439 protein-coding genes, 2 tRNA genes, 7 pseudogenes and 8 riboswitches (2 of these 456 cut by a window edge) are annotated in these 450,954 nt (G+C 67.8%); of the genes and pseudogenes, 226 read left to right on the plus strand and 222 right to left on the minus strand.

The genetic code is table 11. From position 1 onward, the window contains the following. The 6 genes in view from paaA to ACX80H_RS06965 are tightly spaced (at most 51 nt apart) and all read left to right on the plus strand, a layout consistent with a single transcriptional unit that may run on beyond the window. Positions 1-393 carry the end of a 1,2-phenylacetyl-CoA epoxidase subunit PaaA gene (gene paaA, locus ACX80H_RS06940; RefSeq protein ID WP_459312036.1) on the plus strand. The gene continues 627 nt to the left of window position 1, outside the view, so the window shows 393 of its 1,020 coding nt (coding positions 628-1,020); its start codon lies beyond the left edge, outside the window; it ends in the stop codon at positions 391-393. Positions 394-395: 2 nt separating this feature from the next. Continuing rightward, positions 396-716: a 1,2-phenylacetyl-CoA epoxidase subunit PaaB gene (paaB, locus tag ACX80H_RS06945; protein ID WP_459312039.1), complete on the plus strand. Its 321-nt coding sequence runs from the start codon at positions 396-398 to the stop codon at positions 714-716. Further along, complete coding sequence (gene paaC / locus ACX80H_RS06950) at positions 713-1,540, plus strand: 1,2-phenylacetyl-CoA epoxidase subunit PaaC (protein WP_459312041.1); 828 nt, start codon at positions 713-715, stop codon at positions 1,538-1,540. The genes paaB and paaC overlap by 4 nt, the downstream gene beginning before the upstream one ends. After that, entirely contained in the window at positions 1,537-2,109 is a 573-nt protein-coding gene (gene paaD, locus ACX80H_RS06955; protein WP_459312043.1) for a 1,2-phenylacetyl-CoA epoxidase subunit PaaD, read from the plus strand. Before paaC ends, paaD begins: the two co-directional genes overlap by 4 nt. Then, positions 2,109-3,272 (plus strand): 1,2-phenylacetyl-CoA epoxidase subunit PaaE, encoded by a 1,164-nt coding sequence (paaE, locus tag ACX80H_RS06960; RefSeq protein WP_459312045.1) that lies wholly within the window; start codon positions 2,109-2,111, stop codon positions 3,270-3,272. Before paaD ends, paaE begins: the two co-directional genes overlap by 1 nt. 51 nt (positions 3,273-3,323) lie before the next feature. After that, complete coding sequence (locus ACX80H_RS06965) at positions 3,324-4,100, plus strand: enoyl-CoA hydratase/isomerase family protein (protein WP_459312047.1); 777 nt, start codon at positions 3,324-3,326, stop codon at positions 4,098-4,100. Here the strand turns inward: ACX80H_RS06965 and ACX80H_RS06970 are convergent. Next, positions 4,081-4,353 (minus strand): hypothetical protein, encoded by a 273-nt coding sequence (locus ACX80H_RS06970; RefSeq protein WP_459313381.1) that lies wholly within the window; start codon positions 4,351-4,353, stop codon positions 4,081-4,083. The genes ACX80H_RS06965 and ACX80H_RS06970 overlap by 20 nt on opposite strands. Between ACX80H_RS06970 and ACX80H_RS06975 the strand changes: the two are divergent. The 7 genes and pseudogenes from ACX80H_RS06975 to purM all read left to right on the plus strand — a co-directional run. After that, positions 4,298-4,475 (plus strand): annotated as a pseudogene (locus tag ACX80H_RS06975) (2-dehydro-3-deoxyglucarate aldolase); the annotation flags it as partial. The gene ACX80H_RS06970 and the pseudogene ACX80H_RS06975 sit on opposite strands and share 56 nt — an antisense overlap. Before the next feature lie 14 nt (positions 4,476-4,489). Further along, positions 4,490-5,494 carry an asparaginase gene (locus ACX80H_RS06980; protein WP_459312049.1) on the plus strand — a complete coding sequence of 335 codons (1,005 nt, stop codon included), beginning with the start codon at positions 4,490-4,492 and terminating at the stop codon, positions 5,492-5,494. A gap of 9 nt (positions 5,495-5,503) precedes the next feature. Further along, a complete protein-coding gene (locus tag ACX80H_RS06985; protein ID WP_459312051.1) occupies positions 5,504-5,869 on the plus strand; it encodes a sterol carrier family protein in 366 nt (121 codons plus the stop codon). Next, the gene (locus ACX80H_RS06990; protein WP_459312053.1) at positions 5,866-7,437 is read left to right on the plus strand and encodes a DUF2079 domain-containing protein; all 1,572 of its coding nucleotides are present in this window, start codon (positions 5,866-5,868) and stop codon (positions 7,435-7,437) included. Before ACX80H_RS06985 ends, ACX80H_RS06990 begins: the two co-directional genes overlap by 4 nt. A 19-nt stretch (positions 7,438-7,456) precedes the next feature. After that, entirely contained in the window at positions 7,457-7,954 is a 498-nt protein-coding gene (locus ACX80H_RS06995; protein WP_459312055.1) for a hypothetical protein, read from the plus strand. 129 nt (positions 7,955-8,083) lie between these two features. Beyond that, entirely contained in the window at positions 8,084-9,643 is a 1,560-nt protein-coding gene (purF, locus tag ACX80H_RS07000; protein ID WP_459312057.1) for an amidophosphoribosyltransferase, read from the plus strand. Further along, the gene (gene purM, locus ACX80H_RS07005; protein WP_459312059.1) at positions 9,640-10,752 is read left to right on the plus strand and encodes a phosphoribosylformylglycinamidine cyclo-ligase; all 1,113 of its coding nucleotides are present in this window, start codon (positions 9,640-9,642) and stop codon (positions 10,750-10,752) included. The genes purF and purM overlap by 4 nt, the downstream gene beginning before the upstream one ends. Positions 10,753-10,854: 102 nt before the next feature. Here the strand turns inward: purM and ACX80H_RS07010 are convergent, their stop codons facing one another. After that, a complete protein-coding gene (locus ACX80H_RS07010) occupies positions 10,855-13,896 on the minus strand; it encodes an endo-1,4-beta-xylanase (protein ID WP_459312061.1) in 3,042 nt (1,013 codons plus the stop codon). 108 nt (positions 13,897-14,004) lie between these two features. Continuing rightward, positions 14,005-15,141 carry an endo-1,4-beta-xylanase gene (locus ACX80H_RS07015; RefSeq protein ID WP_459312063.1) on the minus strand — a complete coding sequence of 379 codons (1,137 nt, stop codon included), beginning with the start codon at positions 15,139-15,141 and terminating at the stop codon, positions 14,005-14,007. Positions 15,142-15,319: 178 nt separating this feature from the next. Here ACX80H_RS07015 and ACX80H_RS07020 point away from each other — a divergent pair, with 178 nt between their 5' ends. The 3 genes from ACX80H_RS07020 (at position 15,320) to ACX80H_RS07030 (ending at position 19,129) form a co-directional block, all read left to right on the plus strand. After that, positions 15,320-16,345: a LacI family DNA-binding transcriptional regulator gene (locus ACX80H_RS07020; protein ID WP_459312065.1), complete on the plus strand. Its 1,026-nt coding sequence runs from the start codon at positions 15,320-15,322 to the stop codon at positions 16,343-16,345. Between the two features lie 102 nt (positions 16,346-16,447). Next, positions 16,448-17,638, plus strand: coding sequence for a xylose isomerase (gene xylA, locus ACX80H_RS07025; RefSeq protein WP_459312067.1), 1,191 nt, complete (start codon positions 16,448-16,450; stop codon positions 17,636-17,638). A gap of 3 nt (positions 17,639-17,641) precedes the next feature. Beyond that, a complete protein-coding gene (locus ACX80H_RS07030; protein ID WP_459312069.1) occupies positions 17,642-19,129 on the plus strand; it encodes a xylulokinase in 1,488 nt (495 codons plus the stop codon). On the opposite strand, the gene ACX80H_RS07035 is transcribed toward ACX80H_RS07030, so the two are convergent. Beyond that, a complete protein-coding gene (locus ACX80H_RS07035) occupies positions 19,126-19,794 on the minus strand; it encodes a hypothetical protein (protein ID WP_459312071.1) in 669 nt (222 codons plus the stop codon). The two genes, ACX80H_RS07030 and ACX80H_RS07035, sit on opposite strands and share 4 nt — an antisense overlap. Between ACX80H_RS07035 and ACX80H_RS07040 the strand changes: the two genes are divergently transcribed. After that, complete coding sequence (locus tag ACX80H_RS07040) at positions 19,760-20,536, plus strand: YsnF/AvaK domain-containing protein (protein WP_459312073.1); 777 nt, start codon at positions 19,760-19,762, stop codon at positions 20,534-20,536. The genes ACX80H_RS07035 and ACX80H_RS07040 overlap by 35 nt on opposite strands. A gap of 101 nt (positions 20,537-20,637) precedes the next feature. Here the strand turns inward: ACX80H_RS07040 and ACX80H_RS07045 are convergent, their stop codons facing one another. Genes ACX80H_RS07045 through ACX80H_RS07060 form a run of 4 tightly spaced genes read right to left on the minus strand, consistent with a single transcriptional unit; the run spans position 20,638 to position 26,058 of the window. Continuing rightward, positions 20,638-22,980 carry a beta-xylosidase/alpha-l-arabinosidase gene (locus tag ACX80H_RS07045; RefSeq protein ID WP_459312075.1) on the minus strand — a complete coding sequence of 781 codons (2,343 nt, stop codon included), beginning with the start codon at positions 22,978-22,980 and terminating at the stop codon, positions 20,638-20,640. Positions 22,981-22,982: 2 nt separating this feature from the next. Then, complete coding sequence (locus ACX80H_RS07050; protein ID WP_133081221.1) at positions 22,983-23,801, minus strand: carbohydrate ABC transporter permease; 819 nt, start codon at positions 23,799-23,801, stop codon at positions 22,983-22,985. Continuing rightward, on the minus strand, positions 23,801-24,748 hold the full coding sequence (locus tag ACX80H_RS07055; protein ID WP_459312077.1) for a carbohydrate ABC transporter permease: 948 nt from the start codon (positions 24,746-24,748) through the stop codon (positions 23,801-23,803). Before ACX80H_RS07055 ends, ACX80H_RS07050 begins: the two co-directional genes overlap by 1 nt. An 8-nt stretch (positions 24,749-24,756) precedes the next feature. Next, positions 24,757-26,058 (minus strand): extracellular solute-binding protein, encoded by a 1,302-nt coding sequence (locus ACX80H_RS07060; RefSeq protein ID WP_459312079.1) that lies wholly within the window; start codon positions 26,056-26,058, stop codon positions 24,757-24,759. 176 nt (positions 26,059-26,234) lie between these two features. On the opposite strand from ACX80H_RS07060, the gene ACX80H_RS07065 reads away from it, so the two are divergent. After that, on the plus strand, positions 26,235-27,293 hold the full coding sequence (locus ACX80H_RS07065; protein ID WP_459312081.1) for a LacI family DNA-binding transcriptional regulator: 1,059 nt from the start codon (positions 26,235-26,237) through the stop codon (positions 27,291-27,293). 94 nt (positions 27,294-27,387) lie between these two features. Continuing rightward, entirely contained in the window at positions 27,388-28,527 is a 1,140-nt protein-coding gene (locus ACX80H_RS07070; RefSeq protein ID WP_459312083.1) for an ROK family transcriptional regulator, read from the plus strand. A 111-nt stretch (positions 28,528-28,638) separates the two neighbouring features. On the opposite strand, the gene ACX80H_RS07075 is transcribed toward ACX80H_RS07070, so the two are convergent. Next, positions 28,639-28,878: a DUF3073 domain-containing protein gene (locus tag ACX80H_RS07075; RefSeq protein WP_459312085.1), complete on the minus strand. Its 240-nt coding sequence runs from the start codon at positions 28,876-28,878 to the stop codon at positions 28,639-28,641. 298 nt (positions 28,879-29,176) lie between these two features. On the opposite strand from ACX80H_RS07075, the gene ACX80H_RS07080 reads away from it, so the two are divergent. Next, positions 29,177-30,259, plus strand: a complete 1,083-nt coding sequence (locus tag ACX80H_RS07080) for a septum formation family protein (protein WP_459312087.1) — start codon at positions 29,177-29,179, stop codon at positions 30,257-30,259. Between the two features lie 75 nt (positions 30,260-30,334). On the opposite strand, the gene clpB is transcribed toward ACX80H_RS07080, so the two are convergent. After that, positions 30,335-32,959, minus strand: a complete 2,625-nt coding sequence (clpB, locus tag ACX80H_RS07085) for an ATP-dependent chaperone ClpB (RefSeq protein ID WP_459312089.1) — start codon at positions 32,957-32,959, stop codon at positions 30,335-30,337. Between the two features lie 185 nt (positions 32,960-33,144). On the opposite strand from clpB, the gene ACX80H_RS07090 reads away from it, so the two are divergent. Beyond that, the gene (locus ACX80H_RS07090; RefSeq protein ID WP_459312091.1) at positions 33,145-35,151 is read left to right on the plus strand and encodes a penicillin-binding transpeptidase domain-containing protein; all 2,007 of its coding nucleotides are present in this window, start codon (positions 33,145-33,147) and stop codon (positions 35,149-35,151) included. 137 nt (positions 35,152-35,288) lie between these two features. Further along, on the plus strand, positions 35,289-36,791 hold the full coding sequence (locus ACX80H_RS07095; protein ID WP_459312093.1) for a flotillin family protein: 1,503 nt from the start codon (positions 35,289-35,291) through the stop codon (positions 36,789-36,791). A 39-nt stretch (positions 36,792-36,830) separates the two neighbouring features. Here the strand turns inward: ACX80H_RS07095 and ACX80H_RS07100 are convergent, their stop codons facing one another. Together ACX80H_RS07100 and ACX80H_RS07105 are read right to left on the minus strand one after the other, a co-directional pair. After that, the gene (locus tag ACX80H_RS07100) at positions 36,831-37,232 is read right to left on the minus strand and encodes a YccF domain-containing protein (protein WP_459312095.1); all 402 of its coding nucleotides are present in this window, start codon (positions 37,230-37,232) and stop codon (positions 36,831-36,833) included. Between the two features lie 103 nt (positions 37,233-37,335). Continuing rightward, positions 37,336-39,015, minus strand: coding sequence for a DEAD/DEAH box helicase (locus ACX80H_RS07105; protein WP_459312097.1), 1,680 nt, complete (start codon positions 39,013-39,015; stop codon positions 37,336-37,338). 367 nt (positions 39,016-39,382) lie between these two features. Between ACX80H_RS07105 and ACX80H_RS07110 the strand changes: the two genes are divergently transcribed. After that, on the plus strand, positions 39,383-40,342 hold the full coding sequence (locus ACX80H_RS07110) for an ABC transporter ATP-binding protein (RefSeq protein WP_459312099.1): 960 nt from the start codon (positions 39,383-39,385) through the stop codon (positions 40,340-40,342). Then, entirely contained in the window at positions 40,329-41,141 is an 813-nt protein-coding gene (locus ACX80H_RS07115; protein WP_459312101.1) for an ABC transporter permease subunit, read from the plus strand. Before ACX80H_RS07110 ends, ACX80H_RS07115 begins: the two co-directional genes overlap by 14 nt. 11 nt (positions 41,142-41,152) lie before the next feature. Here the strand turns inward: ACX80H_RS07115 and ACX80H_RS07120 are convergent, their stop codons facing one another. Both ACX80H_RS07120 and ACX80H_RS07125 read right to left on the minus strand, forming a co-directional pair. Then, positions 41,153-41,992 carry a universal stress protein gene (locus ACX80H_RS07120; protein WP_459312103.1) on the minus strand — a complete coding sequence of 280 codons (840 nt, stop codon included), beginning with the start codon at positions 41,990-41,992 and terminating at the stop codon, positions 41,153-41,155. After that, positions 41,989-42,156: a hypothetical protein gene (locus tag ACX80H_RS07125; RefSeq protein WP_459312105.1), complete on the minus strand. Its 168-nt coding sequence runs from the start codon at positions 42,154-42,156 to the stop codon at positions 41,989-41,991. The genes ACX80H_RS07120 and ACX80H_RS07125 overlap by 4 nt, the downstream gene beginning before the upstream one ends. 183 nt (positions 42,157-42,339) lie before the next feature. On the opposite strand from ACX80H_RS07125, the gene ACX80H_RS07130 reads away from it, so the two are divergent. After that, positions 42,340-42,993 carry a response regulator gene (locus ACX80H_RS07130; protein WP_459312107.1) on the plus strand — a complete coding sequence of 218 codons (654 nt, stop codon included), beginning with the start codon at positions 42,340-42,342 and terminating at the stop codon, positions 42,991-42,993. Between the two features lie 520 nt (positions 42,994-43,513). Here the strand turns inward: ACX80H_RS07130 and ACX80H_RS07135 are convergent. Then, the gene (locus ACX80H_RS07135; protein ID WP_459312109.1) at positions 43,514-44,473 is read right to left on the minus strand and encodes a universal stress protein; all 960 of its coding nucleotides are present in this window, start codon (positions 44,471-44,473) and stop codon (positions 43,514-43,516) included. Positions 44,474-44,546: 73 nt separating this feature from the next. Further along, positions 44,547-44,828 (minus strand): hypothetical protein, encoded by a 282-nt coding sequence (locus tag ACX80H_RS07140; RefSeq protein WP_459312111.1) that lies wholly within the window; start codon positions 44,826-44,828, stop codon positions 44,547-44,549. A gap of 257 nt (positions 44,829-45,085) precedes the next feature. Between ACX80H_RS07140 and ACX80H_RS07145 the strand changes: the two genes are divergently transcribed. Continuing rightward, entirely contained in the window at positions 45,086-46,336 is a 1,251-nt protein-coding gene (locus ACX80H_RS07145; RefSeq protein WP_459312113.1) for a M20 metallopeptidase family protein, read from the plus strand. A gap of 112 nt (positions 46,337-46,448) precedes the next feature. Here ACX80H_RS07145 and ACX80H_RS07150 read toward each other — a convergent pair whose 3' ends face one another. The 5 genes from ACX80H_RS07150 to ACX80H_RS07170 all read right to left on the minus strand — a co-directional run bounded on the left by ACX80H_RS07150 (position 46,449) and on the right by ACX80H_RS07170 (position 51,776). Continuing rightward, a complete protein-coding gene (locus tag ACX80H_RS07150; protein WP_459312115.1) occupies positions 46,449-47,711 on the minus strand; it encodes an alpha-hydroxy acid oxidase in 1,263 nt (420 codons plus the stop codon). Positions 47,712-47,971: 260 nt separating this feature from the next. Further along, positions 47,972-48,487, minus strand: coding sequence for a flavin reductase family protein (locus ACX80H_RS07155; RefSeq protein ID WP_459313382.1), 516 nt, complete (start codon positions 48,485-48,487; stop codon positions 47,972-47,974). Positions 48,488-48,654: 167 nt separating this feature from the next. After that, positions 48,655-49,860: a cystathionine gamma-synthase gene (locus ACX80H_RS07160; RefSeq protein ID WP_459312117.1), complete on the minus strand. Its 1,206-nt coding sequence runs from the start codon at positions 49,858-49,860 to the stop codon at positions 48,655-48,657. A 1-nt stretch (position 49,861) separates the two neighbouring features. Beyond that, positions 49,862-51,253 (minus strand): O-acetylhomoserine aminocarboxypropyltransferase/cysteine synthase family protein, encoded by a 1,392-nt coding sequence (locus ACX80H_RS07165; protein ID WP_459312119.1) that lies wholly within the window; start codon positions 51,251-51,253, stop codon positions 49,862-49,864. 49 nt (positions 51,254-51,302) lie between these two features. Next, positions 51,303-51,776 (minus strand): PIN domain-containing protein, encoded by a 474-nt coding sequence (locus ACX80H_RS07170; RefSeq protein WP_459312121.1) that lies wholly within the window; start codon positions 51,774-51,776, stop codon positions 51,303-51,305. A 205-nt stretch (positions 51,777-51,981) separates the two neighbouring features. Further along, a riboswitch (SAM riboswitch) is annotated at positions 51,982-52,107 on the minus strand. 284 nt (positions 52,108-52,391) lie between these two features. Beyond that, positions 52,392-52,488: riboswitch (SAM riboswitch) on the plus strand. 10 nt (positions 52,489-52,498) lie between these two features. On the opposite strand from ACX80H_RS07170, the gene ACX80H_RS07175 reads away from it, so the two are divergent. Then, the gene (locus ACX80H_RS07175) at positions 52,499-53,737 is read left to right on the plus strand and encodes a cobalamin-independent methionine synthase II family protein (protein ID WP_459312123.1); all 1,239 of its coding nucleotides are present in this window, start codon (positions 52,499-52,501) and stop codon (positions 53,735-53,737) included. Between the two features lie 93 nt (positions 53,738-53,830). On the opposite strand, the gene ACX80H_RS07180 is transcribed toward ACX80H_RS07175, so the two are convergent. From ACX80H_RS07180 to ACX80H_RS07240, 13 genes are all read right to left on the minus strand, one after another. Then, positions 53,831-55,381, minus strand: a complete 1,551-nt coding sequence (locus ACX80H_RS07180) for an APC family permease (protein ID WP_459313383.1) — start codon at positions 55,379-55,381, stop codon at positions 53,831-53,833. Positions 55,382-55,527: 146 nt separating this feature from the next. After that, positions 55,528-57,081 (minus strand): aldehyde dehydrogenase family protein, encoded by a 1,554-nt coding sequence (locus ACX80H_RS07185; RefSeq protein WP_459312124.1) that lies wholly within the window; start codon positions 57,079-57,081, stop codon positions 55,528-55,530. Between the two features lie 33 nt (positions 57,082-57,114). Beyond that, the gene (gene betA, locus ACX80H_RS07190) at positions 57,115-58,818 is read right to left on the minus strand and encodes a choline dehydrogenase (RefSeq protein WP_459312126.1); all 1,704 of its coding nucleotides are present in this window, start codon (positions 58,816-58,818) and stop codon (positions 57,115-57,117) included. A gap of 351 nt (positions 58,819-59,169) precedes the next feature. Next, positions 59,170-59,754, minus strand: a complete 585-nt coding sequence (locus tag ACX80H_RS07195) for a TetR/AcrR family transcriptional regulator (protein WP_459312127.1) — start codon at positions 59,752-59,754, stop codon at positions 59,170-59,172. Positions 59,755-59,911: 157 nt separating this feature from the next. Then, a complete protein-coding gene (locus ACX80H_RS07200) occupies positions 59,912-60,877 on the minus strand; it encodes a 2-hydroxyacid dehydrogenase (protein ID WP_459312128.1) in 966 nt (321 codons plus the stop codon). After that, positions 60,874-62,073, minus strand: a complete 1,200-nt coding sequence (locus ACX80H_RS07205; protein ID WP_459312130.1) for a pyridoxal phosphate-dependent aminotransferase — start codon at positions 62,071-62,073, stop codon at positions 60,874-60,876. Before ACX80H_RS07205 ends, ACX80H_RS07200 begins: the two co-directional genes overlap by 4 nt. 304 nt (positions 62,074-62,377) lie before the next feature. Then, entirely contained in the window at positions 62,378-63,775 is a 1,398-nt protein-coding gene (locus tag ACX80H_RS07210) for an L-serine ammonia-lyase (protein ID WP_459312132.1), read from the minus strand. A gap of 67 nt (positions 63,776-63,842) precedes the next feature. After that, the gene (locus tag ACX80H_RS07215; protein WP_459312133.1) at positions 63,843-64,478 is read right to left on the minus strand and encodes a sarcosine oxidase subunit gamma; all 636 of its coding nucleotides are present in this window, start codon (positions 64,476-64,478) and stop codon (positions 63,843-63,845) included. Beyond that, positions 64,471-67,413 (minus strand): sarcosine oxidase subunit alpha family protein, encoded by a 2,943-nt coding sequence (locus ACX80H_RS07220; RefSeq protein ID WP_459312135.1) that lies wholly within the window; start codon positions 67,411-67,413, stop codon positions 64,471-64,473. Before ACX80H_RS07220 ends, ACX80H_RS07215 begins: the two co-directional genes overlap by 8 nt. Further along, positions 67,410-67,817 carry a sarcosine oxidase subunit delta gene (locus ACX80H_RS07225; RefSeq protein WP_459312136.1) on the minus strand — a complete coding sequence of 136 codons (408 nt, stop codon included), beginning with the start codon at positions 67,815-67,817 and terminating at the stop codon, positions 67,410-67,412. The genes ACX80H_RS07220 and ACX80H_RS07225 overlap by 4 nt, the downstream gene beginning before the upstream one ends. A 14-nt stretch (positions 67,818-67,831) precedes the next feature. Next, positions 67,832-69,052, minus strand: a complete 1,221-nt coding sequence (locus ACX80H_RS07230; RefSeq protein ID WP_459312137.1) for a sarcosine oxidase subunit beta family protein — start codon at positions 69,050-69,052, stop codon at positions 67,832-67,834. After that, positions 69,049-70,347 (minus strand): serine hydroxymethyltransferase, encoded by a 1,299-nt coding sequence (glyA, locus tag ACX80H_RS07235; RefSeq protein ID WP_459312139.1) that lies wholly within the window; start codon positions 70,345-70,347, stop codon positions 69,049-69,051. The genes ACX80H_RS07230 and glyA overlap by 4 nt, the downstream gene beginning before the upstream one ends. 114 nt (positions 70,348-70,461) lie before the next feature. Continuing rightward, the gene (locus tag ACX80H_RS07240; protein ID WP_459312141.1) at positions 70,462-71,139 is read right to left on the minus strand and encodes a GntR family transcriptional regulator; all 678 of its coding nucleotides are present in this window, start codon (positions 71,137-71,139) and stop codon (positions 70,462-70,464) included. Between the two features lie 125 nt (positions 71,140-71,264). On the opposite strand from ACX80H_RS07240, the gene purU reads away from it, so the two are divergent. The 4 genes from purU to ACX80H_RS07260 all read left to right on the plus strand — a co-directional run bounded on the left by purU (position 71,265) and on the right by ACX80H_RS07260 (position 76,350). Then, positions 71,265-72,179 (plus strand): formyltetrahydrofolate deformylase, encoded by a 915-nt coding sequence (gene purU / locus ACX80H_RS07245; RefSeq protein WP_459312143.1) that lies wholly within the window; start codon positions 71,265-71,267, stop codon positions 72,177-72,179. A 55-nt stretch (positions 72,180-72,234) separates the two neighbouring features. Continuing rightward, positions 72,235-74,727, plus strand: a complete 2,493-nt coding sequence (locus ACX80H_RS07250) for a GcvT family protein (protein ID WP_459312145.1) — start codon at positions 72,235-72,237, stop codon at positions 74,725-74,727. Between the two features lie 124 nt (positions 74,728-74,851). Next, positions 74,852-75,478 carry a cyclodeaminase/cyclohydrolase family protein gene (locus ACX80H_RS07255; RefSeq protein ID WP_459312147.1) on the plus strand — a complete coding sequence of 209 codons (627 nt, stop codon included), beginning with the start codon at positions 74,852-74,854 and terminating at the stop codon, positions 75,476-75,478. Next, complete coding sequence (locus tag ACX80H_RS07260; protein ID WP_459312149.1) at positions 75,475-76,350, plus strand: bifunctional 5,10-methylenetetrahydrofolate dehydrogenase/5,10-methenyltetrahydrofolate cyclohydrolase; 876 nt, start codon at positions 75,475-75,477, stop codon at positions 76,348-76,350. Before ACX80H_RS07255 ends, ACX80H_RS07260 begins: the two co-directional genes overlap by 4 nt. Positions 76,351-76,421: 71 nt before the next feature. On the opposite strand, the gene ACX80H_RS07265 is transcribed toward ACX80H_RS07260, so the two are convergent. Continuing rightward, the gene (locus ACX80H_RS07265; RefSeq protein ID WP_459312150.1) at positions 76,422-77,117 is read right to left on the minus strand and encodes a GntR family transcriptional regulator; all 696 of its coding nucleotides are present in this window, start codon (positions 77,115-77,117) and stop codon (positions 76,422-76,424) included. Between the two features lie 345 nt (positions 77,118-77,462). Between ACX80H_RS07265 and ACX80H_RS07270 the strand changes: the two genes are divergently transcribed. Beyond that, on the plus strand, positions 77,463-79,436 hold the full coding sequence (locus ACX80H_RS07270; RefSeq protein WP_459312152.1) for a BCCT family transporter: 1,974 nt from the start codon (positions 77,463-77,465) through the stop codon (positions 79,434-79,436). A 161-nt stretch (positions 79,437-79,597) separates the two neighbouring features. On the opposite strand, the gene ACX80H_RS07275 is transcribed toward ACX80H_RS07270, so the two are convergent. Further along, entirely contained in the window at positions 79,598-80,530 is a 933-nt protein-coding gene (locus ACX80H_RS07275; protein WP_459312154.1) for a LysR family transcriptional regulator, read from the minus strand. 159 nt (positions 80,531-80,689) lie between these two features. Here ACX80H_RS07275 and ACX80H_RS07280 point away from each other — a divergent pair, with 159 nt between their 5' ends. From ACX80H_RS07280 to ACX80H_RS07305, 6 genes are all read left to right on the plus strand, one after another. Then, on the plus strand, positions 80,690-81,994 hold the full coding sequence (locus tag ACX80H_RS07280) for an aromatic ring-hydroxylating oxygenase subunit alpha (protein WP_459312156.1): 1,305 nt from the start codon (positions 80,690-80,692) through the stop codon (positions 81,992-81,994). Beyond that, the gene (locus tag ACX80H_RS07285) at positions 81,991-83,400 is read left to right on the plus strand and encodes a ferredoxin reductase (RefSeq protein WP_459312158.1); all 1,410 of its coding nucleotides are present in this window, start codon (positions 81,991-81,993) and stop codon (positions 83,398-83,400) included. The genes ACX80H_RS07280 and ACX80H_RS07285 overlap by 4 nt, the downstream gene beginning before the upstream one ends. Positions 83,401-83,527: 127 nt before the next feature. Then, complete coding sequence (gene trmB, locus ACX80H_RS07290) at positions 83,528-84,406, plus strand: tRNA (guanosine(46)-N7)-methyltransferase TrmB (protein WP_459312160.1); 879 nt, start codon at positions 83,528-83,530, stop codon at positions 84,404-84,406. Positions 84,407-84,459: 53 nt separating this feature from the next. Next, complete coding sequence (locus tag ACX80H_RS07295) at positions 84,460-85,689, plus strand: MFS transporter (RefSeq protein ID WP_459312161.1); 1,230 nt, start codon at positions 84,460-84,462, stop codon at positions 85,687-85,689. Between the two features lie 116 nt (positions 85,690-85,805). Then, a complete protein-coding gene (locus tag ACX80H_RS07300; RefSeq protein ID WP_459312163.1) occupies positions 85,806-86,849 on the plus strand; it encodes a DUF695 domain-containing protein in 1,044 nt (347 codons plus the stop codon). Between the two features lie 230 nt (positions 86,850-87,079). Further along, entirely contained in the window at positions 87,080-88,228 is a 1,149-nt protein-coding gene (locus ACX80H_RS07305; RefSeq protein ID WP_459312165.1) for a GGDEF domain-containing protein, read from the plus strand. A gap of 73 nt (positions 88,229-88,301) precedes the next feature. On the opposite strand, the gene ACX80H_RS07310 is transcribed toward ACX80H_RS07305, so the two are convergent. Then, a complete protein-coding gene (locus ACX80H_RS07310) occupies positions 88,302-89,594 on the minus strand; it encodes an acetamidase/formamidase family protein (protein WP_459312166.1) in 1,293 nt (430 codons plus the stop codon). Positions 89,595-89,903: 309 nt separating this feature from the next. Further along, a complete protein-coding gene (locus ACX80H_RS07315) occupies positions 89,904-90,587 on the minus strand; it encodes an SDR family NAD(P)-dependent oxidoreductase (protein ID WP_459312168.1) in 684 nt (227 codons plus the stop codon). A gap of 92 nt (positions 90,588-90,679) precedes the next feature. Here ACX80H_RS07315 and ACX80H_RS07320 point away from each other — a divergent pair, with 92 nt between their 5' ends. Continuing rightward, positions 90,680-91,258, plus strand: coding sequence for a DUF5655 domain-containing protein (locus tag ACX80H_RS07320; RefSeq protein ID WP_459312169.1), 579 nt, complete (start codon positions 90,680-90,682; stop codon positions 91,256-91,258). On the opposite strand, the gene ACX80H_RS07325 is transcribed toward ACX80H_RS07320, so the two are convergent. The 7 genes from ACX80H_RS07325 to ACX80H_RS07355 form a co-directional block, all read right to left on the minus strand. Then, on the minus strand, positions 91,215-91,916 hold the full coding sequence (locus ACX80H_RS07325; protein ID WP_459312170.1) for a PspA/IM30 family protein: 702 nt from the start codon (positions 91,914-91,916) through the stop codon (positions 91,215-91,217). The genes ACX80H_RS07320 and ACX80H_RS07325 overlap by 44 nt on opposite strands. A gap of 49 nt (positions 91,917-91,965) precedes the next feature. Further along, positions 91,966-92,532, minus strand: coding sequence for a hypothetical protein (locus ACX80H_RS07330; protein ID WP_459312171.1), 567 nt, complete (start codon positions 92,530-92,532; stop codon positions 91,966-91,968). Between the two features lie 75 nt (positions 92,533-92,607). Next, the gene (locus tag ACX80H_RS07335) at positions 92,608-93,036 is read right to left on the minus strand and encodes a heat shock protein transcriptional repressor HspR (RefSeq protein ID WP_459312172.1); all 429 of its coding nucleotides are present in this window, start codon (positions 93,034-93,036) and stop codon (positions 92,608-92,610) included. A 51-nt stretch (positions 93,037-93,087) separates the two neighbouring features. Further along, on the minus strand, positions 93,088-94,083 hold the full coding sequence (locus tag ACX80H_RS07340; protein WP_459312174.1) for a DnaJ C-terminal domain-containing protein: 996 nt from the start codon (positions 94,081-94,083) through the stop codon (positions 93,088-93,090). 159 nt (positions 94,084-94,242) lie between these two features. Further along, on the minus strand, positions 94,243-94,905 hold the full coding sequence (locus ACX80H_RS07345) for a nucleotide exchange factor GrpE (protein ID WP_459312175.1): 663 nt from the start codon (positions 94,903-94,905) through the stop codon (positions 94,243-94,245). Positions 94,906-94,907: 2 nt separating this feature from the next. Next, positions 94,908-96,779, minus strand: coding sequence for a molecular chaperone DnaK (gene dnaK / locus ACX80H_RS07350; RefSeq protein WP_459312176.1), 1,872 nt, complete (start codon positions 96,777-96,779; stop codon positions 94,908-94,910). A 139-nt stretch (positions 96,780-96,918) separates the two neighbouring features. Then, positions 96,919-98,232 (minus strand): DUF2252 domain-containing protein, encoded by a 1,314-nt coding sequence (locus ACX80H_RS07355; protein WP_459312177.1) that lies wholly within the window; start codon positions 98,230-98,232, stop codon positions 96,919-96,921. A gap of 124 nt (positions 98,233-98,356) precedes the next feature. Between ACX80H_RS07355 and ACX80H_RS07360 the strand changes: the two genes are divergently transcribed. Continuing rightward, a complete protein-coding gene (locus ACX80H_RS07360) occupies positions 98,357-98,581 on the plus strand; it encodes a hypothetical protein (RefSeq protein WP_459312178.1) in 225 nt (74 codons plus the stop codon). Between the two features lie 2 nt (positions 98,582-98,583). On the opposite strand, the gene ACX80H_RS07365 is transcribed toward ACX80H_RS07360, so the two are convergent. The 6 genes from ACX80H_RS07365 to ACX80H_RS07390 form a co-directional block, all read right to left on the minus strand. Then, a complete protein-coding gene (locus ACX80H_RS07365) occupies positions 98,584-99,537 on the minus strand; it encodes a DMT family transporter (protein WP_459312180.1) in 954 nt (317 codons plus the stop codon). Between the two features lie 216 nt (positions 99,538-99,753). Continuing rightward, entirely contained in the window at positions 99,754-101,385 is a 1,632-nt protein-coding gene (locus ACX80H_RS07370; protein ID WP_459312182.1) for a carbohydrate-binding domain-containing protein, read from the minus strand. Between the two features lie 65 nt (positions 101,386-101,450). Then, positions 101,451-102,227 (minus strand): polyphosphate polymerase domain-containing protein, encoded by a 777-nt coding sequence (locus ACX80H_RS07375; protein ID WP_459312184.1) that lies wholly within the window; start codon positions 102,225-102,227, stop codon positions 101,451-101,453. After that, positions 102,224-102,961, minus strand: coding sequence for a DUF4956 domain-containing protein (locus ACX80H_RS07380; protein WP_459312185.1), 738 nt, complete (start codon positions 102,959-102,961; stop codon positions 102,224-102,226). The genes ACX80H_RS07375 and ACX80H_RS07380 overlap by 4 nt, the downstream gene beginning before the upstream one ends. Before the next feature lie 110 nt (positions 102,962-103,071). Further along, on the minus strand, positions 103,072-104,304 hold the full coding sequence (locus tag ACX80H_RS07385; RefSeq protein WP_459312186.1) for a GtrA family protein: 1,233 nt from the start codon (positions 104,302-104,304) through the stop codon (positions 103,072-103,074). 9 nt (positions 104,305-104,313) lie between these two features. After that, positions 104,314-105,297, minus strand: a complete 984-nt coding sequence (locus ACX80H_RS07390; RefSeq protein ID WP_459312187.1) for a phosphodiester glycosidase family protein — start codon at positions 105,295-105,297, stop codon at positions 104,314-104,316. Between the two features lie 172 nt (positions 105,298-105,469). Further along, a riboswitch (cyclic di-GMP riboswitch) is annotated at positions 105,470-105,544 on the plus strand. Positions 105,545-105,696: 152 nt separating this feature from the next. Here ACX80H_RS07390 and ACX80H_RS07395 point away from each other — a divergent pair. Further along, on the plus strand, positions 105,697-106,509 hold the full coding sequence (locus ACX80H_RS07395) for a response regulator transcription factor (protein WP_459312189.1): 813 nt from the start codon (positions 105,697-105,699) through the stop codon (positions 106,507-106,509). 39 nt (positions 106,510-106,548) lie between these two features. Here the strand turns inward: ACX80H_RS07395 and ACX80H_RS07400 are convergent, their stop codons facing one another. From ACX80H_RS07400 to ACX80H_RS07435, 8 genes are all read right to left on the minus strand, one after another. After that, positions 106,549-107,004: a hypothetical protein gene (locus tag ACX80H_RS07400; RefSeq protein ID WP_459312191.1), complete on the minus strand. Its 456-nt coding sequence runs from the start codon at positions 107,002-107,004 to the stop codon at positions 106,549-106,551. A gap of 119 nt (positions 107,005-107,123) precedes the next feature. Further along, positions 107,124-107,384, minus strand: a complete 261-nt coding sequence (locus ACX80H_RS07405) for a DUF6221 family protein (protein ID WP_459312192.1) — start codon at positions 107,382-107,384, stop codon at positions 107,124-107,126. Beyond that, entirely contained in the window at positions 107,377-107,547 is a 171-nt protein-coding gene (locus ACX80H_RS07410; RefSeq protein ID WP_459312193.1) for a hypothetical protein, read from the minus strand. Before ACX80H_RS07410 ends, ACX80H_RS07405 begins: the two co-directional genes overlap by 8 nt. A 20-nt stretch (positions 107,548-107,567) precedes the next feature. Then, a complete protein-coding gene (locus tag ACX80H_RS07415) occupies positions 107,568-108,284 on the minus strand; it encodes a nucleoside/nucleotide kinase family protein (RefSeq protein WP_459312194.1) in 717 nt (238 codons plus the stop codon). Positions 108,285-108,306: 22 nt separating this feature from the next. After that, complete coding sequence (locus ACX80H_RS07420) at positions 108,307-109,824, minus strand: HAMP domain-containing sensor histidine kinase (RefSeq protein WP_459312196.1); 1,518 nt, start codon at positions 109,822-109,824, stop codon at positions 108,307-108,309. Beyond that, positions 109,821-110,570 carry a response regulator transcription factor gene (locus tag ACX80H_RS07425; RefSeq protein WP_459312197.1) on the minus strand — a complete coding sequence of 250 codons (750 nt, stop codon included), beginning with the start codon at positions 110,568-110,570 and terminating at the stop codon, positions 109,821-109,823. Before ACX80H_RS07425 ends, ACX80H_RS07420 begins: the two co-directional genes overlap by 4 nt. 151 nt (positions 110,571-110,721) lie before the next feature. Further along, positions 110,722-110,982, minus strand: coding sequence for a hypothetical protein (locus ACX80H_RS07430; RefSeq protein WP_459312198.1), 261 nt, complete (start codon positions 110,980-110,982; stop codon positions 110,722-110,724). A gap of 131 nt (positions 110,983-111,113) precedes the next feature. Further along, on the minus strand, positions 111,114-113,249 hold the full coding sequence (locus ACX80H_RS07435) for an MMPL family transporter (RefSeq protein WP_459312200.1): 2,136 nt from the start codon (positions 113,247-113,249) through the stop codon (positions 111,114-111,116). A 98-nt stretch (positions 113,250-113,347) separates the two neighbouring features. On the opposite strand from ACX80H_RS07435, the gene ACX80H_RS07440 reads away from it, so the two are divergent. The 7 genes from ACX80H_RS07440 to ACX80H_RS07470 all read left to right on the plus strand — a co-directional run bounded on the left by ACX80H_RS07440 (position 113,348) and on the right by ACX80H_RS07470 (position 120,930). Continuing rightward, on the plus strand, positions 113,348-113,818 hold the full coding sequence (locus tag ACX80H_RS07440) for a MarR family winged helix-turn-helix transcriptional regulator (RefSeq protein ID WP_459312201.1): 471 nt from the start codon (positions 113,348-113,350) through the stop codon (positions 113,816-113,818). Between the two features lie 28 nt (positions 113,819-113,846). Next, entirely contained in the window at positions 113,847-114,644 is a 798-nt protein-coding gene (locus tag ACX80H_RS07445; RefSeq protein ID WP_459312203.1) for a methyltransferase domain-containing protein, read from the plus strand. A gap of 78 nt (positions 114,645-114,722) precedes the next feature. Then, positions 114,723-115,232 (plus strand): low molecular weight protein-tyrosine-phosphatase, encoded by a 510-nt coding sequence (locus ACX80H_RS07450; protein WP_459312204.1) that lies wholly within the window; start codon positions 114,723-114,725, stop codon positions 115,230-115,232. 23 nt (positions 115,233-115,255) lie between these two features. Further along, positions 115,256-115,873, plus strand: coding sequence for a LysE family transporter (locus tag ACX80H_RS07455; protein ID WP_459312205.1), 618 nt, complete (start codon positions 115,256-115,258; stop codon positions 115,871-115,873). A 3-nt stretch (positions 115,874-115,876) separates the two neighbouring features. Then, a complete protein-coding gene (pabB, locus tag ACX80H_RS07460; protein ID WP_459312206.1) occupies positions 115,877-117,919 on the plus strand; it encodes an aminodeoxychorismate synthase component I in 2,043 nt (680 codons plus the stop codon). A 231-nt stretch (positions 117,920-118,150) separates the two neighbouring features. Then, positions 118,151-119,182, plus strand: a complete 1,032-nt coding sequence (locus tag ACX80H_RS07465) for an agmatine deiminase family protein (RefSeq protein ID WP_459313384.1) — start codon at positions 118,151-118,153, stop codon at positions 119,180-119,182. Continuing rightward, the gene (locus tag ACX80H_RS07470) at positions 119,182-120,930 is read left to right on the plus strand and encodes an amidase (RefSeq protein ID WP_459312207.1); all 1,749 of its coding nucleotides are present in this window, start codon (positions 119,182-119,184) and stop codon (positions 120,928-120,930) included. Before ACX80H_RS07465 ends, ACX80H_RS07470 begins: the two co-directional genes overlap by 1 nt. A gap of 8 nt (positions 120,931-120,938) precedes the next feature. Here ACX80H_RS07470 and ACX80H_RS07475 read toward each other — a convergent pair whose 3' ends face one another. Then, positions 120,939-121,220 (minus strand): hypothetical protein, encoded by a 282-nt coding sequence (locus tag ACX80H_RS07475; RefSeq protein WP_459312208.1) that lies wholly within the window; start codon positions 121,218-121,220, stop codon positions 120,939-120,941. 315 nt (positions 121,221-121,535) lie between these two features. Here ACX80H_RS07475 and ACX80H_RS07480 point away from each other — a divergent pair, with 315 nt between their 5' ends. Beyond that, on the plus strand, positions 121,536-121,793 hold the full coding sequence (locus tag ACX80H_RS07480) for a hypothetical protein (RefSeq protein WP_459312210.1): 258 nt from the start codon (positions 121,536-121,538) through the stop codon (positions 121,791-121,793). Between the two features lie 63 nt (positions 121,794-121,856). Here the strand turns inward: ACX80H_RS07480 and ACX80H_RS07485 are convergent, their stop codons facing one another. Together ACX80H_RS07485 and ACX80H_RS07490 are read right to left on the minus strand one after the other, a co-directional pair. Next, on the minus strand, positions 121,857-122,663 hold the full coding sequence (locus tag ACX80H_RS07485; protein ID WP_459312211.1) for a GAF domain-containing protein: 807 nt from the start codon (positions 122,661-122,663) through the stop codon (positions 121,857-121,859). A gap of 165 nt (positions 122,664-122,828) precedes the next feature. Continuing rightward, on the minus strand, positions 122,829-123,212 hold the full coding sequence (locus tag ACX80H_RS07490; protein WP_459312212.1) for a DUF7793 family protein: 384 nt from the start codon (positions 123,210-123,212) through the stop codon (positions 122,829-122,831). A 95-nt stretch (positions 123,213-123,307) separates the two neighbouring features. On the opposite strand from ACX80H_RS07490, the gene ACX80H_RS07495 reads away from it, so the two are divergent. The 4 genes from ACX80H_RS07495 (at position 123,308) to ACX80H_RS07510 (ending at position 127,011) form a co-directional block, all read left to right on the plus strand. Then, positions 123,308-124,186: an aminodeoxychorismate lyase gene (locus ACX80H_RS07495; protein ID WP_459312213.1), complete on the plus strand. Its 879-nt coding sequence runs from the start codon at positions 123,308-123,310 to the stop codon at positions 124,184-124,186. A 107-nt stretch (positions 124,187-124,293) separates the two neighbouring features. After that, a riboswitch (SAM riboswitch) is annotated at positions 124,294-124,411 on the plus strand. A 170-nt stretch (positions 124,412-124,581) separates the two neighbouring features. Beyond that, entirely contained in the window at positions 124,582-125,502 is a 921-nt protein-coding gene (locus ACX80H_RS07500) for an ABC transporter substrate-binding protein (RefSeq protein ID WP_459312214.1), read from the plus strand. A 10-nt stretch (positions 125,503-125,512) separates the two neighbouring features. Beyond that, positions 125,513-126,277, plus strand: coding sequence for an amino acid ABC transporter permease (locus tag ACX80H_RS07505; RefSeq protein WP_459312215.1), 765 nt, complete (start codon positions 125,513-125,515; stop codon positions 126,275-126,277). Continuing rightward, positions 126,274-127,011 carry an amino acid ABC transporter ATP-binding protein gene (locus ACX80H_RS07510; protein ID WP_459312216.1) on the plus strand — a complete coding sequence of 246 codons (738 nt, stop codon included), beginning with the start codon at positions 126,274-126,276 and terminating at the stop codon, positions 127,009-127,011. Before ACX80H_RS07505 ends, ACX80H_RS07510 begins: the two co-directional genes overlap by 4 nt. A gap of 130 nt (positions 127,012-127,141) precedes the next feature. On the opposite strand, the gene ACX80H_RS07515 is transcribed toward ACX80H_RS07510, so the two are convergent. Genes ACX80H_RS07515 through ACX80H_RS07525 form a run of 3 tightly spaced genes read right to left on the minus strand, consistent with a single transcriptional unit; the run spans position 127,142 to position 130,028 of the window. Further along, on the minus strand, positions 127,142-127,939 hold the full coding sequence (locus tag ACX80H_RS07515) for an energy-coupling factor transporter transmembrane component T family protein (RefSeq protein ID WP_459312217.1): 798 nt from the start codon (positions 127,937-127,939) through the stop codon (positions 127,142-127,144). Further along, positions 127,936-129,423: an ABC transporter ATP-binding protein gene (locus ACX80H_RS07520; RefSeq protein WP_459312219.1), complete on the minus strand. Its 1,488-nt coding sequence runs from the start codon at positions 129,421-129,423 to the stop codon at positions 127,936-127,938. Before ACX80H_RS07520 ends, ACX80H_RS07515 begins: the two co-directional genes overlap by 4 nt. Next, on the minus strand, positions 129,420-130,028 hold the full coding sequence (locus ACX80H_RS07525; protein ID WP_459312221.1) for an ECF transporter S component: 609 nt from the start codon (positions 130,026-130,028) through the stop codon (positions 129,420-129,422). Before ACX80H_RS07525 ends, ACX80H_RS07520 begins: the two co-directional genes overlap by 4 nt. A gap of 60 nt (positions 130,029-130,088) precedes the next feature. Then, positions 130,089-130,213, minus strand: a riboswitch (TPP riboswitch). Positions 130,214-130,366: 153 nt separating this feature from the next. On the opposite strand from ACX80H_RS07525, the gene ACX80H_RS07530 reads away from it, so the two are divergent. Continuing rightward, complete coding sequence (locus ACX80H_RS07530; protein WP_087074208.1) at positions 130,367-130,627, plus strand: DUF4235 domain-containing protein; 261 nt, start codon at positions 130,367-130,369, stop codon at positions 130,625-130,627. 80 nt (positions 130,628-130,707) lie between these two features. Here ACX80H_RS07530 and ACX80H_RS07535 read toward each other — a convergent pair whose 3' ends face one another. Then, a complete protein-coding gene (locus ACX80H_RS07535) occupies positions 130,708-131,832 on the minus strand; it encodes an FUSC family protein (protein WP_459312223.1) in 1,125 nt (374 codons plus the stop codon). Positions 131,833-132,047: 215 nt separating this feature from the next. After that, a complete protein-coding gene (cycA, locus tag ACX80H_RS07540) occupies positions 132,048-133,526 on the minus strand; it encodes a D-serine/D-alanine/glycine transporter (protein WP_459312225.1) in 1,479 nt (492 codons plus the stop codon). Positions 133,527-133,716: 190 nt separating this feature from the next. On the opposite strand from cycA, the gene ACX80H_RS07545 reads away from it, so the two are divergent. The 12 genes from ACX80H_RS07545 (at position 133,717) to ACX80H_RS07600 (ending at position 146,616) form a co-directional block, all read left to right on the plus strand. Further along, complete coding sequence (locus ACX80H_RS07545; protein ID WP_459312227.1) at positions 133,717-134,364, plus strand: 4a-hydroxytetrahydrobiopterin dehydratase; 648 nt, start codon at positions 133,717-133,719, stop codon at positions 134,362-134,364. Between the two features lie 26 nt (positions 134,365-134,390). Further along, positions 134,391-135,977: an FAD-dependent monooxygenase gene (locus ACX80H_RS07550; protein WP_459312229.1), complete on the plus strand. Its 1,587-nt coding sequence runs from the start codon at positions 134,391-134,393 to the stop codon at positions 135,975-135,977. An 84-nt stretch (positions 135,978-136,061) separates the two neighbouring features. After that, complete coding sequence (locus ACX80H_RS07555) at positions 136,062-137,804, plus strand: dihydroxyacetone kinase family protein (RefSeq protein WP_459312230.1); 1,743 nt, start codon at positions 136,062-136,064, stop codon at positions 137,802-137,804. Positions 137,805-137,812: 8 nt separating this feature from the next. Continuing rightward, on the plus strand, positions 137,813-138,268 hold the full coding sequence (locus ACX80H_RS07560; protein WP_459312231.1) for a ribose-5-phosphate isomerase: 456 nt from the start codon (positions 137,813-137,815) through the stop codon (positions 138,266-138,268). A gap of 6 nt (positions 138,269-138,274) precedes the next feature. Beyond that, the gene (locus ACX80H_RS07565; RefSeq protein WP_459312232.1) at positions 138,275-139,063 is read left to right on the plus strand and encodes a triose-phosphate isomerase family protein; all 789 of its coding nucleotides are present in this window, start codon (positions 138,275-138,277) and stop codon (positions 139,061-139,063) included. Beyond that, positions 139,044-139,760 carry a GntR family transcriptional regulator gene (locus tag ACX80H_RS07570; RefSeq protein WP_459313385.1) on the plus strand — a complete coding sequence of 239 codons (717 nt, stop codon included), beginning with the start codon at positions 139,044-139,046 and terminating at the stop codon, positions 139,758-139,760. Before ACX80H_RS07565 ends, ACX80H_RS07570 begins: the two co-directional genes overlap by 20 nt. A gap of 110 nt (positions 139,761-139,870) precedes the next feature. Then, positions 139,871-140,815, plus strand: a complete 945-nt coding sequence (locus ACX80H_RS07575; RefSeq protein ID WP_459312233.1) for a sugar phosphate isomerase/epimerase family protein — start codon at positions 139,871-139,873, stop codon at positions 140,813-140,815. Next, positions 140,812-141,765, plus strand: a complete 954-nt coding sequence (locus tag ACX80H_RS07580; protein WP_459312235.1) for a 3-hydroxyacyl-CoA dehydrogenase family protein — start codon at positions 140,812-140,814, stop codon at positions 141,763-141,765. The genes ACX80H_RS07575 and ACX80H_RS07580 overlap by 4 nt, the downstream gene beginning before the upstream one ends. An 18-nt stretch (positions 141,766-141,783) precedes the next feature. After that, complete coding sequence (locus tag ACX80H_RS07585) at positions 141,784-142,554, plus strand: SDR family NAD(P)-dependent oxidoreductase (RefSeq protein ID WP_459312237.1); 771 nt, start codon at positions 141,784-141,786, stop codon at positions 142,552-142,554. A gap of 145 nt (positions 142,555-142,699) precedes the next feature. Continuing rightward, on the plus strand, positions 142,700-144,082 hold the full coding sequence (locus tag ACX80H_RS07590; protein WP_459312238.1) for an MFS transporter: 1,383 nt from the start codon (positions 142,700-142,702) through the stop codon (positions 144,080-144,082). Between the two features lie 97 nt (positions 144,083-144,179). After that, complete coding sequence (locus ACX80H_RS07595; protein WP_459312239.1) at positions 144,180-145,655, plus strand: four-carbon acid sugar kinase family protein; 1,476 nt, start codon at positions 144,180-144,182, stop codon at positions 145,653-145,655. A gap of 61 nt (positions 145,656-145,716) precedes the next feature. Next, on the plus strand, positions 145,717-146,616 hold the full coding sequence (locus ACX80H_RS07600; RefSeq protein ID WP_459312241.1) for an NAD(P)-dependent oxidoreductase: 900 nt from the start codon (positions 145,717-145,719) through the stop codon (positions 146,614-146,616). 84 nt (positions 146,617-146,700) lie between these two features. Here the strand turns inward: ACX80H_RS07600 and ACX80H_RS07605 are convergent, their stop codons facing one another. The 7 genes from ACX80H_RS07605 to ACX80H_RS07635 form a co-directional block, all read right to left on the minus strand. Continuing rightward, positions 146,701-147,099, minus strand: coding sequence for a response regulator transcription factor (locus ACX80H_RS07605; protein ID WP_459312243.1), 399 nt, complete (start codon positions 147,097-147,099; stop codon positions 146,701-146,703). Positions 147,100-147,259: 160 nt separating this feature from the next. Further along, complete coding sequence (gene mnhG, locus ACX80H_RS07610; RefSeq protein ID WP_459312245.1) at positions 147,260-147,667, minus strand: monovalent cation/H(+) antiporter subunit G; 408 nt, start codon at positions 147,665-147,667, stop codon at positions 147,260-147,262. Positions 147,668-147,671: 4 nt separating this feature from the next. After that, positions 147,672-147,929, minus strand: a complete 258-nt coding sequence (locus ACX80H_RS07615) for an MrpF/PhaF family protein (RefSeq protein ID WP_459312247.1) — start codon at positions 147,927-147,929, stop codon at positions 147,672-147,674. Beyond that, positions 147,926-148,474 carry a Na+/H+ antiporter subunit E gene (locus ACX80H_RS07620; protein ID WP_459312248.1) on the minus strand — a complete coding sequence of 183 codons (549 nt, stop codon included), beginning with the start codon at positions 148,472-148,474 and terminating at the stop codon, positions 147,926-147,928. The genes ACX80H_RS07615 and ACX80H_RS07620 overlap by 4 nt, the downstream gene beginning before the upstream one ends. Then, positions 148,471-150,081, minus strand: a complete 1,611-nt coding sequence (locus ACX80H_RS07625) for a Na+/H+ antiporter subunit D (protein ID WP_459312250.1) — start codon at positions 150,079-150,081, stop codon at positions 148,471-148,473. The genes ACX80H_RS07620 and ACX80H_RS07625 overlap by 4 nt, the downstream gene beginning before the upstream one ends. After that, on the minus strand, positions 150,078-150,569 hold the full coding sequence (locus ACX80H_RS07630; RefSeq protein WP_459312251.1) for a Na(+)/H(+) antiporter subunit C: 492 nt from the start codon (positions 150,567-150,569) through the stop codon (positions 150,078-150,080). Before ACX80H_RS07630 ends, ACX80H_RS07625 begins: the two co-directional genes overlap by 4 nt. Then, positions 150,566-153,550: a Na+/H+ antiporter subunit A gene (locus ACX80H_RS07635; protein ID WP_459312253.1), complete on the minus strand. Its 2,985-nt coding sequence runs from the start codon at positions 153,548-153,550 to the stop codon at positions 150,566-150,568. Before ACX80H_RS07635 ends, ACX80H_RS07630 begins: the two co-directional genes overlap by 4 nt. Positions 153,551-153,744: 194 nt before the next feature. On the opposite strand from ACX80H_RS07635, the gene ACX80H_RS07640 reads away from it, so the two are divergent. Next, positions 153,745-155,133 (plus strand): MFS transporter, encoded by a 1,389-nt coding sequence (locus ACX80H_RS07640; protein WP_459312255.1) that lies wholly within the window; start codon positions 153,745-153,747, stop codon positions 155,131-155,133. A 30-nt stretch (positions 155,134-155,163) separates the two neighbouring features. Here ACX80H_RS07640 and dcd read toward each other — a convergent pair whose 3' ends face one another. Further along, positions 155,164-155,739 carry a dCTP deaminase gene (dcd, locus tag ACX80H_RS07645; protein ID WP_459312257.1) on the minus strand — a complete coding sequence of 192 codons (576 nt, stop codon included), beginning with the start codon at positions 155,737-155,739 and terminating at the stop codon, positions 155,164-155,166. A 33-nt stretch (positions 155,740-155,772) separates the two neighbouring features. Next, positions 155,773-156,627, minus strand: a complete 855-nt coding sequence (locus ACX80H_RS07650) for a tryptophan 2,3-dioxygenase (RefSeq protein ID WP_459312259.1) — start codon at positions 156,625-156,627, stop codon at positions 155,773-155,775. A gap of 67 nt (positions 156,628-156,694) precedes the next feature. Here ACX80H_RS07650 and ACX80H_RS07655 point away from each other — a divergent pair, with 67 nt between their 5' ends. From ACX80H_RS07655 to ACX80H_RS07705, 11 genes are all read left to right on the plus strand, one after another. Continuing rightward, positions 156,695-157,744, plus strand: coding sequence for a M4 family metallopeptidase (locus tag ACX80H_RS07655; RefSeq protein ID WP_459312261.1), 1,050 nt, complete (start codon positions 156,695-156,697; stop codon positions 157,742-157,744). Further along, entirely contained in the window at positions 157,741-158,025 is a 285-nt protein-coding gene (locus ACX80H_RS07660; protein ID WP_459312263.1) for a protealysin inhibitor emfourin, read from the plus strand. The genes ACX80H_RS07655 and ACX80H_RS07660 overlap by 4 nt, the downstream gene beginning before the upstream one ends. Before the next feature lie 25 nt (positions 158,026-158,050). Then, a tRNA-Gly gene (locus ACX80H_RS07665) sits at positions 158,051-158,121 on the plus strand. 98 nt (positions 158,122-158,219) lie between these two features. Then, entirely contained in the window at positions 158,220-158,651 is a 432-nt protein-coding gene (gene panD, locus ACX80H_RS07670) for an aspartate 1-decarboxylase (RefSeq protein ID WP_459312265.1), read from the plus strand. Between the two features lie 178 nt (positions 158,652-158,829). Beyond that, positions 158,830-160,149: an extracellular solute-binding protein gene (locus tag ACX80H_RS07675; protein WP_459312267.1), complete on the plus strand. Its 1,320-nt coding sequence runs from the start codon at positions 158,830-158,832 to the stop codon at positions 160,147-160,149. Continuing rightward, positions 160,146-161,159 (plus strand): carbohydrate ABC transporter permease, encoded by a 1,014-nt coding sequence (locus tag ACX80H_RS07680; protein ID WP_459312269.1) that lies wholly within the window; start codon positions 160,146-160,148, stop codon positions 161,157-161,159. Before ACX80H_RS07675 ends, ACX80H_RS07680 begins: the two co-directional genes overlap by 4 nt. Beyond that, entirely contained in the window at positions 161,159-162,007 is an 849-nt protein-coding gene (locus ACX80H_RS07685) for a carbohydrate ABC transporter permease (RefSeq protein ID WP_459312271.1), read from the plus strand. The genes ACX80H_RS07680 and ACX80H_RS07685 overlap by 1 nt, the downstream gene beginning before the upstream one ends. A gap of 30 nt (positions 162,008-162,037) precedes the next feature. Continuing rightward, positions 162,038-163,453, plus strand: coding sequence for an ABC transporter ATP-binding protein (locus tag ACX80H_RS07690; RefSeq protein WP_459312273.1), 1,416 nt, complete (start codon positions 162,038-162,040; stop codon positions 163,451-163,453). An 81-nt stretch (positions 163,454-163,534) separates the two neighbouring features. Then, positions 163,535-165,253 carry a helicase HerA-like domain-containing protein gene (locus tag ACX80H_RS07695; protein ID WP_459312274.1) on the plus strand — a complete coding sequence of 573 codons (1,719 nt, stop codon included), beginning with the start codon at positions 163,535-163,537 and terminating at the stop codon, positions 165,251-165,253. A gap of 37 nt (positions 165,254-165,290) precedes the next feature. After that, a complete protein-coding gene (locus ACX80H_RS07700) occupies positions 165,291-165,674 on the plus strand; it encodes a hypothetical protein (protein WP_459312276.1) in 384 nt (127 codons plus the stop codon). Between the two features lie 26 nt (positions 165,675-165,700). Then, positions 165,701-166,684: a hypothetical protein gene (locus tag ACX80H_RS07705; RefSeq protein WP_459312278.1), complete on the plus strand. Its 984-nt coding sequence runs from the start codon at positions 165,701-165,703 to the stop codon at positions 166,682-166,684. A gap of 22 nt (positions 166,685-166,706) precedes the next feature. On the opposite strand, the gene ACX80H_RS07710 is transcribed toward ACX80H_RS07705, so the two are convergent. The 6 genes from ACX80H_RS07710 to ACX80H_RS07735 form a co-directional block, all read right to left on the minus strand. Then, positions 166,707-167,798 carry an SDR family oxidoreductase gene (locus ACX80H_RS07710; RefSeq protein ID WP_459312280.1) on the minus strand — a complete coding sequence of 364 codons (1,092 nt, stop codon included), beginning with the start codon at positions 167,796-167,798 and terminating at the stop codon, positions 166,707-166,709. Between the two features lie 163 nt (positions 167,799-167,961). Beyond that, a complete protein-coding gene (locus ACX80H_RS07715) occupies positions 167,962-169,491 on the minus strand; it encodes an LTA synthase family protein (RefSeq protein WP_459312282.1) in 1,530 nt (509 codons plus the stop codon). Between the two features lie 274 nt (positions 169,492-169,765). After that, entirely contained in the window at positions 169,766-170,602 is an 837-nt protein-coding gene (locus ACX80H_RS07720; RefSeq protein ID WP_459312284.1) for an ACT domain-containing protein, read from the minus strand. 175 nt (positions 170,603-170,777) lie between these two features. Then, complete coding sequence (locus tag ACX80H_RS07725) at positions 170,778-172,760, minus strand: NHL domain-containing thioredoxin family protein (RefSeq protein ID WP_459312286.1); 1,983 nt, start codon at positions 172,758-172,760, stop codon at positions 170,778-170,780. Continuing rightward, complete coding sequence (locus ACX80H_RS07730) at positions 172,757-174,895, minus strand: bifunctional copper resistance protein CopD/cytochrome c oxidase assembly protein (RefSeq protein ID WP_459312288.1); 2,139 nt, start codon at positions 174,893-174,895, stop codon at positions 172,757-172,759. The genes ACX80H_RS07725 and ACX80H_RS07730 overlap by 4 nt, the downstream gene beginning before the upstream one ends. A gap of 119 nt (positions 174,896-175,014) precedes the next feature. After that, complete coding sequence (locus ACX80H_RS07735) at positions 175,015-175,293, minus strand: HU family DNA-binding protein (protein WP_087074140.1); 279 nt, start codon at positions 175,291-175,293, stop codon at positions 175,015-175,017. A gap of 256 nt (positions 175,294-175,549) precedes the next feature. On the opposite strand from ACX80H_RS07735, the gene ACX80H_RS07740 reads away from it, so the two are divergent. Beyond that, the gene (locus ACX80H_RS07740; RefSeq protein ID WP_459312290.1) at positions 175,550-175,906 is read left to right on the plus strand and encodes a hypothetical protein; all 357 of its coding nucleotides are present in this window, start codon (positions 175,550-175,552) and stop codon (positions 175,904-175,906) included. A 252-nt stretch (positions 175,907-176,158) separates the two neighbouring features. On the opposite strand, the gene ACX80H_RS07745 is transcribed toward ACX80H_RS07740, so the two are convergent. From ACX80H_RS07745 to ACX80H_RS07775, 7 genes are all read right to left on the minus strand, one after another. Next, a complete protein-coding gene (locus ACX80H_RS07745) occupies positions 176,159-176,461 on the minus strand; it encodes an ANTAR domain-containing protein (RefSeq protein ID WP_459312291.1) in 303 nt (100 codons plus the stop codon). Positions 176,462-176,746: 285 nt separating this feature from the next. Beyond that, a complete protein-coding gene (gene rpsN / locus ACX80H_RS07750) occupies positions 176,747-177,052 on the minus strand; it encodes a 30S ribosomal protein S14 (RefSeq protein ID WP_459312293.1) in 306 nt (101 codons plus the stop codon). Positions 177,053-177,054: 2 nt separating this feature from the next. Then, positions 177,055-177,222, minus strand: coding sequence for a 50S ribosomal protein L33 (gene rpmG, locus ACX80H_RS07755; protein WP_019481734.1), 168 nt, complete (start codon positions 177,220-177,222; stop codon positions 177,055-177,057). Then, complete coding sequence (gene rpmB / locus ACX80H_RS07760; protein WP_043441573.1) at positions 177,222-177,458, minus strand: 50S ribosomal protein L28; 237 nt, start codon at positions 177,456-177,458, stop codon at positions 177,222-177,224. The genes rpmG and rpmB overlap by 1 nt, the downstream gene beginning before the upstream one ends. A gap of 305 nt (positions 177,459-177,763) precedes the next feature. Further along, positions 177,764-178,906: a glucose-1-phosphate adenylyltransferase family protein gene (locus ACX80H_RS07765; protein ID WP_459312294.1), complete on the minus strand. Its 1,143-nt coding sequence runs from the start codon at positions 178,904-178,906 to the stop codon at positions 177,764-177,766. Positions 178,907-178,928: 22 nt separating this feature from the next. Beyond that, positions 178,929-179,498 (minus strand): MarR family winged helix-turn-helix transcriptional regulator, encoded by a 570-nt coding sequence (locus tag ACX80H_RS07770; RefSeq protein ID WP_459312296.1) that lies wholly within the window; start codon positions 179,496-179,498, stop codon positions 178,929-178,931. A gap of 95 nt (positions 179,499-179,593) precedes the next feature. Continuing rightward, the gene (locus ACX80H_RS07775; protein WP_459312298.1) at positions 179,594-180,376 is read right to left on the minus strand and encodes an SGNH/GDSL hydrolase family protein; all 783 of its coding nucleotides are present in this window, start codon (positions 180,374-180,376) and stop codon (positions 179,594-179,596) included. An 81-nt stretch (positions 180,377-180,457) separates the two neighbouring features. On the opposite strand from ACX80H_RS07775, the gene ACX80H_RS07780 reads away from it, so the two are divergent. Beyond that, positions 180,458-181,489: a diacylglycerol/lipid kinase family protein gene (locus ACX80H_RS07780; RefSeq protein WP_459312300.1), complete on the plus strand. Its 1,032-nt coding sequence runs from the start codon at positions 180,458-180,460 to the stop codon at positions 181,487-181,489. 42 nt (positions 181,490-181,531) lie between these two features. Here the strand turns inward: ACX80H_RS07780 and ACX80H_RS07785 are convergent, their stop codons facing one another. The 7 genes from ACX80H_RS07785 to ACX80H_RS07815 form a co-directional block, all read right to left on the minus strand. Next, positions 181,532-182,290 carry a M23 family metallopeptidase gene (locus tag ACX80H_RS07785; RefSeq protein WP_459312302.1) on the minus strand — a complete coding sequence of 253 codons (759 nt, stop codon included), beginning with the start codon at positions 182,288-182,290 and terminating at the stop codon, positions 181,532-181,534. A 3-nt stretch (positions 182,291-182,293) separates the two neighbouring features. Continuing rightward, positions 182,294-182,492, minus strand: a riboswitch (cyclic di-AMP (ydaO/yuaA leader). A 161-nt stretch (positions 182,493-182,653) separates the two neighbouring features. Further along, positions 182,654-183,697, minus strand: a complete 1,044-nt coding sequence (locus ACX80H_RS07790) for a siderophore-interacting protein (protein ID WP_459312304.1) — start codon at positions 183,695-183,697, stop codon at positions 182,654-182,656. Beyond that, positions 183,694-184,611 carry an ABC transporter ATP-binding protein gene (locus ACX80H_RS07795; RefSeq protein ID WP_459312306.1) on the minus strand — a complete coding sequence of 306 codons (918 nt, stop codon included), beginning with the start codon at positions 184,609-184,611 and terminating at the stop codon, positions 183,694-183,696. Before ACX80H_RS07795 ends, ACX80H_RS07790 begins: the two co-directional genes overlap by 4 nt. Before the next feature lie 2 nt (positions 184,612-184,613). Beyond that, a complete protein-coding gene (locus tag ACX80H_RS07800) occupies positions 184,614-185,705 on the minus strand; it encodes a FecCD family ABC transporter permease (RefSeq protein WP_459312308.1) in 1,092 nt (363 codons plus the stop codon). Then, entirely contained in the window at positions 185,702-186,766 is a 1,065-nt protein-coding gene (locus tag ACX80H_RS07805; protein WP_459312310.1) for a FecCD family ABC transporter permease, read from the minus strand. Before ACX80H_RS07805 ends, ACX80H_RS07800 begins: the two co-directional genes overlap by 4 nt. 120 nt (positions 186,767-186,886) lie before the next feature. Then, complete coding sequence (locus tag ACX80H_RS07810; protein WP_459312312.1) at positions 186,887-187,897, minus strand: glutathione S-transferase family protein; 1,011 nt, start codon at positions 187,895-187,897, stop codon at positions 186,887-186,889. Positions 187,898-187,975: 78 nt separating this feature from the next. Continuing rightward, on the minus strand, positions 187,976-189,067 hold the full coding sequence (locus ACX80H_RS07815; RefSeq protein ID WP_459312313.1) for a YihY/virulence factor BrkB family protein: 1,092 nt from the start codon (positions 189,065-189,067) through the stop codon (positions 187,976-187,978). 154 nt (positions 189,068-189,221) lie between these two features. Between ACX80H_RS07815 and ACX80H_RS07820 the strand changes: the two genes are divergently transcribed. Then, positions 189,222-190,313 (plus strand): NAD-dependent epimerase/dehydratase family protein, encoded by a 1,092-nt coding sequence (locus tag ACX80H_RS07820; protein WP_459312314.1) that lies wholly within the window; start codon positions 189,222-189,224, stop codon positions 190,311-190,313. A 54-nt stretch (positions 190,314-190,367) separates the two neighbouring features. Here the strand turns inward: ACX80H_RS07820 and ACX80H_RS07825 are convergent, their stop codons facing one another. Further along, entirely contained in the window at positions 190,368-192,422 is a 2,055-nt protein-coding gene (locus tag ACX80H_RS07825; protein ID WP_459313386.1) for a sensor histidine kinase, read from the minus strand. A 214-nt stretch (positions 192,423-192,636) separates the two neighbouring features. Between ACX80H_RS07825 and ACX80H_RS07830 the strand changes: the two genes are divergently transcribed. Further along, on the plus strand, positions 192,637-194,007 hold the full coding sequence (locus tag ACX80H_RS07830) for a dihydrolipoyl dehydrogenase family protein (RefSeq protein WP_459312316.1): 1,371 nt from the start codon (positions 192,637-192,639) through the stop codon (positions 194,005-194,007). 8 nt (positions 194,008-194,015) lie between these two features. On the opposite strand, the gene ACX80H_RS07835 is transcribed toward ACX80H_RS07830, so the two are convergent. Beyond that, positions 194,016-194,609, minus strand: coding sequence for a nitroreductase family protein (locus ACX80H_RS07835; RefSeq protein WP_459312318.1), 594 nt, complete (start codon positions 194,607-194,609; stop codon positions 194,016-194,018). Between the two features lie 187 nt (positions 194,610-194,796). On the opposite strand from ACX80H_RS07835, the gene ACX80H_RS07840 reads away from it, so the two are divergent. Further along, positions 194,797-195,099, plus strand: a complete 303-nt coding sequence (locus ACX80H_RS07840) for a hypothetical protein (RefSeq protein WP_459312319.1) — start codon at positions 194,797-194,799, stop codon at positions 195,097-195,099. Between the two features lie 12 nt (positions 195,100-195,111). Here the strand turns inward: ACX80H_RS07840 and ACX80H_RS07845 are convergent, their stop codons facing one another. After that, on the minus strand, positions 195,112-196,095 hold the full coding sequence (locus tag ACX80H_RS07845; RefSeq protein WP_459312321.1) for a bile acid:sodium symporter family protein: 984 nt from the start codon (positions 196,093-196,095) through the stop codon (positions 195,112-195,114). 102 nt (positions 196,096-196,197) lie between these two features. Between ACX80H_RS07845 and ACX80H_RS07850 the strand changes: the two genes are divergently transcribed. Together ACX80H_RS07850 and ACX80H_RS07855 are read left to right on the plus strand one after the other, a co-directional pair. Then, entirely contained in the window at positions 196,198-196,566 is a 369-nt protein-coding gene (locus tag ACX80H_RS07850) for a hypothetical protein (protein ID WP_459312322.1), read from the plus strand. 101 nt (positions 196,567-196,667) lie between these two features. Then, positions 196,668-196,934, plus strand: coding sequence for a DUF6480 family protein (locus tag ACX80H_RS07855; RefSeq protein ID WP_459312323.1), 267 nt, complete (start codon positions 196,668-196,670; stop codon positions 196,932-196,934). Between the two features lie 93 nt (positions 196,935-197,027). Here the strand turns inward: ACX80H_RS07855 and ACX80H_RS07860 are convergent, their stop codons facing one another. The 6 genes from ACX80H_RS07860 to ACX80H_RS07885 all read right to left on the minus strand — a co-directional run bounded on the left by ACX80H_RS07860 (position 197,028) and on the right by ACX80H_RS07885 (position 202,087). Continuing rightward, positions 197,028-197,354: a PRC-barrel domain-containing protein gene (locus ACX80H_RS07860; protein WP_459312324.1), complete on the minus strand. Its 327-nt coding sequence runs from the start codon at positions 197,352-197,354 to the stop codon at positions 197,028-197,030. 83 nt (positions 197,355-197,437) lie between these two features. After that, a complete protein-coding gene (locus tag ACX80H_RS07865) occupies positions 197,438-198,487 on the minus strand; it encodes an iron-siderophore ABC transporter substrate-binding protein (protein ID WP_459312325.1) in 1,050 nt (349 codons plus the stop codon). A 104-nt stretch (positions 198,488-198,591) separates the two neighbouring features. After that, positions 198,592-199,014, minus strand: coding sequence for a ChaB family protein (locus ACX80H_RS07870; RefSeq protein WP_459312327.1), 423 nt, complete (start codon positions 199,012-199,014; stop codon positions 198,592-198,594). 305 nt (positions 199,015-199,319) lie between these two features. Next, positions 199,320-200,267: an ATP-grasp domain-containing protein gene (locus ACX80H_RS07875; protein WP_459312328.1), complete on the minus strand. Its 948-nt coding sequence runs from the start codon at positions 200,265-200,267 to the stop codon at positions 199,320-199,322. A gap of 38 nt (positions 200,268-200,305) precedes the next feature. After that, positions 200,306-200,515, minus strand: a complete 210-nt coding sequence (locus tag ACX80H_RS07880; protein WP_459312330.1) for a hypothetical protein — start codon at positions 200,513-200,515, stop codon at positions 200,306-200,308. A gap of 252 nt (positions 200,516-200,767) precedes the next feature. After that, entirely contained in the window at positions 200,768-202,087 is a 1,320-nt protein-coding gene (locus ACX80H_RS07885) for a M20 family metallopeptidase (protein ID WP_459312331.1), read from the minus strand. 172 nt (positions 202,088-202,259) lie between these two features. Between ACX80H_RS07885 and ACX80H_RS07890 the strand changes: the two genes are divergently transcribed. From ACX80H_RS07890 to ACX80H_RS07900, 3 genes are all read left to right on the plus strand, one after another. Next, entirely contained in the window at positions 202,260-202,481 is a 222-nt protein-coding gene (locus ACX80H_RS07890) for a hypothetical protein (RefSeq protein ID WP_459312333.1), read from the plus strand. Between the two features lie 35 nt (positions 202,482-202,516). Next, on the plus strand, positions 202,517-204,154 hold the full coding sequence (locus tag ACX80H_RS07895) for an ABC-F family ATP-binding cassette domain-containing protein (RefSeq protein WP_459312335.1): 1,638 nt from the start codon (positions 202,517-202,519) through the stop codon (positions 204,152-204,154). Positions 204,155-204,265: 111 nt separating this feature from the next. After that, on the plus strand, positions 204,266-204,580 hold the full coding sequence (locus tag ACX80H_RS07900) for a DMT family transporter (RefSeq protein ID WP_459312337.1): 315 nt from the start codon (positions 204,266-204,268) through the stop codon (positions 204,578-204,580). Between the two features lie 36 nt (positions 204,581-204,616). Here the strand turns inward: ACX80H_RS07900 and ACX80H_RS07905 are convergent, their stop codons facing one another. Beyond that, the gene (locus tag ACX80H_RS07905) at positions 204,617-205,090 is read right to left on the minus strand and encodes a ribose-5-phosphate isomerase (protein ID WP_459312338.1); all 474 of its coding nucleotides are present in this window, start codon (positions 205,088-205,090) and stop codon (positions 204,617-204,619) included. A 207-nt stretch (positions 205,091-205,297) separates the two neighbouring features. Here ACX80H_RS07905 and ACX80H_RS07910 point away from each other — a divergent pair, with 207 nt between their 5' ends. The 9 genes from ACX80H_RS07910 to ACX80H_RS07950 all read left to right on the plus strand — a co-directional run bounded on the left by ACX80H_RS07910 (position 205,298) and on the right by ACX80H_RS07950 (position 214,096). Then, positions 205,298-206,173 carry a sugar phosphate isomerase/epimerase family protein gene (locus ACX80H_RS07910; RefSeq protein WP_459312339.1) on the plus strand — a complete coding sequence of 292 codons (876 nt, stop codon included), beginning with the start codon at positions 205,298-205,300 and terminating at the stop codon, positions 206,171-206,173. 8 nt (positions 206,174-206,181) lie between these two features. Further along, positions 206,182-206,955: an SDR family NAD(P)-dependent oxidoreductase gene (locus ACX80H_RS07915; RefSeq protein ID WP_459312341.1), complete on the plus strand. Its 774-nt coding sequence runs from the start codon at positions 206,182-206,184 to the stop codon at positions 206,953-206,955. 170 nt (positions 206,956-207,125) lie between these two features. Then, the gene (locus ACX80H_RS07920) at positions 207,126-208,463 is read left to right on the plus strand and encodes an MFS transporter (protein ID WP_459312343.1); all 1,338 of its coding nucleotides are present in this window, start codon (positions 207,126-207,128) and stop codon (positions 208,461-208,463) included. Positions 208,464-208,497: 34 nt separating this feature from the next. Continuing rightward, positions 208,498-209,400, plus strand: coding sequence for a transketolase (locus tag ACX80H_RS07925; RefSeq protein ID WP_459312345.1), 903 nt, complete (start codon positions 208,498-208,500; stop codon positions 209,398-209,400). Beyond that, complete coding sequence (locus ACX80H_RS07930) at positions 209,397-210,428, plus strand: transketolase family protein (protein ID WP_459312347.1); 1,032 nt, start codon at positions 209,397-209,399, stop codon at positions 210,426-210,428. Before ACX80H_RS07925 ends, ACX80H_RS07930 begins: the two co-directional genes overlap by 4 nt. Before the next feature lie 113 nt (positions 210,429-210,541). Beyond that, the gene (locus tag ACX80H_RS07935; RefSeq protein ID WP_459312348.1) at positions 210,542-211,213 is read left to right on the plus strand and encodes a GntR family transcriptional regulator; all 672 of its coding nucleotides are present in this window, start codon (positions 210,542-210,544) and stop codon (positions 211,211-211,213) included. 251 nt (positions 211,214-211,464) lie between these two features. Further along, a complete protein-coding gene (locus ACX80H_RS07940; RefSeq protein ID WP_459312350.1) occupies positions 211,465-211,977 on the plus strand; it encodes a hypothetical protein in 513 nt (170 codons plus the stop codon). Between the two features lie 59 nt (positions 211,978-212,036). Next, on the plus strand, positions 212,037-213,158 hold the full coding sequence (locus ACX80H_RS07945) for an alcohol dehydrogenase catalytic domain-containing protein (RefSeq protein ID WP_459313387.1): 1,122 nt from the start codon (positions 212,037-212,039) through the stop codon (positions 213,156-213,158). Between the two features lie 74 nt (positions 213,159-213,232). After that, a complete protein-coding gene (locus ACX80H_RS07950) occupies positions 213,233-214,096 on the plus strand; it encodes an aldo/keto reductase (protein WP_459312351.1) in 864 nt (287 codons plus the stop codon). Positions 214,097-214,248: 152 nt separating this feature from the next. Here the strand turns inward: ACX80H_RS07950 and ACX80H_RS07955 are convergent, their stop codons facing one another. The 3 genes from ACX80H_RS07955 to ACX80H_RS07965 are packed head-to-tail and all read right to left on the minus strand — an operon-like array spanning position 214,249 to position 216,743. Then, entirely contained in the window at positions 214,249-214,911 is a 663-nt protein-coding gene (locus ACX80H_RS07955) for a cyclase family protein (RefSeq protein ID WP_459312353.1), read from the minus strand. Next, positions 214,898-216,322: a purine-cytosine permease family protein gene (locus ACX80H_RS07960; protein WP_459312354.1), complete on the minus strand. Its 1,425-nt coding sequence runs from the start codon at positions 216,320-216,322 to the stop codon at positions 214,898-214,900. Before ACX80H_RS07960 ends, ACX80H_RS07955 begins: the two co-directional genes overlap by 14 nt. Before the next feature lie 7 nt (positions 216,323-216,329). After that, on the minus strand, positions 216,330-216,743 hold the full coding sequence (locus ACX80H_RS07965) for a YybH family protein (protein WP_459312355.1): 414 nt from the start codon (positions 216,741-216,743) through the stop codon (positions 216,330-216,332). A gap of 161 nt (positions 216,744-216,904) precedes the next feature. On the opposite strand from ACX80H_RS07965, the gene ACX80H_RS07970 reads away from it, so the two are divergent. After that, positions 216,905-217,603, plus strand: a complete 699-nt coding sequence (locus tag ACX80H_RS07970) for an SDR family oxidoreductase (protein ID WP_459312356.1) — start codon at positions 216,905-216,907, stop codon at positions 217,601-217,603. Between the two features lie 30 nt (positions 217,604-217,633). On the opposite strand, the pseudogene ACX80H_RS07975 reads toward ACX80H_RS07970, so the two are convergent. From ACX80H_RS07975 to ACX80H_RS07985, 3 genes and pseudogenes are all read right to left on the minus strand, one after another. Next, positions 217,634-217,792 (minus strand): annotated as a pseudogene (locus ACX80H_RS07975) (VOC family protein); the annotation flags it as partial. A gap of 15 nt (positions 217,793-217,807) precedes the next feature. Further along, positions 217,808-218,491, minus strand: a complete 684-nt coding sequence (locus ACX80H_RS07980; protein ID WP_459313388.1) for a YqjF family protein — start codon at positions 218,489-218,491, stop codon at positions 217,808-217,810. Between the two features lie 78 nt (positions 218,492-218,569). Beyond that, positions 218,570-219,637 carry a spore photoproduct lyase family protein gene (locus tag ACX80H_RS07985; protein ID WP_459312358.1) on the minus strand — a complete coding sequence of 356 codons (1,068 nt, stop codon included), beginning with the start codon at positions 219,635-219,637 and terminating at the stop codon, positions 218,570-218,572. A 219-nt stretch (positions 219,638-219,856) separates the two neighbouring features. On the opposite strand from ACX80H_RS07985, the gene ACX80H_RS07990 reads away from it, so the two are divergent. The 3 genes from ACX80H_RS07990 to ACX80H_RS08000 all read left to right on the plus strand — a co-directional run bounded on the left by ACX80H_RS07990 (position 219,857) and on the right by ACX80H_RS08000 (position 221,094). After that, positions 219,857-220,324, plus strand: a complete 468-nt coding sequence (locus ACX80H_RS07990) for a MarR family winged helix-turn-helix transcriptional regulator (protein WP_459312360.1) — start codon at positions 219,857-219,859, stop codon at positions 220,322-220,324. 41 nt (positions 220,325-220,365) lie between these two features. Continuing rightward, positions 220,366-220,575 (plus strand): hypothetical protein, encoded by a 210-nt coding sequence (locus ACX80H_RS07995; protein ID WP_459312362.1) that lies wholly within the window; start codon positions 220,366-220,368, stop codon positions 220,573-220,575. A 156-nt stretch (positions 220,576-220,731) separates the two neighbouring features. Continuing rightward, entirely contained in the window at positions 220,732-221,094 is a 363-nt protein-coding gene (locus tag ACX80H_RS08000; protein ID WP_459312364.1) for a hypothetical protein, read from the plus strand. A 79-nt stretch (positions 221,095-221,173) separates the two neighbouring features. Here ACX80H_RS08000 and ACX80H_RS08005 read toward each other — a convergent pair whose 3' ends face one another. From ACX80H_RS08005 to ACX80H_RS08015, 3 genes are all read right to left on the minus strand, one after another. Then, positions 221,174-221,806 (minus strand): uracil-DNA glycosylase family protein, encoded by a 633-nt coding sequence (locus ACX80H_RS08005; RefSeq protein WP_087074068.1) that lies wholly within the window; start codon positions 221,804-221,806, stop codon positions 221,174-221,176. Positions 221,807-222,027: 221 nt separating this feature from the next. Next, the gene (locus ACX80H_RS08010; RefSeq protein WP_459312367.1) at positions 222,028-223,158 is read right to left on the minus strand and encodes a Gfo/Idh/MocA family protein; all 1,131 of its coding nucleotides are present in this window, start codon (positions 223,156-223,158) and stop codon (positions 222,028-222,030) included. Beyond that, the gene (locus ACX80H_RS08015) at positions 223,155-223,889 is read right to left on the minus strand and encodes a sugar phosphate isomerase/epimerase family protein (protein WP_459312369.1); all 735 of its coding nucleotides are present in this window, start codon (positions 223,887-223,889) and stop codon (positions 223,155-223,157) included. The genes ACX80H_RS08010 and ACX80H_RS08015 overlap by 4 nt, the downstream gene beginning before the upstream one ends. Before the next feature lie 111 nt (positions 223,890-224,000). Here ACX80H_RS08015 and ACX80H_RS08020 point away from each other — a divergent pair, with 111 nt between their 5' ends. Together ACX80H_RS08020 and ACX80H_RS08025 are read left to right on the plus strand one after the other, a co-directional pair. Next, positions 224,001-225,020: a LacI family DNA-binding transcriptional regulator gene (locus ACX80H_RS08020; RefSeq protein ID WP_459312371.1), complete on the plus strand. Its 1,020-nt coding sequence runs from the start codon at positions 224,001-224,003 to the stop codon at positions 225,018-225,020. Positions 225,021-225,026: 6 nt separating this feature from the next. Next, positions 225,027-225,587 (plus strand): aminoacyl-tRNA deacylase, encoded by a 561-nt coding sequence (locus ACX80H_RS08025; protein WP_459312373.1) that lies wholly within the window; start codon positions 225,027-225,029, stop codon positions 225,585-225,587. On the opposite strand, the gene ACX80H_RS08030 is transcribed toward ACX80H_RS08025, so the two are convergent. Continuing rightward, entirely contained in the window at positions 225,562-226,233 is a 672-nt protein-coding gene (locus ACX80H_RS08030) for a peroxiredoxin-like family protein (protein ID WP_459312375.1), read from the minus strand. The two genes, ACX80H_RS08025 and ACX80H_RS08030, sit on opposite strands and share 26 nt — an antisense overlap. A gap of 289 nt (positions 226,234-226,522) precedes the next feature. Next, positions 226,523-226,597, plus strand: a riboswitch (cyclic di-GMP riboswitch). 16 nt (positions 226,598-226,613) lie between these two features. On the opposite strand from ACX80H_RS08030, the gene ACX80H_RS08035 reads away from it, so the two are divergent. Continuing rightward, entirely contained in the window at positions 226,614-227,852 is a 1,239-nt protein-coding gene (locus tag ACX80H_RS08035) for a glycoside hydrolase family 26 protein (protein ID WP_459312377.1), read from the plus strand. Between the two features lie 18 nt (positions 227,853-227,870). On the opposite strand, the gene ACX80H_RS08040 is transcribed toward ACX80H_RS08035, so the two are convergent. After that, positions 227,871-228,677 (minus strand): DNA-formamidopyrimidine glycosylase family protein, encoded by an 807-nt coding sequence (locus tag ACX80H_RS08040; RefSeq protein ID WP_459312379.1) that lies wholly within the window; start codon positions 228,675-228,677, stop codon positions 227,871-227,873. Between the two features lie 165 nt (positions 228,678-228,842). Between ACX80H_RS08040 and ACX80H_RS08045 the strand changes: the two genes are divergently transcribed. The 3 genes from ACX80H_RS08045 to ACX80H_RS08055 all read left to right on the plus strand — a co-directional run bounded on the left by ACX80H_RS08045 (position 228,843) and on the right by ACX80H_RS08055 (position 230,152). Beyond that, positions 228,843-229,232 carry a hypothetical protein gene (locus tag ACX80H_RS08045; protein ID WP_459312381.1) on the plus strand — a complete coding sequence of 130 codons (390 nt, stop codon included), beginning with the start codon at positions 228,843-228,845 and terminating at the stop codon, positions 229,230-229,232. A gap of 91 nt (positions 229,233-229,323) precedes the next feature. Further along, on the plus strand, positions 229,324-229,569 hold the full coding sequence (locus ACX80H_RS08050; RefSeq protein ID WP_459312383.1) for a hypothetical protein: 246 nt from the start codon (positions 229,324-229,326) through the stop codon (positions 229,567-229,569). A 157-nt stretch (positions 229,570-229,726) separates the two neighbouring features. Continuing rightward, positions 229,727-230,152, plus strand: a complete 426-nt coding sequence (locus ACX80H_RS08055) for a hypothetical protein (protein WP_459312385.1) — start codon at positions 229,727-229,729, stop codon at positions 230,150-230,152. Between the two features lie 136 nt (positions 230,153-230,288). Here the strand turns inward: ACX80H_RS08055 and ACX80H_RS08060 are convergent, their stop codons facing one another. Continuing rightward, a complete protein-coding gene (locus ACX80H_RS08060; RefSeq protein ID WP_459312387.1) occupies positions 230,289-231,257 on the minus strand; it encodes an NAD(P)/FAD-dependent oxidoreductase in 969 nt (322 codons plus the stop codon). 55 nt (positions 231,258-231,312) lie between these two features. Beyond that, on the minus strand, positions 231,313-233,481 hold the full coding sequence (malQ, locus tag ACX80H_RS08065; protein WP_459312389.1) for a 4-alpha-glucanotransferase: 2,169 nt from the start codon (positions 233,479-233,481) through the stop codon (positions 231,313-231,315). Positions 233,482-233,652: 171 nt separating this feature from the next. Between malQ and ACX80H_RS08070 the strand changes: the two genes are divergently transcribed. Next, a complete protein-coding gene (locus ACX80H_RS08070; RefSeq protein ID WP_459312391.1) occupies positions 233,653-233,967 on the plus strand; it encodes a hypothetical protein in 315 nt (104 codons plus the stop codon). 33 nt (positions 233,968-234,000) lie between these two features. Here ACX80H_RS08070 and ACX80H_RS08075 read toward each other — a convergent pair whose 3' ends face one another. Together ACX80H_RS08075 and ACX80H_RS08080 are read right to left on the minus strand one after the other, a co-directional pair. Next, a complete protein-coding gene (locus ACX80H_RS08075; protein ID WP_459312392.1) occupies positions 234,001-234,474 on the minus strand; it encodes a MarR family winged helix-turn-helix transcriptional regulator in 474 nt (157 codons plus the stop codon). Between the two features lie 120 nt (positions 234,475-234,594). Further along, complete coding sequence (locus ACX80H_RS08080; protein WP_459312393.1) at positions 234,595-235,614, minus strand: LacI family DNA-binding transcriptional regulator; 1,020 nt, start codon at positions 235,612-235,614, stop codon at positions 234,595-234,597. A gap of 229 nt (positions 235,615-235,843) precedes the next feature. Between ACX80H_RS08080 and ACX80H_RS08085 the strand changes: the two genes are divergently transcribed. The 4 genes from ACX80H_RS08085 (at position 235,844) to yjfF (ending at position 240,485) form a co-directional block, all read left to right on the plus strand. Further along, a complete protein-coding gene (locus ACX80H_RS08085; RefSeq protein ID WP_459312394.1) occupies positions 235,844-236,824 on the plus strand; it encodes an ABC transporter substrate-binding protein in 981 nt (326 codons plus the stop codon). A 96-nt stretch (positions 236,825-236,920) separates the two neighbouring features. Next, entirely contained in the window at positions 236,921-238,444 is a 1,524-nt protein-coding gene (locus tag ACX80H_RS08090) for a sugar ABC transporter ATP-binding protein (RefSeq protein ID WP_459312396.1), read from the plus strand. After that, positions 238,441-239,472, plus strand: a complete 1,032-nt coding sequence (locus tag ACX80H_RS08095) for an ABC transporter permease (RefSeq protein ID WP_459312397.1) — start codon at positions 238,441-238,443, stop codon at positions 239,470-239,472. Before ACX80H_RS08090 ends, ACX80H_RS08095 begins: the two co-directional genes overlap by 4 nt. Next, the gene (yjfF, locus tag ACX80H_RS08100) at positions 239,472-240,485 is read left to right on the plus strand and encodes a galactofuranose ABC transporter, permease protein YjfF (protein WP_459312399.1); all 1,014 of its coding nucleotides are present in this window, start codon (positions 239,472-239,474) and stop codon (positions 240,483-240,485) included. Before ACX80H_RS08095 ends, yjfF begins: the two co-directional genes overlap by 1 nt. Positions 240,486-240,545: 60 nt before the next feature. Here the strand turns inward: yjfF and ACX80H_RS08105 are convergent, their stop codons facing one another. The 3 genes from ACX80H_RS08105 to ACX80H_RS08115 all read right to left on the minus strand — a co-directional run bounded on the left by ACX80H_RS08105 (position 240,546) and on the right by ACX80H_RS08115 (position 243,163). Further along, the gene (locus ACX80H_RS08105; protein ID WP_459312401.1) at positions 240,546-241,550 is read right to left on the minus strand and encodes an MBL fold metallo-hydrolase; all 1,005 of its coding nucleotides are present in this window, start codon (positions 241,548-241,550) and stop codon (positions 240,546-240,548) included. A 118-nt stretch (positions 241,551-241,668) separates the two neighbouring features. After that, on the minus strand, positions 241,669-241,773 hold the full coding sequence (locus ACX80H_RS08110; RefSeq protein ID WP_459312403.1) for an MFS transporter small subunit: 105 nt from the start codon (positions 241,771-241,773) through the stop codon (positions 241,669-241,671). A gap of 1 nt (position 241,774) precedes the next feature. Then, complete coding sequence (locus tag ACX80H_RS08115; protein ID WP_459312405.1) at positions 241,775-243,163, minus strand: OFA family MFS transporter; 1,389 nt, start codon at positions 243,161-243,163, stop codon at positions 241,775-241,777. Between the two features lie 176 nt (positions 243,164-243,339). Between ACX80H_RS08115 and ACX80H_RS08120 the strand changes: the two genes are divergently transcribed. The 3 genes from ACX80H_RS08120 to ACX80H_RS08130 all read left to right on the plus strand — a co-directional run bounded on the left by ACX80H_RS08120 (position 243,340) and on the right by ACX80H_RS08130 (position 246,662). After that, positions 243,340-244,656 (plus strand): APC family permease, encoded by a 1,317-nt coding sequence (locus ACX80H_RS08120; RefSeq protein WP_459312407.1) that lies wholly within the window; start codon positions 243,340-243,342, stop codon positions 244,654-244,656. A gap of 403 nt (positions 244,657-245,059) precedes the next feature. Further along, positions 245,060-246,064 carry an NADP-dependent oxidoreductase gene (locus tag ACX80H_RS08125; protein ID WP_459312409.1) on the plus strand — a complete coding sequence of 335 codons (1,005 nt, stop codon included), beginning with the start codon at positions 245,060-245,062 and terminating at the stop codon, positions 246,062-246,064. A gap of 64 nt (positions 246,065-246,128) precedes the next feature. Next, a complete protein-coding gene (locus ACX80H_RS08130) occupies positions 246,129-246,662 on the plus strand; it encodes an SRPBCC family protein (protein ID WP_459312411.1) in 534 nt (177 codons plus the stop codon). Here ACX80H_RS08130 and ACX80H_RS08135 read toward each other — a convergent pair. Then, positions 246,574-247,206 (minus strand): GNAT family N-acetyltransferase, encoded by a 633-nt coding sequence (locus ACX80H_RS08135; RefSeq protein ID WP_459312412.1) that lies wholly within the window; start codon positions 247,204-247,206, stop codon positions 246,574-246,576. The genes ACX80H_RS08130 and ACX80H_RS08135 overlap by 89 nt on opposite strands. Before the next feature lie 244 nt (positions 247,207-247,450). On the opposite strand from ACX80H_RS08135, the gene ACX80H_RS08140 reads away from it, so the two are divergent. The 5 genes from ACX80H_RS08140 (at position 247,451) to ACX80H_RS08160 (ending at position 251,459) form a co-directional block, all read left to right on the plus strand. Continuing rightward, positions 247,451-247,753, plus strand: a complete 303-nt coding sequence (locus ACX80H_RS08140; protein WP_459312414.1) for a hypothetical protein — start codon at positions 247,451-247,453, stop codon at positions 247,751-247,753. 128 nt (positions 247,754-247,881) lie between these two features. Continuing rightward, positions 247,882-248,709 (plus strand): aldo/keto reductase, encoded by an 828-nt coding sequence (locus tag ACX80H_RS08145; protein WP_459312416.1) that lies wholly within the window; start codon positions 247,882-247,884, stop codon positions 248,707-248,709. 135 nt (positions 248,710-248,844) lie between these two features. Beyond that, positions 248,845-249,474 carry a Rho termination factor N-terminal domain-containing protein gene (locus ACX80H_RS08150; RefSeq protein ID WP_459312418.1) on the plus strand — a complete coding sequence of 210 codons (630 nt, stop codon included), beginning with the start codon at positions 248,845-248,847 and terminating at the stop codon, positions 249,472-249,474. 158 nt (positions 249,475-249,632) lie between these two features. Then, positions 249,633-250,409, plus strand: a complete 777-nt coding sequence (locus tag ACX80H_RS08155) for a sulfite exporter TauE/SafE family protein (protein WP_459312420.1) — start codon at positions 249,633-249,635, stop codon at positions 250,407-250,409. Between the two features lie 27 nt (positions 250,410-250,436). Continuing rightward, complete coding sequence (locus tag ACX80H_RS08160; protein WP_459312422.1) at positions 250,437-251,459, plus strand: zinc-binding metallopeptidase family protein; 1,023 nt, start codon at positions 250,437-250,439, stop codon at positions 251,457-251,459. 111 nt (positions 251,460-251,570) lie between these two features. On the opposite strand, the gene ACX80H_RS08165 is transcribed toward ACX80H_RS08160, so the two are convergent. After that, positions 251,571-252,233 carry a pyridoxine/pyridoxamine 5'-phosphate oxidase gene (locus ACX80H_RS08165; RefSeq protein ID WP_459312424.1) on the minus strand — a complete coding sequence of 221 codons (663 nt, stop codon included), beginning with the start codon at positions 252,231-252,233 and terminating at the stop codon, positions 251,571-251,573. A 121-nt stretch (positions 252,234-252,354) separates the two neighbouring features. On the opposite strand from ACX80H_RS08165, the gene ACX80H_RS08170 reads away from it, so the two are divergent. The 5 genes from ACX80H_RS08170 (at position 252,355) to ACX80H_RS08190 (ending at position 257,482) form a co-directional block, all read left to right on the plus strand. Then, positions 252,355-253,149 carry a phosphatase PAP2 family protein gene (locus ACX80H_RS08170; protein ID WP_459312426.1) on the plus strand — a complete coding sequence of 265 codons (795 nt, stop codon included), beginning with the start codon at positions 252,355-252,357 and terminating at the stop codon, positions 253,147-253,149. Next, the gene (locus ACX80H_RS08175; RefSeq protein ID WP_459312428.1) at positions 253,133-253,756 is read left to right on the plus strand and encodes a TetR/AcrR family transcriptional regulator; all 624 of its coding nucleotides are present in this window, start codon (positions 253,133-253,135) and stop codon (positions 253,754-253,756) included. Before ACX80H_RS08170 ends, ACX80H_RS08175 begins: the two co-directional genes overlap by 17 nt. Before the next feature lie 106 nt (positions 253,757-253,862). Next, complete coding sequence (locus ACX80H_RS08180; protein ID WP_459312430.1) at positions 253,863-255,323, plus strand: amino acid permease; 1,461 nt, start codon at positions 253,863-253,865, stop codon at positions 255,321-255,323. A gap of 146 nt (positions 255,324-255,469) precedes the next feature. Then, positions 255,470-256,951 (plus strand): APC family permease, encoded by a 1,482-nt coding sequence (locus ACX80H_RS08185; RefSeq protein WP_459312432.1) that lies wholly within the window; start codon positions 255,470-255,472, stop codon positions 256,949-256,951. Between the two features lie 120 nt (positions 256,952-257,071). Then, a complete protein-coding gene (locus ACX80H_RS08190) occupies positions 257,072-257,482 on the plus strand; it encodes a hypothetical protein (protein WP_459312434.1) in 411 nt (136 codons plus the stop codon). Between the two features lie 19 nt (positions 257,483-257,501). Here ACX80H_RS08190 and ppk2 read toward each other — a convergent pair whose 3' ends face one another. Beyond that, positions 257,502-258,611, minus strand: coding sequence for a polyphosphate kinase 2 (ppk2, locus tag ACX80H_RS08195; protein ID WP_459312436.1), 1,110 nt, complete (start codon positions 258,609-258,611; stop codon positions 257,502-257,504). Positions 258,612-258,959: 348 nt separating this feature from the next. On the opposite strand from ppk2, the gene ACX80H_RS08200 reads away from it, so the two are divergent. Then, positions 258,960-259,781: a DUF1684 domain-containing protein gene (locus tag ACX80H_RS08200; protein WP_459312438.1), complete on the plus strand. Its 822-nt coding sequence runs from the start codon at positions 258,960-258,962 to the stop codon at positions 259,779-259,781. A gap of 32 nt (positions 259,782-259,813) precedes the next feature. Here ACX80H_RS08200 and ACX80H_RS08205 read toward each other — a convergent pair whose 3' ends face one another. The 3 genes from ACX80H_RS08205 to ACX80H_RS08215 form a co-directional block, all read right to left on the minus strand. Beyond that, positions 259,814-260,044 carry a hypothetical protein gene (locus ACX80H_RS08205; protein ID WP_459312440.1) on the minus strand — a complete coding sequence of 77 codons (231 nt, stop codon included), beginning with the start codon at positions 260,042-260,044 and terminating at the stop codon, positions 259,814-259,816. A 3-nt stretch (positions 260,045-260,047) separates the two neighbouring features. Beyond that, positions 260,048-261,556, minus strand: coding sequence for a glycosyltransferase family 2 protein (locus tag ACX80H_RS08210; protein ID WP_459312441.1), 1,509 nt, complete (start codon positions 261,554-261,556; stop codon positions 260,048-260,050). A 193-nt stretch (positions 261,557-261,749) separates the two neighbouring features. Further along, positions 261,750-262,943: an MFS transporter gene (locus ACX80H_RS08215; RefSeq protein ID WP_459312443.1), complete on the minus strand. Its 1,194-nt coding sequence runs from the start codon at positions 262,941-262,943 to the stop codon at positions 261,750-261,752. A 115-nt stretch (positions 262,944-263,058) separates the two neighbouring features. Here ACX80H_RS08215 and ACX80H_RS08220 point away from each other — a divergent pair, with 115 nt between their 5' ends. Continuing rightward, complete coding sequence (locus tag ACX80H_RS08220) at positions 263,059-263,721, plus strand: alpha-ketoglutarate-dependent dioxygenase AlkB family protein (RefSeq protein ID WP_459312444.1); 663 nt, start codon at positions 263,059-263,061, stop codon at positions 263,719-263,721. On the opposite strand, the gene ACX80H_RS08225 is transcribed toward ACX80H_RS08220, so the two are convergent. From ACX80H_RS08225 to ACX80H_RS08235, 3 genes are all read right to left on the minus strand, one after another. Continuing rightward, on the minus strand, positions 263,718-264,230 hold the full coding sequence (locus tag ACX80H_RS08225) for a mycothiol transferase (protein ID WP_459312446.1): 513 nt from the start codon (positions 264,228-264,230) through the stop codon (positions 263,718-263,720). The two genes, ACX80H_RS08220 and ACX80H_RS08225, sit on opposite strands and share 4 nt — an antisense overlap. Further along, positions 264,227-264,868: a GNAT family N-acetyltransferase gene (locus tag ACX80H_RS08230; protein WP_459312448.1), complete on the minus strand. Its 642-nt coding sequence runs from the start codon at positions 264,866-264,868 to the stop codon at positions 264,227-264,229. Before ACX80H_RS08230 ends, ACX80H_RS08225 begins: the two co-directional genes overlap by 4 nt. Positions 264,869-264,974: 106 nt before the next feature. Then, positions 264,975-265,661 (minus strand): FadR/GntR family transcriptional regulator, encoded by a 687-nt coding sequence (locus ACX80H_RS08235; RefSeq protein ID WP_459312449.1) that lies wholly within the window; start codon positions 265,659-265,661, stop codon positions 264,975-264,977. 109 nt (positions 265,662-265,770) lie between these two features. Between ACX80H_RS08235 and ACX80H_RS08240 the strand changes: the two genes are divergently transcribed. The 7 genes from ACX80H_RS08240 (at position 265,771) to ACX80H_RS08270 (ending at position 271,317) form a co-directional block, all read left to right on the plus strand. After that, a complete protein-coding gene (locus tag ACX80H_RS08240; RefSeq protein WP_459312451.1) occupies positions 265,771-267,054 on the plus strand; it encodes an alpha-hydroxy acid oxidase in 1,284 nt (427 codons plus the stop codon). Between the two features lie 222 nt (positions 267,055-267,276). Next, positions 267,277-267,576, plus strand: a complete 300-nt coding sequence (locus tag ACX80H_RS08245; protein ID WP_459312453.1) for a hypothetical protein — start codon at positions 267,277-267,279, stop codon at positions 267,574-267,576. Between the two features lie 153 nt (positions 267,577-267,729). After that, positions 267,730-268,152, plus strand: coding sequence for a DUF2243 domain-containing protein (locus tag ACX80H_RS08250; RefSeq protein WP_459313389.1), 423 nt, complete (start codon positions 267,730-267,732; stop codon positions 268,150-268,152). Continuing rightward, positions 268,145-268,993 carry a cytochrome c oxidase assembly protein gene (locus ACX80H_RS08255; protein WP_459312454.1) on the plus strand — a complete coding sequence of 283 codons (849 nt, stop codon included), beginning with the start codon at positions 268,145-268,147 and terminating at the stop codon, positions 268,991-268,993. The genes ACX80H_RS08250 and ACX80H_RS08255 overlap by 8 nt, the downstream gene beginning before the upstream one ends. Positions 268,994-269,126: 133 nt before the next feature. Continuing rightward, a complete protein-coding gene (locus tag ACX80H_RS08260; RefSeq protein WP_459312456.1) occupies positions 269,127-269,555 on the plus strand; it encodes a hypothetical protein in 429 nt (142 codons plus the stop codon). 79 nt (positions 269,556-269,634) lie between these two features. Then, a complete protein-coding gene (locus ACX80H_RS08265; protein WP_459312458.1) occupies positions 269,635-270,960 on the plus strand; it encodes an alpha-amylase family glycosyl hydrolase in 1,326 nt (441 codons plus the stop codon). Between the two features lie 90 nt (positions 270,961-271,050). Then, positions 271,051-271,317 carry a hypothetical protein gene (locus ACX80H_RS08270; RefSeq protein WP_459312459.1) on the plus strand — a complete coding sequence of 89 codons (267 nt, stop codon included), beginning with the start codon at positions 271,051-271,053 and terminating at the stop codon, positions 271,315-271,317. Positions 271,318-271,390: 73 nt separating this feature from the next. On the opposite strand, the gene ACX80H_RS08275 is transcribed toward ACX80H_RS08270, so the two are convergent. Further along, positions 271,391-271,463: transfer RNA gene (locus ACX80H_RS08275), tRNA-Ala, on the minus strand. 112 nt (positions 271,464-271,575) lie between these two features. Between ACX80H_RS08275 and ACX80H_RS08280 the strand changes: the two genes are divergently transcribed. The 4 genes from ACX80H_RS08280 to ACX80H_RS08295 all read left to right on the plus strand — a co-directional run bounded on the left by ACX80H_RS08280 (position 271,576) and on the right by ACX80H_RS08295 (position 276,631). Continuing rightward, positions 271,576-273,141 (plus strand): DHA2 family efflux MFS transporter permease subunit, encoded by a 1,566-nt coding sequence (locus ACX80H_RS08280; protein ID WP_459312461.1) that lies wholly within the window; start codon positions 271,576-271,578, stop codon positions 273,139-273,141. 36 nt (positions 273,142-273,177) lie between these two features. After that, a complete protein-coding gene (locus ACX80H_RS08285; protein WP_459312463.1) occupies positions 273,178-274,650 on the plus strand; it encodes a S10 family peptidase in 1,473 nt (490 codons plus the stop codon). Between the two features lie 63 nt (positions 274,651-274,713). Continuing rightward, positions 274,714-274,836, plus strand: coding sequence for a hypothetical protein (locus tag ACX80H_RS08290; RefSeq protein WP_267957875.1), 123 nt, complete (start codon positions 274,714-274,716; stop codon positions 274,834-274,836). 19 nt (positions 274,837-274,855) lie between these two features. Then, the gene (locus ACX80H_RS08295; RefSeq protein WP_459312465.1) at positions 274,856-276,631 is read left to right on the plus strand and encodes a glycoside hydrolase family 15 protein; all 1,776 of its coding nucleotides are present in this window, start codon (positions 274,856-274,858) and stop codon (positions 276,629-276,631) included. A 3-nt stretch (positions 276,632-276,634) separates the two neighbouring features. Here the strand turns inward: ACX80H_RS08295 and ACX80H_RS08300 are convergent, their stop codons facing one another. Beyond that, a complete protein-coding gene (locus ACX80H_RS08300) occupies positions 276,635-277,135 on the minus strand; it encodes a DUF456 domain-containing protein (protein WP_459312466.1) in 501 nt (166 codons plus the stop codon). A gap of 127 nt (positions 277,136-277,262) precedes the next feature. On the opposite strand from ACX80H_RS08300, the gene ACX80H_RS08305 reads away from it, so the two are divergent. Then, on the plus strand, positions 277,263-278,306 hold the full coding sequence (locus ACX80H_RS08305; RefSeq protein ID WP_459312468.1) for a Yip1 family protein: 1,044 nt from the start codon (positions 277,263-277,265) through the stop codon (positions 278,304-278,306). 77 nt (positions 278,307-278,383) lie between these two features. Here ACX80H_RS08305 and ACX80H_RS08310 read toward each other — a convergent pair whose 3' ends face one another. Together ACX80H_RS08310 and ACX80H_RS08315 are read right to left on the minus strand one after the other, a co-directional pair. Beyond that, positions 278,384-279,301 carry an SDR family oxidoreductase gene (locus ACX80H_RS08310; RefSeq protein ID WP_459312469.1) on the minus strand — a complete coding sequence of 306 codons (918 nt, stop codon included), beginning with the start codon at positions 279,299-279,301 and terminating at the stop codon, positions 278,384-278,386. Between the two features lie 451 nt (positions 279,302-279,752). Then, complete coding sequence (locus ACX80H_RS08315) at positions 279,753-281,195, minus strand: excalibur calcium-binding domain-containing protein (RefSeq protein ID WP_459312470.1); 1,443 nt, start codon at positions 281,193-281,195, stop codon at positions 279,753-279,755. A gap of 411 nt (positions 281,196-281,606) precedes the next feature. Here ACX80H_RS08315 and ACX80H_RS08320 point away from each other — a divergent pair, with 411 nt between their 5' ends. The 4 genes and pseudogenes from ACX80H_RS08320 to ACX80H_RS08335 all read left to right on the plus strand — a co-directional run bounded on the left by ACX80H_RS08320 (position 281,607) and on the right by ACX80H_RS08335 (position 284,036). After that, on the plus strand, positions 281,607-282,446 hold the full coding sequence (locus tag ACX80H_RS08320; protein ID WP_459312471.1) for an SDR family oxidoreductase: 840 nt from the start codon (positions 281,607-281,609) through the stop codon (positions 282,444-282,446). Positions 282,447-282,448: 2 nt separating this feature from the next. Further along, positions 282,449-283,084 (plus strand): flavin reductase family protein, encoded by a 636-nt coding sequence (locus ACX80H_RS08325; RefSeq protein WP_459312472.1) that lies wholly within the window; start codon positions 282,449-282,451, stop codon positions 283,082-283,084. Between the two features lie 110 nt (positions 283,085-283,194). Further along, positions 283,195-283,710 (plus strand): annotated as a pseudogene (locus tag ACX80H_RS08330) (fatty acid desaturase); the annotation flags it as partial. Positions 283,711-283,805: 95 nt separating this feature from the next. Continuing rightward, positions 283,806-284,036, plus strand: a complete 231-nt coding sequence (locus ACX80H_RS08335; RefSeq protein ID WP_301225078.1) for a zinc-ribbon domain-containing protein — start codon at positions 283,806-283,808, stop codon at positions 284,034-284,036. 9 nt (positions 284,037-284,045) lie between these two features. Here ACX80H_RS08335 and ACX80H_RS08340 read toward each other — a convergent pair whose 3' ends face one another. From ACX80H_RS08340 to ACX80H_RS08365, 6 genes are all read right to left on the minus strand, one after another. Beyond that, positions 284,046-284,804 (minus strand): anti-sigma factor domain-containing protein, encoded by a 759-nt coding sequence (locus tag ACX80H_RS08340; RefSeq protein ID WP_459312473.1) that lies wholly within the window; start codon positions 284,802-284,804, stop codon positions 284,046-284,048. Further along, the gene (locus ACX80H_RS08345) at positions 284,791-285,354 is read right to left on the minus strand and encodes an RNA polymerase sigma factor (RefSeq protein ID WP_459312474.1); all 564 of its coding nucleotides are present in this window, start codon (positions 285,352-285,354) and stop codon (positions 284,791-284,793) included. Before ACX80H_RS08345 ends, ACX80H_RS08340 begins: the two co-directional genes overlap by 14 nt. Before the next feature lie 75 nt (positions 285,355-285,429). Continuing rightward, positions 285,430-285,912: a class F sortase gene (locus ACX80H_RS08350; protein WP_459312475.1), complete on the minus strand. Its 483-nt coding sequence runs from the start codon at positions 285,910-285,912 to the stop codon at positions 285,430-285,432. A gap of 292 nt (positions 285,913-286,204) precedes the next feature. Continuing rightward, a complete protein-coding gene (locus tag ACX80H_RS08355; RefSeq protein WP_459312476.1) occupies positions 286,205-287,023 on the minus strand; it encodes a DUF4397 domain-containing protein in 819 nt (272 codons plus the stop codon). Positions 287,024-287,125: 102 nt separating this feature from the next. Then, the gene (locus ACX80H_RS08360) at positions 287,126-287,971 is read right to left on the minus strand and encodes an HpcH/HpaI aldolase/citrate lyase family protein (RefSeq protein ID WP_301225073.1); all 846 of its coding nucleotides are present in this window, start codon (positions 287,969-287,971) and stop codon (positions 287,126-287,128) included. A 185-nt stretch (positions 287,972-288,156) separates the two neighbouring features. Then, on the minus strand, positions 288,157-290,460 hold the full coding sequence (locus ACX80H_RS08365) for a beta-galactosidase (protein WP_459312477.1): 2,304 nt from the start codon (positions 290,458-290,460) through the stop codon (positions 288,157-288,159). A gap of 329 nt (positions 290,461-290,789) precedes the next feature. On the opposite strand from ACX80H_RS08365, the gene ACX80H_RS08370 reads away from it, so the two are divergent. From ACX80H_RS08370 to ACX80H_RS08380, 3 genes are read left to right on the plus strand one after another with little or no spacing between them, the layout of a single operon-like run. Continuing rightward, positions 290,790-292,121 (plus strand): ABC transporter substrate-binding protein, encoded by a 1,332-nt coding sequence (locus tag ACX80H_RS08370; RefSeq protein ID WP_459312478.1) that lies wholly within the window; start codon positions 290,790-290,792, stop codon positions 292,119-292,121. Beyond that, positions 292,118-293,110, plus strand: coding sequence for a carbohydrate ABC transporter permease (locus tag ACX80H_RS08375; RefSeq protein ID WP_459312480.1), 993 nt, complete (start codon positions 292,118-292,120; stop codon positions 293,108-293,110). The genes ACX80H_RS08370 and ACX80H_RS08375 overlap by 4 nt, the downstream gene beginning before the upstream one ends. After that, a complete protein-coding gene (locus tag ACX80H_RS08380; RefSeq protein ID WP_459312482.1) occupies positions 293,104-293,970 on the plus strand; it encodes a carbohydrate ABC transporter permease in 867 nt (288 codons plus the stop codon). Before ACX80H_RS08375 ends, ACX80H_RS08380 begins: the two co-directional genes overlap by 7 nt. A 64-nt stretch (positions 293,971-294,034) precedes the next feature. Here the strand turns inward: ACX80H_RS08380 and ACX80H_RS08385 are convergent, their stop codons facing one another. After that, positions 294,035-294,937: a helix-turn-helix domain-containing protein gene (locus ACX80H_RS08385; RefSeq protein WP_459312484.1), complete on the minus strand. Its 903-nt coding sequence runs from the start codon at positions 294,935-294,937 to the stop codon at positions 294,035-294,037. A gap of 52 nt (positions 294,938-294,989) precedes the next feature. Between ACX80H_RS08385 and ACX80H_RS08390 the strand changes: the two genes are divergently transcribed. Then, positions 294,990-298,283 carry a DUF5107 domain-containing protein gene (locus ACX80H_RS08390; protein ID WP_459312486.1) on the plus strand — a complete coding sequence of 1,098 codons (3,294 nt, stop codon included), beginning with the start codon at positions 294,990-294,992 and terminating at the stop codon, positions 298,281-298,283. After that, a complete protein-coding gene (locus ACX80H_RS08395) occupies positions 298,280-299,596 on the plus strand; it encodes a cellulase-like family protein (RefSeq protein ID WP_459312488.1) in 1,317 nt (438 codons plus the stop codon). Before ACX80H_RS08390 ends, ACX80H_RS08395 begins: the two co-directional genes overlap by 4 nt. A 92-nt stretch (positions 299,597-299,688) precedes the next feature. On the opposite strand, the gene ACX80H_RS08400 is transcribed toward ACX80H_RS08395, so the two are convergent. Both ACX80H_RS08400 and ACX80H_RS08405 read right to left on the minus strand, forming a co-directional pair. After that, positions 299,689-300,255, minus strand: coding sequence for a dihydrofolate reductase family protein (locus tag ACX80H_RS08400; protein WP_459312490.1), 567 nt, complete (start codon positions 300,253-300,255; stop codon positions 299,689-299,691). 88 nt (positions 300,256-300,343) lie between these two features. After that, entirely contained in the window at positions 300,344-300,592 is a 249-nt protein-coding gene (locus ACX80H_RS08405; protein ID WP_459312492.1) for a hypothetical protein, read from the minus strand. A 305-nt stretch (positions 300,593-300,897) separates the two neighbouring features. Here ACX80H_RS08405 and ACX80H_RS08410 point away from each other — a divergent pair, with 305 nt between their 5' ends. Continuing rightward, positions 300,898-301,938: an AAA family ATPase gene (locus ACX80H_RS08410; protein WP_459312493.1), complete on the plus strand. Its 1,041-nt coding sequence runs from the start codon at positions 300,898-300,900 to the stop codon at positions 301,936-301,938. Positions 301,939-302,143: 205 nt separating this feature from the next. Here ACX80H_RS08410 and ACX80H_RS08415 read toward each other — a convergent pair whose 3' ends face one another. From ACX80H_RS08415 to ACX80H_RS08445, 7 genes are all read right to left on the minus strand, one after another. After that, entirely contained in the window at positions 302,144-302,470 is a 327-nt protein-coding gene (locus ACX80H_RS08415; protein WP_459312495.1) for an L-rhamnose mutarotase, read from the minus strand. 44 nt (positions 302,471-302,514) lie between these two features. Then, on the minus strand, positions 302,515-303,981 hold the full coding sequence (locus ACX80H_RS08420) for an arabinose isomerase (protein WP_459312496.1): 1,467 nt from the start codon (positions 303,979-303,981) through the stop codon (positions 302,515-302,517). A gap of 95 nt (positions 303,982-304,076) precedes the next feature. Then, positions 304,077-305,141 carry a rhamnose ABC transporter substrate-binding protein gene (gene rhaS / locus ACX80H_RS08425; protein WP_459312497.1) on the minus strand — a complete coding sequence of 355 codons (1,065 nt, stop codon included), beginning with the start codon at positions 305,139-305,141 and terminating at the stop codon, positions 304,077-304,079. Between the two features lie 61 nt (positions 305,142-305,202). Beyond that, positions 305,203-306,303, minus strand: a complete 1,101-nt coding sequence (locus tag ACX80H_RS08430; RefSeq protein ID WP_459312498.1) for an ABC transporter permease — start codon at positions 306,301-306,303, stop codon at positions 305,203-305,205. Between the two features lie 76 nt (positions 306,304-306,379). Then, positions 306,380-307,426, minus strand: a complete 1,047-nt coding sequence (locus ACX80H_RS08435; RefSeq protein WP_459312499.1) for an ABC transporter permease — start codon at positions 307,424-307,426, stop codon at positions 306,380-306,382. Continuing rightward, positions 307,423-308,976: a sugar ABC transporter ATP-binding protein gene (locus tag ACX80H_RS08440; protein WP_459312500.1), complete on the minus strand. Its 1,554-nt coding sequence runs from the start codon at positions 308,974-308,976 to the stop codon at positions 307,423-307,425. The genes ACX80H_RS08435 and ACX80H_RS08440 overlap by 4 nt, the downstream gene beginning before the upstream one ends. A 127-nt stretch (positions 308,977-309,103) precedes the next feature. After that, positions 309,104-310,135 (minus strand): LacI family DNA-binding transcriptional regulator, encoded by a 1,032-nt coding sequence (locus ACX80H_RS08445; RefSeq protein WP_459313390.1) that lies wholly within the window; start codon positions 310,133-310,135, stop codon positions 309,104-309,106. Positions 310,136-310,353: 218 nt separating this feature from the next. Here ACX80H_RS08445 and rhaI point away from each other — a divergent pair, with 218 nt between their 5' ends. Genes rhaI through ACX80H_RS08460 form a run of 3 tightly spaced genes read left to right on the plus strand, consistent with a single transcriptional unit; the run spans position 310,354 to position 315,090 of the window. Beyond that, entirely contained in the window at positions 310,354-311,520 is a 1,167-nt protein-coding gene (gene rhaI, locus ACX80H_RS08450) for an L-rhamnose isomerase (RefSeq protein WP_459312501.1), read from the plus strand. 2 nt (positions 311,521-311,522) lie between these two features. Next, complete coding sequence (locus tag ACX80H_RS08455; RefSeq protein WP_459312502.1) at positions 311,523-313,628, plus strand: bifunctional aldolase/short-chain dehydrogenase; 2,106 nt, start codon at positions 311,523-311,525, stop codon at positions 313,626-313,628. 1 nt (position 313,629) lies between these two features. Further along, a complete protein-coding gene (locus ACX80H_RS08460) occupies positions 313,630-315,090 on the plus strand; it encodes a rhamnulokinase (protein ID WP_459312503.1) in 1,461 nt (486 codons plus the stop codon). A 61-nt stretch (positions 315,091-315,151) separates the two neighbouring features. On the opposite strand, the gene ACX80H_RS08465 is transcribed toward ACX80H_RS08460, so the two are convergent. The 3 genes from ACX80H_RS08465 to ACX80H_RS08475 all read right to left on the minus strand — a co-directional run bounded on the left by ACX80H_RS08465 (position 315,152) and on the right by ACX80H_RS08475 (position 317,373). Then, positions 315,152-315,994 (minus strand): DUF1206 domain-containing protein, encoded by an 843-nt coding sequence (locus ACX80H_RS08465; RefSeq protein WP_459312504.1) that lies wholly within the window; start codon positions 315,992-315,994, stop codon positions 315,152-315,154. Positions 315,995-316,147: 153 nt separating this feature from the next. Next, positions 316,148-316,912 (minus strand): MerR family transcriptional regulator, encoded by a 765-nt coding sequence (locus tag ACX80H_RS08470; protein WP_459312506.1) that lies wholly within the window; start codon positions 316,910-316,912, stop codon positions 316,148-316,150. Positions 316,913-317,109: 197 nt separating this feature from the next. Further along, positions 317,110-317,373 carry a hypothetical protein gene (locus ACX80H_RS08475; RefSeq protein WP_459312507.1) on the minus strand — a complete coding sequence of 88 codons (264 nt, stop codon included), beginning with the start codon at positions 317,371-317,373 and terminating at the stop codon, positions 317,110-317,112. Positions 317,374-317,519: 146 nt separating this feature from the next. Here ACX80H_RS08475 and ACX80H_RS08480 point away from each other — a divergent pair, with 146 nt between their 5' ends. Beyond that, on the plus strand, positions 317,520-317,942 hold the full coding sequence (locus ACX80H_RS08480) for a helix-turn-helix domain-containing protein (protein ID WP_459312508.1): 423 nt from the start codon (positions 317,520-317,522) through the stop codon (positions 317,940-317,942). Here ACX80H_RS08480 and ACX80H_RS08485 read toward each other — a convergent pair. Next, positions 317,939-319,261, minus strand: coding sequence for a PucR family transcriptional regulator (locus tag ACX80H_RS08485; RefSeq protein ID WP_459312510.1), 1,323 nt, complete (start codon positions 319,259-319,261; stop codon positions 317,939-317,941). The two genes, ACX80H_RS08480 and ACX80H_RS08485, sit on opposite strands and share 4 nt — an antisense overlap. A gap of 262 nt (positions 319,262-319,523) precedes the next feature. Here ACX80H_RS08485 and ald point away from each other — a divergent pair, with 262 nt between their 5' ends. Continuing rightward, positions 319,524-320,636, plus strand: coding sequence for an alanine dehydrogenase (gene ald / locus ACX80H_RS08490; RefSeq protein ID WP_459312511.1), 1,113 nt, complete (start codon positions 319,524-319,526; stop codon positions 320,634-320,636). Here ald and ACX80H_RS08495 read toward each other — a convergent pair. After that, the gene (locus ACX80H_RS08495; protein WP_459312513.1) at positions 320,633-321,712 is read right to left on the minus strand and encodes a Gfo/Idh/MocA family protein; all 1,080 of its coding nucleotides are present in this window, start codon (positions 321,710-321,712) and stop codon (positions 320,633-320,635) included. The two genes, ald and ACX80H_RS08495, sit on opposite strands and share 4 nt — an antisense overlap. Before the next feature lie 325 nt (positions 321,713-322,037). Here ACX80H_RS08495 and ACX80H_RS08500 point away from each other — a divergent pair, with 325 nt between their 5' ends. Beyond that, positions 322,038-322,502: a GNAT family N-acetyltransferase gene (locus ACX80H_RS08500; RefSeq protein WP_459312514.1), complete on the plus strand. Its 465-nt coding sequence runs from the start codon at positions 322,038-322,040 to the stop codon at positions 322,500-322,502. A 208-nt stretch (positions 322,503-322,710) separates the two neighbouring features. Continuing rightward, on the plus strand, positions 322,711-323,220 hold the full coding sequence (locus ACX80H_RS08505) for a GNAT family N-acetyltransferase (RefSeq protein WP_525929879.1): 510 nt from the start codon (positions 322,711-322,713) through the stop codon (positions 323,218-323,220). A gap of 3 nt (positions 323,221-323,223) precedes the next feature. On the opposite strand, the gene ACX80H_RS08510 is transcribed toward ACX80H_RS08505, so the two are convergent. Continuing rightward, positions 323,224-324,375 carry an MFS transporter gene (locus tag ACX80H_RS08510; protein ID WP_459312516.1) on the minus strand — a complete coding sequence of 384 codons (1,152 nt, stop codon included), beginning with the start codon at positions 324,373-324,375 and terminating at the stop codon, positions 323,224-323,226. A gap of 1 nt (position 324,376) precedes the next feature. Between ACX80H_RS08510 and ACX80H_RS08515 the strand changes: the two genes are divergently transcribed. From ACX80H_RS08515 to ACX80H_RS08535, 5 genes and pseudogenes are all read left to right on the plus strand, one after another. After that, a complete protein-coding gene (locus tag ACX80H_RS08515; RefSeq protein WP_459313392.1) occupies positions 324,377-324,841 on the plus strand; it encodes a MarR family winged helix-turn-helix transcriptional regulator in 465 nt (154 codons plus the stop codon). Positions 324,842-325,508: 667 nt separating this feature from the next. Further along, positions 325,509-325,829, plus strand: coding sequence for a hypothetical protein (locus ACX80H_RS08520; RefSeq protein WP_459312518.1), 321 nt, complete (start codon positions 325,509-325,511; stop codon positions 325,827-325,829). A 118-nt stretch (positions 325,830-325,947) separates the two neighbouring features. Beyond that, a complete protein-coding gene (locus ACX80H_RS08525) occupies positions 325,948-326,085 on the plus strand; it encodes a hypothetical protein (protein WP_459312519.1) in 138 nt (45 codons plus the stop codon). A 720-nt stretch (positions 326,086-326,805) separates the two neighbouring features. Next, complete coding sequence (locus ACX80H_RS08530) at positions 326,806-327,258, plus strand: hypothetical protein (RefSeq protein WP_459312520.1); 453 nt, start codon at positions 326,806-326,808, stop codon at positions 327,256-327,258. A 368-nt stretch (positions 327,259-327,626) separates the two neighbouring features. Continuing rightward, positions 327,627-327,855 (plus strand): annotated as a pseudogene (locus tag ACX80H_RS08535) (amidase); the annotation flags it as partial. A gap of 206 nt (positions 327,856-328,061) precedes the next feature. Here ACX80H_RS08535 and ACX80H_RS08540 read toward each other — a convergent pair. Continuing rightward, positions 328,062-328,619 (minus strand): TetR/AcrR family transcriptional regulator, encoded by a 558-nt coding sequence (locus tag ACX80H_RS08540; protein ID WP_459312522.1) that lies wholly within the window; start codon positions 328,617-328,619, stop codon positions 328,062-328,064. Positions 328,620-328,699: 80 nt separating this feature from the next. On the opposite strand from ACX80H_RS08540, the pseudogene ACX80H_RS08545 reads away from it, so the two are divergent. Further along, positions 328,700-330,222 (plus strand): annotated as a pseudogene (locus ACX80H_RS08545) (MFS transporter). A gap of 109 nt (positions 330,223-330,331) precedes the next feature. Here the strand turns inward: ACX80H_RS08545 and ACX80H_RS08550 are convergent. The 5 genes from ACX80H_RS08550 to ACX80H_RS08570 are packed head-to-tail and all read right to left on the minus strand — an operon-like array spanning position 330,332 to position 336,086. Beyond that, positions 330,332-331,993, minus strand: a complete 1,662-nt coding sequence (locus ACX80H_RS08550) for an amidohydrolase (protein ID WP_459312524.1) — start codon at positions 331,991-331,993, stop codon at positions 330,332-330,334. Further along, the gene (locus tag ACX80H_RS08555) at positions 331,990-333,450 is read right to left on the minus strand and encodes an APC family permease (RefSeq protein WP_459312526.1); all 1,461 of its coding nucleotides are present in this window, start codon (positions 333,448-333,450) and stop codon (positions 331,990-331,992) included. Before ACX80H_RS08555 ends, ACX80H_RS08550 begins: the two co-directional genes overlap by 4 nt. Positions 333,451-333,484: 34 nt before the next feature. Further along, positions 333,485-334,636, minus strand: a complete 1,152-nt coding sequence (locus tag ACX80H_RS08560; RefSeq protein ID WP_459312527.1) for an NAD(P)/FAD-dependent oxidoreductase — start codon at positions 334,634-334,636, stop codon at positions 333,485-333,487. A 2-nt stretch (positions 334,637-334,638) separates the two neighbouring features. Continuing rightward, positions 334,639-334,836 carry a ferredoxin gene (locus ACX80H_RS08565; RefSeq protein WP_459312528.1) on the minus strand — a complete coding sequence of 66 codons (198 nt, stop codon included), beginning with the start codon at positions 334,834-334,836 and terminating at the stop codon, positions 334,639-334,641. A gap of 2 nt (positions 334,837-334,838) precedes the next feature. Next, complete coding sequence (locus ACX80H_RS08570) at positions 334,839-336,086, minus strand: cytochrome P450 (RefSeq protein ID WP_459312530.1); 1,248 nt, start codon at positions 336,084-336,086, stop codon at positions 334,839-334,841. 144 nt (positions 336,087-336,230) lie between these two features. Between ACX80H_RS08570 and ACX80H_RS08575 the strand changes: the two genes are divergently transcribed. Further along, on the plus strand, positions 336,231-336,902 hold the full coding sequence (locus tag ACX80H_RS08575) for a TetR/AcrR family transcriptional regulator (protein WP_459312531.1): 672 nt from the start codon (positions 336,231-336,233) through the stop codon (positions 336,900-336,902). A 374-nt stretch (positions 336,903-337,276) separates the two neighbouring features. Here ACX80H_RS08575 and ACX80H_RS08580 read toward each other — a convergent pair whose 3' ends face one another. Then, positions 337,277-338,191, minus strand: coding sequence for an AraC family transcriptional regulator (locus ACX80H_RS08580; RefSeq protein WP_459312532.1), 915 nt, complete (start codon positions 338,189-338,191; stop codon positions 337,277-337,279). 268 nt (positions 338,192-338,459) lie between these two features. Here ACX80H_RS08580 and ACX80H_RS08585 point away from each other — a divergent pair, with 268 nt between their 5' ends. The 10 genes and pseudogenes from ACX80H_RS08585 to ACX80H_RS08630 all read left to right on the plus strand — a co-directional run bounded on the left by ACX80H_RS08585 (position 338,460) and on the right by ACX80H_RS08630 (position 348,333). After that, positions 338,460-339,818, plus strand: coding sequence for an ABC transporter substrate-binding protein (locus ACX80H_RS08585; protein ID WP_459312534.1), 1,359 nt, complete (start codon positions 338,460-338,462; stop codon positions 339,816-339,818). Between the two features lie 77 nt (positions 339,819-339,895). Beyond that, on the plus strand, positions 339,896-340,864 hold the full coding sequence (locus tag ACX80H_RS08590; protein WP_459312536.1) for a carbohydrate ABC transporter permease: 969 nt from the start codon (positions 339,896-339,898) through the stop codon (positions 340,862-340,864). Beyond that, positions 340,861-341,760 (plus strand): carbohydrate ABC transporter permease, encoded by a 900-nt coding sequence (locus ACX80H_RS08595; protein ID WP_459312538.1) that lies wholly within the window; start codon positions 340,861-340,863, stop codon positions 341,758-341,760. The genes ACX80H_RS08590 and ACX80H_RS08595 overlap by 4 nt, the downstream gene beginning before the upstream one ends. Positions 341,761-341,787: 27 nt before the next feature. Continuing rightward, a complete protein-coding gene (locus ACX80H_RS08600) occupies positions 341,788-342,837 on the plus strand; it encodes an NAD(P)-dependent alcohol dehydrogenase (RefSeq protein ID WP_459312540.1) in 1,050 nt (349 codons plus the stop codon). 26 nt (positions 342,838-342,863) lie between these two features. Next, complete coding sequence (locus ACX80H_RS08605; RefSeq protein WP_459312542.1) at positions 342,864-343,802, plus strand: carbohydrate kinase family protein; 939 nt, start codon at positions 342,864-342,866, stop codon at positions 343,800-343,802. Positions 343,803-344,285: 483 nt separating this feature from the next. Next, positions 344,286-345,755: a mannitol dehydrogenase family protein gene (locus ACX80H_RS08610; RefSeq protein ID WP_459312544.1), complete on the plus strand. Its 1,470-nt coding sequence runs from the start codon at positions 344,286-344,288 to the stop codon at positions 345,753-345,755. 44 nt (positions 345,756-345,799) lie between these two features. Beyond that, a complete protein-coding gene (locus tag ACX80H_RS08615; RefSeq protein ID WP_459312546.1) occupies positions 345,800-346,195 on the plus strand; it encodes a MarR family winged helix-turn-helix transcriptional regulator in 396 nt (131 codons plus the stop codon). A 277-nt stretch (positions 346,196-346,472) separates the two neighbouring features. Continuing rightward, positions 346,473-346,670 (plus strand): annotated as a pseudogene (locus ACX80H_RS08620) (aldo/keto reductase); the annotation flags it as partial. An 8-nt stretch (positions 346,671-346,678) separates the two neighbouring features. After that, positions 346,679-347,064: pseudogene (locus tag ACX80H_RS08625) on the plus strand (formate/nitrite transporter family protein); the annotation flags it as partial. Positions 347,065-347,403: 339 nt separating this feature from the next. Further along, positions 347,404-348,333: an NADP-dependent oxidoreductase gene (locus ACX80H_RS08630; RefSeq protein ID WP_459312548.1), complete on the plus strand. Its 930-nt coding sequence runs from the start codon at positions 347,404-347,406 to the stop codon at positions 348,331-348,333. Positions 348,334-348,403: 70 nt separating this feature from the next. Here ACX80H_RS08630 and ACX80H_RS08635 read toward each other — a convergent pair whose 3' ends face one another. Continuing rightward, positions 348,404-349,012, minus strand: a complete 609-nt coding sequence (locus ACX80H_RS08635; protein ID WP_459312550.1) for a TetR/AcrR family transcriptional regulator — start codon at positions 349,010-349,012, stop codon at positions 348,404-348,406. Positions 349,013-349,127: 115 nt separating this feature from the next. On the opposite strand from ACX80H_RS08635, the gene ACX80H_RS08640 reads away from it, so the two are divergent. Next, positions 349,128-349,688 (plus strand): NAD(P)H-dependent oxidoreductase, encoded by a 561-nt coding sequence (locus ACX80H_RS08640; protein ID WP_459312551.1) that lies wholly within the window; start codon positions 349,128-349,130, stop codon positions 349,686-349,688. Between the two features lie 153 nt (positions 349,689-349,841). Here ACX80H_RS08640 and ACX80H_RS08645 read toward each other — a convergent pair whose 3' ends face one another. The 3 genes from ACX80H_RS08645 to ACX80H_RS08655 all read right to left on the minus strand — a co-directional run bounded on the left by ACX80H_RS08645 (position 349,842) and on the right by ACX80H_RS08655 (position 351,255). Continuing rightward, positions 349,842-350,033: a hypothetical protein gene (locus tag ACX80H_RS08645; RefSeq protein WP_301225027.1), complete on the minus strand. Its 192-nt coding sequence runs from the start codon at positions 350,031-350,033 to the stop codon at positions 349,842-349,844. Further along, entirely contained in the window at positions 350,030-351,031 is a 1,002-nt protein-coding gene (locus tag ACX80H_RS08650; RefSeq protein ID WP_459312552.1) for a lantibiotic dehydratase C-terminal domain-containing protein, read from the minus strand. Before ACX80H_RS08650 ends, ACX80H_RS08645 begins: the two co-directional genes overlap by 4 nt. Positions 351,032-351,114: 83 nt before the next feature. Beyond that, positions 351,115-351,255: a hypothetical protein gene (locus ACX80H_RS08655; protein WP_459312554.1), complete on the minus strand. Its 141-nt coding sequence runs from the start codon at positions 351,253-351,255 to the stop codon at positions 351,115-351,117. Positions 351,256-351,622: 367 nt separating this feature from the next. On the opposite strand from ACX80H_RS08655, the gene ACX80H_RS08660 reads away from it, so the two are divergent. Together ACX80H_RS08660 and ACX80H_RS08665 are read left to right on the plus strand one after the other, a co-directional pair. Continuing rightward, complete coding sequence (locus tag ACX80H_RS08660) at positions 351,623-352,591, plus strand: helix-turn-helix transcriptional regulator (RefSeq protein ID WP_459312555.1); 969 nt, start codon at positions 351,623-351,625, stop codon at positions 352,589-352,591. Positions 352,592-352,674: 83 nt separating this feature from the next. Further along, the gene (locus ACX80H_RS08665) at positions 352,675-353,967 is read left to right on the plus strand and encodes an aminotransferase-like domain-containing protein (protein WP_459312557.1); all 1,293 of its coding nucleotides are present in this window, start codon (positions 352,675-352,677) and stop codon (positions 353,965-353,967) included. A gap of 86 nt (positions 353,968-354,053) precedes the next feature. On the opposite strand, the gene ACX80H_RS08670 is transcribed toward ACX80H_RS08665, so the two are convergent. From ACX80H_RS08670 to ACX80H_RS08695, 6 genes are all read right to left on the minus strand, one after another. Beyond that, positions 354,054-355,721: a dihydrolipoamide acetyltransferase family protein gene (locus ACX80H_RS08670; RefSeq protein ID WP_459312559.1), complete on the minus strand. Its 1,668-nt coding sequence runs from the start codon at positions 355,719-355,721 to the stop codon at positions 354,054-354,056. A gap of 9 nt (positions 355,722-355,730) precedes the next feature. Next, positions 355,731-356,705: an alpha-ketoacid dehydrogenase subunit beta gene (locus ACX80H_RS08675; RefSeq protein WP_459312561.1), complete on the minus strand. Its 975-nt coding sequence runs from the start codon at positions 356,703-356,705 to the stop codon at positions 355,731-355,733. Further along, positions 356,705-357,925 carry a pyruvate dehydrogenase (acetyl-transferring) E1 component subunit alpha gene (gene pdhA, locus ACX80H_RS08680; RefSeq protein WP_459312562.1) on the minus strand — a complete coding sequence of 407 codons (1,221 nt, stop codon included), beginning with the start codon at positions 357,923-357,925 and terminating at the stop codon, positions 356,705-356,707. The genes ACX80H_RS08675 and pdhA overlap by 1 nt, the downstream gene beginning before the upstream one ends. 135 nt (positions 357,926-358,060) lie before the next feature. Beyond that, positions 358,061-359,218 (minus strand): histidinol-phosphate transaminase, encoded by a 1,158-nt coding sequence (locus ACX80H_RS08685; protein ID WP_459312564.1) that lies wholly within the window; start codon positions 359,216-359,218, stop codon positions 358,061-358,063. After that, positions 359,202-360,497, minus strand: a complete 1,296-nt coding sequence (locus ACX80H_RS08690; protein WP_459312565.1) for a hypothetical protein — start codon at positions 360,495-360,497, stop codon at positions 359,202-359,204. Before ACX80H_RS08690 ends, ACX80H_RS08685 begins: the two co-directional genes overlap by 17 nt. Beyond that, the gene (locus ACX80H_RS08695; protein WP_459312566.1) at positions 360,494-360,799 is read right to left on the minus strand and encodes a hypothetical protein; all 306 of its coding nucleotides are present in this window, start codon (positions 360,797-360,799) and stop codon (positions 360,494-360,496) included. Before ACX80H_RS08695 ends, ACX80H_RS08690 begins: the two co-directional genes overlap by 4 nt. Before the next feature lie 122 nt (positions 360,800-360,921). On the opposite strand from ACX80H_RS08695, the gene purB reads away from it, so the two are divergent. Further along, on the plus strand, positions 360,922-362,352 hold the full coding sequence (gene purB / locus ACX80H_RS08700; RefSeq protein ID WP_459312567.1) for an adenylosuccinate lyase: 1,431 nt from the start codon (positions 360,922-360,924) through the stop codon (positions 362,350-362,352). 133 nt (positions 362,353-362,485) lie between these two features. Beyond that, positions 362,486-363,928 carry a lipase maturation factor family protein gene (locus tag ACX80H_RS08705; RefSeq protein ID WP_459312568.1) on the plus strand — a complete coding sequence of 481 codons (1,443 nt, stop codon included), beginning with the start codon at positions 362,486-362,488 and terminating at the stop codon, positions 363,926-363,928. Here ACX80H_RS08705 and ACX80H_RS08710 read toward each other — a convergent pair. The 5 genes from ACX80H_RS08710 to ACX80H_RS08730 form a co-directional block, all read right to left on the minus strand. After that, complete coding sequence (locus tag ACX80H_RS08710) at positions 363,905-364,468, minus strand: 2'-5' RNA ligase family protein (protein WP_459312569.1); 564 nt, start codon at positions 364,466-364,468, stop codon at positions 363,905-363,907. The genes ACX80H_RS08705 and ACX80H_RS08710 overlap by 24 nt on opposite strands. 48 nt (positions 364,469-364,516) lie before the next feature. Continuing rightward, positions 364,517-365,449: an FHA domain-containing protein gene (locus tag ACX80H_RS08715; RefSeq protein WP_459312570.1), complete on the minus strand. Its 933-nt coding sequence runs from the start codon at positions 365,447-365,449 to the stop codon at positions 364,517-364,519. Between the two features lie 15 nt (positions 365,450-365,464). Then, positions 365,465-365,713: a hypothetical protein gene (locus tag ACX80H_RS08720; protein WP_459312571.1), complete on the minus strand. Its 249-nt coding sequence runs from the start codon at positions 365,711-365,713 to the stop codon at positions 365,465-365,467. A gap of 130 nt (positions 365,714-365,843) precedes the next feature. Further along, entirely contained in the window at positions 365,844-366,827 is a 984-nt protein-coding gene (locus ACX80H_RS08725) for an aldo/keto reductase (protein ID WP_459312572.1), read from the minus strand. Between the two features lie 8 nt (positions 366,828-366,835). Beyond that, complete coding sequence (locus tag ACX80H_RS08730; protein WP_459312573.1) at positions 366,836-368,461, minus strand: cryptochrome/photolyase family protein; 1,626 nt, start codon at positions 368,459-368,461, stop codon at positions 366,836-366,838. 146 nt (positions 368,462-368,607) lie between these two features. Between ACX80H_RS08730 and ACX80H_RS08735 the strand changes: the two genes are divergently transcribed. After that, on the plus strand, positions 368,608-370,095 hold the full coding sequence (locus tag ACX80H_RS08735; protein WP_459312574.1) for an FAD-dependent oxidoreductase: 1,488 nt from the start codon (positions 368,608-368,610) through the stop codon (positions 370,093-370,095). Between the two features lie 80 nt (positions 370,096-370,175). Here the strand turns inward: ACX80H_RS08735 and ACX80H_RS08740 are convergent, their stop codons facing one another. From ACX80H_RS08740 to ACX80H_RS08750, 3 genes are all read right to left on the minus strand, one after another. After that, a complete protein-coding gene (locus ACX80H_RS08740; RefSeq protein WP_459312575.1) occupies positions 370,176-370,571 on the minus strand; it encodes a TfoX/Sxy family protein in 396 nt (131 codons plus the stop codon). Continuing rightward, positions 370,568-370,987 carry a large conductance mechanosensitive channel protein MscL gene (gene mscL / locus ACX80H_RS08745; protein ID WP_459313393.1) on the minus strand — a complete coding sequence of 140 codons (420 nt, stop codon included), beginning with the start codon at positions 370,985-370,987 and terminating at the stop codon, positions 370,568-370,570. Before mscL ends, ACX80H_RS08740 begins: the two co-directional genes overlap by 4 nt. A 96-nt stretch (positions 370,988-371,083) precedes the next feature. Beyond that, entirely contained in the window at positions 371,084-371,635 is a 552-nt protein-coding gene (locus tag ACX80H_RS08750; protein ID WP_459312576.1) for a TetR/AcrR family transcriptional regulator, read from the minus strand. A gap of 61 nt (positions 371,636-371,696) precedes the next feature. On the opposite strand from ACX80H_RS08750, the gene ACX80H_RS08755 reads away from it, so the two are divergent. Further along, entirely contained in the window at positions 371,697-373,289 is a 1,593-nt protein-coding gene (locus ACX80H_RS08755; protein WP_459312577.1) for an MFS transporter, read from the plus strand. 98 nt (positions 373,290-373,387) lie between these two features. On the opposite strand, the gene ACX80H_RS08760 is transcribed toward ACX80H_RS08755, so the two are convergent. After that, a complete protein-coding gene (locus ACX80H_RS08760) occupies positions 373,388-374,647 on the minus strand; it encodes an MFS transporter (protein ID WP_459312579.1) in 1,260 nt (419 codons plus the stop codon). Between the two features lie 126 nt (positions 374,648-374,773). Here ACX80H_RS08760 and ACX80H_RS08765 point away from each other — a divergent pair, with 126 nt between their 5' ends. Next, positions 374,774-374,923, plus strand: a complete 150-nt coding sequence (locus ACX80H_RS08765) for a hypothetical protein (protein ID WP_459312581.1) — start codon at positions 374,774-374,776, stop codon at positions 374,921-374,923. 220 nt (positions 374,924-375,143) lie between these two features. Then, positions 375,144-375,917, plus strand: a complete 774-nt coding sequence (nagB, locus tag ACX80H_RS08770; protein ID WP_459312582.1) for a glucosamine-6-phosphate deaminase — start codon at positions 375,144-375,146, stop codon at positions 375,915-375,917. A 97-nt stretch (positions 375,918-376,014) separates the two neighbouring features. Here nagB and ACX80H_RS08775 read toward each other — a convergent pair whose 3' ends face one another. From ACX80H_RS08775 to ACX80H_RS08805, 7 genes are all read right to left on the minus strand, one after another. After that, positions 376,015-377,022, minus strand: a complete 1,008-nt coding sequence (locus ACX80H_RS08775) for an ABC transporter substrate-binding protein (protein ID WP_459312584.1) — start codon at positions 377,020-377,022, stop codon at positions 376,015-376,017. 56 nt (positions 377,023-377,078) lie between these two features. Next, the gene (locus ACX80H_RS08780; RefSeq protein WP_459312586.1) at positions 377,079-378,485 is read right to left on the minus strand and encodes an NtaA/DmoA family FMN-dependent monooxygenase; all 1,407 of its coding nucleotides are present in this window, start codon (positions 378,483-378,485) and stop codon (positions 377,079-377,081) included. 8 nt (positions 378,486-378,493) lie between these two features. Next, entirely contained in the window at positions 378,494-379,591 is a 1,098-nt protein-coding gene (locus ACX80H_RS08785; RefSeq protein WP_459312588.1) for an LLM class flavin-dependent oxidoreductase, read from the minus strand. Next, positions 379,588-380,415, minus strand: a complete 828-nt coding sequence (locus tag ACX80H_RS08790) for a DUF1684 domain-containing protein (RefSeq protein ID WP_459312590.1) — start codon at positions 380,413-380,415, stop codon at positions 379,588-379,590. Before ACX80H_RS08790 ends, ACX80H_RS08785 begins: the two co-directional genes overlap by 4 nt. Positions 380,416-380,508: 93 nt before the next feature. Beyond that, a complete protein-coding gene (locus ACX80H_RS08795; RefSeq protein WP_459312591.1) occupies positions 380,509-381,486 on the minus strand; it encodes a transporter substrate-binding domain-containing protein in 978 nt (325 codons plus the stop codon). Between the two features lie 52 nt (positions 381,487-381,538). After that, positions 381,539-382,360 carry an amino acid ABC transporter ATP-binding protein gene (locus ACX80H_RS08800; RefSeq protein ID WP_459312593.1) on the minus strand — a complete coding sequence of 274 codons (822 nt, stop codon included), beginning with the start codon at positions 382,358-382,360 and terminating at the stop codon, positions 381,539-381,541. Beyond that, positions 382,357-383,415 carry an amino acid ABC transporter permease gene (locus ACX80H_RS08805; protein ID WP_459312594.1) on the minus strand — a complete coding sequence of 353 codons (1,059 nt, stop codon included), beginning with the start codon at positions 383,413-383,415 and terminating at the stop codon, positions 382,357-382,359. Before ACX80H_RS08805 ends, ACX80H_RS08800 begins: the two co-directional genes overlap by 4 nt. A 301-nt stretch (positions 383,416-383,716) precedes the next feature. Here ACX80H_RS08805 and ACX80H_RS08810 point away from each other — a divergent pair, with 301 nt between their 5' ends. Beyond that, entirely contained in the window at positions 383,717-385,711 is a 1,995-nt protein-coding gene (locus ACX80H_RS08810; protein WP_459312596.1) for an FAD/NAD(P)-binding protein, read from the plus strand. A 31-nt stretch (positions 385,712-385,742) separates the two neighbouring features. Further along, on the plus strand, positions 385,743-386,270 hold the full coding sequence (locus tag ACX80H_RS08815) for a GNAT family N-acetyltransferase (protein WP_459312598.1): 528 nt from the start codon (positions 385,743-385,745) through the stop codon (positions 386,268-386,270). 68 nt (positions 386,271-386,338) lie between these two features. On the opposite strand, the gene metE is transcribed toward ACX80H_RS08815, so the two are convergent. From metE to ACX80H_RS08855, 8 genes are all read right to left on the minus strand, one after another. Further along, on the minus strand, positions 386,339-388,714 hold the full coding sequence (gene metE, locus ACX80H_RS08820) for a 5-methyltetrahydropteroyltriglutamate--homocysteine S-methyltransferase (protein ID WP_459312600.1): 2,376 nt from the start codon (positions 388,712-388,714) through the stop codon (positions 386,339-386,341). Between the two features lie 54 nt (positions 388,715-388,768). Beyond that, positions 388,769-389,680 (minus strand): methylenetetrahydrofolate reductase, encoded by a 912-nt coding sequence (locus ACX80H_RS08825; protein ID WP_459312602.1) that lies wholly within the window; start codon positions 389,678-389,680, stop codon positions 388,769-388,771. A gap of 96 nt (positions 389,681-389,776) precedes the next feature. After that, positions 389,777-389,888, minus strand: a riboswitch (SAM riboswitch). A gap of 339 nt (positions 389,889-390,227) precedes the next feature. Continuing rightward, complete coding sequence (locus ACX80H_RS08830) at positions 390,228-391,217, minus strand: AAA family ATPase (protein ID WP_459312603.1); 990 nt, start codon at positions 391,215-391,217, stop codon at positions 390,228-390,230. Then, positions 391,204-392,676 (minus strand): TnsB C-terminal domain-containing protein, encoded by a 1,473-nt coding sequence (locus ACX80H_RS08835; RefSeq protein WP_459312605.1) that lies wholly within the window; start codon positions 392,674-392,676, stop codon positions 391,204-391,206. Before ACX80H_RS08835 ends, ACX80H_RS08830 begins: the two co-directional genes overlap by 14 nt. A gap of 9 nt (positions 392,677-392,685) precedes the next feature. Further along, positions 392,686-393,249: a recombinase family protein gene (locus ACX80H_RS08840; RefSeq protein ID WP_459312607.1), complete on the minus strand. Its 564-nt coding sequence runs from the start codon at positions 393,247-393,249 to the stop codon at positions 392,686-392,688. 188 nt (positions 393,250-393,437) lie between these two features. Further along, on the minus strand, positions 393,438-393,827 hold the full coding sequence (locus ACX80H_RS08845) for a MerR family transcriptional regulator (RefSeq protein ID WP_459312608.1): 390 nt from the start codon (positions 393,825-393,827) through the stop codon (positions 393,438-393,440). Positions 393,828-393,876: 49 nt separating this feature from the next. Then, positions 393,877-394,434 (minus strand): flavin reductase family protein, encoded by a 558-nt coding sequence (locus tag ACX80H_RS08850; protein WP_459312609.1) that lies wholly within the window; start codon positions 394,432-394,434, stop codon positions 393,877-393,879. 164 nt (positions 394,435-394,598) lie between these two features. Beyond that, positions 394,599-395,993, minus strand: coding sequence for a DHA2 family efflux MFS transporter permease subunit (locus ACX80H_RS08855; RefSeq protein ID WP_459312611.1), 1,395 nt, complete (start codon positions 395,991-395,993; stop codon positions 394,599-394,601). Positions 395,994-396,313: 320 nt separating this feature from the next. Between ACX80H_RS08855 and ACX80H_RS08860 the strand changes: the two genes are divergently transcribed. From ACX80H_RS08860 to ACX80H_RS08885, 6 genes are all read left to right on the plus strand, one after another. Beyond that, positions 396,314-396,898 (plus strand): TetR/AcrR family transcriptional regulator, encoded by a 585-nt coding sequence (locus ACX80H_RS08860; RefSeq protein WP_459312613.1) that lies wholly within the window; start codon positions 396,314-396,316, stop codon positions 396,896-396,898. 185 nt (positions 396,899-397,083) lie between these two features. Continuing rightward, positions 397,084-397,869, plus strand: a complete 786-nt coding sequence (locus ACX80H_RS08865) for an SDR family oxidoreductase (protein ID WP_459312614.1) — start codon at positions 397,084-397,086, stop codon at positions 397,867-397,869. Positions 397,870-398,023: 154 nt separating this feature from the next. After that, entirely contained in the window at positions 398,024-399,367 is a 1,344-nt protein-coding gene (locus ACX80H_RS08870; RefSeq protein ID WP_459312616.1) for an NtaA/DmoA family FMN-dependent monooxygenase, read from the plus strand. Positions 399,368-399,536: 169 nt separating this feature from the next. Next, complete coding sequence (locus ACX80H_RS08875) at positions 399,537-399,959, plus strand: organic hydroperoxide resistance protein (protein ID WP_459312618.1); 423 nt, start codon at positions 399,537-399,539, stop codon at positions 399,957-399,959. A 61-nt stretch (positions 399,960-400,020) separates the two neighbouring features. Further along, the gene (locus ACX80H_RS08880) at positions 400,021-401,034 is read left to right on the plus strand and encodes a ketopantoate reductase family protein (protein ID WP_459312619.1); all 1,014 of its coding nucleotides are present in this window, start codon (positions 400,021-400,023) and stop codon (positions 401,032-401,034) included. A 654-nt stretch (positions 401,035-401,688) separates the two neighbouring features. Continuing rightward, the gene (locus ACX80H_RS08885) at positions 401,689-402,192 is read left to right on the plus strand and encodes a hypothetical protein (protein WP_459312621.1); all 504 of its coding nucleotides are present in this window, start codon (positions 401,689-401,691) and stop codon (positions 402,190-402,192) included. A gap of 463 nt (positions 402,193-402,655) precedes the next feature. Here ACX80H_RS08885 and ACX80H_RS08890 read toward each other — a convergent pair whose 3' ends face one another. Then, positions 402,656-402,922 (minus strand): YlcI/YnfO family protein, encoded by a 267-nt coding sequence (locus ACX80H_RS08890; protein WP_459312622.1) that lies wholly within the window; start codon positions 402,920-402,922, stop codon positions 402,656-402,658. A gap of 260 nt (positions 402,923-403,182) precedes the next feature. Here ACX80H_RS08890 and ACX80H_RS08895 point away from each other — a divergent pair, with 260 nt between their 5' ends. Next, complete coding sequence (locus tag ACX80H_RS08895) at positions 403,183-404,352, plus strand: IS30 family transposase (protein WP_459313394.1); 1,170 nt, start codon at positions 403,183-403,185, stop codon at positions 404,350-404,352. Positions 404,353-404,433: 81 nt separating this feature from the next. Here ACX80H_RS08895 and ACX80H_RS08900 read toward each other — a convergent pair whose 3' ends face one another. Continuing rightward, on the minus strand, positions 404,434-405,153 hold the full coding sequence (locus ACX80H_RS08900) for a VIT1/CCC1 transporter family protein (protein WP_459312623.1): 720 nt from the start codon (positions 405,151-405,153) through the stop codon (positions 404,434-404,436). A gap of 269 nt (positions 405,154-405,422) precedes the next feature. Here ACX80H_RS08900 and ACX80H_RS08905 point away from each other — a divergent pair, with 269 nt between their 5' ends. Together ACX80H_RS08905 and ACX80H_RS08910 are read left to right on the plus strand one after the other, a co-directional pair. Beyond that, a complete protein-coding gene (locus tag ACX80H_RS08905) occupies positions 405,423-406,775 on the plus strand; it encodes an AI-2E family transporter (protein ID WP_459312625.1) in 1,353 nt (450 codons plus the stop codon). Between the two features lie 195 nt (positions 406,776-406,970). Next, positions 406,971-408,287: a DUF2254 domain-containing protein gene (locus ACX80H_RS08910; protein WP_459312626.1), complete on the plus strand. Its 1,317-nt coding sequence runs from the start codon at positions 406,971-406,973 to the stop codon at positions 408,285-408,287. A gap of 73 nt (positions 408,288-408,360) precedes the next feature. On the opposite strand, the gene ACX80H_RS08915 is transcribed toward ACX80H_RS08910, so the two are convergent. After that, positions 408,361-409,137: a hypothetical protein gene (locus ACX80H_RS08915; RefSeq protein ID WP_459312628.1), complete on the minus strand. Its 777-nt coding sequence runs from the start codon at positions 409,135-409,137 to the stop codon at positions 408,361-408,363. Between the two features lie 57 nt (positions 409,138-409,194). After that, positions 409,195-409,722, minus strand: coding sequence for a DUF421 domain-containing protein (locus ACX80H_RS08920; protein WP_459313395.1), 528 nt, complete (start codon positions 409,720-409,722; stop codon positions 409,195-409,197). A 555-nt stretch (positions 409,723-410,277) separates the two neighbouring features. Between ACX80H_RS08920 and nhaA the strand changes: the two genes are divergently transcribed. The 3 genes from nhaA (at position 410,278) to ACX80H_RS08935 (ending at position 412,631) form a co-directional block, all read left to right on the plus strand. Next, entirely contained in the window at positions 410,278-411,627 is a 1,350-nt protein-coding gene (gene nhaA / locus ACX80H_RS08925) for a Na+/H+ antiporter NhaA (RefSeq protein ID WP_459312630.1), read from the plus strand. Between the two features lie 294 nt (positions 411,628-411,921). Continuing rightward, on the plus strand, positions 411,922-412,284 hold the full coding sequence (locus ACX80H_RS08930) for a YidH family protein (protein ID WP_459312632.1): 363 nt from the start codon (positions 411,922-411,924) through the stop codon (positions 412,282-412,284). After that, positions 412,281-412,631, plus strand: coding sequence for a DUF202 domain-containing protein (locus ACX80H_RS08935; RefSeq protein ID WP_459312634.1), 351 nt, complete (start codon positions 412,281-412,283; stop codon positions 412,629-412,631). Before ACX80H_RS08930 ends, ACX80H_RS08935 begins: the two co-directional genes overlap by 4 nt. Before the next feature lie 283 nt (positions 412,632-412,914). Here the strand turns inward: ACX80H_RS08935 and ACX80H_RS08940 are convergent, their stop codons facing one another. Continuing rightward, complete coding sequence (locus ACX80H_RS08940) at positions 412,915-413,625, minus strand: ANTAR domain-containing protein (protein WP_459312636.1); 711 nt, start codon at positions 413,623-413,625, stop codon at positions 412,915-412,917. A gap of 64 nt (positions 413,626-413,689) precedes the next feature. Next, the gene (locus tag ACX80H_RS08945) at positions 413,690-414,460 is read right to left on the minus strand and encodes a GAF and ANTAR domain-containing protein (protein ID WP_459312637.1); all 771 of its coding nucleotides are present in this window, start codon (positions 414,458-414,460) and stop codon (positions 413,690-413,692) included. A gap of 547 nt (positions 414,461-415,007) precedes the next feature. Here ACX80H_RS08945 and ACX80H_RS08950 point away from each other — a divergent pair. Next, complete coding sequence (locus tag ACX80H_RS08950) at positions 415,008-415,598, plus strand: response regulator transcription factor (protein ID WP_459312639.1); 591 nt, start codon at positions 415,008-415,010, stop codon at positions 415,596-415,598. Here the strand turns inward: ACX80H_RS08950 and ACX80H_RS08955 are convergent. Next, a complete protein-coding gene (locus ACX80H_RS08955; RefSeq protein ID WP_459313420.1) occupies positions 415,541-415,936 on the minus strand; it encodes a hypothetical protein in 396 nt (131 codons plus the stop codon). The two genes, ACX80H_RS08950 and ACX80H_RS08955, sit on opposite strands and share 58 nt — an antisense overlap. Before the next feature lie 153 nt (positions 415,937-416,089). Between ACX80H_RS08955 and ACX80H_RS08960 the strand changes: the two genes are divergently transcribed. The 3 genes from ACX80H_RS08960 to ACX80H_RS08970 all read left to right on the plus strand — a co-directional run bounded on the left by ACX80H_RS08960 (position 416,090) and on the right by ACX80H_RS08970 (position 417,614). Then, a complete protein-coding gene (locus ACX80H_RS08960) occupies positions 416,090-416,578 on the plus strand; it encodes an ANTAR domain-containing protein (RefSeq protein WP_459312641.1) in 489 nt (162 codons plus the stop codon). A gap of 110 nt (positions 416,579-416,688) precedes the next feature. Beyond that, on the plus strand, positions 416,689-417,360 hold the full coding sequence (locus ACX80H_RS08965; protein WP_459312642.1) for a GAF domain-containing protein: 672 nt from the start codon (positions 416,689-416,691) through the stop codon (positions 417,358-417,360). Further along, positions 417,360-417,614, plus strand: a complete 255-nt coding sequence (locus tag ACX80H_RS08970) for a hypothetical protein (protein WP_459312644.1) — start codon at positions 417,360-417,362, stop codon at positions 417,612-417,614. Before ACX80H_RS08965 ends, ACX80H_RS08970 begins: the two co-directional genes overlap by 1 nt. Before the next feature lie 744 nt (positions 417,615-418,358). On the opposite strand, the gene ACX80H_RS08975 is transcribed toward ACX80H_RS08970, so the two are convergent. The 4 genes from ACX80H_RS08975 to ACX80H_RS08990 all read right to left on the minus strand — a co-directional run bounded on the left by ACX80H_RS08975 (position 418,359) and on the right by ACX80H_RS08990 (position 422,977). Then, a complete protein-coding gene (locus ACX80H_RS08975) occupies positions 418,359-419,288 on the minus strand; it encodes a diacylglycerol/lipid kinase family protein (protein WP_459312646.1) in 930 nt (309 codons plus the stop codon). Positions 419,289-419,378: 90 nt separating this feature from the next. Continuing rightward, the gene (locus ACX80H_RS08980) at positions 419,379-421,232 is read right to left on the minus strand and encodes an alpha/beta fold hydrolase (protein WP_459312648.1); all 1,854 of its coding nucleotides are present in this window, start codon (positions 421,230-421,232) and stop codon (positions 419,379-419,381) included. A 95-nt stretch (positions 421,233-421,327) separates the two neighbouring features. Further along, positions 421,328-422,449, minus strand: coding sequence for a fatty acid desaturase family protein (locus tag ACX80H_RS08985; RefSeq protein WP_459312650.1), 1,122 nt, complete (start codon positions 422,447-422,449; stop codon positions 421,328-421,330). Positions 422,450-422,641: 192 nt separating this feature from the next. Further along, a complete protein-coding gene (locus ACX80H_RS08990; RefSeq protein WP_459312652.1) occupies positions 422,642-422,977 on the minus strand; it encodes a hypothetical protein in 336 nt (111 codons plus the stop codon). Between the two features lie 318 nt (positions 422,978-423,295). Between ACX80H_RS08990 and ACX80H_RS08995 the strand changes: the two genes are divergently transcribed. The 3 genes from ACX80H_RS08995 (at position 423,296) to ACX80H_RS09005 (ending at position 425,430) form a co-directional block, all read left to right on the plus strand. Continuing rightward, positions 423,296-423,955, plus strand: a complete 660-nt coding sequence (locus tag ACX80H_RS08995) for a TetR/AcrR family transcriptional regulator C-terminal domain-containing protein (RefSeq protein ID WP_459312654.1) — start codon at positions 423,296-423,298, stop codon at positions 423,953-423,955. A gap of 237 nt (positions 423,956-424,192) precedes the next feature. Beyond that, complete coding sequence (locus tag ACX80H_RS09000) at positions 424,193-424,582, plus strand: hypothetical protein (protein ID WP_459312656.1); 390 nt, start codon at positions 424,193-424,195, stop codon at positions 424,580-424,582. Positions 424,583-424,767: 185 nt separating this feature from the next. Then, the gene (locus tag ACX80H_RS09005) at positions 424,768-425,430 is read left to right on the plus strand and encodes an ANTAR domain-containing protein (protein ID WP_459312658.1); all 663 of its coding nucleotides are present in this window, start codon (positions 424,768-424,770) and stop codon (positions 425,428-425,430) included. A 173-nt stretch (positions 425,431-425,603) separates the two neighbouring features. On the opposite strand, the gene ACX80H_RS09010 is transcribed toward ACX80H_RS09005, so the two are convergent. Then, the gene (locus tag ACX80H_RS09010; protein ID WP_459312660.1) at positions 425,604-425,867 is read right to left on the minus strand and encodes a WGxxGxxG family protein; all 264 of its coding nucleotides are present in this window, start codon (positions 425,865-425,867) and stop codon (positions 425,604-425,606) included. A gap of 575 nt (positions 425,868-426,442) precedes the next feature. On the opposite strand from ACX80H_RS09010, the gene ACX80H_RS09015 reads away from it, so the two are divergent. Continuing rightward, complete coding sequence (locus ACX80H_RS09015) at positions 426,443-426,613, plus strand: CsbD family protein (protein ID WP_459312662.1); 171 nt, start codon at positions 426,443-426,445, stop codon at positions 426,611-426,613. A 192-nt stretch (positions 426,614-426,805) separates the two neighbouring features. On the opposite strand, the gene ACX80H_RS09020 is transcribed toward ACX80H_RS09015, so the two are convergent. Beyond that, positions 426,806-427,204, minus strand: coding sequence for a MarR family winged helix-turn-helix transcriptional regulator (locus ACX80H_RS09020; RefSeq protein WP_459312664.1), 399 nt, complete (start codon positions 427,202-427,204; stop codon positions 426,806-426,808). Next, positions 427,204-427,521 (minus strand): DUF3040 domain-containing protein, encoded by a 318-nt coding sequence (locus tag ACX80H_RS09025; RefSeq protein WP_459312666.1) that lies wholly within the window; start codon positions 427,519-427,521, stop codon positions 427,204-427,206. The genes ACX80H_RS09020 and ACX80H_RS09025 overlap by 1 nt, the downstream gene beginning before the upstream one ends. 633 nt (positions 427,522-428,154) lie before the next feature. On the opposite strand from ACX80H_RS09025, the gene ACX80H_RS09030 reads away from it, so the two are divergent. From ACX80H_RS09030 to ACX80H_RS09045, 4 genes are all read left to right on the plus strand, one after another. Then, positions 428,155-428,778, plus strand: a complete 624-nt coding sequence (locus tag ACX80H_RS09030; RefSeq protein WP_459312668.1) for a hypothetical protein — start codon at positions 428,155-428,157, stop codon at positions 428,776-428,778. A gap of 148 nt (positions 428,779-428,926) precedes the next feature. Further along, positions 428,927-429,796, plus strand: coding sequence for a YsnF/AvaK domain-containing protein (locus tag ACX80H_RS09035; protein WP_459312669.1), 870 nt, complete (start codon positions 428,927-428,929; stop codon positions 429,794-429,796). Positions 429,797-430,016: 220 nt separating this feature from the next. After that, positions 430,017-430,304: a hypothetical protein gene (locus ACX80H_RS09040; protein ID WP_459312671.1), complete on the plus strand. Its 288-nt coding sequence runs from the start codon at positions 430,017-430,019 to the stop codon at positions 430,302-430,304. A gap of 95 nt (positions 430,305-430,399) precedes the next feature. Then, complete coding sequence (locus tag ACX80H_RS09045; RefSeq protein ID WP_459312673.1) at positions 430,400-430,738, plus strand: hypothetical protein; 339 nt, start codon at positions 430,400-430,402, stop codon at positions 430,736-430,738. A gap of 72 nt (positions 430,739-430,810) precedes the next feature. Here ACX80H_RS09045 and ACX80H_RS09050 read toward each other — a convergent pair whose 3' ends face one another. Next, positions 430,811-431,227 (minus strand): hypothetical protein, encoded by a 417-nt coding sequence (locus tag ACX80H_RS09050; RefSeq protein ID WP_459312675.1) that lies wholly within the window; start codon positions 431,225-431,227, stop codon positions 430,811-430,813. A gap of 386 nt (positions 431,228-431,613) precedes the next feature. On the opposite strand from ACX80H_RS09050, the gene ACX80H_RS09055 reads away from it, so the two are divergent. From ACX80H_RS09055 to ACX80H_RS09065, 3 genes are all read left to right on the plus strand, one after another. Continuing rightward, positions 431,614-432,414, plus strand: a complete 801-nt coding sequence (locus ACX80H_RS09055) for a GAF and ANTAR domain-containing protein (protein WP_459312676.1) — start codon at positions 431,614-431,616, stop codon at positions 432,412-432,414. Positions 432,415-433,008: 594 nt separating this feature from the next. Then, positions 433,009-433,656: a GAF domain-containing protein gene (locus tag ACX80H_RS09060; protein WP_459312677.1), complete on the plus strand. Its 648-nt coding sequence runs from the start codon at positions 433,009-433,011 to the stop codon at positions 433,654-433,656. A 135-nt stretch (positions 433,657-433,791) separates the two neighbouring features. Continuing rightward, the gene (locus ACX80H_RS09065) at positions 433,792-434,436 is read left to right on the plus strand and encodes a GNAT family N-acetyltransferase (RefSeq protein WP_459312679.1); all 645 of its coding nucleotides are present in this window, start codon (positions 433,792-433,794) and stop codon (positions 434,434-434,436) included. A 134-nt stretch (positions 434,437-434,570) separates the two neighbouring features. Here ACX80H_RS09065 and ACX80H_RS09070 read toward each other — a convergent pair whose 3' ends face one another. Next, positions 434,571-434,756: a hypothetical protein gene (locus ACX80H_RS09070; protein WP_459312680.1), complete on the minus strand. Its 186-nt coding sequence runs from the start codon at positions 434,754-434,756 to the stop codon at positions 434,571-434,573. 483 nt (positions 434,757-435,239) lie between these two features. Here ACX80H_RS09070 and ACX80H_RS09075 point away from each other — a divergent pair, with 483 nt between their 5' ends. From ACX80H_RS09075 to ACX80H_RS09085, 3 genes are all read left to right on the plus strand, one after another. Then, the gene (locus tag ACX80H_RS09075) at positions 435,240-435,488 is read left to right on the plus strand and encodes a helix-turn-helix domain-containing protein (protein WP_459312682.1); all 249 of its coding nucleotides are present in this window, start codon (positions 435,240-435,242) and stop codon (positions 435,486-435,488) included. Between the two features lie 135 nt (positions 435,489-435,623). Then, positions 435,624-435,965 (plus strand): hypothetical protein, encoded by a 342-nt coding sequence (locus tag ACX80H_RS09080; RefSeq protein ID WP_459312684.1) that lies wholly within the window; start codon positions 435,624-435,626, stop codon positions 435,963-435,965. Positions 435,966-436,171: 206 nt separating this feature from the next. Next, complete coding sequence (locus ACX80H_RS09085; RefSeq protein ID WP_459312686.1) at positions 436,172-436,735, plus strand: hypothetical protein; 564 nt, start codon at positions 436,172-436,174, stop codon at positions 436,733-436,735. A gap of 1,378 nt (positions 436,736-438,113) precedes the next feature. On the opposite strand, the gene ACX80H_RS09090 is transcribed toward ACX80H_RS09085, so the two are convergent. Beyond that, the gene (locus tag ACX80H_RS09090; RefSeq protein ID WP_459312688.1) at positions 438,114-438,827 is read right to left on the minus strand and encodes a GAF and ANTAR domain-containing protein; all 714 of its coding nucleotides are present in this window, start codon (positions 438,825-438,827) and stop codon (positions 438,114-438,116) included. Between the two features lie 31 nt (positions 438,828-438,858). Continuing rightward, positions 438,859-439,536 (minus strand): GAF and ANTAR domain-containing protein, encoded by a 678-nt coding sequence (locus ACX80H_RS09095; RefSeq protein ID WP_459312690.1) that lies wholly within the window; start codon positions 439,534-439,536, stop codon positions 438,859-438,861. Between the two features lie 94 nt (positions 439,537-439,630). Here ACX80H_RS09095 and ACX80H_RS09100 point away from each other — a divergent pair, with 94 nt between their 5' ends. Next, complete coding sequence (locus ACX80H_RS09100; protein ID WP_459312692.1) at positions 439,631-440,293, plus strand: VOC family protein; 663 nt, start codon at positions 439,631-439,633, stop codon at positions 440,291-440,293. Then, positions 440,175-440,852 carry a PAS and ANTAR domain-containing protein gene (locus tag ACX80H_RS09105; RefSeq protein ID WP_459313396.1) on the plus strand — a complete coding sequence of 226 codons (678 nt, stop codon included), beginning with the start codon at positions 440,175-440,177 and terminating at the stop codon, positions 440,850-440,852. Before ACX80H_RS09100 ends, ACX80H_RS09105 begins: the two co-directional genes overlap by 119 nt. Before the next feature lie 186 nt (positions 440,853-441,038). On the opposite strand, the gene ACX80H_RS09110 is transcribed toward ACX80H_RS09105, so the two are convergent. After that, on the minus strand, positions 441,039-441,302 hold the full coding sequence (locus ACX80H_RS09110) for a WGxxGxxG family protein (RefSeq protein WP_459312694.1): 264 nt from the start codon (positions 441,300-441,302) through the stop codon (positions 441,039-441,041). A gap of 30 nt (positions 441,303-441,332) precedes the next feature. Between ACX80H_RS09110 and ACX80H_RS09115 the strand changes: the two genes are divergently transcribed. Further along, complete coding sequence (locus ACX80H_RS09115) at positions 441,333-441,737, plus strand: hypothetical protein (protein ID WP_459312696.1); 405 nt, start codon at positions 441,333-441,335, stop codon at positions 441,735-441,737. After that, positions 441,734-441,865, plus strand: coding sequence for a hypothetical protein (locus ACX80H_RS09120; RefSeq protein WP_459312698.1), 132 nt, complete (start codon positions 441,734-441,736; stop codon positions 441,863-441,865). The genes ACX80H_RS09115 and ACX80H_RS09120 overlap by 4 nt, the downstream gene beginning before the upstream one ends. A 388-nt stretch (positions 441,866-442,253) precedes the next feature. On the opposite strand, the gene ACX80H_RS09125 is transcribed toward ACX80H_RS09120, so the two are convergent. Beyond that, positions 442,254-443,213, minus strand: a complete 960-nt coding sequence (locus ACX80H_RS09125; RefSeq protein ID WP_459312700.1) for a DMT family transporter — start codon at positions 443,211-443,213, stop codon at positions 442,254-442,256. A 31-nt stretch (positions 443,214-443,244) separates the two neighbouring features. Here ACX80H_RS09125 and ACX80H_RS09130 point away from each other — a divergent pair, with 31 nt between their 5' ends. Beyond that, a complete protein-coding gene (locus ACX80H_RS09130; protein WP_459312701.1) occupies positions 443,245-443,796 on the plus strand; it encodes a helix-turn-helix domain-containing protein in 552 nt (183 codons plus the stop codon). A 32-nt stretch (positions 443,797-443,828) separates the two neighbouring features. Here the strand turns inward: ACX80H_RS09130 and aztA are convergent, their stop codons facing one another. Continuing rightward, a complete protein-coding gene (gene aztA, locus ACX80H_RS09135; protein ID WP_459312702.1) occupies positions 443,829-444,497 on the minus strand; it encodes a zinc ABC transporter ATP-binding protein AztA in 669 nt (222 codons plus the stop codon). Between the two features lie 152 nt (positions 444,498-444,649). Between aztA and aztB the strand changes: the two genes are divergently transcribed. From aztB to aztD, 4 genes are read left to right on the plus strand one after another with little or no spacing between them, the layout of a single operon-like run. Further along, entirely contained in the window at positions 444,650-445,585 is a 936-nt protein-coding gene (aztB, locus tag ACX80H_RS09140; RefSeq protein WP_459312704.1) for a zinc ABC transporter permease AztB, read from the plus strand. Next, on the plus strand, positions 445,572-446,849 hold the full coding sequence (locus ACX80H_RS09145; RefSeq protein ID WP_459312705.1) for an ABC transporter: 1,278 nt from the start codon (positions 445,572-445,574) through the stop codon (positions 446,847-446,849). The genes aztB and ACX80H_RS09145 overlap by 14 nt, the downstream gene beginning before the upstream one ends. Then, the gene (aztC, locus tag ACX80H_RS09150) at positions 446,846-447,763 is read left to right on the plus strand and encodes a zinc ABC transporter substrate-binding protein AztC (protein WP_459312707.1); all 918 of its coding nucleotides are present in this window, start codon (positions 446,846-446,848) and stop codon (positions 447,761-447,763) included. Before ACX80H_RS09145 ends, aztC begins: the two co-directional genes overlap by 4 nt. 25 nt (positions 447,764-447,788) lie before the next feature. Next, on the plus strand, positions 447,789-449,045 hold the full coding sequence (gene aztD, locus ACX80H_RS09155) for a zinc metallochaperone AztD (RefSeq protein WP_459312709.1): 1,257 nt from the start codon (positions 447,789-447,791) through the stop codon (positions 449,043-449,045). Positions 449,046-449,444: 399 nt separating this feature from the next. On the opposite strand, the gene ACX80H_RS09160 is transcribed toward aztD, so the two are convergent. Further along, positions 449,445-449,597: a hypothetical protein gene (locus tag ACX80H_RS09160; RefSeq protein ID WP_459312711.1), complete on the minus strand. Its 153-nt coding sequence runs from the start codon at positions 449,595-449,597 to the stop codon at positions 449,445-449,447. A 56-nt stretch (positions 449,598-449,653) separates the two neighbouring features. Here ACX80H_RS09160 and ACX80H_RS09165 point away from each other — a divergent pair, with 56 nt between their 5' ends. The 3 genes from ACX80H_RS09165 to ACX80H_RS09175 all read left to right on the plus strand — a co-directional run. Beyond that, positions 449,654-450,163, plus strand: a complete 510-nt coding sequence (locus ACX80H_RS09165; protein ID WP_459312712.1) for a GAF and ANTAR domain-containing protein — start codon at positions 449,654-449,656, stop codon at positions 450,161-450,163. Further along, positions 450,160-450,561, plus strand: coding sequence for a hypothetical protein (locus tag ACX80H_RS09170; protein WP_459312714.1), 402 nt, complete (start codon positions 450,160-450,162; stop codon positions 450,559-450,561). The genes ACX80H_RS09165 and ACX80H_RS09170 overlap by 4 nt, the downstream gene beginning before the upstream one ends. Before the next feature lie 94 nt (positions 450,562-450,655). Further along, positions 450,656-450,954: the 5' end (the start) of a GAF and ANTAR domain-containing protein gene (locus ACX80H_RS09175; protein ID WP_459312715.1), read on the plus strand. It continues 439 nt past the right edge of the window; only the first 299 of its 738 coding nucleotides appear in the window; it begins with the start codon at positions 450,656-450,658; the stop codon falls past the right edge of the window.

Consider the following 450,954-nt stretch of genomic DNA (forward strand, 5'->3'; position numbering starts at 1 on the left):
CGCACGTACGGCCCGGCCCTGCAGATGTTCGGCCCTCCCGATGAGGACTCCCCCAACTCCCAGCAGTCGATGGCCTGGAACATCAAGCGTTTCTCCAATGACGAGCTGCGCCAGCGCTTCGTGGACATGATCGTCCCGCAGGCCGAGGCGCTGGGGCTGAGCCTGCCCGATCCCGACCTCAGGTGGAACGAGGATCGTGGACATTACGACTACGGCCAGCTCGACTGGGACGAGTTCAAGGCCGTGGTGTCCGGCAAGGGCCCCTGCAGCGTCCAGCGCCTGCAGACCCGCCGCAAAGCCCACGACGACGGCGCCTGGGTCCGCGAAGCGGCAGCAGCATACGCCGCCAGGATGGCCACGCAGCGTGCCTCGGCCGCGCTCGCAGGAGCCTGACCATGAACCCCGGCACCCCTACCGCTGAGGGCGCGACGCCGTCTGCTGCGTGGCCGCTGTGGGAGGTGTTCGTGAGGTCCTCGCGCGGACTCTCCCACGTCCATGCCGGGTCGCTGCACGCCCCGGATGCGACCATGGCGATACGCAACGCCCGCGACCTCTACACGCGTCGCAACGAGGGCACGTCCGTGTGGGTCATCCCCTCGGAGGCGATCACCGCATCGGATCCCGACTCCAAGGGCGGCTACTTCGAATCCCCGCAGGGCAAGAGCTACCGGCATGCCACCTACTACACGAAGAGTGAAGGAGTGAAGCACCTGTGAGCTTCGCGTCCCACGACTCCGCCACGAGGATCAGTGCCGGCAGTGCTATCAGCGCGGAGGAGATCGCCGCCGCCGGCACCAGGGCGCCCGAGGACGTCGCCTCCTACGCCCTGTGGCTGGGCGATGATGCCCTGATCCTCGCCCAGCGCCTGAGCGGGTGGATCGCCCACGCCCCCGAACTCGAGGAGGACGTGGCGCTGGCCAACATCGCCCTGGACCTGCTCGGGCACGCCCGCTTCTTCCTCACCTACGCGGGCACGGCGTGGGGCAGGACCGAGGACGACCTGGCGTACTTCCGGGACGAGGAGGAATTCCGCTCGTGCCGCCTCGTCGAACAGGAGAACGGCGACTTCGGACGAACCATCGCGCGCCAGCTCATCTTCTCCTTCTACCAGTACGAGCTCTACCGCCGGCTGGTGTCCTCCACGGATCCCACGCTCGCAGCCATCGCCGACAAGGCCCTGAAAGAGGTGCAGTACCACCAGGACCACGCACTCCAGTGGGTGCTGCGCCTGGGCCTCGGCACCGCAGAGTCCAGACGGCGCATCCAGGCCGGCTTCGACTACCTATGGCCCTACGTCGATGAGCTGTTCCACGACGACGACCTGGTCCGCTCCCTCGACGGCGTCGCCGTGCTGCCGTCCTCCCTCCGCCCCGATGTCGACCGGCGGATCAGCGCCGCCCTCGGGGACGCCGGCCTCGATCTGCCCGGCGTCCCCGGCGCCTACGGAGGAAACCGTTCCGGGGAGTTCAGCGAGCAGCGCGGCCACATCCTGGGCGAGATGCAGGTGCTGGCCCGTCAGCACCCGGGCGCGACCTGGTGACCGGAAGCACGACCGCCCCGGAGGAGAAGGGCGCGACGTACCCCACGGGCCACGAGCTGCGGCCCACCTCCGCCGATGCGGGCCGGGTATGGGACATCGCCGCCACCGTCGACGATCCGGAGGTGCCCGTCCTGTCCATCGCCGACCTCGGGATCCTCCGGGATGCACGGATCGACGGCGACCATGCCGTCGTCGTCATCACACCCACCTATTCCGGGTGCCCCGCCATGGAGACCATCAGCACGGACGTGACCCGGGCCCTGAACACCGCCGGGTACGCCGACGTCAGGATCGAGCTCGTCCTGCAGCCGGCCTGGACCACGGACTGGATGAGCGCCGAGGGCCGCCGCAAGCTCGTCGAGTACGGCATCGCGCCGCCCACGGGGGGCATCGCGCCGCCCACGGGGATGGCCGCCGTCGGACCCGTCCGCCTCGGCCTGACCGTCAAGTGCCCGCGGTGCCACTCGCTGAACACCCGCGAGATGACGCGCTTCGGGTCCACCGCCTGCAAGGCCCTCCACGTCTGCAACGACTGCCTGGAGCCCTTCGACTACTTCAAGGTCCACTGATGCCCGACACCCTCCCCGGACCGACCAGGCGTCGGGCCACGTTCAACACCCTCGAGGTGACCTCGGTACGCAGGCTCACCCCGGACTCGGTCGAGGTGGCCTTCGCCGTGCCCCCCGAACTCATCAGCGACTACAACTACCTTCCGGGTCAGTACGTCGCCCTCCGCGCGATGATCGACGGCCACGAGGTACGCCGCTCCTACTCCATCTGCGCCGAACCCGTTCCCGGGGAGATCCGGGTCGCCATCAAGCAGGACCTCGGCGGAGTGTTCTCCTCCTGGGCCAACGAGTCCCTCAGGGCAGGTGACCGCCTCGATGTCATGAACCCGCAGGGGGCCTTCACCTCCCGGCTCGGGCTCACCACGATGAACAACGCGGAAGAGCTTGCCGCGGAGGAGGTCGCCCTCAACGCCTCCGTGCACCTCGTGGCCTTCGCCGCCGGTTCCGGCATCACCCCGATCATGGCCATCGCCAGGGCTGTGCTGCGTGCCTCCGACTCCTCGACCTTCGACCTGGTCTACGCCAACCGCTCGGCGATGGACGTCATGTTCGCCGAGGAGCTCGGCGACCTGAAGGACAAATATCCCTCCCGGCTCGCGGTCTACCACGTCCTCTCCCGTGAGCAGCGCATCAGCCCCCTGATGTCCGGGCGCATCGACGGCGACAAGCTCGACGACATCCTCGACGAGGTGGTGCAGGTGGACCGTACCGACGAGTGGTTCCTCTGCGGCCCGTTCGAACTCGTCCAGCTCTGCCGCGACAGCCTCGCGGAGCGCGGCGTCCCCGAGGAGAAGATCCGCTTCGAACTCTTCACCACCGGCAGACCCGAGAGCCCGGAGGGCCAGCAGGGCCGTCGCGTCGAGGCAGACCCCGCCGGCGAGAATTACTGCATCACCTTCACCCTCGACGGGCTCTCCGGCGTCGTCGAATCGCCCAGGAGTGCCCGCGAGACCGTGCTGAACGCCGCACTGCGCGTCCGCTCCGACGTGCCGTTCGCCTGCGCCGGCGGCGTCTGCGGCACCTGCAGGGCCAAAGTAGTCTCCGGCGATTTCGTCATGGAGGAGAACTACGCCCTGGAGAAGGACGAAGTCGACAATGGCTTCGTCCTCACGTGCCAGACCCGGCCGACGTCCGATCAGCTCGTGGTCGACTTCGATGCCTGAACTACCTGAACACCATGCCGGGTCCTCCGGCTCCGTCGCGAAGGAGCGACCATGATCGACCTGCTGATCCACGGGCCCGTGGCCGAAGTGGTGCTGAACGCGCCGGACCGGATGAACTCCCTCGACGAGGCAGCCCTCGGGGAGCTCGGTGACGCGTACGGCGAGGCCGAGCGGGCTGGAGTGCGGGCCCTGATCCTGCGGGGCGAGGGCCGCGGGTTCTGCGCCGGCCGGAACATCTCGGCGGTCGACCCGGCGGTCGACGACGCCTACGGGTTCCTCGCGACGAAGGTCACCCCCCTGCTGCGCGCCATGAGCAGCTTTCCCGCCCCAACCTTCGCTGCGGTCCAGGGCGCCTGCCTGGGGCTGGGACTGGGCTTGGCCATCGCCACCGATGTCGTGTACGTCGCGGACACGGCGAAAATCGGGTCCCCCTTCGCCAGGCTCGGTGCCACCCTCGACTCCGGTGGGCACGCGCTCTTCACCGAGCGGCTCGGCGCCCACCGCGCGCTGGACCTGATCTACACCGGCGACCTCATGAGCGGAGCCGAGGCAGTACGCTCCGGCCTCTTCAGCCGATCCCTTGCAGCAGACGAGTTGCTCGAGTTCACCCGCGCCAGGGCGGCAGCAGTGGCCGACGGGCCCACACAGGCCTTCCTCGCATCACGCGAGCTGGTGGCCCAGATCCGCGACCAGCGGCTGGGACTGTGGGAGTCGCTCGAGCACGAGAACCGGGTGCAGGGCCAACTCTGCGGCAGCGCCGACTACGCCGAGGGCTTCGCGGCGTTCCAGCAGAAGCGCACACCGCGCTTCACCGGTGGCCGGTCGTAGGTACGCCTCCGCCTTCTCGTTCCCGGAGCCCTGGCCGCTCGCTGCGCTCACGTGACACCTGCCAGGTGGCCCGCTGCGCCGTGCGCAGTGGCGAGTGGAGGCCCGCGAAGAACTGCTCGAGCTCGCCGGTAGCGTCGAGGGGAACCACGACGGCAACATTCTGGTCCGGGCGGACCACGACGACGACCCCGGAACTGACAGCTGCAGTACGCGTGGGAAAGCCGGCCGGCGTCAACGCGTTCACCCCCGCCACAGCGCCACTACCTGGACCGCGGGGCATCCTTCATCCTCGTCGGAGCCGACGTCGCCCTCCTCGCCCGCGGGTCCGAAGCCCTCGTCGCTGCCTTCATCCCTCCCGACGTCGACGGCGGGTAGGGAATACTGGGACCATGCCCTCCACCTTCACGACGGCTGACGCCGTCGACTTCGCCGTCCTCGAACGCAACGGCTTCATCGAGTCTCGCCACATCGGTGCCGCCGTCGTCCTGGCGGCGGATGGCTCCGTGGTGACCGAACTCGGGGACATCAGCAGCCCGATCTTCCCCCGCTCCACCCTCAAGCCCTTCCAGGCGCTCGCCAGCATGAAGGCCGGCGTACCGCTGCGCGGCCCGCAGGTGGCCCTCGCCGCCGCGAGCCATGTCGCCAGCCGCGAGCACATGGACGTGGTCCGCACCATGCTCGACGCCGCAGGCGTCACCGAGGACGACCTGCAGTGCCCCGAGGACTGGCCACAGGACGAGGAAGCCCGCAACGAGCTGGTCCGCAGCGGCAAGGGCAAGCAGCGCATCGCCTTCAACTGCTCGGGCAAGCACGCGGCCTTCCTGTGGGCCTGCACCGAGAACGGCTGGGACACCGCAACCTACCTCGAGCCCACGCACCCGCTCCAGCGCTCGGTGGCCTCGGTCATCGAGGAATACACCGAGGAGTCCGTGGCGGCGTGGGGCGTCGACGGCTGTGGCGCCCCCGTCGCCGCCGTGTCACTGACGGGGCTCGCCCGCGGCATCGGCAAGGTCGCCAAGGCGCCCTCGGACAAGCACGCCGACGCGCGGGCGGCGACGGTCGCCACCGCGATGCTCGACTACCCCTGGGCCGTCCACGGCAACGGCATGGAGAACTCGGTGGTCATGGAGGACCTCGGCGTCCTCGCCAAGAGCGGGGCGGAAGGCGTCCTCGTCCTCGCCGCACACACCGGCGCGTCCCTGGCCCTGAAGGTCCTCGACGGCAACTCCCGGGCCGCCACCCTCGTCGGCCTGACCCTGCTCGCCGCGTCCGGCGCCATCGACGCCGACAAGGTGGGGACCGTCCTCGAGAAGGTGGTACCCCCGGTCCTCGGCGGCGGTCGCCCCGTCGGCAGCCTGCGGCTCGCCGCCCCGGTCCTGGCCCTGCTCGACTAGGAACGGACCATGGCACGACGACGCATCACAGGCGAGGACGGCCGCCGGGCACTGGCCCGGGTGGCGGACGGTTCGGCCGGCCGGAACGAGATCGCGACGGCCGTGCGCTTCACACTGGAGGAACTCGCCGAACTGGCTCCCGGCAACAGCGTCGAGGTCCGCGTACCGCCCTTCGGCGTCACGCAGTGCGTCGAAGGGCCCCGCCATACCCGCGGCACACCGCCGAACGTCGTCGAGACGGACGCCACCACGTGGCTCGCCCTCGTCAGCGGCACCACGGACTGGCCGTCGGCGGTCTCGGCGGGCAAGGTCGCTGCGTCCGGGCAGCGCGCCGACCTCAGCGCCTGGCTCCCCCTCGCCGGGCTCCACGGGTGAGCACGGACCGGAGGGTCGGCGCCGCGGAGCAGGACGGACAGCCGAGCGCCGCGGGGCAGGACGGGCGACCGAGCGCCGCGGGGCCGGACGGGCGACCGAGCGCCGCGACCGCGGCCGGGCGGCCCGCCACCGCGCGCCGCGCGGACGTTGAACTTGGCACCCACCTGAGCACCCTCCCGGCCCGCACGTCCCGAGCCGTGCGGGGCCAGCCCCTCGGTGCCTGGCTCACCGGTCTCGCAGCGGCCGCCCTGTACACCGTCTTCTCCGTCACCCAGTGGAACCGGCTGAGCTCGCCGTCCTGGGACCTCGGCATCTTCACGCAGCTGGCGAAGGCATACGCCGGGTTCGGTGCACCGATCGTCCCCATTAAGGGCGAGGACTTCAACCTACTGGGCGACCACTTCCATCCGCTGCTCGTGCTGCTGGGGCCCGCGTACGCGGTCGCGCCGTCGGGCCTCACTCTCCTGGTCGTGCAGGATCTCCTCTTCGCCCTGTCGGTGGCCGTCGTGGCACGGGCCGGGACGCGCCTCCTCGGCCCGCTCGCCGGGATCGCGGTCGGTATCGCCTACGCCCTGTCCTGGGGGCTGCAGTCGGCCGTCGCCGCGCAGTTCCACGAGATCGCGTTCGCCGTGCCGCTCCTCGCGCTGAGCCTCGAGGCCGTCCTGCGGCGCCGCATCCTGCCGGCCGTCGTCTGGGGCGGGCTGCTCGTCTTCGTCAAGGAGGACCTCGGGCTCACCGTCATCGCCCTCGGACTGGTGATCGCGTGGCGCCTCCGCGCCGCCGCGGGACTCTGGCTGTCCGCCTGGGGACTCCTGTGGCTGATCCTCTCGGTCCGGCTGATCCTCCCGGCCCTGAACTCCGCCGGGCAGTACGACTATTCGGACCGGATCGACGTGCGTGCGATGATCGCTGACCCCGTGAGCGCCGTGGTCGACCTCGTCTCCGGGACGGCGAAGCACGAGACGCTCCTGCTGCTCCTGCTCGCCGGCGGGTTCCTGTTCCTCCGCTCCTCGTTGAGCCTGGTACTGCTGCCGACCCTCCTGTGGCGGTTCGCGTCCACCCAGGGCGGCTACTGGGGGCCCGAGTGGCACTACAGCGCCGTACTGATGCCCGTGCTCTTCCTCGCCCTCCTGGACGGCGTGCATACGCTGCGGACCCGCCCCCGGAGCTGGGTGCGCAGCACCGCGCTGGTCGGCATCCCCGCCGCCGTCGCGGCCTGCCTGGTGCTGTTGCCCGGGCAGAAGTTCACCGTGCTCGTGGAGCCGGAGACCTACTGGAAGTCGGATCGCTGGGACGCCGCGCGCCGCATGATGGACCTCATCCCGGAAGGATCGACGGTGGAGAGCGGGGTGGTGCTGATGGCCTACCTCGTCCCCGACACCCGCGTGTACTGGCTCGGCAACACCAACCCGGCACCGGACTACCTCATCGTCGACGCGGACGACTGGAGCTGGGGCTCCGTCCGGCCGAGCGACGCCGAGGCCCACGCGGAGCAGCGCTACCCCGGAACCGACTACACACTCGTCTTCGGCGAGGCGGGCTACCAGCTCGTCGAGCGGCGTCCCTGACGCCCGGTAGCCTTAAACCATGACCTCCGAGCAGCACTCGCCGACCACTCCTCCCGAGCACCCCGACACGCGCGGCGCAGTGCCTGCGGACGGGCAGCGGGTCCCCGGTGACCGCGAGGATCCGGTGACCCCGGGCCCTGCCGGCGATGCCTCCCCCGAGCCTGCCGCTCCCGCCACATCCACCGCTCCCGCCGCATCCACCGCCGGGGCTCCTGCAGAACCTGCGGTCGAGGAGGCTCCCGCCTACCGCGAGGTGACCGTCCGGAGGGCACCCAAGTTCGTGCCCTTCATGATGCTCGGTGCGATCCTCGGTTTCCTCGCTGCACTGGTGATCGCCTACACGGGCCCGGCCGATCCCACGCTCACCCGCGAGTCCATCCTCGGTTTCTTCACCGTGGCCTTCGCCATCCCGGGCCTGATGCTCGCGGCGCTGCTCGTGCTGGTCTTCGACCGGCGGAGCGTGAAGCGGGCGGAACGCGCCCGTGCGGAGCGCACCTACGACGACGGAGCGGCCTGACTCCACAGCGCCGGGAGGGTCCGGGCGGAACACCGGCACGCAGGGCGCCCGCCCCCACCCCGCGGAGGTGTGTCCTACGCCGGCTTCCCTTCGCGCGGGCGGCATTGCGTGCCGTGAGAGAATAGGCGCATGGCGCGCGGCGACGGACAACTCTCCCATGATCTTCTACCCGGCGAAAAAGGACCCCAGGATGCCTGTGGTGTTTTCGGCGTCTGGGCACCTGGCGAGGAGGTCGCCAAGCTCACCTACTACGGCCTGTACGCGTTGCAGCACCGCGGCCAGGAATCGGCGGGTATCGCCACCAGCGACGGCCACAGGATTAACGTCTACAAGGACATGGGCCTGGTGTCCCAGGTCTTCGACGAGGCGACGCTCAACACCCTGACCGGCCACATCGCCGTCGGGCACTGCCGCTACTCCACCACCGGGTCCTCCCACTGGGCCAATGCCCAGCCCACGCTCGGAGCGACCGCGGCCGGCACCGTCGCCCTCGCGCACAACGGCAACCTCACGAACTCCGCCGAGCTGTACCAGATGGTCCTTGACCGCCACGGCAAGCCCCGCGCGGGAGAACTCGCGCAGGGCAACACCACCGACACCGCCCTCGTGACCGCGCTGCTCGCCGGGAACGACGGCCGCTCGCTGGAGCAGACGGCCATGGACCTGCTGCCGAGCATCCGCGGCGCCTTCTGCTTCGTCTTCATGGACGAGGGCACCCTCTACGCCGCACGCGACGCCTACGGTGTCCGTCCCCTCGTCCTCGGCCGCCTCGAGCGCGGCTGGGTCGTCGCCTCCGAGCAGGCGGCCCTCGCCACGGTCGGCGCGAGCTACATCCGCGAGATCGAGCCCGGCGAGTTCATCGCCATCGACGAGGACGGCGTGCGCAGCAGCCGCTTCGCACAGACGACCGCCGCGGGCTGCGTCTTCGAATACGTGTACCTGGCCCGGCCTGACGCCGCGATCGCCGGACGCTCGGTGTACGAGTCGCGCGTCGAGATGGGCCGCCAGCTGGCCCGCGAGAACGCAGCCGCGGCGGACATCGTGATCCCGGTCCCGGAGTCCGGCACGCCGGCCGCCGTCGGATTCGCCGAGGAGTCGGGCATCCCCTTCGCCCACGGTTTCGTGAAGAACGCCTACGTGGGCCGCACCTTCATCCAGCCCAGCCAGACCCTGCGCCAGCTCGGCATCCGGCTCAAGCTCAACGCCCTCGAATCGGTCATCCGCGGCAAGCGCATCATCGTGGTCGACGACTCGATCGTCCGCGGCAACACCCAGCGCGCCGTCGTCCGCATGCTGCGCGAGGCCGGGGCGGCCGAGGTCCACGTCAAGATCTCCTCGCCGCCGGTGCGCTGGCCCTGCTTCTACGGCATCGACTTCGCGTCGCGTGCCGAGCTGATCGCCAATGGTGCCGCGATCGACGAGATCAGCAAGTCCATCGGCGCCGACAGCCTCGCGTACATCTCCGAGGACGGCATGATCGACGCGACGCAGCAGCCCCGCGAGCGCCTCTGCACGGCGTGCTTCACCGGGACGTACCCCATCGAACTGCCCGACGACGACCGCCTCGGCAAGAACCTGCTCGAGCGCTCCAATCCTGCGGACAAGTCCGGAGCCACGGGATGCGATCCGGGGCCGGACGCCGAATTCGAAGCCGTACTGACCGACGAAGACAAGAAAGAGCGGGTATGAGCGCGTCCAACCCCATCACGTATGCCAGCGCAGGAGTGGACGTCGAAGCGGGTGACCGCGCCGTCGAGCTCATGAAGGACGCGGTGCGCGCGACGCACGGCCAGCAGGTCCTCGGCGGGGTGGGTGGTTTCGCCGGGCTCTACGACGTGTCCCGCCTCCTCACCTACACGCGGCCGCTCCTCGCGACGTCCACCGACGGCGTGGGCACCAAGGTCGCCATCGCGCAGGCGATGGACATCCACGACACCATCGGGTTCGACCTGGTGGGCATGGTCGTCGACGACATCGTGGTGGTCGGCGCGGAGCCGCTCTTCATGACCGACTACATCGCGTGCGGGAAGGTCGTCCCCGAGCGCATCGCGGACATCGTCCGCGGCATCGCGGCCGGCTGCTCGGCCGCCGGCACGGCACTGGTCGGCGGCGAGACCGCGGAACACCCGGGCCTGCTCGGTGAGCACGAGTACGACGTCGCGGGCGCCGCGACCGGCGTCGTCGAGGCCGACCGGGTCCTCGGTCCCGAGCGCGTCCGCGAGGGCGACGTCGTGATCGGGATGGCTTCGTCGGGCCTCCACTCCAACGGCTACTCGCTGGTGCGCCGGGTCATCAACCAGGCCGGCTGGGCCCTCGACCGCCAGGTCTCCGAACTCGGGCGGACCCTCGGCGAGGAGCTCCTCGAGCCGACGCGCATCTACGCCTCCGACTGCCTCGCGCTGGCCCGTGCGGACGCAGCGCAGGTGCACGGCTTCAGCCACGTCACCGGCGGCGGGCTCGCGGCGAACCTCGCCCGGGTGCTTCCCCGCGGGCTCGAAGCGACCGTGGACCGCTCCACGTGGGAGCTTCCGCCGATCTTCACCCTCGTCTCGCAGCTCGGTTCCGTGCCCCTGCCGGACCTCGAGCGCACCCTCAACCTCGGTGTCGGCATGGTCGCGATCGTCGGAGCCGGTGGCGCGGATGCCGCCCTCGCCCAGCTGAACGCGGCCGGCGTGCCGTCCTGGATCATGGGCAGCGTGCAGGCCGCGGGCAACGGCAGCACGGACGGACCCGACTACGTGCAGGGCGCCAAGGGCGTCGACGGCGGCTCGGTGCGACTGCTCGGCGCCTACGCCTGACCGGGCGGGTCCGCACGAGCAGGACGAGAACAGCACGACGAAGCCCCTGCCCTCGGAGAGGACAGGGGCTTCGTCGTGCTCAGTGCGGTTCAGCGACCTGCGTCAGGGCTTCCCCGCCTCCTTGCGCGTCACGACGATGTCGAACGAGCTGGTCCGGGAGTTCCCGGCGTCGTCCGTCGCGGTGCACGTGACCGTCGTGATGCCGACCGGGAAGCGGCTCCCCGACAGGGGTACGCAGGCCAGTGGCACCACGCCGTCGAGCGTGTCGATGGCCGACGGCAGGACGTAGGCCACCTTGGCGCCGCTGGCCCCGTTGGCGACCGCCGTGATGTCCGAGGTGTCCGCGATCCGCGGCGGCAGCACATCGGCCGGCCGTGCGGGCAGCTTGGCAGGGTCGACGATGCCCCAGTAGGCCGGGGTGACCTGCAGCTCGTCGTCGAAGGGCAGCGGCTGCTCCCAGGGACGGGCCATCGGCCAGGTCCGCAGCCAGGTGCGGGCGTTGCTGATGCCCCAAAAGGTCACCGAATCGACGGATTCGTTGTGCTCGCGCAGCATGGCGAAGAGGTCGCGGTAGTAGTAGCCGACCTCCGCCGCCGCGTCCGCGTCGTCCTCGAACGCCGGGCTGTAGGGATCCACCGGAGCGCCGCTGACATCGGCACCCTGGTTCTCCGTCGACGCGTTGACGTCCAGTTCGGTGATGGCCTGCAGGAGCTTCGGGTCCAGGGCCTCGACGGCCTTGACGGAGTCCTCGAGCCACTGCACGGGGCGGGCGACGTCGACATGGGCCTGGTGCCCCACGCCGTCGATCGGCACGCCGCGGGCCTCGAGTGCGCTGATCAGCTCGAGGTAGTCGGCCCGCTTCTCCGGCATCTCGGTGTTGTACTCGTTGATGAACAGGGCCGCGTCGGGGAAGTAGCGGTCGGCCAGGCGGAAGGCCTGGTCGACGAAGCCCTCGCCGAGAACCTGGAACCAGCGGCTGTCCCGCATGTCGTGCGGGTTGGCGTTGTCGCCGTCCGCGATGACCTCGTTGACCACGTCCCAGGCCCAGATGGGGCTGTTCCCGTCAGGGTAGCGGGCGTTGATGTGGTCCGCGATGCCCTTGATGTGTGCTTCCATGCGTGCCTTGAGGAGCGCCTGGTCGGCCGGGCTGTTCGTCAGGTCGCGGGTACCGTCCTTGAAGAACCATGCCGGGGTCTGCGAGTGCCATGCGAGCACGTGCCCGTAGACCTTCACGTCGTTCGCGTCCGCGAAGTCCAGCAGCTGGTCCAGCTGGGTGAAGGTGAACTGTCCCTCGACCGGCTGCACGCTCTCCGGCTTGCCCGCGTTCTCGGGCGTGAAGGCGTTGAAGTGCTTGCGCACGAGGTCGGCGGCCGTTCCCACGGTCTCTCGCGCGTCGATGGCCACACCGACGTGCTCGATGCCGTCAGCGCCGAGCACGTCCTTCAGCCCGGGGACATCCGTCTGGATGGACGTCTCGGTGAACGGTGCGAGGCTGAAGTCGTCCAGCAGGAAGTCCACTCCCACCGCACCCTCGACGTACACCTGCGCCTTGTCGGCAGCCGCACCGAGCGTGTAGGTGCCCTTGAGCTGGGTCCAGCCGTCGGCGGTGACCGAGGCGCCGGCCCCGGCGACGCTGTCGTACGCGCTCCCGCCGCCGTTGTCGCGCTGCACCGACACCTTGAGCGATGCCGGAGCCTGGCCCGGTGCGAGCTTCGCCCACACGGATACCTCGACCGCTGTCCCGACCGGCAGGTCGGCCGTGACGTCGAGGGCCGCTCCGTGCCAGGGCTGCGTGCGGTTCGTGACGAGCAGGCTGCCGGAACCGGTGCGCGCATCGGTGCTCGCTGCGACGGAGACTCCGTCGCCGCGGGCCGTCCAGCCGTCGGTGCCGGCCTCGAACCCGGAGGTGACGCCGACGGATCCTGCAACCGCGGCTCCACCGCTCGGCAGGGTGAACGTCCACCCCTCGGCGAGCTTCTCGGTGACGACCGTCGTGACCGCCTTGACGGTGTTCGAGCGGTCCCCACCGCCGTCGTGGGCGAGGACCACGGCGCCGGGGGTGAAGGCCTTGCGGAGGTTCGCGGTCAGGGTCGCCTCGCTGAGGTCGTTGCCGTCCCAGTCGAAGATGATGCTGCCGAGGCCGAGCGGCTGCATGCCGAGCGCTGCGGCGACCTCGCCGGTGGCGCCCCAGCTCCCGTTGGGTGCGCGGAAGTAGGGAACCGGGAGCGACGGGTCACCGACGGCGGCCCGGATGATGCGCAGGTTCTCCTTGAGGTCGGTCTCGATCTGCGCCTGGGTCCACGAACCCATGTCCGCGTAGGACGTACCGTGGTTGCACAGGGTGTGCCCCTCGGCGACGATGCGCCGCAGCAGGTCGGTGCCGCCGGAGGCTTGGACATTCTGTCCGATGATGCAGAAGGTCGCCGTGATGCCCTTGTCCCGCAGGAGGTCGAGCACGGCGGCGGTCTCGCCCGGGTTGGGCCCGTCGTCGAACGTCAGGGCGACGGCGTTGCCCGTCGCGCGTGCCGAGGCGAGGGGCGTGGTGGTGGGGTTCATCGCGCCACCCGGGACGAAGGAGGGGTCGGGCGTGGGCTGCCACGCTCCCCCGTCGGCAGGTGCGGCCGTGCCGGTGATCACGACGTCGTCCACGAGGTAGTCGTAGGGTGCACCCAGGTCTCCCGTTCCGAGGTAGGCCCGCAGCGTTGCCGGGTCGGCTCCGGCGGGGGCGTTGAAGGTGCCGGTCACCGTCGTCCAGGCATCCGCAGACACCGTGGTGTTGCCCACCCAGCTGTAGGCGGGTTCGACGACGAAGCGCGCCGACGTCGTCGTGCCGGCTGCCGCCGAGAGTTTCACCTGCGCGGAGAAGGTGTAGGTTCCTCCCGCCTGCAGGAGGTTGGCGGGCGTCTTGATGCCGTCGTAGTCGTTGGTCCTGCCCTTCACCAGCAGGGCCTTGTCGCCGTCGGCGTCGACGACCGACAGTGCGGGCCCGCCGTTCTGCGCCAGCGGGCTGAAGCTGCCGTCCTCGAAATCCTCGTTCAGCAGGACTGTCGGTTCGTCGGCCTGGGCCGCCGGGAGCGCGAGGGCGCCGGCTCCCGTCATCAGGCCGAACGCCGTAGCGCCTGCGACCAGACGTCGTTGTCTCATGGTTCTCCTTGATGGTGTGGCCCGTCCGCGTACGGACGGGCCACAGACTGCTGGGGGTCGTCGTGCTGGTCGTGCTGGTGGTCGTGCTGCTGGTCGTGCTGGTGGTGCCTAGCGGTTACCACGCCCGGGGGACGCCTGCTCGAGGCTCTCCTGGAGTGCGTAGTAGGCGGGCTTGCGGGTGAAGTCGTTCCACATCACGGTCGCTTCGCCCTCACCGGAGAAGAACACCGGGACCCAGGAGTACTTGTCGGTGAAGCCCCAGATCGTGAAGGAGTTGCACTCCTCCACCGAGATGCAGGCGTCGAGTGCCCGCTGGTAGTAGCTCGCCTGCTTCTCGAGCTGCGCGGCAGTGGGCTGCGTCCCCGCTGCCACGTCCATCCGCACGTCGATCTCGGTGATCGCCGTCTCCAGCCCGAGGTCGTCGAAGCGCTGCAGGTTGGCCTGGAGGTCGCCGGGGAAGCCGTAGCGCGTGCTCAGGTGACCCTGGATGGCGAAGCCGTCCACGGGCACGCCCTGGGCCTGCAGCTGCGGGATGAGCTTGATGTAGGCGTCGCTCTTCGCGTTGACGCCCTCCACCCCGTAGTCGTTGAAGAAGAGCTTCGCCTTGGGGTCGGCCTCGTGGGCCCAGCGGAACGCATCGGCGATGATCTCCGGTCCCAGCTCACGGATCCAGATGTTGTCCGTGGTGCGCAGGGTCCCGTCGCCGTTGAAGATCTCGTTGGCGACGTCCCACTGCTGGATCTTGCCTGCGTAACGTCCGACGACGGTCTGGATGTGGTCCTTCAGGATGGCGCGCAGCTCATCCTTCGAGAAGTTGCCCTGTTCCAGCCAGGCAGGGTTCTGGCTGTGCCAGAACAGGGTGTGGCCGCGGACCACCTGGTGGTTCTCCTGCGCGAACTGGACGATGGCGTCCATCTCGGCGAAGCGGTAGGTGTCGCGTGCGGGGTGCACGAACTCCCACTTCAGCTGGTTCTCCGGTGACACGGAGCTGAATTCGGCGGCGAGGTGCTGCAGGTATTCCTTGTCATTGGGGAACGGGGCCGGGTAGGGCTGGGTCTCGTGGTGACCGCCGCCTGCGACGGCAGTGCCGATCTTCAGGTCCTGCGGGGCTGCCCAGCGCAGGGTGTCCTGCTTCTCGATTCCGGGCTTCCGGGGGGCTTCCTGTGCTGCGAGTGCAGGGGTTGCGGTGGGAAGAATCAGCGCCGACGCGAGGACTGCGGCGGCAAGGGACTGACGGGCCTTCATGAGCTCTCCTTTGAGGTACTTCAAGTGCGGTTGCCCGAAACTTTCCTCGGAACTTTTCCGGAACTTTCCGGAAATACCGTTGCTGTAGGTTAGGAACACCGCGCACCACAGGTCAAGGGTGTGAAGGAAATTGGTTCCGGGAGGCATCTGTCGCCCGAGGGGGCCCGAGGAGGCTGATGTGCAGGACAACACCAACCCCGCCGTGACGATCTCGGCGATCGCCTCGGCGGCCGGAGTCTCCATCCCCACGGTGTCGCGCGTCCTCAACGGCCGCTCCGACGTCGCTCCCGCAACCCGCGAACGCGTCGAGGTCCTGCTGCGCGAGTACGGCTATCGCCGCCGCGGAACAGCACAGGCAGGGCCCTCCGGGCTGGTGGACCTGGTCTTCAACGATCTGGACAGCCCCTGGGCCGTCGAGATCATCCGGGGCGTCGAGGAGTCCCTGAACTCCGAGGGACTGTCCGTCGTCGTGTCCGCCATCCACCGCCGGGGAGGCGCCGACTCCACGCGCAAGTGGCTCGACACTCTCGGCGCGAGGACCAGCGACGGCGCCATCCTCGTCACGACGGACCTGGACTCGTTCCTCCACGCGGAACTGCAGCGCCTCAACCTGCCCGTGGTCGTCGTCGATCCTGCCGGCGTACCGGACCTGGAGGTGCCGACCATCGGGGCGACGAACTGGACCGGCGCGGTCACCGCGACCGAGCACCTCATCCAGCAGAACCATCGCCGCATCGGGTTCGTCGCGGGCCGGCCCGGGTTGTGGTGCAGCCGCGCACGCCTCGACGGGTACCGGGCGGGGCTCGACGCTGCCGGCATCGAGTACGACCCCTCCCTCGTTCTCGGCGGGGACTTCGACTACGCCTCCGGATTCGCCGCGGGAAGGGACCTCCTCTCGCGCGCCGACCGCCCCACCGCGATCTTCGCCGCCAGCGACCAGATGGCCCTCGGCGTCTACGAGGCCGCGCGCCAGCAGGGCCTGCGCGTCCCCGACGACGTCAGCGTGATCGGGTTCGACGACCTCCCCGAGGCAGGGTGGGCATCACCGCCGCTCACCACGGTCCGGCAGCCGCTCTCCGAGATGGGCACACTGGCGGCCCGGACCCTCGTACGCCTGATCCGCGGCGAGCCGGTGGAGAGTCCCCGCATCGAACTGTCCACCCGCCTGGTGACCCGGGCGAGCGTGCGCGCGCTCAGTAACTGAGGGCCGGCTGCGCCAGAAGAAGATCTGGGCTTGACTCTGGGCGTAAACCTAATATGTTTGTAACGGCAACATATTGGTCACACACACTTCCTGGAGCACTCAATGGCGATCGAGCCCACCCGCGATGACAAATTTTCCTTCGGACTCTGGACTGTGGGCTGGGAGGCCCAGGACCAGTTCGGTTCAGCGACTAGAGCACCGCTCGACGTCGTCGAGGCCGTCAACCGCCTGAGCGACCTCGGCGCGTACGGCATCACCTTCCACGACAACGACCTCTTCCCCTTCGGCTGCTCCCCGGCCGACCGGCAGCGCGAGATCGACCGCCTGACCGGCGTCCTGAAGTCCACCGGCCTGATCGTGCCGATGGTCACCACCAACCTCTTCAGCCACCCGGTCTTCAAGGACGGCGGCTTCACGAGCAACGACCGCGGCGTGCGGCGCTTCGCCCTGCGCAAGGTCCTGGACAACATCGACCTCGCCGCGGAACTCGGCGCCAAGACGTTCGTCATGTGGGGCGGCCGCGAAGGCAGCGAGTACGACTCGGCCAAGGACATCCGCGGCGCCCTGGAACGCTACCGTGAAGCGGTCAACCTCCTCGGCGACTACGTGACGGACAAGGGCTACGACATCCGCTTCGCCATCGAGCCGAAGCCGAACGAACCCCGCGGCGACATCCTCCTGCCTACCCTCGGCCACGCGATGGCGTTCATCGAGACCCTCGAGCGCCCCGAGCTCGTCGGCATCAACCCGGAGACCGGCCACGAGCAGATGGCGGGCCTGAACTTCACCCACGGCATCGCCCAGGCGCTGTACCAGGGCAAGCTGTTCCACATCGACCTCAACGGCCAGCGGAGCATCAAGTTCGACCAGGACCTCGTCTTCGGCCACGGCGACCTCCAGAACGCCTTCTCGCTGGTGGACCTCCTCGAATTCGGCGGACCTGCCGGCGGCCCCTCGTACGACGGCCCCCGGCACTTCGACTACAAGCCGAGCCGGACCGAGGACATGGACGGCGTCTGGGACTCCGCTGCGGCGAACATGCAGACCTACCTCCTGCTCAAGGAGCGCGCTGCAGCCTTCCGCGCGGACCCCGAGGTCCAGGCTGCTCTGGCCGCCTCGCGTGTCTCGGAGATCAACGAGCCCACCCTCAACCCCGGGGAGAGCTACGACGCACTGCGTGCCGACCGCTCCTCCTACGAGGACTTCGACACCGAGTCGTACTTCAACGGCAAGGGTTTCGGCTTCGTGAAGCTCCAGCAGCTCTTCATCGAGCACCTGCTCGGCGCCCGCTGATCCATGGCCCTCGTTGCTGGCGTCGACTCGTCCACACAGAGCTGCAAGGTCGTCGTCGTCGACACGGCGACTGGCGCGGAGGTCCGTAGCGGCCGCGCCCTCCACCCGGAGGGCACGGAGGTCGACCCCACTGCATGGTGGGAGGCCCTGAGGTCCGCACTGGAGGCCGCAGGAGGACTGGCGGACGACGTCGATTCCCTCGCGGTCGCGGGCCAGCAGCACGGAATGGTGCTGCTGGGCCGCGACGGCAGGGTACTGCGCGACGCGTTGCTGTGGAATGACACGCGGTCGGCCGGCGCTGCCCGGGACCTGATCGGCGAGTTCGGTGCCGATGAGCTCGTGGCCCGCACCGGACTGGTCCCCGTGGCGTCGTTCACCGGCACCAAGGTGCGGTGGGTGCGTGACGCCGAGCCCGATATCGTTCCTGCGATCGCTGCCGTCGCACTCCCCCACGACTGGCTGACCTGGCGCCTGCGCGGTTTCGGGCCGGCGGGGGAATCGCCCCTCGGCCCCGTGCTGGAGGAACTGGTGACGGACCGCTCCGACGCCAGCGGCACCGGCTACTGGAGCCCGGCGACGGGTGGGTACGATCTCGCGCTGTTCGAGGACATCCTCGGCCGCCCCGCGCGCGAAGCGCAGGGTGGCGGGGAGACGGTCCCGGGTGACGGGTCCGAGGTCATCCTCCCCCGGGTCCTCCCGGCCGAGGCGGTCGCGGGCACCGCGCATTCCTCGTTCCTCGCCTCGGAAGCCCACCGGATCGTCCTCGGGGCGGGTGCGGGCGACAACGCCGGCGCCGCCCTCGGGCTCGGTGCGGAGGAGGGTGACGTCGTCGTGTCCCTCGGGACGAGTGGGACGGTCTTCGCCGTCGCACCGAAACCTGTCGCCGACTCCTCGGGGGCGGTGGCCGGATTCGCCGACGCCAGCGGACTGTTCCTGCCGCTCGTGGCGACCCTCAACGCGGCACGCGTGCTGTCATCGGTGGCGGGGATCCTCGGCGTGGACCACGACGGCTTCGCCGGGCTGGCCCACGAGGCCGCGCCCGGCGCCGACGGCGTGGTCCTGGTGCCCTACTTCGAGGGTGAGCGCACCCCGAACCTGCCGACGGCCAAGGCCAGTTTCCACAACCTCAGCATCGCCTCGAGTACCCGCGCGAACCTGGCGCGGGCTGCCATCGAAGGGATGCTGTGCGGGCTGGCGGACGCGCTGGACGCCGTGCGGGCAACGGGCGTCGAGCCGCGGCATCTCCTGCTGATCGGCGGAGCAGCCCAGAACGGCGCCGTCCAGGAGGTCGCCGCGCAGGTGTTCGACCTGCCGGTCCGCATCCCGGCGCCCGGGGAATACGTGGCGCGGGGGGCTGCGGTGCAGGCTGCGTGGGCCCTGACGGGATCCCGACCGCAGTGGTCCGTGGACACCCTGAAGAACCAGGCCCCGGATCACCGTCCGGTCATCCGGAAGCAGTACCGGGCAGCAATCGGGTCCGTGACGTTCTAGCCCGGTACGGCGACCCAGCCGTGCACGACGATCCATCCCTGTACGATGACGAGGCACCGACCCACCCGGGTCGGTGCCTCGTCGTCGTTCTGGTGACCTCCCGGTACCGTCCGGGGTCGTCCTGGGCTGCGTTGCTGGATGCCGGCCTGGTGGTTGATGCCCACCTGGTCGACCTTGCGGTGGAAGCGCATCCCGGCCTTGCCGCCCAGGATCGCGCCGAGAAGCGGGATGAGGATCGCGATGGCCAAACCGATCAGACCGCCGGCCGTCAGGGCACTGCCGTCGACGGGGATGCTCGGTGCGCCCTGGATGGTGGAGAGGACGTCGAACTGGTTGCCGGCGACGGCGGCGAGGATGGCGAGGACGATCGCGATGATGATGCCCCAGAGCCAGACGGCGATGCCCTGCTTGACACCGTCGAACCGTGCCATACGACCGGCGACGTAGCCGCCGCAGTAGTAGGCGACGAACAGGATGATCGCGAGGACGATCCCGCTGACGATGCCGATGGTCTGCGCATTCTCGGTGGCCTGGTTCGCGGCGTCGTTCGCGTTGCTCGAGTTGGACGCTCCGATGCGGACGCCGATCGCCGTCGCCGGTGCGCTGAGGATGACGGTGAGGCCGATGGCCGTGAGCCAGCCGAAGAAGGCCGACCCGAACTTCATCCCGCCGAACTGCTCCTTCTCCGCGGCCACGACGTCGTTGCGCCGGCTCTTCGGCACCAAGCAGAGCTTCGTACCTCTCGAGGACGCGACGGCGGACGGCAAAGACCTCCGGGTCCCCTATTCCAAGGACCTGGTCAAGGACGCCCCATCGGTCGAGCGCGACGGACACCTCAGCCCGGAGGAGGAAGAGCGCCTCTACCGCCACTACAACCTCTCCAGCGGGGGCACCGGCACCACGACCGGCACGGGTACGGGTACGGGCCTGACAGGTGAGGGCCGCGAAGCCCCGGGCTTCCAGCGCGGCGATGAGCAGGTCGACTGCACGAATCTCCATGGAACGGTCGGCCACGACACCTCAGGGCCCACGACGCACGAGGCGATGACGCGGTCGAAGGAGGAGCTCCGCGTCGGCGCGGAGACCCGGGAAACCGGCAGGGCGCGCCTGCGCAAGCACGTGGTCACGGAGAACGTCAGCGAGACGGTGCCGCTGAGGCACGAGGAGGTCCGTGTGGAGCGCGAGCCCATCACGGACGCCAACCGCGACGCCGCCACCAGCGGGCCCGCCATCAGCGAGGAGGAGCACGAGGTGGTCCTGACCGAGGAACGGCCGGTCGTCGAGAAGGAAGCCGTTCCTGTCGAGCGCGTGCGGCTCGACAAGGAGACGGTCACCGAGCAGCAGCCCGTGGAGGGGCAGGTGCGCGAGGAGCGCATCGAGGTGGAGGGCGACAACACCCACCGCTGACGTCCAGAACGTCCTCGGCACCCGGAACGCCGCAGCCCGCTCCCGCGAAGGCGGAAGCGGGCTGCGGTCCGGTTGGATACCGGCAGGTCACTGGCGGTGCGTCAGAGGGAGACCACCGTGATGTCGCAGTGCAGTCGCCGGGTGTGGTCGACGTACCGGGCCTCGCCCGTCAGGGTAAGGGGTACCGATGCGCGGATGTCGCTGCTCGAGGCGCCGATGCGGAGGTCGAGCGCCCCGGGCTCGACGACACGCAGTCCGTCGCGCCCGGTGAAGGCGGTAACGTCGGCAGGGACGGTGAACGCGACCCGCGCCGAGGCTCCCGCGGCCAGGGGTACGCGTGCGTAGCCGATCAGTCGCTGCACCGGCCGGACGACGGACGCCACGGGGTCGTGCAGGTAGAGCTGCACGGTTTCGACGCCGTCGCGCTCGCCCGCGTTGGTGACGGTGATCTCCACGGTCACCTCGCCGTCCGTGGAGGCGGTGTCCGCCGACGGTTCGACGTCCTGCCAGGTGAAGTCCGTGTAGCTGAGGCCGTGGCCGAAGGCGAACGCCGCCGTCGGATCGATGTTGGACACGCTGTTCGCCTGAGCCAGCGGAGCCGCGAGGTAGGTGGACGGCTGCGCGCCCGGCGTCCCCGGGATGCTGACCGGCAGGCGTCCGCTCGGGTTGATCCTCCCACTCAGGACACCGGCGACAGCGGCCGCGCCCTCCTCGCCGGGAAAGAATCCCTGGACGACGGCGGCGGCATCGGTCGCGGCGGAACCGAGGGCATAGGGACGCCCCGTGAGCAGGACGACGACGACCGGTTTGCCGGTCGCGAGCAGCTCGTCGAGCAGCTGCTGCTGGACGCCCGGGAGCGCGAGGGACTCGGCGTCGCACCCTTCGCCGCTCGTGCCGCGGCCGAAGAGCCCCGCACGGTCCCCGAGGACGGCGACGACGACGTCGGACCCTCCGGCGACGGCGAGCGCCTCGTCGAAGCCCGTCGTCGCGGTGCCGTCGATGGTGCAGCCCGCGGCGATCGTGATGTCGCTGCCGTCGAACTCGCGCTGGACGGCGTCCGCGACCGTGGGGATGGTGAGGCCCATCTCCACCTCGGGATGCTGCTCTCCCACGTGGGCGGGGAAGGAGTAGCAGCCCAGGAACGCCCGGTGCGTGTCCGCGTTGGGACCGATCAGGGCGATGCGGGGAGCGCCTGCGAGCGGCAGGATCCCGCTGTTGCGCACCAGGACGATGGACTGCTCGGCGAGCTCGCCGGCGATGGCACGGTTGGCCGGAGTGTCGAGGTCGACGACCGGGACGCCGGCCCCGGCGCCGGCGAGGGCCGGAGGAACCGGTGACCATTCGGGATCGAGCAGGCCGAGGTCCAGCTTCTGCTGCAGGACGCGGCGGAGCGCGCGATCGACGAACCCCTCGTCCAGCCTGCCACCGTCGATCTCGGCGAGAAGGTGCTCGCCGAAGGTGTGGATCGTCGGGAGTTCGACGTCCACGCCGGCCGTCAGCGCTGCCGCCGCGGCCTCGCCGAGCGTCGCGGCCACGCGGTGGAGCTCCTTGAGGAAGGCGATGCCGAAGTAGTCGGCGACCACGGTCCCGTCGAAGCCCCAGGTGTCACGGAGGAGCGCGGTCAGGAGCGAGGCGTCGGCGGCCGTCGGTACGCCGTCGATGTCCGTGTAGGCGTGCATCACCGAGCGGACCCCGGACTCGCGGATCGCCATCTCGAACGGAGGCAGGAGCACGTCGGCACGCTCGCGCTCCCCGATGGAGACCGGGGCGAGGTTGCGGCCGGCCTTGGACGCCGAATAGCCGACGAAGTGCTTGAGCGTCGCGACGATCCCGGCCCGCTCCAGTCCCTGCACGTAGGCCGTGGCGATGGTGCCGATCAGGTAGGGGTCCTCGCCGATGGTCTCCTCGACCCGGCCCCAGCGGGCGTCGCGCACGACGTCGAGCACCGGGGCGAGCCCCTGGTGGACGCCCACGGAGCGGAGGTCCGCGCCGATAGCCGAGGACATGGTCCGCACCAGTTCCGGATTGAACGTGGCACCCCATGCTAGGGGCACCGGGTAGGCGGTCGCCTTCCAGGCAGCGAAGCCGGCGAGGCATTCCTCGTGGACGAGGGCGGGGATGCCGAAGCGGTTGGCCGCCGCGATGCGCTCCTGCGTCCGCTGCAGCGACAGGGCACCGAGCCCGGGCTCCACGGGGGCTGTGCCGAAGGGCCGGGTCAGCTGGCCGAGGCCGTGCGGCAGGAGTTCGTCGAGGTCGACGGGCTCGTTCATCTCGTTCTGGTGGGGAGCCACCTCGCCGCCCTCGGTGTTGGCCCCGACCCAGACGCCGACCAGCTGGGCGACTTTCTCGCGAAGGGTCATCGCCTGGATCAGGGCCTCGACCCGGTCCTCGGGTGCTGCGGCGGTGTCCCGCCAGGGGGCGTCGTTCAGTGTTGTTTCAGTCATGGTTACTTTCCGCCAGCGCCCATGAGGCCCTGGACAAGCGCGCGGCGCGCAAACAGGTAGACGAGCAGTACGGGCACCATCGACAGCGTGACCGCGGCCAGCAGGCCCGGGATGTTGATGCCGTACTGGGTCTGGAAGTTGAAGAGGCCGAGGGTCACCACGCGGGTGCTCTCGGACTGGGTCAGGATCAGGGGGAACAGGAAGCCGTTCCACGCCTGGAGCGCGGAGAAGACCGCGATCGTCGAGATCCCACCCTTGGACAGCGGGAGGACCAGCCGGAAGAAGGCACGCGCCGGGCTCGCGCCGTCCATGGCCATCGCCTCGTACAGCTCCCCCGTGATGTCGCGCATGGTGCCGCTGAGGATGAGCGTGCAGATCGGCAGCGCGAAGGCCGCCGTGGGGAGGATGACGCCGATCAGGTTGTCGTACAGCCCCACCGTGTTGATCAGGTAGAACACCGGCACGATCACGGCCTGCGCAGGGATCGCGAGGCCCAGCAGGAAGAAGCGGAACACGAACGACGCCGCCCGGCTCTGGCTGCGCACGATCGCGTAGCTCAGCGGCGGCACGAGCAGGAGGACGATCGCGACGACGCCGACCGTCACCACGACCGTGTTGAGGAAGTAGCGGCCGAAGCCGCTCGTGATCGCATCCACGTAGTTCTGCAGGGTGAAGCTCGTGGGGAAGGACAGCGGGCCGTTGTCCCCGAACTCCTCACGCGTCTGGAAGGTGCCCGACAGCATCACGTACAGCGGGATCGCGACGATCAGCAGCCAGACGAAGGAGCCGATCCCGGCGAAGTAGTTGGGACGGGTTTTCATCAGAGTCCTTCCAGCGAACTGTTCATCTTGTCGTACCCGGACACCTTGACCACCACGAGGGAGATCAGGGTCGCGACGACGACGAGGACCAGGGCGATCGCGCTGCCGACGCCGAAGTCGAAGCTCTGGAACGCCTCCTGGTACATGTAGAAGGCGGTGATGGTGGTGTCGGTACCCGGCCCGCCGTTGGTCAGGATGAGCACCGTCTCGAAGGTCGTCAGGCCGCCGACCACCATCAGGATGATCGAGGTGATGGCAGTGTTCCGCAGCTGCGGCAGGGTGATGGAGAAGAACTGCCGCACCATGCCCGCGCCGTCGATCGACGCCGCCTGGTAGAGCACGTGCGGGATACCCTTGGCCGCGCCCTGGTAGATCAGGGTGTGGAAGGGCGTGAACTGCCACATGCCCACGAAGATGAGGACGCCGATGGCGCCGGACTGGGTGCCGAGCAGGTTGCCGTCACCGAACAGCCACGGCAGCTGGCCCGGGATACCGAAGTTGGGATCGAGCAGCGCCCGCCAGAGGACGGAGATCGCGGCCGAGGACAACAGCAGCGGGATGAAGTAGATGGCGCTGAGCACGGCGCGGTTGCGCTGGTTGCCCGCCGCCCAGACACCGAGCAGGATGCTCAGCGGCGTCTGGGTGACTACCCCGAGGACGATGAACAGGAGGCTGAGCCAGAGGCTCTTGAGCATCACCGGATCGGCGATGAGCGTCTTCCAGTTCTCGAGCCCCACGAACTCGGGGTCACCGAGGCCGCTCCACGAGGTGAAGGACAGGACGGCGACGGCGGCGAGGGGAACGAGCGCGAAGAGCGCGAAGAAGATGGTGGCGGGCAGGGCCCAGGCGAAGCCCGGGCGACCCACGGACGAGGCGCCCGAGCGGGCCGGGCGGCTCACGGTGGAGCCGCCCGGCGCTGGCTGCCTGCGGGTAGCAAGCGTTGTCATGGTGTGTCCTAGAGGCTCTGCATTGCCTTGATGAAGCCGTCTTCATCGATCTGGCCGCTGAAGAACTGCGCTACGGCCGTGTGGATGGTGACGGTCGCCTCGGGCGGGTAGGCCTGGTCCCAGGAGAGCTGGAAGTGCGGCGCGTCCTTCACGAGGTCGAACTGGTACTTCGCGTACTCCGGGTTGGAGGCCTGGTCGAGGAACTCCTCCGTGTTCGTGGTGGTGGGCAGGTTGCCGATGGCGATCTGCTCCTGCACGAACTCGTCCGAGTACATGAGCTTCAGGAACTCGGCGGCCTCTTCGGGGTACCGGGTGTCCTTGGTGATGGAGTAGAAGTTGTTCGTGTTGCCGGCGAGGTTGTCGGGATCGCCCTCTCCGCCTTCGATCGCGGGGAACTCGCTGTAGCCGAGGACGTTCTCGGCGAACTCGGGGTTGGCATCCAGGTGCGTCGCGTAGGCCCACGAACCCATGAGTTCGAAGCCTGCCCGGCCGCTGGAGAGCAGGGTGGGAGACCCGCCGTCGGTGAACTTCACGGAGTCGAAGTTGGTACCGAAGGCACCTGCGTCGATCAGTTCGCGCAGCTTGCCGAGCGCCTCACGGCTCTCCTCGGACTCCCAGACGCTCGTGTCGCCGTCGAGCGCGGCCTGGAACAGGTCCTCGCCGGCCACGCGGTCGAAGACGTACTGGAACCACATCTGGGTCGGCCACTGGTCCGCGCCGCCGAGCGCGATCGGGGTCACGCCCGCCGCCTTCAGCTTCTTGACGTCCTCGAGCAGCTCGTCCCAGGTTGCGGGAGGAGCATCGATGCCGGCCTTCTTGAGCACCTCGGAGTTGTTGAAGAGCATGACCGGCTGCGTGCCACGCATCGGGATGCCATAGCTCTTGTCGTCGACGACCGCCGTGTCGAAGACGGACGGCAGGAAGGCGTCCTTCAGCTGCGGGTCCTCCTCGATGAAGTCGTCGAGGGGCAGCAGCAGATCCGCCTTCACGAAGTTCGCGATGCTTCCGCCACCCCAGTTGAAGAAGATGTCCGGAGCGGAGTCGGTGTCGATGATGGTCTGCAGCTTGGTCTGGTAGTCCGCGCCGGGGATCGTGTCGAGCACGACCTTGACGTCGGAGGTCTCGTTGAACTTGTCCACCATGGCCTGCTCGACCTTGTTGCTGGCATCACCGTAGACGGCGAGGTGCAGCTCGTTCTCGGGCCGGCTCGAAGCGTCGCCGCCTCCGCCGCCGCACCCTGCCAGGGTGAGGCCCAGCATCATGACCGCGGTGCCCGCAAGGCTGCGGGACATCCAGGTTCGGTTGTTCATCGTTGAACGCCTCTCGAAAGTTTCGACGATTATATCGAAAGTTGTGTGATGGGTTGAGTGTATGTAACCGGGCTCTCACTTCGCAAGCCGGATGTGCTGCCGGTCACAGAACGCGGGTGGCGGCCGCCGCAGCCCCATGCCGCGGCCTCTTTCGACCCCGCATGTAAGCTGTGCGCATGTCGATTCCGGCGGAAGAACCGCGCGTCACCCTCGCCCAGCTCGCGGCGGCCGCGGGCGTATCCCTCTCCACGATCTCCAAGGTGCTCAACGGCCGTGCTGACGTGTCCCCGAAAACCCGGGCGAAAGTTGAGGAGCTCCTCGAGGAGCACGGCTACCGCCGGCGCAAGGAATCCGCGGCCAAGGCAGGCCTCGTCGAACTCGTGTTCCACGAGCTGGAAAGCGCGTGGGCGTTCGAACTCATCCGCGGGGTGGAGAACGTGGCGAGCGAGCACGGCATGAGCGTGGTGCTGACCGAGACGGGAACGCGGCACGCCCCGGGCCCCGAGTGGATCGAAGGCATCCTGTCGAGGCGCCCTGCCGGCGTCGTCCTGGTCTTCTCCGACCTGCCGCAGGAGTTCCGCAGGAAGCTCGACGCACGCTCGATCCCCTTCGTGATCATCGACCCGGCCGGGGACCCCGCACCCGACGTCCCCTCCGTCGGTTCGGCGAACTGGTCCGGCGGCATGATGGCCACGCGGCACCTCATCGACCTCGGCCACACCCGGATCGCCGCGATCAGCGGGCCGGAGGACATGATGTGCTCTCTCGCCCGGATCGACGGCTACCGTTCGGCCATGAACCTGGCCTCCCTGCCGATCGACCCGGAACTCATCCGCTACGGGAACTTCCACGTCGACGGCGGACGCGACCACGCCCTCGCCCTGCTGCGCGGGCCGAATCCCCCGACGGCGATCTTCGCGGGCAGCGATCTCCAAGCCCTTGGCGTGCTCGATGCGGCACGCCAGATCGGGCTGCGGGTCCCCGACGAGCTGTCGATCGTGGGATACGACGACCTGCAGCTGGCGCAGTGGTCCAGCCCTGCCCTGACCACCGTGCACCAGCCGCTCATCCAAATGGCCGAGGAAGCCACGCGCATGGTCCTCCGCCTGCGCGACGGCGAGCGTCCCAACAACCTGCGGCTCGACCTCGCGACCAGCCTCGTGGTGCGCCAAAGCACCGCACCGCCCTCCACACCTGCCACCGCTGCTACGCGGCCGGTGCCGCAACGGGCGTGACCGCGCGCGCTTCTGGATACGATAGGCCGAGACCAGGCGCCGAGGGCTCCTGCAGGACGAAGGAGAACCCAGGGCCGTGCGGCAACCCGGCGGAATGAACGGCACCGAAAGCCTTCGCACGCAGAACCTGTCCCAGATCCTCACGATGGTGCACCGGAACGGCCCGCTCTCCCGCTCCGAACTGACCCGGCGCAGCGGCTTCAACCGTTCGACTGTCGGCGCCCTCGTGTCCGCCCTCTCGGAGAAGCACCTGGTGCACGAGACGGAACCGGCGGGAGACGGCAGGGTGGGACGTCCCAGCCCCATCGTGCAGGCCAACCCGGGGGTCGCCGTCCTAGCCGTGAACCCCGACATCGATGCCCTGACCGTCGGTGTCGTCGGCCTGGGCGGGAAGGTGCACGCGCGCGTGCGCCGCGAGACCCGCAGCGTGCCGTCCCTCGATGACGCGGTGCGGCTCACCGACGACATAGTGGCCGACCTCCAGCCTGTCCTGGCGCGCCTCGACCAGATCCTCGGCGTCGGGATCGCGCTTCCCGGACTCGTCAATGCGGGCGCAGGGCGCGTGCTCATCGCACCGCACCTGGGCTGGCGGGACGCCGACCTCACCGGACCGTTCGGCAGCGCCCTGGGCCTTCCCGCGGTCGCAGCCAACGACGCGTCCCTCGGATCGCTCGCCGAGAGCATCTTCGGCGCCGCGATCGGCCTGGACCACGCGGTGTACCTCAACGGCAGTGCCAGCGGCATCGGCGGCGGCATCGTGACCGGAGGCGCACAGCTGGTCGGGAGCCGCGGCTACGGCGGCGAACTGGGCCACACGCTCGTCCGGGCAGGCGGGTCCGCCTGCCATTGCGGGCGCTCGGGCTGCCTCGACGCCGAGGTCCGGCTGGAGCGCCTGCTGGACGCGGCCGGCCTCTCGGGCGGCGGTATCGAGGCGCTCGAGGGCGTGCTGTCCGATGACCCCGCACCCGCTGTCCGGGACGAAGCCGATCGCCAGCTGGAGCTGCTCGCCGTCGCCCTGGTGAATTTCGTCAACATCTTCGATCCGGAGCTGATCGTCCTCGGCGGCTTCCTCGGCTCCCTGTTCGGCTTCCACGGCGCCCAGCTCACGGAGGCGGTGAACCGGGGGTCGCTGGCCGGCGGGGTGCACGTGCGCCGCGCAGCGCTCGGCCCGGAACTCCTGCTGGTGGGAGCGGCGGAACTCGCCTTCCAGCCGCTCCTCGCGTCACCCTCCTGAGGGCGGTCCGGCCACGCCTCCGCCGACCGGCGCCAGGGCACGCAGAACGGCGCATCGTCCCGAAGGACGGATGCGCCGTGTGCGGTATCGAGGAGGTCGGTCGACCGGAGGTCAGCCGATGCGGCGCGAGCCGCTCTCCTCACCATCGTCGTCGAGATCATCGGCGTACTTGTCCGCGTACTCCGAGTAATCCGGCTCGACCGGCTCGAGAGGTTCGGTACGCCGCGAGGACGCACGACTACCCGGGCCTGTGAGCTCTCGCTGCAGTGCCGAATAATCAGTGGCCGGGCTGAAGTACTTCATGTCCCTGGCCTGCTTTGTAGCTTTTGCCTTTTGACGGCCGCGCCCCATGGCGTGACCCCCTTTGTGCGTCGATCCGGAGGTGGTCACTGGGGCACGAGGCCCAAGGCTGCAGCGAGGCCCCGGAGTATTTGGTCAGTTTGTCGTAGGTATAGATTACATGCTTTCCGCGGCACCCGAGCGCGGGTTCCGCCGGGCTCCGTCGGGGGCTTCGACGGCGGACTGCTGTCCGTGCATGCGGCCTCCGATGCCGTGTCCGATCCTTCGCGGAGGATCTTGGATAGAGTCGAAGCCACGCCGGAGCCCCGGCAGCACGCGCACCAGGAATGCAAGGAGACAGCGGTCCACCATGAGCAACGAGGAGCAGGCACCCAGGGACTCCGCGAACCACCCCGGGCCGGACGGGTCCGACGGACCGGGCACGGTGGATGCCGACGACATCGTGCTCGATGACGGCGACGTCTCCGCCGGGACCGGAGAGCCCGAACTGTCGGTGTCGCCCGAGACCCTCGACCTCCAGGAGCCCGCCCTCGGACCCGCGCGGATCAGCAGGGACACCGCGGAAGCAGCCTCGGTCGAGGACGCTGCCGCCGAAGCCCGGGCCGTGGCGGCAGCAGCCGAGGAGGCTGGAACACTGGTGGGCGGACCCCTGCCGGCAACCGCGCCGGCAGTGCGCGCCGCCCCCGATGGCACTGCTCCAGCCGGAGGCACGGCGGGCGACACGGCGCCCGAACCTGTCGGCGAGCCCTACGCCTTCCCTCCCCAGGGCGGCGAGCCCGGCCTCGGACATCCGGGCCTGTACCCGGGCACCGATCCGGCGTCGATCGGTCCGGCGTCGATCGGACCGGCAGAACCGGAGTCCCCGGCAGAGCCCCGACCTGCCGACGGAGCCCGCGCGGCGTGGCTCCCGACGGCGTCGGAGCCGGAGGACACAGGTGCCCATGCGGCACAGGACAGGACGTCTGCCGGAAGCAGCCTCCTGCCGCCGCTGCTGCTCATCGGCGGCGCCGTCGTACTCCTGGGGCTCCTCGCCTGGCTGCTCGCCTCCCTCCTGGGCGGGGGGAACGACGAGGAGCGCGTCGATCCGTCGTCGCTCGCGGCGGGCGAGTGCCTTGCCGACTTCACCGAGGTCACCGAGGATGCCGTGCCCGTGGACTGCAGCGAACCGCACAACGCGCAGCTCCTGGCGAGCGAGGAGTACCCCCAGGATGCGGAGTTCCCGGGACGCGAGCAGCTCGACCTCCGTGCTGAGGCCGCCTGCGCGACCGCCTCGGACGACGTCGATCCCGACGTCGTCACCGACGATCTCCAGGTGACCCTGCTCCGCGCCACCCCGACCGAGGGGACCTGGGCGGACGGCGATCGCCGGGTGGACTGCTTCGCGGTGATCGGGAACAGCGGCACCCTGAGCCAGAGCCTGCTCAACCCCTGACGCCGCCGCGGGCGGATGCACGAAGGGGAGGAACCCCTCCCCTTCGTCCTTGCGCGGTACTCGCCGTACTCGCGGTTACCGCGCGGCGTGCACGAGCAGTCCGCCTCCGTCGAGGCCGACGTCGCCGGCAGCGTCCGGGTCCGGTTCCTGCCGGTCGACGACGACGGTGTCGCCGTCGACGATCTCGCCGGCGAGGATGCCCTTCGCCAGCCGGTCGCCGATCTCGCGCTGGACGAGCCGTCGCAGCGGACGGGCACCGTACGCCGGATCGAATCCGGTGAGCGCGAGCCACTCGCTGGCCGCGGCGCTGACGTCCAGCTCGAGCCGGCGGTCATGCAGCCTCTCACCGAGCGACCTGACCTGCAGCTCCACGATCCGGGAGAGCTCGTCGAGGCTCAACGGATCGAAGATCACCACATCATCGAGCCGGTTGAGGAACTCCGGCCGGAAATTCGCGTTCACGGCGGACATCACGGCGGAGCGCTTCGCGGCGTCGTCGAGCGAGGGGTCCACGAGGAACTGCGACCCGAGGTTCGACGTCAGCACGAGGATGACGTTACGGAAGTCCACGGTCCGGCCCTGGCCGTCCGTGAGGCGCCCGTCGTCCAGCACCTGCAGGAGCAGGTCGAACACTTCCGGGTGCGCCTTCTCCACCTCGTCGAGCAGCACCACGCTGTAGGGGCGGCGCCGCACGGCCTCGGTGAGCTGGCCGCCCTCCTCGTAGCCCACGTATCCCGGAGGGGCACCCACGAGGCGCGCGACCGAATGCTTCTCCGAGTACTCGGACATGTCGATCCGGATCATCGCGCGCTCGTCGTCGAACAGGAAGTCGGCGAGGGCCTTGGCGAGCTCCGTCTTGCCCACGCCGGTGGGGCCGAGGAACAGGAAGGAACCGGTGGGGCGGTTCGGATCCGACACGCCGGCCCGGGCACGCCGGACGGCGTCGGACACCGCGGACACCGCCCGCTGCTGGCCGATGAGCCGCGCGCCGATGACCTGCTCCATTGAGAGCAGCTTCTCGCTCTCACCCTGGAGCATCCGGCCGGCCGGGATACCCGTCCAGGCGGAGATGACCTCCGCGATGTCGTTCGCGGTGACTTCCTCGGCGACCATCAGGTCGGGAGAGTTCACGGTCTGCTCCTCGGCGGCCTGCGCCTCGCGGAGCTCGCGCTCCACCTGCGGGATCTGGCCGTACAGGATGCGCGACGCCGTCTCGAGGTCGCCCTCGCGCTGGGCGCGGTCGGCCTGTGAGCGCAGGTCGTCGAGGGACGCCTTCAGGTCGCCGACGCGGTTGAGGCCCGCCTTCTCGGCCTCCCACCGGGCGTTCAGCCCGTCGAGCTCCTCCTGACGGTCGGCCATCTCGGCGCGCAGGGCCTGCAACCGCTCGAGGGACGCCTCGTCCTTCTCCTGGGACAGCGCCATCTCCTCCATGCGCATCCGCTCGATCGCCCGGCGCAGCTCGTCGATCTCCACGGGGGCGGAGTCGATCTCCATCCGCAGGCGCGACGCGGCCTCGTCCACGAGGTCGATGGCCTTGTCGGGCAGCTGACGGCCCGGGATGTACCGGTGGGACAGCGTGGCAGCGGCGACGAGCGCCGAGTCGGCGATCGAGACCTTGTGGTGCGCCTCGTAGCGCTCCTTCAGGCCGCGCAGGATGCCGATCGTGTCCGGCACGGAGGGTTCACCGACGTAGACCTGCTGGAACCTGCGCTCCAGGGCCGGATCCTTCTCGACGTTCTCGCGATACTCGTCCAGCGTCGTGGCGCCGATGAGCCGGAGCTCACCGCGGGCGAGCATCGGCTTGAGCATGTTGCCTGCATCCATCGAGCCCTCGGCTGCGCCCGCGCCCACCACGGTGTGGAGCTCGTCGATGAACGTCACGACCTGCCCGTTGGAGCCCTTGATCTCCTCGAGTACGGCCTTCAGCCGCTCCTCGAACTCGCCGCGGTACTTGGCTCCGGCGATCATGGATCCGAGGTCGAGGCTGATCAGCGACTTGCCGCGGAGCGACTCCGGGACGTCCCCGGCGACCATGCGCTGGGCCAGGCCCTCGACGACGGCGGTCTTTCCCACGCCGGGCTCGCCGATCAGGACCGGGTTGTTCTTCGTGCGGCGGCTGAGTACCTGCACCACGCGGCGGATCTCGGCGTCGCGCCCGATGACGGGATCCAGCTTGCCGCTGCGGGCCACCTCGGTGAGGTCCACGCCGAACTTCTCGAGCGCCTGGAAGGTGTTCTCCGGATCGGGTGTGGTCACCCGCCGGTCTCCACGCACCCCGGGCAGTGCCGAGGCGAGGGCTTCGCGCGTGAGGCCGAGGGAACGCAGGATGGTGCCGGCGGCACCGCTGTCGGCTGCGAGGGCCAGCAGGAGGTGCTCGGTGGAGACGAACTGGTCACCGAGCGTCTCCGCCTCCTGCTTCGCCGCGTTGATCACCTGGAGCGCACCACGGGAGAACTGGGGCTGCGCGACGGAGGAGCCCGATGACGACGGCAGGGCCTTGATCGCGGAGCTCGCCTGCACGCTCACGGTGTCGGGGTCCGCGCCGGCTGCCTTGAGGAGCGCGACGGCGATCCCGTCGCGCTGGTCCAGGAGCGCCTTGAGGAAGTGCGGCGCCTCGATCTGGGCGTTGCCCGCCGTGGATGCGTTCATGGCGGCGGCTGAAAGCACCTCACGGCTCTTGGTGGTGAAGTTGGTATCCACGCGCGGTTCCTTTCTGGTCCGAGGAGGGGAATCCGGCATTCCCCGCGGCAATTACATTGAGTGTACTTGACTCAACTTTGCCTGCGGGCAGGATATTCCCCTGCCCGCAGGCCCAGCGGTGGGTACGCGACGGACGGATATCGGGCATACCTCGGGTGGTTGCGCGGCCCGGTCATAATGACCGTATGGGGAAACTTTGCCGTGCCATGTCCGTGCTGACCACCGCCGTTCTCGCGGTCAGCCTGGCAGCGTGCACCGGCGACCGGCCGACGGCGGAGGACGCCGCCGGGACCCTGGCCGAGGGACTCTCCCGGCTCGACGTCGGGCAGTCCGCCTTCACGGCGGCCGAACCTGCCGAGGTGACCGCCCAACTCGTCGCCATCACCGAGGGCCTTGCGCCGGACATGCCGCAGGTCAGCGTCGCGGACGTCGAGGAGACCGGGGAGGACAGCGCCACGGCGACCCTCGACTACGTGTGGGACCTCGACGAGACCGACTCCGACTGGACCTACAGCACGACCGCGGACCTCACCCGTGTCGAGGACGTGTGGCAGACCGCGTGGGAACCGGCGGTGGTCGTCCCCGACCTCCTGCCGGACGAGAAGCTCACCCTCACGCGCATTCCCGGGGATCGCGGGAACATCACCGGCGCGGGCGGGGAAGTCCTCGTCACCGAGCGGCCGGTGATCCGCGTGGGCATCGACAAGACGCTCGTCCCCGAGACGCAGCAGGCCGCCTCCGCCCAAGCGCTCGCTGCACTGCTCGAGATCGATCCGGCCGCATACGAGGAGCAGGTCACGGCGGCGGGTGCGGACGCGTTCGTCGTGGCCCTCGTGCTGCGGGACGATGCCACCCGGACCGTGACGGACGCGCAGATCGATGCCGTCCCGGGAGCACTCCGCCAGGCGGACACCCTCGAACTCGGCCCGACCCGCACCTTCGCCCGGGAACTCCTGGGAAGCGTGGGCGAAGCGACCGAAGAACTCGTGGAGCAGTCCGACGGTGCCGTCCGGGCCGGAGACGTCACGGGACTCGGGGGGCTCCAGCTGCAGCACAACACCCGGCTCGGCGGCACGCCCGGCCTTCAGGTCTCCGCCGTGCCGGTGAACGCCCCCGACACGCCCACCCGGCAGCTCTTCGCCACACCCGCGGTCGACGGCACGGACCTTGCCACCACGATCGATGCCCGGCTGCAGGGCCTCGGGGAGAAGGTGCTTGCGGACGAGCCCTCGGCGTCGTCCATCGTGGCGATCCGCCCCAGTACGGGAGAGATCCTCGCCGCAGCGAACGGCCCCGGCAGCGAAGGCCTGCAGACGGCGCTCCTGGGCCAGTACCCGCCCGGATCCACGTTCAAGATCGCCACGAGCCTCGCACTCCTGAGGAAGGGCTTCACGCCGCAGACTCCCACGCAGTGCACCGAGGAGGTGACCGTGGACGGCCGGACCTTCAACAACGCGAGCACGTATCCCGTGCAGTTCCTCGGCACGATCCCCCTCCTGGAAACCTTCGCGCAGTCCTGCAACACCGGATTCATCTCGACGCGGGACGAGATCACGCAGGCCGACCTCGCGAGCGCGGCCGCCGACCTCGGCGTCGGGGTCGAGTCGGCCATCGGAACGCCGGCGTTCTTCGGCTCCGTGCCGACCGAGGCGGAGGGCACGGCACACGCCGCCGCGATGATCGGCCAGGGCGAGGTGCTCGTCTCGCCCCTCGCACTGGCCACCATGGCCGCCTCCGTCGGCGCCGGATCGAGGGTCACCCCGACACTCCTGGCTCCGGGCGGGTCCGCCGACCTCGATCCGGGGTCGGAGAGCGCCGCGGCCACCGCGGCCCCCACCAGCGACGCGGCGGCGTCGGCCTCCGCCGAGGAGGGCACTGGGGAGGACTCCGGCGCACCGTCCGAGGCCGCCCCGAGCGCGTTCACGGCCGGAGAATCCGCGGCCCTGAAGACGCTCATGGCCGCCGTCGTCGGGCAGGGCGGGGCCCAGCTCCTGCAGGACGTGCCGGGCGAGCCCGTCCTGGCCAAGACCGGGACAGCCGAGTTCGGGAGCGAGACTCCCCCGCGGACCCACGCATGGGTCGTCGCCCTCCAGGGAGACCTCGCCGTCGCGGTCTTCGTGGAGGAGGGCGAATTGGGATCAACGTCCGGCGGTCCCCTCATGCAGGCCTTCCTGACGGGTGCCGCTTCCTAGACGTCCAGCACCCGCGGGCCAGTCCGCGGGTCCACTTTCGAATGACATGGGGGTCAGGTCAGCACGCAGTAGTTTGCTCTTCCTCCGGCGCGCACTCGCTGCGGCGGAGCACTTCGAGGACCGTTGAAAGGGTTCCAGTGGATCTCACGTTCATTCCGCTCATCATTGGCGCGGTGGTGCTGCTCGCCGCCATCATCGCCGCCATCGTGCTCGCCCGTATGGCCCTGCATATCGCCAGCCCCGACCAGGCGCTCATCATCTCGTCGAAGGACAGCAAGGGGCAGCCGGATCCGGACAGCCAGCGCGTGGTCTTCGGTCGTATCTTCATCAACCCGTTCTCGCAGCGGGCCTACCCGTTGTCCCTGGCATCGCGCCAGGTCTCGCTCCGCATCGAGGGCATCTCGAAGAACGGCATCAAGCTCCACCTGACGGGTGTCGCCCAGGTCAAGGTGGGCGGCGACGCCGACGCCGTCCGCAAGGCGGCTCAGCGGTTCCTCAACCAGCAGGAGGCCATCGACCACTACACGCAGGAGACCCTCTCGGGTTCCCTGCGCTCCATCGTGGGAACCCTGACCGTCGAATCGATCATCCGTGACCGCGCCACCTTCGCCAAGAGCGTGAAGGAGGAGGCCGAGCACTCCATGCACAACCAGGGCCTGGAGATCGACACGTTCCAGATCCAGTCCGTCGACGACGACTCGGGCTACCTGAAGAACCTCGGCCGGCCCGAGGCCGCCCTTGCGGAGCGCAACGCGAAGATCGCCGAGGCCCGCTCGATGCAGGAGTCCGAGCAGGCCCGCGCCCTCTCCGACGAGCAGGTCGCCCTCGCGCAGCAGCAGCTGATCATCCGCCGGGCAGAGCTGAAGGAAGAGGCCGATGCCCGCCAGGCACGGGCCGACGCCGCCGGCCCCCTCGCCCAGGCCGAACAGCAGGAGCAGGTCATCATCCGCGAGCAGCAGGTCGCGCAGCGGCGGGCGGAGCTCCGCGAGCGCGAGCTCGACACCGAGGTGCGCAAGCCGGCCGACGCCGAGAAGTACCGCCTCATCCAGCAGGCCGACGCGAAGCTCGAGGAACGCCGCCGCGCCTCCGAGGCCGCGGAGATCGAGGCCCGCGTCGACCTCTCGCGCCGCAAGCTCGTCGCCGAGGGCGACCGGGTGGCAGCGGAGGCGGACGCCGCCGCGAACACCGCGCGCGGTACCGCCGAAGCGTCGATCAACGAAGCTCGAGGCCGGGCCGACGCCGCCGTCATCGCCTCCCGCGGTGATGCGGAGGCAGGGTCGGCGGAAGCGCGCGGCAAGGCGGAAGCGGCGGGTATCGCCGCGCAGGCGGAGGCCTACGAGAAGTTCAACCAGGCCGCCATCCTGTCGAAGGTCCTCGAGGTCCTACCGGCGATGGCGCGCGAGATCGCCGCCCCGATGTCGGCGATCGACACCATGACGGTGGTCTCCAATGACGGCGCCAGCCAGCTGAGCAGGAATGTCTCGAGCGGGGTCCACCAGACGACGCAGCTGGTGAAGGACACCACCGGGCTCGATATCATCGCGCTGCTCGGCGACCTGCTCAAGACTCCGGACAAGGCCGGCATGAACGGCTCCACCCGGAACGGCACGGGCGGGTCCGCGGTCACCGGATCCGACTAGGCGCGCCAGGAGGGCCGCCGGTGGATGCGTGGCGGCCCTTCAGCGGTAGGTGGGCAGGTACGTTCCCGACGACGGGACGATCACCTTGCCGAGCGGAGCGAGGGACACCGGGATGAGCTTCAGGTTGGCGATGCCCAGCGGGATGCCGATGATGCTCACGAACATCGGGATGGCGGTGAGCACGTGGCCGATGGCGATCCAGATGCCCGCGACGAGCAGCCAGATGATGTTGCCGACCATCGAGAAGCCGCTTGTCGGCCCACCCCGGTTCACCACCGTCTGGCCGAAGGGCCACAGGGCGTAGGCGCCGATCCTGAACGAGGCGATGCCGAACGGGATGGTCACGATCAGCAGGCAGCAGATGATGCCCGCCGCGAAGTAGCCGAGGGCGAGCCAGATGCCGCCGAACAGAAGCCAGATGACATTCAGGAGTGTGTTCATCCGGCCATTGTTCCGCATGGGGCCACGCACTGCACGCAGCAGACGAAGGGCTCCCTACCCACGCGGGTAGGGAGCCCTTCAGCGGTTCCTGGGCCGGACCGTGCTAGCGCGAGCGGCGGTCGTTCGACGCCGGGGCGCTGGCCCTGCGGGAGCCACCGGCGCGGCGTGCGCCTTCGGCCCGCGGAGCCGAGGACGGCGCGTGGCTCCGCTGCTGGCCGCCTGCTGCGGGAGCTCCGGCGGCAGGGCGGCGTACGGCGTCGCCGACACGCTGTCCGGACGCCGGGCGGCGGCTGCGCGTCGTGGTCTCCGATGCCGTGCGGGGCTCGGCGGCCCGGCGGGGCGACCCGCCCGACTTCCCGGCAGCACCGGCGTCCGAGCCGAAGCGCGGGGCCTGCGGCTGGTCCTTGCGGCGCTCCGCACGGTTGCCCTGCGCGGCCTGCGGCTCGGCGGAGACGCGTCCGCGTCCGCCCCTTCCGCCACGGCCTCCCGCAGCCGGGGCTGCGGCGCCACGGCGGGCTCGCTTGCGCTCGGCGTTCGCACCCGTCGAGGTACCTTCGCCGCGCGTTGCCTCCCGCGAGGCGAGGAGCGCGGCGCGGGTGCGCGGATCGATCTTGTCGGCCATGTCACCGGTGAGTGACAGGACGAGCGGCGAGGTCGCCTTGACGTTCTCGAATGCGACGTCGACGCCGGCGGCCTTCATGAGCTTCTGGACCTCGGACTTCTGCTCGGGCAGGGTGATCGTGACCACCGTTCCCGAGGAACCCGCGCGGGCCGTGCGGCCCGAGCGGTGCAGGTACGCCTTGTGCTCCGTGGGCGGATCCACGTGGACCACGAGTTCGACGTCGTCGACGTGGACGCCGCGCGCGGCGACATCCGTGGCCACGAGGACGCGGACGTCACCCGAGGAGAACTCGGCGAGGTTCCGGTCGCGGGCGTTCTGCGACAGGTTGCCGTGCAGGTCGACGGCGGGGATGCCGGCGTCGGTGAGCGTCTTGGCGAGCTTGCGTGCGTGGTGCTTGGTCCGCATGAACAGCAGCCGGCGTCCGGTGCCGGAGGCGAGCTGGACGATGAGCTGCTTCTTCTGCGTCTGGTCGCCGATCAGGAGCACGTGGTGCTCCATCGTGGTGACCGCGGCCTGCGGGTCGTCGACCGAGTGGGTGACGGGGTTGGTCATGTAGCGGTTGACCACCTTGTCCACGCCGTTGTCGAGCGTCGCCGAGAACAGGAGGCGCTGGCCGTCGGCCGGGGTAGTGTCGAGCAGCTTCTTGACGACGGGCAGGAAGCCGAGGTCGGCCATGTGGTCGGCCTCGTCGAGGATGGTGATCTCCACCGACTCGAGCGTGATGAGCTTCTGGCGCATCAGGTCCTCGAGGCGCCCGGGGCAGGCGATGACGATGTCGACGCCGGCGCGCAGGGCCTTCTCCTGGCGCTGCTGGGACACACCGCCGTAGATCACGGTGGTGTTGAGTCCGAGCTCCTTGGCCAGGGGCTCGACGGTGGCGTTGATCTGGGTGGCGAGCTCGCGGGTCGGTGCGAGGACCAGGGCCAGGGGGCGCCCGGGCTTGCGGCGGTAGGCCGCTTCCTGCTCGGCGAGGCGCGCGACCATGGGAAGGGTGAAGGCGAGGGTCTTGCCCGAGCCGGTGCGGCCGCGTCCGAGGACGTCGCGCCCGGACAGGGAGTCAGGGAGCGACTTGACCTGGATGGGGAATGGTTCGGTGATTCCCTGCGCGGCGAGGTTCTCGACCAGCGCTTTGGGCACACCAAGGGCGGCAAAAGTAGTCATGTAGTTAACACGAACTTTCTTCTCATCTTCCCCGGCACCGGTTGGCGCAGGGGTTCGCCGAAGAAAAGTCAGACAGTGTCCACCGCGCTCACGATCCTCGGAGCCGGATGCGGGACAAAAGAATGCGTTCTATCGACGCAGGCTGCGCGTTCAACTGGCTGGAGTTTTCCGCCGTGCGCAGGCAAGTGTTTCCAGTTTACCAGCAGGTCGCCCGTATCCCCGCATCGGCCGCAGCAGTCCCGCAGGTGGATTGGAGTATCCCCGGCCCTCCGTAGCGGGCCCCGCGCGTGGTTGTATTCTCCCAGGCCCGTGCACCGATGAGTCGGAGCACGGGGCGGCCATGGGCTGTCCGTCCTACGGAGGAAGCATGAAGGACGCACTCGAACTGCGGGACCTGACCAAGGTATTCGGATCCCTGACAGCGCTGGAGGGGGTCTCGCTCTCCGTGCCGCCCGGCAGCGTCGTGGGCGTGATCGGCCCGAACGGCGCGGGCAAGTCGACGACCATGCGCCTGATCCTCGGCCTGATCAGGCCGAGCAGCGGTACGGCCGTCGTCCTGGGTACCGAATCCTGGCGGAGCGGGCCCTCCCTCCGCAGGCGCGTGGGCTATCTGCCCGGGGACCTCAAGCTCGACGGCGGCGCCACGGGGCGCGACACGCTGCGGTACTTCGGCCTCATCTCCGGCCCCGTCGACGAGCGCTTCCGCAACGATCTCGTCGAACGGCTGGGGCTCGACCCGTCACGCCGCGTGAGGACGCTCTCGAAGGGCAACAGGCAGAAGCTCGGGCTCGTCCAGGCGCTGATGCACCGACCCGAACTGCTCGTCCTGGACGAGCCGACCTCCGGCCTCGACCCCCTCATGCAACGCGAGTTCCTCGCCCTCATGCGGGAAGCGAAAGCAGCCGGCCAGGCCGTCTTCCTCTCGTCGCACGTGATTTCCGAGGTGCAGCACTGCGCGGACCACGTCGCCGTGATCCGGCAGGGCCATCTGGTCCGCTCCGCGCGCGTGGCCGAGCTGCGCGACGAAGCGCCCCGCACCGTCCGGCTCGAGCTGGACGCCCCGCTGACGGCGGGGCAGGCAGAGGCCCTCCGGCAGGCGGGCCTGGTGTTCCGGGAGGCGGATGAGCCTCCCGGTCCCCTCCGCCCGGGCGATGCGGTGACGGTCGTCGAGGGCCAGGTGTCCGGCTCCCCCGTCGCGCTGCTCGGCGTCCTGTCCCGCCTCCGGCTGGTCGACGTCGTGATCGAGGAACCGGACCTCGAACAGGCCGTCCTCGGCCTGTACGGGCAGGCGGCACCGGGGCCGGAGGGCGGGCATGATGGCCGGTAGTGCACTGCCGGTCGTCCGGCACACGGTGCGCCGCTCCCGCGCCGGGATGGCCGGCTGGTCCGTCGGGCTCATCGCGGCGAGCTTCCTCTACCTTCCGATCTATCCGTCGATGGGGGCGACCGGTGACCTCGAAGCCGTCATCTCATCCATGCCGTCGGAACTCGTCAAGACCCTCGGCTTCGCCTCGATCTCCACGGGTGCGGGCTACGCCCAGGCGACCGTTCTGGGGTTGATCGGTTTCGTGCTGCTGACCATCGCCGCCGTGGGGTGGGGGGCAGCCGCGATCGGCGGCGAGGAAGAGAGCGGGGCCCTGGAGCTCACCCTGGCGCACGGCGTCACCCGCCCCCAGGTCGCTCTCGAGGCGGCCCTCGCGCTGGCGCTGCGCCTCGCCGTCGTCTGCGGCGTGCTGCTGGTGACCGTCCTCGTGCTGAACGGACCCTCCCAGCTCGGGCTGACGCCCGGCCACGTCCTCGCGGGAACGGTAGCGCTGTACCTGCTGAGCCTCCTGAGCGGTCTTGCGGCTGTCGCGGCGGGAGCAGGAACCGGTTCGAGGACCGCATCCGTGGCGGCAGGCGCGTGCATCGCCGTCGTGGGGTACGCCTTCAACGCCCTCGGCAACCAGGCGGAGGCGACACGATGGCTCAGGCACTTCTCCCCCTACACCTGGGCGTTCGGCCCGGCTCCGCTCGCGAACGGCTTCGGGAACGGTGCGTGGGGTGGCATGGCGGTCATCCTCGGCCTGTGCGGCGCCCTCGTGCTGGCTGCCGTCGTCGGGCTCTCCCGTCGCGACATCCGCTGACGGACGATGGGTCAGCGGACGACGATGACGTTTCCCTGGGCGTGGTGGAGAACCGCGTGGACCGTCGAGCCCAGCCGCACGCCGAGCGTGCTGTGCCCCTTGGCGCCGATGACCACGCCGGCTGCGCTGCGGGCGCGTTCCAGGATCAGTCCGGGGATCGAGGGGGCGGTCAGGTGCTCCGTCGTGACGGCGATGCCCGGACGGGCCGCCAGCAGGGCGGCGGACCGCTCCAGGACGGGATCGGGATCAGGGACGGTCTCGGCGGGGTGGCGCCGTCGGGCCTGCTCGACGTGGAGGAGATGGATGGATTTGCGCAGGGCCACCGCGAGATCGCCTGCCGTCGCCACCGCCCGGTCACTCTCGGGAGATCCGTCGACGGGAACCAGGACGGCGTCGGACCTGGGGCGCGCGTCCCGGACCACCACGATAGGACACGCCGCGCTCGACGCGAGGTGGAGGCTGGCCGATCCGACCAGCAGCCCGGAGAAGCCGCCGAGGCCTCGTGTCCCGGTGACGACGAGGGACGCTTCGGTGGAGAGTCGCGTCAGGGCTTCGGCGGGGAATCCGATGACGATGCGCTTGCCGACATCGAGGTCGGGCTCGGAGCCTGCTGCGAGCGTGCGTCCTTCCTCTGCCGTCGTCTCGGCCTGCCGGCGCAGGCCGCTGTCCTGGACGCCCGGCACGGGGCCGAGGTCCTTGGTGAAGAGGGGCCAGGGCCAGCAGTGGGCGACGACGAGCGGCAGGCCGGCCGCCGCCGCGTATCGGGCCGCCCAGAGCACGGCACGTTTCGCACCGTCCGAGCCGTCGTAGCCGACGACCACCGGCTTGCCTGCCGCGCTGGGCGGGGTCACGCTGATGCACCTCCTCGACCGGTCCGTGCGGGGTCGGCCGCCCGGAGGACGTCGCCGGCGAGCGGGATGAGGAGTGCGGCGGGTTCCAGCGCGCGGATGGACGGCGTCGAGCCGTCCGCTCCGACGACGTTGGCCCGGCGGCGGGGCGGAATGGTGGGCTCCATGGTCGATTCCTGGTCCTGGCAAGAGGGAATGCGTACATCTTCATGGTTGCCCGGGCGCGAGGGGTACGACAGGGTCGAAAGACCCACGGTCGAAGGTGACTTTCGGCCCTGCCCGAGGTCCGGCGGCCGGTCGATGATGGACGTCGAGCGGGATGAGCGGTTTGCCCAGACAGAAGGAAGAAGATGACAGGCGCGATGGTTGACGGGCGGGCGGAGAGATCGACGGTTTTCCTTCTCGACGATCACGAGTTGGTGCGGCGGGGTCTGCGGGAGCTGCTCGAGGGTGAGGGCTTCGTCGTCGTCGGGGAATCGGGCTCCGCCGAGGAGGCTACGCGGCGGATCCCCGCCCTGTCCCCGGACGTGTCGATCCTCGACGCCAGGCTCCCTGACGGTACGGGCATCGAGGTGTGCCGTGACGTGCGCTCCATCGATCCCTCATTGTCATGCGTCATCCTGACCAGCTACGACGACGACCAGGCCGTGCGCGGGGCCGTCCTCGCCGGCGCCTCCGGGTACATCCTGAAGGAGATCCTCGGCTCCGACCTGATCGACAAGCTGCATCGCGCCGCTCGCGGGGCATCCCTCTTCGATGCAGGGCTGAAGGAACGCATCGTTGCCGGGCTCAGTGCTGCCCCGGTGGAGGATCCGCGCCTGGTGGGGCTGACCAGCCAGGAGAAGAAGGTCCTGGCCCTCATCGGAGCCGGCCTGACGAACAGGGACATCGCCGGGGAGCTGTTCCTCGCCGAGAAGACGGTGAAGAACTACGTGTCGTCGCTGCTGTCGAAGCTGGGTTTCCAGCGCCGCACCCAGGCGGCTGTCTTCATCAGCAGGCCCTGAGCATCCCGCCGCCCCGGTGACGCAGGTCCACGACGGGTGACGGGGAGGCACGGACGCCGCGACCGTCCCCTCCCCGCCGAAATGGAGCCTTAAGACCCTAGGGGGACAGCACCCCCCGGACCGACCATTGACTACGGGCCCGCCGGGGAAGGACGTGCCGCCGCATGCGGTCGGCCGAACCGCGGGCCGACCCCACTCCACGAACGGGCGAGCAGAGGACACCCACCGTGATCACCGACCAGACCCCATCTCCCCTTCCTGCTGTTCCTCCTGCGGCCCGCGACTCGTCCGCGGCCAGGGGACAGCCGACCCATGAGAAGGAAACAGACCCGAAGATGCTCCTCCAGCGTCAAGGTGAACGCCGCCGGGAGACCGAGCGGAAACTCGCCCTGCACATCCAGAAGTATCGGGAGATTCATCCCCTCCCCCCGGAGTAGCCCGTGCGGGAACGGTCCGTGCGCGTTCGACGGAACGGCGTTCGCGCTCGGCTCGCGTCCCGGGCCGGCACGCCGCGGAGCCGTCAGCGGACGGGGGTCCGCTCCGGCTTTTGGACCTTTCCGTCGAACGGTGGCATGGGCCCCGGATCAGGGACGACCAGGGTCGGGCAGGGTGGGTGCAGGAGCAGCGTGTGGGTGACCGATCCCAGGGACATTCCCGTCCGGGCTCCCCTCCCGTGGCGTCCGATCACCAGGAGGTCGGCGCCCGCACCATAGTGCGCGAGCGCCTGCGCCGCAGCGTGCACCTCGTCGAGGACCTGGCGCACCGCGAGGTGCGGGTAGCGCGTGGAGACGTCGAGCAGCAGTGCCGACAGCCCCTCCTGCGTCACCAGGGTCTGCGGCGACCCCGATCCGGTGGGCGCTGACACGACCGTCAGGGTCGTGCCCATCGCGTGGGCCTCATCGGCCGCCCTGAGCAGGGCGACGCCGGAGGGCGGGGATCCATCCACGCCGACGACCACTCCCCCGGTGGTCGCATCGGCAGTCCCCTCGGTGGTCCGCTCGGCGCCGGGCGCCCTGCCGTCAGGCGCAGGTACGACGACGACGGGTACGACTGATCCGAGGGCGACCTGCAGGGACACCGAGCCCCGGAACTCGCCGCTGACCGCGTCCATCCGGTCCGAGCCCAGGATGAGCAGCGGTGATTCGGCGGCGAGACCCAGCAGCGCCTCCACGACATCGCCGCAGTGGAGGTAGGTCCCGACGTGCAGCGCGGGGAAATCGGCGGCGATGCGGCTCGCTTCCGCCCGGAGCACCTCACGGCCTCCGATGACCACGTCTCCGTAGGCGCTGCCCGGCGGCATCAGGGCGGGATCCGGCACGGCGTGCACGAGGGTCAGCGGGACACCGAGCCACTCCGCGCGACGCGCGGCCCACAGGACGGCCGGGCCACCCGTCGCAGCGTCACGGACCGCCACCACGATGGGCCGGATCCGCTTGTCGGGTCGGCCCGCGGTTGCCGGGCGGTCCCATGAAGCCGTCACCACAGGTCCTCCTGGTCGCTCCATCCGGAGGGGACTCCGGTGCCCGAGCCGGCCAGGGCCAGGAAGTGTCCCCTCAACGGCGCAGCGCTTCTTCCTGAGCATCAGGGCGCGCCTCAGCACCGGTCGGAGCGGTGGATCTGTCCCCGTCTATCGCCCGTCGCCGCGCCTTCAGGAACGTGATGTCCTCCGGCGAGAACCAGTGTTCCCCATGCTCGTCGACCGACAGCTCCTCGCCCGTTCCGGTCGTCACACGGTTGGCCATGGTCCGTGGAAGGACGACACACCCTGGGTTCTGCAGGAGCCACTGCTGCACGGTCGGGTCGAGCCGGCTCCAGATGATGCTGATACTGGTCATGGTGAAAAGCTCCTCAATCGACAGTGATCCGCGGAGCTGCCGTAAAAGCCGACGGCGAATCCGTCCCATTTCACGGGGCACTTCCGCTTTGCACTAGGGCCAAAAGTCCCTTCCGGTCGGTAAACCTGCCACTACGGGCCGGTTCCGCCGGGGCCCGTGCCGGCTCGCGCGCAGGCCCCGCCCGCTGGGCGCCCTCGCCTGTCCGAAGTTCTTCTGCAAGGGTGGGAGAACAGCCCCGTCCCTGCCAGGAGGAATCCATGACCCTGTCCCCAGCGGCACTTCTCGAGGATGCCCGGTCGCTCACCGGAGACATCGTCGATCTCCGGCACCGCCTGCACCGTGAGCCGGAGCTGGGCCTGTATCTGCCGCGCACGCAGGAGAAGGTGCTCGCAGCCCTCGACGGACTCCCCTACGAGGTGACCCTGGGCACGGACACGACGTCGGTCACCGCCGTCCTGCGCGGTGGCGCGTCCGGCACGGACGGCACCGCACCCGTGGTGCTCCTGCGGGGGGACATGGATGCGCTCCCGGTGCAGGAAGCGACCGGAGTCGCATACAGCTCAGAGGTCGACGGCGTCATGCACGCCTGCGGTCACGACCTCCACACGGCGATGCTCGCGGGCGCGGCCACCCTCCTCGCCGAGCGCCGCGGGGAACTGCCGGGCGACGTCGTCCTCATGTTCCAACCCGGCGAGGAGGGTCACGACGGCGCGGGCGTCATGATCCGGGAAGGAGTCCTGGGCGCGGCCGGCCGGACGCCCGATGCGGCGTACGGGATGCACGTGACGTCGTCGCTGATGCCGAACGGCATGTTCACCAGCCGCGGTGGCCCCCTCATGTCGGCGTCGGACGCCCTGATGGTGACGGTGCGCGGAGCGGGTGGGCACGGATCCTCCCCGCACACGGCGAAGGACCCCGTGACCGTCGCCGCGGAGATCGTCACCCAACTGCAGGTCCTGATCACGCGGCAGTTCGACATGTTCGACCCCGTGGTGCTGTCCGTCGGAGTCCTGCAGGCGGGCACCCAGCGCAACATCATCCCGGAGACCGCGAGGATCGAGGCGACCATCCGGACCTTCTCGACGGCGAACCGGGAGAGGATGACCGAGGCCGCCCCTCGGCTGGTGCGACACATCGCAGCCGCCCACGGGCTGGAGGCCGAGATCGAGTACCTCCACGAATACCCCGTGACCATCACCGACTTCGACGAGACGGCCCATGCCGAGGCCCAGGTCGCCGACCTGCTGGGCGCCGAACGGTACGTCACCATGCCGCAGCCGATGAGCGGGTCGGAGGACTTCTCCCGGATCCTCGACGCGGTGCCGGGCAGCTTCGTCTTCCTCTCGGCGGTGCCTCCCGGCGTCGAACCGGTGACGGCGCCGTTCAACCACTCGCCCTATGCCGTCTTCGACGACAGCGTCCTCACCGACGGCGCAGCGCTCTACGCACAGCTCGCGATCTCCCGGTTGCACTCCGGGGCCGCGCTGCGGGAAGCGGCAGGCGGCTGACGCGGACGTCCCTGGCCCCGGATCCTGCCCGCCCGTCGCGGCAGGCAGGATCCCCTGGTGTCGAAGGGCTTGACGGGAGGTCGCCGGCCCTCGAGCTCCCCGGTCACTGCTGTCAGCCGAGCCTTGCGACCTCACTGGGTGCCGCGCTGACGGGTACGAGGCGGGTGAGCTGCGTGACGTGTCGGGGCTCGAGTTCGCCGAGGTGCGAGACACCGAGCAGGCGCATGGTGCGTTCGATCTCGTCCCGGAGGATCGCGATGGTCTTGTCGACGCCTTCGCGTCCGCCGGCCATGAGTCCGTAGAGGTAGGCGCGGCCGATGAGGGTGAATTTCGCGCCGAGGGCCATGGACGCGACGATGTCCGCTCCGTTCATGATGCCCGTGTCCACCATGATCGTGGCGTCCCGGCCGACCTCGCGGACGACCTGCGGCAGCAGGTGGAACGGGATGGGCGCGCGGTCGAGCTGGCGGCCGCCATGGTTGGACAGGATGATCCCGTCCACCCCCATCTCCACGAGGCGCACGGAGTCCTCGACGTTCTGGACCCCCTTGATGAGGATCTTGCCGGGCCACAGGTCCCGGATGATGGCCAGATCGTCGTAGCTGATCGTCGGATCCATCGCCGCGTTCAGCAGATCACCCACCGTGCCGCCGGTGTCGGTCAGGGACGCGAATTCCAGTTTCGGGGTGGTCAGGAAGTCGACCCACCACCACGGCCGCGGGATCGCATTGAGGACCGTGCCGATGGACAGCTGCGGCGGGATCGAGAATCCGTTGCGCTTGTCGCGGAGCCGGGCGCCGGCGACGGGGGTGTCGACGGTGAACATGAGCGTGTCGAACCCGGCTTCACCGGCACGCTTGACGAGGTCGTAGGAGATCTCCCGCTGGCGCATCACGTACAGCTGGAACCAGTTGCGGCCGTTCGGGTTCGCGGCCTTCACTCCCTCGATCGAGGTGGTGCCGAGGGTCGAGAGGGTGAAGGGGATGCCGGCGGCGGCCGCCGCGCCGGCGCCGGCGGTCTCGCCCTCGGTCTGCATGAGCCGGGTGAACCCGGTCGGCGCGATGCCGAACGGCAGGGCGCTGGGTCCGCCGAGGATCTCCACCGAGGTGTCGACGTGCTCGGCGGGACGGAGGATCGAGGGGTGGAACTCGATGTCCTCGAACGCCTGGCGGGCCCGGGCCAGGGACAGCTCGCCCTCGGCGCCGCCGTCGGTGTAGTCGAAGGCCGCCTTCGGGGTCCGGCGCTTGGCGATCGTGCGCAGGTCCGCGATGGTGAGCGCGGAGTCCAGCCGCCGCTTCTTGCCGTTGAGCTCGAACTTCTTGAACTGCATCAGCTCGAGCATTTCCGCCGGGACGGGGAGTTGGCGCTTGATCACGCGATGGTCCTTTCGACTGCAGCAGTGCGCTGAGGGTGGATCGCCTCACTGCTGTGCCCGCCATCGGGACAGCTGGCTTGAAACGATTCAAAGTAGTTCCCGAACTCTACCAAGAAAGACTCCTGGCTTCTACGGACAGGAGGCCGGGCGCGGGAAGTTCGGGAGTGGCCTGCCCGACGTCGATGCTTCCCTCTCTGCGGAATGACAGCGGGGAGCCCGGAATCGGGGTTCAGGGCCTCAGCGAGCCGTGCGCGGTCTGCTCATGCGGTCGTCTCCAGCACTGCTGCCGGGGACTGCACTCCGGCGTAGGCGCCCCGAAAGAACAGCAGGGGTTCGGCGTCGAGCCGCGCGCTCAGGGACCGGACGCTCCCCACCACGATGGTGTGGTCACCGCCGTCGTACTCCTGGTGCAGCTCGCAGTCCACCCAGGCGAGTGCGTCCTCCAGGACCGGGTTGCCCAGCGGAGACGCGGTGTAGTCGACGCCGGCGAACTTGTCCGTACCCGAGCGTGCGAACTGGCCGGCCAGGTGCTGGTGCTCCGCCGACAGGATGTTCACGGTGAAGCGTCCCGCTGCACGGAGCAGGGGCCAGGTGGTGGAGGACCGGGCCGGACTGAAGGTGACCAACGCCGGGTCGAGCGAGAGGGAGGCGAAGGACTGGCAGGTGAACCCGGCCGGACCCGTGGGCGTCGCCGCCGTGATCACAGTGAGCCCGGTGGCGAAGTGTCCCAACACCTGCCGGAGGCGCCGGGGGCTGAGGTCCGAGATATCCGAGATGTCCGACATGATGGGTCCTTTCGTGGCGTATGAATTCAATCAAGCACCGTTTGCGCCCGCACCCAAGAGCCGGGGAAGCGAGCTGTCGTATGAGGAAACACGGGGTCATCGACCGTCGTACTGGGTAGTGAGCAGGCCCGGGACAGCGGTGTTCTGCTGCACCGGGGTCAGGCGCTGAGAGCCACGCCTCTCCTGGACGCCCGATGTGTCTTCTCCAGCGCGGTGGCCAGGTCCTCCTGCAGGTCTGCCAGGTCCTCGACGCCGACGGACAGCCGGACCAGGTCGGTGGGCACGGCCAGCGGGGTCCCGCGTACCGAGGCGTGGGTCATCTCCGAGCAGTAGCAGACCAGCGATTCCACCCCGCCCAGGCTCACGGAGAGCGCGAAGAGCCGGGTCGATTCGGCGAACGCCCGTGCGGCGGCTTCTCCGGCACTGAAGCGCAGCGAGACGATCCCGCCGAAACCTGACATCTGGCGCGCTGCCAGGGCATGGCCCGGGTGCTCGGGCAGTCCGGGGTAGAGCACCTCCGCGACGCCGGGCTGGTCACGGAGCCATTCGGCGAGAGCCTGGGCATTGGAGGTGTGCCGCTCCATGCGCAGGCCGAGGGTCTTCAGGCCGCGGGCGGCCAGGTAGCAGTCCTGCGGCCCGGCGACTGCGCCGCCGGCGAACTGCTGATAGCCGATGGTCTCGGCCAGCGCGGTGCCGCGGAAGGTACGGTCGGCCACGACCACGGCACCGCCGAGCACGTCCGAATGCCCGCCGATGTACTTGGTGGTCGAGTGCACCACCACGTCCGCGCCGAGGTCCAGCGGCCGCTGCAGGTAGGGCGAGGCGAACGTGTTGTCCACCACGAGCAGGGCCCCGGCATCGTGCGCCAGCGCCGCCCACCCGGCCAGATCCGCGATGCCCAGCAGCGGGTTCGACGGCGTCTCCACCCAGAGCATCGCGGTGGAGCCCGGCCGGACCGCTGCGGCCACCGCCGCCAGGTCGGTGATGTCCACGGCCGTGTTCGCCACACCCCACGGGCCCAGCAGCCCGTTGATGAGCCGGTTGGTCCCGCCGTAGCCGTCCCCGCCGAGGACGATGTGATCGCCGGGGCGCAGCAGTGCCCGCAGCAGCGCGTCCTCGGCCGCCAGCCCGGAGGCGAAGGCGAAGGCCGCCGTCCCGTGCTCGAGCGCGGCCAGCTGGGCCTCGAAACCGTTGCGGGTCGGGTTGGAGCCCCGACTGTATTCGTGCCCGGCGCGCAGCACGTTGATCCCGTCCTGCACGAAGGTGGAGGTCTGGTAGATCGGCGGGATCACCGCACCGGTCAACGGATCAGGGTCCTGCCCGGCATGGACGGCTGTCGTGTTGAACCCTGTGTACTGCGCCATGTCAGGCTCCTCTTCCTGCGGGGGCGGCAGGGGCCCCTGCCGCCGGAGTAGCCGCGATGTCCGCGGCGCCCACCAGCGGGGCCAGTGCCCGGTCCTCGGCTCCCACCAGCGGGGCCAGCGCCAGGTCCAGGTCCGCGACGAGGTCCGCCGCGGTTTCCAGACCCACGGAGAGCCGGATGGTGGTTTCCGCGATCCCGGCGGTGGCGCGCTGTTCCGGGGTGAGCCGGCAGTGCGTCATCGCAGCGGGGTGCGCGACCAGGGACCGGGTGTCCCCCACGTTGGCCACCAGCTTGAACAGCCGGAGCCGGTCGATGAAGGCCCCCACCTGCCCTGGCTCTGCGGCCAGGTCGAAGGAGAACACGCTGCCGGCCCCGTGCGGGAAGTCCCTGGCCGCGATTCCGGCCTGCGGGTGGCCCGCGACGGAGGGGTGGTGTACCGCGGCGACGGCCGGGTGGCCGGCCAGGAACCGGATGACCTCGCGGGTGTTCCGGGCGTGCCGGGCCACCCGGATGTCCAGGGTCTCCAGCCCCTGCAGGATCTGCGCGGCACTTCCCGGTGCGAGCGAGGGGCCCAGGTCGTGCAGGTACTTGCTGCGTGCGAGGGCCAGGTACGCGCCGTGGCCGTGGCGTTCCCACAGGACCTCCCCGCCGTAGCGGCGCTTGGGCCGGGTGAGCTGCGGCCACCGGTCCGGGTAGGCGGAGAAGTCGAAGCGCCCGCCGTCGACCACGGCACCTGCAAGGGTGCTCCCGTGCCCGCCGAGGAACTTCGTGGCCGAATACACCACGATGTCAGCCCCGTGGTCGAGGGGCCGGAACAGGGCCGGGGTCGCCAGGGTGTTGTCCACCACCAGCGGCACCCCGGCGGCATGGGCGACCGCGGCAAGCGCCGGCAGGTCCTGCAGCGTGGCGAGCGGATTGCCGATGGATTCGGTCAGGAAGGCCCGCGTCGTCGGGCGCACAGCGGCCTGCCAGGCACCGGGGTGCGCGGGGTCGGCGAAGCTGACCTCGATCCCGAAATCGTCGAAGGTGTCCGTGAGCAGGTCCACCGTCCCCCCGTACAGCTTCGACGACGCCACGATGTGCTGACCTCCGCGGACCAGCGACACCAGGGCGACGGCGACCGCGGCCTGCCCGGTCGCCGTCGCCAGTGCGGCCACGCCGCCGTCGAGCGCAGCGATCCGCTGCTCCAGCACTGCCACCGTCGGGTTGCCGGTCCGCGTGTAGGTGAAGCCCGGCTCCTTCAGCGCGAACATGCGCCGGGCCGATGCGTAGTCCGGGAATTCATACGCCGCGGTCTGATAGATGGGGACTGCCACGGGCCGGTAGGGGGCCTGCGGCTCATAACCTGCGTGGATCTGGGAAGTGGCCGTACAGCCGGCGTCACCGGTACTCATCGAAGATGCTCCTTCGGCAGAAGTGGTCAGGGCTTGGGATCGAGCGGGTCTACAGGGACCGGGTCGCCGGTCCCGTGTGGGATGGCGGGGTCGGGGGCGCCCCAACCGCATGCGCTTCCGGAATCCAGGGATTGATGGCCGACACCGGGAAATCCCGGTAGACCTCGACATTTCCCGACACAATGGAAAGGCTTTTATGAATTGCAGTCGCAGCAATGAGGGAATCGACTGCGGACACCTCGGCGTCACTCAGCATCGGGCCCCAGACAGCGGCGATATCAGCGTCGACGGAAAGAATGTTCGAGCTGTAGGAGTTCACGAACTCCTGCACCCAGGCGCCGACGGTCCGATATTGCTGGTTCTCCCGGCTCACCAGATGCAGTTCCCCGATCGTCAGGGCGGAGACGAATATACGGAAGTGTCTCCTCCGCTGGAGGAAATCGACGACAGCCGTGGAAGGGCGTGGGCTCCGCAACTCCACGACGACGTCGGTATCCAGAAGGAGGCCGCTTGTGCGTGGCATTCCTCAGACTGCCAGTGGGGGCAGACCGGCGTCCTCCGTGCGATTCGGTGCCACATGCGGTCCGAGGAGGAAGTCCACGAACGCTTCACGTGGAGCCATGAGTGCCTCGTAGTCGTGAATGCTCACGACCGACAGGGGAACCTGGGCGTGGGAGGCAGCAAGGGAGGTAGCAGTCATCGGCGGGCGGCACGGGGCCGCGTCCTTTCGGGAGCTCTTGCCCGCACCAGGTACCCCGGGGGGTGAATGCGGACCGCTTCGTCATCCGAACCACCCACCGAGCGCGGGGTTGGTATGTGACCAAGTCGGAGCTTGACGGTCACAATTCATGAAGCTGTTGGAAGTATAACCACGCAATCGTGATCGAAGTAAACACCCCGCGCCTTTGTGCCCTCGTGCGCTCGCACGCCTATCGACGGTTCCACGCCTGGTAGCAGGGAATTTCGCCGGCCGCAGGAGTCGAGACTCCGCACCGAATTGCTCCGGAATATTACGCCCCTGGTTTTTCCGGCGCGCTCATCGTCGTCCATGATGGGGCCAGCCCCTCCGATTGGTGCTCAGCCTTCTGGCTGTGGAGGGGACGTGCCTGCGTCACCGGTGGATTTAGAGCCCTAAGCCACACCATCCAGAGCAGCTGAGAGACCTGCCTCCATGACGCTGCAGCTTCCCCCGGATTTCCTGTCCGGAAAGGTGCTAATGGCAGGACCGATGGAAAGGAAAACATCATGACACTCGATCGCATCTCCACCAGCCACGCCGGCTCGCTGCCCCGCACACCGGAACTGATCGCCGCCAACGCCGCCCGCACCTTCGCCGAGGACGGCTTCACCCTGGAACGGACACCGGAATTCGAAGGACTGCTCACGACTGCCGTGGTGGACCTCGTCCAACGCCAGAAGGAGTTCGGGATCACGATCCCGGGCGATGGCGAGTACGGCAAGGCGATGTCCAACCCGGTCGATTACGGAGCCTGGTGGACCTACAGCTTCCAGCGCACCGCCGGCCTGGAACTGACGGACTTCAATCCGATCCTCGCCGAGCCTGTCCGTAGCGAGCCCGGCGCCATCAGGCTGACCTCGTTCGCCGACCGGCGTGACTGGACCCGCTTCGCGGCGGCCTACCAGGATCCCGAGAGCGGCATCCAGATCGGCAAGAACGCCACAGCCTTTCCGTCCGCGACCGGGCCGATCTCCTACACCGGGCACGCTGCACTGGCCAGCGACATCACGAACCTCAAAGCGGGGTTGGGCGCCGCGGGCATCCCGACAGGATTCATCACGGCCCTCTCACCCGGGTCCGCGAGCAGGATCGGCAACGACTATTACGCCAGCGAGGAGGAGTTCATCTACGCCTGGGCCGATGTCCTGCGCGAGGAGTACAAGGCCATCGTCGAAGCAGGCCTGATCGTGCAGATCGACGATCCGTCCATCGCGGAGAACTGGGACCAGATCAACCCCGAACCCACCATCGAGGACTACCAGAAGTTCACCCGGATCCGGGTCGAGGCGCTGAACTATGCGCTGCGGGGACTACCCGAGGAACAGGTCCGGTTCCACGTCTGCTGGGGTTCCTGGCACGGCCCGCACACCACGGACATCGAGTTCCGCCACATCGTGGACCTTGTACTGGGCATCAACGCCGGTTCGTACTCCTTCGAGGCAGCGAACGCCCGTCACGAACACGAATGGACGCTGTGGCAGGACGTCGACCTTCCTGCCGGGAAAGTGCTCGTTCCCGGCGTCGTCTCGCACGCGACCAACGTCGTCGAGCACCCTGAACTGGTCGCCCAGCGCATCGAGCGGTTCGCCGCACTCGTAGGTCGGGAGAACGTCGTCGCCTCCACCGACTGCGGGCTGGGCGGAAGGATCCACCCGCAGATCGCCGCGGCCAAGCTCGAGTCCCTGGGGCGCGGCGCTCAGATCGCCTCGAACAGGCTCTTCGCCCGCTCCGGAACACTCGTCTGATCACCAGCGGTCACCCTGTCGAGAGGGTGACGGTGTAACTCCAGCCCCACTTGTCCAGGCGATGCCTGGACAAGTGGGGCCGGACAGCGGGACCTACACCAGTTCGGTGGACGCCAGCGATCTCGTCTCGGCGGAGCCCCCCGACGAAGGTGCTGGTGTTGCGGCTGCATGTCCGGCGAGGACACCCGTCCGGTGCCGAAGCTTCAGTCGGTACATCAGGACGCCGGTGATGATGACGGCAGCGACGAAGAGAACCCCACCCCACTGCAGGTACCACTCGAACGGCGGCACGGAGTTGTAGATCTCCGAGCGCGGCCAGGTGAGGTTCACGGTCATGGCGCCACCCCACAGGACCGCGAGGATGTTCACCGGCAGTCCCCACTTGCCGAGGCTGAAACCGGGCTCGGTGCCGTCGTCGGGCAGCGGCCACTTCCTGGTGAGGCGGTTCCGCAGCATGGGCACGGTCACCAGCAGGTAGGAAAGGTAGATCAGGACGATGCTGATGCTGGAGAGGATGGTGAAGATGGCCGGCTGGGAGACGTTCACGATCAGCGGGATGACCGCGATGACGCCGATCACGATGGCGGCGACCGTCGGAGTCTTCCGGACCGGGTGCACCTTGCCCAGGTGACGGCTGAACGGAAGGTTGTTGTCCCGGGCCATCGCGAACATCATGCGGATGGCGGCGGCGTGGACGGCCAGCGTACAGACCATGACGGCCACCACGATGCACAGCAGGAAGGCCTTGCCGAAGGGGCCGCCCAGCACGGAGAGCACGATGTATTGCAGGCCGCCGTCGGCCGAGCCCAGCTTGGGATCATCCAGGTCCGGGGCCGCGAGGAGTCCGGTGAGCAGGATCAGTCCACCCAGCACGAAGGATGCGGTGATCGCCCGCAGGATGGCCTTGGGTGCCGTGCGCTTGGGGTCCTTGGTCTCTTCGCCGAGGGAGCTGGCAGTATCGAAGCCGTACATCACATAGCCCGATGCCATGGCGCCGATGATGAAGACTCCGAAGAAGCCCAAGGGGTGGTCCACTCCGAATCCCGTGGTCTCGAAGAGGACGCCGGGTCCGCGGACCACATGCCATGCAAGCGCGAGGATGAGCAACACCGCGGCAACAAGTTCGACGAAGACGCCGACGCTGTTGATCTTGGTCATGAGTCTCACGCCGAAGGCGTTGATGAGGGTGGAGATTCCGATCATGATGCTCGCGAGCATCACCCCGTTGAGGGCGAAGTCGGAGGTGCCGGTGCCGTCACCGATGACCTGGAACCCGGACCAGATCTGGGGCAGGGTGAGCTGGAGGGCCAGTGCCACGGCGCCCAGGGCCACGATCGAAGAGATCAGCAACAGCCATCCGGCCAGCCAGGCGACGGTGCCGGAGGAGAGCCTCTTGGCCCAGTTGTAGACCGATCCGGCCACAGGGTAACGCCCTGCCAGTTCGGCGAAGCACAGGGCCACCATCAACTGCCCGGCGAAGACGATCGGCCAGGACCAGGCGTAGGCCGGGCCGGCCATGGAGTAACCGAAATAGAACAGTTGAAAAACACCGGTCAGAATGGAGATGTAGCTGACTCCGGCCGCGAAGCTGGCGAACTTGCCGATGCTCCGGTCCAGGGTCTGGGCATAGCCGAACTGGTCCATGCCGCTTGAATCAGTACTCTTGCTGGGTTCCGCCAATTGAACTCCTAAGTCAGAAAAGCACGATGGTGGCCTGCGCCCGGCGTGGACGCAGGCGAGACCGGGCGCCGCGCCGTTGCGGCGCCCCGCTGTTTCCCCAAGGCTGTTGCCTAGTCGGCTGCGCCCTCCCCCGTTTCCCTCGAAGCCGGAGTGCCGAACCAGCCGCTGGGTGCGGGCTGGACGTTCTGCCAGATGTGCTTCGCCTCGCGGTACTCGTTGAGACCCGCCTGGCCGAGTTCACGGCCGATCCCCGACTTCCCGAAGCCGCCCCACTCGGCCTGCGGTACGTACGGGTGGTAGTCGTTGATCCACACGGTTCCGTGCCGGAGGCCGCCGGCGACCCGCTGCGCCTTCGAGGCATCCGAGGTCCACACCGCGCCGGCCAGGCCGTACTCCGTATCGTTCGCGATGGCGACCGCCTGATCCTCGGTCCGGAACGTCTCGACGGTCAGCACGGGGCCGAACGACTCCTCGCGGAGTACGCTCATGCCGGAGCGGCAGTTGCCGAGTACGGTGGGCGGGTAGAAGTAGCCGTCGGCGAGCGGTCCCTCGTCGGGGACGTAGCCCCCGCACAGGAGCTCGGCGCCTTCCGCGATGCCGGCCTGGACATAGGCGTGGACCTGGTCCCGGTGCTTGGCGGAAATGAGCGGCCCGGTCTCGGCGTCCGGATCGAACGGCCCGCCCATCCGGATCTTCTGCGCCCGTTCCACGACCTCGGCCACGAAACGGTCAGCGATCGACTCCTCGATCACGAGCCGCGCCCCTGCCGAGCAGACCTGCCCGGAGTGCAGGAAGATGGCCGTCAGGGCGTTGTCGACGGCGGCGTCCCAGTCCGCGTCCGCGAAGACGACGTTCGGGTTCTTGCCGCCGAGTTCGAAGGCGACGTTCTTGACCGTCTCCGCGGCCGCAGCCATGATCGTCCGGCCTGTGGCCAGGCTTCCGGTCAGGGAGACGAGGTCGACGCGCGGATCGGAGCTGAGTGGGCCGCCCACCCTCGCGCCGGGTCCGGTGACGAGGTTCGCGACGCCGGCAGGGACGCCTGCCTCTTCGAGGGTTTCCATGAGGAGGATCGACGTGGACGGTGTGAGCTCGCTGGGCTTCAGCACGAACGAGTTCCCGGCGACGAGTGCCGGCGCCACCTTCCAGGCGGCCTGGAGGAGTGGGTAGTTCCAGGGTGCGATGAGGGCACACACGCCCAGCGGCTCGTAGACCACGCGGCTGATGGCGTTGGGCCGGCCCGTGTCGATCACCCTGCCGGCGTCGAGGCCCGCGATCTTCCCGTAGTAGCGGAAGCAGGCAGCAATGTCGTCCATGTCGTACTCGGCCTCGACAAGGCGCTTGCCGGTGTCGAGCGCCTCCGCCCGGGCGTAGGCGGCCTTGTCCCGTTCGAGCAGATCGGCCACGCGCAGCAGCACGGCACCCCGCTCGATATCCGTGAGCCTGCGCCACGGGCCACCATCGAACGTCGCCCGCGCGCTGGCGATCGCCCGCTCGGCATCCTCCGCGGTGGATGACGCGACGACCGCCACTTCGCGCCCGTCTGCCGGGCAGCGCACGGATGCGGTGCCGCCGTCGGACGCCTGCTGCCAGGCTCCGCCGATGTACAGGCCCTTGATGGCCTGCGGTGTCCCGACCTGCTGGACGTGCTCAGCCGTGGCAGTCATTGTTTCTCCTTCTCGTGTGTGCATCCGGCATTCCTAGCCCCTGGCCGCAGGGGCGGCGTCGCGGGTGCGCTCCAGCGGGCTGACGCCGTGCCGGTAGAACTCCGCGTGCTGCGGCGCCAGCGGGGTCTTGCCGGCGATCAGGTCGGCCGCCTTCTCAGCGAGCATCATGACCGGCGCGTAGATGTTGCCGTTCGTGACGTAGGGCATGGCGGACGCGTCCACCACGCGGAGGCCCTCGGTGCCGTGCACGGTCATGTCCAGCGGGTTCACGACGGCCATGGGATCGGAATCGGGGCCCATCTTCGCCGTGCAGGACGGGTGCAGCGCTGTCTCGGCGTCGCGGGCGACCCAGTCGAGGATCTCCGCGTCCGTCTGGACGGACCGCCCCGGGGAGAGCTCGCCCCCGTTGAAGGGGCCCATGGCGGACTGGCCCAGGATGTCACGCGCCACACGGACAGCCTCGACCCATTCGCGCCGGTCCTGGTCCGTGGAGAGGTAGTTGAACACCATGGACGGGTGCACGGTGGGATCGGTGGACGTGATCTTGAGGGTGCCGCGGGCGTCGGAGTACATGGGGCCGATGTGTACCTGGTAGCCGTGCTTCGCATCGGCCTTCTGGCCGTCGTAGCGGACGGCGACCGGCAGGAAATGGAACATCAGGTTCGGGTACGCGACATCCTCGTTGGAGCGGACGAAGCCGCCGCCCTCGAAGTGGTTGGTGGCGGCCGGTCCCTTCCGGCCCAGCAGCCACTGCATGCCGATCCACGGCATACGCCAGACGTCCAGGGCCGGCTGCATGGACACCGGCTGGGTGCAGGCGTGCTGGATGTAGACCTCGAGGTGGTCCTGGAGGTTCTCGCCGACGCCGGGCAGGTCCGCCACGGAGTTGATGCCCAGGGAGTTCAGGTGGGCGGCGTCGCCGACGCCGGAGAGCTGCAGCAGCTGCGGGGTGTTGATCGCGCCACCGGCCAGGATCACCTCGCCCGCGTTCACCTGGTGGGTCTTGCCGTTGCGGCGGTACGTGACGCCGGTGGCCACGTTGCCCGTGAAGTTGATCTTGGTGGCCAGTGCCCGGGTGAGGACGGTCAGGTTGTCCCGGCCGAAGTTCGGCCGCAGGTAGGCGCGCGACGCCGAGAGCCGCTGACCCTTGTGCACGTTGCGGTCGAAGGCCGCGAAGCCTTCCTGGCGGTACCCGTTGACGTCGTCCGTCAGCGGGTAACCGGCTTCCTGGGCTGCGGCGAAGAAGGCCTGGAACAGCGGGTTCGTGGCCGGCCCGCGTTCCAGCACGAGGGGGCCGGAGTGTCCGCGCAGTTCATCGTCCGGGTCCGCGGCGAGTGCGTTCTCCATCCGGTTGAAGTACGGCAGGCAGTGCGCGAAGTCCCACGTCTCCATCCCGGCGTCGGCGCCCCAGCGCTCGTAATCCAAAGGGTTGCCGCGCTGGAAGATCATGCCATTGATGGAGCTGGAGCCACCCAGGACCTTGCCCCGGGCATGTGCCACGCGGCGGCCGCCCATATGGGGCTCCGGGTCCGACTCGTAGCGCCAGTCATAGAGCGGGTTGCCGCTGGGGAAGGTGAGCGCGGCCGGCATCTGGATGAAGAGGTCCCAGGGGTAGTCGCTCCGCCCGGCCTCGAGGACCAGGACGCTGGCCTGGCCGCCGTCGCTCAGCCGGTTGGCGAGCACGGAGCCCGCGCTTCCGCCGCCGACGATGACGTAGTCGTAGCTGGTTTTCGTCATGCTGCAAACTCTCCTTCTACCTCGCGCCGGTCACAGTGGCCAGGGCGGGTCGTTGTTCTTTCGAAAGCGAAAGGGTGACCGTGCCAGCCGGAGAATCCGCGGTATCCCCTGGTGTGGCGTAGGTCATATTCAGGGAGAGTAGTCCACCTTGAACGACTGTTCAATAGCAAAACTGGACAAACGTTCAAAAAATAACGAGCGTGAAACATTCGACCTGCGCTGAGATGGGGGAACGCGCCCTTGCCCTTCACATGTGTCGCGCTTCTGGCGGTATATGACGGAATTCAGGGTCGGGCATGACCTCAGGGATTGCAGGGTGCCGCCGTGCCGGAGAGTGGCGGTTCGCGGCCGCTATGCCGCGAAGGCGATCTCTTCGGTGCGGGCGATACTTCGCCGGATGGATTCTTTGTCCACGCCGAGGAGCGCGGTCAGCCACATGCCGTTCTGCAGGACGACGATGTCGGCGGCCCGCTCTTTGCATTCCCTGGCAGGCAGCTCAGGCTTGGCCTTTCCTATCAGGGCGGCGAGCCCGTCCAGGTATCGGTCGAAGGCTGCGGCGTTGATCAGGGCGAAATCTTCGTGCGCCCTGGCGAGCCCCCACAGATGAAGGCGCAGGGACAGGTACCGCGTGGTCAGGAGTTCCGGGCCCGCAACCCGGCGCAGGGCATTCCGGAGCTGTTCGTCCGGGGGCAGCGCCGGGTCCGACGCAACCAGAGCGAGGTCGTGTTCGTCCACACTGTGCAGGGCCGCGCGGATGAGGCTCATCTTGTCTTCGTAGTAGTAGTTCACCAGCCCGAGGGCGACGCCGGCTTCCCGGGCCACCGCGCGCATACTGACACCCGAGATGCCGTGGCGCGACAGCAGATCGAGCGCCGCTTCGAGAATGCGCGCCTGCCGGTCGATCTGTTGGCCGGGCTTGACGGTGTTTGTACTCACTTGGCCAGAGTATGGCCAAAGGCGTGACGGTGCATCCCGCTGACAGCGGCGCCCCACGCTGACGCATACGACGGGTTCCGATGCGGCGGCCAGGTGGATGCCGGGGCCGCGTCCCGACAGTCATCGATGCCGTTGCCCTCTCCCGCGTGTGCGCTGGTCACCTCTGATTGATCGGCGCGGGTGGTCGTTCGTCGCTGAGCACGGCGAGGGTGTTGTCCGCTGCGAGCATTGCCATGGCAGTACGGGTCTCGACGGTGGCGGAACCGAGGTGAGGGACGAGCACGACGTTCTCGAGCTCGAGCAGCCCGCGGTGCACGCGGGGTTCGTTCTCGAAGACGTCGAGCCCCGCGCCGGCGATCCGTCCCTCGCGAAGGGCGGAAGCGAGGGCTGCTTCGTCGACGATGGGCCCGCGGGCGGTATTGATGAGATAGGCCGAATCCTTCATGGCCGCGAGTTGTTCGACGCCGATCAGGTGGTGAGTGGCAGGCCCGTAGGGACAGTGCAGGGAGACGATGTCGGAGACGGTCAACAGCTCGTCGAGGTCGACGCGCCGGGCGCCCAGCTCTGCGGCGATCCGCGAGTCGAGCTCACTGCGCGACTGGTACACGATATCCATGCCGAAGGCTTTGGCCCGGCGCGCGGTGGCCTGGCCGATGCCGCCCATGCCTACGATGCCGAGGGTCTTGCCCTGCAGACTGCTGCCGAGCAGGAAGAACATGCCCCACTTCCAGGCCTGGCCGGAGCGGATCAGCCGTTCGCCCTCGCCGAGCCGGCGGGTCGCCAGGAGGATCAGGCCGAACGCGATGTCGGCCGTGGCGTCCGTGAGGACGCCAGGGGTGTTGGTGGCCACGATGCCCCGTTCGGTACAGGCCGGCACGTCGATGTTGTCGTAGCCGACGGCGACGTTCGCGACCACCCTGAGCTGCGGGCCGGCGGCGTCGAGCAGCTCGGAGTCGATGCGTTCGGTGAGCAGGCTCACCACGGCGTCGGCACCGGCTACCCGGCGCAGGAGCTCCTCGCGGCCGATCGACTCCCGACTCTGCCAGGCGTCCACGTCGTGCTCGGCGCGAAGCTTCTCGATCGCGGCTTCGGGTATCTGTCCCGTGACGACGACCCGGCTCATGCCGTCTCGATCCACTTGCGCAGGCGGCCGAGGCCGTCGCGGATGTCGGCGACGTCGATGCCCGAGTAGGCGAGCCGGATGTACTGCCGCTCCTCACCGGGCTGGCGGCGTCCGAAGTGCTCACGGGTGCAGAAGGAGACGCCGGTCTCGTGGAGGGCTGTGGAGGCGAAGTCGCCGACTGCCGTGTACCCCATGCGCTGCATGGCCTCGGTGACGTCGGGGAAGAGGTAGAACGTCGACTTCGGCACCGCGACCTGCACTCCGGAGATGTCGTTCACGAGTTCGCAGGCGGCATCCCGTCGCTCGCGCAGGACATCGAGCATCTGCTGGACGGGTTCCTGGGTGCCTCGGAGTGCTTCGATGCCGGCCCATTGAACGTAGTGCGTCGTGCACGACTCGTCGTTGGTGTTGAGTGTGCTGAGGATCCTGGCGATGGCGAGAGGGGCGACGGCGCAGCCCAGACGGGATCCCGTCATGGCGAACTTCTTGCTGAACGTATAGAGGATCACGGTGCGCTCGGCCATGCCGGGAAGCGAGGCGATGGAGCTGGAGACACCCTCGTAGCGTGTCTCGAAGTACGCCTCATCGGAGAGTACCCAGAGGTCGTGCTCCTGGGCGAGCTGTGCGACCGCCTCCCGTTCGGCCGATGTCGATTCAGCCGAGATGGGGTTCTGCAGGTCGTTGTAGATGATGGCGACGGTCTTCGGGGTGATCGATGCGCGCACCTGGTCGAGGTCGATCGCGAAGCCCTCACTGGTGGGCAGGTAGCGGTACGGCACCGCTGTGCCTCCGAGGTACTCGATCTGCGATTCGTAGATCGGGAAGCCGGGGTTGGGATAGAGCACTTCCTGGCCCGGGTTCATGACCGCCTGCAGGAATTTGGTGATCACGGGCTTGCCGCCCGTCATCACGACCACGTTGTCAGGGGTGAACTCGATGCCTCGGCGGGCCCCGATGTCCTCGGCGAGTGCCTCGCGCAACTGCGGGATGCCGGGACCCGGGCAATAGCCCGTGTGACCGTCGGCGATGGCCCGGTTCATGGCTTCGACGATATGCGGGGCCGTAGGGATGTTGATGTCGCCGAGATGGAAGGGGTACACGAGGTTCCCCTTCGACTTCCAGGCAGCTGCTGCCTGGGCGACGCTGAAGGCGGTTTCGGTGCCCAGACGTTCGAGCCGGTTCGCGAGTTGCTGCATGCTGTCTCCTCATCGAGATTGTGATCGATCTACTGCGGTACTGATCTGCTGCTTCTGCGTCATGCGGTGAGGCAGGGTCGACCGATGCCTTTCCGGGGCCGGCCAGGACCTTCTGCGGAGCGGGTCACCAGGCGTCGTACTGGAACGTGAAGTACAGGATGACCGCCATGACCAGAAGAGCAGTGAGAGCGACGAAACAGTCCGTGACCTGCTGCCGTGCACGCGGTGCCCGCAAGCGTGCTTCCAAGGGCGGTTTCGGGCAGGTGCCCCGACCGTCAAGATTCTCATGCCATGTCATGGCTGCTCAGCACTCCACGACGTTGACGGCCAGCCCACCCATGGCCGTCTCCTTGTACTTGGAGCTCATGTCCCTGCCTGTTTCCCGCATGGTGATGATGACCTCGTCGAGGGACACCCGATGGACGCCGTCTCCCCAGAGCGCCATCTTGGCGGCGTTGATCGCTTTCGCCGCGGCGATGGCGTTCCGTTCGATGCAGGGCACCTGGACCAGGCCACCGATGGGATCGCAGGTCAGACCAAGATTGTGTTCCATCGCGATCTCGGCCGCGTTCTCAACCTGCGACGGGCTGCCGCCCATCACTTCGGCCAGGCCGGCGGCAGCCATGGACGATGCAGAGCCCACTTCGCCCTGGCAGCCCATCTCCGCACCCGAGATCGAGGCCTGTTCCTTGTACAGGACTCCGACAGCACCGGCGGTGAGAAGGAACCTGACCACCACGTCGTCGCGATCCTGCTGATCGGCGTCCTGCATGCCGGGCGCGAAGTGCAGGGCGTAGTACAACACGGCGGGGATGATGCCCGCCGCTCCGTTGGTCGGCGCGGTGACGACCCTGCCCCCGGAAGCGTTCTCCTCGTTGACGGCAAGGGCTATCAGGTTCACCCATTCCTGCCAGTACTTGGGGTCGCGGTCCTTGTCCTCCTTCAACAGTCGGTCGTGCCAGTCGGGGGCCCGCCGACGGACCTTGAGCCCACCGGGCAACAGCCCTTCGCGGGTGAGGCTGACCTCTGCACAGCTCTCCATGACCGAGTAGATGTGAAGGAGGCCCTGCCGGATCTCCTCTTCCGTGCGGCTGTCCTTCTCGTTGGTCAGCATCACGTCGCTGATGCCGAGGGAGGTCCGACGGCAGTGTTCGAGCAGCTCTGCGGCGGTGCGGAACGGGAGCGGGAGCTCCTTCTTCGAGGACTCGAGTTCCTGCCGGGCGGCGTCCTCCTCCCCGTCCCGCACGATGAAACCTCCGCCGACCGAGAAGAACGTGGCCGTATGGAGGACCCGGTCGGCCGGGCCGTAGACCGTGAATGTCATGCCGTTGGTGTGCCGCGGCAGGATCGTCAGTGGGCGCAGGACCATGTCCTTGACCCCGTAGGGCAAGGACACGCTTCGACCAAGCTGCAGGATGCCGGTGCCGGCGATGGTCGCCAGCCGCTCCTCCACCTCCTCGGGCCGGATCAGCTCCGGGTGGAAACCCTCGAGGCCGAGAAGGATGGCCGTCATGGTTCCGTGCCCGTGCCCTGTCGCAGCCAGCGACCCGTAGAGGTCGACCCGCAGTGACTCCACATCCGCGAGGATGCCGGAGGCCTTCAGTTCCTCGCTGAACACCGCGGCGGCCCGCATCGGCCCGACAGTATGCGAACTCGAAGGTCCTATCCCGATGGAAAAGAGGTCGAAAACTCCTACAGCCACTGTGTCGTTCCTTCGTGTCAGGATGGCCCGGCAGATGATCCTGTCGGAGAAAGGGCAGCGGTGACCGTCAGGGGACTTCCGGCGAGGCGTACTCGCGCATCGCATCGAGCAGCCAACGGCCCAGGAAGTCCGCGAAGGAGGCGCGCGGGAACAGCCGGAAACTCTCCTCCCCCGTCTTCTCGAGCACCAGCGGGATGTTGCCCACTTCCGTGTTCAGGGCTGTTCCCGGGGGGAAGCTGCGGGGGTGCAGGTCCAAGGAGCAGCCCTTCTCCAGTACGGCGCGCGCCCGGGGGCCGGAGAGTTCGAACGTGGTGCGGTTCGCGGACAGGTCCACCACCTGGCCCGGGGCCCCGCCCAGGGCGGCGGTGAGGGAACCGATGAGGTCGCCGCCGAGTGAGTCGTGCGCGCCTTCCGGCGCGACCACCAGGAACTCGGAGGGTCCCAGCCAGAGGACGCTGACGCCGTCGGCGCCGCCCACTCCACCGCAGCGGGACGGCAGGCTGCCGACCACGGCGGCGACCCGTGAGCCTTCGTCGGAGCGGGGGTCAACGCGGAGGCCCACCATGGTCTGGAACGGGCCCTCCTCGAGGATCACCGTCCCCTCGACGGAGCCGGCCTCCATCGCGGCGGTCAGGTGGGAGGCAGGGCTGCGCCGGATGTCCCGGAGTCCAGAAATGCCGTTGAGTGCTGCTGTGTTAGCCATCCTTGCGGGTCCCTTCGGGATCGAAAAGCACGGTTTCGGCGACGACGACGTCGACCAGCTGGTCCCCTGCGGCGGCCACCAGGGTCTCCCCGATGCGGTTGCGGCCGTTCTTGATCAGTGCCAGGGCGAAGGTCCGGCCCAGGGCGGCACTGGTGTAGCTGGAGGTGACGAAGCCCTGCATCGGAACGGGCCCGGCGGCAGGGTCGACGCCGATGCCCTGCTCCACCAGCTGGGTGCCTTCGGGGAGCCGGAACGAACGGTCCACGGGCAACACGCTGACCAGGTGCTTGCGGTCCTCGCGGGAGGCATCGGCCCGGGCGTAGGACCGCTTGCCGATGAATTCCTTGGCCTTGGAAACAACCCATTCCATGCCCGCGTCCTGCGGGGTGACGGTGCCGTCGGTGTCCTGGCCGACGATCGGGTAGCCTTTCTCGGCACGGAGCACGTGCATGGTCTCGGTGCCGTAGGGGGTGATGTCGAACTCGGCGCCGGCGGCGGCCACGGCTTCCCAGGTGTTCAACCCGTACCAGGACGGCACATTGATCTCGTAGGCCAGTTCGCCGGAGAACGAGATCCGGCAGACCCGGGCCTGCACTCCGGAGGCGAGGGTGGTCTCGCGGAAGGTCATGAAGGGGAAGGCTTCCGGCTCCAGCCCGCCGTCCGCTGCCAGCCCCGGTGCCAGCTTGGCGATGACGGCCCGGGATTTCGGCCCGACGACGGCGATGGTGCTCCACTGTTCGGTCACCGAGGTGCAGTGCACGTCGAGTTCGGGCCATTCGGTCTGGAGCCATTCCTCGAGCCAGTCCAGCACCTTGGCGGCACCGCCCGTGGTGGTGGTCAGAAAGTAGCGCTCGTCATCGAGACGGAGGGTGACGCCGTCGTCGAAGATCATGCCGTCCGCCATGCACATGACGCCGTAGCGGGCAGAACCTGGCGCTAGCTTCTTGAAGGCGTTGGTGTAGATCCGGTTGAGGAACTCGCCGGCATCCCTACCGCGGATCTCTATCTTTCCGAGGGTGGTGGCGTCCATGAAGCCGACAGATTCGCGGACGGCCGCGCACTCGCGCAGCACGGCCGTGTCCATGTCCTCGTCTGCCTGCGGGTAGTACCAGGGGCGCTTCCACTGTCCCACGTCCTCGAACAGGGCACCGTGCGCTTCGTGCCACGGGTGGATGGACGTCTTGCGGGCGGGGTCGAAGAGTTCCCCGCGCTGGCGTCCGGCGAGTGCTGCGAAGGCCACCGGGGTGAACGGCGCACGGTACGTGGTGGTGCCGATGTCGCCGATACCGCGCGACGCTTCGCCGGCCGTGCGGAGTGCGGCGGCGATGACGCCGATCGCGTTGACACCCGAGGTCTTGCCCTGGTCGTTGGCGGTGCTGATGGAGGTGTAGCGCTTGATGTGTTCCACCGAGCGCATGCCGGCACCGGTGGAGCGCAGGACGTCGGCCACGGACTGGTCGCGCTGGAAGTCCACGAAGTGGTGGTGCCAGTCATCCGGCGTGCCGGTCTGACCCGGGACGAGCCACAGCTGGCGGGTCGGGGCGGAGGACTTCGGCTCGCCGGGAACGGACGGCTGCGTGGCTGACTCGAAGCCCACGGCCGTGGCGGCGGCTACGCCGGCGGAGATACCTTCCGCCAGGACGTCCGCGAGGTCGAAGCTGCCGCGGCCGGAACCGATGGTCTGCTGGTTGGGGACCACGGTGCTCGGCACGAAGGCGGCCAGCTCGTCGTCCCAGCGCAGCTTGCCCTGCCGCTGGGAGTGGAGGTGCACCAGCGGGCTCCAGCCGCCGGAGACCGCCAGCAGATCGCAGGTGATCTCCTCGACGTCGGAGGTGAGTTCGCCGTCGTCGTTGATGCCGCGGACGGTGACGGCGCTCAGGCGTCCGGTGCCGTCCGAAGAGGTGTCGGCCACCGCGCTGCCGACCAGCACGCGGGAGCCGGCTCCGAGGGCGGCGGCCGCCACCTCCGTGAGGCTCGAACGGGCATCGACGATGGCCGCCACCTCGACGCCGGCGGCGCGCAGGTCCGCAGCGAGGGCGTAGGCGCTGTCGTTGGTGGTGCTGATGACCACACGGCGCCCCGCAGCCACTGCGTACCGGTTGAGGTAGCTGCGGACTGCGGAGGCCAGCATGATGCCGGGGCGGTCGTTGTTCTCGAAGACCAGCGGACGTTCGTGGGCGCCGGGGGCCAGCACCACCTGCGCGGCACGGATGTGCCAGATGCGCTGGCGGGAGACACCGGGGGCTGCGGGGCTGGACAGGTGGTCGGTGCGGTTCTGGACGGCGATGACGTAGTTGGCATCGTAGGCGCCAAAGGCGGTGGTCCGGTTGAGGACGGTGGATTCGGAGGCGGACACGAGTTCGGCCTCGACGTCCGCCACCCATTCCAGGGCCGGCTTGCCCTCGATGGTCTCGGCCAGACCCGGAGCCGTGGACCCGGAGAGGAGGGATCCGCCGAGCTCGGGCTGGTCGTCGAGGAGCATGACGCGGGCGCCGGTGCGGACGGCCTCACGGGCAGCGGCCAGGCCTGCGGGACCGCCGCCGATGACCAGCACGTCGGTGTGGACGTACTTCTTGTCGTACTCGGCGCGGTCGTCCTCGGGGTCCAGCTTGCCCAGGCCGTTGAGCAGCTCTGCCTTCAGGCCGTCCACCAGGGTGACGGTTGTTGCCGGCAGCATGGACTCGGCCACATGGCCCGGGAAGCGTGGGTGCACCTTGACCAGGGCGTTCGATTCCTCCACGCCGGCGGACAGAATGCCGCGGGGGCGGTCCTCGTACAGTGAGTTGCCGACGGTGATGCGGCCGTTGGCGAGCAAGGCCGAGGCTAGAGTGTCGCCGGGGTGACCGATGAATTCCTCGCCGTCCACGCTGAAACGCCAGGAGATGGTGCGGTCGATGCGTCCGCCCGCATCGAGGCGGAAGTTCTGGGAAGTCACTTGGTTGCTCCTTCCGGGGCGGGGGTGCTGGCGGGGCCTGTGCTTGTACCGGAGATGTCCGGAGCCGCGGTCCCGGTGGTGGTGCTGTCCGGGGCGGTGCTGGCTGTGCCGGACTCGGGTGTCGCGGCGGCCCTGTCCGGACGGTCCGCGCCCATGGGATAGACGGCCTGGATCTCATAGGTAACCGTGTCACGGAGCATGTTGAACCACTGGCGGCACCCGGTGCTGTGGAGCCAGCGTTCGGCGAAGGCGCCCTTGGTGTTGTCGCGGTAGAACAGGAACTCCGCCCATTGGCGGTCGTCCAGCGCTGCCGGATTCTCGGGGTAGGGCACGTGGGCCTGGCCACCGTAGTGGAATTCGGTCTCGTCGCGGGAGCCGCAGTTGGGGCATGAGATGAGGAGCATGTCCGGACTCTCTTCTAGTGGGCCACGGCGGCTGCGCCGTGTTCGTCGATCAGGGCGCCGGTCTCGAACCGCTCCAGCGCGAACGGCTTGTTCAGCTCGTGCGGCGTCCCCGTGGCGATGGTGTGGGCGAAGGTGAGCCCCGCCGCGGGCGTCCCCTTGAACCCGCCGGTACCCCATCCGCAGTTCACGAACATGTTGTCCACCGGGGTGGTACCGACGATGGGTGAGGCGTCAAGTGTGGTGTCAACGATCCCGCCCCAGGTCCGCAGCACGTGCGCCCGCGCGAAGATGGGGAACAGTTCGACGGCGGCGGCCATCTGGTGTTCGATCACATGGAAGGAGCCGCGCTGGCCGTACCCGTTGTAGGAGTCGACGCCGGCTCCCATGACCAGTTCACCCTTGTGGGCCTGGGAGACGTAGACGTGGACGTGGTTGGACATGACGACGGTGGGGTGGACCGGTTCGTGGAGTTCGGAGACCAGGGCCTGCAGGGGGTGGGACTGGATGGGGAGCCGGAACCCGGCCATCTCGGCCAGGACCGAGCTGTGGCCGGCAGCGCACAGCCCCACCTTCTCGGTGGAGATGGTCCCCTGGTTGGTCTTGACGCCCACGACGCGGTTCCCGTCCTTCAGGAAACCGGTGACCTCGCAGTTCTGGATGATGTCCACGCCGAGCTCGTCGCATTTGCGCGCGAAAGCCCAGGCCACGTGGTCGTGCTTAGCGATGCCGGCGCGCGGCTGGTAGGTGGCGCCCATGACCGGATAGCGGATGTTGTCACTGATGTTCAGGATGGGGCACAGTTCCTTGACCTGCTGGGGGTCGAGCCACTCGGCGTCCACGCCGTTGAGCTTGTTCGCTCCGACCCGGCGCATGCTCTCGCGGACATCCCCCAGGGTGTGAGCCAGGTTCATCACGCCGCGCTGGCTGAACAGGAAGTCGTATTCGAGCTCTTCGGGCAGGATCTCCCAGAGCTTGAGGGCGTGCTCGTAGATGGCAGCGCTCTCGTCCCACAGGTAGTTGGACCGGATGATGGTGGTGTTCCGGGCCATGTTGCCGCCCGCCAGCCAGCCCTTCTCCAGGACCGCGATGTTGGTCATGCCGTGGTTCTTGGCCAGGAAGTAGGCGGTGGCGAGGCCGTGCCCACCGCCGCCGACGATCACCGCGTCGTAGCTCTTCTTGGGAGTCGGGTTGTGCCACAGGAATTCCGGGTGCTCCGGAAGCAGATCGGCCATCATGCCACCTCGGTCGCGTCGGAGGAAAGGTTGGGGTAGAGGGGGAACTTCCCCGCCAGGATTTCGACCCGCTGACGGAGTTCCGCCACGGTCTCGTCGCTGAACTCGCGCTTGAGTGCCGCGGCGATGATGTCCGCGACCTCGGTGAATTCCGTCGTCCCGAAGCCACGCGTGGCCAGGGCCGGCGTGCCGATACGGAGACCGGACGAGACCATGGGCGGACGCGGATCGAAGGGCACGGCGTTGCGGTTGACCGTGATCCCGATCCGGTGCAGGCGGTCCTCGCCCTGCTGGCCGTCCAACTCCGAATTGCGCAGGTCCACCAGGACCAGGTGCACGTCGGTACCACCGCTGACGACCGTCACGCCGGACTCTGCGACATCGGCGGACAGCATGCGTTCTGCGATGATGCGGGCGCCTTCGAGGGTGCGTTCCTGGCGGTCGCGGAACTCCGGCTCGGCAGCGAGCTTGAAAGCAACAGCCTTTGCGGCGATGACGTGCTCCAGCGGCCCCCCCTGCTGTCCGGGGAACACCGCGGAGTTGACCTTCTTGGCGATGGCGGCATCATTGGTCAGGATCACACCACCGCGCGGGCCGCCGAGGGTCTTGTGCGTGGTGCTCGTGACGATGTGGGCGTGAGGCACGGGGTTGGGGTGGAGCCCTGCGGCCACCAGGCCGGCGAAGTGCGCCATGTCCACCATAAGGTAGGCACCTACTCGGTCCGCGATGCGGCGGAACTCGGCGAAGTCCAGCTGCCGGGAGTAGGCGGACCAGCCGGCGACGATCAGCTGCGGCTTGTTCTCGACCGCCAGGCGCTCGACCTCGGCCATGTCGATCAGGTGGTCTTCTTCACGCACCCCGTACGGGACGACCTTGTAGAGCTTGCCGGAGAAGTTGATGCGCATCCCGTGTGTCAGGTGGCCTCCGTGCGCGAGGTTCAGCCCCAGGATGGTGTCGCCGGGTTGGATGAGGGCGAACATCGCCGCTGCATTGGCCTGGGCACCCGAGTGGGGCTGCACATTGGCGAATCCGGCGCCGAACAAGGACGTGAGGCGGTCAATGGCCAGCTGCTCGACGACGTCGACGTGCTCGCAGCCGCCGTAGTACCGCTTACCCGGGTAGCCTTCGGCGTACTTGTTGGTCAGGACGGATCCCTGCGCCTCCATGACCGCGGTCGGGGCGAAGTTCTCGGAGGCGATCATCTCCAGCGTGCCCTGCTGGCGCAGCAGTTCCTGCTGCACGGCGGCATGAACCTGGGGATCGGTCTCTGCGAGCGAGCGGGTCAGAACGTCGACCATCGTTGTCTCCTATGTCTGCAACTAATATCCGGTTGATATATTAGTGATTGAGAACAAGTATTCTACCGACCCCCGAGGGTGTCAACAGCTGGCCGGCGGTTCGGGTGATCCGACTCAGGCGGCGAAGAGCGCTTCTCGCACCGCGTGCTCGAAACCACTGACGTGCACCCGCGCGAGCTCCGCGGCCCGGGCCTCGTCCCCGTCGATGACCGCGCGCAGCAGGTCCACATGCTCATGCACGTGACGGGAGAGGTCGGGAAGGCGGTCCAGGACCATGCACCAGATCCGCGTCGCCAGATTGTCGTAGCGGATCAGGACGTCTTCGAGGTGGGGGTTGCCGGCCGCCGCGTAGATGCCCTGGTGCACGCGGGCATCCAGGCGCAGGGTCTCGACGACCGAAGCGGCACTCGTGTCGAAGGCCTCGACCGCGCGGATCACGGCCCGCAACTGCTCCTTCATCGACTCCGTCGCCACCCGCGCTGCCCGGGAGGCGGCAAGCGGCTCGAGCTGGGTGCGGATCTCGGAGATGAACGCCAGATCGGTGACCTCCACCCGGGTGGCGAAAGTACCCCTCCGCGGATAGGAGACGACGAGGCGATCCAACTCCAGCCGCTTCAGGGCTTCACGCACCGGGGTCCGGCCGACGCCGAGGTCCTTGGCGAGGGCGTCGTCGTTGATGAGGTCGCCGGGCTTGATGTCGAGCATCAGCAGCCGGTCCCGGATGCGCTCGTAGGCCACGTCGGCCAACGACCTCTTTGCCTCATCGGCGACTGCCAGAACTTCCAAAGCCATGGCACGAACCCCTTTCCCCTTCGAACCGGGAGGGCTCTTGACCCTTCCTGCAGAACCAGTATACGCTCTCTCTCAGACCTAATATATCAGTACGCAACGTTTGAATATATCCAAAAGGAGGGGACATGACCCTAGTGGCAACAGATTCATCGACCAGCACGCTGCCCCAGTCGGAGGCCCACGCGGAAGACCAGACGCAGAAGTTCGTGTTGACGCTGTCGTGCGTCGAACGTGCGGGCATCGTCCAGGCGGTCACCACCTTTCTCTTCGAACGTGGTTTCAACATCGACGAGCACCAGCAGTTCGATGACGGCCTCCGCCAGACACTGCATCTGCGCTCCGCCTTCTCGGGCTCCTCTGCCTACAACCCGGAGAGGCTCCAGGAGGAGTTCCGCCCGATCGCCGACCGCTTCGACATGAAGTTCAGCTTCCATGACCAGACGAAGCAACGCATCCTCGTGATGGTGTCCAAGTTCGGCCACTGCCTGAACGACCTGCTCTTCCGCTGGCGCGGTGGCAGCCTGGGGGGTGAGATCGCCCTCGTGGTCTCCAACCATGAGACCCACCGGGCCATGGCCGAGGCCGCCGGCCTCCCCTTCATCTACCTCCCGGTCACTCCCGAGACGAAGTCGGATGCCGAACGCCGCCTGCTGGACCTGGTGGACGAGCATGACATCGACCTCGTGGTGCTGGCCCGGTACATGCAGGTCCTGTCCGACGACCTCTGCCGCGCTCTCGAGGGCCGTGCGATCAACATCCACCATTCGTTCCTTCCGGGATTCAAGGGTGCACGCCCCTACCACCAGGCCTACGATCGCGGCGTCAAACTGGTCGGCGCAACGGCCCACTACGTGACGGCGGAACTGGATGAAGGGCCCATCATCGAACAGGAAGTCATTCGGGTGGACCACAGCTATGGACCGACCGCCCTCTCGACGGTCGGCCAGGACGCCGAAGCACTGGCTCTCTCACGCGCGGTGCGGTGGCACTGCGAGCACCGGGTGCTGCTGGACCGGACCAGCACCGTCGTGTTCCGGTAAGCACGAACCACCAGACCAGCACAGACAACCCATGGATATCAGCAGGAGAAGCCACATGGCATCGACGCCAAACATCGTCATCATCGGAGCTGGAATCGTCGGCACGAACCTCGCCGACGAACTGGTCACCCGGGGATGGAACAACATCACGGTCCTGGACCAGGGGCCTCTGAACATGCCCGGGGGTTCCACGTCCCACGCCCCGGGTCTCGTCTTCCAGACGAACCCCTCGAAGACCATGACCTCGTTCGCCAAGTACACCGTCGAGAAGTTCCTGTCCCTGACCGAGGACGGCGTCAGTTGCTTCGACCAGGTCGGAGGCCTCGAAGTCGCCACCACCGAGGCACGCCTGGCGGATCTGAAGCGAAAGCTCGGATATGCCGCTTCCTGGGGAATCAGTGGAAAGATCCTCTCCAGCGCCGAGTGCAAGGAGCTCTACCCGCTCCTGAACGAGGAGGACATCCTGGGCGGGCTCCACGTCCCGACCGACGGCCTGGCGCGTGCCGCCCGTGCCGTCCAGCTGCTCATCAAGCGCACGGAAGCCGCAGGCGTCCAGTACCTGGGCAACACCACGGTCACGGGCATCGAGCAGTCCGACCGCCGCGTGACCGGCGTCGTGACTCCGGACGGTGTCATCCCCGCCGACATCGTGGTCTCCTGCGCAGGCTTCTGGGGCGCCAAGATCGGCGAGATGATCGGCATGGTCGTGCCCCTTCTCCCTCTGGCCCACCAGTACGTGAAAACCACTCCGGTGCCGGCTCGCAAGGGCCACAACGAACTTCCCAACGGAGCGTCGCTGCCGATCCTGCGTCACCAGGACCGGGACCTCTACTACCGCGAACACGGCGACCGCTACGGCATCGGTTCCTACGCGCACCGTCCCATGCCCGTGGACCTCGATGACCTGGGCTCCTACGACCCGGACAGCATCAGCGATCACAACATGCCCTCCCGTCTCGACTTCACCCTGGAGGACTTCCTCCCGGCCTGGGAGGACACCAAGCAGCTGCTTCCGGCACTGCGGGAATGCGAGATCGAGGACGGCTTCAACGGCATCTTCTCCTTCACGCCCGATGGCGGGGCCCTGGTGGGTGAGTCCAAGGAGCTCGACAACTTCTTCGTGGCCGAAGCCGTCTGGGTGACCCACTCGGCCGGTATCGCCCGGGCCGTCGCGGAGCTCCTGACCACCGGCAAGTCCGAGATCGACCTGGGTGAATGCGACATCCACCGTTTCGAAGAGGTCCAGCTGACCCCCGAGTACGTCAGCGAGACGTCCCAGCAGAACTTCGTGGAGATCTACGACGTCCTGCACCCGCTGCAGCCCAAGCTGTCCCCCCGCAACCTTCGCGTCAGCCCTTTCCACGCCCGCCACAAAGCCCTGGGAGGGGTCTTCCTGGAGTCCGGCGGATGGGAGCGCCCCTACTGGTTCGAAGCGAACGCGGACCTGCTCAAGGAGATGCCCGCCGAGTGGCAGCCCCCGGCCCGCGACGCCTGGTCCGCGATGTTCAGCTCGCCCATCGCAGCCGCTGAAGCCTGGAAGACCCGTACCGCGGTGGCCATGTACGACATGACCCCACTCAAGCGCCTCGAAATCTCTGGCCCGGGAGCACTGAAGCTGCTGCAGGGGCTCACCACCGGGGACCTGTCGAAGAAGCCCGGGGCAGTCACCTACACCCTCGTGCTGGACAACGCCGGCGGCATCCGAAGCGACATCACCGTGGCCCGGTTGAGCGAGGACACCTTCCAGCTCGGGGCCAACGGAAACATCGACACCGCCTACTTCGAGCGGGCCGCACGCCACCAGACCGAAAACGGAACCGCCGGCGACTGGGTACAGGTGCGTGACACCACAGGCGGCACCTGCTGCATCGGCTTGTGGGGCCCCCTCGCCCGGGACCTGATCAGCACTGTCAGCAGCGACGACTTCTCCAACGACGGTCTTCGCTACTTCCGGGCCAAGCAGGTCGTCATCGGCGGCGTCAGCGTGACCGCGATGCGCTTGTCCTACGTCGGCGAGCTGGGCTGGGAACTGTACACGAGCGCGGACAACGGCCAGCGCCTCTGGGATGCCCTATGGAAAGCCGGGCAGCCCCATGGCGTCATCGCCGCGGGTCGGGCCGCCTTCAGCTCGCTACGCCTGGAGAAGGGCTACCGCTCCTGGGGCACCGACATGACCACCGAGCACGACCCCCTCGAAGCCGGCCTCGGATTTGCCGTGAAGATGACCAAGGAGGACTTCGTCGGAAAGGCCGCCCTGGAAGGCCGCACCGAGGAGAACTCCGCCCGCCGCTTGCGCTGCCTGACGGTCGACGACGGCCGGAGCCTCGTACTGGGCAAGGAACCGGTCTTCTACAAGGACCAGGCAGTCGGCTACGTCACCAGTGCCGCCTACGGCTACACGGTCGCCAAACCGATCGCCTACGCGTATCTTCCTGCCGAAGTCAGCCTCGGGGACTCGGTGGAAATCGAGTACTTCGGACGGCGCATCCAGGCCACAGTCACCGCGGATCCGCTCTACGACCCCACGATGACCAGGCTCCGCGGCTGACCCACCCGCCGGGCCGTTTCACGGGCAGCGGCCCGGACTCGTTCCCTCACAACCAGAGTCCGGGCCGCTGCCCCTGGCGGCCCACACCCTGCCGGTCGACTCAAGCTTCAGCCCAGGAGGACACTTGATCAGGTCAGAAACGATCGACGCATACCTCGCAAGGCTTGCCTCGCGTGAACCAACCCCCGGCGGCGGTGCAGCCGCAGCGCTCCACGCCGCCCAGGGGGCAGCTCTTGTCGCCATGGTTGCCAGATACACCACCGGCCCGAAATACGAGCAGCACGACGAGCTCGTCCAACGCATCATTCGCGCTGCCGACTCACTGGTTGCCGAGGCCCTGGGTCTGGCGGATGCCGACGAGGTCGCGTTCCAAGGCGTCATCGATGCGTACAGACTTCCGTCCGGTACGGATGAACTCCGAGCCGCACGGGCGGCCTCCATCGGTGAGGCGCTCATTCTGGCGGCGCAAACACCCGCCCAGCTCATCAGGCTCGCCGGCACCATCGTGGATCTTGCCACGGAGCTTTTCGAGGTCGCGAATGCCACCGTGATCAGCGATGTCGCGGCTGCCGCCGATGCAGCCCGCGCAGCCGCAACCACCGCCCGCGTGAACATCGACATCAACGTGGTGGCCATCAAGGACGCCGAAGCCCGGTCCCGGTTGGCCGACCAGACCGACGGCCTCGAGGAGAAGGTCGTTCTGGCAGCGGACTCCCTCGTGGGGCGCGTGCGTGGCAGGATTCTCGGTTGAGCGCCGCACTCCTCTCCGGAAAGCAGCTGGCACAGACGATCAGGGAGAAGGCCCACCAGGAGGCCCGCGACCTCGAAGCCGACGGGCTCCGCCCCACACTCGCAGTGGTCGTCGCCACGGATGACGGCTCCACGCACTGGTATGTCCGGTCCATCGAACGTGCCGCCGGAAGTGCCGGCATCAGGTGCCGGATCGTGGACCTCGGCCCCGGTGCCACCGGACAGATCCTCGCTGAGGTCCTGCAAGACCTCAGCGAGGATCCATCCGTTCACGGAATCATCCTCCAGACGCCTCTGCCTCCCGGCGTGGGATCGGATGAACTGGTGGGGCACATCGCTCCGGAGAAGGACGTCGATGGTGCGAACCCGGTGAGCCTTGGCCGCCTTGCCGTGGGCCGGCCCTCGTTCGCACCGGCCACTGCCCGCGCCGTCATCGAGATCCTCGACCACTTCGACATTCCGCTGGCAGGCCGGAACGTGGTCGTCGTCGGCCGTTCCGCCGTGGTGGGAAAGCCGCTGTCCCTGCTGCTGCTGGAGCGCGACGCCGCGGTCACCGTCTGCCACTCCAGGTCGGGCCCGCTGCACAAATACACCAGGACCGCCGACGTCGTCGTGGTCGCAGCCGGGCGCACCGGCCTGCTGAACGGCAGCCACATCTCGTCCGGAGCCGTCGTGATCGACGTCGGCACCAATGTCCTTCCCGACGGATCCCTCGCCGGGGACGTCGACGAGGGAAGCGTGCGGGGTATCGCCGCGGCCCTGACTCCTGTCCCGGGGGGCGTCGGCTCCGTCACCACATCCCTGCTTCTGCTGCACACGACCGAGGCCGCGCGGGAACAGTCGCGTACCCTGGTCCCGGAATCGGTCGGATGACCCCCTGCCATCCCAGGAGAGCCCTGAGCGGCTTCTCCCGTGTCCGCCTGTGCCGAGCGGGTACGGGCCGGCTACAGCACAGCCCTGATGTGGTTCTCGAAATCGGTGACGTGGCGGCTGGTCAACCGCGCAGCAGCTTCGGAGTCCCCCGCCGCGATGTATTCGAGCAGCTCGATGTGCTGGGCGATGTGCTCGGACACCGGCGGAAGCTTTTCGAGCACCAGGCTCCAGATCCGCGTTGCGAGGTTGTCGTATCGAATCAGGACGTCCTCGAGATGCCTGCTTCCGGTGGCCCGGTAGATCATCCGATGGACCCGCATGTCCAGACGCATGAGATCCTGCTGGAACTGCATCCCCGGCAACAGCTGCCCGACTTCCCGCGCGAACTCCCGGAGTTCGCTCCGGAGCTGCGGCGAGGCATGTCGTGCAGCCCGCGCAGCTGCCGCCGGCTCCAGGAGCTGTCGGATCTCTGAGATCTCAGCCAGGTCCGTGATGTCCACACCGGCGGCGAACGTTCCGCGCCGGGGGTAGGCCACCACCAGATGGTCGCTCTCGAGCCGTTTCATGGCTTCGCGGATCGGCGTCCTGCCGACGCCGAGTCGCCGGGAGATGACGTCGTCGTTGAGGGGCTCGCCCGGCTTGATGTCCAGGACGATCAGTTCGTCGCACAGGATCCGGTAGGCGAAGTCGGCGAAGGATTCGTCGTCCTGCCTCAGGGGCGCTGACGGAACCTCCGCCTGCACCGGTTCTCCGCCAGCGTCTGCCATCTCCAGGTCTCCTCCCGATGAGCCCGGGCCTCGACGCCCCAGTTCCCGATCCATCCTATTCGCGCGCCCGAGCTATGGACGTGCACCCCACTGTGAACTAAAGTATCACTGATATATCAACGCTCACGGGCAGGACATATCAGCGTTAATCCCCTGAACACGAAAGAAGTGTGTTCATGAAACATGATCCCCCGAAGGTGGAGGGGGTGGACCCACGAAGTTCGCCTCGTCGACGGCACCATCGTGACCGTCGGATCATTCGAGGCCGCACCTTTCCGCTCGGTCCAACTTCCGAGGGCCGCGGCCGATCGCAGACTCATGCCTCACCGAGCAAAGGACCCGCTCATGGCTTTTGATAGTGACCTGAAATCCCACGTACCCGAGGAGTTGCCTGCGGGCGAAGGCGCCGGAGGAGACAGGCAACCTGCTGTCCTCGATCCCGAGGAAGGAGCCGCACCCCCCGTGTCCGATGCCGTGTCCGATTCGGAGTCCGATGCCGAGTCCGAACAGATCCTCGAAGAGCTGCGTCACGCCAGGACCGAGCAAGCAGTCGCGGATCGCCGGAACCATAAGCTCGTTCTCGACAAGGTCACGTTCGGGATCACGGGCGCCATCGCCATTGCCTTCGTCATCTGGGGCTTTGCCGGCCGCGACAGCCTGTCCGAGACGTCCACCGGAGCCCTCAATTGGGTCATGGAGTACACCGGATGGTTCTTCATGCTCATGGCATCGCTGTTCGTGGTCTTCGTCCTGTGGCTGGCCCTGGGCAAGTTCGGCAACATCCCGCTGGGCAAGGACGGCGAGAAGCCCGAATTCCGCACTGTCTCCTGGGTCGCGATGATGTTCGCCGCGGGCATGGGCATCGGGCTGATGTTCTACGGCGTGGCCGAACCGCTCTACCACTACATCTCGCCCCCGCCCGGAACAGTGGATGGAAGGACACCCGCAGCGATCCAGACGGCCATGGCCACCTCGATCTTCCACTGGACCCTGCACCCCTGGGCCATGTACGCCGTCGTGGGTATCGCCATGGCCTACGGGACCTACCGGCTGGGCCGCCGGCAACTGATCTCCGTCGCCTTCACGTCTCTTTTCGGCGTTCGGACGGTCGAAGGGCCGGTCGGGAAGTTCATCAATATCCTGGCCATCTTCGCCACCCTGTTCGGGACCGCCGCATCGCTGGGCCTCGGCGCCCTGCAGATCGGCAGCGGCATGACCTCCAACGGTTGGTTCGGTGAGATCGGCACCCCTGTGCTCGTGGTGATCGTCGCCGTCCTGACCCTGTGCTTCGTCGCTTCGGCCGTCTCCGGCATCAGCCGCGGCATCCAGTGGCTCTCCAACATCAATATGGTCCTGGCCATCGTCCTTGCACTGATCGTCTTCGTCGCCGGACCCACCCTTTTCATCCTCAACCTGATCCCGTCCGCGGTGGGTGACTACGCGCGGGACCTCGCCGAGATGTCGTCACGGACCGAAGCGGTCGGCGATGAGTCGCTGCGTAGCTGGATGACCAGCTGGACTATTTTCTACTGGGCCTGGTGGGTGTCCTGGACGCCGTTCGTAGGCCTCTTCATCGCCCGCATCAGCCGCGGCCGCACCATCCGCCAATTCGTCACCGGTGTGCTGCTGGTGCCCAGCCTCGTCAGTGTCATCTGGTTCGCCATCTTCGGAGGCGCTGCTTTCAACGTCCAGCAGGAAGCCGACGAAGCCAACACGCCCGGCCTGGTCACCGTGGTCGACGGGACACCGTCCGTCAACTTCGACGGGGCGCTGTTCGACCTGATCAAGAACCTGAGCATGTCCGACTGGGCCACCAGTGCCGTGATCGTGCTGGCCATGGTCCTGGTCGCCATCTTCTTCATCACGGGCGCCGACGCTGCGTCCATCGTGATGGGATCACTCAGTTCCAATGGCGCCGAGCATCCGCGCCGCGCGGTCGTCATCTTCTGGGGCTGCCTCACCGGCGCCGTGGCGGCGGTCATGCTGCTGGCAGGCGGCGATGAACCATCCGAAGCCCTGGCGGGCCTGCAACGGATCACCATCGTGGCAGCGCTACCGTTCGTCATCGTCATGCTGCTGCTCTGCTTCGCCCTCACCAAGGACCTGCGTCGGGATCCTCTCTCCCTGCGGCGTCGCCTGGCCACCTCCGTCGTGGAGCGGGCCATACGCACCGGCGTGGAACAACACGGCGGCGTGCAGTTCGACCTCGTGACGAAGCACGAGTGCGCGGAGAAGTGCTCCGACTCGGATTGTCCTGGAGGACCCGCGACGGGAATCATCCCGACCGTCGAGCGCCGGGGCTCCAGCCCGTCCAGTTGATAGCTGCGCACCTCGAGTAGCAACCCGCCTCGGCGGCATGCGGCCTGTTCCGGCCCGTGCCGCCGAGGCGTACGCACGGGCCGGCACGCCGCCACCTCTCGTTTCCGCGACGGCCTCCTGGACCTGCAGGCCCGTCGGCAGCGCATCGCGGCCACGCGATCTCAGAGATCGGCGTCGGGCCGGGCGGTGAGGATCCGATTGGCCCTGACCTGCAGGATACCGAGCGACTCCTGGATCAGGGGCGATGCGATGCTGCCCCTACGTACCGCAGCGACAATGCGGCGCGAGGGCTTCCCCCTGCCGGTAATGCGCAGTCGGACCACGTTCTCGGCACCATGCAGGGGCGCCAGTCGCGGCAGCAGGCCCACGCCCAGCCCCGCACCGACGAAGGCGATCAGGGTCTCCCATTCGACGGCCTCGTGGGCGATCCGAGGTGTCGCCCCGACTGCCGTGAACGCCGCGGCGAACAGGGAATGGTAGGTGGACCCGGCGGCCTCGGTGATCCAGGGTTCCGACGCCAGCTCGTCGAGCGTCACCGTCTCCCGGGATGCCAACGGATGCTCGGAGGGAAGAATCACGTCCAGGGGATCGTCGAGCAGAACGGTCTGCTCGAAGCGCGGATCGTCCTCGACATGGGCGTCTGACTGCATGGCGACGACGACCGCAAGGTCGATCCGCTCGGCGACCAGCAGGTCGAAGCAGCGGGCCGGTTCGGCCTCGAGTAGCTGCACCTTCAGAAGGGGGCGTGTCGAGCGCAGGGTGGCGGCCAGTGGCGCGAGCAACTGGGCGGCCGCCGTGGAAAATCCACCGAGGCCGAAACTGGACTGGACCTGGTCGCCGGCCTCCAGGGCCGCGGCGCGCAGGCTCTCCCATTCCGCGATGAGAGCGTCCGAGCCTGTCACGAGGAAGCGACCCGTGGCGGTCAGCCGCACGCCCCGGCCGTCCTTCGTCAGCAGCTGCATTCCCAGCACACGTTGGAGTTCGCGCAATTGCGCGGAAACGGCGGAGGGAGAGAACCCTGTGAGTTCCGCAGTTGCACCGACAGTGCCACACCGGGCGAACACCCGCAGAGTTGTGAGCCGGGGATCGATCATGCACCTATTGTGCACTGTTATCTCCAGAATCTTGCGCTTTTATTGCAGGGCGATTGTGACTAATCTCATGCCAACACCATCTTCGGTAACGCCCTTCGTGCCCACTGGCCCGGCGTCTCCATGAAGCGCATACTTACCCAGCCCTCTCGGGAGGAACCCATGTCTGCTCCAGTGAATGTGCCCCTCAACTCACGCGGGAAACTCGTTTCCTCGTTGCCTGCCGAGCAGCTGGCAGAGATCACCGAGCTGTTCGATTTCCGGCGCGTGGGATATTCGCTCGATGCCCCCTTCTACACCGATCCGACGATCTTCAGCGTCGACATGCAGGCCATCTTCGGGCAGCACTGGATCTTCGCCGCCAGCATCGCCGAGCTGCCGGAGCCGGGCGACTACGTCACCGTCGACTACGGGCCCTACTCCCTGATCGTGCTGCGCAACGACGACGGCGGCGTGAACGTCCTGCACAACGTGTGCCGCCACCGCGGCGCCCGCGTCCTGACCGAACCTGCAGGGACAACGGGAAACCTGGTCTGCGGCTACCACTCGTGGACCTACTCCCCCGAGGGCAATCTGATCCACGCCTCGGCGCCTGGGGAAACGAAGTTCGACAAGGGCTGCTTCGGCCTCAAGCGCGCTCACAGCCGTGTGGTCGCCGGACTCATCTTCGTCTGCGTCGCTGCCGAACCGCCGACCGATTTCGACGAGACCTCGAAGATCTTCGAGCCCTACCTCGCACCCCACGATCTGGCGAAGACGAAAATCGCCTACCAGCAGAACATCATCGAAGAGGGCAACTGGAAGCTCGTCATGGAGAACAACCGTGAGTGCTACCACTGCGACGGCCACCCGGAGCTCGCCTGTTCCCTCTTTCCCACCTGGGGCCTGACGGAGGGGCTGATCCCGGCACACCTCGAGGAAGTGTGGGACCGCAACAAGGAAGCGCAGTCCTCGCTCGAGGAGCGTTGCCGCCGCTACGGCCTTCCCTACGAGGTCGTCGAGGAGCTCGACACGCGCGTAGCGGGCATCCGCATCTCCCGGGAATCGCTCGACGGTGACGGTGAATCGTTCTCACCCGATGGGCACCGGCTCTCCAAGAAGCTGCTCGGTGACCTGCGGGACTTCCGCCTCGGCCGCTGCTCGATGCACCTGCAGCCCAACAGCTGGTTCCATTTCCAGGGGGACCACGTCATCACGTTCGCCGTCTACCCGGTCAACGAACATCAGACATTGGTACGCACCACCTGGCTGGTGGCTGACGACGCCGTGGAAGGCGTCGATTACGACCTGGAGAAACTCACCTATACCTGGAAGCAGACGAATCTGCAGGACAAGGCGTTCGTGGAACTGTGCCAGAAGGGCGCCGGTAGCCCCGCCTACGAGCCCGGCCCGTACATGAAGAGCGAATACCAAGTCGAGGCGTTCATCAACTGGTACGTGCAGCGCGTGCAGGAGCACTTGGCATGATCGAACTCGGCACTGAGACGGCAATCCGGGAGCCACAGCGCATCCGCGGTCTTGAGATGCCGTGGAACAGGGTCATGGGCAGCACCGAGGGACCCGCCCGCGCCGCCCATGCATTGGGCCCCTGGCATCCACAGGAGTTTCTGGCGGAATGTGTCGAGACCGTTCCCGAGGTGGGCGGCATGATGACCTTCGTGTTCCGCCGCTGCGACGGTGCGCCCCTCGCGTTCCGTGCGGGTCAGTACGTGAACATCGCCTTTCCCGTGAACGGCGAGGACCAGGATGCAGTGGACCGCAGTTACTCGCTGTCCAGTTCGCCCACCCAGCCGTGGACCTTCAACATCACGGTCAAACGCGACCCCACCGGGCTGGTCTCCCCGTGGGTGCACGAGAACGTTCGGCCCGGCACCGTCCTCGAGATGCTCGGACCGGTCGGGGCGTTCCACCTGCCCGATGCCGACCGCCGGGCACGGTACCTCCTGTTGGCCGCCGGCGCAGGCATCACCCCCATCATGTCGATGGTGCGGACGATCCACTCCCTGCCCGGACAGGCCGATGTCGTCGTGCTCTATCACGGAGCGGAGGCCGGAGGATTCGGCTTCCATAAGGAATTGGCCTACATCGCCTCCGTGGACTCGCGCATCAAGGTCTTCTACGCCCTGGGCGACCGCAGTAAACCCGAAAAATGGGAATGGCTCAGCGGGAGGCTGACGGCCGCCATGCTCGACGAGGTCGCCCCCGATGCCAACGGCCGCCAGGTCTATACCTGCGGCCCCGAGGGTTACCTGAACACCGCCGCCGAGCTCCTGCGGAAGGTCGGTGTCGACGACACCTCGATCAACATGGAGTTCTTCACGGGAAATCGCCAGACGATCCTCGAATACCAGGCAGAGGTCGCGCTCGCCGTGGACATCGCTGAGGAGATCGCCGAGGAGATCGCCGACTCCGCCGAGGACTACTACGAAAGCCAGCCCTCAGCGTTCGGGCTCTACGAGCCCGGCTACGACGCAGACGGAACCCTGAAGGCCACGGGGCTGCCGCTGGAAACCGTCGACCCGGGCGAATCTCGTCCGGGAGCATCCGAGGGCGGGCCGGATGCGGAAGGCGGATCCCCCGACGTCTCGAGCTTCGACACGGTCGGAACGGGAAGCCTCACCCTGTCCTTCCTGCGCACCGGCATCAATGTGCGCGTCGACCCCACCGAACACATCCTCGGACCAGCCCAGCGTGCAGGCGTCAGGATCGGCGCGAACTGCAAGGAAGGCATGTGCGGCTCCTGCAAGGTCGTCAAGCTCTCCGGCGACATCGAGATGAACCACCAGGGCGGGATCCGGGCACGGGAGATCGATGCAGGCAAGTTCCTGCCCTGCTGCTCCACCGCGCGGACCGATCTGGTGATCGATGCATAGCCGGTTCCGGCTGCGCTAGGCAGGCAGCATCAGGGATGCATCTCACGGGAGCAACCACCTGGCGTCCAGCCCGTGGAGCCCGGGCTGGAGCGCCTGCTCCTCCGCTCTGCCGGTAGCCTTGGGGGTGATGGAGCCACAAGCACAGACCCCCGACCAGCCGCACCGCACCCAGCCCGTTTCCTTCGTCCGGCGGGGTTCGCGCCTCCAGGGCAGGCGCCGTGAGGCCTGGGACGAACTCGCGGAAGCCTTCCTAATCGACGTGCCGCGGGTGGAGAACGCCGACACCTCGGTGGCCCCCGGCTTCGTGCTCGACATCGAAGCGGCGTTCGGGCGTTCCGCGCCCCTCGTCGTCGAGGTCGGCTCGGGACTCGGCGAGGCCATCACGCATGCGGCCGAACTCGATCCGGACCGCGACTACCTCGCCCTGGAGGTCTACCGTCCGGGTCTCGCCCAGACCATGCTGCGCATCAGCCAGAAGAACCTGACCAACGTGCGGACCGCACAGGTGAACGCGGCAGAGGCCTTCGCAGGCATGATTCCCGCGTCGTCCGTCGCCGAGCTCTGGACGTTCTTCCCCGATCCCTGGCACAAGGCACGCCACCACAAGCGCAGGCTCGTCAAGGAGGACTACGTGGACCGCGCCGCCCGGGTCATCGAGCCCGGTGGCGTCTTCCGCCTCGCCACGGACTGGTCCAGCTACGCGGTGCAGATGCGCGCCGTCCTGGACGCGAGCGGGCACTTCGAGAACCTGCACGACGGCGAGCGCTCCGGTGCTGACAGCCCCCTCACCCAGGTGTGGGAGAGCGGGGTGGAGTCCGTGGTGGGCGGCGCCCCGGTGCGCGAGGGCCGCGACCCGGTGAGCACCGGCAACACGGGCGTCAACGAGGGCGTCGACGAGCTCGGTGGGTGGGCTCCCCGCTTCGAGGGCCGCACCCTCACGAGTTTCGAGAACAAGGCGATCAAGGCCGGGCGGATGGTCTTCGACCTCACCTACCGCCGCCGCTGAGCGCGCGGCATGGGACGTTGGACCCGTGCGGCGTCCGGCCAGGGGGCAACCCCATGACCGCCGCCCCCTGGCCGGGCCACCCGAAGGGTTCGCCCGCCTACCGGCGGGTCCTGCTCGCCCTGCTGTTCGTCGGGCTGGCGACCTTCGCCCAGTTGTATTCGCTGCAGGGAGTACTGACCGGGCTCGCAACCGAATTCGGGGTCTCGCCCGCGGAGGCGGCACTCTCGGTCTCCGCGGCGACGCTGGGCCTGGCGCTCGCCGTTCTTCCGTGGTCCGCCGTCGCGGACCGCGCCGGGCGCCGGCGAACGATGACATGGGCCATCGGCGCCGCCGTCGTCCTCGGTTTCCTCGCCGCCCTGGCACCCACCTTCGGCGTGCTGATCGCCCTCCGCTTCCTCGAGGGCGTGGCGCTCGGCGGTGTCCCCGCCACAGCGCTCGTGTACCTGCACGAGGAAGTGCAGAAGCTCCACGCCGCCGTGGCCGCCGGCACCTACATCGCCGGCACGACGCTCGGCGGACTCGCCGGGCGCATCGTGGCCGGGCCCGTCGGGGATCTGCTCGGGTGGCGGGTGGGCGTGCTCAGCGTCAGCATCATGGCGGGAGGCGCCGCCGTGGCCTTCGTCCTGCTCGCTCCCCGGCCGCGAGGCTTCCAGCCCCTCGTCCGGGGGCAGGGCCCGTCACTCCTCCGACGTGTCGCCGCCAATCTGCGCTCCCCCCGGCTCCTGGCCGTCTACGCGCAGGGGTTCCTTCTCATGGGAGGGTTCGTCGCGGTCTACAACTACCTCGGATTCCACCTCGAGGCACCGCCGTTCCTCCTGCCTGCATCCCTGGTGAGCCTGCTGTTCCTCGCCTACCTCTCGGGCACGGTGACCTCGCGGATGGCCGGAAGCCTGAGCGTCCGGTTCGGGCGCCTTCCCGTCCTCCTCGCGGCGGTTCCCGTGATCCTGGCCGGGCTCGCGATAACCCTCTCGGGGTCCATTCCCCTGGTGATCCTCGGCCTCGTCATCTTCACGGGCGGCTTCTTCGCCGCCCATTCCGTCGCCTCCGGCTGGACACCCGTCCTTGCGAGCACCGGACGTGCCCAGGCGTCGGGGCTCTACAACTTCGCGTACTACGCCGGGTCGAGCCTCCTCGGCTGGCTGGGCGGCCTGTTCTTCGGCCAGTCCGGCTGGCCGGGGGTCGCCGCGTTCACCGGCGCGCTGGCCGTGGCGGCCGGTCTCCTCGCCCTCGTCGGGTTGCGCGGAGCGCCCGGCAGCACCCCTCCGGCCCGCCGGACCGCCTGACCGCACTCCCCCGCGCGCCTGCCGACGGTCGCCCGTCCCGGCTCCGTCCGGGTAGATTCACTGGAGTCGGAGCGACCGGACGATCCGGGACGCGGGCACCAGGAGAACGCAGGACCATGGGTATTTTCAGGCGCCGGGCCGCCGCGGGCCGGGGAATCGGCCGGGGAACCGGCCGGGACCCCATTGCGGACTTCTGGCAGTGGTGGGCCGACGACGGCGAGGACCTGCTGACCACCGCGACGCGCGCCGGTGACTTCGACGCGTATGTCGGTGTGATGACCACCCGGGTCAAGGCGATCGCCCGCGGCCTGGAATGGGAGACGCGGACGGGCACCGAGGCGGAGCACACCCTCTGCGTCTCGAGCGGCGGGAATCCTTCGCTGCGCCCCGTGGCGGAACGCTGGTACCGGGCATCGCCCCCGGCTAGCAGGCGGTGGGAGTTCGTTCCCGCCCGCAGCGCCAGACCGGACATGCTGGAGTCCACCATCACCTACCGCGGCAGGGCCTTCGACCTGCGCCGTACCCGGATCCACACGTCCCTGACCCGGGCCGGTGACGGTGTCATCGTGTCCGTCCACAACCCCGGTTTCACCGGCCAGTGGGACGACGAGCATGGCCTCTGCGTGCTGATGCTCGAATGGCTCCTGGGAGAGGACGACGTCGAGCGCTGGGTCCGCCGCGTGGACTGCATCGTCCACGACGTCGTGGACAGCATTCCGGCGGCGGACCTGCCCGCTCGGGTGGCCGAGCTGGCCCGCACCGCACCCGAGCCGGGTTGGCTCCTGATGGAGGGGAAGCTGGGCTCCGGGCATCCGATCCTGGTGCGCGTGCTGCGGCCGCTGCGCTGGATCGACCATCCGCGCTTCGACCTCCACACGGCCCTGCGCGTCGTGTTCGACGCCGATGAGCAGGGACTGCCGCGACCAGCGGCCCTGGAGGAGTTGGACGATCTTGAGAACGGGCTGGTGCATTCCCTCGGGCAGCGCGGCATGCTCGTGGCCGCCGAGACCTCGAAGGGCGCCCGCACGTTCCACTTCTACTCGGACTCGGAGGACCAGAACGGGCGGGACGTCTTCGACGCCGCCGCTCGCGGCCGCCGTTCCCTCACCGCCAGGCACGCCCTCGATCCGGGCTGGAGGAAAGTGCAGGATTTCGCGTGAGTCCAGGTGCCGCCCGGCATCGCACACAGCCATCGGATACAGGCCGGCCATGGCGCAGCGGCACCCATCGCACGCCGTTCCCTGCATCATGGAATGCGGACTCCCGCAAGGGTCACGGCGAATCCTGCTGCCCATGGAAGAATGCGCTGGTACAGCACGCGACTTCGCTAGGGACGAATGAGGCGGGGTGAACCTGGTGATCAACGGGGAAGCGCGATGGTAGGAGCTGCATGAGGCTGGACGTTACGACACTGCAGGTTGCGTTCGGGGTGATCGCGCTGACCCTGCTGGTCCTGTTCTACGGGGTCGGCGTACGGCGCAGCCACTCGACCTATAGCAGGTGGTGGTGCGCGGCGATCGCCTGCTTCCTCACCGGGACCGGTCTCTATCTGTTCGACGGCACCCTCCATCAGGTGTGGGCCAACCCGGCCGGCAACGCCCTGCTGGTGGCAGGCTCCGCGTGCGTATGGGGCGGCGCACGGGCCCTCCGGGGGACTGCACCCGGACCATGGCAGATTCTGCTCGCGCCGGTCATCACGGTTGTCGCGTCAGCCTTCGACAGCCCCTCGACAAATACCTGGTCCGGTGGGGGTTTCCTGCTGGCCTTCATGACGGTCTTCATCGGCCTGGCCGCCACCGAGATATGGCGGCTGGACCCGAACACGACCACCACGCAACGCCCCCTGGCGGTCGCTTCCGGCGCCCTGGGGCTGTACTACCTCTGCCGGTGGGTTGCCTTCCTGACTGCCGGCCCTTCCTCACCGGTCTTCCAGTCCTACTTCGGCACCATCCCCACCACGCTCTTCACGATGGTCCTGCTGATCGTGGTGTCCTTCACCATGGCGACGCTCAGCAACGAACAGGCCCTCAGGGAACTACGGGCGCAAGCCAGCCATGACGAACTGACCCAGATCCTGAACCGCCGGGGGTTCCTCGAGCTGGCACGATCCGAGATTGGCCGCCTCCCCACCAGGAACACGCCCTGCACCCTGGTCCTGGCCGACATGGACCACTTCAAACAGGTCAACGACACGCACGGGCATCCCGCAGGAGACGCTGTGCTCCAGGCGGTCGCAGCAGCCTGCATCCGATCGGTGCGATCCACGGATCTGGTGGGGCGCTACGGCGGGGAGGAGTTCATCCTCCTGCTCCCCGGAGCAGGAATGGACAGTGCAGAGGCGGTCACCGACGCCATCAGCAGCATCCTGCGCACGAGCCAGCCCGGCTTCGATTTCCCCCTGCCCACCATCAGCTACGGAATAGCGGCCCTGGCGCCGGGGCCGGACCGGATCACCGACGCCATCGCCGCTGCCGACGCCGCCCTCTACACCGCCAAGAGGCGGGGCCGTGACCGCGCCATCAGAGCGGACCAGCACTGAGCCATGGACCTGTGCGTCCCGTGCATCGTCGTGCAGCACGTCCTGCACCTGGGCCGCTCCACCGGACGCACTGCTAGTCGAAATCCGCCTTCCGGATGAGCCCGTGGACTCCGACGGTCCGGTCGACCACCTGCGACACGGCGAAGTCGGCCGCCGCAGAGAGATAGGCGTAAGCAATGGCTCGCTCCATCCCCCGATCGTTCTGCAGGAAGTCCAGGGCGTTGACGACGGCTCGTCGCATGGCCACATTCAGGTCCCCACTCACTCCACCTCCGGCGAGACCGTCGGGATCGGATAGCCCGATCGGTATCCAGGCCTCGGCGGTCTCGCCGAAGGGGTACGTGTAGGCCACCGAGGGGGCATCGCCGGACCCGGGCTTGCACACGGTGAGCCGGAACGTGCCGCGCAGTGATCCTTCCATCGCGGTGAGGGCCACCTCCCCGTCGCCCATCCCCATATGCGGGTCGCCGACGTAGAACAGTGCGCCGTCCGCCTTCACCGGCAGGTAGAAGGTGGACCCCACACCGAGGTGGCGTATGTCGATATTGCCGCCTCCGAGCGTGGGAGGAACGGAGTTGGCCTCGGGCGACGTCAGTCCGTCCGCTTCGGCGAAGGCCACGCCCATCATCCCCAGGAAAGGACGCAGCGGGAACCTGACCGTCATGTCCCCGCTGGTCATCACTCCCTTGCCGTCCTCGATGGCGGTGAACACGGAGACGTTTCCGTAGTCCGAGGGGATGCCGGAGGCCCGATTGTCGGTGTCAACGGGTGGCATGATTTCCTCGAGGCTGATGCCCGCCGGCGGCTGGACGTCCGGCTGCACGGCGAGCCCGCCCTTCCCGTGCCTGCTGGAGACGACGCCGTACGGCACGCGCGGTACGGCTTCGAGGGTCTCGATCTTCAACACGTCCCCTGGCTCCGCGCCTTCGACCGCGACCGGTCCGGTCACGATGTGCGGGCCGTCGGCGTCGAAGTTCCGTGGAGTGCGGTCGTACCCGGCGGCGATGCTCACGGCGTCCTCGAGGATGCTGCTCTCGGGGACGCCGAGTGCACCGAAGTACTCCAGCGGATTCCGGCCCTGGTCCTCGAGGATGCCTTCATGGGACAGAGCGTCGATCGTAACGGTCTGTCCCGATCGGATGGACAGCACGGGAGCGGCATGCACGGTGGGCACATACCCCCAGAGCACATCCCCGGGGGTCGAGGCCAGGTACGCATCGCCCTTGATGGTGCCGCTGTTCGGTTGCAGGATCTCGCCGAACCCGCTGGACGATGAAGTACCGGGGCGCCGGACGCTCCTGCCGATGGCCCCGTCGCCGGGGAACTTCCGGTATCGCTGGTAGCCGCCGACTGCGGGCTGGTACACGCGGTCGCTGCCGTCAGTGTCCCCAGTGCGGCGACCGCCCCCATGAACCTGCGCCTGCCAAGGCCCCTCAACAGGGTCTCCGCTGCGTCCCGACCGAAACTGTCGCTCATGATGCCCTCCGTGCGTCGTCGATCCGCCGACCCTAACGACGGCTCGTTTCGCAGGGATTTCGACCAGAAGTCCGCAAGAATCCGCCCGTGCACGCCCGTGCACGCCCGTGCACGCCCCTGGGCATCTACCCGGTCCTGGGCCTGGTTCGCGATCGACCTGATCTGGGCTGTCAGCCGATCTGGCCCAGGAAGCCGCGTGTCAGAACGCCGACGACGGCAGGTCCCTCTCGCCTTCCCGGATAGCGGTGACGATGCGGCCGGCGACTGCCACCGGGTCCTTGCCCTGCGGGAGCTTCGGCGCCTCCCCGGCGATGGGCCTCGTGGCCAGGCCGGTCTCGGTGTGTGGCGGCCGGGCATCGAGCACGCGGACACCCTGCTTCCGGAGTTCCAACGTCAGCGCCTTGCCGTAGGCACTGAGACCGGCCTTGGTGGCCGAGTAGGCGGCCATACCCGCCGTCGGGCTCTCGGCGACGACGGCGCTGATCTGGGCCACGAACGAGTCCTTGCCCAGCTTCGGCGCGACGTCCCGCATGAGCCGCATGTAGCCGAGGAGGTTGACGAGCACGAGTTCGTCGAGGGTGTCGTCGTCCACCTCGACGGCGGGACCGAAAGCGACGACCCCGGACGCGAAGACGACCCCGTCGAGCTCGCGTCCGTAGACGGCGGCGGCGATGTCCGCAGGACCGGTCAGCTTCCCCAGGTCGGCGGCAGCGCGACCGACGACGGCGTCGCCGAGTTCCTCCGCGAGCTGCGCGAGCTTCTCCTCGGACCGGCCGGACAGGGTGAGCTGGGCACCCTGTGCTGCCAGCTGACGCGACAGCTCCGCGCCGAGGACTCCGGTAGCACCGACGACGAGGACGTGGGACCCGCTCAGCTCTGTCATCGCCCGAGTGTAGCAACGCCCTCCCGGGCTTCTCCGCGCTTCGCATCCCGGTAGCGCCCAGGGCCGCGAGCGAGCGCCACTACAGTGGGGACATGAGCGAGATGCGGAGCTGGCAGCCGATGGTGGACGCGAATGCTGCGCGTCTCCTGCGTACGACGGGCCGGACACCTGCGGAATGGGCGGCCGCTGCACGCGAGGCGGGAATCACCGGCCGCGACGAGCTGTCCCGCTGGCTGAAGGACCAGGGCGTCACCGGGTACAACCTGATGAGCGTCGACTGGGAGGTCTTCGGGCTCCCGGAGTTCTTCCTCCAGTCCGCCGACGAACTCTACGACGGCCAGTACGCGGACCGGCCGCTCCTGAAACCCATCGCGGACCGGATTCTCCTGTGGGCCGCCGAGACCCCCGGGGCCGTCATCCAGATGCGCAAGACCTACGTGTCACTGCAGACGTCGCGCCGGAAGTTCGCGCAGGTCACACCCAGCACCAGGACCGCGGTGGACCTGTTCTTCCGCCTGGCGGTACCGGATCTGCCGGGGCTCGAACCGGTCCGCACCAGTGATCCTTTCGCGTGGCGCATCCGGCTCCGGCGGGAGGAGGACGTCGACTACGCGGTCCTCCGGGCCCTCAGTGCTGCCCTGGAGGATAGCCTCGGGAGTTCCTCCGCTTGAGGTCCTCGAGCTCCTGCTGGGCGGCCGCCTCGGCTTCGAGCTCCTCGAAGGCCTGCTGGAGTCGCGGTGATGACGGGTCGGTCCACGACAGCTCCTCGCGGGCCTGGGCCTGCGCCTCGAAGCGCCGTACCTCGAGTTCGGCGCTGCGGCGCGCGGCGTCGATCGCCGCAGCCTCCCGCGACGAGGAGGCAAGCGCGTCGTGGACGCCGATGGCCGCCTGGGCTGCCGCACGGCGGGCGCGCAGGGCGTCGTAGTCCATGGCGTTCTGCCTCACGCGCTCCTCCAGCCGCTGCACGTCGTCATGGAGCCGGCGGGCCTGCTGCTCCGCTTCGTGCAGCTGCCTGGTGAGTGTCTCCAGGCGTCGTCGTGCCGTCATCGACTCGCGGATCGCCGCCCGGGCGGCGTCGTCGTCACCGCGCTGCACCGCGGCCGCTGCCGCCGCTTCGACCCTGTTGAGGTAGTCGGCGGCATCGTTGGCGGCGAGCCCTACGCGGTGGTGATGTGCTGCGACATCGGCCGCCCCGCGCCGCGCCTGGTCGAGCAGCCTGCGTTGCGCCAGCTGCGCGTCCTGCGCCTGGACGCTCGGTTCCTGCCTGGACTCCGCCGTGGCGGAGCGGTTGGCCTGCACGATGCGCGTGATACGGCGTCTGATCGACACGTCGGACTCCCCGGGGACTGGTTGGATTGAGGCTACCTGGTGGAACCGGTTACCAGGACTTCCGGTTCCCGTAGCTGTCCCGCCAGGTGGTCATAGCGGAGATCTCCGTGCGCAGGCGATGGGTGGCCTGCTCGAGCTGGAGCGTATCGATGGAACGCGACGTCTGGAGGAGGCAACGGCGCAGGTCGGCCGAGAGCTCGTCGAGGGCATGGGCCTGCGCGGCGAGGTCCGCGGTCCACTCCTGCTTCAGCGCCCGGTTGGGCTCGCGGTCCGCGGCCCGCAGGAGGTTGTCCAGTGATGCCGCTGCCTGATCGATCTCCGCGGCGGCGCGCGGAAGGTCCCCGACGGGACGGCCCTGTGCCGTCGCTTCGACCAGGGCCAGCTGTGTCGCGCGGGAGGAGCGCTTGAGCTCGCCGATGAGCCGGGCGGGCTCCCGGGTGAGCCGGTCCGGGGCATAGGCGCGTGCGGCGAGGAGGCCCCGGTCCTTCGTGCGCTCGATGATCCTCGACCGCTTGACCTTGCGGACGACCAGCCAGCCGGCCACGCCGGTGCCTGCGCCCAGCGCGGTGAGCACGCCGGCACCGATCATCAGGGCCTCGACGAAAACTTCAAACATGGCGCATCTCCGGGGTGGATTCCATCTGACCAGTCTGCGCGCGTCCCCTGACAAATTCCACCAGGGGCCGACGTCCTAGCGCGCCGTGCGGGCCGCGTCCGGTCGCCACACGACGAGCGCCTGGCTGCGCGGGCGCGGACGCTGTCCGCGGGCCAGCGTGACCACGTCACCGGCGAGCCCGGCGGCGAAGATCCTGCTGGATTCGGCCTGGATCCGGCGCGCAGCCAGTTCGGAGGACAGCTCGGTGATGCGCGACTGCAGCGCCGACACCTGGTTCTCCAGTTCGAGGATGCGTCGGATGCCCTCGAGCGACACCCCTTCCTGCGACAGCCTCTGGATCTCGCGCAGCGTGCTGACGTCCTTCTGCGAGTAGCGCCGGGCGCGGCCCGGTGCCCGGCTGGGCGTCACCAGGCCCAGCCGGTCGTACTGCCGGAGCGTCTGCGGGTGCATGTCGGCGAGCTCGGCGGCCACGGAGATGACGTAGATGGGTACCGTGTGGTCCATTGCATGCCTCCTTCCGCTGCCGGTGCTCCCGGCGGTTGCTCGAATGTACTGTTACAGCCGCGCCTTCGCAGCGAGGCCTGCACGCGGATCGGCGTCCTTCGTCGCGTCCCGGAACGCCTCGACGGCGGCTTCGGCTTCCTTCGACAGATTCTGCGGGACGACGACGTCGACGGTCACCAGGAGATCGCCCGTCGCCTTTGCGGTCTTGACGCCCCGGCCCTTGAGCCGGAGGGTCCTTCCGGACGGTGTTCCGGCGGGGATCCTCATCTTCACCATCTCACCGGTGAGGGTGGGCACGTCGATCTGCGCGCCGAGCGCCGCCTCGGGAAAGCTGACGGGCACGTGCACGCGGACGTTGTCGCCGTCGCGCGTGAAGAGCGGGTGGTCCTTCACGTTGACTGTGACCATGAGGTCGCCCGGTCCGGCCTGGCCGGGTTGTCCCTTGCCCTTGACACGCACTTTCTGCCCATCCCGGATGCCGGCAGGGATGCGCACGTCGATCTGCTCGCCCGAGGGCTCGCGGAGACCGATCGTGGTCCCGTTGATGGACCCGGCGAACGAGATGGACGTGCTGGCGGTGCGGTCGGCGCCCTTCTGCGGACGCGTCGACTGGAATCCGCCGGGGAAGCCGCTGCCACCCATGCCCCCACCGCCGAACAGGTCGGCGAATTCGGGAGGCAGGTTGCCGTTCGAGAAGCCGGTGCGCTGGCGCGTGCCCGTGGTCTGGCCGAACAGGTTCCCGAAGATGTCCTCGAATCCGGCGCTGCCGCCGGCCCCGCCACCTGCGCCGCCGGCGGAGAACCGTGCTCCGCCTCCCATCGCACGGATGGCGTCGTACTGCTGGCGCTGCTCGGCGTCCGACAGGACGGAATAGGCCTCCGATACGTCCTTGAACGTCTTCTCGGAGGCCGCGTCACCCTGGTTCTGGTCAGGGTGGTACTTGCGTGCGAGCTTCCGGTACGACTTCTTGATGTCTGCGTCGGACGCATCTTTGGAGACACCCAGGATCTTGTAGAAATCCTTCTCGACCCAATCCTGACTAGCCAATTGGCGTCTCCTTTCGTAGATCTTCGAATAAAGGGGTGAGTAATCGGCGGGAGCCGGGGCAGTCCCCGAGGAAGGCGGTTTCAATATTCCGAGGGCCACCAGGCCCGCAGGAATTCGGTTGCCGCCGTTCGGGGGCTGCCCCGGCTCTCATGGCGCTGATTACTCCGGAACCGCCACGATCACTTGCGCGGCCCGGAGGACGCGCTCGCCCTTGCGGTAGCCGGCGCGGAGGATCTGGCTGACGCTGTCGGCCTGGACGTCCGCGCTCGGCTGCTGGATGAGCGCTTCGTGGATGTTCGGGTCGAACGCGACACCGACCTCGTCGATGCGGGTGAGCTCATACGTCTTGAGGACGTTTTCGAGCTTGCCCGCGATCGCCGCGAACGGGCCCTCAGCCAGGTCGCCGTGCTGGCGTGCGGCGTCGATGTCGTCGAGGACAGGCATCAGCGAGTTGATGACGCCGATGACGGCCTGGTCCCGTGCGACATCGCGGTCACGCTCGACGCGCCGCCGGTAGTTGACGTACTCGGCCTGCAGGCGGAGCAGGTCGTTGCGGAGTTCCGCGACGACGTCCACCGTAGGGTCCGTCCCGCCGTCGGCGCCGGCCTCGTTCAGGATGGCCTCGGCCTGCGCCAGGGCATCGCCCTCGGAGGCATCACCGGCGGGCCCGGCCTGCCCTCCGGCCGCGGATTCCTCCGCGGCCGGAGCACCGGCGTCGTTCTGCTGCCCACGGACTTCGCCCGTCTCGGGGTCGATCTTCCGGTTGTCGGGTGAGCTCACCGGCTCCGACTGGTGCTCTTCTTCATTTCCGTGGTGCGGCATGGCTACTTCTTCTCGCTGGCGTCTTCGTCAACGACCTCGGCGTCGACGATGTCCTCGTCGCTGCCTGCGGAGGTCGACTGGTCATCGGCTGGGGCGCCGCCGGCCTGGCCGGCGTCCTGCTGGGCCGAGGCGTAGATCGCTTCGCCGAGCTTCGACTGGGAAGCCTGCAGCTTCTCGAACGCCGACTTCACCTCGTCGTCGTTGTCCTGCGACTCGAGCGCCTTCTTCAGCGCATCGACGTCGGCCTGCACGTCGGTCCGGACGTCCTCGGGCAGCTTGTCCGAGTTGTCCGCGATCAGCTTGTCCACCGAGTAGGCGAGCTGCTCGGCACCGTTGCGGATGTCAGCGGCCTCGCGGCGCTTCTTGTCCTCGGCTGCGTGCTCCTCGGCCTCGCGCACCATGCGGTCGATGTCCTCCTTGGAGAGGGACGAACCACCGGTGATGGTCATCGACTGCTCGGTGCCCGTGCCCTTGTCCTTGGCGGAAACGTGGACGATGCCGTTGGCGTCGATGTCGAAGGTGACCTCGACCTGCGGGACGCCGCGGGGAGCCGGTGCGATACCGGTCAGCTCGAAGGTGCCCAGCGGCTTGTTGTCCCGGGTGAACTCGCGCTCACCCTGGAAGACCTGGATCGCCACGGACGGCTGGTTGTCGTCGGCCGTGGTGAAGGTCTCGCTGCGCTTGGTGGGGATGGCCGTGTTGCGCTCGATGAGCTTGGTCATCATTCCACCCTTGGTCTCGATGCCGAGGGACAGCGGGGTGACGTCGATCAGGAGGACGTCCTTGCGCTCGCCCTTCAGGACACCGGCCTGCAGTGCGGCGCCGACGGCGACGACCTCATCGGGGTTGACGCCCTTGTTGGGCTCCTTGCCGCCTGCGAGCTCCCGCACGAGTTCGACGACAGCGGGCATGCGGGTGGAGCCACCGACCAGGACGATGTGGTCGATGTCGGCCACCTTGATGCCGGCTTCGGCGATGACGTCGTGGAACGGCTTCTTGGTGCGGTCCAGCAGGTCCTTGGTGAGGTCCTGGAACTTCGCGCGGGACAGGTGCTCGTCGAGGTGGACGGGGCCGTCCGCCGTGACGGAGAGGTACTGCAGCGAGATGTTGGTGGACGTCGCCGAGGACAGTTCCTTCTTCGCCTGCTCAGCGGCTTCCTTCAGGCGCTGGAGGGCGATCTTGTCCTTGGACAGGTCGGCGCCCTTGGCCTTGGCCTGCGAGAGCAGGTAGTCGACGACGCGCTGGTCCCAGTCGTCGCCTCCGAGGCGGTTGTCACCGGCGGTCGAGCGGACCTGGATGGTGGAGAAGGAGTCCTCGTCCTTGCCGACTTCGAGGAGCGAGACGTCGAACGTTCCGCCGCCGAGGTCGAACACGAGGATCAGCTCGTCTTCCTTGCCCTTGTCGAGGCCGTAGGCGAGAGCTGCCGCGGTCGGCTCGTTGACGATGCGCAGGACCTTCAGGCCCGCGACCTCACCGGCCTCCTTGGTGGCCTGGCGCTCGGCGTCGTTGAAGTACGCGGGGACGGTGATCACGGCGTCGGTGACCTTCTCGCCCAGGTAGCTCTCGGCGTCCGTCTTGAGCTTCTGGAGGATACGCGCGGAGATCTCCTGCGGCGTGTACTTCTTGTCGTCGATGCCGACGGTCCAGTCGGTGCCCATGTGGCGCTTGACGGACGAGATGGTGCGGTCGATGTTGTTGACGGCCTGGCGCTTGGCGATCTCGCCGACCAGGACCTCGCCGGACTTGGAGAAAGCGACGATCGACGGCGTGGTGCGTGCGCCCTCGGCGTTCGCGATGACGGTGGGTTCGCCACCTTCGAGAACCGAGACGACCGAGTTGGTGGTTCCGAGGTCAATACCTACTGCACGTGACATGCAATTTCCTTTCGACTGCCCGGGATTTGCGAGGCGCTCATCCGCCGGGCGCGTAGATTGAGCGTTCTGCACTCAAGTATAGGTGCGGGGCGTCGCAGGTCAAAATGAAGTTGAGCCTGACGGACTCAACTTCTTCTGCTCAGGCCGCCGGCACCGCAGTGATGAGCCCCTCCCGGAAGGCGTCGACGAAGAGGGCATGGTCCTGCCGCACGGTGTCGGCATAGGTCTCACCGAAGTCGGTGATGTCCTCGATGAACTCGTCGCGCGCAAGGTCGACGGCGGCGAGGATCGCCGTCTCCGTGCGGAACGGCACCAGGTCGTGGTCGCTGTCCTCGTCCGTCGAGCAGTGGATCTTCGCCGTCGCCCTACCGAGGGCTTCGAGCACGGGCTTCATCTGCTCGGGCTCGATGAGGTCGTCCCACGACAGGTCCCGCTTGTACGGCGAGAGCTCGGAGACCACGAACGAGACGCCCCCGATGCTCGTGTAGCCGAGGAACGGATCGGTGTGCGGCTGCAGCGACCGCTGACTGATGACGGCGCGGTGTCCGTCATCCGTGAAATAGCCGCGGACCCGCTCGTCGTCGACGATCCGGCTCGGCGCGGCGATGTTCGACTGCTTCATGGTCAGGATGATGTCGTTCTCCTGCGCCTCGTCGAACCCCTCGATCAGCACGTTGTAGGTCGGCAGCCCCGCGCTGCCGATCCCGAAGCCCTTCTTGCCGACGATGCCCTTGACCCGGTAGAACACGCGACGGCGCGAGCGCCCGCTGTCGGGGATGGTCTCGAGGTAGCGCTCGAACGCGTCCGCGACCTCCGTGCGCTCCTCATCGTCGAGGATCCGGATGGAGCCGTCGTCGCGGAACTGGCGCTCGTAGCCCTCGATCGTGGTCAACGCGTCGAGTAGGCCCGTCCGACGCGCCGCACGAGCCTCCTGCAGCACCGTGTGGACGGTGCCCTCGGTGTTGTCCAGCCGGAAGGCGAAGGCCGACTGCTCGTCCTCCACGTAGTCCTCGACGGCACCGAGATATGCAGCGAGGTAGGTGTGCGCCAGATCGCGCACCGTCCGGGTCGGCAGGGCCTTCTGCCAGCAGAGCAGGGTCAGCGAGGCGACGAAACGGCGCAGGTCCCAGGAGAAGTGGCCCACGTAGGCCTCATCGAAGTCGTTGACATCGAACGTCAGCCGCCCCTCGTTGCTCATGTAGGTGCCGAAGTTCTCGGCGTGCAGGTCGCCGTGGATCCAGACCCGCCCCGTGCGCTCGTCCGCCCACCGATCGTCGAGTTCCCCCATGTCGGTGTAGAACAGCGACGCACTGCCGCGGTAGAAGGCGTAGGGGTCCGCCGCCATCTTCCGGAAGCGGGCACGGAAGGCGAGCGGATCTGCGGCCATCAGGTCCTGGTGGGCCTCGACGAGGGTGCTGACGATGTGCTGCTGACGCGGGTCGGTGGCGGTCATTCGCCCACGGTACGCGCAGCCGCAGAATAGCAGCACCCCCACGCCGTCGCGGACTGCCCTCCGCGGGCAGGAGTCCGTCCGTCGCCCCCTGCCTGCGGCAGCGGACCGGTGGCATACTTCGGGCATGGACCTTGAACAGTGGTGGACGGCCGTGATGCCCCGGACGCGGGACTGGCTCATCGAGAACAACGGGAGCGCCTTGACGCCGGAGGTGGCCGCCGACATCAGCCGCGCCGGCGGCCTGATCGCGTCGGACTCGTGGTGGATGGGCGAGCGCGGGCCCGACGGCATCTTCCTCTCCGACGCGGCGACCAACTGGATCGAGCAACGGGCGAACGGCGAGCAGTAGTCCTAGGCGGACGCACCGAGGGACGCCCGCCGGTCGTCCTCCCGCTGCTGATCCGCCTGCCGGGCCACGGCATTGGCCGGGGCGAAGGCGAGGATCAGCAGCGCTCCGCCGATGATGCCCAGGCCGATCCACCCTGCGGCGGCGAGCCGTTCCCCGACGATGACGACGGCAAGGGTCGCCGCGATCGCCGGTTCTGTGAGGGTCACGGTGGTGGCGGTACTCGCGGAGATGCGGGCGAGGCCGAACCCGAACAGCAGGTAGCCGAGGAACATCGGCACCAGCGCCATGTAGGCGGCTACCAGGAACGCCTCCGTGGTGGCGATGAGCGGGGCGCCGGTGATGAGGAGGACCGGCATCAGCAGGAGCCCTCCCCCGCCGAAGACGGCACCCATCGAGGCGGCCCGGCTGATCCGGCGGGTCATGAGGCGATGGACCGCCCACGAGTAGGTGGCGTATGTGCCGCCTGCGACCAGGCCCAGTCCTGTGCCGATGACGGTTCCGGCGGCGTCCCCGGCCGGGCCCTGCATCTCCGACAGGCACAGCAGCGCGCTACCCAGGACGCCGAGTCCCGCGGCCAGCATCCACCACCGGCTGAGCGGGTGTCGGTCGACGAGCCGCTCGAGGACTCCGGAGGCCAGCGGCGCGGAGGCCAGGGACACCACCGAGCCGACGGCGACGCCGGCGTAGTGCATGGAGCTGTAGAACGCGAGGGGATAGATCCCGACCGCCACCGCACCGAGGAGGACTGTCGGCAGGTTCGCGCGCAGCGCCGGGAGGGCAGCCTTCAGCGCCGAGAGGGCGATGAATGCCTGCAGCAGGCCGCCGATACCCAGGGCGGCCGCCCCGATTGCCAGGGGGCCGGCGCCGGGGGCGAAGGTCGCGGCAGTTCCCGTCGTCCCCCAGAGCAGGGACGTGGCACTGACCGCACCGAGGCCGACGAGGCGGTTGCGGTTCACAGGGAACCAACCAGTCCTCGGGCGATGGTCCTGGCGCACTCAAGGCGGTCCGGCCGGCCTTCGAGGCCTGTACCCAGCAACCACCCCCACGCCGATCCCGTGTTCCCCTGCATTCCATCCCTTCCGGTCTAGGTAGACCAATCTACCTAGACCGGAAGTACGGCGCAGGCGAGCTTGATCACCGGCAGCGTGAGGTGTGGGGTCCACGAGGCGGCGTCAGCGGCCTCCGGGTCCCTGTGACCGGGTGTACTCGCCCGCGGTGACGGTTCCGAGTTCGTCGGCTCCGTCCAGGGTGCCCTCCGTGATGCCTTCCGTCGCGGTGGTGGTGCCACCGGTGTAGACGGTGTAGGTCTCCCCGTCGGTGATCGACGCCGAGGAGAAGATCAGCGATGCCATGTCCTTGGTGGCGACGAAGGAGCTTATGACGGTGCCGTCCGCCGAGGCGATCTGGACGGCCGTACCCGCGGGGACCGTCGAGGCGAAGGTGAGCTGCACCCCCGACTGCGTCGACGACGAACCCGGCGTCACGACCATGCCGGCGCTGCCTGCCGCGGCGACGGTTCCGCCGTCGACGGTCAGTTCGCCGTTCACGTCGAGTGCGCCGTTGCCGTCGTTCGTCGGCCCGTTCACGACGACGGTGCCTCCCGTGATGCTGGCATCGCCATTGGAGTCGAGGCCGTCGCCCTCGGAGTTGATGGTCAGGGTTCCACCGGTCACGCTGACGGTGTAGTCACCCACCTCCATGCCGCCGCCCATTTCGCCCCCGCCACCGGTGGTGCCGGACGATCCGCCCGCCGCGTTGACGCCGTCGTCGCTGGAGGTCACCTCGATGGTGCCGCCGGCGACCACGATGTACTGCGCTTCCATGCCTTCGACGGATTCGGTGACATTCACCGTTCCAGCGTCGACGGTGAGGATGGTGGCGGCCTTGACGCCGTCATCGCCGGAGGACACCACGAGCTGCCCGCTGTACACGGTGAACCAGCCGCGGCCTTCCTCGTCCTCGTTGGTCGCTTTCACGCCGTCGCCGCCGGCCGTGACGTCGTAGGTGCCGCCGAGCAGGGCCACGTAGTCCTTGCCCTCGATACCGTCGTCCAACGCCCCCACGGTGACCTCTCCGGCCGCCAGGACCAGGCCGTCCTTGGAGACGATGCCGTTGTTGGCGTTACCGGTGACCGTGAGGGCTCCGCTGCCGGCGATGGTGAGGTCGGCCATCGAGTACAGGGGCGCGTTCGGTGCGTCCGTGCCGGTGTCCACGTAGCTCTCGGCGTCGTTCAGGGTGTTGGTGCTCCCGTCCTCGAGGTACACCACCGCCTCGTTCGCGCTCGTGACGACAAAAGGCGATCCGGTGCTGCTGGTGAGGTCGACGCCGTCGAGGATGATGCGAACCACGTCCTCCTCCCCCGCTGCGACGACGACCTGACCGTCGGTGAGGCTCCCGGCCAACCGATAGGTGCCGGCGGCCGTGATGGTGACGGTGTCGCCGTCGACGGTGACGCCGTCGCCCGTCGCGCTGCTGGCGCCGTCAGCGAGGGTGACCGGGACTTCCTCCGCCGCATCCCACGTCAGGTCGTCGGCGTCGTAGTGGGTGTCCTCGCTGACGGCATCGGGGGCGACGACGGCGGCGGTCGCGTCCGCCGTATCGCTTGCCGTCTCGACTGCCGCGTCATCCGCTGCAGTTGCTTCGGCTGTCGCCTCTGCCGTCACGGGGTCCTGCGTGGTGGTCGTCGAGCCGGCGTTCGTGGTGCCCGTGCCGCAGCCGGCGAGGGAGAGGACGAGTGCGAGGGCGGCGACGGAGGTCTTGAGGGCGGTGCTGCGGGGGGAGGCGGGGCGGGAGACGGTGAGCATGGGGAGTCCTTTGATCAGGGTGGGAGGTCGGAGCGGAAGGTCGGGTGAGGGATCAGGGCCGGAGGTCAGCGGGAAAGGGTGCGGAGCGGGAGGGAGGTGGAGATGGTGCGGTGCCAGCGGTTGGCGGGAAGCGTCGGGTCGAGGGCGGCCATGCCGGTGGCGAACTTGGAGATCCGGCTCGGTCGGATGCCCGAGGCCCAGAGGTGGCGATCGAGGGCACTTGCTGCGCTGCCCGATTTCGTCTCGAGGATGACCGCGCCATCGAGTTCGTGGGGACGTCCTCCGGGCCTGCGCCAGGTCACGCCGAGGTCGATCGTCGCCCGGCTCTCCGACTCCGGCAGATACAGCGTGATGCGGCGGTACCGGGTCTCGATCACGGGCTCGAGGACCCCGGAAGGCAAAGAACCGATGGAGCTGCTCAGTGTCTCGTTGACGTAGGCGAGGCCCTCGGGGGTGAGGCGGTGGCTGTCGGAGAGCGCGTAGGGGATGCGTTCCTTGACGGTGGCGGCACGGGCGCCCTCGGTCTTCACCTCGAGGAAGCTGGTGCCACTGTCCACGTAGGTGCGGGTGCGGATCTTGTACCGGCGGCGTCTGCCGTGGGCGGCGAGCAGGTAACTGTCCAGGGTGAGGGTGTCGAAGTAGACGGAGTCATAGGTGAAGGAACGGCGCCCGAGCATTTCGAGGACGCGGATCTCGGCAGCGAAGGCATCGAGAATGCTGCCCGCCAGCCGGGTCCCGACGACGTACTTCCGGTCCACCCTGGTCTGCAGGGCGGCTGCGCCGTTGAGCTCGTCGAGGCTGACGGAAGGCCGGACATCAAGGCCCGCGAAGTCGCCGGTCACGACACCCTCGCCTGTGCGCTGCCCGCCAGGCTGTCCTGGTCCTGCCGTGGCGCGGGAACGTGGGCCGGATCCGCGGCGGGCGTGGGGTCGGGCAGGTCAGTGTAGTAGGTAGTGCCCGCCGAACCGCTCCCCGGAAGCGCGGCGATCGACGGCGTCATGGGCGCCACCGGCTTTTGGCGCCCTACCGGGGCGGACACCACCTCGTACCGGACATCGACGATGGTCTTGTCGTTGACGAGGTCCAGTTCGGACACTGTGGCGGAATGGATCCGGGCGCTGAGGACCTCCGCCAGGCGTGACTGGAGCACCGCCTCGTCTCCAATGGCCTGGTCCAGCACCACGGTCTGGTGCCGGTACCCGGGCAGCACCCGGGAGGAGTCGCCGATGAACATGACTGCGAGGATCAGGCCCATGAGTGCCAGCGGGAGCCCCAGCGGTTCTGCGCCGAGACCGGCGATGAGGCCGAGGGCCAGGGCGGAGAAGTAGTAGGCCACCTCGTGCTGGGCTAGCTCGGTGGAACGGAGGCGGATGATCGAGAGCACGCCGAACAGCCCGAGGCCGAGTCCGACGCCCGCCGCCGAGCCCGAGAGTGCAGTGGCCACCGCGAGGACCCCGACGTTCATGCCGAGGTAGGAGATCACCAGGTCCCGGCGCCGGTGGCGGCGCAGGTACAGGCCGAAGGTGAGGAGGGTGATCGCCAGCAGGTCGGCGGCGATGAGGATCAGGATGTTCATTGGATGCTCTCCAGGATGTGGATGAATGTTCTTCTTCTACGATGCGAGCGCATGCTGTGCCGAGGCTGTGCCGGGGCACAGCACCGCATATGAGCACGTGGGGACGAGGGTCAGGCGACGCGGCGGCCCCGTGGCGCTTCCGACGTCGGCACTGTGGTCGGCTCCGCGCCAGCGGGTTGGGCTTCCGGGGTCGGAACCGGCTCCGTGCCGCCGGCCGGAGGGAGCACGGGTCTGGGGACGGGGGGCGTAGGGGCCGCGCCCCTGCCCGGGAGGAAGCGTTTCTGCACGGTGAAGCTGGTGATGAAGAGAGCGGCTTCGGTGAAGACCTTCGCCGCGACCTCCGGTACCCCTGCGTCGGTGAGCAGGAAGATTCCGGCGTAGTTCGCTGCGAACAGGGCGACGACGAGGGTGAAGTACCGCAGCGCAGCGGCGGACAGGGGCCGGTGCCGGCCCTCCGTGAAGACGAGGCGCCGGTTCGCGAGGAAGTTGACGGATGAGCTGAGGACCCTCGCTCCCACGACGGCCAGGAGAAGGAAGTCCGTCAGCAGACCGAGAACCACGAAGGCTGCCAAGTCGATCCCGAAGGCGGCCAGCGAGGACAGCGAGAACGCGAGCAACGGGGCATAGATGCGGGCCGAGTCCACCAGCGGCCGGAAGTGGGACGAGCTGTTCCCGGCGAGGTAGATGGTCGAGATCGTGATGCTGTCGATCCGGTGGCCCGCTCGCCCGGCCTGCAGCAGCAGGTTCAGTTCGTACTCGTACCGGTTACCGCGCACCGACTGCAGCCACGGAAGCATTTCCGCCGGATAGCCCCGGAGCCCCGTCTGTGTGTCGTGCAGCCGGGCGCCCGCCGCAAGCCGGAACAGGGTGCGCGTGAGGGCGTTGCCGAGTCGGCTCCGGACCGGCACGTCGCCGTCGAACGCGCGCTCCCCCAGGATCATCGTGGAGCCGGCCCGGCGCACGGACCCGCGTGTCCCACGGGCCGTTCCGGGGACGGTCCCGTGAGCAGTCCCCGGGGTGGTCCCACGGACGCGGGCGGCGACCTGCAGAATGTCGGGCACGGCGTGTTGGCCGTCGCTGTCGGCGCAGACCACGCCCTCCCCCGGGTGGTGGCGTTCCGCATAGCCGAAGCCGGTCTTCAGTGCTTGGCCCTTGCCGCGGTTGGACGGGTAGCCGATCACGGTGGCACCGGCGCGGCGGGCGTCGTCGAACATCGCGGTGAAGCGGGGACCGCTGCCGTCGTCGACCACGAGGACCAGGAGGCGGGGATCCGCGGAAAGCAGGTCGCCGACCAGTGCCGGGAGCTTGGCGTCGGGCTCGTACGCGGGGATGAGGATGATCACCGTCGTCGCCTACTGCCCGATGTACAGGATGTCGGAGGTGCCACGTTCCTCGCCTTTGCCGAGCGGGTTGTTCACCAGTTGGCCGTCGAAGTACATGGTCGAGGACCCGCCGCCGTCGATGTTGTACGCGGTCGTGGCACCGAGGCCCTGCATGATCGAAGCGAGTTCGGTCATCGTGACGCCGTCGCTGTAGCCGTCGGAGCGGCCGTCGACGACGACGAAGACCAGGTGGTTCTCGTCGATCACGCCGACGGCGGTGCGGGGCTGCTCACCCTGGATGGAGTGGTTGCCGACATTGGTGTCCACCTCGATGTCCTCGATGCCGGCCGCGATCTCCCCGTCCTCCAGAAGGGACGGGCCGAAGGAGAGCGTGTTCCAGACGCCGTCCGCGAGGAGCTGCTCAGCGGTCGTGGTGGTCTCGTCGTAGACCTGGACGGTGCCGTCCGTGTAGAAGGCGAGGCCCTGCCGCGCCCCCTCGTCCCGGTAGACCACGCCGTTGCGGATGACGATCCCGGTGTCGCGGAAGCCGTAGTAATCACCGTTGATGGCGAAGATGGCATCGTTGGCCTCAGCGATCGCCGAGGTGGGCTCGGTGATGTTCGCGCCGAAGCTGTCCTCCGCGAACGCCGAGCGGAGGGTCGTCGCGTCGGTGAGTTCGACGTCGGCGACGTAGTAGGTGACGGTCTCGTCGCCGGATCCCGTGACGACGGTCGAAATCTCAATGCTGCTGTCCGCCGAGGTATAGGACGTATCCGTTAGGGTGGTAGCCACTTCCGAAGCGGCGTCGGTGGTGGAAGCTGTATCGGTCGTGGTAGTGGATGCTGTCTGCTCCGCCTCGTACTCGGACACGTTGGAGATCTCGACCTTCTCGATGACGAAACGGTCGAGCGCCCAGGCCGTGGTCCCGCCCGCGGCGAGGGTCACGGCGAGGGACGAGGCGAGGATGGTCTTACGGAGTCGGGCCGGCTTGCGGGGCTTCGGAGATGTTGGCATACCCCAGTTCTATGAAGCGGCCCTATGGCTGCTGTGTGCCATTCGTGTGCCGGGGCTGTGAGCCTGCGGCGGGGGTCCTGGAGGACGAGCATCAGCGCCGGGGCCGTTGCACTACGAGCAAGGGGTAGACGTGCTCCCGGAGGTTGCTAAAATCATCGGGCGGGCAGCCGCTCGTCGATAAAGGCAAACCCGGTGCGAGCCGGGGACGCAAAGCCACGGGACCCACGAGGTCAGCCGGGCCGCCGAAGAGAACAGGTCCAGAGAATATGCCTCGGACACGCGAATTCACCAGCGTCGCCTCCACCATGGCCTCAGCAGCCGACTTCCCTGCCCTCGCACCGGCATCGCCGGTCGATCCACGGAGCGCGGCGCTTCGGCACCATCGGGGAGCGTCAGGCCATGAATAGCTCGGGCGATCGCCGTGCCGCCGTCGTCATCGAGGACGATCTCGACATCCGCAACCTCGTCTCCGCCGTCCTCGAACAGGGCGGCTTCCAGGTCAGCGGTGCGACCACCGGGCGCGAGGGCGTGGACGTGGTCCGCCAGGAACACCCCGTGGTGGTGACACTGGACATCGGGCTGCCGGACATCGACGGGTACGAGGTCCTGCGGCGCATCCGCTCCACCAGTGACTGCTACGTGGTCGTCCTGAGCGGACGAACGGATGAGACGGACATCCTCACGGCCCTCCAGGCGGGTGCCGACGACTACATCTTGAAGCCGTTCCGGCCCCGCGAACTGAGGGCGCGCATCGACGCGATGCTCCGCAGGCCCCGCATCGGCCAGCACGCACACTCCACGCCTGCGCCGCCGGCTCCCGTCGTCGCCCCAAGCATCCCCGCCGCCGAGGGCGGAGCCGGGAAGCCGTCGGACCATCTCCTGCGGAACGGCAGCCTCGTGGTGGACGGCGAGGCCCGCACCGCGACATGTTCGGGCATAGAGCTGCCGCTCACCAAGACGGAGTTCAACCTGCTGCACGAACTGATGCGCAGCAATGGCGCCGTGCGGACCAAGGAGGACCTGGTGCGCGTCTCCCGCGGCCGGGACTACCGCGGGTACAACTTCGTGAGCCGGACCGACGAACGGGCCATCGAGGTGCACATCGCCAACCTCCGCCAGAAGCTGGCCCGCGCCGACGGGAATCCGGAGCTCATCATCACCGTCCGCGGGGTGGGGTTCCGGATCCTGCCCGGGCAGGCCCGGTCACGCTAGCGCCCCGCCGTCGGGCGAGGTGTCGGGTCAGGCGTCGGGTCAGGGATGCCCCGGGTAGGTCTCCTGCAGTTCGCGGATGGTGTCAGCGGCGCACGCCCGGAGGAGGCCGACCGACCGCTGCGCGGCCTCGAGATCCTCGGCTGCGATGAGCCGCTGCGTTGCGATCGCGGCCTGGCTGAGGCGGGTAGCGCCCACCATGGCCGCCGACGTCGTGACGCTCAGGACGGCATCGTCGGCACGGGGCGCGTCGCCTTCGCCGACCCGGAGGTCCAGCCGATCGAGCTTTCCCACCAGGGTCTCCGCGAAGTCCCGGGCGAACCGCTCGACGACGGATGTGCCCGGGAAGTCCCGTTCCATGTCCCGGAGGACGGCAGGATCGAGGAGTGGTGCAGCCCTGCCGGGCGCGTTCGGAGCCGGGACGGCGTCGTCGCGCGGGGGTACCGTCCCGCCGTCCTGGCGGTGGCCAGGACGTGGCGGAGTCGGATGGGTAGGCACACTCCCAAGGGTAGCGACGGTCCGTACCCGTGGTGCCGCATCCCCGGGTTCTTGCGCAAAGCTTGCGGAAGGACGGCGCAGGTGCGGGGCCGCGCCTGCCGCAGCCGACCCGATTGCTGCTACGCCGTCCAGTCCGCCCGGTAATCGCTGTGTCCGGCCCAGGGAAGGGCCAGCAGCCGGAGGACGTCGGTACCCTGCGACTCGTCCAGGGAGGCCGCCGCGTACCGGACCAACCCGCGCTTGGCCCGGCACTCCGCGAGGACACGCTCGGGGTCGTACCAGCCCCGCGCTCCCCAGACTTCTTCGGGGAGGGTGCCCACGCGGGCGGCTTTCTCGTCCTCGGTGAGGCGGGCATCGACGAAGGCGGCGAGATCATTCACACTCCGAGCCTAGCGAGCGTCCGCCCATTCGGCCGACGTCGTCGGCCCGGGCCTCCGTCCGCTCCGCCACGAACGAAGCCAAGGCCTGCACCTGCTGGTCGATCTCCTCCTGTATCAGGGCGTCGGACGTGGAGACGGTCGCCGCGGTGTCCTCGAGCCACACCAGGCCTGGTGCCCTCCGGTCTACGGCTGGTGCTTCAGTTCAGCCCTCGCCGGCATCGCTGTGCCGCCGCTGCGCCCTGCCACAGCCGGAGATGGGCATCCGGTCGCGGCAGCCGGGCCGTAAGCCGGCACCGTGCCTCGTCGGAGTCGGCTGACGACCTCTCCAAGGTCGTCGAGCACGGCGAGGAGCGGTGCGTCCGCTGCGATCCGGTGGAAGGAAGCGCGCTCGGGTAGCCCGAGGTAGCCGTTCCGGTAGGCACGCAGGTCCTCGAGGGTCTCAGCATCAGTGCCGCGTGCCGTGATGCGACGGTATGCCTCCTCGGGACTGACGTCGAGGAACACCACGGCGTCCGCGGTCGGGAGCAGTCGCGTCATGGTCGCGACGAATCGGCCTCGTCGGAGCCCGCGCGCGGCGCGCAGGGCCTGCTGGCAGTGCAGATGCCGGTCCATGATGACGACGCCCTCGAAGGTCCGTGACCGGAGGTGGTTCGAAATGACGTTCACTGACCGGATGACGGACTCTGCAAGGTCCAGCACCCACGGCGGAAGGGTGACACCGAACCGCCCGGTCCAGGCCGCCATAGTGCGCCGGCCCGAGTAGTTGGCAAGGACGAGCGTCGGCGTGGACGGCTCGAAGAGCCGGGCGAGTGCGTGCGCCGCCGTCGTCTTGCCGGCGCCGTCGATCCCCACGAGGACGACGACGAAGCGGGAGGATCTGCGTGGTGCTGCTGGAGTCATGCTCCAGTTCTACGGCAAGAGCCTAGACCTGCTCTTGAACCGGCCTGTGAGCGGGCTGTGACATCGGGAGATCCACGCGGAACTGCGTGCGGCCCGGCTCGCTGGTCACGCTGATGCTCCCACCGTTCGCCTCGACGAGCGCCTGGACGATCGCGAGTCCGAGGCCCGTGCTGCCCGCGCCCGCGGACCGCGCGGCGTCCCCCCGGCTGAACCGGGTGAAGATCGTGTCGAGGAAGGCCGGGTCGATGCCCGGACCCGAGTCCGTGACGATGATCCTCGCGCTTCCCTCCCGCACTGCGAGGGCCGTGGAGATCACCGTGCCCGGCGGCGTGTGCTTGTGCGCGTTGGAGAGCAGGTTGATGAGCACCTGACGGACCTCGGCCTCGACGGCCCGCACCTCGACGGGCTCGTCGGGCAGGTCCAGGCTCCAGATGCAGCCCGGCGCGGCAACCTGCGCATCGCTCGTCGTCTCGATCACGAGTTCGGTGAGGTCGACGTCGGATGCCTCGCCGCGCTGGCCCTCGTCGAGGCGCGCGAGCAGCAGGAGGTCCTCTACGAGGGACGACAAGCGCTTCGACTCGCTGTCCACGCGTTCGAGCGCGGACCGTCCGGACGGGCTCACGGTCTCGCTCATGAGGACCAGCTCCGTGTAGCCGCGGATGGAGGTCAGGGGTGTGCGGAGTTCGTGGCTCGCGTCCGCCACGAACTGCCGCACCTTCATCTCGCTTGCATGGCGTTCCCGCAGGGCGCTCGTGACGTGGTCGATCATCTCGTTCAGGGCCAGTCCTACGGTGCCGACCTCCGTACCGGGCTGGGCTGCGGCAGGGGGGACCCGCACGGGGATGGCCACTTCGCCGGAGGACAGGGGAAGCTGCGAGACGGACGTCGCGACGGCCGACAGTTCCTCGAGGGGGCGCAGGGACCGGCGGATGATGACGGTTCCGGCGAGCCCGGTCAGGGCCAGTCCGGCCAGCGAGAGCCCGGCCACGGTGATGTCGAGGGAGACGAGGGTGCTGTCGCGCTCGGTGGTGGACAGGCCGGTGACGAGGACGGAGCCGTCGGGGATGAGGCCGGTGGGCAGGGCCGCGGCGTCGACGCGGTAGCGCCCGCTCGACAGTTCCAGTTCCTCGGGTCCACTGCCGGGGTCGACGGCGGCGAGCACGCCCAGGTCGGCGTCGGTGAGCGGTTCCGTGGTGCCGTCGTCCTGCACCAGTGCTGAGTTCTGCGCCTCGCCGTCATGGAAGACGGCGTTGAGCGTGCCCGGTCGCTGGCCGGCCGCGTTCTCCGGGTCCACATTCCGGAAGGGCCGGTCATCGTCGCCGCCGGGCGGGCGCCCGCCGGGGAAACCGGCACGCCCGGCGGCGGGCGTGAGCGCGTCGTCGAGCTGCCCCGTGAGGTAGCTGCTCATGGCGAGGTGGCTGAGGACGCCGATGGCCACGCAGATCGCCGTGAGCAGTGCGAGGGTCGCCAGGATCAGCTTCGTGCGCAGGTGCAGCGGACGGCGTCCCGGTCGGGTGCCCGCGGGATGCGAAGGTGTCACGAAGCCGCGGGTTTGAGCACGTACCCGGCGCCGCGGACGGTGTGGATCATGGGAGTGCGCCCGGCGTCGATCTTCTTCCGGAGGTAGGAGATGTACAGCTCGACGATGTTCGCCTGGCCGCCGAAGTCGTAGTTCCATACGTTGTCGAGGATCTGGGACTTGCTGACGACACGGCGTGGATTCTCCATGAGGTAGCGCAGCAGCTCCCACTGGGTGGAGGTCAGGGCGATGTCCTCTCCGTTGCGGGTGACTTCGCGCGTGTCGACGTTCATCACCAGGTCCCCGACCACCAGTTCCGCGGAATCCGACGCCGCGACGCCGGAGCGCTGGACGAGGCGGTGGAGGCGCAGCAGAAGCTCCTCCATGCTGAAGGGCTTGGTGACGTAGTCGTCACCTCCTGCGGAGAGACCGGAGATGCGGTCCTGTACGGCGTCCTTCGCGGTGAGGAACAGGGCAGGGACGTTCGGTGCGAAGGTGCGGATCCTCGTGAGCGCCTCGATGCCGTCCACTCCCGGCATCATGACGTCGAGGACCAGGACGTCGGGGCGGAAGTCGCGCGCCGCGGAAATGGCTGCGGCACCGTTGTTCGCGGTAGTGACGCTCCAGCCCGCCATTCGAAGGCCCATGCTGACGAGCTCCGCCAGGCTCGTCTCGTCGTCGACGACGAGGGCGCGGATCGGGCTGCCGTCGGGGTGCGCGAGGCGCGGCAGGTTGTCGGTCATGGAGTGGTGCGAGGCGTCGGCCATCGGGTCTTCCTGGTGTCTTCCGTGGGTACCGGCCGAAGCCGGCACGAATTGCTGCGGAGCGTTGCGGTCAAGTATCCCGTACGGGCCGTCCGGAGTGGCCGGCCGGGGTGCCGACCGGGGTGCGGGCCGGGGATGCCGACCGGGGCTGCCGTCAGGCCTGGAGCGGTCCTGCCGCAGCGCCCTGGTCGAGCGAGCCGCCCGTGTCCTGGCGGCGGAGGAGCGCCTGCTCGACGGGAAGGGTGGCACCGACGACGATCGCGGCCCGGGCCTCCTCGGCCGGGGGGTCCGCCTCGGCACCGAGGGGGGCGAAGGCTGTGGTGCCGAGGACCGCGGCCAGGGCCATGGCTCCGACGGCGGCCTTGAAGCCTGTACGTCCGGCGGTCAGTTCGGGGGTGGGGCGGTAGGGAATCATTCTGTCCTCCTGGCGGGTGGCTTCAGTTCTCCTACTCTCCCGCGCCGACTTAGACCCCCGCTTTCCGGAACCTGTGCAGTTGCTGTGCAGGAAGTTCTCAGGAAGAGGCGATGTCCTGCGGCGTGAGGACCCTACCGTGCCGACGGCACCGCGCCGAGCTTCGACGGCCACCAGATCTTCGGACCGATGTCGTACGCCAGAGCGGGGATCAGCAGCGAGCGCACCAGCACCGTGTCCAGCAGGACGCCGAATGCCACGATGAAGGCGATCTGCGCGAGGAAGAGGATCGGGATCACGCCGAGCGCCGCAAAGGTCGCCGCCAGCACCACGCCGGCGGAGGTGATCACGCCTCCGGTGGCCCCCAGTCCGCGGAGGATCCCCGGCCGCGTCCCGATCCGGAGCGATTCCTCCCGCACCCGCGTCATGAGGAAGATGTTGTAGTCCACGCCGAGCGCCACCAGGAACACGAAGGCGAAGAGCGGCACCGAGGCGTCCGCGCCCTCGAACCCGAAGACGCCGTTGAACACCAGCGCGGAGACGCCCAGGGCCGTCGCGTTCGAGAGGGCGACGCTGGCCACGAGGAGCGCCGGCGCGAGGATGGACCGCAACAGGACGACCAGCACTCCGAGGATGACGAGCAGCACGATCGGGATGATCTTCCCGAGGTCCGCGAGTGCGGTGTCGTTCGTATCCACCGCCACCGCCGTGACGCCGCCCACCAGGGCATCCGGGCTGGCGTCGTCGAGGGCGGTCCGCAGCTGACGGACGACATCCTCGGCCCGGTCCGAATCCGCCTGGTATTCGAGCGTCCCGCTGATGAGCACCCGGCCGTCCTCGACGACGGCGGCGCCACCGGGTTCCGCGGTCAGCGCGGCGTCGGAGACGCCTTCCTGTGCGGACACGACGGCGAGCGCCGCGTCGGCGTCGGTCTCCGGTGCGACGACGTACACCGGACTGCCGGACCCGGCGTCGAAGTGGCGGCCCAGCGCCTCCTGGCCGTCGACCGCGTTCGACGGTGCCAGGATCAGGGCCGACTGCGGTACCCCACCGGCCTGCAGCTGGGTCAGTCCGAGGGACCCGGCGATGAGGAGAAGCAGCGACACGATCCACAGGGTGCGCGGGCGGCGGGCCACCAGCAGGGCCACCCGCCTCCACAGGCCCCGGACCTGCTCGAGTCCGGTGTCGGGTCCGGCGGCTGCCGCGTGCCTGCCCCGGGGCGCGGCGGCGGCCCGGGAGTGGTAGCGCGGTTGCAGCGGCCAAAAGGCGCTCCTGCCGAAGAGGAGCAGGAGGGCCGGGAGGAAGGTGAGTGCTGCTCCGAGCGAGAAGGCGATGCCGATCGCGGCGATCGGTCCGAGACTCCGATTCGAGTTGAGGTCCGAGAAGAGCAGGCACAGCAGCCCGAGGATCACCGTGGCACCGGACGCGAGGATCGGCGCCACCGACGTCCGGTAGGCCACGCGCATCGCATCCCACTTCAGCTCGTGCTCCGCCAGCGCCTCACGGAAGCGTGCGACGAGCAGCAGCGCGTAGTCCGTGGCCGCACCGATCACGAGGATCGACAGGATGCCCTGGCTCTGACCGGTGAGCTGGATCACCTCGAGCTTCGCGAAACCGAAGACCAGCAGGATCGACGTCGCGAGCGCGAACACCGAGGTCAGCAGAACCAGGAACGGGAGGACGACGGAGCGGTAGACGGCCAGCAGGATGACGAACACGGCTCCGAGCGCCACGCCGAGCAGGATCCCGTCGATGCCGCCGAACGCCTCCACCAGGTCGTTGGTGAAACCCGCCGGTCCGGTGACGTAGCCGGTCACGCCGTCGGGCAGCTCGTCCGCCAGGACGGTGCGCAGCTCCCCGACCACCTCTGCGAGTTCGGCATCGGAGGAGACGAAGGCGATGTACTGGACGGCCATCCCGTCCTCGGACGGGATGGGGCCGGCGACGGCGGGCGCCCCGGCGGCCGGTGGTTCGAGCCCCTCCACCTCGCCGAGCGCCACCCCGACCTCCTCGTACAGGCCGAGGTTCCGCGGCTCGATGGCCGTGTCCGATTCGGCGACGATCACCGCGGGAATGGCATCCGAGTCGCTGAATCGTTGCTGCAGCTCGCCCGCCTCGGTGGATTCGGCACTCGCGGGCAGGAAGGACGCGGAGTCGTTGCTGGAGACCTCCTCGAGCCGTCCGAAGGTCGGGCCGCCTACCGCTGCCCCGACCAGCCAGATCAGCACGACGACGACGGGCAGCAGCACCCTCAACCAGCTGTTCCTCATGACGCTTTCCACCTTCCGAAATTATCTCTACGATAAAGTATATCCATGACCGAGATAATAGGAACCGACCTAAACTGGAGGAAAAGGAGGCGGGACCCATGGCGACGAAGGACGAACTCCTGGCACTCCTGCGGCAGTTCACCATCGAGACGGACCGCTACGTCGAGGCCGCCAGCGAGCGCGACAGCCTCTACCGCACCGACCTCCAGGCCCTGGGCATCATGATGGGCGCGGCCCGTGCCGGCCTCACCGTCACCCCCGGGCTGCTCCGGGAGGAGCTGAACCTGAGCTCGCCGGCCACCACGGCGCTCGTGGACCGCCTCGATTCCGCGGGCCATGTCACGCGGCGTCGCAGTGACGTCGACCGCCGGCAGGTGCATCTGGAGATGACCGAGAAGGCGCGCGCCACCGGTGCGATGCTGTTCGCCCCGCTCGCCCGCCACATCAGCGGGGTGTTCGACCAGTACTCGGACGAGCAGCTCGCCCTGCTGCTCGACATGATGCGGAGAGTAACGGACGCCACGGTCGCCGCGAAGAATGAGGCGCGGGACGACGTCGGTGCTGGCTGAGGACCCTGCTGCGGGTTAGCCTTCGGGAATGAACGAAGAGGTCTACTCCCACGGACACCACCCGAGCGTGACGTCGGCGCATGCGACGCGGACGGTCGCCTCCTCGGCTGCCTACCTCGAGCCCTACCTGGAGGCGGGCATGGACCTGCTGGACATCGGGTGCGGCCCCGGCAGCATCACCGCGGGCTTCGCGGACATCGTGGCACCGGGGTCGGTGATCGGCATCGACAGCTCGGCCGACGTCGTCGCCCAGGCGACCGAAACGCACCAGGACCTCGCGAACGTGGAATTCCGTGAGGGGAACGTCTACGACCTCGACTTCGCGGACGAGTCCTTCGATGTCGTCCATGCGCACCAGCTCCTCCAGCACATCGCCGACCCGGTGGCCGCGCTCCGCGAGATGCGGCGCGTGGTGCGTCCCGGCGGGATCGTCGCCGCACGTGATGCCGACTTCGGGGCCATGGCCTGGCATCCGGCGGTCGAGGAACTGGAGGAGTGGAGGACGCTGTACCGCGACCTGGCGCGCGGCAACCGCGGCGAGCCGGATGCCGGCCGGAGGCTGCCCGGGTGGGCCTCCGCCGCCGGGTTCGCCCATGTGGAGGTGTCGTCGTCGAACTGGACCTACGCCACCCCCGAGGAGCGCCGCTTCCACGCCGGGTCCTGGGCGGATCGCGTCCTGCACTCGGCCTTCGCGGAGCAGACCCTCGACCGCGGGCTCGCCGACCAGCAGACGCTCGACCGCCTCGCCGAGGGCTGGCGCAGGTGGGCGCGGATGGACGACGCCGTGTTCCTCATGCCGAGCGTGGAGATCCTCGCGCGGGACTGAGCAGGGGCTCCCCGACCGGCGACGATCACCCGTGCGGGCAGTAGGTGCAGACGCGGGATGCGCGGCTAGGCTGGCTGGATGTACCGCATCGTCACCGTCTGCACCGGCAACATCTGCCGCTCCCCCATGGCCGAGCTCATGCTGACCCATGCCTTCGCGAAGGCCGGCATGGCGGGCGACGTCGTCGTGGATTCCGCGGGCACCACCGACTGGGAGGCGGGCCGCCCCATCGACGAGCGCGCGGCGACGAAGCTGACCGAACTCGGCATCGAGAGCCACCTGCACCGGGCCCGCCGTTTCGAACCAAGCTGGTACCGCGAGCGGCACCTCATCCTCGCCCTCGACCTGGACCACTACCGCGAGCTGCGGTCCGAAGCACCGAACGACGACGCCCGTGACAGGATCCACCTGCTGCGCGAGTTCGACCCCTCGACGACGGACACCGACCTCGAGGAACTGGGCATCTACGACCCCTGGTACGGCGACGCGAGCGACTTCGAGGCGACCTGGCGGATGGTCGACGCCGCGGTGGACGGCGTCGTCCGCTACGTCCGCAACGAGCTCGATGCCGACGGTTCGGACGGCTGACCTGCGGCGCTTACCATGAACGGGTGGATCCCTCCCTCTGGCTGGCGCTGCTCGGCGCCGGAACGCTGATCAGCTTCGTTCCCGGCGCCGGTGCCGTGAACACCATGAGCAATGCCCTGACGGTCGGCTTCCGCCGTTCCGTCTGGGGCATCCTCGGGCAGCAGGCCGCGTTGCTCGTGCACATCGGCATCGCCGCGGCCGGCGTCGGGATCCTCGTCGCCAACTCACCGCTCGCCTTCGACCTCATCCGGTACACCGGCGCCGCCTACCTCGCGTACCTCGGCGTCCGGAAGTTCCTCCAGAAGCCCGAGCGCAGCGACATCCGTGCACTGCAGGGGAACGAGGGCGTCTTCCCGATGTTCCGGCGCGGGGTGCTGGTCAACCTGCTCAATCCGAAGGCCATCGTGTTCTTCCTCGCCCTCATCCCGCAGTTCATCCGGCCGGAGGAACCGCTGCCCGCCCAGTACGGTGTGCTCGCCGCGACCGTCATCGGCATCGACGTCCTGGTCATGTGGTTCTTCTACGCCGGAACCGCAGGCTCCTTCCGCCGCTTCACCCAGGACGACCGCGGGCAGGTCCTCCTGAACCGCACCTTCGGTTCGCTCTTCGTCGGCGTCGGCGCGCTGCTCGCCCTGGCCTGAGCCGTGCCTGCCGAGACGCCCCTGCTCATCGGGATCGACGGCCGCTCCGGCGCCGGCAAGACCACCCTCGCCGTGGAACTCGCGGCACTCCTCCGCGAGCACCACACCGTCAGCCTCTTCCACCTCGAAGACATCTACCCCGGGTGGGACGGGCTCGGCGACGGCATAGCGCGCTACGTCGACCACGTGGTCCGTCCCCTGAGGGCGGGACGGACCGCACGATGGAACTCCTGGGACTGGAAGGAGAGCCGGGACGGGCCGGAACGCACGACGCCGGCCGCCGAGATCGTCCTCCTCGAAGGAGTCGGTGCCGCGGCTGCCGCAGCGCGTGCCCACCTGGACGTCGTTCTCTGGGTGGAGGCCGACGAGGAGGTCCGGCGCCGCTCCGCCCTCGAGCGCGACGGTGACACCTACGCGCCCTTCTGGCAGCACTGGGCGGACCAGGAGTCGGCGTGGCTGGCCGCCGACGATCCGGGCGCCGCCGCCGACGTCGTCGTGCAGGGCCACCACGGCCCGCAGCCCCGGGCGATCCGGCTCGCACTGACAGGGCTGCCCGCCTGCTCCGTCCTGATGGCGCCGGAGCGTGCGGGACGGCGCGGACTCACGGTCGACTGCGAGCGCATCGACGCAGTCCCGGATCCCGCCGCCCTCTTCTCCGCGCTGTACGGGAGCGCCCCGGCAGCCGCGTGGCTCGACAGCTCCGACGCCGGCACCTCTGGGGCCCCCAGGGCGGAGGGCCGCAGCCGGTTCAGCATCCTGGCCGATTCCGGCGGCGTCTTCGGGCAGCAGGCGCTGCACCGGGCCGGGGTCACGGAGATCACCGCCGGAGCGGTCACGACCCGCATCCGCGAGCCTTTCTTCCGGTGGCTCGAGGACGTCTGGGGGCGCAGGGCCGTCCGGATGCCCCAGGTGCCCGGGTGCGAGTTCGGGCTCGGGTGGCTGGGCTATCTCGGGTACGAGCTGAAGCGGGAGACCGGGGGCGCGGACCCCGCGCCTGCCGGCGACGCCCTGCCCGACGCCGCGCTCCTCTTCGCCGGCCGCGCCGTCGTCATCGACCACGACCACGGCGCCGTCTTCCTTCTGTCCCTCTCCGACGGGCGGCCGGATCCGGAACACGACGCCTGGCTGCGGCAGGTGCGGGACGCCGTCGCGGCGCCGCCCCCCGCTCCGCCGTCGCCCCCGCTGGGCGTGCCCCGCTTCACCGTCCGTGACTCGCGCGAGGAGTACCTGGCGAAGATCCGCCGGGCGCAGGACGAGATCGCGGAGGGCAACACCTACGAGGTGTGCCTGACGACGTCGCTGTCCGCACGCGTGGAACGGGCCGACGCGCTCTCCGCATACCTCCGCCTGCGCGCCGCGAGTCCCGCGCCCTTCGCCCACTTCCTCCGCTTCCCGGGCTTCGCCATCGCGAGCACGTCACCCGAGCGTTTCCTGGAACTCACCGCCGACGGCCGGATGCGGGCGGAACCGATCAAGGGTACCCGGGGCCGCTCGGCCGACCCGGAGGTGGACGCAGCGCTCTCCGAGGACCTCAGGACCTCGGAGAAGGACCGCGCGGAGAACATCATGATCGTGGACCTCCTCCGCAACGACCTCTCGCACCACGCCGTGCCGGGCTCGGTGACGGTCAGCAGGTTGTGCGCCATCGAGACCTATGCCACCGTGCACCAGATGGTCAGCACGATCGACGCCCGACTGCGGCCCGGAAGCGCCCGCGCAGGCGTCATCGCGTCCGCGTTCCCCGCCGGCTCGATGACCGGCGCGCCCAAGATCAGCACCATGGCCATCCTCGACCGCCTCGAGGGAGCCCCGCGCGGCCCGTACTCCGGGGCTGCGGGCTATTTCAGCCTCACCGGCGCCGCCGACCTGGCCGTCGTCATCCGCACCCTCGTCCTGCAGGACGACGACGACGGCACCCGCCTGACGCTCGGCGTCGGCGGTGCGATCACCGCCGATTCCGTCCCGGCGGAGGAGTGGGACGAGGTGCGCATCAAGGCCCGCGGCGTCCTGTCGGCGCTGGGCGCCGACTTCCCTGCCCCGGACTGACACCGGCCCCGCGGAGATCCGGCCCGGTGCTTGTGCGAAGTCTCCTCCTTCCCCTACAGTGGTCCGAAATAATGAATGCCGTTCATTTTAGGTCGCTGCGGACCCCCCTGCCATGCGGCTGACCTCCTGCCCCGAAGGAATTCCGTGAACTCCATCCGATCCCCCCGCCCCGCACCGGCCGACGAGGTGCCGGGCCTCGCGCCTTCCGGTGGAACACTGCCCGCCGGAACGATGCCTGCCGAATGGGCGAGGCACGACCGCACCTGGATGGCCTTCCCCCCGGCCAACGACACGTTCGGGCAGCCCGGCAGCAGCACGCTGCACCGCGCCCGGGCAGCGTGGGTCCGGGTCGCGGAGACTCTCGCCCGATACGAGCCGGTCACGGTCCTCGCTGATCCTGCCGACGTGGAGTCGGCGCGGGCCATGCTGGGAGCGGGCATCGGCATCGAAGCGGTTCCCCTCGACGATGCGTGGCTGCGCGACTCCGGGCCGACGTTCGTCCACGGGGGCGACGGAGCAGTGGACGCGGTCGACTGGGTCTTCAACGGGTGGGGAGCCCAGGACTGGGCCGCCTGGTCCCGGGACGAGCACATCGGCCGGGCCGTCGCACGCCTCGCCGGGGTGGGCGCGTCGCAGAGCGCGCTCGTCAACGAAGGCGGCGGTTTCCACATCGACGGCCGCGGCACGGTCCTGCTGACCGACACCGTGCAGCTCGACCCGGGGCGGAACCCGGCTGCGACGAAGGAGTCCGTGGAAGCCGAGATCCACGCGCGCCTGGGGACGCGCCATGCGGTCTGGCTGCCGCGCGGCCTGACGCGGGACTACGGCGACTTCGGTACGCGGGGACACGTGGACATCGTCGCGGCGTTCACCCCGTCCGGGGCGCTGCTCCTCCACCGGCAGGACGACCCGCAGCACCCGGACTTCGAGGTGACCCGCCTCCTGCGCTCCGCGCTCGGCTCGGCCGTCGACGCCGAGGGCGCGCCCCTGACCATCATCGATGTGCCTGCCCCCACGGTCATCCGCGACGACGACGGGTTCGTCGACTGGTCCTACATCAACCACTACGTCGCGAACGGCGTCGTCGTCCTCTGCGCCTTCGACGACCCGAACGATGCGGTGGCCGCCGACATCCTGGCCGCCGCGTATCCGGACCGGACGATCGAACTGGTGGACGCCCGCGACATCTTCGCCTTCGGCGGAGGAATCCACTGCATCACCCAGCAGCAGCCGGCCCCGCGAACCCTTGAGGAGATGTACTGATGCCGATCGATGTCGTCGAGGCAACCATCCGGGACCTCCGCGAGGCCCTTGTGGCGGGCCGGACCACCAGCGAAGAACTCGTCGCCGCCTATCTGCAGCGGATAGAGGCCTTTGACCGGAACGGGATACGGCTCAATGCCGTCGTCGTGATGAATCCCTCCGCCCTCGATGAGGCACGTGCCTCGGACGAGCGGAGGGCGCGCGGCGAGGAACGGGGGCCGCTGGACGGCATCCCGTATACCGCGAAGGACAGCTACAAGGTGAAGGGCCTGACCGTCGCGGCCGGGTCGCCGGCGTTCAAGGACCTCGTCGCCCAGCAGGACGCCTTCACCATCGGCAGGCTGCGCGACGCCGGAGCCGTTCTCCTCGGCCTCACGAACATGCCCCCCATGGCCAACGGGGGTATGCAGCGCGGGGTGTACGGGCGGGCGGAAAGCCCCTACAACGCGGACTACCTCACCGCGGCGTTCGCCTCCGGATCTTCCAACGGGTCGGGGACGGCGACGGCCGCGAGCTTCGCCGCCTTCGGACTCGCCGAAGAGACCTGGTCCTCCGGCCGGGCGCCGGCCTCGAACAACGGCCTCTGCGCCTACACGCCCTCGCGCGGCGTGATCTCCGTCCGTGGGAACTGGCCCCTCGTGCCCACCATGGACGTCGTCGTCCCCCACTCCCGCACCATGGCAGACCTGCTGGAGATCCTCGACGTGATCGTCGCCGACGACGACGAGGCGCGCGGTGACTTCTGGCGCGTCCAGCCGTGGATCACCATCCCTCCGGCGTCATCGCTCCGCCCGGACTCCTACCCGTCCCTCGCCCCGCGCACGGCCGACGACGCGCGGCGGCATCTCGCCGGGAAGCGCTTCGGTGTTCCGCGCATGTACATCAACAGGGACCCCGACGCAGGCACCGCGTCCTCCCCGGGACTCGGCGGCCCGACCGGGCAGCGCATCCGGACGCGGGACTCGATCCTGGACCTGTGGGCGGCGGCCCGGGCCGACCTCGAACAGGCCGGGGCGGAAGTGATCGAGGTGGATTTCCCCGTCGTGTCCAACTACGAGGGCGACCGCCCCGGCGCACCGACCATCCGGACCCGTGGCCTGGTCAGCGCCGGATACCTGCGGAGCGAGATCGTGGACCTGTCGGCGTGGGCCTGGCACGACTTCCTGCAGGCGAACGGCGACCCGTCCCTCGACTCGCTCGCCGACGTCGACGGCGCCGGGATCTTCCCTCCGGACAGTCGTGCGCTGCCGGACCGGTATTCGGGCTTCGACGACGACATCGCAGGATACCCCGGGCACATCCGGGCCCACGGGACCGTCGATCTCACGGACATCCCGCATCTGGAGGAGGGACTGCAGGGGCTCGAGGAGACGCGACGGACGGACCTCGAGTCCTGGATGCAGGCCCTCGGACTGGACGCCGTCCTCTTCCCCGCTGCAGCGGACGTCGGGCCGGCCGACTGCGACACGAACCCCGCGTCGGCGGACGTCGCCTGGCGGAACGGTGTGTGGGTGTCGAACGGGAACCTCGTCCCCCGACACCTCGGCATCCCCACGGTCACCGTACCCATGGGGATGATGCACGACATCGGGATGCCCGTGGGACTGACGTTCGCCGGACCCGCCTACCGTGACACCGAACTGCTGCGCCTTGCTGCGGCGTTCGAAGCCACGGGATCGCGGCGATCGGCACCACCGCGGACCCCTCCCCTGGAATGGTTCGAAAAGACCCCGGATGGCCGGGTGTGACCCGGGCGCTAGCTCGCGTCGGGGACACTTCCCGGCTGGGTAGTGTCAGGGGCCGCCGGGATGAGGTCCTCCAGGCTGGGCAAGGGCGGCTGGTCGACGGATTCCTTCAGCTCGAGGACTTCCTCCGGCTCCAGGTCCACGACCTCCGCGATGACCTCCGGGTCCTCGCCGTGCTCGAGCGCGACCACGATGGCTTCCTTGAGGTTCAGTTCGGCATGGTCCAACTCGAATGCCGCGACTTCCTTGTCCGCTGCTGCGACGGCAAGCCGACGGCGATCCTCTGCTGACATGATGCGCCCAGCCCTTCTCTCTTCTGGTGTTGAACACAGGGAAAGCCACGAAACGGGGCCGGAGGGCCCTGTCGTCGCCGGCGGCGTCCAGTTGTACCTCCATTGTGCCTGTCCCTCGGAACAACACCAGCACCATCCCGCTTCGTTATCGACGCAGCACCTCTCCGGAGAACCGCCCGACGCGCCGAACCCTTCCCCGGGCCGTGCTGGCCGTGGCGGGCGCCGGGTCAGTAGGATCAGAACCAGCCGGCGCTGCCGGTGACGGTTCAGAAGAGAGCCGGGTATCGACCGTGCTCGTTCCTGAAGACAGGTGCTATGAACTCCCGGCTCACGCCCTCCGACCCCTTCCCCGAAGACCTGACCCCGTTGGCGATGTCCGAAGTGGAGTCGCTCAACAGCAAGATCCAGCGCGAGATGGCGCATGAGTACGTGCACGACGGCGAACTCGACCCCGAGACGGGTCAACGCAGCGAGGAGCTCATCGAGGAACTGGACCGACGCGACGAGGCGGACGCCGCCCGTCCCGCTCCCGGCACCTCGGCCGCTGCGACCGACGCCGCCGCCCAGCTCTAGCCCGGCTCCAGCCCCCTCCGCCGGCATGTCGATCGCCGCGCGTGCGCCCCGGCCCGGAGGATCTCAGGGAAGGCTGCGGGGGCCGTTGATTTCGTCCTCCACTGCACGCGCCAGTGCGCGCAGCTTCCTGCCGTCGCGGTGGGAGTAGTCCCGTGGTTCCTGGTCGATCACGCAGAGGGTGCCGACCGTCCACCCGCCCGGCCCGCGCAGCGGGTAGCCGGCATAGAAGCGGATGTACGGCTCCCCGAGAACGAGCGGGTTGTGCCGGAAACGATCGTCCTCGAGCGCGTTCCGCACGATCAGTGCACCTGCGTTCCGGATGGTGGCATTGCAGAAGGAGATCTCCCTCGGCATGTTCTGCTGGATCGGACCGAGAACGGATTTGAGGAACTGGCGGTGGTCGTCGATCAGCGCGATGATCACCGAACTGCACTGGAAGTACTCCTTGGCTTCCCTCGTGATCCTGTCGAAGCGCTCCTCCTGCCCCGTATCGAGCAGTCCGGTGCGCGACACCGCGTCGAGCCGCTCGATCTCCTGCTCCTCGTCGGTGAACAGGAAGGCTCCGGCGAGGCCGAGTGCCCGGCGGGAATCCTTCGGGGATTCCTGTGCTGCGTCCAGCCGGTGTTCGGAGCACCGTGGAACCCGGAAACCCCCGTCCCCCGTGACCTCGGCCAGGAGTTCGTTCATCGCGTCGGCCAGCATGTCGCACTCCTCGACGGGCAGTTCCAGCACGCCTCCCACGTATGCTTCGATCTCGAACTGGGAGAGGAGCCCGCCCAGCGAGTAGTAGCGGAGCCACACGTCCTCGAAGCCCAGGCCCGTGCTGGACAGCGCCTCCCTGATCCGTTGCACGTGTGCCCGCCGATTCATTCCCAGTCCTTCTCGCCGGCCGTCGCAAGTACGACGCCGCGACGCCTGTTGTGCGTCCCTGTCCCGCGATTCATCAGCAGGCTTTCCATTACCGTACTCCCGTATCGGGAAATGGTTTACCGCGGACCCGTCGGGGACTCCCGTCAGCCCCTGACGCGATCGTCGTCAGGGGCCGTACGGATGCCCGGTGAGCCAGGCCAGCGCCTCGGCCGGGCACTCGAAGTAGCGCGTGGGGTACGGCGGGTTGTGCACCCGGGCGAAGAAGTCCGCCAGTGTCCTGTCGACCGCGCTCGGGCCGACGATGGCCATGGCTGCGATGTTCAGCGCAGTGGCGAAGCCGTGAAGAGCGCTCCGCGTGAGCGACACCATGCCGTTGAGCTCCACCAGCATGGGCGGGCAGACCTCCCGGCACAGGACGTTGGATCTCTCGATCAGCGCCGCGGCGTCACTGTCGCTGACGCTCACGTTGCGCCGCCACTGGACCCACAGGACCTCGGTGCGCAGCTCGGCTACGAAGACTTCCGGGGCTGCACCCCGTTCTTCCACCATGCTCCCCAACCCCCTGTGGTGGTACCCGAGTGCCGGGCATCCCCTCGCACACTACAGACAGGGGTGGTCGAGCGCGAGCGGATACGCTGGGGGCCATGACTGTTCTCGTGTTCCTCGACCCGGCCCACGACGACGGCAGGGTCGTCGATGCCTCCCAGCCCCAGCTTCTTGCCACGGACCTGGGCGCCACCCGCGGCGACGGGATCTTCGAATCGCTCCTGGCCGTCGACGGGTCTCCCCGCAAGGAGCAGGCGCACCTGGCGAGGCTCGCGTCGTCGGCCGCGGCCCTGGACCTCACCGTCCCCGACGGCGATGCGTGGAGCCGGGCCATCCGCACCGGCCTGCGGGAGTTCGCAGCAGCGGAGCCGGATCGCCGTGACGCCGTCGTGAAGCTCATCGCCACGCGCGGGGTCGAAGGCGCCGGCCGCGCCACGGCGTGGGTCCAGGTCGCGCCCGTGCCGGCGTCGACGCTCGAGCAGCGCAGGACGGGACTCCGGGTCCTGTTCCTCGACCGCGGGTACGACAGCACCGTGGCGCAGCGCGCGCCCTGGCTGCTGATGGGCGCCAAGACCCTCTCCTACGCCGTCAACATGGCGGCCATCCGCTACGCGAAGGCACACGGGGCCGACGACGTCATCTTCACGTCCTCCGACGGCAAGGTCCTGGAGGGCCCCACCTCGACCGTGCTGCTGGCCTACGACCGCGACGGACGGAAGACACTCCTGACACCGCAGCTCGAGAGCGGCATCCTCGCAGGCACGTCCCAGAGCGCCCTGTTCACGGCGGCGAAGGAGCAGGGGTGGGAACTCGGCTACGGCCCGCTGGAGCCGCATCACCTCCTCGACGCCGACGCGGTGTGGCTGATCTCGAGCATCCGGCTCCTCGCACCCGTGCTCTCGCTCGACGGCAAGGCCCTCCGGTCCTCGGCCGCCCTCACGGCCGAGCTGACCGACCTCGTGGACCGCTTCGTGTAATTTTCGCCACAAAAGCCTGCCCTACAGGCCGTTTACCGCGTCAAACGCTGATTTCCGCGCAGTTTCGTTTTGACCGGGCACTTCGTGCTGCCATAGCGTTTTCTTGAAATCAAGAGCTCCAGCCCTCGGCCCTGGCCGGCTGGACAGCAACCCTCTCCCGTAGTGGGGTGCTCCAGGTGAAGATTCGGCCGCCGGGACCAGTCCCCCGGTTGGCAAGTACGGCGTCGTGCGGATCATCCCGAGGTAACCGGGACAGCAGCCGCCACAACGCTCACGGCCAGAACAGCGAGCGTGTCACCAGCAGCCAGCAGCCTCCCCGGCAGCCATCCGTTCCTCCCCGCGATCCACCTCATCCAATCGGCCCGTACCCCGGGCCAGCATCGAAGAAGGACCCCATGAGCATCTCCCGTACAGTCCTCGCGGCACTCGCCGTACCGCTCCTCGCGCTGACCGTCTCCTGCGGCAGCAACAGCAGCAGCAGCGAGCCGACCGCGACCACCGATGCCCTCGCCGGCAGCGACCAGCAGTCACTCGACCAGTACACGACCGACGACACCACGCCGGTCGACGAGATCGACACCTCCAAGCTCGGCCTCATCACGGAGGGGACGCTGCGCGTCGGCACCCTCTCGGACGCGCCGCCGAACATCTTCATCGAGAACGGCGTCTTCACCGGCTACGACAACGAACTGCTGCGCGCCATCGGCGACAAGCTCGGCCTCGAGGTCGAATTCGCGTCCACCGACTTCTCGGCCCTCCTCGCGCAGGTCCAGAACAAGCAGTTCGACGTCGGATCCTCCTCGATCTCCACCACGGAGGCCCGCCGGGAGAACGTCGGCTTCACCAACGGCTACGACTTCGGCTACATGGCCGTCGTCACCAAGAACGGCTCCACGGTCACGGGCTTCGACTCGCTGTCCGAGAGCACCCGCATCGGCGTGGTGCAGGGCACCGTCCAGGACGACTACGTGACCAACACCCTGGGTCTCGAGCCCGTGCGCTTCGCGGACTACAACACGGTCTACGCGAACGTGAAGAACGGCCAGGTGGACGCGTGGGTCGCCCCGTCCCAGCAGGCCACCGGCCAGGTGAAGGAAGGCGATGACACCACCATCGCGGAGACCATCATCAACACCGAGAACTTCACGGCCTACGCCGTGAACAGCGAGAACCAGCCCCTGATCGACGCGCTCAACTCCGGGCTCGACGCCGTGATCGAGGACGGCACGTGGACCGAGCTCACCAAGGAGTGGTACCCGGACCGCGAGATGCCCTCCGACTGGAAGCCCGGCAGCAAAGCCGTGGAAGTAAAGTAGCGGTCCCTGCATGAACGCCCTTGAACAGCTCTCGCAGACCTTCTTCGACTGGGAGGCGATGGCCGCCGTCCTGCCGGAACTCCTCGCGGTCGGACTGCGGAACACCCTGATCCTCGCGATCGCGTCCGGCATCATCGGGACGGTCCTCGGCATGGTCCTCGCGATCATGGGGATCTCCCGGAACCGGTTGCTCCGCTGGGTGGCGCGCATCTATACGGACATCTTCCGTGGCGTGCCCGCCGTGGTGATCATCCTGCTCATCGGCATCGGCCTCAGCCCGATCTACCGGGAGGCCACCGGCAGCACGAGCCCGTTCCCCATGGGCATCCTCGCGCTGTCGCTCATGGCGGCGGCCTACATCGGCGAGATCTTCCGCTCCGGAATCCAGAGTGTGGAGAAGGGACAGCTGGAGGCCTCGCGCGCGCTGGGTTTCAGCTACCGCTCCTCCATGCAGCTCGTGGTGGTTCCCCAGGGCGTGCGGCGTGTGCTGCCCGCCCTGGTGAACCAGTTCATCGCACTGATCAAGGAATCCTCGCTGATCTACTTCCTCGGGCTGCTGACCAGCGAGCGTGAACTGTTCCGGATCGGCAACGATGCGGCCAGCAACACGGGCAACCTCTCGCCGCTCATCGCCTCCGCCGCCCTGTACCTGTGCCTCACGATCCCGCTGACCCACCTGGTCAACTACATCGACAACCGGCTGCGGGTCGGCAAGCGGGAGAAGCCCGAGCCCGACGAACTGGCCGCGAAGATCGGCGAAGGAGCGAAGGCATGAAGACTCTCGAATCGGGCACCCTGACCGGCAGGGACCTCCACCTCTCCTTCGGCTCCAACCATGTACTGCGCGGCATCGACCTGCATGTGGAGCGGGGCACGACGGCGTCGGTCATCGGCCCCTCCGGGTCCGGCAAGTCCACGCTCCTGCGCGTGCTGAACCGCCTGATCGAACCGGACAAGGGCGACATCCTGCTCGACGGCCGGTCCGTCCTGAAGGACAACCCGGACGAGCTGCGCCGCCGCATCGGCATGGTGTTCCAGCAGTTCAACCTCTTCCCGCACAAGACCGTGGTGGACAACGTCTCCCTCGCGCTGCGCAAGCTCCGGAAGATGTCCGCTGACGAGGCCCGGCAGAAGGCCCTCGCGCAGCTGGACCTGGTGGGCCTCAAGCACAAGGCCGACGTGCGGCCCGGGACCCTCTCCGGCGGACAGCAGCAGCGGGTGGCGATCGCCCGGGCGCTCGCCATGGACCCCGAGGTGATGTTCTTCGACGAGGCCACCTCCGCACTGGACCCGGAGCTCGTGAAGGGCGTCCTCGCCCTCATGGCGGACCTCGCCACGGCGGGCATGACCATGGTCGTCGTCACCCACGAGATGGGCTTCTCGCGCAACGTCTCGGACACCGTGACGTTCATGGACGGCGGCGTCGTCGTCGAGTCCGGCCCGCCGGCCGCGGTCTTCGACAACCCGCAGACGCCGCGCCTGAAGTCGTTCCTCTCGGACGTGCTGTAGCGGTCCTGCCGCATCGTCCGCTCACCACAGGGGTTCCGCACACGCGGGGCCCCTGTGGCGTTTCCCGCGCCTTCCACTCGGAGGCGGCGCTGCGGGGCGCAGTGTCCTGCCGTGACGGCGGTCGTCCCGGTCAGGACAGGATGAAGTTCCAGGTCCCGGCCAGGACGGCCGCCGTCACCGCACCTCCGGCGATCAGGAGGCCGACGACGGCGACAGCGGCGTCGAGCGGCGCCAGGGTGCTCTCGCGTGCCCACGTGCGTGTGCCTCCGCCGAAGCCGCGGGCCTCCATCGCCGCGGCCAGCCGGGTGGCCCGCCGGATGGCCTGCACGATCAGCCCGAAGGACTGCCCCAGCAGGTTGCGGGTCCGCGCGACGATCGAGCCGTCCGGGCCGATGCCCCGTGCGTGGCGAGCCAGCCCGAGGGTCTCCCACTCCTCCATGAGCAGGCCGACCAGGCGCAGCGACGCCAGTGCCCCCAGGACGAACCGGTGCGGCAGGCGCAGCCTCTGGGCGAGTGCGTCGGCGAGGTCCGTGGGATCCGTGGTGAGCAGGAGGAAGATGCCCGGGAGTGCGAGCGCCAGGCCCCTCAACCCGACGGCAGTGCCGGCCGCAACCGACCCCTCGGTGAACAGGAACGGCCCGACGTCGAGCAGCACGCGCCCCGTCTTCTCGGCCAGCAGGGCGGTTCCGTAGGCGCCGATCGCCGCAGCGATCAGCAGCGGCCAGGTCCGCCGCGCCAGTCCCACCGCGCTGATACCCAGGAGGGGCATCAGCGCGAGTTCGCAGGCGAGGACCACCGCGGCGCTCACCCAGTCGATGCTCGCCATCAGCGCGAGCGTGACGACGGTGGCGGCGAACAGCTTGGACACGGGATTGGCGCGCAGCAGCGTCTTCCCGGTCAGCACCGGGGTCAGGTAGTCGGTGCTCACCGGGTCACCAGCCGTCCCGCTCCGCCGGAGATGTGCAGGGTGGCGCCGCCCAGTGCTGCGATGAAATCGGCATCGTGCGTGACGGAGAGGACGGAGACGCCCTCGTGGATCAGTTCGCGCAGCAGGGTGACGAGTTCGGCCCACGTCCCGGCGTCCTGCCCGAACGTCGGCTCGTCGAGGATCAGGATGCGCGGGGCGGTCGCCAGCATGGTCGCGACGGACAGGCGCCGCTTCTCCCCGCCGGACAGCGTGAAGGGATTGGCCTTCAGCAGGTGGGTGAGGCGGAGGCGCTCGGCGACGTCCGTGCGCTGCATGTCCTGGGCCCCGCTCACCCGCCGCGGCCCGAACTCCAGTTCGTCGGCGACGGTCCCGGTGAGGAACTGGTGCTCGGGCTCCTGGAAGACCGTCCCGATGCGTTGGACCAGTTCCGACGAGCGCCAGCGGAACGGGTCGCCGCCTGCGGTCCCGGCCAGGGCCGCCGACGCCTCGAGCCGTCCCGCGCGCGGGCGGAGCAGGGCGCCGAGCGTCAGGGCTGCGGTCGACTTCCCGGCCCCGTTCGGACCGGTGATGCTCAGCGCCCCGGCTGCGCGCACCTCGACGGCGAGGTCCTCGACGGCGGCCGGTCCCCGCCTCGTGCGGGCGACGGTCAGTCCGGAGGCCGTCAGCAGGGCCTCCCCACCACTGGCGGGGAGCGGTCCACCCACGACCGGCTGCCACCCCGGGACCCAGACACTTGCGGCGGCAAGCCGGTCCCGGGTCGGGCCCTCGGCGAGCACGCTCGCCGGCGGCCCGTCGGCCAGCACCCCTCCAGCGGCGTCGAGCACGACCACGCGGTCGACGACGTCGGCCCACACCGCCACGCGGTGCTCGACGACGACGAGCGTGGCCCCGGTGCGCTCGAGGACGCGGACGACGGCGTCGCGCACCTCGAGGACCCCGTCGGGATCGAGGTTCGCGGTGGGCTCGTCGAGCAGGAGCAGGCCGGGTTCCATCGCGAGGACGGATGCGAGCGCGAGCCGCTGCTTCTGGCCCCCGGAGAGCGCCGTCGTGGGGTGGTCGAGGGGGAGGTCGAGGCCGACGTCGTCGAGCGCCCGGCCCACGCGCTGCCAGATCTCCTCGCGCGGCACCGACAGGTTCTCGGCCCCGAAGGCCACCTCGTCACCCACACGGGCGAGGACCACCTGCGTCTCGGGGTCCTGCAGGACGAGCCCGGCTCGTCCCCGGGCGCCGGCCGGCTGCGCGCCGTCGAGCAGGAGCTCACCCTCCTGCTCGCCCTCGTCGTCGGTGCCGAGCAGCCCGGCCAGGCCGGAGAGCACCGTGGACTTGCCCGCGCCGGAGGCCCCGAGGAGCAGGACGCGCTCCCCCGGAGAGATGTCGAGATCGAGCCGGCGTGCGGCGAAGGACTTCCGGCCGGCGTGGCGCCAGCCCCATCCCCGGGCGCGAACGTGGACGGCGCCCGTGGAGGGGGACTGTGCTGGTGTCACACGTCCGCCGTGCGGCCCGCGGCGAACGAGGACAGCACGCCCGTCCTGGCGAGGCCCCGCATGGCGAGCCAGGACAGCAGCCCGGCGATGACGATGCCGGAGATGGATGCGAACACCGTGTACAGGAGCTTGAACTCGAACGTCCACAGGGCGTTGTAGAGGATGTTCTCGCTGATCGCGAGCGCGAGGCCGGCACCGAGACCGGCGAGCAGCGCCACGGGCAGGTTCCACTTCCGGTACAGGAAGAGCAGGAAGACGAGCTCGGCGCCCAGCCCCTGGATGGCTCCGGAGAGCAGCACGCTCAGGCCGAACTGCGTTCCGATGAGGGCCGAGACCGCGGCGGCGAGGACCTCGCAGTAGAGTGCTGCTCCCGGCTTGCGGATGATGAGCCCGCCGAGGACGCCCGCGACGAGCCAGCCGCCGGAGTACAGCCCGGCCAGGGGTGGGAAGCCCGCTGTGAGCAGGCTGATGCCCGAGTACCCCGCGGACCATGCGAAGAACAGGACGCCGACGGCGACCGCGATGACCGAGGCCACCACGATGTCGACGACGCGCCACTGGCGGGTGCGGGGAGAGGCGCCCTTGAGGGCGGTTGATGATGCCATGGTGTTTCCTCCTGAGGTACAGGAGGGGAGAGTGCCGGGGCTGCCGGAGCAGTCGCCGCGCACTCTGAGAACTCGACTCCCTTCGCCGGTACTAGCCGGATCAGGTTCGAGGGTCTGCGGCGGTCCGCACTCTCAGCGCCCGTTCCCGCAGCATGCTGCGGATCGGCGCTCCCCTGTCGTTTGTTGGTTGAGCGTTACCGATCCTACACCGCAGGGGGAGCCCCGGCAGATGAGCGCCTCGTGCAGGGCCGGCCCCGTGCGTGCGTGCGTCTTCCTGTGCCGGGGGCCGCCCGCCGCGGCTAGGCTAGGCGGAGGACTACCGGACCAGAAGGAGAGACATGAACGTACTGTTCAAGCTGCTCGGCGCGGGCATGAGCGTCGGCGCCGGCTTCGTGGGGACCAAGCTCGTCGACTTCCTGTGGGAGAAGATCACGGGTGAAGCGCCACCGAAGAGCAAGGACGGGCTGGAGAACACCCTGCGATCCGCCCTGGTGTTCGCGATCGTCTCGGGTGTCGTGAGCACCACCATCCAGGTGCTCACCAACCGTTCCACGCAGAAGGCGATCGACCGTTTCGCGAAGACCCGCGACCTCACCTGAGAGATTTCACGCAGGACGTTCCACGCAGGAACGAGGGGCACTCTTCGGGGTGCCCCTCGCCGTGTCCCCGGGCAGTACTGCTAGGCCGCCCGGTCGGCCTCCTGCTCCTGCAGGACGGCCTGCAGGATGCGGTGCAGGTTCATGCCGATCGCGGCCGCGGCACCGAAAGGGACGTCCTTCGACGAGGACTCGTACGCCGCGACCTCGAGGGCCTTCAGGCTCCGCTCGGCCACCCGCAGCGTCTCGGCGTCGTCCTCCTCCACCGTCCACAGGTCCAGGACGTCGCCGACGGCGGTGAACGCCTGCTGCAGGGGCTGCCGGACCGCGGCGGGCAGGGGACGCTCGCGGGACGTTCCATGGAGCGCGTCCTGCAGCATGTTGGTGATGTTCAGCGTATGGACAGCGACGGCTTCGAGGACCTCGATGTGCCGGTGGTCGCGGTCCGCGTCATGCGGATGGAAGCGCCGCCGGACGTTGCCCTTCCTGCTCTCGTCCGCGTACTGCAGGGCCTCCCGGGCGTTCCGTGCCGAGGCGGTGAGGTCGTCCCGCCGCTGGGGCCAGCGCGGATCATCCGCCGCCCAGTCCTCCTCGAGTGCCTCGCCCATCTCCTGGAGCTGACGGGAAGCTGTCCTGCGGAGTCGGCTCACCTGCCCCACGGCGTCGTCCAGGTTGAGCGGCGGCAGGATCAGCGCGCTGACGGCCAGGCCCACACCCACGCCCACGACGGTCTGGACGAAGTACCCCAGCGAGTACCCCAGGTCGTTGTTGCCGATGACCAGGACGAACAGCCCGGCGGACGCGATCCCGGAGCCGCCGCCCGCGGTCCTCTTCAGGGCGCCGCCGAGGAGCACTCCCACGCCGACGACGAAGGCGATCGTCAGCCAGTTCGGGTCTCCCGCCAATACGGCGATGTGGGCCAGGATGATCCCGATCGTGAGGCCGGCGACCGTCTGCAGCCCCGACCTGAGCGTTCCCGCGACGGTCGGATACAGCGCGAGCAGGGCACCCAGCGGAGCGTAGTACGGATACCGGGAGGCCTCCCCCGGGATGGTGAGCGCGAGAGTCCAGGCGAGCGCGGCCGCGAGGGCTGCCTTGCCCGCGAGGAGGAGGTGGGGATGGACCACCGCGACGCGCAGCCGCTCCTTCAGGTCGTCGTCGACGCGAGCGGCGAGGATGCGGCCGGGAGAAGTCCTGTTCTTGGCCATCCCCGCAGTATGGCATCCGTACCTGAGCACGCCGTCGGCGTCCCGCCTCGCAGTGCGGGAGGACGACGAAGGACCGCCCTCGGGGGACGGTCCTTCGAGTTTCCGCGCGGTGTTCCGGAGCGGTGTTCCGGAGCGGTGTTCCTGAGCGGTGTTCCGGAGCAGTGTTTTGAAGCAGTGTTCTTCGGAGCGATGTTTAGGAGCAGTGGTGCGGGGACCTAGCGGCCCGCGCGGGCCGCCTGCTCGGCCAGCACCGTGGCCTTGTGCTCCTCGATGCGGGCCTGCTGCAGCGGCGTCTTCCGATTGGCGTACCAGGCCGCTCCGAGCAGGACGAACCACACCGGCGTCACGACGAGCGCCAGCCGGGTGTCCTCGGCCTGCGCGAGGGCGACGAGCATGAACACGAAGAAGGCCAGGACCACGTAGGGCATGAACGCGGAGCCGGGCATCTTGAACGCGGACTGCTCGTGCAGCTCGGGGCGGCGGCGGCGGAACGCCAGGTAACTGATGAGGATCATGGACCAGACGAACATCGTCAGGACCGAGGCCACCGAGGTGACAATCGTGAAGGCACCGATCACGGAGTCACCCGAGTAGAGCAGGATCAGACCGGCGAGCAGGAAGATGCAGGAGAACAGGAGCGCGTTCTGCGGCACCTGGCGGCGGCTGAGCCGGCCGAAGGACTTCGGGGCGTTACCGTCCTGCGCCAGTCCGAACACCATGCGCGACGTGGAGTAGATGCCGGAGTTCGCGCTCGAGGCTGCCGAGGTCAGCACCACCAGGTTGACGACGACGGCAGCGATACCGAGGCCGGCAAGGGTGAACATGCCGATGAAGGGGCTGTTCGCGGCATCGATGGTCCGCCAGGGGTTGACCGCCATGATGACCGTCAGCGCTCCGACGTAGAAGAGCAGCACACGGATGGGGATGGAGTTCACGGCACGGGGAAGCGTCTTCTCGGGATCCTTCGTCTCGGCGGCGGCGGTACCGACCAGCTCGATGCCGGCGAACGCGAAGATCGCGATCTGGAAGCCGAGGATGAAGCCGAACAGCCCGTGCGGGAACATGCCGCCGTCGTTCCAGATGTTGGCGAGGTTCGCGACCTGCCCTGCGGGAGAGGTGAAGTGCGTGGCGATCATGACGATGCCGATGGCGATCAGGGCCAGGATGGCCACGACCTTGATGATGGCGAACCAGAACTCGGCCTCGCCGAAGGCCTTCACCGTGGGCAGGTTCAGGAGCAGGAGCACCACAGGGGTGGCCAGCGCCGGGATCCACAGCGGGGTCCCGGGGGCGAGGATGTCCACGTAGCCGGAGATGGCGACGATGTCGGCGACGCCCGTCACGACCCAGAAGAACCAGTAGGACCACCCGGTGAAGAACCCGGCCCAGGGTCCGAGCAGGTCACCCGCGAAGTCGCTGAAGGACTTGTACTCGAGGTTGGACAGCAGGATCTCCCCCATGGCCCGCATGACGAAGAAAAGCATGAACCCGATGATCATGTAGACGAAGATCACCGAGGGACCGGCGAGCGAGATGGTCTTGCCCGAGCCCATGAAGAGGCCGGTGCCGATGGCGCCACCGATGGCGAGCAGTTGGATGTGGCGATTGCTCAGCGCACGGGTCAGGTGCGGCGAGGAGCTGGAACGGCTGGCGGCACGGGTAGAGGCCGGCGCCGAGAGAACGGGATCAGACATGGAGGAGGTGTTCCTTCCGCAGCCGCGGGGCAGGAAGGCATCGACGGTTGCGTGGGTGAAGACGGATATGACAGACATAAAACCCTGAACCGTAGGGGACAGAGAGTCAAATCACAGCCTCGTGCCCGGCCCGTCGACCGCGCGGGCGGGAGACCTTCTCCTGCCTCCTCGACGGGGCCATACTGGCCCCATGACTATCCTCGGCACCCGCCAGATCCTCGACGCCGGCCTGGGCGACTGGCGAAAGCTGTCCCAGGCGCTCCACGCCCGCTTCCTGACCGGCGACTTCGCCAGCGGCCTCGCCCTCGTCGCGGCCATCGGCGAGCTCGCCGAGGAGATGGACCACCACCCCGACGTCGTCCTGACCTACCCGCGCGTCGACGTGAAGCTGCTCAGCCATGATGTGTCCGGCATCACGGAGCGCGACGTCCGGCTAGCCAGGGCGATCAGCGAGCTCGCCTCCGCGCGTGGCATCGCCGCCGACCCCGCGGCTCCCGCCGTCGTCGAGCTCGCCCTCGACACCGCCGACCCGGCCGCGATCGGCCCGTTCTGGGCTGCGCTGCTGACCGGGGACTCCGGCGCGGTGGACGGCGACGACGTCGTCGACCCCTCCGGGCGCGTTCCACTCCTGTGGTTCCAGCACACCGACGCGCACGACACCCCGAGGCAGCGATTCCACCTCGACCTTTGGGTGCCGCACGACGCGGCGGACGCGCGCATCGCGGCGGCGGTCGCCGCCGGAGGCACCGTGGTCGACGCCACCCGGGCGCCGTCCTTCACCGTGCTGGCCGACGCCGAGGGCAACCGGGCCTGCGTCTGCACGACCCTGGACCGCTGACCGGCACACCGGCGAGGAGACCCGCGATGGAGCACCAGGACGCGAAGGAGCAGGACGAACGGCACGACCCCGGGAACGTCGACGTCCTGGTGGTGGGAGCCGGCCCCACCGGCCTGATGCTGGCGAACTGGCTGGTGAAACTGGGCGTGCGCGTCCTGCTGATCGACGGCAAGGACGGCCCGACGGTGGAGTCCCGCGCGCTGGGCGTGCACTCGCGGTCCATGGAGATCTACGACCAGCTCGGCGTCGTGGACCGGGTGCTGGCCGAGTCCGTGCACGCCGAGTCCGTGCGGCCGGGTTTCGGGCGCAGGGCCTTCGCCCCGGTCCCGCTGGGCGGGCTGGGCAAGGGGCTCTCCCCCTATCCCGGCATGCACATGCTGGAGCAGAGCGCCAATGAGCGGCTCCTCGTCGACAACCTGGAGGCCCTCGGCGGATCCGTCCGCTGGGGGCACCGCCTGCGGTCCCTGGACCAGGTGGACGGCGGCGTCGTAGCCGTCGTCGAGGGCCCCATGGGGGCCGCACGCGTGTCCGCACGGTTCGCGGTCGGCTGCGACGGGGCGTCGTCGCTGGTCCGCACCCTGTCCGGGACCGCGTTCCAGGGCACCACAAGCCGGCAGACCTTCTACCTGGTCGATGCGGTGGGAGTGAGCGGGCTCCCTCCCGCCTCCGTCAACATCCGCCAGGAAGCGACCGAGTTCCTCCTCGCCTTCCCCATGCGGCCCGACGAGGCGGGCAGGAACGGCCAACGGCTCATCGGCACCGCCGGCGACGACGACACCCCGTCCGTCACCGAGGACTTCGCGCGGCGCCGGATGGCCGAGGCGTTCGGCGTGACCTACGAGGACCATCGCTGGTTCTCCACCTATCGCATCCACCACCGGATCGCCGAGCATTTCCGCACCGGCTCCGTGTTCCTCGCCGGGGATGCCGCCCACGTCCATTCCCCGGTCGGCGCCCAGGGCATGAACACGGGGCTGCAGGACGCCCACAACCTCGCGTTCAAGCTCGCCGACGTCGTCGCCGGGCGCGCACCCGAGACCCTCCTCGGCCGTTACGAGGCGGAACGCCGGCCCGTGGCGGTGCGCCTGCTCACGACGACGGATCTGGTGTTCCGCGGCCTGACGTCCTCCTCGAGGGTTGTGATGCTCGTACGCAGGCACGTGCCCCGGGTCGTCCTGCCCGTCGCCGTCGCCCTGTTCCCCCGCCTGCCGATCGGCCGGCGTCTCGCGGGTTACCTCGGCCAGATCCGCATCCACTACTGGATGGACGGGAGCACGGCGCGCCGACGCCGGGACGCCGTCGTGGGGAGGCGGCTGCAGTGGACCGGGGAGAACTTCGACGTGCTGCGCTCTGCGACCTGGCAGCTGCACCTGTATGCAGCGGACGAGGCAGGGATCCGGGACGCGGAAGCCGCGGCGCGGCAGTTCGGGCTCCCCCTCCACCGCTTCGCGACCACCGGATCGACCCCCCTCCGTCCGGGCATCCTGTACCTCGTGCGGCCGGACGGGTTCGTGGCGGCCGCCTCGCGGCCGGAGGACGCCGCCCAGGCCCTGCACGCCGCCGGTGGGTACCAGCCCGCGCCGAGCCCGGCCGGTCGGCGGCCCTCCGACTGAAAGCCGCTGCGGTCGGCGCTCCGGAGGCATTGCCTGATCGTGCAGATCCTATAGAATGTAGGAAAACGACCAGGAGGAATCGCAATGACGCGACTGTTCAACGAGCCCGGAGACTTCGTCGAGGAGATGATCGGCGGTTTCGCGGCCGCGGCGTCGCGCTGGGTCCAGCAGATCCCGGGCGGAGTCGTCCGCGCCGGCCGCTCGGCAGCACCGACGGTCTCCCTGGTCATCGGGGGCGGCAGCGGACACTATCCGGCGTTCGGCGGCCTGGTGGGGCCAGGCCTGGCGCACGGAGCCGTGATGGGCAACCTCTTCGCGTCGCCGTCGGCACACCAGGTCCGCACGGTCGCCCGGACGGCCGACCAGGGCCGGGGGGTCCTCCTGAGTTACGGGAACTACGCGGGTGACGTCCTCCACTTCGACGAGGCGCAGGCCGAACTGCGCGAGGCCGGAATGGACGTCCGCACGGTGACCGTGACGGACGACATCTTCAGCGCCCCGAGGGGCGAGGAGCACAAGCGGCGCGGCATCGCGGGTGACCTCACGGTGTTCAAGGTCGCCGGCGCAGCCTGCGAGGAGGGCTACGACCTCGACGGGGTCGAGCGCGTCGCCCGCCGCGCGAACGATCGGACGCGCTCCCTCGGGGTCGCCTTCGGCGGCTGCACCCTTCCCGGCGCCGACGCGCCCCTCTTCGAGGTACCCGAAGGCCGCATGGCCGTGGGCCTGGGCATCCACGGCGAGCCCGGCATCGACGAGGTGGACATCCCCACGGCGGCGGGCCTCGCCGAACTGTTCGTCAGCCGCCTCCTCGAGGAGGTCCCGGACGGCGTCGCCCTCGAGGGCGCGCGGGTCGTGCCCCTGCTGAACGGCCTCGGCAGCGTGAAGTACGAGGAACTCTTCGTCGTCTACCGCACCGTCCACCAGTTGCTCGGCGAGCGCGGCATCAGCATCGTCGACCCGGAGGTCGGTGAACTCTGCACCAGCTTCGACATGGCAGGCTGCTCCCTCACCCTGCTGTGGCTCGACGACGAGCTCGAACGCCTCTGGACGGCGCCGGCCGACACCCCCGGCTTCCGCCGCGGACAGGTCGGCGAGCAGCAGCGTTTCGACGCGGAGGTCAAGGACGACGCCGAGGAGACGGTCGGCAGTTCATCCGCCGAATCCCGCGCCTGCGCCGCCACCGTCGCCACGGCCCTCGAAGCCGTCGCACGCATCGTGGACGAGCACGCCGACGAACTCGGCAGGCTGGACCAGGTGGCGGGCGACGGCGACCACGGGATCGGCATGCAGCGCGGCGCCCACGCCGCTCGGGACGCGGCGCGCGCCGCCGTCGGCCAGGGCGCCGGCGCCGAGACAGCGCTGCGGCACGCGGCCAACGCATGGAGCGACCGTGCCGGCGGCACCTCGGGCGCCATCTGGGCGACCATCCTCAAGGCCCTCGGATCGGTGATCGGCGACGAGGCACGGCCCGGCGCGGAGGACCTCGCGCGAGGAGTGTCGGCCGCCAGTGACGCCGTCATGGCCTTCGGCAAGGCGAAGGTCGGCGACAAGACCATGATCGACGCGATCGTGCCCTTCTCCGGCGAACTGTCGGCGCGGATCGGCGAAGGGCAGGGTCTCGCAGAGGCGTGGTCGGGAGCCGCGTCCGCAGCCACCACCGCGGCGGACGCCACGGCAGCGATGAAGGCGACCCTTGGGCGCGCGCGGGCCCATGGGGAAAAATCCGTCGGCACACCCGACCCCGGCGCAGTGTCCTTCGCACTCATCTGCACCACCGTCGCCGACGTCATCAGCAACGTACCGGGCACGAGCCCCCAGGATCACTAGGAGAGAACATGGCCCTCAGACTCATCATCGGCTGCGACGATGCGGGATACCAGTACAAGGAGATCCTGAAGAAGGATCTCGAACAGAACGACCTCGTCGAGTCGGTGGTCGACGTCGGCGTGGGACCGGACGGCCACACGCCCTACCCCAAGGTCGCCATCGAGGCCGCCGAGCGGGTCGCCAGGGGCGAGGCGGATCGGGCACTGCTCATCTGCGGCACCGGGATCGGCGTCGCCATCGCCGCGAACAAGGTGCAGGGTATCCGTGCCGCCACGGCCCACGACTCCTTCTCCGTGGAGCGGTCCGTCCTGTCCAACGACTGCCAGGTGCTCTGCATGGGCCAGCGTGTCGTCGGCATAGAACTCGCCCGCCGGCTGGTGCGGGAGTGGCTGACCTACACCTTCGACACCTCGAGCGCGTCGAAGGCCAAGGTGGACGACATCCTCGCCTACGAGGGCGTGTAACGACCCATGCCGAGGTTCACCATCGGCTCCAGCCTCAAGATGTATTTCGGCCACCGGGGACAGGTCGACTGGACCCGCCGGGTGGCGGAGATCGCCTCCGCCCATCCGGCGGTGCGGGACGGCGTGGTGGAGCCCTTCGTCATCCCGACCTTTCCCTCCATCCCCGCCGTCCTGGAGCTGGCTGCTCCCGCGGGCCTGCTCGTGGGAGCGCAGGACGTCCACTGGGAGGACGCCGGCGCCTTCACCGGGGAGGTCTCGGCGGCGGAGCTGGCCGAGCTGGGCGTCGGGCTCGTGGAGATCGGCCACGCGGAGCGCAGGGCGATGTTCGGCGAGACGGACTCCTCCGCCGCCCGGAAGGTCCAGGCGAGCCTCCGCCATGGCCTGGTGCCGGTGCTCTGCATCGGCGAGGGGGAACGGGGCGGGCATGCGGCTGCGGTCGAGGCGTGCCTGCACCAGCTCGAGGCGTGCCTCACTGTCGCCCGCCGCGAGGGGACCCGCGGGACGGTCATCATGGCATACGAGCCGGTCTGGGCGATCGGGCAGCCGGAACCCGCACCCGACGCCCACATCCGGGCCGTCACCCGCGCGCTCCGCGCCCACCTGTCCGGGGACGGGCTCCTGCAGCATTCACGGGTAATCTACGGAGGGAGTGCCGGCCCCGGCCTGCTGACGCGCATCGCTCCGGATGTCGACGGCATGTTCCTCGGCCGCTTCGCACACGACCCGGCTGCGTTCGGGGCCATTCTGGACGAGGCGTGGAGGATCGGGGTTGGCGATGACAGCAGGGCTTTCTGACCGTTCCGTTCCGGACATCGACCGGCGCGGGCTGCGGGACCGGGTGTACGACCGGATCCTCGACATCCTCCTCTCGAGCGAGATGGAGCCGGGGGCGAGACTCTCGATCGACACGCTGGCGAAGCAGCTGAAGGTCTCCCCGACACCCATCCGCGAGGCCATGGTCCAGCTCGAACGCACGGGCCTGGTGACCCGCGAGGCCCTCAAGGGCTACCGCGTCGCTCCTCCCCTCGGAGCCGAGCAGCTCGACGAACTGTTCGAGGCCCGTATCATGCTCGAGGTCGAGGCGGCACGGCTCGCGGCGCCCCGAGCGGCATCCTTCCTGCCCGCCCTGCAGCAGGCCCACGAACACCATCACCTAATGGGTGAACGGGTCACCGAGGCGATGCGGGGCGGCGACGTACCCATCCGTACCATCCACGACTACTTCGACGCCGACAACGCCTTCCACCTGGTGATCCTCGACGCCGCCCGCAACCGTTACGTACAGGACATGTACGCCAACCTCGGGGCCCTGACGCACCGGATGCGTCAGGCCGTCATCCGGGGGACGAGCGACGTCTCCGAGGCGGCCGCCGAGCACGCCGCCATCCTGGAGGCTTTCGCCAGCGGAGACCTTTCGTCGCCCGTCGCGGCCCTGCGGGCCCACATCGAGGGCGTGCGGGCCCGCTCCCTGGACGATTCTCCCGGCGCCTGAGAAGCAACCTCGAAACCGCTCGGAGAGGTCTTGCAGAGCCGGATCAGCCGGTCTATATTTCCTATAGGATCTTTTTCTCCTCCTCATCCCGATTGCAATGGAGCAACGACATGCCTTCGCAGCCCGCGTTCACTGCCCAGGACTGGCCGATCGCCACGTGCCTGCACGGCATCCCCACGGTGAGCAAGGAGGGCGTCGCCCTCCACGACGCCGCCCCCGAGGCGTGGGACGACATGTTCAGCCAGGTGGAACAGGTCGGGTTCTCGCTCGCCGAACTGGCCGACAGCCACGTCCGCCCGGCCGACCTCGAACCGTCGCGGCGCGACGAGTTCCTGTCCATCGCAGCCTCGCACGGCGTGCGGATCCCGTCGGTCCACCTGCAGCGGCAGAGCGTCATCATGCCGGGCCACGAGGAACGCAACCTCGCCTACGCACACCGCACGATCGATGCTGCAGCCGAATGGGGCATGGAGGTGTTCTCCACCGGGCTCCACCAGCCCTTCAGCGAGGCACAGCGCCGCGCCCTCTGGTTCTGGACGGCGGAGGGACCGAAGGACCCCGACGATCCGGAGGTCTGGCAGGCGGCGGTCACGCGCCTGCGTGAACTCGGTCGGCATGCTGCCGACGTCGGGCTGAAGATGTCGCTGGAACTGTACGAGGACACCTACCTCGGCACCGCGGACAGCGCCGTCCGCCTCGTGGAGGAGATCGGCCTCGACAACGTCGGCATCAATCCCGACGTCGCCAACCTCATCCGCCTGCACCGCCCGGTCGAGGACTGGCGCGAACTCCACGCGAAGCTCCTCCCCTACGCCAACTACTGGCACGTCAAGAACTACACGCGCGACGAGGCCGCCGACGGCTCGTGGGCGACGAGCGTTCCCAGCTCGATGGAGGCCGGGCTGATCAACTACCGCCAGGTGATCCGCGACGCCATCGAGCTCGGCTTCGACGGCATCTTCCTGTGCGAGCACTACGGCGGGGACAGCCTCGGGAACTGCGGCACCAACCAGACCTATATCCGCTCACTCCTGCCTGGGAAGAAGGACGCATGACACCGAAGAGAATCGCAGTCGTCGGATCGGGCTACATGGGCGGCGGCATCGCCCAGGTCCTCGCCCTGGCCGGCCACACCGTCCGGATCGCGGACGTGAGCGCCGAGATAGCGTCGTCGAACCTCGCGCGGCTGCTGACCGAGGCGGACCAGTTCGCCGCCGACGGCCTGTTCCCCGCGGATGCGCGCCGGCGCATCGAGGCGAATGTCTCCGCCGCCGACTCCATCGAGGACGCCGTGTCCGACGCGGAGTTCATCGAGGAGGCGGTGCCCGAACGGATCGAGATCAAGCACGAGACACTGCGGCGGATCTCGGCAGCCGCCCGTCCGGACGCCATCATCGGCTCGAACACCTCCACCATCCTGATCGCCAGCCTCGCGGAGGCTGTGGAGCATCCGGAGCGGTTCCTCGGCGTCCACTTCTCGAATCCCGCCCCCTTCATCCCCGGCGTCGAGCTCATCCCGCACCCGGGGACCGAGGACGGCATCATCCCCGTAGTCGAGGAGATCGTCGCCTCCACGGGCAAGGAGACGGCGCGCGTGAAGGACGCCACCGGCTTCGTGCTGAACCGGCTCCAGTACGCCCTGTTCCACGAGGCGACCCAGATCGTGGAGGAGGGCATCGCGACTGCGGACGACGTCGACACGATTGTCCGCACGACCTTCGGCTTCCGGCTCCCCGTCTTCGGCCCGTTCGCCATCGCGGACATGGCCGGACTGGACGTCTACGCGTTCTGCTACGCATCCCTGCAGACCCGCTGGCCGGAGCGTTTCGCAACCCCCGATTCGCTGAAGCACCTCGTGGACGCCGGACACTTCGGGACCAAGACTGGATCCGGCTATCTCGACGTCCCCGCGGAACGCACCGCCGAACTGATCGCCTACCGCAACAAGGCCTACGTGGCCATCAAGAAACTCATGGACGAACTCGGTCCTGCACCCATCCACTGATCGCAAGGAGGCCCTATCGTGGCACCAGCATTCCCCGACTCCCGGTCGGTCGTCCTGACCGGGGCGGCCTCGCCGCGCGGCATCGGCCGCGCGTCCGCGCACTACCTGGCAGGACTCGGCTGGAACATCGGCATCATCGACCTCGATGACGCCGCGGCGAAGGCCGTCGCCCGCGAGATCGCGGAGGAGCACGGCGTCACGGCAGCCGGAGCCGGAGCGAACGTGGCCAAAGAATCCGAGGTACGGGCGGCCTTCGACACCCTGGAGGCCGAGCTCCCGCAGATCGTCGCACTGGTGAACCTCGCCGGTGTCTCCAGTCCCGTGCCCTACCTCGAGGTCACCGCCGAGGAGTGGGACCGCGTCATGAGCATCAACATGAACGGCGTCCACTACGCCACCCGTCGGGCCGTCGAGTCCATGGTCGAGAACGGGGTCGGGCGGGTCGTCAACCTGTCCTCGGTCTCCGCGCAGCGCGGCGGAGGGACGTTCTCCAAGACCGTCTACTCCGCAGCGAAGGCCGGGGTCATCGGGTTCACCCGCTCCGTGGCGCGTGAACTGGGCGGGGCGGGCATCACCGTCAACGCCATCTCCCCCGGTCCCATCGACACGGACATCATGGGCGGGACGCTCACCGAGGAGCGCAAGGCCGCCATGGCGGCCGACGGTGTCCTCCCGCGGATCGGCACCCCCCGTGACATCGCAGCCGCCATCGCCTACCTCATCAGCGAGGACTCCGGATTCGTGACGGGCCAGACCCTGAACGTCGACGGCGGCCTCTACATGCACTGACATGGGCGACTGGTCGAAGTCCCGCATCCTGTTCCTCGCCGTCGGGGTCATCCTCGTCGTCATCGGGGCCTGGCTCATCTTCCCGTCACTCGGGGGATGAGTCGCACCACCCAACACCACCACCAAACGCTCTAAGGAGAGGCCCATGTCCGCTACGGACGCGGTCAAAGACGACCTGGACAGCCCCGCGCTTGCCTCCGCCGTCAAGAAAGCTGCTCGGCACCTGATGCCGATGCTCATCATCCTGTACTTCGTCGCGTTCCTGGACCGGACGAACGTGGGGTACGCCGAAGCCGCCCTCGAGATGGACCGCGGCATCAGTGCCGGCGCGTTCGCCCTCGGCGCCGGCATCTTCTTCATCGGCTACGCGATCTTCGAGATCCCGTCCAACCTGCTGCTCAAGAAGTTCGGGGCACGCTGGTGGCTGGCCCGGATCGCGGTGACCTGGGGCCTCGTCGCCGCGGCCTTCGCCTTCACCACCGACGACACCATGTTCATCATCCTGCGATTCCTGCTCGGCGTGACCGAGGCCGGGCTCTTCCCGGGCGTCATCATGTTCCTCTCGGAGTGGTTCCCCAACAAGGTCCGCGTCCAGATGTTCGCGCTGTTCTACCTCGCCCAGCCCTTCTCGCAGATGCTCGGCAATCCGATCTCGGGTGCGCTGATCTCGTTCGGTGACACCTACACGCCGTGGCGCGGATGGCAGGTCATGTTCTTCACGGAGGGCATGATGGCCGTCGTCGCCGGTATCGCCGCGATCTTCTTCCTCATCGACAGTCCGCAGAAGGCGAAGTGGCTCGACAAGGACGAGAAGCGTGCCCTGCTCCGGGTCATGGAGGCGGAGGACGAGGTCCGCAGCACGGACGGCCCCTCCGGCATCCTGCGCGCCATGGGGAACTGGAAGGTCTGGTACTTCACCGTCATCTACTTCTGCCTCCAGGTGGCTGTCTACGGCACCACGTTCTACCTCCCCCAGCAGGTGAAGCGGATCATCAGCCCCGACGCCGAGTTCTGGCAGGTCGGCCTCATCTCGGCCATCCCCTGGCTCGTCGGCCTGTTCGTCTGCTACAACGTCGGCAAGCGCGCCAACACCATCCGGCGCCGCCGTACGTGGGGCGCGATGTTCTACACCTCCACCGGCCTGGCGACCATCGGAGCAGCGTTCGCCGGCGAGAACGGGATGCCCGTCCTGGCGATCGCGTTCCTCGTGATCTCGGTCTCGAGCTTCCTGGCCTGCGGTCCGATCACGTGGTCCTACCCCACGGCGTTCCTCACCGGCACGGCGGCTGCAGCAGGCATCGGGCTCATCAACTCGCTGGGCAACCTCGGCGGGTTCGTGGCCCCGATCATGCGCACCGCGATCGACGAGCGCTACGCGACGGAGACCGGCCTCTACGGCACCATCTCGGTCGGCGTCTTCGCCTTCCTCGCAGCTGTGATGTTCCTCCTGACCCGCAAGATGCGGTCCCGGTCCGACGACCTGCTGGCCGAGGAAGAAAAGCCGGCAGCGGCAGTACCCGGCCACTGATCGCTCATCAGCGGCGGCGCGGACCATTCCTCCGCACCGCCGCTGGTGGGTCCGGCCCCGATCCCCACGCTTCCACCGGACACCATGACGGAGCAGCATGACCACCGAATCAGACGTCCTGTCCGCCTACCCGGCAGAACTGCCGATCTCCGCCCGGGAGGTGGCAGCGGCGGTCCAGGCTTCGCATGAGGACCCGCCCCGGATCTTCGTCGTCCTCGACGACGACCCGACCGGGACGCAGTCCGTGGCGGACCTCCCGGTCCTGACACGCTGGGACGTCGAGGACTTCTCGTGGGCCTTCCGCCAGGGGAAGCCGGCGGTCTACGTGCTCACGAACACCCGGAGCCTCGACGCGCCGGACGCGGCAGCCCGGAACGAGGAGATCGTCCGTAACGCACTGGCCGCCGCAGCAGCCGAACCGGCGGTGATCCGTGTCGGCTTCGTCAGCCGATCGGACTCGACCCTGCGCGGGCACTACCCCCTCGAACCCGACACGATCGCCGCGACCGTCCTCGACGCCACGGGTCAAGCGACCGACGGCGTCGTCATCGTCCCGGCCTTCCCCGATGCCGGGCGCGTTACCATCGGCGGGGTGCACTACGTGCGAGCTTCCGACGCCGGCCAGCTCGTCCCGGTGTCGGACACCGAGTTCGCCCAGGACGCCACCTTCGGCTACCGCAATGCCTCGCTCGCGCACTACGTGGAGGAGAAGAGCGCCGGACGGGTCCCGGCGGACTCCGTGATCGTCCTGGACCTCGGCATCATCCGCACAGGCAGCACGGGTGGGGGCGCTGCGGCATCGGCGAAGGCCATCGCGGACGCCATCGACGGCGCGACCGATGGGACGCCGATCGTCGCAGACATCGTCACCGAGAACGACCTGCGCGCCCTCGCCCTCGGGCTGGACGAGGCGGAACGCCGGGGCAGGAAGCTGCTGTACCGGGTGGGACCGCCCTTCATGAGGGCCCGGATCGGGCAGGACATCCGGGCCGAACTGACCGGGGACGAGGCCTATGCCGGACACGAGCCGTCGACCGCCGGCGGGCTGATCGTGGTCGGCTCGCACGTCGGCGTCACGACCCGGCAGCTCCGCATCCTCACCGAGCAGCACCAGCGGGCGCACATCATCGAGATCGACGTCGAGCAACTCCTCGACGAGCGCGCGGCCCGCCACCTCGACGGGATCGTCGACGAGGTCGTGGCACGCCTCGCGGAGGGCGACGTCATCCTGCACACGAGCCGCCTGCTGGTCCGGACCAGCGATGCGGCCGCCAGCCTCCGGATCGCGCGCACCGTCTCCGCCGCCGTCGTCGCGGTCGTGAACCGGTCGCTGAAGATCTTCCCGCCCCGCTTCGTGATCGCCAAAGGAGGCATCACCTCCTCCGACGTCGCCGCGCACGGGCTGCAGATCCGCCGGGCGATCGTCCGGGGCCCGATGCTCCCGGGCATCGTGAGCCTGTGGGAGCCGGTGGACGGTCCCGCCAAGGGCATCCCGTACGTCGTCTTCGCGGGCAATGTGGGAGACGATTCCTCCCTCGCCCAGGTCACCAGGAAACTCAGCGCGACCTTCTGACCAGCACCCTCCAGTTCCGACCCCCGGGCAGCACCCGCTCTAGCATTGGATGGCGATACCCATGACCGACAGCTACTCCGTCACAGTCCTCGGCCTCGGCGCCATGGGACTGCCGATGGCCACACGCCTGGCCACGGGCCTCACGGTCCACGGCTTCGACATCGCAGAGCCGAGGCTCGCGCTGGCCCGGGAGGCGGGGATCCGCACGTTCTCCTCCGCCCGGGAGGCAGCGACCGGCACCGACGCGCTCCTGCTCGCCGTGCGCAACGGCGAACAGCTCGACGACGTCCTGTTCGGCGACGCGGGAGTGGCTCCCGTGCTGCGGGAAGGCGCCGTCGTCATCCTCACCAGCACCGTGGGGACCGACGCCGTCCCGGCGACCGTGGAGAGGCTTGCGGGCTACGGGGTCGCACTGGTCGACGCACCGCTCTCGGGTGGCCCCAAGCGCGCCGGCGAAGGCGACCTCCTGATCGTCGTGGGAGCGGAACCTGCTGCCCTGGACGCGGCCCGTCCCGTGCTCGAGCTCCTGGCATCCACCCTGACCGTCGTCGGCGACAAGCCCGGGGACGGTCAGGCCCTCAAGACCGTCAACCAGCTGCTGTGCGGCGTGCACATCGCGGCCGCAGCCGAGGCGATGGCCCTCGCGGACGCCCTCGGACTCGATCCGGCCCGGACCCTCGCCGCCCTCGAAGCCGGCGCCGCCGGATCCTTCATGCTCTCGAATCGGGGACCCCGGATGCTCGAGGCCTATTCGGACGAAGGAGCCGAGGTCCTCAGCCGCCTCGACATCTTCGTCAAGGACATGGGCATCGTCGGAAAGGCGACCCGGGCCGCCGGGATGGCCGCTCCCGTAGCCGCCGCCGCGGAACAGCTCTACCTGCTCGGCCAGGCGCAGGGACTGGCCGCAGCGGACGACTCGGCGGTCATCCGGGTCATCTCGCCCACCAGGCGCTCCGCCTAGCACTGCCCGCCCGGCGGGTTCTCCGCGAAGGCCTGCTGACCGGGCCGAAGCCCTCGATCGATCTCGCCCGTCGACCGATGCAGCCTAGGCGGCACCCTCGCGCGGAAAGACGCCGTCGAGGTAGGCGCCGAGGAGGCGCGGGCTGAAGGGCTTCGCCATGAAGTGGTTGGACCCGGCCGCGAGGCACTGTTCCTCGGTGAGTAGTGGGGGCCGGGCCGAGATCGTCAGGATGTGCGCGTCCGAATCGGCCCGAAGCCGGGCGCAGAGGTCGATTCCGTCGACATCCGGAAGATTGAGGTCCAGGGTGACGAGTGAGGGGTCGACGGTGTCCAGGAGGCGCTGCCCCTCGGCACCCGTGACGGCCTCGTGCACCTCGAAGGCCCGCGAGGACAGGATGATGACGAGCAACTGACGGATGTCGGCGTCGTCCTCGATGACCACGGCGACCCGCTGCCGCTCATCACACTCCGAAACCAGCCTCACATGTCACCGCTCCTCGATTCGCAGCAAGCTTACCGTCCGCGCCCGGACGGTACCACCCGCGACGGACGGGAAGACGTCAGGGATCGTGGTCGGCACCCTGGAGTGCAGACGCCGCGGGCCCCGGGATCTGCCGGACAGGGACCGCCGGTGGACGGGGGGCTCAGCTCCCGTCCCTCCGCCCGCCGTCGTATCCACTGCCCCGGAGGGGTCGGGGAGGCCCGTTCCGGTCGTCCGCCGCCCGCACCACGACGTCATCGAGCTCGTCCAGTGTGAGCAGATCGCGCCGGAGGTGCCGGGTGCGGTATCCGGCACGGCCGACCATGTGCGCCGAGACCGGGCTCGTCAGCAGCTGGAACAGCCAGCACAGCACCAGCAGCGGCACGAGCACCCAGCTCCCGGACTCGACCGCGAGCGCCAGCAGGAAGAGCAGCAGCCCGAGGACCTGCGGCTTGGTCGCGGCGTGCATGCGCGAGAGCAGGTCGGGGAAGCGCACCAGGCCGATGCCCGCAGCGAGGGACAGGAGCGCCCCTGTGACCAGGAGGACGGAGACGACGACGTCGGTGACCACGGCGCTACTTCCTGTCCGTGACGAAGCGGGCCACGGTCACCGAGCCGACGAACCCGATCAGTGAGATCGCGACGAGCAGGATCAGGTTGTCGAGGTGCCGGTGCACGACCATGTTCAGCACCAGTGCCGCGCCGATGATGGCGAGGACGACGTCGAGTGCCAGGACGCGGTCCAGGATGGACGGGCCCCGCACGGCCCGGTACAGAGCCAGCGCAGCCCCAGCGGCGAGTATTCCGCCGACGACATATGCCACCACCGTCATTTCGCTGGCTCCTCGGTCCGGAGTGCCGCCAGGTCGGCGCTGCTTCCCATGATCCGGATCAGCCAGGCCTCCGTCGCACGGACATCCCGGCGGATCGCGTCGGCGCCCGCGTCGTCCGTCACGTTCAGGCAGTGCAGGTAGAGCGTCGACGTCGAACGGTCCACCTCGAGCACGAGGGACCCGGGGATGAGGGAGATGGCATGGCCCGTGGCCGTGACGAGGAAGTCCGAGGAACTGCGCAGCGGCACGGCGACGACGGCGTTCCGCAGCGACGGACCCTTGCTCACGGCGAGCCAGAACACCTGGAGGCTGGCCGTGACGAGTTCGTACAGGAACCGGCCGAGGAACGGCACCACCCACAGCACGTTGAAGCGGCCGGTGAGTTCGACGGGCGGCAGGTAGAAGAAATTCACCACCACGTAGGCGACGAGGGCACCGAAGGCGAGGTTGCCCGGTCCGAAGTCCTGCCACAGGGCACCCCAGACGAGGACGAGCCAGATGACGAGGGGAAGCTCGGTGATGAGCGGTATGCGCTGGCGGGTCATCCGTCCGCCCCCGGTCCCAGGACTGCCTCGATGTACGGGGTGCGGTCCAGCATCTCGGAGGCCGCATCGTCGCTGAGCGTGAAGAGCGGACCGGCGAGGAGGGTCAGCGCCAGTCCGAGCGCGACGAGGCCGATCGTGGGTCCCGTCATGGTGCCGGGCAGGAGCGTCACCGGGTCCTTGCCGGCAAAGCGCCCCGTGTCCTCCCCGGTGACGCGATGGGACGTCCCCACGCCGGAGCCGTCCGCCGTGCGGGCCAGGAGGATGGGATCGGGATCCTCCGCGTCCGCCGGGCTCCGCCAGAACGCCCGGTTCCAGACGCGGGCCATCACCAGGAGCGTCAGCAGGCTCGTGACCACTCCCCCGGCGACCAGGACGTAGGCGAGCGGTGTCCCGAGTTCGACTCCCGCCTGGATGAGTCCGAGCTTCCCGAGGAAACCCGAGAACGGCGGGATACCCGCGAGGTTCATGGCAGGGAGGAAGAAGAGGACACCCAGGAGCGGCGACAGCTTCGCGAGGCCGCCGAGGCGGTCGACGTTGGCCGTTCCCCCGCGGCGCTCGATCAGTCCCGTGACGAGGAAGAGGCTCGTCTGCACGGTGATGTGGTGGGCCACGTAGTAGACGGCTGCGCCGAGGCCGAGACGGGTGGAGATGGCGAGCCCGAAGACCATGTACCCGATGTGGCTGACGAGGGTGAAGGACAGGAGCCTCTTGATGTCCGACTGTGCCAGGGCGCCGAGGATCCCCACGACCATCGTGAGCAGCGCGACCACCATCAGGAGGGAGTTGATACGGTCTCCCGGGAAGAGCAGTGTCTCGACGCGGACCATGGCGTAGACGCCGACCTTGGTCAGCAGTCCGGCGAACACCGCTGTGACGGGCGCGGGTGCCGTCGGGTAGGAGTCCGGCAGCCAGAAGGAGAGCGGGAAGACGGCGGCCTTGATGCCGAACGCCACCAGCAGCATCAGGTGGAGCACCATCTGCGTGGCAGGATCGACGTCCTCGAGCTTCACCGCGAGGTCGGCCATGGTGATGGTGCCGGTCGCGCCGTAGATCATCGCGATGGCGATCAGGAACAGCATCGAGGACACCACGCTCACGACGACGTACGTCACGCCTGCCCGGATGCGGGGCGCGGTGCCGCCGAGGGTCATGAGGACGTAGCTGGCGGTGAGGAGGATCTCGACGCCCACGTACAGGTTGAACAGGTCGCCCGTCAGGAAGGCGTTGGACACTCCGGCGACGAGGATGAGGTAGGTGGGATGGAAGATCGACACCGGGCCTTCCTCGTCGCCGTCCGTCATCCCCTGCCCCGCGGCGTAGATCAGGACGGCGAGGCTGACGGCGGACGAGACCACCAGCATGAGGGCCGAGAACTGGTCCACCACCAGCACGATGCCGAACGGGGGCTGCCACCCGCCGAGCGTCACGGCGTGGGTGCCGGCGCCGGGCGCGGCGAGGAGCATCCCGACCTCGATGAGCAGGGTGACGCTGAGCGTCGTGATGCTCACGGCCCGCTGTGCCCGCGCGTGCCGGATGAGGATGAAGGTGACGGCCGCTCCGAGGAACGGCAGGACGACGGCGAGCGGCGCCAGGTCGGCCGCGATCATCGCGGCCCCCCCGGCCCGGTGCGGGCGGTGCGGCCTGCGCCGTCGTGCCCGCCCACCTGTCCTTCGTCGTCGTCGGCAGGGAACTCGGAGGTATCTGCGGCGATGTCGGCGTCGTCCTCGTAGTCGTAGCTGTCCTGGTCGGCGACGCGGCGGTCCTCCGGATCGTCCTGGACGTCGTCCTCCCGGCCCAGCACCCACGACCGGTAGATGATGCCGAGCATGAATGCGGTCACGGCGAACGTGATGACGATCGCCGTGAGGATCAGGGCCTGCGGCAGGCTGTCGGTGTAGTCCTCCGCCGCCGTCCCCGCGACGTAGAGGGGGGACTTCCCGCCGCCTCCGCTCATGGCCAGGATGAGGATGTTGGCCCCGTTCCCCATGAGGATCAGGCCGAGGAGCACTCGCGTCAGGCTGCGTTCGAGCAGCAGGTAGATCCCGGCGGCGAACAGGGCGGCCATGAGCACGATGAGCGTGATGTCGACCGTCATGGCCGGACTCCTTCGGTGGCAGGCGGGACGAGGGCGTCGGGCCCGGCCTCTTCCTCGACGGGGCGATCGGTCTCGCTCCGCTCGTCGATCTCCGACCCGAGGCTCCGGAGGACGTCCAGGACGAGGCCGACGACGATGATGTACACCCCGATGTCGAAGATGGTGGAGGTCACGAACTTCACGTCGCCGAAGACCGGCAGCCAGAATTCCAGGATGTAGCTCTCGAGGACCTCGCCGCCGAACAGCAGCGGCGCTGCCGCCGTGAGGGAGACGATGGCGAGCCCGACGCCGAGCAGGGCTCCGGCACTGACCGGGCTGGCCTCGGCGAGCTCGAACCGTCCGCCGGCGAGGTAGCGGATGGCCAGGGCGAGGCCCGCCATCAGGCCGCCGGCGAAGCCCCCGCCCGGCAGGTTGTGGCCGGCGATCAGCAGGTAGATCGACAGCACGATGATCGTGTGGAAGAGCAGCCGCGTGATGACCTCGAAGATGATGGAACGGCGCTCGGGCGCGAGGGTCCGTCCGGCGACGAGCCACGGGTCCCGGGCGACGGCGGCGAACCGGGCCGCCAGTGTCCGAGCAGCGTACTCACGGCCGTGCAGGGGCTCCTGCCCCCGGTCGACCGATCCGTCCTCAACACCGTCGGCCCGGCGTCGCTTGTCGCCGCGGCCGCGGATGAAGATGAGGCTGGCGATGCCGGTGGCCGCGGTTGCCAGCACCGTGATCTCGCCGAGGGTGTCCCACGCCCGGATGTCCACGAGCAGGACGTTGACGGCATTGGCTCCCCCGCCGTCCCTGTAGGCCAGCTCGGGGTAGGCGAGCGAGATGGGCGCCGCGGTCCTCGATGCCATGGCCGACATCGCGATGATCGCCATGATGCCGCCGAACGCTATCCCCAGCGCGGCGCGGAGCAGCCGGTGCCGGGTCTCCTCGCGGTTCCACAGCCGGGCCGGCAGCGAGCGCAGGGCGAGGACGAACGCGACGAGCACGATGGTCTCGACGAGCATCTGGGTGAGCGCGAGGTCGGGCGCACCGTGGAGGGCGTAGATGACCGCCATGCCGTAACCGGTGATGCCGACCATCAGGACGGCCATGAACCGCTTGTCCGCCCGCAGCGCTGCGAGGATGCCCACCAGGATGACAGCCGCGGTGACGACCTGCGCCGGGGACTCCGCAATGCGGAAGTCCGAGGGCAGCGGGGCATCGAACAGGATCAGGGCGGTCAGCGGTGTGACGACGGCTGTGGCCAGGATGACGAAGAGGTAGAAGGACAGCGAGCCGCGCTGGGTGCGCCCGGTGACCCAGACGGCGACGTCGTCGAGGACGCCGACGGTGGAGCGGTAGACCGCCTCGGCCTCCCGCACGGACGGCGCCCCGCCCTGCAGTCGTTCGACGGGGACACGCAGGAGATGGAGCGCGACGCCGGCCCCGAGGGTGACGACCGACAGCAGCAGGGGCAGGTTGAATCCGTGCCACAGGGCGAGGTGCGGTGAGCCCCCGCCGGCGAAGAGCGCGGCATAGGGCTGGATCACGGCGTCGAGCGGGGCCGGCCAGATCCCGAACAGCACGGAGGCGACGGCAAGCACGGCGGGTGCTAGCAGGAAGGAGGGCCGGACCGGTTCGAAGGCCGTCCGCGGCCCGCCGTGCTTCAGTGCGAAGGCGCCCCAGACGAATCGGGCGCTGTACGCGAAGGTCAGGATGGAACCGAGCACGATCCCGCCGAGCAGGAGCACCCCGGCGGGGCCGTCCTCCGCGCGGTGCGCGAATGCCTCGAACACCGACTCCTTCGCGACGAAGCCCAGCAGTGGCGGCACGCCCGCCATGGACCCCGCGGCTACCAGCGCGACGACGAAGAGGACGGGTGAGCTACCTCCGATCCCGGACAGCACCCGGAGGTCCCGCGTGCCCGAGTGGTGGTCGATGATGCCGACGACCAGGAAGAGCGTGGCCTTGAAGAAGCCGTGGGCGAGGAGCAGGCCGAGGCCGGCCACGGCCCCGTCGCGCCCGCCGAGTCCCACGACCATGGTCAGGAATCCGAGCTGGCTCACCGTCCCGTAGGCGAGGACGAGCTTGAGGTCGAACTGGCGCAGGGCACGCCACCCGCCGAGCAGCATCGTCGTCATGCCGAGGAGGAAGATCACGGGATACCACAGGGCGGTGTCGGAGAATCCCGGGGCGAAGCGCGCGACGAGGAAGACGCCGGCCTTCACCATCGCCGCGGCGTGGAGGTAGGCACTGACGGGTGTGGGTGCCGCCATCGCGCCGGGCAGCCAGAAGTGGAAGGGCACGAGCGCGGACTTGGTGATGGCCCCGACCAGCACCAGCGCGATCGCCACGTCGACGAGTGTCCCGCGCCCCACGAGGGACGCGGCACCGGCGAGGATCTCGGAGATCCGGTAGGTTCCGGCTTCCTGGCCGAGCATCACGAGGCCCACGAGCATGGCCAGGCCGCCGAAGGTCGTGACGATCAGTGCCTGCAGCGCGGAGCGCCGGGCGGACAGGCGGTGGCGCGCATAGCCGATGAGCAGGTAGGACAGGATCGTGGTCAGTTCCCAGAAGATGAACATCAGGATCAGGTCGTCGGCCGTGACCAGCCCGACCATGGACGCCGCGAAGGCCAGCAGTTGCGCGCCGAACGCGCCCACGTCCGGATCGTCGTCCTTGAAATAGCGCGCACAGTAGAAGAGCACGAGCGCCCCGACACCGAGGATCAGGATGCAGAGCACCGCGGCCAGCGCATCGAGCCGGAAGGCCAGCTCGAACTGCAGGGTCGGGATCCAGGGGATCACGACCGAGGGGGGCGCGCGGGGCCCGGCAAGAGCCTCCTGATCGGCTGCCAGGACTGCCGGCAGCTGGAGGAGGAGCCAGGCGAAGCCCGCTGCGGGTGCGGCGGCCAGGACGAAGAACGCCGACCTGCCAAGCCGGGAAAAGAGAACAGGCGCCCCGAGTGCCAACGCGAACATCGCGATCAGCACGGTGAGCATGGGAGTCTCGATCTTCCACTGGGGGTCGGTCGGGCTCCTGCCAGTCTATCGAAGGATTCCCTCCCGCCTGCCACCGGCCTCCCGTGCCGTCCCCGGCCTCCCCGGGGCTTTCCCTCCCGGCGCCCCCGAGCCGCTGCTCCGCGCGCCGCGACGGGTCAGCGTGACGGGCGTCCTGCGGCGCTAGCATTCACCCTATGAGTACCCACCAGCAGCTTCCGCAGCCCGCGGAACCCCCTGCGCCCCTTCCGGCGGTCGGCTCCGGCCGCATCTTCAGCAGGCCCGTCCTCGCATGGGCCTCCTGGGACTGGGGCTCGGCCGCCTTCAACGCCATCATGACCACCTTCGTATTCACGGTGTACCTGACCTCGGAGGCCTTCGGCGGGGAGGAACGCACCTCGCAGGTGCTCGGGTGGGGCCTCGCGGTGGCGGGCCTGCTGATCGCGTTGCTCGCTCCGGTCACCGGCCAGCGCTCCGACCGCGGGGGCCGCCGCAGACTGTGGCTCGGTGTGAACACCCTGATCGTCGTCGTGCTGACGGCCCTGTGCTTCCTCGTGTTCCCGAGTTCCGAGATGCTGATCCTCGGTGTGGCCCTCATCGCCGCCGCCAACATCTTCTTCGAGTTCGCCGGGGTCAACTACAACGCGATGCTGACCCAGATCTCGACGCCGGCCACGATCGGCCGGGTCAGCGGTTTCGGCTGGGCGATGGGCTACGTGGGCGGCATCGTGGCGCTCGTGGTGGTCCTCGTGGTGTTCATCCAACCGGTGGTCGACTGGCCGGGTGCCTCGAGCGACAACGGTTTGAATATCCGGCTGGTGGCCGTCTTCTCGGCGCTGTGGTTCGCCGCCTTCGCGCTTCCGGTGATGTTCGCCGTGCCGGAGGTCCCGCGCAGGGCCCGGGCGGCGCAGCTCGGATTCCTCGCCTCGTACGGGCTGCTGGTGCGGCGGGTGAAGGCCATCTACCGGGAGAGCCCCCACACGATCTACTTCCTGCTGGCCAGCGCCATCTTCCGGGACGGTCTGGCCGCGGTGTTCACCTTCGGCGGCATCCTCGCGGCGGGCGCCTTCGGGTTCTCTGCGAGCATGGTGATCGTCTTCGCCATCGCCGCCAACGTCATCGCCGCCGCCGGCGCCGTGACCGGTGGTTTCCTGGACGACCGGATCGGGCCCAAACGCGTCATCATGGGTGCCCTGACGGGCCTGCTGGTCGCCGGGACGGCGATCCTCCTGCTCGGGACGGGAACGTATTCCTTCTTCGGCATGCAGTGGACCTCGGACACGACCTTCTGGGTCTTCGGGCTGCTCCTGACCCTGTTCGTCGGGCCGGCCCAGGCGTCGTCCCGGGCCTACCTGGCACGCCTCGCACCCGTCGGCGACGAGGGCGAGCTGTTCGGCCTCTACGCGACGACGGGCCGCGCGGTCAGCTTCCTGGCCCCGACGCTCTTCGCCCTCTGCATCGGGATCTTCGGCTCGCAGCTCTACGGCGTGGTCGGCATCCTCGTGGTCCTGCTCGCCGGGCTCCTCGTCCTGCTGCCGGTCCGTCCGCCCTCCCGCGTGGTGCGCGCCGTCGTGCCCGAGGCCTGACCCCGCGACCGGACGCGCCGACCCGGGGCGTCAGATGTCGGTGCGGTGGAAGTTGAGGTGGCTGCGGGATGCCGTCGGGCCCCGCTGGCCCTGGTAGCGGTTGCCGTACTCGCCCGAGCCGTAGGGGTGCTCGGCCGGGGAGGTCAGCTTGAAGAAGCACAGCTGCCCGATCTTGGACCCCGGCCACAGCTTGATCGGCAGGGTCGCCATGTTGGAGAGCTCGAGCGTGACGTGGCCGGAGAAACCGGGGTCGATGAAGCCCGCCGTGGAATGCGTCAGCAGTCCCAGCCGGCCCAGCGACGACTTGCCCTCGAGGCGCGCGGCGATGTCGTCGGGCAGCGTCACCGTCTCGTAGGTGGACCCGAGGACGAACTCGCCGGGGTGGAGGATGAACGGCTCGTCCGGGGCCACCTCGACCAGGCGCGTGAGGTCCGGCTGGTCCTCGGCGGGATCGATGTGCGCGTACTTGTGGTTGTCGAACAGCCGGAAGTAGCGGTCGATGCGGACGTCGACACTTGAGGGCTGCACCATCGCGGGATCGTGCGGTTCGAGGACGATCCGCTGGGCGTCGAGTTCTGCTCGGATGTCGCGGTCTGAGATCAGCACCGTCCAAAACTACCAGCCCCTGCAGTCCCCGGTTCAGCCCCCGATCTCGGTGCGCACGGCGAAGAGTTCGGGGAAGAACGTGAGCTCGAGCGCACGCTGCAGGAAGCCGACGCCGGACGAGCCTCCCGTCCCGGACTTGAACCCGATGGTCCGCGCGACGGTCTTCAGGTGCCGGAACCGCCACAGCTGGAAGTTGTCCTCGAGGTCCACGAGTTCCTCGCACGCCTCGTAGACGTCCCAGTTGCCGGCGGCGTCCTCGTACACCTGCTTGTAGACGGCGACGAGGGCCGGGTGGAACTCGTGCGCCACCGTGACGTCCCGTCCCAGGAGCTCGTCGGGGATGGCGTAGCCCCGCCGCGCGAGGAGCGCGATGAACTCGTCGTACACACTGCTCTGCGCAAGGAGGTCCGAGAGCAGGGCACGGGCTGCCGGGTCGGAGTCGAACACCTGGATCATGGCGGCGTTCTTGTTGCCCAGCAGGAACTCGACGGCGCGGTAGTGGTAGGACTGGAAGCCGCTCGAGGACCCCAGGTCGCCTCGGAACTCCGCGTACTCGGACGGGGTGAGCGTCGCGAGCACGGACCACTGCTCGGTCAGCGAGCGCTGGATGTGCTTGATGCGGGCGATGCCCTTCATGGCGGCACGCAGGTCGTCCCCCTGCAGGTGGAGGCGCACGGCGCGGAGCTCGTGCAGGACGAGCTTGAGCCACAACTCCGAGGTCTGGTGCTGGATGATGAACAACATCTCGTCGTGGTGCTCGGGCGAGCTCACGGGGTGCTGCGCGTCGAGCAGCCTGTCGAGCTGCAGATAGGACCCGTAGCTCATCTTGTCCGAGAAGTCCCGCTCGATGCCCTGCTCCAGGTCGCGGGTGTTGCGCTCGACACTCATGCGGCAAGCCTACGTCCGCGGAATGTCGGTCTGCCGGGCTACGTTGGGACGAATCCAAGGAGGCCCCATGCAGCGAATCCACTGCGGCATCGTCCCGCCGCACCTTCTCACCCGGCTCGCCGCGCTCCGTGATCCGCGCCTCGTGGTCGCGGCCCGCGCGGCACGCCATGCACTGCTCGAGCTCGACCCCGTCCTGCAGGTCCGTTCGGAGGCCCTTCGTGCCCCGGTCCGCCGCGGTTCGGCCGTCGTCGGGACGCTGACTCGGCGCATCTTCGACGCCGGCGGCCGGGAGGAGCTCCCGGGGACCCCGGTGCGGGCCGAGGGGGCGCCGGTCACCGGGGACGCCGCCGCGGATGAGGCCTATGACGGACTCGGTGCCACATACCGGCTGTTCAGCGAGGAGTACGGCAGGTCGTCGATCGACGGGGCCGGCAAGCCGCTCGAGGCGACCGTGCATTACGGCGCCGACTACGACAACGCCTTCTGGGACGGCGAGCGCATGGTCTTCGGGGACGGCGACGGAGAGATCTTCGGCCGCTTCACGGCGTCCCTGACGGTGATCAGCCATGAGCTCACGCACGGTTTCACGCAGTACTCCACCAACCTCGAGTACGAGGGCCAGTCCGGCGCGCTCAACGAGTCGCTGTCCGATGTGTTCGGCGTCCTCGTCGAACAGCGCACTCTCGGGCAGGACGCCGCCGCCGCGTCCTGGCTCGTGGGTGCGGGCATCTTCACCGCGGATGTGGAAGGGACGGCGCTGCGCTCCCTCGAGGCGCCCGGCACGGCCTACGACGACGACGTCCTCGGCAAGGATCCGCAGCCCGCCACGATGGCCGACTACGTGGAGACGGCGTCGGACAACGGCAGGGTGCACATCAACTCCGGCATCCCCAACCATGCCTTCTACCTCGCGGCCACCGCCCTCGGCGGCCCGGCCTGGAAGGGCGCGGGGCGCATCTGGTACGACACCGTCCTCAACGGCGGGATCCCGTCGGACTGCGACTTCCCCACCTTCGCGAAGGCCACGCAGGATGCCGCCGGTAAACGTTTCGGGGCCTCCAGCCGTGAGGCCGACGCGGTGGCCGACGCCTGGTCGCGGGTCGGCGTGTTGGTGTGAGGATCGAGATCAGCCGCACGGGTGGTTTCGCCGGACTCACCCGCACCTGGACCCTCGAGGTCAGCCGGACCGAGGCCGAACAGCGCTGGCTGCCCCTCGCGGAGGCCGAGGCCGGTGGAACCGACGTGGAGCCCGGGTCGCAGCGGGACCGTTTCACCTACCGCATCACCATCGGGTACACGGAGGTCCACCTCTCCGAGAACCGGCTCGACGATCCGTGGCGGGAGCTGATCGAGCGAGCGCGTGCAGCCGATCCCGGGAAGCCGGACGATCTGTTGTAAGGTGATGGGGCGGTTCAAACCGCATGCGGGCGTAGCTCAATGGTAGAGCGCTAGCTTCCCAAGCTCGATACGCGGGTTCGATTCCCGTCGCCCGCTCTCCGCTCCCTCCGTGGAGCTTCCGGGGCCCTCGCATGTGCGCGAGGCCACTCTCCCCGCCCTGCTGCCGGCCTGCGTTCCGCAGTATCCTTGAAGCGATGAATCGCACAGTGTTCAAGTCGAAGATCCACCGCGCCACGGTCACCCACGCCGACCTGCACTACGTAGGGTCCGTGACCGTGGATCTCGACCTGCTCGACGCCGCGGACATCCTGCCCGGCGAACTCGTGTCGATCGTGGACATCACCAACGGCGCACGTCTCGAGACCTACACCATCGCCGGTGAGCGGGGATCGGGCGTCCTCGGCATCAACGGTGCCGCGGCGCACCTGGTGCAGCGCGGCGACCTCGTCATCCTGATCACCTACGCGCAGATGACCACCGAGGAAGCGCGCGCCTTCGTCCCCAGGATCGTCCACGTGGACGCCGGGAACCGCATCGTGGAGCTCGGCTCCGACCCGGCAGAGGCGATCCTCGGCGACGTCGAGCGTCCTCCCTTCGCCCTGGACAACTCCACCGTCTCCGCCTGACCCCTCTCCGCCAACCCCGGCGCCTCTCTCCGGCACTCGATCCGTTGCGAGACAGTAAGCTGGCTGTCTAGCGGTTTCGGCCGTCTAGGAATAGGGTCAAAAAGGAAGCATGCTTAGGCTGTCGATTCGATTGAATTGCCAGCCGGGTTGTCTACAAGGATGTGGAGGCTCGGTACGGATGCCGATGGATCGAAGAACACACAGAGACACGAGGAACCGTCCGAAGGCCGCCGTACTGGCGGGCCTGATGATGGGGACGCTGGCCATGAGCGGGTGCGGTCCGGCCCAGGCGGACAACACGCTCACCTGGTACATCAACCCCGACGCGGGAGGCCAGGCCGCCATCGCAGAGAAGTGCAGTGAGGAGTCCGGCGGCCGTTACCGCATCGAGACCTCGCTCCTGCCAAGCGACGCAGCTTCGCAGCGCGAGCAGCTCGCACGGCGCCTGGCCGCGGGTGATTCGTCGCTCGACATCATGAGCCTCGATCCGCCCTTCATCCCCGAACTCGCCGAGCCGGGCTTCCTGGCGCCGGTCCCGGAGGAGGTTCAGCAGGCCACGACGGAGAACGTCGTCGAGGGCGCCCTCGCCGGGGCCACCTGGAAGGACGAGCTCGTCACGGTGCCGTTCTGGGCCAACACGCAGATCCTCTGGTACCGCAAGTCGGTGGCCGAGGCAGCCGGCCTGGACATGTCCAAGCCCGTCACCTGGGACCAGATCATGGAGGCCGCCAGGAGCCAGGACAAGGCACTCGGCGTCCAGGGCAAACAGGCGGAATCGATGACGGTGTGGGTGAACGCGCTCATCGAGTCGGCGGGCGGCTCCATCATCGTCGATCCCGAGGCCACGGCGGACACGATCGAGCTCGGCCTCGACTCGGACGCCGGCACCGAGGCAGCCCGCGTGATCTCCACGATCGGCAAGGACGGGCTGGGCGGCCCGGGCCTCCCCACACAGGACGAGAACTCCTCCCTCATTGGCTTCCAGGGTGACTCCGGCTCCTTCATGGTGAACTACCCGTTCGTCTGGCCGGCCACCTCGGCCGCCGTCGAGGCAGGCACGCTCGACCAGGCGGTCCTCGACGACATCGGCTGGGGGATCTTCCCGCGCATGTCCGAGGACGAGGAGGCCGCACCGCCGCTGGGCGGCATCAACCTCGGCGTCGGCGCCGAGAGCAGCAACCCCGAACTGGCCTACGAAGCCGTCCAATGCATCGTCTCGGTCGAGAACCAGGCGGAATACTTCGTGACCAACGGCAACCCGCCGTCGAACACGGAGGCCTACGAGGACCCCCGCATCGAAGAGTCGTTCCCCATGGCCGGAACGATCAGGGACTCGCTCCAGGCCGCAGCACCCCGTCCGCAGACACCGTTCTACAACGAGGTCTCCACCGGCATCCAGCAGACCTGGGCGCCGCCCGGCGCCGTCGATCCCGAGAGTACTCCCGGGTCGTCGAGCGACTTCATCACATCGGTCCTTCGAGGGGAGCAACTCCTGTGACCTCCGCCATTCCCGCCAAGACGACGACGGCGTCGTCCTCCGACCCCGGCCCGCGCCTCGATGCAGGCAACGGCAGGGACAACGGCAGGACGCGTCGGGCGCCGCAACAGTACAGCGACCGGGTACGCGCCGAACGGCGGCTCGGTTGGATACTCGCCGGCCCGGCCTTCATCATCATGCTGCTCGTCACGCTGTACCCGATCCTGCAGGCCATCTACGAATCCCTGTTCCAGTTCCGCCTAACGGCACCGGATGAACGGGAGTTCATCGGCCTAGGAAACTACGGGGTGATCCTCAGCGACCCCGTCTGGTGGTCGGACCTGGGGACCACGGTCCTCATCACGGTCATCACCGTGGCCGTGGAGCTCGTGCTCGGCTTCGCGCTCGCACTCGTCATGCACAAGGCCCTGAAGTCGGTCCGCGGGCTCCTGCGCACCGCGATCCTCGTCCCCTACGGCATCATCACCGTGGTCTCGGCCTTCGCCTGGTTCTACGCCTTCGACATCAGCTCCGGGTACATCAACAGCTGGTTCAGCTGGCTCCCCGGCATCGACGAGAACCTCAACTGGTTCGCGCAGGGACCCACTGCCCTGTTCGTCATCATGGCGTCGGAGATCTGGAAGACCACGCCGTTCATCTCGCTGCTCCTCCTCGCCGGCCTCGCGCAAGTGCCCGACGAACTCAGCGAGGCGGCCAAGGTCGACGGCGCCACCTGGTGGGAGCAGATGCGCAAGGTGATCATCCCGAACATGAAGGCCGCGATCATGGTGGCCGTGCTGTTCCGGGCGCTGGACGCCTTCCGCATCTTCGACAACGTGTTCGTCATGACCAACGGTGCCTACGGTACTGAGGTGCTGTCGTTGCTCGCCTACCGGCAGTCCATCAGCAGGCTCGAGATCGGTCTCGGTTCCGCCGTGTCCGTCCTCCTGTTCCTCTGCGTCCTGCTGATCTGCTTCGTGGCGATCAAGCTGTTCAAGGTCGATCTCGCCGGAACGCAGGGAGGAAAGTAATGACGAACACCACTACCAGGGGCAAGGTCCTCTGGGCCATCGCCACCGTCCTCGTCCTGGTCTACGCGCTGTTCCCCGTGATCTCGATCCTCGCCACGTCGTTCAAGGCGCCGAGCGACCTGACGAGCGGCAAGTTCCTGCCATCCGCGGGCACAGCCACGACGAGCAACTACGAGCAGATCCTCGTCGGCGACGCGCAGGGACTGTTCCTCTCGGCGCTGCGCAACTCGATCGGCATTTCGCTGATCGCCACGTTCATCGCCGTCGTGCTGGCCACCCTGTGCGCCTACGCGATCGCCCGGCTCGACTTCCCGGGCAAGAAGCTGGTGCTGACCACGGCGCTGGCGGTCTCGATCTTCCCCGTCATCTCGATCGTGACGCCGCTGTTCAACCTCTGGCGCACCATCGGCCTCTACGACACCTGGCTCGGGCTGATCATCCCCTACCTGTCGCTGACCCTGCCGATCTCCATCTGGACCCTCGCCGCCTTCTTCCGGCAGATCCCGTGGGAGCTGGAGCAGGCCGCGCAGGTGGACGGCGCGACGACGTGGCAGGCGTTCCGCAAGGCGATCGTGCCGCTGGCCGCTCCCGGGGTGTTCACGACGGCGATCATCGCGTTCTTCATCGCCTGGAACGACTTCGTGTACGGGATCTCGCTGACCTCCACCGAGGCGGCACGCCCCGTCCCGGCAGCGCTCGCGTTCTTCACGGGTGCCTCGCAGTTCGAGGAACCGACAGGAGCCATCTCGGCCGCGGCGATCATCGTCACCATCCCGATCGTCCTCCTGGTCCTGCTCTTCCAACGCCAGATCGTCTCGGGCCTGACCTCGGGCGCCGTCAAGGGCTAACGCCCCCGGTTCAAGAAAAGGATTCGCACCATGGCTTCAATCACCCTCAACCACCTGGTCAAGAAGTACGGCGACGGCTTCCCCGCCGTCAACGACGTCAGCATCGACATCGCCGACGGCGAGTTCATCATCCTCGTGGGCCCGTCCGGCTGCGGGAAGTCCACGCTGCTGCGCATGATCGTCGGGCTGGAGGACATCACCGAGGGTGATCTCCTCATCAACGGCCAGCGCGTCAACGACAAGGCACCGCGCGACCGCAACCTGGCGATGGTGTTCCAGAACTACGCGCTGTACCCGCACCTCACGGTGTACGAGAACATCGCGTTCCCATTGCGCCTCGCCAAGGGCAAGCACTCGGACGAGCAGGTGGACAAGCTCGTCACCGAGGCGGCCGCGACCCTCGAACTCACCGACCACCTGCAACGCAAGCCGGCGAACCTCTCCGGCGGCCAGCGGCAGCGCGTCGCGATGGGACGTGCGATCGTGCGTCAGGCGGACGCCTTCCTCTTCGACGAGCCGCTCTCCAACCTCGACGCCAAACTCCGCGGCCAGATGCGGTCGGAGATCTCCCAGATGCAGCGCCGGCTGGGCGTCACCTCCGTCTACGTCACCCACGACCAGACCGAGGCCATGACGCTCGGTGACCGCGTGGCCGTCCTGAAGAAGGGCGAACTGCAGCAGATCGCCTCACCACGTGAACTGTACGAGCAGCCCGTCAACCTCTTCGTGGCCGGGTTCATCGGATCACCGTCGATGAACTTCCTGCCCGCCACCCTCGAGGGGAACGTCCTCCGGACGGCCGTCGGCGACCTGGAGATCCCCGCCGAGAAGGCCCGGAGAGCGGCGGGCAAGAAGGTCGTCCTCGTCGGTGTCCGCCCGGAGTTCTTCGAGGACGCCCAGCTCGTGGAGGACCACAAGCGGTCCAACGGCTCCACGTTCAATGCGACGCTGACACACACCGAGTGGCTCGGCAACGAGCAGTACGGGTACATCAACTTCGACCCGGCACCCGAGATGCGCGAGCTCCTGAACAACCTTGCACGGGACATGGACGCCGACGAGCTGCGCCCGCAGGTCGTCGTCACCCTGGATGCCGCGAGCCGGATCCGCGGCGGGCGTGAGGCGGAGCTCTGGCTGGACACTCGCAAGCTCCACCTGTTCGATGCCGAGACGGGTGAGAACCTGACACGCGACGCGGAGGCGGGCGCGGAGCTCACACGCCAGGCCGGCGAGGAGCGGGCCGAGGAGATCGAGATCGCCCAGCAGGCGGACGGACACGGGAACGGGAACGGCACCGGTTTCAGCAGTGGCACATCCGGTAGGACGGACGGCGCCCCGAACGGACAGGGGAACGGCGCGCCGGTCGACGCCGGCGTGAGCCGCTCCGGGGGTGCGACTGCGGCCGGCGGTTCGACGGCGGCCGGCGGCAAGCACACCTCGGGCTGACCCCGCGCGTGCCCTGCTCCGGCAGGGCACAGCAGGACCGGCACCCGGAAGGGTGCCGGTCCTGCTGTGTAGTGTGGCCCTATGGTCGAACAGGATGCCACCGCCCGGATCGCCGATATCACCGCGGGATACGTCTTCGAGGGTCCCACCCTGCACCTCGGCGCAGCCCTCGTGGACGGGGCACTCCACGCCGACGCGCAGGTGCGCCTCCCGCTCGCCATGATGAACCGGCACGGCCTGATCGCGGGTGCCACGGGGACCGGCAAGACCGTGACCCTCCAGGTCCTGGCGGAGCAGCTCTCCGCGCAGGGAGTCCCGGTCTTCCTCTCCGACATCAAGGGAGACCTGACGGGTCTGGCGAGTCCGGGCACCGCCTCCGACCAACTGGCGAAGCGGGCAGCGAGCGTCGGCCAGGACTGGACCCCCACAGCATTCCCGGTCGAGTTCCTCTCTCTGGGCGGTGATGGAGACGGCATCCCTGTCCGCACCACCATTTCCTCCTTCGGGCCCCTGCTCCTCAGCCGCGTGATGGACCTCAACGAGACGCAGGAATCGAGCCTGCAGCTCGTGTTCCACTACGCCGACCGGAACGGCCTCGAGCTCTACGACCTCGCCGATCTGCGCGCTGTCATCGGCTTCCTCACCTCCGACGAGGGGAAGGGCGCCCTCGCGTCACTCGGCGGCCTCTCCCGGGTGACGGCCGGGGTGATCCTGCGCGAACTGGTCACCCTTGAGGCGCAGGGCATGGACGTTTTCTTCGGCGAACCCGAGTTCGACACTGCAGACCTGCTGCGTGGCGCCGCTGATGGCCGCGGCATGATCACGGCGCTGGAGCTCGTTGCCGTGCAGCAGAAACCGCGGCTCTTCTCGACGTTCCTGATGTGGCTGCTCGCGGATCTGTTCGCCGAGCTGCCGGAGGTCGGCGACGTCGACAAGCCCCGCCTCGTGTTTTTCCTCGACGAGGCGCACCTGCTCTTCGCGGGCTCCTCGAAGGCATTTCGGGAATCGATACAGGCCACAGTGCGGCTCATCCGGTCAAAGGGCGTGGGAATCTTCTTCATTACGCAGACGCCCAGGGACATTCCCGGGGAGGTCCTCGGCCAGCTGGCCAACCGGATCCAGCACGCCCTTCGCGCATTCACGCCCGACGACGCGAAGGCATTGCGCGCCACGGTGTCGACGTTCCCGATGAGCCCGTACGACCTGGCGGAAGTCCTGACGTCCGCCGGGACCGGCGAGGCCGTCGTCACCGTCATGAACGAGCGCGGAGCCCCGACACCGGTGGCGTGGACCCGCCTGCGCTCCCCCGAGTCGGTTCTGGGCCGGGCGCCGGAGGGAACGGTTCCCGCTGTCGTCGCCTCGTCATCCCTCCTGCCGCAGTACGGCCAGGCGATCGACGGTTACTCCGCCTACGAGAAGCTGACCGGTCGGCCGATGCCCGCCGCCCCGCCGGGCGCTTCCTCTTCCGTCCCTACGGGCCCATCCGGCGACGCGGCTTCCGATCGGCCGGCGGGCATGTCCAGGGACGATCGCGATGCCGAGGCACAGCGCATCGAGGAGGATATCCTCGGGATGCCGTCCCGGCCCTCGCCGGGTGGAGGACGACGCTCAGGAAACAACGAGCGGGAGCGCGGCGTCCCTCGCGCCGAGCGGGAGAGCGGCACGGGTCGGCCGTCGGCCCAGCACGGACCGGACAGCGACGAGATGGCCGAACTTGCCCTGAAGGCCGCCGGCGTCATCGGCAGGGAGCTCGCGCGGGGTCTGTTCGGCACGAAACGCCGGAAGCGCCGGTGGTACTGAGGCAGGGCTGCTACCCGACAGCCGGGGGCGCCGTCCGATGATGGTGATCGAGATCGTGAGTTCCGCCCTCACGGTGCTGGGGCTGGGGCTGCTCATCGCCGCCCTCGTGATCAGGCTGGTGTACGGCTCATGGACCCGGACCCAGGCGATCACCTTCGAGCACGAGGGGCATCCCTACCTGCGCTGGCACGACCACCGCTACCGCATCGTGGAGGCACTGTGGTCGAGCTGCGCGCAGGGGCGGCGGGGAAACCCTGTCCCTCCACCCTTGGCCCCCGGGCAGGACGTGATCATCTTCTATTCCGCCCGCACTCCCGGCCACTGGTCGCTGGAGGAGCCCTATCGGGGCACCCGCCTCCTCGCCGTCGTAGGACTCGCGTGCTTCATCGGAGGGGTGCTGCTGGGCTTCCTGCCCGGCTGAACGGGCACAGCCGGTACCGTTGAGAGGTGCATACCCCCGTAGTGAAGGTCCTCGCGGCATGGCTGCTCGGCCTCATGCTCGTCGGCGCGGGTTTCGTCGCGACCGTGGTCCTCCTCAACGGACGGCTCTACAGCCCGGAACACCAGGTGGGCCTGTACCTCGAGGCCCTGCGGCAGGGCGACGGCGGCAAGGCCCTGGGCCTGCTCAACGCCTCCGTTCCGGAGGGCTCCAACCCCACCCTGCTCGACGGCGAGGCCCTGCGCCGGGCGTCGGCGTCCCTCGGGGACGTCGAGGTCGGCGATGCCCGGACGACGGACGGTGACCGGGTCGAGGTCCCGGTCACCTACAGCGTCGACGGAGCGGAGACGACCACGGTCTTCCCACTCCAGCGGACGGGCACGGAGTGGGGCTTCTTCAATGTGTGGCGGTTCGAGCACACCGTCCTGCCCACGGTCGAGGTGTCGGCCCTGAACAGCGTCGAGGCCGCGGTGAACGGCGTCGACGTCGGACTGCCCGACGGCAGGGCCGCGCTGGCGTCCTTCTACCCCGCCGTCGTCGACGCGACCTACGAGGGGAAATACTTCTCCGCTCCCGTGCAGCACACGGCGGTCACGAGCCGGGAGCCGCCCCCTCCTGCGCTGACCCTCGCCACCGAGGCGACGCCGGAGCTCGTCCAGGCGGTCAATGACCAGCTGCACACGTTCCTCGACGACTGCGCCGGCCAGACCGTCTTCCAGCCGACCAACTGCCCGTTCTACTACCTGACGAACGAGCGGCTGGCCGGCGGCATCGCCTGGTCCATCGAGGAGTATCCGTCCGCGACGATCACGCAGAACAACGGCGAGTGGTCGCTTGCCCCGCTTCGAGGGTCCGCCCGCATCGACACCCGGCTGCGTGACTTCTTCTCCGGCGCCGTCCGGGACGTGTCGGAGTCCGTCCCCTTCGAATTCGAGGCGGACCTCCTGGTGACCGAGGACACGGTCACGGTCACACCCGTGGTCCGCTACTAGCCGTCCCGGGCCGACACGCCGGTCAGGGGATGAGGTTCTCCGCGCGGTAGCGTTCGAAGAGCGCGAGGAAGGCGTCGAGAGTCCGTCGGTATCCGGTGAAGCCCGCGTCCCTGCTCTTACCCATGTCGGTCACCACCTCGATGTCCCGGCCCAGATCGCCGTCCGTGTGCCACCAGGAGGCTACGCGGTCCAGCCGCGGTTCGGCGAGCCCGTGGAGCTGCGCGAGCTCCGCCCACTGGTCCTCGCGTCCGGCCATGGCCAGCTCGAGCGGCCGCGGCGCGCCGGCATAACCCTCCCACTCGACGCCGAAGTAGGCGGCGAGCCTCGGCCACATCCAGCGCCACCGGAACACGTCACCGTTGACGATGTTGAAGGCCTCGTCGGCCGCACCGGGGGTCGTCGACGCCCAGAGCATGTGCTCGGCGAGGAGGCCCGCGTCGGTCATGTCGGTCAGCCCGCTCCACTGCGTCTCCGAGCCCGGGAAGACGAACGGCTCGCCCGACTCGCGGCAGAGGGTCGCCTGGACCGCCAGCGTGAGTCCCATGTTCATGGCGTTGCCCACCGCATGGCCGATCACCGTGTGGGAGCGGTGCACGGACCAGGTGAAACCCTGCTCCGCCGCCGCCGCGAACAGCTCGTCCTCCTGCGCGTAGTAGAAGTTCCGCACCGGCAGGCGCGGCTCCTCCTCATGGAAGGGCGTGTCCGCCATCTCCCCGGCTGCGTAGGCCTCGAAGGGTCCGAGGTAGTGCTTGAGGCCCGTCATGAGGGCCACGTGCGCCACGTCCTTGCCGCGGAGGGCGGCGAGCAGGTCACGCACCATGCCGGCGTTGACCGTGATGTTCTCCTCCTCGGTGTCGCGCCGCGACCATGCCGTGAAGAAGACGTGCGTGGGATTCTCCGCCTCGAGGACGGCTGCCAGGGACGCGGCCGAAGTCAGGTCCGCCGACAGCCGGCGCACGCCGTCGCGCTCGGCTCCGGGTGTGCGGGACAGCGCCAGCACGGGCCAGCCTTCCGCGGTGAGCCTCTCGACCAGCGCCGACCCGGCGATACCCGTCGCTCCTACAACGAGTGCCGTCCGCTGTCCGTCCGGTGCTGTTGCGGTTCCTGCCGTCATCCTTCGCTCCCTCTCGTCGTGCCGCCGCCCGTGCCCGCCTCCGCGGGTCCGGACACTGCGCGCGGCCTTCCAGCCCGTTACGGGCCCCGGAGTCGACAAGCCGGCCGGCCTGCAGGATATTCCAGCGGCCGGAGCAGCAGGACTGCCTGGGCACATCTCAGCGCTACTGCGGCACCGCCCCGCCCGCCCAGGCCGCCGTATAGAACCGCGGTGAACTCGCACCCAGCAGTTCGGCGTAGAGGTCCGGCTTCAATGCCTGGGCCGAACCGGCCGGGATGTCCGGGGCGAAGGCGGACACGCCCAGCCCGGCCTCATGATCCTGCAGGGTTAGGCCTGCCGCCTCCAGGATCGTCGGATACATGTTCAGCTGGTCGACCCGGGGGCGCAGCGGGGCCGCCCCGCCGGGCACCCAGATCCGGTTGAAGACGGTGCGGTTCCCGTGGTCGTCCAGCTGCTCGTGGAACGCGTTGCCGGCGCTCATCAGCTTGAGGTGGTCGCCCGTGATCACCACGGCGGTGTCCTCGAGGTAGCCCTTCTCCTTCAGGTAGTCCACGAATCCGGCCACCTGCGTCATCGAGCAGGAGAACACGGAGGTGACCACGTTCTGGGTGTCCACGTCGCAGTAGTCGTAGACGTGCACCGGCTCGTGCGTGTCCAGCGTTAGCAGAGTCAGGTTGAACGGCTCGCCGGTCCGCTCCGCCTCGGCGTGCAGCCGGTCGATCTCGTCCCTGGCGTGGGACATCAGGCGTTCATCGCTCAGGCCCCAGTCGCTGCGGAAGTTCTCCTCCGGCTCACCCGCGGCGCGCCAGTCGGAGAGGTCCTTCACCTCGGAGTAGCCATGGGTCCTCAGGAAGGTCTCCTTCGCGGCGAAGGAGGCGTTGGCACCGCCCAGGAAGACACTCTCATATCCGTGCTCCTCCAGGACATCGCCCAGGCACGTCAACCCGCCCAGGTAGGTTTCGGTGTCACCGCCGAGGTCGTTGCTGGGGGCGCTGCCGGCTGCGGAGCCTCCAGCCTTCAGCGGGACGCCGCACTGCGTCCCGACGAGGCCCGCCATGGTCCAGCCGCCTCCCTGGTACTGCTGGAGATCCTCCACGCTCTGCCAGCCGTCGGCTGCCCGGGTGACCTCCTTGAGCGGGGCGAACGCGTCCTTCTCGAAGAGCTGGTCGTCCTCGAGGGTGGCCTCGCCGGACTCGAGGTAGATCAGGACCAGGTTGCGCTCGTCCGCGTCGCTGGTGACGGTCGGTTCCACGTAGTAGTCCCCGAGGTCGTAGTCGGAGTTCGCCGCCCGGATGTAGTCCCCCATGCCCACCGTGGTGGAGAAGGCCGTGGCACCGCCGACGACCACCGCGGCCACCACGGCGGTCGAGACGAGGCGCGTGATCCACTGCGGGCGACGAGGACCAGGATCGTCGCCGACCCGGCGATGCCCTCGCCGCCGGGAGTGCCGCCACAGGGCGATCCCGACGGTGATGAGGACGGGCGCCACACCGACCCCCAGGATGCCGACCCAGACGATGGATCCGCCTCCGCCGTCGGTCTCCACGGAGACGAGATTCATGAGCATCTGGCTGACGGAGATCGTGCCCCAGTAGAAACGGATGCCTGCGGCGGCGATGAGCAGGACGAGCCCTGCCCAGATCAGGACGTAGACCAGGACGTGCCCCAGGACGACGCCGACCCGTCGGGTCACGTGAAGAATCCGGCCAGACATGGCAGCACCTCGCGTTCCGGATGCCCGCGTCCTCGCCGAACACCCTGACGTCCGACCCGTTCTCGGGCCGATCGAAGACTAGTACCGTTACGCCACCCGTTCAACAGCCGTTCACCCCCGCGCAAGGAGTTGTATACGGCGAGTTTGCACACCCGGCGCGGCGGCCCCGTCCGGGCCGACCTGAGCCACGGGTCCGGACACCCGGCGCGGCGGCCCCGCACCCCCGGAAGGGACCAGCAGCGGCGCGGACGCCTCAGGGGCGGCCGGCGGAGTACGTCGCCAGGGCAGCGAGCTCGGCGAGCCGATGGGCCCGCGCGGACTCGGCGGCCGTGAACGGCTCCCCCGCCCGGGTGAACACCATCGGCTCACCGACCGGCGAGGGGATCTTGAGGAGTTCGCTCCCCTCGATGAAGGACCGGACGACGGGCGGCGCCGCCACCGGGTCTGCAACGAGGAGCTCCGCGACGGCGTAGCGCAGCTCCGAGGGGTCCTGCACCACGCGGCAGGCCAGCGCGAGCGCCTTGGTCTGCCCGTCGGCGAGGGCCAGGGCGGTGGACGGCCATACCCGGACGGACGTGCCGCCACCGATCGTCAGGGCCCGGACGAGGTCCTGCTCCCTGACACCGGCGGGTACGGCGAGGACGAATTCGTCGACACTGGAGCGTGCCCCTGGGTGGATATGGAGTGACAGGATGTTGACGCCGCGCCGTGCGAGCTGGTGGGAGATGCGTTCCAGGGCTCCCGGGGTGTCCTCGACCAGCACGCGTGCCCGCCACAGGTCCATCCCCGTGTCCAGGCGCCTGCGCTGCCTGAGGGCCGGCGCGTGCAGCCAGGCCCGGAGGAAGCGCATCACGGAGGGCTCCGCCACCCAGATCACGAGGGCGGTCGCGGTGAGGGCGAGGAGGAGGACCTTGAGCGGATAGGCCAGGTCCGTCCGGACCACCGCGGCGTGGACGGCCAGTTCGATGGGAAGCATCACGGCGACGTTGGCGAGGGTCAGCCGGACCTTCCCGGGCTCGGGCAGCTGCCCGCAGGAGTCGCATCGGAGGGAGGCTGCAGTAGAACCAGTGGAACCGGCGGAGCGTGTCATGACTCCACTGTCCGAAGCGCCCGTTTCGAGGACGTTGCGGGCGGGTTCCACGACCAAGAACTTGACGCCGGCGCCCTGAGCAGTCCTCCGATCACCGCCCGGTAGTCCGGACCGGGTGGCGCCGGGACGCGCGGAACGGAGGGCACCCGGCGGATGCCCTCCGTTCCCCGAGAGGTCAGTCGAGTCCGCGCAGGTCCAGGGTCAGGTTGGTGTCGCCGTCGGCGGTCACGGAGACGGGGATCCCCCAGTCCTGCTGGTACAGGTGGCACGCGGCGTGGTCGGGGATCTCGCCGCCCGGCTCGCCGTCGCAGGAAGCGGCCCGCGCCGTGATGTGCAGGACGCCGTCGCCTGCCCCGGGCGCGAGCACGAGCTCTCGCGTCAGGCCGGTCGACGTGCCGCCACCGGACACCAGGAGGGATTCAGGCGACGCGCTGATCTTCAGCTGCGTGGGGTCGCCCCAGCGGTCGTCGAGCTTCTGCCCCTTGGGGGCGGTGAAGCGCACGGTCAGGGCCACGGGACCTGCGGACATCGGGGTCTTGGGCCGCTGCGTCTGGGACGCGCCCTCGTCGACGGCGAGCGCCTCCTTGGGCAGGGGTACCCGGACCAGCTGGTGCCGGTTGGTCTCGACGACGATGAGCAGCGGATCCCCGCCCTCGGCCACGGGCGTCATGTCCACGAGCACGTCGGACGGTTCGGAGAGGCCGCGCAGCAGCGTGGACACCTGGCGGGTGGCCGGGTCGTAGCGGCGTACGGCACCGTTGTAGGTGTCGGCGATGGCGATGGAGCCGTCCGGGAGCGCGGTGACGCCCAGCGGGTGCTGGAGACGCGCCTGGTCCGCGTCGCCGTCACGGAAGCCGAAGTCGAAGAGTCCTGTTCCGACGGCTGTCCGCACCTGTACCGTGCTGCGTCCGTCCTCCTCGGCAAAGGTGAGGAAGCGCACCGACGAGGTCTCGGAATCGGCGATCCAGACCGTGCCGTCCGTGCCCTCCGCGAGGCCGGAGGACTGGGCGAACCACGCCTCGGAGGCGTCGCCGTCGAGCAGTCCCTCGAGGCCGGTGCCCGCCAGGACCTCGACGGCGGAGGTGCGGGCGTCGTAGCTGAAGATCTGGTGGGTGCCGGCCATGGCGATGACCACGCGGTCCAGCACCGACGAGTACAGCACGTCCCACGGGGAGGACAGCGAGACGTTCAGCGCGTCCGTGCCGAGCTGCGTCTCCTCAAGGCGCGGGGTCTCGCTCGCGGCGCCGACCTCGAAGGCGTTCTCCTGCCGTCCCGTCTTCGTGTGGTTCCCGGCGTCGAGCAGGCGCTGGGTCCCGTTGCCGGCGAGGGTGCGCACCTCGCCCGTGGCGAGGGTCACGCCGCGCAGGCGGTGGTTGACGGAGTCTGCCACGACGACGTCGTACCCGACCTCGGAGGCCAGTTCAGCCGGCAGGAGGGCCACGCCCTGGGGCTCGTTGAACTGCGCCTCGTCGGCACGTCCGTCGCGGAAGCCCTTCGTGCCGGAGCCGATGGTGCGGCGCACGGTGACGAGGTCCGCCTCGAGCTCGACGAGCCGGTGGTGGCCCGTATCACCGGCGAGGAAGGTGCCGGTGGCGGGCAGGGCGAGCAGCTTGCCCGGGAACTTGAGGTCGCCCGCGGTGCTCTCGGCCGGCACGTACGGGCCGTTCCCCCGGTGCAGCGTGCCCTTGGCCTCGTGCTCGGCGACGAGCTCCTCCACGAGGGAGGTCAGGCCGCCGGCATGCCCCTCGCCGGAGAGGTGCGCCACGATGTAGCCCTCGGGGTCGATGACCACGAGCGTCGGCCAGGCCCGCGCCGTGTAGGCCTGCCAGGTGGTCAGCTCGGGATCGTCGAGGACGGGGTGGTGGATGTCGTAGCGCTCGACGGCGGCTGCGAGGGCCACGGGATCCGCCTCGTGCTCGAATTTCGGGGAATGCACCCCGACCGTCACGAGCACGTCCGAGTACTGCTCCTCGAGGGGCCGCAGCTCGTCGAGGACGTGCAGGCAGTTGATGCAGCAGAACGTCCAGAAATCGAGGATCACGATCTTCCCCCGGAGATCCTCGAGTTGCAGCTGCCTGCCGCCGGTGTTGAGCCAGTTACGGCCGGTCAGCTCTGAGCCGCGCACGCGGTAGCCGGTGCGCACGGTGGTCTCGGTCATTCATCGTCTCCTGCTGTGGTGGCACGCGCCGCGGGCTGTGCTCCCGGACGGGGTCCGACGTCGCGTGCGGCGAGGTCGGCGAACATGTTGTTGTAAGCCTCGAGATCGGCGTCGTTATTCCTGTCCGCCGCCCGGTCCTTGCGCTTGGTCTCCCGGGCGTCCGAGCGCGACCACATGATGGCCACGCCGATCGCGAGGAGGAGGGTCGGGATCTCGCCGACTCCCCAGGTCACCGCGCCGCCCACCTGCTGGTCGGCGAGGGCCGAGGCGCCCCAATCGCGGCCCATGTTGCCGAACCAGGACGCCTGGAGCAGCGACGTCGACCCCATCAGCGTCACACCGAAGAAGGCATGGAACGCCATGGTCGCGAAGAGGAGCAGGATCCGCAGGGGGTAGGGTGCGCGAAGCGGAACGGGGTCCGATCCGATCATCGAGAGCACGAAGACGTAGCCCGTGAGGAGGAAGTGCGTGATCATCAGCTCGTGGCCGACGTGCTCGCGCAGGGCGAAGCCGAACAGCGGGGAGTAGTAGAAGACGATGATGGAGGCCACGAAGTTGCCGGCGGCGAACAGCGGGTGCGTGATGATCCTCGACGGCCGGGAGTGCACGATCACGAGGATCCATTCCCGGATCCCCCGCGTACCGTCCCGGCGGGCGCCGAGCGCCTTGAGCGCGAGGGTCACGGGCGCACCGAGCACCAGGAACAGCGGCACCACCATGGTGAGCGCCATGTGATCGATCATGTGGGCGCTGAAGAGCACCATGCCGTAGATGGCCGGCGCGCCGGACGTGAAGTAGGTCAGCAGCGCCAGGCCCACGAGCCAGCTGAGGAGCCGGGGCACGGACCACGAGTCCCCACGCCCGTGCAGCTTCACCATGCCCAGGATGTAGGCGACGGCCAGCGTCAGCGCGACCGTGATCCACAGCCAGTCCGGCCGCCATTCGGTCAGCCAGCGGACCGCGGTCGGCTCCGGAGGGAGGTCGTAGCCCGACAGGATGCGGGCCGGGCCGGCCTCGGTGGGGAGCTCCTCCGCGCGCGGCGGAGCGGTCCGTCCGAGGGCGCCGGCCACACCGGAGACGGCCCCCATGATGACCAGTTCGACGGCGACGAGCTGCCACAGCACGCGACGCGCGGACAGCTTCGACGCGGCACTGCCGGAGGACGCCTCGAGCTGCGGGATGATCCACTGCCGGTGCATCCAGCCGATACCGCCGAGGAGCAGCGTCGCGATGGTCTTGAAGGTGACCAGCAGTCCCCACGAGGAGCTGAGCTGCGCGAGGTCGGTGATGCGGAGGCTGGCGTTCACCACGCCGGAGCCCACCACGAGGACGAAGGCGAATCCCGCGAGGGCCGAAAAGCGCTTGAGGACCGGCAGGGTCTGTCCGCCCAGCGTGCCGCTGACCACGGCCAGGGCGATGATCCCGCCCATCCACAGGCAGACTCCGACGAGGTGCAGGGCGATCGAGTTCACGGCGGCGTTGTGGTCGTCCCCGCTCGCGGAATGGCCGATCAGCGCCATGGGCAGGAGGTTGAGGAGCGCAAGCACCAGGGTCAGCGCCAGGGCGGTCTGCGACCGGACGCCGAAGAGGATCGTGGCGAGGACGGCGGAGACGATGGAGGTCACCAGCCACGCGCGCCCCGTGGAGAAGTCGGTGAGGAAGGCGGCGAGCCCCTGCGTGTACGCGGGGTCCGTGCTCAGCGGCAGGCCCGCGGCGTCGGAATAGGTGAAGACCATGACGCCGAGCGCCCCCAGCGTCCAGGCGACGGCCGAGACGGAGGCCAGGAGCAGCGCACGGGCGAAAGCGGGGTGCTCCGCCGCACCGTCCTTCGGCTTCCGGCCGGCGCCGCCGACCTTCCGTGGCAGCAGGACCACCGCGAAGACGAGGGCGCCGATGGTGGCGGCGGCCGCGGTGTTGTTGAGCACCTTGGCGACGGGCAGGCCCCACCTCGTCAGGGCGCCCGGGTCGCCGAGCTGCCGTGCGGCGGCCGCTCCCGTGTAGAACAGGGCCACGACGAGGGCTGCGAAGACGACGACGCCCGCGAGGATCAGCCAGCCGGTGCCGATGGCGCGGTCCGGAGAGGCGCCGGTGCGCGTCTGGCGCGGGTTTTTCGCTGTTGTGGACACATACACCATTCTCTACCCGGAGTAGAAAATAGGGCTAATCCCCGGGGCCCCCAGCACGACAGCACGGAACGACGAAGGACCGCTGCCATTCCGGCAGCGGTCCTTCGTGGCACGTAGTACGTGATGGACTACTTGGCGGAAGCCTTGAGCTTCGAACCGGCGGTCAGCTTGACGCTGTGCCCGGCGGCGATCTGGATGGTCTCGCCGGTCTGGGGGTTCCGTCCGGTGCGGGCTGCACGGCTGGTGCGCTCGACGGCGAGCCACCCGGGGATGGTGATCTTCTCGTCCTTGGCGATCGACTCGGCGAAGACGTCGAACAGCGCGTCGAGGACGCTGTTGACTGACGCCTGGCTGGTGTCAGCCTTCGCTGCTACCTCGGCAACAAGTTCACTACGGTTTTTAGCCAATTTAGGTCCTCCTGGACGTCACTCTTCTGAACGAGCTTCCCACGGTATACGGAAAGCCTCTGTCCGAAAACCTATCAGCTTGGACGCCCCGCCCCGCGTGTTTACGCGGCTTTTCGGCTTAAACGCGATCATTTCGAGGATCGCCCCCTGACCGGCGATGCTAATCCTGCTTGTTTTTTTCCGGGGTGGTTCGCACTAGGCTCCATGGACCGCGGTCTAGCAGACGGCCATCAAGCGGTCATTCGTGGAGTTGCCCGTGAATCTTCCTGCCCCCGAACCGGACCAGCCCGGCACCACACTCCTCCGAGGAGGACATCCCGGTACCGCCGGCACCTCGTCCTCGCCCGAGCCATCGAACCCAGGTGGCAGGCGCGCCACGGCACCTGCGACAGGCGGGAATGCCGGCGACCCGCAGACCATGGCCGGTGCCCTGGTCTTCGCGGTCCGGGACGTCCTGCCCGCCGCCGGCAGGTTGGACGCCAAGGCCATAGCGGTCGAACTCGACAGGGGCCTCCGGGCGTACTGGGGCCCGGATCACGGCATCACGACCAGTGAGATGCTGGCCACCGCCCGCGACATCAAGACCAGCGCCGCGGCAGCAACCCTCAACTAGCGTCCGCGATGCTGTTCTTCCGGCTCGGCCGGTCGGGGCCCACCGGCGGGCGACCGGGCATAGAATTTAGTTAGGTTGTTTAACAGAGGGCAGCCTTGGGTGCTCCTGGGGGTGCCGTGTGCAGTACGTATCCACGTGCTGCTGCAGGCATCCCCGGGGGTATCCCGATGAGGTGAACCCGTCACGGCGGCCCCGTCGGTTCGAGCGTGCAGCGCCTGCGAGAGGTCTCGTCCTACTGCCGGTCCGACTCGGTCATTGCTGGGGGGTCCCGCTCAGCCGTCCAGTGGTGACGAGTTCCACTGCGACCTGAAGGAGCTTCGTATTGGTGTTCGAGCTCGTCACGGTGAGAAGTTCGAAAGCCTGCTCCCCGGTGAGCCCGTAGCGTTCCATCAGGATTCCCTTTGCCTGTCCGATCACGTCGCGGCTCTGCAACGCGATGGTCAGGTGTTCGACCTTCTCTGTTACTTCCCGCAGCCGCTCCGATACCTGCTCGAGCGCCGCAAGGCGGTCCCGACCCGTCGCGCCATCGGCCGGGTCGTTCGGGTCGTGCCCCATGGTGCGGTCCTTGCGTTGTCACCCGTGACCCGTTCAGCAGGGTCCCTTCCAGACACCCTCTCACGTGGTGTGCCACCAAGGGACAATCGCGTGACGCCGGGATGTTCCAGGCCATGGCCTGCGGGCCCGGATTCCCCCGTCGAGCTCCTCAGGCAGCGCCCGAGGGATTGCAGGTCCCGTTACGGCGGAGGAACGAAGAAGCCGGCAACCCGAGGGTTGCCGGCTTCTCTGTTCACCGCACGAGGCGGTGGGTGGTGCTGTGGGACGGGAGTGTCCCGGGGGCTGTTACCAGCTCGACTTGGTCACGCCGGGCAGTTCGCCCTTGTGAGCCATGTCGCGGAAGCGGATACGCGAGATACCGAACTTCTGGATGGTGCCGCGGGGGCGGCCATCGATCTGGTCGCGGTTGCGCAGGCGTACCGGCGAGGCGTTGCGGGGAAGCTTCTGCAGGCCGAGGCGTGCTGCTTCGCGTGCATCGTCGGTGGCATTCTCGTCGACGAGGGTCTTCTTCAGCTCGAGGCGCTTGGCCGCGTAGCGCTCGACGATGACCTTGCGCTGCTCGTTACGAGCAATCTTTGACTTCTTGGCCATGTTTAGCGCTCCTCTCGGAATTCGACGTGCTTGCGGATCTTGGGGTCGTACTTCATCAGGACCATGCGGTCCGGATCGTTACGACGGTTCTTGCGCGTCACGTAGGTGTAGCCCGTACCAGCGGTGGACTTCAGCTTGATGATCGGACGTACGTCCTTGTCCTTTGCCATTAGAGCTTCACTCCCCTCGCGAGGATGGACGCCACGACAGCGTCGATGCCGCGGACGTCGATCGTCTTGATGCCGCGGGCGGAGACCTGCAGCGTCACATTGCGGCGCAGGGAAGGCACGTAGTAGCGCTTCTTCTGAATGTTGGGGTCGAACCGGCGCTTGTTGCGGCGGTGCGAGTGCGAAATGCTGTGTCCAAAGCCGGGCTCGGCTCCGGTCACTTGGCAGTGGGCTGCCATAACTCTCCTCCAGATTAGATGAACGTGACGGAATCACTTGTTGAGCGTCCCGCCACCAGTAATGACACCGTTATTACTGCAGCTTTCCGGAGGTTGACCTGGCAGGGTGAGATCCTGCCGAAGTGCCTCGCCGCGGGGAAGACGGTGAAGATTAGGCGGGCGCGGCCTTACGGCCGGCACAGCCTGAAATTCTAGGTAGTCACGGGTAGCTGGGCAAATCCCGGCCCGTCCTGGAACGGGTCGGCATCGGCCACAGCCAAACGCCTTACCATACTACCGACAGGATCCGGCTCGACCAAACCGGGTCAGTCGGTGCGCCGCCCGTCCCGGTCGACGACCGCGGGCGCGTCCGGTCCGGCGCCCACCCGCTCCCCGGAGACCTCGGCGCCCGAATCGACGATCGCGTTCCTCACGTGCGCGCCCTCCCTCAGGCGGACCCGGTTCAGCAGGACGGAGTCCTCGACGACGGCGCCGGCCTCGACCGTGGCCCCGGAGCCGATCACGCTCCTGCGGACGGTTCCGTACACCGCGGCGCCGGGGGCCAGGAGGGAATCGGCCACGACGGCGCCGTCCCCGACGAAGGCCGGAACCACCTGCGGGGGCTCGGTGAGGATGGGCCAGTCCGGGTCGGCGAGGTCCAGGCCCATTCCGTCCAGCAGGTCGAGGTGGGCGCGGAGGTAATTGGCCGGCGTGCCGAGGTCCCGCCAGTACCCCTCGAGCCTGTGCTCGACGACCGATCCCCGCTCGACGAGGTGCGGAACGAGGTGGTGGCCGTAGTCCCCGAGCCCGTCCCTGTCGTCCTGCAGGTGGACGAGCGCATCGAGGAGCGTCGTTGCCGTGTAGAGGAAGACCTCCGCCGCGACGATCCTCGTCTGCGGCTCCTCGGGCTTGTAGGCGAAGCCTGTCACCCTGCCGTCGTCGTCGACCGCGACGACGCCGTGGTTGGAGGCGTCGCCGTCGAAGTCGACCGTGACCATGGTCAGGTCCGCTCCCGTGCGGAGGTGGGTGTCGACGACGTCGCGGTAGTCCAGGCGGTACAGGTGGTCGGAGCTGAGCACCAGGACCAGGTCCGGCGCGAAGTCGCGGATGAAGGCTGCCTGGCGGAGCAGGCCGTCGGCGTTCCCCTCGGCGAAGCCCTCCCCCTCGCGGCCGCTGAAGGGAGGCAGCACCAGCAGCCCGCCGCGCGTGCGGTCGAGGTCCCAGGGCCGGCCGTTGCGGAGGTGGTCGTTGATGGTCTTGGGCTGGTACTGCTCCATGATCCACACATCGAAGATCCCGCTGTGGTGCAGGTTGGACAGGGAGACGTCGATCAGCCTGAAGCTGCCGGCCAGCGGCATGGCCGGTTTCGCCCGGTGGTGGGTCAGGGCGCCGAGGCGCCCTCCGGCTCCACCCGCCAGCACGATCGCGAGGATGCGGGGCTGGCGCCCGAACTGTGCGCGCTGGTCCATCTGCCGTCCTTGTCCTGCCGGGTCACTGCCCGGTGGTGAGTGCCTCATGGTCGGGGGCCGGTCCCCCGGGGATGGAGGAGGATGCGCCGTCCAGAACGGCGGCCTCGGCCGCCGTCTCGCCGTCGGACAGGATCCAGTGGGCGCCGTCCATTCCCCGGAGGATCTTGCGGCCCACCCTCTCCAGGTCCGCGACGTCCTGTCCGTCCAGAGCATCGAACACCATGGAGCGGACCTGCGAGACGTGGGACACGGCGAGTTCGGTCAGAGTCTCGAGCCCTGCGGGGGTGAGCGAGGCCGTGGTCACGCGCCCATCGGAGTCGGAGGGGAGCCTCGTGACCCAGCCCCGGGCCTCCAGCTTCTTCACCACGTGGCTCAGGCGTGAGAGCGACGCCGCCGAGCGGGCGGCGAGTTCGCTCATGGGCAGACGCGTCCCTTCCGACTCGGAGAGCATCGCCAGCACGTGGTAGTCGAACAGGGTGATCCGGGCCTCACGGAACAGCTGGGCGTCGAGGGATGCCGGGAGCAGGGACGTCAGCGCGTAGAGAGCCAGCCATGCCCGCCGCTCGTCGGGTGTGAGCCATTGCGCCGCCATCCGCTCATTCTGGCATACGCCCTCCCCTGCCCGTGGAGCGCCTCCGGCGCCCCGGACGGGTTGCAGATGGGGCGGGAACCGTACTCGCGCAGGCCTCAGGCGCGAGCGGATGCGCGGTGCGGGTGGACCGGGGCCGGGTACTTCGCCGTCAGGGCATCTCCGGAGGAGACTCCGCGCAGGCGCCTGCCGACCCACGGCGTGACGTACTCGCGCGCCCACTGCGCGTCCGCCCGCAGCTGTTCCATCCGCCGTAGGGCAGGGCGCGCATCGAGCTCCGGCAGGTCGATGGCATGTGAGGCCTTCATGGCCTCCAGGACCCGGGCGGCCATGAGCGTGTGTCCCGCCGTGGACATGTGCATCCGGTCGACGTCCCAGTACCTCCAGTCCTGGAACTCGCGCAGGCGCCAGTAGTCGACGATGGTGGCTTCGCGCCTGTCGGCGATCTCGCGCACCCACTCGTTGTACACGGCGGTGCGCCCGCGGGTCCTGCCGAAGACGGCGGAGCCCGAGGTGTCGAAGCCGGTGAAGAGCACGACGTCGGCTCCCGCGTCACGGAGCCTGCCGATGCCGTCGTCGTAGTGGGACATCAGCCGGTCGATGTCGATCCGGGGACGCAGGATGTCGTTGGCGCCGGCGTAGAGGGTGACGAGCGTCGGTTCGAGCGCCAGGGCGGCGTCGACCTGCTCGTCGAGGATCTGGCGCATCTTCTTGCCGCGGATCGCGAGGTTCGCGTACCCCCAGGACGGGTCGGCAAGGATGAGCTGCTCGGCCACACGGTCGGCCCAGCCGCGGACGCCGTTGGGGGACGCCGGGTCCCAGTCACCCACCCCTTCGGTGAAGGAATCGCCAAGGGCCACGTATCGCTGGGGAAAGGTCACCGTCAAAGATTACCCTCGGCACCGACGGCTCCCGGGATAAGCTCGACGGAGCCATCCGTTGACACCCGCACGAAGGACATCATGCCCGACGCATCTCCCGAAGCGACTCCGGACCCGGTCACCGACACCGTGACGAAACCGGCCCAGGACACGGTTCCGGGCATTGGATCGCGCGGCCGGCGTGCCGCGCTCATCATCAACCCCACCAAGGTCACCACCGTCGACGTGCAGGGCGCTGTCCAGCGCATCTCCGCCGAGGACGGCTGGGAGGAGCCCCTGGTCATCGAGACCACCGAGGACGACCCCGGGCACGGCCAGGCGCGGGAGGCCCTCGACGCCGGAGTGGACCTCGTGATCGCGGCGGGCGGGGACGGCACGGTGCGCTGCGTGGCCGAGGAGCTCGCGGGGACCGGCACCATGATGGCCCTCGTCCCGCTGGGTACCGGCAACCTGCTCGCCCGCAACCTCGATATCGCCGTCGACGATCCCGATGCCGCCGTCGAGGCCGCCTTCCGCGGGACCGAGCGCACCATCGACGTCGTGCACGTGACGGTGGACCGCGCGCAGGACGCGCACGTGTTCCTGGTCATGGCGGGCATCGGGTACGACGCCGCCATCATGTCGGACACGCGCGACGACCTGAAGGACAAGGTCGGCTGGCTGGCCTACGTCGACGCCGGGATCCGCAACCTCCCGGGCAGGCCGGCGCGCACCACCATCTCGGTGGACGGCGGCAGGTCCTTCGAGCGCCGCCTGCGCAGCGTGATGGGCGGCAACTGCGGCAAGATCATGGGCGGCCTCGAGATCTTCCCGGGTGCGAAGATCGACGACGGCCTGATGGACCTCATGACCCTGGCGCCCCGGGGGAAGCTCGGCTGGCTGGCCGTCGCCGGGAAGCTCTTCACCCGCGGCAAGGGCAAGGACCCGTCACTGGAGTACTTCCAGTGCCGCACCGCCGAGGTCACCCTGCACGAACCGCTGGAGGTGCAGCTCGACGGCGATCCTCTCGGCAAGGCCACGCACATGGCCTTCGAGGTGAAGCCGAATTCGCTGCGCCTGCGGATGCCGCTGGGGTACAAGGACCCCGCCGTCGTCAGCGAGCCGCTGCCCTAGCAGTCCACCTGGCGGTTCACCGGCGGGCCAGGACCGGCCGGGCTACAGCCAGGGCTTCGGGTCGACCTTCTTGTCGTCGATCATCACCTCGAAGTGGAGGTGGCAGCCGGTGGAGTTCCCCGTGCTGCCGACGGCCCCGAGGACGTCCCCGCGCTTCACCTTGGTGCCGGCCGGCACGTCGATGGCGCTCAGGTGGTTGTACGTGGTGTCCAGCCCTCCGCCGTGGTCGACCACGATGCGCTGGCCCCCGCCGTAGGCATGCCAGCCGGAGTCGACGACGGTGCCGGCATCCGCGGCCTTGACCGGCGTCCCGCAGGCGCCGGCATAGTCCAGGCCCTCGTGGAGCTCATCGGCAGCCCCACTCAGCGGGTTGACGCGGTAGCCGAAGGCGGAGGCCTCGACCGGGTTGTCCACCGGGGACTCGAAGGCCTTGCGGTCCCTGAGTGCAGGAGTGAGTGACGCGGAGAGGGCCCGGGCACTCGCGATACCCGGCGCGACGCCCTCCACGACCCTGCCGGCTCCCTCGAGGGTGAAGGTCACGGGCGCCTCGGCGGCAGCCGTGACGGCCTGGGCGCCTGCTGCAGGGGCGGCCGTCGTCGCCGAGGGCGCGACGGCACCGAGCAGCAGTCCCGCCGAGGCGAGGACGATGCCGGCCGTGGCGGCGTTTCCGCGCAGTCGTGCGAGCGGCGTCGTACCGTCGGCCCTTTCGTGCCGGAGGTCGCGGCGCGTCGGCTGCGAGGCCCTCTGCGGGGCGTGATCGTCGGACGCGCGACGGTGTTCGGGCATGGCGGTATGGATCAAGTGCTTACCTCTCTGGAACGCCGGCGAAGTTAGCTGTCGGATTCGAGCAAGAGTTGACTCGGCCCCTCTGCGCGACCCTCTACCGCGGGAATGCCGCGGGAATGGCCGAAGTAGCATGGAAGGGCTTCACCCCGAGGCGGCTCAGGCCGCCGGAACGTGGGTCCTCCACCCCTGTCACAGTGTGTTCAGGCGGTCCGCTGACAGGGTTAGGCGTACGGACCTGGATGTGTAATCCAGCTTTGACTACTTAAAACAGTAGGTCAGAGCACGCGAAGTTACAATTTCGTTATCGCTTCTGGGGATAAATGTGATAGAGGTCGCCCGGCACCTAAGGGGTGCGGGAAGCGGTTCGGAACGGCTGCGTCAGGCCAGTTCCGCGCGCCCCTTGCGCCAGTAGCCCATGAAGGCGACCTGCTTCCGGTCCACGCCCACGTCCCGCACCAGGTAGCGCCGGAGCCCGCGCACGACGGCAGCCTCCCCGGCGATCCATGCGTAGAAGGGCTGGGTGCCGGAAAGTCGTCCGGGGTTGACCGTCGACTGCACGACGGCCGCATCGAGCAGCTGCGGGGTCTCCCAGAGGATGGTCCTGTCGATGTCCACGTCCTCGGGTTCGTCTCCGCCCCCGACATCGGCCGGAGCCGAGAGCGACACCCAGCCCGGCACGCGCACCGCGTCCCGGACGGCTGCCTCCAGCAGCTCGCCGTGCGGCTTCCCTGCCCGCGTCAGCCAGGTGATGGTCACCGCCGACCGTGTCTCGATCGGCTGGATGTCCTCCACGTCCGGCACCTCCAGGAACGCGGAGCCGCTGATGTCCTTGGGAAGTGCCTCCAGGATGGCGCTGATGGCCGGCACGGCGGTCTCATCACCGGCGAGCAGGACGTGCTGGGCGAGGCCGGGGCTCCATTCGATCCCGCCGTAGGCGCCCGCGGTCCTGCACTGCGCCGCCGATGCGTTGGGACCGATCATGCAGACCCGGTCGCCGGGCCGGGCCGCCGCTGCCCATTCCGCCGCCGGGCCGCCGCGGCCGTCGTCGTCGAGGTGCAGGACGAAGTCGACGTCGATCTCCGTCCGCGGGCCCCGGCGGCGCGCGGTGCGCACGGTGTAGGTGCGCATGAACCCGCGCTCCTCCGCCTCCATGCCGAGCCACAGCTGGTACCAGTTCCCGCGCTCCATCAGACCTGGAAGGTCGGGGCACTCCCGGCCGGCCGACGGGATGACGATCTTGATCCGGAGGTCGAGGCTGTCCCCGGCCACCCCGAACGCCTCGAGGCACGCACCGCCGAAGGTGATACGTCGGAAGGTGGGACTGAGGTCCTGCACGGCCGTGACCACGACGTCAAACGCCAGCACCATCGGTTCGGTGTCGGCGGCGGTCCGCCGGGCGCTGCGCTGGGTCACTTCGGTCATGATGCTGCCTCCACGTGGGCGGGAACGGTGTCCTGGGGATTGGGTCGGTAGCCCCGGGCCTGCTCGCCGGCGGGGGACGTCCGGGCGCGGACGGGGGACGGGCCGTGGTACCTGCCAATGGGAACCACCATGGGTGTGCCGGACACGGGATCCTCGACGACCCGGCACTCCAGGTCGAACACGCCTGACACCGTCTCCTGGGTGACGACGGCGGCCGGCGGCCCCTCGGCCACGATCCGGCCGTCCCGCATGGCGATCAGGTGGTCGGCGTAGCGCGCGGCCAGGTTGAGATCGTGCAGCACCATGACGACGGTGGTGCCAGAGCGCCGGTTGAGGTCGGTGATGAGGTCGAGGACCTCAATCTGGTGCGTGACGTCGAGGAAGGTGGTGGGCTCGTCGAGCAGCAGGATCCCCGTCTGCTGCGCGAGGGCCATGGCGATCCACACGCGCTGGCGCTGCCCGCCGCTCAGCTCGTCCACGGTGCGGTCGGCGAGGGCGAGCGTGTCGGTGGCCTGGAGGGCGCTCGCCACGGCGTCGTCGTCCTCGGGGGTCCACTGGCGGAACCAGCCCTGGTGGGGGTACCGGCCCCGACCGACGAGGTCCGCGACGCTGATGCCGTCCGGAGCGACCGGCGTCTGCGGGAGAAGTCCGAGGACGCGTGCGACGGCCTTCGTGGACTGCCCCTGGATGTCCGATCCGTTGAGCACCACGGTGCCCCCGGCTGGCTTGAGCAGCCGTGCGAGCCCGCGCAGCAGCGTCGACTTGCCGCACGCGTTCGCGCCGACGATGACCGTCACCCGGCCGGGCGGCAGGTCGACGGAGAGAGCGTCGACGACGGTGAGCTCGTCGTACGCGAGTGTGAGTTCCTCGGCGGACAGTGTGTCCGTCGGTCCGGGGTCCTGGCGCGGAGCCATTCTCAGCCTCCCTGGCCTGATCGGTTCGCCGTGGCGAGCAGCCACAGCAGGAACGGCGCACCGAGCGCGCCGGTGACGACGCCGACGGGCAGCGACGTCCCGGGAATGAGGTTCGCGGCGAGGAAGTCCGCCCCGAGGACGATGACGGCACCCACGAGGCCCGCCATCGTCAGTGACGGCCGGTTGCCGAGCAGCCGGCGGGCGATGGGCCCGGACAGGAAGGCGATGGAGGCGATCGGCCCGGCCGCGGCGGTGGCGACCGCCGCGAGGGCGACGGCGGTGGACATCAGTCCCAGCCGCGACGCCTCGACGCGTACCCCGAGACCGGCTGCGGCGTCGTCGCCCAGTTCCAGGCCCTGCAGGCTGCGCGAGAGGACGGCCGCGGCGGGCAGGAGAACCGTGAGGGCGGCAACCAGCACGGTGGCGCGGTCCCAGTTGCTCGCATTGAGCGAGCCGGTGAGCCAGAGCAGCGCTTCGGTCGCCGTGCGGAGATCGGTGCGGGTGAGGAGGAAGCTCACCAGCGCGTGCATCAGCGCCGCGCACCCGATGCCGACGAGGATGAGCCGGTAGCCGGCCACTCCCCCGCGGCGCGCGATGAGGTAGATCGCCGCGGCGATCACCATCGCTCCGGCGAGCGCCGAGATGGACACCGCGGCGCCCGCAGCCCCGAAGAGGACGATGGCCGTGACGGCGGAGGCGCTCGCCCCGTAGCTGATGCCGATGATGTCCGGGCTGGCCAGCGGGTTCCGCAGCATCGTCTGGAAGACCGCGCCGGCGACGCCGAAGGCCAGACCGACCAGGACGCCGATCACGGCGCGTGGCAGCTTGTTCTCGAGGACGATGAAGCTGGCCCCGGGGATGTCGGCACCGCCGAGGATCCGGAAGAAGTCGGGGATGGTCACGGTGTAGGAGCCGAGCAGGACGGTGACCGCGAACAGCACGACGACGACGCCCGCGGCGGCACCGATGCGGACGCCCCTGCTGCGTCGGCGGCGCGCGCGGACGAACGCGAGCCGGGCGGCCGGGGGCGGGGCCGTAGGAGCGGCCGGAGGAGGGAGCGGGGCGCCGGGGCTGCGGTGGAGCGAGGTGCTCATAGCTGCGCCATCCTGCGCCGGCGCACGAGCCAGATGAAGAAGGGGGCGCCGACCACGGCCGTCATGATGCCCACCTGCACCTCGCCCGGCGGCAGGATGACCCGTCCCAGGATGTCGGCCCCGAGCAGCAGCACGGGTCCGAGGAGCGCGGAGAACGGCAGGATCCAGCGGTAGTCCGGTCCGACGGCGAGCCGCACCATGTGCGGGATCACGAGTCCGACGAAGGCGACCGGTCCGGCAGCGGCCGTTGCCGCGCCACACAGGACCACGACGCCCAAGGCCGTGACGCCGCGCGCCAGGTTCACGTTCTGGCCGAGGCCGCGCGCGACGTCGTCACCCAGCGCCAGGCTGTTGAGGACCTTGCCCGTTCCGAGGGGCAGCACGAGTCCTACGAGGAGGAACGGGGCCACGGCGGCGATGACGTCCCACCCCCGGCCGGACAGTGTGCCGACCTGCCAGAAACGGAAGGCGTCCAGGGTCTCCTGGCTCGAGACGAGGACGGCGTTCGTGAGGCTCGCGAGTCCCGCCGCCAGCGCGGCGCCGGCGAGGGCGAGCTTCACCGGCGTCGCGCCCTCCCGCCCGAGGCTCGCCACGGCGTAGACGGCGAGCGCCGCGGCGCCCGCGCCGGCGAAGGCGAACCAGATGTAGCCGGAGGCACTGCTGAGCCCGAAGACGTAGATGCCGACGACGACCGCGAGCGAGGCCCCGGCGTTGAGGCCGAGGATGCCGGGGTCCGCCAGCGGGTTCCGGGCGATGCCCTGCAGGGCGGCACCGGCGGTCGCCAGCGCCGCGCCGACGAGCAGGCCGACGACGGTCCGGGGGACGCGGGAGAGCACGACGGCCTGGTCGCCGTTCGAGGGATCGAAGGTCGTGACGGCGTCGATCATCGTCGGGAGGCCCACGGAACGGGCCCCGATGGTGAGCGAGGCGAGGCAGCATGCGACGAGGACGACCACCGCGATGAGGAGCTTCGCCAGGGTCCGCCGGGTCGAGGACCGGCGGACGGCGGGGCGGGGATCCCCGACGGGAGCGGGGCGCAGGGAGGAGGCCCGGACTGCCATGGAGCCTCCCTCAGACGGACGATCGGTCTGAAGTAAGGCTAGCCTACGCTCCGTGCCATTAAGAAACGAGTTTGTTCCCTAATGCCCCACTCCCGGGCCGCGGCGGGCGCCGGGGCGGCCCTACGCCGCGGCGGGCGGCGTCCCGTCCCCGAAGGGCCGCCCGCCGAGGGACTCCCGGCCGTGCGCGGTGGTCCACCCAGCGAGGTCCGGACCCTTGGGCACGATCCCGGTCGGATTGATGTCCTCGTGGACGATGTAGTAGTGCTTCTTGATCTGCTCGAAGTCGATCGTGTCGCCGAACCCGGGGGTCTGGAACAGGTCCCGGGCATACCCCCAGAGGGCGGGCATCTCGGTGAGCTTGTTCCTGTTGCACTTGAAGTGGCCGTGGTAGACGGGGTCGAAGCGGACCAGCGTCGTGAACAGCCGGACGTCGGCCTCCGTGATGGTGTCCCCGACGAGGAACCGCTGGGTGGACAGGCGGTCCTCGAGCCAGTCGAGGGCCGTGAACAGCCGGTCGTAGGCGGCGTCGTACGCCTTCTGGGAGCCCGCGAAACCGCAGCGGTACACGCCGTTGTTCACCTCGGTGAAGACCCGCCTGTTGACGGTGTCGATCTCCCCGCGGAGGTCCTCCGGGTACAGGTCCGGCGCACCCTCGCGGTGGAAGTCCTTCCACTCGCTGGAGAAGTCGAGCGTGATCTGCGGGAAGTTGTTCGTCACCACCGCACCCGTGGTGGTGTCCACGATCGCCGGTACCGTGATGCCGCGTGAGTAGCCGGGGTCGCGCTTGAAGAACGCCTCCTGCAGCCGCTCTATGCCGAGCACCGGGTCACGTCCGCCCGGGTCGAGGTCGAAGGTCCAGGACCGGCTGTCGTGCGTAGGCCCGGGCGTGCCGAGGGAGATGGCGTCCTCGAGTCCGAGGAGCCGCCGGACGATGATGGCGCGGTTGGCCCAGGGGCAGGCCCGGGCGGCGATGAGCCGGTAGCGCCCGGCCTCGACCGGGTAGCCGTCAGCGCCGTCGCGCGTGATCCTCGTCTCGATGTACTGGGTGTCGCGGGTGAATTCCTCCCCGGAGGTCACATAGGCCCCCCTGGTGCTGTGCTCGGACGTGTCAGCCTGCTGGGTGTCGGACATACCGCCAGTCTAGGACCGTGGACATGCAGGAGGCCCGGCCGTTGACACGTCCGGGCCTCCTGTGCGTCGGGGTGCTGCCTACCGTCCGGCGGCCTCCCGGCCGTACTTCTCGCGCAGCTCGCGTCCCTCGTTGACGAGCTTGCGGCGCTTCTCGTGCTTCTTCTCTGCGGCCTTGGTGTCGCGCGGCGGCAGCTGGATGCTGTCCTCGGCCTCGATACCGGCCTGGAGTTCCCGCGCACGCTCCATCTCGGCGTCGAACTCGACGCCGAACAGGAGCGAGAGGTTGGCGAGCCAGATCCAGAGGAGCAGGACGATCACGCCGGCGATCGCACCGTAGGTCTTGTCGTAGCTGCCGAAGTTCGCGACGTAGAGGGAGAACGCCGCCGTGGTGATCGCGAGGACGATCAGGGCGATGAAACCACCCAGGCTCATCCAGCGGAACTTGGGCTGCTTGACGTTCGGGGAACCGTAGTAGAGCACCGCGATCATGAGGACCGCGAAGAACACGACGACCGGCCACTTCGCGATGTTCCAGATGGTGAGCGCGGTTCCACCGAGACCGATGGTGTTCCCCACCGCTTCGGCAACCGGACCCGACAGGACGAGCATGAGGCCCATGATCACGATCAGCACGAGCACGACGACGGTGATGAGGAGCATCTGGGGGCGCAGCTTGAAGAACCCGCGGCCCTCCTCGACCTCGTACACCCGGTTCATAGCGCGGGAGAAGGCGTTGACATAGCCGGACGCCGACCAGATGGCGCCGAGGAGGCCGATCACGAAGGTCAGGCCGGCCGCCTGGTTGGAGGCGAGGTCCTCGATGGTGGGCTTGATCGTCTTCACGGCGTCGGCCGGGGCGAACTGGCCGACGATCTCCAGGACCTGGTTCGTGGTGGCCTGGGCCTGCCCGAACAGTCCGAGCAGGGAGAGCAGGGCGAGGATGCCCGGGAAGATCGCGAGCACCGCATAGTAGGTCAACGCGGCGGCCAGGTCGGTGCACTGGTCCTTGCCGAACTCGTTGAGCGACCGCTTGAAGACGTACTTCCAGGCCGGCTTCTTGACGTCGCTCGGATCGTCGGGCTTGCGGGGATCATTGGGGTCGGGTGCAGTCTGCGCCTTCTTGCCCGTCTCACTCTGCGGGTCGCTGCGCACCTTGCTGTTACTGCTCACGGATACCTCCCAATCGGGCCCTTGAATCGGTGTCGGGCGTTTTCACGGCTATACGGCTATACGGTTGCTTCCACTGCACCATAAGCTTACTTAGTAGTCCAGTTCCGATCGGACCGCCCCCGTGTCCCCGAACCACCACGCCCAGGAGTAGAGCATGCGCATCGCAGTCATCGGCGCCACCGGAAACGTGGGCACGGCAGTCCTCTCCCGCCTCCAGCTTGCTGCCCGCGACCGGGAGGCCATCCAGCGATCCGGCTACGACACGGCGGGGGACACGGACGGCATCTCGATCACCGCGATCGCCCGCACCGTCCCTGACACCTCGCAGGAACCGTACGCCGGCGTGGACTGGCACGCCATCGACGTCGGGACGGACGAGGGCCGGGACGCCCTGACGCTCGCGCTCGCCGGGGCCGACGCCGTCGTGCACCTCGCATGGGCCATCCAGCCGAACCGGGACGAGGCGGCGATGTACCGGACCAATGTGACTGGCACGGCCAACGCCCTCCAGGCGGCCGCGGCCGCCGGCGTGCGCCATTTCGTCTGCGCGTCCTCGGTCGGCGCCTACTCCCCCTCGGACAAGGACACCCGCAAGGACGAGTCCTGGCCCACCGGCGGCATCCGGTCCTCCCACTACAGCCGCCACAAGGCCGAGCAGGAACGCCTGCTGGACGGCTTCGAGCGGGACCACCCCGAGATCCCCGTGGCACGCCTGCGCCCGGGGCTGATCTTCCAGGAGCAGGCGGGCAGCGAGGTGGGCCGCTACTTCCTGGGCCCGCTCGTCCCGAAGGTCCTGCTCGGCGGCCTGCCGCTGCCGCTCCTGCCCATCCCGAAGGTCTTCGTCTTCCAGGCGGTGCACGCCGAGGACGTCGCCGAGGCGTACTGGCGCGTGGTCGCGCGCCGCGCGTCCGGGGCATTCAACATCGCCGCCGAGCCCGAGCTCACGCCGGAGCGCGTCGCCGACCTGCTGGGCGCGCGCCGCGTGATGGACTTCCCCGTCCGGGTGCTGCGCCGGCTCGTCGGCGCGAGCTGGGGGCTGGGCATCCAGCGCACCGACCCGGGCTGGATCGACATGGCGGCGCAGAGCCCCGTCATGGACACCACCAGGGCCCGGACGGAGCTGGGGTGGGAGGCACAGCACTCCTCGCGGGAGGCGATGGCCGAGATCCTGGCCGGGATGCGCAGCGGCACGGGCCATGGCGGCTCCCCCAAGATGTACCCGCGCCGGGCCAAGGACGAGGCCTGACGCCCTGCAGCAGCCGGGAGGCCTCCGACGGCCGGCCGGGAAGCGGAGGGCAGGCTACGGCGCCGGGACCCGGGGGGACTCGTCCGCGTCGACCAGCGGGATGCCCTCGGGCAGCTGATCCGGCGCCCCCGGCAGGCTGACGGTGAATTCGGCGCCGCCCTCCTCCACGTTGCGGACCCTGATCCAGCCGCCGTGGCTCTCGGCGATGCGGCGGCAGATGGCGAGGCCGAGGCCCGTCCCCGTCGCCTGGCCGAGCCCGTTCTCCGAGCGGTGGAACTCCTCGAAGACGCGCTCGAGATCGCCCTCGGGGATGCCGATGCCGTTGTCGCGCACCCGGACGAGGGTCCTGCCGGTGGCTGCGTCGGCCGATGTCTCGACGCTGACCCGCCCCGTGCCGTCGGTCCGCCCGTACTTCATGGCATTGCCCACGAGGTTCTCCATGAGCTGCAGGAAGAGGCGCTCGTCGGCGTAGACGGGGAGCGTCGCGTTCACGTCGAACCGGACGGCGGGAAGCTGCGTGCCCGGGAGCGCCGCCCGCAGGTCGATGATGCCCTCGACCGCGCAGGCCACGTCGACGCGGGAGGCCGTGAGCTTCTCCTCCTTGGCGAGGCTGTAGGCGAGGAGGTTGCGGATGAGGTTGCGCATGCGGACGCTCGCCTGCTGCAGGCGCTCGATGCTGGCCTGCCGCTCGGCCGGCGGCAGGTCCGGATCCTCGAGCATCTCGAGCCAGCCGTCGAAGACCGTGAGCGGCGTCAGGAGGTCGTGCGCAACGACGGACGCGAAGCGCCCGAGGTCGCGCTGGTACGCACGCTCCTCGGTGACGTTGTGCATCACCACGACCGCGCCGCGCTCACCGGGCAGGGGCATCGCGTCGACGGACAGGTGCATGACCTCTCCGGAGCCGTGCGTGAGGTCGACGTCCATCCGCTCCGTCACCGTCCCCTCCAGTGCGCGGGTCAGGGGATTGTCCGCCTCGGCGATTCGCCCTCCGCTGGGGGTCGTGATCTCGTAGTCCCGCCGCCATACCTCACCGGGTCGGGCGGTCCCCGCGCCCAGCCAGCGTTCGCTCGCCGCGTTCTGGAAGATCAGCCGCTTGTCCGGCCCCGCGACGAGGACGCCGTCGTTCATCCTGCCGATCACGAGGTCACGGAGGTCCGCCGCGGCCCTCGCCTCCTCGTTGGCGCTGTAGAGGCGGTCGATGAGGCGGCGCCGCTCGTCCATGCTGAGTGCCAGGACGGCGGACAGCGAGAACGCGATGAACATGAAGGACTGCGCCACGTAGGCGGCGACATCGGGATCGAGGTCCTGGAAGGGCCCGCGACCCGCAAGGGTGAAGAAGACCAGGAACGCGCCGCACGCGAGGCCATGCAGCATGGCCCATCCGGACCGGAGCCGGAGACCTGCCCACATGTGGGCGGGGATGGTCGTGTAGGCGATCGGCAGGGTGACGCTCGCCCCGAACGTGGCGACGTAGAGGATCACGGAGGCCAGGACCAGGAGTGCGTACTCGGCACGTTGCGCGACGGTGAGGGGCGGGCGGGGACCGCCCTTCGCGCGGCCTCTGATGCTCGAAGCCGCCACGATCCCGAGGGAGCCGATCGCGGTCAGGGACACCGCGTGGCGGACCAGCCACGGGATGAAGGCGGAGAACGGCTCCACCGAACCTTCCACGGCGACGCCGCCGACGATGAACAGCGCGCCGACCGAACAGGCGCCGAGGGCGATGACACCCAGACGGAGGTACTCCCCCACACTCTGCACGCGCAGGGCAGGGACCATCCGCCGGAAGAAATAGGCGGCGACAGCGGTCTGCGCCACGCTTGCCAGGGCCACTGCCAGCGCAAGGGCGACACTGAGGCCGGTCGAGAGGTTGACCGCGGCGAGGACGGGAACGGTGGCGACCAGCGCAATCGTGAGGTCGCGCCGGGACCGGGACGCCCACACCCCCCAGAGGAAGTTGATGCCCGCCGCGGGCCATACGAGGGCGAGGCCCGAGGACTCGAGGGTGCTGTGGCGTCCGAAGGCGGCGGCCATGGCGAGCATCAGTGCGAACAGGATGTGGAGGGTCGCCGGAGACAACGCTGCCAGTCTCCCCGCGACCGCCTGCATCCGCCCCACGCCCATTCCACTACCTGTTCAGAAAATTCCTGCCGCGGTCGGACCAGAACCGGGCGCGGGGCCGGAATCGGCCACCGACGCTCAGCTTACTTGCTGGTACCTTCCTCCGTGTGCTCCCCCGCTGGGCTGGGCGCCGGACGTTGTGGCCCCTGCCATAGGCGTGGAGGATGGCAGAAGACACCCGGACGGATTGAAGGAGCTTCCCATGGACTACCTGTTCGACGTCCTCGTCATCGGTGGTGGCCCGGCCGGCATGGCGGCTGCCACACGTGCGGCGGAACTCGGAGCGCGCACCGCCGTCGTCGAGCGTTCGGCACTCGGCGGCACCTGCGTGAACTCGGGATGTGTCCCCACGCGCGTACTCGCGAAGACGGCGCGCCTGTTCCGCGAGGTCCGCACGGCCTACGACTACGGAATCGTCGTGGCCGAGCCCAGCGTCGACTGGGACCGGACGGTGCAGCGGGTGCGCTCCACCGTCGCGCGGGTCCTCGAGGCCAAAGGGTACGGGCCCACCATGGAGCGCCTGGACATCGAACTGATCGAGGGCGACGCCGAACTCACCGGGGCGCACAGCATCTCCGTGGGTGGGCGGGAGGTCACGGCCGCGTCGATCATCCTCTGCATCGGCGGCAGCGGCCGGCGCCTGCCCATCGACGGGGCCGAGCACGCCGTACTGCCCCACGAAGTGCTGACGCTGGAGAGCCTGCCCGGCTCGGTGGCCATCATCGGTGGCGGGCACACCGGTGCGCAGCTGACCACCATCTTCGATGCGATGGGCTCGGACGTCCTCCTGCTCGACCTCGCACCCCGGATCCTGATGACGGAGGACGAGGACGTCGCGGCGTCCGTCACCGCGAGCTTCAGGGGCAAGGGCGTCCAGGTGGAGACCGGGATCGGCGGTATCGACAGCATCCGGAAGGAAGCGGACGGCCTCACGCTCACCTGGAGGCGTGACGGCGAGGCGCAGTCCCGGCCGGTGGATGCGGTTCTCATGGCGGCCGGGTGGCCGGCGAACCTCGCAGGGCTCGGCCTCGACGCGGCCGGGGTGCAGGCTGCGCGCTCCTTCATCCCGGTGGACGAGTACCTGCGCTCCAACGTCCCGCACATCTTCGTGGCCGGCGACGCCAACGGGAGCAGCATGCTGGTCCAGGCGGCCGTCTTCGAGGGCGAGACCGCAGCCGAGAACGCCGTGCTGGGTGCCACGCGCACCACTCCGCACCATCTCCTGCCCGAGGGCGGCTTCACCGACCCGGACTACGCCGGTGTGGGGCTCACCGAGGAGAAGGCGAGGGAGCGGGACGCGGAGTGCCACGCCGTCACGGTCCCGTACGCCGTCGTCGAACGGCCGATCATCGACGATCGCGAGCAGGGCTTCCTCAAGCTGGTCGTCGACCGGCGCCGCGAGCTGATCCTCGGCGCGCACGCCGTCGGCGAGAACGCCGTCGAGGTGATCACCGCCGTGGCGTCAGCCATGGCAGCCGGTACCGACCTCGCGACGCTCGCCCGCGTGAAGTTCGCCTACCCCACGTACAGTGCGGTCATCGGGCATGCGGCGAGGTCGGCCCTGCACCGTTAGGTGCCGCCCTAGCTGCGGACGAGCACCAGTTCCTCCAGCGGAAGACGCGTGCGGGGTGCGGTCTCGCGCTCGGCGAGGGCCTCGGGAAGCTTGTCCGGCTCGTCGACCGTGCCGACCGCCGTGATGGTCATGGGCTTCATGTTGTCGGGCAGGTCGAACGCGGCGACGATCCTGTCCCACTCGACCCCCGCCATCTGGTGGGTCACGAGGCCCTCCGCCTCCGCCTGGACGCTCAGGTGTGCCACGGCCTGCCCGAGGTCGTACTCCGCGTAGGGCCGCACATCGCCCTCGACGGAGGAGGTCTCGGCGATTCCCACGATCAGGGCCGAGGCGTGGTGTGCCCAGGCGGCGTTGAATCCCACGAGGGCCGAGACGATCGTGTCGAAGACGGAGGTCCCGCGCCGGGCGACGATGAACCGGCGGGGCTGGTTGTTGCTCGCCGACGGCGCCCAGCGCGCCGCTTCGAGCAGCGCATCCAGCTGGTCCTCCGAGATGGTCGCCTGCGGGTCGAAGGACCGCGGGCTCCAGCGCTCGGCCAGCTCGGGCAGGAGAGGAACGCGGGTGTCCGCGGTGCGGGTGGTGATGGCAGAACCGAGTGTCATGCGAGCTCCTGTGCTTGATCCATATGTATCCGGGACGGCACACCGTTGAGCCTCGTCCCGGACAACAACGGAGCCCCGCGCGACATTCCGCCCCCGATCGGCAGGGGCCGCGCCCGAGGAACCCGACAATCGAATACATGTTCTATTCTTGGTCGGTACGCAGGAGACGGACCGAAGGACACCGGGCATGGCAGCACAGGCGGTTGGCGCAGGCGACGATGCACTGCGGGCACTCGACGAGCCGGCAGCGGTCCGCTTCACGCCGGCGGCCAGGCCCCTCGCGTTGCGGTGGCGCGGCACCATCTGGCAGGTCGTCGGCGAGCCCGTCCCGGAGCCCCTGGCACGCGCCCGGACCGCTCCGCCGCCCGCCTGGCTGTTCACCGCACAGACCGGGCCGGCCTCCCCCGTCCTGGAATTCAGGATCCGCTTCGACGCCCGGCGCGACGAGTGGCGACTGCTCGGCGTCGGCGGAGCTGACGGCGCCCCCTGACGCGGCAGGAGCTCAGCGCCGGCCGGCGACCTCGGGAACGCGCACCCGTGCGTCGCGGCGACGCCAGTAGGCAGCCATCGCCGCACCCGACACGTTGTGCCACACCGAGAAGATCGCGCCCGGCAGCGCAGCCTCGGGAGTCAGGTACGTCCGTGCGAGACCTGCGGCAAGACCGGAGTTCTGCATGCCCACCTCGATCGCCGTCGTCCGCCTCGCCGACGTGGGCAGGCCGAACAGCCGGGCCGCACCGTACCCCAGCAGGTAGCCGAGTCCGTTGTGCAGGATCACGGCGGCAAACACCAGCAACCCCGCCGAGAAGATGATCGCCGCACTGCCGGACACCACGGCGATCACGACGACGGTGATCGCCGCCACCGAGATCCAGGGGAGCGCGGGAAGCAGCCGTTCGACGAGACGGGGCAGGAAGTACCGGACGGCGAGCCCGACGACGACCGGGAGCAGCACGATCTGCAGGATCGACAGGCCGATCGCCGCCGCGTCCACCGGCATGTACTGGCCGGCCAGCCAGAGCGTGAGCAGCGGCGTCAGGACGGGGGCGAGGATCGTGGACACCGAGGTCATGGCGACGGACAGGGCCACATCGCCACGGGCGAGGTAGGACACCACGTTGGACGCCGTTCCGCCGGGGCAGCATCCGACGAGGATCACCCCGGCCGCGAGCGCCGGTGGAAGCCCGAGTACCGTCGCGACGCCCCAGCCGAGCAGCGGCATGATGACGAACTGGGCCACGACGCCGATCACCACGGGGATGGGGCGCTTACCGATCAGCGCGAAGTCCACCGGCGTGAGCGTCAGGCCCATGCCGAACATGATGACTCCGAGGAGCGGATTGATCAGCGGCCCGAGTCCCGTGAAGGTGCCGGGCGTCAGGACTGCCACGAGTCCGCCGGCAAGGATGAGCAGCGGGAACAGTGTCACCGCGATCCTCGCGCTGCGCTCTTCTGCGGCCTGGGGCTGGGGCGTATCGATGCTCATTGTTAACCGAATATCACGTGCTGCCCCGTGTAACGCACTGCTACAGTGTCTGTCACCCGGAAGGCAAGGGTACTTGGTTCCTCACCAACGGGAGGTAGGACGATGGCGACGACCGACAGGAAATTCACCGCCACCGAGGAGTCGACGAGCAAGCACCCGCACGATTGGGGGCGTGCCATGGCGGTTGCCATCTGCCGGCTCACGGACATGGCACGGGAAGCCGGCGACCCGGTGCATCACGAGGCGCTGGTCGGCGAAGACCTCCATCTCTTCGTGGAGGACACGGAGGACGGCGTGAACATCACGATGTCCTGGACCCCCCGCGAGCAGGACACTGCGACGCCCACCCCGCCGGCGCCTCCAGCAGGGGACAGCGCGGACGGCGACGAATCGGGCGACGACGATCCGCACAGCGCCTCCGGCCAGCGGTTCGATCCGACAGGCGGCAGCACTGCGGGACTGGGCCAGTAACACCGACGCGGCGCGCGGGATAGCCCCGGCATCACTAAGCGGCCTTAGTTTCTGCGGGGTAGGGTGAGGGGAACGGCCCGACCAACCACGCGGAGGACAGCATGAGTGAACGCCCGGACCCGTCGAACGCAGGAAATCCCGACCCGCTGGAGAGCCACATCACCGGCCTCGAACCCGGTGGCGGCGTGCCGCCGGGCGAGACGCCGCCCGCAGAGTCCAGCACGGCCTGGCAACAGCAGGGACATGCGGACGAGGAGAAGACCTCGAAGGGCCGCCAGGCACTCTGGGTCACCATCATCGGGATCGTGGTACTGCTGGCACTGCTCTACTTCGTCGGCTACATCGTGGGAATCGTCAACCTCTTCTAGGTCTCCCGCACTGCACGAACCCGGCACCGCACGAACCCGGTACTGCGCGAAAGCCCCCGTCCGCTGGAGCGGACGGGGGCTTTCGTGTTCGGCCTAGGGCGCCTCGGCGCCGTCGCGGAGCCGGTAGTAGTCGATCAGCGCCGATTCCTCCTCCGCCGAGAGTTCGATGTCGCTGCGGGCACTCGGCGCGTCGGCGATCTGGTCCTTCGTCCACGCGAGATGGAGGGCGTCGCCCTCGAAGTGCGAGTTGGCCAGGGGCACGTAGTGCTTGCGTGAATTCAGCAGTCCCAGGGACACCGTGACCCAGGCCGGGATGCCCGACTCCTTCTCGAGGTGCACCTGGTTTACGTCACCGAGCTTCTTGCCGCTGCTGTCCCACGCCGTCGCAGCCTGGAGCTTGTTGATTTCCGCCTGAGCCATTGGAATTCCCTTTCATCGGAACAAGAGTCGGTTCATCGTCCATTCCAGCCCAGATGCAGCCGGAGGGCAATCAGCGGGTGGAATCAGGCCTTGTCCGCGGCCTCGCCGAGCATCGGCAGGAAGCGGTCCAGCGCCCAGACCAGGCTCAGCGGGTTGGCAGCGGAGATGGAGAGCGTCAGGGTGTTGTCACTGTCGGCGACCAGTGCGCCATTCTCCACGGCGGGGATCTGGCCGAGGAGCGGATCGCCCGCGATGGCCTCCTTGGTGGCCTCGTCGGCGACCCACGTGACGAAGATGTCCGAGTCCAGCTCATTGGCGCGCTCCGCGGACCACGGGATGAAGAACTCCTCGGAATCCTTGGTGTTCTCGGTGACGACGTCGGCCTGCACCATCCCGAGCTCGGTCAGGAATCGGGGACGGTTGTCGTTCGCCGTGTAGACGCTGACACCGTCCGCGCTGCCGGGCTCGAGGTTGCCGTAGATGAAGGTCTTGCCCGCGAGCTGCGGGTACTCGGCGGCAGCGTCCGCGATGGCCTGCTCCGTCTCCGCCACCAGCTGCTCGGCGTCCCCCGACAGGCCGAGCGCCTTCCCGATGATGCGCGTGGAGTCCTGCCACGCGGTGCCGTAGGCCACTTCAGGGTAGGCGACGACGGGCGCGATCTTGCTCAGGGTGTCGTAGTCCTCCTGTGACAGTCCGGAGTACGCAGCGAGGATGACGTCGGGGTTCGTGGCCGCGATGTCGTCGAAGGCGATGCCGTCGGCCTCGGAGTACTGCACGGGGGCGTTTTCCGTCCCGATGGCCGCATCCAGCTCCTCGAGCTTGGTGTCCTTCCACGGCGTCGACTGGTTCTCGTTGCCGCCGTAGGAGTCGGCGGGCATGCCGACGGGTACGACACCGAGGGCGAGGGACACATCGGCGTTGACCCAGGACACCGTCGCCACGCGCTCGGGCTTCTCGGTGAGGGTGGTCTCGCCGAAGGCGTGCTCGATCGTGACGGGGAAGGAGTCGGCGGATGCGCTGCTGCCGCCGGTGGCCGCGGTTCCGCTGTCGGCCGGGCCGGTTGAACAGGCGGAGAGGGACAGGACGGCGACGGCGGCAGCGGCGATCAGGCCGCGCAGGCGGGAGGGGGCCATGAAGCTCCTTGACTTCTACGGCCTCGTGGAGGCCTGGGGGACGGGGTAGAAGTAAGGCTAGCCTAAGCCCGAGTCGATTAGGAAATGCTTTCGTTGCGTAATAGCTATTGCTCGCGCGCCCTGCGCGTCTCCCGATCATTCGCCTTCTGCAGTGCCTCGACGAGCTCTTCCTTCGACATCCGCGAGCGGCCCGGCACGTCGAGTTTCCTGGCCAGGTCGTAGAGGTGCTGCTTCGAGGAGTTCGCGTCGACACCGCCCGCCGTCGGCCGGTCCTGACCGCTTCCTCCCGCTGCCCGCTCGTCGGAGGGACCCTTCTTCTCCTTCGGCTCCCAGTGGTCCCCCACCTTCTCGAAGCCGTGCTTGAGCGAGGCGAAGGCCGTGCGGCGGGCGCGTTCGCCGTCGCCGTACTGCTCCTCCGCGGCGTCCAGCGTCGCCGCGAACGTGTCCTGGGCTTTCTCGTCGGATCGCTGCAGCGTGCTCGGGAGCGTCTCCGCCCTGACCTTGCCGTCCTTCGTGAAACGGGACATCGCTGCATCCTTCCGGAGGTCGGGGCCGGCCCTGCGGGCACGCAGTGCCTGTAGGAGCACGCTACCGCAGGGCATCGGCGGGATGAACATGCCCGGTACCCTGCGCCTCATCGCCCCGCCGTCGCTGTACCGGCGCTGGAGCCATCCTCGGCCTCCTCACGGACCTGGGCACCAACGGGTCGCCGGAGTACGAGGCGATCAGGGACGCCTTCACCGTCCACTTCATCCCCGTGACGACGACGGCGCCCCTGCCGGCTGCGGGGCGCCGTCGTGCATCCGGGCGCGACTCGGCCCAGCCGCGACCCTCAGCCGAGCGTCGCGAGGTACCGCACCAGCTCCCGCGGCGCCGATTTCGGCGCTATCGCTTCCACGGCCGCGTTGTAGTTGGTGTTCGTATTGACGTCGTAGGTCAGCACGCGGCCGTCCGCGGTCTCGATGAACTCGATGCCGCAGACCTCCAGGTTGTTCCGCCGCGCGAACTCCTCGAACCGGGCGATGACGGGGTGGTCGAAGTCCTCGCGCAGGCTGAAGAGCTGCTGCCCCGGCTCGGGGGCGATGGTGGCGCCGGGCGGCATGATGGGCCTGCCGGTCTCCGGGTCGATCGCGCAGGCGTCGGCGGGGCACAGCTGGAAGCCGCCGCGCGCCGTGTCCGCCGCGATGGCGTACACGAACGTACCGCCCACGATCTCCGCCCGGGTGATGAAGGGCTCGGCGGCCTGGATGAATTCCTGGACCAGGGTGATGCCGTCCTGCGGCTCTTCGAACTCGCTCGAGGCGACATAGTCGGCGAGTTCCCCGTGTGAGTCGAACCTGCGCACGCCGAGGCCCTTGCCACCCTGGTTGTGCTTGATGATGAACGGCGTGTCGAATCCCTCCGCCGCTTCGAGGATGCGCTCCCGCCCGACGGCGGCAACGGTGCGCGGGGTGTCGATGCCCGCAGCCTTGAGCGCGGTGAGCTGGTCCACCTTGCTCATCTCGAGTTCGAGCACCCGCCGCCCGTTGACGGTGCGGCGGCCGTGCGCCTCGAGCCAGGACAGGACCGAACGCGCGTAATCCTTGGACAGGCCGTGGTCCCGCGTGTGGGCGGAAGCGCTGATCCGGGACCAGAAGATGCCCTCCGGGGGCACGGAATCGAGATCCAGCACCCCGTCCGTGAGCAGCCACTCCACCACCTCGACGCCTTCGGCCTCGAATGCGCGGGCAAAGGGCGGGAACCACTCGGGGTTCTCGTGCAGGGCGTAGACCGTTGTCACGGAGGTCCTTCCGATCGGCAGTGGAGGTGAAGGCCAGACTAGCGGTCCGCGGCTCCGCCTCGGGTGTTGCCTTTGCCTCCCGTTCCGGCTCCGCCGAACAGGGTGCCCCGCAGGGCGTAGGCCTGGCCGCCGGCGAGCACGACGGTGATGAGGATGACCAGAGGCCAGGACAGGCTGGTGGCGTAGACGAGGACGAACGCGATGGAGACCGCGAAGACCGCGATCGCGACCAGCAGGGCCATCCTCACCCCCGACCTCGGGAGACCGGCCCCTGGCGGCGTCTGCCGCCGTGCACTGGAATCGTCGTCGTCGACCACTGCGTCCCCCTGGTAGATCCCTGCACGCCACCGGTCGGCGTTCCGTCCGGGAGGGCCCGGTACGGCCCGACTAGTCCGTAGCATCCTGAGCAGTACCATCCTGACCCCGATGACGGAGCCTTGGCCAGCTTTCCCGAACGGCGGTGCACGCGGAGCCGCACCGAGGACAGTACGCCGGGAGGATCAGGCGAAATAGGACGGCACGTCGATGGCACCGCCCTGGTGCTGGAACTCCTCGTGCACCGCCGCGCGCAGGGAATCGTCGAAGAGATAGTCGAGCGCGGTGAGGGCGAGGCCGACGGCGCCGTCGAGCGCTCCCCGTTCCGCCTCCTCGCTCCTGGCCGCCGCGGCGAACCCGCGCGTGTGCAGGGCCGTGGACGGCTCGGCGATGCGGATCAGCGGATGGATACCGGGAATGCGGTAGCTCACGTTCCCGAAATCCGTCGAGGCCGCGAGGGTCTCCGAGACCACCCCGAGTGGAAGAGGGGCACGTCCGCGCCGCTGCTGGGCCACCGTCCACCGGCCTGTGAGGGCTTTGTTGGTGCGGATGGGAAGGGACGGCGGGTGCTCGTCCCAGTGCAGTTCCACCCCCGTTCCCGTCATCAGGGCCGCACCCCGCGCCACGTCCTCGAGCCGCGCGCTGAGGTCCCTGAGGGTGGCGGGCTGCTGGGAGCGCGCGTAGAGCTTCAGGACGGCGCGGCCCGGGATGATGTTGGGGCTCGTCCCGCCCTCCGTGATGTTCGCGTGGACGCGGTCGGACGGCGGAAGTTGCTGGCGCAGCAGCCCGATGCCCTGGTAGGTGAGATTCGCGGCGTCGAGGGCATTCCGGCCCATGAAGGGCTGCGCGGAGGCATGCGCCTCGACACCGGTGAAGGCGACGGTGAGCAGTCGCCTGCCGAGCCAGACCTGGTCCGCGAGGTCGTAGCCGTAGGGGTGGACCATGATGGCGGCGTCGACGTCGTCGAACGCCCCGTTGCGGGCCATGACCTCCTTTCCGGAATGCCCTTCCTCCGCCGGCGTACCGAGGAACAGGACGCGTCCGGGCAACCGGTCCGCGATCGAGGACAGCGCCAGGAAGGCACCGAGCGCCGCTGCGGCGATGACGTTGTGTCCGCAGGCATGGCCGATCTCGGGGAGCGCATCGTACTCGGCCAGGATCGCGACGGCCGGGCCCCGATCCGCGCTGCCCGCCGCCGCCCGCACCGACGTCTCGACGCCGTACTCGCCGAGGACCGCCTCCACGCCGTGGGCGGCGAGTGTCTGCTGCAGGAGCGCCGCACTGCGGTACTCACGGAACGCGGTCTCGGGATGGTCGTGCAGCTCGCGGACCACCTGCCGCAGGTCCGGGGCCAGCCCGTCCACGTGCCGCTCGACGTCCGAGGACAGGCCGGCCGGCGCTCCGCCGAACGGCGAGGGATCCGGCCCCGCCCCGGCGCGAAGCCCCAGGGTCCGCTCGTCGATCGACTGCAGGTAGGCCCGGTCCGGCTCGGTGGGTTCGCTCATCGGAGTAGCTTAGGCAACGATCGGCAGGCGGGCGGACTCCTGTACACCCTGGGTAACACTTCCGCGGGACCCCGGAAAGATAACCTTCCGGAAATATCCCGGCAACACCGATCCCGAACTATGGAGTCATCAGCCCGCCAGTCTCAGCGGGCCGCACTCTCAAGGAGCACCGATGACCATCATGGCCACCCCCAGCACCGCCCGCATCCTCGACCTCGGCGTCCTCAGCGCCGGGACCGTCGTCGAGGCACGCCGCAAGAACGAGGTGCACTACCGCGGGTGTGTCGAGGACACCGCACCGGGTTTCGGCGTCGTCTGGATCCGCGACGACATGGCCGGGCACCGGGCCCTCCTCCACCTCGATGAGTACAGCATCTGGCAGATCGGCGCCTGAGCCGGCGAAGAGCCTGCCCCTCCTAGACTGGAGGAATGACTGCAACCCTCGTGGCGAAGGACCTGACCGGGGGCCACGCCCACCGCACCCTCTTCTCGAAGCTCGACCTCACAGTGGCTCCGGGCGACGTCGTCGGGGTGGTGGGCGCCAACGGCGCCGGGAAGACGACGCTCCTGCGATTGCTCGCCGGAGCGGACACGCCCCTCGGCGGAACCGTCCGGACCACCCCGCCCGACGCCTTCGTCGGCTGGCTGCCCCAGGAACACGAACGCCTGGAGGGGGAGACGGTGGCCGGATACATCGGCCGCCGCACCGGGACGACGTCGGCGACGCTCGCCATGGAGGACGCCGCAGCAGCGCTGGGCAGCGGTGACAAGGGCGCCGACGACGCCTACGCGGCGGCACTGGACCACTGGATGGCATCCGGGGCGGTCGACCTCGAGGACCGCATGCCCGGAGTACTGGCCGACGTCGCCGGGGGCATCGATCCCGGCACTCCGACCGCGGCACTTTCGGGAGGACAGCTCGCACGGGTCGCACTCGCAGCCCTGCTGCTGAGCCGCTTCGACATCGTGCTCCTCGACGAGCCGACGAACGACCTGGACCTCGCCGGGCTCGAACGGCTCGAGGGGTTCATCCAGAACCTGCGCGGCGGCGTCGTCCTCGTCTCCCACGACCGCGAGTTCCTCGCACGCTGCGTGACCACCGTCGTCGAGCTGGACCTCGCGCAGAACAAGGTGGCCGTGTACGACGGCGGCTATGACGCCTTCCTCGAGGAACGCGCAGTGGCACGGCGCCACGCCCGCGAGGCCTACGAGGAGTACGCGGACAAGAAACAGGACCTCGTGGGGCGTGCCCGGACGCAGCGTGAATGGAGCTCGCAGGGCGTCCGCAACGCCATGAAGAAGAGCCCGGACAACGACAAGATCCGGCGGAGGGCGAGCATGGAATCCTCCGAGAAGCAGGCCCAGAAGGTGCGCCAGATGGAATCCCGCATCGCGCGCATGGACGAGGTCGAGGAACCGCGCAAGGAGTGGCAGCTGCAGTTCACCATCGGATCCGCTCCCCGGTCGAGCTCCGTCGTCGCCACCCTGAGCAGCGCTTCCACCACCCAGGGGGGTTTCACCCTCGGCCCGGTCTCGCTCCAGGTCAATGCGGGCGAGCGCATCGGCATCACCGGCCCCAACGGGGCCGGGAAGTCGACGCTGCTGCGCCTCCTGCTGGGACACCAGGAGCCCGACGACGGTGCCGCCTCCCTCGGTTCCAATGTGGCGGTCGGCGAGATCGACCAGGCACGGGGACAACTGGACGAGGACCTCCCCCTCGGTGAGGCCTTCGAAGCCCTCGTGCCGGAACTGGCACAGGGCGAGGTACGGACCCTGCTGGCGAAGTTCGGGCTCAAGGCGGACCAGGTGCGTGCCGCCGTCGGCTCCCTCTCCCCCGGTGAACGGACGAGGGCGGGGCTCGCGCTGCTCCAGGCGAGGGGGGTCAACCTCCTGGTGCTGGACGAACCGACGAACCACCTCGACCTCCCGGCCATCGAACAGCTCGAGGAAGCCCTGGAGGCCTACACGGGCGCACTCCTGCTCGTTACCCATGACCGCAGGCTCCTCGAGAACGTCCGGCTCGATGAGCGCTGGCAGGTCGAGGACGGACGGGTCACCGTCGGCTGAACCCGCGCGCCTGGCGTTCCGTGGCACCATGGGAGGCGAGGCGGGCACCAGCCGTCTCCCGGACGAGGTGCCGTACCCGGTCTTCAGCAAGTCGGCCCGGAGAAGAGAGTCATGGCCTGGATCGTCCTCGTAGTCTCCGGAGTACTCGAGGCCGTCTGGGCCACGGCCCTGGGCAGGTCCGACGGCTTCACCAAGCCGGCGCCGACCCTCGTGTTCGCCGTGGCCATCATCGCCAGCATGGCCGGACTCGCGTACGCCATGCGCACCCTTCCGATCGGCACGGCCTATGCCGTCTGGGTAGGCATCGGCGCCGCCCTGACAGTCATCTACGCGATGGCCACCGGAGGCGAACCCGCATCACTGCTGAAGGTCGTGTTCCTGCTCATGATCGTGGGCGGTGTCGTCGGGCTGAAGCTGGTCCACTAGCAGCACTCCGGCCGGACGATGACGCTCGGGTCCTGGTCAGCCCGGCTCGCCGCTCCGCTTCTCGTACTCGGTGATTGCCGCGACCTTGCTCGCGGACGCCGACTGCTCGTCGAAACGGTAGCCGAGCCACTCCCGGACCAGCCGTTTGGCCAGTTCGAGTCCGATGACCCGCTCACCGAGGCACAGGACCTGCGCGTTGTTGGAGAGCACTGCGCGTTCCACGGAGAAGGAGTCATGGGCCGTCACAGCGCGGATGCCGGACACCTTGTTGGCACTGATGGCGACCCCTAGCCCTGTTCCGCAGATCAGCAGGGCCCTGTCCGCGCGTCCTGCAGCAATCTCGCCGGCGGCCGCGAAGGCCACACTGGGGTAGGCGGTGTCTTCATCTGGCTGGACGCCGACGTCCAGCACGGTATCGACCTGATCGCTCGACTCGAGGAGTCGTTTCAGCTCCTCCTTGTAGCGCAGTCCTGCGTCGTCACAGCCGATCACCAGTCGTAGTGGTTCCATTCCTTCTCTCCTGTCAGCATCCGCTGCCGCCATGGGCTGTAGGGTCCACGTCACTTCAGTGTTTCCCTGCGGCCCTTGGCTGTCAACGAGACGAGAGTCGCTTCGGTGAGCGCGGAACTCCACCGGAAGGACGTCAGTGTTGACTGTCAACACTGGGATGCGTAGTGTGCTTGACGTCACGTTCAGCAAGAGTGAGGGTCAACGACGATGTTCCATCCCCGCGTGGTCTGCTCATCCATCAGCTTCCGGCACCAGGACCTGCCGACGGCGCTCAAAACCCTGCAGGGACTCGGTTTCGCGGAACTGGATCTGGGGGCCCTTCCTGGAGTGTGCAACCACGTTCCGTTCGTCCTGGACGCTCAGGCCGTCGACGAGGTCGCCTCCGATGTCCTGCGCTCGGGCCTGGGCGTACGTTCGGTCAACGGTGATATCGGGGACCTGAACGCCCGCTTGACGGCGGTCGAGCGGGCCGCCAGGACCCGACACCTCGACATGCTCCTGGCGCTTGCGTCGACCATCGGGGCGGCAGCACTGGTCCTGCCGTGCGGTGCCCCGTCGCACGATCCGCTCGCATCGTTCGACGAGGACCTGGACCTGATCGCCGCGGCCCTGGGCGAGGCAGCCGACCGCGCAGCCGCGGCCGGCGTCGAGATCTGGGTCGAAGCGCCCCACTTCTTCCGCCTCTGCTGGGATATGGACCGTGCCCGGCAATTGCTGGAGCGGGTGCCGCAGGAGTCCGTGGGCCTTGTCATGGATTTCAGCCATATCGTCGCGTCCGGAGGGGACCCGGTGGAATTCGTCCGGCTCTTCTCCGACCGCATCCGCCACGTCCACCTTCGGGATGCGGTACCCGGCAACATCAATCTGAGTATCGGCAACGGGCAGGCGGACTTCGCCGCCGGCATCCAGGCCCTCGCCGACGCCGGGTACCAGGGGCGTTTCGCCCTCGAACTCGAAACGCGGGATGTCACCGACGATCAACGACCGGAAGCCACGGCAGCGGCCGCGCGCTTCGTCTCCCACCTCATCACCAGCAGCACGTCCGGCGTCCTATCCGGCACCGGCAACCAGACACCTAATTAGGAGAAATCATGTCCAGCACTCAACGAACCGCCGTCATCACCGGAGCCACCTCCCCTCGCGGAATCGGTGTGACCACTGCCCGCCGCTACGCCCGGGATGGATGGGCCGTCGTCGTCCTCGACCTGGACGGGGAGACGTCCGCCAAGGTGGCAACGGACATCGGAAATGAATTCGCAGTCCCCAGCTTCGGTTACCAGATCGACGTCACCAGCGAAGCCTCCGTCTCCGCAGCACAGAGCGCCGTGGCGGCCGAAGTCGCGGCCGGCAATCTGCCTCCTGTCGGGGCACTGGCGAACATCGCCGGCATCACGTCCCCCGTCCCGTTCCTCGAGACGACCCTCGAGCTCTGGAACAAGGTGATGGCCGTCAACGCCACCGGCACTTATCTGGTGACGAAGGCCTTCCTGCCGGCGATGCTCGAGAACGGCTGGGGGCGGATCGTCAACATGTCCTCGGTGTCGGCCCAGCGAGGAGGCGGGGTATTCGGGAAGGTCCCCTATTCCGCCGCCAAGGCCGCGATCCTGGGACTCACAAAGGCACTGGCCCGGGAACTGGCCGACAGCGGAGTCACCGTCAACGCAGTCACTCCCGGCGCCGTCGACACCAACATCCGCGTCGGCAGCACCCCGGAGCAGGAAGCGGCGCTGGCACGGGACATCCCCCTCGGCCGTACCGCGACGACCGAGGAGATCGCGGCAGTCATCATGTTCCTGTCCTCCGACGACTCCTCGTACCTCACGGGCACCACGATCGACATCAACGGCGGCAGCCACCTGCACTAAGGGCGGCCGGACCACGTCCAGCCGCCGCCGGGCGCCCCATCAGGCGCCCTCCTGTCCCCTCCTGCGGGACATCCCTCCGTCGACTGTTGACAGTGGATGTGCTTCACGTCACACTTGAATCAGTTCAATGTTAACAGTCAACAAAACCACTCCTCAGCAAAGGATCGATCATGAGCAACGAAGCTCTGCAGATGCGAGGCCACGTCCATGGGACGAAGGACGCCCGCAAAGTAGCTGTCGGTTCCGGTGTCGGCGCCGTCATCGAGACGTACGACTTCATCGGCTTCGGCACTGCCGCGGCCCTCTACTTCGGCCCGGCGTTCTTCCCCGGCGCCGATCCCGTCACCGCGACCCTGGCCTCGTTCGCCACCCTCGGCGTCGGTTTCGCGGCCCGCCCCCTGGGTGGCATCATCGGAGGCCACCTCGGGGACAAGGTGGGACGCAAGCCCGTCCTGGTCGCATCCCTGATCATCATGGGCCTGGCGACCTTCGCCATCGGCCTGCTGCCCACCTACGCGACCGTGGGCATCCTCGCCCCCATCCTGCTGGTCATCGTCCGAATCATCCAGGGACTCGCGTTCGGCGCCGAATGGGGAGGCGCCATCCTCATGAGCTACGAACACGCCCCCTGGAAGTCCAAGGGCAAGTACACCGGCATCGTCCAGGCAGGGTTTCCCGTTGGACTGCTCCTGGCGAACCTCGTCTTCCTTGCCAGCGCCAACCTCATCGGTGACTGGGCATGGCGGATACCGTTCCTGGCCAGTATCGTGCTCGTCGCCGTCGGCCTGATCATCCGGTCCAAGGTCCCGGAGTCGCCGGTCTTCGAGGACGTCAAGGACCACGGCGACATCGTCAAGAACCCGATCGTGCAGGTCATCCGCCAGGACTGGCGCAGCATCGTGCGTGGCATCTGCCTCCGCGTCGCCGAGACGGCCGGCTACGCCGTGGCCGTGACCTACATGATCTCCTACCTCAACACCACCGAGCTCGCCACCCGGACCGAGACCCTGACCTCCCTGTGCGTCGCGTCGTTCATCGGGATCTTCGCCACCATGGGCTGGGCCCGGCTGACCGACCGGATCGGTCGCCGTCCGCTCTACATCTGGTCCTGCGCCTTCGCCGCCCTCTTCGGCATCCCGATGTTCCTGCTCGCGAACACCGGCCTCTTCATCTGCATCATGATCACCATCATCATCTCCTACGCGGTCTGCCAGAACTCCCTGGCCGGAGCCCAGGGAGCCTGGTTCCCCGAACTCTTCCAGGCCAAGACCCGGGCATCCGGAGCCTCCCTGTCCTATCAGGTCTCCGCGATGGTCTCGGGGTTCACCCCCTTCATCACCACCCTGCTGTTCATCCAGCTCGGCTGGCTCGGCCCCGCCCTGCTGTTCTCCACCTACGCCCTCATCGGCCTCGGCGCAGCACTCATGACCCGCGAGACCTGGGGCCCCAGGGAACGGCAGCTCGCCGAAGAAGCCGGCAAGTCCACCCCCCTGCCCCAGCACGTCTGACCGACACATCCACCGGGAACCAGAAAGAGCACCCATGACTCTGACATCCACCCCCACCCAGGACCGCGACGCAGGACCGGCCGGTTTCGGCGACCGGGTCGACAAGGTCGAGACGGCCGCCTACAGTGCCCGCCATCATGCGCTGAACATGGGGGAGGTGCAGGGACAGGGCTACGTCGGCCAGGCGCTGGGCTCCGCCGACATGTTCGCGGCCGTCTACACGGACCAGCTCCGCTACCGGCCCGAGGACCCGCACTGGAGCGGGCGCGACCGGTTCCTGCTCTCCACGGGCCACTACGCCATCGGCCACTACGCCGCCCTCGCGGAAGCCGGCATCATCCCCGTCGACGAATTGGACACCTACGGCTCGGACGAGTCCAGGCTGCCCATGTCGGGCATGGCGTCCTACACACCCGGCATGGAGATCTCCGGAGGCTCGCTGGGCCACGGGTTGGGAGTCGCGGTCGGCATGGCGCTGGGCCTGCGACTGCAAGGCTCCGAGTCGAGAATCTTCAACTTCCTCTCCGACGGCGAACTCGACGAAGGATCGACGTGGGAAGCGGCAATGGGTGCCCACCACCACCAGCTCGGCAACCTCACCGCTCTGGTCGACATGAACGCGCTCCAGGCCGACGGAGCGACCAAGAACGTGCTGAGCATCGAACCAGCGGCGGACAAGTGGGCGTCCTTCGGCTGGCACACCCAGCGCGTGAACGGGAACGACGCCGCCGCCCTCCTGGCCGCGCTCGACACCATTGCCCGCGAAGCCGCTCCTACCGGACGGCCGTCCGTCATCCTGTGCGACACGAAGGTCGGCAAGGGCGTACCCCTCCTCGAAGAGCGGGAGAAGGCCCACTTCATGCGCATCGAGGAACACGAATGGCAGATCTGCCGCGAGCAGCTGACCACCGGATACGAAGGAAAGGCCGCCCGATGAGCACCAACACCAGCACCACCACCGAGGCTCCCGACACCACAACAGCCGTGAAGCCGAAGCTGAAGACGTCCGCGATGATCGCGTCCTTCGCCGACCCGGGCCAGAAGACCTCCCCTGCCCCTTTCGGTCATGCGCTCGTGAAAGCCGCCGAAGCGGATCCGCGGATCGTGGGTCTGACGGCGGATCTCGGCAAGTACACCGACATGCACATCTTCGCCAAGGCGTTCCCCGAACGGTTCTTCCAGATGGGGATGGCCGAACAGCTCCTGGTCGGTGCCGCAGCGGGAATGGCAGAAGCCGGACTCGTCCCCTTCGCCTCCACGTACGCGGTCTTCGCAGCCCGGCGCGCCTACGACTTCCTCTGCCTGGACATCGCCGAACCGAACCTCAACGTCAACATCGTCGGCGGGCTCCCGGGGCTGACGACGGGGTACGGCCCCAGCCACCAGGCGACCGAGGACATCGCCATCTTCCGTGGCATGCCGAACCTCACCATCGTGGATCCCTGCGACTCACTCGACATCGAGCAGGCCGTGCCCCAACTGGCCGCGTCGGAGGGGCCCACCTATCTCCGCCTGCTCAGGGGCAACGTACCGACCGTCCTCGACGAGTACGACTATACGTTCGAGCTCGGCAAGGCCAAGGAACTGCGCCCGGGCCGCGACGTCGTCTTCATCTCCAGCGGCCTGATGACGATGAGGGCCCTGCAGGCCGCCCAGGAACTCGCACGTCATCACGTCGACGTCGCCGTCATCCACTCCCCCACCATCAAGCCCTTCGACAGCGAGACCATCCTCCGCGAACTGGGCAAGGATCGCCTGGTCGTCACCCTCGAGAACCACACCGAGGTGGGCGGCCTGTTCGAGACCGTCGCCGGCGTGGCGGTTCGGCATGGTGCCGGCACCAGGATCGTGCCGATCGCCCTGCCCGACCTGTTCCTCGATGCCGGTGCCCTGCCCACCCTCCACGAGAAGTACGGGCTCTCCCGCGAGCGGATCGTGCAGAAGGTCCTCAGCGAGCTGTCATGACGAACAGCTCGGCCGACATCTCCGGCGCGGGGGGCCGGACCCGCATCCCGTCCGGTTTGTAGGATCATTGTTGACATCAGAATGTCGACAGTAGCGACTGGCGGAGGATTTCCATGACAGCAGCACCAGCATCACTTCTCGGCGGGCTGGCCAGGAGCAACCTGCGTGAGCAGGCCCTCACCGCGCTTCGTCGGGCCATCACCACCGGCGAACTCGCACCCGGCACGCACCTGGTGGAGACCGAGTTGTCCGACAAACTGCAGATCAGTCGAGGCACGCTGCGGGAAGCCATGCGGCAGTTGCAGCAGGAGGGACTGATCTCAGCGGGGGCGCGGGGGCGGCTTGCCGTTCGCCACCTCGGAGCCAGCGACGTGCGGGACATCTTCCAGGTACGTGCCGCGCTGGAAGGACTCGCCGCGCGGATGCTGTCGGAGCAGGACAACCGGGACGCAGTGGTACAGAAGCTCGAGGCCGCGATCCGCCGCATGGAGGAGTCGTCCGACGGCGGCCTCGATGAGCGCATCGAGGCGGACCTCGACTTCCACCAGGCGCTCTGCTTCCTGACCGGGAACCCGACGCTCCTCCACTCCTGGAAATCCCTGGAAGGATCCATCCGGATGAGCGTGATGTACGCAGGAGTGGAACGGGCGCTCAGCAACATGAGCGCCGACCGCCATGCGGGCATCGTCGAGGCCATCAAGACCGGCGACTCCGTCGGCGCGGCCCGTGCGGTCGAAGAACACATGCGGGACACCGCGCACTTCCTCACCGGCACCGGCAGCTGACACCTCCGGCCCCGAGGCCTCCCTCATTCACTGAACCTCTTTCCTCCACTCCTTTCCTCCACTCCTTTCCTCCACTCCGCAGCGACCGGCTGACCGGTCTGGAGCGCCCAATCCTCTGCTTTCCCCGCGGAGGCCTTGAGGCAGGACTCCGCCCTTGCGCCAAAACAGAACCTGATCGCCCGGTTCAGTTGAAGTGCGTGCGGGAGTATCGGAGAGGCTCAGCAGCGGGCCGCGACGAGGAGTTGAGCGCGATGCAGAACGAGGACACCCTGACGGCGATGGAGTTCGCAGGACTCTCCCCCTACGGAACCTGGATGCACTACTGCAACATGGGCGGCTCCACCGACTACTTCGAGCTCACCGCCTACCTGCACGGCCTGTACGAGCTCGACCCGGACGACGCCGACCTCGTCTCGCAGGCCGTCAACGAACTCATCGACGACACCTGCCCGGCAGAGGATGCGAGCATCTGCCGCGCGCCCTACTCCTGGACGCCCACCGGCGGACCACGCCTCGCGGACGTCTGGCAGGACGGCGCGGACAGCGACCGGTCCGGCGCCGGCCCGGTCCAGGTGCCCGTGGACGACCTCGTCGGGCCCCATTCCATCGACACCTTCGGCTCATGCTTCCTGGCAGGAGTGAATGTGAGCGCATTGCGCGGACGGCCCGGCGTGCCCCTGCCACCCGGCGCCCCCGTGGAGTTGCTCGGCGACGTCCTCGACAGCCGCGTGATCGGCCGCATCTTCTCCGCCGGACGCCAGTAGGCCTACCGCCTAGACTGGCGCAGTCCGTACTGCTCCGAGGGGATGCCATGAGCCCGATGATGCGCGCCGCGGTGCTTCGCGCCGCCGAACTGCCCGTTCCCTATGCGGGGAGCGAGCCGCTCTCCCTCGAAATGGTCCCCGTGCCCGAGCCGAGGCCTGGCGAGGTGCTGGTGCGGATCGCGCGCGCCAGCCTCTGCCACTCCGACCTCTCGGTCATCAACGGTTCGCGTATCCGGCCACTGCCGATGGCCCTCGGGCACGAGGCGACCGGCGTCGTCGAGCGCGTGGGCGAGGGCGTCGGCGACGTCCGCACGGGTGACCACGTGGTCCTGGTGTTCGTCCCGGCGTGCGGATCATGCCGGGCCTGCTCGGCCGGGCGCCCGGCGCTCTGCTACCGGGGCGCGGAGTCGAACGGAAGCGGCGATCTCCTGCATGGGCCCGCCGTGCTGCGCACTCCCGACGGTGACCGCATCAATCACCACCTCGGCGTCTCAGCGTTCGCGGACTACGCCGTCGTCGCGCGCGAGTCCGTGGTGGTGATCGACGACGACGTCCCGTTCGACATCGCCGCGATGTTCGGCTGCGCGGCGCTGACCGGTATCGGCGCCGTCCTGAACACCGCCGACCTCCGGGAGGGTCAGTCCGTCGTCGTCTTCGGCCTGGGAGCTGTGGGACTGATGGCCGTGATGGCGGCGGCCCAGGTGCCGGGAACCACGGTGATAGCCATCGATCCCCTTCCGGCCAAGCAGGACCTGGGGCGGCGCTGCGGGGCGCAGCACGCCGGAGCGCCCGACGACGCCGCCCGCCTGGTGGACGAGGTGACCGACGGGGGCGCCGACGTCGTCCTCGAGGCCGTGGGCAGCGCCCGCGTCATGGAAGCGGGCCTGCAACTGCTCGCGCGCGGCGGGGCCCTGGTGTCCGTCGGACTGCCGCATCCCGAGCAGGCCATCACGACGCAGGCCCTGCAGTTCGCGGGCATGGGACGGCGGCTGCTCGGGAGCTACATGGGCGACGCCGTCCCCGAGCGGGACATCCCCGCCTATCTGGACCTGTGGCGGAAGGGCCGCCTCCCCGTGGAACTCCTCCACACCGACACGCGTCCGATCGACGACCTCAACGAGAGCCTCGACGCGCTCGCCGAGGGACGGGTGGTACGACGGATCTTCACGCTCGGCCAGTAGTTTGTTGTCGATGGCACCAAACCTGGATTCGTGCTTACCATGGCGACTGCACGTCTATTCAGAGGAGAACGACAATGCAGCAACGCCAGCTCGGCGGTACTCCGGTCAGCGCACTCGGACTGGGCGGCATGCCCATGTCCATCGAGGGACGCCCCGATGAGGACCGCTCCATCCGCACCATCCATGCAGCGCTCGACGCCGGCGTCACCCTGATCGACACCGCGGACGCGTACCACCGCGACGCCGACGAGGTGGGGCACAACGAGTTGCTCATCGCGAAGGCCCTGGCCACCTACGGCTCGGACAGCTCGTCCGTGCTGGTCGCAACCAAGGGTGGCCACCTGCGTCCCGGCGACGGATCGTGGACGCTGAACGGCCGCCCCGACTACCTCAAGGAGGCCGCGAAGGCCTCGCTCAAGCGCCTCGGCGTCGACGCGATCGGCCTGTACCAGTTCCACCGACCGGACCCGGAGGTCCCCTACGAGGACTCCGTGGGAGCCGTGAAGGACCTGCTCGACGAGGGCGTGATCCGCATGGCGGGTATCTCGAACGCCACGGTGGACCAGATCAAGCTCTCGAACGAGATCCTCGGCGGACGGCTGGTGTCGGTGCAGAACCAGTTCTCGCCCGCCTTCCGCTCCAGCGAGGACGAGCTCAGGTACTGCGGCGAGAACGGCATCGCCTTCCTGCCGTGGAGCCCGCTCGGCGGCATCAAGAAGGCCGGCGGGCTCGGCGAGCAGTTCACGCCGTTCCAGGAGATCGCCGACAGGCACGGGGTCAGCCCCCAGCAGGTATGCCTGGCCTGGGAACTCGCCCTGGCACCGACGGTCATCCCCATCCCCGGGGCCTCACGCCCCGAGAGCATTCGCGACTCGGTCCAGGCTGCGGAGCTCGAGCTCACGGCCGATGAGCTCGCGACGCTGTCCGGCACCCGCTAGACCTACCGCCCCGCACCACCGACGCCCGCCCTTCCTGGAGAAGGGCGGGCGTCCCAACGTCACGTGCGCCGGGAGCACGCGGGCAGCCCAGGCTGGAAGCATCAGGGGCGGACGACCAGGCAGCCGACGTCGGGCAACGAGCGGCCCGAGTGTCAGGCCGTCGCTCGCGATGCGAGATCCATGGCGACCGCGCGGACGGGCGCCCCGTCCACGCCCGCAAGGGCGATCGGCAGCGCCGAGACGAACGGATCCGCCCACGTCACATCGGCCAGGTTCGTGAGGTTCTCGATGATCGCGCCGCCCGCCCCGAGGACGATCGCGTGGAACGGGAGGTGCCCGTCATTGTGCAGGGTCGAGTCGGGGCTGAGTGTGTCGACGCCGACCACGGAGATCCCGGCAGCGAGCAGTCCCTCGCCCACCTCGGGAGTGAGAACCGGGTGTTCGAGGTACCGCGAATTGCCGAACACCGCCGACCAGCCGGTGTCGAAGAGCACCATCGAGACGCCCTCCAGGTCCTTCAGCTGGTCCCGTACCGACGCCCAGGTCACGAGCTCGTGCGGCGCGAGGTCCGGGCAGCGCACGATCCTCGCCGGTCCCACCAGGCGTGCGAGGTCGAGTCCGTCGACGGACTCGCCGCCCGGGATCGAGTGCAGCGGGGCGTCGAGGTGCGTGCCGGTGTGCGAGCCGGCATGGAGGGCGGCCACCTGGTAGCCGTCCTCGGCGACGGTGGCGACCGTTGTCAGGGTGACCTCCGGGTCACCGGGGTACACCTGCATCCCGGTGTACACCGGCTGCGAAAGGTCAGCGATCCGCATCTGTCCTGCTTGCCTCCGGGAGGTCCAGGAGATGCGTGTGGGGGCGGCTCGTGCGGTCGATCCGCCCCGTTCCGGCCGCCCAGCCCCAATACAGCAGGGCGGAGAGCACGAAGGTGGGGATCGTCGCACCGATCGGGCTGGGGACGACGTATGTCAGGAGAAGCGACGCCCCGGCACCCACGAGCCAGACCACGACAGCGGCGATGTTGACGCCGCCCCGGTACCAGTACTCGCCCCCTGTGCCCCGCAGGATGTCGCTGCCATAGTGACGGCTTCGCACGAGGTAGTAGTCCACGATCATGATGGCGAACACCGGGATGAAGAGCGCTCCGATCACGGTCAGGAAGGCGGTGAACTGGTTGAGGAGCGCCAGCCAGGTCGAGCCGAGGACCGAGATGACGCCGAGCACGATCGCCGTGGGCAGGAACGTCACGCGGCGCGACGGCACCATGTTCACGACGGAGGACACCATGCCGTAGACCACCATGGTGTTGGTGGCCATGACGGACAGGAAGATCACGACGGCGAGCGGCGCACCGAAGGCCGCGACGATCACGGTCGGGTCGAAGGCGACGGCCCCGCCTCCGTCCAGCACCACGTAGGCGAGGGCAGTGGCCCCCAGGGTCATCGCGAGCACCGTGGAGAGGAGGTATCCGACCCCGGAGCCGACGATCCCTGCCGACTGGGTCCGGGCGAGGCGGTTGAACTCGGCAGAGAGGACCGTCCAGGAGATCGCCGTCGCGATGACGACGTCGAGCGCCGCGACGGCGGTCCAGCCCCCCGCCGGATCCAGGGGCAGCGCTGCGAGATCCGCCGGACTGTAGGCGAGGAACGCCACGATGAAGATGTAGGCCATGAACGCGAGGATCACGAGTGCGAGCCATGGCTCGACGCGGGCAATTCCCGCGTGCCCGAAGATGGCCAAGCACACGACGAGCAGCTGGCACAGGACGGAGAACAGCACGGGACTCGAGAATCCCGTGGCCTGCGCGACGAGGAAGTTGACCGTGACACCGGCGAGCATGGCCTGTACCCAGCTCCACCCCATCAGCGTGATGACGTTCGCCGCGACCGGGAGGAAGGACCCCCGCAGGCCGAAGGACCCCTTGGTGAGGGACATGGTGGCCAGCCCCGTCCGGGTCCCCATGTTGCCGACGAGTACCAGGACGGAGCCGCCGATCAGCGTGCCGAGGACGATCATCCCGACCGCCAGGCTCCAGCTGATGCCGGGGACGAACAGCGTTCCCGTCAGGAGGGTGGTGACCACCAGGTTCGCTGCGAGCCAGATCATCCCCATCCGCCCCGCGCCGAGGCTCCCCCGCAGGGGCCCGTAGCCGTCGGAGTTCCTGTCGAGGTGATCGGACAGCCGACGGTAGGCGGACTGCCGGGGTGCTGTGGAGTCGAACGTCATGGCGCCCCTACTTCCGGGAAATCATCGGCGGGACGGGACTCAGGTGTTCGTGAACTGCTTTGACCGCGTCACCGACGCGATGGAAGACGATCGTCTCGCGCTCGCGCGATGTGTCGGACACGTCATCCGTCGTCGTCGTGGTGAGGACGTCGTGGGTGAAGACCGCCGTTCCTCCCAGGAGCTGCACCCGCTGGTTGCTGCTCAGGCACTCGGTCACGCGCCAGCCGTCCTGGAGCCAGCGGGCCCACAGTTCCTCGTAGGCCGGTCTGCTGTCCAGCCTCTGGTCCTCGCCATGGAAGACGAAGGTGGCGTCCGCGGTGAAGCAATCGAAGTACCGCCGGGTATCAGTGGCGCCGAACGCCTCGACGACGGTCGCTGCCGCACGGAGCACGTCATCCTCGGTCAGCTGATCGGTGGGCATGGAAAGGCCTTCCTGGTCCGGCGGAGTTGCTCATTGGTCAACAAATGTTGTTCAGAAGAGTGTCTGTGACAGGAACCACATTGTCAACGGGCCTGCGTTCGACGGCCTGCAGGCGGGAGGGTGGCGCGCAGCCGGGAAGGACGCGTTGCTAGGGTGAAGCCATGTCTCCGAACCCTGTCGCCCTCATCACCGGTGCGTCCCGCGGCATCGGCCGTGCCATCGCCGACGAGCTGGGCTCGACGCACCACCTACTGCTCGGCGGCCGCGACCTGACCGCCCTGGCGCACCTCTCGGCGTCCTTCCCGTCCGCGGAGCCGTTCGCGGCGGAACTGCGCGACGCCGGCCAGGTCGCCGCGGCAGTCGCGGGCATCCCCCGCCTGGACGTCCTCGTGCACTCGGCCGGCGTGCTCCGGATGGGCGCGATCGCGGAGCTGTCCGACGACGCGTGGCGCGAGAGCTTCGAGGTCAACGTCTTCGCCGTCGCATCCCTCACGCGCGCCCTGCTGCCGGCACTGCGCGCGGCGGGCGGCCAGGTCGTCGCCATCAACAGCGGCTCGGGCTACACCTCCGGGGCCGGATCGGCGGTGTACAGCGGCACGAAATTCGCGCTACGGGCTTTCACGGACGCGCTGCGGGAGGAGGAGCGCCCGAACGGCGTGAGGGTCAGCTCCATCCACCCCGGCAGGGTGGCCACGGACATGCAGGAGGAACTGCATGCGTGGGAGGGCAAGGACTACCGGCCCGAGGCCTGGATCCGCCCGGACCAGGTCGCCAAGGCCGTACGGCTCGCCGTCGACGCGTCGCGGGAATCGGCCGTGGAGTCGCTCAGCATCCGACCCTCGGGTATAGCGCTGGCGTAGTATCCGTGCAGGCTCGCCGCGTCGGTCCGCGCAGAGGCAGAACGGGTGGCCCGCCGGATCGAGGAACACGCGGAAGGTCGTGCCCGGCTGGTAGTCGTGCCGAACGGCGCCGAGGGCGATCACCGCGGCCTCGTCGAGGTCGTCGACCACCACGTCGGGGTGTGCCTGCTGGGGCCCGGACCGGGCGGGACCGAACGCCGCCCCTCAACTCCGGTGGACCACGCCCGGCCTGCCGAACTGCGTCTGCACGCCGGGCGAGAACAGAACCGACTCCGGTGGGCCTTCGACCCGGAATCCGGCCGCGCCCAGCAGCCCGTCGTCGAACTTCGTCAGCGTCGCCGGGTGGAGCAACCAGGGATGGTGGGTGTTGGGGATGTAGAGGGTCCTCCCGGCAAGCGTGCTGTGCAGCCCGAAACGCGCCGTGAGCTCCAGTGACAGGGTGTCCTCCGCTGTCCGGTCCGGATCCGGCCGGACCACGAAGCGGGACGTGGCCTGCCTGCGGTACCGGACGACGTCGTACCCGTACTCCCGCCGCGCACCCTCCCCGCGCTGGATCGGGGAGCACCTCGACCACACGTACGGGATCCCGCCCGCACGTGCAGCGAGCACGACGGCGAGGCGTGACGCGTCGAGGGTCACGAAGACGACGCCTCGCGTGCCGTCGGGTCCCCGCGAATAGAGCCGGACGTTGATCTCCGGAAAGGACCCGAAATACGGGACAGGTAGGCCCCTACCCAGCCCGGCTCCGACCATGCGGAAGCCGATCAACCCCACCCAGGACGAACCGTCCACCTCATCGGGCACCACCCCCGGGGGCAGGTAGGGTGCTGCCACCTCGGGTGCGATCCGCCAGTGCAGGAACACCGCGTCCGCCCAGCGCTGGTCCATGATCACGGGACGCGGCAGCGCGGGTGCGAGGTACCGGGCGGGATCCTGCTGGTGGCCGGCCGTCACGCGGACCGTGCCCTAGAACGCATAGCGGATCCGGCAGTAGGGCAGCTCGGCCCCGGCCAGGCGGAGGAACTCATCGAGGTAGCCCCGCTTCTCGTAGGCGATGTACCGCACGTTGGTGAATCCATTCTGCGACCGTTTGGTCTCCTGGAGGTCCGGCCGCCACAGAATCTCCTCGGCTTGCGGGTGCCAGCCCATATTGATCTCGTGCAACTGCTGGTTGTGCGTCAGGAAGATGACCTCCGCTGCGAGCTGCTGCTTCGCAGCCGGTGAGAGCGCAGCATCCAGCTGCCGGAAGAGTTCGCGCCAGTCCTCCTGCCAGCCGGGCGTGATGATCACCGGCGAGAAGTTGACGTGCACCTCGTACCCCGCGTCCACGAAGTCGTTGATGACGGCGATCCGCTCCGCAACGGGTGTAGTGCGCACGTCCACCGTGCGCGCGAGCCTCTCGGGCATGAGCGAGAACCGGATGCGCGTGCGTTCCTGCGGGTCCCACGACAGCATGTCCTGGTTCACGTACTTGGTGGCGAAGGAGAGTTTCGCCGTGGGTAGCTCCCGATAGAGGTCGACGAGGTCCCGCACGTTGTCGCTGACCAGCGCGTCCACCGAGCAGTCGCTGTTCTCCCCGATGTCGTAGACCCACGCATGGTCGTCGCACTGGTTCGGCTCCAGCTTCATGCCCTGCCGGGCGACGTGCCGTTCGAGGTACCCGCTGATCTGGTCGATGTTCGCGAAGACCGTGATGGGGTTGCTGTAGCCCTTGTGGCGCGGGACGTAGCAGTAGGCACAGGCCATCGCGCAGCCATTGGCCGTCGAAGGTGCGATGAAGTCCGCCGACCTGCCGTTGGGCTTGGCTGTCAGGGACTTCTTGATGCCGACGACGAGGGCTTCGGTCTTGATCCGCGCCCACCGGCGGACGTTGGCCTCATCACCGCTGAGTTCGGGGATCCGCCAGTGGCTCGCCACCTCCACGACCTCGGCCTCCGGCCAGCGCGCAAGGATCTCCTTGCCCCTGGGCAGCTCGGCCGCGGCCGGCTCGACGTAGATACGGCTGATCTGGAGCAGCTTGCTGGGCTGGAGCATGCGACCTTTCGAGTGGCGGCTTTGCCCCCAACATATCGGCCCCCACCGACATTTCCGGACCCCCTGACAGCCCCCGTCCGCGGCTCAGCTCTCCGCGGGAGACCCCGCTGCTCGTCCGTGCTGCGACCGGCCGCCGACGGAAGAATGTGCAGGCCGGCGCGATTGGCAGTACACTAATTATTAGCCCACTAACCTTCCGCCGCAGAGCAGGCCCTCCTCATGGACACCAGAACGGACGACGACCTCCTGCTCGAGCGCCAGCTATGCTTCGCGCTGTCCGTGGCATCCCGCAGCGTGGTCGGCGCCTACCGGCCAGTCCTCGAGAAACTCAACCTGACCCATCCGCAGTACCTCGTGATGCTCGCCCTATGGGAGGAGAGTCCGCGCACGGTGCGGAACATCAGCAAGGCGCTCGCCATGGAGTCCGCGACCCTCTCGCCGATGCTCAAGCGACTGGAAGCGCTGGGGCTGGTGACCCGTACCCGTGCTGCGGGGAACGAGCGCGCCCTTGCCGTCGAACTCACCGCAGCGGGCCGGAAGCTCCGCGCCGATGCGCTCCAGGTTCCGGTGACCATGATGGAACGGCTTGGACTGACCCGCGAGCAGGTCGGGACCCTCAACGACGCCATGCACGCCATCATCCGGGCGACGGGAACCGACCTGCCGCCCTCGAGGCGCGAAGCATGACTCCCCCGACCGTACGAACGACACCAGGATAAGGATTACCCATGAGCAAGAAGGATCCGCTGTCCGTGCGTTTCATGACGGCCACCGGAAAGCTGCGCATGTTCTTCGGCCCCGCCCAGCGGGGCACGACGTCGGGGCCGATCGTCTACCGCGACGACGAGGCCCAGCGCCTCCGGCAGGAGGAACTGCAGCAGTGGACGGTGGTGCGCAACCCCGACGGCTCGACCTACCTCAGGCAGAACGGGGAGTAGCGGCCGCCGGATCGGTCTACTGATTGGTAACTTGCGGAATTCTTGCGTCTGCAGCGCCGACAACAGGCCAAATCGGTGGCACACTATTGCAGTCAACGTTTTCTGCCCATGGGGACTTTCAGGGCGCCCTCTTGACTTAGTAAAGGTCTCACCTATATGAGCACGCAGCGCCCGTCCGTCAGCACGCCCTCCGCCGCCTCCCGGCTGCCGAGGACCACGCTCCTCGTCATGCCCGGCGGGCGGGATGCGCCGGGCGCCGGAGTACTCGCCGACCACCTGGCCGCCGAGACGGAGGGGTTGCTCGATTCACTCGAGGGAACCGTCGCCCGCCTCGCTCTGGCGCACCGCTCGTGCATCCCCGACCCCTGCGAGCGCGCGATGGACGACGAGGCTTTCGCATGGGTACAGCAGTCCCTCGAGGACATCTCGGCGACCCTGCGCGGCCTCACCCTCGGGCGCGCTGCTGATGATGCTGCCCCCGCCGGGGCCTCCTTGCACACGGTGAACGGCTCGGCCTGACGAACTACCGAGCCGTTCACGGAACGATGGGCTGACCTCCGCCAGGGCGGAGGTCAGCCCATCGCCGTCAGGGCCGGATCTAGATGGACTGCCGGACCCGGATCCCGGCCCTGCCCATGGCGTCGGTGTAGGCCGACTGGATCTCCTTGAGCCACAACTCCTGATTGGCGGGCGTACCCTTGAAGGCGCGCTCCCCCGGGGAACGGACCTCGTAGATCTTGAATCCGCGTTTGGCGATGGCACGGTTCTCGAGCTTCATGAGCCGGCGCGCAGCCTTGTGGGCATCGGCGCCGTGGGCCACGAGTGCCGATGCGCGGGGAACCTGCTGCAGGAAGGTCAGGAGGGGCTTCACCCCATCGGTGATCTGCTCCATCGTCAGCGCGCGTTCCTTGCCCTCGGGAAGGTACCAGGGGTGGGCATTCCATGGCATGAACGCGTCGGGGCGAAGGCCGATCGCCTCGTAGATTCCGGCCATGCGGATCGAGCTGGGGTCGTCGTTCTCGAACGAGACGAACCCCGACGGCAGCGATGCTCCCGGATTCGAGAAGAGGCTGACGATCTTGCAGCCGTCGACATCGTGGATGGGATCGATGTACGGCACACCCGACCCCGGCTTGGACTCGGCCAGCGCGTCGCAGAGCCGGTTCACGTCCTCGATCTGTGGATCGTACCGCTGTTCCCATTGCTGGGCCCGATACGTGGGGTCTGCCATGCGCTGTACCAATTCCGCCTCCTCGCGGACGGCGCCTGGGGTGGCGCGAACGTGTCCGCAGACTTCCAGCCTACGCCAGTCGTCCGCGGGCACCTCTGCAGCTGCATCAGCATCGATGAGTCCTCCACCCTGGAGGGGCAACGCCCGGGACAGTCCGGCTGCCGACCTCCGGGCAGGGCCGGTGCGGAGGCCGGCGGGTGCCGGTCTCCGCACCCGCAGCGTCAGGCGAGGGTCGACAGGTAGGGATCCCAGTCGTCGGGCAGCGGCTCGGCGGCGGCTGCCGTGCTCAGCAGCGGGACGAACTCGCCCGTCGCGATGCTCTCGGAGATCGACACCATGGCATCGAGCACGTGGTACGCCATCTCGCCCTGCGCACGGTGCGGACGTCCCTCACGGAGGGCACGTGCCATCTCGAGGACACCGCTGCCGCGCGTCGACGTCGCCCCGACCGCCGCGACGACCTCGGGTTCATCCGCCCCAGGGCGGGTGAGCAGCAGGTCGCCCGTGAAGTTGTTCGGGTCGGGGAAGGCGAGTGTCCCCTCGGTTCCGGTGACCTCGACGAAACCCGCGCGCTTGAGCGGCGAGTCGAAGCTGAAGATGCTCTGGGACGACCCGCCGCCGGCGAACTGGGCGATCGCGCTGACATGGGACGGGACCGTCACGTCGAAGACCTCGCCGGCCTTCGGGCCCGATCCGATGGTGCGCGTCTCCCTGGACTTCGAGCCGATGCCGGCTACCTTCGTGATGGCTCCGAAGGTCTGGACGAGGGCCGTCAGGTAGTAGGGGCCCATGTCGAACAGCGGCCCTGCGCCCTCCTGGAAGAGGAACGCGGGGTTCGGATGCCAGGACTCAGGTCCTGGCGACTGCATGAGTGTCAGCGCCGTGAGGGGGACACCGATGTCCCCCCGCGCCACCAGGCGCAGGGCGGTCTGCAGGCCCGCACCGAGGAAGGTGTCCGGAGCACACCCGAGCCGGACCCCTGCAGCGTCGGCGGTCTTCAGGAGGCCGATGCCGCTCTCCCGGTCCAGTGAGAAGGGCTTCTCGCTCCACACGTGCTTGCCGGCGCCCACGGCGGCGGTCGCGACCTCCACGTGCGCGGCGGGGATGGTCAGGTTCACCACGATTTCCACGTCGGGATGGTCCAGGGCATCCTGCACGCCCCCGGATGCCGGGACGCCGAACTCGGCGGCCCGCGCGGCAGCGACCTCCTCGAACATGTCGGCGACGATGTGCACCGTCACGTCGGGGAAGCTGGTGAGATTGGCCAGGTATTCCTTGCTGATAACTCCGGCACCGATGACGGCGACACCGACCGGGCCTGTGCGGCGGGTCCCCGCGGCCTCGATGCTCATTTCTTCCCCTCGGTCAGGTACGCCAGGCTGTCCGCGACGGCGGTGAAGATGTCGCCGTCGAAATCGTCGAGTTCCACGACGGCGGCTTCGAGGCCGGAAGCGGCGCCCAGCACGTCCCAGACACGCATCCGGCCGGAACCGACGGCCACCTGCTCCTTGTCGTTCTTCGTGAGCGGTCCGTCCTTAATATGGACGAAGCACACGCGTTCACCCAGTCGGCGGAGCAGTTCCACGGGGTCCTCGCCGCCCACGGCCGCCCAGTACGTGTCCACCTCGAGGACCACTTCGGGGTCGAGGTGACCGGCGAGGACCTCGAGTCCGGAGACCCCGTCGATGCGCTCCTCCAGTTCGAACGCGTGGTTGTGGTAGCCGACGGTGATGCCGTACCCGGCACCCTTCCTCGCCGCCGCATTGAGCGCCTCGGCCGTGTCCTTGATGTCGGCGTCCGACGTCCAGTGGGACCGCTCCACGTGGGGCTCGATCACGGTGCCGATGCCCAGCGTGCGTGCTGCCTCGAAGATCTCGTCCTGATCGGCACGAAGGAGCGGCGCGTGCCCGGACGGCGCGGTCAACCCGTTGGATGACAGTGCTTCGGCCAGCTCGTCCGCGGTGGCGACGAAGTTGTAGGGCTCGACGGCGGTGTAACCCAGCTCGGCGACGCGCTTGATGGTGCCGGGAAGATCTTCGCCTAGCGCCGTCCGCAGTGTGTAGAGCTGGAGTGAGTACGTCACGGGTTGTTCTCCTCGCTGAGAAATGGGATTACTGAACCGGTTCAGGTGATGGGTCGAACCTAGGCGATAGGCCCGGGCCGGTCAAGGAATCGCGGGGCTATTGTGTAAGCCATGGCCAAGGAAACCATCGCCGGTCTCGCGCAGCGCCTGGGCATCTCAAAGGCATCCGTCTCCTATGCGCTCAACGGCCAGCCGGGAGTGAGCGAGGTGACCCGGCGTCGCGTCCTGGACCTCGCCGACGAACTCGGGTGGTATCCCAGCTCCTCCGCCCGCGCCCTCTCCCGGTCCCGCGCAGGCGCCGTGGGGATAGTGCTGTCCGCGGACCCCCTCCTGATCGGCACGGAACCGTACTACATGGGCCTTCTCGCCGGCATCGAGACTGCGCTCGCCGAGGGCGACATGGCCCTGATGCTACGAATGGTGGGCAAGGACCCGGCGCAGGAGCGGGCTACCTACGAGCGCTGGGCCGGAGAGCGGAAGGTGGACGGCGTCATCCTGTTCGACCACCGCCATGCCGACCCCCGCCCCGCACTGCTCGAGCGGCTGAGGCTTCCCTTCGTGCTGCACGGAGCACCGGCCGAGGAAGGCGCCGCTCCGCGATCGGGGACCACGACCGACCACGCCCTGGACGCCGCCACCATCGTCGACCATCTCCACCAGGCCGGTCATCGGCGGATCGCCCACGTCTCCGGCCCCCGCAGCTTCCTGCACGAGGAAGCGCGCATCAGGGGCGTGCAGGACCGCGCCGACCGGCACGGCATCTCGGTCACCCGGTACGAGGCGGACTATTCGCTCGATTCCGGCCGCGCTGCAGCCCTGACGCTCCTCAGCGCGGAGGAGGGGATCAGCGCACTCGTCTTCGGGAACGACCTGATGGCCATGGGCGGCTTGCTGGCGATGCGCGCTGTCGGCCTGCGCTGCCCGGACGACGTCGCCCTGGTGAGTTGGGACGACTCCCTGCACTGCGAGCTGGCCTCGCCCTCCGTCACGGCGCTGGCCCGCAATCCGGGCCTGCAGGGGCGGGTGGCCGCGGAACTGTTACTGGGACTGCTGGACACGGGCGATGTCCAGACGGGCCGCATGCCTGCCGGTGACCTCGTCGCCCGATCGAGCACCGGCGCCCTACGATAGGGCACCATGGACTCTCCCGACGCCCGCCCCCTGCCTGCAGAACGCGATGCCTCGGCCCGCGGACTCGACGTCGTCCTGGTTCCCAGGACGGACGACGGCACCTTCGACGACGCGGCGGCTGCCCAGGGCCTCTCCGGTGCCGATGGCGTCAAGACGATGGTGGCCAAGGTCAGCGGCGGGACCACGGTCTTCGTGCTCATCCCGGGGACGCGGCGACTGGACTGGGCCAAGCTGAGGTCGCTGCTGGCGGTGAACAAGGCGTCCCTCGTGAAACCGGAGGCGGCACTCGACATCACGGGATACGAGTCCGGGACCATCACACCACTGGGCAGCAGCAGTGTCCTTCCGGTCTACGCCGACGAGCGGATCCCGGGACGGCGTATCGGCATGGGCTCGGGCTCCCGGGACTATCTGCTGTTCACGGATGCCGATCCGCTGCTGGCGTCGCTCGGTGCGACCGTCGGTGACATCACGTCGGAGCTTCCCACGGAGGAAACCACGGAGGAACCCGCTCCCGCGGCAGCCACCCCCGAAGGTTTGGCTACAGGGCCACGAGGGCGTCGATGATGTCGCAGGTCTCCGTGCGCGTCGTGTAGTCCACCCGTGGGTCGATGAGGCGGATGGTGCCCGTGGCGTCGGCCACGACCACCGTGGGGAACGGGATGGCACCGGTCCCGTCCATGTTGAGGCCTGCCACGTCGATGCCCAGGGCTGCCTGCGCCTGCACCACATCGGAACCCGGCACCGTCACGATCCCGAGGCGCGCGGCCAGGGCATTGCCCCTGTCCGCGTAGAGGGCGAAGCGAAGTCCATCGTCCCGGGCGGCCCGGACCGCCGAATCCGGCTCCTGCGGACTGATCGCGATGAGCCGCGTCCCGAAACCCTCGACGACGGGACGGAGCTCGCGCTGGTACGTCTTCAGTGCGATGCTGCAGTAGGGACACCAGGAACCGCGGTAGAACACGATGATGGCGGACGCGGCGCCGAGCACCTCGCTCAGCCGCATCCGCTGTCCTCCCGCTTCGTACAAAAAGGAGTCGGGAAGCGTGTCGCCCACTCGCGCGATCCCCTGCGGGAGACCGGCGCGGCGGAGGTCCTGCTGTTCGCGGGCGAAGACCTCGGCGAGAGCAGGGCCGATCTGCGCCTCGAAGGACGGGGTGAACTCGTCCACCTGCGAGGCGATCGTGTTCGTGAATGCCGGTCCTTGATTCATCTGTTCCCCTCGCCAGACGCGCCACGGGAGCCTCGATACCGTGGCAGGACCCATTGTGGTGCACGACACACGAAATTCCCAGCAAGGCACCCCTTCCTGTCCTGCCGCCCGGCACGGATCCGAGAGGCCCTGCGTGCCGTCGGTCTCCGCGGTGCCGGGACAGCCTGCGGAAGACCTGCACGAATCCTTCGGCATACCTCGGGCGCAGAAGCCCCTCGCGGGGCAGCCCGCTCGGGACAATGGAGGAGGTTCCCGCCGCGGCGGGAGACGCACCGCTCGGGCAGCCGCCCGGCGACAAGGGCAAACCCGGCGCGAGCCGGAGACGCAAAGCCACGGGACCCCTGCGGTCAGCCGGGCTACCGAACACCTAGGTACCGATCATGCTTCCAGCTTCCCGCGTATCCGCCGGCTCCGCCCGCGGAACCGCCCACCGCCTCATCCTCCTCGCAGCAGCCATGGCGGTCCTCACGTTCGGACTGACACCTCCACCCGCGCAGGCCGCAGCGACGATCAGCCTGAGCAGCACGTCCGGGGAAGCCGGCTCCCCTGTCACCGTGACGGGCGCCGGGTTCCCGAAGCGCACCAAGGGCACCGTCACCGCGGGCACCGCGAAGGTGGCCGTGACGACGACCTCCACGGGCACGTTCCAGGCGTCGATCGGAATGCCCGCCGCGCCGGGCACCGTGACCGTCACGGCCACGGCCGGCAGCGCTGTCGCAAGTGCCCCGTTCACCGTCGTCGACCCTGTTCCCGTGCCCTCCGGCACCAGGACCATCCGGTTCGGGGTGGGCACGAACGGCGGGGCCGCCGCCGGCGGTGAGCTGGACGAGGTCGCTGCCCTCGCCGGTGAGGCTCCCTCGATCGTGCTGTCCTACAAGGACTTCAACCAGGCGGCACCCCTCGCCGAGCTCGACGCTGTGCGGGCCCGGGGCGCCGAGACGCTCCTGACCTGGGAACCCTGGACGTGGGGCGGCGGCACGGAGCAGCCGGCCTACTCACTCGACCGCATCGCGGCGGGAGACTTCGACGCCTACCTCCGTGAGTGGGGCACGGCGCTCGGCCAGTGGGGCCAACCCGTCCACCTCCGGTTCGCGCACGAGATGAACGGGAACTGGTATCCGTGGGCCGAGGGTGTCAACGGCAATGGCGCGGGTGACTACATCGCCGCCTACCGGCACGTGCACGACGTCGTCGCGTCGACGGGCGCGACCAACATCAGCTGGGTCTGGAACCCGAACGTGCCCTACTGGGGCTCGACGCCGGTGAATCAGCTCTACCCGGGCGCGGACTACGTCGACGTCGTGGCGCTGGACGGCTACAACTGGGGCACCTCGCAGCCGTGGAGCACGTGGCAGGAACCCGAGGTGCTGTTCGGGGAGGGCATCGCACAGCTGCGCCAGCTCGCCCCCGGCACCCCGATCATGATCGCGGAGACGGCTTCCTCCGAGATCGGCGGATCGAAGCCCCAGTGGATCACCGACCTGTTCCGCTACGTGTCCGCGCAGCAGGACGTCGTCGCCCTCGTCTGGTTCCACATCGACAAGGAAGCGGACTGGCGGATCAACAGCACCTACGCCTCGGCCGACGCGTTCACGGCGGGCCTCGCAGCACGCCGCTGACGGGGACGAAGCGCGGCGTCAGCCGGAGGAGCGCGAGGGCTGACAGCTCGGACACCACCAGGTACGACGGCGGCCCGGGTCGCCGGGCACCTCGGCCCGAACGAGCACGGCCGTCCCGCAGCGCAGGCACGGCCTGCCGGCCCGGCCCACGACCCAGTGCTGCTCACCCCTGCGGAGGGTGCCCGTGGTGACCTGGTGTGCTCCGGGCCGGGTGGCGGAGAAGCGCAGGCACCGTGCCCCGAGTGCCACCAGGGCAGGGATGTCGACGTCGGCCATCACTGTGTCCGGGTGGAGGCCCCTGAGGAAACAGAGCTCATTGGCCCAGAGGTTGCCGAAACCGGCGACGTTGCGCTGGTCGAGGAGGGCAGCGGCGACGCGCACGGCGGGCTCACGGCCGAGCCTGCGGACCGCTTCATCCGCGGACCAGTCAGGGCGCAGCGGGTCCGGCCCGAGGTACCCCACGACGTCCCCCTCCGCGCGGGTGGGCAGCAGATCGACGACGGGCAGGTCCAGGCCGTACGCCGTCGGCCCGTCCTCCACCTCGAGGATCACGCGGGCGTCGGGCAGGAGCCTGCGGGGCAGCGTCCTGCCTGCAGCGGTGACCGTCCACGATCCCTGCATCAGCAGGTGCGTGTGGAGGGTGAGGCCACCGTCGAACCGCGTCAGCAGGTGCTTGCCGTGGGTCACATGCTCCGTCACGCGCATGCCGTCCAGCGCGGTGGTGGCATGCGCGGGAACGCGGAGGTCCCCGCGCTTCAGGGTGCGGCCGTCGAGGGACTTCCTCAGCCTCGCCGCGAGCCGGAAGACGCTGTCCCCCTCGGGCATGATCCCTCCCCTGCTCCGTCCGTGATCCCGGGAGAAGGGTAGCCTCCGCCACCGACACGAACCGCGACACGAGTTGCCGCCACGGGCTGCCGCCGGGCTTGTCAACCGCTGCGTCGGGCCGGTTACCCGTTGTGGCAGGGTTCCGGTGTTCCTAGCGTTGGCAGCATGACGAAGCCCATCACTCCCCGGCAGCACGGAATCATCGACTACGGTTTCTCCGCGTCGATGCTCACCCTTCCGTCCCTCTTCGGCATGAGCCGAAAGGCACGGCTGTTCTTCGCGACGTTCGGTGCCACCCAGGGCGCCGTCAACGCGTTCACCGACCAGCCCTTCGCCGTCGCGCCGCTGATCAGTTTTCGCACCCACCGCACGGTGGACCTGGGCAGCACGCCCCTCTACGCCCTGGCCCCGCTGCTCACCGGCGTGGCCCGGGAGGGCAAGGCACGTGCGTTCTGGCTGCTCATGGGCGGCGTCCTGGTGGCGGTGTACAACCTCACGGACTGGCAGTCGACCGACACCTCGAAGAAGAGCGGCGGCCGCTTCCGTTTTCGCTAGGCGACCGATACTATTTCCCCTTGCCGGGCCCCGCCCGACAAGGGGGTCTAGAAGCGGGCCCGATCCCCGTCGCACCTCCGAACAGGCCCCCATGAGCACCAGACTGACGCCGTCCGAAGATTTCCCGCAGGACCTCACCGCACTCGGAATGTCCGAGGTCGAGGTCCTCAACAGCAAGATCCATCGTGAACTGGATTACGAGTACGCGCACGACGGCGAGCTGTCCATGGAGACCGAGGTCCGGCACGAGGAACTGACCGAGGAACTCGATCGCCGCGACCAGCAGCCCGAATCAGCGCCGGTCCGGCCCGACGTCGCGGCGCGCCGCTCCTCCTGATCTCCCGCCCTCCTCGGCGGTCTGCGCTTCGAGCAGCAGCGGCCCGGTCGGCTCTCCTGCGGCGAGCCCGGGCACCACGCACCGAAAATGCCCCTCGCCCCCCTTGGTGCAGTGGTCTAGATTCGGAAGCACGGCAATCCACCGAAGGGAGAACAGCATGAAGAACAAACTGGTTTTCGGGGCGGGCATGGGTGTTGGCTATGTCCTCGGCACACGGGCGGGCCGGGGCGCCTACGAGCAGCTGCGGACGAGGGCCCAGAAGGTGTGGAACAGCCCCACGGTGCAGGAACGGGTCAGCTCCACCACCGACACGATCAAGAGCAAGGCGCCGGCGCTGCAGGACTCCCTGAAGGGCAAGCTGAAGAAGGGCGGTTCGCCGTCGGACGACGGCGCCAAAGCACCCCAGAATCCGGGCAAGGACGTGGGCGCGAGCGGTGACCTCCCCCTGGACGTGCCGCCGGTCGTCACCGCCATGGACACGGGAAGTGCCGGCCTCGGCCCGAGCGGCGGGGATCCCCTCCTCACCGAGGACACCCCCTTCCATGGACAGGACGGGCAGACGCGCCCCGACCTCGACCGGTAGTCGACCCCGACATGTAGTCGACTCGACAGATAGTCGATTCGACAGATGGTCGCCGTCGCGAGGTAGTCGCAGCGCGAAGGCCCCGGTCCAGCCGGGGCCTTCGTCGTGTCCGCATCCCTGTCCGGCCGGCAGGATCTCAGACGCCCTCGCTGACCGCTTCCCCGGCCTCCAGGCAGGTCGCGCAGTCCTCCTCGACCAGCATGGCGTTGATCGCTACCGCCATCCGGTATGCATCCCCCGCGGCCGGCACCAGCTGGGCGGCAGGATCCGCGGCGTTGCCCACGGCCCAGACCCGGTCGATGGAGGTACGCCCGATACCGTCGGTGGACACGCAGCCGTCGTCGCGCATCTCGCAGCCGAGGTCGGCCAGCAGGGGCAGGCCGGCGTCGGCACCGGGCTCGCAGAAGATCGCGGAACACGGGACCAGCGAACCGTCCTCGAGACGGACGCCCTGCAGCGAACGCGGCCCGCCGTCATCCGACCCCAGGGCCAGGTGCCGGACCCGCCCCTCCGCGATCCGGACACCTCGAGTGCGCAGGCGTCGCTCGTCGTCCTCCGACAGCGCGCCGAGGAGGTGGGGGAAGAAGGTCACGTCCTCGGACCACTGGCGGACCAGCAGCGCCTGATGGATGGAGGTCGGGGCCGAACCCAGGACGCCCAGAGCCTGGTCGCGGACCTCCCAGCCGTGGCAGTAGGGGCATTGCAGGAGGCCGCGACCCCACGCTTCCCGGGCACCCGGGAGGTCGGGGAGGACATCGCGGAGGCCCGTCGCGAGCAGCAGCTGGCGTCCCTGCACGGTCGCACCCTCGGCCGTGCTGACGGCCCAGCCGCCCGGCACCTGCCCGGCACGCTCCGCGGAGCCGTCGAGGAACTGCACCCCGTACGGCTCCAGGTCCTGCCGCGCGAGCGAGACGAGGCCCCCGGGCGGAGTCCCGTCCCTGGTGATGAATCCGTAGGCCGCCTCGGCCGGAGCATTCCGGGGCGTTCCCGCGTCGATCACGACCACGCGGCGCCTGGCCCGCCCGAGGACGAGCGCAGCGCTCAGCCCCGACAGCCCGCCACCAATGATGACGACGTCGTACGTCCGGTCTTCTGAGCTTTCCATTCCTCCATCCGACCATGGCGGGACGATGCGGTGCGGCCCCAAATTCTTGTTGCGGTCAGGCGATGGGCCCGGTGGCCCCCTCCGTGGCGGGAACTCCCAGGGCTGCGATGAGCGATGCGAAGCGCGGGTTCCCGGCGAGATCCTCGACGAGGACGGCCTTCCCCTCGGCGTCGGCGAGGGGGATCCGCCAGTTCGGGTACTCGTCGTTGGTGCCTGGCTGGTTCTGCGTGCGGCGTTCCCCGACGGCGTCGGCGAGCGCGACGCCCAACAGCACCGATGGAGTCTGCGCGATGAGGGCGTGCAGCGCCTCGACGGTCTCCTGGACCTCCGGGGCCTCGCCCTCGAGCAGGCCGCGCTTCCGCAGGAGCGCGAGGAACTTCTCCTGGGTGGCGCGGTCCTCGGCCTGCTCCTCCTCGACGGGGCGGCTGAGCAGGCCGAGCTTCTCGCGCAGCAGTACGTGCTCGCCCGCCAGGTAGCCCGCGCTCGGCGGGAGGTCGTGCACCGTGACTGTGGTCAGGCAGCCCTTGCGGTAGGCCTCGGGAGGCAGGGGCCCGTCCTCGTCCTGCTCGAACCAAAGGATCGAGGTGCCGAAGATGCCACGCTCCGCCAGGTACTCCTGCACCCCCGGTTCGAACACGCCGAGGTCCTCACCGACGACGATCGCCCCGGCGCGCTCCGCCTCGAGGGCGAGGATGCCGATCAGCGCCCTGTGGTCGTAGTAGACGTAGGCCCCTCCCCCGGGCTGGGCACCCTGGGGGATCCACCACAGCCGGAACAGGCCGAGGATGTGGTCCACGCGGATGCCGCCCGCATGGCGGAGGATGTTCCGGAGCATGTCGCGGAAGGCCGCGTACCCGGACTCGGCAAGCCGCTCCGGGTGCCACGGCGGCTGGCTCCAGTCCTGGCCGTGCTGGTTGAACATGTCCGGCGGAGCGCCGACGCTGATGCCGGCGGCGAGCACGTCCTGCAGCGCCCACGCATCCGCCCCGCTGGGATGCACTCCGACCGCGAGGTCGTGCACCACGCCGATGGACATGCCGGCACCGGTGGCTTCGAGCTGTGCCTCCTGCAGCTGCTCGTCGACGAGCCACTGCAGCCACTCGTGGAACTCGATCCGCGCAGCGTGGCGATCCGCGAACGCGCGGGCGCCCGGCGAACCGGGGCGTCCGACGTCCTGCCATTCCGGCGCCCCGGGCGCGAGCGTCTCGGCGAGCGCCGACCACAGCGCGAAGTCCGCGAGCCCCTGGCCCTGGTGGGCGCGGTAGGCGTCGAAGTCGTGCTGGCGCTGCTCGGGGCGCTCGACGGCGAACACGAGCTCGAGGGCTTCGAGCTTTGCGGCGTAGGACGAGTCCCGGTCGAGGAGATCGGTGGCGGTGTTGGATCCGGCGAACCGGGCGGCGAGTTCACCGATCCTGGCGCGAGCGGCATCGTCGAGTCGTGCGTACTCCGGGATGTCCTCGATCCTCAGGTACAGGGGGTGGAAGTAGCGCCGGGTGGTCGGCAGGTACGGGGACGGCTCCACGGGCGGAACGGGCTCGGCGGCGTGCAGCGGATTCACCAGCACGAACCCGCCTCCCTGTGCCGCAGCGGCCTGCGCCAGCCCGCCCAGGTCGGCGAGGTCGCCGATGCCCCAGGACGCCGACGACCGGACCGAATAGAGCTGGGCCATGAGACCCCAGGTGCGGTGGTCCATCAGGGCCGCCGTCGTGCTCAGCCGGTCCGGCGTGACCACGAACGTGCACGACGACTGCTGCCCGTCGACGACCGCATGCAGGATGTGCCAGCCGAGGGGCAGTGCGTGGGGCAGCGTGCCGTTCCTCCGCTCGAGGTCCTGCCCGTCGACGGTACGCCTCTCCGTGGCCTCGGCGACCGTCCCGGTGTAGTGGACGCCGTCCTCGTCGACCGCCCAGAGCTCCACCTCCGCCCCGGCGGGCACGTGGAGCAGCACCGGGTCGACGTCGCGCTGGCGCACCACGACGACGGCAGGCAGGACCGAGCGCCACGGTCCCGCTTCCACGTCCTTTAGGGCCCGGGCGATGGCGGCGTCCGATCCGGCATCGACTCCGAGGGCCGCGAGGACCGTGACGAGGGTCTCCGGGGCGACCCGGGCCGGCTCGCCGTCCCACCCCTTGAAGGTGGTCCCTACCCGGTGCGCCTCAGCGAGCTGCTCGAGCGGCGAGGGGGTGGTCGGGGCTGCTTCGTCGTGCTGTTTCGTGTCGGCCATGCCTCCAATCTAGGGGTGGATCAGCAGGCTGCGCATCCGGACGGGCAGAGCTCCCGCAATGTGACGGGGCACTCCGGCCGCCCGCCATAGCAGCCCGCGAACGGACGGACAAGCTGCCGCGGAGCTCACCCCGAGCTGGCCGGAGCCTGTCCGGCGGTGACAGTGTGGAGCATGGCCTACTTCCTCGAGTACCTCGTCCCCGCGGAGAGCGGCGGGGCGGAACTGCCGGTCGACGACGCCAATGACGGCTTCACCGTCCCCGTCAGCGAGACCGCCGAGCGGGTGGTCCACGTCGACACGCTGCCTGCCCGCAGCCGCATCGTCGCCGACAGCCTGGAGGCTGCACGGGCCGAGGCAGAGCAGCTCCTCCAGCACAGCAAGGCCGACACCGGCGAGCTCTTCGAGGACTCCGGTGATTCCCTGGAGTCGGGGGCGGGTCGGAGGGTAGGACGGTTCCGCGAGGATTCCGGGTGGAGCGAGGACTGACCGGCTAGCTGGTGTTTTTTTACCAGGTGTCCTCTACCAGGTGTCCTTGGTGTAGGCGGTGTTGAGCCGGGCGATCAGCGCGCCGAGGTTCTCCACATCCTCGGGCTTCCAGGTGCGCATCAGCGCGGTGAAGGCGATGCGCCGCCCGCTCTGCGCGGCGGTGAGCTGCTGCTCGCCGAGCGCAGTGAGCAGGACCCGCTGGGAACGGGCGTCGTACGGGTCGAGCTGTCGGCTGACCAGGCCCAGCCGTTCGAGGCCTGCAAGCTGCCTGCTCACCGAGGGCTTTCCCACACCGATGCTCGCCGCGATGTCCGTTGCCCGCAGGGACCCTTCCCGCTGAAGGAGCGTCAGGATCCCGTAGGCAGCAGGCTCCATGTCGGGGTGCACGTTCTTCGCGAGCGCGTGGGAGGTGGTCCGCTCGCGGCGCCACAGCACACTCGTCTGCTCCTCCAGCACCTCGATCGCTCGATCGAATGCCTCTCCGTCGGGCCCCGTCACTGCTTCCATGGAGGAAGCGTATAGAGGCCGGAGGCAGGCAGGGGCACATTCGCCGGAAAAGTTGAAAGATTTCAGCGGGCGGGCACCTTGCATGCAGCACTTCGGCGGGGCGGTTCCGGGACCGGTGGCTCAGGGCCGGTGGCCGCCGACGGGAGCCGTGCTGGAGCGCACCACCAGCCGCGGGCGGAAGGAGTCGCCCTCCATCGCCACTCCACCGGACCGGTCGATCAGCGCCTCGATGCAGGATCGCCCCAGGTCCTGGAATTCCTGGCGCACGGTGGTCAGCGACGGCTCGTAGAATTCCGCCTCCGGCACATCGTCGAAGCCGATGACACTGACGTCCTGAGGGATGCGGCAGCCGCGCTCGCGCAGGGCTTTCACCAGCCCGAGCGCCATCTGGTCGTTGCTCGCGAAGATGGCGGTGGGTCCGCCGTCGAGATCGACGGCACGGCCGGCCTCGTATCCCGACCGCGCGCTCCAGTCCCCCTGGTACACGGGCCCTTCACCCAGGTGGTGCTTCCCGAGGGCGGAACGCCAGCCATCCAGTCGCCGCTGGGCGTCCACCCAGTCCAGTGGACCGGCGAGGTGGGCGATCCTGGTGTGCCCGAGCTCCACCAGGTGCTCGACAGCAGCGATGGCCCCGCCCTCCTGGTCGAGTGCGACGTCGCGTCCGAGGCCGTGGCCGCCACCTACCGTCACCATCGGGGTGCTGCCCTGCACCTCCGCTAGCACCTCGAGGGCCGAGACGTGCGGCGTGATCGCGATGACTCCCTCGACTCCATGGTTGAGGAGATCGGTGAGTGCCTCGTTCACCGCCCGCTCGGAGTAGTCCTTGAGGGTCACCACCGTCAGGAAGTACCCCGCGCCGCGCGCGGCGTCCTGGATGCCCATGAGCACGCTCGACGGTCCGTACTGCGCCAGTTCGCCGGCAAGGATCCCGATGGAATGGGTGCGCCCGGTGGCGAGCCAGCGCGCGGCGGCGTTGGGACGGTAGTCGAGCTCAGAGATGGCCGCACGGACTTTCCTCCGCGTGGCTTCGCTGACATTGGGGTGTCGGTTGACGACCCGGGAGACGGTCTGATGGGAGACGCCTGCCAGGGTCGCAACGTCCGTGAGGCTCGGGCCCCGCGGTGTGGTCACTTCGGTCATCCGGAATCGCCTTACTCCCCACGTGGTCCCAGTATGCACGACAACGGGCCGTTCATCCCCGCTTGGGACAACGCAATCGGCGCTCGTCAAGGCCTCCCTCCCAAGTGTGTCCAAGATCACTTGACGGCCCCATTGTTAGCGTTCACAATGGCTCGCAGGGCACGAAGCCCGGCGCAGCAACGACGGTGCACCTGCTCCTTGCTGTGGTCCCGAAATCCAGGAGGCAGCAGTGTTCAAGAAATCTCTCGTGGCGGTCGCCGCCGCAACCCTGGCCCTCACGGCGTGCGGCGGAGGGTCCGGTGCCGGCAGTGAATCCGGCGGCGGTTCCGACGACGGCATCACGATGGGCTTCGCTCAGGTCGGCGCGGAGAGCGGCTGGCGCACCGCCAACACGAAGTCGATCCAGGACTCGGCGAAGGAAGCGGGCATCGACCTCAAGTTCTCCGACGCCCAGCAGAAGCAGGAGAACCAGATCAAGGCGATCCGGTCCTACATCCAGCAGCAGGTGGACGTCATCGCCTTCTCGCCGGTGGTCGAGTCGGGCTGGGACACCGTCCTGAAGGAAGCCAAGGACGCCGACATCCCCGTCATCCTGACGGACCGTTCCGTCGACTCGTCCGACACCTCGCTGTACAAGACCTTCCTCGGGTCGGACTTCGTGGAGGAGGGCAAGAAGGCCGGCGACTGGCTCGTGCAGGACTCCGCCTCGACCGACGGGCCGATCAACATCGTCGAACTGCAGGGAACCACGGGAGCCGCTCCGGCGATCGACCGGAAGGAAGGCTTCGAAGCGGCCATCGCCGCGGACCCGGACCTGATGATCGTCCAGTCCCAGACCGGCGACTTCACGCGCAGCGGCGGCAAGCAGGTCATGGAGGCGTTCCTCAAGAACACTCCCGACATCGACGTCGTCTACGCCCACAACGACGACATGGGCCTCGGCGCCATCGAGGCCATCGAAGCCGCCGGCAAGGTACCCGGCAAGGACATCAAGATCATCACCGTCGACGCCGTCAAGGACGGCATGACGGCGCTCGCCGAGGGCAAGATCAACTACATCGTCGAGTGCAACCCGCTCCTCGGTGATCAGCTCATGGACCTGGCGGAGAAGGTCGTCGCCGGTGAGGAAGTCCCGGCCCGCGTGGTCACCGAGGAATCGGCCTTCACGCCCGAGCAGGCCAAGGAAGTCCTCGCCAGCCGCGAATACTAGGCCGGCACCGGCCGGCCTGCGGGCAGGTCGGCCGGGCACCATCCCCCGGGATGCGGTGGGCACGCCCACCGCATCCCGCGAGAGAAACGACAGCACATGAACGAGATCGTCCCCGTGGTGGACATGAGCGGCATCTCCATCGAGTTCCCGGGTGTGAAGGCGCTGGACGCCGTGGATCTCCGTCTGTTCCAGGGTGAGGTCCATGCCCTGATGGGAGAGAACGGCGCCGGCAAATCGACGCTCATCAAGGCGCTGACCGGCGTCTACCCGATCGACAGCGGGACGATCACCGTGATGGGCGCCGAGCTCCGCTTCTCGAGCCCGGCCGAGGCGCAGGCCGCGCGCATCAGCACGGTGTACCAGGAAGTCAACCTCTGCCCCAACCTCTCCGTCGAGGAGAACATCCTCCTGGGGCGCGAACCCCGGCGGCGCGGCGCCATCCACTGGAAGGAGGTCCGGAAAAAGGCGAGGGAGGTCCTCGACCAGCTGCAGCTCGGGCACATCGACCCCGGATCCGTCCTCTCCACACACTCCATCGCCATCCAGCAGCTCATCGCGATTGCCCGTTCGGTGCAGGTCGACGCCAAGGTACTCATCCTCGACGAGCCGACGTCGAGCCTCGACACCGATGAGGTCCAGCAGCTCTTCACCGTCATCCGGACGCTCCGGGACCGGGGCGTGGCCATCCTGTTCGTCTCGCACTTCATCGAGCAGGTGTACGAGATCTCAGACCGCATGACCGTCCTGCGGAACGGCAGACTCGTGGGCGAGTACAGGACGCGCGAACTGCCGCGGATGGGACTCATCTCGAAGATGATCGGCAAGGAGATGGACGCCCTCGCCGAACTGGAACGGGCCGAAAGCCGCCGGCAGCCGGGCCGGCAGGACGAGGCGCCGGTGCTGCAGGCACAGGACCTGGGGCGGAAGGGATCGGTCAGGGATGTGACGGTCGCCCTCCATGCAGGAGAGATCCTGGGCCTCGCCGGGCTTCTCGGCTCCGGGCGTACCGAGACGGCCCGGCTGCTGTTCGGTGCGGACCGGGCGGACCAGGGGCATCTGAGCATCGACGGCGCGGCGCAGACCTTCCGCAGTCCCCGCGCGGCGATCAACAGGGGGATCGCCTTCTCCTCGGAGAACAGGAAGGAGGAGGGACTGATCGGCGATCTGTCCGTCCGGGACAACCTCGTCCTGGCGATGCAGGCGAGCAAGGGCTGGTTGAGAAGGGTTCCCCGCTCCACCCAGGACCAGCTGGCCGAGAAGTTCATCCGGGCCCTGGACATCCGTCCCGCCAACAAGGACGCGCTGATCCGGAACCTCAGCGGCGGCAACCAGCAGAAGGTGCTCCTTGCACGCTGGCTGATCACCAATCCCCGGCTGCTCATCCTCGACGAGCCCACCCGGGGCATCGACATCGGCGCGAAGACCCAGATCCAGAAACTCATCAGCAGCCTCGCGGCGGACGGGATGTCGATCATCTTCATCTCGGCCGAGCTCGAGGAGGTGCTGCGCCTGAGTGACCACATCGCCATCCTCAAGGACCGCCAGATGGTCGGCCACATACCGAACGACGGAGTCACCATGGAAGACGTCATGACGATCATCGCGGGAACGCACGCATGAATGCCCTGCTGAAGCACCGCCTCACCTGGCCGGTACTCGCCCTGGTCCTGTTGCTCGTGCTCAACCAGCTGTTCCGCTCGGATTTCCTATCCGTCCGCGTCCAGGACGGTCACCTGTACGGCAGCCTGATCGACATCCTCCGGAACGGGGCCCCGACGATCCTCATCGCCCTCGGCATGACCCTCGTCATCGCCTCCCGCGGTATCGATCTGTCCGTGGGAGCGGTGGCCGCCATCGCCGGAGCCGTCTCCTGCACCTACATCTACAATTCGCCCGACCCCTCGTCCCTCGGGACGGCGGCTGGAGGTGTGGCCATCGCCGTCGTCGCGGGACTGGTGCTCGGACTGTGGAACGGGTTCCTCGTCTCGGTGATCGGCATCCAGCCGATCATCGCCACCCTCGTCCTCATGACCGCCGGCCGCGGCCTGGCGCAACTGGTGACGGACGGGCAGATCATCTCCGTCTCGAACGACTCCTACCAGGCGATCGGGGCAGGCTTCTTCCTCGGCCTCCCGATCTCGATCCTCATCGCGGCAGCCGCCTTCGGCGTCGCCGGCCTGTTGACCCGCCGGACGGCGCTCGGGACCCTCATCGAAGCGGTGGGCATCAATCCGGTGGCCAGCCGCCTCGCCGGCCTCAGCGCACGCAGCATCGTCTGGACCGTGTACGTCTTCAGCGGCCTGTGTGCCGCGGTCGCGGGCCTCATGATCAGCTCGAACGTGACCGCGGCGGATGCGAACAACGCAGGTCTCTACATCGAGATGGACGCGATCCTCGCCGTCGTGATCGGTGGTACCTCGCTGGCCGGCGGGCGGTACAGCCTGGTGGGGACCCTGGTGGGGGCCCTGATCATCCAGACCCTCACGACCACCGTCTACACGCTGGGAATCCCGCCCGAAGTCACCCTCGTCTTCAAGGCACTGGTCGTCATCGTCGTCTGCCTCCTGCAGTCCAGCAAGGCGAGGGACCTCCTCCGGCGACGCAGACGTCCCGTTGCCCGGCAGTCCGGCGTGAAGGTGGCCGTCTGATGTCCGTTCTCACCCGTACCCCGGCCACCCCGGGCCGCACCCGCATCGGCCGCCTCCAGGGCAAGGCCCGCTATGCGCCCACCCTGGCGACCGTCGGGCTGTTCCTCGCGATGTTCGCCATCGGGGCGGGCATGTACCCGGGCTTCCTGTCCGGGCAGGTCTTCCTCAACCTCCTCATCGACAACACCTTCCTGATCGTGCTCGCAGTCGGCATGACCTTCGTCATCCTCACCGGCGGGATCGACCTCTCGGTCGGGTCCGTCGTCGCCCTCTCGATGATGATCGCGGCCGCGCTCCTGGAGGCCGGGTGGAACCCCTTCGTGGTGATAGCCCTCGTGCTGCTGACCGGTGCGACCTTCGGCCTGCTCATGGGCCTGGTCATCCAGGTCTTCGAGATCCAGCCGTTCATCGTCACCCTCGCCGGACTCTTCCTGGCGCGCGGCCTCTGCTACGTGATCAGCGTGGACTCCATCACCGTGACCGACCCGTTCTTCACCGCCATGGCGCAGGCACGCATCCCGCTGGGCGAGAAGCTGTTCGTCTCTCCCGGAGTCGTGATCGCGCTGGTCGTCGTCGCGCTCGCCTTCTACGTCCTGCACCAGACCCGGTTCGGGCGCACCGTCTACGCCATCGGCGGCGGGGAGTCCTCCGCACTCCTCATGGGACTCGCCGTCCCGCGGACGAAGGTGCTCGTGTACGGGATCAGCGGCCTGTGCTCGGCGATCGGCGGGATTCTCTTCTCCTTCTACAGCCTCTCCGGGTACAGCCTGGCGGCGACGGGCATGGAACTGGATGCGATCGCCGCCGTGGTGGTGGGCGGCACGCTGCTCACCGGCGGGTACGGCTACGTGCTCGGATCCCTCGCGGGAGTGCTCGTCCTCGGCATCGTCCAGACGTTCATCTCCTACGAGGGGACCCTGAGCTCCTGGTGGACGCGCATCGTGATCGGCGCCCTCCTGCTCGCCTTCATCCTGCTGCAGAAGCTCTTCTCCCGGAAGGTGAAGCTCGCCTAGCGCCCCTCCGGGACCTGCATGCGGCCGGCCTCACCAGCGCCGATCTCACCAGTGCCGACCTCACCAGGTGGTGCGGACGAAGTCCCGGTGCATCTCCGTCTGGGTGAGCGCCGAGAGCAGCTGGAAGCCTTCCAGCCCCTCCCAGCCGGCGGTCCAGGTCAGCCGCGCGGCGATGTCCCAGATGCTCGGCCCGCCGGATCGCGGATCCTCGTCCGCCAGGACCGAGGCCACCTCCCGGGCGCGCTTCAGGTGGTGCTCCGCGCACTCCTCCGCCCGCCCGGCCAGCCCCCTGAACCGGTAGCCGTGTCCCGGCAGGGCCTCGTGGTCCGGGAAGCGGCGCACGCGGTCGATCGACGCGAGGTAGTCGGCAAGCGGGTTCGACGCCGTCGGGCCGCCGAGTCCGAGGCCGGCGAACACCGTCGGCAGCACGTGGTCGCCCGTGAAGAGCAGCCCGCGGTCGTCGTCCCGGAGGCAGATGTGCCCGGCCGTGTGGCCGGGTGTCGCCATGACCTCGAGCCGGAACCCCGGAACGGGCAGGACGTCGCCGTCGGTCAGCACGCGGTCCACGGCCAGGACGAGTCCTTCGGGCGACCGGTCGACGTACTGGGCGAGTTCGCTTCGCCGCCCCCCGGGGACACCCCACCCCTCCAGCTTCCCCATCACCTCGTCGACATCGAGCACCCGCGTGCTGTGCCCTTCGAGCGCACGACGCTCGGTGCCGTGCAGGGCGAGCCGCGCCCCCGATGCGTCCCGCAGCCGGGCCGCCATGCCCACATGGTCGGGGTGCAGATGCGTCCCCGTGATGCCGGTGACGGCCCCGGACCTTCCCGGGGCGATCTCCGCGAGCGCCGCGGTCAGCCGGTCCCAGTTCGCGTCGGAGTCCCAGCCCGGGTCCACGACGTGGACACCCCCGTCTGCACCCTGCAAGAGGTAGGTAAAGGAGTAGGCGAGGTGGCCGCCGGGCATGGGCTGCGCGAGGGCCCAGACGTCGTCACGCACCCGGTCGAGCGGCGGGAGCTCACCGCGTCCGACGGCGTCCGCCTGCCGTGTGCTGGTGCTGTCCATGGGTCCTTCCGGGTGGCCTGGTCCCATTCAACCAGTCCGCTGCTCCGCGACGGCGTCCTGCCGACGCACGAACGCCCGCCCCCGCGCAGCGCGGGGGCGGGCGTTCAGGGCGAAGGCGTCAGCCGCCGAACAGGGCCGCGGCGCGCGTGAGTGTCTGGAAGACGCCGTAGGCGAGGGGAACGGCCACGAGGGCCCAGACGGTGGCGATGCGTGCTCCGGCCATGTCAGGCCTCCTTCGCGAATTCTCGGGGGGTGTCACCGGCGGGTTCGTGGAAACGGGAATCCACGGGCCGGACGAGCAGGTTGGCGATGAAGCCCACGACCAGCAGCCCCACCATGGTGAGCAGCGCGGGCTGGTAGGCGGCGGCCGTCAGCTCGCCGGGCGTACCCTGCGAGTCGAGGATCCCGTTCACGATCAGCGGGCCGGCAATGCCCGCAGCCGACCACGCGGTGAGCAGGCGTCCGTGGATCGCCCCGACCTGGTAGGTGCCGAACAGGTCGCGGAGGTACGCCGGCACGGTGGCGAAGCCGCCGCCGTAGAAGGAGATGATCACGAAGGCAAGCACGACGAACAGCAGGGTGGTGGACGATCCGGCCAGGGCCAGCACCACGTAGAGGACCGCTCCGACGCCGAGGTAGATCATGTAGATGCGCTTGCGGCCGACGATGTCCGACGTCGTGGACCAGACGAACCGCCCGCCCATGTTGCCGATCGAGAGCAGGCCCACGAAGCCGCCGGCGACGGCGACCGAGACCGCCGTCGTGCCGTCCGCGCCGCGGAAGAAGTCCTGGATCATCGGGGAGGCCTGTTCGAGGATGCCGATCCCGGCGGTCACGTTGCAGAACAGGACGATCCAGACGAGCCAGAACTGGCGGGTCCTGATCGCGTTGGCCGCGGACACGTTGTCGGTGGTGACCAGCGGCTTCGACTTCAGCTGGGAAGGATCGAAGCCGTCGGGCTTCCAGCCCTCGGCCGGCACCTTGATGGTGAAGGCGCCGAACATCATGTAGACGAGGTAGATGGCTGCGAGGGTCAGGAACAGCTTCCCGACGGCGTCACCGCTGGCCACCCAGCCCTCGGTACCGGAGTTCGGGTCGTACATGCGGAGCAGCTGTGTGGACAGCGGGCTCGCGATCAGGGCCCCGCCGCCGAACCCCATGATGGCCATGCCGGTCGCGAGGCCCGGACGGTCGGGGAACCACTTGATCAGGGTGGACACCGGCGAGATGTAACCGATGCCGAGGCCGATGCCCCCGATGACCCCGTAGCCCAGGTAGAGGAGCCACAGTTGGTGGGTGAAGATGCCGAGCGCCCCCACCAGGAAGCCGGAGGTCCAGAACAGGGCCGACGTGAACATCGCCTTGCGCGGCCCGTTGCGGTCCACCCAGGTGCCGAGGACGGCGGCGGACAGGCCCAGCATCACGATCGCGATCGAGAAGATGATGCCGATCTGCGTCAGGCTCGCGCCGAAGTGGGCCGTCAGCGCCGTCTTGTAGACGCTGGTCGCATACGCCTGCCCGATGCACAGGTGGACGGCCAGCGCGGCCGGTGGGATGAGCCATCGGTTGAACCCCGGTGGCGCGATGCTGTGGTCACGGTCGAGCCAACTCATCGAAAACCTCTCTGTCGGCATGAGTGGCCGCCCCCGGCCCTCGTGGATGAGGGTAAGTATGCTGTGGATACCGCCGAGGAGGGGGCGGGGAGCGACCGGCGGTATCTCTTGCGCGCCGAACGGTCCTACCCGCATAATCGCCGAGCGTGCTGAGTGGTCCCACTAGACTTGAGCTCGTGGCTACGACAGAACAGGTTCCGGACACCCGATTGAAGCGCGGCATCTCGGGGCCGCTCCTGTACCTCTTCATACTCGGCGACGTTCTGGGAGCCGGTGTGTATGCCCTGGTCGGCGTGATCTCGGCCGAAGTGGGCGGCGCCATCTGGATGCCCCTCATGGTTGCTCTGGCCCTGGCCCTCCTGACCGCGGGATCATACGCCGAACTCGTGACGAAGTACCCCAAGGCGGGCGGCGCCGCGGTATTCGCCGAACGCGCCTTCCGGAAGCCGTTCATCTCCTTCCTCGTGGGCTTCTGCATGCTCGCGGCCGGTGTGACGAGCGCCGCAGGCCTCGCACAGGCCTTCGCCGGGGGCTACCTCACCACGTTCATCGACGTACCGGCGGTTCCCGCCGCCCTGGTGTTCCTCGCCCTGCTGGCCGTGCTGAACATGCGCGGTATCAAGGAGTCCGTGCGCAGCAACGTGGTCATGACCGTCATCGAAGTGTCCGGACTCGTCCTGGTCATCGTCGTCGTCGGCATCTTCGTCGCCGGAGGCAATGGGGACATCTCGCGCGTCAACGACTTCCCGCCCGGGGTGAGTGCCGCATCCGCCGTCCTTGCCGCATCCCTGATCGCGTATTACTCCTTCGTCGGGTTCGAGGTGTCCGCGAACGTCGCCGAGGAGGTCCGGGACGTCAGCCGCGTGTACCCCAAGGCCATCTTCGGTGCCCTGCTGACGGCCGGCGTCGTCTACCTCCTGATCGGTCTCGCGGCTTCCGCAGCGCTCGCCCCTGATCAGCTCGCCGGGTCGAATTCGCCCCTGCTCGACGTCGTGGCGGCTACTGGCGCGGGCATCCCGAACCGACTCTTCAGCCTGGTGGCCCTCATCGCTGTGGCCAATGGCGCCCTGTTGACCATGATCATGTCCAGCCGGCTGACCTATGGGATGGCAGAACAGGGACTCTTCCCGTCGGTCTTCGACCGCGTCCTGCCTCATCGCCGCACACCGTGGGTCGCCATCGTGGCGACGACGCTCGTGGCCATGGCCCTGACCCTGACGGGCGGGCTCGAATCGCTCTCCCAGACGGTCGTCCTGCTGCTCCTGTTCGTGTTCCTGAGCACCAATATCGCCGTCATCGTGCTCCGGAAGGATGAGGTGCAGCACCGGCACTTCCGCATCCCGGCGGTGTTCCCCTACCTCGCGATCGCATCATGTCTCCTGCTCCTCACACAGCAGACCGGCGAGATCTGGCTCCGAGCCGGTGTCCTGCTCGCGCTGGGGCTCGCACTGTACGGCGTCCAGCGGTTCGTGCGGGGGCGGGCAGGCCACTGACAGGTAGTCCCGCCGGCCGGGACTGGAGACGAGGACCTAGTGCGGCACACCGCGATCGTTTTCCTGCAGGAGGCCGAGACGATCAGGACGAGCAGGAAACCGGGTCGCGGCTGGCCGCCCGTCAGCGGGGGGACCCTCCCCCACAGGCACTCCTCGCCCACTGCTACAGGCGCCTGATCGAGCAGTTCGGCGCGCACGCCCCCGGTGATCCGGCGGACCCGGCTTCCGAAGGACCGGACCGTGGGGTTCCGGGTCCCGCGCCCAACCCAGGAAACGGCGATCCACCGCTTCGATCTCGAGGACGCCCTGGGGGCGGGCACCCCCTCTCCCACCCTTCAACCGGAATAATCCCTCCGGATAGCGCGTTGCCGCCTGCAGGAAGCGGCTCAGCACGAGGAGCAGCATGACCAGCAGCAGCACCCAGATCCAGCTCGTCCGCCGCCCGATCGGCACCCCCACTCCGGCGGATTTCCGAACAGTCACCGTGGACCTCCCGGAGCTCGGCGAGGACGAAGTGCGCGTCCGCAACGAGTACGTGTCCGTCGATCCCTACATGCGGGGGCGCATGAACGACGCCAGGTCCTACGTCCAGCCCTTCGGGCTCGGCGAGACCATGACCGGCGGCGCGGTGGGCAGGGTCATCGAGTCGAGGAGCGATACCCTGCCCGTCGGGACCGCGGTTCTCCACGGCTTCGGCTGGCGGGACCTCGCCCAGGGCCCCGCGCAGCAGTTCTCACTCCTGCCGGAGACGGGACTGCCCCTGTCAGCCTTCCTCGGAGCGGCCGGCATGACCGGACTCACGGCCTACGCCGGACTGAAGCGCGTCGCGGCCCTTCGGGAAGGCGACGTCGTCTTCGTCTCCGGCGCCGCCGGCGCGGTCGGCTCCATCGCCGGACAGATCGCCCGCAGGCTCGGAGCCTCGCGCGTCCTCGGCTCGGCCGGGTCGGCGGCGAAGGTGTCCCTGCTCAAGGACAGGTACGGATACGACGAAGCGTTCAACTACAAGGACGCTCCCGTGCGGCAGCAACTGCGCGACCTCACGCCGGACGGCATCGACGTGTACTTCGACAACGTGGGCGGCGATCATCTGGAGGCAGCCCTCGACCGCCTCAACACCGGCGGCCGCGCAGCGCTCTGCGGGGCGATCTCGCAGTACAACGACACCGAGCGGGCACCCGGCCCGGACAATCTGGCGAATCTCGTCACGCGGTCACTGAAGCTGGAGGGATTCATCGTGGGGCAGCACCAGGACCTGCAGCCGGAGTTCGCGGAGAAGATGACGCACTGGCTGACCGAAGGCAGCGTGGTCTTCGACGAGACCGTGGTGGACGGCATCGGGAACGCCGTCGACGCGTTCCTCGACATGATGAACGGCACCAACACGGGGAAGATGCTCGTTCGCCCCTGACAGCCTTCATCGCCGCCGTGCCCGGATCGACTGCGATACCGGGACCGGCTGCGATACTGACGGCATGACCGTCGCCTTCACCTGCACCACGACCACGCCCATGGGGCAGGCAGAACTGTTCGAGCGCTCCCGGAGCATCGATGTCCATACCGGATCCATGCGCTTCTCGCGCGAACGCGCCGTCGGTGGCGTCACGAGCGGCCTGATCGGCCCGGGCGAGCAGGTCACCTGGCGCGCCTGGCACTTCGGCCTGCCCATCCGGATGACGAGCATCATCACGGAGTTCGACGCCCCTTCGCGTTTCGTCGACGAGCAGCTCCGGGGCCCGTTCCGCGCTTTCCGGCACGTCCACGAGTTCAGCACGGCCGACGGCACGACGACCATGATCGACAGGGTCGAGTTCACGGCACCGTTCGGGGTGGTCGGCACGGCGGTGGAGCGCATCCTGCTCCGTCCGTACATGCGCCACCTCATCGTGGTGCGCAACAGGTTCCTGACGACAGCGCCGGCTAGTCGTCTCCGGCTGCCCGCAGCGTCGCCTCGAGCCGTCCCCGCTGGTCCGCAGGCAGGAGCGCGCGGTACTGGGGGAACTCCGTGAGGAACTCGCGGACCCTCGGGCAGTAGGGGACGACGGCGATGCGCCGCTTGTGCGCATTGAGGAGCACCTGGCGGATGAGCGCCGGTTCGACGTCGACGGCGTCGAACCGCGGATCGACGACGGCCTGGATCAGGACGGCGTGGGATCCCTTCATCTCGTACTTCACATGGCCCACCATGGTGCCGTCACTGAAGAGTTCGAAACGCGAGAACAGGGAGTTGTCGCGGAAGCCGCTGCGCGCCGTGACGGGCGCGGTCCGGGCCTCAGCCTGTACCTCACGCCGCTCGATCTCCTCGACCAGCACCTCGTAGCGGTGCACTGCGTCCATCGGCGGGAAGTCCCGGTCGAGCAGGCGGTACATCTGGTTGCACAGGACCCGGAGTTGACGGGTGGACACGGTAGTGAGGTCGTCGGGGAACTCCGACTCCTCCACCCGGGGGGCAGTACTGGGAGATACCCGTGGAACCGCACCCCACCCGAGCTGCTCCGGCTCAGCCAGCGAAGCGGCCTGCGGACGGTAATCGACAAAAGAGGAAGTTTCCATGGTCAGCTCCACGATGGTGGTTCGATGGCCCGCTGCTAGGCCCTGCCGAAACTATAAGCCCATTCCTGCTCGAAATGAAATTAAGTAGCCTTACTATTTTTTCGGCGGTGGGCCTTTGGTGCGCGAAACCCCTTGAGTCAAAGTTGAGCTTTCCTGCGGGAGCCCTTGAGAGGGCGGGGGCTACGGTGGGCGGGATCGCCGCGCCGTCCGGGTGCGAGGACATCGTGCACCAGAGGAGCCCGCCTTGCAGTTCCAGTCCGCCTCCACGGCCATGACAGCATCATCCCTGACACTGCGTGACGTGCACCTGCACTACCTCAATTCCGGCGGCTGCTTCGATGAGCTGGAGGTCGACGCCTACCTCCACGGCCTCGCTCCGCTCCCCCGCGAGGAGCGGGATTGCATCGCCCAGGCAGTCAACGAACTGATCGATGACGTGCTCGCCACGGACTCGTCCCGGTCCCTGCCGCGCGCCTCCTACAGCGGCGCACCGGCAACGTGCGACACCTCCTCCACGCGCGCCCGGCAGCAGCGGCTGGTCGGCTAGCCGTCCTGCCCGGGGACGTGCCGCGCCCCGCCGAGGCGCCGCCCGCAGGTCTTGCTCCCTGTTGACGGGGTGGTGGCCTGCGGGAAAGGCTGGGGGCTGACACCGCCCCCTCGAGCAGGAGCCCCACCATGGCACTCGCCCCCACCGTCCAGCTGCGCAGCGGCGCCCGCCTGCCCCTCCTCGGCCTCGGCACCTGGCCGCTGAACGATGACGAGGCCGCGGAGACCGTCAGCCTCGCCATCGAGACCGGGTACCGACTCATCGACACGGCGGAGAACTACCGCAACGAGAAGGGCGTGGGCGAGGGCATCCGCCGGTCCGGGATTCCCCGCGAGGAGCTGTTCGTCACCACCAAGTTCAACAGCGAGCACCACAGCCTCGACGGCGTGCGCCGCGCCTTTCAGGCAAGCACCGAGCTGCTGGGCCTCGACTACGTCGACCTGCTGCTCGTGCACTGGCCGAACCCGGACCAGGGTCGGCACGTCGAAGCGGTACAGGGCATTGCGAAACTGATGGAGGAGGGGCTCGTGCGCGCCGTCGGAACGTCGAACTACAAGCCCGCCCACCTGCAGCAGGTTCTCGACGCCGGCATCGTGCCCGACGTGAACCAGATCCAGCTCGACCCGCAGCGCCCCCGGATCGAGGAGCGCGCGTTCCACAACGAGCACGGGATCGTGACGGAGTCCTGGAGCCCACTGGGCCCGGGCAGCGGCCTGCTGGAGGATCCCGGCATCGTCGCCATCGCGGAAGCCCATGGCAGGACGCCCGCACAGGTGGTGCTGCGCTGGCACGTGCAGCAGGGCATGGTCGCGATCCCGAAGTCGTCGAACCCCCAGCGGCTCGCGCAGAACCTCGGCATCTTCGACTTCGAACTCTCCGGCGCCGAACTGGCCGGCATCTACCTGCTCGACACGGGAAGTGCCGAGATCGTGGATTCGGACGCCTTCGGCCACTGATCCCGGCGCAGCTCGCGCCGGAATACCTTGACACGCCACCCGGTCGCCACGAAAGTAGTAAGCACGCTTAGTTCTTGCATGGGACCCGGTTCTGCGGGCCGTACGCGGGGAGCATCGACCGGAGGGAAAATCAGCATGGCGGAGGCACCAGGCAACCAGACGCCGGACACCCCCGACGTCAGCGAGACGGACCTGCGGGGCATGAAGGTCGACGAGCTCCGGCAGGAGGCCAAGGAAAAGAGTCTTTCGGGAACCTCCGGAATGCGGAAGGGCGAACTCGTCGACGCGGTCGCCCGGGCGAAACAGGACCACGCCGACGGGTCGGGGGCGGCGGACCCGAAGGCCGGCAAAGGCCTGGACGGCGAGCCCGCGGATGTCGGTGCCGGCCCCGACAGCGGCAGGATCCGCACGGGGCCCGAGACGTCCAAGAGCCTGAAGTACTCCCAGGAGATCACCTCTCCCGACGAGGATCCCGAGCGTGAGGGCCGCAGCCTCGCGACCACGCACCACGAGGTCATCAAGCAGTGGGCCGAGGCGCGGAATGCCCGGCCGGCCACCGTGGAAGGAACGGAACACGGGGATCACCTCGGCGTTCTGCGCTTCGACTTCAACGAGGACACGGACAAGCTGCGCCACGTGAGCTGGGAGGAATGGTTCCGGACCTTCGACGAACGCCGGCTGAACTTCATCTACCAGGAGCAGCGTAAGGACGGGAGCCAGTCCAACTTCTTCATCCTCGAGAGCCCCGACCGCGAGGACGCCTGAGCGTCAGGGCGGTCCAGGCGGTCCAGGCGGTCCGGGCGGGGGGACGGCACGGCATATCCTTGGCAAGGCGCCCTTCCCGCCCGGCGGCCGAGCACTCCTGACGGCGCTGCTGCGGGACGACCGCCCGCCCGCACCCAGTACCGAGAGGACACCCACGCTTGCTCGAGATCGCCGTGATCCTCGCTGCCGGTTTCTGGGCGGGCATGATCAACGTCGTCGTCGGTTCCGGCACCCTGGTGACGTTCCCGGCCCTCCTGCTCTTCGGCTATCCGCCGATCGTCGCCAACATCTCGAACAACATCGGCCTCGTGGGCGGCGGCCTGTCCGGCTCGTGGGGCTACCGCCGGGAGATCGCCGCGAACCGGGGCCTCCTGCTGCGGCTCCTGCCCCTCTCCGTCCTCGGCGGGATCGCGGGGGCCCTGCTGCTGCTCGTCCTGCCGGCGGAGGCCTTCCGCGCGATCGTGCCCATCCTCATCCTCGTGGGCCTCGCCATGGTGGCTCTTGCTCCGCGCGTCCAGCGGGCCGCGGCGGCGAAGGCCGGGGAGGGCGCGCCCGATGCCGGGCCGTCGCGCCGTCGGTCCCTGCTGCTGCTCGCCGGCATCGGCGTCCTGGGCGTGTACGGGGGTTACTTCGGTGCCGCCCAGGGCATCCTGATCGTCGGCCTGATGAGCATGGTCACGATCGAGAGCCTCCAGCGCATCAACGCCATCAAGAACGTGCTGACCACGGCCGTCAACGGGGTCGCGGCCATCACCTTCATGGTGTTCGCCTGGGAGTCCATCAACTGGGTCCTCGTGCTCCTCATCGCCGTCGGCGCCACCCTGGGGGGCCTTCTCGGCGCTCGCGTGGGCCGCCGGCTCTCCCCCCTCGCCCTGCGTGCCACGATCCTCGCCATCGGCACCGCAGCGCTGATCCGCATCGTCTTCTTCGCCTGACCGACCACCCCCGACCCCAGGAATCCCATGCAACGCTTCACCTGCGCCGTCTGCGACGCGCCCCTGTTCTTCGAGAACTCCCAGTGCCTCGCCTGCGGCACGCAGCTCGGCTTCCACCGCGGGGAACGCGCCATCACGCCGCTGGACGACGACGGCGCGTACCGCGACCTCGAGGGCCAGCTCCTGCGACGCTGCACCAACCTCAAGCTGTCGGGGTGCACCTGGCTCGTACGGGAGGAGGGCGACGAATGCTTCAGCTGCAACCTCACCAGGTCCCGGCCCCACGACCACGACACCACGGGGCTCGCCCAGTTCCTCGACGCCGAACGCTCGAAGCGCCACCTCATCTACGAACTCGACGTGCTCGGCCTGCCCATCGAGGACAGGGTCCAGAACCCCGAGCGGGGGCTCGCCTTCGATCTGCTGTCGAGCGTCGAGGAGAAAGTGGTGATCGGGCACCAGAACGGCCTGATCACCATCGACCTGGCCGAGACCGTCGACTCCCACCGCGAGAAGATGCGGGCAAAGCTCGAAGAGCCCTACCGCACCATGCTGGGACACTTCCGGCACGAGACCGGCCACTACTTCGAGGGCACGCTCGTCTTCTCCGATCCGGACCTGACCGAACGGGCGCGCAGCGTCTTCGGCGACGACCGCGCCAGCTACAAGGACGCCATCAAGCGGCACTACGACGAGGGAGCTCCCGAGGGCTGGAAGAAGGAGCACATCTCCCAGTACGCGACGATGCACCCGTACGAGGACTTCGCCGAGACGTTCGCGCACTACCTGCACATCTGTGACACGGTGGACACCGCCCTACAGTACGGACTCGCCTCCGGTCCCGGGCCGAATACCTCCGAGGACTTCGGCGACGTGGTCCGGGAGACCTGGATCCCGCTCTCCGTCGCCCTCAACCAGGTGAACCGCAGCATGGGCGCCAACGACCTCTACCCGTTCGTGCTGCCGCCGGCCGTCATCGCCAAGCTCGACTTCGTGCACAAGCTCCGCGTGCGGGTCGGAGAACCGGCCGCCGGGCCGGTCGCAGCGTAGGCCGCCGAGGTCCGAGGTCCGAGGTCCGAGGTCCGAGGTCCGAGGTCCGAGGTCCGAGGTCCGAGGTCCGAGGTCCGAGGTCCGAGGTCCGCGCGGAGCGTAGCAGGGGGCTCAGGGCCAGAGCAGTTCCCGGCGCCAGCCCTCCCCGAACCGGGTGTAGAGCAGGCGGATATGCCTGCGTTCCTGGTCCGCCTGCCAGAATTCGACGGCGTCCGGCGCCACGGTGAAGACCGTCCAGGTCGTCGAGGCGAGGCCGTCCGCGGCCTCGATCCGGCGCACCTGCTCCTCGACGGCTGCCTCGAGGTCTTCCCGGCTGCGCATCACCGCGCTCTGGCTGCCGGCGAGGACGAGCGCACGGGCCACAGGATGGCGGCGCTGGAAATCGGCGTCGTTCTCCTCCGTGGTGCCGGTCGAGACGGACCCCCGGATCCTCACCTGACGGCCGACTGCCGGCCAGAAGAAGGTCAACGCCGCCGCAGGGTGCTTCCTCAGTTGCCGGCCCTTCGGGCTGTCCATGCTGGACGCCACCTGCCATCCGGCCGACGTCACGTCCTTCAGAATCACGACGCGCGCGTCCGGCATGCCATCCTCTCCTGTTGTCGCGAGGGTGACCGCGTGGGGCGCGGCGACGCCGTCCTCCACCGCGCGCTTCAGCCACTCGACGAAGAGGTCGACGGGCGAGGCGGGCGCGGCCTCGGGGTCGAAGGGCGGCATCTCCTCGGGGAAGACGGGTACGCCACGGACGACATCGCGGATCAGGCCTGGCTCACTCATGCGGCCAGCCTAGCCGGGCCGCTGCCGGAGCGGGCAGATCCGCCGGTCCCGAACCGTCAAGCGGTGCCCGGGAGGGCCTGCCCCGACGTGCCCCCCGGGTCCCACGGCATAGAGTCAGGAGATGGCAGCCCACCAGGACCAGTACGTAGGACCACGAGACCTCACGCGATGGTCGTCACCGATCGGCCGTCTGCTCGTCCGGTGCGTCCGCCCCCTCGCACGGTGGGTGGGCCCCCATACCGCACTGCTGCTCATCATCACCATCGGTGGAGGGGTCGGGGCGGCGCTGACGGCGGCCTCCGCCGAAGTGTACGAGTCCGTCGTGGACGCCGACGGGGTCGCCGCCCTCGACCACCCGGCCCTCGACCTCGCCGTATCCCTGCGCCAGGACTGGCTCAACGCCTTCATCACGGGGTACACGAACATCGGCGGGCCGATCGGGATGCCCATCCTGGCGGTGTCGATCATGGTGCTCCTCGCGGTCAGCCGCAGGTCCTGGACCCCTGTGATCCTCCTGCCCGCGGCGGCCTTCGGTTCCCTGCTGATGACCGTGGCGGGCAAGGACGCGATCGGGCGCCTGCGGCCTCCCCTCGAACTCGCCGTCCCGCCCTATGAGTCCTCGCCGTCGTTCCCCAGCGGACACTCGCTGAACGCCGTCGTCATCGCGGGCATCGTGGCCTACCTCCTCGTGCTGCGGCAGCACCGCAAGCGCACCCGGGCCCTCACCATCGTGCTCGCCGTCCTGTTCGCTGCAACCATGGGGCTCAGCCGCGTCTACCTCGGCCACCACTGGCTCACGGACGTGCTGGTGGCGTGGACGCTCGGCGTCGCATGGCTCGCCGTCGTCATCACCGCCCACCGGCTCTTCCTGACGTTCCGCCTGCGCAGGTCGGCCCTCCGTGGCGCTTCCGCCTGAACCGCCCCCGGCACGGGCCGCCGTACGCCCGCTGCGGCGGGACGCCCAGCGCAACCGTGCGGTGGTCCTCGCTGCGGCGCGGCGCATGTTCGCCGTGCACGGCGCGGAGTGCAGCTTCGAGGACATCGCACGGGAGGCAGGGGTGGGGGTCGGGACCGTCTACCGCCGGTTCCCCGACCGCCGCGCACTCATCGAAGCGATCCTCGAGCAGCGCGTGGACGACGTCGATGCGGTGGCGAGGGAGGCGCTCGCGGTTCCCGAACCGTGGGCTGCGGTGCGGTTCTTCGTCGGCTCCGCCGCCCGGATGCAGCTGGAGGATCGTGGCCTGCGGGAGCTGCTGCACGACTCCGGATTCGTCTCGGCCGGACTCGCGGTGCTCCGCCAGCGCATCGCCTCGGCAGCCGAGGAACTGGCCCTCCGGCTCAGGACCGAGGGGGCGGCGAGGCCGGACCTCACCGGGAGGGACCTGCTCGTCCTCATCCGCATGCTCGGCTCCCTCGCGCCCGACCGTCCCGCGCCTCCAACCGGGGAGTTGGCCGGGGAGTTCGAGCGGTACCTCGGCCTCGTCCTGGCCGGGCTCCGCCGCCCGGCACCGGGGGATGGTTAAGCAGAACCGACGGTTTCCCTTCGATAATGCCGACTTCCGCTGATGGACAGCCCCCTCCATACTTGGCAGGTGCGGAACGCACTCTCCCTCCTATGAACGGATCCCCATGTCGGACAGCTCAGGCGTGCAGGGCTCGCAATCGCTCCTGCGGCGCAAACCCATTGACAATGTCGAGGACGAGTCGGGCCGCACCGGCCTCTTCAAGAGCCTCGGCCTGTGGCAACTGACGGCGATCGGTGTCGGCGGCATCATCGGTGTCGGCATCTTCACGCTCGCGGGGCTCGTCGCGAACGGCGGGGAGGACGGTGCGCCCGTCGGCCCGGCCGTCCTGATCTCGTTCCTGATCGCGGGGCTCGCCAGCGCCGCGGCCGCCCTGTCCTACGCGGAGTTCGCGGGCATGATCCCCCGCGCGGGCTCCGCGTACACCTACGGCTACGTGGCCTTGGGTGAGATCATCGGCTGGTTCATCGGATGGGACCTGCTGCTCGAGTACATCGCGATCGTGGCCGTGGTGGCCATCGGCATCTCGGGATACTTCACGGAGTTCATGTCCGGCATCGGCGTCACGGTGCCCACCTGGATGCAGGGCACCCCGGACACCATCGAGGGCGGTGTGGTCAACATCCCCGCGATCGTCGTCTGCCTGCTCATCACATTCATCCTGAGCCGCGGGACCAAGACGTTCGGCAAATTCGAACTCGTCGCGGTCGGGCTCAAGATCCTGCTCATCCTCGGCATCGTGGGGCTCGGCTTCTTCTACGTGAACGCCGAGAACTACTCGCCGTTCCTCCCCTCGGGCTTCGGTGCGGTCTTCACGGGCGCTGCCACCGTCTTCTTCGCCGTCTTCGGCTACGACGCCATGAGCACCGCAGCCGAGGAGGCGACCGACGGCAAGAGGCACATGCCGAAGGCCATCCTCCTGTCCCTGCTGATCGCCATGGTGCTGTACGTCCTCGCGACCCTCGTCCTCACCGGCATGCAGAACTACGAGGACATCAGCCCCACGGCCGGCTTCGCCTCCGCCTTCCAGTCCGTCGGCCTTCCGGTCATCGCCACGATCATCTCGGCCTTCGCCGTGATCTCCATCCTTACCGTCATGCTGACCTTCCTCCTCGGCGTGACCCGGGTGTGGTTCTCGATGAGCCGCGACGGACTCCTTCCTGCCTGGTTCTCGACGACGGACCGGCACGGGACGCCGCAGCGCGTCACCTGGATCGCCGGGATCGCGGCGGCGCTGCTCGCCGGCGTCTTCCCCATCCGCGCGGTCGCCGACCTGACGAACATCGGGATCCTGGCCGCGTTCGTCGTCGTGTGCGTCGCTGTGATCGTGCTGCGCCGCACCCGGCCCGAGGTGCCGCGTACCTTCAAGCTGCCCCTCATGCCGATCGTGCCCGCCTTCGGTGTCCTGGCGTCGTTCTTCCTGATGCTCCAGCTCCACTGGGAGACCTGGCTGAGGTTCGGCGTCTGGCTCCTGATCGGTCTCGCCGTCTACTTCCTCTACGGCCGGAAGCACTCCCTGATGAACCCCGACAGTCCGCGCCACGCCCTCCTCCAGCGCGAGGGCTGACCTCCCCGGCCCGGAAGGGAAGGTCCCGCCGCTCGGTCACGAATGTGCGGCGGGACCCGTCACCTCCTATCCTCTATGAGGGCCTTCCGCGCTTGCGCGGCCGCCGGCCCTCCCGAGACCCCCACAAGTGAAGGACCAGCACCCCCATGGACCTCTTCCGGACCAAGTCCATCGAGCAGTCGATCAAGGACTCCGACGAAAAGGGACACGGCCTCAAGCGTTCCCTGAATACCTGGGACCTGATGCTCATGGGGGTCGCCGTCGCCGTGGGCGCGGGCATCTTCTCGGTCGGAGCGCAGGCCGCCGCCTTCAACGCAGGACCCGCCGTGACCATCTCCTTCGTGCTCGCCGCGATCACCTGCGCCCTCGCCATCATGTGCTACGCCGAATTCGCGACGGCGCTCCCGGTCGCCGGCAGCGCGTACGTCTTCACCTACGCCACGATGGGTGAACTGCTCGCCTGGATCATCGGCTGGAACCTCATCCTCGAACTGCTGATGGCGGCCGCCGTCATCGCGAAGTTCTGGGGCGTCTACCTCAGCGACCTCTTTCGCGTCCTGGACCTCGACATCCCCGCCGACATCAGCGTCCTGGGCCTCGACCTCACCTGGGGTCCGCTGCTGATCGTCGCCGTCTTCACCGCCGTCCTGATCTACGGCACCAAGCTCTCCGCGAGGGTCAACAGCGTCTTCACCGTCATCAAGATCGGCATCGTGCTGTTCGTGATCGTCGTCGGCTTCTTCTACGTCAGCCCCGAGAACTACACCCCCTTCGTGCCGGCCGCGGAGCCCGCCGCGGCGACCGGTGCCGGCTGGGCCGACCAGCCCTTCCTCTCCTTCCTCAGCGGCGCCTCCCCGGCGGCCTTCGGCTTCACCGGCATCATCTCGGGAGCCGCCCTCGTCTTCTTCGCCTTCATCGGGTTCGACGTCGTCGCCACCTCCGCCGAGGAAGTGAAGAACCCGAGCCGCACGCTTCCCCGCGGGATCTTCGCCGGGCTGATCGTGGTCAGCATCCTCTACATCCTGGTGACCCTCGTGGTGACCGGCATGGTGTCCTACAAGGAGCTCGGGGCCTCCGGGGCGCCGTCACTGGCCACCGCCTTCCAGCTCGTCGGCGCCGACTGGGCCGCCGGCATCATCTCGCTGGGCAGCCTGATCGGCCTGACCACGGTGATCATGGTGCTGCTCATGGGACTCGCCCGCGTGATCTTCGCACTCAGCCGGGACGGCCTCCTCCCCCGCGGCCTGAGCCGCACCTCGGACAAGCACGCCACGCCCGCCCGTACGCAGATCCTGTGCGGCGTCGTCGTCGCCCTGCTCGCAGGCTTCACGCAGGTGGAGGTGCTCGCGGAGATGATCAACATCGGCACGCTGTCGGCCTTCATCACGGTCAGCCTCGGGATCCTCGTGCTGCGCCGCAAGCGCCCGGACCTCGAGCCCGCGTTCCGCGTCCCGTTCGGCAAGGTCATCCCGATCGCCTCCGCCGCCCTGTGCCTCTACCTCATGTTCAACCTGGCCACCATCACGTGGCTGTTCTTCGCGGTCTGGCTGGTCATCGGCTTCGCCGTCTACTTCGCCTACGGCAACCGCCACTCGCGCCTCCGCGTGCGGCAGTACGAGCACGTCTGACCCCTTCGCCGCGCCCATCCCCGACGGACGTGCGTCGGCGGCCACGGCGCGAGACAATGGTGCTCCCCGGAACTGCGGTTCCGGGGGGCACCATCCGTCTCCGCCAGCAGAAGGAACCCCATGTCCCAGGAGCCCTACCCCAGCGAGCGCCCGTTCTCCGGCAGCCATGCAAAGCCGTACGACGGCGGCGCGTACGAGAGCCAGGGTGGGTATCCCCAGTACCAGGCCGGGCAGCCAGGCCCCTACCAGCTGGGCCAGCACTCTCCCTCCTACCGGTCCATCGAGGGAGAGAAGGCCGCCCAGACCTCTCTCATCCTCGGGATCGTCGGACTCTTCGTGGCCGGGATCATCCTGGGACCGCTGGCGATCTGGCAGGCGAAGAAGGCCGAACGCCTCGGCGTCCCAGCGACGGCGGGGAAAGTGCTCGGCTGGATCAACGTGGTCCTCTACGGACTCGCCATCCTGTTCGGGATCCTCCTCGTGATCATCATGTTCGCAGGATTCGCCGCCTCCTCCAGCTACAGCAGCTGACGCGGACGGACCCCACCGCCTACAGGGTGGGGAACAGGCGCGTGGACTGCTCGTCCGCCTCGAAGACGCGCGAGTGCGGCCCCGTCCCCACGATCAGCGGGTCCGGTGTGCCGACCACGTCGGGGTCCTTCTCGTCGTAGTCGAGGACGGACAGGACATACCGGAGGGCCTCGATCCGGGCCCGCTTCTTGTCGTTGCTCTTGATCACCGTCCACGGAGCATCGGCCGTATTGGTGTAGAAGAACATGGCCTCCTTGGCTTCCGTGTACTCGTCCCACTTGTCGAGTGACTGGAGGTCCATGGGGCTCAGCTTCCAGCGGCGGACGGGATCGGTGTGGCGTTGGGCGAAACGGCGCCGCTGTTCCTCCCTGGACACCGAGAACCAGAACTTGATGAGGTGCGTGTCGCTGCGCACCAGCATGCGCTCCAGCTCCGGGGCCTGCCGCATGAACTCCAGGTACTCGGTGGGCGTGCAGAAGCCCATCACGCGTTCCACTCCGGCGCGGTTGTACCAGGACCTGTCGAACAGGACGATCTCACCGCCCGAGGGCAGCACGGACATGTAGCGCTGGAAGTACCACTGCGTCTGTTCCTTCTCGCTCGGCTTGTCCAGGGCGACGACACGGGCACCGCGGGGATTCAGGTTCTCCGTGAACCGCTTGATCGTGCCTCCCTTGCCCGCGGCATCGCGCCCCTCGAACAGGACGGCGACCTTGGTGCGGTTGGCCTTGACCCACCCCTGCATCTTGAGCAGCTCGATCTGCAGGGCCCGCTTGGCCTTCTGGTACTCGCGCTCGGTCATCCGGGTGTCGTAGGGGTAGTCCTCCCGCCAGGTGGGCTGATCGGGATGGGGCAGGAGCACGTGCTCCTCGCCGTCGCCGTCCGGGGTCGGTACGGGGACCGGGGGCTGCTCGGCTCCCTCGCCGGCGGGGGTGTCCGCCGGGGAGTCCGTCGGCTCGTCGTCCAGCTCATCGGTCGGCTCCCCGGCCTGCTCACCGGTCGGCTCATTGGCGGGCTCCGCATCACCGCCCCCGCCGACAGCCCCGCCGGCGGCGTCGCTCGTGTCATCGGTCATGTCGTCGCTCGTGTCGTCGGCCACTACCGCCGCAGCTCCTGGTCCATCGGTCATCGTGCCTCCTCCTGTTGCAGCCGCCCGGGGCATACTCCCCGTACCCGGCCCCATCGTGGCCGCCGTAGCCGGGACGGCACCTGCACCGCGGCCCGCCTGCGCCCACCGGGATGCCTACCCGGAAACCTTACCGACCGCCCGATCGCATCGTCCCAGAGGAAGCGCCGTGGAAGCACCAGGAGGCGGAGACTCCGTCCCGGGTGGACGGATTCCGGCCGCCTTGCTAGGACGGGCCGGGGCGACCGTCCTGGCAGGACGTTCCCCGGCAGGCTGCCCGTGGCTGTCGGGGAATGCCGGCGGCTCCCTCCGGGTTCTATGCGGTGCACGCAGTCGAGCCAGGAGGACACGATGACCACCACCACCGCCCAGACCGCCGAGGAACGGTGGCTGCGTTTCCGCCAGGCGCGCAACACGGTCCTCGCGGAACCGCATGGCTGGCTGACGCTCACGTCCTTCCAGTGGCTCGGCGACGAACCCGCGGCCCTCGAACTCGTTCCCGGTCTCTGGCGGGCTGCGGGCGACACCGCGAGCCTGACCGCGCACTCCGCGGACGCTCTCACCGACCTGTCGACCGGCCGGCTCGTGGAGGGCACGCTCACGGCGGTCCTGGCCGATGAGGAGTCGCTGATGTGGGTCGCCCACGGGAGTGCGGACGGCCGACGGGTCGTGGTGGAGCTGGCACGCCGTGCAGGCCGCTATGCGATCCGGACGAGGGACGCCGAGTCGCCGGTGCTGGCCGCATTCACAGGAGTTCCCGTCTTCGACTACGACCCCGGCCTCGTGGTCGTGGGACGGTTCGAACCGTATGACGAGCCGCGCGAGGAGAGGATCCGGACGGCGCATCCCGACGTACCCGGGACCTCGTCGATCGTGGGCGACGTCGTCTTCTCCCTTCCGGGCGGGAACAGGGAGTTCCGGCTCTGCGCCTCCCAGGAGGACGCCGGCTCGCTCGCGATCACGTTCCACGACCGGACCAACGGCTCGACCACCGCTCCCTGGCGGAAGGTGGCCGCCCGCCGTCCGCGCCCGGATGGCACGGTGCTCCTCGACTTCAACCGGGCGATCAACTATCCCAGCGCCTTCACCCCGTACGGCACCTGCCCCATGCCGGTCAGTGCCAACGTCGTCGACGCGCCCATCGAGGCCGGGGAGAAGGACCCGCTGCGCTGAGGTCGCGGGACCAGGCGCTCCCGGTTCGGACCTCAGACCTGCGCGTCCGGATAGATGCTGCGGGTCTCGGTCCGGCGGTTGCGGTTGGTCACCCAGTCCGTGGGATAGATCCTGGGCAGGATGTTGGCCAGCGCCAGAGAGGCGTAGACGACCGTATTGATGGCCACGAACGCGGCGAGGACGGCGAACTCGCTGCTGCTCAGCACCGATTCCGGCAGGAGGAGGCCGGCGGGGATGTTGGGTCCGGCTGCTGGAGGGAACACGGGTCAGGCCTCCTGGAGTGAGGGGTCGGCCGCCGGAGCGGCATGGGCAAGGTGCTTCCAGCTGGCCTGGCGGCCGAAGGAGAGGTCGATGATGCCCTTGACGTAGACGAGGTTGAGGAACATGTCGAAGATTAGTTCCGGGAACAGCGTGACGGCGAGCAGCCGCGCCTTCCAGCCGCCCTTCCACACGGTGAGGACCCGCTCGACGGTGAAGAGGAGGCCGAGCCCGAGCCAGAACGGGAACCAGATCCAGGCCTCGAGCGACACGACGGTGAGCGTGATGAGCGCCAGGTAGGCACCCAGGGCGATCACTCCGTACCCGATGCCGAGCTGCTGCGCCCAGTACCGCATCGTGTGCGCGGTGACCCCGTAGGCGCCGATGTTCTCGAGGGCACCCCGCTGCCAGCGCAGGCGCTGGTTCCACAGCGTGCGCCAGGAGGGCATCAGCTCGGTCACGACGGTGCATTCCTGCGGGGAGACCATCAGGCCTCCCAGGGACTTGATGGCCATCGTCAGTTCGTTGTCCTCGGTCAGCGCCACGGTGTCGTAGACGTCACCCGTCGCTCCCGGGATCGACGTACCGCGGCTGTCGGCGATCGTCCGCAGCGCCACCGGCCGGAAGAGCGATGCGGTGCCGGTCAGGACGAAGACACGGCCACGGCGGCGGCGCATCTGCCGCGCATAGCGGATGTACTCGTTGCGCTGGAACTGGCCGATCAGGCCATGGCCCTGCTCACCGTAGAAGAGCCCGCCCACGGCCATGAGCGCACGGTCGCCGACGAAGCGTGCCACAGCGCCGGCCAGGAAGCCGTCGTCGAGCTGGGTATCGGCATCCATGACCATGACGACGTCGTTGTCACCCTGCTCGGGCAGGATCACCTTCAGCGCCTGGTTGAGGGCGCCGGCTTTCTTCTTCGTATTGTCCACCGACTCGATGACCTCGACGCCGGCCTCCCGGGCCAGGCGGACCGTGGCGTCCGTGCAGTTGTCGGCGACGACGACGATGCGCTCGGGCCGGTGCGACTGGCTCTTGAGGGACGCGATCGTCTGCGGGAGCGATGCCTCCTCGTTGTGCGCGGGGATGAGGACCGTCACCGTGACCTCGCCCGCGAACCGGCCGCGGTTGGCGGCCATGATGACCTTCGGAGCAAGCGGTTGGTCTCCCGGATTCATCGACCGCCTCGACGTGGTGGCGATGCGCCGCTCCAGCAGCGCGAGCCCGGCACCTGCCAGCAGGGCGAGCGCGATGGCGCTCAGGATGGTGTCCACCCCGGGCGCATCGGAGTTGTAGAGGACGCGCCAGATGCCGATCACGACGTCCTGCGACGACGCGATCGTCGTCTCGGGATGCTTGGCCGCCACGGCGAACCACAGCAGTGCCGCGGCCGCTGTCACGATGGCTGCGATGACCAGGCCGACAATGCGGTCGAGCCTGCCCCCGGCCGCGTAGGCGGGCAGCGCGTCCGCTGCGGGCGGATGGTCCTGCACTGGTTCGGTTTGTGTCCTCGTCATCGCTACTGCGTCCCCCTGAGACCGGATGCCGCCGCAGGTCGTCCCGACAGGCAGCGGCCTGGGTGGTGCGGAGCAGCCGTCCCCGGGCCGCCGCGCTTCTGGGACGAGTCTGCCGTAGCACCCCGAACCCAGTCCCGCGCGGAACCCGAAGAATTGTTCAAGGAACGCCGTGGTTCCCTCCCGCTGCGCGGGCTCAGCGGTCCTCCGGCACCCGCCGCACCGAGAACGTGCTGCTGGCGAAGAATGTCAGCACGGATGCCAGGAGAACCAGCAAGGCCGGCGTCCAGGATCCCGACGCGTCGTGGACGAAACCTACCAGGGGCGGGGCCACGGCGGCGACACAGTAGCCCGATCCCTGGACGATCGCGGACATCCGGCCGGCGGAGACCTGGTCCCGGGCGAGCCGGATGATGGCGATGAAGATCACCGTGATGCCACCGCCCTGGGCGATGCCCCCACCGAGGGACCAGAGCCACCAGAGCTCGGGGGCCAGGAGCAGGCCGGCCGGCACGGCCGTCCACAGCACACCGAGGATGACGGCCACCGTCGTCGTACTCAGGAACCTGGCGGCGAAGGGCACTCCGAGGCCGCCCGCGATGGCGAGGATCTGGAAGATGGAGGACGCTGCGCCGGCTTCGCCGACGGACATTCCCAGTTCGTCGTGCAGGTAGCTGGGCAGCCACGCGGTCACCCCGTAGTAGGAGAAGGCCTGCATGGCGAAGGCCACCGTGAGGCCGGCGGTGATCCACCCCGAGCCCTGTACGGGCGGCAGCTTCGTCCCGCCGGCGTCCTCGGGGGACACCAGGAACGCAGTCCTCGGACCCACCGCCAGCGTCCAGAAAGCGATCGCCCCCACGGCCAGGACGGCGACCGCTGCCAGCGCCGTCCTCCACCCGGCCGCGTCGGCCAGCGGTGCCGTCACCACCGAGGTGAGGAACGACCCGATGTTCAGCGCTGCGGTGTAGATCCCCATCGCCGTCCCCTGCCGCGCAGGGGAGAAATCGCGGCGGATGATCAGCGGCACCGCGATATTGCCGACCGTGATCGCAAGGCCGATCAGCACGGTTCCGGCTACCACCAGCAGGGGGCCGCCGGAGGAACGCACCAGCACACCGGCCAGCACGCCGAGGATGGTCAGCGTCACCGCGAATTCGGCGCCCAGCCTCCTGGCAGCCAGGGACGCGAGTGGTGCCGCGACGGAGAAGCACAGGACCGGGATGCTGGTGAGCAGTCCCAGCAGGACGGGCGAGAAGTGCAGGTCCGTCTGCATCAGGTCCGCCACCGGGGCGACCGCCACGAAAGGGCCCCTCAGGTTGAGGGCCACCAGCCCGATGCAGGCGAGCAGGATGTAGCTGCCGGGAACCCTGGCGAGGATCCGGCCGCTCACGGAGCGGGCGGCGGGATAGGCGGTTTCATCACCTCTATTGCTATCACGCCTCCCTGGCGCTCGAGCGGCCCGGCACCGGCAGCCGATGCAGGCCGCCCCGGCGCACAATGGTCGGATGACCGATCCGATCGACGCCCTGATCCCCCGCCCTCTCCGGGAGCTCGCGCCGGGTGCCGTGCATCTTCCCGACTGGCTGGACATCGGGCGCCAGCGGGAACTCGTTGCGCTGTGCCGGACCTGGGCGAGCGGACCCGTGCCGATGCGGGCCGTCACGATGCCGAACGGCGGAGTCATGTCCGTGAAGAGCGTGAGCCTCGGCTGGCACTGGCTCCCCTACCGGTACAGCCGCACGGCCGACGACGCCGGCGGCGGCGCCGTCGCGCTGTTCCCCGACGTGCTCCGCAGCCTGGCGCGCGACGCCGTGAGCGCGGCCTACGGGCCGGATGCCGGTGCGGCCTACGAACCCGACGCCGCCCTCGTCAACTACTACGACGACGCCGCGAAGATGGGCATGCACCAGGACCGGGAGGAACGGGTGAACGCGCCTGTCGTTTCCCTCAGCCTGGGCGCGGCGTGCATCTTCCGCTTCGGCAACACCGAGACCAGGAACCGCCCCTGGCAGGACCTGGAACTCAGGTCGGGCGACCTCTTCGTGTTCGGTGGGCCCTCACGGTTCGCCTATCACGGAGTCCTCAGGACCGTGCCCGGCACGGCGCCTCCCGGCATCGGGTTCGAGGGGCGGCTCAACATCACGGTACGGCAGACGGGCCTGGGCTAGGTCCGGGCGAGGATCATCCCCCGTGCGTAGGCGGCCTGACCCGCGTGCTGCACGGCGTCATCCACCACGCTGACCAGCCGGACGAGGAGCGTCACCGGCGGGTCCCAGTGCTCGTCGACCACCCGATGCAGGTCCTCGTCCGCGAGGCCCGCGATCAGGTTCTGGGCCACCTGGTGGGCGGCGTCGAAGTAGTCCAGCAGTTGCTGTGCCGAACCGACCTGAACGGCGTCCACCTGGTCCGGTGAGCGCCCGTAGCCGGTGTCGTTCCGGTCGAGGTCCAGGGCCCAGCGGTCTGCATGGCCGTGTGCCAGCCACACCTCATCATGGCCGAATGCCTCGGCGAAGTGGCTGTCCTCGATCCGCGAGAGGTGCCAGATGAGCCAGGCGACGGAATTCGCGGTCCCGCCCGGCCGGATGGACAGCTGCTCCGCATCGAGGCCGTCGACGGCACCGCGCACGAGGTCGGACAGCCGGCCGTACGCTTCGGTCAGGACCTCGACCGACGTCACCGGCGCTCCTGCCCGGCTGCAGCGGGACCCGGTGCCAGCAGCAACCTGAACCGCCGGCGCTGCTGGGCGGGAAGAAGCGAGAGGAACTGCGGGTGGGCCGTCAGGAAGTCCAGCGCCTCGGGACAGCAGGGCACGACGGCCAGGCGCCGGCGGTGCGCATTGAGCAGCACGGCCTGCATCAGCACCGGCTCGAGGCCCAGGTGGCGGAATTTCGGGTCGACGACGGCGTGCAGCAGCAGGATGTCCCCGCCGCGCATCTCGTACTGCACATACCCGACCATCATCCCGTTGCGGTACAGCTCGAACCGGGAGAAGAGGGCGTTGTCGCGGAACGTCTCACGGGCGTCGTCTCCACCGCCGCGCTGCACGGCCTGGCGCTCACGCCGTTCGAGTTCCTGGACGAGCGCGTCGTACCGCTCCCGTGTCTCGCGGGCCGGACGGTCCAGGTCGAGGAGCTGGTAGGTGCGGTTGCACAGCATCCGCAGGTGGCGCGTCGACGCCCCGACGAGGTCGCTCGGGAAGTCGGACTCCGCGGCCTGCGGCACGGCGGAAAGATGTGCACGACGGGTTCCCCCCGACGGAGCTGCCCCGTCCTGATGTGCAGCGGGATGCTCGAGAATGTGCGGCAAGTGTTCCATGGTCAGCTCCACATCCGGGTGGGTCCTCAGCCGCCTGCTCGACAGTTCCTGCAGTCTAGGTGACGTGCGTCATATTGGAAAGGTCGTCCGCTGTCAATCACGGACCTCAGGTGGAGACGCCCGACTCGCGGTAGAAACCTTCGATATGATCCCGCACCAGGCCCGCTGCCTGGTCCCTGCGGCCGGCCAGAACGGCATCGAGGACCGCGCGATGCTCCCGCCGGAGCCTCTCCGACGTCGCCGTCCAATCGGGAAGGCCGGCGGTCAACCGCCGCGTGTAGTCCTCGATGGATCCGCGCAGCGATCCCATCATGGCTCCCACCAGCACGTTCCCGGCCGCCTCCGCGAGCGCGACATGGAAGAGCGCGTCACGCTCCAGGAACCCCGCCGGGCCGTCGTCGTGCTGGTCCATCTCGTCGAGGAGCCGGGCCGCCCGCTCGAGCGATGGCGACTCCGGTGACGCGTGGGCGGCGGCCCACGTCTCCAGCAGGAGGCGCGTCTCCACGATGTCCCTGATGGGAAGGTGGGTGCTTGCCACATGCAGCCGGAGGGCGGAGTCGAGGGCTCGAGCGGGGTTTCCCGTGACGACTGTGCCCGCCAGTGGTCCGGACCCGACACCGGCGCGGACGACGCCGAGCGCCTCCAGTACCCGCGTACCCTCACGCACCGAGGCCCGGGAGATCTTCAGCTGCTCCGCCATGGTGCGCTCACCGGGCAACCGGGACCCGATGGCGAGCCGCCCCGCAGCGAGTTCCTGCTCGAGCCATGCCGAGACCACCTGATGATTGCGCATGCGGCCAGCATAGCTTGTGTGGTCCGACCACAGGCCGTAGGATCTGGGGCCAGACCTCAGGCCGCGGCTCCGCCACCGCGGTCCCGCCCGACGACGAGCAAAGGCACCCATGCACACCTCCTCCAGCGCACCCGTCCCCCCGGCACTCAGGCGCCGCGTCCCCCGGGTCGCGGACCTGGCTCCCCTGATGCAGTTCAAGAAGCCGGAGATCGGCGCCGCCGCCCGGCTCCGGCGGGCCAACACCGTCTGGGACCTGCGCGACATGGCTAAGCGGCGGACACCCACGGCACCCTTCGACTACACCGACGGCGCTGCCGAGGCCGAGATCTCGCTCCGCCGCGCCCGGGAGGCGTTCCTCGACCTCGAGTTCCGGCCGGGCATCCTGCGCAACGTGCAGACCGTCAGCACCGTCACGCCGATCCTCGGGAAGGATTCGGCACTGCCGTTCGGCATCGCACCCACCGGTTTCACGCGCATGATGCAGTCGGAGGGCGAGTACGCCGGCTCGCAGGCGGCGGCAGCGGCGGGCATCCCCTATACGCTCTCCACCATGGGCACGGCCTCCATCGAGGACGTGGCGGAGGCCGCCCCGGACGGTCGCAACTGGTTCCAGCTCTACCTGTGGACGGACCGGGACCGCTCGATGGAGCTCATCGCCCGCGCGGCGGCGGCCGGGAACGACACCCTCATGGTCACCGTCGACACCGCGGTGGCCGGCGCCCGGCTCCGCGACGTCCGCAACGGCATGACCATCCCGCCGGCGCTGACCGCGAAGACCGTTCTCGACGCCTCGTACCGGCCGGCCTGGTGGTTCAACTTTCTGACCCACGAGCCGCTCTCGTTCGCCTCCCTCTCACGCTACTCGGGCACCGTGGCCGACCTCATCAACTCGATGTTCGATCCGACGCTCACCTTCGAGGACCTGGACTGGTTGCGCAGCGTCTGGAAGGGGAACCTCGTGGTCAAGGGGATCCAGACGCTCGACGACGCGAAGAAGGCCGTGGACCACGGAGCGGACGGCATCATCCTGTCCAACCACGGCGGACGCCAGCTCGACCGGGCACCCATCCCGCTGCACCTGCTGCCGCGCGTCGCAGCCGAGCTCAAGAGCAAGACGGACATCATCCTGGACACGGGCATCATGAGTGGTGGCGACATCGTGGCCGCCCTGGCCCTGGGGGCCGACTTCACGCTGATCGGCCGCGCCTACCTCTACGGACTGATGGCGGGCGGGCGCAAGGGTGTGGACCGCACAATCGAGATCCTTGGCACGCAGACGGCGCGCACCATGCAGCTGCTCGGCGTGAACCGCATCGAGGACCTCACCCCGGACCACGTCCGGCTGCTCGGCGACGCGACGGCGGACCTGTCCGAAGCCGCCGTGACGCCCTGACGCGACGCGCCGCGGCTCGGAGCGGCGCGGTCGGCCTGCACCTTCGGACCCCCCGGATGCGGCGGTTTCGCCCGTCCCGGATCCGCCACGTCTCATTCTGATGACGGACACCGGAAAAGCCCCGCACGAGGGTCTATTATTTCTCCAGTGGACCTGCCTGGGGCGGGTCCGAACATAAGTCTGGGGAGACAAAATATGGGACGTGGGCGGAAGCATTTTCCGTTGCGTTACAGGCGTGCGCGGTCGCTGCTCTACGTGATCGGCCTGTTCTGGTTGTGGCTGTGGCTCGGCAGCGCCGCGTCGATGGAGGGTCTCTACCATTCGCCGCTGCACGCGGTGCTCGCGATGTATGCGCTGGCCGTCGTCGTGCCGGTATCGATCGCCGCCGCGCTGCTCGCAGGAATCCAGATGGTCATGACGCGCCCCCGCGCCTACACCGCCGTCGTCGTGAGACTCCCGGCCGTGCCGCAGCAGCCACCGCTCCAGCCCGCCCACTGGTGGTACGGCGAAAAGGTGTCCTGACCACCTGCCGGTGCACCGGGAAAATGCTGGACGGCCCGAGCAGGCGGCTGGCACGCTGGACAGGGTCCGCACCCTCCGACGACGGGGACCATCATCGCTTCGCCCATCCAGCCGCCCGCCCGGCATGCCATCGCCCTCCAGCGCCGCAACGTCCTGGTCGGAGTCCTCTTCGGGTGCGGGGCCATCGCGTTCATCGACGAGGCCGTCTTCCACCAGCTCCTCCACTGGCACCACTTCTACGACAGGTCCACGCCCGCGGCCGGCCTCGTGTCCGACGGCGTCTTCCACGCCTTCAGCTGGTGCGCGACGGTGGTATCCCTCTTCCTCTTCGCCGATCTCAGGCGTCGCAGCGCCCTCCAGGCCCGGCGCTGGCTGGGCGGCATCCTCGCGGGCATGGGCGGCTTCCAGCTGTTCGACGGCCTGGTCTCGCACAAGCTCCTCGACCTGCACGAGATCCGGTACGGCGTGGACCTGCTCCCCTACGATCTGGCGTGGAACGGGGCGGCCCTGGCGTTCCTGCTCGCGGGGGTCTCGGTACTGTTCGCGGCGCGGCGCACGGACACCCGGCGTGGCTGAACACCCGGGTCCGGCCCATCCGGCGCCGGCACAGCTTCCCGGAGGCATCGACAGCTTCGTCCTGGACGCCGGGACCGTGCTCGCCTGGCTCGCACTCGCCGCGCTGTACCTCCTAGCCGGCCGCGGCGCGGCCCTGCGGGGGCGGACCGGATGGCCGGTCCACCGAACCGCGGCCTGGCTGGCCGGGACCGGCCTGGGGTTCATCGCGACGGGACCCCTCGCCCAGGCTGCCGCCGGCAGCTTCACCGCGCACACCGCGGTCCACCTCGTCCTCGGCATGCTCGTCCCGCTGCTGCTCGTGCTGGGAGCTCCCGCGACGCTGTTCCTCAGGGCCGTCCCCGCGTCCGTCGGGCGCCGCTGGAGCAGGCTCGCCCGTGCGGCGCCGCTGCGGGTCGGTACCCATCCGGTGACCGCGACGCTGCTCACCACGATCCCCCTGGCCTTCCTGTACCGGGACGGCTCCACCCTCGGACTGGTCCACCACCCGGTGCTCGGGCCGCTGCTCCACCTCCACTTCCTCGTGTCGGGTGTTCTCTTCACCTACGCCGTCGTCGGCGTGGACCCGAACCCCCACCGGGCACCCGCGTGGATGAGGGGCAGCGCGATCGCCGTCGGCATCGCGGTCCACTCGGTGGTCGCGAAGCATCTCTACTCCGTCGCCGACCAGGGCACCATGCCACGCGACGTGGAACAGGCGGCGCAGTTCATGTACTACGGCGGGGACGCCGTCCACGGAATGCTCCTCGTGGCATTCTGCGCCCGGGCCTACCGGGAGGCAGGACGGCGGCTTCCCCGGGCAGCGCGGGAGCCGCGTGAGCCCGTTCCCGGACGGGCCGGATGATCCTGCGGGCCGGGCAGTTCTCCGACGGGCCGTCCGGCTATCGCCGAGTGGACAGCAGTATGTCAGCCCGCATATAACTAGTTTGTAGAACTAGTTGACAGTATGGTTCGTATTGTTGATCGAAAGGGCGAGCATGATGCAGACAATCAGTGCCATCGGTGCAGGAGATACCGCCGTAGGTGCTCCCCTCCACTGCGGTGAGCCCATGACCCTGCGGGAGACCTCCTACGTGGGGTCCTCCTACGGCATGATTCCCCAGCCCTCCGCCGGGTCCGACGTCGAACTCGTCTGGGCCTGCTCGTGCGGCTTCCAGCTCTCGCACGAGGAGCCCGCCGAACTCGCACACCCCCTGACCCCTGCCCTACGCCGTGTCGCCGCGGCCGCGGCGGACCTCGAGTCGATCCAGTGGCACCTCGACCAGCTCACCGACGAACTCGAGTCCGCGGTGATCGAAGCAGCAGACGCAGGCGCGGCGATCATCGACATCGCCGAGGCCGCGCAGCTGGAGCCCGTCGAGGTGCAGCAGCTCGCCTCGGGAGGACGCCTCCTCGACGTAGGCTAGGCAGCACGCGGGCCGTGACCGGGCCGGCCGCCACCCTGTCCACGGGCCGGGCCACGGATCTACGGAAAGGGCACACCCCATGAACGAACCCGCCTGGGTCCAGCACGCCATCTGGTGGCACGTCTACCCTCTCGGGTTCGTCGGGGCGGAGAAGGCCTCGACGGCGGACCCTGCCGCCGCGCACCGGCTCCTGGACCTGGTCCCGTGGCTCGACTACGCGGTGGAACTCGGAGCATCGGGCCTGGCCCTCGGTCCCGTGTTCGCCTCGGAGACACACGGCTACGACACCACCGACTACTTCAGGATCGATGCCCGCCTCGGGACGTCGGAGGACTTCGACACCCTCGTGCGCGAAGCGCACCGGCGCGGGCTCCGGATCCTGCTCGACGGCGTCTTCAACCACACGGGCCGCTCGTTCGCCCCGTTCCGGGACGTCCTCGCACAGGGCCCCGGAGCAGCGACCGCCTCCTGGTTCTCGCTGGACTGGCCTGCGGGCTCCACGCCCGGTACTGAGCCCGGCTACCGGGACTTCGAAGGCCACCACCACCTCGTCGCGCTGAACCACGACGAGCCGGCCGTCGCGGACTTCGTGACCGGCGTGATGGAGCACTGGCTCCGGCGGGGAGCCGACGGCTGGCGGCTCGACGCCGCCTACGCCGTCCCGTCGTCGTTCTGGGCCGGCGTGACGGCCCGCGTCCGCGCGTCCCACCCCGATGCCTACTTCGTGGGCGAGTACATCCACGGCGACTACGCCTCGGAAGTCCGCGGCGGCGGCCTCGATTCCGCGACCCAGTACGAGCTGTGGAAGGCCGTGTGGAGCTCGCTCAACGACGCCAACCTCTTCGAACTCGCCGCAGCACTCGAGCGGCACAACGCACTGCTCGCGTCCTTCGCGCCGCTCACGTTCCTCGGCAACCACGACGTCACCCGGATCGCGAGCAGGCTCACCGATCCGGCCCTCCTGCCGCACGCCGTCGCCGTCCTCCTCACCGTGGGTGGCACGCCGTCCCTCTACTACGGCGACGAGCAGGGCTACCGCGGTATCAAGGAGGACCGGGCAGGGGGCGACGACGACGTCCGGCCGCTCTTCCCGCCCGCGCCCGCAGACCTCTCCCCCGTCGGACGGCCCGTCTTCGACGTGCACCAGGAGCTCATCGGTGTCCGGCGCCGCAACCCCTGGTTGCACCGCGCGAGGACCGAAGTACTCCAGCTGTCCAACGAGGTGCTCGCGTACCGCGTCGCGGCCGAGGGCCCGGAAGCCCTCGTGGTCGCGCTGAACCTCTCGCACGATGCCCAGCCGGTTCCGGTTGCGGGGTCGCTGTCCGTACTCGCCGGACAGGCGGCCCTCGACGCCCACTCAGGCAGGGCAACCCTGCCGCCGCGTGCCTGGGCCGTCCTCGGCTGACACCTGCACCACCGTTCGGGAATGCGCGCCGACGCCGGCGCGAAGACCGGGGATAATGGGACTCCACGCCGCACTGCAGAGGAGGGCCGCATGAGTCCGGAAGACCTGTCCGGGAACGCCGATACGGTCGATTTCACACCCTGGCCGCGGCCCGTTCCGCAGCAGGTGCTCAACGGCCTCAAGAAGCTCCTGCTGGTGGTGTCACTGCTCGTGGGCTTCCATCAGCTCGTCCCCTCGACCACTCTGGGATCGTCGCTGAGCAGCACGTTCACCCTCCTGGTGGTGATGTCCTGGCTCGGCCCTCTGGCCCGGATCCTGGCGGCGCGCCCCTGGGCGCGGAAGGCTGCCGAGGAGTAGGCCGTCCTCTCCGGACAACCTGCGACGAAAGAGGCGAGGCTCCTGCAGGAGCCTCGCCTCTTCTTCCGGACCGTGGAGCTTAGGGGAATCGAACCCCTGACCTTTTCATTGCGAACGAAACGCTCTACCAACTGAGCTAAAGCCCCGGATACCACTTCCGAACACCAACACTGTACCCAAGAGGGCGCGTTAGCCCAAAGCGGCGCACGAACCGGCACGGCCTCCGGAGTGTCAGCCCGTGGGAGTAGCCTTTGCACCATGTCCAGCCATCCCTCCCAGGCGGCGCCTGCCCCGCTCCAGGACGACGTCCGGCCCTGGCCGGCCCTGTGGTCGCTCGTCATCGGGTTCTTCATGATCCTCGTCGATTCGACCATCGTGTCCGTCGCCACCCCCGCCATCATGGAGGGGCTCGGCGCGGGCATCGACAGCGTCATCTGGGTGACGAGTGCCTACCTGCTGGCCTACGCCGTACCGCTGCTCGTCACGGGCAGGCTCGGCGACCGCTTCGGGCCGAAGCGGGTCTACCTCGTGGGTCTCGTGGTCTTCACATTCTCCAGCGCGTGGTGCGGACTGTCCGGAACCGTGGAGATCCTCATCCTCGCCCGCGTGCTGCAGGGCCTGGGCGCCGCGCTCATGACCCCGCAGACCATGTCCGTGATCACGCGGATCTTCCCGCCCGAGCGCCGCGGCGCGGCCATGGGCCTCTGGGGGTCCGTGGCCGGTGTGGCGACACTCGTCGGGCCCGTCCTCGGCGGGCTGCTCGTCGACTCCGCCGGATGGGAATGGATCTTCTTCATCAACGTCCCCGTGGGCGTGGTGGGGTTCATCCTCGCCGCACGCCTCGTTCCCGCCCTCCCGACGACGTCGCACCGGTTCGACCTGCTCGGGGTGTTCCTCAGCGCGGCCGGCCTCTTCTGCCTCGTCTTCGGCATCCAGGAGGGCGAGAGCTATGACTGGGGCACCATCGCCGGCCCCCTCTCCGTGTGGTCGCTCATCATCACCGGCATCCTCCTGCTCATCGCCTTCGTCGCCTGGCAGAGGTTCAACCGCGGAGAGCCCCTGGTTCCCCTCACGCTGTTCCGCGACCGCAACTTCTCCCTCGCCAACACGTCCATCACGGCGATGGGCTTCTCGATCACCACCATGTCGCTGCCGCTCATGCTCTACGCGCAGACGGTGCGGGGCCTCTCGCCCACGCAGGCGGCCCTCCTGCTGACCCCGATGGCCGTCATCTCGGGCGTCCTCGCACCGTTCGTCGGCAAGTACGTGCAGCGCAGCAACCCGAAGTACATCGCCATCGCCGGCTTCGCCGGGATGTCCGCGGCCCTCTTCTGGCTGGGTTCGATCCTCACGCCGGACGTCCCCCTCTGGCAGCTCCTGCTGCCCATCTCCCTGCTCGGCTTCTCGAGCGCCGGGATCTGGGCGCCGGTGTCCCTGACGGCCACCCGCAACCTCGCACCCTCCCTCGCAGGAGCGGGTTCCGGGGTATACAACACGACCCGGCAGATGGGCGCGGTCCTCGGCAGCGCCGCCGTCGCGGCCGTGATGCAGTCCCGCCTGATGGCCAACCTTGGAGGTGGAGGGATCGGTGCGACCCCCGGGACGGCCCTTCCCGAGGAAGCAAAGGCGGGGTACGCCCTCTCCATGGGGCAGTCGCTCTACCTGCCCGCCCTCGTGATCATCGTCGGTTTCGCGGCAGCCCTGTTCTTCGCGAGGCCCCAGCAGAACCGCGTATGGGAGCGCGACGCCGGTGCGGCCCGCGGTCCCGGCGCGCATCCAGCCCCGGCCGAGCGGCAGCGGGAAGCGACAGCGGCCGACACCTGAGCTGTTGCCTCGGGGAACTACCGGTAGTCTTCTGGCATGGCTGATGAGACGAAGGACACGGAGAAGGATCCGGGCACCGCGGAGGCGAAGGAGGTGTCGGACGATTTCGCCGTCCGCGAGCACACTTCCCCCTCGGGCCTGAAGTACACGACGACGACCGGACGTCTCGTGCTGCGGCGCGAGGAGACGAAGGACGGCAAGGCTGACGGCTTCAAGCCGAAGGCCGAGATCTTCGTCGTCGCCTACACGAAGCAGGATGCCGAGCCCGGGCGGCCCGTGACCTTCGCCTTCAACGGAGGCCCCGGCTCCGCATCCGTGTGGCTCCACCTGGGCCTCCTGGGGCCCCGCATCGTGGACTCCGGCGACGTCGGGACCATGACACCCGCGCCCTTCGGGCTCGTCGACAACCCCGACAGCCTGCTCGAGTCGAGCGACCTCGTCCTGATCGATCCGGTGAACACCGGCTTCTCCCGCGTCGTGGAGGGCGAGAAGGCGGACGAGTTCCACGCATTCGTCCAGGACAGGGACCTCGTGGCCGAGGTCGTCCGACTCTGGACCACGCGCAACAACCGCTGGCTCTCCCCCAAGTACCTCGTCGGAGAGTCCTACGGGACGCTTCGGGCCGTGGCGGTGGCCGGTCGGCTCTTCGACGCGTACGGCATGGCGGTCAACGGACTGGGCCTCATCTCGACGGTGCTCAACATGTCCACCCTGCGGTTCTTTTCCGGGAGCGACCTCCCCTACGCCCTGCACCTGCCCACCTATGCCGCCATCGCCCACTACCACGGCCGGCACGGCGACCGGGAACTCACAGAGGTGGTCCGCGAAGCCGAGGAATACGCAGCCCGGGACTTCGGCTACGCCCTGACCCAGGGCACGCGGCTGACCCCGGAGGAGTACGACGAGGCCGTCGCGCGCCTGCAGGCCATCACCACCCTCGACGAGGGTTTCATCCGCCGCACGAACCTCCGCTGGGCGTACCACGAGTTCGCCGCGGAGCTGCTGCGGTCCGAGGGCCTGTCCGTCGGCCGCATCGATGGACGGTTCGCCGCACGGCCCGAGAACCTGCAGTCGTCCGACTCCTTCGACGACCCGAGCCTCCGGGCCATCACGGGACCCTACTCGGCCGCCATGAACCACTACGTCCGGGCCGAGCTCGGCTACGAGAACGACCTCCCCTACGAGATCCTGACCGCCCGCGTGCAGCCCTGGAGCTACAGGACGTTCGAGGGAGCACCCGTGGACGTCTCCGGCGTCCTCGAGCGGCTCCTCGCCCACAATCCCACGCTGCGGGTCCACGTGGACTACGGCTACCACGACGGCGCGACGCCGCACTTCGCCGCCGAATACGTGTGGGCGCACATGAACCTCGACGACGCCGCACGCGCCCGGTTCACGCACCACTACCACGAGGCCGGACACATGATGTACCTCAACCCCGTAGCACGGGACGCCCAGCTCCGGGCTCTGCGGACCTTCGTCACCGAGGGGCAGGCGGGCTCGGGATAGTAAGTAGGATGATGATAACGACCGCGACAGCCGACGCCGGTCACCGACCGTAAGGACATCACCATGCTGAAGAGGATCATCTGGGCCCTGGTGCCCATCGTCGCGTCCCGCGTGCTGAACAAGCGCCGTGCCACCCAGCAGCCGCGGGCGAACAAGACGCGGTACAAGGGCACGTACGGCAGGTAGCAGCGGCGCGGGAAGGGGCTTGGCCATCGCACTGCGTGACAAGGACGGCTTCGCCGACATCCGCTCCTACGCCGCGATCGGTGACGGGCGCACAGTCGCGCTGGTGTCGCTCGACGGCTCCATCGACTGGTATCCCACGCCGGACCTCGATTCCACGCCGGCCTTCGCCCGCCTGCTCGATGCGGGCGAAGGCTTCCTGGCCCTGGCGCCCACGGCGGACTTCACGGTGGAACGCCGGTACGCGGACGGTTCGAACGTCCTCGAGACGACCTACACCACCGCGACCGGCGCTGTCCGCGTCACCGACTCGCTCAACACCGGTGTCGCCGGCAGGCTGCCCTGGGGCGAGCTCGCCCGCCGGGTCGACGGGCTGGCCGGACAGGTGGAGATGGCGTGGAGCGTCACGCCGGGCACCTGCTTCGGCTCCGCCTCGCCCTGGCTCGACAACGGGCCGGAGCACCCGGTCCTCCGCATTGATGCGGTCGGTCTCGGTGTCCTCGGCATCGACCACGGCCTGAAGCCACCGCAGGGCCGATCCGTCGAGGGGGCCTTCACGACCTCTGCCGGATCGCGGCACCTCGTCGCGGTGGTCTCCACACACGGCGAGCCGCTGCCGCTCCCCGACCCGCGGACCATCGACGGCGGTGTGGGCCGCACCATCCTCAACTGGCAGGCCTGGTCGGACAACTTCGCCTACGACGGCGATTACCGCCACGCCGTACTGCGCAGCGCCCTCACCCTGAAACTGCTGCTGCACAGCCCGTCCGGCTCGATCGCGGCCGCCGCGACGACCTCCCTGCCCGAAAGCGCAGCCGGTGGCAAGAACTGGGACTACCGCTATGCGTGGGTGCGGGACACCGCCTATACACTGCATTCCCTGACGCGCGCAGGGCTCCGCGAGGAGGTGCATGCTGCCGTGTCCTGGATGCTCAAGAACCTCCGGTCCCAGGGCTCCGACCTTCAGGTGTTCACCCGCCTGAACGGCAGCGTCCCCGAGGGGACCCGTCGTCCGGATGCCACAGGATGGCGCAACAACGGTCCCGTGGTCGACGGGAACCCGGCGGCGGGGCAATTGCAGCTGGGCGTCTTCGGCGACGTGTTCGACATCGTCTGGCAGTACGTCCAGGCCGGTCACGTGCTCGATCCTGCGACCATGCGGCAGCTCGCCGACCTGGCGGACCTCACCTGCGACATCTGGCAGCGCCGCGACGCCGGCATGTGGGAACTGCCGGAGGAACGGCACTACGTCACGTCGAAGCTGGGCTGCTGGAACGCACTGCGCTGTGCCGTGCTGCTCGCGGAGCACGGACAGTTGCAGGGCCCTGTGCAACGGTGGTCCGCGGAGCGCGACCGCATCCGGGACTGGGTGCACGAGCACGGCTGGTCGGAGGAGCGGCAGAGCTACATCTGGTATCCCGGGACCACGGAGCTGGACGCCTCGATCCTCCTGCATGCGATCAGCGGATTCGACACGGGACCACGCATGTCGTCCACCATCGATGCCCTGCGCGAGGAACTCGGCGCAGGCCCGCTGCTCTACCGGTACAGCGGCATGCAGGACGAGGAAGCGACCTTCGTGGCCTGTGCCTATTGGGCGGTGTCGGCGCTCGTCGCCGTCGGCCGCCGCGACGAGGCGGTGGACCTCATGGAGGAGCTCCTACCGCTCGCGAACGACGTCGGCATCATGTCGGAGATGATCGAGCCCTCCGACAACTCCTTCATGGGCAACGTCCCGCAGGGACTGAGCCATCTTGCACTGATCGTGGCGGCCCTGTCCATCTCGGGCAAATCCTGAGCGTCACCTCGTGGCGAAGTAGATCCAGACGCCGATGACCCAGGTGGTCCCGGCGAGGCAGGCGAGGGCCAGTTCGGCCAGGATGCCGAGCCCCGTCGCCTTCAGCGCGTGGAGGCTCGACCGAAGGGCGGCTCCGGCATCACGCTGCCGGACGTATTCGCTGCCGAACAGCCCGAGGGCGAACCCGACGAACAGGCCGACGACGGGAATGGCGAACATGCCGACGATCCCGGCCAGGACTCCGATGGTCACGGACCTGCCCGGGATGGAACGCTGCCTGAGGGCACGGCCGGTGAGGACGAGGCCGGCAGCGAGGCCGGCCCCGGCGAACACCGTGCCGATCGAGAACACCGCCCAGCCCTCGGTGCTCGATACCGTGAGCGCCCACCCGAGGAGCGACACGATGATCAGGATGCTCCCCGGCAGGACCGGGACCACCACTCCCGCGATACCGACAGCGATCAGCGCCCCGCAGACGACCGTCATGAAAACCTCTAGATCCATGGCCCCAGTCTTGCATCCCGTACGCGGCACGAGGCGAGCGCCAACCCGATCGATGAACGCCGTGGAATACTGGAGGAAATACTAAGGCGACTTAGCGAGCCCTCGGGCCCTGACATCAGGAGGACCAATGAGTACACCAGGAACAGGGAACACGGACGGCGATCGTCGGGCGGGGGCCCGACGCGCCGACGGCCCCGACAACCCCACGGAACTGATCGACACCGGCCGGTCGGGCTCAGGCGCCAGCAGCGCCGGACGTGCCGACAGCACCCCTGCCGACGGTCACGGGACCGGCGCGACACGAGCCGACGGCGGGAGCGAGTACGTGCCCGGTGCCTACTCGTCGGAGGACGACACCAGCGGCGACTACGTCCCGGGCATGTACTCGGACACTCCGGACAGCGCTCCGACCCGCGAGTCCACCCCGGCGCCGATCTCGGCGTCGCGCGATGCCTCGCCCCGTCACGAGGACACGACGCCGCAGACTCGGGTCGTCCCGGTGACCGCCACCAAACAATCGGCACGCACCGACGGTGCTGACCGGGGCCGCGAGCGCGACGTGCCACGAAGCACGACCGCGGGCTCCGGGGTGCCGAGCCTCGAGGACCGCAAGCTGCTCCACCGGCGCGAGAAGGAGCACTTCGGCGGCATGAAGTTCGGCTCGGCGTTCTTCGGCTGGCTCACCGCGACCGGGATGTTCGTCCTCCTGTCGGCCCTCGTCGGCGCACTGGCCGCGCTCTTCGGCGTCGGCGCCGACCTCTCCCCTGCGGACGTGAGGATCGGATCGGGTGAAGCGCAGACCGCGGGCCTCACGGCCGCCGTGGTCTTCGGCGTCATCCTCCTGCTTTCCTACTTCGCCGGCGGGTACGTCGCTGGGCGCATGGCACGCTTCAGCGGCGTGAAGCAGGGCGTCGCGGTCTGGCTCTGGGCCATCATCGTCGCCGTCGTGCTCGCCATCATCGGCTTCATCGTCGGTAATCAAGCGAACATCACCGATCGGTTCCAGAACCTCGGCGTCCCCTCCGCCCAGGAGCTCACCGGGCCCGGACTCATCGGCCTGCTCGTGGTCGCCGCCGTCGCACTTCTCGGCGCGATCCTCGGTGGCCTCGCCGGGATGCGCTACCACCGGAAGATCGACCGCGCCGACTTCGACGCCCTCGACGCCGAGTAGCACGCCCGCCGGCAGGACCGACGGAACAGCCCCGGACTCGAGTCCGGGGCTGTTCCGTCATTCGGGTGCTGCGCGGCTCAGGGCGACGGCATTCCGCCGTTGACGTTGAGGGTCTCGCCGATCACGTAGCTGGACTCCGCCGAGGCGAGGAACACGTAGGCCGGTGCGAGCTCGGTGGGCTGACCTGCGCGGCCGAGCGGGGTGCTCTTGCCGAACTCGGGCAGCGCGTCCTTCGGCTGACCGCCCGAGGGCTGCAGCGGCGTCCAGATGGGACCGGGCGCCACCGCGTTCACGCGGATGCCCTTGGGCGCGAGCTGCTGCCCCAGGCCCTTCGTGAAGTTGTTGATCGCAGCCTTCGTGCTGGCGTAGTCCACGAGGGTCGGCGAGGGCTCGTAGGCCTGAATCGAGGTGCTGTTGATGATCGTCGAGCCGGGCCCGAGGTGCTTGAGCGCCTCCTTGGTCACGCGGAAGAACGAGTAGATGTTCGTCTTGTACGTGTGGTCCAGCTGCTCGTCACTGAGTTCCTCGAGGGACTCCACGGCCACCTGCTTGCCGGCATTGTTGACGAGGATGTCCAGGCCACCGAGTCCCTCGACGGCCTGCTGGACCAGGGACGCGCAGTAGTCGGCGTCCTTCAGGTCGCCGGGGAGGCAGACGGCCTTCCGGCCCTCCGCCTCGATGAGGCCCCTGATCACCTGGGCGTCCTCCTCCTCCTCGGGGAGGTAGGACAGGGCGACATCGGCGCCCTCACGTGCGTAGGCGATGGCGACGGCCGCCCCGATGCCCGAGTCGGACCCGGTGATGAGCGCCTTACGGCCCTGCAACCGGCCGGTCCCGCGGTAGGAGGTCTCGCCGCGGTCGGCCTTGATCTCCATGTCGGCGTCGAGTCCGGGCTCCGGCGTGTGCTCGGCCGGGGGCGTGATGCTCTCGAACCGCGTGACGGGGTTCTGGAAGGTGTACTGGTCGGTCGATCCTGATGTGCTCTCGGAGGTCATAGGTGTTCTCCCTGTACAGAATGCGTGTCTGCGCCGCGGCGGGCGCTGTGGGTTTGTCGACTGGCCGCTGAAGCTAAGCCTACTTATCACCCTAGGCGCGCCGGGGACCCCGGACAAGCTCGGCCGGAAGCCCCGACGGGCGGTGGCGCAGCGTACAGTCGACGCCTACAGGGGCGCCGGTACCAGGTCGGATACCGGGATCCGCCGGCGCGGGATCAGAAGACGACCGAGAAGAAACCCGCACCGACACTGAGGATCATGGCCGCAACGATGAGCCAGACGATCGGGGTACGGAGCTTGCGCATGTAATCCATAGTGGCCCCAGTCTAGTCGCCGTGCACGAGGCGGGGTGCTGGGATCGGACTCGAGGCCGCTGACGCGCCCTGATGCACGTCGAGCACATCGGGTTCGTAAGGAGCCGGTGCGTCAGCACCGGCCCCTTACCTCTGCGCTACTGCTGTGCCGTGACGGCGCGGTGACGGCCACGGCCCGCACGGACCATACCGGCGCCGAGAGCCAGGAGACCGACACCGATGCCCCCGGCGATCTTCATGCTGTCGCCGGCGCCCGTGTAGGCAAGCTGCCCTGTGCTGCCAGTGGACTCGTCGTCATCGTCGGTCACGAGAACCCCACCGTTGCCGGCGCCCTCGTCAGTTCGGTTTCCTTCGGTATCCAGCTCGCAGCCGATACCGTCGCCGTCCCGGTCGAGACCGGCACGGTAGCCCTCTTCACCCAGGAGTATGGAGCGGCCCAGGACGTCCCGGACCTCGGTGCAGTTCTCGTAATAGACACGGGCCGCTGCATGGTCGAACACCGGGAGAACGTTGTCGGGAGCGTCCACGACGACGACCGGCGTGAGGACTACTTCCACCGTCACGGGGACCTCTACCTCAACAGGCACGACGACGACGGGAGTCTCCTCGACAGGAGCCTCCTCAGCGGGGGTTTCCGCGACGGGGGTCTCCTCTTCAGGGGTTTCCTCTTCAGGGGTTTCCTCTACAGGGGTTTCCTCTACAGGGGTTTCCTCTACAGGGGTTTCCTCTACAGGAAGCTCGGGAGTCGGCTCCTCCGGGGTCTCGGGAGTCTCCGGGGTAGGCACTGCGGGGGTTTCCGGGGTGGGAACCTCGGGGGTCGGCGTCTCGGGAACCTCAGGGACCTCGGGGGTCGGCGTCTCGGGAACCTCAGGGACCTCGGGGGTCGGCGTCTCGGGAACCTCAGGGACCTCGGGGGTCGGCGTCTCGGGAACCTCAGGCACCTCGGGTACCTTCGGGATGGGAGCGACGACGACCGGCACGGGAACCAACGTGTAGGAGTAGTGGGAGATGTCCTTCCCGCTGGAGTGGCTGATCGTCACCTGTGACTGAGGGGTGGACAGAACCACGGTCTCGGGACCGTCGCCCTGCTTGGAGGAACCGGCCTTGACGCAGTAGCTCGCGATGAGCTGTCCCTCCGGGGCAGTGATGGTGAATTGCGTGTGTCCTGACTCCGTCACGTCCTGCTTGCCGCTCGTACCTTCGTCACACACCTGTTCGACAGGTTCGGCCATCTGTCCTGTTGCGAACGCCGGGCCGACGGAGAACGTGCTGAGACCGGCAGTGACGGCGAGGGCGAGTAGCCCTGTGCGCTTGTTCATTTTTACCTGTTTCTGTTGGTTGAGTTCGGGCGTGAATTGGCGCGTAGGTCGCAACCCCTTGCCGTGTCCGTTGAACCCGTGAAGATCGACGTTGATTGCGACGCCCGGTATTTGTACGGAATCGGTGGCGTGGCCGATTTCAGATTCTTCTCCGGCGGCGGCGACCGCCGCCGGAGTTACGCCCAGCGAGAGCAGACCCATGATTCCCGAGGGCCGCGAGTGGACTTTGCACTTTCTTTCCCCATTCAGACGAAGTGGCATTGGCATCCCGCGGCACTCCGCGCAGCGTGGTCCCAAGCCGACCGACTGTCCCGTCGTTTCTGGACTTTCAGGTCGACCGGTGCCACGTTCAGGAGCCGAGAATGCTGCGAACACTTTTCGAGTGAATGCAGAAGGCGCGGTCCCCTCGCGCGAAGTATTCGGTCGTGCACCACTCAATCTATGAACCCGGGGAGGAGGAAACATGAGTGGCAACTACTCGTAAATCACCAGGCCCATCGGAAAAGCAAGCAGTTACTACCCATCAATCGACGGTCGACTACTCAAAGAAGGAGAAGAAACTACGCGGAAGTCAGCACTGGTCGCGCATCAGGGTCGAGGTGCGGCGCTGCTCGTCGCCGCCTGCGCGGGGTGGGCGGAAATAATCTCCGCCTCTGCATGGCTGGAAAGGACATGGAGCAGCGCATCGCAGTCACAGGTTCAACCGGCACCGTGGGCGGCCAGGTCGCCCGCATCCTCGCGGTGGAAGGGGTGCCGCTGATCCTGCCGGTCCGGTCGCCGGACCGGGCGCAGCACCTACCCGAATCGGTCGTGCGCCGGACCACCTACGCGGACTTCGACGCGTCCGTCGAGGCACTCGCCGGCGTCGACGTCCTGTTCATGGTGTCGGCCGCCGAGGAAGCGGACCGCGTCGCCACCCACCGCACCTTCATCGATGCGGCGAAGGAAGCGGGTGTCCAACACATCGTCTACACCTCCTTCCTCGGCGCCGCATCCGACGCAGCGTTCCTCCTCGGGCGCGACCACTGGTACACGGAGGAGCACATCCGCAGGTCCGGCATGGCGTGGACGTTCCTCCGGGACAACCTGTACCTCGATGTCGTGCCCGCCCTCGCGGAGGACGGCGTCATCCGCGGACCGGCCGGGAACGGACTGCTGTCCGCCGTCGCCCAGGCCGACGTAGCCCGGTCCGCCGCGGCAGTGCTGCGGGCACCCGATGCCCATGCCGGCACGGCCTACCACCTCACCGGACCGGAAGCCTTCACCCTGGCCGAGGCCGCCGCACTCATCACCGAGCTCACGCCCGCCACCGTCCGGTTCGAGGACGAGACCTACGAGGAGGCCCTCGCGTCCCGCGCCCACCACGGCGCCCCGCGCTGGCTGGTGAAGGCCTGGATCAGCACCTACACGGCCATCGCCCGCGGCGAAATGGCCGAGGTGACACCCGACGTCGAACGCCTCACGGGGCGCAGGCCGCTCAGCCTCCGCGACCTCCTCGCGGGGAAGTCCTAGGCATGCGCAGGGACGTCGTGCCGGACCCCGCATCGAGCCGGACCTTCTACAGGTTCCTCACCTCCGTCGTCGTCCCGCGCCCCATCGCGTGGGTCTCGTCGACGTCCGCGGACGGGGTGGACAACCTCGCGCCGCACTCGTTCTTCACGGTCGCCTCGGTCAATCCGCCGATCGTCCAGTTCACCTCCGTGGGCCGCAAGGATTCCGTCCGCAACATCGAAGCCACGGGCGAGTTCGTGGTCAGTTTCACGCCTGAGGACCTCTTCGAGGCCGTCAATGCCACCGGCACGAACTTCCCGCCCGACGTCAGCGAGTTCGACGCCGTCGGCCTCACCCGGGAGCCCAGCGCCACTGTGCGCCCGCCGCGCGTCCTCGAATCGCCCGTAGCCCTCGAGTGCCGGCTGCACCTGATCCAGGAGATGGGCGACTGCACGCTCGTCTTCGGCGAGGTGCTGCATGCAGTGGTGTCCGACGACGTGCTCGACGGCGACCTGCCGGCCATCGACGCCCTGAAGCCACTCTCGAGGCTCGGCAGGAACGAGTGGGGAACCGCGGGCCGGATCCGCACGATCACCCGTATCCCCGTCGGGGAATGGCCGGGGCACTACGATGCGCCAGAGGCATCCGGCGCGCATTGATCGGATGGTCCGCGACCAGGTGCCGCCCAGGGTGCTCCCGGAGAGTGGAGGAATCTGCGGGTTAGCACCCCACCCCGGCTGGGAAGCCTACCGCGACCCCCAGGGACCCCATGAGCGTTACCGCTGCCCCGCGCACCGTCCGTATCTCCCGGCCGAACGACGTCGTCGCCTCCTACTCCGTCCTGCTCAAGCAGGTCCGCAAGGAAGGCCTCCTGGACCGACGTCGGCGCTTCTACATCTCGGTGTTCGCGGTCCTGGCCCTGGCCATGGGCGCGGCCTGGACGGGGTTCGCATTCCTGGGCGACACGTGGTTCCAGCTCCTGGTCGCGGCCGCCCTCCGGGTCGTCCTCACGCAGGTCGCCTTCCTGGGCGTCCAGCTGGCAGTGTTCGGCATCTGCATGGGCGCGAGCTTCGCGCCGAACCACAAGGGCATGCCCGTGGTGCCGCGGGACAGCACGCTGGACTTCTTCCAGAAGCAGGTCCTCACTTCGCGCAATATCCGCGGCGGATCCTTCATCAACAACGCCTTCGGGGGCCTGAACTTCCAGATCGAGCACCACCTCTTCCCTGACATGCCGCGCCCGCACCTCCGCCGCGCGGCCGTCATCGTCCGGGAGCACTGGTCAACTGCTACCGCCGGCCCCAGGTACCACACGTGGACGCCGCGACAGGGTTACTAAGGGTGCTTTCTACCGCACCCTGGGCCCGTTAGTGTGGGTGAATGTTCTTCCTCTTCGGCCTCACCACGCGTGAGCACCTCCAGTTCACGCGCTCAGCCACCTGCCGTTACTGCGGGATGCACGCACCGCAGCAGGTGATTCAGCGCAAAACGAAGCTCTCGGTGTTCTTCATCCCGCTCCTCACCCTCAAGAAGACACGCCTGCAGGTCTGCACGAACTGCGGTGGCACCTCGAGGATCAGCGGCTCGGAGCAGCGCGCCCTGGCGTACTGACCCTGCCCCTCAGGTACCCACGGCCTGAATGGTGCCCCTGACCATGCTGATGCTGGAATGGGCGGGGTTGCCGTCGAGGGGCTCGTCCGAGATATCGACAATGGGATACCTCGCCAGGTCGATGTCGGCGGGCACGGCGAAGCTGGCCTGATCCGCGTCCATGAGGCCGACGCTGTACATCTCCAGCAGGTCGGGGGCTATCAGCCACACTTGCCTGTACCCCTCGGGAGTGGCCCCCGCCAGGTCGACATCGAGACGTCGGGTACCGTCGTCGGCGCGGGAGACGGTCGCTTTACCGGACCCCGAGAAGCCCGGCAACGGGTCCAGCTCGGCCTGGGCCAGCACGACGCCCGTCTCGCCCGCACGCAGCGATTCCAGCCCCCACAGCGCTCCCGCACCCACGAGGATGCCGACGCCGGCAGCAACCGCCAGCCATCGGGCGGAGAACTGCCGCCTCCTGCCACCACCCTCGTCCCGGGCCGCAGCCAGGGAGCGGACGTTCCCCGACGGTTCGGGGGCCGATGCCGCGCCGTCCACCCCCAGCTCGGCGGGCAGGCCCAGTTCGGTCTTGATCGCGTCCCAGACCGCCGGGCCCGGACGTTCGAGGACGGTCAGCGGCCCCTCCCCCTTCGCGGTGAAGACGACTCTGCGAAGTGCGTCCACCTCGGCGGAACAGATGCTGCACTGCACGAGGTGCTCCTGCGACCGGAGGTCGAGTGGCTCACCCAGCGCAGCCAGACCGACGGCGTCCGGGTCAAGATGCTGCATTCCACTCCTCCAATCGGTTGCGTAGGTGCACAAGACTCCTTCGGATGTGGCTCTTGACGGTTCCTAGTGGAATGTTCATCCTCGCAGAGATCTGCTCGTGGGTGAGGTCTTCGTAGAAGGCCAGCCTGAGGATGGAACCCTGGGGCTCTCCGAGCCGTTCGAGCTCCGATGCGAGGACCACGCGGTCGGCGATGGTGTCCACGCTGGAATGGAGTGCCGGGCCGGTTTCGGGGGCGAACCCCGCCCGTACCACCAGGCGCTCCTGCTTGCTCCTGGCCGACAGGTAGTCGAGGATGACGTTCCGGCAGATCCCCATGATCCACGCCGGCAGAGGACCCGACTGCGGATCGAAGCTGTCCCGGGATCGCCACGCCCTGACGAAGACGTCCTGGGTGATGTCGGCCGCTGCCCCACTGTCCCTCATGGACCGGAGGGCGATCGTGTAGACGAGCGGGGAGAAGCACCCGTAAGCGGTGGCCATTGCGCGCTCGTCCCCAGCAGAGAACTGCAGGTCGAGTTGCCTCGTCCACTCAGGGCCAGGAGCTGCCATGTGTCACTCCTCAAGCCGGCGCCGGCGCCGCACCGATGCGACGTCATGCGGTCCTTGGCTCCTGTCCCGCGGGACTCAGAGCGGTAGGGCTGTGAGCACCACATTATCCTCATAGTCTCCTATCTCCGACAGCCATTCACCCCCGCAGGTAATGATTTTCAGTTCGTGGTCACCGCCGCGCTCGAAGATCGCCGATCCGTCCAGCGTGGCCTTCGGGACGTTCCGCACATCCGAGACGGCATAGGTCAACGACCGGCCGTCCTCCAGCCCGACAGTGACAGTGGTCCCGATCCGCACGTCTTTCAGCCGGGCGAAGGGCATTACCTCCGTGAGGCTGTCGACATGGGCTGCGATCACCGCATTCCCGGCCTTCGCTCCGGGTGCCGGACCGTACCGGTACCAGCCCGCTTCGTAGAAGCTGTCCGGGATCTCCATGGCGCCGTTCTCCTCGATCCCGACGTCCACGACGTTCACGGAGATGTCCGTGCCGGCGATGTCGAGAGTCACCGGGGCCGGGTCGGGAGGCTGGAGCGCGCCGTCCGCCGGCTGGATGGGCACCTGTGCGACCGCCGGCGGCGTCGCGGCGGCAGTGTCGGCAGTCGGGTCGGCGTCGGTCCCCGAGGTTGCGGGGCCACCCTGGGGCCCCGACCGCGCGGAGGGGGGCGCAGTGGTCACGGGCGCCGGGTCCGCCGACGACGCATCGTCTCCTCGCGCGCATCCCGTGAGGAGGAGGGAGGCGAGGACCGCCGCGGCGATCGCTGATTGTCTGGAGTGCACGGTATCGGACTTCCCTGTGGATGATGGCCGGGCGGGGAGGAGACGAACGGCCTCCCCGCCCGGCGCTACGGCTTCAGATCCGCGAGGTCCGACGACGGGCCGCGGCTACGGCACCGGCGAGCAGAACCAGGAGGACTGCACCCATCCCGATGGCTGCCCCGTCGTTGTCCTGCGCTGCGAGGCCGGACTGGCCACCGGGAACGGCGCCGGGGGACGAGTGGAGGCCTCCGATCGACTGTGTGGCGAGCGCGAGGTTGCCGGCCTCCAGGCTTCCCCAGGCGTAGACGATCGTCGAGGTGCCTTCGGGGAGGTTCAGGTCTGCAGGGCCGATCACCGGGGCGGTGGTACCGGTGGCCGCAACAGCCGCCGATACCGTGCCGGGATCCGTGGTCAGCGAGGCCTCAGCGGGATTACTGAGGTTCTGGACGATCGCCGCGCCTCCGGCCAGGACGTCGACAGCCGGGGCGGCCGCGACATGGCGGACCGTCAGCCGCGTCTTGCCTGCTTCGATGTTCGAGACGTCGTTGGTGAAGAAGTTCGCCGTGGGCTGCCCCGCGGCATCGAGGTTAGCCGTCGCGGTGTAATTCCCGCCGGCCTCGAGCTTCACGTCCACGGGGCCGATCACCGGCGCGCTGGCGTCTGCGGCGTCGGCCGCCGTGATGGCCAGCTGGTAGTCCCCGGCCGGCAGGTCGAGCGGACCCGCCAGCGTGCCCGGGGCGAAATCGTCCAGCGTGAGGGCGCCGTTCACATAGACGTCCACGGTGAGATCCGGCACTCCGTGGAGGACCGACAGTGTTGCACCGGTCGGCGCTTCGGCGGCAGTTGCCGGGGCGGCGACGGATGCCGCTCCCAGGGCTGCTACGGCTCCAATGGCAAACAAGCTTCTTTGCATGACTACTCCTTGGTGTGGTCCCGTGGCGGGGACTTTTCGCTGACACCCGGTACTACCGGGATGAGCGGCGATTCGGATGCAAGGAGCTGCAAGTTTTTTTGGTCAGGCGTTCCAGAGGCCGTAGGAATCAGCCAGCGAGGAGATCTTCTGTGCGCGCGCAAGACGCGGCAGGTAGGACCCGTCACCGACGACGGCGCCTGCGGCATGCTCGCGCAGGAGTTCGGCGGCCCAGCTGATCTCGGACTCACTCGGCGACAACCCGCGGTTGATCGTGTCCGCGGCCTCGGGCCGCAGGCACAGTTTGCCCGTCATGCCCATCGAGGCCGTGACCTTGCAGGCGTCGAGCAGTTCATCGCCCAGGGCTCCGACGGTCGGGCCGTCGATCGGGCCCGGAAGCTGCCCGACACGTGATGCGACGACGAGCTTGGACCGCGCGTAGGCGAGGGCCATCGGCTCGTCCGACGCCCCCGTGTCGCGCCGGAAGTCGCCGACGCCGAAGGCGAGGCGGAACGTTCCTGGAGCGCTGGCGATCGCCGTCGCGTTCTCGATGCCGAGGGCGGATTCGACCAGGGCGAGGACGGGCGTCCCCGCCTGCAGGCGCATGGCGGTGTGGGTGACCTGCTCGGGCTTCTCCGTCATCGCGAGCATGACCCCGCGCAGGCCGGGCGCCTTGGACAGGGCAGCGAGGTCATCGGCCCAGTACTCGGTCTCGATGCCGTTGACGCGGACCCATGCGGTCATGCCGGTGGACAGCGCCTCGACCACGCGCTCGCGGGCCTCGGCCTTGCCCGCGGCAGGGACCGCGTCCTCGATGTCGAACACCACCGAATCCGCCTCCGACGTGAGGGCAGGGATGAAGTTGTCCTCTGAAGCAGCGGAGGCCAGGAGCCAGGATCGGGAGAGCTTGGCGGGAAGCGCGGCGGCGCGGCTGTTTCTGAGGGAAGCCATCCTCAAACAGTACTGAGGACTGCCGCGCATTATCCAACGGAGACGCCGTGCACCCCGTGAACACTACGACCAAAACGGGACCGCCGGGATGGGAGGGACACGCCTCCCGCACCCCTGACCGCCCGGTCGGTTCGAACTGCCGCCCTCTTCCAGGGATGACGGGGGGCAGCTCCGGCCTCGATGACCTAGAGCTGCCAGTCCGAACCGTCATCAGCGGTCGGGCCGCTGCACTCCACCCACTGGTGCCAGGTCACCAGTTCGACAGAAGGTGCGTCGTGCTGCCGGCCCTGGTCCAGGGCGGTCGCACGTGCTCCCGCAGGTATATGAATGGGGTGCTCCGCGTTCAGCGGCAGCGTGGTCATGATGAGTGTCGCCTCGGCACCCACCTCGAGGGCGTCCAGGTCGACGATCCATGGCGAGCCATCCCAGAAGCGGTCGGCGACGACCCGGTTGTCGACCGTCAGTTGTGCGATGTCTCCTGCCCAGTCGATCTCCAGTTCGCGTCGCCCCTGCCCCGGGTCCCGCCCATGGGGAACGTCGATCCTGTAGACGGCCGCCCATCTCCGGATGTCGTCCTGGGTGGGGGCACTCGCCCGCCCGGCCGATTCGCCATAGCTCGTCGGCACCTGACCGGCCGGCCGGAGGAGCGTGACCGGAAGCTGGTACCGGCCGGCAGGGTTTTGCGGAGGTCGAGTCAGCACGGGTACGAAGGCATGGGCCGACGGCTGATAGCGGTGGATGTCCGGTTCCGGTGCTGTCGAGCGCCCGTGCAGTACCCCGTCCACTTCCAGCCAGACCGGGTCGTCCGACAGCACCAGTTGCCGGTCCGCGCCATCGCCGAGTACCCAGGCCCGGTCCGCGTCGGCTGCCGGCAGCACGACGACGTCGATGTGCGTCGTCGGCGTGGAGCACCGGTACACCTGCATCCGGGTGACGGCTCCTGGTCCGGTTGATGCGTCGCGTTCGCTGTCCCCGTAGGGAGTGACGGCGACGTCGTCGGCCCACTTCCACGTCACCGGGATGTCGTGCTCGGCTGTGAGCACGAGGACGGTGATCGCGCCGTCCTGCAGGATGGTCAGAGGCGAAGCCGTGGCCCATTCGAGCTCGACGCCGTCCATGAACAGACCCAGGGGCCAGTGTGCGAGGGTTCCGGGGGGAATGTTGACGGGGCCGAGTGGGAAAAGCGTGCGCTTGTCGCGCAGGGTCACGTCGAACCGGGCGTCCGCATAGGTGTCCAGCGGGACATGGGGCTGATGCCACGTGATGAAGAGGAAGGCACTTCGCCCGTCGCTGCGTATCGCCCACCGAAGAGTCCTCACGTCGTCGACCCCGGTCGGTCCTCGAGGCGGGAGCTTCGACTCCATGGGGGCCAGGGACGAGCCAAAGGCGTCCAGGAAAGCATGCTGGCGCCGTAGCAGGTTATGGCTCGGGTTCAGCCGCCCCGAGGAGCCGATAGGAGCATGGAAATCGTAGTCGTACTGGGGCAGGTCGTTCGGATAGCCGGTGTCGTGGGATTCCTGCAGCGCGGTCGTGTAGGAGTGGTCTGCGCTGGAGGGGTTGATCCCTCCAGTGAACATGTAATAGCCCTGCCACGCGGAGCCGCTGCCGATCTTGTTGTGGGCGACGGCGGCGATGTCGAGCCCGCTCGGGTGTGGCCGCCGATGATAGGCGGTGGCCATTCCTCCGCCCAGCTCGCACGTTGCGGGCGGGTAGGGACTGGGCACCGATGACCGGGTGCGGGGAGCAGTGCGGAGGTCCGCGCCGATGCCGGGGTCGTCCCACTCGTGGGAGAAGAAGAAGTGCGCGCGGAAGCTCGGGTCCCACGGTTCATCCGCGTCAGCCCAGAAGCCGTCCCCATACCCACCGAACAGGGGGATGACGTCCTCGAGGGGCAGGTCCGCGCCACCCCACGCCGTGGCCGTGTAGAAGGGGGCGGTGATCCCGCTGTCGGCCGCCAGCCGCTTGAGGGTGCGGATGTGGCCGGGCTGGTCATACAGTTCGTTCTCGAGTTGGACGGCGAGCACGGGGCCGCCGGGTCCGCAGAAGGGTGCCACCTGGGAACCGAGGTGACGGAACCAGGGTTCGATCAGTGCCAGGTAGGCGGGATCGTCGGTGCGGTGCCGTACCGGGGCGGCCTGGACCCAGTCGGGAAACCCTCCATTGCGCACTTCTCCGTGACACCAGGGGCCCATCCGTACGACGACGGCCAGACCGAGCTCCGCGCACAGGTCGATGAAGGCTGCGATGTCGAGCCTGCCACCGAAGGACACGTCCCCACGCTGGGGCTCGTGATGAATCCAGAACGCATAGGTTGCCACGACCGTGATCCCGCCGGCCTTCATGAGGTTGAGGCGGTCCCGCCACTGGTCCCGGGGCACGCGGCTGTAATGCATCTCGCCGGACACCGGGATCGCCGGAAGCCCATCGCGCTCCATGGACCACGGCGTCATCCGGTACCGGGACGGCCCGTTGACGGGAGGCTGAGGCATCCCGGTGCTCCGCGTGGATCGTCCATCGATCGTCAGTGGTGCGTGGTGTGCATCGGGGACCATCGGTACCGGCTTCCCGCCGGCCTCTCGACCAGCTTTCGTTCGTCACGCGTCCTACAGGACTCAACTCGAGGGAGCTGCAGAGGCTTCTTCCCCACCAGCAATGCCATCCAAGCAGCCTGCGGGCGGATCTCAAAGTCCACAGCGCGCGTACACGAACGTCCATATTGATGGCTCATATCCCTATGTCGTAGGAGTGTTTCCACGCCTAGATTTGGCGCATCGGACCCGAAAGAGTCCACCCGTCCTGCAGTGCAAAGGAGCATGTAATGTTCGGCAACCACTTCTCGGGCCGCCGGTCGGCGTTGGCCGCCTCGGTGATCATCGTCCTCGCCGGCGGACTCACGGCGTGCAGCGGGTCTGGCGGGGACACCGCCCCTGCAGCGCAGGAAGGGCCGGTGGACATCACTTTCCAGTCCTGGGTCCCCAACATCGATCAGGCCGTCGACGCCTACAACGCTTCACAGGACGACGTGAACGTCACCCTGGAAACCATCACGGCCGGGCCCGACGGCGGATACGCCAAAATGCTCTCGGCCGTCCAGGCAGGCAATCCGGCCGACGTCGCCCAGCTCGGTTACGACGCCATCCCGGACTTCCTCGTCAATGACGCGCTGGAGGACATCACCGAATACGTCGGCGACCAGGAGGACAAGTTCGTCCCCTGGCAGTGGGAGACAGGAGTCTTCAACGACAACGTCTACGCCGTCCCCCAGGCCAGCGGACCCCTCGGCCAGTTCTACCGCAAGGACATCTTCGACTCCCTCGGCATCACGTATCCGACAACCTGGGACGAGTACTACGAAGCAGCTAAGAAGATCCGGGCCTCCGACCCCGACCGCTACATCACGGCCTTCGCCTTCAACCAGGCACCGTGGCTGATCGGCCTGTCCCAGCAGGGCGGCGGTAACTGGTTCGCCCCCGAGGACGACGCGTGGACCGTCACCATCAACGACGACGAGACGCTGAAGGTCGCCGAGTTCTGGCAGAAGATGATCGACGAGGACCTCGTGAAGATCGAAGCGGACTTCTCGAGCGAATGGAACGCCGATATCCAGAACGGAAACGTCACGTCCTGGATCTCCGGGTCCTGGGCCGACGCCATCCTGCGCGGCACCGCCCCGGATACCGCCGGACAGTGGGCCGTCGGGGCCATGCCGCAGTGGGAAGCGGGCGAGGATGTCTCGGCGACATGGGCGGGCGGGTCCGCCAGCGCGGTCCTGAAGGGATCGGACCATCCCAAGGAAGCCGCTGAATTCGCGGCCTGGCTGAACTCCGACCCGGAGAGCGTCAGCATCCTGACCAGTGTCGGCGCCGGCTGGCCGGCCCTTGCGGACACCAGCTCAATCGCGTCGCTGCAGGACGACCCCGAGGTCTTCGCCTTCTACGGCGGCCAGGACATCTGGGACGTCTTCTCCGAGTCGGACAAGAACGTCGACAACACCTGGAAGTGGCCTCCCCTGTCCTCGACGCTCTTCGCCTCACTCAGTGACAACGTCAAGACAGCGGTCGAAAGCGGCACACCCCTGCCCGACGCCTACAACAGGACGCAGGAGGACATGAGCGCAGCGCTCAAGGACAAGGGAATCGCAGTCAATTGAGCCAGACCAGAGCGGCGGGGCGCGTCACGCGTCCCGCCGCTGCCCCAGCACCCCGGGCGCCCGGCCCCACCACGCCTCCGCCGACATCGGCCACCCCACCGCGTCGGCACTCGAAGGTCGCGCTCCTGGTTCTGGTGGCGCCCTTCGCGGTCATGTTCACGGCATTCTTCGTCGCCCCGATCGTGTATGCGATCAATGACAGCCTTTTCTCCACCAAGGCGTCCGGACTCGGGTTCGGCGCACCGGAGAAGACCTTCGTCCTCTTCGGGAACTACGCCACAGCCCTCGGCAACCCGTCCTTCATCGAAAGCCTCGGACGGCTTCTGGCGTTTGCCGCCATCGAAGTACCCCTCATGGTCGTGACGGCTGTGGGACTGGCTTTGCTCATCGATTCTGCCGGCGCACGGTTCCCCCGGATCTTCCGGGTCGTCTTCTTCATCCCCTACGGGGTTCCCGGTGTGATCGCGGCACTGCTCTGGGGCTTCCTCTACATCCCTGCGACGAGCCCGATCCTGCAGGTCCTGTCATCCATGGGAATCAACCTGAATCCTCTGAGCACGGACAGCATCCTGTTCGCCATCGCAAACATCGCGCTCTGGGGCTTCGCCGGCTACAACATGTTCATCCTGATCGCTGCCTTGAACGCCATCCCCTCGGAGCTCTTCGAAGCCGCGAAGATCGACGGCGCCTCCGAGTGGTCGATCACCTGGCGCATCAAGCTTCCGCTCGTGCGCCCGTCCGTCGTCCTCGTGACCGTCTTCACCATCATCGGCACCTTGCAACTGTTCGTCGAACCTCTTGTCCTCAGGCCACTGACCACGGCGATCAGTTCCGACTACACACCGAACCTCGCCGCCTACAACCAGGCCTTCTCCCAGGGCAACCCCAATCTGGCCGCGGCCATGGCCGTCATCGTCGCGTTGCTCGGCTTCGCCTTCTCCTTCGGCTTCCTCCGACTCGTGAACCGCAAAGGAGAACGCGCATGGTGAACCAGGCCCGGTCCATCCGGCAACCCTTGACCAGCACCGTCGCGGTCAACGGCGTTCTCGTCATCGCCGCCCTGTATTTCCTGCTGCCCATCCTCTGGGTCCTCGTAGCGGCCACCAAGAGCCCGGGAGAGCTGTTCAGCAGCTTCGGTCTGTGGTTCACCGACTCACCGCAGGCGTGGCTGAACCTCACCAACGTCTTCACCCAGGACGGCGGGATCTTCACCTCCTGGATCCTGAACAGCATCCTGTACTCCGCCGTGGGGGCCCTCGCTGCCACGATCCTGTCCGCGGCGTGTGGCTACGCGATAGCCAAGTTCCCCTTCAGGGGTCGTGAGCTGCTGTTCTCGATCATCCTGGGAGGGGTTCTCGTGCCCGCGACGGTCATCGCGCTCCCCCTCTACTTCCTGCTGAATGCCGTCGACCTCACCGGCACGTACTGGTCCGTGCTCCTGCCGAGCATGGTCAGCCCCTTCGGCGTGTATCTCGCACGCATCCACGCGAATGCCGCCGTGCCGGACGAGATCATCGAAGCCGCGCGCATCGACGGCGCCGGGGACTTACGCATCTTCGGAGCTATCGCGGCCCGCATGATGACGCCGGCGCTGGTGACCATCTTCCTGTTCCAGTTCGTCACCATCTGGAACAACTACCTGCTGCCCCTTGTCATGCTCAATGAGACGAAGACGTTCCCGCTCACCCTCGGGCTGACACTGTGGAACTCGCAGACCCAGCGGGACCCGATGTTCTACCAGCTCGTCGTCACCGGATCCGCGCTCTCCGCCGTCCTGCTGGTGGCGCTCATGATCGGATTGCAGCGCTTCTGGCGAGCCGACCTGACCGCAGGGGCCACCAAGGGCTGAGCTTGTCCACTGCAGGATCAGGCACCGGAACTGCGACGAGCACCAGCACCCCGACGACGGCCGATCAGCCCTTGCGCTCGGCCCGGTAGGCGCTCGGGCTCAGGCCGTGCACCCGCCGGAACTGCCGCGAGAAGTAGAACTGGTCATCCATCCCGATCTCCTGCCCGACCTGGGCGACGGAGAGATTCGTCGTGTCCAGCAGTCGCCGGGCCCGTGCCATCTTCAACGCCACGTGGTGGGCGAGGACCCCTCCCCCGGTCGCCTCGCGGAACAGTTTGCTCAACTGGGAGGATGACACACCGACGAGCGCTGCCAAGTGGGGTACCCGGATCGTCCCGTCGATGCGTTCCTCGAGGAACCGCATCGCCTGCTCGAGGGGCGCTCCCTGCTCCGGCGACCGGCGGTCGACCGCCAGGGACGTCAGAAGGCGCCACGCCATGCCCGCTGTCGCTACGAGACGGGCGGGCGACTGGTCCCGTTCGAGCGCAGTGATGATCTCGTCCAGGATGGCGGTCAGCCGATCGACGGCCATCAACCCGATGAGCGGCCGGTCATCGCTGATCCCGGCCTCGCCGATGAGCTCCGCTACATCCGTTCCCCGGACGTGACACCACCAGATCGTCCATGGATTCCCTGGCGCCGCCCCGTAGGCATGAGGTGTTCCGGTGCTTCCGGGAAGCACCACTGCGGTCGCCTTCTCGACCCGCGCACGGACCCCACCGACCTCGACCCATCCGCTGCCCGCCACGCACAGCATGATGATCGTCTCCGGCGCACCCCTGTCGCGACGACGTCCATGGCCTGCTGCCAGTGGGAAGAACCCCGCATCGGTCACCACTATCCGGCGGGTCACCGGGCGGCTGAGCGCTTCCCTGACGAGCGGCCGAGGAACCACGACCAGGCGCTGGTCGTCGAACCCGGTGGCCCGCTCACTGACAACTTCACGTGTGTCGGATCGTCCATGCATGCCTCATTATGTGCCATGGTGGACCTGGCCGGACGTTCGTAGGGTTGCTTCTGTGAGCCACGCCGATGACGCCAAGAGTTCCATCACCCTTCCCCCGGCCCCTGCGGACCAGCAGGCGCTGCTCGATGAAGGCGGCGTCGCCTGCTGGAGTGAAGCAGTATCGATCGACACGTACGCGCCGGAGGAACCGGACGAGTATCCGATGTTCCTGGACCGCCGCGTTTATCAGGGCTCGAGTGGACGGGTCTATCCCATCCCCTTCACCGACCGCATCTCCACCACGAAGCAGCCCCGCCTCTGGCAGGCCGTGCACCTCGAGAACCAGTGGATCCGGCTGATGATCCTGCCCGAACTCGGCGGGCGGATCCACATCGGCTATGACAAGACCAACGGATACGACTTCTTCTACCGCAACAACGTCATCAAGCCGGCCCTCGTCGGACTGGCGGGGCCCTGGATCTCAGGAGGGGTCGAATTCAACTGGCCGCAGCACCACCGCCCAGGGACCTACCTGCCGGTCGAAACCACGATCGAACGATCCGAGGACGGGGCCGCGACCGTGTGGCAGGGAGATCTCGATCCCCTGCAGCGCATGCGGGGAACCCACGGCGTCAGGATCCGCCCGGACAGCTCCGTCATCGAAGTGGCCGTACGCCTGTACAACCGCACCGACGAGCCGCAGACATTCCTCTGGTGGGCGAACGTCGCAGCCCACGTCCATGAGGACTACCAGTCGTTCTTCCCCATCGATGTCAGCTACGTGGCCGACCATGCGCGCAGGGCCATCACGGCTTTCCCCCGCGCGGACAGGGCCTACTACGGCGTCGACTACCCGGCCCGCGTCACCGCCTCACACCCGGACGCTGACCGTATCGACTTCTACGGCAATATCCCCGTCCCCACCTCCTACATGATCACCGACACCGAGGACTCCTTCTTCGGCGGGTACGACCATCGGGCGGCAGCCGGCTTCATCCACTGGGCGGACCGGTCGATCGCCCCGGGCAAGAAGCAGTGGACCTGGGGCAACGGCCCCGTCGGTCACGCCTGGGACCGCCTCCTCACCGACTCGGACGGGCCCTACGTCGAACTCATGGCCGGTGTCTTCACCGACAACCAGCCGGACTTCAGCTATCTCGCGCCCGGCGAGACGCGCACCTTCAGTCAGTTCTGGTACCCCGTCCAAGCCATCGGCCCAGCCCATCAGGCCACCCGGGACCTCGCTGTCTCCCTCCACCACGACGAGGATGCTTCGATCGTCATGGTCGGGGTGGCAAGCGCCAGGGTACTGGGCAATGCTCGCATCGTCCTTCGCCGGGGCAGCACCATCCTGTGGGAGACCAGCACCGACCTTGCCCCGGCCACGCCCTTCACGGCAGCCGTGCCGGTCGTCGGCGCAGCCTCCGACCACATCACCGTGCAGGTCCTGCAGGACGGTTCCGAGCGGATCGCGTGGACCCGGCCCTCCGGCGGTACCGACGCCGTCGAGCCCTGGGTCGCAACAGAACCCCCGGCGCCGGCCGCCATACCGTCAGCCGACGAACTGTACGTGACCGGTACCCACCTCCAGCAGTACCGGCACCCGACACGATCAGCGGCACCGTATTTCCAGGAGGCACTCACCCGGGACCCGGACGATTCCCGGGCCTGTCTCGCCCTGGGTGCCTGGCACCAGGGACGAGGTGAATACAGCGAAGCCCGGACGCTCTACCAGCGGGCCCTTGGACGCCTGACGAAACGGAACCTGAACCCACCGACCGGTGAAGCCCACTACCGGCTCGGGCTGCTGGCCGAACGAGCCGGGCACCTCGATGAGGCAGCCAGGTTCTTCGCAAAAGCTGCGTGGGACAAGGCGTGGGCGCACCCATCGCGTCTGGGAGCGGCCCGTGTGGCGCTCCGGGTAGGGCAGCCGGGTGACGCCCTCGATCATGCCCGCGCTGCACGACACCACGACATCCTGAGCCCTGCCGCACACCACTCGATGATCGTGGCGTTGCATCGGCTGGGCCGGATCGAGGACTCCCGACGCCTTCTCGAGCAGTGCCTCGCGGCAGACCCGCTCGACCCGGTCGCGCAGGCCCTCGCGGGCCGACTGGCACCCATCGATCCGCGCACCGTCCTCGCGGTTGCTGCCGACCTGTGGCGACTGGGCGACAGCAGACGTGCACTGGAACTCACCGCGCATCCGCCATCGGCAGCACTGAATACCTTCGGGAACCAGGAACCACTGCGGCACTACCTGCGGGCATCCTGGCTCGACACCCTGGGGGATACTGCCGGCGCAGCCTCCGAGCGGACGCAGGCTCGTGGATCGACGACGAAATATGCGTTCCCCTCGGGTCTGGATGAGTACGACGCGCTGGTCGCCGCCATCACCGCAGATCCGACGGACCATGTTGCCCACGCCCTCCGGGGCGCCTGGCTGATCGACGCCGGGCGGACGGACGAAGCCCGTCAGGCCCTTGAACAGGCGACACGTCTCGGGTCGGCGGACCCCGTGGCATGGCGCAACGCGGCCGTCGCGACCATCAACAGCGGCGGGGCAGTCACCGACGGCACGCGCTACTTCGACCGGGCACTGGAACTCCGGCCCGGTGACCCCCGGCTCGTCTTCGAACGCGCGCTCCTGGCTGCGCTGGCCGACGAGCCCCTCGAGGCACGCCTGCACCACATCGAGCACCACGGCCCTGCGGTACTCGTCCGCGACGACCTCACCCTCCACTACGTGAACCTGCTGGTGGACGCCGGCCGAACGGACGAAGCGCTGGCAATCATGCACCAACGCACCTTCCAGCCCTTCGAAGGCGGAGAAGGCAAGGCACTCGCAGCCTACGACCGGGCCTCCCTCGCCGTCGCCCGTCGCCTCATCGGGACCGACCCTTCGTCTGCGGCAGCTCTACTCGAAGCAGGGATCAGCGCACCGGCCAACCTCTCCGAGGGACGACATCCCGCCGACAGCCTCGCAGAGCGATACGTACTGCTGGGAGAAGCACTCGAGGTGCTGGAGGACAGGGAGGGAGCTTCGGGCGCCTACGCCCGTGCGTGCGGCAGCGCCGACGCCCTGGCCGTTGGCCGCGCCATCGGCACGACCGACTTCTGGCGCGGCGTAGCCTGCCTGAGACTCGGCGACGACGCCGGGGCTGCCGATGTCTGGACGAGCCTCGAAGTGCGGGCAGCTGAGCTCGATCGCGCCGGATCGCAGGTCGACTACTTCGCCACGTCGCTTCCGGAACTGCTGCTCTTCACACGGCACCCCGAGACAGAACAGTTGCTGCTGGCGCGCCAACTCAGGGTCCTCGCGGACCGAGGCAGGGTTCTCGGGATGAAGGAAGTGAGCGCCCTGTGAGTGACCGATACCTGGGATCAGGAACCCTTGATTCCACCGATGCGGCGTTGACCGGCCCTGTCCCGGAGCATCTGCCGGCCCGGCTCACCATCAGCCTGTGGGACTTCTCCTGGTACACCCGCGCAGAACCAGGCGGACCGTACGAAGACCTCGACGCAGCCTGCGCCGACGCCGCCGCACGTGGCTACAACACCATCCGGATCTGCGCAGCACCGTTACTCCTCTTCGGCGACCTCGGCCTCGACCATCTGGCGAGCGCGCTGGAGATCGAAGGCCTCGGGGCAAGGCCTGACGGAGGGTACTTCGGGCAGGGAACGCGGTGGTACGACGCCCCCGGCGGCTACACCATCGACCTGCAGAAGCGTCTGCTGGAGCTGTTCGATGCTGCAGCCAGGCACGGGCTCGTCGTCATCCTCGCCAGCTGGGAGTACCAGCAATCCACGTCGTTCGCGCGATCGGAGGAGTGGTTCCGTGCCATCGACGGGGTCCTGCTCAGCGACCGTTACGCACTCCTTGCGGACGCCTGGGACAGCCTCATCGTTGCCCTCACCGCCGCGGGCCATCGACAGCGGATAGCCCTGGTCGAGCTGCACAACGAAGTCGATTTCTCCATCCTGCCCGCGCTCCAGGATGGCGGCAGCGAAGCGGTTCTGCACCTCCGGGAGCTCCACCCCGACCTGCTCATCACCGCGAGCTACGGGAAGCCACCGCACCTCACGATGCACGAGCTTCCTGACGGCCTGGGTGCAGCCCAGTTCCACATCTACAGCTATGGGGTCCTCGACGCCCTGCAGAAGCGGATCGACATCCGGTCCGAGAACACCGCGGACTTTCCCAACCCCGAACTCAAGGCTCTCCTTCGTGCGGACGCCCCGGCACCCGCCGACTACGGTCGGGCAGCGGACTGGAAGTACGCCGCCACCGTAGTGACCGATCAGATGGTGTACGGGTACGACCTGATCGACGCCGACGCGTGGGACGCCTGGCTGTACAACGAATACGCCACCTACCGGGAGGTCATGCGCCGTGAAATCGAATCACGTGTCATCGCCGTCGCAGGATGGGCCCGCTGGCAGCAAGTACCTGCCCTCATCGGGGAGGGCTGGATCGGCTACACGCCCCTCCACGGCACCTTCGAGGAGGGGCCCGTAGGCCGGGAACTGGCAGAACTCGGCATCAGGACCGCCCTCGACCACGGTGTGTGGGGGATGGTCCTCGGCTCGAATGCAGCACCGCATCACCCCTTCTGGGCCGACACAGCGTGGCAACACCGCATGAACACTGTGATTCGCAACCACCGCGTCACGGGGTGAATACCCGACCGGAGGTTGCTTGTCGGAGATCGACTTCACCAACGTTCCTGCGGAACGGAGATCGTGGCTGCTGCTGCCCACGCTCCCTGAGGTCAGCGCCGCACGCGGTAGCGGGAGATGACGACGCCCGAGCCGAAGACACGGCTCCCGACGAGTTCGAGGTCCGTCCGGCGCTGGTGGCGGGGGAAGAACGGACGCCCGCCACCGACCAGCACCGGGTGGACCCTGACCCGGTACTCGTCGATGAGACCCAGCGCCGCCGCCTCCTCGGCGAGCGCGGCGCCTCCGATGGCGATGTCCCCCTCCGCCGGCTCCGCTCGCAGGCACTCGATCTCCTGCGCCAGGGTGCCCGACGCCAGGCGGGTGTTGCTTCCCCGGACCGCGGAGAGCGAGTGGGAGAACACCACCTTCGGGAGTGGTTTCCAGAGTGCGGTCCACTCGCGTTCCGCCTCATCGGTCGACGGCTCCTGGTCGGCGGACTCCCAGTACAGCATCGTCTCGTAGAGTCGGCGCCCCAGCAGGTGGACGTCGACCGTGCGGATCTCGTCGATGGCCGACCGGAAAACCTCCTCGTCCGGCGTCGTGAAGTCGAAGCCGCCGTCCGGCCCCACGATGTAGCCGTCCAGGGAGACCCCCATCGAATAGGTCACCGCGCGCATCAGATCTCTCCTCCGTGATGTGTTCGTCCTGCCACCCGCGTCCGGTCGTGCTGCCTCTGATCCGGGACATCCCGGCAGGGCACCGCGGTCAGCGCCGGATCCCTCTCCAGAAGTACAGGATCGGTCCGAGGAAATTGATCGGTATGACCGCGGCCCACATGCCCTTGTTCCCGTTCACCTCGTCCCTGGGGCGTGTGGCCAGGTCGGCCCAGGCGGAGGCCACCAGGGACAGCTGCACGGAGGCGAGGACCAGCACCCCCGCCTTCTGCCTGTCGGTCAGGTCGCCCCACCGCTTGCGGCCGGGCGTCGTCCGGGTGAGTGCTGTGCGGTCAGGCATGAGTGTCTCCCGAGTCGGAGCCCGTACCGGAAGCGGGTGAAGCATCGTTCCCGATGCACGGGCGGACGGAACCTTCGGGTGCCTATTCCACCACGGGCCCGAGGTCCACCACCATGCTGCGGCCGATGTTTCCGGGACGGAAGAGGAGAGAAAGCGCCGGCCGGTCCGAACACGGCGGGACCCAGCGCGGGATCGAGGAGCACGTACTCCCCGGTTTGATGCTCGACCCCGCGGGAGAAGGGAGTACTACAGTGAAATACCGCGGACCTTCCACTCGCGGCCACCCGTCGCCAGAGGAGAAACGCATGGCTCCCAGCCGCAATCCACTCGATGACCTGCGCGAGACCATCGGTCATCTGGCCGACCAGCTCAAGCTTCCCGGTTCGGAGCGGGTGGATGACCTGATGGGTGACCTCATCGGTGCCCGGCCCGGGCCGGCCCGACCGCTCTCCGAGGTGCAGGCGGAGCTCGACGCGCTGGTCGGACTGGAGACCGTGAAGGAACAGGTGCGGGCGCTCGTCGCACTGCTGCAGGTCCAGGCCCGCCGCAAGGCGCACGGCCTGCCGGAAGTGGCGACGTCCCAGCACCTGGTGTTCCTCGGGAACCCCGGTACCGGCAAGACGACCGTGGCGCGGCTCCTGGCCGAGATGTACCGCGCGGTCGGCCTGCTGCAGAAGGGCCACCTGGTCGAGGTCGACCGGTCGGGCCTGGTGGGACAGTACGTCGGCGCGACCGCCATCAAGACGGACCGGGTGATCCGGCGGGCACTGGACGGCGTCCTGTTCATCGACGAGGCCTACGCCCTGACCCCGGAGGACGGCCGGACGGACTTCGGCCCCGAGGCGATCGAGGTCCTGCTCAAGCGGATGGAGGACCACCGCCACCGCCTGGTCGTGATCGTGGCCGGCTATCCGCGGCTGATGGAGGCGTTCCTGCTCTCGAACCCCGGCCTGCGCTCCCGGTTCGCCCGCGAGATCACCTTCCCCGACTACTCCGTCGACGCACTCCAGACGATCTTCTCCCAGATGCTGGCCCAGCACGAGTACACGCTGGAGCCGGGCGCGGACCAGATGCTGCGCCGTATCCTCGCCGGCCTCCACACCGGGGAGGACTCCGGTAATGCGCGGTTCGCCCGCACACTGTTCGAGCAGGCGCTGAACCGCCAGGCGCTGAGGCTCTCGCTCGACGAGGACCGGGACCTCGACGCGCTGGACCGCGAGGACGTCATGACGCTCACCACGGACGACCTCGTCGAGGCCGCCCGAGCCCTGGGCGAGGGACCGGCACCGGAGCCCGAACCCGACCCCGACCCGTCGCGGTGGTGGCGCTGGCTCCTCTCCCGCTAGGCACGGCGGGTACCGCGGGTGGTACGTGATCGGACCGCGTCGCCGTCGTGGTTCGGGTTTCCTCTCCCGCTAGGCTCCAGTCGTGACGCGATCCTCCGGCCCAGAGCGGTCCCGCGTCGAACGCCTGCTGTGGACGCCTGTTGCGGGGGCGCTTGCATTCAGCCTGCTGCGCCTCGCCCGGCACCTGCCGGACCGGCTCTGACCCCTACAGCTGGTCCTCGAGGTGGAAGACCTCCTCGAGCCGCAGGAAACCCTCGTCGGGCCGGCCCTCGAGCGCCACGAAGAACGGCGCCATGTCCGCCTGCCACCGCGCATTGACCTCGGTCCCGGCCATGGCTGCCTGGGAGGCGGCGAAGTCCTCGCACTCCACGTAGCCGATCAGCAGGCCGTCCGGACGCAGAAACAGCGAGTAGTTGTTCCATCCCGTCTCCTTGAGCGCCCGCGCCATGTCCGGCCAGATCGCGGCGTGGCGCTCGCGGTACTCGGGGATTCGCTCGGGCCGGACCTGCAGCTGGAAGCACACGCGTTCCATCGATTGTCGTTCCTTTCGGAGGGGGGGGACGTCGGAGGGTGGTATCAGAGGCTGACGTGGCGATGTTCGACGCCGAGGAGCGACGCAGCCGCCTTCACGTCCGCGGCACGGTGTCCCACACAGAGCGCCCAGTGGTGGCCGATGCCGGTCTGGCTCCAGGCGTCCACCCACAGGCCGGGGTCTCCCCCGAAGTCCACACGGGACGTCGTGTTGCCGATGGCCAGCAGCGGACCGGGAACCACGGTCCCCTCGGACGTGATGAAGACGTAGGAGCCGTCCGGGTCCTGCCCGATGCCGAAGGTCGTGACCGGTCCGTGCCGCACGTCGAACTCGACCGAGACGCCCCAGCCGCGCTTGCCGTGATACACCCCGAGGCCGCGCAGCAGCGGGTCGGCGGCGCTGACGGCGAGGTGGGCCGGACCGTCGTGGCCCATCTCCACCACGTTGTCGAAGAAGTTCAGTGCCTGGATCTCGGTGAAGGAGCCGCCCGCTCCCATGGCCTGCGCAGCCAGCATGGCGATCGACGTCCGTAGCTCGTACTCGCCGGCCATCGGCACGCCGCGCGCGGTGAGGATCGAGGCGCCGAGGATCATGCCCGCCCCGAGGCGCTCATGCTGCTCCCCCGCGAGCCCCCGGTGGTAGTAGGCGAGGGAGTCGAGGTCGAACTCCCTCACGAGGCGGTCGAGCCCGACGGAGACCCTGGCGCCCCAGGCGAAGTCCTCGTAGTTCACCGAGGCGTCCACGGTGAAGAGGCTCCGGGCGAGGGCCACGCGCTCGCGCACCTGCTCCTCCGTCACCTCGCCCACGAACTCGCGCAGGTCGTCGAATTCGAGGACCTCGACGTGCGAGCCGAACGTCGTCGACACCGTGGTGAGATCCGTGGAGACGTCGAGCATGCCCGGGTACACATGGCCCATGAGGCCGTGGCGGGCGTGCCGTAGCCTTCCGCGGACCCCCGCCGCGTGGACCCACTGGTTGATGCGCTCCCAGGCCGATTCCTGCTTCAGGTGCCCGGACACCGATCGGAAGGGGATGCCGGCCCGCTGGAAGACGTTGGCCACCTCGGGCACCGGGCACTGGCCGCAGTAGGCGAGCCATTTGCCGGTGTCGAAGTTCGCGTGGTCCATGGCCTCCGTGGGTTGGAGGTCGATCACGAGGACCGGCGTCTGCGACCGCTGGGCGATCGGCAGCACCATCGAGGACGTCAGGTACGTGGTCAGGAAGATGACGATCAGGTCACAGTCCGCGCGGCGGAGCTCCTCCGCCGCGGAGGCCGCCTCGCGGGCATCGGAGACGAAGCCGACGTCGGTCACCTCGGCGTCGAGCCGGTTGAACCGTTCCGTCACATAGCGGGCCGACTCCTGCAGTTGCGGAAGGAGGTCGGGGAACTGGGGCCAGTACGCGCCGAGGCCGCCCGAGACGAGTCCGAGGCGCGTGGGCCGGCGGCGGATCGGCTCGAGCTGGGCGGACAGGGCCAGCGGGGCAGGCCCGGCGGGAGGATCGGTGGTCATGGATGCTCCTGGAACGACGAGTGCGACGACGGAGGGAAGAAGCGGGAGAAAGGGGAAGGGATGGGGCGCCCGAGGGCGCCCCATCCCTGGAACGACTAGAAGTCGTAGTCGTCGATGTTGTCCGCGTTGAACTGCGTGGGCGGACCGACCAGGACGATCCCGCCCTCGCCGATCTCACGCTCGCCGAGTTCCCCGGCTTCGAAGGTGTCGCCGGTCTCGCCGGTGATGTCGCCGTCGGCCAGTGCCTTGCCGGCGAACGCCGCGACGTATCCGAGCTGTGCCGGATCCCAGAGCGCGAACTCGGTGACGGTGCCGTCCTTGACGAACGGGCGCATCTCGTTCGGCAGGCCCAGGCCCGTGAGGGCGACCTTGCCCTTGTACTCCGAAGTGGAGAGGTAGCGGGCGGTGGCTGCGATGCCGACCGTGGTGGGCGAGATGATGCCCTTCAGGTCCGGGTAGGCCTGCAGGAGTCCCTGTGCTTCCTGGAAGGACTTCGTGTCGTCGTCGTCGCCGTACACCTTCGCCACGAGCTCGATGTTCGCGTAGTCCGGGTTGGACTCCAGTTCCTCCTCCATGAACTTGATCCACTCGTTCTGGTTGGTGGCGTTGGCCGTGGCCGAGAGGATGGCGATCTCGCCCTCTCCGCCGATCTGCTCCGAGATCAGCTCGAGCTGGATCAGGGCCACGTCCTTGGCGTTGACCTGGCTGACGAAGAGGTCGCGGTAGTCGGGGTTGGTGTCCGAGTCGAACGCCACGATCTTCGCACCCGCGGCGCGGGCTTCCTCGAGGGCGGGCCCGACGGCGTCGGGGTCGTTCGCGGCGATGACGATCACGTTGGTGCCGCGCTGGGTCTCGGCATTGATGAAGGACACCTGGCTCGAGGCGCTGGCGTCCAGCGGCCCGACGACCTCCGAGGAGGCGAACCCTGCTTCCTTCGCACCGTCCTCGCCGCCGCCCAGCACCACGTCGGTGTAGGGGTTGTTGAGCTGCTTGGGGATGAAGGTGATGGTCTGGTCGCCCTCGGAGCCGCTGCCGGACTCGCTGCCGCCGCCTTCGGTGGCCGCACCGCCGCCACAGGCACTGAGGACCAGGGCTGCGCTGGTTGCGAGGGCTGCGAATGCTGCCCGTCGTCCGGTGGATCCGGAATGGATGAACCTCATTGTTTCTTCCTTTCGATGGGCGCTGGGGACCCGGCGCCGGGTGCGACCCTAGGAGGACGGCCTAGGGAAGTGGAGCAGTGCGGACACGCCGGGAGTGGCGGGCCTGCCGAATGGCGGACGCGATGTTCGGCGCCACCACCGAGATGATGAGCAGCGAGCCCGTCACGATGATGAGGACCACTTCGGAGACGCGGTCCAGTTTGAGGGCGTAGTTGATGGTGCCGATCAGCAGCACCCCGGCGAGGACACCCGGGATGGAGCCCTTGCCGCCGAAGATCGAGACGCCCCCGAGCAGCACCGCCGCGATGACGGCGAGTTCGAGTCCGCTCGCGTTGTCGCTGCGGGCACTGGAGTAGCGGAGGGTCCAGTAGATGCCGGCGAGCGCGGACACGGTCCCGGTGGCCAGGTACAGCAGGAACTTGGAGCGGGCGACGTCGATGCCGACGAACGTCGCCGCTTCCTTGCTGTAGCCGAGGGCGAAGAGCCCGCGGCCGAACGGGGTGAAGTGCAGGACGACGGCGAAGGCGATGATGAGCAGGACGACGCCGACCATGACCGTGGGGATGCCTGTTCCGCCGATCTTCGACGTGAAGAAGGCGGTGAGGCCCGGCGGGAAGTTCGCCACCGCGTTGTCGCCGATGACCACGAGGGCGAGGCCCCGGAAGAGCGCCAGTGTGCCGATGGTGACGGCGAGGGACGGTAGGCCGAGGTAGGCGATGAGCACCCCGTTGAAGGCGCCGGCGACGAGGCCGGCCAGCACGCAGATCACCAGGACGAGGCCGATGTCCATGCCTCCCTGCCAGAGGACTCCCATGAGGGCGCTCGTGAGGCCCGCGATGCTGGCGACCGAAAGGTCGATCTCCCCCGAGATGATGACGAGCGTCATCGGCAGTGCGATGAGCAGGGTGGGGATCACGTCGAGGAGGAGGAACCCGACCGTGACCGGGGAGGCGAACCGCGGGATCACGATGCTCGCGTAGATCACGACGACGAGCAGCACGTAGATCATGACCGCATCGCGCCCGAGCAGGATCCGCGCGGCACCCGTGCGGCCCTTGGGTACGGCCAGCACCTTCGAGGTGTCGGCCTTGCCCGCGCCCGGTCGTGCCTGCTTCGGGCGTTTCTCGGCTCCCGGCCTGGTGCTTCCAGGTGTTCCTGCCATGTGCCTGCCTTTCGCTGGGGAGCCGTTGTCCGGCCGGTGCCCTTCGGGCGGGAGGATGGTCGGGGCGCCTGAGGGATCAGACATTGCGGGCCTCCGCGATCCGGAGTTTCCTGGCGGACCGCACGCTGGCGATGCGGTCGATGACGACGGCGGCGAGGATGAGGATGCCCACGATGGCCTGCTGCCAGAACTTGTCGACGCGCAGCGCCGTCAGGGCACTCGTGATGGTGGTCAGGAGCAGGGCGCCCACGGCGGCCCCGAAGACCGTGCCGCTGCCGCCGAAGATCGCGACGCCGCCCACCACCGCGGCCGCGACGACGTCGAGCTCGAGACCCGACCCCGTCGTCGCGCCCACCGAGTTGAAGCGGCTGGCGTACAGCACCCCAGCGAGCCCGGCCAGGAGCCCGTTCACCACGAAGGCGAGCAGGACCCGGCGCTGGACGGGGATGCCGAACAGCCGGGCGGCATCGGGCTCGGACCCGATGGCGTACAGGTCGCGTCCCGGGCGGGTGCCGAGCATGTACACGGCGACGATTGCGACGACGACCACCGCGATCAGCGTGATGACCGGGAACCCCAGGACCGTGTCGACGGAGAGGTTGCCGAAGGCCTCGGGCCGATCCCCGGCGAAGTACTGCGTTCCGCCGGCCCAGGCGTTGCTGATGCCGCGGAAGATGTAGAGGGTCCCGAGCGTGATGACGAGGGCCGGAACCTTCGCGATGGTGATGAGCAGGCCGTTGAGGGCCCCGAGGGCCGCGCCGAAGAGCATGCCCAGCACGAACACCGCGACGATCGGCAGGTCCGGCGCGGCCACGAAGATGCTGCCCGTCCCGAACGCCACGAGTCCGAGGATCGAACCCACGGAGAGGTCGATGTTCCGCGTGATGATCACGAGGGTTTGGCCGACGGCGAGGATCATGAGGATGGTCGCGTTCAGCAGCAGGTCCTTGATGCCCTGCTCGCTGAGGAACAGCGGATTGAGCGCCCACGTCACCGCGACCAGCACCACGAGCGCGAAGATCACGGGGAGTTCGCGGAACTTCAGAAGGGACGCGAACACCGAGGGCCGTGCGTGCTCGGACGGGGTATGTGCGGGGGGCGCACTCTTGCTGTCGAGGCTCATCGCGATGTCTCCAGGGATGCGGTTGCGGCATGCATGACGGTTTCGGCCGTGGCTTCCGAGCGGTCCAGCCGGCCTGTGATCCGGCCCTCGCGCATGACCAGGACGCGGTCGGCCATGCCGAGCACCTCGGGCAGCTCGGAGGAGATCATCAGGATCGCGATCCCCCGCCCGGCGAGTTCGGAGATCAGGCGGTGTACCTCGCTCTTGGTGCCGACGTCGATGCCGCGCGTGGGCTCGTCGATGATGAGGAGCTTGGGGTCCGTGGCGAGCCACTTCGCGAGGACCACCTTCTGCTGGTTGCCGCCCGACAGGGTGGAGACGGCGTGCTCGGGCGAGCCCGCCTTCACCTGCAGCCGCTTGCCCCAGGTCTGGGCTGCCTCGCGCTCGGCTTTCCCGCTGATGAGTCCGAACCTCGCAAGTGAATGCCGCAGGGTCAAAGCCGCGTTGCGTTCCACGGAGAGCTCCATGACGAGGCCCTGCTTGCGGCGGTCCTCGGGGACGAAGCCGATGCCGGCCCCGATCGCCGCCCGGGGGTCCTTCCCGCGCAGCCGCTGCCCGAACATCTCGACGGTGCCCGACTCGTAGCGGTCGATGCCGAAGACGGCGCGCGCGACCTCGGTGCGGCCGGCGCCCACGAGCCCGGAGAGCGCGACGATCTCGCCTGCCCGCACCTCGAAGTCGATGTCGTGGAAGACGCCGGGCCGCGTCAGTCCGCTCACCTTCAGGACGACGTCGCCGACGTCGGTCTCGCTCTTGGGGAACAGGGCGTCGATGTCCCGGCCCACCATCTCGCGGACGATCGCCTCGACCGACGTCGCGCCCGTCTCGTGGGTGGCGATGTAGGTGCCGTCGCGCATGACGGTGATGCGGTCGCACAGGCCGAAGACCTCGTCGAAGCGGTGGGAGATGAAGAGGATACCGCTGCCGGCATCGCGCAGGCGGCGGGCGACGGCGAACAGGCGGTCCACCTCGACGCCGCTGAGGGCGGCGGTGGGTTCGTCCATCACCAGGACGCGGGCGTCCAGCGAGATGGCCTTGGCGATCTCGATGATCTGCTGGTCGGCGATCGACAGTCCTTCCGCGACGCGGTCGGGATCGATGGGGACGCCGAGCTGGTCGAAGAGCTCCTTGGCCCGGCGGCGCATCTCCACGCGGCTGATGAGGCCGAACCGGCCCTTGGGCTGGCGGCCGATGAAGATGTTCTCGGCGACCGTGAGGTCCGGGAAGAGCGTGGGCTCCTGGTAGATGACCGAGATGCCGGCGGCCTTGCTGTCGGCGACGTTGCGGAAGCTGACGGGCTGCCCTGCGACGAGGAATTCACCGGCGTCGGGCTGGTGCACGCCGGCGAGGATCTTCACCAGCGTGGATTTCCCCGCGCCGTTCTCCCCCACCAGGGCGTGGATCTCGCCGGCAGCGAGGTCGATGGTGCCGTCCGCGAGGGCGACGACCGGGCCGAACGTCTTCAGGGCCCCCCGCAGGGCCAGCACGGGGGTCCTTGCCGGTATGGCCGGGTCGGCGGCCTCACTGCCACGACCATCAAAGTGCGTCACTGCAACTCCTCCGGAGAAATGAATCGTTTCAGAGCTACGATCCATTCCGAATACTAGGCGTGACCTCCATCACCGTCAACAGACCGAGATCGAGTTGTTACCTCGGCTGCCGGAGCAGGGAAAGTCCCTAGCCGACGGCGCGGATCGGCGCCGTCGTACTGCCGCGCTCCACGAGCTCCGGGTCGAAGATGACCTGCCGCCGCCGCGAGGCCGGACCCTCGATCTCCTCGAGGAGGAGCTCGACGGCGGTGCGTCCCATGAGTTCGGTCGGCTTGCGGACACTCGTCAGGGGCACCACGGCCGAAGCGGAGAAATCGATGTCGTCATAGCCGATGAGGGCCAGGTCCTCGGGGATCCGGAGGCCCCGGATCAGCAGGACCGCCTGCATGACACCGATCGCGAGGAGGTCGTTGGCACAGAAGATCCCGTCGGGGAGGGCGCCCGGCCGACGCTGCGCAATCGACTCCCCCACGTCCCTGCCCGCGAGGACGGTCATGGCATCAGCCTCGACCACCTCCAGCACGGCGCCGTCGTGTTCGTCGACCGCCTGCCGTGCACCCGCCAGGCGGTCCGCCACCTGGCGGTAGTCCGCCCGGGTCCCGACGAAGACGATCCGCCGGCGCCCTGCCTCGAGAAGATGCCTCACGGCCATGTAGCCGCCGGCGACATCGTCCACGGACACGGAGCTGGCGCGGCGCTGCGGGTCGACGCGGTCGACCAGCACCACGGGCATGCCACGCTTGCGCAGCGCCTCGACGCGCGGCCCCACGTCCCCGACGGGCGAGATCAGCATGCCCTGCACACGCTGCTGCTCGAAGACGTCGATGTACCTCGCTTCGCGTTCAGCGTCCTGGCCACTGTCCCCGAGCACCACGGTACTGCCGTTCTCGGCGGCGCAGTCCTCGGCAGCCCTGGCCAGGGAGGAGAAGAACGGGTTGCCGACGTCGAGCACGATCAGGCCGATCGTGCGGCTCTGGCCCGCCCGAAGTTGCCGGGCCGCATCGTTGCGGACGAAGCCGAGCGCGTCGATCGCACCCTGCACGCGCTCCCTGGTGGCGGCGGAGACGCGTGCGGGGTGGTTCAGCACGTTGGACACCGTGCCTATCGCCACACCCGCCCGGTCCGCAACGTCCTTGATGCTGACTGGTCGGCTGTCCATCGGTACCTCGAAGCTCGTGTCCGGCGCCGGGCGGGCCGTCGGCAGGACTGTTGACACTCGGTCTTCTGCAAGGATAACTTTGAAACGTGCCAATGAAACGATTCAAAGGCGCACCAGTTCTGCGCCCTCCTCCTGGGTCCGCCGGGACACAGGAAGTCCGCTGAGAAATCCCCGCCCGGAGTGGAAGCACCCGGTCGCCACCACGCTGGAGAGAGTACATGACTGTCATCGACGACATCGCCGCAGAGCTGGATCAGCTCGCCATCGAGGTGCCCTCCTGGGCCTACGGAAATTCCGGAACACGCTTCAAGGTCTTCGCGACCCCCGGCACCCCCCGCACGGTCGAGGAGAAGATCGCGGACGCGGCCATGGTCAACAAGCTCACCGGCCTCGCTCCCAGCGTGGCCCTCCACATCCCGTGGGACAAGGTGGACGACTACGGGAACCTCGCGTCCTTCGCGGGTGAGCACGGCATGAAGCTCGGCACCATCAACAGCAACACGTTCCAGGACGACGACTACAAGTTCGGCAGCCTGACGCACAGCGACGCCGCGGTGCGGAACAAGGCCATCGACCACATGTACGAGTGCATCGAGGTCATGAACGTCACCGGGTCACGGGACCTGAAGATCTGGCTCGCGGACGGCTCCAACTACCCGGGCCAGGCTGACATGCGGTCCCGCCAGGACTGGCTGCAGGACTCCCTCCGGAAGGTCTACGACCGCCTCGGCGAGGACCAGCGGCTGGTCCTCGAGTACAAGTTCTTCGAGCCGGCGTTCTACCACACGGACGTCCCCGACTGGGGCACCTCGTACGCCCACTGCCTGCAGCTCGGCGAGAAGGCACTCGTCTGCCTCGACACCGGACACCATGCACCCGGCACGAACATCGAGTTCATCGTGGCGCAGCTGATCCGGCTCGGGAAGCTCGGCTCCTTCGACTTCAACTCGCGCTTCTACGCGGACGACGACCTCATCGTCGGTGCCGCGGATCCGTTCCAGCTCTTCCGGATCATGGCCGAGGTGGTCCGCGGCGGCGGCCTCGACCCGTCCAGCGGCATCGCGCTCATGCTCGACCAGTGCCACAACCTGGAGGAGAAGATCCCCGGCCAGATCCGCTCCGTGCTGAATGTGCAGGAGATGACGGCCCGGGCCCTGCTCATCGACCGTGCCGCGCTGACCGCGGCGCAGGAGTCCGGCGACGTGCTGAGCGCCAACGCCATCCTGATGGACGCCTTCTACACCGACGTCCGCCCGGGCCTCGCCGCCTGGCGTGAGTCGAAGGGCCTCCCTGCGGATCCGCTGGCCGAGTACCGGGCCAGCGACTACCAGGACCGGATCAACAGCGAACGACAGGGCGGCCAGCAGGCCGGATGGGGAGCATGAGCATGACCACGGCAGGAAACACGACGACGACAGGGCCCGCGACCAGCACCACCACGAACCCGACGAACCCGACGGTCAATCAGACCGTGCAGGACCTCATCGGGCGCTCCAACCGGCTCGGCGCCGACAAGCGCAACACGAACTACGCCGGCGGCAACACCTCGGCGAAGGGCACCGGCTTCGACCCGGCCACCGGCGAGGACGTGGAACTGCTCTGGGTCAAGGGCTCCGGTGGTGACCTCGGGACCCTGAAGGAGTCCGGCCTCGCCGTCCTGCGCCTGGACCGCATGAAGGCGCTCCGCTCCGTCTACCCGGGGGTGGAGCGCGAGGACGAGATGGTCGCGGCCTTCGACTACACCCTGCACGGCAAGGGCGGTGCGGCGCCGTCCATCGATACGGCGATGCACGGGCTCGTCGATGCCGCGCACGTCGACCACCTGCACCCCGACTCGGGCATCGCGATCGCGACGGCCGCGGACGGCGAGGCGCTGACCGCCACGATCTTCGGCCGGAAGGTCGTCTGGGTGCCCTGGCGCCGGCCCGGTTTCCAGCTCGGACTCGACATCGCCGCCATCAAGGAGGCCAATCCGCAGGCCATCGGCACGATCCTCGGCGGGCACGGCATCACCGCGTGGGGCGACACCTCCGCCGAGGCCGAGGCGAACTCGCTGGAGATCATCGAGACGGCCGAACGCTACATCGCCGAGCACGGCAAGGCCGAGCCCTTCGGTCCCGCACTCGAGGGCTACGCGGCACTGCCCGAGCAGGAGCGCCGGGCCAAGGCCGCGGCCCTCGCCCCGACCATCCGCGGGCTCGCCTCCACGGACAAGGCGCAGGTAGGTCACTTCACCGACGACCCCCGCGTCCTCGACTTCCTGGCCTCCTCCGCGCACCCGCGCCTCGGAGCGCTCGGGACGAGCTGCCCGGACCACTTCCTGCGCACCAAGGTCAAGCCGCTCATCCTCGACCTCCCGGCGGACGCCGACATCGAGAGCTGCCTGCTGCGCCTGCGCGAACTGCACGCCGAGTACCGCACGGACTACGCCGCGTACTACGACCGCCACGCCACGGGCGAGTCCCCCGCCATGCGCGGCGCGGACCCGGCGATCGTGCTGGTACCCGGCGTGGGCATGTTCTCCTTCGGGGCGAACAAGCAGACCGCCCGCGTCGCCGGTGAGTTCTACCTGAACGCGATCAACGTGATGCGCGGCGCCGAGGCCATCTCGACCTACTCCCCCATCGAGGAGAGCGAGAAGTTCCGCATCGAGTACTGGGCCCTCGAGGAGGCCAAGCTCGCGCGGATGCCGAAGCCGAAGTCCCACGCCGGGCGCATCGCCCTCGTGACGGGAGCGGCGTCGGGCATCGGCAAGGCCATCGCGACGCGGCTCGCCGCAGACGGCGCCTGCGTGGTCATCGCGGACCTCAACATCGACAGTGCCGGCGCGGTGGCGGAGGAGCTCGGTGGCCCCGACGTCGCCATCGGCGTGCAGGCGGACGTCACCGACCCGGCCCAGGTGCAGGAGGCCGTGAAGGCGGCCGTGCTGGCCTTCGGCGGACTGGACCTCGTGGTGAACAACGCGGGCCTGTCCATCTCCAAGCCCCTCCTCGAGACCACCGAGAAGGACTGGGACCTGCAGCACAACGTCATGGCCAAGGGTTCCTTCCTCATGTCGCAGGCCGCGGCGAAGGTCCTGATCGAGCAGGACATGGGCGGGGACATCATCTACATCTCCTCCAAGAACTCGGTATTCGCGGGCCCCAACAACATCGCCTACAGCGCCACCAAGGCCGACCAGGCACACCAGGTACGCCTGCTCGCTGCGGAACTGGGCGAATACGGCGTCCGCGTCAACGGCATCAACCCCGACGGCGTCGTCCGCGGTTCCGGCATCTTCGCCGGCGGCTGGGGCGCCAAACGGGCCGCCGTCTACGGCGTGGAGGAGGAGAAGCTGGGCGAGTACTACGCACAGCGCACCCTGCTCAAGCGCGAGGTGCTCCCGGAGAACGTCGCGAACGCCGTCGCCGTCCTGACGTCCGCCGAACTCTCGCACACCACGGGCCTGCACATCCCCGTGGACGCGGGCGTCGCCGCGGCGTTCCTGCGCTGACATGGGCGTCGGTTCTGGAGCAGTCTTCGCCGCCGTCGACATCGGGGCATCCTCCGGACGCGTGATCCTCGGGAAGCTGACGGACGACGGTCCCGAACTGGTGACGGTGCACCGCTTCCCCAACGGTGCGCAGTTCCTCGGGGGCGCCCTGCGCTGGGACGTCGAGGCACTGTTCGCCGAGGTGGTCGCCGGACTGGCGACCGCCGCGGCCACGGCGGCGCGGGCCGGGGACACTGTCACGAGCGTCGGGATCGACACCTGGGCGGTGGACTACGGGCTGATCGACGGCTCCGGCACGCTCCGGCACCTGCCGTTCAGCTACCGCGACGCCCGCACCGACGCGACCATCGGCGTCGTGCACGCCGCCCTGCCGCCGGAACGGCTGTACGCGCGCACCGGGCTGCAGTTCCTGCCCTTCAACACGCTGTACCAGCTGGCGGCGGAGCGGTCGCTGGCCGGGGTGCAGGCACTGCTCATCCCGGACCTGCTCGCCTACCGGCTGACCGGCGTGCGCCGCACCGAGGCCACCAATGCGTCCACCACAGGGTTGCTCGACGCCGGGACGGGCACGTGGGCGGAGGACCTGTTCGCCCCGCTCGGGCTGGCACCCGACCTCTTCCCTCCGCTCGTGGAACCGGGCGCGGTGGTCGGCCGGCTGCTGCCCGCCGTCGCCGCGGCAACGGGACTTCCCGGGTCCACCGCCGTCGTCGCCGTCGGTTCCCACGACACCGCGTCGGCCGTCGCCGCCGTCCCGGCCGAATCGCCCCACTTCGCCTACATCTCGTCCGGCACCTGGTCGCTGGTCGGTGTCGAACTCGACGCGCCGATCCTCACGGACGAGAGCCGCGAGGCGAATTTCACCAACGAGCGCGGCGTGGACGGGACCATCCGCTACCTCCGCAACACGGGTGGCCTCTGGCTCCTGCAGGAATGTCTGCGGGAGTGGGGCATCGAAGGGCCCGAGCCGGACCTCGCCGGGCTGCTCGCAGCCGCCGCGGCGCTACCTGCCGGCGGGCCGACCATCGACGCGGACAGCAACGACTTCCTCGCCCCGGACGGGATGCCGGGACGGATCCGCCGGGCAGCCGAAGCTGCAGGGCATGCCGCACCGTTCTCGCGGGAAGCGGTGGTCCGATGCATCCTGGACAGTCTTGCCGATGCCTATGCCCGCACCCTGCACGACGCCGCCCGGCTGTCCGGTCACCGCATCGACGTCATCCACGTGGTCGGTGGAGGGTCGCAGAACGCGCTGCTGTGCCAGCTGACCGCGGACCGGACAGGCCTGCCCGTCCTCGCGGGCCCCGTGGAAGCGACCGCGCTCGGCAACATCCTCGTCCAGGCACGTGCCGCCGGCCTCCTGGCTGCCGGCCCGGGTCTCGCCGGCATCCGGGCGGCGGCCCGGGCTGCGGCCCGGACCGTCCGCTACGAACCCGCGGACGCGGCACTGTCCTCGGCGAGGTGACCCCGCTACGTGCGGTCGCAGGTGGGACTCCGAAGGGGGTCCCGCGTGCGGCCGCGCGGCCTCACATGCGGCCGAAGATGGAGCGGATCACCGCGAAGATCCCGTAGCAGATCAGGCCGACGGCGATCGCCGTCAGGACGTAGACGCCCACCGGGTGGTACTGGAGCGACTTGAGGCTGCCATCCAGCCCCGTCGATTCCTGCGGATTGCGGTCCAGGCCGGCGAGAACGAACAGGCCACCCACGAGGAGCAGCGCGAGGCCCTTGGCCACGTGCCCCACGACGCCGAAGACCTCGATGACCCGCCCGCGGTGCGTGTCCTCGAACTTCCTGAGTTCCGGCCGGAAGCCGCGGCGCATGCCCTTGACCACGAAGTGCACCCCGATCCCCAGGATGACGCCTGCTGCGACGAACACGAGGAGGACCCCGAAGTTCGAGGTCAGGAGGGACCGCGTGAAGTCGACGGTGGACTCGGAGGAGTCGGGGCCGTCGCCGAGTGCGAAGCGCGCGAACGTGCCGGCCATGGACCCGTAGATGAGGACGAGCGCACCGGAGGAGATGTGCTTGCCGATCCGCTTCCCGGTGGGAAGATGCCGCGCGCGCAGTGTCGCCTCACTGAACTGCCACAGGGCCAGGCCGCCGCAGCCGATCGCGCAGACCCACAGGATCGGTGTTCCGAACTGCCCCTCGGCGACCTCCTCGAGCGCGCCCGTCGGCTCGGCCTCGCCGTTGCCGCCGAAAGCGATGCGCAGTGCGATGGCGCCGATCAGCACGTGCACCAGTGCGAGCGCCGCGAACCCCAGCCGCGCCGTGACATCGAGTGCGCGCGTGTCGGAGACCTGCTCGATGACGTCCGCGGCCCGGCTCGGCAGGCTCTGCGGGTCCGCGCTGCTGTCCGTCGTCACTGCGTCATCCTCCCGGTGCCGTCGTCCGGGCGCCGTTCCTCGGGAGGACGGTCGCCGTGGTGGTTGCTCAAGCATAGGAGAGCCGACGGTGCCGGAGGCAGCCGATGCGCAGGCTTGTGCCGTCCGGCCCGAGGGGCTTCCCGTTCCCCGACGTCAGGAGGACCGTGCAAGCCGCTCGTGGAGTGCTGCCCGCACCAACTCCGCACCGCCCTGGCCGCCGTAGTTCGCCGCGAAGCGGGGATCGGAGACGTACATGTCGCCCAGCCCGCGGACATACTCCGCCGACGGGCCGCCGTCCTCGTCGGAGGGCACGCCGGGGATCCCGGAGAGCCACTCGATGTGCTGCCGGGCGAGTGCCTGTGCCTCATCGCTGGTCGGAGTTGCTCCCCGCGCAGCAGCATCCGTCCAGCCCCTGTTGAGGTCGGCGACCTTCCTCGAGAACGCTTCCTTCTCGTCGTCGGTCTTGCCGCGCCACCAGGAATCGCCCTGCGCGTAGGCGTCGGGCCCCCACCGCTCCTCGACCTCGTCCCTGTAGCGCGCGGTGTCGAATCCGTCGAACATCTTCTCTGGCATGGGTTCTTCTCCTCGTTCGAGGGCCTCCACCGTTGTGAAGACCGCACTGATCTGCCGGTCGAGCCGGTGACGCTCGCCATGGAGGTAGTCGAGATGGATCCGCAGAGCCTCTGCGGCGCTGTCCGGGGCGCCGTCGTCGATCGCCACGCGGATCGCCGGCAACGGCAGTCCGAGCGATCTCAACAGCAGGATGCGTTGGAGCCGCAGCAGGGCCGCGGAGTCGTAGTACCGGTAGCCGTTCGCCCCGACGCGGGACGGTTGAAGCAGTCCGATGTGACCGTAGTGGCGCAGCGTGCGGCTCGTGGTGCCGGCCAGCCGGGCGACGGCGGTGATGGGGTAATCCATCTGCCCTCCTCCTCTTCCCGGCACACGGGGCGCCGGCGCTACCCACAGTAGGAGTTGACGCACCGTCAAGGTCAAGGGAAGGAACCTGCGCCCGGGCGGCAGCAAATGGCCCGCGGGCTGTCTTCGCCCGCACGGCACCCCGCGCAGGTCCGGCCACCTGCGGCGGACGGACCAGCCTGCCGGAGACGATCAGGAAATCAGCTGTACCAGAACCACTGCGGCGGACGCCACGATGCCGGAACCGTATGGGCGTTGAAGGTGCCGCACTCGGAACAGGTGTAGCTCGCGCTCGCCGCGATCAGGTCGATGGAGTGGTCCGCCTGCCGCACGGGGACGAATTCCTCGAAGATCAGGTATTCGTCGGTTCCGCACCGGGGGCAGGAGGGTGCCTCACCCATGTCCATCTGGAAGAAGGAGCCGCTCGTACGCAGGCTCCGCCCGGAATCGATTGTTGTCATCATGATCACCGTCCAGTCTTGCAACCGACGCTGGAAGCAAGTAGTAAGGGTACTTACATCCAAATATAGGCACCCGCTACGCGTTGCGGAAGCGAAGGCCCCGTGCTGCCCCCGGGGATGGCATGCCGGCCGGCTGGCACAATGTCCCTATGACGGCCAGGGCACCGAGATCCGCAGCAGCACTCCCACCCGAGCAGGCGGGCCCCCTGCGGCGCGCCCTCACCGACAGTGCCGACGTGACGGTGTTCGTGGACGGCACCGCCCACCGGCTTCCCGCCGAGGCGCAGGCCGCCGTCGTCGACCTCCTCGCCCGATTGTCCGACGGCGACGCCGTCCAGGTGACCTCGGTGGCCGAGCTGCTGACGACCTCCCAGGCGGCCGAACTCGCCGGGATCTCGCACAGCTACCTGCGCAAGCTCACGGATGCAGGCACCCTCCCCGTCGAGTACCGCGGCTCCCACCGGCGCCTGCGGAGGTCCGACGTCGAGGAGTGGCTCCGCAGCCAGCTGCGGCGCACTGATCCGTCCGCCCCGCCCGCTGCCCCGAAGCCGGCGGACCCGGCCGCGTCCTAGGACTGCTCGAAGCGGGGGCGGGACCGCCAGCGCCGGGCCTTGAGCGCGAGGTGCAGTTCCAGCCGCACCATGCCGCCGAGCGGGTCGGCGCCGATGAGCGACCGGATCCGCGCCAACCGGTTGTACACGGAGCTGCGGTGCAGGTGGAGCTGCGCGGCGACATCCTGCACCGAGCCGTTCTTGTCGTACAGCAGTTCGAGGACCGGTAGGAGCTCGCCCACGCGGTCGGCGTCGCTCAATTCCGCGAAGTGCACGCTGCCGTGGGCGGGAGCCTGCCAGCCCACGGCGCCGAGGAACTGGTAGACGCCGATCTCCGCATAGGAGGACACGTCGCCGAGCTGCGGGTCCACCGAGGCCGCCTGCACGGTGTGCTGCGCCTGGGAGAACGCGTCGGCAAGGCCTCGGAGATCGGCCGTGGGTTCGCCGAGCCCGAGCACGACGCGCCCGGCAGGGCGCCCCGCTCGCTTGGACACCTCTGCGCGGTACCGGTCGAGGACCTCCTGCAGGGCCCTCCGCCCGATATCCGGCGTGCACAGCAGGACGGAGAAGGTGGAGGCTCCGGCGCTGAACAGGACGGGTGCGACGCCGACGGTCGCCTGGAGCGCGAGGGTCCGCTGAAGGAGTGCGGCCTCGTGCGGATCGTGGCCATCGCCCCCCGCCGGCTCCGTCCGCCCGGCGGAAACCCTTCCCGCCCGGGAGCCGGGCAGCGAGCCCCTGGCCGCTCCTCCTGGCGCCGCCGTCGTCGACCCGTCCGGCCCCGCCCCGGTCAGCTCGTGCACCACCGCCACACGCCAGGGCCCGCCGCCGAGTTCACGCCAGCCCCGCAGTTCCTCGACGGCAGCGGCGACACCGCGGCAGGCCGCGAGGAACGTGGCCTCACGCTGCGTCCGGCGCTCGGAGGACGCCGTGTCCGTCTCGAGGAGCAGTTCGGCGAGGCGGTCGATGGTCGGCCGGACGGCCGGCAGGGCTGCCAGGATGCCGGACGCCGGATCGTCGTCCGATTGCTGCTGCACCCACAGGTAGCCCACCCGGAAACCGCGCACCAGCAGCGGGACGCACACCCGCCCCAGCATCCCGAGCTCCTCGTTCGCCGGCACGGCGACGGCGCGCACGGCCCGCGCGATCCCGTGGCGGAGCTGCCACTCGCTCACGTCCGCGGGGACCTTTTTGCTCAGCAGGAAATTGACCCTCACCCGGTCGGCCGAGGTCTGGTGGCTGCTGTAGGCGAGGAGCACGCCGTCGGGGTCCTCGAGGGAGAGGCCGCGTCCGAGCTCCTGCGCGATCGATTCGACGACGTCCTCGATGACCTGGTTCTGCACAGCCCCACAGTAAACGGGCAGCACGTTCCGGACGACATCTGCCGCTCTCGAACTCGACATTTGTCGATAGCGGCGGGAGGGAACGGGTGCTAGTGGTCCAGCTCACAGGGCGCGAGAGCCGCGGAATGACGGGCTCGAGGCTCCCTCTGGCTGATCGGGCCGCTGGAGGGGTGCCGCTCGTTCGTCGGGGATCGGCCGCAGGCTTGAAGTCCTGTCCCTATTCTGGAGCTATCCCGCCCATCCCGATCCCGTGGAGAACCCAATGATCATCGGCGTCCCCAAAGAAGTGAAGAACAACGAGTTCCGTGTCGCCATCACCGCATCCGGCGTCCACGAGTTCACCGCGCACGGGCACACCGTGCTGGTCGAGCGGGAAGCGGGGGTCGGCTCCACCATCACCGACGCGGAGTACGAGGCCGCAGGCGCGGAGATCGTCGATGCCGCCGACGACGTCTGGGCGCGCGCCGACATGATCCTGAAGGTCAAGGAGCCCATCGCCGCCGAGTACCACCGGTTCCGCAAGGGCCTCATCCTCTTCACCTACCTCCACCTCGCAGCGGAGCCCGAGCTGACCCGGGCGCTCCTCGACGCCGGGGTGACGGCCATCGCCTACGAGACCGTCCAGGACGGACGGACCCTGCCCCTGCTTGCCCCGATGTCCGAGGTGGCCGGCCGGCTCTCGGTGCAGGTGGGCGCCCAGGTGATGACCGCCCCCGCCGGTGGTCCCGGGCTGCTGCTCGGCGGCGTCGCGGGAGTCCGTCCCGCGAAGGTGGTCGTACTCGGAGCCGGAGTCGCCGGCACCAATGCGACGGCGATGGCCGTGGGCACGGGCGCCGAGGTCACGATCCTCGACATCAACATCGCGCGGCTCCGCGAGCTCGACGCCCTGTACACGGGCCGCGTGAAGACCGTCGCGTCGAACTCCCTGGAGATCGAGAAGTCCGTGCTCGAGGCCGACCTCGTCATCGGTTCCGTCCTCATCCCGGGAGCGCGGGCGCCGAAGCTCGTGACGAACGCGCTCGTGGCCCGCATGAAGCCCGGCAGCGTGCTCGTGGACATCGCCGTGGACCAGGGCGGATGCTTCGAGGACTCGCACGCCACGACCCACGAGGACCCCACCTTCACCGTGCACGGGTCGCTGTTCTACTGCGTGGCCAACATGCCGGGCGCCGTCCCCAACACCTCGACCTACGCCCTGACGAACGTGACCCTCCGCTACGCGCTCGCGCTCGCGGACAAGGGTGTGCGCGCCGCCTTCCACGCCGATCCGGCGCTCGCCCGAGGCCTCAACGTCGCGTCGGGCACCGTGGCCCACCACTCGGTGTCGCAGGCCCACGGTCTCGACCTGGTCGAGGACTGGGCGGCGCTGGTCTAGCGTCCCCGCCCGGCCGCCTTTCCCGCCCCGCGCAGGGCAGGGAAGGCCGCGTGCACCTGCTCGATGATGCGCACCACCTCCAGCGCGTCCGCCGCGGCCACCGGCGGCGCCCCGCTTCCCCCGATGGCGGCCGCCAGTCCGGCGTAGAAGGCGGTGTACGTGCCGGGGCGGACCGCGAACGGCTCGGTGTGACCGTTCCGCACGAGGAGCCCAGCGGCGTGGTCCGGATCCGCGGCCCTGCCCGGGATGTCGCCCGGCAGCACCCCGGCCGCCAGGAGTTCCTCCTGCTGGTCCGTGCCGGTGATGGTGAGGGCGGCCCCGTCGCCCGTCACCCGGAAACGGGGACGGGCCAGTGGCACGAGGGTCCCCGCATGGAGGTGGCTCGTGAGGCCGTCGCGATGCCGGAGAGCGAGGAAGAAGGAGTCGTCGGCCCGGGCGCCCTCGCGGTCCAGCCGGAGTTCGGCGAACACCGGGACGGCAGGGCCGAACAGGGTGAGGGCCTGGTCGATCAGGTGCGGACCGAGGTCGTAGAGGACTCCCCCGCCGTCCTCGGGTCCGGCCTCCAGCTTCCACCGCTTGGTGATCGACGGCTTCCAGGATTCCAGCGCGGATTCGAAGGTCCGGATCCTGCCCAGGGAGCCCGACTCCATGGCCGACCGCGCGGCCAGGAAGTCGCCGTCCCACCGCCGGTTGTGGAACGGCACGAGGAGGCGGCCCGCCGCCCGCGCGGCCTCGATGAGGCGCTCGCCGTCGTCCGAGCGCACCACGAAGGGTTTGTCGACCACGACGTGCAGTCCCCTGCCGATCGCTGCCGTGGCGAGCGGCGCGTGGGTCGCGTTGGGCGTGCTGAGAACGGCCAGGCCCAGGTCCGGCACCGCCTGGAGGGCGTCGTCCAGGGTCCCGACGACGGTGGCGCGGGGGTACATGCTCCTGGCCGCCTGCTGTCGGTCCGGACTTCCCGTCACGATCGCGGCGAGCTCGAAGCGCGGGTCGTGGGCGATCAGCGGGGCGTGGAAGACGCGGCCGCCGTGCCCGAATCCCACGAGCACCGTCCTGACAGGTGCAGCCTGCGCCATCCACGTCCCCCGCTCGCTCCCGCCGGGAGGAACTCCCGGAGCGTTCCGAGTGTACTCCGGCGGGCAATGCAGGCCTGGTCCGGCAGCGGCGGCGGAACGGTAGGCAGGTCACGTCTCACTGCATTGCGCCAGGCCCCCACCCCATCGCGATTCGTCTGAAAGCTGGTCGATGTCCAAATCTCACTGGCCTACCTTCATGGCCCTTCTCCGGCATTGCACCCGAGCCGGAAACGTTCGTACCGTGGAAAGCGGCGGCACGATGCCGCCGGGCCCGGTGGCCCCCGCCGTCTGCCACTACCAGAGTTCAGAAAGTTCCACGCCGCTCATGACTGATACCCGAACCGTCTCCGTCCGTCCGCTCGAGCCCGCCGATGAACCTCGGTGGCGCGAGCTCTTCCGCGGCTACCGCGACTTCTACCGCCTGGAAGAATCCGAGGAAGTCGTCTCGCGGGTATGGGGCTGGCTCATGGACCCCGGACACGAATGCCAAGCCCTGATTGCCGAGTCCGGAGGCGGCATCATGGCGATCGGCCACTACCGTCGCTTCCCGCGTCCTTCCACCGGCACTGCCGGTATCTGGCTCGATGACCTCTTCACCGCGCCCGAAGCCCGAGGCAAGGGAGCCGCGCGTGCGCTGATCCACCGTCTCACCGTAATGGCGGGATCGGAAGGGTGCTCGATCGTGCGGTGGATCACCGCGGACGGCAACCACCGGGCCCAGGCGCTCTACGACCAGGTCGCGACCCGCACCCCCTGGGTCACCTATGACGCCGCACCGGCCAGCCCGTGAGCCTCGCGGAAGGAATGCCCCCGGTGACGGCGAACGAGTACGGGCAGCCCATCGGTGATCCGGTCCCGGCCTGGGCGCCGGCTCGGCTCCCGGATGCTGGAACGCTTCCGGGACGGTACTGCACGCTCGAACGTCTCGATCCCGACCGGCACGTCGATGACCTCTATGCCGCCTATGCGGATGCGTCCGACGTGCGGACTGGACGTACCTGTCGTTCGGCCCGTTCCCGACGCCGGGGTCCTACCGCGACCGGGCGATCGCCGCTGCGAAGAGCCGCGACCCCCGGCACTACGCCGTCATCGACAGCGCTACCGGCCGTGCGCTCGGCACGCTCTCGCTGATGCGGCACGACCCCGCCAACGGGGTCATCGAGGTCGGGCCCGTCGTCTTCTCCCATGCCCTCCAGCGCACCCCGATATCCAGGGAAGCGCAGTTCCTCCTCATGCGACACGTCTTCGACGATCTCGGATACCGCCGGTACGAGTGGAAATGCGACAGCCTCAACGAACCCTCCCTTAAGGCCGCCGAGCGTCTCGGCTTCACCTACGAAGGCACGTTCCGCCACGCTGTGGTCCACAAGGGACGCAACCGCGACACCACCTGGTTCGCCCTCACTGACCACGACTGGCCTCCCGTACGCGACGCGTTCCAGAAGTGGCTCGACCCCGCCAACTTCGACGCCGACGGCCGCCAACGCGTGCCCCTACGGACGCGCTGACCGTCAGGGGACGAGTGCTGGTGAAGAGTCCCGCTGGGTACCTTGCTGTGCACCTTGGGCCGTACGCCGGTTGCGGGCCATGGATACACCGAGCACCAGAACCGCGGCGAGGGTGATGGCGGCACCTGCCCAGATCGGTGAGGTGTAGCCGAGGCCGGCGCAGATGGTCATGCCGCCGATCCATGCTCCGAGCGCGTTGCCGAGGTTGAAGGCGCCGATGTTGGCCCCGGAGACGAGGGTTGTGGCTTCGCCGGCATGCTTCATGACGCGCATCTGCAGGCCGGGTACAGTCGCGAATCCGAATCCGCCCATGAGCACCAGAGCGATGACCGTGGCGACGGGGTTCTCGGCCAGGACGGCGAACAGGGTGAGGACCACGGTGAGTGCTGACAGGATCATGAGCAGACTGCGGTCCAGCGCCCGATCCGCGGCGCGTCCTCCAAGGAGGTTCCCGATGAAGAGTCCGATGCCGAAGACGACCAGGAGCCAGGGGACGGCACTCGAGGGGAAGCCACTGACGTCGGTGAGGACGTAGGCGATGTAGGTGAAAGCGCCGAACATACCTCCGAAGCCAAGAACGGTGATGGACAGTGATGCCCACACCTGTCCGGACCGGAAAGCGTGCAGTTCCTGGCGGAGACTTGCTGATGCGGTGCTGCGTTCCACTGCCGGCACGAGCAGGGCGATGCCGATGAACGCGATGATCCCGATCAGCGTGATGGCCCAGAAGGTTGAGCGCCAACCGAAGGCCTGGCCGAGGAACGTGCCCAACGGAACGCCGAGCACGTTCAAGACGGTGAGGCCGGTGAACATGATGGCGATGGCACTGGCCTTCCTGTCCGGGGCGACCATCGCACCGGCGACCACCGAGCCGATGCCGAAGAACGCACCGTGACAAAGTGCTGCGATGACGCGCCCGAGCATCATGAGGCTATAGGTGGGTGCGATGGCATCGAGCAGATTCCCGAGGACGAAGAGCACCAGCAGGCCCAGCAGGACCTGCTTGCGAGGGAGCCGGGTGACCGCGGCCGTCACGACCAGCGCGCCGACGGCGACGCTGAGCGCATAGCCGGTGATGAGCCACCCCGCCTGCGCCTCCGTGACGCCGAAGGTGCCGGCAACCTCGGGCATCAGTCCCATGATTATGGGAGGCATGATGAGTGTCGAAGACAGTGCTGTCGAGGTGCGCGCTCAGGGCTGTCGGACCCTGGCCGCGTTGCACAACCGGATCGAGTCCGAGCTGGAAAAGGCCCCTCAGGCGGAAGCGGACCTGTCAGTGGTCGAGTACACGATGCTGAGCGTCCTCAGCCCTCAGCCGGGCTCATGGCACATGCGCATGCAGCAGGTCAGCCGCGCGACAGCGCTCAGTCCCAGCGCAACGACCCGCTTGGTGACTCGCCTGGAAAAGCGAAAACTTCTTCGTCGCATCCTTTGCGAGGACGACCGACGAGGCATTTACACCGAGCTCACACAGGCCGGTGCCGAACTGTTGGGCACCGCGCAGCCGATCCATGACCAGGCTCTGTCACGAGCGCTGGAGGATGCACGCCAAGTGCCCGAACTGGCTCACCTCGTAGATGCCGTTCCGGGCCTTGCCGACGCACAACGAGAAGCTGTCTGATCCGACTTCGGGTGGCCCTCGTCACCGTAAATCGACACAAGATGAATTATCGGCGGTTGATTCAGTTGTTCGAGGGGAGAGGTCTCAGGGCCTCGTCATACGCGGTCGGGACCCGGTCGGCAGCCCGCCTCCAGCGCAGCTGACCGCTCTGGTATCCGCCGGCCGAGGCGCCAATGATCACGATTTGCACACGGTGCCTCGGCGCCGTATCTGACAGACCCGATCAACGGTACTGTCCGTTTGGGGGATGCAGCAGAACAGGGTTCTTGTCGGGCAACTCCTCGCCGTCCGTTCCACTTCGTTCTCAGGACTCTCTGTGGCCAAGCTGCCTCCTCTCCTCGCCTTCGCTATGATCACCGTTCTCCTCGCAGGCTGCGCCAGCACTCCTGACGGCAAGCCTGCTGGCGCTCCCACGGCTACCGCCACGACCGCTTCGACATCTGCCAGCGCACAGAAGCCGTCCGCCACCCCTACAGCGACCTCCGCTGCCGCCCCAACCAGAGTCCCTGCGGCGGGGTCGGCCGCACTGGACACTTCAGCCGCAGCGCCCGCTGCGCCCACGGCCGTCCCTCCCGTTGCGGAGCCGGTTGAAACCCCCGCAGGACCCGTAGCTCCGGCGGCGACTCCCAGCATCGAGGCCGTTCCGGATCCCACGGCATCTGCAGGCGTGATTGTCACACCCGATCCCGAGTACGGTGTGGTGAGTGCGACCGTCACTCAGGGTGCCGCATTCACGATCAACGGCAGCGGTTATCAGCCAGGGCAACAGATCACCATCAACTTCGGGATCGCTCAGTCCGACGGCATGGTGATGGACGAGCAATCGACGATCGCAGACGCCGCGGGCGAGTACAGCTTCGAGATCACGGTCGCACGGGATCTCATTCCCAGGACCTACGCCGTACTGACGTACCCGGGTGCTCCACTGGGCGGTCCCGAATTCGAGGCCTCCAAGCGCTTCGCCACCATCGAGGTCGTTGAGGCCTGAGCCGGGGGTGGACGCCCGTATCTGTGCAGCTGGCGCTGCTCGCGTCGCCGCCGATCCTGCAGGCAGGTCTACGCATGTTCCTTGGTAGAACCCATCGCCTCCACCGAAGGATCACCGAATGGCATCCACAACCGAACGCGTCAGGGTGAAACTGCCCGCCGGCTTCGACCCCGACAAGCACACCAGGGCACTGCAGACCAAGATCACCGAGATCAACGGCCCTGGCTTCAAGATCGACTCGATCGAAGACGGGTAGGCGGTGGCGAACCGGCACGTCGCGATCACCGAGGTGACCCACGATGAGAAGTCCCAGACTAAGGAGATCCGCCTGCCGCGGTCGGTGAAGTCGGGTGACAGCGACGAGGTGATGTCGTCTAATCGACATAGATGAAGCGCTGAAAGTGGTTCAGGCAGAAATCGCTCGTCGATATTCCGAGGTGACGAACCCCGGTTCCTAGCCCACTCCGAAACTACAAGCCACGAGGTGCCCATATCTTCGGGGCGGGCACCTCGTAGTTTCCATCACCGATAACCCACTGCAGTGCAGCCGGCGGTCCTCGATCTTCCGGCGCCGGACTTTGTCAGCTGTCACCCACGCCTCGCGGGCCATGGAGTATTCAACCCACTGGACCCGCACGAGCTCGCGGGTGCTAGGACTTACCCCACAGCCGTAGCATTGGGGCAACTGTCATCACCCGGGGGAACCATCAAAAAGCACTTCTTACCACTTCTAAGCATTGCCCTTGTCCTTACCGCATGCTCGTCGCCAGAAGCAGCCGAAACGCCGGCGCCTAGTAGTGCCCCAGCAGAGACAATGAGCCAGTCAGCCGCGTCCGCTACGAGTGCTGCGCCCGAGTCGACCACGGCCCCTCCCGCTACTACACCTCCCCCGGCACCTACACCAGCCCCCGCCCCTCCGACGCAGGCGCCACCTCCTCCCCCTGCAGCGCCAGCCCCACCCGTCACGGAAACCTCGGTGCGCGGCAACCTGGTGAAACAAATTGGGGAGACCGCTGGGATTCGTGACGCGAACGGCGAGTACCTGGTGACCTTCGTCGTCAACAGCATCAGTACCGATGTTGTATGCACAGCTTCGGATCCCGAGCCCTCCGAGAACGGCGTCTTCGCAGTGGTCGACGTATTAGTCCAGACGAGCCCGAACATGCTCAACTCTGACCTCATCGAATACTTCAACATGGACGCAGACGCTTTCACTGCGATAGGCCCTGACGGGACGACGTCGAACGCAAGCCACTTCACTGCGGCAACGTTCTACTGCCTGGATGACTCGGAGGTACTCCCCTCAAGCATCGGCCCGGGTGAGACTGCGAGGGGGAAGGTCGTGCTCGATCTGCAGAACCCTTCGGGGACGCTCATCTACGAAGACTTTTGGACTGAAAGCGCTTGGGAATGGACCTACCCCGGGTAAAAGTGGATAGGTACTGTGCGCATGGTGTGCCCACCGCTCGAGTGTCACCAGTGATTACGGGCAATCCGGGTATGCGACTTGATCCCTAATTAGCCGCCACTCCTCCCGGCTAAATTATCCAGCGTTGGTCGCCAGATAGCCTTTGGTCCGTTCAAACCAAATGAGAACATAACATGGGTTATCGGCACTTGCAGGAAAGAGTCGCCACCTCATCAACGATGACAAACGCTAGTACGCGGGCGTCGTCGTCGGCCACTTTGTCATCGAACTCGGCGCATCCACTAGCACCACCAGTTCTGAGCCCAGCCTCTAAGCTCGCGAAGACCGGCTCCTCAGTCACAGACTGGAAGAGTCCCTATTTTTCCCGGCGTAACGGCGTTTGGGTTTCCAATGGGAATCTTGTCCCCACGCCACCTAGGGATCCCGACGGTCACGGTACCCCTGGGAATACTAGACGACCTCCGGATGCCGGTCGGTCTGACCTTTGCCGGGCCCGCCTACAGCGATACCTACCTCCTACGTCTCGCCTCAGCCTTCGAACGGACGGACATGAGCCGGCGGGTCACACCCACCAAAACACCGCGCATCAGCACCTGACGGATCGAGGAACGGCCAGGCCTGTGACTTTGACAGGTCGGGTAGTTGCGGAACAGCGAGTCAACACCCGCAGGTCGCCCACGCGTGATGACGGGAACCTGAGATGGCGGAGCTTAAGTAAAGCAACGACCAGCTGCACAGGTCGCAGCTCCGAAGTGGTCAGCACGAGGACATCGGGCAGTTACACCGGGAGTTCCTTCACGTGCTCACAGCTGATGATCGAGTCGCGTTCCTTCGCGAACGATGACATCGACCATTTTCAGGATCTCCTCAAGCTCCTGACTGCTGTGCTCTGTCGATGCCTCACCGGCGGAGAAAGCAGCAGCGTAGTACAGCCCGTCCCCCACCAACTTGACCGCCCGAGCGGTTGAACGGCTCTGCAGTTCCTTCTCGAGTGCGTCCAACCACTGCTTCTGAATGAGCGAGAGAACGACCTGTGCCTTTGGATGTCCCTGCTGGGCGAGGCGCGCCATTGCGACAAGCGCCCGATCGAGCGGGCTACCGACATACATGGAGGTGCGCACGTAGTACCGGGCGGCCCCTTCAGGGTCGACAAGCATGGCTTCCCGGTCCAGGAGGACAAGCGCCTCGAGCCGCTCGGCGATGCCGTCGACCAGCGCTTCCTTGGAGCGGAAGTGATACAGCAGTCCACCTTTGGAAACATCAGCGGAGGCAGCGACCGCTTCCATGGTCGCGCTGCGTTCACCCTCGTCGATGAGGATTCTTTCGAAGCTGTCGAGTATCCGATCACGAGCACTGGTCATGAGGTCGATGCTACTGCGGATTCTCTCCATACTGTACCGGCCGGACGGTATACCTTTAGGCCATGCCGAAGAAGACCCTGATGCCCGCATCTCCCGGGGCTACTTCCGTCCCACTGGCCGGCCGGCGCGAATGGGCCGCGCTGGCCGCTCTCATGCTGCCGGTACTCCTCGTCGCGGTGGACAACACCGTGCTGAGTTTCGCTCTGCCGGAAATCTCGTTGCAGTTCAACACGAGCGGGACAACGCTCCTCTAGATCGTCGACAGCTACCCGCTGGTGCTCGCGGGATTGCTCTTGGCCATGGGCAGCTTCGGTGACCGCTTCGGGCGTCGCCGACTCCTCATGATCGGACCTTCAGGCTTCGCCGTCTTCTCGGTCATCGCCGCCTTCGCACCGACCGCCGAACTGCTCGTGGCTGCTCGTGTCGGCTCGGCGTGTTCGGCGCCATGCTGATGCCGTCCACCCTCTCGCTCATCCGGAACATCTTCCTCGACAGGCAGCAACGGCGGCTCGCCGTCGCCGTCTGGGCCGCGGGGTTCTCAGCCGGCGCCGCACTCGGCCCGTTGCTCGGAGGCGTTCTTCTCGAACACTTCTGGTGGGGTTCGGTCTTCCTCATTGCGGTCCCCGTCATGCTGGTCCTCCTCGTGGTCACGCCGCTGCTCGTGCCGGAATCGGCGGACCCCGACCCCGGGCGGGTGAACTACCTGAGCATCGTCCTCTCGGTCGGGACGATGCTGCCGATCGTCTTCGCCATCAAGACCTTCGCCAAGGGAGGGGCCACAGCGCTGGCAGTCGCCGCCATCGCTCTCGGGGTAATGGCGGGCACACTTTTCATGCGCCGACAGCTCCGACGAGAAAACCCGATGCTGGACGTCCGCCTCTTCGCCCTTCGACCCTTCACCGGCGCGGTGCTGGTCAACCTGCTCGCGATCTTCTCGCTGGTCGGTTTCCTCTACTTCGTGTCCCAGCACCTGCAACTGGTCCTCGGATACAGCCCCCTCGACGCGGGCATGGTCCTTCTACCCGGGCTGACAATGACGATCATCGCGGGACTCGCCGTCGTCCCGCTCGTGCGGCGGGTGTCTCCGCACCTCGTCGTGTCAGGAGCACTGCTGCTATCCGCGACCGCCTACGGGTTCGTCGCCCTCGTATCCCAGGGCAGCTCCGCCACACCCCTGCTCCTGGCCTTCATCCTCTTGGGTATCGGGGTAGGAGGCGCAGAGACCGTGTCGAACGACCTCATCCTCTCCAGCGTGCCTGCAGCCAAGGCAGGTGCCGCATCCGCCATCTCCGAGACTGCCTACAAGGTAGGCTCCGTGTTCGGCACCGCCCTTCTCGGTAGCATCCTGCTGGCCTCGTACCAAACGAACCTCGCGCTTCCCCCCGGCCTGAACCAGGAGCAGCGAACGACGGCGACGGAAACTCTCGGTGGGGCTGTCAACGTAGCGCGGGACCTGCCGTCCGGTGGTGCCTCAGCACTTCTGGAGTCTGCTTTCGAGGCGTTCGACAGCGGCGTCGCGACCACATCGACCATCGGGGCCGGCCTCATGCTTGGTGCGGCAGCGTTGGCCTTCTGGAGTCTGCGAAAGCCCACTGCCCGCTGAGCCATGTATGGGCTCGAAGCAGACGGGTCCACAACAAGCGAGCAGGGCTGGCCTGGTCGGTTTCTGCCGGAGGCGAGCCGGCTCCTCCAAATGAGGCCAGTTGTTCTCATCAATCCCCGTCTACCTCCCTCGCCCACACCTCGGTCCCGCCGACATAGGTCGCAACCGGAGATACCGCATGAAGTTCCAGCGGTGGCACCCCGAAAGGATCCTTGGCGAAAATCGTCAGATCGGCGAACATCCCGGGCGCTATAACCCCGGTCCGATCAAGACGGTTCACATACGCGCTACCAGCGGTATACGCAGTCAACGCATCCGTGAGTGACAGACGCTGCCGTTCGATGAAGACGGGTTCATCGGGTCCACTTCCAGGTGGCATGCGGTTGACGGCGACATGTACCGAGTTCATCGGCGAAGGGTCGCTGACGGGCCAATCGCTACCGGCCGCGAGCCGAGTGTGAGCACGACTGAGATCACCGAACGGGAATTGTTGTTCGGCGCGTTCTGGACCGAGAATCGGGATGCAGAGATGATCCATCTGCTGTCCGTGCGCTGCCCACAGCGCTTGGATGTTCGCTGTGACTCCGAGAGGCGCGAAACGGGGAATGTCCTCCGGCCGCACGGATTGCAGGTGTGCGATCTGGTGCCGACGCGCATGCCCATTGGCCGCGTCGGCTTCCAAAGCATCGAGTACCTCAGTGAGCGCGCGATCTCCCATGGTGTGGAAGTGCATGTCGAAACCGGCGGCTTGTAGCATCCTGACTACCTCGCGGAGCTCCTCCGGATCGATGAGGGAGTTCCCGGCAGTACCGGAAGGCAGACCGGACGCGTTCAGGTAGGGGGTATGCATGGCTGCGGTGTGGTTCTCGGGAATACCGTCCTGCATGATCTTGACGGTAGGGGCAGCGAATGCTCCCCGTGCTGCGTCCCGGCGGGCCACCATGTCGGGGATCTGTCCCGCGCCCCGTTGGGGATCGTAGAACAATGCGCCACTGACACGAGCGGTAAGACGATTGTCCTCCGCCGCGCGGCGATACGTCCCGTAGACATCGGCGATATCGCCGAAGTTCCCGATCAGTGCGTCCTGCCAGGCAGTGACCCCGTGAGAGTGGAGCTCGCGCTGCGCCGTCAGCAGAGCCGCGTCGAGTTGGGCGGGGGTAGGTGCTGGTTTCACCCCCTGCAGGAGGGCCATCGCGCCCTCGTGCAGGACACCGGTGGGTTCCCCGCTGACGTCACGTTCGATACGACCGCCCGGGGGATCGGGTGTGGCTCTGGTGATGCCCGCGCGGCGCAGGGCTTCGGTGCTGACCCAGACTGCGTGCTCGTCGCGGACAACGAGCACGACCGGGCGGTTTCCGCAGATCTCGTCGAGCAGTTCCCGGTGGGGGCCGCCGTCGGGGAACGCGGCGAAGGTCCATCCCGCTCCCGTTATCCACTCCAGGTCAGGATTGGAGCAGGTGTAGCGCTCGATCCCGGCCAGAAACTGCTCTCCTGTATCGAGAGCATGGAGCGTGCACTCCTGCAGACGCAGTCCGGCCATCACCGGGTGCGCATGCGCGTCCTGAAACCCCGGGATGAGAAGGCCCCTACCAAGTGGGACGACCTGATGCGCGAGGCCCATCAACTCTTCGACGGCCGCCGGCGCGTGCTCGACCGCGGTGATGACACCCCCGGTCACGGCGACCGCCCCCTCGACAGGGGCGGTCAGACCTGTGGTCCAGTAGGAACCGGTGAAGAGCAGATCCGGCCCGGGAACATCCGTGCTTCTCATGCTTCTTCCGAAACCTTGGTCGGCGTCCGTTCGCTGGCCGCATCGGTTCCGCGGCGGGATCGGCGCCGCACAGCGCTGGTGATGAAAGCCGCGATGAAGATAAGGGCCGGAGCGAGTGTTACCACGGTGTTCAGTGTGCCGCCACCGCCTGTGAGTAGCTCGATGTTGACGATCATCAGGGTCACCACTGCTGCGAGTAGAAGCGCCGCGATGGCAGCGAAGCCACTGAAGGAAAGGCGACGAGCGGTGGTGATGCCCGTACGTGGTCGGACGAAGAACACTGCTACTGCGACGGACGCCAACGCCATGAGCGAGATGAGGCCGAGGGTGCCGGGGCTGGAAAACCAGACTGTCAGCTGCAGGTATGGGTCGAGCCCGAGAAGACCGAAGGCCAGCACGGCTGTGGCTGTGATGACTGCCTGGACGTTGCCGAACGAGGGCGAGCGGTACGTGGGGTGCACGCGCATCGCTGATCGTGGCAAAATCCCGTCGATGGCCATGGAGTGTCCGTACCTGCTGACGGCGTTGAAGTAGGCGATACCGGAAGCAATGGAACTGGTGACGAGCAGCGCCTGGGCGGTGAGCCCGGCCCATGGGCCGAGGAAGTAATCGCCGATGATGTAGATCAACGCAGTCGGATTTTCTCCGATTGCCGCGACGACTGCGGGTACAGCGAGGGCCTGCGCGATCGCCCAGGCGACGAAGCAGTAGAACACGGCGAGGAAGACCAGGGAGATGATGGTGGCGCGCGGAATGGTTCGTTCTGGATCTTTCGCTTCGGCCCGATAGATGGTGGTGGACTCGATGCCGAAGTAGGCACCGAACCAGACCAGGGCTGCGGCGGCCATGCCGGGGTTGAAGACGTTTGCTGGTTCAAAGGACGTGAAGCTCAGTCCCGTGGGGTTGGTGCGTGCGAGGACGGCGATGGCGATGGCGACCAGGATGCCGACTTCAGCGACGAGCAGCACGATGAGGACCTTTACACCGACGTCGATCCCCCGGCGGCAGACATACCAGATCAGTGCTGTGATGATGAGGCCGAGGATCCACCAGGGCACGTCGATGCCCGTGGAGAGGAGGATGAGGTTCTGTGTGGTCGATGACACGATGCCCATGCCGCCGATATTGATGACGAGGTAGGCGGTGATCGCCAGTGTCGCTGCGGCGGTACCTGCTGCGGGGCCGAGCGCCTCACCGATGTAGGCGTAGAACGTCCCCGGCTTCGCGACGAAACGAGTCATCGCCAGAATACCGATGACGAACAGGGCCAGGACGACGCCGGCTACGAGGAAGCCTGCAGGCGCGCCGATCCCTCCGACGAGGAACCCGATGGGTCCATACCCTGCTATGAGGCTGAGTGGAGCTGCGGCGGCGACGACGATGAGCGCTATACCACCGGCGGTCAGTACCCCGGACTTGAGCGTGACGACGGGAGCCGGCGAGTTTTCTTGAGTCATGACGGATTTCGCAATCTCGGGTGGGGTGACCAGGTCAGTTGGAGTGAGCGGAAGTGGACAGCAGTTCCACCTCGGCCCGTGCGGCCATGAAGGCCTGTGGGAAGTTGATGGCAACAGCGCCCACGAGACGACCGTCGACGCGGTAGAGAGCGATCAGGCTCGGACGGGGGCCGTCCCCGTGTCTGACCTCGATGTCGGCCCTCTGCGGGTCGACATGGCCGATGCCTTGCAGAAGATTGCCGTGTTGCATCGACCAGAAGTACGGTGCCTCGAGGAACGGGGTCCTGGTGTCCCGGGCCAAGTCAGCCGCAAGATGCCGACCGTGGGAGCGGGCGGTCGTCCAGTGTGCCGATCGGACCACATGACCATCGGGAGTACGCCAGCTCACGCAGTCACCAGCCGCCGTCACGGACGCTGCTGAGGTGTTCAGGCTCGCGTCGGTCTGAATGGTCCCATCCAGGCCGAGAAGGCCGGTTCCGGTCAACCATGCAGTGTCCGGTCGGGCGCCCACGCCGGCGACGACGAGGTCCGCTTCCAGGCTCGTTCCGTCCGTCAGTCGGACCTTGATCGGACGGCCGGACGTCACGTCGAGGACCCTGCGGCCCGGGAGCAGGCGCACTCCCGCGTCGACATGTAGTTGCGTGAGGAGTTTGGAAGCTGCCTGCCCTAGACGACGGTGGAACAGCGCATCTTCCTGGAAGACGAATGTGGTGGGAACGCGCGCGCTGACCAGCGACGCGGCAAGCTCAGCACCGACGAAGCCGCCACCGACAACCACTGCGGATTCCGCTGAGTGCACGGCGTGCCGGAGGCGGTGGCTGTCGGCCAGAGAGTGAAGTTCGTGCACCTGGTCCGTCATCCAGTCAGGACGGTTCGGGGTCGATCCGGGCGCCAGCACCAGGTCGTCGAACTCGACGTCGCCCCCGCTGGTGTGCAGGACCTGCCCCGCGAGGTCGATACCTTCTGCAGTACCGAAGACCAGGTCGATTCCGATTCTGGTCAGTTCGTCGGTACCGGTACGACCTGCCCCCGTTCCGGTGAGCGCTTTGGAGAGCGGCGGCCGCTCATAGGGAACGTCCGGGTCCTTGTCGATGACAATGATCGTTCGAGCGTCATCGAGCTCACGCAGATGCTTCGCGCAGGTGATACCGGCTGCGCCGGCGCCGACAACGACCGTCGTCCGCACGACTAGCGCTGCATCCAGGCAAGAGCCTGCGCCGGGCAGATGGCGATGGCGGCGTCCGTCACATCGACGTCGGCGGCGTCGACCTCAAGGGTCTTCAACCGTACCAGGCCACTGGCGTCTAGATCGAAGACAGTCGGGGCGGTGTTCGTGCAGATACCGGCACCGATGCACGCGCTGATATCCGGGTTCAGAGTGGGCATGATCATTCCTTCGCTTCTTGGGGGAACGCGCTTGAAGTGGACGTACGTGACGTGGAGGTACGTGAGGTGGCGGGTTGTACCCGTACCGGTAGCTGGTTTTGGACTGACAGGTAGGGTGCGGTGGCGGCCGCGGCGGGATCGGCATGTTCCAACCGCTCCCACCTCGATGACGTTGCCAGCAGGAGCTCCTCGAGCTCCATGACGGCGAACATGCGGCCCATGCAGAAGTGGCGACCGACTCCCCAGTTGAGCGGCATCCGCTCAGAACGGTTGATGTCGAAGCGGTCGGGGTCAGAGAAGACGCGGGTGTCGCGGTGTGCGGCACCGATCAACGCGAACACGTGCTCTCCGGCTCGGACCGGGATATCCTCAATTGTCGTATCGATGGTCGCTACGCGAAAGATCCAGGCGTCCCCTGGCCGGTACCGGGCCGACTCGGTCACCGCCTTGGAAGCGAGCTCGGGGTGCTCCCGCAATTTCTGCCACTGATCAGGGTTCTCCGCGAAGGACCAGAACATCAGCGCACTCAGGATCTGGGTCGTGTCAGTGCTCGCAGCGAGCAACGTGACCAGTGCTGACCGGACGTCGTTCGCGGTGATAGTGCCTGCGCTCTGCTGCGCGAGCAGATGATCGAGGACGTTACTGTCGGGTGTCCCGGGCGTGTGCAGGGCGATCAACTCATCCACCCAGTTCGTCAGCTCCGTCCAAGCCAGTGTCACGTGCTCACCGAGCGTCGGGTCCATCTCGAAGACCCGCACCGACTCCTCGGAGATCCGGCTGATGAAGTCACTATGGGCGACGGCGTCAACACCGAGCAGTCGGGCGAAGACCCCGGCCGGTATGTCGCGGATCAACTGTTCTACCAGTTCCACCTCGACCGCATCACCCATCTCGTCCAACGCCGCTTCGATGTCAGCGCGGACATCGGCGCGCATTCCCGCTACCCGGGACGGTGAGAAAAACGGGCCGATCGCCCCCCGCAGGCGCGTGTGAGCATCACCTTCGACGTAGTTGACACTGCTTTTCACCAGGTCACGGAACGTGGTGTCCTCGACTCCAGAATGGTCGAACAGCTCGAGCAGCCCGGTGCTGAAATCAAGGTTCCTCAGCAGTGCGGCATTCGCGTCATATCCCAGTACCTCCACACCACGATCGGTGCGGACCACATTCGTCCCGGGATGCACACGCTCCCAGGGGAGCCACGGCTTCTCGATCAGCTCATCGGTTTCAAACAGCAGGTTCTTTGTCATCGCTTCCTCCTTAGATATGACAGTGACATATTTAGAGGAGAGTACGCGGGATGTGACCTAAGTCGCAACGAACTTTTTACACGCCCGACACATACGGTGGGGCGAGGACCGAAGCAGAATAGATCAGGAGAAGGTGGGGCTTGCGTGCCGAAGATCGTGGACTATGAGGAGAGACGCGACGAGTTGGGAGCCGCACTCCTGGAGGTTCTCGCGCGTGACGGTATCGAAGGGGTGTCGATTCGCAGCGTCGCCGAGCAAGCAGGCTGGACTCGAGGAGTCATCCTGCACTACTTCCCGAACCGGGACGAGATGTTGCTGTACGCCTACCGGCTCGCGCTCCGGCGCGAACACGCGGCGGCTGTTATCCGGCATGACAACCCACTGACTTCACTGATCGCGCTGCTCGTCCGTGCACTTCCCATCGATGAGACGAGTTCGCTCGACTTCCGGATCTTCCTCGGCCTTCTGAGTCGACTCGCTGATCGACCTGACCTGGCCGCGTCCCTCGCGTCGGACCATGCTGCGTATGAATCGAGAGTGGTGGAAGCGGTACGCGGCGCAATGGATACCGGTTTCATCCGCACGACACTCTCCCCGGAGTCACTGGCGAACATGCTCTCGGTGTACGTCGACGGGCTCACCGTCACGTGCGCCATTTATCCGCACATGAGGGCATTGACTGATCTCGAAGAGCAGATCAAGTTTTTCCTCCGTTCGGTGACCCATGACGTCGCCGCACAGCACCCGGTCATGGAAACCGCGCTGGAAGGATCCAATCTCGGAACGACATCCACGGAGAACATAAATCCGCTGTAGATCCGTCAAACACGCTAGTAGCGGGCATCTGCGATTATCTGCTGCGCGAGAGCGATGGCCATTAGCATTCTCTCAGGGAAGGAGGTTGTAAAGGGTGAATCGCCGTCAATGAGCAGCTCCTCGATTGCAATGCCGTTCGAGGGCGCTTCGCGCAAGGGCGGACGAGCATTTCTGAAGACGCGCTCCTCTGCTGCGCAGCGCTCCAAAAACTCGGCGTGTCCCACGACTCGGCACGCGGCCAGAAGGCGAGCACCTACTGTCGCCTGCGACGGCACGTGCTGGTTCACGACATACGATGGTGATCGGCGATTCCTCGAGGGGTCCAAGAGTGGCACCTACTTCGGTCTTTGAATGGCACCCTTACCGCGTCCGTTCTAGGTTGTTCGTCCGCGGTATGCGCGCGGAGTCATACCCATTTCGGTCTGGAAGTGCCGGTTGAAGTTGGAGAGATTGGAGAACCCGACGTCGTAGCAGATGGTCGAGACCGGGATGTCCGTCTGATCCAGCAAACGGCACGCGTGGGCGAGGCGGAGCTTACGGACCATCTCGCTGAAGTTCTGCCCGGTCGATTTTCGGAAGTACTTGGAGAAGGTGGGCTCAGTCATGCCCACGAGCTCTGCTACCTTGGCCATCCGCACCACGCCCGAGTGGTTCGCGAAGATGTACTCGAGGGCGATGTCCACCACCGCGGCTGCTTCGCCGTCGAGTTGGGGTTCGAACCAGTCACGGGCGAGGAATTTCCGGTCGGCCTCTGGTGATCTGGCGAAGATCGTGAGGACTCTTAGCACATGGTTCAGGCGCTCCATCCCGTTGGCATTCCCGACCGCTTCGATGGCATCGGCGGCTTCAAGCGCCGTTGCACCGGTGAAGTGGATACCTCGTGCTGATTGCTGCAGCACGTCTTCCGTTTCAAGGAGCTCCGGCATCAGTTCGGCACATCGGAGCAACCATTCGCCGTCGAACTGGAGGACGGCATCGCGATTCTCGATGACTTCGCCGGGCTCGAGGTCACTGACCCAGTCGTGCGGGAGGCCCGAGCCGATGAGGGTGACTTGCCCGGCCTCGAACGTGCCGAGGTAGTCGCCGACGATGAAGCGGCCCGTGCCTTTGCGGATCAGGTGGATCTCGTACTCGGGGTGATAGTTCCACCGGGCGATAGGGCTTGGATAGTCATGTTCGTGCCAGCGCACAGAGTGCTTGGGGTCATGGGGAATGACCTCCCGGTTCGCGCGAAGACCGGTCAGGCGTTCAGCGAGGCGGACAGTGGCATCCGATACTTCCTGAGTCATCCCGCTCCTCCTGGTACATAAAAGTTCTCCGCCGACAGCGCTCTGCAAGCCCGGCCCAGCAGGACTTCCGCGCCTGAGCTGCAGGGGCCCTGGAAAATAAGTATCAGTTAAAGGAAACTGCAGCGCTAGTTGTGCACCATTTCACACCCCTACCTTTGTAGGACAGGAGCAGGGACACGGTTCCACCGGTTGCACCCCCTCCACCCACTCAGAACGCACCTGCGTCGATTTGGCGCGCATCTTGATCAGTAAGAACAAAGGAGTCCTTATGCGAATCCCACCTGCACAAGCCACCCTCACCGCCGGACTGGCATGTCTTGCCCTCACCCTCACCGCGTGCTCGGGTGCCGGCGGCGGAGGCGGCGGTGCCGCGTCCGGTGAAGCCCAGAGCATCAACGTCCTGATGGTCAACAACCCGCAGATGGAAGACCTGCAGCGCCTAACAGCGGACAACTTCACAGCCGAGACCGGCATCACCGTCAACTACACCACGCTGCCGGAGAACGACGTCCGCGCGAAGATCAGCCAGGAGTTCTCCTCACAGGCCGGACAGTACGACGTGGCATCCCTGTCGAACTACGAGATCCCGTTCTACTCCGCGAACGGCTGGCTCGCTCCGCTGGATTCCTTCGTCGAGGAGGATACGGAGTTCAACCAGGACGACATCCTCCCGGCCTACACCGAGTCCCTCACCGGTGAGGACGGCAAGCTCTACGGTGAGCCCTTCTACGGCGAATCGTCCTTCCTCATGTACCGCACGGACGTCTTCGAAGCGGCCGGCCTCACAATGCCGGAGAAGCCTACCTGGGACGAGGTCGCCGACCTCGCAGCCCAGGTGGACGAGGCCGAAGAGGACATGAAGGGCATTTGCCTGCGCGGACAACCGGGCTGGGGCCAGGTCTTCGCGCCGCTGACGTCGGTGGTGAACACCTTCGGCGGGACCTGGTTCGACAAGGACTGGAACGCCCAGGTCGACTCCCCCGAGTTCACGGAAGCCGTCCAGTTCTACACGGACCTGGTCAGGGAGCACGGCGAGGCCGGAGCCGCACAGGCCGGCTTCACCGAGTGCCTGAACAACATGACCCAGGGCGATACCGCCATGTGGTACGACGCGACGTCCGCCGCCGGGGCCCTCGAGGCCGAGGACTCTCCTGTGAAGGGCAAGATCGGCTACGCCGCAGCTCCGGTGAAGGAAACGGAGTCCTCGGGCTGGCTGTGGACCTGGTCGTGGGGAGTCCAGGCCGCTTCGCAGAAGCAGGACGCGGCGTGGGAGTTCATTTCCTGGGCCAGCTCGCAGGAATACGAGGAGCTCGTCGCTGAGGAACTCGGCTGGGCGAAGGTCCCCTCGGGCAAGCGCATCTCCACGTACGAGAACGAGGAGTACCAGGCGTCGGCTCCGTTCTTCGAGGCCGAGCGCTCAGCCATCGAGAACGCCGACCCGAAGAACCCGGGCGTGCAGGAACGACCCGCCATCGGCATCCAGTTCGTCGGCATCCCCGAATTCGCCGACCTCGGCACCACCGTGTCGCAGGACGTCAGCGCCGTGATCGCCGGACAGCAGTCCGTCGAGGAAGCACTCGCCAAGGGCCAGGAAGCCGCCCAGGCCGTCGGCGACAAGTACAAGTAGCCACACCTACCGCACGGACGGTGTCCGTTGCCCGCAGATCCATCAGTGCAACGGACACCGTTCGGCAGGAGACCACCATGAGTTCAGCTACCGCAACACGCCAACGCCAGACCCGCCGCCCAACCCCTTCGGACCCCAAAGCATCGGCACGCGCCCGTGCCACACGGTGGTCCCGCCGGGCGCCTCTGCTCCCGGCCCTGATCTTCCTGATCGTCGTCACCCAGCTGCCGTTCGTCGCGACACTGGTCATCTCGTTCATGAACTGGAACAGCCTCCGGCCCGATGAGACGAGTTTCGCCGGCTTCGGCAACTACCTCGATGTCCTCACCGATGCGACGCTCCGCCAGTCGATCCTCACGACCATCATCCTGACCGCCACCGTCGTCCTGGTCAGCCTGCTGCTCGGTCTGGGTCTGGCGCTGCTGCTGGACAAGAAGTTCATCGGCCGCGGCATCGTCCGCACCATGCTCATCGCACCGTTCCTCATCGTGCCGGTCGCCGCGGCCCTGATCTGGAAGCACGCCCTGATCAACCCGTCCTACGGCCTGATCAACGGCACGCTCACCTGGATCTGGTCCCTGTTCGGCAGCGACAACCCACCCCAGCCCGAGATCCTCTCCCAATCCCCGCTCGTGGCAGTCGAGGCATCCCTGATCTGGCAGTGGACCCCGTTCATGATGCTCATCCTCCTCGCCGGGCTGCAGTCCCGTCCCATGGACACCGTCGAGGCCGCACAGATGGACGGCGCCACCCCGTGGCAGGTCTTCCGCTACCTCACCCTGCCGCACCTGCGGCAGTACCTGGAACTCGGCGGGCTGCTCGGCACCATCTACATCGTCCAGAACTTCGACGCCGTCTTCACCCTCACCTCCGGCGGCCTCGGAACGGCGAACCTGCCCTACTCCGTCTACCAGACCTTCTACTTCGCTAACGAATACGGGCTCGCATCAGCAACCGGTGTCATCACCGTCATCGGCACGATCATCGTCGCCACCTTCGCCCTCCGCACCGTCTTCACGCTCTTCCAGAAGGAGGAATCACGATGACCGCCCTGAACCCCACCACGCTGCCATCCGCCGCCCCCAGGTTCCTGGGTCGTCGCGGCAAGTCCCGCATGGACCCGACCCGCAACAACACCATCGCCGGCCTTGTCGCGTGGATCGCAGCCCTCATCTTCGCGATCCCCGTGCTCTGGATGTTCCTGACGTCCTTCCACTCCGAGACTGACGCGGCCACGAACCCGCCCTCCATCGCAGCCGACCTCACCTTGGATGCCTACCGGAACTTCTTCAGCGGAGCCTCCGGACTGGACCCGTGGCCGCCGTTGATCAACTCCGCAACAGCCTCGATCCTCTCCACCATCCTCGTGCTGGCCCTCGCCATCCCGGCCGCATACGCACTGTCCATCAAGCCGGTCGAGAAGTGGACGGACGTCCTGTTCTTCTTCCTCTCCACCAAGATGATGCCCGTGGTCGCCGCCCTGCTGCCGCTGTTCCTGTTCGCCCGCAACTTCGGGGTCCTGGACAACATCTGGTTCCTGGTCCTGATGTACACGTCGATGAACCTGCCGATCGCGGTGTGGATGATGCGGTCCTTCCTCGCCGAGGTCCCCGCCGAAATGCTCGAGGCAGCCCAGATCGACGGTGCCGGCCTCATCCTGACCCTGCGCAAGGTCGTCGCCCCCGTGGCGATGCCCGGCATCGCCGCGACAGCGCTGATCTGCTTCATCTTCAGCTGGAACGAGCTCCTGCTCGCCCGGGTCCTGACCGGCGTCGTCGCCGGAACAGCACCGGTGTTCCTCACCAGCTTCGTCTCCAGCCAGGGCCTGTTCCTCGCCAAGGTCTGCACCGCAGCCGTGGTCATCTCCCTTCCCGTCCTCATCGCCGGCTTCGCAGCCCAGGACAAGCTCGTTCAGGGCCTGTCGCTCGGCGCCGTGAAGTAGAACCCCCCTTCCCGAAAGGATCCAGACATGACTGCAACAGCCGAACGGACAGCCGTCGAGGTCCCCACGACCATGCGCGCGTCCCTCCTCAAGAAGCAGGGCGACGTCGCCCTCGAGAACCTCGCCGTACCCACCATCGATGACGACCAGGTCCTCGTGCAGGTCGCCGCGGTCGGCGTCTGCGGCAGCGACGTCCACTACTACGAACACGGACGGATCGGTCCGTACGTCGTCGATCACCCCCTGATCCTCGGCCACGAACTCTCCGGACGCATCGTCGCCGTCGGTGCGAAAGTAGACTCCTCCCGGGTGGGCCAGCGCGTGGCCGTGGAACCCCAGCGCCCCTGCCGGGTCTGCGACCAGTGCAAGCACGGCCGCTACAACCTCTGCCCGAGCATCGAGTTCTACGCCACCCCACCCATCGACGGTGCGTTCACCGAGTACATCGCCATCCAGGCGGACTTCGCGTTCCCCATCCCCGACAGCGTGAGCGATGAAGCAGCGGCCCTCATCGAACCACTCTCGGTGGGCATCTGGGCCTGCCAGCGGGCCGAGATCGGACCCGGCAGCCGCGTCCTCATCGCCGGTGCCGGACCCATCGGCATCATCGCAGCCCAGACCGCCCGTGCCTTCGGCGCCACCGAGGTCTACATCAGCGACATCTCCCCCGACCGCCTCGCGTTCGCCCTGGAGCACGGTGCCACCCACGCTCTGGATGCACGCACCGACTCGGTCGACGGCCTCGACGTCGACGCGTTCATCGACGCCTCCGGTGCACCGCAGGCAGTCCGCGCCGGCATCCTCGCGGTGCGCCCGGCAGGACGCGTCATCCTCGTCGGGCTCGGCGCGGACGACGTCGAATTGCCCGTCTCCTTCATCCAGAACCGGGAGATTTGGCTCTCCGGCGTCTTCCGGTACGCCAACACGTGGCCGCTGGGCATCCAGCTCGTCGCAGACGGCAAAGTGGACCTCGACGTCCTGGTCACCGGACGCTTCGGCCTGTCCGAGGCGGAAGCCGCGCTCCAGGCCGGCAAGCAGCCGGGCCAGCTCAAAGCCGTCGTCTACCCCGGCCGCTGATGGAACGGGACCCGGAGGCGCCCAGCATGGTGGTCATCGGCGAATCGCTCGTCGACGTCGTCCAGGATGACACCCGGCAGGCCACTGTCGAACATCCCGGGGGGAGCCCGATGAACGTGGCCGTGGGGACGGCGCGGCTCGGCATCCCCACGGCCCTGATCACCGCGTTCGGCGACGACCTCCACGGCCAGGCCATCGAGCATCACCTCCTGGCCAACGGGGTCGACGTGGTCAACGCCGGAGCGGCGCGCACCAGTACCGCCAGTGCACGCATCGGCACCGACGGGGCCGCCACCTACTCCTTCGACATCGGCTGGGACATCTCCACATCCGTTGATGCTGCATTCTCCATGGCACCAGCGCATTTCCATACGGGATCGATCGCCACCGTCCTCGCGCCGGGTTCCCACGACGTCCTGAACCTCCTCGAACGGGTCCGGGACACCAGCATCATCAGTTTCGACCCCAACTGCAGGCCCACCGTCACACCGAACCGGGACGAGGCACGCCAGGCAGTGGAACGGTTCGTGGCCCTCAGCGACATTGTGAAGGCCAGCGACGAGGACCTGGCCTGGCTGTACCCGGGAACGGAGCTCACAGACGTGATGAACGCTTGGCTGGCCCTGGGGGCAGGGCTCGTCGTCGTCACCCGTGGTGGGCAGGGATCTCTCGCCGCAACCGCATCAGCGCAGGTGAGCGAAGAAGCCGCTCCGGTGGACGTCGTCGACACCGTCGGCGCGGGAGATTCGTTCATGGCCGCGCTCCTGGCCGGATTGCGGTGGTGCGGGGTGCTCGGAGCCGACAACCGATCGAGGATCACAGCACTTGATCACCTGACCCTGCAGCACCTCCTGGCATTCGCGGCCACAGCAGCAGCGATCACCTGCTCACGGGCGGGCGCGAATCCGCCCTCACTGTCCGAGGTAGCAGCCGTCGAGGGCGTCCCCTGGACGCTGCTGGCATGACCCGGGCGGCGAACGGCCCCCTAATAGTCGAAGCTGGAGCCGGAGGCACCACAACCACGGTAATCCGGGTCAGGAACGCCGACGAGCTCCAGCACCTGCTCCCCCAACCGGGGGCCGGCCGCCGAACCCTCCTGGGCATCGTCGGAGCACCCGGTGCGGGCAAGTCCACCATCGCCGCCGCACTTCAGGCACTGAGACCAAGGGCATTCGCGCAGGTGCCCATGAAAGCAGCTCGACCAGGTCTGGTTCATCGACGTCGACCCGAACGAGCGCCGTCGCCGGCTGGTCGCCCGGCACATCCTGTTCGGCAAGGAACCCGCAGCCGCCGAGGAATGGGTGCGGCGCGTGGACGAACCGAACGCCGAACTCGTCACCGCCACCCGGCACCGGGCGGACCGCATCCTCGACCTGTCCGACTGGCAGCTCACCTGATCCACCCAGCCACGCCACTGGCTATTACTGACTACTACGCAAAGGCGCGCCATGACCCAGCTCTCAGCCGCAACACTGTCCTCCCTCCCTCCTGAACTGCCCGTGCCCGCATATGACCGCTCGGCGCTCAGCGTGGGCATCGTTCATTTCGGCGTCGGCGGGTTCCACCGCGCCCACCAGGCCATGTACCTCGACCGGCTCATGTCCCAGGGCCAAGCCCACGGCTGGGCGATCTGCGGCATCGGGGTACTCCCCCACGACCTGGCCATGAAACAGGTCATGGACAACCAGAACGGCCTCTACACGCTCGTCGAAAAAGCCCCCGACGGCACACAGAACGCCCGTGTCATCGGCTCCATCGTCGACTACCTCTTCGCACCCGACGACCCTGAGACAGTCATCGAAACCATGGCAGCTCCCGGTGTCCGCATCGTCTCCATGACCATCACCGAGGGTGGCTACTGCATCGACCCGGTGACCGGCGAGGTCGACGTAGACCATCCCGCCCTGCGCGCCGACCTTGCACCGGGCGCCGTACCGACATCGGTCTTCGGACTCGTCACCGAGGCCCTGGCACGACGCCGGGAACGGGGGCTGCCCGGGCTGACCGTTCTGTCCTGCGACAACATCCAGGGCAACGGCGACACCGCCCGCGCCGTCTTCACCGCCTTCGCCGAACGCCGCGACGCGGACCTTGCACGGTGGATCGTGGACAACGTCACCTTCCCGAACTCCATGGTGGACAGGATCACGCCCGCGACGACGGACCAGGACCGAGCCCAGATCGCACTGAAGTTCGGCGTCGAGGACGCCTGGCCCGTGGTGTGCGAGGACTTCGAACAATGGGTCCTCGAAGACTCCTTCGCGCAAGGACGCCCCGCCTGGGACAACGCCGGGGTGCAGCTCGTGGACGACGTCGAACCGTATGAGCTCATGAAGCTCCGGCTGCTCAACGCCAGCCACCAGGCCCTCTGCTACCCCGGATACCTCGCCGGCCACAGGCTCGTTCACGACGTCTGCCAGGACCCCACCTTCGCCCGCTACCTCCTGAACTACATGGAGCAGGAAGCAACCCCGACCCTGCGGCCCGTACCAGGGGTGGACCTGAACACTTATCGGCACAAGCTCATTTCGCGGTTCTCGAACGCAGCCGTCCGCGACACCGTCGCCCGGTTGTGTGCTGAAAGCTCGGACCGTATCCCGAAGTGGCTGGTCCCGGTCATTCGCGAGAACCTGTCCGCCGGACGAAGCGTCCGCTACGGGGCGGCGATCATCGCGACCTGGACTCGCTACGCCGAAGGTACCGACGAGGCCGGGACCCCCATCGACGTCGTCGACCGCCTCAAAGAGCAGGTGACGGCCGCTGCGGCACGCACACGGACGGACCCCCTCGCTTTCCTCCAGCAACGCGACCTCTTCCTCGACCTGGCCGACCAGCCCGCGTTCGTCGACGCCTATCTCGAAGCCCTCGGAACACTCCACGGCCTCGGGGCCGCGGTGCTGGTATCCGCGATGGCCTGACCATGCTCCAGGAACCGACACCCGCTGATCCCGATAGGACCGCGATGTGGAGTCTCATCCGAGCCTCACGGAAGATCGAGCGAGTCCTCGCTGATGTCCTCGCGGACTACGGACTGACGCCCACCCAATTCGGTGTGCTCGCACAACTTGATGGAGCCCTCTCCCTGACTCAAGCAGACCTTGCGCGCACTACCTTTGAGCGGCCCCAAAGCATGCCAGCTCTCTTAAAGGGGTTGGAAGGCCGGCACCTCATCGCACGATCGCCTGCGCGGGCCCGAGGTAACCGCCAGCCGTTCGAGCTGACGGACCGCGGCCGGGTGCTGCTCTCCTCCGCGCGACCGGCTGTGCAATCCACCAATGATCCTCGCCGGTATGGGCTCTCGTCCCTCGACGCAACCCTCCTCAACGCCACCCTGCAATCGATCCTGACCACCGGATGAACACAGGGTCGCACCGAGGCAGCGGACGGGAGGTCAATTATCGGTACTTCAGTGGGGCGTCCTAGTACGTGTGAGTACTGCTTGGTAGGGGTGATGAACCATCAGACGTAGGCCAGGAATCGCCCTGCGAAGATCACCCCCGTCCACGTCGCCATTGATACGACCGCTGAGATGCGGGCTGCGATTGGTGTCGCGTCCGCGTCTGCACTTCCGCAGGAACTCGTTCAGGCGTTGACTCAATGATGAGGAAACCCATGAGGACAAAGGAAAGGCGACGATGACGAACACGAACGACACGGCAGAACAGGCTGCGCTGACGATCACCCTGAACAACGGAGTAGAGCTCCCGGCAGTGGGGCTCGGAGTGCTGCAAAGTGAAGGCGGAGAGGCAACCACGGCGGTATCGACGGCCCTGCAGGCCGGGTACCGCCTGATCGACACGGCGGCAGCATACTTCAACGAGCGTGAGGTCGGCGCGCAGCGATGCTTCGCAACTGGGGCATGGTCTTCCTAGGCAACTTCGCCGGTGCACTGACAGCGGCAATCCTCATGGCCATTGTCTTCACCTACGGATTCTCATCACCGCCGAGCGCCGTCGGGGAGGCCATCCGGGCAAGGTCATCGCCATGTGGATGCCGATCATGCTGTTCTTCTACATGGGCTTCGAACATTCGATCGTCAACATGTTCCTGTTCCCCATCGGACTGATGCTCGGAGGAAACTTCACCGTCACCGACTACCTGCTGTGGAACGAACTCCCGACGGTAGCCGGCAATCTCATAGGCGGACTGACCTTCGTGGGATTCGTCATCTACATCACCCACGCAAAAACGGCTCCTGCCCGCGAAGGCAAGCTCCAGTACAAGTAAGAACCAGCCCGTGACGGGAGAACCAGTCGGCGTCCGTCCGGCTGGTTCTCCTTCTGGTTGTGAGCATCATCGTCGGAACTGTCCTCAACCGCTGCCATCAGGTCTCAGTGCAGTGACTCCAACTCCAAGCAGTTCGCGGCGGCCCGCCAAAGATGGCCACGAGGGATCCAGCCACTTGGCGATCGCAGGAATGACCTGCCCCGCATCATGGTTGTCGACCCAGTCGGCAGTTCCCAGAAGCAACGAAATGCTGTGGAGGCGAGTGCGCGACGTACTGCCGCCGGCAGGAGTGATCGACGTCCGGCGGCACCGAACACAAGAAAACGGAGTTAGTTCGCGATGAAAGCAATCGGAGTTACAGAGTTCGGTGGTCCCGAGGTCCTGACCGTCCAGCATCTCCCCGAACCGCATCCCGGTAAGGAGGAAGTGCGGATCAAGGTCAGGGCTGCTGCTGTCAGCCCCACCGACACGAACGTCGGTACCGGGGCCTATGACATGAGCCAGTCCGAGCCGCCCTACATGCCAGGGATGGACGCGGCCGGCGTCATCGATGAGGTGGGTGAGGGCAGCACCTGGAACGTCGGCGATAAGGTCATGGCCATCGCGTTGCCCCTCGGGCAGCACGGCGGAGCCTACGCCGAATACCTCATCGCACCCGATGACTCGATCGCCCGCATCCCAGCCGGCACCACGCTCGAGGAAGCCTCCACGATTCCTATGAACGGTCTGACCGCCGTGCAGATCCTCGAACTGGTGGCGCTGCAGCCCGGACAGGTCATCGCCGTCACCGGCGGTGCGGGAACGCTGGGCAACTACACGATCCAGCTCGCCAAGCAGCAGGGCCTGGTCGTGGTGGCGGACGCAGCATCGAAGGACCGTGACCTGGTGCAGGGTCTCGGGGCCGACCACGTCCTTGACCGCGGCGCCGGCCTCGCAGATCGCATCAGGGAGATCTTCCCCGATGGCGTCGACGCCATCGCTGACACAGCACTGCTGCACGAGGACGCAGTACCTGCGCTACGGGACCAGGGAGTCTTCGTCTCAGTGCGGGGTTGGAAGGGAGAACCTACCCGCGGCATCCGTTTCGAGGCTGCGTGGGTCTTCGACGAGTATCACTCCGCCGCGAAGCTCGACGGTCTGCGCCAGGCAGTCGAGGACGGCATCCTCACACCTCGAATGGCTGACACCCTGCCCGCCGAGGATGCACCTGAGGCCCACCGTCGTCTCGAAGCCGGTGGCGTCCGGGGCCGCCTGGTGCTGGCCTTCTAAATCGTGAGGGCCGGCCCTGCCGGCCCTCACCGCGCCCTCTGACACTGCCGGCGGACAGGGCGTCGGGTGGCTACCGCCCGCCGGGCGCTGCGGCGAGGGCGGTGACGAGGACGCGCCACGAGGCAGCAAGCCTGGCGTCGGTCATGCCCCGGTCCTCCTGCAGATGGAGCAGGAGTCCGGCGTTGAGGAGGGCGGCCAGCTGGTATGCGGCCAGCTCCGGATCCTGGACACCGGCCTCCCGCAGCAGCATGGACAGGTGCAGCCGGATGAGTTGCTGCGTGGGATGGTCGAGGTCCGCCCCGCCCCGCTGCTCGGCGGCACGGAGGATCTGCCCCTCGAGCCGCATCCTCCCGATGGTCGCCTCACCGAAGGCGACGAGCCGCTCGAGAGGCGGCGCACCGGGGCCCAGGGGCGGCGGTCCGGCCATGAAGGCCTCCTGGAAGGAGCGGCCGGCCTCATCGGCGAGCGCGTGCAGGAGTCCTGCACGGTTGCCGAACCTCCGGTACACGGTCCCCTTGCCGACGCCTGCGCGGCGTGCAACGGCGTCCGTGGTCAGCCCGTCCGCTCCGCACAGGGCGACGATCTCCGCTGCGGCATCGAGCAGCAGGCGGCGGTTGCGCGCCGCGTCCGTGCGCTCTCCGTCGTCTCCCGTGACCCGGAGCAACTCTCTGCCCTGCATCCCGCAACTATAGCCATGGAATAAAACGGACCGCGGTCCGCTTGGACAGTACAGACGCATCCGGTGCGTTCCCCTTCAGCCCCGACCGCAAGGTCGCAATCCCCTGGGAGTACAGATGTCTACTACCATCCTGACCCTCGTCGGCAGCCTGCGTGAGGGCTCCATCAACCGCCAGCTCGCCGAGGCGGCCGCGGAGCACGCTCCTGACGCCGTCGACGTCGTCACCTTCGACGCCCTCAACGAGGTCCCGTTCTACAACGAGGACATCGACAACGACGCCGACCGCCCGAAGGCGGCCGATGATCTCCGCGCCGCCGCTGCCGGCGCCGACGCCCTCCTCCTCGTCTCCCCCGAGTACAACGGCACCATGCCCGCCGTCCTGAAGAACGCCATCGACTGGCTGTCCCGGCCGTACGGCGCCGGTGCCATCTCGAGCAAGCCCGCTGCCGTCATCGGTTCCGCCTTCGGCCAGTACGGCGGCGTCTGGGCCCACGACGAGGCCCGCCGTGCTCTCACAGTCGCCGGCGCCTCGGTGGTCGAGGACGCCAAGCTGTCCATCGGCGGTTCCATCACGCGCTTCGCGGACCTGCACCCCAAGGACGACTCGGAGGTTGCCGGCCAGGTGGCCGAGGTGCTTTCCGCCCTCGCCGGGGCAACCGCACCCGTCGCGGCCTGATCTCCGTCACCCGACAGGACGAACGCAGCAGGACCCCATAGCAGTACCAAGCACCAGGACGCCGGCGCATCCCGCGCCGGCGTCCTGTCGTTTCTGGTGCCCGTCCGTCTCCGGTGCCGGTTCCTGCCTGCAGCTGCGGTAATCCGGTGCAGGTCAGTGCCAGAGGCTGTCGGCCCAGGCGGCGTCGCGCAGGTAGTCCCTGGCCGGGCCGATCTCCCAGAGCTGACCCTGGGACTCGAGGACGCCGTCGTTCTGCATGGATTCGACGGCCTCCGAGGAACACCCGAGGGCGTCCGAGAGGTCGGCGTCGTCAAGTGCCAGCACGATGGTGTTCCTGGAGTTCATGGTGCAGTCCTTTCGCTTGAGAGGTCCTGACGGGCCGATGGAGCGGTACGGGGTCCGGCGAGCTCGGCCTGGGGCTGCCATGTCCGCGCGTACAGTCCCAGGGCAGCTTCCTCCCGGGGGACGAAACCGAGCCGGTTGAGTGTCATGTGCGCCTGGTACACGGTGAGATGCTGGGCGCTGCGGCTGACGCGGACCTTGTCCGCGCGGTACAGGTAGGTATCGAGGGACCGGACCCACCGGCGCCGCCAGTTGTGCACGGTGGACTCGGCGGCCGTTGCCGCCATCAGGGCATGGAAGCCCGTCGACTTGGTGGCGACCCGCAGGGTCATCGCCTCGCGCACGCCGGCGGCGCGGGGCCCGACGTCGGCGGTGCACGTCCGGAGGTGGCTGTCCCAGTAGGCATCCCAGGAGAGCCGGCGGCGGTCGGGCCACGTGGCCGAGTGCGGTCCGCACATCATGCTGTCCGCGGCGTCGAACAGGAGAAGTGCGCCGAGGGCGGAGCGGCTCTGCATACGGGGGAAGCGCGAGGTGGCCCACGTCGCGAGTTCCGAGCTGAGCTCGAATACCTCCTCGGCGAGGTGCAGGCCCTCGACACCGCCGTACTTGACGAGGTCCGCCTCGAGCTGCGGATCGGCCATCTCCTGGCCGCCGGAGTAATAGGTGTTGTTCACCGGCGCCGTGAACTGCTGGCGGACCGCCAGCAGGGGGAATCTCGCGCCGCTGCGAGCCTGGAGTGCCCGCTGGAAGGCCTGTAGCCGTTCGAGGACGCGGGGATGTGCGTGGATGCTGAGCCGAAGCTGGCCGGACGGCGGGTCATCGGCCCGGGTGAAATACCAGCGCTTGGCACCGAGTGCCTGCGCGTGCGCCACCAGCGGGGTAATCAGCTCTTCGATGATGCCGTCCGCTACATCGAAGCCACCCGTCGAGAGGGAGAGATGCCACCATTGAGTGCTGACGACCATTCGTGAGGCGGTTCGAACGGCGGTCAACTGGCTCATGGCTCTCTCCTTCAGGGTCAGTGATTACCCCCGCTGGGGCGGGCTCTGGGTGGGGCCTCCGGGCTCTGGTCCGGGGCCTCCTGTTACTTGGGCCAGTCCCAGCTACTCGCTGCGACCTCGCCCTTGGGCCAATCCCAGCTTGCTGCGCTGATCGACTGGCCCGCCGGTACAAAAGCCCCGACCAGGATCATCAGGCCCGTAGCTGCACCGAGTACCTTCTTCATCGCGATCCTTTCTTGCCCGCTAGCCGGGAGGTCGAGCTGCTCCTGCACCGCAGTGCCCGGATCGTGTGGAATGCCCCCTCGGGCATCCCTGTGAACCGGCTTCACCAGAATGTCCGGCCCGTGCAGGTAGTGTCCAGCGGTACGGATGGCCGTTTGTGGACATGGCGCCAAGAGGACTCGGCTCCGCTGCCCGCGCGGGTGGTGAACCGCTTTCCGCCGCGGAAATCCACGGGACGACGGGGAATATGATGATTTGCGACCCGCGGGAATTGCCTGTTCCGCTGATGTGTCATTAACTGGACATGTCATGTTTTTTCCTGCGCAACGATGCCGCTTGGCATTCCAGCGGCCCGGACAAGGACTGCCCATGCTGGACGCGACGTCGCTCGAGGTCTACCGATACGCCGTCGGACACCCCGGCTGGACCCGTTCCGAAGCCTCGGATGCGCTGGGCCTGACCCTGCGCCGCATCGACCAGGCCATTGCCGCACTCTCCGACCGCCGCCTGCTCAGCCCGCAGGCCGGCAGCGCGGCGGGACTGGTCGCGGTGTCCCCCGACGTCGCCCTCGCCGACCTCGTCGACGCGGACGAGCGCGCCGTCCAGGAACTGAAGTCACGCATCAGCAGCCAGCGGCGTGAACTCTCCAGCCTCCTGCCCACGTTCCTCGAAGCGCGGAAGAACGTGCTCGCCAGCACCTCCGTGGAGACGCTCGAGGACCCCCACCTCATTCACCGGGTCCTCATCGACTACGGGCGGGACGTCACGGAGAAGGTCTACATCGCCCAGCCGGGACAGGGCTCGACGGCGGACGTCCATGAGGAGAGCGTCCGCAAGGACCTGGAACTGCTGGCGAACGGCGTGCGACGGCGCACGCTCTACGACACGAGCACGCGGGACCACGTGCCGACCCGCAAGGCCGTCGAGGCGATCGCGGCCGGGGGCGGCGAATTCGGCGTCCTGCCCTTCATCCCCCTGCGCATGCTCATCTTCGACGAGAAGCTCGCCCTGGTGGCACGCCAGCTGACGCGGGACGACAAGGCCGCCCTGGTCATTCGGGACCACAGCCTGATCAACATCTTCACCCAGCTGTTCGACATCGCCTGGGAGCTCAGCGAGTCCTTCCTCGCTCCCGACCGGGTCGGATCACCCCTGAGCAGCCTGCAGCGCTCCATCATCCAGGGCCTGGCGAACGGGCTGTCGGACGAGTCGATCGCCCGGCGCCTGGATATCAACGTGCGGACCTGCCGTCGACACATCGCCTGGATGCTGGAGACGCTCCGCGCGGAGAGCCGGTTCCAGGCCGCCCTGAAAGCCCGGGAAGCGGGCTGGATCTGAGCGGGGCGTCCCCGAAGAGGGCCACCCGGCACCCCCGGTCAACAGCTGTTGCCTCTTGGTGAACCCGCGCCTAGACTCGCGGGATGTCCTCCAGTGAAGCCTCCGCAGACCTCCTGCCCGCCGAGACCGAAGCAGCTCTCGAACGAGCAGTCGATTCGCACAACCGCCACGAACAGCTCTTCTCGGTCCGGGCGGCGAACATCAAGCAGTCCGCCGTCCGCGACGTCTTCGACATCTCGATCCGCCCCGGGCTCGTCTCCCTCGCAGGCGGCAGCCCGTACCTGAAGTCCCTGCCGCTCGAGGATCTCGGCCGCACGGCTCAGAAGATCATCGCCGAACACGGCCTCGAGGCGCTGCAGTACGGCGGCGGACAGGGCATGGAGCAGCTCCGTGAGCTCGTCTGCGACGTCATGGCGGCAGAGGGTATCGAGGGTGCCGACCCCGACGACGTCGTGATCACCACGGGCTCGCAGTCCGCCCAGGACGTCGCCGCCAAGGTCTTCTGCAATCCGGGGGACGTCATCCTCTGCGAGGACCCGACCTATGTCGGGGCGCTCAACACCTTCGAGGCGTACGAGGTGGACGTCGTCGCGGTCCCCATGGACGACGACGGCCTGATCCCCGACGAACTGGAGCGCACCATCACGGCGCTCGAGGCGCAGGGACGGGCGATCAAGGCGCTCTACACGATCCCCAGCTTCAACAACCCGAGCGGCATCACCATGGCCGCGGACCGCCGGCAGCGCGTAGTCGACATCTGCCGCGCCCACAACATCCTGGTCCTCGAGGACAACCCCTACGGCATGCTGCGCTTCGACGGGGAGCCGCTGAGGCCCATGCGCGCGGACAACCCCCACGACGTCATCTACCTCGGCTCCTTCTCGAAGATCTTCGCGCCCGGCGTGCGGCTCGGCTGGGCGCTGGTGCCCAAGCACCTCTACCGCCGGTTCTACCTCGCCTGCGAGGCCGTGGTGCTCTGCCCGTCCCCCCTCACGCAGATGCTGGTGACCGCCTACCTCACCGAGTACGACTGGCGCGGTCACCTGCACACCATGCGCAGCCTGTACCGCGAGCGGTGCGACGCCATGCTCGGCGCCCTGGCCGAGGAACTGCCGGACGGGGTCCACTGGACCACACCCGACGGCGGATTCTTCGTCTGGGTCACCCTTGCCGAGGGCATCGACACCTATCCCCTGCTCCACAGGGCGATCGACGCCGGGGTGGTCTTCATCCCCGGAGCCGCCTTCACCCCGTCGGACGAGCCGTCCAACAAGCTGCGCCTCGCCTTCAGCGCCGTGGCCCCCGCGGACATCGTCGAGGGCGTCCGGCGCCTCGCACCGATCCTGCGTGCAGCGATGGAGGAGAACCGGGCCTGATCCCCGGGTGGCGGAGGCCCGGCCGGGCACGGGGCCGGGCCTGCGCTCCGCCGGGCCCCTCGCAGGGTAGCTCCTGGTGCTGCGCCCTAGTCGAGCAGCAGTGCCGGCTCCTCGAGGATGGAGGCGACGTCGGCCATGAAACGGGCGCTGAGGTCGCCGTCCACCACGCGGTGGTCGAAGGAGCCGCCCAGGGTCGTGATCCAGCGGGGGATGACTTCGCCGTCGAGCACCCAGGGCTTCTGCTTGATCGTCCCGAACGCCACGATCGCCACCTCGCCCGGGTTGATGATCGGCGTTCCGGTGTCGATGCCGAGTGCCCCGATGTTGGTGATGGTCAGCGTGCCGCCCTGCATCTGGGCCGGCTGCGTCTTGCCCGCCCTCGCCGTCGTCGCGAGGTCGTTCAGCGCCAGCGCCAGTTCCTTCAGGGACAGGTCCTGCGCGTCCTTGATGTTCGGGACCATGAGACCGCGCGGGGTGGCGGCGGCGATGCCGAGGTTCATGAAGTGTTTCACGTGGATCTCGTCCTCGGCCCACGTCGCATTGACCGACGGGTTGCGTGCCGCGGCCCAGATGACGGCCTTCGAGAGGATGAGCAGGGGCGAGACCCGGATGCCCTCGAAGTCGCGGGATGCCTTGAGCCGCTTCACGAACTCCATGGTCCGGGAGGCGTCGACGTCCACGAAGATGCTGACGTGGGGCGCGGTGAAGGCGCTCTGGACCATGGCCTTCGCCGTGGCCTTGCGGACACCCTTAACCGGGATGCGCTCGATCCGCCCGCCGCCGAGGAGCTTGCGGTCCGCCCAGAAGGACTCGGCGCCGTCCTGCTCCGCGTCGCGCTGCGACTGGTAGCTCATGAGGTCCTGCTTCGTGACCTCCCCCGCGGATCCCGTGGCGGGGACGTCGGCGAGGTTGATGCCCAGGTCGCGCGCCGCCTTGCGCACCGGAGGTTTCGCCAGGACGCGGTTGATCAGCTGGTTGAGCGGGTTGCCCCGCGGGGGCGTGTCCGCTTCTGCGGGCTGTCCGGCGGACGTGCCTGCCGGAGGATTCGCCGCGGGGCTCGGCAGCTCCGGGCCGGCACCGCCGGCTGCGGGCGCAGTCCCGGGTCCTGCCGGGGACGGGGCGCGGTTCTGCTGCGCTCCCTGCGGGATGCCTCCCTGGTGAAGAGCCTGCGCGGAACCGTCGGGGTCCGCACCGGCGGCCTGTGCCTTCCGGGGCCGGCGCTTGACGGCGTCGGCCTTCGGTCCGGTGCCCACGAGGGGACCCGGGGCCGCGTCGGGTGCGGCTGCCGGTGGTTCGGATGCGTCGGCCCCCGGGCCGGCCGGGTGACCCGCCTCCAGTCCTCCGAGCTCTCCGGGCATACCGGGCACCGGCAGCTCGCCGTCCGTCGCGTGGGCCGGTGCCGGCGGCACGTGGTCCACCCCGCCCTGCACCCCGTTCCCGGGTGCTGCCGCACCGTCCTGGGACCCGCGCGCTGCGCCGTCCTGCCCGCTTCCGGCGCCGGGAGTGGTGCCCCCGGAGTCCTCGACGGAGATGATCGGCGTGCCGACCTCGATGGTCTCCCCCTCGGCCACGAGCAGCTCGGCGACGGTCCCCGCGTAGGGCGAGGAGAGCTCGACGAGGGACTTGGCGGTCTCGATCTCGCAGATGACGTCGTTCACGGACACCGCAGCCCCGGGAGCCACCTTCCACTGCACGATCTCTGCCTCGGTGAGGCCCTCACCGACGTCGGGCAGGTTGAACGTATTGAGCGTCATAATGGTCCTTCAGTAAGCGAAGGCACGGTCGAGTGCCTCGAGGATGCGGTCGATGTCCGGGAGGTACTGTTCCTCCACACGGGCCACGGGGTAGGGCATGTGGAAGCCGCCCACGCGGATGACAGGCGATTCGAGGGACAGGAAGGCACGCTCGGAGATCCGCGCGGCGATCTCGCCGCCGATGCCGCCGAAGGTGGGAGCCTCGTGCGCGACGATCAGCCGGCCGGTGCGCATGACCGACTCCGTAACCGTGTCGAAGTCGATGGGCGAGATGGAGCGGAGGTCGATGACCTCGATGCTCCGGCCGTCCTCCTCCGCAGCGGCGGCAGCCGCGAGGGCCACGGGGACGAGCGGTCCGTAGGCGACGACGGTCGCGTCCGTTCCCCGGCGCAGGACCTGGGCGGAGAACGGATCCCCCGCCGGGGCGGACGTGTCCACTTCACCCTTGAGCCAGTAACGCCGCTTCGGCTCGAAGACGATCACGGGGTCATCGCACGTCACGGCCTGCTGGATCATCCAGTAGGCGTCCTGGGGGTTCGACGGCGTGATGATTCGCAGTCCGGCCGTGTGCGCGAAGAGCGCCTCGGGAGACTCCGAGTGGTGCTCGACGCTGCCGATGCCGCCGCCGTACGGGATGCGGATGACCACGGGAGCGCTGAGCATGCCGTCGCTGCGGGTCCGCAGCTTCGCGAGCTGCGTGGTGATCTGGTTGAAGCCCGGGAAGACGAAGCCGTCGAACTGGATCTCGCAGATGGGACGGTACCCGCGCAGGGCCAAGCCGATGGCCGTGCCGATGATGCCGGACTCAGCCAGCGGGGAGTCGACCACCCGCAGCGCCCCGAAGTCTCTCTTCAGGCCGTCGGTCACGCGGTACACGCCCCCGAGCTCCCCGATGTCCTCACCCATCAGCAGGGTCTTGGGATCCGACGCGAGCGAGGCCCGCAGCCCCTCGTTGATCGCCTTCGCGATCGTCATCGTCGCCATCAGGCGTGCTTCCCTTCATCGGCGAACCCGGCCTCGTACTCCTGGAAGAACCGCAGCTCCTCCTGGACGAGCGGATGCGGCTCTGCGTACACGGTGGCGAAACGGTCCGCGAGTTCCGGCGCCGTCATGGACAGCACGGCCTGGCGCAGATCAGTAGCCATGGCACGGGCCTCCGCGCCGAGCTCCTCGAAGAAGGCGTCGTCCGCCATCCCGGCCGATCGGAGGTAGGACTCGAGCCGTGCCAGGGGGTCCCGGGGCTGCCACTCCTGCTCGTCGCGTGACAGCCGGTACTTCGTCGGGTCGTCCGCGGTCGTGTGGGCGCTCATGCGGTAGGTGTAGGCCTCGATCAGGACCGGGCCCTGTCCGGACCGGGCATGCTCGAGGGCCCAGCGCGTGACGGCCTCGACGGCGACCACGTCGTTGCCGTCGACGCGGATCCCCGGGAACCCGTAGCCCTCCGCCCGCTGGGCGAGGGGCACCCGGGTCTGGACGCTGGACGGGACGGAGATGGCCCACTGGTTGTTCTGGCAGAAGAACACGACGGGGGCGTTGAAGGACGCCGCGAACACCATCGACTCGTGGATGTCGCCCTCGGAGCTCGCCCCGTCGCCGAAGTAGGCGATGGAAGCCGCCGGCGGCAGGGACGGGTCGGCGAGCTGGTCGCGCTGCATGCCCATCGCATAGCCGACGGCGTGCAGGGACTGTGCCGCGAGCACCAGCGTGTAGAGGTGGAAGTTCCGCTCGCGCGGATCCCAGCCGCCGTTGGTCACGCCTCTGAACAGACGGAGGATGTCCGAGAGTTCGACGCCGCGTGTCAGGGCCACGCCGTGCTCACGGTAGGTGGGGAAGGCGTAGTCCTGCGGCTCCAGGGCGCGTCCGGACCCGATCTGCGCGGCCTCCTGGCCGGTCAGCGGCACCCAGAGGGCGAGCTGGCCCTGGCGCTGCAGGGCCGTGGACTCCTGGTCGAAACGTCGGATCAGGAACATGTCGCGGTAGAGCGAGCGCAGGTGTGCGGGGTCGGATGCCGAGAGGTACGGGGAGAAGTCGATGGTGCTGCCGGCGATCTCCGCCGTCAGCCCGCCGGCCATGGTCCCGTCGGCCGAGAGGATCTGCAGCATCCCGGCGTCCGGCTCCAGCCGGCCATCGGCGTCGGAGGAGTGCACAGCACGCCCGACTTCCTCGACCTCGAATTCCGCTGCCGGCAATCGGCTGCTGTTCATCCCTGCTCCTCACCCGACGCAGAACATTCCCTTTGGGGAATGTATGCTGTAAGCCATACACCGAAGAACATATGTCCCGGCGACGTACTGATCAAGACTAGTCAGCGCGGGCCCGTGGGCCTATTTAAGACCGCATCACTCGCTGGTGGGCCGGTGCGTGTAGCCTCTGCACAGCTCCAGGAAGCGCGTATTAGCAGCCTCCTCGCCGATGGAGACCCGCACGCCCTCCGAGCCGAAGGGGCGTACCGACAGGGCGCGCTCCCCTGCCTTCGCCGCGAAGTCCTCGCTGTGCTCGCCCAGCGCCAGCCAGACGAAATTCCCCTCGGCTTCGGGCACGGTCCACCCGAGACCGCGCAGCCCCTCCACCACGCGGGTGCGCTCGTCGACGATCGACTGCACGCGCGCCTCGACCTCCCCGATGTGGCGCAGCGAGGTGACGGCGGCGTGCTCGGCGATCTGTGACACGGCGAACGGGACGGCGCTGACCCTCAGGTGCTCGGTGAGCGCCTGCTGGGAGACGGAGTACCCGACCCGCAGCCCCGCCAGGCCGTGGGCCTTGGAGAAGGTGCGGAGCACGATCACGTTCGGGTGGTCCCGGTAGAGGTCGATGCCGTTGACGGCATCCGGGCGGCGGACGAACTCCTGGTACGCCTCGTCGATCACGACCACGACGTGCGGGGGCACCTCCGCCAGGAAGTCGACGACCTCCCGGCGGGTGAGGACGGGACCCGTGGGGTTGTTGGGCGTGCAGAGCAGGACGACACGCGTCCGGTCGGTGATCGCGGCGGCCATGGCGTCGAGGTCGTGCGTGCCGTCCGCCCGGACCGGCACCTGGACGCCGGCCGCACCGGCGAGTCCGATGCTGATGGGATAGGCCTCGAACGACCGCCAGGCGTAGACCACCTCGTCGGGTGCATCGAAATCGTTCTGCCCCGCGAAGGTGGCGAGGATCTGGTTGAGGGCGCCCAGGCTGCCCGCGCCGGTCACGATGTCGGTGGCGGGGACACCCAGGTAGCCCGCCAGTTCCGTCCGCAGGGCTGTGGTCAGCGGGTCCGGGTACCGGTTGACCGACGTCTCGGACGCGATCGCCTCGAGGACGGCGGGCAGCGGCGGCAGGGGGTTCTCGTTCGACGAGAGCTTGAAGCTCTCCAACCCCTCGACGACGACGGGCGGCTTGCCGGCCGCGTAGCGGGGGAGCTTGCCGAGGACACCGCGGGGACGGATCCCGGCGGGGCCGCTGCCCGCGCCCGGCTCGTCGGAGGGCGTTACCGGTAGGTCATCGATCGACGTCATGGCCATAGCCTAGACCGGCTTCCCTACGCCCCGAGTGAATGCGGGGCCCCGCTGCCCCTGCCGGGCGGGGACGCCGGAACCCCCTGAAGGAATAGCGGCGCGCGGTTCCAGCCGCGCCGGCCGCGGCGAGGAGGGCCGTCGCGGGCGCAAGCGACGGTGCCTCGCTCGCGTCGACGAGACGGGCGCCCTCCGAGTAGTTCTCCAGCTTGTGCGCCGGGCCGAGGCCCCACGGCTCCTGCGATCCGTCCGTGCTGCGCCCGAGGGCCGGCACCGGATTGTGCAGCGTGACGGTGGTGCGGTGGCGGTCGTCGCTGTTGAGGGTCGAATCGAGCTCCGGGACGGTGTCCGCGCTGTGTTCCAGGTGGAGGTACTCGCTGGTGCCGGATTCGTGCCAGCCGGTGGGAGAACCCACCGTCAGGACGAGCTGCACGTCGTACCGCCCGCCCAGCGCGCCGGCGAGGTTGACGGCGTGGAGGCCACCCTGGCTGTACCCCGCGACGATCAAGGCATCGCCGGGGTGGGCGCCGGCCCGCCCGAGGGCATCCAGGACGGCCGCCCCGGTGAAGCGGCTGTCTTCTGCGAGCGCCTCCGCGATGCCCCCGATGTCGAAGGGATTGCTTTCCGCCGCCCCCTCCACGGGTCCGGGCTGCGTGCCCGGCAGCACGACGACGTAGACCGGTCTGCCCGCGGTGCCTGCCCGGAGGACCTCGAAGGTTCCCGGGTCATCGGCCTCCACCGCGGCCAGCCGGCCGACGACGCCCTCGACCGTCCCGTCGAACGCCACCGGAGTGCCGGCCGCCCGGTTCCGCAGTGCGATCGGACCGACCTCCAGCACTCCCCCGCTGATCGCTCCGCGGGCAACCGCGCGGATCGTCGCCGCACTCCCGGCCCGCGCCGCATCGGCGGCCGCTGCTGCCACGCCGTCCGCCACCCGGTAGGCCTGCAGGCTCGCCCGGAGCCGTTCCTCCGTGGAGGCCAGGGAGCACCCGTTGTCGGCAGCTGTCGTCCGCGCTCCGTCCAGCTGCGAGTGTGCGTCCTGGTAGTGCAGCCCGGCACCGGCCCCGAGGGGCTGGAGATGCAGGACCCGCCAGGGCAGTTCGCACACCTCGCGATCGAGGCGCCCGAGGGAGACGGCGACATCCCCTGCCTCCATTGCGAGGAGGGAGAGCACGCCGGCGGCCTCCTCGAGTTCCTCCCACTGGAAGCGGATACCACCGACGCCGCCGCGGACAATCAGGCAGCCGTCGTCGCCCTCCACCGGGCGGAGCCCGTCCGTCACAGTCCTGCCTGCCGCCGGAGCGCTTCAGCCTCGAGGACCAGCCGGCCGTACTCGTCGAGGTCGCGGGCCGCCGACTCGAGCAGGTCGATCGTCCGGGAGAGTTCCCGGCAGCGCTCGCCGAGGTAGGACCTGAAGTTGTCCCCTGCCGGGGATTCCCAGGACCGCAGGGAGACGGAGAGTGCATGCCGCCGGATGCCGGCGAGCCTGTCGGCGTGCCAGCGCACGGCTGCCGCCAGGGCGGCCACGTCCGCGCTCGCCGCCGCTCCGTGTCCCGATGCCGGACCCGCCTCCAGCCGCTCCATCGCCTTGCTCCTCTCCTGGCCGTTCCCCAACGCTAGGAGCACCCGGGGCGGCGGTCGGCGGGGCCGCAGGTATGTGGACAGCAGCGTGAACTCCGGGGCCGGCCTCGTGAAAGAATGGCGCAATGGCTGACTCCACGCTCTCCCGGGTTGAATTCGCTGCACTGTCCCGAGGGGAGGCCACGTCTCTGACCCTCGGTCCGCTCGACGGCCGGTACCGTGAAGCGGTCGCCCCGCTCATCGACTTCCTGTCGGAAGCGGCCCTCAACCGCGACCGCGTCCACGTCGAGGTCGAATGGCTGATCCACCTCACGCGGTCCGCCGTGCTGCCCGGCACGGAGCCGCTCAGCGAGGAGCAGGAGGCCCGGCTCCGCGCCGTCGTCACGTCCTTCGACGCGGACTCGGTCACCGAACTCGGCGAGATCGAGAAGGTCACCGTCCACGACGTCAAGGCCGTGGAGTACTACATCGGACGGCGCCTCGAGGGCATCGGCATCGGCCGGTTGAAGCCCCTGGTCCACTTCGGCTGCACCTCGGAGGACATCAACAACCTGTCCTATGCCCTCGGCATCAAGGGTGCCGTGCTGGACATCTGGCTCCCCGCCGCGCGGGACCTCGTCGCCTCGATCGCGGAGCTGGCCAGGACCTCGAGGGACACCCCGATGCTCTCGCGCACGCACGGCCAGCCGGCGACGCCCACCACGCTCGGCAAGGAGATGGCCGTCGTCGCGCACCGCCTGAACCGGCAGCTGGACCGCATCGCCTCGACGGAGTTCCTCGGCAAGATCAACGGCGCGACCGGCACCTATGCCGCGCACTACGCCTCGGTCCCGCAGGCCGACTGGCAGGATGTGTCCCGGTCCTTCGTCGAGGGTCTCGGGCTCACCTGGAACCCGCTCACCACGCAGATCGAGTCGCACGACTGGCAGGCGGAGCTGTACTCCGACGTCGCCCGGTTCAACCGGATCCTGCACAACTTCTGCACCGACGTGTGGAGCTACATCTCCATCGGCTACTTCGCGCAGATCCCGGTGGCCGGCGCCACGGGCTCGTCCACCATGCCCCACAAGGTCAATCCCATCCGCTTCGAGAACGCCGAAGCCAACCTGGAGATCTCCTCGGCACTGCTCGACGTCCTGGCGTCCACCCTCGTGACCTCGCGCTGGCAGCGGGACCTCACGGACTCCTCGAGCCAGCGCAACATCGGCGTGGCCCTCGGCCACTCGCTGCTCGCTATCTCGAACGTGGCCAAAGGACTGGCGCGCCTCGACGTCGCCGAGGACGTCCTCGCGGCGGACCTCGACGGCAACTGGGAGGTCCTCGGGGAGGCCGTGCAGATGGTCATGCGGGCCGAGGCGATCGCCGGCGTGCCGGGGCTCGACGATCCGTACGAGCGCCTGAAGGAACTGACCCGTGGCCACCGCGTGGACGCCGGACGCATGCGGGAGTTCGTCGGCAGCCTCGGACTCAGCGCGGAGGCCGAGCAACGGCTCCTGGCCCTCTCCCCCGCCACCTACACCGGGATCGCCGCGCACCTCGTGGACCACCTGGGCTGATCCGGCCCGGGCCACCGCACGCAGCCTCGCCGACGGCCCCGCGGAACGCCGGGCCCCGGTAGCACGACCGGCCCCTCCATGGCGCACCGACGTGTCCTTGACGCTGCCTCGGCGGCAACCGGACGCTGGATGGATGGAGTGGTTGACCGACGTCCTGGCGGCCGAGGACTACGAGGTGGGCCGGCAGATCGTGCAGCGCGGCGTCGCGGCCGTGTACCTCGTGGCATTCCTGTCCGCGGTGGCGCAGTTCCCGGCTCTCCTGGGCGAGAAGGGCCTGATGCCCGTCCCGGAGTTCCTCGAACGGGCCGGGAAGCGGGCGGGCCCCTCACTGTTCCACCGGCGCTACTCCGACCGCCTGCTGTTGGCCGTCGCCTGGTCCGGGGCGGCCATCGCCGCTCTGCTCGTGGCCGGGCTCCCGCAGGCGGGGCCGCCATGGCTGCCCCTGGTGGCCTTCCTCGTCATCTGGTGGCTCTACACCTCGATCGTCAACGTGGGACAGGCCTTCTACGGGTTCGGCTGGGAGAGCCTCCTCCTCGAGGCCGGGTTCATCGTCGCGTTCCTCGGCTCCAACGAGGTGGCCCCGCCCTTCCTGGTTCTGCTGATGATCCGCTGGCTCGTCTTCCGCCTCGAATTCGGGGCGGGCATGATCAAGATGCGCGGCGACCGCTCCTGGCGCGACCTGACGGCGCTGTACTACCACCACGAGACCCAGCCGATGCCGAACCCGGCCAGCCGCTTCTTCCACCTGCTGCCCAAGCCGCTGCACCGCCTGGAGGTGGCGGGCAACCACGTGACGCAGCTCGTGGTCCCGTTCCTCCTCTTCGCACCGCAGCCCATCGCGGGATTCGCGGGCCTCATCATGATCGTCACGCAGGGCTGGCTCGTGCTCTCGGGCAACTTCGCGTGGCTCAACACGCTGACGATCATCCTGGCCTTCGCCGCTGTCCCCGACTCCTTCTACGCCGCGGTGTTCCCGGCCTTCGACGCGGCCGGGACCTACGATGGGACCCCGCTGTGGTTCACTGTCGTCGTCGTGCTCGCCATGCTGTTCCTCGCCTACCTGAGCTGGCCGTCGCTCCTGAACCTGTTCGCCCGGCGCCAGCTGATGAACGCGAGCTTCAATCGCTGGCACCTCGGCAACGCCTACGGCGCGTTCGGCAGCGTGACGAAGGTCCGCTACGAGGTGATCGTCGAGGGGACGCTCGACGACGTCGGACCGGGCGCGCAGTGGCGCGAGTACGAGTTCAAGGGCAAGCCGGGAGACCCGTCGCGCATGCCGCGCCAGTTCGCCCCGTACCACCTGCGGCTCGACTGGATGATGTGGTTCCTGGCCCTCGGCTCCGAGCGGGGCTGGTTCACCCCGTTCCTGGTCAAGCTGCTGCAGGCGGATCCGCTGATCCTGAAGCTGCTGCGCAAGGACCCGTTCGACGGCGCCCGGCCACGCTATGTCCGGGCCCGCATCTTCCTGTACCGTTTCTCGACGCGCGCCGAGAAACGCGCGACCGGGCTCTGGTGGATCCGCGAGCCGCAGGGCGTCCTCATCCATCCGGCGTCACTGCGGGCCGAGGTCTCCTGAGGCCGGAGGCCACAAGGCTCCCCCGCCCAGCTGGACGAGGCGCTTCTCCTTCGCGTCCCAGCGCCGGACGATCCCGGCGTCGAGCCGCTTGGACGGACGGTCCCGCAGGATGCCGAGGGCTACGGCCAATTGGTCCGCGGTGAGTCCGTGACCGAGCGTGATGTGCGGCGTCCAGGACCCGGGGACCGTCGTGGGTACGGCATCCGCCACTCCGTCGAGGGCTCGCCAGATGCGACGGTGCAGGTCGGCCAGAGCGGCATCGGCCACGACCTGCCGGGCGAGCACGAACTTCCGCCGCGTCGGGAAGACGAGGAAGCCGGCCGTCACCAGCTCCAGCGCGTCCCCCGTGGTGGCGGCGGCGAGGTCGACGTCGTAGCGGTCGTCGATCCGCGCGGCAGCCGCGAGCGTGATGTGCGGGGCGTTGCTGAAGGACTGGTGCTGCGACTGGTTGGGCAGGCCTGCTGCCTCCAGCGCGGCCCAGTCATCGAGCAGGAATCCCTCCGACGCCGGGCCCAGCAGGAGTTCGACACTATCGGCCATGCCGGACACATCCCGGTCCCGTACGAGGACCCCAAAGCGGCACCGTACTCAGCGCGGTCGCCGCCGGAAGTCGCCGACGCCCGTGGACCCGTCCATCTCGGTGCTACCCGTCCGCGGATCACGCTGCGGTCGCTGGTACGCCAGCTCCCCGCCGCTGCGCCCGCCGAAGGGCCGCCCGTGGTCGGCGTACTCCTCGCGGAAGAAGGCCAGCGCCCACTCGCCGAGCAGGATGCGCGCGCCGGTGCGGAGGACCGATTGCTGCCGGCCCCCCATGCTTCCCGTGACGATCCCGTGGGGGATCAGCACGTACTCGTCGTCCTCCGTGTGGAGGACCTCGGCGTGGAGGTCGTCGAGGCCTGCCAGGTGCAGCATCGCGTCGTCGCCGCTTCCGATCGTGGTGCGATCGGCGGTGAGTTCGAATTCACGCGGCACCTGGCCGTTCCAGGTCGCCGAGTTCTGCACGAAGATCAGCCGCGGGCGCCCTCCGCCGCGCACGTAGTGCGTCGTCGTGATCGTTCGCCTGATGCGTCGGTTGACGGTCGGCACCAGCGGGAACGGGGTCGACGGGGGAAGGAGCGACAGCGGAAGGGACGACGGCGACGAGCCCTTCTCGAGTGCGCGGCGGCCGACGCCGAGCAGCGGCGCGAGCGTGCCGGGCGAGCCGAGCCGGATGTGCGGGGACCTCGTGATCAGCCGCTGCGCGAGGGAGGGTTTCACCGCGCCGAGGCTGATGAGGAGCCCGTTCGGCCCGGTCACTGAGAGCGCGAGGCCGCGCGCAGCGAGGTGCCCGGCGAAGCCGCGCACCTGCCCGAGGCTGGGGAGGTTGGTGCCGCGGAAGGATCCGGGGTCGTCGACGAAGATGTCGACCGTGGTCCCGGCTGCCGTGACCGTGCCGGACAGGCGTGCTTCCGGCTTGCCGTCGGCTGCCGGTTCCACCAACGAGAAGCCGAGGTCTATGTCGAGCCGAAGGGACGGTGCCATGTCACTCGGGGCGGATCAGCTCGCGGAGGGGTTGGAGGCGCCGGCATTGTCACTCGTGGTGATGCGCAGCGTACCGTCGAACTTCCAGGTGGCGCGGGGAGCGTCAGGGCCGATGTCGCGCGGCACCTCGATGGTCATGTCCTGCAGGGTGTAGTTGATCGCGGCGCCACGGCCGGTCAGGTAGGACCACATCTCCTCGGCGAGGTCGGTCCAGTCGCGGATGGTGTGCGAGTCGCCGGCGGCGGGCGAGGTGTTCTCAGTCATGTCGATTCCTTCGTGGATGAGCCAACAATGACAGACGTCCTCTAACTCCGTCTGACTTAGGTACTGCACACCCTAGCCCAGGGCCGGGGGTTACCGGAACCCGTCCCGAGGGACGGGTTCCGGCCGCGGGTCACCACTTCGGATGGACGGTGGCCCGGAAGTGGCGGTCGTAGATGTCGGCGACGGCGGCGCTGATCTCCGCACCGAGGCCCACCGAGTCGGCGGCCGCAGCATTGGCCCGGGCCTGCTCCGGATTGCGCGCTCCGGGGATCACGGTGCTGACGCCGTCCTGCGCGATGATCCAGGCGAGCGCGGCCTGCGCGGTGCTCACGCCCTCCGGGACGAGTTCCGCGAAGTCACGCGCTGCCTGCAGCCCGGTCTCGTAGTCCACACCGGAGAAGGTCTCGCCGACGTCGAACGCCGCGCCGGTCCGGTTGTAGTTCCGGTGGTCGTTCTCGGCGAACGCGGTGTCCTTCGTGTACTTGCCGGACAGCAGGCCCGATGCCAGGGGCACGCGCGCGATGATCCCGACTCCCGCCGCCCTGGCTGCCGGCAGGACCTCGTCGAGCGGCTTCAGCCGGAACGCGTTGAGGATGATCTGCACGCTGGCGGTGTTGCCCCGGGCGATCGCGGCGAGCGCCTCGTCGGTGCGCTCCACACTGACGCCGTAGTTCCTGATGACGCCGTCGCCGACGAGGGTGTCGAGGGCGTCGAAGACCTCGTCGGAACTGTAGACGGCGGTCGGCGGGCAGTGCAGCTGGACGAGGTCGAGCGCATCGACGCCGAGGTTCTTCCGCGAGCGATCGATCCACTGCCGGAAGTTGGACAGGGTGTAGTTCTCGGGCACCTGGTCGACGCGGCGGCCCATCTTGGTGCCCACGAGGATGTCGAGGTCCGGATTGGCGTCGAGGAACCGCCCGATCGTCGTCTCGCTCCGCCCGTCGCCGTACACATCGGCGGTGTCGAAGAACGTCACGCCGGCTTCGACGGCTGCATCGAGGACGGCGACGGCGTCCTTGTCCTCCACCTCACCCCAGTCGGCGCCGAGCTGCCAGGTACCGAGGCCGACGACGGAGACGGGGCGGTTGGTTCTTCCAAGGGTTCTTTGTTCCATGGTTCCGACTATAGGCCGGGCAGGGTGGACTGGGTCGCCGGCACCTCCTGCGCCGTCCGCGCGTCCGTCGGGCGCTCCTCCAGCGGTGCCCTCGCCTCCGTCCGCGAGCGCGCGCCGGTGTGCCCGCCTGTATGCACGGCAGCGCGGTGCCCGTCCGCCGTGGTCGACTCCTCACCGGAGATCCATCGTGCTGCCTCGCGACGCAGGTCGGATCGCCGCTCGGCGTCCATGCGGTCGAAGAGCATCACGCTCATGCGCGACCTCGGATTGCGGGCGAACAGTTCCCGGTAATCGCCGACGAACTCCCAGTAGAGCGCGTCCCAACTGAACCGCCAGGGGCCGTCCTTGAAATCGCTCATCTTTTTGATGTAGTTGCTGCCGCTGACATAGGGCTTGGTCGTGATCATGGTGCCCGCCGCGTATTGGCTCATGGCATAGACGTTGGGCACCATCACCCAGTCGTACGCGTCGATAAACATCTCCATGAACCACTCGTAGACGGCATCCGGGTTGGCCCGCATCAGCAGGGCCGCGTTGCCGAGCACCATGAGGCGCTCGATGTGGTGGGCGTACGCGGTGTCCAGGACCCGGGTGATGACGGAGTCCACCGGTTCCAGCCCGGTATCCCCCGTCCACCACCGGGGGTCCAGGTCAGCTGTCAGCCCCAGGGTGTTGCCGGTCCGCATTTCCCGGCCGCGGAGGACGTAGGACGCACGGATGTACTCCCGCCAGCCGATGACCTGGCGGATGAAACCCTCCACACTGGCGATCGGCGTCCCATGGCGGTCGGCGAAGTCGAGCGCGAGGTCCACCACCTCGGCAGGGCTGAGGAGCCCGGTGTTCATGCTGGAACTCAGCGCCGAGTGGAACAGGTAGGTCTGGCCCTCGGCGATCGAGTCCTCGTACGGGCCGAACAGTTCGAAGCGCTCAACGAGGAAGGCTTCCAGCGCGTCGGAGGCCTGGCGGTGCGTCACGGGCCAGTTGAAGGAGTCGGCGTTGCCGGGGTTGTCGGGGAAGGCGGTCCTGACCCATGCGATGGCATCCTCCACCTCGGGAGGCCGCGCGAACCCGGGGAGGTCCGGTAGTGCGACCGTCTTCGGCAGCTTCTTGCGGTTCTCGGTGTCGAAGCTCCACTTCCCACCCGTCGGGGAGCCGTCGGCCTCCACCAGGATGCCGAGCCGCTTGCGCTGCCACTCGTAGAAGGTCTGCATCCGCCAGTTGTGCGAGGAGAAGTAGGTGCCGCTGACCTCCCGCGGCGTGAGGAACTGCGGCGTCTCCAGGATGCGCGCCTCGACCACGGCGTCGGCGAGGGTGCGGGTGAGGCGGCGCTCGAGCCAATCGTCGACGACGTCGTAGTAGGTCACGAGGGTGGCCCCGCGGTCGGCGAGCACGGCGGACAGGCGTTCTTGGCTGGCGTGCTCGGCCGAGGTCTCCACGTAGTCCACGCTGAAGCCGGCGTCCTCCACACGGCGCGCGAAGAGAGTCATCGCCGCGCGGTGCAGCACGAGTTTCTGCTGATGGAAGCGCAGGCTGCGGAACAGGAGGTCGTCCTCGAGGAACACGAAGTGCGTGTCCCGGGAGGCCTCGAGGTGCTCCTCGAACAGTTGGTGCGGCAGGACGAGTCGAACGTGCACCGGGGGCGCCCTTCTGATAGGAACAATCGTCGGTCGCCACCCTAACGCCCGCCTCGGACACAGCCCGGCGCCCTGCGTCGGGCGCTTGACTGTAAGCATGCTCAGTGGTTCCGTGGGATCACCGTTCGGCTCCTGAGAGGACCACCGTGAAGTCACTCTGGCTCGACACCGCTCCGCACATTCCGTCCGACACCCTGCAGGACGGCGCCGCGTATGACTCCGTGGTGGTGGGGGCGGGACTGACGGGCCTGACGACGGCGCTCCTGCTGGCACGGGCGGGCCACCGTGTGGCGGTCCTCGATGCCCGGACCGCCGGAGCGGTGACCACGGGCAACACCACGGCGAAGCTCTCCCTCCTGCAGGGCACCAGCATCTCGACCATCCTCCAGCACCACGACCCCGAGCTCGCCCGCGCCTACGTCCTGGGCAACCGCGAGGGCCAGAGCTGGCTCCTGCGCTTCTGCGACGAGCACGGGATCGGCTACGAGACGCGTGACGCCGTCAACTACGCGACCACCGACACCGGCGCCCGCAAGCTCGTCTCCGAGCACGAGGCGTGCACCGAGGCGGGCCTCGCCACCGAGCTCGGCGCCGCCGCCGCTCTTCCCTTCCCCGTCCGCAAGACGCTGCGCCTGAAGGACCAGGCGCAGTTCCACCCGCTCGAGGTGCTGGCCGGCCTGGCGTCGGAGCTCCGGCGGCACGGCGGTGCACTGATCGAGGGCGTCCGGGTCGAGGGCGTCGCGAAGACCGGGTCCGAGGGCGTGGAGCTGAAGACCAGTGCGGGTGCCGTGACGGCGTCGAACGTGGTGCTCGCCACGGGCATCCCCATCCTCGACCGGGGAGGCTACTTCGCCGTCCTGCAGCCGATGCGCTCGTACTGCGTCGCCCTGACCGTGCAGGACGACGTCCCCGAGGACATGTACCTCAGCGTCGATTCGCCCACCCGTTCCCTGCGCACGGCGACCGTGAACGGGACCAAGTACCTCATCGCGGGCGGCAACGGCCATCGGGTCGGGCACAGCTCGAACACCCAGGGCCGGGTGGACGACCTCACCCGCTGGGCGCAGGAATACTTCCCCACGGCGCTGCCCGCCTACGCCTGGTCCGCCCAGGACTACACCCCCGCCGCCGCCGTGCCCTACGTCGGCAAGGTCCCGGCCGGCGGCGGGCACATCTATGCCGCGACGGGCTACAACAAGTGGGGCATGACGAACGCCGTCGCGGCGTCCATGGCCCTGTCCGGCGAGATCCTCGGGGGCAACATGCCGTGGGCCCAGACCCTCTACCGGACGAAGGTCAGCCCTGCGGACGCGCTCCAGACCGCCCAGGCGAACGCCGTCGTCGGCATGGACCTGGTGACGGGCTGGCTGTCCGGCCTTGCGAAGACCGGCTCCTCGGCGCCCGGAGAGGGCGAGGGCCGCGTCATCCGGGAGGGCGCACGGCCCATCGGTGTCTGCACGGTCGACGGCGTGCAGCATCGTGTCTCTGCCGTCTGCCCGCACCTTCACGGCGTCCTGACCTGGAACGATGCCGAGCGGTCCTGGGACTGCCCGCTGCACGGTTCGCGCTTCACGGCCGACGGGAAGCTGCTCGAAGGGCCGTCGACCTCCGACCTGGCGGATACGCGGCGCTGACCTCCGCAGCCGCACAAGAACCCGCGCCCGCAGTGCGTCCGGCCCGGTAGTGCCGCGGCCGGTGGATCCCGCGGAGGGGCTCAGCCGGGGGCGGCGTCGGAGCTGTCCGCCTGGAGCCGGACGGCGTAGTCGTAGGCCGCGACCAGGAACGCGGCCCACTCGCGGTCCTGGTCCCCGGTCCCGGACGCCTCCGGCGCGATGCTCACCCACTCACGGGCAGTCCCTCGTCCGATCCGCGCCGGAACCGCAACGCCCCGGTCGACGAGGTCCGCGGCGCGCCCCGAAGGCACCTTGACCATGAGCCGGCCCTCCCTGTCGAGCAGGGCGAACAGCTTCCCGTTCAGGGAGATCGCGGCACTCCCGAACATCGTGGTGCGCCCGACGCCGGCACGGTCCAGCAGTCCGCCGGCCAGCCGGTCGAGCCGCGCACCCGCCGCGGCGCGCTGGGCGCGGCGGACCGCCGCGTCGTCGTTCATTGCCGGACGTCCCGACCCGCCATGTCCTTCAGCAGGTCGCGCATCTCCGTCAGCAGGGCGGTATCCACGGGGATCGGGTCCTCCGCCGGTTCGTGGGGAACGGCGCGGTGGTGGAGGCGCCGGTGCGCGTGGTTCAGGGGGACGACGAAGAGGAAGTAGACCACGGCCGCCGTGATGAGGAACGAGACGGCCGCCGTGATGACGGCACCGATGTCGACGAAGGTGGCGTCGTTGCCCGGCCGGATGCGGAAACCGAACCCGGCGGCATCGACCCCGCCCGCGGACGCGATGATCGGGTTGATGATGTTCGCGGTGAAGGCCCCCACGAGGGCGGTGAAGGCGCCGCCGATCACGACGGCGATAGCCAGTTCGACGACGTTGCCGCGGAGAATAAAGTCCTTGAAACCCTTGATCATCATCATTCCTGGTCGGTGGTTGCTGGTTGTGCCGGATACTTCTGCACGGCCCACTCTAGGGTCGGACCCTCCGGGATGCATGACGGGAACGGCCGGTCAGGAGCCGGCGGCCCTGCGGGCGGAGACGATCAGGTCGACGACGTCGAGCAGTTCCTCGATCTCCCCGCTGCTGGTCCGGCCGGCACCGGCGGAGGCGAAGAACGCGGCATCGTAGTAGAGCCCATCACCCAGCAGCTTGACGGCGCGCGCCGTCGTGCGGTCACCGAGCTGGGCTTCGAGGGCGTCCAGCCACCGTTCCTGGATCCCGGCGAGAGAGGCCTTCGCGGTCGGGTGGCCCTGCTGGGCGAGGCGGGCCATCGAGACGAGGGCCCGGTCGAGGGCGCTGTCCTCGAACACCGAGGTGCGGACGTAGTAGCGGGCCGCTCCGTCCGGCGCCGATGTCATGGCCTCGCGGTCCCTGTCGGCCAGCCCGTGGAGCCGGGCAGCGAGCCCGTCCACCAGTGCCTCCTTGGAGGGGAAGTGGTACAGCAGGCCGCCCTTGGAGACATCGGCGGCGGCGGCGACCGCCTCCATGGTGGCGGCCCTCTCGCCTTCGCGGATCAGCGCGTCCTCGAAGCTGTCGAGGATGCGCTCACGGGAACTGGACACTCCTCGATGATACCGGTCACTTTTGTTGTACTGTACCGGCTGGACGGTATAGCTTTATTGGATGACCACTACACCTTCCACCTCCACGCGCACCGGGGTGAACCCTCGTGCCGCTTCCCCCTCCTCCCCCGCCTCCCTTGCCGGCCGCCGCGAATGGTTCTCCCTGGCCGTGCTGATGCTGCCGGTGCTGCTGGTCTCGGTCGACAACACCGTCCTGAGCTTCGCGCTGCCGGAGATCTCCCGCCACTTCGCGACGAGCGGCACCACACTGCTCTGGATCGTGGACAGCTACCCCCTCGTCCTCGCGGGACTCCTGGTCGCGATGGGCAGCCTGGGAGACCGCTTCGGCCGCCGGCGCCTGCTCATGATCGGCGCGGCCGGCTTCGCCCTCTTCTCCGTGGTGGCGGCCTTCGCCCCGACCGCGGCCTTCCTCGTCGCGTCCCGCGTCGGCCTCGGTGTGTTCGGCGCCATGCTCATGCCGTCGACCCTGTCGCTGATCCGCAACATCTTCGCCGACCGGAACCAGCGGCGGATCGCCATCGCGGTCTGGGCCGCAGGATTCTCGGCCGGTGCTGCCCTCGGCCCCCTGCTCGGCGGTGTCCTGCTCGAGCACTTCTGGTGGGGCTCGGTGTTCCTCCTGGCGGTGCCCGTGCTCGTCCTCATGCTCGCGCTGACCCCGGCCGTCGTGCCCGAGTCCAGGGACTCGAACCCGGGCCGCGTGGACTACGCCAGCATCGCCCTGTCCATCGCGACGATGGTGCCGGTCGTCTACGCCATCAAGAACCTGGCGAAGGGAGGTCCGCTGCTCGTCTCGGTGACGGCGGCATTCATCGGCCTCGCCGCCGGCACGGCGTTCGTGGTGCGCCAGCTCCAGCGGCGCGACCCGATGCTCGACGTCCGCCTGTTCACGGTGCGGGCCTTCACCGGGGCCGTCCTCGTGAACCTCCTCGCGATCTTCTCGCTCGTCGGGTTCCTGTTCTTCGTCTCGCAGCACCTGCAGCTGATCCTGGGCTACACCCCGCTCGACGCCGGGCTCGTGCTGCTGCCGGGCCTCCTCGTGACCATCGTCGCCGGTCTCGGCGTCGTGCCGCTCGCCCGACGGCTGCCGCCGCACGCCGTCGTCTCGGTGTCGCTGCTCTTCTCGGCCGTTGCCTACGCGATGATCGCCCTCCTCGGCGAGGGCGGATCCGCGGGCTTCCTCCTGGTCGCCTTCGTCATCCTCGGGATCGGCGTGGGAGCGTCGGAGACGGTCTCCAACGACCTGATCCTGTCCACGGTGCCGGCCGACAAGGCCGGAGCCGCCTCCGCCGTCTCGGAGACGGCCTACGAGGTCGGCTCGGTCCTCGGCACCGCGGTGCTGGGCAGCATCCTGCTCGCCTCCTACCAGCGGAACCTGATGCTCCCCGCGGGCCTCACCTCCGCACAGGTGGAGTCGTCCACGGAGACCCTCGGCGGTGCCGTCGAGGTCGGGACGCAGCTCGGCCCGACCTCCGCCGCGCTCCTGCGGGATTCGGCGTTCGCCGCCTTCGACAGCGGCGTGACGGTCACCTCCGGCATCGCAGCCCTGCTCATGGTGGGGGCGTCCGTACTGGCGGCATGGAGTCTGCGCGGCGAGGCGAAGGCCGGACCCGCGCGGGCGACCGCCGACCACTAGGACCTACGAACGCACCCGGCGAGTTCCGACGCGCCGGGTGCATTCGTGTGTCCCGGCGGGCATCGGACCCCGGCTCCGCTCGCCCACCCTCGCCGTTCCTACCGGCGGGCGGTTTTTTCGCACGCGCTGACGAGGAGGACCGCGCAACTGAACCAGATGGCGCCGGCCGCCCCCAGCGGGGCGGCAAGGAAACCGGCGGTGATCGGCATGACGACCTGCCCTACGCGGTTGCCGGTCAGCCGGACGGCAAGAGCCGTCCCCCGCCACCCGTCAGGGACGGCCGTAGAGACGAGCGTCATGGTCAACGGCTGACCGAGCCCGAGGCAGAACCCTCCGATGACCAGCAGCGGTACGACGATCCACGGCTGGCCGACGGTCAGCGGGGGGATGATCAGAGCCACTCCCGATCCGTACAGGCTGACGAGCAGCAACGTCCGGGACGACAGCCGGGAGGACAGCCAGGGCAGGCAGGATCGGGACAAGATGGAAGCAGCCCCGCGAATGGCCAGCAGCACCCCGATCTGGGCGGGTGGGATACCCGCCTCCTCCCCCGCGAGGGGAAGGAAGGCGGTCAGGATGTCCAGCATTGCCAGCAGCGACAGGGATGCCAGCATGTGGGACGGCACGCCTGCTCGGCCCAGGATCGCCGACAGCGTCGCCCGTTCCTGTCGGGCAGGCAGAGAGCGTTCGTCGTCGGGCTGTTCGGGGCCTCCGGCGGGAGCGCCGGCACCTGTGCCAGGGGCCTTGCTCCCGGGTGGCCGGACGGTGCGGAACAGCACGATCGGAGCCGCCAGCAGCGACAGGCCCGCGCCGACCCACAGGGCTACCGTGATGCTGGCGGAGCGCTCGGCGGAGACCGTTCCGAGGCTGGAACCCAGCAGGAGGCCTGCGATCAGTGGTCCGACGAGCTGTCCGGCGGAGAAGGCCGCCGTGAACCATCCGAAGGCGGCGTTCATCTGCCCGGGACGGGCGTGGCGGGTGATCAGTGTCTGGCCGGCAATGGTGAAGACCAGATGCCCGAACCCGAGCAGTGCGTTGGCTCCCGCCACGAGGGCGATGCTGGAGGACAGCGCAAGCGCCAGGGAACCCAGTCCGAGCAGGGCCGCCCCCAGGGCGACCAGCCGGCTCAGCTTGTGCATCCGGTCGCTGAGCCGTCCGAGCGGCAGGGCACTGAGCAGGGGGATGAGGGCGTAGGCGGCGGTCACCAGGCCGATGGTGGTGGTGTCGGCACCCAGGGCCAGGAGCTTGTAGGTGGTGACGGGCCGCACGAGGTTGAGTGCGGTCTGGGTCAACAGGGCGCCGCCGGCAAGAATCCACAACCAACCCCACGAGCTCCGGGGCACGATGCTAGGAGACATCCGGACGATCTGGGAGAAGCATTGCGGCCTGCGTGGCGACGGACTCAGGGGCGGCCTCAAGAATGATGTCCCGTGACAACAGGTGCTTACGTGGCCGTGCCATTCCACGAGTATGCCAGACCGCGCATGCCCCCTCCTGGCGCCCAGAAGTGGGCCGTCGCGGAGCGTGCTCCTCCAGCAGCCACCCTGTCACAGCTCTACCTCGCCGGTCATCTACCGCTGGAGGAACTCATCGACACCGTCCGCCCGTTGATCGAGGCGGGGCCAACGCGCTGACGGCACGACCGGCCTTCAAGACCTTCATCGTCGCTGACTCCTCCACAATCGACACCTGCAATGCCGCCACGATGACCGGCTACAGCTTCACCAACCTGATCACCGACAGCGGTATCACCGATGAGCAGAAAGCCGCGTTCGAAGCCGGCGGAATGACGGTCATCGTGGCACCGGAGCACACCTGACGTCCCCAAGCCCTTCGCACAGATCGGAGTCCACGATGCGTGTCGTCATCCTCGACAGCGCCGAGGACATCGGCGCCTTCGGTGCCGGCGTCATCCTCGACGGCGTGCGCAGCGGCAGGATCCACACGCTCGGCGTCGCCACCGGGTCCTCCCCGCTGGCCATCTACCGTGCCCTGGCAGACCAGTGGATCCCCGCCCTGGCCCAGCTGAAGGCCTTCGCGCTCGACGAGTACGTCGGCCTCCCGGCGGACGACCCGCAGAGCTACCGGTCGGTGATCCGGCAGGAAGTGACCGACAGGCTCCGCCTCGACCCGGCGAACGTCCATGTCCCGAACGGCTGCGCAGCGGACCTGGACGCGGAATGCGAGCGGTACGAGGCGGCGATGGCCGAAGCGGGGGGCGTGGACCTTCAGCTGCTGGGCATAGGGCGGAACGGGCACATCGGGTTCAACGAGCCGGGCTCCTCCCTGTCCTCGCGCACCCGGCCGAAGACACTGATGGCAGCCACCCGCAGGGACAACGCGCGCTTCTTCCCCGACCCCGGCGACGTCCCCCGCCACTGCCTCACCCAGGGGCTCGGCACGATCCTCGATGCCGCCGAGGTGCTGCTCGTCGCCCAGGGCTCGGCCAAGGCGGAGGCGGTACGCGCAGCACTCGAGGGGCCACTGACCAGCATGTGCCCGGCGTCGGTACTGCAGCTGCACCGCCGGGCGACCGTCGTCCTGGACGAGGAGGCCGCGCAGCATCTCGCCCTCCGGGAGTATTACCTGGACACCGAAAGGAACCGGATCGAGGGCGTCCGGGCGTGAGTACCGCCGCCATCAACCCGGGGGCGTCCCGTCCATCAGCGGGGTGAGGAACGGGTGGTCCTGCAGCAGGACCACCCCTCCCCTGGCCGCCAGGGACTCAGGAACCCAGTCCGGTCGGGTTCAGCTCGGACTTCTCGATCGCCTCGGTGGTCAGGCCCCAGCGGTCCAAGATCTTGCCATAGGTGCCGTTGTCGATCAGGTGGTTCAGCCCCGACTGCGCAGCCGCGGCGAAGCCGTTGCCCTTCTTGGTGGCCACGGCGATGTTGGCCTTCTTCGGCCAGCCGCCGTCGACCAGGCCCACCAGCTTGGTCTCGCCGTCGGCCCGGGCCTTGTAGGCGCCCGTGGCGTTCGGGCCGAAGGACACGTCGGCCCGGCCGGACTGCAGGGCCAGCGTGGAGGCCGAGTCGTCGTCGTAGTACTGGAATTCGACCGGCTCCAGCCCGTTCTTCGTGTTCTCGGCATCCCATTCCAGCAGGATCTTCTCCTGGTTCGTCCCGGAGCCCACGATCACCCGGAGGCCAGCAACGTCCTTGGCCTCCTGGATCTCACTGATCGGGGCATCGGACGGAGCGTAGAAGCCGAGCAGGTCATTGCGGTAGCTGGCGAAGTCGAACTTCTGCTTGCGCTCCTCGGTGACCGTGACGTTGCTGATCACCGCCTCGTACTTGCCGGACTCCACGCCGAGCGGCCAGTCGGCCCAGGCCACCGGGACCACCTCCGCCTCCAGGCCCAGTGACTCGGCGAGCGCGTAGGCGATGTCCACCTCGTTGCCGATCGCCGTCGTGTTGTCGGTCGCGTAGAGCGCCAGCGGGGCGGCGAAGGGGCTCACGGCCACACTGAGCTTGCCGTCCGCGCCGACCTCCTCCGGCACCAGGGCCTGCGCGTCGGCGGAGGCGTCGGAGGTGAACCGGTCCTGCTCCGGCGAGAGGTTGAATTCGGCGGCCGGGGACGCCGAGGACGCGGCGTCGACCGGGGTGAGGCCGTCCGCTGCCGCCGAGCCGGGATCCGCGCATCCGGCCAGGCCCAGCAGTGCCGGGCCGAGCAGGGTGACGCCGAGCAGTGCCCGGGGCCGGGAGCGGCGGGGTGAGGGAGCGGTGCTGTTCATGGTGCAGGCCTTCCGGTCTGTCTTGACGGGTGGGTGGGGCGTGACCGGTGGGTGGGTCAGCGGACGGCTGGTTCGCCGGCTGCGGCACGGTCCGGGACGGCAAGGCCCAGGTTCTCGCGCAGGGTGGTCCCCCGGTACTGCGTGGGGTAGACCCCGCGTTCCTGCAGCTCGGGGACCAGGTGGTTGACGATGTCGTCGAGGCCGGTGGGGATCAGCCAAGGCGAGATGTTGAAGCCGTCCACGGCGCCGACGCGCGCGTAGTCGGCCAGCGTGTCGGCCACCTCCGAGTACGAGCCCACGAAGGAGGCATCCGACCGCGCGGCTTTCGCGCGGACGAACTGCAGGATGGTCTGCCCCTTCTCCGCCGCCTCCTGGCGCCACTGCGCGGTCAGTTCCACGGCCTTGGCCCCGTGGAAGCCGCTGCCGCGGGTCTCCGAGGTCTCCTCGACCGCCGGGTCGATGTCCGGCAACGGACCGTCCGGATCCCAGCCGTCCAGCTGCCGGCCCCAGAACTGCTCGAGGTAGGCGATGGCCTGCTGCGGCCCGATCTGGAGTTCGCGGACCCAGGCCTTCTTCTCCCCCGCCTCCGCGCTGGTCGGGGCCAGGATGAATTCGCTGGCAGGCATGATCTTCACGGCGTCGGCGGGACGCCCTGCACGGAGCGTGCGCTCGGTGATGTCCTCGCGGAAGGCCACGGCGGCGTCGAACTGGGGGTGGGCGGAGAAGATGACATCGGCCTGCCGCGCCGCGAAGTCCCGCCCGGCAGGGGAATCCCCCGCCTGGAACAGCACGGGGTGGTGCTGGGGGCTGCGCGGCAGCCGAGGGGTGTAGTCCACGGTGTAGTGCTGTCCCTCGTGGTGCACGCGGCGCACCGCTCCGTCCTCCGGCCAGTTCCCGGCTGTGCCGGCTGTGCCGGCTGTCCCGGCGACGGCGTCCGGGGCCCAGGAGTCCCAGATGGCCTTGGCCGTCCGCACGAACGCCTCGGCATGGACGTAGCGGTCGGCGTGGTCCAGGTATCCGCCGCGACGGAAGTTCGCCCCGGTCCAGGCGTTGTCGGTCGTCACCATGTTCCATGCGGCACGGCCGCCGGAGATCAGGTCCAGCGAGGACAGGCGATGGGCCAGGTCCGCCGGGTCGTTGTAGGTGGTGTTCTGGGTGGCCGCGAGCCCGATGTGGGTGGTGACCGAGGCCAGGGCGGCGAGCATGGTCTGCGCGTCCGGCCTGCCCACGACGTCCAGCGCGTGGGGCCTGCCGAGGTGTTCCCTCAGGCGGAGTCCTTCGCCGAGGAAGAACGCGGCGAACAGTCCACGCTCGGCCGTCTGCGCTATGCGGCGGAAGGACTCGAAGTCGGTCTGGGAGCCTGATTCGGTGGCCTTCCAGATCGTGCCGGAGTTGACTCCCTGGAAGAAGACACCGAGCTGTAGCGTGCCCGACGGAGTGAAGACGCTGCTGTGCTGTGGCATGGGATCCCCTAGTTTCCGGCGGTGGTGGACGGGTGGACGTAGCGGCTGGCCGGGCGTGGAAGTCCCAGCAGGTCCCGGAAGGTGCCGTCCTGGACCGGTGGGCGGAGTGCGCCGCGGCGCCTCAGCTCGGGCAGGACCCACCGGGCGAGTTCGTCCAGTTCCACGGCGAGCGACGCCGGGTGCAGACGGACGCCGTCTGCTTCCGCCAGGAGCGGTTCGAGGAAGTCCACGAGGTCGGCTGCAGAACCGACGTACCGTGCGCGGCCGCTCGCCGGATCGGTGGCCCGCTCCACGGCGGCCTGCCCTCGGGCGTCCAGGACGACGTCGAGCTCACCGACGATCGCCACTGCCGCTCCCAGCCGGTGCCGGACGTCCCGGATCTCCGCGGTCAGCAGTTCGGGTGTCGGAGCGGTGACGAGCACGGCATCGACGGCGTCCGCCAGGACCTGCCCCGCACCCACGATCGAGGCGGGAGCAAGGATCGGCAGCTGTCCCTGCAGTGGTCGGGGGATGATGGACGGGCCCTTGACGGAGTAGGGGGCGCCGAAGCCCGCCGGGGTCTCGTAGTCGACGTAGTGCAGCTTGTCCGCGTCGATGTACCGGCCCGTGGCGACGTCGCGGATCACGGCGTCGTCCTCCCACGAGTCCCACAGGCGGCGGGAGACCTCGATCGAGGCGGCAGCTTCCTGCGCCAGGGCGCTGCCGCTCACGTTCTCGCGGCCTACGGCAGCTGCCGTTTCGGGGACTTCCGCTGCCGTTGCGATCCACCCGGCACGGCCGCCGGAGACGTAGTCGAGGCTCGCCAGCTGCGTGGAGACGTGGAAGGGCTCGGTGTAGACGGTGTCCACCTCGGGAACCAGCGCGATGGTCCGCGTGACCGGTCCGGCGTAGGCAGCGCGCTGCAGGGCGTTCGCACGGCCGGCACGCGGTGCGTCGGCGAAGGTGGCCACGTGAAAACCTGCGGATTCGGCGGCGAGGACGGCTTCAGTCAGGCTCGCAAAGCCTTCGGTGCTTCCGAATCCCGTTCCGTCCCACCCGGCTCCGTCGAGCTCGATGGCCAGGAACCCGGCCCTGGCTGTTGTCGTGCGGTCGTCGATCGTGCTCACTGCTGGTCCTGACGCTCGTAGGGGATCTTCTCGCCGGCTTCGACGGCCACCGGCAGCCGGTTCTCCGCCGGTGGCAGCGGACAGGTTGCGAGGTCCGTGTAGGCGCAGGGCAGGTTCACGGCGCGGTTGAAATCCAGCTGCACGGACCCGTCCGCAGCCGGGACCACGGACAGCGAGCGGTTGGCGGCATACGTCGTGCGGCCGGACGTGCGATCGGTGAACAGCACGAGGAGCGATCCGGGGGTGAAGCCGTTGAATGCCGTCAGGGCCAGTTCCTGGCCGGCCAGCTCGAAGCGGATCTCGCCCGGCGCTTCGTAGACGTGCTGGATGCCTTCGACGGCGGCACCCACCGTGGTGGGGCGAGGCGTGGGGAACGGCACGAAGGTGCCGGCGACGGAGAACTCAGGGTTCGGTGCATAGGCGGGCGTCCCGCGGTAATCCCGCAGCAGGGCAGTGTGCGGACTGCGGGGCCGGACGACGTACCGGCCCCCACGCTTGGCAACCTCGATCACCGCTTCGCCTGCAACGAGGTCGATCCCGCCCCGCTCCTCGATGGGGCCGATCGTGATCGGAGCGCCGTCCTCCGTGTTCAGCTCCTGACCGTCGCGCTGCAGGCTCTCGCCCGGCTCCAGGACGATCCGCACGGCGTCGTCCTCGACGCTCCAGACTCCGGGGGCTCCTTCCAGCCGGACGGAGGTGGTCCCCAGCCAGTGCAGGTGGGTGACGGCAAGGAAACCGTGCGGGTGTGCGCGGTGGCGTTCGTGTGCAGCGTGCCACTGCTCCCAGTCGGCGGTGAAGGTCGGTATCTCAGTGTGCGTGGGCATGGTTGCTCCTGCTGGTGTGGGCGGCGATGCTCCCGGTCACCGGGTTCCTTCGGTGAGGAATGATGTCCGGGACCCGGGGTTTCATGGCTGGTCCTACTTGCCGAAGTTCGCGGCGTTCACCACGGTCGATTCGGGGATGGCCTCGTCGGACAGACCCCAGCGCTCCAGCACCTCGGCGTAGCTGCCGTCCTCGATGGCGGAATTGATGGCCCCCGCGAGCGGCTCGGCCAGCCCGTTGTCACGCAGCGTGGTGGCCGCGACCAGGGTCTCCGACGGCCAGCCGGCGTTGACCTTGCCGACGATCTTCAGGTCGTCACGGGTGTTCTCGCGGTAGGTGGCGCTCGGGTACGGGGAGAGGTTCAGGTCCAGCCGGCCGGAGGAGAGCGCCAGGATGGTGTCCGCGTCGTTGCCGTAGTACTGCAGTTCGGCGGGGGCCTTGCCGGCGTCCTCGAGCTCCTTGTTCCAGGCCAGCAGGATCTTCTCCTGGTTGGTCCCGGAGCCGACGGCGACCTTCTTGCCGGAGATGTCCGCGGAACCGGTGACGGTGAGGTCCGAGTCCTCGCGGGCTTCGAAGGCCATGAACGCGGCACGGTACGGGGCGAAGTCGAAGAGCTGCACGCGGTCCCCGTTGATGCCGACATTGGAGAACACGGCTTCGAAGTCCCCGGACTGCGTCTTCAGCGGCCAGTTCTCCCAGGAGGTGGCCTGAAGGTCCAGTTCGAGGCCGAGCTTGTCGGCGACCAGCTGGGCGATGTCGGTCTCGTTGCCGATCACGGTCTTGTCGTCCGTGGCGTAGACCGACAGCGGGACCGCGAACGGGCTCACCCCGACGGTCAGCTTGCCGTCCTCGGCGATGTCGGCCGGGACCTGCGCGGCGAGGTCGTCATCCTTCTCCGCGCGGACGCGGTCCTGCTCCGGCGCCAGGTTGTAGACGATGCCGTTCTCGGCAGGCGCGGCGGACTCACCGGTTCCGGACGCTGCCGCTTCCGGGTCGGCGCAGCCGGCCAGGGCCAGGAGGACGAGGGCTGCTGCGGACAGTGCCGGAAGTCGGCGAGGCTCGAGAGATTTCATGGGTGTTCCCCTTGCTTGCGGACGGATGCGGGACTGGGAGAGGTCGTGAGGTTCAGAGGTTGAAGGCCGGTTCGATGACCTTCGAGAGGAAGGCCTTGGTGCGCTCGTGCTGCGGGGCGCCGAAGATCTGCACCGGAGTGCCCTCCTCGACGATCTGCCCCTGGTCCATGAACACCACGCGGTCGGCCACGTCGCGGGCGAAGCCCATCTCGTGCGTGACGATGATCAGCGTCGTGCCCGAATCCGCCAGGCCGCGGATCACATCCAGCACCTCGCCGACCAGTTCCGGGTCGAGCGCGGACGTGGGCTCGTCGAACAGGACGATCTTCGGATCCAGCGCCAGCGCCCGGGCGATCGCCACGCGCTGCTGCTGGCCCCCCGACAGCTGGCGCGGGTAGACGTCGACCTTGTCCGACAACCCGACGCGTTCGAGCAGCTCCAGAGCCCGCGCCCGTGCCGGGGCGTGCGGGCGGTGCTGTGCGTAGACCGGGGCTTCGATGATGTTCTCGACGGCGGTCAGGTGCGGGAAGAGGTTGAAGTTCTGGAACACCATGCCGATGTGGGTGCGCTGGGCCAGGATCTCCTTCTCCCGCAGCTCGTGGAGTTTGCCCCCGCGCGCCTTGTACCCCACCAGCTCGCCGTCCACGGAGATGTGGCCGGCGTCGACTTTCTCCAGGTGGTTGATGGTGCGCAGCAGGGTGGACTTGCCCGACCCCGAGGGACCGAGGATCACCACCACCTCGCCCGGCTCGACGGTGAGCGAGACACCGCGCAGCACCTCGACCTGGCCGAAGGACTTGTGGACGTCGCTGATCTCCACGAGTCCGCGGGTGGCCGCTGCAGCGGCGACGGCCGGACGGGCTGGCGGGTTCATCGTGCGACCTCGGATGTCTTGGCGTGGGTGGAGAAGAAGCGCCGGACCCGCTGCAACGGGGTCGGCGGCAGGGTACGCACGGCACCCTTGGAGTAGTGGCGCTCGATGTAGTACTGGAAGACGCTGAGCACGGAGGTGATGACCACGTACCAGACGGTGGCCACCAGCAGCAGGGGAAGGACCTGCTGGGTGCGGTTGTAGATGACCTGCACCGTGTAGAACAGCTCCGAGTAGGCCAGCACGTAGACGATCGACGTGCCCTTGACCAGGCCGATGATCTCGTTGAAGGCCGTGGGCAGGATCGACCGCATGGCCTGCGGCAGCACGATCCGGGTGGACCGCCGCCAGGCGGGGATGCCCAGTGCCGCAGCGGCCTCGAGCTGGCCCTGGTCGACGGCGAGAATGCCGCCGCGGATGATCTCCGACGAATAGGCGGCCTGGTTCAGCGTCAGCCCCAGGATGGCGGCGGCGAACTGGCTGATCAGCGTGGTGGTCTGCACCTCGAAGAAGCGCACGTCGGTGAACGGGATCCCCAATGAGATCTTCTCGTAGAGGTAGCCGAGGTTGTACCAGAGCAGCAGCTGCACCAGGAGCGGCGCGGAGCGGAAGATCCAGGAGAATGTCCAGGACACCGAGACCAGCAGCGGCGAGGAGGACAGCCGCATCAGCGCCAGGATGAAGCCCAGGATGAACCCGAGGGTTCCGGCGATAGCCGTCAGTTTCAGGGTCTCGCCCAGGCCGCGGAGCACGGACTCGGCCGTGAACCACTGCGCGACGACGTCCCATTCCCACCGCGGGTTGGTCAGCAGCGACCACAGGATCGCCGCGACCACGAGGGCCACCAGCGCGGTGCCGGCCCAGCGCCAGGGGTGGCGGGCGGCCACCACGGGGTATCCGGAGTAGTCGCGGGCGGTGCGGGGTGCGGTTCCGCCCGACGGCGGAGTGCCGGCGTCACCCGAGGGCGCAAGGCCGGCGTCGCCCGGTGCCGAAGGCAGGGCAGCGTCCGGCGCCGTCGTCTCCGGGCGGGTCTCACTTCTCGGTGCTGCGGCACTCATGCGCCACCTCCTCTTGTCCTGCGGCCTTGCCTGCGCAGTGCAGCCGGCTTCCGGATCCGAGAAAATCGGGCCGGTGGCCTGAACCTAGAACAGGGAGGGCCGCGCCCCCAAAACCGGGTTCACGTGGAGTAAACCGGGGACGCATTGGGTCCGCCGCGGGACCGGCCAGGACGGTTCATGACCCCTTGTTGCGTAATGTTTCGGCCGGTGAAGGCGGGTTACCGACGCCCTGCGGCGGTTCCCCGCCGGCTCCTAGGATGGGCAGGACCGCGGGCCCGAATGCTGCCCGGGAAGGAGCGCCATGACGATCGACAGCGTGCCGGGCCGACCGCGCGAAGGCCGGGAGGCCGCCGTCGTCCTCATTGGCGGCGGTCCGCGGGCGGCCCTGATCCTGGAACGGCTTGCCGCCAATCGACCCGGGCTCTTTGCCGGGCCCCTGGCCGTGCACGTCGTGGAGCCGCACCGGCCGGGCTCCGGCCGGATCTGGCGGCGGGACCAGAGCCCGCTGCTGATGCTCAATTCCCTGGCTGCCGACGTCACCATGTTCACCGACGACTCGGTGCAGTGTGCCGGTCCTGCTGTCGCGGGACCCGGGCTCGTCGACTGGGCGCGGGGCGTCGTGGACGGCAGTATTCCGGACGTGGAGGTACCGGACGAGGACCTACGCCGGCAGCTGCGTGCCCTCCTCCCCACGACGTTCCCCACGCGCCGCCTGCAGAGCCTGTACCTCGAGTGGTTCTTCTCCCGGGCCGTCGAGGCCCTCGGTCCGCAGGTGCCGGTGACCGTCCACCGGGACCTGGCCGTGGACGTGGCGGCCGACGGCGCCGGCTACCGTGTGGTGCTGGCGTCGGGCGCCGTGCTGCGCGCGGACGCCGTGGTGGTGACCGTCGGCCATACCGATTCGGAACCGGAGCCCCGGTCCGTCGCTTATGCCGGCTTCGCGGCCCGGCACGGCCTCTTCCATGCGCCGCCGGCCTACACGAACGACGTCGACTTCTCCGCCCTGCGGCCAGGGCAGGAGGCCATCGTCTCCGGTATGGGGCTGGCGTTCATCGACCTGGTGGTGCTGCTGATGGAAGGCCGCGGCGGGCAGTTCGTCGACGCGCCCGGCGGCACCCTCCGGTACATCGCCTCCGGGAACGAACCGGTGCTGTGGGCAGGGTCCCGCCGGGGCGTCCCGTACCGCTCCAAGATCAGTTCGCTGCTGCGCGGTGAACCGGCGGGCCCCTCGCGCTACCTGACCGCCGGCGCCGTCGCCGCCCTGCTCGAGGTGCACGGCCAACTGGATTTCCGGCAGCATCTGTGGCCGCTGCTGGCCAAGGACGCCGCCTTCGGCTACTACCGCGAGCTGTTCACCGGGCACCCGGAGCGCGTGGCCCTGCCCTGGTCCGACTTCCTGCCCCGCTTCGACGCCGCTGATTGGTACTCGGACGACCGGCGGGCACTCGTGGAGCAGGCCGTCCCCGACGCCGCGGACCGGCTGGAGCTCGAGGAACTCGACCATCCGCTGGCGGGGATGCACTTCGGCTGTCCTGAGGACGTGCAGCACACCGTGGCGGGCCACATCCGCGAGGACCTGCGGCTGCGCGACGGCGGCGCGAATTCGGAGACCCTCGGGCTGTTCCTGGGGCTGCTGTACGTGTACTTCGAACTGGGCCGGCTGGTGCCGATGGACGCGCTCACACCCGTCTCGCGCCCCCTGGTCAGCGGCTGGTGGCACGGCTTCTTCAGCTACGTCGACTCCGGTCCGCCGGCCCGTCGGCTGCGGGAACTGCTGGCGCTGCACGAGGCCGGCCTTGTCAGGTTCCTCGGCCCACAGCTGCAGGTGGGCACCGACGAGGAACTCGGACTCTTCACGGCGTCCTCACCGCAGGCGCCCTCCACGGTGACGGCGAGCGCGCTCATCGAGGCCCGGCTGCCCGGCCCCTCCCTGGCGGGCTCCGCTAACCCGCTGCTGCGGTCACTGTCGGAGTCGGGCCTCGGCTCCGAGGAGCGCACGGGCATCGAAGCGACGGCAGGCGGCACCGGGAAGGTGCTGGTCGATTCCTCCTCGCGGCTCGTCGCCGCGGACGGGAGCACCCGTCCGGGCCTGTATGCCGTCGGACCCGCTGCCTCCGGCTGGAGCGGCGGGGCGTTCTCCCGACCTTCCAGCAACGCCGCCCCGTTCCGGGACAGCGATGCCCTGGCACGGAGGATCCTCACCGACCTGCTGGAACTGCCCGCCGCCCCTCCGGACAGCTTCTCCAGTGCCCGGCTCGCAGCCAGCATCACCCAGCTCCATTCGTCCCTGACCTGACCCGACCCGACCTGAGCCTGAAGGATCCCTGATGACGAACTCCCTGCCCCTCGGGGCCCTCCCGGAACTGACGGTGCTGCACCTGCCGCTGGAGGATTCCCGCGTGCAGCCGCTGGTGGACGGGCTGATCGAGGAGTACGACAGCAGGTACGGGACCCTGTTCGGTGGCGCCGGCAAGGAGATGCGCCGCTATCCCGCGGAGGAGTTCGCCGCGCCGCACGGCGCGCTGCTGATCCTGCAGGAGGAGGGGCAGACCGTGGCCGGCGGGGCCTTCCGCCGGTATGACGAGCAGACCGCCGAGCTCAAGCGGATCTGGACCCACGCCGAGCACCGCCGGCGCGGCCTGGCCCGCCGGGTACTGACCGAACTCGAGGCGGAGGCCGAGCGTCGCGGCTACCGCCGGATCTACCTCACCACGGGCCCGCGTCAGCCGGAGGCGAAGAACCTCTACCTCGCCACGGGCTACCGCCCGGGCTTCGACCTGGCCGCCGACCCGGAGACCGTTCTGCACCTGGCGTTCACCAAGGACCTGGCAGCCCCACAGGAGCAGCGGAGCTGAGCCCCGCGCGTTCCGCCGGGCCCGATGTATCTTCTCCAGCGCGGCGGCCAGGTCCTCCTGCAGGAACGTCAGGAACGCGCCAGGGCCTGCTCCGCCGTCGAGAGGCGGGCGCTCTCACGCGCGGTCCTGGTCGCGGCGACGAGGTTGCGCAGCGAGAGGACCGTTTCGTCGTAGCCGCGGGTCTTCAGGCCGCAGTCGGGGTTGATCCACAGCTGCTGCGCCGGGAGGGCGGCCAGTGCCGTGTCGATGAGACCGGTGATCTCCTGTTCGGAGGGCACGCGTGGTGAGTGGATGTCGTAGACGCCCGGGCCGATGCCGCGGGAGTAACCAAAGCGGGCCAGGTCCGCGACGACTTCGAGCCGGGAACGGGCCGCCTCGATGCTCGTGACATCCGCGTCCAGCCCGTCGATGGCCGAGATGACCTCACCGAATTCCGAGTAGCACAGGTGCGTGTGGATCTGGGTCCCGTCGGCGGCGCCGGCGGTCGCCAGCCGGAACGCGCGGACGGACCAGTCCAGGTATGCCTGGTGGTCGGCCGAGCGGAGCGGCAGCAGTTCGCGCAGGGCGGGCTCGTCCACCTGGACGATGGCGATGCCGGCAGCCTCGAGGTCGGTGATCTCGTCCCGCAGGGCCAGCGCCACCTGGTTGGCCGTCTCGCCCAGCGGCTGGTCGTCGCGGACGAAGGACCAGGCGAGGATGGTGACCGGGCCGGTGAGCATGCCCTTGAGCGGTCGCTCGGTCAGCGACTGCGCGTAGCTGATCCACGGAACCGTGAACGCCCGAGGACGTGACACATCCCCCCAGAGGATGGACGGACGTGTGCAGCGCGACCCGTAGGACTGTACCCACCCCTGCTCCGTGGCGGCGAAGCCGTCGAGGTTCTCCGCGAAATACTGGACCATGTCATTGCGCTCGGGTTCACCGTGCACCAGCACGTCCAGTCCGAGGCCTTCCTGCAACCGCACCACGTTCGCGATCTCCTGGCGCAGGAACTGCTCGTACTCCACCTGCGGGATGCTGCCGCTGCGGACCGCGGCGCGGGCGCCGCGCACCTCGTTGGTCTGCGGGAAGGACCCGATGGTGGTGGTCGGCAGCAACGGCAGCCCCAGCCGCTCCTGCTGCACCTCTGCCCGCCGATCGGCAGGGCCGCGGGTGAAGGCCTCCTCGGTCAGGCCGCCGGTACGCGTCCGCACCGAATCCACCACGACGCCGTCGAACCGCGCTCGGTGGCCCAGGGCCTCCTCCGCGTCCTGGAGTTCCGTGGCGACGGCCGGGCGTCCCCCGGCCAGGCCGCGCGCCAGCACCACTGCCTCTCGCACCTTCTGGTCCGCGAAGGCGAGCCAGGCCGGCAGGTGCTCCGGCAGCCCCGTCTCGGCTTGCACGTCGTGCGGTACGTGCAGCAGGGAGGTGGACGTCGCCGTCGTGACCGGCGCTCCCGTCTCCTGCTGCAGCTCCTCCAGCACCCCCAACGAGACCCGCAAGTCGTTGCACCACACGTTCCGACCGTCCACGACGCCGGCGACCAGACGAGTGCCGCCCAGTGACCGCAGCGCCTCGGCGGAGGGCCGGGATCCCCGGACCAGGTCAGCGTGGACCGCCTCCACGCCCGCGGCGGCGAGCACGGCGAGCGTCTGGCCCGGCCTCGCCGGATCGCCGGCGGTGCCGTAGCCGGTGGTGACCAGCAGGGCCGGCCGTCCCGCCGTGCCGGCCAGCTGCCGGTACACCCGCTCCACCAGCCCGCCCGGTGCTGCCAGCTCGCCGCCGCGGTCGCCGACCAGGCCCGGCTCGTCCAGTTGCACCCACTCGGCCCCCGCTTCCGCCAGCGACGCGAGGATGCCCGCGTAGGCCGCCACGGCGTCGTCGATCCTCTCCAGCGGGTCGAAACCGGCGGGTGCCCCGTCCTCGGGCTTGGCCAGCAGCAGGTAGGTCACGGGGCCCACGAGCACCGGGCGCAGCACCGCGCCGCGCTCGCGCTGCCGGCGGACGGTCGCGGTCAGGCGGTGCGCCACCGGGACGAACGGTGTTTCCGGGCCGATCTCGGGCACCAGGTAGTGGTAGTTGGTGTCGAACCACTTGGTCAGCTCCAGCGGCGCGCGGTCGCCGTCGCCCCGGGCCAGCGTGAAGTAGCCCGCGGTGTCCACGGAACCGTCCTCCCCGGCCAGGTCTGCGAACCGGGCCGGCAGCGCTCCCAGTGCCGCGCTCGCGTCCAGGACCTGGTCGTAGAGCGCGAAGTCGGCCGGGATGGAGGAATCCCCGTGATCCAGTCCCAGTTCCACGAGTCGGGCGACAGTGCGGTCCTGCAACTGGTCGGCAGCATGCTGCAGGCCGGCCTCGTCCAGGCGGCCCGCCCAGTAGGCCTCGACAACTTTCTTCAGCTCCCGGCCGGGCCCGATGCGCGGGTAGCCGAGGATCGTGGCGGCAGGGAAGGTGTTCTCGGTGCTCATGGTGTTCTCCTCTGGAAGGTGTGGCAGGTCGTGGTTCAGATTCGGGGGGCAGGCTCAGGCCGGGACGGCGTCCGGCGAGCGCGCCGCCGGCAGGTCGATCTCCTCGATGACCCCGATGGACGCGCGATGGTCGTTGAAGGTGAACAGGTGCACGCCCGGGGCCCCAGCCTCGAAAGCCGCCCGGGCCAAGACGGCCGCTGCCTGCACGCCGATCCGCCGGCGTTCGGCCTCACCCGAGGCGGTCTCCAGCCGGTGCAGCAGGGCGGGGTCGGGACGGACGCCGGTCATTCCGGCCAGCCGTTCGAGCCGGCGGATGTTCCCCAGGGGCATCACCCCGGGGATGATCGGGATGGTGACTCCCGCGGCCCGGGCCGCGGTCAGCAGGCGGATGTAGTGGGCGGGGTCGAAATACACCTGCGTGATGGCGAAGTCGGCACCGGACCGCTGTTTGGAGACCAGCACCTCGACGTCGTGCAGGAACGACGGCGATTCCGGGTGCCGGTTCGGGTAGGCCGCCACCCCCACCGCCAGCCGACCGCCGGCGAGCGCGGCCCCGTGCCGGGCCTCGACCTCCCGGATCAGTTCCACCAGGGACTGGGCGAAGGGAAGCTCGCCGCGCAGTGCCTGCGGATCCTGCGGCAGGTCTCCGCGGAGGGCCAGCATGCCCCTCACCCCCAGTGCGACGAGCTGCCGCACCAACAGGTCGAGGCTCGCCCGTGTCTCCCCCACGCAACAGAGGTGGGCCAGCGGGCGCAGCCTGGTGTTGCTGGTCAGGTGCCCGATCAACTCGATCGAGGCCCGGCGCCTCGCGGGTGTGCCGCTGTAGGTCACTGAGACGTAGTCGGGACGGGTGGCCTCGAGTTCGTCGATCGTCCGCAGCACGGCATCCCCGGCTTCCGGGGTGGCCGGCGGATACAGCTCGTACGACAGCGACGGCGGTACCGCTGCCCCTTTCTTCAACGTCATCCCCGCTCCTCGGTGTGTCCGAGGGAGTGCACCAGGATGCGTGCCGGAAACCGGCGATCCCGGCGTGTCGGGACCGCTGGCGGGTGCGCTGATGCATGTCCATCGGTTCTGGCATTAGCACCGGTTCCACTGCTCTCCCGAGGGGAGGGCAGCGGAATGGTTGCTGCGGCGTCAACAAGCCAGATCTCTCGGCCGCTCTTGATGGTTGGTGGGATCACTGTAAGCGGCACCCCGGTCCCGGGTGCAGAACGTGCGGCGACAAGGCGCCGCATGACGTTCCGCGACGCCGATTTCGTCACATACCGCGTCCCCAACGACATATAACGAACCCGTCACATCGTCGGCCCTCCTCCTCGAGGTGTCGACGAGTCGAGTAAGGAAGCGGCGCTCAATCACGGCCGGCAGCATTCAGCGCGTCGACCTGCAGCGCGGCGTCGTGATCGTTCGTCAGCGCCTCGCAAATCCCAGGAACTGCCCGTGCCCTTGGGTGTAGCGGAACTCGGCGTGAGTGAGCGAAGTGAAACGTAGATTCTGGTACTGGGTTTCGCTACACGAATTGAGCTTCCAGGAGTGGATCGTGTGAGTCGCAGCGATAAGTGGCACGTTTTTCACAGCGGTTAGTGGCCGATGAGGAGACTTCTCGGGCTGCATCGACGAGTTCGGGTGTGAGGGTTTCGAGTTTGTTGAGAGCCTGGATGCGGGTGATCTGAGTGAGGAGTCGGTCAACGAGGCGGAAGTTGCCGCCCGTGATACGGATGATGGTTGCGATGGCAGTGGCGTGAGCGATGCCGTCATCGACTGCGGTGTTCTCTGTGGTGGGAAGGCGTTTGGTGAGGACAGCAGCGAGTTCTTCGGTTGTCAGGGCTCGGTATTCGTGGGCGAAACCGATGCGGCTGTAGAGCTGGGGGTAGCGGGCGAGTCTTTTCTCGATGCCGGGCATACCGATGAGGATGACGCCCATGTTGTGGCGGTCGAAGTAGTCGCGGACTTGTTCGAGACCCGGGGCTTTGAGGCGGTCGGCTTCGTCGATGATGAGCAGTTCGGTTCGTCCGCTAGAGCGGGAGTCGGTGTGGACGAAGGGGTCGATGGTGCCGTGTTCGGCATAGTCCACGGCGTAGGAGATGTGTTGGCATGCCTGCGGTAGCCCTTCGTCGATTTGCTTGATGGTTGCTGCGACGGTGGGGGTGAAGAAAGCGGTACGGGCTTGGAGTACTCGTTCTGGTATCGGTGCGAGATCCTCGGTGGCGTCGGTGGTGATGTTGGCTCGCCATTGGTCCCAGGCGTCGGTGGCGGCGTAGTGGCGGGCTGAGAGAGTTTTGCCGACGCCGGGTGGTCCCCAGCAGAGTCCGATGTAGCGGTGCGCGCGGACGGTGTCAGCGAACTCGGTGAAACGTCGGTGCTCTCGGGTGCTTTGGAGAGCAGGCCGATCCGGGATCGCCGGTGGGTTGTCGTTGATTTCCCTGAAACCTCGCGTGAGAAATCTGCGTCCATCGTCTGCTTTGCCGAAGAGGCTGTTCTTGGGGCTAGTCAGTGGCATAGAGGCGCAATCCGTGTCGTGGGGTGGTCGGTGCGGTGGTTTCGGCGCCTATGGTCAATGCCGTGCTTTGGCTCGGATTGACTGGTTCAACTGGCGTGTAGCGGGCGTCAGTGGGGAGGGCGTCTGCGAGGCTGCGACGTTGGCTTAGCTGGTTCTTGAGGTTGCGCCGGCGCGCGGAACGAGCGATTTGGAGGTCTTCGAGTGATACGGCGGTCGAGGCCAATTCTGAGGCTATGGCCCGGCAGAGGTACTCGTCGTTGTAGTAGACGCGGATCTCGCCGACGTCACGTGGATTGAAACGGACAGTGACCTGCTCCCCGACGTACGCGGCGAGTACTGGTGAGATGTAGCGGGTAGAGGCGAACTGGATGCCGTCGCGCTGCACTTTCCGGGTGGTGGCCGCGGTCAACAGGAGTAGGTCGAGGTCATCGGGCCGGGCTGGGCTCCGCGGGATGAATCCGGAAGCACCCCATCGATGGGAGGGTGTTTCTCCGGTTTGCGAGTGGGTTCGCTGGTTGTAGTCCTCGACAATGAATTGCTCGAGGATCCCGTCGAGCTGTTGGAGGTTCAACGTCGGCGGTGAGATGGGTGTGCCGTTCGTGCCGTGGGGGATGTGGCCGGGCAAATGGGGCAACAGTTCGGTGGTGATGGTGCCGTAGAACCGTTCGATTTTCCCGCGGCCCTGGGGCACACCGACTCGTGAGTGGATCAGTCGGGTGTGGGTGTCCAAACGGTCCTGTTCGAGGCGGACTGAGGTGAAATCTGATCCGTGGTCGCTGTAGAGCACATCGGGCAGACCGGACACGGTCCAGGCGGGATTGTGTTTGCGGTTCACGGCCTGATGCAGGGCCAGGGCGGTCTGCTCCGCGGTGGGGGCACCGAGGAAGACGGTGTAGCCGGCGACGGCACGCGAGTAGTCATCGAGGACCACGGTCAACCAGGGCCGGACCGGGACGCCAGCCTTGTCGAGGACCATGACATCCAGCAGGGTGTGGTCGGCCTGCCACTGCTCATTCGGGCCGGTCGCGCTGCAGCGGAAGACCAGCTCGAAGCGGTCCCGGTAGGCGGTGTCTCCATGCTGGGCGAGGGTCCGTAGTCCCGGGTCGATCCCGGCGATGATCGAGCGCACACTGGAATAGCTGGGCGCCGTAAGCCCGCGATCAAGGGCGATGTCGCTCACGCGCCGGTGGATGAACGCGATTGTAGGTTCAGGTTTGCGCAGCGCCAGTGCCTCGATTGCTTCGATGAGCTCCGACGGAATATGCCGGGTGCCGCGGTCAGGCCGAGCTGAACGGCGCAGGCTGGTGGATCCCTCATCAGCACGGTGTTTCGCGGCCCACCGGGCCAGGGTCCGCAACGGCACCCCTGATTCGGCGGCTATACGCGCCCACGGAACACCTTCGTCGTGTTGGCGCAAGAGTGCGAGCTTGTCCTGGAGACTGCGCTGCACCACGACCACTCACCAGACCTAAGCTCTGACGTCTTCGCCAAGGTGCCGGTAAATCGTGCCCCGCGAGACCCCGAACGTCTCGGCTATCTGCTGCACCGTATACGTCTTCTCGTCATACATCGCACGCGCCTGCCGAATCTTCGTTGTGCTCATCTTGATTCGGCCACCGCCCTTCCCGCCCCGCGCCCTGGCCGCAGCCAGACCGTCCTTCGTGCGTTCCACGATGAGATCGTGCTCGAACTCCGCGATCGCAGCGAGCATGTGGAAGAACAACCGTCCCCCGGGGGTGGTTGTGTCAATGCCCTGGGAGAGAGCCCTCAACCCGACGCCCCGCTTCTCAAGTCCGTCGACGACTTCCTTCAGATTCCGAACCGACCGGCCTAACCGGTCGAGCTTCGTCACGACCAGGGTGTCACCGGCACGCAGGTAGTCCAGCGCATCATCGAGGGCGGGACGTTTCGCGAGGACACCGGAGGCGTGCTCGATGAAGACCTTTTCGCACCCGGCAGCTTCGAGCACGTCGGTCTGACCATCGAGATTCTGCTCCCTAGTCGAAACGCGCGCGTATCCAACAGCTGCCATGGTCCGATCTGTACCGTCAACGTGCCTCAGTGCACATAGCTCTCGGACACGGGCCATGGAACACGGCGCGCCGTTCCCGCTGCTTCTCGAAGAAAGTGTCCTATGAACGTTCGTTCATTGAAGAGAGGGTTCTTTGAGCTGCGCTTGATGGTGTGGCGTGAACGATTACTCAGAGCACTGGCACCGGGTCAGTCCTTACGGGCTGATCGGTTCTGGGTCGCCGCCACATCGATCGCTTCGATGTACCGAGTGAGTGATTCCCGGGTATGGCTGAGGAAGTCGATCTTCTCCGTCATGCGGTCACGCTCCGTCATCAGGATGTCGCGCAACCCGGGCTCGACGTTCTGCACGACGATGGTCTGCGGCTGGTCCAGGCACGGCAGGATGTCCGAGATGATCCGCGTCGGTACTCCGGAGTCGACCAGCCCCCGGATCGTTTCCACACGCTCCACCAGGTAGTCGTCATAGACCCGGTACCCGTTGTCGAGGCGACGCGGGGACATCAGGCCCTGTTCCTCGTAGTACCGCAGCATCCGCGCCGCGACCCCGGTCTTTTTCGCCAATTCACCAATACGCATGTGACTTCCGTGACGTGACGTGACGCTGAGACTGATCTCAGGGCTGGAGTTATGCGGCGAGTTGGCGAAGTCGGCTGCCATGAAAGACCAAAGGGCTGGTGTTGGTATCCCGGTGCAGACCGTGGACTCGTAGGAGGGCCAGAGCGTGATCGCCGGCGTCGACTTCGGTTTCCAGGCTGACCTCGAAGGTTGCTGAGGATCCGGTGAGCAGTACGGCCCCGTCTTCGGTTTGGTACCAATCGATGTCGGTGAATCGTTCGATTGCGGGGCGGGAGAGCATCTTGACCTTGTCGGCGTGGTTGGTGCTGAGGATGCTGATGCCCCATCGTGTGGTGTTGCGAATAGCCGGCCAGGTCGTAGATGTGAGGGCGACGTTGACCGACACGAGTGGCGGATCCAGGGACACGGAGGTGAACGAGTTTGCCAGTAGGCCCACGGGACGTCCATCGACGATCGCCGCGACGAGACTGATGCCGGTCGGGAAGGCGCCTGTCACATGCCGCATCGCCTGAGCGGTCGGCTCATCCATGACGTCTTCCCGCACCATGTGCCCGATTACGTCTACGCCGTTCGCGTGAACTGTCGAATCGTTCGTTGAGTTGTGCATCGTCATCCTTACTCATGTACGGAGGTGATCTCCGCGTCCAGTTCTGTCTGTTACTGCCCTGTGCCGCTTCAAGCCGTGGAACGGGGCACGTGGGCCGGGCTTTCGGTCAGCGGAGCAGGCAGTTGCGCCAGCACCGGTGGTGGTGGCTATGTCAGCACTCTTGATTAGTGCCCTGCGGGGAGGTCTGTCGGGACTGTTCCTGCGCGGCGAGGAAGCAGGATCGCGCCGACGGCTGAGGCGAGAGTCAGGATCAGTGCGGCGATGAACGCGGCCCGCATGCCTTCCAGTGACGCACCGGCATCTTCATTCTGGGCGCCGGTGAACAAGGTCAGGACGGTGATGAGGACGGCGATGCCTGCGGCCCCGCCGAGTTGCTGAAGGGTGTTCAGGGCGGCGCTGCCGTGAGGGTAGAGGTGGCGTGGCAGGGAACCCATGGCGAGGGTGAACAACGGCGTCCACATGAACGCAAGCCCGATGCTGATCAGCAGGTGCAGGGCCAGGAGGATGCCGATGGCCGTGTCCGGGGTGACGGTACTCAGCAGCGCCCAGCCGACAGCGGCCATGACAGCGCCGGAGACTACGAGGAGGCGGGGTCCGACGCGCTCATACACGCGGCCGACGGATGCTGCGGTAATTGCGATCGCGGCCCCTCCGGGGATGAGGAGCAGCCCGGTTTCGAGTGCGCCGAGTCCGAGGACGTTCTGCAGGACGAGGGGGAACACAACGTTGAGGCCGAAGGCGGTCATCACCATGGCTAGGAAGATGGCGGTGGAGAGGCTGAAGTCGCGGTGCGCGAACACGCGCATGTCCAGCATGGCCGCGTCCCGGCGCTGCAGGCGCCACTGCCGGGCGACGAACGCGGCCGTTCCCAGCACGCCGGTAACCAGTGCTGCTCCGGCGATCAGCAGTGAGGTGCCTCCGTGGGACTCACCGATCGTGGAGAGCCCGTAGAGCAGGGCGCCGAAGCCGATCGCGGCGAGAACGAGGGAGAGGAGGTCGATCCTGACCGCCGTCGTGGGGTCGAGGTTGCGGATCTTCCAGCCGCCCAGGACCAGGGCGAGGACCGCCAGTGGCAGGACCAGCAGGAAGATCCAGCGCCAGCTCAGCTGCGCCACGACGATGCCGGAGATGGCGGGGCTGATCGCGCCGGCGACGGCCGGGACAGCGGTGGTGATCGCCATCAATTGGCCCCGTCTACCCTCGGGCGCCAGGCGGATCGCGGTGGTCGTGAGCATCGGCAGCAGGACCGCCGTTCCGATGGCCTGGACGATACGGCCGATGAGCAGGAGCTCGAAACCCGGTGCCACCGCCGCGATGACCGTTCCGAGGGTGAACAGCCCCATGGTCGCGAGGAACAGTGGCCGCAAGCTGAAACGCTGCATCAGGAAACCCGAGGAGGGAATGATCACGGCCATCGTCAGCGCGTAGGCGGTAGTGAGCCATTGCCCGACACTGGCAGTTACCTGCAACTCGTCCATGACCTGCGGCAACGCCACACCCATCGCGAGTTCGCTCAGGATCATCACGAAGGCACTCAATGACAGAACAGTGATGACCACGACCTCATCAGGGCTCAGGCGATCCCGCACCTGTGAGGGTACTGGTGCGGGTGTGGGAGGCCCCGCCACAGCGGTGTCCAGGTGTTGACTCATGCCGGATCCGGCCCTTCTCGTAATACAAACCCGATACGGAGCCACACTCCGCTTCCCCGGTGAGGCTACGGGCCGGGGCGTGTCCTCGTCAAGGAGACTGTCTCCGTTTCGTCATATGAGCTTCCTGTCGAGCGTCATGTAGAACGCCGTGCAGTGGTGGGGTGTTGCTGTTTTGCGGCTTCCTATGGAGAGGAGGTAGTCTCCGTTTCGTCGACGAAGGAGCTGACATGACTACAGGGACAAGTGCCCCTCGAATGCGTGCCGACAAGAAACGCAATCGATCGCACATCCTCGAGGTGGCCCAGGAGTTCTTCTCCGAGGAAGGCGTTTCGGGGTCGCTGGACACGATCGCGAAGCGGGCTGGTGTGGGTGCGGGGACGTTGTACCGGCACTTCCCGACGCGCGAGGCTCTGATCGCGGCGCTTCTTCAGGCCCGGTACGACGAGCTCTTCGACCGCCGCGACGTGATCGAACGCGACGAGCCGGACACTGGCCGCGCCCTGGAGCAGTGGCTGGAAGCGCTCTATGACTACTCGACCGCTTTCGATGGACTGCCCGAGCCGCTGCGTGTTGCGTTGTTCGAGGAGTCCTCTCCGCTGGCGACGACGTGCGAGAACTTCATCACGGCCACTGAGGGGTTCCTCGTCGCAGCTCAACGCGAGCACCGCGCCCAGGAGTGGGTCCGGGGCCGTGACCTGTTCCTCGGAGTGCTGGCCACGGCATGGGTCAGTGGTGCCGTTCTCGCCGATGACTCCTCAGCAATCGTGCTGCAGGCCGTCCACAAGTCCGGCTGGATGATCCCCGCCACCTAGCGGACACTTCAGCCAGCCGGGGTGATCGAGAACGCCGAGCCGGGTTGGTCGTTGCCCGAGTGGCTCTGGCGCCGTTCGTGGAGACACCTGGTTCAGCAGCTTTTGAGTTCTGTGTGCAGCAACTGCATGCCCACATGTCGACAGCCAGACCCTCATAACCAGACCTCACGTACAGGAGAAACATCATGATCAGGACGACGGTGATCACCGGCGCGGCGTCGGGGATCGGCAAGGCAACCGCCGAACGGCTACGCGCGGAGGGGCAGACGGTGATCGGCGTGGATCTCCGGGACGCCGACATCACCGCTGACCTCAGTACCGCCGAGGGACGCGCAATACTCGTCGAGCAGGTCACTAACCTGAGCGGTGGTCGGGTCGACGCCGTGATCGCCGTCGCCGGTCTCGTCGCCCCGGACCCGATCACGGTCAGCGTGAACTACTTCGCCGCCAGGGCCGCGGTCGAGGGACTCCGTCACCTGCTGGTCCGCTCCGAGGCTCCCCGCGCCGTCGTGGTGTCCTCGATCGCCGCCATCCAGGAGACCGACGACGCACTCTTCGAACGCCTGATGGCCGATGACGAACCCGGAGCGCTCCGGGAGGCCGAGCGGATCGGTACGACGGTCAACGCGTCCGGCGGTAGTTTCATCTACACGACCTCGAAATACGCCATCGCCCGGTGGGTCCGCGCCCAGGCCCCGACCCCTGAGTGGGCCGGGGCTGGCATCGCGCTGAACGCCGTCGCCCCCGGCGTCATCGCGACACCAATGACCGCCCCGGTCCTGGCCACGGCCGAAGGCCGCGCGATCCTCGACGCAGGAGCCCCCTCACCGCTGAACGGACCTGCCGCGCCGCCGGAGGCGCCGGCAGCACTGCTGGTCTGGCTGGCCAGTGCCGAGAACACCCACGTGACCGGGCAGGTCATCTTCCTCGACGGCGGAGCCGAAAGCATCCACCGCCCCGAAACCATCTAACCGAACCGACCGAGCACGCCCTTCGCCCTACCAGCACGAGGTCTGCCGCACCGTGAGTGATCATCACCTTGCAAAGCGGAGGGTGTCTCCGTATTCTCGTTATTAAGAGACCCTCTGCTTTTGGGGTCAGTTGTTGGCGAGAAGAAGGACGGCCATGGAGAAAAATCCGATGTTGCTCGGAACGGTTTTGGGGACGACGTATGGCGCTCACCCGGGTGCGTGGCGGATGCCGTGGGCTGACCCCGACGCCTATACCGACGTTGAGACCCACGTGCGCACCGCCAAGATCGCCGAGCGGGGCGGGCTGGACTACCTCTTCTACCCGGACCGGGTCTTCATCTGGGGAGACCTGGAGTCGGGGCCTCCCATCGTGTCGATCGACCCGGTGATGCTGATGGGCGCCATGGCATACGCCACGAAGAAGGTCGGCCTGGTCCCTTCGATGTCGACGTCGTTCAACGAGCCCTACGGCATCGCACGCCAGCTCCGGGCACTGGACGTGATGAGCCACGGCCGCGCCGGATGGAACCTCATCCCCAGCTACGAACCGGAAGCCTTCGCCAACTACGGCCGCCCCGTGCCCTCGAAAGAGGAAAAATACGGGCGGCTGCACGAGGTCATCCAGATCACCCAGGCACTCTGGGCGAGCTGGGGGAGGGAGGCCGGCGCCCCGGACAAGGTCACCGGGCGATTCGCTGACACGTCCCACATCCAGCCGATCAACCTCCACGGTCGTCAGGTCGGATCCCGTGGACCACTGCAGATCCCGCCGTCGGAGCAGGGCCAGCCGGTCATCTTCATGCCGTTCGCCAGCGGCGCCGGCATCCAGGCCGCAGGCATGTACGCCAACGGCATCATCGGTAACCCCTACTCCATGGCTGACGCCCGCTCCCAGCGGGACATCATCCGGTCCGTGACCGAGAACACCGGGCGGAACCCGGACGAGGCGAAGTATCTCTCCTTTGTCGGCTTCGGGCTCGGCGCAACACAGCAGGAAGCCGTCGAGCGGCGCATGGCACTGGAAGACGCCGCCGGCATCGAGTCGCGCATCAGCCAGCTTTCCAGGATGCTCGGTCTGCGCCTGGATTCGGCCGACAGGGACAAGCCACTGACGGTTACTCAGGTCCAGGGACTACACGCACGTTCCGGAAATCAGCAGGAAACCCTCGCGCACCGACTCGCGAGCCAGGGCCGAACCCCACGGGAGATCCTCGGCCACGGAGTCCTCGACCCGAATCCAGGAGTCGTCGGAACTGCCGAGCAGGTCGCGGACATGTTCCAGGAATGGTGGGACGCAGGCGTCACCGACGGCTTCACAATCGTCATCGACGATGTCCACGACGGGTTCGACGACTTCGTCGACCACGTCATCCCGATCCTGCGCCGTCGTGGCCTTCGGCCCGACGACTACCAGGGCTCTACCCTGCGCGACCACCTCGGCCTCCCCGAACAGCTCGGACCCGACCCCCGCCTCGCCGACGGCGACACAACCTCCTGATTAATGACGCCGGTCAAGCGATGAATTCCAGGGCAGGCTCACGGCTGCGCCCTCCGCGGGTGATCCTCGACCGGCTCGTGTCATCATGCGTACCCCTGGCGCACCCCCAACCGGACTCACCCCGCCGGACTCGTTTACCGGACTCACCCATCTTTTGAAAGGTCCCGCTATGGACATCATCTACACCGCTGAAGCACTCGCTACCGGCGCCGGCCGCAACGGCCACGTCACGACCACCACCGGAACACTCGACATGGACCTGGCAACCCCGAAGGAAATGGGCGGCGCCGGCGGCGGAGCGAACCCTGAAGAACTGTTCGCCGCCGGATACGCCGCATGCTTCCACTCCGCACTCCAAATGGTCGCCCGAACCCAGAAAGTGAAGATAGACCACAGCTCTGTCGGAAGCCGTGTCCACATCGGACCCGATGCGCAGGGCGGCTTCGTGCTCGCCGTCGACCTCGAAGTCGTCATCCCCGACCTGGACCACGACCACGCACAGTCACTCGCGGACGCAGCACACCAGGTATGCCCCTACTCCAACGCCACCCGCGGCAACATCACCGTCACCATCAACGTCAGCGACGACTGATCCCCCGGGTTGACGTCCTTCATCAGAGCCTCCGACCCACCCGACACGAAGGACCACGATCATGACTGACTCCATCCCCTCCATCGGTATCGTGGGAGCCGGATCCGTCGGCGTCAACGCCGCCTATGACCTCATCCGCGCCCGCATCAAGGTCACCTTCCTCGTCCGCCCGCACCGCCAGGAACAGCTCTCCCGCCCGCAGGTCATGTATTCCTACGATGACAACACCCTCGACCAGTTCTCCGGCTACGACGTCATCACCGACCCCGCCGCCCTGTCCGGCCAGCGGCTGGATGTCCTCATCGTCACCCTCGACAACGCCTCCCTGCAGACCGAGGCGGGCTTGACCTTGACCAAGGAGATCGGACGGGCGTTCCACGGCACGAAGACGGGTGTCGTCCTCAACGCCGTCGGCATCGAAGTCATTTCCTGGTTCCTCTCCCAGTCCGGTCTGTCCGAGGAACAGGTCACTATGGGTAACACCAACGCCCTGGTCCACGAGGTCGGTGCCGCGAACCTCCCCGCGGACCCGAGCGTCGACGCGGACCTGCTCGCCCAGGCGGACTACGCCGTCAAGCACCTCGGTCCGGAACGGTTCCTCATCGACGACAGCTCCCCGAACTTCGCCAAGACCTTCGCCGCCCTCTACACCGCCAATGGCATCCCCGTGAAGATTGAGTCCGGAGCCGAATCGGCGATCGGGTTCTCCATGCTCGCCCCGACCCTCGCCTGGGGGCTCCTCAACTGGCGATCCCCCGACGAGATCGACCCGACAGACGAGACGTGGCAGCTGGGCGCGAACAGCATGCGCGAGATCCAGCAACTGAACGTCTTCGGCGCCGCGGGTAAAGCCGCCGCTGCGCAGACCACTCCTGAGGGCGTCCTGCAGATGTTCCGGCACATGGCCCAGCAATCCAGGCCGCTCGACTTCGCCGACTTCACCGCCTACCACCATGGTGGCAAGGTGAACCGCCAGGATCTCGATTTCATCGACGACGCCCGCCAGCGCGCAGAAGCAGAAGGCCAGGACGCCACCGCCCTGCGCGAACTCGCCCGCCGTTTCCAGAACAAGTAATCAGCCTGCGATGATTACGCGGGCTCCAGGGACTGCTCGGGTTGCAGGCGGACTCGGTACCCCTCGTGGAGTTCGAGGCTTTGCAAGAGTCGCCCGAGGATCAGTCGTGAGAACAGCCTCAGGTCAAGTGTCCAAGAGCCAATCGATGCGAGTTGGCGTCCGTCAACGACCGCTTAGGGATGTTCATGAGGAACTGAGCAAGCGGCCATGTAGTGCTGTCAGAATCGCGCCATTTACCGCTGCGATTCACGGTGGATCGGCAGCGTCGGCGGTTGATGTAGCAAATACGTTCGTGTTTGGCACTCTGATCCGGGGCTCTGAGACGTCCGGTATCGACGAAGCCTGTCTCACTTAGGGCACCATCACCGGGCGTTTTCCCGGGTGGGCTCTTACGAGAATCGACGACGTCGATATCCATATGGACGGTCTCTCTTCGCTTATGCCAGCGAAAGGTGTCCCAGCGAAAGACCGGCCTGCGGGCACGCTGGGTTGCAGAGTATGCGGTCGTCAGGGGGATGTAACTTGCCCCGAATGGACTCGTCACAGTTACACGTCTGCTGTGTCTCTTGACCCGGCGATAGCCGAGGCGCAGGCTCTATTCACGGAGCGCCTATCTAATCGACGCCTCGCCCCACCTCTCAGGAAGGCGCTCTCATGTCCCCTCTACGTTTCCTCACACCACTGGCGATTGCGGCGACGCTCCTCGTCTCAGCTAACAGTGCGTCAGCAGCTGCGCCCGAACGCTTGGGCCCCTTCGAAGACTTTGGAACCTTTGAAATCGACTGCGGATCATTCAAAGCTTCGGGCTTCGGCGACATATCGACCCGCTTCACCCGTTTCACGGACTCTGAGGGCAATATCACCAAGATCCAGCAGTTCGTCTCCGCGCCAGCCGACACCTGGGTCAATCTGAGCACGCAGAAGACCATTGTGATCAGGGGCCGCTTCATTCAGACGTGGGACGCGGCGACAGGAGACCTGACCATTGTGGGATTTCGCTATCTTGTGAATGAGCGGGGTGAAGGCGTGACGATTCAAGAGGTTGGGCGGATCGTATACACCGACCGGACCGAGCAGGAAGTGATCAGCATGGCTGGCCAGCATGAGCTGTACAGGGCGGAACTGATCGACCCAGCTATCTGCTCCGCCCTACAATAATCCGCTGAGAGATCCCTTACCGCGCCCTCCACCGCGCGGATAGCCCGCGCTTACGGTCGGCCCTGCTCGATGAGTCGGCGGGCGTTGGCGATCCGGCTGTCGCTGAAGATCGGTCGCCTACTCCCTAGGTCTATGCCTGCGTCCCGGCATTTGGTGCTGGAGTCGTTGACGCGTTGGCGTTTGATCTCGAGTTTCAACTGCGCCAGCGCTGCCCCGGAGACCCATCCTCAGCGGGCGGAGCTGCTACTGGAGGGAACCGTCTCACCAAGCCCGAGGAAAAGGGCTTCAATTGCTTGCCGCCCTATGCCACCCGGAGCGATCATCAACAGGATTAGGAGGGCCGTGACGCACACGATGGCGATGAAAACCCACTGCACCTTCGTCATGAGTCATGCTCCCACAAAGGTGCGAGCCCATCCGGCCTACGCGCATAGCGATCTGCTATCGGGCAGCGCGTCCTGGTTCAGGTGCTGGAGCCCGGTTCATCCATGAGATGCATCATCAACTGTTCGAAGTCGCGATCGAATCCGGCCTGCTCGTAACGGGTCGTCCTCTGGTTCCAGTGATCTTTTTCGAGCTGCGGCAGGAACGCAGTCAGTGCGAGGCGAATGTAGAGGCCGCGACTGCGGCCGGTGTGCTCGGCCAGGGCGTCGATCCGTTTGATGTCCGGTGGAAGTCGCACGGAGACGACCTGCCCGGATGGGTGCGGATGCTGTCTGCTGGTCGCCACGTGGGCCTCCCTTTGCCGGTAGTGAACAAGGTTTTCAACTGACCACCGACGTTCAGAAGAACGGTCACCTCGCCTCATGCCCGAGGGGCACAACGTTAAGGTCGCCGAGTGGGAACGAGGCCGGCCAGATTCTGCAAGGGCGAAGCACTCCCCCACGAACTAAGCCTTCCTAAGCGTCGTAAAACTCACTGGTGCACAAACGGTGGTGGTCTCAACCGGTCAACGCACCGGTCGCAACCGATGATGGGCAGGTGGTTGAGGTGGTACGTGAGCATGAGTTCAGTTCGGAGCAGCAGGACCAGTTTTGGAAGCAGTGGCGGCAGCGAGACTCGCTCCGAACTATTGCTAGGGATCTGGGGACGAACCAACAGAGGGTGCGGAACTTCCTGTTGCGGTCTGGTGGGATCCGTTGTCCGGCGCCGAAACGTAGCAATCATCACCTGTCGACGGCTGACCGGGAAGAAGTTTCCCGTGGCATCGCCGCGGGCCATTCGGCGACAGTCATAGCTGAGCGGCTGGGTCGTGCACCGTCGACGGTCTCGAGGGAGATTCGTCGCAATGGTGGGCGCGAGCACTACCGCGCAGTGAAAGCGGATCAGAGAGCCGCTTCTTCGGCTAGGCGGCCGAAGCCGCAGCGCCTGGACGTGAACCTGATGCTGCTCATCGTGGTGGCGTTCAAGCTGGGACAGGACTGGTCGCCGGAGCAGATCTCGCAGTGGTCACGTCGCACCTACCCGGAGGACACGTCGATGCGGTTGTCGCACGAAGCGATCTACCGCTCCATCTACATTGCGAAGCGTAAAGCCCTCGCCCGGTGCTTGGGACAACCGGCGCGTCACTTGCGCTCAGGAAGGACCATGCGTGTCCCGCGGCCTGCGAGGGTCAGCAAGCGCGGACGGCTGAAGAACATGGTGTCCATCCATTCCCGGCCGGCTCACATTGAGGAACGGACCCAGGTCGGCCATTGGGAAGGGGATCTCGTGATGGGTTCCCGTCCCTCGGCTATTGCGACCCTCGTTGACCGGAGAACTCGGTACGTCCGCCTGGTGCACCTAACGGATGGAATCAAGGCCGACGTTATTAGGGCCGCGCTGACGGCGAACTTCCGTGAACTGCCTGCCGAGCAACGCCTATCCCTGACGTGGGATCGAGGACGCGAATTAGCTGAGCACCAGGAGCTCACCGCCGACCTCGGTCTACCCGTTTACTTCTGCGACAAACGCAGTCCCTGGCAGCGCGGCACCAACGAGAATACGAACCGGCTGTTGCGCCAGTACCTGCCGAAGAAAGACGATCTACGCCGGCTCACCCAGCAGGACCTCGATGATGTCGCCGAAAAGATCAACACCCGACCGCGGAAAGTCCTCGACTGGGAAACGTCATCGAGCGCATTTAAACGCTCCACGAGCCCCATCGCTGCAGTCCCGTAAGAGGGTCCACCTGTGGGTGACCTACTACCCCTCCTCCGCGATGGTGCTGCCTCAGGACAGGGCAGGTGGAGTCTCCCGTTGTCAGGCGATGCCTGTTGCGCCGAGGAGGTTTCCTACGAGGTAGGTGAAGGCCATGGCCAGTGCCCCACCCAGGACGAGGCGAAGGACGGCCCTGCGTCGGGAACTGCCGCCGGCGTGGCCGCTGAGGGCGCCGGTGATGGCCAGGGCAATGAGGACGGCGATGAAGGTGGCGAGGATCCTGATGCCGGCGGGGAAGAGCAGGATCGAGAGCAGCGGCAGGACAGCTCCTGCGGCGAAGGCGGCCGCGGATGCGAGGGCGGCGTGCCAGGGGTTGGCGACTTCGGATTCGTCGATATTGAGTTCGACGGAGAGGTGGGCTGCGAGGGCGTCATGTGCGGTGAGTTCGTCTGCGACCTGCCGTGCGGTCTCCGGAGACAAGCCTTTTTCCTCGTACAGGCCGGCGAGTTCCGCGAGTTCGCCTGCGGGGTCGTCGGCGAGTTCCTGGCGTTCCTTGGCGATGAGCGCTTCCTGGCTGTCGCGTTGGCTGCTGACTGATACGTATTCGCCCAGTGCCATCGACACGGATCCGCCGACGACGGCAGCTATGCCGGCGACCAGGATCGGCGTGAGGGTGTTCGTCACTCCTGCCACGCCGATGACGGTGGCGGCGGTCGATACGATGCCGTCGTTGGCGCCGAGAACGGCGGCCCGCAACCAGTTCAGTCGTGCGGCGATTCCGGTGTCATGCGGCTCGATGCGCGTCTGCTGGGCGTCGGTCATGGCGAGCAGTCAACCACCTCGGCAGCGTCCGTACCACGCAAGTGCCGGCGGCCGCCCTGCTGGTCATTCGCCTGTGAGCGGGTCGAGCCCGAAAGGTGGAGCTCAAAGCCCGGTCCCCTGTGGGTGAGCTGATACTTCGTTTAGGTACGCGCTAGCGTCGGGCTCAGGCCTCTTCCCTACGCTTGCCCTCTGAGCTGATTGTTCGACCCTTGGATGTCGGCTCCATCTCGGCTCCATACTTCGACCGGTTCACTGAAAGGCCACTGCTGATGAGTTCATCCGTTTCGCTTCGAGCTGTTTCATCGGGACCGCAGGCGCAGGGCCACTGGGCGGGACCCTTAGGGCGAGCCGCCCAGACAGCTGCCCAGGTGCTACTTCTGCTGACACTGTTCACCGTGGTCATTTACGCCCTGATCCAGGTGCGCCTGGTAGTGATCCCGCTATTGCTCGCATTGATTCTTGCCTCGGCAATCGGACCGTTCGTTTCTTGGTTGCGACGTAGGGGCTGGTCAAGCACTCTGGCCACAGGATTGTCCTTCGTAGTGCTGCTCGCCCTCATTGGCGGGCTACTCGCAGGTGTCGTGTTCGCTGTCATTGGTCAGACCGACACTCTCATCAACAGCGCGGTGCAGGGAGTGGATCAACTCATCAATCTTGTACAGGATGGACCCGTTCCTGTTAATGACGAGCAGCTTCAAGCTGCCCGTGACGCCGCAGTGGACTTCGCTACCAGCAGTACCGCCGGCACGACGGCACTAGCCGGGCTCAGTGCGGCCACGAACTTCCTCACCGGGACGCTCCTGATGGTGGTCATCCTGTTCTTCTTCCTCAAGGACGGGGAGAAGATTTGGGCATTCATCTTGCGGGCTTTTAGAGATACCCGCCTGGTCAAGGCCCGCAAGGTAGGAGACCAGAGTGTCGCGGTCCTTGGCGGGTACGTGCGCGGGACGGCGATCGTCGCAGCTGTTGATGCGTTCTTCATCGGTTTGGCTCTGGTCGTCCTCGGTGTTCCCCTGGCCCTGCCATTGGCTGCGATCGTGTTCATCGGAGCGTTCATTCCGCTGGTTGGCGCGACACTTGCCGGAGCTCTTGCAACGGTCATCGCCTTGGTCACCAATGGCCCCGTGACGGCACTGATCGTCCTAGGCGTCGTCGTCCTCGTCAATCAACTCGAAGGTAACTTCCTGCAACCCGTCGTCATGGGGCACACCCTCAGTGTCCACCCGCTGGTGATCCTCGTTGCCCTTACTGCGGGCACAGTCCTCGCTGGCATCATCGGCGCGATCCTCTCTGTCCCGCTCACAGCTGTCGCTTGGGCCGGGATTAAAGCGTGGAACGCGGAACGGGATGAAGACATAACCGACCAACAAATCATCCAGGCCGAGACCTACACCCTTATGGATGAACAAGGTCACGGGCCCAGCAACACCCCCAACGTGCCCGACAGCACACGCGCAACGAACAGCACGGACGATCCGGGGGGTGCAGGGCAGTACGAAAGCGAACATGACGAAGTGCTCGCCCACCCCGTCGAACTAAAAGATAGAACCCCTGTCGCCTCACGAGAGGAGGCCTTGCACAATGAAGATCCCGACACTGGAACCACTACGGATCAAACCTGAGTAAGACGATGATTGCTTCAGATCAGTTGATACGAAAACGCTGCAGCATTCCACGCGATGTAGGACCTTCGGGAAGCTGCTGATGAATGATGTTCAAGATTGGGTGGTGCAGCAACCGGTCAGGACGGTGGTAGGCAAGGTATTGCGGGGCCGCCATAAGAAGGATGGGAAGGAGGACGGGTTGAGGTGAGTCGTATGGATGGGCAGTCTGTTCGGGAGTCCCTCCGAGCCCAGTTGTGGCCGATCCCTCTGGTTGCTGTTGTCATGGCACTTATCCTGGGGCAGGTTCTTCCATTTGTGGATGATCAACTCGATGACAGCATGCCAGCGACGGTGTCGGGTCTTCTCTTCGGTGGGGGGCCTGAGGCGGCGCGGTCGTTGCTGGAGACGATCGCGAGTTCGACGATCACAGTGACGTCGCTGACGTTCTCCCTGACGGTCGTGACCCTTCAGCTGGCCAGCAGCCAGTTCTCCCCGCGCCTGCTCCGCACCTTCACCCGTGACCGGTTCGTCCACAACACGCTCGCACTGTTCCTCGGGACGTTCGTCTTTTCCCTGACCGTGCTGAGGAGCATCCGGGTGGAGAGCAGTGCCGGCGCGAGCTTCGTCCCGGAAATCGCCGTCACCACGGCGTTTCTCCTCACGATCACCAGTGTCGTCGGCCTCGTCCTGTTCCTGGCCCACCTGGCACGGCAGATCCGGGTGGAAACCATGCTGCGCGATGTACACCGCGAGACGGAAGACACCCTGGAACGAATCTACCCCGAGCAGGGCTCTGGAAGGAATGAGGTTGTTCTTCCCCGCACGGGAGGTATACCGCTGGGGGCTCCCCGTTCGGGATTCCTCACCCGGATCGATGAAGAAGCGCTCATCGCCAGTGCTACCCGGCAGGCGGTGTTCGTCTGCGTCGACGTCGCTCCTGGTGCCTCGCTGGTGGAGGGCATCCCGGTTGCACGGGTGTGGAGTACGAATGGGGCGCCGCTCGATGGTGAACGGCGGGCGGAAGTAGCCGAGGAGGTGCTTGGGGCGTTCAGGACCGGGTTCGAGCGCACCTCGAGCCAGGATCCGTCCTTCGGTCTGCAGCAGCTCCTCGACGTCACTGACAAGGCACTGTCTCCCGGGGTGAACGACCCCACCACCGCCGTCCATGCTCTCAGTCACATCTCCGCGATCCTCTGCTCCCTGGTTGACCGATCAACTGGACCACGCCTACTCGCAGACGGTAAAGGGACCGCAAGAGCCCAGATGACGCTCCCAACATTTACCGGGCTCCTCGAACTCGTCATCGATCAACTCATCACCTACGCGTTCACCGACCCGCGGACAGCCGGCCGGACCATCGACATGCTCGCCGAGATCACCATCAGCGCAACCCACGCCGCCTCATTGAAGGACCTGACCGCTCCGTTAGAGCTACAGATACGACGAGTCGGGACGGCGATCAGTGGATCAGCCTTGGATTCGGTGATCCAACAGAACCTCACAGAGAAGCTCGCCGGTATCGAGCTGTAGGAATGATCTGCCGCCACTAACGGTGGAACCGCTCCAAAAGCCGCTATGTGGCTCTCGCCCGGGGTGCCCGCAGTTACCGGTGCTCAGGAGCTTCGTGTGGGCTGGGTGGACCTGATGGACCTGGTGGACCTGATGGACCTGGTGGACCTGGTGGAGGTGGGGACGGGTCGGTTCCACGCAGGAAGAAAGCCCCGAGGGATCCGGCGAGGGTGGCGAACACCGCTACCGAATAGACAGCGAGGATCACCTGCAAGATGCGGGCGAAGGGCGTCGTCGGGGTGAGCCCGCTACCGGTGATCGTTGCCATCGCGGATTCGAAAAGGGCATCTGCGTAGGATCCGTGCGTGCCGGTGGCGTACAGCAGCTGGCTTGAGGCGAGGATGACCACCGCGGTCACGGCTGCCAGCCACCCGATGCGGCTCGACAGGAGCCGCCCGGCCGACCGCGAGCCGCGTACGCCTGCGGAGATGATGCCGCCGAAGCGTGCGAAGCGGGCCACACGGACGAAACGCAACGCCTGCAGCGCGCGGAAGAAACGCAGGAACGGCACCAGGAGGAAGATGACCTGCCACCAGTTCTTCTTCCAGAAGGTTCCACTGAACCCGGCGATATAGGCCCGCAGCAGGAACTCCGCGACGAACACCGTCCAGAACACCCACCCCACCACGGTGAAGAAGAGGATCATGCCGGTGCTGGTGGCCAGGATCTGCCCGAGCACCACGAACAGGAAGATGACACCCAGGATGCCCATCGGCTTGTCCAGGCGGGCTGCCACGGCCTCCGCGCGCCGCAAGCCCGCGTCCTGCACCGGCTCGTTCATCGGCTCCATCTGTCCCGATTCATCAGTCATGATTCATCAGGAGTGGTCCATCGATAGTCGTCTACAAGCACAGGTCGATCGACCCACTCATCGATGCTCATTGGCGGGGTAGCCGGTGATGCCGTTCATGGCCGTTCCGCTGCCGAGCTTGCTGGTGGGGATGACACTGAGTTTCCCGTTGGTTTCGAGCACGACGGCAGCGACCAAGGACAGATCTCCCGTTCCCGTGCTGCGCACTGCCTGCAGGACTTCTGACTCGGTAAGCCGATTACGGCGGAGCTCATCGTGCTGCAGTTGCCCATCTACAACGAGGGCGGTGGGGCTGGCAGTAATCGTGTTCCGCGCACGGGGCCAGCGCGCAGAAACCCACGCGACGATGAACTGCAGTCCCGCTAAAAGTGCGAGGGCGGTAAGGCCCTCGGCGTAGGCGACGTCGGAGCTGAGCAGGATCGTCGCCAGGGTTGAGCCGAGCGCCACTGTGACAATGAAGTCAAAAGCGTTGAGCTGGCTGAGCGTTCTCTTACCGGAAAGCCGGAGCACTACCATCAGGGTCGCGTAGGACACCGCCCCGACAATGAGGACCCGAATAATGTCGGCCCAGGAGTCAAACCACATCACCAACACCCCCAGTTCTGCTCATGATGATGGCTGTGGGTGCAGTACTTGAGTGACAGGCGTCGAGGATGATGCTGGTATTGCTCATCGTTTCTCCATCAACACAACTCGGGAAGACCCTTCAAAGGCTGCTTCCGACACTACGCTGCAGTGCTTCGCCCGTACGACCGTCAAGCTTCCGTCTTTGAATCGACCATTCAAGGAAAAGCACTGCATCCATGCCCCGGAGATGAAGATCGTCGGCCGCCAGGAAGGGCGTCGCCGATGATGGGTGAACCTTTTGGCAAAGAGGTCGGCGCAAACCACTGATGACCGAAGACCACCGTCGTCTTTCGTGCTTCGAGAACACTCGGGTCTCGTGGCACGGTTGCGCAGGGCCATCAACGATCAAGACCTGGCTGAACCCGTGGAGGTCTTGCGTCGCTCTTTCAAGCAAGTTCCAGGCGAGCAATCCCGACTCCTGGGGCGGATGCCGATGCGTAGAGTGGAATCTGGCGAGCCTGGACACCTGGTCGGCATGATCGAGCAGCGGCCCCGAACCCAAGAGGAGTCCTCATGGCCAAAGAAACACCGGATCACGAACCATCACTCAAGTCCGGACTTTTGGGTCGTGGCACCTACCCGGAAGCCCTGCGTATCGGAGAGATCCTGCGCAAGGAGACCGTGGGCGGGATCCTGCTCGTCATCGCCGCGGCTGCAGCGATCGTCTGGGCGAACTCGCCCGCGTCCGAGAGCTACTTCGCCCTGCGGGACTTCCGCATCGGCTACGAGCCATGGCACCTGGAGCTCAGCCTCGGCGCATGGGCGGCCGACGGTCTGCTCGCCGTCTTCTTCTTCCTCGTCGGTCTGGAACTCAAACGCGAGTTCGTCGCCGGGGACCTGCGTAGCTTCTCCAAGGCGATCGTGCCCGTCGCGGCGGCTTTCGGGGGCGTCGCGGTGCCGGCGATCATCTACGCGGTGATCAACCTGTCCAGCCCGGAGACCCTGCAGGGCTGGGCGACACCGACAGCGACGGACATCGCCTTCGCCGTCGCCGTGCTGGCCATCGTCGGATCCCACCTTCCCAGCGCGCTGCGGATCTTCCTGCTCACCCTCGCCGTGGTCGACGACCTGCTGGCCATCACCATCATCGCGGTGTTCTACTCGGACGATCTGCATCTCACCCCGCTGCTGCTGGCCCTGATCCCGCTGGCACTGTTCACCGTCCTCGCACAGGTGTACCGGCGCTTCTTCGGACTCAAACCCGCCGCCGCCTGGTTCATCCTGCTCCCGCTCGGCTTCGCCACCTGGGCGCTCGTGCACGCCGGCGGTATCCATGCGACGGTCGCGGGCGTCCTGCTCGGTTTCGCCGTCCCGGTCATCCGCAGCCAGGCGAGCGGTGGACCCGGTGCGGGTCCCGGACTGTCCGAGGTCTTCGAGCACCGCTTCCGTCCCCTTTCCGCAGGCTTCGCGGTCCCGGTCTTCGCGTTCTTCTCCGCCGGAGTCGCAATCGGCGGGTGGACCGGCTTCCTGTCGGCTCTGTCCGATCCCGTCAGCTTGGGTATCATCGCCGGACTCGTGCTGGGCAAGCCCATCGGGATCGTGGGGACCACCTGGCTGCTGACCCGGCTCACCCGGGTCAACCTCGATGCGTCCCTGAAGTGGGTGGACCTGACCGGGGTGGCCCTGCTCGCCGGCATCGGCTTCACCGTGTCCCTGCTCATCGCGGATCTCAGCTTCGGCGACGGCGGGACCGCCAACGACCACGCCAAGGTCGGCATCCTCACTGCGTCCCTGACCGCGGCCCTCCTGGCCGCGATCGTCCTGCGCAGCCGGAACAAGCACTACCGGGTCCTCGAAGCCGAAGAAAAGGTCGACGCCGACAACGACGGCACCCCCGACGCCTATCAGCACCCCTCCCTCTGACACTCGGGTCAATCGGCGTCAGTAAGAGGATCACCTACTGCTCATGGGTTGGCACAGTCGGGCGAGCGAACACCTACAACTCTCTCTTGGTCCCTCACGGGTGATTGCCTCTCTCACCGGATGGCCTTCCCCTGCTGCAGGGGTGGCATGACGAGGTGACTGCCGACAGCCCGCCGTGCCGCATCCTTGACCTATCAACCAGTGCGAGGAATTCAGTGCCTTGGGCGGTATCGTTCGTCGTCCCGCCCCGGTCGTAGGATCAGAGTTGGATCCGGCAGGTTGGGAGACATTTGTATGGCTGATCAGCGCTTCCCGCGCAAGCTCTTCAGTGTTGGCGAGGACCCGGACCCCCGATTCACGCTGGCTAATGAGCGGACTTTCCTCGCGTGGATCCGCACAGCTCTGGCCCTGATCGCTGGAGGGGTGGCTCTTGAAGTCTTCGGGCTCGGCCTTCACTCCGGGTTCCGCCTGTCAGCGTCCTTCCTACTGCTTACTGCCGGGGTACTTGCTCCGGTGCAGGCGTGGTTCGGCTGGTTGGGCACCGAGCGGGCGTTACGCCATCAACGCTCCTTACCCAGCTCAATCACCGGATTCATCATCGCCGTCCTGATCTGTACTGCTGGAGTGTGCGTCATCATCGGGATAGTAGTGGGATGAGTGCGAACTCAGACCCGGAGCTCGTCGATGCCGGGGTGCAGCCGGAGCGAACGGCCCTAGCCTGGAGGCGAACTGCGCTATCGATTGCACTTGGCTCGCTAGTGGCCTTCCGACTGCTCCCGGAACTACTTGGCAATCCCTTGTGGGCAGGCATCGGTCTGCTGGGGATTCTCGGGGCAACCCTGGTCTGGATTACGTCCGAGCGCCGCTATCGAGCCTATAACCGTGACCAACCGGCAAAGCCCCATACGCCGTTCGGGGCATGGCCGTTAGTTGCCCTTGCCGCTTGCACCGTTCTACTAGGCCTCGGCGCACTCACCCTCGCCATCAGTCTCGTCTCTGCGTAGGGACAAAATAGCAGACCACTGATTGAGACCATCTGCTCGGCTACCCGAGGGTGCTTAGTACACGCGTCCGCGAACGACCGCTCTTGAAACACATAGAAATTCGGGCGCACAGGGCGGCGCGTCGTATCTCATGGCTCCTATTCGAGAGCTACGGACTGCAGCCTCTGTTTACGGCACGATGTCGTGTGTAACTTCAACCACCTCTGGTGCCCGAGTGTCCAGAAAACCTAAAGGTTTTCGAGGAATCCCCTGGAAGGCAACCATGGTGATTCAAGCCAGTGTTCTACAGGACGAGCGTCCGATTGATGACCTGCTGTGCAGTGTCGTTGAGGGTTTGGCGGGTTGATCGGGCGTGGGTACGCAGACGGTCGAAAGCTTCCGCCATGGTGAGAGTTGATGTTTGGGCGATGACGCCTTTTGCTTGCTCGATCATGACCCGGCTGTTCAGTGCTCGCTGTAGCTGGTCGTTGACGATTTGGGACTCCCGGATCGTGCGTTCTTGCAGGAGGCTGATCGTTGCAACGGAGGCCAGGGCTTGGGCGATGACGGCATCTTCCTGCTCGAGCTCTCCTGCGGTGGTGCCGAAGAGTCCCATGGCACCGATAATTCGGTCATGGATGCGTAAGGGGACGACGTGGACGGAGGCAAAACCCTGCCGGAGGCAGGCTTGGCGGAAGGCCGGCCATTTATCCAGTAGCGTGACGTCCGCGATGCTGACGACGACACCGGAGTGATAGCACTCAATGCAAGGTCCTTCACCGGCCTGCAATTGCAGCATTTCGACGAGTTCCGCTTCCTCACTGGTAGATGCAACGACTTGCAGGTCCCCCTGCGGGCTGGCCAGAAGAAGACCGACCTGATCGACTTGCAGGAGGTCAACGCATTCCTCGGCGAGGGTGTGGAAGAGATCCAGGACGTCGTAGTCGGCGACGAGCGTGTCAGCGAGTCTGACGAACGCGGTGCTGACTTTCTCGGGTCGTGTTCGGGTCACCATTGTTCTGCCCTCCGGCACCGCTTCGTATCGGCGCCCTGGTGGCGGGGATCAAGAAGTACTTCCACTAGTGTTCCTCACCACCGACCTGATCCGACACCGCATCAGACTCATACTCCGGTACATGTTCTGACTTAGCACCTGTACCTGTTGAGGAATCACGCCTGGTATCGCTGTCGGCATCGCGCCTCTCCGTGAACGTGACGGTACGGCTGATCACTGCCTGTGCTGCTTCTTCGAGGGTTTGGTTGTGGGAAAATGCGTGTGCGCGCAGTAGCATGAGCGCGTCAGCGGCGGGAACGTCCGCTTGCACGAGGATCATTCCGGTCGCCTGGTGGATTTCCCGCCGGGTCAGTGATTCAGATCCGTGCGCCGCTTCGGTCAATGGGTTATTAATGTCGCTGAGGATCGAGCGCAGCAGTATCCACGCTGTTCTCCCGGCCAAGAGTTGCGCGTGTGCGAAGACAGGATCACTGAGTGGGCCAGGATCTGTGCGGTAGAGCTCCACGACACCGATATCAATGGCCCCGACCCTCAATGGCAGGACGAACACGGCAGCCGCTCCCGCGTCAGTAAGCGCAGTACCCAGTGCGGGCCAGGTCAGGTAAGCGGTGCGAGTGTCAGGGACGGTGATCGGGACACGGGTTCGGGCGGCGTCCCACCGCGGACCTTCTCCTACGGAGAACTGAGCTTCATCCAAAGCAAGGGCACAGTCGTCGGTCGCCGTGATCCGGGTCTCATTGCCGGTTCCCACGAAAATCGAGACCGCAGCTCCTGTCACAGGCAGCTCTCTCAAAAACATTCCGCACAGGTCATCGACAGCGTCACCGACGTTCATCGTGCACACCTGCACGAGGAGGTGGACGGAAGGGCTGGAGTATCACTGCCGGCCGGTAAATATGCGGCTTCAGGTTCCGATCTGCCCTGAAGGCGGGGATGGGCGACAGTGGATTTGCTGTTCATGGTCGGTCTCGGATCGCTGGTTTTGGCCCTACGGCCGCAGGCACTGATCGTTCTGAAAGCCTTTCAACAACCCGCCGGTGATTCCTGAATGCCACAAAGTACTGATACCACCATAGCTCGCGCTCCTCCACGAAGACCCTCCTGATGATCACCCATTCCCCGTCACCGAGATCACGTGCCTGACCGCACCACGGCGACGACCTCCCCAGTAGCAACACACAGAGCAGCACTACGGGGAAATGCCACCGTGGAGATGAGCTAGTTCGCTCCAAGCGGTAGCTCCTGTGGTGGTGAAGCAATGCGGGAGCGGTGATGGCGTCGAAATTCGACTTGATTGACGGGAGGAATGGTTTAGCGCAGTGTTGTACATAGCACCCCGGACCCTGGTGGCATCTCTTTTTCTGCCGCCAAGGAGTCTCACCGTGTTACCTGCACTGAATCCCATACTCCCGCTGGTTGATTCCCGCCGGAGAACTGCCGAGTATTCGGGGTGCCCCAGCCCAAAGCCGGGCACTGACGCGGAGCCGGCGGATATCCCGCGCGTACTGACGGACCGCCAGGAGTCGATCGCGGCGATGATTGCTCACGGGCTGACATGTCAGGACATCGCCGAAGCGTTGCACGTTCCGCTGCGCACTATTGAGGGACATGCCGACCGCGTCCTCGAAACCCTCGGCCTTAGTCGCCTGGAAGATCTCACCGATGACGCGATTGGTCGTTACCGTAGGTCCACCGCGGGTGTGCATTATGGTGAACTAGCCCACCCCCACCTGGTCGCTGATCCTCCTGATCAGCCGGCATCGCCTGCCTGTCTTGCTTCACAGGACCCTCCTCCACCTTCTGCGCAACACAGTGCGAACGATGACCCGCACAACACCTCAGGGCTCGGCCCTGACCAAGCAGCACCACCCGTGACCAAGCAAGCGTTCGCGTATACCGCCCTTGACGCTCCCCTTCAAACGTCAGGGCGGACCTTAGGGCGGATTTCAGAGACAGCTCGGTCCGGGCGATGAGCACGCGTCCTGCCGGCAATCAAACTTTCCTCGATCCTGCAGGTGCATTGCACCGCCTTGTCCTGCAACACCACGACCTCACTGATTTCGGTGAAGCGCTGGCACTCCTTGCCCATGATCATCTGTCCCAGCACACCAGGTCCGATACAGGCACAAACACAACCGCGAGCCCAGGTATAGGCGGGCTCGTGGGGTGCATGGTGTATGTCCGGCCTGTAAGGGGAAGCGATCTCGTTGCAGCGAGCACCCCGGACGTTTTGGTTCTGGCCCGCCAGCATGCCGGGAGACTCGTGGATCAATGCACTTTCACGGAAAGCAGGGCTGGGATCGGCGTCCATATCACCAAGGACCGGCGGGGCTCAGCGGATGTCCGCGGGGTAACCCACCACAGCACAGTCAACTCGTGCTCCGACACCCTAAGCCCCATCAACGTGAGCCCTGCCAATGACGGCCCTGCCAATAGGCGCCCCATCCATATGGGCCCTATGGACATGAACTCTGTCGATGTGGGCTCTGCCGACAGGGGTGTTGGCGCTGAAGGCGGGCTGGATGGGTGGAACTCGTTCCGGGCAGCGGCGAGGGCCCTGCACATCGCCTCGGTCATGACGGTGGTTCTTGATCTCGAGGACGAGGGCGTTGCGGTCTTTTCCTTCTACGCGGCCGATGGTAACGCCTTCCCGGCAGAGTGTCGCCGAGTAGCTGAGGCTTTCGCCGGTGTGGCTGCACGGTCGCTGCAGCTCGTCCTCCGGTGGGGTTCGACCACGCAACGGGAAGCTAACCTGCGGGCAGCTCTGGAGTCCCGAACGGTGATCGACCTCGCGCTCGGGATGATCATGGCCCAGAACAGGTGCACCCACGAGCAGGCCATCTCGATTCTCAAACGTGCCTCCAACACGCAGAACACGCGACTGCACACCATTGCTGAACGGATTGTTCATGCCTACAACCCGGACCCGCCAACCACCCATTTCACGAACTAACCATGCAGAGGGCTCGTACCTCGCAGTAGAGATCGGTATACGTCATGGTCACGACACCGCCACCTCCGTTCGAACTGTCCACGGTCCTCGGGCGCACCAAGGGTTACCTCTTGACCGAGCAGACCGCCCACGGCGCCATCGGTGGGCTGGCGGAGGTCGCGGCAGACGTCATCGTCGCCGCATACGGGGCGGGCGTAAGCCTCATTGATGAAAACGGCCAGCGCTTGAGCGTCGGAGCGACCAGTAACGGTGTGCTCGAAGCTGATCACCTGCAGTACACGTTCGGCCAAGGACCATGCTTGACCGCGTGGGCGTCCGGGACCCCCGTCTACATCGCTGACACCCACATCGATGACCGGTGGGAGAAGTGGATGACGGCAGCAGCTAAGAACGGCATCCGATCATGCTTGAGCGTTCCCCTGCTCAAAAAACCGGTTGCGCTGGGAGCGATGAAAGTCTATTCGGACAGCCCCGACGCGTTTTCCGACCAGGACCGCAAGCTTCTGCTGAACCTCGCCCGATGCGCTGCGGCACTGCTCGGCCACATCCAGGCCAGCGACCTCCCGCAGCGCATCAGCAATGACCTGAGAATGTCCCTAGCCAGCCGTGACAGCGTCGGTATTGCTCGTGGCATCCTCATGGAACGTCACAGCATCAACAAGGAGACAGCGATGCAGCAGATCATCGATTTGGCGACCAGCACGGGCACCACCATGAACCACCAGGCCCGAATCATCAGTGAGAGCAGTGACAACAGCAACACTGACAACAGCAGCTCATGATGAGCGTGACACTTCCTCCCGAGGAGCAACGCCAGCACACCCTGCACGCCATGCAGGCAGCCGGCCTCACCGTCCAGGAACTCTGGATCCACTATTTCGCGCTCAGCGGCGACGCCGACGAGTTCGACCTTGATGCCTACCTCCACGGTGTCGCTCCCCTCCAGCAACTCGACCGGGACCTTGTCTCCCACGCCGTCAACGAACTCATCGCCCAAACGCCGCCACCTACCGCTCCCTACAGCGAAGAACTCTGATTCCGGCGCCTGAATTATCAACCGCAGGCAATGCAATAGCCGCGCTGGCAGTTGCCCTGCCGTACGGCCCTGCCGTACAGCCCTAAGTCAGGGCCGGTCAATCAGGACTAACGGCCCATCACTAGTGGCCTGCTTCTACTGATGGTGGTCTGCTGGAGAGCAGGGCTTGAGCGGTAGTCAAGCAGTCGGCTGGTGTTCCTAGCCTCGCGGGCAGGGGTGGAGCCCTCGGTGAAAAGTGGATCGATCCCTGCCTCGCCCCTCTCCCCGTTGTCGTGAAGTAAAGCCCGAGGGACCGATTCTGAAATCAAGCCGAAAGGATTGAGCGCGAAGGGTTTCGTTTGAACGAGGCGGCTAGCTTCCCGGGCCAGTACACCTAGCCCGCCGGATCTTGGACGCTGTGGTCCCCTCCAAGGAGTTGCTCGCTGTGGATGGGATCCTCGGCGACGTCACAAGGTTCGATGTGGACCCGCTGACTGGTCAGAGACCATACCATGAACGCTTCGGCTCCAGAGATGCAAGCTGGTGCCCTGCTCGGCTCGACCGTCCCAGTCCGGGCACGGGATGCCGGGACGTTCACTAATGCCCGTGAAACTTTTTGGGCGGCGTCCCGCCGGGGCAACAGCGATGCAGACGGGACCTGTGAGCTCATCGATGTGCTGCTGCTTCACCACTCCAACCCACCACCGGCTTCACCACTCCACCAGATCGTTACGAACCTCATGACGTAGAACAGCTACGTAGGTGTCAGCCGAGGATGGCCAGGGCCCGGTGGATACTGTCGATGGTGACGATGGTGTTGGCGTCGACGTCCTTGACTTCCCCGTCGATTTGGTACGGCATGGGTTTCAGGGCCGTGAATTGGTACTGCGTGTAGCTGGGCTGGTCACCCAGCCCTTTGGTTGAGGCCCGGAGTGCGGTGAGGAGGATCCGCCACTTGGCCATGTGGGGGAAGGTGACGACTTCGAACTTCCCGTCGGCGGGGTGGTCGCTGGCCTCGCTGAGGGTGGCGTATTTCGCCATTTGCGAGATGTTGGCGAAGATGAGGCTGTCGAAGGTCCGGCGTTTTCCGTCGCTTTGGCGGATTTGGAACGGTTTGAACTTGCGGAAGGTGCGTACTACGGAGAACATTTCCTTGATTGCACCTTTGCTGCCCTTTTCGAGGTCGATCGCCATGATGGGCGTCAGACCGAACCCGATGTAGGAATGCGCATACATCGGCTCGGGGTCCGGCCGGGCTTTGGACGTGGACCCGCCGTAGCGGATGCTGAGCCGCAGCAGATCGATGCGCCGGACGTGGCCCTCGATGATTGCCTCTGCCAGGGGTTGCCGTCCGGTGACACGGCTGTGGTCATTGGCGTTCCCGGCCGCCAGGACCGCCGATACGGCATCGTCCCGGCCGCTGGCCATCACCCCGTTGACGACCTCGTTGTACCCGCCGTCGCCACTGACCGAGACGACCAGGGCGTTACCTGCCGACGCTGCTTCCCGGGCGAGGTCGACTGCGTGGCCGGCATGCTCGGTAGGGGTCAATCGGATATCGGTTCCCGGGAGCCGGGGTGTGAGCTCGTCGTGGAGTTCCCGAGCTAGTGCTGGGGCGTCGCCGGTGCTGTTCGGGTTGAAGATGATCGTGATGGTGTCGAACCTGCGAGGCCATTCCGTGGATGTCGGATCCATGACTGCTCTTTCAGTAGAAGGGTCTTCTTCATACGTGCAACGTCGCGGAGGGTAACCGCGCGGCAGGTCGGGTCGATGCTGATGGACAGGTTACCGACGGCTCAGGAAATTAGTAATGGCAGCTGCTACCGTGCCGGCGGCGCTGTGGTGAGCAGCGTGGGGTGCGCCGTCGATGGTGCCTGCTTCTCCATGTTGTGCGGTGCGGGCTAGTCGGTCGGACCACGCGGCGCCGGCGACGACGTCGCGTGAACCACGCAGGACCAGCACGGGCTGCCCGGCCAGGGGCAACCGGTCCTCGAGCGGGTAACTCATTGCCAGTTTCAGTTGGGCCAGGTACCAGCGCGGCCCGCACCGCAGGACGTCGAAGAACTGCACCGTGCTCAGCAACGGCTTCTCGAAGATCGAGTTGATGGCCAGCCTCACAGCCTGCTGACGAACGGTGCGGTGATCGACGTCGATGGCGGCACCGATGAGGACGAGGTGCGACACCACATCGGGGCGTCCGATGGCCAGTTCCGTTGCGCTCTGCACTCCCATGGAGTGACCGACGACGACGCAGGACGACGCTCCGGCTTCATCGAGGAGCTTCCCGATCAGGTCCGCTGTGGCCTCGTTGCCGGATGCATGCTCCGGTCGTCTCGTCCATCCGTACCCGGGGAGGTCGATGAGGTGCACGTCGCCGTGGGCGGCCAGGACGGCGCCGAGGCGGCGGAAGTACCGGTGGGACATGCCGATCCCGTGGATGAGCACGAACACCGGCGCCGGTGTTCCATGGTGCGGGTCGACGCGGTCGGTGCGGCTTTCGCGGCCGGGACCGGTGCCGTGGCCGATGAAGTAGGAGCGGCATTGCCGGTCCCCCACCGTGATACTCCTCAGTTCGATCACCTCGGGGTGCGATGCTGTATCAGGCGGGTAGGACTTGGAGGAGCGGGTGGAAGAAGCGTGCGCGTGCTTCTCCTGGAGCAGCTCGCCCTGCAGCGGTCGGTCACATGCTCGCCCATCCGCTGGCCCGTCTGACTGGTCAGCAGACGGCTCCCCTACCTGCTTCTCCACCGCGCTAGGAACTGCTGCACGGAGCACTGCTGCGGCGACCGCGGCGGCACCTCCGCGGTGGGCGGCGTGGGGCTGTCCCGGTATTTCCACGAGGTTCCCGTTACGGGCGTTGCAGCTGAGTTTCTCGCACCAGTCGTGGCCGGAGATGATGTCGCGGGCGCCCCGCACGACCAGGACAGGGCAATCGACGAGGGGCAGCCGCTCATCGAGTCGGTAGCCGAGCATGACGGGTAGTTCCTGCAGGTACCAGCGGATCCCGCACTCGGCGTAGGCGGTACCGACCATCAGGTTCGTGACGGGCCGTTCGATCAGGGTGTCGGCGGCGAGCATGAGTGTGTGCTTCACGGGTGAGCGGTGCTCGACGTCGGTGACAGGCCCGATCAGCACGAGCCGGGACACGAGGTCGGGTCTGCTGATGGCGAGTTCGGTGACGAACTGGGCTCCCATGGAATGGCCGATCAGCACGTACCCGCTGGCAACCTCATTGTCCAAGGCGCGGGCGATCACAGCCGCGTAGTCCTCCACACTCATTTGGTGCTCCGGGCGTGGCGTGCCACCGAAACCGGGCAGGTCCAGGACAAGGGTGTCGCCCTGCTCGAAGAGAGCATGCTGCAGCTTGTCGTAATAGCGGTGGGACATTCCGATTCCGTGCACCATCACGAAGAGGGGCCGGACTTGTCCGTGCTCCGGTGGGCGGCGGGACAGGTGCATCCGGCAGGATAGACGTCCACGCACGTCATCGATCTCGATCGTTCTCGTGCTTGCGACGGTTGCGGCAGTGTCAGCAGTGTCAGCAGCGTCAGCGGCGTCGGTGGTGTCGGGGGTGTCGGCGGTGTCGGCGGTGTCGGTGGTGTCGGGGGTGTCGGGGGTGTCGGCGGTTTGTGTTGGCATCATTGGTTTCTCGTACTCTCAAATTTTGGGGGCCAACTCGAGGGATCCTGGGTATCGCGTCCAGGTCGTCCGCGTTCAGTTCCGGAGCAGGTAGGTCAGGGCCGCCGGTAGCGGTTGACCAGGGGGCAGTCGAAGGGATCGCGTGCGGCGAGGCCGACGCGGTTCAGGTAGGACACCACGGCTCCGTAGGATGCCGCGACGCCGACCTCCGTGTAGGGGACCTTGAGGCGTTCGCAGTGCTCCCGGACGATGACAGCCGCGCGGCGGAGGTGCGGGCGCGGCATGTCAGGGAAGAGGTGGTGCTCGATCTGGAAGTTCAGGCCGCCGAAGGCGTTGTTGATGAAGGATCCGCCGCGGATATTGCGCGAGGTGAGGACCTGCTTCTGGAAGAAGTCCAGCGTGCTGTCCCGCGGCACCACGGGCATGCCCTTGTGGTTCGGCGCGAAGCTCGCGCCCATGTAGATGCCGAACACTGCCAGCTGGACGCCCAGGAAGGCGAAGGCCAGGCCGACGGGGAGGAACCAGAACAGGATGCCGAGGTAGGCGCCGAACCGAGCCCCGAGCAGCGCCAGTTCCACCCAGCGGCCCTTGATGGTGCGGCGGGAGAACAAGGTGCTGATGGAACGGGCGTGCAGGTTGATGCCCTCCAGCGTCAGGAGGGGGAAGAAGAGGTAGCCCTGGCGGCGCGTGATCCACGCCTGGAGGCCGCGGGCCTTGGCGGCGTCCTCCTCGAGGAACGAAATGGTGTCCACCTCGATGTCCGGGTCCTTGCCCTTGGTGTTGGGGTCGTTGTGGTGGCGGGTGTGCTTGTCCATCCACCAGGCGTAGCTGATGCCGACGACGCCGGCGGCGAGGATGCGCCCGGACCAGTCGTTGGCGCCACGGGTCCTGAAGATCTGGCGGTGCGAGGCCTCATGGGCCAGGAAGGCGACCTGGGTGAGGACGACCCCGAGGGCGGCCGCGACCAGGAGCTGGAACCACGTGTCGCCCAGGAGCGCGAACCCCGTCCAGGCCGCGCCCATGGCCAGGGCCAGGACCGCGAACACCGAGATGTAGAAGCGCCGACGTCGGTTCAGGAGGCCTTCCTTGCGGACCTGCTTGAGCAGCACGGAGTAGGAGGCGACGACGTCGTTCGGCCGGGAGATACGGACGGTGCGCGGGGCCGGCGGCTGTGCGTTCACAGCAACAGGGGCGGCAGAGGTGGCGAGGTCACTCATCAAGGTCCTTGGCGTTCATGGAACTGCGGTCGTGGAAGTACTGATCGAGACAATCAGCGGGAGACTTACTGGCGAGCATCCGACGGGCCAGTTGGGACTGGTGTCCGCCACCGGCGGCGGGTCGAACCCGCTGGATATAGGTGATCCCCGCACCGGAAGTAAGTAGCTCCGGTGCGGGGATGACGGGTTTCGTCAGACGCTGTAGTACTCGCGGCTGCCGGACTTCGCCAGACCACGGGCCACCATGTAGCCGATGGTGAGGAACGTGATCAGTTCCATGCCCTGGTGGGCGTTGAACATGTCGATACCGTCCTCGCCGTCACCGTCGCCGACGACCAGCGCGGTGACTACGGTCGCGATGACCATCGCCACGTAGGCAAAGAACTCGGTGGTCTTCGTCGAGGCCTTCGTCTCGGTCGAACGGCGGGTCTCCACCCGGTTACCGGCACCGTTGTGGCCGTGCTCGTTCTCGCCCCGGACATCGCTGCGGTCATTGTGGGTATTGCTGTGCGCAGTGCTATTGGCCAAAGGGTTTCTCCTGAAAAAGATAAGGGCGCCGAGAGTCGGCGATGAAGGCCCGGATCGAGCTGCTTCATGGGCGCGAGCTGGAAGGGTCCGCGGTCTGCTCCACGGTTGCTCTACGCTGTAGACTCTACGGTGTAGAGCAGTGGATAGCAAGTGAGCTTACAAGCCTCGAAACAGGAAGTGGTGTTCAGGATCGCGAACAACCGGAACGATCGACCGTCCCAGCCGACCGTCAATGGAGCCGCTGGGCCCTCGGACGAACCGTCGCGTCCAGGCCGTGCCCGCGGCTCCCTCAGCCGGGACGTCGTGCTGGCAGCAGCCTTGAGCCTTGTCGATGAAGACGGGCTCGAGGCCCTCTCGATGCGGCGCCTGGGGGCCCGGCTCGACCGGGATCCCATGGCCCTGTACCGGTACGCGGCCAACCGGGAAGCGCTTTTGGACGGGCTGACCGAGCTGCTGCTGGACCAATGGACGATCCCGGCCCCGGATAGGACTCAAGAGGCGTGGCAAGGGCAACTTCGTCAGGCCGCCCATGACTTCCGTGACCTGGCCCTGCAGCACCGCAACATCGCCCCCCTCCTGGTCACACGCCCCTTGTCGACGCCCCTCGGACTCAGGCCCCTCGGGGCGCTGAGACCCATCGAGCGGATCCTCACCATCCTGCGGGAAGCAGGCTTCGATGCCGCCGGAGCACTGCACGCATATCGTGCCTACTACGGGTTCCTGCTTGGGCACCTTCTCAACGAACTCGAGGAAGTCGTGGTGGACCCGGACGAGGACGAGGCCGGACTACGCATGGGCCTCCACCGGCTTCCGGACAAGGACTTCCCGTACCTGCGCGATCTGGCACCACTCCTCCTGGCCTACGACGGCCAGGCAGAACTTGACCAGGGCGTGACCATCGTCCTCCAAGGCCTCCAGTCACAGCTACATTCTGACGAGTCATGTGACAGCCAGCACGAACACCTCAGAAGCGAATGAGCCAGACAGCTTTAAGGCCACTCGACCCCGAGCCGGTCGAGGCATTCTGGACGCGTCGCTACGGACTGGAAAAGCTTCAAAATGTCGGCGCCGACCTCTCAGCAGTCGCTGGCGACGTCGAAAACGGAGCCTACAAAAGTTCGAGGACAGCCCCTGTGCGCGTGCAACATCGATCCCAGGGCCGTCCCGTGCGAACCCATCGATGGCCGAAACCTCGCCCCGAGCAACGGCACGCTGATGGGCGTGAGCCTGGAGTGGGGCAGGGAGACACTTGCCGAGTACTCGGAGAAGCTGGGTGAACGACCCGCTGTCGCTGTGACGTTCGCGCACTTCCCGTTCCACGAGGAGGACCCGGGTCTACTGGCGTCGGCTGCCGAACAGGTACGCCAGAACGGAGGCATCCTGCTGCTCACGCTCGAACCGATGGACGGGCTCAAGGCGGCGACTGAGAGGCATGCGATGGACCTCGCAGCGATGCTCGCAGGTTTCAACGCCAACAGCGTCCCGGTTATCGTGCGCTTCGCCCGTGAGATGAACGGATTTTGGTGTCCGTGGGGCCAGCAACCCGGCCCCTGCCCCCTTACCTTCTCCTACACCTTGCTCCGTTCAGGCGTCGGCGTCAGCTAGGAGGGTTGCCGGGCAGATGGTCATCGCTTCCCGTGCGCGCTGATGAGGGAACTCATTGGATCGTCGCCCTGAGCGGGAAGGCTGATACCCCTGAACAGCGAATCGTTCGGTGTGCCTTGTTAGTCTGCTGTTTCAGGTCCGGGTTAAGACGCTAGCTCGTTCCACGTTCGTCGAATGGCTTTCCCATGCCCTCCACCGTTGAACCCGCCGTCCCCCTGTCCGGGGCCGTGTCCAGTGTCGAGTACTTCATCGATTGCCCCACCGGCACGGTCGAGCACTACTTCGCCGACGACTCCTACAACTGGTCGGACGAGCTGTACCGGATCCACGGCTACGAACGCGGCGACGTCGTTCCGACCCTGGACCTCGGCATGTCCCACTTCGTGTCAGCAGACCGCGACGCCGTCCAGGCCTTCTGGACCAAAGTCACCACAAGCGGCGGCCCAACATCGGTCTACGCATCCCTCAGCGACCTCACCGGCCGCCAGCACAAACTCCTCATCTCCGCTGACCTCATTCATCACAATGAGGAACCCGTAGGGGTGTGGGCTCTGGTGGTGGACCTCACCCGGTGCATCCACGCCGACCGGCACCAGCTCGCCAACGAGGCGGTCGCCGCATCCGCGCTCAGCCGGGCCGTGATCGAGCAGGCCAAAGGGATCCTCATGGGCCGCGCCGGCCTGGGGGCCACCGAAGCCTTTGAACGGATCAACTCCTACAGCCAGCGCACAAACCGTAAAGTCGTCGTCATCTCCCAGGAGATCATCGACCGCGCACTACACCTGACCCGCCAGGACTCCCACCAATCCTCACCTGAGGCACTGATACAGCTCTTTCAGGGCCTCTGACTCCCGGCGACCGGCGCTCCAGATCGTGGGCCGCGACCGCACTGACGAGGGTTGGCGTACCTGGTGATGCTCACAGGACTCCGGGCATGAGGAAGGCCCGCTCATGGATGAGCGGGCCTTCCTCATGCCGGGCTGCTGATATTCGAATCAGAGCTCCATCGTTCCGGAGGAAACTAGTGGCCGGGGCCGTTCACATCGTTCACGCGGGTCGCACCGGAAGCAGGACCGTGGTTGGTGTGATCCTTCTTGTTCCGCTTGAGCAGACCGGCCAGGCCGAGAAGTCCGAGCAGGCCCCACAGGCCGGCGTCACCGCTGTCGTCGGTTTCCTGGGTCTGCTCGGTGGCAGGGGCCGTTTCTTCCGCGGCGGTGGCAGGAGCTGCCACGCCCATCAGCACGGCGAAGGACAGGGCTGCAGTAGCTGCACTTGTGCGAATCATGGCTCTCCTCAAAGGATGGTTGGACCTTCAGAAGAAGGCCCAACTACTAAGCTTACTTCCCATTCTGGCGTTCCACTATCAGCAGCCGGGACACGATCGATCATAAGCACACTGACCATCTGATTGTGCAGCGAAGCGAAGAGCCTCACACAGTGAACTGCCCCGTACGAGGACCGTGCCGACGGTGGTCCGATGACCCGGCAATAACAATCCAGCTGTCGGTACTGAAGTGACTCTTCTAGGCGAGGAAGGCGTGTTTGTGGAGCGTGTCCTGCTCGATCTGAGTGACGAGAACCAGACAGCACAGGTCTTCGTCACCGTCAGCAACACCCCTTCAGCACCGGTTCGCGGGACAATAAGATCAGCTCACACACGGATCTAGGGGCACAGGGACCGAGAACCGAAGTGTTACGACGGCGCCGCGCATTACCTCAGCTCACTGTGTGGAGCAGCAATTCCGTGTTCACCTCGGTGGCCTGCTCGCATGTGCTGGCCGGGCCTACATTGGGGGCTCTCGGCTCCAGGGCGGATCGCGAGAGCACGAGAACTCAAAGACAAGGAGGAGCGTCAGGGGGGTGGACGACAAGATCAGCAACGCGGCGCGGAAGCTCATCGCTCAGGGCAAGGAAGCCACCAGCCATGCCATCGGTGACGAGAACCAGAAAGCCGAGGACCAGGGCGACCAGGCCCAGAGAGACCTCAGGCAGGCCGGTGAAAAGTTCAAGGACGGTTTCAAGAAGAACTGACGATCGACCCGCTCGGGATCTGAACCGACCCACCTGCTGAGCAAGCAAAAGTAGGGGCGGAGTGTGACCGCGTCGGTCGCATTCCGCCCCCCATCCCCTGCCACCCGTTTGCCGCTTTTCGCGCGTGAGCCGCGCCCACTCCGGGACTGGCAGTGTTGCGGATACCACCCTGCCAGGGCTGCATCCCTGGTTTTACATGGCGCGGTTGATAATGGTGGCAAGGATCGGCCGGAGGGCCTCAATATCGCCTGGTAGCTGGAGTGTTCGAAGGCGTTGCTGCGTTACGGCGAGAAGAGCCCGGCCCTGCTCGGTGATGCTCACGGCTACCTGATTCTGCCTCAGGCCGTGCTGCCGGGTGACCCACTGATTGTCCTCAAGCGTGGCCAGGACGGTCCCGATGGTTTGGGGTCGGACGAGGACCAGGCGGGCGAGTTCGGACTGCAGCATCGGGCTTCGTTCACTTAAATATTCAAGTACGTAATAACCCAGCTGAGGTAGCCCCAGCGTTTTGAGATAGGCCGCTGTCTCCCGTTGCACGGCGCGAGCCGCGAGGGACAGCAGTTGCAGGGTAGACCAGCAGTCGACCACCATCACAGGGTCCTCTGTGCTGTCCTGCCGAGCACGCCAGCGGGCCGCTCCGCCGAGCCCGGAAAGCGGAACTCGGTCCCGCCGATGATCATGAGGACGAAACCCAGGACACCGACCAGCAGGACCTTCACGATGACAGCCAGAACCACGATCATGAACGCCACCAGCACCACAGCCAACGTCAGCACCGCACCGGTGGTCCTGGCGACATAGCGCACTAACCCGGAGCCTTCGATCAGTTGCCCCGCCTGGGGACTCCCGGCTACGAGCTGCCGCTCGAGTTCGTTCCACTGCCGGCGTTCCTGCGCTGACAACGCCATCCCGATTCCTCCTCCTCGAACCACTAACCCTGCGCTCCAAACATGCGGTGCGCCTTGAGCGCGGAACCCTGCAATCCGGTTGCGCGCCCCGGCCGCCTTTCACCTTCCGTATGAAGCAGAGAGTCCTACGAAACGAGGAAGGAACACCGCCGGCTAAGCAGCACCCTTCCCCCCTTCTGCGGTGCCGCCCCACGCTGACGCCCAACTTCTCCAAGTACTTCTCCAAGTACTTCGTCCTCAACAGTCGAGGTGCTGGGTGCCCCGTAACTTCTTGACCGAATTCGTCACCTCGTTACGACCTCCAAGCCGCAGATGGCGTCCTAGATGCGGTGGGCGCCGTTGGTAGGACCGTTCCTGGGCTGCTCACGGTGGCCAGACCGGATTTGAGTGTTTCTTCCATGCGCAAACGCTTTTGATACGAATGAGGCGCCGGCCCAGGGGCGTCTCCACGACTCAACAGCAATGTCAACCCCACGTTAGGGCGCAGCCGACAAGAAGGCAAGGACGCTGATTATCAGCTTACTTAGGTATTCTGATGGTGAGATGTTCGTCCTCGGGCTGGCCTCGAACCTCCCGTCCGGGAAGCGCACGCTAGCTGCACTGCACCTGCAATTCCTATGTGAAGGACATGACATGGCAAATGACAACACCTCGGGGGCCAGTACTCCTAGGGCACGGAAGAACGACGTCGTCGCCGCGCAGAAGGAACGCTTCGGCGGCATCAAGTGGGGTTCGGCGTTCTTCGGATGGCTCACCGCCATCGGACTGACCGTCCTGCTCAGCGCACTGGCAACCGCAATCGGTGCCGGCGTAGGAGCCGCGAACACCGCCGGCGCCCAGGACGCCGCGAACCAGGCAACCGAGAACGCAGATACCCTCAGCATCATCAGTGGGATCGTGCTCGCCATCGTCCTGTTCCTCGCCTACTACTGCGGCGGCTACGTCGCAGGCCGCATGGCCCGTTTCGACGGTGTGAAGCAGGGCGTCGCCGTATGGCTGTGGGGCATCATCATCGCCATCGTCGTCGCAATCCTCGCCGCCCTCGCCGGCAGCCAGTTCAACATCCTTTCCAGCATCGGCGGCGCCCCCCGCATTCCGGTTGATGGCAGCCTGCTGACCGCCAGCGGTCTGATCGGCCTGGCCATCGCCGTTCTCGTCCCCCTCATCGGAGCGATCCTCGGCGGCAAAGCCGGCATGCACTTCCACCGCAAAGTCGACCAGGTCGGCATCAACCACCAGGCCGGCCTCAACGGCTAGCCCTGCACCGCCACCACTAACGCTGCATACCACCATCAACGGTGGCCGCGGCGAGAAAACTGTTGCACCGGGCACTGAGAACCCGCCCGTAACCGCAACAACTAATCTCACAGCTAATTCGATTCGCCTGACCTCTAGGGAGCAGTACATGATCACGCAGAACAATATCGACACCATCCTCTCCGGCCGCGGCCACGTCCTGGCATCCGATGGTTCCAAGATCGGTTCCGTCGGCCAGGTCTACCTGGATGATCAGACCCAGGACCCGAGCTGGGTCACCGTCAAGACGGGCCTGTTCGGTACCTCGGAGTCCTTCGCACCCCTGCAGGGCGCGAACGTGACCGGCAACGATGTCACCATCGGATACACGAAGGACCAGGTCAAGGACGCACCCCGCATCGAATCCGACGGTGACCTCAGCCCCGAAGAAGAAGACCGCCTGTACCGCCACTACGGGCTTGCCGGCCACACCGGAACCACCGGCACGACCGACTACGTCGACACCACCACGACCGGTACCACCGGGACTGCAAACTACGAGGCTGGTTACCAGGCCGGGGACGAGCGCCTGGACCGTTCGCGCCAGACCGTCGGCCACGACACCTCTGGCCCCACCACCGACGAGGCGATGACCCGTTCCGAGGAGCAGCTCCATGTTGGGACCGAGCGCCGCGAGGTCGGCCGCGCCCGCCTGCGTAAGTACGTCGTGACTGAGACCGTCACCAAGACCATTCCCGTGTCCCACGAGGAAGTACGCATCGAGCGGGAGCCCATCACCAACGCCAACCGCGGCGACGCCTACGATGGTCCGGCGATCAGCGAGGAGGAGCACGAAGTGATCCTTCACGCAGAGCGCCCGGTCGTGGAGAAGGAAGCCGTGCCTGTCGAACGCGTGCGCCTCGACAAGGAAACGGTCACCGAGCAGGAAACCGTCACCAGCGACGTGCGCAAGGAAAAGATCGAACTCCTCGACGCCGACGGCACGGATCCCGCCGACACCACCGGTCTCCGACGCTAGAGACACATGCTGGTCGGTGGACCCGCCGGTAGTAGGTCAACCAGTAGAACCAGGAACACCGAGGGGCGCCGCACATGCGGCGCCCCTCGGTGCGTTCACGGAGGACCACCGGACACGTGTCCACTCATAGGTCCAGTGAACAAGGAGCCGCTGCGGTATTGTCGGTCTCGCCTCTAGAAGCGGGGCTTTTTCAGTTGCCAGTACGTGATTGAGGCCTTTCGTGAGTGATAACAGCAGGTTGGATCCAGGCAAGGACTTCCCCGAGGATCTGACATTGATAGACCGGGATGACCTGGACATCCTCAACAGCAGGAATCACCGGGCTCGGGACCTGCAGTACGTCCGCGACGGTGAGGTGGGTGCCGAGACCGACGGCCAGCACCACGAGCTACGTGAAGAGCTCGATCGCCGGCAGGCGATCCGCGACGCATCAGCTGACACCTCCGCCACGACCAAACCCGGGGCCGGGGCCGAGGCCGAGGAGGACGTTAAGGTTCGCGAAGCCTGAGCAGGTAGGGGCTTTGGACGCGAGCTGCAACCTCATTCTGTTCGTGAAGTCCCCTTCACTGCGGCCTTCGAGACGATGAGCGGAACCGAGGAAGCATGAGGGTGGTTCAGGTGTTGAACGCCGAGGAGCAGCGGCAGGAGTTCGTGCGGATGCTCCTGCAAGAGGACCTTGATCTGCACGATGTGTGGCTGGAGTATTCTGCGATGTCAGGTAGCGCATCCGAGGAGGAAGTGGCCCTCTGTACAGTGGGGATGATGATGCTACCGGAGGCTCAGCGTGACCTGCTGGCCCTGGCGGCACAGGAGTCTGCACAAAGTATTGGTATTGCGTTCCACACCAGATTCGAACCGTTCCTACGCCGGCTCGAGGACCACGGCGGCGACCAAGGCCAGGACCACGACAACCACGGCGAGGCGGACGACTACCGTCGCTGACTAGCGATGCCGATAAGGCCATCGTGCCGTCCCGCTAAGGGATCGACTACCGAACCGCTCGATCGCGGACGGTCAGGACGTGTAAACCATAAAGGTCGCGCCTGTTGTGCATGAACCCGGCAAGGCTTCCGTCAGTTCGGGCGCCTCGCTATATCCACCACCCAGGGACACCTGCTGGCCCAGCGGAATCGTGTCGAACCCAATGTCGAGCTCCCCTGCGTCGTTGAAGTGCGTGCCGGCGGGGAACTCGATGTTGTAGATCGTGCCGTCCGAGGCGTGAGCTAGCAGGCATTCGTCCTTACTGGTGAGCAGGACGCTCTCAAAGAGTGCTTCAGGCCCGAATCGACCGTCGCGCTGCTCATCTGAAACGAGCACTTGGAGTGCTGAGGACTCCTGCAGCCCGCCGGCAGCTTCGGTGGTACACGCCGTCATGGATTGACCGCCGATCAAAGCGAGGGCGAGCACGAAGTAGCGACCCTTCACACTCATCACCTCCTGAGCAGTCGACTTCTGCTTCAGTGCATCACGCGGCGCGAGGTGCCTGCCTGCGGATGTCCTTCCGGGCTGTCAGTCAAAGGTCTTCCTTCATGAGGCGGCAGAGCTTACGTGTACCGCGGGTAGATCCTACCCGTGGGGGCAACTTGAAGAGCCCGGGTCGGTCGGTCCAAGCATCGTACGGATTTGGTTGACGCCTGGAAGTGGCTTCCGCCGTGTTCGGCTGCAGACGTTTGGGCTGTCGTGGGGTTAATTAGGACCCGGAGCGTAGCGTTAAGAATGTCGTCAGTGAAAGAGCGCTGTAGTGATGATCATCGCCGCGTTCCGGGTTCTCCGGGCGCTGCCGCTCCGCGAACGCTGATCTCTTGGATTGGAGAATCATGAACGATCAACCCCTCCTCACCCTCGACGCCGAGGCCGCCTCACCCGCCCCGACGCCAAGTGCTCAGCCGGACGGTCCCGTAGTGGCTGTCAACGGAATAGCGGACCTGCAGGATCTGGTCCTCGACAGTCCGGGCGTGGAGCATTTCCTCGGTACTCTTGCGCAGCTCGCGGCACGGCAACTGTCCGACCCGGGACGCGAGGTGTTCTGCGGGGTGACACTGCTGCGACCACGGCACGCCGAAACCGTGGCGAGCAGCAGCGAGAAAGCCCTGAAGCTCGACAAAATCCAGTACTCCTACGGGAACGGACCCTGCCTCACCGCAGCCCGCACCATGGAGACCGTCTACGTCCCTGACACGCGCATCGATGGCCGGTGGCCCGAGTACTTCGCGACCATCGCCGAACACGGCATGCTCTCCATCCTCGGCGTGCCCATTCCCCTCAAAGGCGAAGCTGACTGCGCGCTGAACCTCTACTCCAACACGGTGGATGGATTCACGCCGGAAGCCGCCGCGGCTGCGGAAGTCTTCGCCCGGGAAGCGTCCAGATCCCTGCGTCTGGCGGTACGGATCGCGCACCTGTCCGACAAGGAGACCCACCTCAGTGCGGCCCTCGAATCCCGGACCGTCATCGACCTTGCCGCCGGCATCATCATGGGGCAGAACAGGTGCAGCCAGGCAAAGGCCATGCAGATCCTCAAAGCAGCCTCCAGCGGGCGGAACATCAAGCTCCGCGACATCGCAGCCCGCGTCGTCGCCACTACCAGCGATGAAACGCCGACCACCCACTTCGAATAACTCGTAGCTGGCTCACATCATGCGCCCGGTCGAGTACAAAGCCGCTGTTCACTAGAGTTCCGGGAGCCTGCTCGTTGTTCGATTTGCGCAGGCTCTCCGCCTGTTGCCCGGATGCCTGCGGTGCTGAGGCGGGGCGGCAGGACACGTACGTTGCATAGCGTTCCTGCCGCCCCCAAGTGGCATCTGCCTACTGCTAGACACGTGAAGCCAATGGAACCACTTAATATTCTGCTGCCCTCGGTAAGCCAGCGGTGGATCTCGCATCGGGAGTGGGTCCCTGCACATCGATGGTCGTGTAAGGCGCGCGAGTGTCATGGTCAGAATCTGAGGTGTCACCAAAACCTAACGGTTAGTGGAACTCGCGGACAATCCCTCAACAGTCGTGCTATTTCAGGACTGCGATGTCGGTTGCAACACGATCTCGGCTCCTCAGCTGTCGTGCTGAATCAGACTGCCATCGTGATGGGAGTGACAGCTGTCAGTGGAATCAATGCTCGGCACCTTTAGGTCAGCGAGTCCCTTAATGTCCCGGCATGAAGCCCGCAGGAAGATGACGTTGCGCGTGATCCTCGAGGATCCGGTGGAGGATCGAACGTGCTGAATGAGTACGTGCAGCAGTGGAGCGCGATTCAGACCGTCCGGGCAGCGAGCTTGGATACCAAGGACGTATTCATGGTGTACTTCGGCCTCACGGGCGACGCGGACGAGTTCGACGTCCAGGGGTATCTGTCCGGCCTGGTAATGCTCCCGGCACCGGACCGCGACCTGCTCGCCCACGCCGTCCATGAACTGCTGGACAGCACTGGTTCCATGGTTGACGGCGCGCACCATAGCAATCAGGGTGCGGCGTCGTCCTCCGGGTACGACGATTACCTTCGTGACGTGGCTCTCTCCCCCGACGGATACGATTTCCCTCACCGAAGACGCGCAGGTCATCAAGTCCGTCGTCGGACCCATCGACCAGGACCTTCCACGGGCTTGGCGTTGTGCGCGACGACCATTGAACAAGACCGCACCCTCGTCATCACCAACTCCGCCCTCGACCCGGAATGGCGGGATCATCCCCTCGTCACCGACGGCCCAGGGATCCGCTTCTACGCCGGCCACCCCATCAGCACAGTCGACGGCTGGCGTATCGGCACCCTCTGCCTGATCGACGATCAGCCGAGGACCTTCAGCGAAGAGGATGAACAAGCCCTCAGATGCCTCGCCGCGCAGCTCCAGCTGCACATCTGGGTCTGAACGACCAACCCAAGGCGCTGTCATACAGCGAGTTGTAAGACGACTCGGTGTCTTTTTCCAGTGTCTTACCGATACCCTCGTCGTGACACCGGGGTCCAGACAAAGGCCGTCGTCATCACGAGCACAGGAACGGCCATGACAGAACTCCTGCACCCAGACCACACCGAACCATCCACAGCCCTCGCGCTGGATGAGTCCGGCACAGTCACCTCCCCGACCGATCCCCGCCGCGACAGTCAGGCGCCCCGAGTCCGGGCCGCCCGCCGTGAGCGGGACAGCGCCGTACTGGAGGGAACCCTGACCCCCGAGGACCTCGCGGCACTGCCGACCAGGCACCTGCGGGTCATGGTGAACCAGGCCTACCGGATCATGGATACCGACTACCCTCCCACCGGGGCCATCGAACGCTACGAGATAATCGCCGGTGAGCTCGAGTACCGCGCACAGCTAGCCACCGAGGGCGGTGTTCAATCCGGTACAGGGCACCAGGTCAAGGAAACATTCCGCGACAACCCCCTGTACTGCCGTTTCGAGCTTTTCCTCGACGGTGACCTCGCCGCATGTATGAAGTACACGATGAACGGCGGACAGGTCATCCTCATCGCGGGCATGGAACACCCCGAATTCCGGGACCAGGGCATTGACGCGACCCTGATGCGCCATATCGTGCTCAACACCCACAAACGGCGCCTGAGCCTCATCCCGCAATGCCCCCTGGCACATACATTTTTCGCCGACAACCCCCAGTACCAGACCCTCACAGTCCAGCCCCGACGCTAGAAGCCCGAAAGGTCCCCAGCTTCTCGCGGACGGTATTCCGTCGACCACGCTCCGGGGCATGATCGGAGCAGAAGTGGAACCATCGGCGGATGAGCGGTAGGCATGGTGTACTTCCCTGCCCGCCGCCAACGCGTTTACCGGCTGTAGTAGTGCCAGTACCGGCTTGTGGCGTTCACGTCGGCGAGGAGCAGTACACCGCTGCTGGCCGTGCCCCGCGCAGTGCTGTAGGGGTTCTGCTTCGTCGATGTGACGTTGTGGACGTACTGGTCGGCGTCCACGATGCGCGGCGTCTTCGAGGTGGTGAAGCTGATACACCACATGCCATGCAGTGGGTTGCACCGCGAGGAGGAAACCGGGCTTTCGCCGCGGCCACAGTCGCCGGTCGTGGTTGGCGGCTTTTTCCGGCTTTCAAGTGTCTGGGAACGCTTCAGTGGTGCATTCCGTATCCTGGAAGACAGTTTTCATCTGTAGATGATTACCTCGAACCCGACGGATGGCTGGTCCTGATGGGTGTAGGGGTCGCGTTTGACAGATCCGTAGGGACCGCAGACCTTATTGGTTGCTCCCGCAACGAGGAGACCGATCGCAGTTCCTAACGGAAGAGCAACGCCGAGAATATCTCCTACGGTGGTGTCGGATTCGAGCCTGATACTGAATCCGGCGCTGCGGATAGCTGCCCACTTTTCTCGGATGAACGGATCTTCCCGGCCCATTCGGTCCCAGCCGTTATTCCTGTCCTCTGCATCCAGAGTTCCTCCGAGGGAACGTTCAGCGCTTACGGCGAGGGCACTTCCAGCACTGTCATGGAAGTGGGAGAACGCGACGATGACTCCAACACCAAACGCCGCGACGCCGGCCCGGACCTCGGCGGACGGCGACCCATCTTCTCTGACAGTCAGATCGCCAACGCTTGTCGGCTCATCGAGCAGGGCCAACCCGTCTCCCGTGTCGCCCGCGACCTCGGCATGTCTAGGGCAACCCTGTACCGGCGGATCGCCAACCTTGATGCCCGACAGTGGATTGCCTCCCATCCGGGTACAACAGGCACCTGATCGGAATACGTGGTGCACCGAATGCTCTATACATAGCGCCGATACCACCCGCTGCGGATGGGGACCGGTTTCGCCCGTTTCGTCCTGGAAGGCTGACCTGCTCTGTGCCTTTCACCCTGAGGAGAGGAAGCATGCATGCCTTTTCGTAGTCGCCAGACCCTTGAACGTTGGGTTCAAGAGTTCCGAGACACACGGGAAGGAGGTGCGCTGATCACCGTCCTCGTTCAGGACGGGGTCGACGGCGCTGATACCGGCCTGGTCACAGTTCCGCTGCGCGATGACGGCACCGAAATCTACATGCAACCAGTTGCCGTCGATGACCCGCGGTGGTCCATCACATTCGGGATGCGCGACAGCGACACAACACTCACCGCCCCCGAGCTGCAGGGGCTCGCCGCGGAACTGCTGGTCGCCGCATCACTATGCCAGTTCCTCCAGGAGAAATCAGTCGGACACGAAGAAGAACCGGAGGGGTGATCTGGTGGCGCCATCGGATTCTTCACCGGCACGCGCAGACGGCACTGGCCGACCTACGCCGGTGGCCAAGCCATACCGCCGAAAGCCCTAATAGCAAACGAGCGCGTGCAATCTTTCCTTGACACTGGGACGTCGGAAAGAGAGTCTTGTTCTGTCGCCCCAGACCCTGGCGCACAGCCGTATACGCCGTGCCAGCAGGGAGTGCCATGAGGCAGACACACCAGAACCCGGACGAGTCGAATCTCCGTCATGGGGTCACGATGGTGCCCCGGGCGGACAACACCACGCACGTGGAGGCGTTGAGTGATCGCCAGGCGGTGATCGCGGTGATGACCAGTGGTGGCCTCACGTGCGATGAGATTGCCCTCGTGCTACCCATTCCGGTACGTACGATAGAGGATGACCTGCAGCGGGCGATGAGCATTCTCGGTCTTTCTGCCACCAAAGATCTAACGCACCTGGTCGTTGCAACGCACTACGACCGCGTCCGGCCCACCTCTCGATTCCTCAAACACCGGGTGGAGGATACTGCCCACCTGACAGATAAAACGCGGGACAGTGGTGCTCCCACACTGGGTGAATCTTCACAAGCATCGCGGGGAGTTGATGCTGACGTTCTCGCCGCCGTCAACACCAGCAGCCACACCGGCGGCTCGGCAAACTCCTTGGTGCTCCTGGACGCAATCGAAGCCGCACAAGCGCACACTCAAGAACTAGGGGATCCGCACGGTCCCGGGTCGGGCAGTGTGGGGATAGGACGGCCGCGGTGACGTTGCCGGACAAGGAGGAAGAGACGCAGCGCGTCCTCATCCATGCAGCGATGTCCGCTTCCAACATTTCCTGCTTGTATGCCTGGCGGCGTTACGCCCAATACACCGGTGTCGTGGACCTCTTCGGCATCCGCGCCTACCTTGAAGGGCTGGTCTCTCTGCCCTTGGAGGAGTGTAATCTTCTTGCGCACGCGGTCAACGAACTCATCGACGAACGGCCTCCGCCTCCTAGGGCCCCTCATCGCGGTCCCATACCTTGGGCCCTGAGGCCCAGCAGCCCCAGTGAACGCGACGAGGCCCCCGATGAACTCCTGACCCAATGGCTCATGGAAACCTCCGCGGAAACGAGGTATTGGTGGGAGGCATAGGATCAAACTCCACACCACGTTGCTGAGCCTCACGGCACCTCTGAAGGAGAAATTCCTTACTCTGAATCCTGGCGTCGTACCTATCAGATAGGACCTGTTGCCGACAGGGTCAGTGCTGCCAGAGCACACGCGATCGGACCGGTCGGCTGTACGAATTGCATTCCTACTATCGGTATCGGCGGGCCGCTGATGTTTCGGGGCCGAAAGTCCCCACCTGAACGCCGACGATGGGCATGCGCCACTGATCCTCTGCGTCGGGCCGTCCTGTCAGGTGTGCCCGCACCCAGGAGCTTAAGTCCCCGCTCGTCTGCGTCTCATCAACCACGTCACGCAGTAGGTGGCCTCCGTGGTGGGACAAGGATACTTTTGTTCCATCAAGGAACGACAGGATTAACTTCACTTGGGTATGCGTACGACCCTGCCGTATTGCCTGGACCGCTTCGTGTTGCAGGGCGCCAGCGGCGTGATCAAAGACCAGACTCGGTTGGTCGAACACGGGATGGGAGGGACGAACGACTGTGTGAAATGCTACCCAGTGCAAGGGATGAACATCGGAAACGACTGTCATCGCACCGATACGGGCACGGATCTGCAGCCACAATAGGTCATCGGCCACCCCGGCCTGCCGGGCCAGGACGCCTCGAACACTACATGCATCCCACAAAGACTCAATTCGGTGGCATACCGCTGGAACATCTGCACAGGTCACCGCAAGCCCGTCGTCGTCTTCCATGACATCGACCCTGAACACCAGCATTCCGCACCGCCTGCCCGAGCGCGGACGGCGCCCGTGCGCCCACAGTAGAAGTAAAACCACGACACCAGCAACCCAAAACTTCAGGCCCAAGTCCCTCCGCTGTCATGGGCAACATCAAGTCGCGGGTAGCGGCCGGGACTTTACTGGCTCACCGACAGCAGGGGTCATACCGATTGCTCTCAGACAGTAGAACCGGGTCGTCATCGCAGACGGTCAGTCGGGTAACTGTTGCGGTCTGGAAGGGATGGAGTGATTAGAGCGAGAGGGTGCGGTTCAGGACCGCTTCTGCCGTGGCGCGCAAGCTTGTGTTGTGCGCGCGCGCATGGGCACGGAGTCGCTCGAAGGCCTCGTTCGTGTCCACGGTCGAGATGTGGGAAATCATGCCCTTGGCCTGCTCGATGAGGATCCGGCTATTGAGTGCGCGCTGCAACTGATCGTTGACCACAGCCGATTCCTGGATGGTGCGCTCCTGCAGGATGCTGATCGTCGACACGTCTGCCAGCGCCTGGCCGATCGCGACATCCTCGTCGCTGAGTTCACCCCTGTCGACGCGGAACAGGTTCATCGCGCCGATGGTCCTGCCGCGGACCCGCATCGGGAAGGCGTGAACCGACTGATACCCCTGCGCTGCGGCCGCGTCCTTGAACTCGGGCCACCGGTCTCCGGTGCCAGCGATGTCCCGGATAGTGACCGGGACGCCCGTGACGTAGCACTCGACGCAGGGGCCGGCCCCCAGTTCCTGCTGCAGGACTTCCACGAGATGGCTCTCCTCGCTGGTGGAGGCCAACACCTGCAGGACCCCGTCCGGGCCGGCCAGCATCAGTCCGGCGGCGGTCGCATCGAGCAGGTCCACGCATTCATCCACGAGGGTGTGCAGCAGATCCAGCACGTCGTACTCGTCGACGAGGGTGTCCGCGATCCTCACGAACGCAGCACTGACCCGGGCAGCGCGGGTAGATATGTCCATAAACCCAATTTTACGGCCCCTTGCCGCACGATCAGGGAGTTGGGGGCGGTGTGAAATCCAGCCGGCGTTCCAGGACCTCGATGGAAGTTTCCCGTACCGTCTGCTCATGCGCGAAGGCGTACCCCCGCAGCAGGAGCAACGCGTCGGCCGCTGTCCCCCCAACCTGAGCGAGCACCATACCGGTTGCCTGGTGTATCTCACGGCGTGACGGGGACAGACCAATCTCGGGGGAACCGTTCCCGGACTCCGGGACGAGGACTCGCCGCAGCAGACTCCAGGCCGCCCCGTCGACCAGCGCGCGTGCGGTGACCATTTCGGATTCGCTCAGGTCCCCTGGGGTGGTCCTATAGAGTTCGACGACCCCGATATCCATGGCGCCGACGACGAGAGGGAAGACGAAGAGGCCCTGCGCATCGGTGTCTGTCAGGGCCTTCCCGAAGACGGGCCACCTCTCGTGGGGCATCGAGCGGACATACGGCAGGAGGACCGGCGCCCTCAAGCGAGCAGCCTCCCACCGCGGGCCCTCCCCCAGGTCGAACTGCAACTCATCCAGCCTTGCGGCTAGCTCATCACTGGCATGCAGCCTGGTCTCCTGCGCGGAACCGCTGAACGCCGACAGCGCGGCCCCCGTTACTGGCAGCATTTCGATGAATGACGCACACAGTGTCGCACACAACCCATCGAGACCGGATAGATCCTCCCCGCTCACCCGCCCACCGCCTGGACGGCGATGACAAGGAGATAGGACCAGCCCGGCATCTTCCTCACCCTTCCATGGACTCGACAGTCAGTCACGTAAACCATTGCCTACGACGATCGCCCTGTTAGTTCTTCCACGTCCTTCACCGACCCACCACGGACCAACACGGACCAACACGGACCAGCAAGGCGACGTCATAAGTTTAGACACCGACGAACTAACGCCGGAGAGCGCCGCACTGCAGATCTATGGGAGACGGTGCAGGGTTGGTCTTCGTGCCGGTGACAGACCAGAAGGCACGAATTGCCTCCACCTCGGCTTTCGTCCGGACGATCCAACCGTCGAGATGGACCGCATCGTGGCTCGTGGTGCCCACAAGATTGACATCGCTCGAGGCGTGCAACCGTGGACTGAGCTCGCGGACCCGGCGGGCAACGAGTTCTGCATCCCGGGAGCCAGAAAGGCAGTTCCGACAACTGACGTTGCGGGCAAACCAGAACAAGCATGCGTAAGCCGATTCACTTACGGGCCGCTCCAGGGAACCTCTGGGTCCGTAGGGCCGGGTCGTAGGGCCAGTCTGCTGTTCCAGGTACGGGTTAAGACGCTAGCTCGTTCCACCTTCGTCGAACGGCTTTCCCATGCCCTCCATCGTTGGGCCTTCTCCCTCGTCCGCGTCCGCGTCCGCGTCCGCGTCCGCGTCCGCGTCCAGTGTCGACTACTTCATCGACTGCCCTACCGGCACCGTCGAGCACTACTTCGCCGATGACACCTACAACTGGTCGGACGAGCTGTACCGGATCCACGGGTACGAGCGCGGCGACATCGTCCCGACCCTTGAGCTCGGCATGTCGCACGTCGACCCGGCAGATCGGGACGCCGTCCGGGCGTTCTGGACCAAAGTCACCACTATCGGTGGGCCATCGTCGGTTTACGCGTCCCTTCGTGATCTCAACGGACACACGCATAAACTCCTGATCTCCGCGGACCTCATCCAGACCGAGGACGAGCAGCCGGTCGGGGTATGGGCACTGGTGGTAGACCTCATCCACTCCATCCACGTCGATACACACAAGATCGCCAACGAGGCAGTCGCCGCGTCCGCACTCAGCCGGGCCGTGATCGAGCAGGCCAAAGGATTTCTTATGGGCCGCGCAGGCCTCAATGCCGCCGAAGCATTCGAGCGGATCAGCTCCTACAGCCAGCACACGAACCGCAAAGTCGTCGTCATTTCCCAGGAAATCATCGATCGCGCGATATACCTGACACGCCAGGACTCCCACCAGTCCTCGCCCGACGCGATGATTGACCTCTTCCAAGCGCTCTAAACCACAGCGCCCAACGCCTCACAGCACAGGCAACGACCACCGATTTCCGCCACCATCGCGACAACTGAGATGGGTGGCAACTCCCCGGTGACCCTGACAGGACCCCGGACATGGTGAAGGCCCGCTCATATGAGCGGGCCTTCACCATGTCAGAACACTGATCAGTGCTGATTAGCGCTGGTGGAACTAGTGTCCGGGGCCGTTCACGTCATTGACGCGGGTCGCGCCAGTGGTGCGGACGTGATCGACGTGTTCCTTCTTGTTCCGCTTGAGCAGACCGGCCAGGCCGAGAAGTCCGAGCAGGCCCCATAGGCCGGCGTCGCCGCTGTCGTCGGTCTCCTGGGTCTGCTCGGTGGCAGGGGCCGTTTCTTCCGCGGCCATGGCAGGAGCTGCCACGCCCATCAGAACGGCGAAGGACAGGGCTGCAGTGGCTGCACTGGTGCGAATCATTGCTCTCCTTGAAGTCGGGAAGGACCCCTGATGGAGACCCAGATGGTAAGCCTACTTCCTATTGAGCCGGGTCCCCTTATCGGTGCGGCGGGGATCACGGCGGCCGGAGCTCTCTTCGTCGTCCTGGCCATTGGAATCCGCCGGTTCCGGGTCGATGTATTCGACGACCACCTGACGGTCCGGCCCTGGTTCCGAGCGACGCGGGTCGTCGCACTGACCGAGATCGGGTCGGTCCGTCCGGCGCTCAACCATTTCGGGGGAGTCGACGTCAGAGACGTCAACGGCAAGATGCTCTTCACTGCGACCACGATCAGCATCGGCTATGACGACATCGTCGCCTATCTGCAAGAACGATTCCCCCGGCAACAGACCATCAAGCCCGACGTGCCTGGCGGCGTCGCATCCTGGCAGGGTGCAACCCTTCGAGCCGAGTGACTCCCAAGGATCTACCGGCCGAATCGCTGGCCCTCCTCGCTGACCCCATGGACAGAGGCCCCGCCGCGGTGCTCACCGGGACCGAGCTCACCGACTTCTCGGAATGGATCACGGCCCTTCCCCGCTAACCCGGCCCGGTGATGTAGCAAAAGTTAGGTACACAATCGGTCGTTTAGGCCACACGCGACAAAGGTGGCAGTGGAGGCCCCTAGGACCACCTAGAGGTGTCCCGGTTGGGGCACCTTCACCGGGCTTTTTCTCGGGCGGGTCATGCGGGAATCGGGCAGACCAGCATCCATATGCGTTTTTTGGCCCTGACCGGACGGTCGAGGGCGCCTCAGTGAAGGACCGTTCTACGGGCGCTGAGTGTGAACTCTCGGCAGTAAGTTCATCGTGGGACGGTGCGGCGTACCGTCGCCCGGACATCATGGGGATGACGACCGTTTCCGTGATCAGTTCGAGGGCACCTTCGATTCCGGTGAACCCCCGGCGTCGGTCATCGGCAGGGCCTTTGGGCTAATCCATTTGCTCGAGTTGAGGAGTAGAGGTCACCGTGTCGCCGGCTTCCTGCGAGGGGTCGTCGCGAGTGTTGGTTTCGGTGCGCTTGTTGGGGTTCAGCTCGCTGATCAGGGCACCGGCGACGATGAACGCGGCACCGACGATCGCGATCGGCGGGAGACGTTCACCGGCTATACGGCCGATGATGGCAGCCCAGACGGGTTCGGCAGCGTAGATGATCGTAGCCCGTGTCGGTGAGACCGACTTCTGCGCCCAGTTCATGGTGAGCTGGATGAGGCAGCTCGCCGCACCGAGGGCTACGGCTGAGACCACCCACATCCACGAGAATGTCGGCAGCTGCTCCCCGACAGCGGGCATCGTCAGGAAACCTAGGAACCCGGCGACGAGAAGCTGCACGACGGTGACCCGGCCGAGGTTGACCTTGCCGGCGAACCAGCTGATGAGGATGATCTCCGCCGCGATGGGGAGGGTGCTGACGACCGTCACGATCTCCCCCGAGCCGAAGGAGAAACTGGCGCTGCCTGGGTCGGCGAGCAGCATCAGACCGGCGAAGGCGAGCACGACACCGACCCAGGTGAGCAACCGGGGGGGCTTCTTGAACACGATCCACTGCAGCAGGGGCACGAGAGGGACGTAGAGGGCCGTGATGAACGCGGAGGTGCTGCTGGTGATCGTCTGCAACCCGACGGTCTGCAACCCGTAGCCGAGGAAGATCATGACTCCGATCGCAGCTCCCGCCACCACTTCCTTCCTCGTGATGCCGGGAAGAATCCGGGCGAAGATCACCGCGCTGATGAGGCCCGCGGTGATGAAGCGCACGCCGACGAAGAACCAGGGCCCGCTGTACTGCACGGCGATATGCACGATAAGGAACGTCGACCCCCACACAGCGGTGATGAGGACGAGGGCGAGCTCCTGGCGGGAAAGCCGATGCTCACGGGTCGGTATGTGCAACATGATGCACACCTTATGGTGCACAATGGTGCACATGCAAACGGGAGAGACTTCGCAGGTCCTGGCTCATGTGGGGGCGAATGTGCACCGTTTCCGGATTGCGGCCGATCTGAGTCAGGTCGCCCTGGCGGACCGGGCCGGCATCAGCCGAAGAACGATCATCAAGCTCGAATCCGGTGAAGCGAATATCAGCCTGACGGGCCTGGACCATCTCGCCGACGCGTTGGGTGTTAGCTTCGTCGACCTGGTCGCCGCCCCCGCGGCGGCCCACGCCGACATCCGTGAGCTCGCCTGGAGGGGCCAGCCCGGCAGCTCTGCGGTGCTGCTGGCCTCGGTCCCCGCCACGAAGGACGCCCAGCTGTGGGCGTGGGTGCTGGAACCCAGGGACCGCTACGACGCCGAACCCGACCCCGAAGGCTGGTCCGAACTGCTCATGGTCTCTGAAGGCTCCATTCGTGTGGAGCAGGAACGCGGGGACGTCGTGCTGACTGCGGGTGAGCACCTCGCCTTCGGCACAGCGCAGCAATACTCCTACGTCAACGACGGCCACCGCCGTGCCCGCTTCACGCGGGTCGTCGTCAGCTGACTGAGCACACGCTCCCATTCCCGACGCTTGTTCTACTGCCCAGGAACCGGCAGTAACGCCCCGGATATATCGGGCGTGCTGGGGTCGAGTGAGATGCGGCCTGCGTCGAGCGTGATGATGTGGTCGGCGGCGGCGAGGGTCGTGTCCTCGTGTGAGACGCAGATGACGGTTGCTCCCCGTGCCTGCTCCGCGATCAAAACCTCTGCCACGAGGGCCCGAGTGGTGGCATCCAGACCGGTGGTGGGCTCATCGAGCAGGACGATATCCGCGCGCTGCGCTAGTCCTTGAGCCAGGAAGGCGCGTTGACGCTGCCCTCCGGAGAGGGCATTGAGGGGCCGGCCCTGGTGCCCGGCCAGGCCGACCAGGCTGATGCAATCATCGATGATGCGGTCATCCTCGGCGTTCAGGCGTCGAAGCATGCCCGCCGTGGACCAGCGACCCATGGTCACGACGTCGCGAACCGTGAGCGGCAAGCGGTCGGATACTTCGCTGCGCTGGACGACAAGAGCCGTGCGCGCGTTCCTGGGCGTCGATACCGTTCCACGGCGGGGTGCCAGCACCCCGGCCAGTACTGCCAGCAGCGTGGATTTGCCTGACCCGTTAGGTCCGGCGATGGCCGTGACGGCACCGGGCTGGATCGACACACTGATGCCGCACAGGGCATCGACTCCATCGTGATCGAACCATACATCCGTCAGCACCAGAGGCTCCCTTATACCTTCGCCCGGCCCAGGTACAGGCGAGCTGAATCTGCCGGTTTGCTGCTGAGGCAGGGAGGAGACGCGTCGGGCCGATAACATCCCTCGAAACTATCATGTTGAGAACGATACTCATTTAAGTCTAGGGTGGCCCGGTGACCCTGTTCCTTGAACCCTTCTCCAGCGACTTCATGCTGCGAGCCCTCGTGGGCGGTTCGCTGTGTGCCGCTATCTGCGCCGTCGTCGGAACGTGGGTCGTGATCCGTGGGATGGCTTTCCTCGGGGAGGCGATGGCGCACGGCATGCTGCCCGGCGTCGCCCTGGCAACGTTGGCGGGTGTGCCGGTCATCCTTGGAGCAGCCTTCAGTGCCGTGGTGATGAGCCTCGGCGTCAGTTTCCTCGCCCGGCGGGGCCGCCTGTCCCATGACACGAGCATCGGTCTGTTCTTCGTCGGGATGCTCGCCGCGGGGGTCATCATCATCTCCCACTCCCGCAGCTTCGCCACGGACGCCACCGCCATCCTCTTCGGTGACGTTCTTGCCATCGGGTCCGGTGAAGTCCGGCTCCTTGTTGGCGCACTGATTCTTACGGTGCTGATCGCCGTAGGTTTCCACCGCTCCTTCGTCGCCCTCGCCTTCGACCGCCGCGTCGCTCAGGTCATGGGCCTGCGGCCACGCCTGGCACAGGTGCTGCTTGTAGGCCTGGTGACCCTCGCCGTCGTCGCGTCCTACCAAGCGGTCGGCGCGCTGCTGGTCATCGGACTGCTCCTGGCGCCCGCTGTTGCCGCCGCGGCCTGGACCACCCGCATCCCGACGACCATGGGCCTCGCAGCTCTCATCGGCGCCTTCTCGGTTCTCCTCGGGCTCCTCACCTCCTGGCACTACGGGACCGCGGCCGGCGCATCGATCGCCCTCGCCGCCATCACCTGCGCCACCCTGTCGAACATCATCCGCGGCATGACACGCCGCCGCACCACCTCAGCCAACAGGTCCACTATCAGCTCGTCCGACAGCTCCCTGGAGACCCTCGATCGTTCCGCCGGTCCGGAACCGGTACATCCACCACAGAAAGCCCTCCGTGCGAACGCCTGAAACCCTTCTGCTCTCCCTCCCCCTGCTTACCCTGACCCTCGCTTCCTGCTCCACGGTCAATCCGTCCGAGCCCGCCGCGGACACGGTGAGCGGCTCTTTCGCCGCTTCCAGCTCTGCTCCGGCCGAGATCGGCGACGGTCACGGAGCACTCGAGGGCTCCACTGAAGTCGCCGAACCCCAGCTCCACCTGATGACCCTGGACATCGCCGGACGAATCGACCTCCTCAACCTGGCCGATGAGACCACAACCACTGTCGGCGACGTCCCGGACGTCAGCGCCACTTCGACTGACGGGCGGTACCTCTTCGCGTCCTCGGCGACCACGGGCACCATGACGATCGTCGACAGCGGCATGTGGACGTGGGACCACGAGGACCACTTCCACTACTACAGCGGAGAACCCACGATCATCGGCGCTGTCGAGGGCGAAGGCGAAGCCGTCGTCACCTCCGGCTCATCCACCACGGGCGTCTACTTCCCCGACAGCGGCAAAGGCACCGTGCTCGACAACGACGCCCTCGCGAAGGGAGAGCTCGATGTCCGCGCTGAGCTGGCCGTCGAGCCCCACCCCGGGATGCTCGTCCCCCTCTCGGACCTCACTCTCCTGACCCGACCCGGCACGGAGGGAACGACGACGACCTCCGTGCAGGCGTACGACAGGGACGGTAAACCGATCGACGGTGCGACCGCGAACTGCGTCGATGCCCGCGGCACGATCACCACATCCGTCGGCACCGTCATCGGGTGCGACGACGGCGCCCTGCTCGCCACGCTCGACGGCGACACGGTCATGTACGAGCGCATCCCCTACCCTGCAGGGGCGGACGCCCCGAAGGCAACGGAGTTCCGGGCCCGGGAGGGCCGCCCAACGGTCGCCGCCGTCGCGGGCGAGCAGGGCGCGTGGTTGCTGGACACCCGGGAACGCATCTGGCAGTTCTTTCCGTCCGAGGTCCCGCTGATCCAGGTTTCCGCGGTGGATGACCGGGAAGGGCACGTCGTCGCCCTCGCCGTCGACGGCCGTGTGCTGGTCATGTCGGCCGAGACCGGCGGGACGATCGCCGCCACCGAACCGCTCCTGCCACAAACCCTCGCCGAACCCGGACTCCTGGTCGGGGTCGAGTTGACCGTCGACCAGCAGCGGGCGTACCTCAACGCCCCTGCCGAACAGGCCCTGGTCGAGATCGACTTCGCCGACAATGCCCGGATCGCCCGCACCTTCGACACCGACACCATCCCCGCGCACCTGGCGGAGGTCGGTCGATGACCGGAACACGACGGCACGTCGCTCTGGCTCTGGCCGCGATGGCACTCATCAGTGCCTCCGGTTGCGCTGCAGTCGGGGGCGATGGACCGCTCATCGTCGTCACCACCAACATCCTCGGCGACGTCGTCGAGAACGTCGTCGGGGACGAGGCCGAGGTCCGCGTCCTCATGCAACCCAATGCCGACCCGCACTCCTTCGAGGTCTCCGCGCAGGACGCCGCCATGATGCGCGAAGCGGACCTGATCGTCACCAACGGCCTCGGCCTGGAGGAAGGGCTCCAGCAGCACATCGACAGCGCCCAAGCGGAGGGTGTTCCCCTCCTCGTCGCCGGCGACGTCATCGAACCCCTCGCCTACGCGGAAGGCGAATCCGAAGGCGCACTTGACCCGCACTTCTGGACCGACCCGGCGCTGATGGCCGACGTCGTCGACGCTCTGCAGGAGCAGGTCTCAGGGATGGACGGTATCGACCCTGACGCCATCGAAACCTCGTCCTCCACCTATGAGTCGGAGCTCACCGAGCTCGATGCGGCGATGACCGACGTCTTCGCGGCGATCCCGGCGGACCGGCGGAACCTGGTCACCAACCATCATGTCTTCGGTTACCTCGCCGAACGGTTCGACTTCCGGATCATCGGAGCCGTCATCCCGGGCGGCACCACCCTCGCCTCCCCCAGCGCCTCAGACCTCCGCGACCTCGTCGCAGCGATCGAGGAGGCGCAGGTGACCACGATCTTCGCCGAGTCCTCCCAACCCGACCGGCTCGTCCAGGTCCTCGCCGACGGCGCGAACATCGACGTCGACGTCGTCGAACTGTTCACCGAATCCCTCACAAACCCCGGCGAAGGTGCAGACACGTACCTCACCATGATGCGCACCAACACCGAACGCATCGCCACCGGGCTCTCACCCTGAGACCCCGAACGAACAAAAGGAAATCATGACAGCAAATCTGCCCACGAAACGCAGGCGCCACCTCGCTCTCGCAGCGACCGTGGCCACCTCCACCATGCTGGTAACGGCGTGTGGCTCCTCTTCGGACCCGGCGTCAGACGCCACAGCAGCAGCGGGGACCACCACCTCGGCCACCGCAGCTGCATCCCCCACCCCCCGTGTCGCCCTCACCTACGACGGCGGCATCGTGGTCCTCGACGGCACCACGATGGAGCTCGAGGGCGACATGCCCATCGACGGCTTCACGCGCCTGAACCCCGCGGGCGACGGGCGCCACGCCCTCGTCACCGTCCTGGAGGGCTTCCAGGTCCTCGACCTCGGGACATGGACCGACTCCTCCGGGTCGCAGCAGGCGGAACCGAAACTCACCGACCTCATGTTCGAGGCCGACACCGCCGGCCACGTGGTACAGCACGGAGACAAGACCATCCTCTACGCAGACGGCACGAGCGACACCACCATCTACACCACCGACGACCTCCTCGAGGACCCGGACAGCCTCCCGGCGACCGAGGTCATCGAAGGCGAGGAGGCCCACCACGGCGTCTCGATCGTCCTCGAGGACGGCACCTTCCTCACCACCGTCGGGAACTCCGAGAGCCGCTCCGGCATCAAGGTGCTCGACGCCGACGGCAACGAAGTCGCTACGAGCGATGAATGCCCCTCTGTGCACGGTGAAGGCACGGCCTTGGATGAGGTCGTCGTCTTCGGCTGCAGCGATGGCGCACTCGTCTATGACGACGGCGAGATCACGAAGATCGACGCGCCGGACGAATTCGGTCGCATGGGCAACGCGTACGTCAGCGAGACCAGCCCCATCATCGCCGGGGACTACAAGGACGACCCCGACCTCGAGGGCTACCTCCTGCATCAGCTCACGCTCATCGACACCGAGACCAAGACCATGGAGGTCATCGACCTGCCCGAGGGCGTCGAGTACACCTTCCGCGACGTGGCCCGCGGACCGAACGACGAGGTCCTGATCCTCGCCTCGGACGGAGCCCTGCACAGCATGGACCCCGAGACCGGTGAGATCACCGACTCCCTGCCCGTCATCGACGCCTGGGAAGGCCCCGTCGAGTGGCAGCATCCGCACCCCGCCATCAAGGTCGTCGGGGACACCGCGTACATCACCGACCCCGCAGCCAAGAAGCTCCACGCGGTCGACATCGCCACGGGCGAGATCACGTCCTCGGACGAACTCCCCGGCGTGCCCAACGAGATCGCCGCAGTCGAAGGCTGAACCTCGCACACCTGACGGTGGAGCTGGCACCTTAGGGGTGCCAGCTCCACCGTCAGTTCAGTAAGGACCACTATCTCCCCTCCCTCAAGCCGATCACCTGTGGCTCCAGAATCCGCGCGATGGTGTCCCCCATACGGGACCCCGAAACGGACCTCACAGGGCGTGCCTGGTGACTGATCTCCTGCAGTGCTGCGCTGGTGAATATTCCCCTGACGCGGAGGCGGCAGCACTACAGTGAGCAGTAGATACCCGTTCACTGTTGCGCGTGCGGGCATCTACCGGGGTTCAGCCAACAGCCTCCTACCTGCAAGGGGTGACACCCCTGCGTCGGACAGCTGAAGGCCCACCGTGAACACCACACCCTCCACTCCATCCCCCGATTCCGTACCCCCGGATTCCTCACCGTCGGGCGAGCTCCTGGTGATCTTCGGCCGCAGCAACGGGTACCTCCTCACCGAGCAGACCGCCCACGACGCCGTCAACGGGCTCGCGGAAATCGCCCGGGACATCATCGCCGCAGCCGAGGGCGCCGGCGTGAGCATCATCGATCAAGACGGCACCCGCGTGAGCGTCGAAGCGACCAACCCTACGTCCTCGAGGCCGATAACTTGCAGTACGAGTTCGGCCAGGGACCCTGCATGCCCGCCTGGTCAACCGGGGAGCACGTCTACATCGCCGACACCGGCACCGCTGACCGGTTCCAGCAGTGGACATCCGCCGTGACCGAGCTCGGTATCCGCTCGTGTTTGAGCGTTCCCCTCCTGAACAAGCCCGCCGGCCTGGGCGCGATGAAGGTCTACTCCACCACGATCGACGCGTTCAGCGACGGGGACCGGCGGCTGCTGCTCAACCTCGCCCGGTCCGCCGCCACCCTGCTCGGTCATATTCAGGCCAGCGACACCCCGCAACGCATCAGCGACGACGTCAGAGCGTCCCTCGCGGAGCGGGACACCATCGGCGTGGCCCGCGGCATCCTGATGGAACGCTTCGATCTGGACCGGCAGACGGCCAGGAACCACCTCATCGACCTCGCCACCGGGGCGAACACCACCATGGCCGCCATGGCCGCCATGATCAGTGAGCGTCAGGACGGCACCGACCCCACTACTGGTCCATGATGCCCAGATACTCCCCCGAGGAACAATGCCGACGCACACTGCACGCCATGCAGCTCGCGGAGCTCGACGTCCGAAGCGTCTGGATCCGCTACTTCTCCCTCTCCGGAGACGCCGACGAATTCGAGGTCGACGCCTACCTCAACGGTCTGATCAACCTCACCCCACTGGATAGGGACCTCGTCTCCCACGCGGTCAACGAACTCATCAGCGAGACACCAAGGCCCGCTGCCCCCTACAGCAACGGCCCCGACGAGCCGGAGGCCGTGGTTGCCCTAGGTGTCCAGGGTGTCCTGGCCGACCTCGCCCGCCCCGATGACCCGCGTGACCCAGGTAGCCAGGAGGGTCCGGGTAGCCGGGAGGATGATCTGAACGAGGACGGCCGGGAACCGAGCGAATGAGGCTGCGGTGGAGGCAGGGGTTACCGTTGATACTGCGATGGCGGCTGCCTGCTGGGGCGCGGAAGACGAGCATGCCTTGGAAGGGACACCGCAGATGACCGAAGAAAGTGCTAAGCGCATAAGTGAGCCCGCACAGCTCCAGGACCTCGTCCTGGACAGTACGGACCTCGAACGGTTCCTGAACAGGCTCGCGGTGTTCGCGGCCGCCACGTTCACCACTCAGACACGGGAAGTGTTCTGCAGCGTCACGCTGCTACGACCCAGAAGTAAGAGCGTCATCGCCAGCAGCAGCGACCAGGCGAAGAACCTCGACGAAGTGCAGCTCGCCTACGACGACGGCCCATGCCTGCGTGCGGCGCGCGACGGTCAGATCTACGTCGTCGAGGACTTCAC

The sequence above is a fragment of the Arthrobacter pasteuri genome, assembly GCF_054510955.1.

Coding starts and splice junctions, on each gene's coding strand:
- ACX80H_RS07075 (WP_459312085.1), bottom strand. CDS start 28,878: ATGGGGCGCGGCCGTCAAAAGGCAAAAGCTACAAAGCAGGCCAGGGAC.
- ACX80H_RS09035 (WP_459312669.1), top strand. CDS start 428,927: ATGATCACGCAGAACAATATCGACACCATCCTCTCCGGCCGCGGCCAC.
- ACX80H_RS08910 (WP_459312626.1), top strand. CDS start 406,971: ATGGATGGGCAGTCTGTTCGGGAGTCCCTCCGAGCCCAGTTGTGGCCG.
- ACX80H_RS08670 (WP_459312559.1), bottom strand. CDS start 355,721: ATGACGCTCAATACGTTCAACCTGCCCGACGTCGGTGAGGGCCTCACC.
- ACX80H_RS07080 (WP_459312087.1), top strand. CDS start 29,177: ATGAGCAACGAGGAGCAGGCACCCAGGGACTCCGCGAACCACCCCGGG.
- ACX80H_RS07265 (WP_459312150.1), bottom strand. CDS start 77,117: ATGGCAGACGCTGGCGGAGAACCGGTGCAGGCGGAGGTTCCGTCAGCG.
- ACX80H_RS08180 (WP_459312430.1), top strand. CDS start 253,863: ATGTCGGACAGCTCAGGCGTGCAGGGCTCGCAATCGCTCCTGCGGCGC.
- ACX80H_RS08825 (WP_459312602.1), bottom strand. CDS start 389,680: ATGACGTTGAAGAAAGGGGCAGCGGTACCGCCGTCGCTGTCGTACGAG.
- ACX80H_RS08020 (WP_459312371.1), top strand. CDS start 224,001: ATGGCCAAGGAAACCATCGCCGGTCTCGCGCAGCGCCTGGGCATCTCA.
- ACX80H_RS08705 (WP_459312568.1), top strand. CDS start 362,486: ATGGAGTGGTTGACCGACGTCCTGGCGGCCGAGGACTACGAGGTGGGC.
- ACX80H_RS09085 (WP_459312686.1), top strand. CDS start 436,172: ATGAGGCAGACACACCAGAACCCGGACGAGTCGAATCTCCGTCATGGG.
- ACX80H_RS08075 (WP_459312392.1), bottom strand. CDS start 234,474: ATGGAAGCAGTGACGGGGCCCGACGGAGAGGCATTCGATCGAGCGATC.
- ACX80H_RS09125 (WP_459312700.1), bottom strand. CDS start 443,213: ATGTTGCACATACCGACCCGTGAGCATCGGCTTTCCCGCCAGGAGCTC.
- ACX80H_RS07650 (WP_459312259.1), bottom strand. CDS start 156,627: ATGAGTGTCGAGCGCAACACCCGCGACCTGGAGCAGGGCATCGAGCGG.
- ACX80H_RS08685 (WP_459312564.1), bottom strand. CDS start 359,218: ATGACGTCGATCGATGACCTACCGGTAACGCCCTCCGACGAGCCGGGC.
- ACX80H_RS07070 (WP_459312083.1), top strand. CDS start 27,388: ATGAACGGCACCGAAAGCCTTCGCACGCAGAACCTGTCCCAGATCCTC.
- ACX80H_RS08030 (WP_459312375.1), bottom strand. CDS start 226,233: ATGAATCAAGGACCGGCATTCACGAACACGATCGCCTCGCAGGTGGAC.
- ACX80H_RS07300 (WP_459312163.1), top strand. CDS start 85,806: ATGGGTATTTTCAGGCGCCGGGCCGCCGCGGGCCGGGGAATCGGCCGG.
- ACX80H_RS08550 (WP_459312524.1), bottom strand. CDS start 331,993: ATGAGAAGCACGGATGTTCCCGGGCCGGATCTGCTCTTCACCGGTTCC.
- ACX80H_RS08430 (WP_459312498.1), bottom strand. CDS start 306,303: ATGGCAGGAACACCTGGAAGCACCAGGCCGGGAGCCGAGAAACGCCCG.
- ACX80H_RS09075 (WP_459312682.1), top strand. CDS start 435,240: ATGGAAGTGGGAGAACGCGACGATGACTCCAACACCAAACGCCGCGAC.
- ACX80H_RS07335 (WP_459312172.1), bottom strand. CDS start 93,036: ATGGACCACACGGTACCCATCTACGTCATCTCCGTGGCCGCCGAGCTC.
- ACX80H_RS07970 (WP_459312356.1), top strand. CDS start 216,905: ATGTCTCCGAACCCTGTCGCCCTCATCACCGGTGCGTCCCGCGGCATC.
- ACX80H_RS08010 (WP_459312367.1), bottom strand. CDS start 223,158: ATGAGCATCGAGGCCGCGGGGACCCGCCGCACAGGCCCGGTCGGTGTC.
- ACX80H_RS07145 (WP_459312113.1), top strand. CDS start 45,086: ATGACCCTGTCCCCAGCGGCACTTCTCGAGGATGCCCGGTCGCTCACC.
- ACX80H_RS07240 (WP_459312141.1), bottom strand. CDS start 71,139: ATGGCTTTGGAAGTTCTGGCAGTCGCCGATGAGGCAAAGAGGTCGTTG.
- ACX80H_RS07795 (WP_459312306.1), bottom strand. CDS start 184,611: ATGGCTCCGCGCCAGGACCCCGGACCGACGGACACACTGTCCGCCGAG.
- ACX80H_RS07055 (WP_459312077.1), bottom strand. CDS start 24,748: ATGACAACGCTTGCTACCCGCAGGCAGCCAGCGCCGGGCGGCTCCACC.
- ACX80H_RS07905 (WP_459312338.1), bottom strand. CDS start 205,090: ATGGAACCACTACGACTGGTGATCGGCTGTGACGACGCAGGACTGCGC.
- ACX80H_RS08165 (WP_459312424.1), bottom strand. CDS start 252,233: ATGAGTGAGCCAGGCCTGATCCGCGATGTCGTCCGTGGCGTACCCGTC.
- ACX80H_RS08000 (WP_459312364.1), top strand. CDS start 220,732: ATGAGCACGCAGCGCCCGTCCGTCAGCACGCCCTCCGCCGCCTCCCGG.
- ACX80H_RS07675 (WP_459312267.1), top strand. CDS start 158,830: ATGCCGATGGATCGAAGAACACACAGAGACACGAGGAACCGTCCGAAG.
- ACX80H_RS09050 (WP_459312675.1), bottom strand. CDS start 431,227: ATGAGTGTGAAGGGTCGCTACTTCGTGCTCGCCCTCGCTTTGATCGGC.
- ACX80H_RS08285 (WP_459312463.1), top strand. CDS start 273,178: ATGGCTGATGAGACGAAGGACACGGAGAAGGATCCGGGCACCGCGGAG.
- rhaI (WP_459312501.1), top strand. CDS start 310,354: ATGACTGTCATCGACGACATCGCCGCAGAGCTGGATCAGCTCGCCATC.
- ACX80H_RS07805 (WP_459312310.1), bottom strand. CDS start 186,766: ATGGCAGTCCGGGCCTCCTCCCTGCGCCCCGCTCCCGTCGGGGATCCC.
- ACX80H_RS08775 (WP_459312584.1), bottom strand. CDS start 377,022: ATGAACAGCACCGCTCCCTCACCCCGCCGCTCCCGGCCCCGGGCACTG.
- ACX80H_RS07090 (WP_459312091.1), top strand. CDS start 33,145: ATGGGGAAACTTTGCCGTGCCATGTCCGTGCTGACCACCGCCGTTCTC.
- ACX80H_RS08580 (WP_459312532.1), bottom strand. CDS start 338,191: ATGACTCAGGAAGTATCGGATGCCACTGTCCGCCTCGCTGAACGCCTG.
- ald (WP_459312511.1), top strand. CDS start 319,524: ATGATCATCGGCGTCCCCAAAGAAGTGAAGAACAACGAGTTCCGTGTC.
- ACX80H_RS07530 (WP_087074208.1), top strand. CDS start 130,367: ATGAACGTACTGTTCAAGCTGCTCGGCGCGGGCATGAGCGTCGGCGCC.
- ACX80H_RS09070 (WP_459312680.1), bottom strand. CDS start 434,756: ATGTGGTGTATCAGCTTCACCACCTCGAAGACGCCGCGCATCGTGGAC.
- ACX80H_RS07480 (WP_459312210.1), top strand. CDS start 121,536: ATGAACTCCCGGCTCACGCCCTCCGACCCCTTCCCCGAAGACCTGACC.
- ACX80H_RS08740 (WP_459312575.1), bottom strand. CDS start 370,571: ATGAACGACGACGCGGCGGTCCGCCGCGCCCAGCGCGCCGCGGCGGGT.
- ACX80H_RS08595 (WP_459312538.1), top strand. CDS start 340,861: ATGACCGCCCTGAACCCCACCACGCTGCCATCCGCCGCCCCCAGGTTC.
- ACX80H_RS07010 (WP_459312061.1), bottom strand. CDS start 13,896: ATGAGACAACGACGTCTGGTCGCAGGCGCTACGGCGTTCGGCCTGATG.
- ACX80H_RS07710 (WP_459312280.1), bottom strand. CDS start 167,798: ATGACGGCAGGAACCGCAACAGCACCGGACGGACAGCGGACGGCACTC.
- ACX80H_RS07395 (WP_459312189.1), top strand. CDS start 105,697: ATGAATAGCTCGGGCGATCGCCGTGCCGCCGTCGTCATCGAGGACGAT.
- ACX80H_RS07850 (WP_459312322.1), top strand. CDS start 196,198: ATGGCGACGACCGACAGGAAATTCACCGCCACCGAGGAGTCGACGAGC.
- ACX80H_RS07655 (WP_459312261.1), top strand. CDS start 156,695: ATGCAGCGAATCCACTGCGGCATCGTCCCGCCGCACCTTCTCACCCGG.
- ACX80H_RS07930 (WP_459312347.1), top strand. CDS start 209,397: ATGAGCACCAACACCAGCACCACCACCGAGGCTCCCGACACCACAACA.
- pdhA (WP_459312562.1), bottom strand. CDS start 357,925: ATGAACAGCAGCCGATTGCCGGCAGCGGAATTCGAGGTCGAGGAAGTC.
- ACX80H_RS08055 (WP_459312385.1), top strand. CDS start 229,727: ATGAAGAACAAACTGGTTTTCGGGGCGGGCATGGGTGTTGGCTATGTC.
- ACX80H_RS08050 (WP_459312383.1), top strand. CDS start 229,324: ATGAGCACCAGACTGACGCCGTCCGAAGATTTCCCGCAGGACCTCACC.
- ACX80H_RS08385 (WP_459312484.1), bottom strand. CDS start 294,937: ATGCATGGACGATCCGACACACGTGAAGTTGTCAGTGAGCGGGCCACC.
- ACX80H_RS09020 (WP_459312664.1), bottom strand. CDS start 427,204: ATGGTGGTCGACTGCTGGTCTACCCTGCAACTGCTGTCCCTCGCGGCT.
- ACX80H_RS08780 (WP_459312586.1), bottom strand. CDS start 378,485: ATGCCACAGCACAGCAGCGTCTTCACTCCGTCGGGCACGCTACAGCTC.
- ACX80H_RS07700 (WP_459312276.1), top strand. CDS start 165,291: ATGATGGTGATCGAGATCGTGAGTTCCGCCCTCACGGTGCTGGGGCTG.
- ACX80H_RS08615 (WP_459312546.1), top strand. CDS start 345,800: ATGTGGAGTCTCATCCGAGCCTCACGGAAGATCGAGCGAGTCCTCGCT.
- ACX80H_RS08240 (WP_459312451.1), top strand. CDS start 265,771: ATGCACACCTCCTCCAGCGCACCCGTCCCCCCGGCACTCAGGCGCCGC.
- ACX80H_RS07985 (WP_459312358.1), bottom strand. CDS start 219,637: ATGCTCCAGCCCAGCAAGCTGCTCCAGATCAGCCGTATCTACGTCGAG.
- ACX80H_RS09115 (WP_459312696.1), top strand. CDS start 441,333: ATGGAGACCCAGATGGTAAGCCTACTTCCTATTGAGCCGGGTCCCCTT.
- ACX80H_RS07305 (WP_459312165.1), top strand. CDS start 87,080: ATGAGGCTGGACGTTACGACACTGCAGGTTGCGTTCGGGGTGATCGCG.
- ACX80H_RS08865 (WP_459312614.1), top strand. CDS start 397,084: ATGATCAGGACGACGGTGATCACCGGCGCGGCGTCGGGGATCGGCAAG.
- malQ (WP_459312389.1), bottom strand. CDS start 233,481: ATGGCCGACACGAAACAGCACGACGAAGCAGCCCCGACCACCCCCTCG.
- ACX80H_RS08675 (WP_459312561.1), bottom strand. CDS start 356,705: ATGGCGACGATGACGATCGCGAAGGCGATCAACGAGGGGCTGCGGGCC.
- metE (WP_459312600.1), bottom strand. CDS start 388,714: ATGAGCACCGAGAACACCTTCCCTGCCGCCACGATCCTCGGCTACCCG.
- ACX80H_RS07180 (WP_459313383.1), bottom strand. CDS start 55,381: ATGGACCAGTTCGGCTATGCCCAGACCCTGGACCGGAGCATCGGCAAG.
- ACX80H_RS08870 (WP_459312616.1), top strand. CDS start 398,024: ATGGAGAAAAATCCGATGTTGCTCGGAACGGTTTTGGGGACGACGTAT.
- ACX80H_RS08885 (WP_459312621.1), top strand. CDS start 401,689: ATGTCCCCTCTACGTTTCCTCACACCACTGGCGATTGCGGCGACGCTC.
- ACX80H_RS08565 (WP_459312528.1), bottom strand. CDS start 334,836: ATGCCCACTCTGAACCCGGATATCAGCGCGTGCATCGGTGCCGGTATC.
- ACX80H_RS09065 (WP_459312679.1), top strand. CDS start 433,792: ATGACAGAACTCCTGCACCCAGACCACACCGAACCATCCACAGCCCTC.
- ACX80H_RS08320 (WP_459312471.1), top strand. CDS start 281,607: ATGGAGCAGCGCATCGCAGTCACAGGTTCAACCGGCACCGTGGGCGGC.
- ACX80H_RS07295 (WP_459312161.1), top strand. CDS start 84,460: ATGACCGCCGCCCCCTGGCCGGGCCACCCGAAGGGTTCGCCCGCCTAC.
- ACX80H_RS09010 (WP_459312660.1), bottom strand. CDS start 425,867: ATGATTCGCACAAGTGCAGCTACTGCAGCCCTGTCCTTCGCCGTGCTG.
- ACX80H_RS07060 (WP_459312079.1), bottom strand. CDS start 26,058: ATGAACAACCGAACCTGGATGTCCCGCAGCCTTGCGGGCACCGCGGTC.
- ACX80H_RS07110 (WP_459312099.1), top strand. CDS start 39,383: ATGAAGGACGCACTCGAACTGCGGGACCTGACCAAGGTATTCGGATCC.
- ACX80H_RS07505 (WP_459312215.1), top strand. CDS start 125,513: ATGAACGCCCTTGAACAGCTCTCGCAGACCTTCTTCGACTGGGAGGCG.
- ACX80H_RS07500 (WP_459312214.1), top strand. CDS start 124,582: ATGAGCATCTCCCGTACAGTCCTCGCGGCACTCGCCGTACCGCTCCTC.
- ACX80H_RS07170 (WP_459312121.1), bottom strand. CDS start 51,776: ATGCCACGCACAAGCGGCCTCCTTCTGGATACCGACGTCGTCGTGGAG.
- ACX80H_RS08115 (WP_459312405.1), bottom strand. CDS start 243,163: ATGAGTTGGCTCGACCGTGACCACAGCATCGCGCCACCGGGGTTCAAC.
- rpsN (WP_459312293.1), bottom strand. CDS start 177,052: ATGGCCAAGAAGTCAAAGATTGCTCGTAACGAGCAGCGCAAGGTCATC.
- ACX80H_RS07765 (WP_459312294.1), bottom strand. CDS start 178,906: ATGGACCAGCGCGCACAGTTCGGGCGCCAGCCCCGCATCCTCGCGATC.
- ACX80H_RS08315 (WP_459312470.1), bottom strand. CDS start 281,195: ATGCCACTTCGTCTGAATGGGGAAAGAAAGTGCAAAGTCCACTCGCGG.
- ACX80H_RS07115 (WP_459312101.1), top strand. CDS start 40,329: ATGATGGCCGGTAGTGCACTGCCGGTCGTCCGGCACACGGTGCGCCGC.
- ACX80H_RS07840 (WP_459312319.1), top strand. CDS start 194,797: ATGGCAGCACAGGCGGTTGGCGCAGGCGACGATGCACTGCGGGCACTC.
- ACX80H_RS08200 (WP_459312438.1), top strand. CDS start 258,960: ATGACCACCACCACCGCCCAGACCGCCGAGGAACGGTGGCTGCGTTTC.
- ACX80H_RS09110 (WP_459312694.1), bottom strand. CDS start 441,302: ATGATTCGCACCAGTGCAGCCACTGCAGCCCTGTCCTTCGCCGTTCTG.
- ACX80H_RS08360 (WP_301225073.1), bottom strand. CDS start 287,971: ATGGCTTCCCTCAGAAACAGCCGCGCCGCCGCGCTTCCCGCCAAGCTC.
- ACX80H_RS08570 (WP_459312530.1), bottom strand. CDS start 336,086: ATGACAAAGAACCTGCTGTTTGAAACCGATGAGCTGATCGAGAAGCCG.
- ACX80H_RS09045 (WP_459312673.1), top strand. CDS start 430,400: ATGAGGGTGGTTCAGGTGTTGAACGCCGAGGAGCAGCGGCAGGAGTTC.
- panD (WP_459312265.1), top strand. CDS start 158,220: ATGAATCGCACAGTGTTCAAGTCGAAGATCCACCGCGCCACGGTCACC.
- ACX80H_RS07140 (WP_459312111.1), bottom strand. CDS start 44,828: ATGACCAGTATCAGCATCATCTGGAGCCGGCTCGACCCGACCGTGCAG.
- aztC (WP_459312707.1), top strand. CDS start 446,846: ATGACCGGAACACGACGGCACGTCGCTCTGGCTCTGGCCGCGATGGCA.
- ACX80H_RS08795 (WP_459312591.1), bottom strand. CDS start 381,486: ATGAAATCTCTCGAGCCTCGCCGACTTCCGGCACTGTCCGCAGCAGCC.
- ACX80H_RS07495 (WP_459312213.1), top strand. CDS start 123,308: ATGACTGTTCTCGTGTTCCTCGACCCGGCCCACGACGACGGCAGGGTC.
- ACX80H_RS07130 (WP_459312107.1), top strand. CDS start 42,340: ATGACAGGCGCGATGGTTGACGGGCGGGCGGAGAGATCGACGGTTTTC.
- ACX80H_RS07720 (WP_459312284.1), bottom strand. CDS start 170,602: ATGACACGCTCCGCCGGTTCCACTGGTTCTACTGCAGCCTCCCTCCGA.
- ACX80H_RS08005 (WP_087074068.1), bottom strand. CDS start 221,806: ATGGCAGACCCCACGTATCGGGCCCAGCAATGGGAACAGCGGTACGAT.
- ACX80H_RS07185 (WP_459312124.1), bottom strand. CDS start 57,081: ATGACTGCCACGGCTGAGCACGTCCAGCAGGTCGGGACACCGCAGGCC.
- ACX80H_RS07950 (WP_459312351.1), top strand. CDS start 213,233: ATGCAGCAACGCCAGCTCGGCGGTACTCCGGTCAGCGCACTCGGACTG.
- ACX80H_RS07620 (WP_459312248.1), bottom strand. CDS start 148,474: ATGACCCGCCAGCGCATACCGCTCATCACCGAGCTTCCCCTCGTCATC.
- ACX80H_RS07015 (WP_459312063.1), bottom strand. CDS start 15,141: ATGAAGGCCCGTCAGTCCCTTGCCGCCGCAGTCCTCGCGTCGGCGCTG.
- ACX80H_RS08445 (WP_459313390.1), bottom strand. CDS start 310,135: ATGGACAGCCGACCAGTCAGCATCAAGGACGTTGCGGACCGGGCGGGT.
- ACX80H_RS08045 (WP_459312381.1), top strand. CDS start 228,843: ATGACGAAGCCCATCACTCCCCGGCAGCACGGAATCATCGACTACGGT.
- ACX80H_RS08515 (WP_459313392.1), top strand. CDS start 324,377: ATGAGTGTCGAAGACAGTGCTGTCGAGGTGCGCGCTCAGGGCTGTCGG.
- ACX80H_RS07565 (WP_459312232.1), top strand. CDS start 138,275: ATGCCGAGGTTCACCATCGGCTCCAGCCTCAAGATGTATTTCGGCCAC.
- ACX80H_RS08220 (WP_459312444.1), top strand. CDS start 263,059: ATGACCGATCCGATCGACGCCCTGATCCCCCGCCCTCTCCGGGAGCTC.
- ACX80H_RS08460 (WP_459312503.1), top strand. CDS start 313,630: ATGGGCGTCGGTTCTGGAGCAGTCTTCGCCGCCGTCGACATCGGGGCA.
- ACX80H_RS09025 (WP_459312666.1), bottom strand. CDS start 427,521: ATGGCGTTGTCAGCGCAGGAACGCCGGCAGTGGAACGAACTCGAGCGG.
- ACX80H_RS07315 (WP_459312168.1), bottom strand. CDS start 90,587: ATGACAGAGCTGAGCGGGTCCCACGTCCTCGTCGTCGGTGCTACCGGA.
- cycA (WP_459312225.1), bottom strand. CDS start 133,526: ATGTCTGATCCCGTTCTCTCGGCGCCGGCCTCTACCCGTGCCGCCAGC.
- ACX80H_RS07445 (WP_459312203.1), top strand. CDS start 113,847: ATGAACGAAGAGGTCTACTCCCACGGACACCACCCGAGCGTGACGTCG.
- trmB (WP_459312160.1), top strand. CDS start 83,528: ATGGAGCCACAAGCACAGACCCCCGACCAGCCGCACCGCACCCAGCCC.
- ACX80H_RS07105 (WP_459312097.1), bottom strand. CDS start 39,015: ATGACTACTTTTGCCGCCCTTGGTGTGCCCAAAGCGCTGGTCGAGAAC.
- ACX80H_RS07835 (WP_459312318.1), bottom strand. CDS start 194,609: ATGACACTCGGTTCTGCCATCACCACCCGCACCGCGGACACCCGCGTT.
- ACX80H_RS07485 (WP_459312211.1), bottom strand. CDS start 122,663: ATGAATCGGCGGGCACACGTGCAACGGATCAGGGAGGCGCTGTCCAGC.
- ACX80H_RS09030 (WP_459312668.1), top strand. CDS start 428,155: ATGGCAAATGACAACACCTCGGGGGCCAGTACTCCTAGGGCACGGAAG.
- ACX80H_RS08850 (WP_459312609.1), bottom strand. CDS start 394,434: ATGCACAACTCAACGAACGATTCGACAGTTCACGCGAACGGCGTAGAC.
- ACX80H_RS07490 (WP_459312212.1), bottom strand. CDS start 123,212: ATGGTGGAAGAACGGGGTGCAGCCCCGGAAGTCTTCGTAGCCGAGCTG.
- ACX80H_RS07125 (WP_459312105.1), bottom strand. CDS start 42,156: ATGGAGCCCACCATTCCGCCCCGCCGCCGGGCCAACGTCGTCGGAGCG.
- ACX80H_RS08915 (WP_459312628.1), bottom strand. CDS start 409,137: ATGACTGATGAATCGGGACAGATGGAGCCGATGAACGAGCCGGTGCAG.
- ACX80H_RS08665 (WP_459312557.1), top strand. CDS start 352,675: ATGTCCTCCAGTGAAGCCTCCGCAGACCTCCTGCCCGCCGAGACCGAA.
- ACX80H_RS08080 (WP_459312393.1), bottom strand. CDS start 235,614: ATGACCGAAGTGACCACACCGCGGGGCCCGAGCCTCACGGACGTTGCG.
- ACX80H_RS07690 (WP_459312273.1), top strand. CDS start 162,038: ATGGCTTCAATCACCCTCAACCACCTGGTCAAGAAGTACGGCGACGGC.
- ACX80H_RS07415 (WP_459312194.1), bottom strand. CDS start 108,284: ATGACTCCAGCAGCACCACGCAGATCCTCCCGCTTCGTCGTCGTCCTC.
- ACX80H_RS07250 (WP_459312145.1), top strand. CDS start 72,235: ATGGCATCGACGCCAAACATCGTCATCATCGGAGCTGGAATCGTCGGC.
- ACX80H_RS06995 (WP_459312055.1), top strand. CDS start 7,457: ATGACCTCCGAGCAGCACTCGCCGACCACTCCTCCCGAGCACCCCGAC.
- ACX80H_RS08455 (WP_459312502.1), top strand. CDS start 311,523: ATGACCACGGCAGGAAACACGACGACGACAGGGCCCGCGACCAGCACC.
- ACX80H_RS06965 (WP_459312047.1), top strand. CDS start 3,324: ATGATCGACCTGCTGATCCACGGGCCCGTGGCCGAAGTGGTGCTGAAC.
- ACX80H_RS08410 (WP_459312493.1), top strand. CDS start 300,898: ATGGCTCCCAGCCGCAATCCACTCGATGACCTGCGCGAGACCATCGGT.
- ACX80H_RS07380 (WP_459312185.1), bottom strand. CDS start 102,961: ATGAACATCCTGATCCTCATCGCCGCCGACCTGCTGGCGATCACCCTC.
- ACX80H_RS08325 (WP_459312472.1), top strand. CDS start 282,449: ATGCGCAGGGACGTCGTGCCGGACCCCGCATCGAGCCGGACCTTCTAC.
- ACX80H_RS09005 (WP_459312658.1), top strand. CDS start 424,768: ATGCCCTCCACCGTTGAACCCGCCGTCCCCCTGTCCGGGGCCGTGTCC.
- mscL (WP_459313393.1), bottom strand. CDS start 370,987: ATGATCAAGGGTTTCAAGGACTTTATTCTCCGCGGCAACGTCGTCGAA.
- purM (WP_459312059.1), top strand. CDS start 9,640: ATGAGCGCGTCCAACCCCATCACGTATGCCAGCGCAGGAGTGGACGTC.
- ppk2 (WP_459312436.1), bottom strand. CDS start 258,611: ATGACCGATGGACCAGGAGCTGCGGCGGTAGTGGCCGACGACACGAGC.
- ACX80H_RS08070 (WP_459312391.1), top strand. CDS start 233,653: ATGGCCTACTTCCTCGAGTACCTCGTCCCCGCGGAGAGCGGCGGGGCG.
- ACX80H_RS08420 (WP_459312496.1), bottom strand. CDS start 303,981: ATGACCACCGATCCTCCCGCCGGGCCTGCCCCGCTGGCCCTGTCCGCC.
- purB (WP_459312567.1), top strand. CDS start 360,922: ATGGCTGACTCCACGCTCTCCCGGGTTGAATTCGCTGCACTGTCCCGA.
- ACX80H_RS08235 (WP_459312449.1), bottom strand. CDS start 265,661: ATGCGCAATCATCAGGTGGTCTCGGCATGGCTCGAGCAGGAACTCGCT.
- ACX80H_RS08210 (WP_459312441.1), bottom strand. CDS start 261,556: ATGACGAGGACACAAACCGAACCAGTGCAGGACCATCCGCCCGCAGCG.
- ACX80H_RS07570 (WP_459313385.1), top strand. CDS start 139,044: ATGACAGCAGGGCTTTCTGACCGTTCCGTTCCGGACATCGACCGGCGC.
- ACX80H_RS07790 (WP_459312304.1), bottom strand. CDS start 183,697: ATGACCGAAGTGACCCAGCGCAGCGCCCGGCGGACCGCCGCCGACACC.
- ACX80H_RS08190 (WP_459312434.1), top strand. CDS start 257,072: ATGTCCCAGGAGCCCTACCCCAGCGAGCGCCCGTTCTCCGGCAGCCAT.
- ACX80H_RS07955 (WP_459312353.1), bottom strand. CDS start 214,911: ATGCGGATCGCTGACCTTTCGCAGCCGGTGTACACCGGGATGCAGGTG.
- ACX80H_RS08415 (WP_459312495.1), bottom strand. CDS start 302,470: ATGGAACGCGTGTGCTTCCAGCTGCAGGTCCGGCCCGAGCGAATCCCC.
- ACX80H_RS07960 (WP_459312354.1), bottom strand. CDS start 216,322: ATGACGTTCGACTCCACAGCACCCCGGCAGTCCGCCTACCGTCGGCTG.
- ACX80H_RS08875 (WP_459312618.1), top strand. CDS start 399,537: ATGGACATCATCTACACCGCTGAAGCACTCGCTACCGGCGCCGGCCGC.
- ACX80H_RS07045 (WP_459312075.1), bottom strand. CDS start 22,980: ATGACTGAAACAACACTGAACGACGCCCCCTGGCGGGACACCGCCGCA.
- ACX80H_RS07390 (WP_459312187.1), bottom strand. CDS start 105,297: ATGCCAACATCTCCGAAGCCCCGCAAGCCGGCCCGACTCCGTAAGACC.
- ACX80H_RS08605 (WP_459312542.1), top strand. CDS start 342,864: ATGGTGGTCATCGGCGAATCGCTCGTCGACGTCGTCCAGGATGACACC.
- ACX80H_RS07885 (WP_459312331.1), bottom strand. CDS start 202,087: ATGAGCGAACCCACCGAGCCGGACCGGGCCTACCTGCAGTCGATCGAC.
- nhaA (WP_459312630.1), top strand. CDS start 410,278: ATGGCCAAAGAAACACCGGATCACGAACCATCACTCAAGTCCGGACTT.
- ACX80H_RS08260 (WP_459312456.1), top strand. CDS start 269,127: ATGATGCAGACAATCAGTGCCATCGGTGCAGGAGATACCGCCGTAGGT.
- ACX80H_RS08660 (WP_459312555.1), top strand. CDS start 351,623: ATGCTGGACGCGACGTCGCTCGAGGTCTACCGATACGCCGTCGGACAC.
- aztD (WP_459312709.1), top strand. CDS start 447,789: ATGACAGCAAATCTGCCCACGAAACGCAGGCGCCACCTCGCTCTCGCA.
- ACX80H_RS08230 (WP_459312448.1), bottom strand. CDS start 264,868: ATGGAACACTTGCCGCACATTCTCGAGCATCCCGCTGCACATCAGGAC.
- ACX80H_RS07830 (WP_459312316.1), top strand. CDS start 192,637: ATGGACTACCTGTTCGACGTCCTCGTCATCGGTGGTGGCCCGGCCGGC.
- ACX80H_RS08610 (WP_459312544.1), top strand. CDS start 344,286: ATGACCCAGCTCTCAGCCGCAACACTGTCCTCCCTCCCTCCTGAACTG.
- ACX80H_RS07980 (WP_459313388.1), bottom strand. CDS start 218,491: ATGGACCAGCGCTGGGCGGACGCGGTGTTCCTGCACTGGCGGATCGCA.
- ACX80H_RS08880 (WP_459312619.1), top strand. CDS start 400,021: ATGACTGACTCCATCCCCTCCATCGGTATCGTGGGAGCCGGATCCGTC.
- ACX80H_RS07535 (WP_459312223.1), bottom strand. CDS start 131,832: ATGGCCAAGAACAGGACTTCTCCCGGCCGCATCCTCGCCGCTCGCGTC.
- ACX80H_RS08470 (WP_459312506.1), bottom strand. CDS start 316,912: ATGGATTACCCCATCACCGCCGTCGCCCGGCTGGCCGGCACCACGAGC.
- purU (WP_459312143.1), top strand. CDS start 71,265: ATGACCCTAGTGGCAACAGATTCATCGACCAGCACGCTGCCCCAGTCG.
- ACX80H_RS08335 (WP_301225078.1), top strand. CDS start 283,806: ATGTTCTTCCTCTTCGGCCTCACCACGCGTGAGCACCTCCAGTTCACG.
- ACX80H_RS07825 (WP_459313386.1), bottom strand. CDS start 192,422: ATGCAGGCGGTCGCGGGGAGACTGGCAGCGTTGTCTCCGGCGACCCTC.
- ACX80H_RS08630 (WP_459312548.1), top strand. CDS start 347,404: ATGAAAGCAATCGGAGTTACAGAGTTCGGTGGTCCCGAGGTCCTGACC.
- ACX80H_RS09080 (WP_459312684.1), top strand. CDS start 435,624: ATGCCTTTTCGTAGTCGCCAGACCCTTGAACGTTGGGTTCAAGAGTTC.
- ACX80H_RS07065 (WP_459312081.1), top strand. CDS start 26,235: ATGTCGATTCCGGCGGAAGAACCGCGCGTCACCCTCGCCCAGCTCGCG.
- ACX80H_RS07865 (WP_459312325.1), bottom strand. CDS start 198,487: ATGGCCCCCTCCCGCCTGCGCGGCCTGATCGCCGCTGCCGCCGTCGCC.
- ACX80H_RS07845 (WP_459312321.1), bottom strand. CDS start 196,095: ATGAGCATCGATACGCCCCAGCCCCAGGCCGCAGAAGAGCGCAGCGCG.
- ACX80H_RS07860 (WP_459312324.1), bottom strand. CDS start 197,354: ATGGCTCAGGCGGAAATCAACAAGCTCCAGGCTGCGACGGCGTGGGAC.
- ACX80H_RS08060 (WP_459312387.1), bottom strand. CDS start 231,257: ATGGAAAGCTCAGAAGACCGGACGTACGACGTCGTCATCATTGGTGGC.
- ACX80H_RS08810 (WP_459312596.1), top strand. CDS start 383,717: ATGACGATCGACAGCGTGCCGGGCCGACCGCGCGAAGGCCGGGAGGCC.
- ACX80H_RS07370 (WP_459312182.1), bottom strand. CDS start 101,385: ATGCTCACCGTCTCCCGCCCCGCCTCCCCCCGCAGCACCGCCCTCAAG.
- ACX80H_RS08040 (WP_459312379.1), bottom strand. CDS start 228,677: ATGCCCGAGGGGGACAGCGTCTTCCGGCTCGCGGCGAGGCTGAGGAAG.
- ACX80H_RS07925 (WP_459312345.1), top strand. CDS start 208,498: ATGACTCTGACATCCACCCCCACCCAGGACCGCGACGCAGGACCGGCC.
- ACX80H_RS07590 (WP_459312238.1), top strand. CDS start 142,700: ATGTCCGCTACGGACGCGGTCAAAGACGACCTGGACAGCCCCGCGCTT.
- ACX80H_RS07920 (WP_459312343.1), top strand. CDS start 207,126: ATGAGCAACGAAGCTCTGCAGATGCGAGGCCACGTCCATGGGACGAAG.
- ACX80H_RS07580 (WP_459312235.1), top strand. CDS start 140,812: ATGACACCGAAGAGAATCGCAGTCGTCGGATCGGGCTACATGGGCGGC.
- ACX80H_RS08635 (WP_459312550.1), bottom strand. CDS start 349,012: ATGCAGGGCAGAGAGTTGCTCCGGGTCACGGGAGACGACGGAGAGCGC.
- ACX80H_RS06980 (WP_459312049.1), top strand. CDS start 4,490: ATGCCCTCCACCTTCACGACGGCTGACGCCGTCGACTTCGCCGTCCTC.
- ACX80H_RS08945 (WP_459312637.1), bottom strand. CDS start 414,460: ATGAACGTCGGTGACGCTGTCGATGACCTGTGCGGAATGTTTTTGAGA.
- ACX80H_RS08370 (WP_459312478.1), top strand. CDS start 290,790: ATGTTCGGCAACCACTTCTCGGGCCGCCGGTCGGCGTTGGCCGCCTCG.
- ACX80H_RS06985 (WP_459312051.1), top strand. CDS start 5,504: ATGGCACGACGACGCATCACAGGCGAGGACGGCCGCCGGGCACTGGCC.
- ACX80H_RS07780 (WP_459312300.1), top strand. CDS start 180,458: ATGCCCGACGCATCTCCCGAAGCGACTCCGGACCCGGTCACCGACACC.
- ACX80H_RS07965 (WP_459312355.1), bottom strand. CDS start 216,743: ATGCCCACCGATCAGCTGACCGAGGATGACGTGCTCCGTGCGGCAGCG.
- ACX80H_RS07895 (WP_459312335.1), top strand. CDS start 202,517: ATGACTGCAACCCTCGTGGCGAAGGACCTGACCGGGGGCCACGCCCAC.
- ACX80H_RS08135 (WP_459312412.1), bottom strand. CDS start 247,206: ATGGAAACTTCCTCTTTTGTCGATTACCGTCCGCAGGCCGCTTCGCTG.
- ACX80H_RS08955 (WP_459313420.1), bottom strand. CDS start 415,936: ATGGACGCCGATCCCAGCCCTGCTTTCCGTGAAAGTGCATTGATCCAC.
- ACX80H_RS07525 (WP_459312221.1), bottom strand. CDS start 130,028: ATGGCATCATCAACCGCCCTCAAGGGCGCCTCTCCCCGCACCCGCCAG.
- ACX80H_RS07945 (WP_459313387.1), top strand. CDS start 212,037: ATGCGCGCCGCGGTGCTTCGCGCCGCCGAACTGCCCGTTCCCTATGCG.
- ACX80H_RS07050 (WP_133081221.1), bottom strand. CDS start 23,801: ATGAAAACCCGTCCCAACTACTTCGCCGGGATCGGCTCCTTCGTCTGG.
- ACX80H_RS07910 (WP_459312339.1), top strand. CDS start 205,298: ATGTTCCATCCCCGCGTGGTCTGCTCATCCATCAGCTTCCGGCACCAG.
- ACX80H_RS08380 (WP_459312482.1), top strand. CDS start 293,104: ATGGTGAACCAGGCCCGGTCCATCCGGCAACCCTTGACCAGCACCGTC.
- ACX80H_RS07470 (WP_459312207.1), top strand. CDS start 119,182: ATGCCGATCGATGTCGTCGAGGCAACCATCCGGGACCTCCGCGAGGCC.
- ACX80H_RS07345 (WP_459312175.1), bottom strand. CDS start 94,905: ATGCCGCACCACGGAAATGAAGAAGAGCACCAGTCGGAGCCGGTGAGC.
- ACX80H_RS07435 (WP_459312200.1), bottom strand. CDS start 113,249: ATGAGGAACAGCTGGTTGAGGGTGCTGCTGCCCGTCGTCGTCGTGCTG.
- ACX80H_RS08840 (WP_459312607.1), bottom strand. CDS start 393,249: ATGGCAGCTGTTGGATACGCGCGCGTTTCGACTAGGGAGCAGAATCTC.
- ACX80H_RS09090 (WP_459312688.1), bottom strand. CDS start 438,827: ATGGACATATCTACCCGCGCTGCCCGGGTCAGTGCTGCGTTCGTGAGG.
- ACX80H_RS08720 (WP_459312571.1), bottom strand. CDS start 365,713: ATGACTGAGAACACCTCGCCCGCCGCCGGCGACTCGCACACCATCCGC.
- ACX80H_RS07215 (WP_459312133.1), bottom strand. CDS start 64,478: ATGGCTAACACAGCAGCACTCAACGGCATTTCTGGACTCCGGGACATC.
- ACX80H_RS08695 (WP_459312566.1), bottom strand. CDS start 360,799: ATGGAGCGGCTGGAGGCGGGTCCGGCATCGGGACACGGAGCGGCGGCG.
- ACX80H_RS08815 (WP_459312598.1), top strand. CDS start 385,743: ATGACGAACTCCCTGCCCCTCGGGGCCCTCCCGGAACTGACGGTGCTG.
- ACX80H_RS07995 (WP_459312362.1), top strand. CDS start 220,366: ATGAGCAAGAAGGATCCGCTGTCCGTGCGTTTCATGACGGCCACCGGA.
- ACX80H_RS08105 (WP_459312401.1), bottom strand. CDS start 241,550: ATGGACAGCACCAGCACACGGCAGGCGGACGCCGTCGGACGCGGTGAG.
- ACX80H_RS07990 (WP_459312360.1), top strand. CDS start 219,857: ATGGACACCAGAACGGACGACGACCTCCTGCTCGAGCGCCAGCTATGC.
- ACX80H_RS07935 (WP_459312348.1), top strand. CDS start 210,542: ATGACAGCAGCACCAGCATCACTTCTCGGCGGGCTGGCCAGGAGCAAC.
- ACX80H_RS08900 (WP_459312623.1), bottom strand. CDS start 405,153: ATGACCGACGCCCAGCAGACGCGCATCGAGCCGCATGACACCGGAATC.
- ACX80H_RS07360 (WP_459312178.1), top strand. CDS start 98,357: ATGGACCTTGAACAGTGGTGGACGGCCGTGATGCCCCGGACGCGGGAC.
- ACX80H_RS07725 (WP_459312286.1), bottom strand. CDS start 172,760: ATGACCGAGACCACCGTGCGCACCGGCTACCGCGTGCGCGGCTCAGAG.
- ACX80H_RS07440 (WP_459312201.1), top strand. CDS start 113,348: ATGGCGACGAAGGACGAACTCCTGGCACTCCTGCGGCAGTTCACCATC.
- nagB (WP_459312582.1), top strand. CDS start 375,144: ATGCGTGTCGTCATCCTCGACAGCGCCGAGGACATCGGCGCCTTCGGT.
- ACX80H_RS07165 (WP_459312119.1), bottom strand. CDS start 51,253: ATGAGTACCGGTGACGCCGGCTGTACGGCCACTTCCCAGATCCACGCA.
- ACX80H_RS07615 (WP_459312247.1), bottom strand. CDS start 147,929: ATGACGGTGGTGGCATATGTCGTCGGCGGAATACTCGCCGCTGGGGCT.
- rhaS (WP_459312497.1), bottom strand. CDS start 305,141: ATGAGGTTCATCCATTCCGGATCCACCGGACGACGGGCAGCATTCGCA.
- ACX80H_RS07575 (WP_459312233.1), top strand. CDS start 139,871: ATGCCTTCGCAGCCCGCGTTCACTGCCCAGGACTGGCCGATCGCCACG.
- ACX80H_RS08805 (WP_459312594.1), bottom strand. CDS start 383,415: ATGAGTGCCGCAGCACCGAGAAGTGAGACCCGCCCGGAGACGACGGCG.
- ACX80H_RS08480 (WP_459312508.1), top strand. CDS start 317,520: ATGACGGCCAGGGCACCGAGATCCGCAGCAGCACTCCCACCCGAGCAG.
- ACX80H_RS08540 (WP_459312522.1), bottom strand. CDS start 328,619: ATGACCAGTGCTCGTGATCGGATACTCGACAGCTTCGAAAGAATCCTC.
- ACX80H_RS08495 (WP_459312513.1), bottom strand. CDS start 321,712: ATGGCGCAGGCTGCACCTGTCAGGACGGTGCTCGTGGGATTCGGGCAC.
- ACX80H_RS08475 (WP_459312507.1), bottom strand. CDS start 317,373: ATGATGACAACAATCGATTCCGGGCGGAGCCTGCGTACGAGCGGCTCC.
- ACX80H_RS07555 (WP_459312230.1), top strand. CDS start 136,062: ATGACGCGACTGTTCAACGAGCCCGGAGACTTCGTCGAGGAGATGATC.
- ACX80H_RS07940 (WP_459312350.1), top strand. CDS start 211,465: ATGCAGAACGAGGACACCCTGACGGCGATGGAGTTCGCAGGACTCTCC.
- ACX80H_RS07270 (WP_459312152.1), top strand. CDS start 77,463: ATGGCTTTTGATAGTGACCTGAAATCCCACGTACCCGAGGAGTTGCCT.
- ACX80H_RS08585 (WP_459312534.1), top strand. CDS start 338,460: ATGCGAATCCCACCTGCACAAGCCACCCTCACCGCCGGACTGGCATGT.
- ACX80H_RS08975 (WP_459312646.1), bottom strand. CDS start 419,288: ATGGATCCGACATCCACGGAATGGCCTCGCAGGTTCGACACCATCACG.
- ACX80H_RS07035 (WP_459312071.1), bottom strand. CDS start 19,794: ATGAAGTTCGGGTCGGCCTTCTTCGGCTGGCTCACGGCCATCGGCCTC.
- ACX80H_RS08270 (WP_459312459.1), top strand. CDS start 271,051: ATGAGTCCGGAAGACCTGTCCGGGAACGCCGATACGGTCGATTTCACA.
- ACX80H_RS07915 (WP_459312341.1), top strand. CDS start 206,182: ATGTCCAGCACTCAACGAACCGCCGTCATCACCGGAGCCACCTCCCCT.
- ACX80H_RS09000 (WP_459312656.1), top strand. CDS start 424,193: ATGGGCGTGAGCCTGGAGTGGGGCAGGGAGACACTTGCCGAGTACTCG.
- ACX80H_RS08960 (WP_459312641.1), top strand. CDS start 416,090: ATGAACTCTGTCGATGTGGGCTCTGCCGACAGGGGTGTTGGCGCTGAA.
- betA (WP_459312126.1), bottom strand. CDS start 58,818: ATGACGAAAACCAGCTACGACTACGTCATCGTCGGCGGCGGAAGCGCG.
- ACX80H_RS07630 (WP_459312251.1), bottom strand. CDS start 150,569: ATGACGGTCGACATCACGCTCATCGTGCTCATGGCCGCCCTGTTCGCC.
- ACX80H_RS08160 (WP_459312422.1), top strand. CDS start 250,437: ATGCAACGCTTCACCTGCGCCGTCTGCGACGCGCCCCTGTTCTTCGAG.
- ACX80H_RS08710 (WP_459312569.1), bottom strand. CDS start 364,468: ATGGCCGATAGTGTCGAACTCCTGCTGGGCCCGGCGTCGGAGGGATTC.
- ACX80H_RS07100 (WP_459312095.1), bottom strand. CDS start 37,232: ATGAACACACTCCTGAATGTCATCTGGCTTCTGTTCGGCGGCATCTGG.
- ACX80H_RS08185 (WP_459312432.1), top strand. CDS start 255,470: ATGGACCTCTTCCGGACCAAGTCCATCGAGCAGTCGATCAAGGACTCC.
- ACX80H_RS08405 (WP_459312492.1), bottom strand. CDS start 300,592: ATGCCTGACCGCACAGCACTCACCCGGACGACGCCCGGCCGCAAGCGG.
- purF (WP_459312057.1), top strand. CDS start 8,084: ATGGCGCGCGGCGACGGACAACTCTCCCATGATCTTCTACCCGGCGAA.
- ACX80H_RS08930 (WP_459312632.1), top strand. CDS start 411,922: ATGGCTGATCAGCGCTTCCCGCGCAAGCTCTTCAGTGTTGGCGAGGAC.
- ACX80H_RS08800 (WP_459312593.1), bottom strand. CDS start 382,360: ATGAACCCGCCAGCCCGTCCGGCCGTCGCCGCTGCAGCGGCCACCCGC.
- ACX80H_RS07800 (WP_459312308.1), bottom strand. CDS start 185,705: ATGAGCACCTCGCTCCACCGCAGCCCCGGCGCCCCGCTCCCTCCTCCG.
- ACX80H_RS08645 (WP_301225027.1), bottom strand. CDS start 350,033: ATGAACTCCAGGAACACCATCGTGCTGGCACTTGACGACGCCGACCTC.
- ACX80H_RS07595 (WP_459312239.1), top strand. CDS start 144,180: ATGACCACCGAATCAGACGTCCTGTCCGCCTACCCGGCAGAACTGCCG.
- ACX80H_RS07475 (WP_459312208.1), bottom strand. CDS start 121,220: ATGTCAGCAGAGGATCGCCGTCGGCTTGCCGTCGCAGCAGCGGACAAG.
- ACX80H_RS07900 (WP_459312337.1), top strand. CDS start 204,266: ATGGCCTGGATCGTCCTCGTAGTCTCCGGAGTACTCGAGGCCGTCTGG.
- ACX80H_RS09130 (WP_459312701.1), top strand. CDS start 443,245: ATGCAAACGGGAGAGACTTCGCAGGTCCTGGCTCATGTGGGGGCGAAT.
- ACX80H_RS07200 (WP_459312128.1), bottom strand. CDS start 60,877: ATGAGCCGGGTCGTCGTCACGGGACAGATACCCGAAGCCGCGATCGAG.
- ACX80H_RS07820 (WP_459312314.1), top strand. CDS start 189,222: ATGCGCATCGCAGTCATCGGCGCCACCGGAAACGTGGGCACGGCAGTC.
- ACX80H_RS07640 (WP_459312255.1), top strand. CDS start 153,745: ATGAGTACCCACCAGCAGCTTCCGCAGCCCGCGGAACCCCCTGCGCCC.
- ACX80H_RS08970 (WP_459312644.1), top strand. CDS start 417,360: ATGAGCGTGACACTTCCTCCCGAGGAGCAACGCCAGCACACCCTGCAC.
- ACX80H_RS07545 (WP_459312227.1), top strand. CDS start 133,717: ATGACTATCCTCGGCACCCGCCAGATCCTCGACGCCGGCCTGGGCGAC.
- ACX80H_RS07685 (WP_459312271.1), top strand. CDS start 161,159: ATGACGAACACCACTACCAGGGGCAAGGTCCTCTGGGCCATCGCCACC.
- ACX80H_RS08725 (WP_459312572.1), bottom strand. CDS start 366,827: ATGGAACAAAGAACCCTTGGAAGAACCAACCGCCCCGTCTCCGTCGTC.
- ACX80H_RS07205 (WP_459312130.1), bottom strand. CDS start 62,073: ATGCAGCAACTCGCGAACCGGCTCGAACGTCTGGGCACCGAAACCGCC.
- dnaK (WP_459312176.1), bottom strand. CDS start 96,779: ATGTCACGTGCAGTAGGTATTGACCTCGGAACCACCAACTCGGTCGTC.
- ACX80H_RS08650 (WP_459312552.1), bottom strand. CDS start 351,031: ATGAGCCAGTTGACCGCCGTTCGAACCGCCTCACGAATGGTCGTCAGC.
- ACX80H_RS08845 (WP_459312608.1), bottom strand. CDS start 393,827: ATGCGTATTGGTGAATTGGCGAAAAAGACCGGGGTCGCGGCGCGGATG.
- ACX80H_RS08655 (WP_459312554.1), bottom strand. CDS start 351,255: ATGAAGAAGGTACTCGGTGCAGCTACGGGCCTGATGATCCTGGTCGGG.
- ACX80H_RS07280 (WP_459312156.1), top strand. CDS start 80,690: ATGTCTGCTCCAGTGAATGTGCCCCTCAACTCACGCGGGAAACTCGTT.
- ACX80H_RS08985 (WP_459312650.1), bottom strand. CDS start 422,449: ATGAGTGACCTCGCCACCTCTGCCGCCCCTGTTGCTGTGAACGCACAG.
- ACX80H_RS08035 (WP_459312377.1), top strand. CDS start 226,614: ATGCTTCCAGCTTCCCGCGTATCCGCCGGCTCCGCCCGCGGAACCGCC.
- ACX80H_RS08340 (WP_459312473.1), bottom strand. CDS start 284,804: ATGCAGCATCTTGACCCGGACGCCGTCGGTCTGGCTGCGCTGGGTGAG.
- ACX80H_RS07745 (WP_459312291.1), bottom strand. CDS start 176,461: ATGGGGCACGACCCGAACGACCCGGCCGATGGCGCGACGGGTCGGGAC.
- ACX80H_RS08150 (WP_459312418.1), top strand. CDS start 248,845: ATGGCGGAGGCACCAGGCAACCAGACGCCGGACACCCCCGACGTCAGC.
- ACX80H_RS07870 (WP_459312327.1), bottom strand. CDS start 199,014: ATGTCCCGTTTCACGAAGGACGGCAAGGTCAGGGCGGAGACGCTCCCG.
- ACX80H_RS08125 (WP_459312409.1), top strand. CDS start 245,060: ATGACCAGCAGCAGCACCCAGATCCAGCTCGTCCGCCGCCCGATCGGC.
- ACX80H_RS07160 (WP_459312117.1), bottom strand. CDS start 49,860: ATGGCGCAGTACACAGGGTTCAACACGACAGCCGTCCATGCCGGGCAG.
- ACX80H_RS07030 (WP_459312069.1), top strand. CDS start 17,642: ATGGCCCTCGTTGCTGGCGTCGACTCGTCCACACAGAGCTGCAAGGTC.
- ACX80H_RS07600 (WP_459312241.1), top strand. CDS start 145,717: ATGACCGACAGCTACTCCGTCACAGTCCTCGGCCTCGGCGCCATGGGA.
- ACX80H_RS07510 (WP_459312216.1), top strand. CDS start 126,274: ATGAAGACTCTCGAATCGGGCACCCTGACCGGCAGGGACCTCCACCTC.
- paaB (WP_459312039.1), top strand. CDS start 396: ATGAACCCCGGCACCCCTACCGCTGAGGGCGCGACGCCGTCTGCTGCG.
- ACX80H_RS09170 (WP_459312714.1), top strand. CDS start 450,160: ATGATGCCCAGATACTCCCCCGAGGAACAATGCCGACGCACACTGCAC.
- ACX80H_RS08555 (WP_459312526.1), bottom strand. CDS start 333,450: ATGACTCAAGAAAACTCGCCGGCTCCCGTCGTCACGCTCAAGTCCGGG.
- ACX80H_RS07550 (WP_459312229.1), top strand. CDS start 134,391: ATGGAGCACCAGGACGCGAAGGAGCAGGACGAACGGCACGACCCCGGG.
- paaE (WP_459312045.1), top strand. CDS start 2,109: ATGCCCGACACCCTCCCCGGACCGACCAGGCGTCGGGCCACGTTCAAC.
- ACX80H_RS08170 (WP_459312426.1), top strand. CDS start 252,355: ATGGCAGCCCACCAGGACCAGTACGTAGGACCACGAGACCTCACGCGA.
- glyA (WP_459312139.1), bottom strand. CDS start 70,347: ATGGTCGACGTTCTGACCCGCTCGCTCGCAGAGACCGATCCCCAGGTT.
- ACX80H_RS08310 (WP_459312469.1), bottom strand. CDS start 279,301: ATGACCTCCGAGAGCACATCAGGATCGACCGACCAGTACACCTTCCAG.
- ACX80H_RS07320 (WP_459312169.1), top strand. CDS start 90,680: ATGAGCGAGATGCGGAGCTGGCAGCCGATGGTGGACGCGAATGCTGCG.
- ACX80H_RS08300 (WP_459312466.1), bottom strand. CDS start 277,135: ATGGATCTAGAGGTTTTCATGACGGTCGTCTGCGGGGCGCTGATCGCT.
- ACX80H_RS08790 (WP_459312590.1), bottom strand. CDS start 380,415: ATGCCCACGCACACTGAGATACCGACCTTCACCGCCGACTGGGAGCAG.
- ACX80H_RS07425 (WP_459312197.1), bottom strand. CDS start 110,570: ATGGCCGACGCCTCGCACCACTCCATGACCGACAACCTGCCGCGCCTC.
- ACX80H_RS08130 (WP_459312411.1), top strand. CDS start 246,129: ATGACCGTCGCCTTCACCTGCACCACGACCACGCCCATGGGGCAGGCA.
- ACX80H_RS07355 (WP_459312177.1), bottom strand. CDS start 98,232: ATGACCGCCACCGACCCGCGTCAGCAGCACATCGTCAGCACCCTCGTC.
- ACX80H_RS08715 (WP_459312570.1), bottom strand. CDS start 365,449: ATGGCACCGTCCCTTCGGCTCGACATAGACCTCGGCTTCTCGTTGGTG.
- rpmB (WP_043441573.1), bottom strand. CDS start 177,458: ATGGCAGCCCACTGCCAAGTGACCGGAGCCGAGCCCGGCTTTGGACAC.
- ACX80H_RS08305 (WP_459312468.1), top strand. CDS start 277,263: ATGAGTACACCAGGAACAGGGAACACGGACGGCGATCGTCGGGCGGGG.
- ACX80H_RS08280 (WP_459312461.1), top strand. CDS start 271,576: ATGTCCAGCCATCCCTCCCAGGCGGCGCCTGCCCCGCTCCAGGACGAC.
- ACX80H_RS07890 (WP_459312333.1), top strand. CDS start 202,260: ATGACCATCATGGCCACCCCCAGCACCGCCCGCATCCTCGACCTCGGC.
- ACX80H_RS08365 (WP_459312477.1), bottom strand. CDS start 290,460: ATGCCTCAGCCTCCCGTCAACGGGCCGTCCCGGTACCGGATGACGCCG.
- xylA (WP_459312067.1), top strand. CDS start 16,448: ATGGCGATCGAGCCCACCCGCGATGACAAATTTTCCTTCGGACTCTGG.
- ACX80H_RS07730 (WP_459312288.1), bottom strand. CDS start 174,895: ATGGTGTATGTGTCCACAACAGCGAAAAACCCGCGCCAGACGCGCACC.
- ACX80H_RS07230 (WP_459312137.1), bottom strand. CDS start 69,052: ATGATGGCCGATCTGCTTCCGGAGCACCCGGAATTCCTGTGGCACAAC.
- ACX80H_RS08510 (WP_459312516.1), bottom strand. CDS start 324,375: ATGCCTCCCATAATCATGGGACTGATGCCCGAGGTTGCCGGCACCTTC.
- ACX80H_RS08760 (WP_459312579.1), bottom strand. CDS start 374,647: ATGTCTCCTAGCATCGTGCCCCGGAGCTCGTGGGGTTGGTTGTGGATT.
- ACX80H_RS08500 (WP_459312514.1), top strand. CDS start 322,038: ATGACTGATACCCGAACCGTCTCCGTCCGTCCGCTCGAGCCCGCCGAT.
- ACX80H_RS08025 (WP_459312373.1), top strand. CDS start 225,027: ATGGACTCTCCCGACGCCCGCCCCCTGCCTGCAGAACGCGATGCCTCG.
- ACX80H_RS07430 (WP_459312198.1), bottom strand. CDS start 110,982: ATGATTCCCTACCGCCCCACCCCCGAACTGACCGCCGGACGTACAGGC.
- ACX80H_RS08400 (WP_459312490.1), bottom strand. CDS start 300,255: ATGCGCGCGGTGACCTATTCGATGGGGGTCTCCCTGGACGGCTACATC.
- ACX80H_RS07465 (WP_459313384.1), top strand. CDS start 118,151: ATGCCTGCCGAATGGGCGAGGCACGACCGCACCTGGATGGCCTTCCCC.
- ACX80H_RS07275 (WP_459312154.1), bottom strand. CDS start 80,530: ATGATCGATCCCCGGCTCACAACTCTGCGGGTGTTCGCCCGGTGTGGC.
- ACX80H_RS08525 (WP_459312519.1), top strand. CDS start 325,948: ATGGCATCCACAACCGAACGCGTCAGGGTGAAACTGCCCGCCGGCTTC.
- ACX80H_RS07175 (WP_459312123.1), top strand. CDS start 52,499: ATGACACTCGATCGCATCTCCACCAGCCACGCCGGCTCGCTGCCCCGC.
- ACX80H_RS07285 (WP_459312158.1), top strand. CDS start 81,991: ATGATCGAACTCGGCACTGAGACGGCAATCCGGGAGCCACAGCGCATC.
- ACX80H_RS08600 (WP_459312540.1), top strand. CDS start 341,788: ATGACTGCAACAGCCGAACGGACAGCCGTCGAGGTCCCCACGACCATG.
- ACX80H_RS07625 (WP_459312250.1), bottom strand. CDS start 150,081: ATGATCGCGGCCGACCTGGCGCCGCTCGCCGTCGTCCTGCCGTTCCTC.
- ACX80H_RS08640 (WP_459312551.1), top strand. CDS start 349,128: ATGTCTACTACCATCCTGACCCTCGTCGGCAGCCTGCGTGAGGGCTCC.
- ACX80H_RS08940 (WP_459312636.1), bottom strand. CDS start 413,625: ATGGTGACCCGAACACGACCCGAGAAAGTCAGCACCGCGTTCGTCAGA.
- yjfF (WP_459312399.1), top strand. CDS start 239,472: ATGTCCGTTCTCACCCGTACCCCGGCCACCCCGGGCCGCACCCGCATC.
- ACX80H_RS07810 (WP_459312312.1), bottom strand. CDS start 187,897: ATGTCCGACACCCAGCAGGCTGACACGTCCGAGCACAGCACCAGGGGG.
- ACX80H_RS08860 (WP_459312613.1), top strand. CDS start 396,314: ATGACTACAGGGACAAGTGCCCCTCGAATGCGTGCCGACAAGAAACGC.
- ACX80H_RS07635 (WP_459312253.1), bottom strand. CDS start 153,550: ATGCTCACCGTGCTGATCGCGATGTTCGCGTTGGCACTCGGGGCGCCT.
- ACX80H_RS08590 (WP_459312536.1), top strand. CDS start 339,896: ATGAGTTCAGCTACCGCAACACGCCAACGCCAGACCCGCCGCCCAACC.
- ACX80H_RS08290 (WP_267957875.1), top strand. CDS start 274,714: ATGCTGAAGAGGATCATCTGGGCCCTGGTGCCCATCGTCGCGTCCCGC.
- ACX80H_RS07695 (WP_459312274.1), top strand. CDS start 163,535: ATGGTCGAACAGGATGCCACCGCCCGGATCGCCGATATCACCGCGGGA.
- ACX80H_RS08765 (WP_459312581.1), top strand. CDS start 374,774: ATGCCCCCTCCTGGCGCCCAGAAGTGGGCCGTCGCGGAGCGTGCTCCT.
- rpmG (WP_019481734.1), bottom strand. CDS start 177,222: ATGGCAAAGGACAAGGACGTACGTCCGATCATCAAGCTGAAGTCCACC.
- ACX80H_RS08755 (WP_459312577.1), top strand. CDS start 371,697: ATGACCACTACACCTTCCACCTCCACGCGCACCGGGGTGAACCCTCGT.
- ACX80H_RS07855 (WP_459312323.1), top strand. CDS start 196,668: ATGAGTGAACGCCCGGACCCGTCGAACGCAGGAAATCCCGACCCGCTG.
- ACX80H_RS08355 (WP_459312476.1), bottom strand. CDS start 287,023: ATGCAAAGAAGCTTGTTTGCCATTGGAGCCGTAGCAGCCCTGGGAGCG.
- ACX80H_RS08980 (WP_459312648.1), bottom strand. CDS start 421,232: ATGCCAACACAAACCGCCGACACCCCCGACACCCCCGACACCACCGAC.
- ACX80H_RS08265 (WP_459312458.1), top strand. CDS start 269,635: ATGAACGAACCCGCCTGGGTCCAGCACGCCATCTGGTGGCACGTCTAC.
- ACX80H_RS07560 (WP_459312231.1), top strand. CDS start 137,813: ATGGCCCTCAGACTCATCATCGGCTGCGACGATGCGGGATACCAGTAC.
- ACX80H_RS08830 (WP_459312603.1), bottom strand. CDS start 391,217: ATGCCACTGACTAGCCCCAAGAACAGCCTCTTCGGCAAAGCAGACGAT.
- ACX80H_RS07225 (WP_459312136.1), bottom strand. CDS start 67,817: ATGCTCCTCATCTCATGCCCCAACTGCGGCTCCCGCGACGAGACCGAA.
- ACX80H_RS07450 (WP_459312204.1), top strand. CDS start 114,723: ATGTACCGCATCGTCACCGTCTGCACCGGCAACATCTGCCGCTCCCCC.
- ACX80H_RS07330 (WP_459312171.1), bottom strand. CDS start 92,532: ATGTTTGAAGTTTTCGTCGAGGCCCTGATGATCGGTGCCGGCGTGCTC.
- ACX80H_RS07770 (WP_459312296.1), bottom strand. CDS start 179,498: ATGGCGGCGCAATGGCTCACACCCGACGAGCGGCGGGCATGGCTGGCT.
- ACX80H_RS08145 (WP_459312416.1), top strand. CDS start 247,882: ATGGCACTCGCCCCCACCGTCCAGCTGCGCAGCGGCGCCCGCCTGCCC.
- ACX80H_RS08090 (WP_459312396.1), top strand. CDS start 236,921: ATGAACGAGATCGTCCCCGTGGTGGACATGAGCGGCATCTCCATCGAG.
- ACX80H_RS08435 (WP_459312499.1), bottom strand. CDS start 307,426: ATGAGCCTCGACAGCAAGAGTGCGCCCCCCGCACATACCCCGTCCGAG.
- ACX80H_RS09055 (WP_459312676.1), top strand. CDS start 431,614: ATGAACGATCAACCCCTCCTCACCCTCGACGCCGAGGCCGCCTCACCC.
- ACX80H_RS08905 (WP_459312625.1), top strand. CDS start 405,423: ATGAGTTCATCCGTTTCGCTTCGAGCTGTTTCATCGGGACCGCAGGCG.
- ACX80H_RS08110 (WP_459312403.1), bottom strand. CDS start 241,773: ATGGCCGGAGCACGCATCGCCACCGTCTGGGCCCTCGTGGCCGTTCCC.
- ACX80H_RS08935 (WP_459312634.1), top strand. CDS start 412,281: ATGAGTGCGAACTCAGACCCGGAGCTCGTCGATGCCGGGGTGCAGCCG.
- ACX80H_RS08920 (WP_459313395.1), bottom strand. CDS start 409,722: ATGTGGTTTGACTCCTGGGCCGACATTATTCGGGTCCTCATTGTCGGG.
- ACX80H_RS08345 (WP_459312474.1), bottom strand. CDS start 285,354: ATGGCAGCTCCTGGCCCTGAGTGGACGAGGCAACTCGACCTGCAGTTC.
- ACX80H_RS08095 (WP_459312397.1), top strand. CDS start 238,441: ATGAATGCCCTGCTGAAGCACCGCCTCACCTGGCCGGTACTCGCCCTG.